The following is a 461373-nucleotide window of genomic DNA, read 5'->3' on the forward strand; positions in this document are numbered from 1 at the left end:
GGCTGGCGCAGCTGCCTCGCCCAGGCAGTGGGACTGTTCGTGGTCAGCCAGTACATGCTCATCGGCCAGGTGTATCTGGTCGGCCCCTTTGAGATCCAGCAGGAGTGCTTCGCCCTGCTGGCACTGCCGCTTATCTGGCTCTACAACGGCCAGCATGGCCGCAAAAACAAGGCCCTGCAACACGCCGCCTACGCGTTCTACCCCGCGCACCTGCTGGTGCTTGGCATGCTGTTTATGGCAAAGTAGGGGAAAATCCACCCTTCCTGCATTAAAGACTCCCCCCCAAGGGGAGCTTTTTTATTTGCGCTTACTTTACCCGCTCCATGTACTCTCTCACCACTGCAGCATCCTCAAACGGGACTTTTCTCCCGTCGCGGTCGATTGTTGTCTCATGCCCTTTGCCCAATACCGCGAGAATATCCCCTTCACGCCCAAGCCCCAGGGCGTACAGCAGCGCATCACGGCGGTTGGGGATCTCCACGCACGCTGCCCCGTTCTGCACCCGGTCCATCCCGGCGCGGATGTCAGCAAAAATATCTTCCAACGGTTCGCCCCGGCTGTTGTCCTCGGTCACGATGCACAAATCGGCCAGGCGGGCGCAGGCTTCGCCCATGCCGGTGCGCCGCAAACGGCTTCGCCCGCCGCCGCACCCGAACACTGTGATCAGCCGCCGGGGATGGTACGCCCGCAGGGCCGTCAGCACGCTTTCTGCCGCCGCGGCGTTGTGGGCGTAGTCCAGCACCACCGTAAAGGGCGCGGGGCAGGGGACCACCTCGCACCGGCCCCGTACTGCCGCGCCTCGCAGCCCGGCCTGCATAGCCGCCACCGGCACGCCCAGCACGCCCGCCGCCGCAAGGGCTGCCAGTGCGTCCTGTACGCTGAACGCCCCGGGCATTGGCACGGTGAAATCCGCCATCCGCCCGCCGGGCAGCCGCACGGTGAAATCGGTAGCCAGCGCATCCGCCTTGCGCCGCGGCGTAAACCCCGGCAGGGCCAGCCAATCCGCCGGCGCGGCGATGCCATACCGTACCACCCGGCAGCTGTGGCCTTCCAAAATGGCGGGCGTTTCCCGGTCGTCGGCGTTCACCACGCCTACTTTGCAGCGGCGGAACAGCACGCTTTTCCAGGCGCGGTACTCGGCATAGCTGGCATGCTCGCCGGGGCCGATGTGGTCCGGCGACAAATTGGTGAACACACCTACGTCAAATTCAATGCCGCCTACCCGGTCCATCTTCAGTCCCAGGCTGGAAACTTCCATCACACAGGCGTCGCAGCCGTCGTCGGCCATGTCGCGCAAAATATGCTGCAGATCGCAGCTTTCGGGGGTGGTGTAACCCAGTGTGTGCCGCTGTCCCGGCCACACCGCACCGTTGGTGCCAATGCACCCCACCCGCCGCCCAGCTGCCGTCAGCACCGCTGCCAGCAGGTGGGCGGTGGTCGTCTTGCCCTTGGTGCCCGTGATGCCGATCATCGTCATCCGCCGCGCGGGATACCCATACAGCCGCGATGCCATCAGCGCCAGCACCCGGCGAGCCTTGCCCGGCTCCGCCTGCACCAGCGCCGGGCTGCAGGACCGGGAAAATTCAAAATTGGGAAGTGTGTCCTCAAACACCAGAACCGCCGCCCCGGCCGCCGCGGCCGCGTGGGCAAAGCGTCGGCCGTCGGTGTGCTGCCCCGGCAGGCAGACGAACACGCACCCGGGCGTCACAGAGCGGGAGTCACAGCAAATGGCGTTCACCTCGATGTCGCTGCGGCCCTGCACAAGGGTGCAGTCCAGATCTTCCAGCAGGCGGCAAAGCATCATAGGGCATCCCTCGCTTTCCCTCCATACTATGCACAATTTCGCCGTTGTAACCCTGGGTTGCAGGTTTGCCAAGCCCGCTTGCTGGACTTTTTGCACCCCGCCTGCTACAATGGTTAAAAAAAGGAGGTGGCCGCCATGACACTGGGCCAAAACTTGCAGGCTGCCCGCAAGGCCAAAGGCCTGAGCCAGGAGACCCTGGCCGAACAGATCGGCGTCAGCCGCCAGGCGCTGGGCAAGTGGGAGAAGGACACTGCCCTGCCCGGCCTGGACAACTTGCAGGCCGCCGCCCAGGTGTTGGGCGTGTCGGTGGACACACTGCTGGGTACCGAGGCCGCCGGCCCTGCCCCGGCGGTCACGCTGGACGCCATGCGTGACCTGCTGGCCGCCCGCGATGCCGAGCAGCGCAAGCACCGCCGCTTGTGGGGCCTGCTGGGGGCCGCTGCGGCTGTTGTGGTGGTACTGCTGCTGGTGGTGCAAAACTTTGCGTATCAGCGTAAAATGCAAAGCCTGACCGACAGCTACGCCATGCTGCAATCCCAGTTAAGCAGTACGACCGCCGATTTGAGCACCCGCATGGACGAATTGCAGGATGCCGTGCGGCAAGGCAAATCCACCGTGCTGGAATGGCACTGGGTACCAGTTGATAAATTGCATAGGGACGTGCAAAGCAGCTGGATGCCTGTGCTGGTGCAGGTCACGCCCAGTGAGAGTACCACAGGCATGACCGCACGGCTCTCGGTCACCTACGGCGACACCACCGAGCTGCACAATATGGACGTGCTGGCCGGAGACATCTATCAGGCGCAGCTGGTGTTTACCGTGGGTCAGACCTACGACCTGACCATACAGTGGACGGCCGCCGACGGTGCCGCTGCCAACGAAAAACTGGGTACCGTGGACTTTACTGCCACCCAGACCGAGCCGGAGCTGGCTTGGGGCAGGACAGGCGGCACCCTGGACTACGGCTATTACATCAACCGCAGCGGCAATAAAAAGTACCTGCAATTGAGCTGCTACCCCGTGGAAGTGGAACTGACCGTGCCTAACTGGATGAAAATCGACGATGTAACGCTTGAACTACGCGCGGGCGAGGAAGGCGAACCACTGGTCGCCGCCCAGCTGGCCGCAGACGGCTGGTACAGCTCTGGTGAGGAAACTATGATGCACGCCGTCTGGAACGGTACCTTTTATAAAGACGATGGCCCCAATGAATGGTTGTACGCCGACGGACAGCCTTTCTACCGCGCCATCGTGACCGACGCCACCGGCACCACCTGGACCTTTGAGATGCCGTTGCAAGAAAAATAGGACGGCCTGAAATAAATATCAGAAAAAAATTGAAAAAAGTTGTTGACAAATGCGCCCCTGATTGCTATAATATCATACGCAGCGTGCCCCATGGACAGGGCAAGAACCGCTATGCGCCCGTAGCTCAGCTGGATAGAGCAACTGCCTTCTAAGCAGTGGGCCGGGGGTTCGAGTCCCTTCGGGCGCATTTATGGTGCCTATGGCGCAGTTGGTTAGCGCGCCAGATTGTGGCTCTGGAGGCCGAGAGTTCGAATCTCTCTAGGCACCCCACCAAAGACCGTACAGTGATACACGCTGCGCGGTCTTTTCTTTATAATGGGCCGTCGCCAAGCGGTAAGGCAGAGGACTTTGACTCCTCCATCCGTCGGTTCAAATCCGGCCGGCCCAACCACGCATCCCCATAAAAAGGGGATGCGCTTTTTATTATAATTTTTTGTTTGTAAGGGATATTTTTAGGCCGGATTTGAACAGCCCGCGCCCCGTGCATACCCCGCCCACCAGCCGGGTATACTACGGGCGGAGGTGTTTTGTATGTCTTATCTGGATTGCGCGCAGTATGATTGCTGCCATAACAAGGCGGGCTGCTGCTGCCTGAACGACATCAAGGTCCATCACACCGGCGAGAGTGATGCCGTCTGCAGCAGTTACCGCAACAGCGAGGGCTATGGCAACGTTGCCACTGACAACCAGCCCGCAAGCCCCGAGACCGAGATTGCCTGCGACGACCGCGGCTGCCGCCATCAGCAGGGGCTTTGCTGCTGCGCCAGCCATGTCAGCGTGGACACCTGCAGCTGCGGCCCCGCCTGCGCTACACGGGCGCCAAGATAACCGCAAACTGCGCAAAAAGGCTTCCCTTATGGAACGGGGAAGCCTTTTTGTGTGCTTTTAGTTGCGAAACACCGCATTTCGTTGTATAATAAGACGATATAGTAGGTCTTGTGCGCCCATGCGTGGGTGCTGTACTATAAATTTGACGAAGCGAGGCGTTTTATTATGGCTACACAGCCCATCACTGTGCCTTTTGTCTCTTTCCGCCCCATGGAGAGGGAACTGGATGCCGATCTGCGCGCGGCTTTTGCCCGCGTGCTGGACAACAGCTGGTATATCGAGGGCAAAGAAGATGCCGCTTTTGAAGCCGCCTTTGCCGATTACTGCGGCGCAAAATACTGCGTCGGCTGCGGCAACGGCCTGGATGCCCTGGTGCTTATTTTAAAAGCGCTGGGCATCGGCCCAGGAGACGAGGTTATCGTGCCATCCAACACCTTTATTGCCACCGTGCTGGCTATCTCCTACGCCGGGGCAACGCCGGTCTTTGTGGAGCCGGTGCTGGCCAGCTACAACATCGATCCCGCCTGTATCGAGGCGGCCATCACCGAGAAGACCAAGGCTATTATGGCTGTGCACCTCTACGGCCAGTGCGCCGACATGGACCCTATTTTGGAGATCGCCCGTGCCCACGGCCTGAAGGTCGTCGAGGATGCAGCCCAGGCTCACGGTGCCACCTACAAGGGCCGCCGCGCAGGCAGTTTGGGCGATGCCGCCGGGTTCAGCTTTTACCCCGGCAAAAACCTGGGCGCCCTGGGCGATGCCGGCTGCGTGACCACCAGCGACAAGGCCCTGGCCGAGAAGATCCGCGCCCTGAGCAACTACGGCAGCGACTACAAGTACCATCATATTTATAAAGGCCAGAACTCCCGCCTGGATGAGATGCAGGCGGCTTTCCTGGCGGCTAAGCTGCCCCACCTGGACGCGATGAACGCCCAGCGCCGCACCATTGCCGCCCGCTATTTTGCCGAGATCACCAACCCCGCCGTGACCCTGCCCACTGTGATGCCGGGCTGTGAGCATGTATTCCACATCTTCGCCGTGCGCTGCAAAAACCGTGATGCACTGGAAAAACATCTCAACGAACGTGGTGTCGGCACCAACAAGCATTATCCCACGCCTATCCATCTGCAGGGCGCCTACAAAGAACTGGGCATCCCTGCCGGTGCGCTGCCCCTGGCTGAAGAAATCTCCGCCACGGAGCTGAGCCTGCCCATGTACTACGGCATGACCGAGGAACAGGTAACCGCTGTCATCGACGCCGTGAACAGCTTTAAGGAGTAACCATGCCCAAGGTAGGAATTGTTATCTCCAATTACAACGGCTGGCAGGATACGCTGGTCTGTCTGGACAGCCTGCAAAAGCAGACGTACAAGGACTTTGAAATTATCCTGCTGGACGATGCTTCGCCCAATGACTCGGTAGCGCAATTGCAGGATAAACTGCCTGCCAACACAGTGTTTCTGCCGCAAGAGCAGAACCTGGGCTTTGCTGCCGTCAACAATGTGGGTATGCGCCGTGCACTGGCCGATGGCTGCGACTATGTGCTGCTGCTGAACAACGACACCGCCGTTGCCCCCGATATGCTGGAGACCTTGCTGCGGGAGACCCCGGTGGGCGCCGTGAGCTGCCCAAAAATGTTGTTTATGAACCCGCCGGACGAAATCTGGTTTGCAGGCGGCACGCTGGATCCCGCTACCGGTAAGGTGAAGCACCTGGGCGGCCACGCTAAGGACGGTTCCGCCTTTGCCCAAAAGCAGCAGGTGAGCTTTATCACGTTCTGCTGTGTGCTGTTGCCGCGGGCGGTCATTGAACAGGTTGGTTATCTCGACGAGACACTGTTTATGTATTGCGAGGATGTGGATTACTGCATCCGTTTAGGGCAAGCCGGTGTGCCGCTGTGGTTCCTGCCCGATGCCAAACTGTGGCATAAGGCAGGCGGCAGCGCAGGGGGCATGTTGTCGGTGTACTATATCACCCGCAACACGCTGTATTTGACCTGCAAGGGCAAATCCCGCGCCTACGCGAAGAGGAAAACCGTGCTGCCGATTCTCACCGGCGCGGCCCGCTATGCGCTGACCAAGGCGCTGGGTCGCAAAAAAGGCCGCAGTTATGGCGCCTACCGTGGTGCCGTGGACTTTTGGAACGGCAAGATGGGGCGGATGGAACCGCCCAAAACGAAGGAGAATTGATTTTGGCACAGACGCTGTCGATCATTCTGGCACAGTATTACCCGGATAAAATGCAGCTGCGCCACACGCTGGACTCGCTGCTGATACAGGATACCTACGATTTTGAGCTCATCATCGCCGATGATGGCTCGCCGGAGGATTACTGGGATGACACCCACGCCTACTTGGCGGCCCACGACTTTACCAACGTAAAACTGTCCAAAAACAAGGTCAACCAGGGCACAGTCACTAATATGCTCCACGCGGTGGAACTGGCCAGCGGGCAGTGGATCGCCGGTATCTCGCCGGGCGACTATGTGTACGATGCCTCCACCATCCGCTGGGTGCTGGACATGCTGCGCAGGGACGCTCCGCAGGTGGCCTTTGGAAAGTCCGCCTATTACCGGCAGGAAAGCGACGGCACGCTGGTGCAGCTGCCCGGGGAGACGCCGTTTGACCGCACCCCCTACGATGCGGCCCACTACGATAACAAGGCTATCCGCCGCAATGTGCTGTTGTACGATGACGGCATCAGCGGCATTGAAACAATGTACGAGCGCGGAATTTTCCTGGATGCGCTGCAAAAGATGAATGGCCGCGTCCGCTTTGCCGAGGACTTTGCCACCCGGTTGTTTGCCGTGCAGGGGGTTCCGATCCGCTGCTATGATCGGATTCTGCGCTGGTACGAGTACGGTACCGGTGTTTCCACCAACGAGAAGGCCCGCGCCAGGATGGAAGCCGATTGGCGCGCCATGCTGACGCTGATGCGGGAATTGTATCCCCAAGACCGGCTGGTCCGCCTGGCGTGGGAGTATTACCACAACGACCGCCACAAATCCCGCCTGTTGCGCGGGCTGATCGGCCGTCTGGTTGTGCCGCAGAACTGTGCGTTCAAAAAGGCGCAGCACAGCTGGCAGCCGCCGATTAACGGCGATATGGCTGAGTTGAAGAAAATCTACGCCTATGCCGAGGAGGACACACACGCATGACAACTTTGCAGAGCAGGGAAGATGCCCTGCTGCGCCGGGTCAGGGCCTTTGATTGGGCCCGCCTGAAATGGTGCTTTGCCGCAACGGCGCTGTGTATGCTGCTGGCGCACGGCTTTGCATGGTTTAACCTGTTCCCCAGCCATGACGGCACGATTCTGGTTTTTGATGCCGATGTTGTTATGCTGCAGCTGGGGCGGTGGGTCGAACTGCTGTATTTTCGGTTTGTGCGTGGCAGAATCAATGCGCCATGGCTGAATGGAGCATTTACAATCGTGTGGACTTCACTGGCTGTATACTTGGTTGGAAAATTGCTGCAGCTGGGGAAAAAGGCAACGATAGCGCTGTGTGCGGTTTTCAGCACGGCAATCAGCGTGACCCTGCTATATGCGACGTACTACGATAAAACGGATTTGTATGCCTGTGCCATGTTTCTGGCCGTTTGGGGCGTGTACGCGGTACGGCGCTTTCGCTGCCGCTGGTGGGGCGTGCTGTTCTGCAGCGGGTGCCTCTGCCTGGCGATGGGACTATACCAGGGGTACATCGAGTTTGCCATCGGGCTGTTCCTGATCTGCCTGCTGCGTGATTGCCTGACAGAGGATCTCGCTTGGGCAGAGTATCTGCGCCGTGGGGTCACAGCCGTGGTTTCGCTGCTGCTGGGCGGCGTATTGTACGCTGTTTCGCTGAAAGTTGTGCTGGCCTATAAGCATCTGGAGTTGATTGACAGCGATAACGGCCTGCAGCAGATGAGCCGTGCCGGGGTGGCGGATTACCTGGCCCGCCTGCCCGGCGCGTACAAACAGGTATTTACCACCCTGCTGGGGTATGATGTCTGGAACAACCGTGGCATGCGGTTGGCAACGGCTGTCTGCCTGCTGCTGGGTCTTGCCTGCCTGGTACTGGCCCTGTGTAAAAAGCCACTGCGCGCCGCTGTGCAGGTGATTATCCTGTTAGTGCTGCTGCCGCTGGGGCTGAATGTGGTGTATCTGCTGTCGGAAAAGCACCCCACGCTGTTGATGCTGTACCCGGTGTATCTGGTGTATGCGTTGGTGCTGCTGCTGACTGGACTGGAGCCGGACACCATCCCCCGCAGCGCCGCCTGGCTGGCTTGCCTGCTGTGCGCCTTTATTGCCGTGCAAAATGTGATTTATGCCAACGGCGCTTACACCTACCGCAAACTGGTCTACGAGAACACACGCGCCCAGGTGTATACCATTATGGCCAAGGTGGAGGACCTGCCCGGCTATGTGGAAGGAGAGACCCCGGTGGTTTTCTCCGGTGACTTTACGGATTCCAACTTCACCTACCACAACGACCTGATCCGTCTGTATGAGGAAGGGGAGACCGGCCTTTCCGGCTCCGCCATTACCTATGACGGCACCATCAAGTGGTGGTTCGGCAATATCATGGGCAGCAGCGCCAAAGTGGTCAACACACAGGCGGAACTGGATGCCTGGGCCGAAAATCCTGCTGTGCAGGCCATGCCCAGTTACCCCGCCAGCGGCTGCATTGCCATGGTGGATGGTGCGGCTGTAATTAAACTGTCCGATTAACATGCCAGAAGAAAGGCAGATACAACGATGATTATTCAAACGATCCGCATGAAAAGCGTCACCGCCGAGGGTATGGGCACCCTCTCGGTCTTTGAGGCCGAGCACGATGTGCCCTTTGCCATCAAGCGCATCTACTACATCCACAACGTCCCGGCGGGCGTCCAGCGCGGCGGCCACGCCCACAAAAAGCTGCGCCAACTGCTGTGGTGCCCCTACGGCAAAATTCTCATCAAACTGGATGACGGATTTGAAAAGGCTGAAGTTATGCTGGACAGCCCCGACAAAGGCCTGATCGTGGAAAGCAACATGTGGCGCGACATGCTGTGGCAGCAGGACAATTCCGTTCTCTGCGTTGCCGCTGACTCCTACTATGCGCCAGATGATTATATCCGTGATTACGGAGAATTTCTGAATCGGGTGAAAAGAGGAGTCAAAGACTAATGCAGTTGCGTCGTTTACAGATTGAAGATGCTCCGCTAATGTTGGAGTGGATGCATGACCCGGATGCAGTCGCGCATATGCACGCCCGATTCGGGGCGATGACATTAGCAGATTGCCAGGCGTTCATTCAGGCTGCCCAGTCGGATTGTCCAAACCTGCATAGAGCGGTGGCAGATGATAAAGGGGTGTATCTGGGAACGGTAAGTTTAAAAAACATCGACAAACAATGCAGACAGGCGGAGTTTGCCATTGCGGTGCGGCGAGCCGCTATGGGACAGGGGGTTTCGCCCTGGGCTATGAATGCGATGCTTTCCTTTGGATTTGCCGAACTTGGACTACAACGCATTTATTGGTGCGCAGACGCGGCCAATGTTCGCGCCTGTCGTTTTTATGAAAAACAGGGGTATCACCCTTGTGAAACAACACCGGATAGGCACAATCTACTCTGGTATGAAGTGACCAACGGTTAAAGGAGAATTTATCCATGGCGAAACCTAAGGTCAGTATCCTGATCTCGTTTTACAATTTGGAACCCTATGTGGATCAGACTCTGCAGAGTGTACTGAGTCAGCAGACAACTTTTGATGTAGAGGTAGTTTGTGCTGATGATGGTTCAGATGATGGTACACAGGAAAAGCTGCATGATTGGTGCAGTCGATTCCCAGACAAAATCAGAATGTTTGTTATGGAACGTCAGCCGGGTGTGAAGCAGGATAATCGCAGCCGCATTCGCAGGTTAAATGCTATCCGGGGCCGTCTTTTTCGTGAAGCGCAGGGCGAATATATCTGTTACCTGGATGGCGATGATTTTTATACCGATGTCCATAAATTGCAAAAACAAGCGGACATTTTGGACGCTGATACGGCGCACCAATATGTAGCCTGCGGCCATAACGGCTGCTATTACTGGCAAAGCACCGGCAAAACAAAGCCAATCGAAAAGCCTATCCGTGAGTGTGGGTTGACAGCGCGGGAGTATTGGAGCTTTTTGTATATCCATACCAACGCACTGATGTTCCGTAATCTCGGTCTGCAGGGTATCGACCCTTATGCCAGCGGTGTAACGATCGACGATAATATGCTGACGGCGCAATTTTTGCCCTACGGTGGCATTTATTATTTGCCGGACTGCATGTTTGACTACCGCCAGACCGAGGGCAGTACCTTTCACTTACGCAGCTCCTATCAGAACTACATGCTCAACGCCCTGATGGTCTACGAGCAAAATCGAGTAGCCAGGGGATTTTTAGGGGCCAGTCTGGTGCGCACAATCTACGAGTACCAGCAACTCTACGCCCACCGTAAAGACCCGCAGTTGGCGGATGAAGCAGCGATTTTTCTTGAACATTTCCGTAGCTTTGGCGCTGGCCGTCTCTGCCGCCTGGTCAACTACAGCCGCGAAGCCCTGCCGGCGCGGCTTTGGTGCGAGGTGGAAAATAAATTCTGGTTCTTTATGACCAAGGTGTTCCGCCATTTTATCTGGAAACCCAAAGTACGAGCCCTGCTGGAGGAAGCACGCATCAAACTAGAACAGCAGTCTGCTGCTCAATAATTACCTCTCTCCCAAAAAGAAAGGATTGCCATGCCAACGATCAGCGTAATCATCCCGGTTTATAAAGTGGAGCGCTACCTGGACGCTTGCGTGGCCAGCGTGGTGGGGCAGACCTATCCCGATTTGGAGATCATTTTGGTTGATGACGGCAGCCCTGACAACTGCCCGGCCCTGTGCGATGCCTGGGCGGCGAAAGACACCCGCATCCGGGTCATCCACCGGTCGAATGGCGGTTTATCTGCGGCTCGCAACAGCGGGTTGGACATCTGTACTGGTGAATATATAGCCTTCGTGGACAGCGATGACCGCCTTGAGCCGGAAACGCTGGAACGCGCCTTGCGTGCCCAGCAAAGGTCCGGTGCAGATTTAGTCCTTTTCCACTACCTCTGCACTGATGAAAACGACCAACCCCTGCCGGACCGCACTCCGGCGGACCGTGAGGAAGAAGCGTTGACGCCGCCGCAATTCTGGGAAAAATTCTTTGCCAGCGGTGATGCCTGTACCTATTATGTGGTAGCATGGAACAAACTGTACAGAGCTGAGCTGTTCCATACGCTGCGCTATGCCGAGGGCAAGCGGTATGAGGATATGTTCCTTTTGCCGAATTTGGTTGGGCAGTGCAGGAAAATCCTCTGCCTGAATTTTCGCGGTTACCGCTATGCCCAGCGCACCGGCAGCATCATGTCCCAGGGTGACCCTCGCAACTACCTGGACCGCAGTGAATACCTGCTGGAATGGACCACTACCTTCGCCGCCAGGGGCGACACTCTGCGGGCCGAGGGGCTTTTGAACGACGCAATTGAAAATCTGGCCGAGAAAGACCGCTTCGACCTTTCCACCCCCGCCCAACAGCAGCGCTACCGCACAGCCTGCCGTGCCTGCGCCGATGCCTACTGCGACCTTGCCCAGCGCACCGGCCGGCGCAGTATGCTGTTGCGTGCCGCACTGCTGCGGTTGGGCCTGCCGGTTTACCAGGCTTTCCTCAAACACAAAGCGTAAGGAGCTTTACTCATGGAGCAAACACAACCCAAAAAGCAGTACCATGTGCATTACGGCCCTGCCGGGGGCCGCACCCGCGTGGATTTTGATGAACTGTGGCGGTATAGGGATCTGATTTGGCTGTTTGTCAAGCGCGATTTTACCGTGCTGTACAAGCAGACGGTGCTGGGCCCGGCGTGGATTTTAATTAACCCGCTGCTGTCCATGGCTATGTACACGGTCATGTTCGGCACGATCGCCAACCTGTCCACAGGCGGTGTGCCGCAGCCGCTGTTCTACCTGGCAGGCACGGCCGTGTGGACCTTCTTCTCCTCCTGCATCAACAAGGTGTCGGGCACATTTACCACCAACTCCAACATCTTCAGCAAAGTGTATTTTCCGCGGCTGGCCATGCCCATTTCCACAATGCTGTCCGGGTTCATCAACTTCCTGGTGCAGTTCGTGATGTTCTTCTGCCTGCTGCTGTTTTACGTGGTGCGCGGCGAGGTGGCCCCCAACTGGGCGGCTATGCCGCTGCTGCTTCCCATCGTGCTGCAGGTGGGCCTGCTGGGCCTGGGCTGCGGCATCATCGTGTCCAGCGTCACTACCCGCTACCGCGATCTGATGGTCGTTGTCACTTTCGGTGTGCAGCTGTGGATGTACGGTACGCCGGTGGTCTACCCGCTGTCGATGATCTCCAACCCGCTGCTGCGCGCGGTGATGATCGCCAACCCGATGACCGCCCCGATGGAGAGCTTCCGCGCGGTCTGCTTCAACTCCGGCGAGGTATCGGTGCTGATGTGGGTCATCTCGCTGGCTTGGACGGTTGCGCTACTGGCGGTGGGTGTTTCGCTCTTCGGCAAGGTGGAAAAGACCTTTGTCGATACGGTCTGACGGGAGGTACAGCATGGAAAATCAGGAATTGATGATCCGCGTGCAGGACGTCAAGAAGCAGTATCGCCTGGGCCAGATCGGCGGCGGTACACTGCGCGGCGACCTGCAAAGCTGGTTGGCCCGCAAGCGCGGCAAGGAAGACCCCAATACCTTGATTGGCACCGACCAACGGCTGGTGGGCACCACCTTTATGGCGCTGAACGGTGTCAGTTTTACGGTCAACAAGGGCGAAGCCGTGGGCATCATCGGCTCCAACGGCGCGGGCAAGTCCACGCTGCTGAAGCTGCTGACCCACGTGACGGCCCCTACCTCCGGCGATATTGACCTGTACGGCCGCGTGGCCTCGATGCTGGAAGTCGGCACCGGGTTCCACCCCGAGATGACGGGCCGCGAGAATGTCTACCTCAATGGCGCCATTCTGGGCATGACCCGCGCCGAGATCGACGCCAAGATGGACCAGATTATCGAGTTTTCCGAGGTCGGAGACTTCATCGACACTCCGGTCAAGCGCTACTCCAGCGGCATGTACGTCAAGCTGGCTTTCAGCGTGGCGGCCCACTTGGACAGCGAAATTATGATCATGGACGAGGTTTTGGCCGTCGGCGACATGAAGTTCCAGAAAAAATGCCTGACCAAGATGCGCCAGGCCGCCAAGCAGGACGGCCGCACGGTGCTGTACGTCAGCCACAACATGGCCACCATCCGCGACCTCTGCGACCGCTGCATCGTGCTGGACAAAGGCAAGGTCGTTTTTGATGGTGATGTTGACGAAGCTATTTCAATTTATTTGGCAACTAAGTCTCAGGCAACAGCCTATGTGGATTATTCCGATGTTAAGCGGGACAACTGGTTCAAGCGGGATAATCTGCGGCTGCAGACGGTGCAATTTGATGTGCCTTCGGTAGAAGGGATGGAACGCATCGAGCCGGTGAAAGTAAAGTATACCTTTACAGCAAAAGAAGCAGCAGAACATGTCGGACTTTTGTTCGAGGTGCGCGATGAGCTTGGTAATCCGCTGGCGGCATCCTGCCTGTATGGCTTGCAGCTGCATAAGGGTGAAAACCACGTAACAGTGGCTTACGACTTTTCAGTTCTGTCGCCAGGGCAGTACAGCAATTATTTTACAACGATTTCTTTTGGCGATGGTGGAAGTTATGCTGTGGAGGACTGGGTACCTGGTATTCAGTTCAAAATTGTAGATACAAAAGCAAATGAAAATAGACTGGAATGGAACGCAAAAGATTTGGGCGTAATCCAGTTGCCGGATGCCTGTATGTGTGAGGAGGGCTGACAGAATGAAAAAAGTGGCAGCCCTGTATATGTGCACGGGACAATACCTGAAACTGTGGCCGGAATTTCTAGCAAGCGCGGAAAAGTACCTGCTGAAACAGTGCGAGGTACATTACTTCGTATTTACGGATGCAGACCACTTGGAGGGAGAAGAATCCAATTCCCGTGTGCATCGAATCTTTCAAAAACCGCAGCCGTGGCCCTATACAACGCTGAAGCGTTTTGAAATCTTTTTGCAGATTGAGGATGAATTGAAGAAATTTGATTATATCTATTTCTTCAATGCAAACTGCGAGTTCAAAGCCCCCATCACAGAAGAAATGTTTTTGCCGCGTCCGGAAAAGCACGAGAAGATGGTATTCGTTCTTCACCCGTGTTTTTACACTTGGTATAATTACGAGTTTACCTATGACCGTAATCCCCGCAGCAAGGCATTTATCCCGATGGGGGTAGGACGTGACTATGTGACAGGTGCGGTGAACGGTGGTGAAACGGAAGCGTATCTGAAGTTTTGCCACCTGCTGGATAAACGGATTAACCAGGATTTGGCGAAAGGTGTCATTGCCCTGTGGCATGATGAGTCGCATATCAACTGGTATGCGTTGACCCATCCACACTATAGGCTTCTGGATGCCAGCTTCTGCTATTTTGAAGATTACCCGCTGGACAAGCCGATTTATATCTACCTGAGATTAAAGTCCCATTATTTCGATGTGGATACATTCAAGAAGGATCCACCTAAAAGCCAACTTACCCCGCGAGAGGAAAAATTTAATGCCGTATCTTTAAAATTGGCGCAAAAGATTCAGCGCCACATCCCATGGCTTCCCCGTAGGAAAGAAAAATAAACCAAGGAGCACAGCCTGTAGAGGTTGTGCTCCTTGGTTATTTTTACCGATAATCGATCCCCAGCGTGGGCAGGCCGTTCAGGGTCCAATCGGCCAGGTTGCCGTCCTGGTACTCGTAGTAGCCTTGGGCGGCGATCATGGCGCCGTTGTCGCCGCAGTATTTCAGCTCCGGCAAAAAGACGCGGGCACCCAGTTTTTGGGCACCGTCGTTTACCAGCTGGCGCAGGCGGCCGTTGGCGGCGACGCCGCCGGCCAGCACGACCTGCTTGGCACCGGTATCGGAGGCAGCGGAGAGCAGCTTCTTAGCCAGGATCTGGTCGATGCGCTCCTGGAAGCTGGCGGCCATGTCGGCCACATTGACCGGCTGGCCTTTCTGCTCGGCGTTGTGCACCTCGTTGATGACGGCGGTCTTCAGGCCGCTGAAGCTGACGTTGTACTTGCCCTCTACATGGGGCACGGGCAGCTTGTAGGCGTGGGGGTCGCCGTCGCGGGCGGCGGCGGCCACACTGGGACCGCCTGGGTAGGGCAGGCCCAGCGTGCGGGCTACTTTATCGTAGGCTTCGCCGGCGGCGTCGTCCACCGTGCGGCCCAGAACTTTGTAGCGGCACCAATCCTCCACCATCACGATGTGGCTGTGCCCGCCGCTGGCCACCAGGCAGAGAAACGGCGGATGCAAACTTTGGTGGGTCAGATAGTTGGCGGCGATATGTCCGCGCAGGTGGTGCACCGGCACCAGCGGCTTGCCTGCCGCATAGGCCAGGCCCTTGGCAAAGTTGACGCCCACCAGCACGGCACCGATCAGGCCGGGCGCAAAGGTTACGGCCACGGCATCCACGTCTTTCATGGTCATGTTGGCATCGGCCAGGGCTTTGTCCACGGTGGCACTGATATACTCGGCATGGCGGCGGCTGGCGATCTCCGGCACAACGCCGCCGTATAGGGCCTGCTCTTTCACGCTGGTGGAGATCACGTTGGAGATGACCTTGCGGCCGTCCTCCACGATTGCCGCCGCGGTCTCATCGCAGGTCGATTCAATTCCTAAAACATACATTTCAATCACCCTTATTGTGACTCTTGAACTGCCAGAAGCACTTTGTAGGGGCGAACACTGTTCGCCCGCGGCCGTTTGGCAGGCAAGAAACTTTCCCGAAAAAGTGCGGCCTCATCAAGCAGGCGGGCGAGCACTGCTCGCCCCCTACACCTCTGCGCAGAAAACTTTAATGCGCTTCCAGCCAGGTCTTGCCGGTGCCTACCTCGGTGGTCAGGGGCACGTTGTAGTGCACCACATGCTCCATTTCCTCCTGCAAAATGCGGCGCACGGTGTCCACTTCACTGTCCGGTGCCTCTACGATCAGTTCGTCGTGTACCTGCAGCAGCAGGCGGGCCTGCAATTTCTCATCCCGCAGGCGCTGCCACACATGCACCATAGCCAGCTTGATGATGTCCGCGGCCGTGCCCTGGATGGGCGTGTTGCGGGCCATCCGCTCGCCGCTGGCGCGTACCTGGAAGTTGGAACTGGCCAGCTCCGGCAGGGCGCGGCGGCGGCCAAACAGCGTTTCCACGTAGCCTTTCTCCTTGGCGTGGGCAATGCAGTCCTGCATGTAGCCGTCCACCTTGGGGAAGGTGTCAAGGTAAGTCTTCAGGAAAGCGTCTGCCTCTTTCACCGAGACGTCCAGATCCTTGCTCAGCGAGTAGGCACCCTTGCCGTACATGATGCCGAAGTTGATGGCCTTGCTGGCCGAGCGCAGCTGCGGCGTGACTTCGCTTTCGGGGATGTGGTAAATTTTGGCGGCGGTGGAGCGGTGAATGTCCGCGCCGTTCAAAAACGCCTGCTGCATGTGCTCGTCGCCGGTGATGTGCGCCAGAATGCGCAGCTCGATCTGGGAGTAATCGGCGTCCACCAACTGCTGGCCGTCCCCGGCCACAAAGTAGCCACGCAGGCGGCTGCCCAGCTCGGTGCGGATGGGGATGTTCTGCAGGTTCGGTTCGGTGGAGGAGATGCGCCCGGTGCGGGTCTCGGTCTGGATAAAGGTGGAGTGCACCCGACCGTCCGCCGCCTGCGCCGCCAACAGGCCATCTACGTAGGTAGACAGCAGTTTGGCGTAGGTGCGATACTTTAAGATCTCATCAATGACCGGGCTGTAAGGACGCAGGCTTTCCAGCGTGGCGGCGTCGGTGGAGTAGCCGCGGGCGTTTTTCTTGCGCGGCGGCAGGCCCAGCTTGTCAAACAGGGCTTCGCCCAGCTGCTTGGGGCTGTTCACGTTGAACTCGTAGCCCACCTCAGTGTAGATATTCTGCAGGATGCCGTCCAGCTCGCCCCGCAGGCTGTCGCCAAAGGCGCGGATGCCGTCGGCGTCTACCGCAAAGCCGATGCGCTCCATGTCCGCCAGCACGCGGGCCAGCGGCAGCTCCATCTCATCGTGCAGTTTGCGCTGGCCGCTGGCGTCCAGTTCGGCGGCCAGCTTTTCCAGCAGCGCGGCCAGCACCCCGGCATCGGGGGCGGCTTCGCAGTGGAACGCCGCCGCCACGCCGTACTCAGCAGCCAGAGACTTTACCGCATAGCTGCTAGCGGAAGGATTGAGCAGGTACGCGGCCAGCTTGCCGTCAAAATGCAGGGCTTTGCCAATATGCCCCTGCTCCAGTGCCAGGCGGTAGAGGGGCTTCGCGTCAAAGACCCAGATTTCGGCATCGCTGTCCAGCAGGGCGGCCAGGCGGTCGGTGTCTGGCAGGTAGACTTCCTGTCCCTGTACGGCGTACCAGCCGCCGTCGGCGTTTTGGGCCACAAACAGGCGGCCTTCCACCAGCAGCGGCAGGGGGGCCGGCTCTACTTCTTCCGGCAGAGCAGCGTCCACGGGGGCGGCAGCGGCGCCGTTCTCCTCCAGACCCCAGCGGTCCACCATCTTATGCATTTCCAGCGTGGCCAGCAGCTGGGCGGCTGCGGCGGGGTCGCCGGACTGGCGGATATAGGCGGCGGGGTCCGTCTCGATGGGCGCGTCCTTGCGGATGGTACCCAGCATGTAGGACAGGTCCGCCTTATCGCGGTTGGCAGAAAGCTTGGCCCGCTGGCCGGGCTTGATGGCCTTGTCCTCGAGGTTCGCGTAAATATTTTCCAGCGTGCCGAACTTCGCCACCAGGGCCAGGGCGGTCTTTTCGCCGATGCCCGGCACACCGGGGATATTATCGGACGAATCGCCCATCAGGCTCTTGACGTCTATGAGCTGCTGCGGCTCCACACCATACTTTTCGCGGATGGCGGCGGGGTCCATGGAAATCGTCTCTTTGTTGGTGGCCAGCAGAACGGTGGTGTTGTCGTCCACCAACTGCAGGCTGTCCCGGTCGCCGGTGGCCAGCAGGGTGGTGCCGCCGGCGGCCTCGCAGGCGGCGGCCAGGGTGCCCAAAATATCGTCGGCCTCCCAGCCCTCACTGCTTACCTGCACAAAGCCCAGGTCGGTCAGCAATTCTTTCAGTACGGGCATTTGCTGGGCCAGCTCCTCGGGCATGCCGTGGCGGGTGGCCTTGTAGCCGTCGTAGGCCTTGTGGCGGAACGTCGGGGCGCGCAAATCCCAGGCGATGGCCACAGCATCGGGCTTGTGGGCGGCCAGCAGGTTGAGCAGTATATTCTGGAAGCCGTAAATGGCGTTGGTATAGCGGCCGTCCTTGGTCGTCAACAGCTTGATGCCGAAAAACGCGCGGTTGACCAGACTGTTGCCGTCCAGTACCATCAGTTTCATAGCGTTGCTCCTTTTTAAATCGGATGTAAACAATCTATCTTTTAGTATACCACAAATGCGGGATTTATGGTAGAATAGAATCTGAAATTCAAATAGTAAAAGCGGCCGCGCAAAAGCCCCCTTGGAGGGAGCCAAAGGCGGCGCTACAAGAGAGGAACTATGCAGTTACGCAATTTGCAGATCCCTGTGGGGGCGGTGTTTGCCCCGATGGCAGGCCTGACAGACGCTGCCTGCCGCCACCTGATGGCCGACCACGGTGCAGCCTGGACCGTCAGCGAGATGGCCAGCGCCAAGGCCCTGAACTTTAACGACCAAAAGTCCTTTGCTCTGCTCAAAGATGCCCACCCCCACGGGCTGTACGCTATCCAGCTGTTCGGCTGTGAGCCGGAAGCCCTGGAAAAGGCCGTTTTGCTGGTGCGGGAAAAGGGCATCCGGTTTGACATTTTGGACATCAACATGGGCTGCCCCGCGCCCAAAATCACCAACAGCGGTGCGGGCAGTAAGCTGCTGCTGGACCCACCCCTCTGCGGACGGATGGTCGCTGCGGCCCGCCGCGCCCTGGGCGAGGATACGCCCCTGACGGTGAAGATGCGCATCGGCTGGGACGCCGAACACATGACCGGCGTGGAGGTGGCAAAACAGTGCGAGGCCAACGGCGCGGACCTGATCGCCGTGCATGGCCGCACGCGGGAGCAGATGTACGTGCCACCCATTGATGCCGGTGCAATTGCCGCCATCAAGCAGGCGGTGTCCATCCCGGTGCTGGCCAACGGCGATATTACCACTGCCGAGGGGGCGCTTACCTTATTAAAAGAGACCGGCTGCGACGGCGTGATGATCGGCCGCGGCTCACTGGGCGACCCGTGGCTGTTTGAGCAGATCCGCGCGGCCCTGCTGGGCGAGGAAGCCCCCGCTGAGCCGACGCTGAACCAGCGGATGAACGCCCTGCGGGCGCAAATTTACGAAATGTGCGAGGAAAAAGGCGAGTGGCTCGCCATGCCTCAGGCCCGCAGCCAGGCCATGCACTATATGAAGGGTCTGCGGGGTGCAGCCTCCCTGCGGCGCTACTGCTCCATGCTGGAGCATTTCACCGATGTGGACAAGCTCATCGATGCGGTGTATCGGCTGCAGGAGTGATCAAAACCTTCCTCTCGTCAGCTCATCCAGATTCTGCGTATAGCACGGCAGCATGTGGGTGATGAAATACTCCGCTTCGGGGCAGTCCATTCCGTGCAGGGCGGCCAGCTGCTGCTCCCGCGCGGCTTCAAACTCCCGGTTGCCGCTCTGGCACTCTTCCAAACACTTGATTAAGGCCGAGAGCCGGTCCGCTGCCTTTAAAATTTTCCGCTCGGCGTCATTTAGCACGCGGCCGGTCAAAAATTCCTCGGTCTCGCTGCGCAGGGCTTCGGGCTGCAGGCTGGCCATCAGCCGGGCACTTTCCTGCTCTACCGCCTTGTAGGCGCTGCGCAGGGCTTCATTTTTGTACTTCACTGGGGTGGGCATGTCGCCGGTCAAAATTTCCGGCGCATCGTGGTACAGCGCCGCCGTGGCTACCATTTCGGGCCGCAGGTCGGCTCCGGTGCCCAAGCACTTTTGGCCAACTAAGCAAAGCGCGTGGGCCAGCAGGGCGGTGTCTGCCGTATGCTCGCTCAGGCTTTCGGCGCGGCCGCTGCGCATCAGGCTCCAGCGGGTGATGTACTTCATACGGCCCAGCAGGGCACTGAAGGGATAAGTTTTCATCTTGCACGATCCTCTCTGTGGTGTTACTATCAGTATACCATGATTTTACCAAAAACAAAGTCCCATGGTTCGGACTTTCAGCGGGGTTTGTTATGAAATTGCAGCTTCCCGGCAAAAAAACAAGATACTGTCAGGTGTTCTGGCTCTGCCTGCTGGCGGCGGCCGCCCTGTTTGCGCCCCACTGCCTGGTGGATGCCGTCGCAGGCGGCGGGTACTTCCATTACGCGGGCGATTTCAATGACCAGCAGATCAACTTTTACCAGTACGCCAACAGCTTCATCAAGCAGGGGGGCAGCTTCAGTTGGGCTACCGATCTGGGCAGCGGGTTTGTCAATTCCTACTCGTTCTACCTGCTGGGCAGCCCGTTTTTCTGGCTGACGCTGCTGGTGCCCGCGCGGTTCATGCCGTGGATGATGGTGCCGCTGCTCTGCCTGAAAATCGCCCTGGCCGGGGGCGGCGGCTACCTTTGGGCGCGCCGCTGGGTGCGGGACGAGGATTGGAGCATGCTGGCCGGCTGCCTGTATGCCTTCTCCGGCTTTACGGTGTACAACATCTTCTTCAACCACTTTTTGGACGTTGTGGCGCTGTTTCCATACATGCTGGCGGCGCTGGATGATGCGGTCATCGATGGCAGAAAAGGTCGCTTCCCGTTCTGGGTGGCGGTGAATCTGCTCAACAACTACTTTTTCTTTGCCGGGCAGGCGGTCTTTCTCATCATCTACTTTTTCTGCATGCTGGCGGGGCATGCCTACAAAATCGGCCCCCGCAAGTTTGCATTGCTGGCAGGGGAGACCCTGCTGGGCTGTGCCATGGGCTGCGTGCTGCTGCTTCCTGCCGGGCTGTCACTGCTGCAAAACCCACGCACCATCGACCCATTCAACGGCATGGGCTACCTGGTCTACGGCAAGGCCCAGCAGTACGGGGCCATTTTTTACAGCGCCTTTTTGATGCCCGACGCCCCCTACTTTAAGGATATGTTCAGCGAAGGCATCCTCAAACATACCAGCATGACGGCCTACCTGCCGGTGGTGGGCATTGCGGGCGGGCTGGCGTTCTGCCGCGGGCGGCGCAGCCACCCGTTCACCTACATTTTAAAGGTGTGCGTGGTCTGCGCCTTTGTGCCCATCCTTAACAGCCTGTTCTATGCCCTCAATTCCAGCTACTACGCCCGGTGGTACTACATGCCGGTGCTGGTGCTGTGCGGGGCCACAGCGTCGCTGCTGGCACGGCCCCACCTGGCCCGGAGGGAACTGCCCCGCGCCTGGGGTTTGACGCTGGCCGTTACTCTCTCGGCGGCGGCGTTCGGCCTGGTGCCCTATACCGATGATGACGGCGTGACCACCCTCGGCGTCACCGAGGAACCCGCCCGCTTCTGGGCCATCCTGGGCGTATCGGTGCTGGGATTGGTGATCTTCGGCGTGCTGTGGCACTTCTTCCGGGATCGCCAGCGTTGGCCTACCGTAATGCTGGCCGCCGTGCTGGTGTTCAGCTTTGTCTATGGCAGCGTGCACCTTTCGTTGACCAAGTACGCCCAGTGGGATACCGACAGCGACCTGATCGCGGAAACGTATGATTCTGTGCAGGAGATCAAGGAAGCCCTGCCGGACGATGCGTTCTACCGCATCGATGCCTACGGCGCCCACAACAATCTGGGCCTGTGGTTTGACAAAAGCTGTTTGCAGTTTTTCAATTCCACGGTTGCCCCCAGCATCATGGAGTTTTATCCGGAAGTGGGCGTCAAGCGGGACGTCAACTCCAAGCCGGAGGTCCAAAACTATGCTCTGCGCGGGCTGCTCAGCGTGCGGTACACGCTGGTGGCTAAGGATGCCGATAGCAACTGGCAGGGCGAGGACATGGACGGCTGGGACCTGGTAGGCAGCACCAGCGCCTACCAGATCTACGAGAACAAAAACTGGGTGCCCATGGGTTTTGCCCAGCAGTATTATGTCACCGCCGATCAGCTGGACCAGGTAGGCGAGGACAGCCGCGCCCAGATATTGTTGCGGGCGGTGTTACTGGACGAGGACCAGATCGCCGCCTATGGCGACCTGCTGCAGCCTATCCCGGACGACAGGCTGACCAACTGCACGCAGGACACCTACGCCGAGGATTGCACCGCCTGCCGTGCCGAGGCCGTGGAAAACTTTACCGCCACCCGCACCGGCTTTACTGCCGAGACGGACTACGACACCGACCGGCTGGTGTTTTTCAGTGTGCCCTACGACGACGGCTTTACCGCCGCCATCAACGGGGAACCGGCCAAAATCGAAAAGGTCGATAACGGCCTGATGGCCCTGCGCGTCCCGGCGGGGCAGACCAGCATCACCTGCACCTACCACACCCCCGGCCTGCGCACCGGCACCATCATCAGCCTGGCTGCGCTGGCGGTGTATGGGGCTTATTTAGTGGTGTTGAAAAGGAAAAAATGCCTGTAATTTGCCGGTTCCTATGATATTATTGAACGCTCGTGTAGGGGCCGTTGCAAGCATCCGCCCCTGCAGGCAGGTAGCCAATTTCTTATCCGATCCTATAAAATTGAAAGTGAGTATCCCATGTCTGATTATGCACAGCAGCTTGCTGCCGAATTGAATCTTTCTGCTAAAAATGTCCAGGGTGCGATCGACCTGATCGACCAGGGCAATACTATCCCGTTTATCGCCCGCTACCGCAAGGAGGTCACCGGCTCGATGGACGACCAGGTGCTGCGTGACCTGGGTGACCGCCTGGAATACCTGCGCGGCCTGGATAAGCGCAAGGAGGAGGTCACTTCCTCCATCACCGAGCAGGGCGCCATGACCCCCGAACTGACTGCCGCCCTCTCCAAGGCCAAGACGCTGGCCGAGGTCGAGGACCTTTACCGCCCCTACAAGCCCAAGCGCAAGACCCGCGCCAGCATCGCCAAGGCTCGCGGGCTGCAACCCCTGGCCGATGCGCTGCTCAAGCAGGACGCTGCCTTTGACCCCAACGCTGCAGCGGCGGACTATATCAACGAGGAAGTCCCCGATGCCGCCGCTGCGCTGGCCGGTGCCAAGGACATCATCGCCGAGGCTGTTTCTGACGATGCCGCCTGCCGCGCCGAATTGCGTCGCTACTACCGCGCCTTCGGCCGCATCACCAGCGTCAAGGCCAAGGATGAGGACAGCGTCTACGCTCAGTATTACGACTACGCCGAGCCGCTGAACAAGATTCCCGGTCACCGCGTGCTGGCCCTGGACCGCGGCGAGCGGGAAGGCTTTTTGAAAGTCAGTATTCAGGTGGATGCCGAGCGTGCCGGGGGCATCGTGGCCTGGATGTTCGCCCGCAAAAAGACCGGCGGTGCCAGCGCCCAGCTGGTGGAAGAAGCCGCTCTGGATGCCTACAGCCGCCTGATCCACCCCAGCCTGGAAAACGAACTGCGGGGTGAACTTTCGGACGCCGCTGCTGAGGGTGCCATCCATGTCTTTGGCGACAACCTGCGCCAGTTGCTGCTCCAGCCGCCCATCCGCGGCAAAACCGTCATGGGTCTGGACCCCGGCTACCGCATGGGCTGCAAGGTGGCCGTCGTCGACCCCACCGGCAAGGTGCTGGATACCAACGTGGTATACCCTGTGCCGGAGTTCAAGCGCGTTGACCAGGCAAAAAAGACCATCAAATCGATGGTTCTCAAAAACGGCGTTGAGGTCATGGCCATCGGCAACGGCACCGCCGGCCACGAGACCGAGGAATTCGCCGCCCAGGTCATCCGGGAACTGGACGACGAGAAAAATCTGCACTTGCAGTACATGGTCGTCAGCGAGGCAGGCGCGTCGGTCTACTCTGCCAGCAAGCTGGCTGCCGAGGAGTTCCCCCAGTACGATGTCAACCTGCGCAGTGCGGTGTCTATCGCTCGCCGTTTGCAGGACCCGCTGGCCGAGCTGGTCAAAATCGACCCCAAGGCAGTCGGCGTGGGCCAGTACCAGCACGATATGCCCCAAAAGCGCCTGAACGAGACGCTGGACGGCGTGGTGGAGGACTGTGTTAACTCGGTGGGCGTTGACCTGAACACCGCCAGTGCGCCGCTGCTGCGCCGTGTGGCGGGCGTCAGCGCTGCCACGGCCAAAAATATCGTCGCCTGGCGTGAGGAGGAGGGGGCTTTCACCTCCCGTGCCCAGCTGAAAAAGGTCAAGGGCCTCGGCCCCAAAGCCTATGAGCAGTGCGCGGGCTTCCTGCGCCTGCCCGAGGCCAAGAACCGCCTGGATGCCACCGCTGTCCACCCCGAAAGCTACCCCGCCGCCAAGGCCCTGCTGGATGCCTGCGGCTACACCACTGCCGAGATCGGCAGCGACAAACTGGCGGGTTTGCCTGCCGCTGTCAAGGCTAAGGGCACCAAGAACCTGTGTGAGACGCTGGGCATTGGCGAGCCGACGCTGAACGACATCGTGGCCGAGCTGTGTAAGCCGGGCCGCGACGTACGCGACAGCCTGCCCAAGCCCCTGCTGCGCAGCGATGTCATGAGCCTGGAAGATCTCAAGCCCGGCATGGAGCTGACCGGCACCGTGCGCAATGTCATCGACTTCGGTGCGTTCGTTGATTTGGGCGTGCACCAGGACGGCCTTGTGCATGTCTCCCAGATCAGCGATAAGTTCATCAAGCATCCCAGCGAGGTGCTGAAGGTGGGCGATATTGTCAGAGTGAAGGTTTTAAACGTGGATACCGCCAAAAAGCGCATTGCCCTGACGATGAAGGGCCTGCATTGACCCTTTGCATGGAAAAGAAACTAAAAATTTGTACATCTGTTGCAATGCAGAAAAATCTGCCGCCTGTTTGTTGTGCCGAACAGCAAACAAACTGCGCAAAAATAAGCGAAAATATTGTAAAACTATAAAAGTAGATGTGTAAAAACATAAAAACCGTGTAAACATAGCGGCAAATCTGTTAAAACTGTAGCAAAGTCACCAAAACCACAAAATGAAGATTTGACGTTTCTGTGCAGGAAATGGAAAAAAGCGGCTTTGTGCATATTACACAAACCAAACGGGAACAATTATGCTATAATGCACAATGCAAGGACGAGAGAACCGAGCTGGATACCCAGCCGGGCGCCCTTACCGCCGCGCCATGATGGGTGCGGTGGGGATTTATGTTTGGAGGTCATTATGATGGTGAAACAAGTCAAGGTTTCCAATTTTACTGAGGTAAAGGGGATCGTGTCTGCTGCCGCCAAGTGCTATAACGATGTCGGAGTTCACGATATGAAGGGCAGCATTGCCGATGCCAAGAGCATCCTGGGCATGATGAGCCTGGATTACAGCCACCCCGTCAAGATCGTCTGCGAGAACGAGCACGATCTGAACAGCGTTGTCAACGCGCTGAAACAGTAAAATAAGGAAAGCGCCCTCAGCCGCCAGGCTGGGGGCGTTTTTATACGAAAAATAGCATGTTAGAAAACGAGAGAAAACAAGAGCATTTGCGAGAATTCGCGAGTATGCCGGGAATAAATTAAAATTCTTGCGAAAAACCGTTGACTCTGCCGCCCAATTCTGCTATAATCACACTTGCGCGAAAAAGCGCCGCCAAGGCGCTGTTAAATACCGTTATAAGACGGACGTGTTAATTCTTCAATGGAGGTTCCTACTATGAGCACGACTCTCGCTAAGCCCGCTGAAATGGCTGACCGCAAGTGGTATGTGATCGACGCCGCCGGCAAACCCCTCGGCCGCGTTGCTGCCAAGGCTGCTGTCATCCTGCGCGGTAAGAACAAGACCACCTTTACTCCTAACGTTGACTGTGGTGACCATGTCATCATCATCAACTGCGACCAGGCTGTCCTGACCGGCAAGAAGATGGAGAAGAAGTTCCATCGCACTCACTCCGGCTGGATCGGCGGCCTGAAGGAGACCCAGTACAAGACCCTGATGGCTGAGAACAGCGACAAGGCTATGACCTACGCTGTCAAGGGCATGGTTCCCTCTAACACCATCGGCACCAAGGCTATGACCCGCCTGCACTGCTACAAGGCTGCTGACCACGCAAATGCTGCCCAGAAGCCCGAAGCTGTTGAGATTTAAGTAAGGAGGCAATAGAATATGTACGAGACGAAACCTTATTTCTACGGCACTGGCCGTCGTAAGCATTCCGTTGCCCGCGTTCGCGTTTACAATGGTACCGGCAAGGTCACCATCAACGGCCGCGATATCAACGATTACTTTGGCCTCGAGACCCTGAAGCTGCTCGTCAACAGCCCCCTGGTTCTGACTGAGAACGAGGGCAAGTTTGACGTCGTTGTCAACGTTGTTGGCGGTGGCTGTGCTGGCCAGGCTGGCGCTATCCGCCACGGCCTGTCCCGCGCCCTGCTGCAGTTCAACCCTGAGCTGCGCCCGGCTCTGAAGAAGGCTGGCTTCCTGACTCGCGATCCTCGTATGAAGGAACGTAAGAAGTACGGTCTCAAAGCAGCACGTCGCGCTCCGCAGTTCAGCAAGCGATAATCGACTGCTCAGACTATATCAAAATAGTTCAAAAACCCCGGAAAATCAAGGTTTTCCGGGGTTTTCTTATACCTAAATGGGCTGATATAGTTTGACCAAATTTGGCAAAACGAGAGCCGTTTTCACCCAATTTTTAGTGGTTAAATATAGGACAACCGCCAAAAATGGGGTCAAAAAACGGTCTTAGTGGTTAAAAAATAGGACAACCAGAGAGCAATTTCGGGGGTATTTTTGAGGGTGATTTTGGCACTCTCAGACACCGGATTTTTCGCTGGAGGGTTTGGCATAATCTGACCAAATCTGAACAATTAAATACGATTCTAATGCAGGCACTCAGTGACAAATAACTGGGTGCTTTTTTCATTTTACAAAGAGCAATGGTATCTGGAAAAGCGGAATGCCATCTGCATGACCTGCGGGCGCGTCAGCCCCTTGTCCACGCAGTCCACCTTTGAAGATTTAGCGGTGGATTTTGAAGGAACGACAGCCGGCGGTGCGGAGCGATTCTACCGGCGCACACTGGACAAGCTTCGGCTGAAGCTGCTGGAAAGCAGTGTAGTCCATGCCGTGACGCTGAAACAGACCGAGCGCCGCAAGAAGAACAAAAAATAGCCGCCGCTGTCTACCTGTATCAGGCGGACAACGACGGTGAATGGGGTGAGCTGCGGTTTGACTTTGAGAACGGCACAGCCGAGATAGTAAAACTGGCAGATTGGGACACGATGAAGTCCAACATCTTTGCAAAAACGACGATCCGGTACATACAGGGATTGCCGGAAGCGAGACTGCTGAAATCTGTGGCCGTGCCGTTTTGGAAAGGCAGGGCATAATTATCCGCAGAGCATGACCTTTGCGCAGAACAGGCCGTCCTGATAGGTAATTGTACTTACTCCACCAGATTTTTCTGCGATATGGCGGACGGACTGGATACCAACACCTTCTCCTTTTCGCTTGGAGGACTGGAATATCCCGTCTTTTTCCCGGATAACTCCGTCATAGGTGTTTTCAACCTGAATCAGTGCCAGATTGTTGCCATGCAGATAGGCGGTCAGCTCGATTCTGCGTCTGGCAGGTGCAGTACGCAGGCTGGCTTCCAGGGCATTTTCCAGCAGATTAGAGAGAACCAGACACAGATTGATTTCGTCTACAGGAAGACATTCCGGCAGATCGAGCTGCACGGAAAATGGGATCTGCTCCCGCTTCGCAAGTGCGCAGTAATACCCGACCACGCCGTCTGCCGCCCGGTTTTCACAGAAATGCAGCTCCAGACTCGGAATTCTAGAAACTGCGCCGGAAAGATAGGCTTTGATCTTTTCAAGATTCCCTTCTTCTGCAAGGGCAGCGAGCTGACATAGTTGGTGGCGCAGATCGTGCCGCGCCTGCCGTGCTTCCTCAATGGCAGCTTTCAGGCTTTCGTAGCGCTGCTGCTGCATGGAAAGCAGCTGGTTCTCCTGCCGCAATCTCACATTCCGGTTGATGCTGATCGCCATCAGAAGGAAGATTGCGGTGAAGAAAAGCATCAAAAACAAAAGTGCGATGCTGATCACAAAATACCCCTGCAAAACACGCCCGGTATAGAGCGTGTCCGCATACTTGGGGATCATAAACAGATTCAGCGCAATGAACACCAGCGGCAGCACCCAGAACACATACCAGGTCTGCGCAAAATTTTCGTCCTCGACCATCCTCCGCACGCTGTGCGTCGCAGGATAATAGGCGATGGCGGCAAACAGCCAGCAGATCGCATGATAGCAAATCACGGCCCGCAGACAGAACCATGGCGCAGCCTGCGCCTGCGGCAAACCGGCCAGCATAGCGGCGTTGATCGCTCTTGAAAGACTAACTATTAAAAGTCAAGCCGAAATGAGTGGAAAGGTGAGGAAAATGTAGGCGGTCAAAAAAGAGTATAACAAAGCTGACGCCCTGTTGGACGCCTGCTTGAGCCTATGAGAATAAAGGACTTATGCAGCGCTGCTGTAGGGTAGCCTGGACTTCTCTAAGGCATAAATCAACCGAACCAACTTCTTGGCCGCATGGGAGAGCGCAACATTGTAGTGCTTGCCCTCAGCCCGCTTCTTGGCAAGATAGGCAGAGAAGATTGGGTCCCAATGGCAGACGTATTTCGTGGCATTGTAAAGAGCGTAGCGCAGGTATCGGGAACCTCGTTTTTCCATGTGGGAATATGCGCCTGTGAGTGACATCTGCCCAGATTGGTAGGTAGATGGCGACATCCCGGCGTAGGCAAGGATTTTGTCCGGTGAATCGAACCGGGAGAAGTCCCCAATCTCAGCCAGAATCATTGCGCCCATCCGAACGCCGATGCCCGGAATGGTAGTAATGGGAGAAGCGATTTCCTCTATCATCGTCTGGATGGCAGCTTCAATGTCCTGAATTTCGGAATCCAGTTCGCGGATCAGGCGAATCGTATGCCGCAGTTCTAGGGACTTGGCCGGCATGACAGAGCCGACAGAACATCTGGCGGCATCCCGAAGTGTTACTGCCATGTCTCGCCCGTAGCGGCCTTTGGAGGCGTCGTGTAAGACGGCTTTCAAATGCGTCAGGTGCGCTTCGGCAACCTGTTTGGCGCCAGGAAACTCGCTGAGAAGTGCGTAAACTGACGCCATGTGCAATGTCGGCACCAACTTTTCAAGCTCTGGGAACAGAATTGTGACCAACCGAGAAACGGACTGCTTCAGCTTCGCTCTCTCGCGGACTTTGTCAAACCGGTATCTTGTGAGTGACTTTAACTCCTCGTTGTGGTATGCTGTGTCTGTGTAGGACTTGAGGTCCACATCAGACAAGAGCATAGCTGCAATGGTTCGCGCATCGACACGGTCAGTCTTGGTTTTGCGAAGGCTCAGGCTTTTCCGGTAGAGGTTGGTGTGCAGCGGATTGATGACATAGGTTGGCAGGCCTTTATCAAGCAGAAATCCGAGGATGTTGTAGCTGTAGTGTCCGGTAGCCTCAAGTCCTACTTTTATTTTATCCTTTGGGTTGGTACAGCAACTAATCGTCTGCAAGAGTGTGTTGAAGCCCTCTGCATTGTTCTGGATGGTGAATACATCCGCTAGAACTTCGCCCTCTGAACTGAGGATGAAGCAATCGTGCTTGTCCTTTGCAACGTCAATTCCAACGCAAACCATGAGAATACCTCCGCTGTGTTTATTTGATGCTGATTCCACAGAACACTTTACTCTTGTAACCTTGTTCTACATAAACCGTCTGGCGGTATCTAACTGATCAACAATACTGTAAAGAGCTGTGGTTGGAGCCTTTCAAGAACCGTCTTGCGGTAGGAGCTGATAACCAATCTACAGCATCCCTTACAGTGTAGCACAGTCCTTGGAGAGGGACTTTAAAAACTACTATTTTATAATACAAGGCTGTTGATACAGGCAAATACCGCACAGACAGACAACGCAATCGTTCCGGATTTCCAAAGCGAAATCCGGAGCGTTTTTATGTAGATCACGACCGCAAGCAAGGTTAGGCCTACAAGCATCGGCGCAGTCGGCATGCGGCGCGCATAACACACCACGCCTCCGGCGGCGCAAAGTAGCGCAAGCAGCGGAACAAGCCACAAAACAAGCTTTGACAGCGGCTGCTTTAAGCTGGATTTTGCCGGGAAGTAGGCAAGCAGCATGCCGGGAATCACCACGCCGAGCTCCAGAATTGGACGCAGCAGCTCCATTATGCCATCCGCCTCCTTTGAAGCAAAAACTCCATAAGCGCCTGCCGGGCACTTTTCAGAAGGTCCTGACTGACAAACACGCGGCTTCCGTCCGCCATGCGGAAGGCGGCGCCTTCCAGATCCTTCGCGTGTTCCAGATTCACGATCACGCCGCGCCCACACACAAAAAAGCGTGTGTCATCCTTTAGTGGGGCGATGAAAGTCTTGAAGGGTTGGCGTGTGGCAAGCGTCTTTTGAACCGTCGTATGGACGTAGATCAAGTGGGCGAAGTGTTCTGCGTAGACGATGTCCTGATAGCGCAGATGGATCTCGCTTCCCTCCACCTTTAGCTCTATATATTTGTCCGGCTGCGGTATGCGGGCAAGCAGCTCGTCCGTCAGCGCATCGATGTCCGCTTCGGTAAAGGGCTTGACCAGATAGTGTAGCGCCCGTACCTGAAAGCCCTCCAGCGCATGGTCGGTGGAAGTCGTGGTAAAAACCAGCAGGCAGTCCGTGTTGGTTTTCCGTAGCTTCTTTGCCGCCTCCATGCCCGTCATGCCATCCATATAAATATCCAGAAATGCGGCAGTAAAGGGCGCTTTCCTTGCCGCTTCCAGAAATGTCTCGCCGCTTTCGTATTCCAGAATATCCGCCTGCACATTTCTCCGGTGAAGCTGCTGCTCCAGCCGGTCTTTCAGCAGTGCACGTTCCGCAGCAAGATCATCCACAATCGCAATTCTCATGCAGGGTTCTCTCCTTGTCCTTGAATTCCAAGATAATTATATCACAGCGTGTCGAGGATGACAAAGAACCGCTGTCGGAATTCGTGCCAAAATCACCCCTTTCGTGCTACGGCGCTTGAAAAAACCGAATGGCCTTTTTATACTGAATGCAAGCAAGATGCCGAATCGGATGAAGGAAGGAGGGAGATCTGTGTATCGTATCGCCGTGCTGGCAGAACAGGAAGCAGAGCGGCAGCGCTACGCCGAGCAAATTACCCGGTTTTGTGAAGCGAAGGGGCTGTTTCCGCAGGTCATGCAATATGACGATCAGGAACGTTTTTTTGAAACGGCGCAGAAAGATGCTCCGACCAATGCCGTCATTGCACTTTCCGGGGTGGCCGGGTTGAATGCGGCGGAGCACCTTCGTTCCTTATGCCCCGCGTGCCGGATGATCTGGTGCAGTGACCTGGATTTCTCTCTTCACGCCTTCCGGCTGCGGGCCGACTATTTCCTGATGAAGCCGGTTTCCGAAGAAGCATTCCGGCAAGGACTGAATGCCTGGATTGAATAAACGGGCATCGAACCAAACCGAGACAACAAGCACAAAAATGGAGGAAATCAATGAAAAAGAAAAAGTTACAATGTTCTGTACCAACCCTTCTGCTGGCCGGCGTGTTGTGCCTGACATTGGCGGCCTGCGGTGCGAAGCAGCCTTCCGACATGCCTGCATCGGATACAGACTCCACGGTAAGCGCTGCCCTGCCGGTAAAGGCCATGAATGCCAAACGTGTTGACGAAAACCCTTATATGGCAAAGAGCGACGCCAACATTCACCACGACGGCTACAATACCGACTCTACGGATGAAGTCCTGCCGCTTGGCATCTATCCGGAGATCAATGTTTCCTATGAAAGAACCAACGCGAACGCTTCGCCTGCCATTTACTTTGACAGCTATGGCCACGCAGTCGTTCCGCTGCTCGGCGGCATCGCCATCCGCGATCTGAACGCGGAGGAAACCACGACGCTGGGCTATTTCTCTCCAAAGCAGCATGACGGCGGCGGTTACGTCATCCAGAGCTCCTATACGTTCCTGGACTCGGAAAACCGCATCGTCTGCCCCACCAGCAACAACCATGTGCTGATGCTGCGGGCAACCGATGAAGCAGGAAACGTCCTGCCTGAATTTGAAAAGGTACTGGACATTGACATCAAGGCGGCAGCTGAAGCTGCGCTCGGCAAGGAGCTGACGCAGAACCTTCTGTCCGTGGTCTTTGACTACGAAGGAAACCTCTGGTTTGCCACCGGCGGCTTCCGCATCTACCCGGAGCGCCAGCAGCAGGGCGTGATGGGCTATATCGCCCACTCGGCGATCGAGGCGATCCTGAACGGAGAGCAGGCTGACCTTTCGAAGGCCGTCTTCGTCTACGGGCTGGCGCTCGGCGAGGGCGCGGAAAACGGGATTGCCGCCTCCAAGGACGGCGCGGTCATCCTGACAAACCAGAACTGCTATCTGCTGCGTGCCAATAACGGTGTCGAGGCTGTCTGGTGCACACCGTATGAGAGCGTCGGCGCGAAGGTCAGCGGCGAAAACGACAAGACCACCGGCGGCGGTCTTGCCTGGGGCGGCGGCTGCTCCCCGTCGCTGACGCCGGATTTTGTGATGTTCACCGACAACGCGGATCCAGTCAAGCTGCTGGCGCTCGATATGAAGACCGGTGAGATCGTTGCAAGCGTGCCGGTGCTGGATGATCTGCCCGAGGGCTATCAGGTGGCGATTGAAAACTCTGCCATCGTCTACGACGACAGTGAGGGCACCGTCAGCACTATTGTGTGCAACTGGTTCGGCGCAGGCAGCGCAGGCCTTGCCGATCCCAACAGTGACTCTTCCATCCAGAGCTATGCCAACATCTATGACACAAACTGGCTGACAAAGGGCAACTGCATGATCGCGCCCGGCGTCGAGCGCGTGGACACCGTGAAAACCGATAGCGGCTATGAGATGAAGAGCATCTGGTCTCGAAATGACCTGAGCGATACATCGATTCTCAAGCTCTCCACCGCGACGGGCTATATCTACGGCTATGTGCAGGATCTGGAAAGCGGCATGTGGCAGTACATCATTCTGGACTTTGCCACCGGCGAGACGGTATTCACCATGGACGTCTCCAACAAATATGGCTACAATAACATGGCTATCGGTATGTATGCCGGAAACAGCGGCAACGCGCTCTACTGCCCGACGGGCTATCTGGAACTGCTCAGATTACAGGATCGCTTCGTCTATCTGCCCGAAATGCCGTACCGAGAGGTCGATCTCGATAAGGCCGCGCGGAACGTACTGACACAGGAACAGTTTGAGCAAGCCGGCGGCGAAGGTACGGTCGCGAGCTGGCGCAATACTGTGACGGTCGAAAACGTCCACCCCAACACGACGGTCTCGTTCCGGATGAACAATCTTTCCGGAAGCGCCGCTGATTTGAAGCTCTATGCCTACGGTGCAGACGGAAAGCTGGCGGAGGTCAGCAAAGAGCTGTGGACGATCACGGATGAAGCCGGGACTAGCGTGGATACCCTGGCCGACGGCACACTGTATGAGCTGCGTGTGAGCGTCGCGGACGGCGGCGCGTTCGACCTGAGCGAGGCGGAAAAGGAGATCAAAATTTCCGTTATACTTGCAAAGTAAGACTCAAGGAAGGCTCCGGTGCCAAAAGCGCCGGAGCCTTCCCCAGCCTGTCAAAAAACCACAAAATCACCCCCGTTTCTGATATAATGAAAGAAACGGGGTGTAAAGCTGGATCTTTTACCCGACGCACATCGGGCTGCTTTATATCCTTGCTGCGCTTGCCGCCTGAAAAAATGACATAAAATATGCAGGAAACGCTATCAACGTCGGCTACCGCCGATCGATATTGCCCAGGCCTACGGCAACGGGGAGGGGGGCGGCGCAGTCTGGCTGTGCTACATCACGGCCCCGCATAAGGCTGGGCAACAAGCACAAAAGCGGCCCGGGATGACGCACATTTTTGTAACATGTGCGGCTGTTTTGTCAAAAGACTTGCAAAATGCACGATTTTGTGTTATTATTTCAAGCCGAAACGCAAAGCAAGAAATCCTGTACTACGCTGTCCCGCGCGGCAGCAAATAACCAGCATTTCCGGCGTCGGTCCTTTGCGGGGCCGGCGCCTTTTTGTGCAAAAGGAGCCCTTATGCCTTTATCCGTAAAAACAAAAGAGCATTTCCGACGCCGCATGGCACTGGCTGGCCCTAAGTGGGGCGCACTGATGGGCGGCGCGGTGGCACTGGCGGGCGTGATCATGTTCACGACCTCTGCCCTGCATTTTGTCACCGTTACCGACACCCACGGCGGCAACACCCGCATCCTGACGGTCAACCAGACCGAGGCCGCTGTGCTGGCCCAGGCGGGCGTGGCCCCGCTGGGGGAAAACGACCGCATCGTCACCTCGGAGACACCGGACGGCGAGCTGATGCAGGTGCTGCGGGCCTACACTGTGCCGGTCACCGCGGACGGCCAGACCCAGGAGATCATCACTACCGGCGCGACCACCCGCGACCTGCTGACCCAGGCGGGCCTGACCTACACCGAGGAGGACTATCTGACCCCCGCCGCCGATGAGACCGTCCCCGAGGGCGGCAGCGTCACCCTGCAGCGCGTCAGCTACGTGGAGTACACCGAGGACGAGACCGTCCCCAGCGAGGTGGAGGAGATCCCCACCAGCCTGTATTACCGCAAACAGGACAAAGTGCAGGTGGTCCAGCAGGGGACAGATGGCCTGGACACTGTAACCTACCGCGAGACCTGGGTGGACGGCCAGCAGGTCGACACCGAGGAGATCGGCCGCGAGACCCAGATCGGCATGATCCCCACCATCCAGAAAGTCTATGGAGAACAGGCGTCTGTCTCCAGCTTCGTGGGCCCTGAGGTCGAGGATGGCGTGCCCGTGGAAGGTGTCGCTGCCGTCTACACCAGCCAGCGCGCCACGGCCTACTCGGCCAGTGGCAGTGCCAAGGGGGCCAGCGGCCGCCGCCTGACCTACGGCACTGTGGCCATCAACCCCAGCATCATTCCGTATGGTTCCCTGATGTACATCACCAGCGACGATGGAAAATTCGTCTATGGCTATGCCTACGCTGCGGATACCGGCACGGCTATGATGACCGGCCATGCGTTCATCGATCTGTACTATGAGACCTATGATGAGTCGGTGGATAACGCTGTCATCCCGGTGACGATCTATGTGCTGGACGACGAGACCGCCGCAAAGTACAAAGAACAAAATGATGCAATTTTGGAAGCCGATACCACGGTTGGCCGATAAAACACAAAAAAACAGCCTCTGCCTTTTCGGGCAGAGGCTGCTGCTGTTTAGGGGGCGGGTATCAATACGCCATGGGCTTCTCTTCTCCGGTCATCACGCGCAGGGCGCCCTGGCACAGGGCCAGCAGCTCATCCTCGCCGGGATAAACGGTGATGGGAGCGATGAAGCCGAGGTACTCTTTCAGGTACTTCTCGGTGTTGGGGTTGTAAGCAATGCCGCCGGTCAGGATGATCTGATCGACCTGGCCATGCAGGACAGCGGCCATAGCGCCGGCGTCCTTGGCGATCTGGTAGAAGAAGGCATCCCAGACCAGCTTGGCCTCGGCGTTGCCTTCGTCGGCCATCTTGCCCACGGTACGGGCATCGTTGGTGTGCAGGTAACCGTTGAAACCGCCGTTGCCACAGATCTTCTTGTAAACTTCCTGCTGGGTGTACTTGCCGCTGAAGCACATCTTGACCAGGTCGCCAACGGGTACGGTGCCGCTGCGCTCGGGGCTGAAGCAGCCTTCGCCGTCCAGAATGTTGTTGACATCGACGACCTTGCCGTGGTTGTGGGCACCGACAGAAACGCCGCCGCCCATGTGGATGACGATAAGGTTCAGATCCTCGTAGCGCTTGCCGTTCTCCTTGGCAAAGCGGCGGGCCACGGCCTTCTGGTTCAGGGCGTGGAAGATGGAGCGGCGGGGCAGTTCCGGCATGCCGGAGATGCGGGCCTTGTTGGTCAGCTCGTCGACAACGACGGGGTCAACGATGTAGCTGGGGATGCCCAGGCTGTCGCCGATCTCGCGGGCCAGGATGCCGCCCAGGTTGGAAGCGTGCTGGCCCTGGACACCGGCCTTCAGGTCAGCCAGCAGAGCGTCGCTGACGGGGTAGGTGCCGCCGGGGATGGGCTTGAGCAGGCCGCCGCGGCCGACGATGACGTTCAGGCTCTCGGGGGCGCAGTTCTTCTCTTTCAAAAAGTCCAGGATGATGGCCTTGCGGAAATCCTTCTGGTCGATGACACTGGCGTACTTGGCGATCTCCTCCGTGGGATGGCGCAGGGTTTCCTCAAACAGCAGGGTCTCGTCCTCAAAAACACCAACCTTGGTCGAGGTAGAACCCGGGTTGATGACCAGCGTTTTAATAGACATTTGAAACGTCTCCTTTTATTTCTTATTCAGCCAAGCCGGCGGCCACAACGGCGGCCAGGGCGATGGAGTTGACCTTCGTCTGGAAGGAGTCAGAGCGGCTGGTCAGGATGGCGGGCACCTTGGTGCCGGTCAGGATGCAGCCGTTCTTGCAATCGGCGGTGTGGACCAGCGTCTTGTAGACGAGGTTGCCGGCCTGGATGTCGGGGAACAGCAGGATGTCGGCATGGCCGGCAGCCGGGCGGTCCTGGGCACCCTTGTGGTGGGCGGCTTCGGGATCGATGGCGATGTCCATGGACAGGGGGCCGTCGACGACGCAGCCGGTGATCTTGCCCTCGGCGTTCATCTTGCGCAGCTCGTCGGCATCCACGGTGCAGGGCATCTTGGGGTTGACGACCTCAACGGCGGCCAGGGGAGCGACCTTCGGGCACTCGACGCCGCAGGCATGGGCCACGGCGACGGTGTTCTCGATGATATGTACTTTATCTTCCAGGGTGGGATAGGTCATAAAGGCAACGTCGGTCAGGAACAGCAGCTGCTCAATGCCCTTGACCTCGAACACGGCGACATGGGACAGGGTGTGGCCGGTGCGCAGGCCGACTTCCTTATCCAGCACGCTCTTCAGGAAGGTCTTGGTGTCCAGCAGGCCCTTCATGTACATGTTGGCCACACCGTCGTGGGCCAGCTTGACGGCCTTCAGCGAAGCCTGGACCTTGTCGGGCTCGTTGATGATTTCGTAGTCGGACAGGTCGATGTTCAGCTCACCGGCGATCTTGCGGATGGCGGCTTCATCGCCCACCAGGATGGCATCGGCAATGCCCTGTTTATGGGCAGCGTCTACGGCCTCCAGAACGGCATCGTCCTCGGCGGCGGCAACGGCCAGCTTCTGCTTGCCGCAGGTCTTTACTTTAGCGATCAGGTCCTCAAAATTCATTTTACAGCACCTCGTTTACTCTACATCACAAAATGTGTGGGAGGGCACAAACCCTCGCATGTTAAAATAATAACATATAGTTGCCCCAGGGTCAAGGGGATAATGTGAAAGATTTGACGCTCGTTTGTCTTAAGGCACCACCGCACAATTCCCGCCTAACGGCTTAAGCACCGCTTCGGCGGATCTCCGCGCCAAGAGCCGCCGCAAGCGGCGGTTGCGCTCCGAAGCGCCTCGCTGCGGCTCGGTGTGCGGCACGGCATCAGCGTTGCCAAAATGCTCGATAATACACAAAGTATTATCTGCGCTTTTGGCTTAGCAGTTGCCGCACCTCGCTCGCCGTATCGGCACTTAGAATTATGCGGTATTGCCTTAAGGGGCTGCTTCGGCGGCCCTGCCTACCTCGCGACAGGGCCTTTTATAGCGGCAGGCAGCCGTTAAGCCTTCCTTTTGGGTCTCCAAAAGTAACACCCGACGCCAGGAAACCGTTAAAACGAGTAAAGCGCCGCAAGGTGGCGCGGAAACGGAAGCAACAGACCCATCTACCTATTTAAATATAACAACCACCTCATCTGCCTTTAGCGCACCTACCAAAAGAAAAGGACAAAATATGTCTGAAAATTAACGAATAAAGCATTGACAAAACCTTAACAAGATGGTAAAACTATAGTAGTGAATTTGGCGAGACCCGCCACGCCACTGCTGCGGCACCGGCCGCCGCCCACCTGAGCAGGCAACATCTGCAACCAGACACGGCGCAGGTGCCTAAATTTCCGCCCGAAGATGTTTAATTTTTAACAATCGAACGGCGGTTTCCGAAAGGTTCAAACCAATATGCCCATTGCCATGTATCCCGGCAGTTTCGATCCCGTCACCCGCGGGCATCTGGATATTATCAAGCGCTCCAGCCGTATGTTCGACAAGGTCATCGTTGCGGTGCTGGTCAACAGTGCCAAACAGCCCTTGTTTACGGTCGAGGAGCGCGTTGCCATGCTACGGGAATGCTGCAAGGACATCCCCAACGTAGAAGTGGATTCCTTCAACGGCCTGACCGTCAGCTTCGCCAAACAGAAACACGCCACCGTCATGGTGCGCGGCCTGCGCGCGGTGACCGACTTTGAAAACGAGATCCAGCTGGCCCACACCAACTTCGCCATGGCGCCCGGCATCGAAACGGTCTTCCTGGCAACGGCCATCAAGTGGAGCTACCTTTCCTCCACCATCGTGCGGGAGGCAGCCCACTACGGCCAGGATGTTTCCAAGTTCGTGCCGTCCAACGTCGAGACCGCCCTCATCGCCAAGCGCGAAGCAGGGGAGCTTTAAATCCAAATCGTATTCACAGCCGGACATCGGCTTTGAAGATAAACAAGTTACTCAATAGTCTATCCGATTACTTTGAAAAGAACATTTTTGGAGGCTACTTATGAAAAAGATCGTCATCGCCAGCGCATGCCGTACTGCCATTGGCAAGTTCGGCGGCACCCTCGCCAATGTCCCCGCTGCTGAGCTGGGCTCCATCGTCATCAAAGAGGCTCTGAACCGCGCCAATGTCAAGCCGGAGCAGGTCGACCATGTTTACATGGGCTGCGTCATCCAGGCTGGCCTGGGCCAGAACGTTGCTCGTCAGGCTTCTCTGAAGGCCGGCCTGCCTATCGAGACCCCCGCCGTCACCGTCAACGTCGTCTGCGGCTCTGGTCTGAACTGCGTCAACATGGCTGCCCAGATGATCGAGGCCGGCGATGCCGACATCGTCGTTGCAGGCGGTATGGAGAACATGGACATGGCTCCCTTCGCTATGATGAAGGGCCGCTACGGCTACCGCATGGGTTCCCCCATGGGCAAGAGCGAGCTGGTTGACACCATGGTCAACGATGCTCTGTGGGATGCTACCGGCTACAACATGCACATGGGCATGACCGCCGAGAACGTCTGCACCAACGAGACCTACCAGAAGAAGTACGGCTACAACCCCATCACCCGTGAGGAGCTGGATGCCTTCTCCTATCGTTCTCAGGAAAAGGCTGCCAAGGCTATTGCCGACGGTGCTTTCAAGGATGAGATCGTCCCCGTTGTCATCAAGGGCAAGAAGGGCGACACCGTGTTTGATACCGATGAAGGTCCTCGCCTGAGCTCCATGGAAGTTCTGGCTAAGCTGAAGCCCTGCTTCAAGAAGGACGGCATCGTCACCGCTGCTAACTCCTCCGCCATCAACGACGGCGCTGCTGCTCTGGTCATCATGAGCGAGGAGAAAGCCAAGGAGCTGGGCGTTGAGCCTCTGGCCACCTGGGTTGCCGGTGCTCTGGCTGGTGTTGAGCCCGAGGTCATGGGTCTGGGCCCCATCGCCGCCACCAAGAAGGTCATGGCCAAGACCGGCCTGACCGTCGACGACATGGATCTGATCGAGGCCAACGAGGCTTTCGCTGCTCAGTCTGTGGCTGTTGGCCAGGCTCTGCACTTCGACCAGGAGAAGCTGAACGTCAACGGCGGCGCTATCGCTCTGGGCCATCCCGTTGGTGCTTCCGGTGCCCGTATCCTCGTCACCCTGCTGTACGCCATGAAGCATCGCGGCGCTCATAAGGGCCTGGCTACCCTGTGCATCGGCGGCGGCATGGGCTGCGCCACCATCGTTGAAATGTAATCATCGGAGGAGTTTACCATGTCCTTTGTTACTACCGAGATCCAGGACGCCGTTGCCGTCCTGACAATCGACCGCCCGAAAGCCCTCAACGCTCTGAACCCCGAGGTTCTTGCTGACCTGAAGGCTGCCTTCGAGGCCATCGATCAGAACACCGTCCGCTGTGTCGTCCTGACCGGCGCCGGTGACAAGAGCTTCGTTGCGGGCGCTGACATCGGCTCGATGTCCACCATGACCAAGGCCGAGGGCGAGGCTTTCGGCAAGCTGGGCAACGATGTCTTCCTGATGATCGAGCACTTCCCGCTGCCGGTCATCGCTGCCGTCAACGGCTTTGCCCTGGGCGGCGGTAATGAGCTGGCCATGAGCTGCGACATCCGTCTCTGCTCCGACAATGCCGTCTTCGGTCAGCCCGAAGTAGGCCTGGGCATCACGCCGGGCTTCGGCGGTACCCAGCGCCTGGCCCGTCTGGTCGGTATGGGCATGGCCAAGCAGCTGGTCTACTCTGCCCTGAACATCAAGGCAGACGAGGCCCTGCGCATCGGCCTGGTCAACGCCGTGTACACCCAGGAAGAGCTGGTGCCTGCCGCCCTCAAGCTGGCTGGCAAGATCGCTAAGAATGCCCCCATTGCCGTGCGCAACTGCAAGAAGGCTATTAACGACGGCATCAGCCTGCCCATCGAGAAGGCTGTTGAGGTCGAGGAGAAGCTCTTCGGCGATTGCTTCGAGACCCACGATCAGGTCGAGGGTATGGGCTGCTTCCTGAGCCGCGAGAAGCCGAAGCCGAAACCGGTCTTCACCAACAACTGATTTCCGCAAGCAGGGGAGGGGCGCTTGGCGCCCCGCACCCCGCCGTTTTAAAAAGAACATTTTAGAACAAATTGGGAGGTTACTACTATGAAGGTAGGCGTTATTGGCGCTGGCACTATGGGCCAGGGCATTGCAAAGGCTTTTGCACAGGTCGAGGGCTACACCGTGGCTCTGTGCGACATCAAGCAGGAGTGGGCTGACAACGGCAAGGCTAAGATCGCCGCCGGCTACGCCAAGCTGGTTGCCAAGGGCAAGCTGGACCAGGCTGAAGTTGACCGCCGCATGGCTGCCATCACCGCTGGCCTGAAAGAGGATCTGTGCGCTGACTGCGACCTGATCGTCGAGGCTGCTTTCGAGGATATGAAGGTCAAGCAGACCACCTTCGGCGAGCTGGATAAGATCTGCAAGCCCGAGTGTGTTTTCGCTTCCAACACCTCTTCTCTGTCCATCACCGAGATCGGCAAGGGCCTGAGCCGTCCCCTGGTCGGCATGCACTTCTTCAACCCCGCTGACCGCATGAAGCTCATCGAGGTCATCGCCGGTGTGAACACTCCCGCCGAGACCGTGGAGACCATCAAGAAGATCAGCACCGAGATCGGCAAGAGCCCGGTCCAGGTCAACGAGGCTGCCGGCTTCGTCGTCAACCGCATCCTGATCCCCATGATCAACGAAGCTGCCTTCATTAAGATGGAGGGCGTTTCTGACATCGCCGGTATCGACACCGCTATGAAGCTGGGCGCCAACCATCCCATGGGCCCCCTGGAGCTGGGCGACTTCGTCGGCCTGGACATCTGCCTGGCCATCATGGACGTCCTGTACAAGGAGACCGGCGACAGCAAGTATCGCGCTTGCCCGCTGATCCGCAAGATGGTCCGCGGCGGCAACCTGGGCTGCAAGACCGGCAAGGGCTTCTATGTCTATAATGCCGACCGCACCAAGACCGCTGTTGACGCCCTGTAATTGAACCAACCTACGCGCCTGGCGCAGTGCAGAACCGCGCCGGGCTGCGTTTGTTTGAGTATATGGAGGTTTATCAAATGGATTTTACTCTGTCTAAGCAGCAGCAAATGGTCCAGAAGATGTACAAGGAGTTTGCTGAAAACGAAGTCAAGCCCCTGGCCAAGAAGGTCGACGCTGAGGAGTACTTCCCCAAAGAGACCGTCGAGAAGATGGCTAAGCTGGGCATGATGGGCATCTACTTCCCCAAAGAGGTCGGCGGTGCAGGCGGCGATGTGCTGTCCTACGTTATGGCCGTTGAGGAAATGTCCAAGGTCTGCGGCACCACCGGTGTTATCCTGTCTGCCCATACCTCTCTGTGCGCCGCTCCTATTTACGAGAACGGCACTCCCGCCCAGAAGGAAAAGTATCTGCCCAAGCTGTGCAGCGGCGAGTGGATCGGCGCTTTCGGTCTGACCGAGCCCGGCGCCGGCACCGATGCGCAGGGCCAGCAGACCTTCGCCGTTGACGAGGGCGACCACTGGAAGCTGAACGGCTCCAAAATCTTCATCACCAACGCCGGATTTGCCGATGTGTTCATCATCATCGCTGTTACCGGTTTTGTCACCGACAAGCGCGGCCGCAAGCAGAAGGAGATCAGCGCCTTCATCGTAGAGCGCACCGATCCCGGCTTCAAGGTCGGCAAGCCCGAGGACAAGATGGGCATCCGTGGTTCCTCCACCTGTGAGCTGATCATGGAAGACTGCATCATCCCGAAGGATCGTCTGCTCGGCGTCAAGGGCAAGGGCTTCCAGCTGGCCATGGCTACGCTGGACGGCGGCCGTATCGGCATCGCTGCCCAGGCTCTGGGCATTGCCGAGGGCGCCATCGACGAGACCGTTGCCTACGTCAAAGAGCGTAAGCAGTTCGGCCGCTCCATCGCCCAGTTCCAGAACACCCAGTTCGAGCTGGCTGAGATGAAAGCCCGCGTTGACGCTGCCAAGTACCTGGTTTACAAGGCTGGCCTGAAAAAGCAGCAGGCCATGAACGGCGCTAAGGTCCGTTACAGCGTTGAGGCTGCCGAGGCTAAGCTGATTGCAGCCCGCACCGCCAGCGATGTTACCCGCCGCTGCCTGCAGCTGTTCGGCGGTTACGGCTACACCCGTGATTACCCCATCGAGCGTATGATGCGTGATGCCAAGATCACTGAGATCTATGAGGGCACCAGCGAAGTTCAGATGATGGTCATCTCCGGCGCGCTGCTGAAGTAAGGAGGCAAGACGTAATGAAAGCAATCGTTTGTGTCAAACAGGTTCCCGATACGCAGGGTAAGGTTGCCGTCAAGGCTGACGGCACGATGGACCGTGCCGCTATGGCCACCATCACCAACCCTGATGATCTCAACGCTGTTGAGGCTGCCCTGCAGCTGAAAGATGAGACCGGCTGCGAAGTCGTCGTTGTTACCATGGGCCCGCCGCCGGCAGAAGGCATGCTGCGCGAGCTGATGGCCCGCGGCGCTGACCGCGGCGTCCTGGTTTCCGGCCGCGAGTTCGGCGGCTCCGATACCTTCGCTACCTCCCAGATCCTGGCTGCTGCCGTCAATAAGATCGGCGTCGGCCCTGAGGACATCGTTTTCTGCGGCCGTCAGGCCATCGACGGTGACACTGCCCAGGTTGGCCCCCAGATCGCTGAGAAGCTGCACCTGCCCCAGGTCACCTATGTTACCGAGATCAAGAAGGACGGCAACTCCCTGACCGTGAAGCGTCAGCTGGAGGATGGCTACATGGAGCTGAAGGTTCAGACTCCCTGCCTGCTGACCTGCATCAAAGAGCTGAACACCCCCCGCTACATGAGCGTGCCCGGCATCTTCGAGTGCTACGACAAGCCGCTGGAAGTGTTCGATTACAACGCACTGAAAGATGATCCGCTCATCGAGACCGATACCATCGGCCTGAAGGGCTCTCCGACGAACGTTTACAAGTCCTTTGCTCCTCCGGTCAAGGGCGCCGGCATGAAGGTCGAGGACGCTGCCCAGCTGGTTGGCATCCTGAACGACAAGCACCTGATTTGAGGAAGGAGAAACAAACAATGGCTGAATTCAATGCAATGGACACCGCCGCCTTCAAGGGCGTGTGGGTATTCTGCGAGCAGCGCGAAGGTCAGATCCAGACCATCAGCTACCAGCTGCTGAGCGAAGGCCGCAAGCTGGCCAACGACCTGGGCGTGGAGCTGTGCGGCGTTGTGATGGGCAGCGAGCTGAACGAGGACTATGTCAAGGCGCTGGGCGGCTACGGTGCTGACCGCGTTTACAACATCGACAGCCCCCTGCTGAAGGACTACACCACCGATGGCTATGCCAAGGCTCTGTGCGATCTCATCATGGAGAAGAAGCCGGAGATCATGCTGATCGGCGCTACCAACCTGGGCCGTGACCTCGGCCCCCGCTGCGCAGCCCGCCTGCATACCGGCCTGACTGCTGACTGCACCCATCTGGATGTCGACGTTGAGAAGTACAAGAACTTCCTGCGCACCACCTCCAACATCGATGTGGACAACACCAAGTTTGAGGAAAACACCAACCTGAAGATGACCCGCCCCGCTTTCGGCGGTCACCTGATGGCCACCATCATCTGCCCCCGCTTCCGCCCGCAGATGTCCACCGTGCGCCCCGGCGTTATGCAGACCCAGCCGTTTGACGAGGCCGGCGCTGCCAAGGTCGTGATCGAGAAGGTCACCCCCGCCCTGACCGCTGACGACATCCATGTCGAGGTTCTGGACATCAAGAAGAGCGCCGAGAAGCTGGTTGACCTGATCGGTGCTGACGTTGTCGTTTCTGTCGGCCGCGGCATCTCTGCCGACCCCGAAAAGGGCATCAAGCTGGCCGAGGAGCTGGCAGGTGTTCTGGGCGGCGTCGTGGGTGCCTCCCGCGCTGTCACCGATGAAGGCTGGCTGTCTGCTGACCATCAGGTCGGCCAGACCGGCAAGACCGTGCATCCCCGCATCTACGTTGCCCTGGGCATCTCCGGTGCTATCCAGCACGTGGCCGGCATGCAGGACTCCGAGACCATCATCGCCATCAACAAGAACGAGAACGCCCCCATCTTCGATGTCGCCTCCTACAGCATCGTCGGTGATCTGTACAAGGTCGTTCCCGAGCTGATCAAGGAGATCAAAGCTGCCAAGGCTTGATTGAATCGTAAAGCGTAATAAGGGCCGCACCCCGCATAAGGGCGCGGCCCTTTTTGCATGCAAAATGCTTTCGCAACATACTTTTGTTAAAAGAATGTTTACAAATGCGCCATAAAGAGGTACAATAAAAGCGTTGCGTTTTGCGGAAAATATCGACGCAGCAAGGATATATGATTCATAAATCGGAGGTACATCATGGAAAAACTCTTCCACCTGAAAGAGAACCACACGGATGTCAAAACCGAAGTCATGGCCGGTATCACGACCTTTATGACGATGGCCTACATCCTGGCGGTCAACCCTAACATTCTGTCTGCGGCTGGTATGGATGCCGAAGCCGTGCTGATCGCCACCTCGCTGGCAGCGTTTGTCGGCACCATGTGCATGGCGCTGATGGCCAACTACCCGTTCGCGCTGGCCCCCGGCATGGGCCTGAACGCCTACTTTGCCTACACCGTTGTGCTGACGATGGGCTACAGCTGGCAGATGGCCCTGCTGGCCGTCTTTGTGGAGGGCATCGTCTTTATCATCCTCTCCCTGACCAATGTGCGTGAGGCCATCTTCAACGCCATCCCCATGACGCTGAAATCCGCCGTCAGTGTCGGCATCGGCCTGTTTATCGCGTTCGTCGGCTTGCAGAACGCCAAGCTCATCGTCAACAGCGATTCCACCCTGCTGACCTACCAGCACTTCAAGGGCGAGACCTTCCACAGCGTCGGCGTTGGTGCACTGCTGGCCCTGATCGGTGTGCTGATCATCGCCGTCATGCTCATCAAGCAGGTCAAGGGCGCCATCCTGTACGGCATCCTGATCACCTGGGTGCTGGGCATCGTCTGCGAGCTGGCCGGTATCTACATCCCCGATCCCGACGCCGGTATGTATTCGGTCATTCCCACCGCTTTTGTCAGCTTTGATTTCTCCTCTCTGGGCAAAACTTTCGGCCAGGTGTTCAATCTGGACTTCACTAATTTCAACATCGTCAACTTCATCGTTGTCATGTTCGCATTCCTCTTTGTTGACCTGTTCGACACGCTGGGCACCCTGATCGGTGTTGCCTCCAAGGCTGACATGCTGGACGAGGACGGCAAGCTGCCCCGCATCAAGGGTGCGCTGCTGGCCGATGCCGTCGCCACCAGCGTAGGCGCTGTGCTGGGCACTTCCACCACCACCACCTACGTCGAAAGCTCTTCCGGCGTTACCGTGGGCGGCCGCACCGGTCTGACCGCCACCACCACCGCGGTGCTGTTCCTGCTGGCCAGCATCTTCAGCCCGCTGTTCCTCACCATTCCGTCCTTCGCCACCGCCCCGGCGCTGATCGTCGTCGGCTTCTACATGATGGGCGCTGTCGCCAAGATCAACTTTGACGACATGACCGATGCCATCCCGGCGTTCCTGACCATCCTGGTCATGCCGCTGGCCTACAGTATTTCTGAGGGTATTGCCATCGGCATCATCTCCTGGACGCTGATCAACGTCTTGACCGGCAAAGCCAAGGAAAAGAAGATCACCCCGCTGATGTATGTGCTGACGGTGCTGTTTATCCTGAAGTATATTTTCCTGTAAGCTAATAAAGCAAAAATCCGCAGCCCGTAAAAAGGCTGCGGATTTTTTGCATTATACTAAAGGGGCGCCCTGCGTTTGGCAGCGCCTTATCTATTTATAAGATGCCGCGTCCCAGCGTGAAGGTCAATCCGCCACCGCCGGGGCGGACAGCAGCTCCGGTGGTAACTCGCTCTCGTCCTCATTGACGAGGGAATCATCGACATCGAATGTCGCATTAAAGGCCTTTGCGGCAGCATCCGCCAACAGATCGACATCGACCAGTTCACTGTCTGCCATGACATACAGCAGCTTATCATCAAAGCTGACCACGCGGGCCTTATCTGCCTCCACGCAGACCCACTTGCGCATGCTGATGTTTTCCTCCATCGAATCGGCAATCTCGCGGGCATCGGCCTTGTCCCTGAGGCGCAGCAGCACCAGGCTGTACGCCTGGCTGCCGGTCATCGGCTCGCTGATGACCGCTGCGTCCACCTTGCCCACATTGTTGGCGGTCAGCCCGGCCAGGTAGCCGTACCAGGTCTCGTCGGTCAGGTCGATGCCAGTTGTCTCCATGCCCATCAGCTCCACCGGCTGGATCTTATAGATCGCGTCCACCATATCGCTCAGCTCGGCGTCCGGTGCAGGCTGGGCATTTTCATCGATTTCGGGCTCGGGGTCAACACTAAACTCCGGGTCAATCTCCATGCCTTCCTCCGGGGTGGTGGCAGGTGCGTTCAGGTCCGGGGTGGGGGTGGGCGTTGCCTCGGTGGTCTTGTTGCCGCAGGCCGTCAGGGCCAGGGCGGCCAGCAGGGCCGCGGTCAGGGTCAGTTTTTTCATAGAAGAATTCCTTTCTCGGTCAGTATTTCATGGGGAGAAAATCGGACGTCCCAGCCCTCGCAAGGCAGGTCGCCCAGCAGGGCGGCTGTGGGGCAAACCAGCAGCCGCCTGCCTTTATAATGTGCAAGGAAGCGGTCATAATACCCGCCGCCGCGCCCCAGCCGCACACCGTCCGGGCTGGCAGCCAGGCAGGGGATCAGCGCCAGCGCGCCATCCCCCAAATGGGCGGTATCAAAGGCAGGCAGGGAAGCGGGCGCTTCCAAAATGCCATAGGCCCCCGGCTGCAACTGCGAAAGCGCTGTGATCTCCACCCAATCCATCTCGGTGCGGCTCAGCACCCGGGGCAGCAGCAGACGCTTGCCCTCGGCCAGCGCCTGCCGCAGGATGTCGGCGGTGTCCGGCTCGTCCGGCATGCTGGCAAAGGCCAGCACCGTGTCGGCGTGCTGCCAGGCGGGCAGGGTAAATAGCACCCCGGCCATTGCGTGCCCTACGGTATGCAGGTCCACGGCGGCGCGGCGGGCTTTGGCAAGCTTGCGGGCTTCGGTTTTGGTCATGGCTGCGACCTCCTTTTCCCATCATTGTACCACATCCGCCCCTTACCCTACAAGACGGCAAAACGCGCCCGATGTTACACCCTGCGCAAAATTTGTTTAAAATATGTCCGCCATCTTGCCCAGTGGGCCAAACAGGAGTATAATATATACTGTATCGCTATGTGTATACTATACTGTAATTAAATAAAGTCAATTGTCGAAAAGGAGAATAAAAAACATGGGTAAGTTCAATTTTGTCAAGACTGACATCCCCGAGGTGCAGATCATCGAGCCGACCGTTTTTGGTGACGATCGCGGCTATTTTATGGAGACCTACCAGATCGACGATTTCGCCGCCGCAGGCATCAACAAGCCCTTCGTGCAGGACAACCAGAGCCGCTCCACCAAGGGCGTGCTGCGCGGCCTGCATTTCCAGACCAAGCACACCCAGGGCAAGCTGGTGCGCGTGACCATGGGCGAGGTGTTCGACGTTGCCGTCGACTGCCGCCCCAACAGCAAGACCTTCGGCAAGTGGGTGGGCGTGACCCTTTCTGCCGAGAACAAGAAGATGCTCTGGATCCCTGAGGGCTTTGCCCACGGCTTCCTCGTGCTGTCTGATGTGGCCGAGTTCTGCTACAAGTGCACCGACGTCTACGACCCCACCGCCGAGGGCGGCATCCCCTACGACGACGCCACTGTCAACGTCCAGTGGCCGGACTGCGGCTGCGAGCACAAGACCAGCGCTAAGGACAAGGAGCACACACCCTTTGCCGACCAGAAGTTCGAGTATTTTGAGAAGTATTGAGGATAAGCCGTGCAGAACCTGAAAAATAGCTTTGCGGGCTTTTGGAAGTACCGCTACCTGCTGCAAAACCTGATCACCCGCGACTTTAAGCTGAAATACCGCCGCAGTGTGCTGGGCGTGGCCTGGAGTGTGCTGAACCCCCTGCTGACCTGCCTGGTCATGTGGGCCGTGTTCGGTGCGCTGTTCAACCAGCGCGGCCAGGGCATCGAGGATTTCCCGCTGTTCCTTATCATCGGCCAGCTGATGTTCAACTTCTTCCGCGAGAGCACGACCATGGCCATGGAAAGCGTGCTGAAAAACGGCCCGCTGCTGCGCAAAGTGTACATTCCTAAGTATATTTTCCCGCTGGAAAAATGCTGCTTTGCGCTGGTCAACTTCTTCTTCAGCCTGGTGGCGTTGTTCATCGTGGCACTGCTGACCTGGTCCCACATTTCCGTCAATACCGTGCTGCTGGCAATCTATCCCATCGTCATGCTGTTTGCGTTCAGCCTGGGCGTGGGGCTGATCTTGTCCACCATGTACGTTTTTGTACGTGACATCATGCATATTTGGGAAGTCTTCTGCACCCTGCTGGTCTACGGCAGCGCCATCTTCTACGACCCGCGCCAGATGGAAAGCTGGATGCAGTACGTTATCAACCTCAACCCCATTTATTGGTACATCACCTCGGTGCGTTCCTGCGTGATGTGGGGCGAGGGGCTGACCCCCAACATGGTGCTGATCCCGTTCCTCTGCGCCGCCCTCAGCCTGGGCCTGGGTGTCTACGTCTTTAAAAAGAATCAGGACAAATTTGTCCTGTACATGTAAGGGGGCAGCGCTATGGCAGAACAGAAACCCATTATCTCCATCGACCATGTGTCGATGCGCTTCAACCTTGCCAAGGAAAAGCACGAGAGCCTGAAAGAATATTTTGTGGCGCTGCTGCACGGCGGCATCCGCTTTGATGAGTTCTTTGCCCTGGATGATGTCAGCTTTGACATCATGCCCGGTGACTTTTACGGCCTGATCGGCCTGAACGGCAGCGGCAAATCCACATTGCTCAAGGTCATTTCCGGCGTGTACAAACCCAGCGCGGGCAAGGTCACCGTCAACGGCACCATTGCCCCCCTGATTGAACTGGGCGCGGGCTTTGATATGGACCTGACCGCCCGGGAGAATATCTACCTCAACGGTACGGTGCTGGGCTACACACCGAAGTATATCGATTCCAAGTTTAATGACATTGTAGAGTTCAGCGAACTGGAAGAATTCCTGGATGTTCCGCTGAAAAACTACTCCTCCGGCATGGTGGCCCGCCTGGCTTTTGCCGTGGCGACGATGACCAAACCGGACATTCTGATTGCGGACGAAATTCTGTCAGTCGGCGACTTCCTTTTCCAGGAAAAGTGCGAGAAGCGCATGGCCGAGCTGCTTTCCGGTGGTACGACTGTGATTCTGGTCAGCCATTCCATCGACCAGATCGAACGCATGTGCAACAAGGTGGCCTGGTTGGACCATGGCCACCTGCGCCGCCTCGGCCCCACCGCCGAGATCACGGCAGAGTACCGCAAATTCGAGAAAAAAGACGCCATGCCGGCCAAAATCACCGAGGAATAACGATGAGTGAGAAACCGAACAACGAACGCCCCGCCGACCTGGCCGTGCAGGACAGCGTGGGCGGCATGGCCAAGCGCCTGCTGAACCCCGCCCACCTGCGTGATCTGGCCAAACGCGGCGCCGCCACCCTGCACGAGCAGGGGGCCGAGCAGCTTTGGCGCGACGTGAAGTTCCGCGTTGGGCTGGCGCTGCACCATGACGATTGGCGTCACCGGGCGGATATTCCGCTGAAACGGGAGCTGAAAGCCCAGCGTGCGGCGAACCTGCAGGGACCGAAAATCAGCATCATCGTGCCGCTGTATAACACACCTGCGAAGTTTTTTGATGAAATGCTGCGCAGCGTGACACGCCAGACCTACCAAAACTGGGAGCTGGTGCTGGTGGATGCCAGTGACCCGGACAAGCGCTTGGAAAGCCGCCTGCCCAAGGCTGTGCCCGGCACCATCGTGTACGAGCCAGTGGAAAACGGCGGTATTGCGGCCAACACCACCTGCGGCTTTGAGATGGCCCACGGCGACTACATTGCCCTGCTGGACCACGACGATGTTCTGTACTTAAACGCCCTTTTCGAGGTTGTGCAGACCATCCAAAACACGGGTGCGGACTTTGTCTATAGTGATGAGATCGTACTCTCGGCGGATTTGAAAGAGCTGGGCGGTTACCACTTCAAGCCGGATTTTGCGCCCGACTACCTGCGCGGGGTGAACTTTATCACCCATCTGGCGGTGTTCAGCCGAACGCTGTTGGATGCTGCCGGGGCCTACGAGTCCAAGGAGTTTGACGGTGCTCAGGACCACGACCTGATCTTGCGCCTGACTGAGAAGGCACAGCGCATCGAGCATATCAAAAAGGTGCTGTATATCTGGCGCGGCCACGCAGGGTCCACCGCCGCAGGCATGGAGGCCAAGCCCTACGCCATCGCCGCGGGGGAGCGGGCTATCGACGCCCAGCTGCAGCGCCTCGGCCTGCCCGGCTGCGCCATGGCAGTGCCCGACGCGCCGGGGGCGTTCCAGGTGCGGTATGAGCTGACAGGCAGCCCGCTTATCAGCGTGCTGATCCCCAACAAGGACCACACCGACGACCTGGACCGCTGCCTGACCAGCCTGTACCAAAACGCCGGGTACGATAACTTTGAGGTCATTGTCATCGAGAATAACTCCACCGACCCCGCCACCGAGGCCTACTACCGGACCATCCCCGGCCGGTTTGCCCGCTGCAGGGTGGTGCGGTATCAGGGGACGTTCAACTTCTCGGCCATCAACAATTTTGGCGCGCAGTTCGCTGACGGCGAGCACCTGCTGCTGTTGAACAACGACATTGAGGTGCTTTCCCACGACTTTTTACGGGAACTGCTCAGTTACAGCCAGCGGCCCGACGTGGGTGCGGTGGGCGCAAAGCTCTACTACCCGGACGACACCATCCAGCACGCCGGTGTGCTGATGGGCATCAACGGCAGCGCGGGCCACAGCCACAAGAGCTATCCCCGCACCGCCGTGGGCGACATGTACCGCCTGGTCACCACCCAGGACTACATGGCCGTTACCGGTGCCTGCCTGATGACGAAAACCGCGCTGTACCGTGCCAACGGCGGCCTGGACGAGGAAAAGTTTGCCGTCGCCTACAATGATGTGGACTACTGTTTAAAGCTGTGGCAGCGCGGCCTGCTGAACGTCTATACCCCCCGCGCCGAGGCTTACCATTACGAAAGCAAGAGCCGAGGTCTTGACACGTTAAGTGAGAACGCCAAGCGCTATGAGCGGGAAAAGGCCAACTTCTATGCAAAATATAAACAGTATATCGACAATTACGACCCATACTACAACCCGCATTTCAACAATTTGTTTGAAAATTTCGGGTTGAAGTGAGGAGGTGTTTTGCATGGAAAATAAGTTTGATACCCAGTTTTTAATCGAAGGCCACGACCTCGACGAGGACGCCATCCACGACGGCATTTTGAACAGCGCCAAGGGCGATTGCCTGTTGGTCGTCGGCGACGAGGATGTCGTCAAGGTGCATTACCACACCGACACCCCGTGGAAGGTGCTGGAATACGCCGCCACCCAGGGCGACATCCACACCATCATCATCGAAAACATGGAGCGTCAGTCCAACGGCCTGCACGGCTAATATTGTTTAAAATGTTTAAAGTTTCTTCGCTTACCTTCTTTTCAAAGAAGGTAAGAAATCCTCGATAAAGGAGCCACCACCATGAGCCTGGAAACGAAACGCATCAAGGAACTGTTCGGCTATGCGCGCACCCTGACGAAGGAACAGGGCGTCGGTGTGATGGCGGCCCGGACGGCAGGGTTCTTTAAGCGGCGGTTCTTCGGCAAAAAGGCCCGCTACCTGCCCGCCAAGCAAACGCTGGACACCCAGCGTGCGGACGCCGGGCAAAACGCCAAAAACTGGCCGGCTATCAGCATTTTGACGCCGCTGTACAACACACCGCCGCAATTCCTGCAGCAATTTCTGGACAGCGTGCAGGGCCAGACGTCCCCCAACTGGCAGTTGGTGCTGGTCGATGCCAGCGATGCGGCTCACACCGACGTGGAGCGCACCGTGCAGGCCCGCGCGGCATCTGACCCGCGCATTGTCTACTGCAAGATTGAAAATAAGGGCATCGCCGCCAACACCAACGAGGCCGCCAAGTTGGCCACCGGCACCTACCTGGCGCTGGCCGACCATGATGACATGCTGGCTCCTCACGCCGTCTACTGCATGGGCAAGCTGCTGGCTGAGACCGGCGCGGACTTCGCCTACAGCGACGAGGCCTTGTTTGAGAAAACCCCCGAACACCCCCGCGTGGGCCACTTCAAGCCCGACTACGCGCCGGAATACCTGATGGCCGTCAACTACATCTGCCATTTGGCGGTGTTCAAAAAAGAATTGTTCGAAGCCGTGGGCGGCGAGCGCCCGGAGTGTGACGGCGCCCAGGATCATGACCTTTTCCTGCGGCTTATCGATGAAATGCAGCGCTGCGACCCTGCCGCCAAGCCGGTGCATGTCCCGCAGGTGTTGTACTACTGGCGGGTGCATGCGGCCTCCACCAGCGGCGGCACAGGGGCTAAGCCCTACGTGGAAGCGGCCGCCCGTAAGGCGGTGGCCGACCATCTGGCCGCCACCGGCCGTCACGGCACTGTGGAGCCTGGCAAATTCCCTGGCACCTGCCATGTGGTGTGGGACCTGCCAGACCCGGAGCCGCTGGTTTCGATCTTGATTCCCAACAAGGACCACACCGATGATTTGGAGAAGTGCCTGCACAGCATCTACGCCAAAACGACCTACGAAAACTTCGAGGTCATCGTCATCGAGAACAACTCCACCGACCCCGCCACCTTCGACTACTACAAGCGCATCCCCGAACGGTACGACAACGCCCGGGTGGTCATGTACAGGGGCGGGTTCAACTTCAGCCGCATCAACAATTTTGGCCGCAAATATGCGGCAGGCAAGTACCTGCTGCTGCTCAATAACGACATCGAGGTTATTGGCGGCGACTGGCTGACCCAGATGGCAGGGGAGTGCGCCCAGCCCGGCGTGGGCATCTGCGGCGCGATGCTTTACTACCCCGACGACACCATCCAGCACGCGGGCATCATCACCGGGCTGGGCGGCTACGCGGGCCACAGCCACAAATACCACAAGCGCGGCGGCAGCGGGTATATGTTCCGCCTGGCCACTGTGCAGGATTTCTCCGCCGTGACCGCCGCCTGCCTACTGGTGCGCACCGCCGTGTACGACAGCGTCCACGGTTTGGACGAGGAGTTTACCGTCGCCTACAACGATGTGGACTTCTGCCTGCGGGTGCGGGATGCGGGCTGGCGCATCGTCTGGACGCCCTACGCCGAGCTGTACCACCACGAGAGCAAGTCCCGCGGCTCGGACGAGAACGACCCGGCAAAAAAGGCGCGCTTTGACGCCGAGCATGACCGTCTGTACGCGGTGCATGGCAAGGAGAACATCCTCCATGACCCCTACTACAGCCCGTCCCTCTCGCTGGATTACGAGGACTTCCGCGAGAGCGGCGACCTGCGCCACCTGAAATAACAGTTGAAGATCCAATAAAAAATCCCCTGCAGCGTATGAAGTGCCCCCAAAAAGTTAGACAATAATTTGAAGCAAAAATTGTTCAAGCAGCCGAAAGGGCTTGCTGTCTGTGAATTGCAGGCGGCAAGCCCTTTAGCTTTGCCTTGATCCTGCGGTTGTTGTAGTAATCCAGATATTCAACGAGTTCCTGCTTGAAGTGTTCCATGGACTGAAACTCTTGTAAGTACAACAGTTCACTTTTGAGTAAGCCAAAGAAATTCTCTATCACAGCGTTGTCCAGACAGTTGCCTTTCCGGCTCATGCTCTGCTGAACACCTTTCTTCTGGAGCATTCGCTGGTACTGCTTGTGCTGGTATTGCCAGCCCTGGTCAGAATGAAGGATCAACCCGGTTCCATCCGGTATCTTCTCAAAAGCCTTATTCAGCATAGTCGTAACCATACTCAGAACAGGACGGTCGGAGATGGTATAGCTGACCAGATCGCTGCTGCACAGATCAAGGATGGGCGAGAGATAGAGCTTCTCTCCAAACAAACTGAACTCTGTCACATCGGTGACCCACTTCTGGTTTGGCTTTTCGGCGCGGAAGTCCCGGTTTAACAGATTTGGCGCAATTTTGCCAACTTCACCCTTGTAAGAACGATACTTCTTCATCCTGACACGGCAAACCAAACCCAGCTCCTTCATAAGCCGCTGGACAGTCTTGTGGTTCAGGAGGAAATTGCGCTTGTGAAGTTCTGCTGTAATGCGGCGATAGCCGTATCTTCCTTTGTTTTCATGGTAAATGGCCGTGATCTCCGCTTTGACAGCTTTATACTTATCTGCACTGTTCATCCGCTTCAGATGGTAGTAGAAAGTGGCACGGGGAAGTTGAGCGATTGAGAGAAGAATATCCAGAGAATGTCTTTGCCTCAGCTTTTGAACTACCTGCGTTTTCTGCGCTGGCGTCGCTCGTCTTCCAAAACCAAGGCTTGCAAGTTTTTTAGGTAATCGTTCTCCGCACGCAGTCGCTGCACTTCGGCCAGCAGATCTTCTTCCGCCTCTTTTGGCAGCTTCTTTGGCCGGCCAGTGCTGCCGCGGCCCCGTCGCTCAACCGACAAGCCTTCCGGCCCTTCTTCCAAATAAATGCGTTCCCAACGCTCTATAATTTTATGGTCGTTAATTCCGAATTCCTGCATCGTTGCATGGATACTCAGATGTTTTTTTTCCATGGTTTCTACAACCATTCTCTTGAATTCCGGCGTATATCGTTTGTTTGGTACTCCTTTTGGCATACAAAAACACCCCATTTCCTAAACAGTATACCATACTGTCTAACAAATGGGGTGCAGTTCACGTAAAACTGCGGGGGATTTACTGTTGCCTGTTAAAAATTACTTGGTGCCGAAGATACGGTCGCCGGCGTCGCCCAGGCCGGGCACGATATAGCCGTTCTCGTTCAGCTTCTCATCCAGGGCGGCGACGTAGATGTCGACGTCGGGGTGAGCCTCATGCAGAGCCTTCAAACCCTGGGGAGCGGCCACCAGGCCGATGAACTTGATGTGCTTGGCACCACGCTTCTTGATCTGGGCGATGGCATCGCAGGAGCTGCCGCCGGTTGCCAGCATCGGATCCAGAACAAAGACCTCACGCTCGCTAATGTCGCTGGGCAGCTTGCAGTAATACTCGACGGGCTCCAGGGTCTCCTCGTTGCGGTACATGCCAATGTGGCCGACCTTGGCGGCGGGGATCAGGTTCAGCATACCGTCGACCATGCCCAGGCCGGCGCGCAGAATGGGCACCAGGGCCAGCTTACGGCCAGCCAGCACCTTGGTGCGGGCCAGGGCCACGGGGGTCTCGACCTCGACTTCCTCAGTAGGCAGGTCGCGGGTGGCCTCGTAGCACAGCAGCATGGCGATCTCGCTTACCAGATCGCGGAACTCCTTGGTGCCGGTGTTGCGGTCACGCAGCAGGCTGATTTTGTGCTGGATCAGGGGATGGTCAACAATTTCTACAACGCTCATGGTGGTATCTCCTTGTACAAATATTTATTCCAGCCTGCCCGTGCAGGCAAAGTCAACAGGGGTAATGGGTTACAGGTTCTCCAGCGCCATCATCTTGTCGATGCGCTTCTGGTGGCGGCCGCCCTCGAACTCGGCGTTCAAGAAAGCGTCCACGATCTGGCAGGCCAGGCCAGCGCCCACCACGCGGCCGCCCAGGCACAGGGCATTGGCGTTGTTGTGGCGGCGGGTGAACTCTGCACTGAAGGTATCACTGCAGCAGCAGGCGCGGATGCCCTTGATCTTGTTGGCGCACATCGACATGCCCACGCCGGTGCCGCAGCACAGGATGACCAGTGCGCAGCTGCCGTCCAGCACGGCCTTGCAGCCCTTGGCGGCATAGTCCGGGTAGTCCACGCTGGCGGTGGAGTCGGTGCCAAAGTCGGTGCAGGCAACGCCCAGCTCATCCAGATGTGCTTTGATAGCTTCTTTCAGCTCGTAGCCGCCGTGGTCGGCAGCCAGTGCGATCGGTTTGTCAAACTTCATTGGTTATTTGGTCCCCTCTGTTTGTTGTTTTTCGCGTTCGGCGCGTTCACGCTCCGCCTGGCTCAACCGGTGGTAGTCCGGCAGCAGGGCAGCAGGCGGCACGCAGGCCCCGGCTTCCCACATGGCTTTGGCGGCCAGCGCCACCCCGGCACCCCGCAGCACCTGCAGGGCGGGCGGACAGGCTGCGACCCCGCAGACCTGCTTATAACTATTGTAGCACAAAGTTGCGCCATCGCCAACAAAAAACAGCGGTTTTTTGCAGTCTTGTACAAATTTTTCCAAACTTGTTACGGGGGCGGCGGCGTCCTCGGTCAAGCGGGTGTGGGTGGCCAGGTCAAAAGCGCCCCAGTACACCTGCCCGCGGCGGGCGTCCTGCGCACCGATGACAGTGCCCTCGCCCGCCAGGCCATAGGCCAGCGCTGCCATGGTGGAAACGCCCGCGCAGGGGATCTGCCGCGGCAGGGCTAGCCCCTTGACCACCGAAAGCCCGATGCGCAGCCCGGTAAAGCTGCCGGGGCCGCTGGTCACGCCCAGCAGGTCGATGTCCTCCATCGTAAGCCCGCAGGCACGCAGCGCGGTGTCGATCATGGGCAGCAGGGTCTCGCTGTGGGTCATGCCGTTGTTGCACTGGGTCTCGTACAGCAGGGTGTCGTCCCGCAAAATGGCTACGGCGGCGGACTTGCCTGCGGTATCTACAGCCAGGATATTCATACAATCACCTATACGTTATGTAATAAAATCTATAAAATCAACCAATCGTAATCTTGCGTGTCGTCTCGTCCACCCGGTCGATGTGGATATGGGTGGGCTGCTCCTGCTCGAGCAGGTCGGCACAGTTCTCGCTCCACTCGCAGGCAACCACCGCGCCCATGTCCAGATAGTCGTAGAACCCGGCGGCGGCAAGGTCGTTCTCGGTGTGGATGCGGTATAAATCAAAGTGGGCCAGCGGGTGCGGGCCGCGGTAGTAGTTGACGATGGCGAACGTCGGGCTGGAAACTGGGTCGGTGCAGCCCAGCCCCTCGGCCAGGCCCTGGCAGAACGCTGTCTTGCCTGCGCCCAGCCCGCCGGTGAACGCGATGAGCGCCCCGCCCGGCAGCGTTTTGGCAAACTCCCGCCCGGCGGCAACGGTCTCCTCGCGGGAATGAGTGATGATTTCCATAGGAAAACTCCTTTTAAGGGCCCACGGTATTGCATAAACCCCGCGCCCTGATTCGTACTATATTATAATACGAAAAGCGCGATTTGTAAAATTTAATTGCAAAGTTGGCATATTGCCGCAGGATGCGGTATAATATGCGGTAGAAAATATATTGTACGCAAAAATTTTGGAGAGGAGGCCAGCCCATGTTTGCCCTGTTACGCCGCTACCTGCGCCGGGTGGATGCGCTGTATCTGGCGCTGTGCGCGGCGTGTTCGGCGGTCAGCGTGGTGGTGCTGGTCTCCATCGGGCAGACGCAGCTCGGCTCCAACAACAAGGCGTCGGTGCAGCTCATTGCAAGTTTTCTGGGCATTATGCTGGCGGTCATTTTCTCCACGGTGGATTATCGTGCCCTGGCCCGCGCCTGGCCGCTGCATGCCACGGTGGCGTGGGGACTGGTGCTGCCCACCCTGTTTTTGCACAACTTCCGGGCGGGGGTCATCACCATCGGGTACGATGCGGGCGGGACCTCCAATTACAGCTGGTATCGGGTGGGCGGCATGACCTTCCAGCCTGCCGAGCTGGCAAAGATCAGCTTTATCTTAACGCTGGCGCTGCATTTAAGCCGGGTGCGGGGCCGGGTGAATCAGCCCAAAAACCTGCTGCTTTTGCTTTTGCACATCGGCGTGCCTACGGCGCTCATCCATATCCAGGGTGATGACGGTACAGCGCTTGTTTTTCTCGGCATTGGCGTATTTATGCTGTACGCGGGCGGGCTGTCCAACTGGGTTGCGGGCGGTGCGCTGGCGGCGGGCGTTGTGGGCGGCGGCGCGCTGCTAAAGCTGCGCCCCGGCATCTTAAAAGGCTACCAGTTCAAGCGCATTTTGGCGGTCATCACGCCCGATGACCCGAACCTGGCGGATATTACCTACCAGCAGAACAAGGGCGCCATGGCCATTGGCACCGGCGGGCTGACCGGTACAGGGCTGTTCACGCCGGAGCATATCTTTGTACCCAACGCATGGAACGATTTTATCTTTGCGTATCTCGCCAATGTGCTGGGCTTTGTGGGCGCGGCGGCGGTGCTGGCGCTGCTGCTGGGGGTGTGCCTGCGCACGCTGACGGCAGCGCTGCAAAGCCGGGACGCTTTAGGCCGCAATATCTGCGTTGGCATTTTTGCCGCGCTGTTTTTGCAGACGGTCATCAACCTGGGCATGAACCTGCAGGTGTTGCCCGTGATTGGTGTGACCCTGCCGTTTTTCTCGGCGGGCGGGTCGAGCGTGGTGATGATGTACTTCTGCGTCGGCCTGGTGCTGAGTGTGGGTTTGCAGGCGCGGCGCAGCCGTGTGGATGCAGTGGCAATCTTGTGAGGTCAGCCCTCTTTGCCTTTGCAGGAATCGCCCATGCACAGGCTGGGGATCAGGCAGAGCGAGGCCAGCCCAACCAGGATGAACACGGTACGGGACAGCCAGGACAGCGAGCCGCCCAGCAGCCAGCCCACGGCGTTAAAGCCCCAGATGCCGTAGATGCCCCAGTTGATGCCGCCGATAATGGCCAGCAACAGCAAAATCTTTTTGAATACGGACATAAAAATCCCTCCCTGTACGCCAGTATGGCGCGTTGGGGAGGGATTTATGCATAGTGCGGTCAAAGGCTCCTTTGCACAAGAGAACCGCTTAGGCTGCAATATCTTTATTGTTTAGAGTTTCTTCAATCCCTTCTTTGCAAAGAAGGAACAAAACCCCGTAAAATCAGTTCTTCAACGCCTGCATGGGGGCGGGGATGCGGCCGCCGCGGTGGATCATGACGGCGGGGCTGAACTTGCTGATGGGCATGATGGGGGCGTGGCCCAGCAGGCCGCCGAAATCCAGCACGTCGCCTGCCTTGTGGCCGATGGCCGGGATGACGCGCACAGCGGTGGTCTTGCTGTTCACCATACCAATGGCGGCTTCGTCAGCGATCAGGCCGCTGATGACCTCGGCGGTGGTGTCGCCGGGGATGACCACCATGTCGATGCCCACGGAGCAAACGGCGGTCATGGCTTCCAGCTTTTCCAGCGTTAGGCTGCCGCAGTTGGCCGCGTTGATCATGCCGTCATCCTCGGACACCGGGATGAATGCGCCGGACAGGCCGCCGACATGGTTGCTGGCCATCACGCCGCCCTTTTTGACGGCATCGTTCAGCAGGGCCAGGCAGGCGGTGGTGCCGCAGCAGCCGCAGCTTTCCAGACCCATTTCTTCCAAAATATTCGCAACGCTGTCACCGATGGCCGGGGTGGGGGCCAGGGACAGGTCGATAATGCCCGCCGGCACACCCAGACGCTCGCTGGCCAGGTTGGCCACCAGCTGGCCCAGACGGGTGATCTTGAACGCCGTGCGTTTGACTAGCTCGGCAACTTCGTCCATCGGGGCATCCTTGGGCAGCTTGGCCAGGGCAGCACGCACCGCACCGGGACCGGAAACGCCCACGTGGATCTCGCAATCCGGCTCGCCTGCGCCGTGGAAGGCACCCGCCATAAAGGGGTTATCCTCGGGGGCGTTGCAGAAAACGACCAGCTTGGCGTCGCCCATACACATGTTGTCCTTGGTCAGCTCGGCGGTCTTGCGCACGACTTCGCCCATCAGCTTGACGGCATCCATGTTGATACCCGACTTGGTGGAGCCGATATTGACGCTGGAACATACAATATCGGTCTCGGCCAAAGCGCGGGGGATGGCCTGGATCAGGCGGCGGTCACCGGCAGAAAAGCCTTTGTGCACCAGCGCGCCGAAGCCGCCGATGAAGTTGACGCCCACGGCCTTGGCCGCGCGGTCCAGGGCTTTGGCGTACATGACCGGGTCCGCATCGGGGGCGGCGCCCAGCAGCATGGCAATGGGCGTAACGCTGATGCGCTTGTTTACGATGGGAATACCGTACTCGCTGCTGATGCTGTCCACGGTGGAGACAAGGCTGCCCGCCAGGCGGGTGATCTTGTTGTAGATCTTCTCGCAGGCTTTCTCGCCGTCCGGGTCGATGCAGTCCAGCAGGCTGATGCCCATGGTCACGGTGCGGACGTCGAGGTTTTCATCGGTCAGCATGCCGATGGTTTCCATAATGTCGTTGCGGTTCAGAATTCGCATCTCCCAATTCCTCCCCGTCAGATGGTGTGCATGGCGTCAAAGACTTCCTGACGGGTCACGGTGACCTGCATCTTCATCTCAGCGCCCAGGGCGGTAAAGCGGTCCCGCATGGCAACGTGGTCTGCGTTGCAGTGGGCCATGTCCACCAGCATGATCATGCAGAACATATCCTGCATGATGGACTGGGTGATGTCCTCGATGTTGATATTCAGCTCGGCGCAGACGGCGCTGACCTTGGCGACAACACCCACGGTGTCGCGGCCGATGACGGTGATAACTGCTTTCATACGATATACCCCCTCATAAAACACCGGCCCAATTGCCGGATTACCAGTATTATAACAGAATGGCGGGAAAGAGTAAAGAAAGTAGGACTTTTAGAACGAGTGAAGGCTTTATGCTCTACTGCATCAAAACTCCGCGCTGTGTTCCTCCGCCCGAATATCATCCCGTTCCAGCTCGGCGAGAATTTCGTCATCGCCCTGGTGCAGCAACAGCTTTTGGCTGTACTGCTCAAAGCGCTCGCACTCGTTCTCGGCCAGATAGGGGGCAGAGTCGGGGCCAAGAGCCAGCTCGTTGACGAAAACGACCATCTCCTGCCCGGTCTCACCGAAATTATAGATCCGCTCCATAAAGTCAAAGGCAAACTCCAGCGCGTCCCCGGCGGCAGTCACGGCGTCCTCCCGGCGGCGCACCTGGGCATTGAACTCGGCCCGCACGGCGTCAAAGGCATCCTCGGCGTCCAGGGCTTCGTCCAGCTTTTTGCCCCAGGCGTCCAGCAGGGCGGCGGTGCGGATGCGGGCGGCCAGTTCCTCGGGCAGCAGGCTGGCGGCGGCTTTGGCTTCCTCCAACCGCTGGCGGTAGCTCTCGCACTGCTCCGTAAACAGGGCGGCAGGCCCGGCCTCGGGCTGCTGGTTCAGCGCCCGCTTAAAACTGCGTAATTGCTGGTAGCAGGCATCGGTCACAGCGCCAATGTTCCGCGCGGCGGCAAAGCGGGTGTTCAGGCCCGCCAGCAGCAGGCTGACCAGACTGATGCGCTCGTCAAAGCCGGCCTTGACGGCACGCTCCACCACCGCATCAAAGGGCTTGCCCTGCAAAATGTCCTCGACGCCGTAGTCCTGATGGTATTTGCGGTACAGCACCCAGTAGGCGGCGAAGTCCCGGGCAACCTCGGGATGGCGCAGGTATTGGCCGATGACTCCCTCATCCACCGGCAGATCCAGCTTGTCAGCGGCCTGCAAAAAGGCAGAGAGGTCCTCCCACCCGCGGGCGGTGACGAACTGCACGCCGTCCACATCGTTCTCGATTTTATAAAAATGCTGGGGCCGCAGTTCCAGATAGGCCGTTACGGCGGGGTGCAGGCGGTGGCGCGGGCGTACTCCTGCCAGACGCTCAGCTTCGGCTCAATGTCGATGCGCCGCACGCGGTCCAGCGTGACCAGGTCGAACTCCCGCACGCTTTTGTTGTACTCCGGCGGGTTGCCGGCGGCCACGATGATCCACCCGGCGGGCACGGCCTGGTTGCCGAAGGTCTTGCACTGCAAAAACTGCAGCATCGTGGGGGCCAACGTCTCACTGACGCAGTTGATCTCATCAATAAACAAAATGCCGTTCTGTTTGCCGGTGCGCTCCATAGCGGCGTACACGCTGGCGATGATCTTGCTCATCGTGTACTCGGTCACGCTGCGGGTCTTGCCCGCGTAGCTGCGTTCCCGGATAAAAGGCAGGCCGACGGCGCTTTGGCGGGTGTGGTGGGTGATGGTGTAGGCCACCAGCGCAATGCCGCACTCCTGGGCGATCTGCTCCATGATCTGGGTCTTGCCGACACCCGGCGGGCCCATCAGCAGGATGGGGCGCTGGCGTACCGGCGGGATCAGCGGCGCACCGGTGTCATCGCAGGCAAGGTAAGCCCGCACGGTTTGTTTGATTTCCTCTTTCGCACGTTGAATATCCATAGCGCATCATCCTTTCGGCGGGGCTTTGCGGTCGTGTTGCTCAATCGATTCAAATTCCTCAGGCTGCAAAATCAGGCGCATGGCCCAGGGGGGCACTTCCGGCGGCGGGGTGCCGTCCTCCAAAAACAAAAAGGCGGTCTCAAAGGGCGGCCGGTGGGCGGGGTAGATGCCCTTGCCGTCGGTAAAATACAAGACGCCCTGCAGGGCACGGAGCTCGCCTTGCTCCCGCAGTTCGGCAATGCGGGCAAACGCGGGGCGGAAGTCGGTGCCGCCGCCCCCGTGCAGCGTAAAACGGGCGGTGTAGCGGTCCAGTGCGTCCAGATCGGTCAGCCAGGTCTCGTCCCGGATGGCATTGTCCGCCTGCAGCACCAAAATACGGCACTGGCGGAAAAAGCTGTCCTGGCTTTTTAATAAGGTGAAGGTTTCCTTTAAAAAGGCTTTCACCAGCTCCCCGGCGGTGGATTCGCTGGTGTCCAGCACAATGACAAAGTCGCGGATCTTTTTCACCTCGCGGCTTTCCAGCGGTTCGATCAGCGGCAGATTGCCGTACACCCGCAGGCCGTAGCTGTAAAAGCCCAGGTCGAATTCTTCGGGGTCGAGATGGGGTTCCTCATGCCAGACAGCGAACCTGCGCAGAAAATCCCGGTAGCTGCGGCGGCTTCGGCTGGCCTGTACTTGCGCTTGCAGGGCGCGGGCACCGGCGTTTTCGCCGGCGTGCCGGCCGGATTCCTCCATGCTCAGCTGCGTCTGGCGGCCCAGCTGTTCCCACTGTTTGCCCTGCATCTGGGCCTGCGGGCTGTCCGGGTCGGCAGGCCAGAAGCGGTGGTCGTCGCAGGTGAACTCCCGCAGCCACCTGGTCAGCGTTTCCTCGTCGCACTCCCGCAGTACGCGGTAAATAGGCCCGGCGGCCAGCAAGCCGCATTGGTTCTGCAATTGCTGGTAGGCCTGCTGCCGCAGCCAGCCCACCGGGCGGGTGGTGGCCGGGGTGTTCAGGCTGTCCAGCGTGTTTTCTACGGCGATGTCGCAGGCCAGCCCCCACAGGGTGCGGTCGCGGCCGCCCCGCAGCCACAGGTGGCGGAAGATGCAGTGCAGCACGCTGTGCAGGTAAGCCCGGGGCAGGTAGCGCCGGTTTTTGCGGTAGGTGGCCAGCACCCAGGCAGGCGGATAGCACAGGCGGGCACCGTCGGCGGCAAAGGCCGCGCCGGTGGTACCGGGGGGCAGCGGGGCAGGGGGCAGGGCACCCAGGGCGGCGTTCAGGTAGCGCTGGTCGAGATACAACTCGCCCCGCAGCTGATCCATAATGCGCCGTGCCATCGTGGATTCCCACTCGGCTTGGGTTTGGATGTGCTTAGCCATGGTGCCCTCCTTTCTGCAATACGCAACGTTATATTTGCTAATATTCTACAAATCGTCAAAACCGTACGTTTTTTTCGCGGCACGCTTGGGGCGGCCTAATAACAGCGCGGCTCCCGCGCTCCACCCCTGCCGGGCGCAAAAAGCGGCAGCGTTGGCGGTGGGCAGGCCCAGGCCAACCAGCAGTTTCACCGCCGCTTCATCCCGGGCGGTGATGGCCAACGTAAACGCCGCGTCCGGGTGGGCAGTCAGATAAAACTCGTAGTCGGCGCGGGCATCGTCGCCCAAACCGTAGGGCAGGCAAAGCCGCCCCAGCGCAAGACGGCAGAGCTTTTCCTCACTTTCGCCCACGCAGGCCTGGGCAAAGCTGGCGTCGTAGGCGGCAAAGTCCAGGCTGCCGTCCGCTGCAAAGCATTGCCGCATGCGGTAGCCCTCGCCCTCGATGCTGTGGTTGAAAATGTGTGCGGGGGTGTTTTCGTCCAGAAGCTCAAAATATTCTGGGTAGAACAACCGCGCCCCGCCGGTGAACTCCACCGTCACGTCCGCGCTGATGGCCACCAGCAGCCGGCGCAACCCCGTTGCCTCGCCGGGACCGGCGTGCAGCTCCAGCACTTCCAGGCTGCGGCAGTTGGTAAACAGGTCACTGCCAAAGCTGTCAGCCGCTTTGCCCAGCCGTACCCGGCGCAGCTTACGGCAGTTATAAAAGGCCGCGCTGTCAATGACCCGCACCGTGTCGGGCAGGGTGACCTCCTGTACAAAATTGCCGGTGACCTCATGGGTGTCGGCGCTGTCCGCAGGCCACAGGGCACCGCCGATCACGGCTCTGTCGGCAAAACAATAGGGGGCGATCTCCACCACGGGCAGGCCATCCACGGTATCCGGCACCACCGGGCAGGGCGTATCGCCCAGCACCCGCAGCACCCGCGCACCACGCGCGCAGTTTTCCCCCCGTGCGCAGTTTTCCCAAAGTACGGCCACAAAAATCACCCCTTTACATTGCCCACATTATAGCATAAAATAGTGTGGCAAGAAATATGAAATGGAAGAAAAGACAAGAAAAACGGAGCAAAAACATGGCAAATGTCAAACAGACGGATATTCTGACCGGCAGCATCCCCAGGCAGCTGCTGGCCTTTTTCCTGCCGATCTGGTTCGGCACGCTGTTCCAGCAGCTGTACAACACCGCCGATACCCTCATCGTGGGCAACTTTGTGGGCACCCGGGCGCTGGCAGCGGTGGGCGCAACGGGAGCGTTCGTCAACCTGCTGGTAGGCCTGTTCGTTGGGCTTTGCAGCGGCGTAGGTGTCGTGGTATCGCAAAGTTTCGGTGCGCGGGATTATGACGGCGTCGACCGCCAGGTACACACGGCGCTGGTGTTCAGCGTGGTCATCGGTGCGGTTCTTACGCTGGCAGGCCTTGTGACGGCCCAGCCCATGATGCGCCTGATGGGCACGCCGGACGAAATTCTGGACGCATCCACGCTGTATCTGCGCATCTACTTTTTGGGCATGATACCCCAGATCTTGTACAACACCGGCACCTATATTCTGCGTGCCATCGGTGATTCCAAGCGGCCGCTTTACTTCCTCATCGCCGCGTCGCTGGTCAACATCGTGCTGGACGTGGTGTTCATCGCGGTGCTGGGCTGGGGCGTGGCCGGTGCGGCCATCGCCACGGTGGTCAGCCAGGTGGCCAGCGCCCTGCTCACCCTGCGCTGCGTCATCGGCTCCGAGGGCATGCCCTGGCATGTCTCGCTGGACAAAATGCGGATGGAGCCGGGCATCCTGGGGGCCATCTGCACCATCGGCATCCCGGCGGCGGCCCAAAGCGCCATGTACAACCTCAGCAACATGGTCATCCAAAGCTGCATGAACAGCTTCGGCACCGACACCATCGCCGCCTGGGGCGTCTACGGCAAAATTGATTTCGTATTCTGGATGACCATCAACTCGCTGGGCATTGCCATCACCACCTTTGTGGGGCAGAACTTTGGCGCCCGCCAGTACGACCGCGTGCGCAGCGGCGTGCGGGTGTGTATGGCCATGGCCGCCGGGCTGACGCTGCTGGTCAGTGTCAGCTTCTACTTTGGGGCCGAGCCGCTTTTCCGCGTGTTTACGCAGGATAACAACGTGGTGGCGGTGGGCGTGCAGATGATGCATGTGCTGACGCCGGTGTACATCACCTATATCAGCATCGAGGTGCTGTCCGGCGCACTGCGCGGCTGCGGCGACGTCCGCGTGCCGACGCTGATCACGGTGTTTTTCGTCTGCGGCCTGCGGATGCTGTGGCTGGCCACGATGGTCCCGCTCTATCACACGATCGCCACGGTCGAGTTCAGCTACCCCCTGACCTGGACGCTGGCGTCGCTGCTGTTCATCCTCTACTACCTGCGCGGCGGCTGGCTGAAACGCTGCATTGCGAAGCGGGACGCACAAACCTGATCGTAGGGGCGACCACTGGTCGCCCGCGGCCGTTTGCCGCATGAGCAACTTTCCCGGCAAGGCGCTGCCACGCCAAGTTGACGGGCGAACAGTGTTCGCCCCTACATGCTCTATCATTACAGGGAAGTAGTATTGCAGTTTCCAGGTATTACCCTATACCTGGAAACTGCAATACTACTTCCTGTGCTATTTTCTCATAGAAAATTTCATGAGCTGGATAGTGAAATAATGAAATTTTGAGAATACGGTTAGTACAAACTACCCGTTATTTCACTTCTCTTTACACCATCGTTCCATAACATAAAAAATCAACGATGGTATGACGTTGTCTCAAAATCTCAAAATTTCAATATCCCACCACCCAGGGATTTGAAATTTTGTGAGATTTTGCCTATAAACCAAACAGCCAGCCCCCAAAACCGGGGCTGGCTGTTGTGTTCAGGTGCTGCGGTTGGTTTCCAGCGTCTCGACAAAATGTACCGGGTCGATAATGGAGTTGCCATCCGTGCCGGTGGCGGCGGTGGAAAGCAGATACCGCATGATCTCATCGCCGGTCAGGGTGGGGTCCACCTGCCAGCCCAGGGCCATCACCCCGGCGCAGTAGGGGATGCCCCAGCTCAGGCCGCCTTGTCCGTAGTGGGTGTAGCCGAACTGACCGGCGGTGTATTCCTCGGCTGTTGTGCGGTAAGAGCAGGGGAGAGCAAGTGCATTTTTTGCAAACACCGAGGAACCGTCCTCGCCAGGAAAGCCGACCCGACAGGCGGCTGGGTCATCCCGGGCGTTTGGGTCAAAGACAGCAGGATAGGGCATAAGGCGGTCCGGTTTTGTGCCTGCGCCCTCTACGGTCAAAACCAGAACCCCGGCTTCTTCGGCACGGGCGGCTGCGGCGTTCCAGAGGTCGGTGTTCTGGAACATATCGGCGGAACCGGGCGCAGCCGAAACGGAAACGACCCGAATCTTCTCACCTTCGGGCAGCGCCTCGTTTTGCTCCAGCACCCAATCCAGTGCATCCGCGGCATAGCGGCTGTCTTTCAGCCAGGAAGGCCAGGCCGCATAGTAAATGTGGGCATCCGGCGCCACGCCGATGGTTTTGCCCGCCAGCAGGCTGGCTACCGCCGGACCGTGCATGGAACTGGTCTCCCCCTCGCAGCCGGTATCGTAGTAAGCGGCGATGCGGTCGGCAAATTCGGGGTGGTCGGTCAGCAGCGGCTGGTCCAGGATGGCGACGTTCACGCCCCTGCCGGTGATGCCGCGCGCCTGCAAGCTGCGCACGCCCAGGCCGGGGTCTTTGCACGCCTCCAGCAATGCGGCGGCTTCGTCCTCGGCCCCGGCAAACGCAGTGCCGGTGTTGTAGGTATAGGTGTACAGCTCAGAGGCGTTGTATTCGTCGGGCTGATAGGTCTGCTTGGCATAGTCATCCACCCAGGGCAGATAGCGCAGGTCGCTGTAAGGCTCAACGGAAACGGCAGGCTCAGAAATTTCAGGCGCGTTTTCGTCAGGCGGCGCAGTGGGCGCCGGTGCGGCAGGGGATGCGGCGGGATTCACCGCCCCGGCAGCCCCGCAGGCCGTAAGGCCCAGCGCCAGCAGCCCGGCAGACAAAAGCATGATGCGTCTCATGGGAACTCCTCCTTTTTCCGGCCTGTCAAAAAAGCCCGGCCGCTCCGATTTTTCAGGGCAGACCGGGTGTTGCCTTAAACTTTAAAGCTGTCCTTCAACGTCACGATGCGGTTGTAGGTGCCCGCGTGCTTGCTGTCGGGGGTGAAGTAGCCGTTGCGCACGAACTGGAAACGGTCACCGGGCTTGGCGTCCTTCAGGCTTTCTTCCAGCTTGGCGTGGGGCACGGTGGTCACGCTGTCGGGGTTCAGGTAATCCTTGAAGTCGGCATCGTCGGGGATGCTGTTCATGTTGGATTCGGTGAACAGCTTGTCGTACAGGCTGACCTCGGCGTCGATGCAATGCTCGCAGCTGACCCAATGGATGGTGCCGCGCACCTTGCGGCCGTCGGCGGGGTTGCCGTTGCGGGTCTCCAGGTCGGCGTTGGCATGTACGGCCACCACGTTGCCGGCCTCGTCCTTGTCCACGCCGGTGCAGCGCACCAGGTAAGCGCCCATCAGGCGCACTTCGCTGCCCAGGGTCAGGCGCTTGAACTTCGGCGGCGGTACCTCAAAGAAGTCGCTGCGCTCGATCCACAGCTCCTTGGTAAAGGCCACGGGACGGGTGGTGGTGTCGTTGACCTCGCGGTTCGGGTTGTTAGGCAGGTCGAACATCTCGCACCGGTCGGCGGGATAGTTGTCAATGATGAGCTTGATGGGGTCCAGCACAGCTACACGGCGCTGGGCGTTCAGCTCCAGCTCGGCGCGCAGCACGGCCTCCAGCTGGCGCATGTCCACCAGGTTGTCGGCCTTGGAGATACCGGCCTCCTTAACAAAGGTGAAGATGCTGGTGGGGGTGTAGCCGCGGCGGCGCAGGCCGGACAGGGTGGGCATGCGGGGGTCGTCCCAGCCGTCCACGATGTGCTTCTCCACCAGTTCGCGCAGGTAGCGCTTGCTCATGACGGTGTTGGTCACGTTCAGGCGGGCAAACTCGCGCTGCTTCGGGAATTCCTTGCCGAACAGGTTCCGGATGACCCAATCGTACAGCGGGCGGTGGTTCTCAAACTCCAGGCTGCACAGGCTGAAGGTGATGCCCTCGATGGCGTCCTGGATGGGATGGGCGAAGTCGTACATCGGGTAGATGCACCACTTGTCGCCCTGGCGGTGATGGGTCACATGCTTGATGCGGTAGATGGTCGGGTCGCGCATGTTCATGTTCGGGCTGGCCAGGTCGATCTTGGCACGCAGGGTCTTTTCGCCGTCGGCAAACTCACCGGCGCGCATGCGGCGGAACAGGTCAAGGTTTTCCTCGGGCGTGCGGTCACGGTACGGGCTGGGACGGCTGGGCTTGCCGGCGTCGTTGCCGCGGTACTCCTGCATCTGCTCGCGGGTCAGGTCGTCCACGTAGGCCTTGCCCTCGCGGATGAGCTGCTCGGCATATTCATAGCAGCGCTCAAAATAATCGCTGCCGTAGTAGATGCCGCCGTTGGGGTCGGCACCCAGCCAGTGCAGGTCCTGCAGGATGCTCTGCACGTACTCGTCACCCTCGCGGGCGGGGTTAGTATCGTCAAAGCGCAGGTTGAACAAACCGCCGTAATGCTTGGCGATGGTGTAGTTGATGAAAATTGCCTTGGCCGAACCAATGTGCAGGTAGCCGTTCGGTTCCGGCGGGAAACGGGTATGCACCACGTCGACCTTGCCCTCGGCCAGGTCGGCATCGATAATATCCGTCAAAAAGTTGGAAAATTTCTCTTCTGCCATAATTGCACCCCAAATTTCTAGTATTTACTTATTTTACACCAGTTATAGGTATTTCGCAAGTGGTGGGCGGCATTTTGCGCAGTTTCCCGGCATAAGATGGCCGGGAGAGCGTTTCGCCCGCGCTTTGCGGGAGGTCCGTTTGCGGATCGATTTGCTTAATTAAAGCAAGTTCCGCCGCTTTTATCTTGCACCGATTGCAAAATTGTGGTAAAGTTATCCTAATTAGAGGAATACCGAACATTCATAGAGGGGGACTACCATGCAGCTCAATCCGCATTATGCCGAGCTGAACGAGAGCTATCTCTTCAGCACCATCGCCCATAAAGTCGCTGATTACCAGAAAGCCCACCCGGAGGCCGATGTCATCCGCCTGGGGATCGGTGACGTCACCCTGCCGCTGGCCGCTTCGGTCACCGAGGCCATGCACAAGGCCGTCGAGGAGCAGGGCCGCAAGGAGACCTTCCACGGCTACATCCCCAGCGAGCAGGGCTATGCGTTCCTGCGCGAGGCCATCCGGAAGTACTACGCCAAGAGCGGTGTATCGCTGGATATGGCCGAGATCTTCATCTCTGACGGCGCCAAGAGCGACCTGGGCAACCTGCTGGACCTGTTCAGCCGGGATAACACCATCCTCGTGCCCGACCCCGTCTACCCGGTCTACGTGGACGATAATGTGATGGCTGGCCGTAAGATCCTGTACCTGCCCGCCACCGCCGGGAACAACTTCCTGCCCATGCCGGACGAAGCCCCCCACGCTGACATCGTCTACATCTGCAGCCCCAACAACCCTACCGGTGCCACCTACTCGGTGGAGCAGCTGAAAGCCTGGGTGGACTGGGCCAAGCAGAACGATGCCGTCATCCTGTTTGACGCCGCCTACGAGTGCTTCGTCACCGAGCCGGGCCTGGCCCGCAGCATCTACCAGGTCGAGGGCGCCAAGGAGGTGGCCATCGAGGTCTGCAGCTTCTCCAAGATCGCAGGCTTCACCGGCACCCGCTGCGGCTATACCGTGGTGCCCACTGCCTTGGCCGGCGGTAAGCTGAATAAGATGTGGCTGCGCCGCCAGACTACGAAATTCAACGGTGTTGCGTATGTTGTCCAGCGCGGTGCTGCCGCCGTCTTTACCGAGGAAGGCATGCGCGAGATCCAGCAGAACCTGGACTACTACCGCGCCAACGCTGCCGTCATCGCCGCCGCCCTGGACGAGGCCGGTGTGTGGTACTGCGGCGGTAAAAACAGCCCCTACATCTGGCTGCGCTGCCCCAACAATATGGGCAGCTGGGAGTTCTTCGACTGGCTGCTGGAAACGGCCAACGTGGTCGGCACCCCCGGCGAGGGCTTTGGCCCCTGCGGCAAAGGGTATTTCCGCCTGACGGCTTTCGGTGACGCAGCCCGCACCAAAGAGGCTGCTGCCCGCATCAAGGCCGCCCTGGCTGCACTTTAATTCATCGGAGGAACGTACAATGAAACCGAATGAAGAAATTATGGAATTCCTGAAGGAAAACCCCACTTTCTACCTGGCCACCGTGGATGGTTACCTGCCCCGCGTGCGCCCCATCGGCTTTGCCATGTGGTATAAGGACCACCTGTGCATTGCCCTGGGCAAGCACAAGGCCGCCTACAAGCAGCTGCTGGACAACACCAACCTGGAGATCTGCGCAGCCAACGACCGCGGCGAGTGGCTGCGCGTGCAGGGCACTGCCAACTTTGACAACACCCCCGAAGCTCAGGCCGCCGCTTTCCAGGTCATGCCCCAGCTGGCCGACCTGTACAACGAGGAGACCGGCCACAAGCTGGGCATCGTCTACCTAGACCACCTCTCCGCCAGACTCTTCTCCATGTCCGGCGTGGTGAAGGATATTATGAACTACTAAGCAAACCGCAATAAACAAAGCGCCCCCGCAGACCAACCAAATCTGCGGGGGTGTTTTTGTGCAATTTTTTGACTTTTACGCATGCGACGGGTGCAGGATGGTGCGCCAGTCGAGGTCGCCGTGCTCCAGGCCGTGGATGAGGACCTCGGCGGTGGCGATGTTGGTGGCCACGGGGATGTTGTGCACATCGCAGATGCGCAGCAGGTTCATCTCGTTGGGTTCACTGGGCTTGGCAGCGATGGGGTCGCGGAAGAACAGCAGCATGTCCACTTCCTCGCAGGCGATACGAGCCATGACCTGCTGGCCGCCGCCATGGCCGCCGGGCAGGAACTTCTGCACGGGCAGGCCGACGTTTTCCTCCACCAGGCGGCCGGTCGTGCCGGTGGCAATCAGGTGATGCTGTGCCAATATGTGGCGATAAGCCGTGCAGAACTGCACCATCAGCTCCTTTTTGGAGTCATGTGCAACCAGAGCGATCGTCATGAGTGATCCACCATCCTTTTGCGGTAATTCGTACAAATATGTACCTTAGAAAGTAAGCGGGACCCTTTGCCCGCATAAGCGTTTTGCCAAAGCCTGCCCGGCCACAACAGCGGCATCGTGCGCAGGGGGCACAGTACCGGCGGCGCCGGCCTGCTGTAAAGCGACACTTTCGGGGATGACTGCAATCAGCTGCGCACCCACGGTGTCGATACATTCATCCAGATCTTCCACGCTGGCGCGCTTGCCGAAGCTGTCCCGCGTGACGCGGTTCATCACCAGGCGCACGGCGCCTTGGGGACGCCCCCCCGCCAGCAGCCGGTCGGCCACAATTTTGCCGTCCCGCAGGGCCACGGGGTCGGGGGTCAGCACCAGCAGGGCACGGTCTGCCACTGTGGCGGCCGCTGTAAACGGCGCACCCATCCCGGCGGCGGTGTCCAGCAGGATAAAATCAAAGTACGGCCGCACGGCCTGCAGCAGCCGTCCCAACGGCACCGCCGCGACCTCGCCACCCTCATACGGAGCGCTGATGACCGAAAGCCCGGCGTACAACGGGCTGGGCACGATGGCCTTGGCCGGTTCACACCGGCCGCAAAGGACATCCTCGATGTCGTACACCGTGCGCCCATAGACGCCTGCAATAATGTCGACGCTGCGCAAACCGGAATCCAGCTCCACCAGCAGGACCTTGCGGCCCAGCCGGGCCAGGCCCGCACCCAGCAGCACCGAAACGGTGCTTTTGCCGGTGCCGCCTTTACCGGAACAGATCATAACACATTGTGCGCTCATGGAAGCTCCCTCTGCCGCACAATACCGCGACACTATTCTGTCTACATTATAGCATACTGTCTGCGCTTCGGCAACAGATTTTTTGGTAAAAAATCACAAAATATTTTTGCGCAATATCACAATAAAATTGTAAAAGCGGTTGCGCAAAGCGCAAACGAAGCCTGCAAAAGTCATGCAATCATGCAAGCTTTATTCAAACCACGCGTCCAGCACGGCGCGCATGACAGGCGCGGCGTTGGCGCCGCCGCCGCCATACTCCAGCACCACAGCCATGGCAATCTGCGGGTCGTCTGCCGGGGCGTAGCCGATCAACACCGAGTTGACGTAGTGGCTCCCGCCGGGCAGGGTGTCGGCCAGCTGGGGGCTGCCGGTCTTGGCCGCAACGGTAACAGGGGCCTCCCGCAGGGCGCGGGCGGTCTGGGCCATCCGCTTCATGCCATCCCGGATGGGGCCGAACACAGCTTCGCCGCCGGGGATCTCGGTAAAAGCCGGCTCGTACTGCCACACGGCTGCGCCGGTGGCAGGCTGCACGGCGCGGTCGGCAAAATGCAGGGTTGGCTTGCGGCCGTAGTTGGCCAGCGTGGCCGCGTATTGGGCCAGCTGCAGCGGCGTGACGGCGGTGTTGCCCTGCCCGATGGCCGCCATCAGGGTCAGGCCGTCCTGGTAGTTGGTGTCGGTGGACCAGGTCAGCCGCCCCTGCGCCGCCGTAATTTCCACGCCGGTGTCGTTGGCAAGGCCCAGCTGCCGGGCCATGGCGCTGAAAGTATCCACGCCCAGCCGCCGCCCGGTATCGTAAAAGAAAATGTTGCAGCTGTACTCCAGCGCGGTGCGCAGGTCCACCGGCCCGCGGTGGCCGTACTGCAAACAGCCGGGGTGGTAGTTGCTGTAATAAAAGTACTTACCTGTGCAGTTTACGGTAGCGGCAGGGTCGATGCCCGCTGTCAAAGCTGCGGCCGCCACAGCGGGCTTGAAAGCCGAACCCGGCGCATACAGCCCCTGGCAGACCCGGTCCAGCAGGGGAGCGGCGCTGTCCGCCGAAAGCGCGGTGTAGTCGCTGCGATAGCGGCTCAGGTCAAAATCCGGCAGGCTGGCTGCGGCCAAAATGCCGCCGGTGCGCACATCCACCACTACGGCGGCCCCGGCCCTGACCTCTCGTCCGGCTCCGATGCCCTTGGTGGTGCGCAGGGTGTCCATCTGGTTTTGCAGGGCAGTCTGCAGGGTCTTTTGCAGGTCGGCGTCCAGCGTCAGCACCAGCGTACAGCCGGGTACAGGGGTGGATGTCTGCATGGTTTCCCGCGTTACACCGTCCAAACCGACGTTGATCTGCAGCTGGCCGTCCCGCCCGCGCAGCAGGGTGTCGTAGGCGGCTTCCAAACCGTTTTGGCCTATTGACGCGTCCATCGCCAGACCCTGGGCCCTGGCAGCGGGCCACTGTTCGGCGGTGAGCGGCCCCGTAAAACCCAGCGTGTGGGGCAAAATTGTGCCATCCGGCCAGCGGCGTACGCCCCGCGCGGCCAGCCGCACTGCGCCGCTTTGCACCAGCCCGGCGCGGTAGTAAGCGGCGGCTCCGATGCTGTCCAACCCCTGGGTCACCGGCAGTTCCCCGGCCGAAACGGCAGAACAAAAGGCGGCAAGCTGTGTTTCCACATCCTTGCCGCCTGTCAGCGCCGCTATTGTGTTTACCGTCTCCCGCAGGTTCGTGCCCGGCGGGGCGGGAACCCGCAGGTATACGTCGTAGACTGTCTCATCCTGGGCCAGCACCGTGCCGCTGCGGTCGGTGATGGCACCCCGCGCCGCATGCTGGGGCAGGGTATAGCTGGCCGAACTGGCCTCGGCCATTTTCTGGGCGTAGTGGTCGGCCATGGCAAACTGCAGCCAGGCCAGCCGCGCCAGAAACAGCGCAAACACGGCGCAGCACAGCACCAGCAGCACCATCACTCGCCGCCGCGCCTTGCGTCGCCGGGTGCTTTGCGGCTTATCCATGGGTGAGACCTCCTTTGCCTCTATGCTGAGCGCACACGCAAACGGCCCCCTCCCAGAGGGAGGCCTTTGATGTGTCTACATCCAGTATAGGCAATCCCTGCCGAAATAGCAACATTTCCGCGGCAAAAAAGATGTTACATTTTTATAAAAAACACCTGGCTCCCCAAATCTGCCGTATCCGTCAGCGGGGCTTCGGCGCTCAATCCGTCGGCGGCGGGGGCAGGTATCCCCGCCAGCGTGCCCAGCCACAGGCCGTCGGCGGTGGTCACGACCGTGCCTGCGGCCAACGTGGTGGGCAGGGGCAGCTCGGTCAGCCGCCAGTTCTTTTGCAGCAGCCCGGCCTGCTCCCCGGCAAAGCCGGCGGCAGCAGGGGAGAGATATCCCGCAAAGGTCAGCGTGCAGCGGTCGGCCCCGGCTTCGGTGATGCGCCCGGCGAACCGTCCCTGCTCATCGCATACGGCAGCCCCTACGGGGTACACGCCTGCCAGTTCTGCGCGGTCGTGCCAGCGGAACACCACCCGCGCGGCCTGCCAACGCCCCGCCGGGCGTTCGATGCCTGCCCACTGCCGCAAGGCATCATTCTCGGCCAAGGCAATCTGCGCCCCGGCCAGATGCTTGTGCAAAGCGGTATTCTCTGCCTGCAAACTCGCCAGCCGGGCCTCGTACCGGGGCACAAAGCGGGCCGCCAGCGCGGCATCCACCCGCTGCACCCCGGCGGGCAAAAGCACTGCCAGCCGGGGCAGCGCAGCAATAAGCAGCACAAGCCCCGCCGCCAGCACAAAAAGCGGCCAACGCCGCCTGCGGGGCTGCTCCGCAAAGATCAATCCGCTGTCCCGTGCCATCCGCACCACCTCCACCCCAGAATATGCCTTGCGGTTGCCCCGCATACTCTGCTATAATGTAAGGGCAACACCGCACAATTCCCGCCTGACGGCTTAAGCACCGCTCCGGCGGCTGCGGCACGGCAACTGCGTTGCCAAAATGCTCGATAATACACAAAGTATTATCTGCGCTTTTGGCTTAGCAGCTGCCGCACCTCGCTCGCCGTATCGGCACTTAGAATTATGCGGTATTGCCTAAGGGATCAAACCAGGAGGAAACAAACCATGAAATACAAGCTGTTGCTTTTAGATATTGATGGCACGCTGCGCCCCGGCAGCTGCGAGCAGATCCCCAAGGAGAACGCCGCCGCCGTGCGTGCCGTGCAGAAAGCGGGTGTCAAAATCGCCATCGCCACCGGCCGCGGCCGCACCGGCGTGGGCAAGGGCCTGCTGCGGGACCTCAAGCCCGATTACTGGGTCTGTGCGGGCGGCGCCCAGCTGGTGGACGCCAAAGGCAATGACCTGGCCCTCCACCGCCTGACTGCTGAAGAAATGTACGCTCTCGTGGACTTTTTCGAGGATTACGAGCTGCCCCTGCGGTTCACCTTCCACGACGCCAACTACGCCTACATCGATTTTGCTGAGTTCGACCGCCGGGAAAAGGCCAAGAACCTGTACAACAACATCGTGGACGGCGAGGACCAGGATCACCATCTGGTGGAGATGCCCTTCGGCTGCTTCGGCTTCCTGCCCCGGGAACAAGCCGCGCAGTTCCAGGAAAAGTACGGCTATCTCGGCCTGCAGTTTCTCTACTCCTACCCCGGCAGCGATGGCTGCGATATTATGCAAAAGGGCGTCAATAAAGGCGCCGGCCTGTGCGAGCTGGCCGGGCTGGCAGGTCTGACGCCGGAGGAGTGCGTGGCCATCGGAGACGGCGACAACGATACCGCCATGCTGGCTGCCGCAGGCATGGGCATCGCCATGGCCAACGGCAGCGCCAACGCCAAAGCCGCCGCCGACCGCACCGGCCCCGACGCCGAACCCCACGGCGTGGCTGACCTCTGCCGGGAACTTTGGCCGGAGGCATTCTAACATGGCCGAGACCAAAGCCGCCTACACCCATGTGGGCCCCGGCCTGCCGCCGCTGTATGGGGCGCGGGCCAAAGCGCTGATTTTGGGAAGCTTTCCCAGCCCCAAAAGCCGGGAGCAGGGCTTTTTCTACGGCCACCCGCAAAACCGCTTTTGGCCGCTGATGGCCAGCCTGACCGGCGAGCCGGTGCCCGATTGGCAGGACATCGAGGCGAAAAAGGCTGTCATCCTGAAGCACGGCCTGGCTGTGTGGGATACCATCGGTGCCTGCGACATCCGCGGCGCGTCCGATGCCTCCATCCGCAATGTGGAACCGAACGACGTCGCCGCCCTCATCCGCAAACTGGGGGTGCAGGCGGTGTTCTGCAATGGCGCGGCTTCGGGGCGTGTCTATGCAAAATATGCCCAGGCAAGCACGGGTATGCCCGCCGTGGTGCTGCCCAGCACCAGCCCCGCCAACGCGGCGTGGTCGATGGACCGTCTGCGCACCGTCTGGGGCCGGGAACTGCTGCCTTTTTTGCAGGAAAACGGTTGCGAACGTACCGATTTTGTTCTATAATAAGGACATATCGCTACAATTTTAACGTAAGCAGCGCAAAGGAGAACTTTGCAGATGAATAAATGGGAAGAAAAACGCACCCGCCCGGTGCTGCCGATCTATCTGGCGGCGCTGGTGTGGCCGGTGGGCGCACTGCTGCTGCCGGCTTACCGTCTGTCCAACCTGCTCATCATCGCAGGGCTTAGTCTGGCGGCCTACGGGCTGGGCACCAAATTCTGCCCCACCCGCGTCATCCGTAAGCAGGTGCCCTACGCCACGGGCAGTGAGGATGTGGACACCATGCTGACAGAAATTACGGCAAAGCTGGATGAACTGCATGAACTGAACGATGAAATCCCGGATGCCCAACTTTCCTATGAAATGGATAGAATGGAAAAGGCCGGGCGCAGTATTGTGAGAGTGGTCGAACGGCAGCCGGAAAAGGCAAAGCAGGTAGACCGTTTTGCCCGCTATTATCTGCCGGAAGCTGTAAAGATTTTGGCTGCATATGCGCGTATTGAAAAAGATTTCGCCGATGTCGGAATGGATATGGGAGAGCGGACGACCTATGAAACGGTAGTCCAGGCAGGCTTTAAAGGCGAGAACTCCCAGCAAATTTTGAATGAAGTGAGAAAAAATACGACTACGATTGCCAAAGCCTTTGAAAATCAGCTGGACGCCCTGTACAGTGCCGAGGCAATGGACATTTCCACCGATATTGAGGTGCTGGACGGCATCCTGAAGAGCCAGAACCTGACCTGAGCCGCAACCTGATTGGATCATATTCATATATTTTGAAATGGAAAGGAAGACCTCCCATGGCTGAACTGAACAATGAACTGGACCTGACCGCCCCCGCTGCCCCCACCCTGACACTGGACCCTATCGCGGACGAAGCCGCCGAGGCGGCCAAGCTGGAAACCCCCAAGGCCGAGCCTGTCAAGGTCGAGGATACCCCGCTTAGCCCCGAAGAGCAGAAGATGGTCAATGACTTTGCCGAGAAGATTGACATCACCAACTCCCAGATGGTGCTGCAGTACGGCGCCGCCAGCCAGAAGAAGCTGAGCGACTTCTCCGAGACCGCCCTCTCCCGCGTCAAGACCAAGGATATGGGCGAGACCGGCGAACTCATCACCAGCCTGATCTCTGAGCTGCAGGGCTTTGACGCCACCGCCGAGCAGCCCAAGGGCTTTCTGGGTCTGTTCAAAAAGGCAAGCAATAACCTGGAACAGCTCAAGACCCGCTACGAAAGTGCTGACAAGAACGTGGAGCGCATCAAGACCCAGCTGGAGGACCACCAGGTCACCCTGATGAAGGACATCACCATGCTGGACAAGATGTATGAGCTGAATCTTGTCTACTTTAAAGAACTGACGATGTACATCCTGGCCGGCAAAAAGAAGCTGGAGCAGGTGCGCAATACCGACCTGAAGGCTGCGCAGGAAAAAGCCCAGCGCACCCAGCTGCCCGAGGATGCTCAGGCTGCCCGCGACCTGGCCGACCTGTGTGACCGCTTTGAGAAGAAGCTGTACGACCTGGAGCTGACCCGCAACGTCTCCATCCAGATGGGCCCGCAGATCCGCCTGATCCAGAGCAATGACACGATGATGGCCGAGAAGATCCAGACAACCATCGTCAACACCATCCCCTTGTGGAAAAACCAGATGGTCCTGGCCCTGGGCATCGCCCACAGCCAGCAGGCCATGCAGGCCGAGCGCGCCGTCACCGACGCCACCAACGAGCTGCTGCGCAAGAACGCCGCTACCCTCAAGCAGGGCACCATCGATATTGCCAAGGAGTCCGAGCGCGGCATCGTGGACATCGAGACCCTGCGGCAGACCAACAAGCAGCTCATCGAGACGCTGGACGAGCTGAACAAGATCCGCGCCGAGGGCAAGGTCAAGCGCGCCAACGCCGAGCAGGAACTGGGCCGCATCGAAGGCGAGCTCCGCAGCAAACTGCTGGAGATCAACGCGTAAAAGGATCCCACTCGAAAGGCCCCCTCTCAGGGGGAGCCCCTAACGAACGGCATTTTATAACAAGGATAAAACTATGCAACTGGAACAACAGGAGAGCTTCGAAATCAAAGGCCCCCAGCTGGAGGTCTTTGGCGAGGCGGAGACCAGGCTGCCCGCTGCGGCCAAAAAGCGCCCCGCCGCCCTGGCCGTGCTGGCCGTGGCGATCGTGGCGTCGGTGCTGGGCATCGGCGGCGCACAGTTAAAAGGCCAGTGGCGCGAGACCAGCGAGATCTACACCAGTCAGATCGATGACTACGGCAACGGCATCCAGCAGGATTTTTCGAATCAGGCCGATGCCGCCGCCAGCCTCATCCGCATTGCATCTGCCGTAGTGGGTACCGACGATGCGGACCTGCAGGCCGCCCAGACTGCGCTGGATAACTGGAACGAAGCCGCCGACCGCAAAGATACCAACGAGCAGTACACGCTGAACCGGCAGCTGTACACCGCCGTCGACACCCTGTACACGGCCGCCGCCGACGAGGCGGACAGCAAGGCCAAAGGGCAGCTGACCGATTTGTATGACAGCTTTGTTTCCAGCCAGATGATCCTGGACCGCGAGACCGCTGCCTATAATCAAGAAGCCGACAGCTACCTGAAGCTGGCCTCCGGCTTCCCCGGCGGGGTGCAGGCTGCGCTGTGGGGCGTAAAGGACATTCCGACCTTTGAACCGTGACACGATAAGGAAAATGAAAATGAACGTATCTGCAAATAAACTGGCGCGCCGCCTGGCGGCAGTGCTGGTCAGCTTGTTTGCGGTGGTGGTCCTGGCGCTGCCGGCTGCGGCAGCACCCCAGGTGGATAAAACCACCCCCGTAAACGACTATGCCGGCATCCTTTCCCGGGATACCATTGCCTATGTTACGGAGATCTCGTCCGCCCTGCAAAGCACCTGCGGCGCAGAGATCGGCGTCTATACGACCGAGTACATCGGCAACTCCACCATGGAAGGCTACGCCTACAGCGTGCTGAACGAATGGGGCCTGGGCTCCAGTGATAGGGACAACGGTGTGCTGCTCCTGCTGGCCCCCGGCGAGGATGACTACTACATCACCCGCGGTACCGGCCTGGAATCGGCCCTGTCCATCAGCACCCTGGGCACGATCCTGGACGACAAGATGGAACCCAACTGGGTCAGCGGCGATTACGATGCCGGCGTGTGCGCTACCGTGGCCGCAATTGCGGATAAGCTGTGCGGCATCTATGGTGTGACCCTGGATACCTCGTCCGTAGCCAACAACACATTTGGCAGAAACAGAGAAAGCAACATCATGGGCTTTATCATGGTTATCATTGCGGTCATCCTGATCATCTGGGTCATCTCCACGCTGACCCGACCGCCCCGTCCGCCCCGCGGCGGAGGGCCCCGTGGTGGCGTTGGCCGTGATATGTTCTGGTACAGCATGGGCCGTGCTTCCCGTCGGCCGCGGCGTCCGCCGCCCCCGCCGCCCCCGCCGCCGGGCGGCCCTGGTTTTGGCGGTGGGCCGCGCCCCGGCGGTTATCGCCCCGGCGGTTATCGCACCGGCGGTGGCATGGGCGGCTTTGGCGGCGCAGGCCGTTCGGGCGGCTCTCGTCCATCGCGCCCATCTGGCGGTTCCCGTCCATCCGGCGGCTACCACACCGGCGGCGGTTCCAGCCGTGGCGGCGGTGTAGGCCGTCACCATTAAGCAGTTTTACAGTGCCTCGGCTTCGCGCCGGGGCATTTTTAGAAAAGGAGGCAACATCCCTATGCCTAAATTTGCCGTTGTCACTGGTGCCAGCTCCGGCATCGGGGCCGAGTTCGCGCGTCAGCTTTCTGCCCGCGGTTATAACCTGATGCTGGTGGCCCGCCGGGCCGACCGTTTGCAGGCGCTTTCCAACAGCTTGACCACCGAGTGTGAAATTTTCACCGCCGACCTGGCCCGCAAAAGCGAGTGCCTGCGTCTGGCGGATGCTTTGGCCGACCGCCGCATCGATCTGTTCATCAACAATGCCGGTTTTGGTGATTGCGGGCCGTTTCTGCAGACCGATTTGGAAAAAGAACTGCAGATGATCGAGACCAACGTCCGGGCGCTGCACATCCTGACCAAGCGCATCGTCCAGCAGATGGAAGAGCAGGGGAGCGGCGCGCTGCTCAACGTCGGCTCCTGCGCGGGGCTGATGCCTGCCGGGCCGTACATGGCTGCCTACTACGCCACCAAGGCCTATGTTGTCAGCCTGACCAGCGCTGTGGCCGAGGAACTTCGGGAGATGCACAGCCCGGTCTATGTAGGCTGCCTCTGCCCCGGGCCGGTGAACACGGAGTTCAACGCCGTGGCCAACGTGCAGTTTGCCTTAAAGGGCATCACGCCGGAATTCTGCGTGCGATGCGCACTGCACGGCATCCACCGCCGCAGGACCATCATCGTGCCCGGCCCGCTGGTGGCCGCTGGCATGACCCTGGGCCGCTATCTGCCGCGTTCCGCCTATATCAAGATCGCAGCCCATCAGCAGCAGAAAAAGTTGTATCGGTAACAAAAAGGCTCTCCTCAAGGGGAGCCTTTTTGTTGCATCCCAAGGCCGCACAAAAAACTTTCCTCTTCCTACTGTTTTTCTTACAGGGGTTGTGCTATAATCAATACTGCATAGCTATCTGTAAACAAAGGAGGGCACGCCTATGCCAGCGCCGCAGGAACCGCGCAGCCCGCGCCCCGAAACTGAATATACCTGGCAGGGGGATTGGGCACGCCCCACTCCGCCGCCTGAGCAGCCACCCCGCCCGGCCCCGACCGACCGCCAGCGGAGGCAAGCTGCTCGCCGCCGCCGGGAAATGCGCCGTCGCCGCCGCCGTGCCGCCTTTTTGGGCACGGCAGCGGGTATCCTGGCGCTGTCCGGCATCATCACGCTGATCCTGCCCAAAAGTGTGAAAGGCGAGACCGAACCCGAAGCCCCGGCAGTAACGGGCACCACCCAGCTGGTGGCCCCGCTGCCCTACACGGGCACCAACAGCAGCGATACCAGCGGCACCGTGCAGACTCTCAACTGGGGCACCGTCGGCCCGCAGCAGCAAAGCGCCGATACCGGCTACACCTACACCGCCACACCGCAAAAATCTGTGCAGTTGGGCGAGTTTGGCCGCGTGAGCACCAGCTGGTTTGCCGATGCCGCTTTCCTGGGTGACTCCCTCACCGCAGGCTTCTGCGCCAACGAGTACAACATCGATGTGGGCGGTGCGCTCATCTGCGGCTACCGCAGCATCAGCCCCAACACCATCGTCAACCGCACCACTGTCACCAACCCTGACCGCGGCGAGGAAGTAGCCCTCGACGTGCTGGCCGCCAACCAGCCCGCCAAGCTCTACATCCTGCTGGGCACCAACGCCCTGGTGCAGACCGGCAACGAGGACAGCTTCATCAATTACTACGCCCGCATGCTGGACGAGCTGCGCGCCGCGCTGCCCAACACCACCTTTTACGTGCAATCCATTCTGTGCGCCACGCAGGAGACCGTCGAGGACGACGCCCCCGGCCTTTCGCCGGACCACATCGGCCCCATCAACCAGCAGATCAAGGCCCTGTGCGAGGAGCGCGGCCTGTACTACCTGGACTTGAACGCAGAGTTCAGCGACGAAAACGGCTACCTGCTCACCGATTACGCACAGCCGGACGGCATCCATCTGACGGTTTCGGGCTACAACAAGTGGGTCAGCTACCTGTGTACCCACACGCCTTACAGCAAAAACAATCCCTATCAGCCCGGCAGCACCTACTACCTCAGCGAGGAGATGCAGAGCCAGCTGGCCGACCTGCCGTAAAAGGTAATGCCGCACAATTCTGGCCTGACGGCCTAAGCACCGCTTCGGCGGCTGCGGCATGCCATATCGGCACTTAGAATTGTGCGGTATTGCCTAAAAGGAAAGTATTGCAGAAGGAGCATCGTATGCAGAATCAGGATGAGGGGCCGCGCTACACAGACCCCGGCCACCCCTACAGCGGCAGTGACGGCCGCTACCAAAACCAATATTCCACCCGGTCCCGCCGCCCGGCAGACAAGCCGTTCCAGTTCCCCTGGTGGGCCATCGTCATCCCGTTTTGCATCGGGATGTGGCCTGTCGGCATCGCCTTTATCATCATGAACAAGCTGATGAAAGAGGGCAAGATGGCCGACTTTGAGGAGCGTGCCCGACAGCGGACATCCCAGTTTACCCATACCTCCCGCACCACGACCGGATCGGATGGCCGGACCGTTTACGAGGCCCAGTTCCGCCGCGTGGACGAGAGCGGAACGTCCACCAGCCGGAACGCGGACGCAAACACCCCCATTTATGGCCGCAGCGTCCCGCCGCAATCGACTGTGGAGGCCGCCGAAAAGCAGAGCAAAAAGACCGGTGCCGCTACGGCGCTGACCGTGGCGGGCGTTGCGCTGCTGATCTGCGCGCTGATCGCCCTGCCGGATGGCATCTTCTGGCTGCCTGATGCGCTGGCCGAGGGCGGCTACTACTGGCGCTGGCTCATCGAGGACAGCATGCCCATGCTGATTGCCGCGGCGGGCGGCATCGGCTGCCTGTTCGGCGCCCACAAGCTGCGCACCGGCAACCGCCTGCGCAAAAAGATCGCCAATATCGTCGGTGATTCGCAGTATATGTACATTGAGGACATTGCCGCTGCCATCCCCTGCGGCTATGACAAGTGCCGCAAGCACCTGGAAAACTGCATCGATGCCGGTGTCTTTGGCCCGGACGCCTACCTGGATATGAAGCGCCGCTGCCTGGTGGTCAAGGGCAAAGCCCCCGAAACGACTGCCCCCAAGGCCCCCGCCAAAACGCAGGAGACCCAGGCCCAAACGGCCAAAGAGGCCGCGCAGACCAAGGACCGGTACCAGAAGATCCTGGACGAACTGCGCCGCGTCAACGATGCCATCCCCGACGAGGAGATGAGCGACAAGATCAGCCGTCTGGAGGCTGTCTCGGCCAAAATTTTTGAGCAGGCCAAAACCGACCCCGACAAGCTGCCCCGCATGCGCAAGTTCATGGACTACTACCTGCCCACCTCGCTGAAGCTGCTGCAAGCCTACGCTGAGCTGGATTCCCAGGGCGTCGAGGGCGAGAACATCACCGAGTCCAAACACCGCATTGAGCAGACGATGGACACGCTGGTGCATGCCTTTGAGACCCAGCTGGACCAGCTGTTTGCCGCCGATGCCATGGACATCAGCGCCGACATCGACGTGATGCAGAACATGCTGCGCGCAGACGGCCTGACCGGGGATACCCCCTTTAAACAGTAACGGCAGCCCTGCGCCCGCCGCCCTATGGGCGCAAAGCGGCGCGGCCCGCCCCCAAAAAATCAAAACTTTACTAGGAGCCATTTTCCAATGCAAGGTAAAACCACCGCCCAGCTGCGCGGCAGCTGGCACAATTTTTCCAAGTACCGGCCGCTGATCCGCGAGCTGGTCACCCGCGACCTCAAGGTAAAATACCGCCGCAGCTTCCTCGGCTATGTGTGGAGCATCCTGAACCCCCTGCTGATGATGCTGCTGCAAACGCTGGTATTTTCCTATATGTTCCGCTTCCAGATCGAGAACTTCCCGCTCTACCTCATCTGCGGCAACACGCTGTTCAACTTCTTTAACGAGAGCACCAATATGGGCATGGGCAGCGTGCTGGGCAACTCGTCCCTTATCAAGAAGGTGTACGTGCCCAAGTTTATTTTCCCCATCAGCCGTGTGGTGTCCAGCTTTGTTAACCTGCTGTTCAGTCTGGCGGCTATCATTCTGGTCATGCTCATCACCCGCTCGCCCTTCCACCTGACCATTCTGCTGGTATGGGCGCCGTTGGTGCTACTGTTTCTGTTCACCTGCGGTATGGCGCTGCTGCTGTCGGCGCTGGCGGTCTACTTCCGCGACCTGCAATACCTGTACGGCATCGTTACCATGGCCTGGATGTACGCCACACCGTTGTTTTACCCCATCTCGGCTTTACCGCCTTTTATGGTGGCGATCGTTAAGCTGAATCCGCTGTACCACTATATCAACTGTATGCGGTGCCTGGTCATGTACGGCACGGTGCCCGGCCCCAACACCTGGTTTGCCTGCATCGTCTGTGCTGTGGGCGTGATGGTGGTAGGCCTGGCGGCTTTCCGCAAACTGCAGCGCAACTTTATTCTGTATCTGTAAGGAGTTCCCCCTATGCCCATCATTCAGGTGGATAACGTCTCGATGCGGTTCAACCTGGCACAGGAAAAGACCGAGACGCTGAAAGAATACACCGTAAAACTGCTGAAACATCAGCTTTTCTTTAACGAGTTCTACGCTTTGCAGGACGTGTCCTTCTCCATCGAGCCCGGCGAATCTGTCGCGCTCATCGGCCGCAACGGCAGCGGCAAAAGCACGATGCTCAAACTTATCGCCGGTGTCATGTATCCGTCCAAAGGTTCGGTGCGGGTCAATGGTGAGATCGCCCCGCTGATCGAGCTGGGCGCCGGTTTCGATATGGAGCTGACCGCCCGCGAGAACGTTTACCTCAACGGCGCCGTCCTGGGGCATGACCGTGCCTATATGGATGAGCACTTCAAGAATATCATCGACTTTGCCGAACTGTGGGATTTTGTCGATGTGCCGGTGAAAAACTACTCTTCCGGCATGATCGCCCGCTTGGGCTTCTCCATCGCTACCGAGGTGCGGGCCGACATTCTGGCCTGCGACGAAATTTTGTCGGTGGGCGACTTCATGTTCCAGCAGAAATGCCACGACCGCATGGAACAGATGCTTTCCGGCGGTACGACGCTGCTTTTCGTCAGCCACGACATCAACCAGGTCAAGCAGCTCTGCAAGCGCGCTATCTGGATCGATCATGGCCACCTGCGCGGAGACGGCCCCTCGGCTGAAGTGTGCGATGCTTACGTGGCCGCCATGCAGCGCGGGGAATGAAAGGAACGCTATGCTGAATAAAAAACAGAATATTCTGCGCGAAACTTTGACAGTGGTGCTGCTGCTGGCAAGCGTTGCGCTGGCGGAATACTGGTTTTTCCAGCTCTGGCGGCTGGATTGGAAGGTGCCCATGCTCTACGGCGGCGACGGCATCTACTGGGTGGGCCAGATCCAGCGCAGCTTTGGCGAGCTGACCGGCTCCCTGGGGTGGCCGTTCTACCAGGCCCCCAGCCCCTACGAGCCGAATTATGACCTTGTCTACGACATTTTTGTGGCCTTTGTGGGCCTGTTTACCAAGGATACCGGCACGGTGTTCAACCTGTATATCCTGGTTATCCCCTTTGCCAATGCGCTGGCCGGGTACACGGTATTCCGCATGGTGGGCATGCGCCGGTGGCTGTCCTACGGCTTCGGCATGACCTTCGGCCTGTGTGCCTATGTGCAGCAGCGCCTGGGCGGCCACATGATGCTGGCCGCCGTGGAGTTTGTGCCGTTCTCGGTCCTGCTCTGCCTCTGGTGCGCAGAGGACCCCAATTTTAACAAGCCCGGCAAAGGCTTCTTCAAAAATAAGCGCAACTGGCTGGCTCTGGCTATGGCCTGGGGCATCGCCAACAACGGTGCGGCCTACTACCCGTACTTTACCTGCTTTTTCCTCTGCGTTACGGCCCTCTGCCTGATGCTGCGTGACCACGCCTGGAAGCCCGCCGTGCCCTGCCTGGTCACCATCGGCGAGATCGTCGCCTGGATGGTGCCGGATTTCTTCCCCATGGTGCTGGGCAAGCTGGTGGGGGTTGGCAGCACCATCACCAACGGCGTCTACCGCAGTCCGGTGGGTGCGGACATCTACAGCCTGCGCATCAGCAGTTTGCTGCTTTCGCCCAACGGCTTTGGCATCGGCAAGCTGACGCGGTGGATCCAGCGCTACTTCCAGATCCTCTCCACCGACGAAGGCCCCATGTACAACGAGAACAGCTACGGCTATCTCGGCATCATGGGCATCATCGGATTTTTGTTTCTGATCCTGATGCTGCTGCGTAACTGGGATTGGAAGGCCGGCCGTACCGAGCACCCCGAACTGGGTGACCGTGTCTGGCTGCTCAGCCGGCTGAACGTTATGGCGCTGCTGCTGGCCACCCTGGCCGGCTTTGGCAGCATCATCGGCATTTTTATCCGCTTCATCCGCGGGTACAACCGCATCAGCCCGTACATTATCTTCTTCGCGCTGCTCACCATGGGCCTTACGGCAGAAAAGCGCCTGACCCAGCGCACCGGCAAATCCAGGGCGGCCTTTGCCGCGGTGCTGGCGGTGCTGCTGGTCTTCGGCTTCTGGGAGCAGCAGGGGCTTTACAATCCTAAGTACGAATCCGTACAGGAGACCTGGCAGCAGGACGAGGACTTTATGGCCGAGGTCGAGTCGGCGGCAGGGGAGGGCGCTATGATCTTCCAGCTGCCCTACATGAAGAACTTCGAGAACGGCCCCCAGAATAAAATGTGGGACTACACGCTGCTGCGCGGCCCGCTGCACAGCAAAACGCTGAAATTCAGCTACGGCGCAGGCTACGGCACCGAGAACGACAACTGGTACAAGGCGACCAGCGAGCTGGAGCCGGAGGCTATGGTCGCCGAACTGCGCGCCCAAGGCATGGCGGGCATCTACCTGGACCTGGACGGCTACACCGAGGAAGAACAGCAGCCCACCCTGCAGGCGCTGATCGACGCCGCGGGCTGTGACGAAAGCGATGTCATCATCAGCGAGGGCGGCACCCTGTGCTACATCCCGCTGGGGAAAGGATGACCGATGGAGCGTAACAACCTCAAAAAAATTACCGGGAGCCGCTGGTTTTTGCCCGTGGTCTGCGCGGTGTCCTTCGTGTTCGGGTGGTGGTATCTCAGCATCACCACCTGCGCGCCCTTGGGCGGCGATGACGAGATCATCAATCTGCAGAATTACTACTACATCACCCACACTCCCTGGTGGCAGGTGGTGCTGACTCACGCCAAGGAAATTTTGAACCAGCTGGCCCTGCAAAGCCCCCGCTTCCGGCCGTTTTCCTCGCCGCCGGTCCGCTCTCTCAACAGCTGGTTCCTGGGCGATCTGGTGGTCTACCGGCTGTACATCCTGGCATGGACCTATGCGGACATCGCCCTGACGGCCTGGCTGACCGCCAAGGCCACCCACAGTAAAAAGCTGGGCGCGCTGGCGTTCTGCCTGCTGCCCATGATGTTCTCCCTCTGGCAGGACGCCACGGGCAACAGCATGTACTCCTACGGCGCGCTGGCCCAAAGTACGCTGCTGCCGGTGCTGCTGGCGGGCCTGTGCATGCTGCGCTGGCAGGATACCCACCATATGCGGTGGGCGGTGCTGTCGGCTTTCTTCATGTTTATGGCCTGCGGCACCTTTGAAATCGGCTTTACCTACATTGCGGCGCTGTTCGGCTTCGCATGGCTCTACACCGGCTCCGGCAAGGTGCTGCCTGCGCTGCGTCTTTGTCTGGCACCGCTGGCGGGCGAAATCATCAGCTTCGGCTTCAATATGGGCTCGCGGGCGGTCAATGCCATGCGCGATACCGGCGCAACGGACATCGGCGGCATTTCCCCCAACTTTGATCTGCCGCTGGTGCTGCGCACCTGGGTGATGCAGATGTCGGCGGGGTTCCCCCTCAACGCCATGATCTTTGGCAAGATCAAACCCAGCAACGTGCAGCCCTCGGATGTTATCTGCGGCATTGCGCTGGCAATTTGCGTGGTGGCGGCACTGGCTGTGCTGGACCGTCTGCCCACCCGCAAGGAAAACCTGCTGCTGTTTTTGACGGGGCTGGCACTGCTGTCTGCGCCGTCCTTACTGATTGGCCTTTCGCCCAAATACCAGAACGGCATCAACGTGGATTGGCGCCACGGTTACATCCCCCAGACCGTCGAGTCCTTCGGCGTGGGCCTGATGGCTGTCGCTGTGTTTGTGGTGCTGCTGCGCTTTGTGCGCGGCAAAAACTGGTGGGCAAAGCTGCGCCCGGCCTGCAGTGTACTGCTGGCGGCGGGCATGGCCTTCTCGGTGGTATGGCAGCGCTCGGCGGCCCGCTCCTATGAGAAAGGCGGCCGCGCTTATACGGTATTTGCCGAGGGCGTAGAGGCCGGTCTGGCCGATGCTGCCGACACCGAAACGCCTGTCGTGACCGATTACCCCGTCTGGGGCGGCGACCTGGAGGCGGAAAACGCCTTCTTCCTGCGCTATGCCGATACCGACACCAATGCCCACAGCCTGGCTGTCTGGCGCACCGAAAGCCATGAGGAGGCCACCGTCTGCCGTTTAGGCTTTGCCCTGGGCAGTGATAAGCGCACCGATATTTCCTGGCTGGGCACGGCAGCGGACGATAACCTCGACACCGTCACCGGCGTGACCGTCTACCTGCCCAAACAGGCAGACCCGGCGGGCGCCCTTGCCTACACCACCCGCGCCGCTGACGGTACCGAGACTGAGCACACCCAGCCCCTGGCAGAACTGGCGCAAACCAAGGCCGAAAACGGCGGCACGCTGGTCACCCTGCCGGAGACCACCCCCATCGTGGGCGATACGCTGCGGCTGCAAAGCTGAATCAAGGAGTACAAACTTACATGACGCAAACCCGTAAAAAGCGGCTGCTGTGGGCCCTTTGCCTTGCGGCGCTGGCCCTGTTTGCTGCGGCCATGGTGTGGCTGCATTACCAGCAGCTTTGTGCCACCGGCCGGGGCGAGGACCCCTATACCTCCGACCTAGGGCAGCATCTGCACTTTGCCCAAAGCGGGCTGATCTACTCGGCCACCTCGCTGCTTATCGGCCCGGCCTATGCCGCGGGCGGCAAGCTGGGCATTGCGCTGCTGCTGGCCGTGTTTCACCTGGCCGCTGTGGTTGTGTTTGCCTGGGGGTTAAAGGCCGCCCTGCCCGAATGGAGCTTGCCCGCCCGGCTGCTGGCCAGCTTTGTGGTCAACCTGGCCCAGGCGGTCTATATCCCCCGCGGCGGCTACTGGTATCAGGGCACCATTACCGGCACAATTTACCACAACACAACGTACATTATGCTGGCTCCCTTTGCGCTGCTGGCCGTGCTGTGGTTCTACCGCGCCTGGCAGGGGATCGACGGCCGGATCGATCTGCGCACCTGGCTGATTTGCACGGCATTTTTAACGGCAGCCACCGCCTTTAAGGCAAACCTGATCTTCGCTTTCGCCCCGGCGCTGCTGGTGCTGCTGATTGCTGATTTCATACGCACCCGCGCAAAAAATATTGGCAATGAGGTGTTGATGGGCTGCAGCGTTTTCCCCGGCGTGGGACTTTGCATCCTCGAGGCCAACGTCCTGTTTACCGAGGAAGGCAGCGGTCTGCGGCTGATCTTCACCACCGAGTTCGACCGCCACGCTTTGCTGTGGGGTATCTTTAACGAGGCCGCGCTGCTGGGCCTGCTCCGCTCCCTGCCCTTTGTGGCGGCGGTGGCGCTGCTGCTGCGCTGGCCGGCTTTTGGCAGCTTCCGTTATAAATTCAGCCTGTTTCTGTTTGCCGTCGCCATGGCCGAAGCCCTGCTGCTGGTGGAGGGCGGCGACCGGCTGTACCACGCCAACCTCTGGTGGGGGCCGTTCATCTGCTTCTGGGTGCTCTGGCTGGAATCGGTGGGTATCTTCCTCAAGCAGGCACTTGCCAAGCCCAAAAACGCCAGCACCGTCCTGTGCGGCATAGCGCTGGGCTGGCACATCATCAGCGGCGTGTGCTATCTGGTGCGGCTGATGCAGGGAGTCTCTTACAACGTGCCGATTATGACTTACCATATCGGCTTTTAAAATCAAACATTTTACAGGCGGTTTGTGCGAGGCAAGCCGCCTGTTTTTCGTTTGCTACTTGTCGTACACAGCCAAATGCGGTATAATAGAATAGAATGTTTTTGTAACTATGCCACGCGGCAGGCTCCACCGCCCCGCGTGTTTGGGAGGCAGTATCATGTCTGAATTTATTCCGCTTTCTGTCCCGAATTTCGGTCCCCGCGAAGCAGAGCTTGCCAGCGAGGCTATCACCTCCGGCTGGGTCTCCACCAGCGGCGGCAAAGTCACCGAGTTTGAGGAAGCGCTGGCCAACTACGTGGGCATGCCCCGCGCCGTGGCCTGCAACGCCGGTTCCAGCGCCCTGCACCTGGCCGCTATGGCTGCCGGCATTACCCGCGGGGATGAAGTCATCGTCCCGACCCTGACCTTCATCGCCGCTGTCAACCCGCTGACCCGCTACGTCGGCGCAGAACCCATCTTCGTCGGCTGCGACGACAGCCTTTGCATCGACCCCGACGCTGTTGAGGACTTCTGCACCAACCACTGCGAACTGCGCGACGGCAAACTGTACAACAAGACCACCGGTGCCCATGTCAAGGCGCTGGAAGCTGTGCATGTCTTCGGCAACATGGCCGATATGCCCCGCCTGATGGCCATCGCCCGCCGCTACGGCCTGATTTTGATCGAGGACGCTACCGAGGCCCTGGGAACCCAGTGCATCGACGGCCCCTTCAAGGGTAAGTTTGCCGGTACCATCGGAGATATCGGCTGCTACAGCTTCAACGGCAACAAGATCATCACCACCGGCGCAGGCGGTGCGGTCGTCTCCAATCATCCCGATTGGGCCGAGCACGCCAAGCACCTTTCCACCCAGGCAAAGGCCGACATGCTGCAATTTTTGCATGACGAGGTGGGCTACAACTACCGCATGACCAACGTACAGGCCTGCCTGGGCCTGGCCCAGCTGGAACGGCTGGAGGGCTTTATCGCCCACAAAAAGGAACTGTACGACCACTATGTCGCCGCCCTGGACGGCGTCAAGGGTCTGCACATCCTGCCCTTCCGCGAGGAAGAATGCCGCTCCAACCACTGGTTCTTCAGCCTGTACCTGAAGGATTCCGGCCTGGATCGTGACACCGTCATTGAAAAGCTGCAGGCCCAGCATATCCAGACCCGCCCGGTTTGGGCGCTCATCCATGAGCAGGCCGACTACCCCCGCAACGAGGCCTACGCCCTGGACAAGGCCGAGGATTACCGCAAGTACATCGTCAACCTGCCCTGCTCCACCAACCTGAGCATGGAGGACTGCGAGCGCGTCTGCCAGGCCGTGCTGGCACTGTAAAAATAACCGCCCGAAAGGGGGCTGACCCTTGATCAAAGTAGAAGAGCTGTTTATCGAGCCTACCGCCACGGTACTGGAGACCCTGCGCAAGCTGGACGAGACCGGCCAGCGCATCCTGTTCATCGCGCCGGAAGGCCAGCTGAAAGCCGTTATCACCGATGGCGACATCCGCAAATTCTTCCTGCGCGGCGGCACGCCGGACCAGACAGTGGATAACGCCGCCAACTACCATCCCCTTAGCCTGCCGGTGTCGGAGCGCGGAAAAGCCCGCAAAATGCTGCAAAAGCATTGCATCGACGCGCTGCCCATCCTCAACAAGCGCGGCGTCATCACCGACATCGTCTTTGCCCGGGGCGAGGATGTGGACAACCGCAAACGCGCCGACATCCCCGTCGTTATGATGGCAGGCGGTCTTGGCACCCGGTTGTACCCCTACACCAAAATTTTGCCCAAACCGCTGATCCCGGTAGGGGAGCAGCCCATCGCTGAGTTGATTATGGACCGCTTCCGCGATTTTGGCTGCCACGATTTCACCATGATCGTCAACTATAAGCGCGGCATGATCAAAAGCTATTTTGGCGAACTGGAAAAGGATTACACCGTCAATTTCGCCGACGAGGATGTATTTATGGGCACCGGCGGCGGCCTTTGCCTGCTGAAAGGCAAGATGAAGTCGCCCTTCTTCTTCACCAACTGCGACACGCTGCTGGATGTGGACTTCGGCGATATTTACGAGTATCACAAGGCCCACGGCAACCTGGTCACGATGGTTTGTGCCTTCAAGCACTACACCGTGCCCTACGGCGTGGTGGAACTGGGCGAGGACGGCGGCATTGCCGCCATGCGCGAGAAGCCGGAGCTGGACTTCTTGACCAACACCGGCGTCTACGTGGTGGAGCCCCGCGTGGTGGAGGAGATGCGCGATGGAGAGAAGATCGGCTTCCCCGATGTCATCGAGCGTTACCGCGCCGCTGGCGAGAAGGTGGGCGTGTATCCCATCAGTGAGAGCAGCTGGATGGATATGGGCCAGCTGGAAGAACTGGAAAAAATGAGACGCAAGCTGGAAAGCCAGCAGTAAAGGAGGCACCCTGATGCCCGTAACCATCATTGCCGAGGCCGGTGTCAACCACAACGGCGACCTGGAAATGGCCAAAAAACTGGCCCTGACCGCCAAAGAGTGCGGCGCGGACATTGTAAAGTACCAGACCGCTGTGCCTGAACTGGTCGTGAGCAAATTCGCCGAGAAGGCTGAGTACCAGAAGCAGACCACCGATGCGGCCGAAAGCCAGCTGGAGATGATCCGCAAGCTGCACTTCTCCTTCGAGGGGCATAAGGAGCTGAAAGAATACTGCGATTCCATCGGCATCCAATACCTTTCTGCGCCGTTTGACATCCCCAGTGTGCAGTTTCTGGGCACTCTGGGCCTGCCGCTTATTAAAGTGCCCTCCGGAGAGATCACCAACCTGCCGTATCTCGAGGAAGTGGCCAAGCTGCACACCCCTGTGCTGCTTTCCACCGGCATGAGCAACTTGAATGAGATCACCGACGCCCTGGGCATCCTGGACGATGGCGGCTGCCCCGAGGTCACGGTGCTGCACTGCAACACCCAGTACCCCACCCCCTACGAGGACGCCAACCTCACCGCCATGATGGAATTGTTCGACCAGTTCGGCCTGCCGGTGGGCCTGTCCGACCACACCCCCGGCTGGGAGTGTGACGTCGCCGCTGCCGTGCTGGGCGCGCAGGTGATCGAAAAGCACTTCACGCTGGATAAATCCCTGCCCGGCCCTGACCAGAAAGCCAGCCTCGACCCTGCCGAGTTCAAGGCTATGGTGGACGCGGTGCGCCATGTGGAAGCCGCCCTGGGCGACGGTCACAAGCACCTGACCGAGAGCGAAGCCCCCAACAAAACGGTGGCCCGCAAAAGCATCGTGGCTGCCCGCGCCATCAAGGCAGGGGAGATCTTTACCACCGAGAACCTGACCACCAAGCGCCCCGGGGACGGCATTTCCCCCATGCGCTGGTACGAAGTGCTGGGCCAAGCCGCCAAGCGCGACTTTGCCGAGGATGAAAAAATCGAGCTGTAACGAGGTTTTATGCGCACGATTTGTGTAGTGACCGCCACGCGGGCGGAATACGGTCTGCTGCGCCCTGTGGTGCAAAAGCTGGCGGCGTCCAGCACGCTGCAATTGCAGCTGGTGGCCACCGGCGCGCACCTCTGCCCGCGTTTGGGCGAGACAGTGCGGGAGATCGAAGCCGACGGCGTACCCATCGCGGCCCGCCTGCCGATTTTTGTGGGCGATGAGAACGAGCCGGTGGCCGTGACCATTGCCCGCACCATTACCGTGTTTGACGCATACTTTTCCGCCCACCGTCCCGATGCCGTGCTGCTGCTGGGCGACCGGTTTGAAATTTTCGCGGCAGCCATCGCTGCGGCGACCCGGCATATCCCCATCGCCCACATTTCGGGCGGGGATGTGACCCTTGGCGCGGCGGATGAATACTACCGCCACTGCATCACCAAAATGGCAGCGGTGCATTTCCCGTCCTGCGCTGATAGCGCCGCCCGGTTGGTCCGTATGGGCGAAGCTCCCAAAACGGTGTTTTGCGTGGGCGGCCTGGGCGACGAGAACATCCGCACTCTGCCCAAAATGAGCCGGGAAGAATTGTGCAACTCCACAGGCTTCCCGCTGCAGCAGCCCTTTGCGCTGGTGACCTACCACCCCGAGACTTCTGCCGATGCCGGCTCGCCTGCCGCCCAGAGTGAAGCCCTTTGCGCCGCTATGGAAGCCGTGCCCGGCGTCTACTGGCTCATCACCGGCTCTAACGCCGACGCAGGCGGGCAGATCTGCACGGCCCGCATGCAGCGCTTTGCCGCCGAACACCCCGACCGCGCCGGGTTCATCCAAAGCCTGGGATTGCGGCGGTACCTTTCGGCCATGCAGTACGCCGCGCTGGTGGCGGGCAATTCCTCCTCCGGCGTGGTGGAAACGCCGACCTTTAAGGTGCCCACCGTCAATATCGGCCAGCGCCAGGCGGGGCGCGCTATCTGCGCCAACGTTTTGTGCTGTGATGCCGAGGAACCGGTCATTGAAGCTGCCCTGCGCCGCGCGTTAAGCCCGGAGTTTGCCGCCACCGCCGCCACGGCCCAAAGCCCCTACGGCGGCGGGGACACCAGCGGCAAGATCTGCACCGTGCTGCAAAACTTTGATTTCTCAAAGCCTAAAATGTTTTATGACGGCCCAGTGCCGGAATTTGACCCCCAAAGGAGCGTTTTGGTATGAAACTTCTGATCGTTGGTCTGGGCAGTATGGGCAAGCGCCGCGCACGCCTGTCCAAAGGCATTGACGCCGCCCTCCACATTGTGGGCGTGGATACCGCCGAGGCCCGCCGTGCCGAGGCCTGCACCCTGGGCCTGGCGGATGCCGCCTATCCCACCATTGCCGAGGCCGTGGCCGCCGAGCACCCGGACGCCGCTCTGGTTTGCACCGCGCCGCTCTCCCACGCTGCGGTCATCGGCGAACTGCTGGATAACGACCTGCCTGTTTTTACCGAGCTGAACCTGGTAGGGGACGGCTACGCCGAGAACATGGCCAAGGCGGCCGCCAAAAACCTGCCGCTGTTCCTCTCCTCCACCATGCTGTACCGCCGCGAAACGCAGTACATCAAACAGCAGGTGCAGGCTTTTGGCAAGCCGGTGCATTATATCTACCACATCGGTCAGTATCTGCCGGATTGGCACCCCTGGGAAAACTACAAAAACTTCTTTGTGGGCAATGCCCGTACCGGCGGTGTGCGAGAGATATTCGGCATCGACCTGCCCTGGCTGTTGGATGCCTTCGGGGATGTCGAGTATGTCACTGTGCAGAAGGATACCATCAGCGACCTGGGCCTGCCGTACCCAGATTGCGTGACCCTGCTGCTGCGCCACAAGGGCGGCGTGCAGGGTGTGCTGGCGGCGGATGTGGTCAGCCGCAAGGCTGTGCGCAGCTTTGAGTGCTTCGGCGACGGCATCCACCTTTTCTGGGAGGGGAACCCCAAGGCCCTGTACGAGTTCAAAGACGGCGACAAGCAGCCTGTGAACACCTACGCCAGCTTTGAGCATGACAGCCGCTACAGCGACAACATCGTCGAGAACGCCTATGTGGACGAACTGACGAACTTTTTTGGCGTGCTGAAGGGCACTGAGACGCCACGCTGGAGCTTTACCAAGGATTTGGCGGCCATCCAGTTGATGGACAAAATCGAGGAGGCCTGATCCATGCGCACCATCACCGCGCTGTTTGTGGGGTTGGGTTCCATCGGAACCCGCCACTTAAAAAACCTGCATAACCTTTGCACCGACCGCGGATGGACCTTGCAGGCCGACGCCCTGCGCAGTGACCTGCACCGCCCCCTGCGGGACGGCGTGGCTGAGCTGCTGCACGCCCAGTACACCGATTTGGCCGCCGCGCCTGCCCGGTATGATATGGTGTTTATCACCAACCCCACCAGTTTGCATGTCGAGGCATTGCAGCAGGTGAAGGGCCGCGGTGAAGCACTTTTTATCGAAAAGCCGATTTTTTCTGCCGAGCAGACCGGCCTGAACCTGGCCGACTGCCTGCCGGAAAACCAGAAAGCCTACGTGGCCGCGCCCATGCGCTGGTGCGGTGTGATGCTGGCCCTCAAAGATCTGCTGCCCACGCTGCACCCCTACTGCGCCCGGGTCATCTGCTCCAGCTACCTGCCGGATTGGCGGCCGGGTGTCGACTACCGCACGGTCTACAGCGCCCACAAGGCGCTGGGCGGCGGCGTCACCATCGACCTCATCCACGAGTGGGATTACCTTGTGGACCTGTTCGGCGTGCCGCAGCAGCTGTACAATTTTAAGGGCACCTACTCGGATCTGGAGATCGACTCCGACGATCTGTCGGTCTATATCGCCAAGTATCCCACCTTGCTGGCCGAGGTGCATCTTGACTATTTCGGCCGCGGCTATCGGCGCAGCATCGAACTTTTCTGCCGCGACGGCAGCTATCTGGCCGACTTTGGCGCCGGTACGCTGACCCTGCCCGACGGCACCGTGCAGCATTATGAAGAGGACGTCAACCGCCGCTACGAGCGGGAGATCGAATATTTTACTGACTACGCCCTGGGCGACGAACAGCAAAGCTGCAACCCGCCCGCGCTGGCGCTGGATGTCCTGAAACTGACTTTGGGGGAACACTGATATGAAACGTCTGCTTATCACCATCTGCGGCCGTGCAGGCAGCAAAGGCTTTAAAAACAAAAATCTCAAAAATTTCTGCGGTAAACCGCTGGTTTATTACTCTTTGAGCGCCGCCGAACTGTTTATCAAAAACCACACCGAACTGGAAGTGGACATTGCCCTGAACACCGACAGCGAGGACCTGGCCAAGCTGGTGGCTGCCGAATACCCCGAGGTCATCTACCTGCCCCGCGGGGCTGAGCTGGGCGGCGACCGTGTGCCCAAGGTGGAGGTCTACAAGGACAGCTTTGCCCGTATGGAGGCCCGCACCGGCAAGCCCTACGACGCTATGATCGACCTGGACATCACCAGCCCCCTGCGCACTGAGCAGGACATCGAGAACGCCTTTGCCAAAGCGCAGGAGCGCGAGGATCTGCAGATCATCTTCAGCGTCTGCGAAGCCCGCCGCAACCCCTGGTTCAACATGTTCAAAATTGTGGGCGACCACGCCGAGATGGTCATCGAGAGCCAGTTCACCGGCCGCCAGCAGGCCCCTGAGGTCTACGATGTCAACGCCTCCATCTACGTCATCCGCCGCGCCTTTCTGGTGGACAACCCGGACCCCATCCTGTGGCACTCCAAGTTCGGCGTCAGCGTTATGATGGACACCGGCATCATTGATATTGACTCGGAGCATGACTACCTGCTGATGGAAGCCATCGCCAAGCACCTGTACGCCCATTACCCAGAATTTAACGCTGTACGGGAGAATATCCGTGGAGAATGACCTGCTGGAACGGGCGGCTGACCTGGTGATGGACGCCGGGCAGACCCTGCTGGAAAACGGCGGCGAGGTCTTTCGCGTCCAGCAGACGATGGAAATCATGGCCCACAGCCTGGGTGTGCGGGACTTTCATGTCTACGTGCTGACAAACGGCATCTTCGCGTCAGCATCCATGGGCAGCGCCCACAACGTCAGTCTCATCCGCCATGTGCCGTCAGTGTCCATCCACCTGGGCCGGGTCGAAGCCATCAACGAGCTTTCCCGTGAGCTGGCCGCCGGTCGGCTGGGGGTCGAGGAAGCCGAAGCCCGCCTGCAGCAGGCACGGTCTGTGCCCCGCACTTCGCCGGCGGGCGAGCGGCTGGCCTGCATCGTCGGCGCGGCGGGATTCGCCTACCTTTTTGGCGGTACACCGTTGGACGCCGCCGTAGCTACCGTGGCGGGCCTGCTGGAAATTTTGATCTGCCAGTGGTTCGGCCAGCATAAGATCAACCGCATCTTTACCGATATTGTGGCGGCCTTTGCCTGCACGGTGTGGTCGGTCGGGGTGCAGGCGGCACTGCCCGCCGTCAGTGCCAATGCGGCGATCATCGGTGCGCTGATGGTGCTGACCCCCGGCGTCGCTCTGACCATGGGCGTGCGCGACATCCTGAACGGCGACTACCTCTCTGGTTCCATTCGCCTGCTGGATGCGGTGCTGATTGCGGGCAGCATTGCCTGCGGCGTGGTACTGGGCTGGCTGGTCATGCACGGATTGGGGGTGGCCGTATGAGTACGCCCCTCTGGACCAACTACCTTACACAGTTTGTGGTGGCGGTGGTGGCCACCATCAGCTTTGGCATCACCTTCCACGTGCCCAAGCGGCACTATCTGGCGGGCGGCTTGACCGGCGCGGTGGGCTGGATGGCCTACATCCTCTGCTACGACCTGCTGGGCGTTAGCGCGCCCGTTGCGGTGCTCATCGCCACGCTGCCGCTGACGCTCTGCGCACGGTTCTTCTCGGTCTACCACAAGGCCCCGGTCACGGTATTTCTGCTGCCGGGCATCTTCCCGCTGGTGCCGGGGGCGGGCATCTATTACACCGCCTATTACTTCCTGCGGGATGACCGCACGCTGTTTTTGAACAAAGGTGTGGAAACCTTAAAAATCGCCCTGGCTTTGGCCCTGGGCATTGCGCTGGTGTGCAGTTTGCCGCTGCCCGGCCGCGAACATAAAAAATAAAAGCATCCGCTTATCGTGCGTTTTGTCACGCGGTAAGCGGATGTTTTTTGCTTATAAATCGTTAAAAATCAGTAAATGGAGAAATACCCCACATGTTCGGGGTGGTTTTCCTCCACCAGCACGGTAAAGCCGCCGGGGTTCACCTCGGCGTACTTGCCAAAGGCCAGCTCGGCGATCAGGTGAGGGCCGCGGTTCAGGATGATCTCGGCGGTCTGGGTCTTGCCGATGCGGCGGTAGTGCAGCACATCGGTGTCCGCCCGCACGATCTCCAGCCGCCCGCCGTCGAAGGCGTCGCAGTCTTTGCGCAGGTGGGCCAGCGTTTTCAGCGGGCCGCGCAGCCGCTGCTCGGTGCTGTTCCAATCAAAGAACGCACGGTTGAACGGGTCGCAGTAGCCCTGCATGGCGATCTCGTCGCCGTAGTAGATGCAGGGCACACCGGGCAGTGTAAAGATCATGGCGTAGCCCAGCAGCAGTTTGCGCATGGCATCGTCCATTTTCTGGGCAGGGATGCACCGTCCGCTCTGCCAGTAGCGGTCACGGCCGTTGGCGGGTTCACCCGCAATGGCGGTGATGGCGCGCTCGGTATCGTGGGTGGATAGGAAATTCATCGCGCAGTTCAGCGCCGGGGCAGGGTAGTTCTCGCAGATGCTCAAAATCTGCTCGGCCACCGCGTGCACGTCGCCGCCGGTGACATAGCTTAGCGCCGCATTGCGGAAGGGGTAGTTCATCACGGCGTCCAGCCCCTTGCCGCGCAGGTAGGTGCGCCGCCGGCCGAATGCCTCCTTTGTGGTGGCATCCTCCCACACTTCACCAATCAGCAGCTTGTCCTCACCGTGGGCCTTGACGGCCTGGCGGATGCGCTCAATAAAGGCGTCGGGCAGTTCGTCGGCCACATCCAGCCGGAAGCCCGAAGCCCCCAGCCCCAGCCAGGTATCGATGACGCCGCCCTTGCCGCAGACAAAATCGATGTAGGAGGGCGAGTCCTCCTGCACCTCGGGCAGCGTCTCAAAGCCCCACCAGCAGCGGTAGCCGCTGGGATAGCCGGAGTCGAAGTCGTACCAGCTGCGATAGGGTGAATTGCGATCGCGATAAGCACCGCCCGGGCCATAGCGGCCCTCCCGGTTGAAGTAGACCGAGTCCGACCCCGTGTGGCTGAACACACCGTCCAGAATGATGCGGATGCCTTCTTTGGCAGCGGCAGCGCACAGGGCGGCAAACTCCTCGTTCGTGCCAAGCAGCGGGTCGGCTTTCAGGTAGTTGGCGGTGTTGTAGCGGTGGTTGGCGTGGGCCTCAAAGATGGGGTTCAGGTAAATGCAGCTGACGCCTAAATCGCACAGGTACGGCAGCTTTTGCTGGATGCCCGCAAAGTCGCCGCCGTAATAGTCCATGTTCAGGTAGCCTTCCTGCTGCTCGGTGGGCCAAAAGTAGGGCTCGCCGGTCTTGTCCTCGCGGTAGATGCGGTCGGCAAAAGGCATCGGCTTGCCGGGCTTGCCCTCGCAAAAGCGGTCGGGGAAGATCTGGTACATCGTGCCGTTCTTGATCCAGTCCGGTGTCTTGAAATCCGGCTCGTAAACGGTCAGCTGCCAGTCGGTGCCATCGGTCCAGCTCAGCACGCCCTCGCCGCCGGCATCGCGGTAGATGCGGCGGAAATCGGTGTACAGGTCAAAGTGGTAAAAGTACAGACCCGGCGTGGTGGGGGCGATGGTAAAGGTAAAGTGGTTCTGCTGGGGTGTCTGGCCCGCGAACTCCATGCGGTAATGCACGGGAGCCTCGCGGTCCTTGGTCAGCACCAGGTGGGGGTCCACATAGCCCAGGGATTCCGGGACCGTCAGGCGAAAAGTGACCTCTTGCCCGGCAGGCACCGCGCCAAAAGGCGTTTTGCAGGCGGTATCCAGGCTGTTGTAATAGGTGTGAGACATAGTTGTCCTCGCTTTGGATAATAAAAAACCGTACCCCTCACGGGGCACGGCAAAAATCAAAAGATATGATTATTTGACGGGAGCAGCACCCCAGATGTCGCGCGCATAATCCATGATGGAACGGTCGGCGCTGAAGATACCGGCGTTGGCAATGTTCTTCAGGCTCATGTGATTCCACTTCTGCTTGTCGCGGTACAGCTGCTGCAGGTCGTGCTGGGCACGGCGGTAATCCTTGAAGTCCGCCATGACCATGTACGGGTCAGCATTGCGCAGGTTGCTGGTGACCTCGCTGAAGTTTTCGCCGTTCCAGCCCTTCTCCAGGAAGTCCAGCACGGCCATCGCGGTGTTGTCGCCGTTGATAAAGGCGCCGGGATGGTAGCCCATGCCCTTCAGTGCGTTGACCTCGGGGGTCAGCATACCAAAGATGATCTCGTTCTCGTGGCCAGCGGCATCGGCGATCTCCACATTGGCGCCGTCCAGGGTGCCCAGGGTGATGGCACCGTTCAGCATGAACTTCATGTTGCCGGTACCGGAAGCCTCGGTGCCAGCCAGAGAGATCTGCTCGGAAACTTCGGAGGCGGGCATCAGGCGCTCAGACAGGCTGACGCAGTAGTCCTCCAGATAGACGATGCGCAGCTTGCCGCGCACAGCGGGATCTTCGTCGATCAGCTTGCCCAGCTTGCAGATCATGCGGATCATCTGCTTGGCCATGTAGTAGCCGGGGGCAGCCTTGGCACCGAAGATGTAGGTCTTGGGGGTGAACTCGGCGTTCGGGTTGTTCTTCAGGTACAGGTACTCGGCCGCAATGTTCAGGGCGTTCAGGTGCTGGCGCTTGTACTCGTGCATACGCTTGACCTGGCAGTCAAAGATAGAATCGGGGTCGATGACCTGGCCGGTAGACTTCTGCAGGTAGTTGGCGAAGATGACCTTGTTCTCGCGTTTGACCTTGGCGGCAGCCTCCTGCACGCTCTTGTCATCCACAAATTTCTCCAGCTTCTTCAGCTCAGAGGCATCGGTCTTGAAGCCGTCGCCGATGGTCTCTTCCAGCAGGTGGGTCAGGCCGGGGTTGGAGCAGAGCAGCCAGCGGCGGTAAGCGATGCCGTTGGTAACGTTTTTGAAGGCGTTGGGCTTGAACAGGTAGTAATCGTGGAAAACGCTGTCCTTGATGATCTCACTGTGCAGCTTGGAAACGCCGTTGATAGCGTGGCAGGTGTAAGCGCAGATGTTGGCGGTGCGCACCTGGTTGTCGCCGATGATGGCCATGTAGTCGATCTTGCCCTGGTCACCGGGGAATGCCTGGGCCAGCTCGGCGCGGCAGCGGCGGTCCATTTCGCAGACGATCTGCCAGATACGGGGCAGGGTGGAGCGGAAGATGTCGGCGTTCCACTTCTCGAGAGCCTCACTCATGACAGTGTGGTTGGTGTAAGCGAAGACCTTGCGGCAGATGTCGAAGGCGGCATCCCACTCATAGCTGCACTCATCCAGCAGGATGCGCATCATTTCGGGGATGGCCACGGTGGGATGGGTATCGTTCAGCTGGATGGAGACCTTGTCAGGCAGGTTGTCCAGCGTGCCGTACTGATTCAGGTGGTTCTGCAGGATGTCGGCGATGGACGCGGCAGAGAAGAAGTACTGCTGGCGCAGACGCAGGATCTTACCCTCGGTGTGGTTATCGTTGGGGTACAGGATCTTGGAGATCAGCTCGGCAGAAGCAGACTGGCTGATGGCGGTGTTGTAGTTGCCGGCGTTGAAGCTGCTCATATCAAAGCTGGGGGCCTTAGCCTGCCACAGACGCAGTTTGGAAACGCCGTTGCTGCCGTAACCGGCCACATACATATCGTTGGGCACGGCGATGACAGAGTTATAATTCTCGTACTTGACGTGGTGGAAGCCGCCCTCCCAGGTCTCGATAGCCTGGCCGTCAAAACGGATCTCCTGGGCCTGGTCGGGATGGCTCTTGATCCAGACCTGACCGCCGGGCAGCCAGTTGTCGGCAGTTTCCTGCTGCCAGCCGTCCACGATCTTCTGCTTGAAAATGCCGTACTCATACAGGATGGAGTAGCCGGTGCCGGGGATGCAGTCAGTAGCCATGCCGTCCAGATAGCAGGCGGCCAAGCGGCCCAGACCGCCGTTGCCCAGGCCGGCATCGGGTTCCTGATCGTAAATGGTATCGATCTTGATGTCGGCATCCGCCAGCACGCTCTCGGCCACTTCGTTCAGCCCCAGGTTGAACAGGCTGGAACGCAGGCTGCGGCCCATCAGGAATTCCATGCAGAGGTAGTAGACCTGCTTTTTGCCCTGGCCCAGCACTTTGGACTGGAACTGCTTCTGGCGGTCAGACATGATCTGGCGGGTGACAGAAGCCAGGCAGCGATAGATCTGGTCGGCGGAAGCAGTATCCAGGGTGACATTGCACTCGCTGGTCAACTTATCTTTCAGGAGCTTCTCAAACTCACGCTTTGTGTATTTCAAATCGTTCTCTCCTAACTTTCTTCAGGCGTTCTTTCCATCATTTTCCGCCGTATGTTTCAGGGATACGGCGTACTTTGCGGTTGCTTTAACACACCACTTTATTGATTATAGCTAAAAAGTATAAATTACGCAAGTCAAAATTGCCTGCTTGGCGGCTTTTTTTAGACTTTTATGAAAAAAGCCCTTTTGCTGCGCCCGGTTTTGTATTATAATAAAGCTAGCATAAAATTTCAGCCGCGGTTGGAGCAGGGCTGAATTTAGACACAATTTGGGAAGGAGTACAAATCATGGGCATGGCCACTTCAAAAGTGCGGCTGAACATCTGCGGGTCCAGCTACGTTGTCAATACAAGCGAGAGCGAGGACTACATGCAGAACCTTGCCGACCGCCTGAACCTGGATATGAATGAACTGATGGCTTCCTCAAACTCGGTTTCGATCACTACCGCCGCTGTGATGACGGCGCTGAACTACCGTGATGAGCTGGAAAAGGCCAGCGGCAGCGCTGACAACATGCGCCGTCAGATCAAGGATTACCTCGAGGATGCCGCCAGCGCCAAGATGGCAGCCGAGGAGACCCGCCGCGAGAATGCCTCGCTGAAGCGCCGCATTGATGAACTGGAGCGCCGCCTGCGCCGCGCCCAGACCCCCCTGGAGGATGCATGAGCAACAAGCTGGAGATCTTAGCCCCGGCAGGTAACCGTGAAATGCTTGGCGCCGCTGTTTTCAGCGGCGCTGATGCTGTTTATCTGGGCCTTACGGGATTCAACGCCCGCCGCACTGCGGGCAACTTTACCCCGGACGAGCTGAAAGAGGCTGTCAGTTTCTGCCACGCCCGCGGCGTAAAGGTACACGTTACCCTGAATACGCTGGTCTATGACCGCGAACTGCCCGGTCTGGCCGATGCCGTGCGCGCCGTGGCCGAAGCCGGGGCCGATGCCGTCATTTCGGATGACCTGGCTGCGGCCCGGATGGTAAAGACCATCGCCCCCACGCTGCACCTGCATGGCTCTACCCAGATGAGCATCCACACGCCCGAGGGTGCGCGGGAACTGGCCGCCTTGGGCTACGACCGCGTGATCTTGGCCCGCGAGCTCTCGCTGGAAGAGATCCGCGCTGTCTGCGCCGCCAGCCCTATTGAGGTAGAGGTGTTTGTCCACGGCGCCCTTTGCATGAGCGTATCCGGCCAGTGCATGATGAGCGCCTTTTTAGGCGGACGCAGCGGCAACCGCGGCGCCTGCGCAGGCCCCTGCCGCCTGCCCTTTGATGCCAGCGCGGGCCTGCGCCCCGGCCAGCCCGGCAAAGCCTGCCACCTGAGCCTGAAAGATATGGATTATATTCCCCACATCCGGGAACTGATGGACGCCGGTGTGGTCAGCGCCAAGATCGAGGGCCGTCTGCGCACGCCCGAATACGCTGCCGCCGCGGTGGCCGCCTGCCGTGCCGTGCGGGAGGGCCAGCCCTATGATGAAAAGCTGGTGCGGGACATCTTCTCCCGGTCCGGCTTCACCGACGGCTACCTGACCAACCATAACGACGGTAGGATGTTCGGCGTCCGCACCGAGGCTGACGCTGCGGCCACCCGCGCCGCCACGCCCAAAGCCCGCGAGCTGTTCCGCCGAGAACTGCAGCGGGTGCCGGTACAGTACACCGTCAGCGGAGGCGTCGAGGATGGCGGCATCAAGCTGACCGCCGCCGATGATGCGGGCAACAGGGTCAACGTTTACAGCGCTGACGAGCCGCAGCCCGCCCAGAAGGACCCGCTGCCCGGAATTGAGCGTGCGCTGAACAAGACCGGTGGCACCCCCTTTGCGGCCGCCGGTATCACGGTGGACGCAGGGGAGGGGAGCCTGGGCTTCCTGCCCGGCTCTGCCTGGAACGAGATGCGCCGCGAGGCGCTGGACAAGCTGCTGGAAAAGCGCAGTGTTGTACAGCCCCACGCTATCCATCCCTTTGAGATGCCCGTCTATCCAGCCCACAGCGTAGGTCACATCCCGGAGTTGGCGGCCCGCTTTGCCCGCACGGCCCAGTGCCCGGCGGACTCTGTAGAAAAGCTGCAGTGGCTGGTATTCCCCATCGCTGAAGCCGACAGCATCCCTGCCGAATGGCGCGGCAAGACCCTGCTGGAACTGCCCCGCGTCATGTTTGGCAAGCTGGAGGCAAAGACCGCCGCCTGTCTGGCCGCGTTGAAAGACGCCGGTTTTGCCGGGGCGGTGGTCAACAACCCCGCCCAGCTGCGCTATACCGACGGCTGGACCCTCTATGGCGGCCTGGGCCTGAACATCACCAACCCGATGAGCGCCGCCCGCTATACGTCCCTGGGCCTGCAAGGCATGCTTCTGCAGCCGGAAACGGCCCTGACCGCCATGCAGGCGGTGGCCCCCGGTGTACCTACTGCGGCCCTCTGCTACGGCCACCTTCCGCTGATGCTGACCCGCGCCTGCCCGCTGCGCAATGTGCATGACTGCGCTTCCTGCCGCGGCGGCGGCACCCTGCGGGACCGCAAGGGCCGTGACTTTACCGTGACCTGCTCGGCCCCCGGCGGGGCGGGCATCCGCACAGTATACAACCCGGTGCCGCTCTACATGGGCGACCGCCTGCGGGAGATGCCGGTGGATACGGCCGTTGCCGCCTTTACCACCGAGACCCCGCAGCGCACGGCCCAGATTTTGGCAGAGCTTTTTGCCGCCCAACCCTTTGACAGCGAGTTCACCCGTGGACTATACTATACCAATAACTGATGTTTAGGAGACGACCATGAATCCTACCGTAAAATATAAAAAGCTAGACCCCCGCGCCCAGGTGCCCGCCTACGCTACCCCCGGCGCGGCGGCGGCTGACCTGTGCGCTGTGCTGGATGAGCCGCTGACCCTGGCCCCCATGCAGCGCACGCTGGTGCCCACGGGCCTTGCCATTGAGCTGCCCGATGCCTCCTGCGTGGCGCTGGTGTACGCCCGCAGCGGCCTGTCCATCAAGCACGGCCTGTGCATGGCCAACGGCGTCGGCGTCATCGACAGTGACTACCGCGGCGAACTCCGTGTGCCGATGGTCAACCTGTCGGACACCGCCTACACCATCCAGCCCGGCGAGCGCGTGGCCCAGCTGTGCATCGCCCCCGTCTGGCAGGCCGGGTTTGCGGCGGCCGAGGAACTCTCCGATACTGACCGCGGCACCGGTGGCTTTGGTTCCACCGGCAAGTAAACCCGGCGGAACATAACCCGCAGACACCAACAAAAACGAAACTTCCAAAATTTTCCAGCCTCGGGCGGAACGAACAGACTTCGACACCCCGCCCCGGCTATAATCAAACACGAAAGGACACCCTGCTATGGCATTGATCCTGGCATCCGGCAGCCCGCGCCGCCGCGAACTGATGGCACTCATCACACCGGACTATACCGTCATCACCAGCGATGTGGACGAGGGTAAGATCGCCGCCGATACCCCGGCTCACCTGGCGCAGAGCCTGGCTTCGGCCAAGGCCCGCGCTGTGGCCAAACTGCACCCGGCGGATACCGTCCTCGGCTTTGATACCGTGGTGGACTGCGGCGGTGAGGTGTTCGGGAAACCCCAGGATGAAGCCGACGCCCTGCGCATGCTGCGGGCACTCTCCGGCCGCACCCACAAGGTACACACCGGCGTCTGCATCTGCAAGGGCGGCCGCGCGGCCGCTACCGTGGAGACGACGCTGGTGCATTTCTCGCCCATCGTCGAGGACGACCTGCGCGCCTACGTCCGCACGCCGGAGCCGTATGACAAGGCCGGGGCCTATGCCATCCAGGGGCATGCTGCCCTCTGGTGCGCGGGCATCGAGGGGTGCTATTACAACATTATGGGGCTGCCGGTCCACCGCGCGGCACAGCTTTTGCGCGAATTTGCGTAACATTTGCCAACAGCCCCGCCAAAGAAAGTGGGAGCTGCATGGGCAAATTCAAAGACACTCTGACTGCATTTTTCAGGAGAATACAGGCTATGTTTACCAAGGATATCGGCATTGATCTGGGTACCGCCAACACGCTGGTGTATATGAAAGGCCGCGGCATCATCATGCGGGAACCCAGCGTGGTGGCCGTGGACCCGCGCAGTGATGAATTGCGGGTCCGCAGCGTCGGGCACGAGGCAAAGGCCGTCATCGGCCGCGCACCGGGGTCCATCGTGGCAGTCCGACCGTTAAAGGACGGCGTCATCGCGGACTTTGATATTACCGCCGCCATGCTGCAAAGTTTCATCCGCCAGGCCTGCGGCAACAGTATTCTGGCCCACCCGCGGGTGGTCATCTGCGTGCCCTCCGGCGTTACCGAGGTCGAGCGCCGCGCTGTGCGCCAGGCTGCAGCCAAGGCGGGCGCACGCCAAGTCACGGTGATCGAGGAGCCTATGGCTGCCGCTATCGGTGCGGGCCTGCCCACCACCGATGCCATCGGCAGCATGATCGTGGACATCGGCGGCGGCACGGCCGAGGTGGCTGTCATCAGCCTGTCGGGCATCGTGTCCAGCCGCAGCGTCCGCTGTGCGGGCGACACGCTGGACCAGAGCATCATCGCCTTCATCAAGCGCAAGTACAACCTGCTGGTGGGCGAGCGCACCGCCGAGCAGATCAAGATCGAGATCGGCTCTGCCTGCCCCCAGGACCCCGAGACCAGCATGGAGATCAAGGGCCGCAACCTGGTGGATGGCCTGCCCAAGGATATCCTCATCCGGTCTGAGGAAGTGCGTGAGGCCATGAGCGAAAGCCTGCTGCGCATCGTGGACGCCATCAAGGATACGCTGGAGTGCACCCCGCCGGAACTTTCCAGCGACATCATCGACCGCGGCATTATGCTTTCGGGCGGTGGCGCGCTGCTGCGCGGGCTGGATACCCTCATCCAGAACGAGACCGGCATCGATGTGCACATCGCCGAAGCCCCGCTGGACTGCGTAGCCCTTGGTGCCGGGGCCGTCCTCGACAATCCCGACCTGGCTGGCAAACGCCGCGAGGAAATGAGCTATTTATAACGCGCCCCGTTGTAGAGGTGCGTGCAAAAGGCCCCCTCTGAGAGGGAGCCTTTTTTGTTTCTGCTTCGTCTTTTTTCGTCCCAAGACTTGACAGCAGCGCTTTACTATGTTAAAGTGTTCACAAATGATTCTGCCGGAAAGGAGGCAGCCTGTATGTGGTTTGATACGATCCTTTGGCTGGTGGCCATCGTGGCGTTTATCGCCGTGGAAACAGCCACCACCGCGCTGGTGTCGGTGTGGTTCGCCATCGGTGCTGCGGCGGCTATGTTTGCCAGCTTCTTTACATCTTCGCTGGGCATCCAGGCGGCGGTGTTCGCGGTGGTATCGGCGGTTGCACTGGCCATTATGGTGCCTACGCTGACCCGCCGCCGGAAAGAGCATAAGCCGCCGGTCACCAACGGCTCGCCGCTGACCATCGGCAAACAGGGCATCGTGCTGGTGGCCATTGAGCCGGGCATGCCGGGCCGTGTCCGCGTCGATGGTCTGGATTGGCAGGCCCGTGCCGAAGTTGCCATCCCGCAGGGCGCGCGTATCTGCGTAGCCGATGTGGACGGCGCCGTTCTGCTGGTCACCCCGGTGACAGAAGCAACGTCCGTAAAATAAACAAAAGAAAAACCAAAAAGAAAGGGGAACCCTGCCATGATCTGGATCCTTGCCATTCTTCTTATCATCATTCTGGTGGTGCTGGTGCGCTGCATCGTCATCGTGCCCCAATCCAACGCCTACGTAACCGAGTGGCTCGGTGTCTACAAAGACACCTGGGGTGCGGGCCTGCACATCCGCACGCCCTTCGTCGAGCGCATCTCCCGCAAAGTTTCGCTGAAAGAGGAAGCCGCAGACTTCCCCCCGCAGCCCGTTATCACCCGCGATAACGTTACCATGATGATCGACACCGTCGTCTTCTTCCAGGTGTTCGATGCCAAGATGTACGCCTACGGCGTCAACCGTCCCATCCAGGCCATCGAGAACCTGTCTGCCACGACCCTGCGTGACATCATCGGCTCCATGACGCTGGACGAGACCCTGACCAGCCGCGACGCCATCAACACCAAGATCACCGCCAGCCTGGACGAAGCCACCGACCGCTGGGGCATCAAGGTCAACCGCGTGGAGCTGAAGAATATTGAGCCGCCCGTGGAGATCCGCCAGGCCATGGAGAAGCAGATGAAGGCCGACCGTGAGAAGCGCGCCTCCATCCTGCTGGCCGAGGGCGAAAAGCAGGCTGCGATTACCCGCGCCGAGGGCGAAAAGGAATCCGCCATCCTGCGTGCCGAGGCTGTCAAGCAGCAGCGTATCCGTGAGGCTGAAGGTGAAGCCGAGGCCCTGCTGACTGTGCAGAAAGCCCAGGCCGACGCCATCCGCATGATCAATGAAGCTAACCCCAACCACAACTTCCTGGCCCTGCGCAGCATGGAAGCTATGGAGAAGGTCGCTGACGGAAAAGCTACCAAGCTCATCGTCCCCAGCGATATGCAGAACCTCGCGGCCACCGTGGCCGCTATCAAAGAGGCTGCTGCGGACAAATAACGGGGCTTCTCCCTTTTCTTGAAGGAAAAGGAACCAAAAGAACTTTTAATCAAAGAGGGTACACGAAAAAATCGTGTACCCTCTTTGTGATTTTAATGTTTTAAAGTTTCTTTGCCTACTTTCTTTTCAAAGAAAGCAGGTTCAAAGAAAGGAACACCATGCTCCCGCTAAAGCTGCCGCTACGGCGGGGATGTCGTCCTCTTTCAGAGCTGAGTAACCGGCCACTACCGTGTTGGGTCGGCACAACTCCGGTCGGGCCATGTAATATTCACTCAGGCCCCGCAGCCGCACACCGTGCTGGGCGGCGGCCTGTACCATGGCGGCTTCACTCTCGGCTTGGGGCAGCGTCAGCAGAAAATGCAGCCCGCTGTGTACACCGTCCAGTTCCACGCCCGGCAGGGCCGCCCGCAGCGCCGCAGCAAAAGTTTCCATGCGGCGCTTGTAGGCAAGGCGCATCCGGGCCAGGTGACGGGTAAAATACCCGCCCGCCATAAACTCGCAAAGTGTCTGCTGCTCAAACCGGCTCACCGTGTTGGCGTAGGCCGCAAAATCCCGGCGATACCGCCTCAGCAGACTTTGCGGCAGCACCATGCAGGCAATGCGGATGCCGGGGGCAAGGCTTTTGGAGAAGGTGGTCAGGTATACCACCGGCCCGTCCGACCCCGCCATGCCCTGCAGACAGGGGAGGGGACGCGTATCAAAGCGGAACTCTGAATCGTAATCATCCTCCAAAATATACCGCCCCGGTTTTTTGGCCGCCCAGGCCAGCAGTTGTGCCCGGCGGGTGGCGGGCATCGTTACACCGGTGGGAAAATGATGGCTCGGTGTCAGATAGCACAGGCTTGCCCCGCTGGCCTCGAGCGCCGAAACCGACAAACCGTCCCGGTCAATGTCCACCAACGTACAGGGCAAGCCACTGTTGCCCAAAACCGCCCGCGTGCGGGAGTAGCCTGGGTTCTCGATGGCCGCCGTGCAATTACCGAACAGGTGCGCCACGCAGCCCAGCAGATACTCAATGCCCGCACCCACCACGATTTGCTCCGGCGTACACTCCACACCGCGATAATCCGAGAGGTAGTGCGCGATCTCGCACCGCAGGTCAGCGTCGCCCTGCATCTCGCCGCGCTGCAAAAGCTCCGGCCGCTGGTAGAGCAGCTCCTTTTGGATGCGTCCCCAGCTGCGCGCCGGGAACAGCGCCGTGTCCACACTGCCGGTGGAAAGGTCAAACAGCGTGGCGGGTTCGCCCACAGGCTCCGGGGCGGCAGGCACAACAGCCTGCGGGGCCGGGCGCGGCGTGCGGGTATGCAGCATGCCGTAGGTTTTCTGCACGTAAAAACCGCTGCGGGGGCGCGGTTCGGCCAGGCCCTCGGCTGCCAGCATCTGGTAGGCCGTGTCCACGGTGTTTACGCTCACGCCCTGCTGGGCGGCCATGGTGCGCCGCCCTGGCAAAGGCGTGCCGGGGGCGCGGTCGCCGCGGCGTATCTCGTCCGCCAGGGCGGCGTACAGCTGCTCATACAATGGTGTTTTTAAGCGGGGGTCCAGTTCGATCATGGCAAATCTCTCCTTAACTGGCACTATAAAAAAATCAAAAACTGGGCATTTTCTTGATGCCAGAAAGCGCTATAATAGGAGCATACCTTGCAAGGAAGTATTTGTCAACCGCTTTGTGGTAAAAAAGTAAAAAAGATAGGGGAGCAGAAAATTATGTCTACATCCACCATGTGGCTGCTGCTGTTTGTGGTAGTGGCGCTGGCCCTGCTGGTAGCAGCTTTGACCAAAACGAAATTTACTGTGCAAAAAATCAGCATCATCGGCGTGATGGCCGCCCTCAGCCTGGTTGCGTATGAGTTCTTCCGCATCCCGAACGTCTTCGGCAGCGGCTCGTCCTTCCACCTGGGCAACACCTTTACGGCGCTGACTGCTATGCTGCTGGACGGCGTCTCCGGCGGCTTGGCCGGTGCTATCGGCCTGGCTTTGGCCGATATTCTCGCTGGCGACCCCGGTTATGCCATCACCACCTTCATCCTTAAGTTCATCATCGGCCTGGTCTGCGGCTTTGTGGCGCATAAGGTCATCCACCTGAAAGACTACCCCACCGCCAACAGAGGCAAGTACCTGCTGGTCGTCACCGCCAGCGCGTTCAGCGGCCTGCTGGTCAACGTGTTTACTGACCCGTTCATCGGCTACTTCCGCAACCGCTTCATCTTCGGCCAGCCTGCCGAGATTGCCTCGGTCTTTACCAAGATCGCCAGCGGCGTTACGCTTATCAACTCGCTGCTGTCCACCGTCTGCGCGGTCATCCTGTACCTGGCCCTGCGCCCGGCGCTGGAAAAAGCTCACCTGCTGCCCAAGGACTAAGCAAGCATTACACAGCCTCATTTCGTTGGCCCCGCTTCGGCGGGGCTTTTTGCTGCCTGCAAACAAAAAAGCCCGTGTGCCATTCATCAGCACACGGGTTTTGCGTTTTATAAGACAAGGGCAATACCGCATAATTCTAAGTGTCGATACGGCGAGCGAGGTGCGGCAGCTGCTAAGCCAAAAGCGCAGATAATACTTTGTGCTGCAAAGGTGAGCGCCGCCGGTGGCGGATACAGCGAACCGAAGCAGGGGCAGCGGTCGCAGAGTGCGAGGGGCTTTTGTCCCCGAAGCACGATGCGGGTACCGCAACCCGACATTATCGAGCGTTTTGGCAACGCAGATGCCGTGCCGCAGCTGCCGGAGCGGTGCTTAAGCCGTTAGGCGGGAATTGTGCGGTGTTGCCCAAGGTTACTTTTTGTCAAAGGCCGAGCGCCGCTTGGTGGACAGGCGGAACATCTCCTCCAGTCCTTCGCGGTCGTCCTGCACCAGCTTTTCCCGCATCGATTGCAGCGCATCGCTGAACATGTCGATCTCGGAGATCAGGTTGTCCTTGTTCCACAAGAACAGTTCTGCCCACATTTTATCGTTGATATGGGCAATTCGCGTCAAATCGCGGAAGGAGTCGCCGGTGTACTTGGCCAGCTCGGTGTTGTCCGATGCGCACATCAGGCTCACCGCAATGGCATGGCACAGCTGGCTGACGTAGCCGATCATGTAGTCGTGCTCGGCAGGCGTCAGGATGGTGATGCGCTTAAAGCCCAGTTCCTCGGCCAAAGCATGGCACCAGTCGATGCCTGCCTGGGTGTTCTTGTCGGTGGGGGTGATGATGAAATTGGCCGGGGCAAAGTTGACCTCGGCGCTGTGGGTGATGCCGCTGGTCTCGCGGCCCGCCATCGGGTGGCTGGCGATAAACTCCGCCCCCTCGGGCAAAGCGGCCTGCACCGGTTCCACCACGCCGCGCTTCACGCCGGAAACATCCGTCACCATCGTGCCGGGCTGGATCAGATGCCCATACTGCTTGACCCACTCCAGCAAAACAGTAGGGTACAAACCAAAGATGATGCAATCCGCGCCGGTAACCAGCGCGTCAAAATTCTCGGTCGCACCCTCGGCAATATATTCATGCTGCAGGGCGTAGTCGATGGTCTCACGGCTGCGGGCGATGCCCGTTACATGGTAGCCGTGGCTGCTAAGCACCTGGGCGTATCTGCCGCCCAGCAGGCCCAGGCCCACGATCAGATAGGTTTTCGATTTATCCAACATCCAGCCTCACCCCTACTCGGTATCGATTTTTGCACCCAGCCCGCGCAGGGTATCCCAAAATGCGGGCCAGCTTTTATTCACGGCCTCGGCCCCGCGCAGCAGGGCGGGCAGCCCGGCGGCGTACACTGCCACGGCCAGCGCCATCACGATGCGGTGATCGTTGTGGCCGTACAGCGGCTCGGCAGGGGCATGCAGTGCCACGCCGGTGATGGTCACGGTATCGCCGTCCACCTCAATGCGGGCACCCATTTTTTTCAGTTCCTCCTGCATGGCGCTGATGCGGTCTGATTCTTTCAGTCGCAGCCGCCCCGCATTGCGGATGACGGTACTGCCGTTGCAGAAACAGCCCAGCGTAAACAGAATCGGCCCCAGGTCGGGGCAATCGGCCAAATCAATTTCAGTGGCCTTCAGCAGGCTGCGCTCAAAGCGGTAGCCGCCCTCAATGGGCTTAAACTTTCCGCCGCAGCGCTTTAAAATATCCAGAATGACCTTGTCGCCCTGCTGGCTGTCGGGGTTCAGGCCCACCACGTTGATGCCGCCGACCGCGCAGCCCAGCACGGCCAGAAAAGCCGCCTGGCTGTAGTCGCCCTCGACGGCAAAGTCGCTGGCAGTGTAGCGCTGGGGCGCGGCCACACGGTACATCACGCTGCCGTTTTTCCGCGCCCGGGCGGCCACTTTTACGCCAAACTGCTGCATGGCGTCGATGGTCAGGTCCACATAGGAATGGCTTTCATAGGGGGGCAGCACCTCGATGGAACTTTCCGATTCCATCAACGGCGCAGCAAACAGCAACCCGCTGATGAACTGGCTGGACACATCCCCCGGCAGGGTGAACCCGCCCGGACGCAGCCGCCCAAACACAGTAATGCCCTCGGGGGTCTGCTCAAAGCGCAGGCCCTGGCGATCAAACAACATCTGGTACACGGCCTGGGGGCGGTCAAACAACCGCCCCGCGCCGGTGAAGCGCACCTTCTGCGCCGTCAGGCTGAACAGCGGGATCATAAAACGCAGGGTCGAGCCGCTCTCGTTGCAAAAAACCGGCCGCGTTACGGTCACGAATCCGCCGGAACTGCCCCGGCCGGTGATGGTCACGGCGGCAGGCTCCTCCGCCACCTTGGCGCCCAGCTGGGTCACAGCGCCCAAGGTGGCGCGGATGTCCTGGCTGTACTCAATATTGGTAATGTGGCTGACCCCATCGGCCAGCGCCGCGCACAAAACAGCGCGGTGTGCCGCACTTTTGCTGGGCGGCACGGTGGCCTGGCCGCTTAAGCGGCTGACATGCAGGCGAGCATCCATGGATTACATCTCCCGGCCGATAGCGGCAGCAACCTTGCGGCAGTTGGCGATGGTCTCGGCAAACTTTTCAGGCTTCAGGCACTGGGCACCGTCGCTCCAGGCGCACTGCGGGTTGTCGTGCACCTCGATCTCCAGGCCGTCGGCACCGGCAGCCACAGCGGCCAGGGCCATGCTCTCGATGTACTTGTAGTCGCCGGTGGCGTGGCTGGGGTCAACGATGATGGGCAGGTGGGTCTTTTCCTTGATGACCGGCACGGCGGACAGGTCCAGCGTGTTGCGGGTGGCGCGCTCAAAGGTGCGGATGCCGCGTTCGCAGAGAATGACGTTCTCATTGCCGCCGGCCATGATGTATTCGGCGGACATGATCCACTCCTCGATGGTGTTGGCCAGACCGCGCTTGAGCAGGATGGGCTTGTGCATCTTGCCAACGGCTTTCAGCAGCTGGAAGTTCTGCATGTTGCGGGCGCCGATCTGCACGATGTCGACGTATTCTTCAAACTCGTCGATGTGGGCCTCATCCATCAGCTCGCTTACGATGGGCAGGCCGGTGGCCTCACGGGCCTTCACCAGGTCGAGGATGCCCTCGGTGCCCAGGCCCTGGAAGGAATAGGGGCTGGTGCGGGGCTTGTAAGCGCCGCCGCGCAGGAAGTTAGCACCGCCGGCCTTGACCAGCTTGGCCATTTTGAGGGTGTGCTCCTCGCCCTCCACACTGCAGGGGCCGGCCATCACGGCGATGGGGGACTTGCCGCCAATCTTGATGCCGTTCACGTCCACCACGGTATCATCGGGGTGGAACAGGCGGTTGGCGCGCTTGTAGGGGGCGGACACACGGGTCACATTCTCGACCCAGGGGTTGGCCAGCACGTCCTTTTCGGCGATCTTGGTGGTATCGCCCACCAGGCCAAAGACGTTGTAGTCGGTACCGCGGATCAGCGTGACCGACAGTCCCTGATGCTCGAAGTTATCGATAATGCGGTCCAGTTCAGCCTGGGGGGCACCTTTTTTGGTGGAAATGATCATTTGGGAACCTCTTTCTAAATACTTTACACTCTATGCACTCTGCCGCAATGCGGCAAGAAATAACAAATTATAGGGTTTCGTCCGCTTCAAACAGCGCAGCGGCTTTGTCGGCGGCTTCACGCAGGGTGCCGGTGTTGTCCAGCACCACGCTGGCGGCGGCCTCGTACAAAGGAGTGCGCTCTTCTTCCAGCTGCTTCAGCGCCGCACCGCCCTTGGAGAGGGGACGCCCGCCGGTGGCCAGCTTTTCAATGGGGCGGCGCACCCACAGCACGGGGCCGTTCTGCCGCAGGGCGCGCACGTTAGCCGGGCTCTTGATGATCCCGCCGCCGCAGGCGATGATCTGGCGGTTCTGCTTGGCCACATCGGCCAGCGTTTCGGCTTCGTACCGGCGGAAAGCGGCTTCGCCCTCCTGGGCAAAGATGTCAGGAATATTATGCCCGGTGCGGCGTTCAATTTCCGCATCCAGGTCGATGAAGGTCTTGCCTAATTTTTGGGCCAGCGCCGCGCCGATGGTGGATTTGCCGCACCCCGGCATGCCGATGATGGAGATGTTGGCCAGTTCATGCCGCAGCTGGCGGCTTACGGCCGGGATCAGCGTGTCGGCGTCCAGCGCTTTGCCGGTAAAGTGTTCGGCCGCAAACACAGCCTGGGCCACCAGCATCTCAAAGCCGCTAGCGGCGGGGATATGGTGCTCCTCAGCCCGCAGAAGCAGCTCGGTGCGGAAGGGGTTGTACACCACATCCAGCACGGCCTCCAGTGCCGGGAAAGCCGCCGGGGCGATGAGGCACTGCCCCACATTGGGGTACATGCCGCAGGGGGTCGTGTTCACGATGACCTGCACATCCTTGCGGCGCATGGCTTCCTCGTAGGTCAGGGCATCGCCCTTGCCGGTGCGGCTGGCGGTCAGAATCTCCGCCGCGCCGCCGTCTTTGCAAACGGCTGTCACAGTAGAATGGGTGCCGCCGGTGCCGAGAATCAGCACGGTCTTGCCCGCAAAGTCCACGCCGTGGGCGCGGGCCAGGTAGGCAAACCCGGCATAGTCGGTGTTATAACCGTACAGCCTGCCATCCCGGTTGACGATGGTATTCACCGCGCCGATGGCCGCCGCTTTGGGGTCGACCACATCGCAGTAGGGGATGACCAACTGCTTGTAGGGAATCGTCACGTTGATGGCCGCAAAGTCCCGCCGCTCCATAAAAGCGCGGGCCTCGTCCTTGGTGGGCAGCGGCATCAGCTCGTAGGTATAATCAGCGATCTGCTCGTGGATGATCTTGGAATAGCTGTGCCCAAGCTTCGAGCCGATCAGGCCGTATCTTGTCTGTTCCATACCAAAATGCTCCTTGTGTTTCGGGCGTTTACTCCTGGGGCAGGCCGTGCTTTTGGGCCAGCGTGCCGTAGCGCACGGTCAGCAGGTCCAGCAGGCCAAAGGCAGCCAGGGTGTTTTGCACCACCGCGGCGCGGGGCACGATGCAGGGGTCGTGGCGGCCCTTGATCTGCAGATCGGCGTCCTGCCTGGCAATATAATCCACGGTATGCTGCTGTTTATAAATGCTGGGCGTGGGCTTTAACACAGTGCGGAACACCAGCGGCATGCCGTTGGTAATGCCGCCGTTGATGCCGCCGTTTTTGTTGGTGGCAGTGGCAATCTGGCCGTTACGCATCGCAAAGGGGTCGTTGGCCTCGCTGCCACGCATGGCGGCAAAGGCAAAGCCTGCGCCGAATTCCAGGCCCTTGCAGGCCGGGACGGCAAACATCAGGTGAGCCAATTCGCTTTCCACGCTGTCAAACCACGGCTCGCCGATGCCTGCGGGCAGGCCGGTGACGATGGTCTCCAGCACGCCGCCCACGCTGTCGCCTTCACTGCCGGCGGTGCGGATGGCCTCCTGCATGGGGGCCTCCTTGCTCGAATCCAGCAGGGCAAAATGGCCGGGCTCCGGTTCGGGCAGTAACAGCCCGGCGGAGCTGGACAGCGGTGCGTCCTTTATGCCTGCGCACTCGGCAATATGTGTGTAGACACGGATGCCCAGGCTATTCAGCACGCTTTCACACAGCGCACCCGCCGCCACGCTGGCAGCGGTGATACGGCCGGAGAAATGTCCGCCGCCCCGGGCGTCCTGATAGCCCTCGTACTTGGCATAGGCCGTGTAGTCGGCGTGGCCGGGGCGCAGCAGGTCTGCAGTTTTGGCATAGTCGCCGCTGCGGGTGTTTTGGTTGCGGATGACCATCGTCACGGCGGTACCGGTGGTGTGGCCCTGGTACACGCCGGAGAGAAACTCCACAACGTCGGCCTCGGTGCGGGCGGTGGAAAGCCCATCGCCCCGGGCGCGGCGGCGGTCCATTGCGGCGGCGATGGTGGCCTCGTCCACGGGCAGGCCTGCGGCCAGACCGTCCAGCACCGCGCCGATGGCAGGGCCGTGGCTCTCTCCGAAAATGGTCATCGAAATAGCATTGCCAAAGGTGTTTTTCATCGTTACTCCTCGATGCCCAGCAGGGTCGGCAGTTCGGTCATGGGCAGCTTGTCAGCCCGCCAGCAGCCCAGGCCCGGGCACTTGATGACAGTAATGCTGCTGCCGCTGGCCTTTTTATCGTGCTGCATGTAAGCCAGTACCTTTTCCCTGTTGGCACCGGCGCGGGTAGGCAGGCCCAGCGTGCGGTAGACAGCACGCACCCGCTTGACCAGCGCCGGGTCCTCGATCATCGGCAGCATGCCCAGGGCGACACATTCGCCGTGGTACAGGCCGGTGGTGCGGCGGCCGCGCACACCACGCACAGCCTCAATGCCGTGGCCGATGGTGTGGCCGAAGTTCAGGCAGGCACGCACGCTGCCCTCGCGCTCGTCCTGCTCGACAATCTTTTTCTTGAATTTCAGGCTGCGGTAGACGATCTGTTCAATATAGGCTTCCGGGTCCTCGGTCTCAAACAGTGCAAACAGCTGCGGGTCGCCGATCAAGCCGGTCTTCAGCGCCTCGGCCAGGCCGTTCACCACCTGGCGGCGGGGCAGGGTAGCCAGCGTGTCAAAGTCCACCAGCACCACCTTGGGCTGCCAGAAAGCGCCCACGATGTTCTTCGTCTCGCCCAGATCAATGGCGGTCTTGCCGCCGATGGAAGAATCCACCTGGGCCAGCGTGGTGGTGGGACAGTTGACGAAATCAATGCCGCGCATATAGCTGGCGGCGCAGAATCCGCCCAGATCGCCCACAACACCGCCGCCCACGGCCACCAGCAGATCCTTACGGTCCATGCCGAATTCCAGCATGGCCTGTAATACCTGGCCGTAGACTTTCAGGCACTTGCTGCCCTCGCCTTGGGGGATGGTGTAAATGGTGGCCCTGGGGCACTGGGCGGCTACGGTCTCGGCATACTGTTTGGGCACGCCGGAGTCCGTCAGCACAAAGACGCGGCGGTTCTCCACATTGGTAAACTGATGCAGGTTGGCAAGGCAGCCGGCTTTCAGGATAATATCATAGCTGCGGCTTTTCAGTTGCATGGTCAGCTTCATACTTCGCACGTCCTTACTTTGTTATATTATTGTTGGTCGATGCCGTCCAGCGTAAAGGCACCCAGCAGGCGCAGGGTGCTGCACGCCCCTGTCAGGGTTTCCAGCAGGCTGTTGCAGGCGGCGGCATCGCAGCCAGCGGGACAGACAAGCTGTACATAAAAATAATACTCAAAAGGTACATGGGGCAGGGGGCGGCTTTTGATGCACTCCATGTTAAAGCCGCGGGCACCGATCTGGTCCAGCACCACGGCCAGTTGGCCGGGCTTGTGGCGGGCGGTAAACAGCAGGGAAAGCCGCTGCCCCTCGCCGGTCATCACCGGCGGCTGGGCCGAGCGCTCAATCACGATAAAGCGGGTGGTGTTGTCGCCGTCAGCGTTCACGCCCTCGGCCAGAATATCCAGCCCATACAGTTCGGCAGTCTCGGCGCTGGCAATGGCGGCCACGGTGGGGTCGTTCAGCTCGGCAATGTGCTTGGCGGCATCGGCAGTGTTGATCCAGCTTTGGGTGGCAAAGCCAAGCTGCTGCAAAAATACGCTGCTTTGGGCCAACGCCTGCGGATGACTGATGACGGTGCGCACATTGCTGAGTTTCGCACCCTTCACGCCCAGCAGGTCCTGCTGGATGGGCATGTCCTGCATGTGGGTCACAATGATGTCCGGGTGGGTGTACAGCAGGTCCAGCACGGCGGAAACATCCCCCGCGTTGGAGTTTTCAAAGGGCAGCACACCAAACTGGGCGTCGCCGTTCTGCACAGCGTCAAACACCTCGGGCCAGGTGGCAAAGGCGGTTGCCCGCGCAAAGGGGAACATCCGCCGCAGGGCAATGTGGCTCCATGCGCCCTCCACGCCCTGATAAGCGGCGGTGTCGCGGCCCAGAGTGGCCCGCTGGTAGGCGCGGGAGACAGCCATGGCCTCCTGCAAAAACGCCTTGTAATAGGGGCGCAGTTCCTCGTTTTGCAGCCGGGCCGTGTTGCGGGTGATCACATCCGCCTCCCGCGCGGCATCAAATACCGGCTTGCCGGTCTCGGCTTTGTAACGTACTACGTCGGCAACAGCCTGCATGCGCCGCTCAAACAAAGCGGCCATTTCGGCGTCGACGGCATCGATCTCGGCACGGGCTTGCTGTAAAAGATCCATACCCGATGCTCCTTTTCCTGAATTTTTCGGGACATCCTGCCGCAAAAGGGCAGAAATGCAAATATATACAGTTAGTATAGCATAAAAAAAACGCCGTCACAAGGGTGACGGCGTGAAAAAGTAGTATAAGTAAAAATTACCCATGCAGGGCACTGCGCAGGGCGGCCAGCAGTTCGGCCTGGTATTCCGGGCTGAAGGTGCCGTGCAGCAGCTTCGGCAGGGCTTCCTCCTGCAAGCGGCGCCAGCTGTCAGCCTCGCGGCCGGGCAGGATCGGCACAAAGGCGACGCCATTCGCGGCGGCGGCCTGGGCATCGCCCATCGAATCGCCCACCATCAGCACCTTGCGGCTCTCGTACCCGCAGGCCAGCATGGTGGCGATGGAGTTGGCCTTGCTGCCCACCTCCTGGCCGAAGATGACATCGGCATGGCGGGCCAGCCCGTAGTGCTTCCACTCGCTGGCAATGGCGCTCTCATTGGCGGCGCTCACCACAGCCAGGTCAGCCACGGCGTGCAGCTGGCGCAAGCTTTCCTCCACACCGGGGAAAGGCTCAAAGGTCGGCTCCAAGGCCTGGATGCGGCGGTTGCAGGCATTGTTCCACTCCTGCAGTTTGCGCAGGGCCAGGCTGCCGGTGCGCAGCAGTTCGTGCTGTAAGCTGGCGGTGGAAAGTTCGGCCGAGGTGTTGACCCAGGCGGAAATGTCCTCGCTGCCCGGCACCTCGATGCCGCGGTTTTTCAGCCGGTCAAACACCAGCACCACGCTCTCAAAGCGGGAAAGGCCCCGTGTGATGTTGCGCAGGTTGATCTCCTCCCACGCCGAGGCGACAAAGTCTGCATGATCGTCCAGCGCAAAAACGCGGATCAGCTCCGGGCACATTACAATGGTGTGCTTGATGCTGACCGTGTCCATAACGCAGCCGTCCGAATCCATGCAAACCAGAAATTCACGCTTCTTGGTAAAATCAGTTAAAACGCTTGCCATGATTCCCGTCCCCCTTCCAGTACTCATAAGCCGTAAATATACCTATCTATCATAGCAAAACAGCAGGGCGTTTGGCAATGCTTTTTTAGTAAAAAAGCAACTTTTGTCCAAAATTTTACAACGATACCGGGGTGTTTTCATCCAATGCCTGGCCGATTGGCATGTTTAAAATTAAATTGGCCATGCCGTCCGCCGGGGTGGGCTGCTTGTTGATGACCACCAGCGTTTCCCCGCGGAAGTACCGCAGCAGCCCCGCCGCCGGGTACACCGCCAAACTGGTGCCGCCCACGATCAAGGTATCTGCCACGGAAATTGCCTTGATAGCGTCCTCCATCGTGGCCTCGTCCAGTCCTTCCTCGTACAGCACCACGTCCGGCTTTACGATGCCGCCGCACTCGGTGCAGCGGGGCACGCCGTCGCCCTGCCCGGCGGCTTCCTCAATAAAGCTGACGGGGTAAAACTTACCGCAGCGCGTACAATAATTGCGCAGGGTAGAGCCGTGCAGCTCGTACACCACCTTGCTGCCCGCCGCCTGGTGCAGACCGTCGATGTTCTGGGTCACCACGGCCTTGCACTTGCCCTCGCGCTCCAATTTGGCCAACCGCAGGTGGGCGGCATTAGGCTTGGCCCCGTGGACGATGAGCTTCTGGCGGTAAAAATCGTAAAATTCGGCCGTGTGGGTCTTGTAAAACGTATGGGAGAGCATCGTCTCGGGCGGATACTTGAATTTCTGGTGGTACAGCCCATCCACCGAGCGAAAATCCGGGATGCCGCTCTCGGTCGAAACGCCCGCCCCGCCGAAAAACACAAGGCTGCGGGTATCCCGCAAAATTTCTTCCAATGCCGGTACCATACAAAGTTCCCCTTTCGCTTTTTGCTGAAGTGTTTTATAATGTACCTATCATTATAGCTTTTTTCAGGGAGGATGCAAGATGCAGCGCGAGATCACACAGGAAATGGCAAAGGACCGCCTGCCCCGGCGGGAGGCAGATGCCAACAAGGGCAGCTTTGGCAGTGTGCTGGCGGCGGCTGGCAGTATGGCCTACCGGGGCGCGGCGGCTCTCTGCACCGAGGGCGCTCTCCGCGCCGGGGCGGGCCTTGTCTACCTGGCCAGCGTGGAGCCGGTGGTGCAGATGGTGCTGACCCGTACGCCGGAATGCTGCGCCTGCGGCTGCCGCACGGCGGTTAACGGCGGCATCCACCCTCAGGACGCCGGGGCGCTGCGCAGCTGGTTCGACGGTAAAAACACCGTTCTGCTGGCAGGGCCCGGCCTGGGTGAAAGTGCTGCCCCGGTCTGCAACGCTCTGCTGGGCAAAAAAGCCCCCTGGTCCGCCGCTGTGCTGGACGCCGATGCCCTCAACGCGCTGGCTGCGGGCAAAATCAAAGGCCCTTTGCCGGACCAGACGGTCATCACGCCCCACCCCGGCGAAGCCGCCCGTCTGCTGGATTGTACAGTGGGGGAGGTGCAGGCTGACCGCGAAGCCGCCGCCCGCCGCCTGGCCGGGATGTATCACTGCATCGCGGTGCTGAAAGGCAGAGGCACCCTCATCGCCACCCCCGGCGGCGAAGTCTACCACAATCCCACCGGCAGCGCGGGCCTGGCCAAGGGCGGCAGCGGGGACATCCTCGCAGGCTTGCTGTCGGGTCTGCTGGCCGCCGGGCTGAAACAGGGCCGCACCGCGGAGGACGCCGCCATCGCTGCCGTCTGGCTGCACGGCGCGGCAGGGGACCGCTGCGCCAAACGCTTAGGCATGGCCGCCATGCTGCCCCATGATATTTTTGCAGACCTGGGTGCGATCTTTGCGGAGCTGGAGCGATAAACTACTGCAAAACGACTCTTTTTCGCCCTTTCCTATTGCCTGCACGGCCTATAGGGTGTATAATGGGACTATATGTTCTGGATATTCTGGGGCTATACCGCATGATCTGAGCAGCCTGCGCCGATAAGGCCGGGCATCGTGCGGGTCCCCTTCTGTAAAAGGAGCAAGTGCTATGCCGCGTAAAGAAGGCCAGAAACGGAAACTGCTGGTACTGCTGCAGATTTTGGCGCGGGAGACCGACGAACGTCACCCGTTAAGTGTACCGCAAATCGTGGAAAAATTGAAAGAAAAGGGCATCGAAGCCGAACGCAAGAGCGTCTATGACGACCTGAACACCCTGAACGAGATGCCGGACTTCCCCTATGAGATCATGCAAAAACGGGGCCGGGGCGGCGGCTATTACATGACCGACGCCCCCTTTGAGCTGGCTGAGCTGAAACTGCTGGTGGACGCTGTGTACGCCAGCAAGTTCATTACCGCCCGCAAATCCAAGGTGCTGATCGATAAGCTGGGCCAGTTCACTTCCTGCTACCGGCAGGAGGAGCTGAACCGTAAAGTCTTAGTCAGTGGCCGCCTGAAAAGCACCGACGAGAAGATTTTGTATACCGTCGATGCCCTGCATGCCGCTATCACGGCAGGGGAGCAGGTGCAGTTCAAATACTGCGACTGGAACCTGCAAAAAAAGATGACCCCCCGTCACGATGGCCAGCTGTACCGCGTCAGCCCCTGGGTGCTGGTGTGGGAGAATGCGAACTATTACCTTATCGCCTACACCGAGGGCCGCCTGAAGCACTACCGTGTGGATAAGATGCAGGCTGTGCACCAGCTGCCCGGTACCACCCGCGAAGGCGCCGGCGAGTACGCCAACTTTGACGTGAACGCCTACATGCAGCAGATGTTCGGCATGTTCAACGGCCCGCTGAAAAAGGTGACGCTCCAGTGTGAGAACCGCTTTGCCGGGGCCATGATCGACCGTTTCGGCACCGGGCCGACTTTAGTCCCCTGCGATGACGGTGAGCATTTTACCATGATGGCCGAGGTGCAGGTCAGCCCCCAGTTCTTTGGCTGGGTGGCTGGCTTTGGCACCGGCGTGGTGGTGGCAGGTCCGCCCGAGGTGCGCGCCGAGATGAAAAAGACGCTGGACCGCCTGCAGGATCTTTACCGCTGATTGCAAAAAGCACGAAAATGTGCTATGCTAACTAGATATGAATTTCTGTCCAAGGGAGGACACCCTCGTTGCTGGAAAAAAATCAACGTACCAAAAGTATGCTCAGCGGTCTGCTGGATGTGGTGCTGCTGTTCGTCAGCTTTCTGCTGGCCAACTATGTGCGTTTTAATTATGTAGTCTTTTTTGAGCCCGGCGGCGCCGGCCCTGCGCTGCAGGTGGCCGGTGACCCGCGCAACTTTATTGCCGGGGCAGGCACCTCTGTCTTACTGGTGCTGGCCTACTGGGTAGCCGGTGTGTACAGTTCCTCGCGTCTGCGGGGGCTGGCCCAGCGCTGCACCATCATGGCTATGATCAACGCCGCAGGCATCATGGTGTTCGTATTCTTCCTCTACCTGATGCACCTGGACGACTATTCCCGCGTAGTGCTGGGCCTGTTCTACGGCTTTGCCACCGTGGCCATGGTCGCTAAGCGGATGATCCGCCGCTGGGCGGACCGTGCCCGCCGCCGCAAAGGCCTGGGCCTGCGGCACATCCTGCTGGTGGGCGGCGGCAAATCGGCGGCCCTCTACCTGCGCGCGCTGGAGCATAACCCCTACTACGGTTTTGTGGTGGACGGCTACCTGGCTGCCACCGAGGAGCCGGGTCTGGGCGTGCCCTATCTGGGCGGCTACGATAAGCTGGACGAAGCCCTGGAAAGCGCCGCCCTGGATGAGGTCGTGGTCGCGCTGGAAGCCAATGAGATCGATCAGCTGCCCCACACCTTTGCCATCTGCGATAAGCACGGCACCCGCATCACGATGGTGCCGTTTTACAGCGACTACCTGCCTGCCCGGCCTACCATCGATGTGCTGGACGAGTGCAAGCTCATCAATGTGCGCCAGACGCCCTTTGACAACATCCTCAACGCCGCCATCAAGCGCGGGCTGGATATTATCGGCAGCCTGATGCTGATCGTACTCACCAGCCCGGTCATGCTGGTCACGGCCATTGGTGTGAAACTGTCCAGCCCCGGGCCGATCATCTTCAAGCAGGAGCGCATCGGCCTCAATAAAAAGCCCTTCATGATGTACAAGTTCCGCTCCATGCGGGTCAATGTACAGCAGGAGACCGGCTGGTCTAAGGACTACGACCCCCGCAAGACCCACTTCGGCAGCTTTATCCGCAAGTTCAGCCTGGACGAGCTGCCCCAGTTCTTCAACGTGCTTAAAGGGGATATGTCCCTTGTAGGCCCCCGGCCTGAGGTGCCTTTCCATGTAGAGCATTTTAAAGAGGAAATTCCCCGCTATCTGGTCCGCCAGCAGGTGCGCCCCGGCTGTACCGGCTGGGCGCAGATCCACGGCTTGCGCGGCGATACAGACATTGCCGAGCGCATCCGTTATGACATCTGGTACATCGAAAACTGGACCGTGGCGCTGGACATCAAGATCATCTTCCGCACGGTATTCGGCGGTAAGATGGTCAACGACGAAAAATTGCAGTAAGCCTGCCCCGGCGGGCTTGATGGGAGACGGAAAATGAGGAAAAAGGAACCCAAAGTAGCCATCGTACATGACTGGCTGGTGACCTATGCAGGGGCGGACCGCGTGGTCGACTGCATGCACCATGCGTTCCCCAACGCCGTCATCTACACGCTGGTGTATGATAAAGATAACATGCCTGCGTGGTTTAAAGACTACGACATCCGCACCACCTGGGTGCAGAAGATCCCGTTTGCTACCAAGCTGTACAAAGGGCTCTTGCCCCTGATGCCCCGTGCCTTTGAGGAACTGGACCTCTCCGAGTACGACCTCGTGCTGTCATCTTCCTCCTCATGCTCCAAGGGGGTTATCACCCGCCCGGATGCTGTGCACATCTGCTACTGCCATACGCCTATCCGCTATGTGTGGGACTTTTACTACACCTACCGCGACAACGCCAACTGGCTGGTGCGTAAGGTCATGCAGCGCCAGATGCACAAAATTCGCGTGTGGGATAAGTGCGCTGCGGACCGCGTAGATTACTTCATCGCCAACTCCCACTACATCGCCCAGCGCATCAAAAAATATTACCGCCGCGACAGCGACGTCATCTACCCCTGCTGCCATATCAACGAAAGTCCTTTTGTGGAAAAGGAGGACTTCTACCTCACCGTCGGCCGCCTGACCTGGTACAAGCGGGTCGACCTGGCCGTGCAGGCCTGCACCAAACTGGGCAAGCGGCTGGTGGTCATCGGCGGTGGGGGAGAGATGGACAAGCTCAAGGCCATGGCTGGCCCCACCATTGAGTTCAAGGGCGGCGGCCTGACCGACGAGGAAGTGCGCGGTTACTACCTGCGCGCCAAGGCGTTTTTGTTCCCCGGCGAGGAGGACTTCGGCATCACCCCCGTGGAAGCCCAGAGCGCCGGTACGCCGGTGCTGGCCTACGGCCGCGGCGGCGCCTGCGAGACCGTGCTGCCCGGCAAGACGGGTTACTGGTTCGAGGAGCAGACCGCCGACAGCCTGGCCGCCTGCATCCAGCGCTTTGAAAAAGATGGCGTCGCCTATAGTAAAGAGGAAATCCGCGAACACAGCCGCGCTTTCAGCGAGGAACGGTTTGAGCGGGAGATCAAAGAATACTGTACCCGCCGCATGGCGGATTGGCAGCAGGAACTGCTGGACTGCTCCCACTGGGAGAAGGAGGAACAGATTTGAACCCCATTGTCATCAACGGCACTGTCCTGTGCGATAATATCACCGGCATCCCCCGCTATGTCTACGAGACAGTAGTGCGGCTGGACAAGCTCATTGAGGGCACCGGCCTGGACGTGCGCATCGCCTACCGCGACGATGGCCGCGAGATTCATCTGCCGGAACTGAAAAATATCAAGCTGGTACCGCTCAAGGCGGTCAAATATTTTTATAACATGGCGGTGCTGCCTGCCTATCTGCGGCGCGAGCATGCGTTTTTTGTCGGCCTTGCCAGTGATATGCTCATGACCCGCCGCAGCGTTGTTGTGCTGCACGACATCCGCCCCCTGGTCATGGATACCGACCGCGGCTTTTTCCGCTTCAAGTTCTGGGTGCACTGCCTGTCCACCAAATGGTTTGCACAGCGGGTGTTCACCGTCAGCTATGACCAGCGCCAGCTTATCCACGATAAGCTGGGCATCCCGCTGGATAAGATCGGCGTGACCTACAACGGCTGGGAGCATATGGCAAAAGTCCAGCCGGACGAAAGCATCTTTGAGAGGATGCCCGCCGTCAAAAAGGGTGAGTATTTCTACGCTCTGGGCAGCCTGGCCGGCCACAAGAACTTTAAGTGGATACGCGAGGTCGCCCGCCGCAACCCGGATAAGACCTTCGTGGTGGCAGGCGGCAAGGACCTGCGCGCCTTTGGCGATGACACCGAGGCCAAGGACACCCACAATGTGTTCTACCCCGGTTATGTCTCCGACGCCGAAAACGCTGCCCTGATGAAGCACTGCCGCCTCTTCCTGCATCCGGCGGTGTTCGAGGGCTTCGGCATCCCGCCGCTGGAGGCTTTGGCTCTCGGCGCGCCCATCGCCCTGGCCAAAGCTAGCTGCCTGCCGGAACTTTACGGCGATACAGCCCGCTACTTCGACCCCTACGACTACGAGGTCGACCTGGACGCTTTGGCCGCCCGGCCCGTCGCCCCGCCGGACAAAGTCCTGGCCAAATACAGCTGGGACAAAACCGCTGCCTTCTGGCTGGAAGAGATCAAAAAGTACGCACAGCAGTGAAAACTGCAACCTGATTCCCACTCTGGAAAGGAACCCTTGCGAATGCTTGTTCTAACCGTTGTCCTTACGGCTGTTGTCGCGCTGGCACTGGGGCTGGCCCCGGCCAAAGTGGCGCGCCGCCGTGTACGGCAGTGTGATCTTGGCTGGGCGGCTGGCCTGTGGCTGGCCACCTGGGTGTTTGCCCTGTGTGCCTACCATCGCCCGGGGCTGACCGTCGGGTTTGATGCTTTCCGCCTGGCGGCCATCACGGCACTGTGCGGCTGGGCGTCCTTCTGCGTGGCCGGGCTGCGCAGCTTTGGCGGCAGGGGACTGCGGTTCGTGGTGCCGCTGCTGCTGGCGGCGGCCCTGGGCAGCGAGGTGTTCGTAGGCAACGTGACCTACTTCAACACCCACAGCTACCAGCCGTTCCAGCTGCTGGACTACCTGGACCCCAACGTCAACGTCATCCGGGGGCAGGGGAGTATCTCGCTGGACGAGGACCACACCTACATGCGGTTCCTTGACATCGACCAGCCTATCTATAACCTGAGCATGGACGGCCTGACCAACGATGATACCGATCCGCTGCATGGGGACAGCTTCTTCAACTTCCGCATCAATGCCACCGATGAAGCCAACTCCCGGCTGAACTACTTCGGCACCTGGCAGATCGCGCCCGAGTCGACCCGCAGCCAGGTTATCAGCCTGGATCTGACGGGCAACGTCGGCACAATGGAGCTGACCGCCTCCGGCTACAGCACGGCCTTTGCAGCCTTCCCGGTGGCCGTCACCTTTACCGGCATCACTGCCAACGCGCCGCGCCCGCTGCAGTTCTCGCTGCTGCGGTGCATCGCTGTTTTCCTGGCGCTGCTGGCCATCTACGCTCTGCGCCCGCAGAGCGGCCTGTGGCACCGCCGCTGGCTGGCAGGCAATGTCTGCGACCGCGCCGCCGGTGCGGTGCTGGCCGCGATCCTCGCCGCCTTTGTGGTGGTCGTGCCTTTCTGGGAGCCGGGCAACACCGGCCTTGCCACTGAAAATTATAATGTCGCCTTCTGGGATCACGAGAGCAAGATCAGCTTTGTCTACGAGCAGTACGGCGCGCTGGCCCACAGTCTGTTGAACGGCCGACTGGACCTGATGCAGGACCCGCCGGAAGAGCTGCTGGCGCTGGATAACCCCTACGATTCCACCGCCCGCGAAGCGGCCCAGGTCAACAGCCTGTGGGACCATGCCTATTATAACGGACGCTATTATGTCTATTTCGGCATCGTGCCCTGTCTTTTGTTTCAGCTTCCTTTCGAGGCTGTCACCGGCATCCAAAACCTGGCCTATCCGCCCTGCATGATCGTGATGGGGCTGCTGTTCCTGCTGGCAAGTTTCGGCGCGGTGCATCAGGTGGTGCGCCGCTGGTTCAGCCAGGCATCCTCAGCCGCGTATCTGCTCAGCGTGGCGGCCATCGTGCTGGGCAGCCAGCTCTATTACCTGTTTGTGCGCCCCTACATTTATGAATACGCCATCGTCTGCGGCACCTCGCTGCTGATGCTGGCCCTCTGGTTCTGGCTTTCTGCCGCGAACACGGCGGTGGAGCGCCGCGGTGCGCTGCTGGCCAAACTGGCGCTGGGCAGCCTTTGTATGGCGCTGGTCGCCGGCTGCCGCCCCCAGATGGAATTGTTTGCCGTGCTGGCCCTGCCCATCTTCTGGCAGCGATATATCGCCCAAAAGCGGCTGCGCAGCCGCGCCGGGGCAGGGGAAGCGGCCGCCTTCCTGCTGCCTGTGGTGCTGGTGGCCGCAGGTCTGATGTGGTACAACTACGCCCGGTTCGGTTCGCCCTTTGACTTTGGCGCCAACTACAACCTGACCGGCAACGATATGACCAAGCGCGGCTTCAATGTGGTGCGCATCGGTCCGGCCGTGTTCACCAGCCTGTTCGACCTGCCGCGGCTCAAGAGCGTCTTTCCGTTTTTGCAGGAGACCGAAGTCACCACCAACGCCGTCATCCGCACCATCAGCGAGCCGTTCGTCGGCGGTATGCTGGCGGCTACACCCTTCACCTGGGTGTTGGGGCTGCTGGCGCTGCCGCAGACCCGCCAAAGTCTGCGCCGCCGCCCCGGTGCGGCCGGTTTCGTCTGGCTGGCGGTGGCCGGTATGGTCATCATCACGGTGGTGGATTGCGAGATGGCCGGTGTACTGTACCGCTATTTGATGGACTACAGCCCCGTGCTGCTGCTGGGCGCTGTGCTGTGCTGGCTGCTGCTGGAAAGCGTGCTGGCCCGCCGCGCCGCCGCAGGTGAAACGCTGGCCGTCACCCTGCTGCCGGTGCTGCGCGTGGCCATGGCCGCCGCTGTGGCGTGGAGCGCCGTCTATCGCTTCTTCACCCTTTTTGCCACCCAGCCGTGGCTGCAGGGACTGAACCCCTCGCTGTACTTTAATGTTGCCCGTCTGGTGCAATTCTGGATGTAAAGATTGGAGAATCTCAAAATGGATAAGATCGCTGTTCTGATCCCTTGCTACAACGAATCCAAAACTGTGGAAAAGGTGGTGACGGATTTCCGCCGCGTGCTGCCCGATGCCACCGTCTATGTCTACGATAACAATTCTACCGACGGCACCGCCGAGCTGGCCGCCAAGGCTGGTGCTGTCGTCCGGCACGAGTATCAGCAGGGTAAAGGCAATGTCATGCGCCGCATGTTCCGCGAGATCGATGCCGAAGCCTACGTGCTGGTGGATGGCGACGACACCTACCCCGCTGAGGCCGCCCCCGAGATGGTAGCTGCCGTTACAAACCGGCAGGCCGATATGGTGGTGGGAGACCGCCTGTCCAGCACCTACTACACCCAGAATAAGCGTCCCTTCCACAACTTTGGCAACGATCTGGTACGCTTTTGCACCAACCACCTTTTCGGCGGCAAGATCAAGGACATTATGACTGGCTACCGCGCGTTCAGCTACCAGTTCGTCAAGACCTACCCGGTGCTGTCCCGCGGGTTCGAGATCGAGACCGAGATGACCATCCACGCCCTGCAGCGCAACATGCAGGTGGAGAACGTCGTCATCGACTACCGCGACCGCCCCGAAGGCTCCGAGAGCAAGCTGAACACCTACTCCGACGGCTTCAAGGTGCTGGGCACTATCGCGCGGCTGTTCAAAAACTACCGCCCGTTTCTATTCTTCGGCATCCTGGCGGCAGTGCTGGCCGTGTTCGGCATCGGCTTTATGATCCCTGTGCTGAACGAGTACTTCCACACCGGCCTTGTGCCCCGCTTCCCGACTTTGATCGTCTGCTGCTTTGTGCTGGTGGCGGCACTGCTGCTGTTCATCTCCGGCATTATCCTGTCCAGCCAGCTTGCCAAGGATGCCCGCGATTTTGAGTTCCAGCTGCAAACTGTGCAGCATTGGCGTAACAGCGCAGAAAAGGAGAACTGAAATGCAGTATGATTATCTGATCGTCGGTGCCGGTCTGTTCGGCGCCGTCTTTGCCCACGAGGCCACCGCCGCCGGCAAAAAGTGCCTGGTCATCGATAAGCGCAGCCACATCGCCGGCAACATCTACACAGAGGATGTGGAGGGCATCGCCGTCCACCGCTACGGTGCGCACATCTTCCATACCAACAATAAAGAGGTGTGGGACTACGTCAACCGCTTTGCCACCTTCAACCGCTACACCAACTCCCCGGTGGCCAACTATAAGGGCCAACTGTACAACCTGCCCTTTAATATGAACACCTTCACCAAGATGTGGGGCGTCATCACCCCGGCTGAGGCTGAGGCTAAGATCGCCGAGCAGCGCGCCGCCCACTACACCGCCGAGCCGAAAAACCTGGAAGAGCAGGCCATCAACCTTGTGGGCACCGACATCTACGAGAAGCTCATCAAAGGCTACACCGAGAAGCAGTGGGGCCGCCCCTGCACCGAGCTGCCTGCCTTCATCATCAAGCGCCTGCCCGTGCGCCTGACCTTCGATAACAACTACTTCAACGCCCTGTATCAGGGCATCCCCAACGAGGGTTACACCACGCTGGTGGCCAACCTGCTGCAGGGCATCGAGGTCCGCCTGGACACCGACTACCTGGCTGACAAGGCTGCGCTGGATGCCTTGGCCGATAAAGTCGTCTACACCGGCCCCATTGATGCCTACTTTGACTATAAGCTGGGCGCTTTGCAGTACCGCAGTGTCCGCTTTGAGACCGAGACCCTGGACATCCCCAACTACCAGGGCAACGCTGTCATCAACTACACCGACGCCGAAACCCCCTACACCCGCATCATTGAGCACAAGCACTTTGTCTTTGGCTCCACCGAGCCGGGCACCAAGACGGTCATCAGCCGCGAGTACTCTGCCGAGTGGAAACCCGGCGATGAGCCGTACTATCCCGTCAACGATGCCCAGAACGGCGCCCTGTATGAGCAGTACAAGGCCCTGGCCGATGCCGAGGGCAAGGTCCTTTTTGGCGGCCGTTTGGGTGAGTACAAGTACTACGATATGGACCGCGTGATCGAATCTGCCCTGGCCCGCGTGCGTGCCGAGCTGGCAAAATAATCCCTGCAAGAAAAAGTTACAAACTGCGCCGCGCTGCCTTTTTACAGCATGGCGCAGTTTTTTCTGCTGCCCGCCAAGTGGCTCGCCTTGCTTTTTACCCCGTAATGGGATATAATAAACTCGACTATCTGCGCAGAAGTCTGCGCGAATAGATACAGTGGAAAAAGCGCACACGCGCACAAACAGGGAGTATATTATGACGAAGATCGCCGCTTCGATTTTGTCCGCTGACTTTGCGGACCTTGCCGCCGACTGCCAACGGCTGTTAAACCAGGGCACCGACCTTTTGCATTTTGACGTGATGGACGGCCACTTTGTGCCCAACATCAGCTTTGGTGCCCCCGTGCTGGAGTGCCTGCACAAGGCCCTGCCGGAGGTGTTCTACGATGTCCACCTGATGATCAGCGACCCGGTTAAGTACGCGCCGGATTTCGCCAAGGCGGGCGCTAACCTCATCACCTTCCATCTGGAGGCTGTGCCCGATGCTGTCCCCGAGACCATCGCCGCCATCCGTGCCGTTGGCTGCCAGGTGGGCATCAGCATCAAGCCGGGCACCCCGGCCGAGGCTGTCTACCCCTACCTCGACGACCTGGACCTCGTCTTAGTCATGAGCGTGGAGCCGGGCTTCGGTGGGCAGAAGTTCATGCCCTCGGCGCTGGATAAGCTCAGCGTCCTCCGTGCCGAGCGTGACCGCCGCGGCCTGCACACCCTGTTGGAAGTGGACGGCGGCGTCAACACCGAGACAGGCCCACAGTGCGCCGCTGCGGGGGCCGACTGGCTGGTGACCGGTAGTGCCCTGTTCAAAGCCAAAGATCCCGCCGCCGTCATCGATACGCTGCACGGCAGCCATTAACCCAAAGGAGAACCCAAGCCCCATGGCAAAACAACCTACGATCGAACGCAGCGAGAACTATGGCTACTATAGTGATCTGCTGTGGTGCGCCGTGCCCCTTACGGGCATGGCCTGGTACTATTACGGCCTGCGCCCGGTGCTGCTGATGCTGGCAGCCCTGGTGACGGCCTATCTGTGTGATTGCGCCCTGGCCCCGCTGCATGGCGAGGGCTACCGCGCCCACGAGCCGTCCAGCGAGTGCTTTGCAGCGCTGATCGTGCTGCTGATGCCCGCCAGCGTTTCCTACGGCATCGTCATTGTTGCTGTCATCGCGGCCGTGCTGGTCAAGGAGGCCTTCGGCGGAGAGGGGCACTATCCCTTCCACCCGGCGGCGGTGGGCGCCGCTATCGCCGGTGTTTCCTGGCCGGAGCATGTCTACTACTACCCGGCCCCCGGCACTCAGCTGCCCATTTGGGGCGAGATCAATGATAACCTTGTCCAGGGCATGAATGAGTCCCTGCGCAGCGGCGGCCTGCCCAGCGCCAGCACGATGAATCTGCTTACCGGCAACGTGTCCGCGGGTATCGGTACGGGCGCGGCGCTGGTCATTCTGGCCTGCGGTCTGTTTTTGCTGGTGCGCGGCCGGGTCCGCCTCTCGGTGCTCATCCCGTTTATGATTGCCGTTATCGGCATTCCCTGGCTGTTCCCGCACCTGAACGAACTGCCTGCCTTCAGCTGGCCGTGGGAGTTCATCCGCCAGCGCATCTATCTTGAAAAGTACACGCTGCTGTCTGGCACGGCATTGTTCGGTGCCTTTTTCCTGATCTGTGAGCCGGTCACCATGCCCAACCGCACCAGCAGCCGTCTGATCTACGGCGCGGCGCTGGGCATTGCCACCTATGCGTTCCGCATATTCAGCCCGTATCAGAGCGCCATCTGCTTTGCGCTGCTGATCGTCGGTGCCATCCCCGAATGGCTGGACCTCATCAGCCACCGCACCGAGCGTATCCGCTTTATGAAGAAGGAGGAACAGCGTCTTGCCAAATCCACAAAACCGGAATGACCGCCGCAAGGGCGAGGAACGCTCCGAAACGCTGATCATTCCCCATATTACCAAAGAAATGCTGGAAACGGCCCGCCGCATGGCGGAGGAGGGGGCCTCCCGCGCGGAGATCGAAAAGGCCATCTCGGCCATGCAAAGCCCGGCCCAGCCCGCTTCTTCACCGGCATCCCGCTCGGCCCAACATGCCGCCCCGGCCCCGCAGCCGATGGCCGCCCCGCCGGAGCGTAAACACCGCATCATCCCCACCAGCCGCCCCCGTCTCTCGGCCGAAGAACGCGCCGCCCTGCGCCAGCAGATGCAGATGGGGGAGACACAGGCAGAAACGCCCCAGCCCGAACCCGAACAGGAGGCCCTGCGGCAGGAAGCCGCCCGGCGGGCGGCCAACCGCCCTGCCTGGTTTGGCCGCCGCCAGACGGCACAAAACGACTCGCAGGAAGCCGCCCGTCGCGCCGCCCAGGCCTTGGCCGCTGCCCCGCGCGCCCCGGAGGCCCCGGCCGCTCCAAAAGTGGACGAGCCTACCGGTACCCGCACCATTGCCATCCCAAAACAGCGTACTGTATCCCGCCCGGCGGAACCGGCCCCCGAAGCCACCCGCGTGATGTCTGCGGCCCCGCCGCAGCCCACTCCGGCAGAACCTGCCTCGCAGCCTGCCGCCCGCACTGAGGGCCCGGCAGGGGAACCTGCCCCGCGCCCGGCTGCCCCGGCCCCGGAGCCGCGCAAAAACGCCGTGCCCCGCAGCCGCACCGAGGCCGAAAATGACCTGAACGAAAAGATCCGCCGCGACCACATCTGGCTGTCCAACCCGGTCATGGTGCGCGGCTTAGGCATGGCTCCCATCGTGGGCGCTGCGCTGGATGGTCGCCACGCGCTCATGCTCTGTGTGGCCAGCCTGCTGCTCATCACCTTTACCCGTGTGTTGGCTGTGGCAGTCTGCCACCTGACCCAAAACCGCTTCCGCCCGGTCATCTACAGCTATGCGGCGGCGCTGCTGTACATCCCCGTTTACGTGCTGATGTACCAGCTGTTTGGTGCTGACCTGTCACTGCTGGGCATTTATCTGCCGCTGTTGGTGGTGGAACCTGCCATTGTCAAGCGCATGGAATTTGCTGAGCTGGAGCCTGTCAGCGCGGCCTTCCGCCACGGTTTCAACAACAGTCTGGGTATGTGCGCGGCTCTGCTCATCGTGGGCTGCCTGCGGGAACTGCTGGCCACCGGTGCTGTCTTTGGCAACCAGGTGATCTACGCCGCGCCGCTGCCGCTGGCGGCACAGCCCTCCGGCGGTTTCGTACTGGTGGGTGCCATCGCCGCCGTCTGGTGCGCCATCGCCAACCTGTACACCAATTATAAACACGAGGAGGTGCGCCGCCTGTATGCTAAACATTGAGTTCGCATCCTCCCTGGGCCAAGGCCTGTGGCAGTTCGTCAGCTATATGGGCCTGGCCATCTTTGCCGAGAACGTCATTCTAGCCCGCGCTTTGGGCGTGACCCGCCTGATGAAACTGGTGCCGGACCACAAGGCCCAGGTGTGGGATTTGTGTCTGCCGCTGATCTGGGTCATGACGCTGTCCGCCCCGCTGGGTTGGGCTGCCCATAACCTGCTCTTTCCGTGGCTGCGCCCGCGTCTGCCTGCGTGGCTGCCCATCTCAGCCCTGCGCCCGGTAGTCTACCTGACCTGCGGTGTCGCTGCCATGGCCGTCACCTGGCTGGTGCTGGGCCTGCTGCCCCGCAAAATGCGCCAAAGCTGCCGCAGCCAGCTCAGCCTGGCCACCTGCAGCACTGTCATGCTGGGCACGCTGCTCATCAGTTCCAACCAGAATTACACGCTGGAGCAATCCATCGCGTTTGGTCTGGGCAGCGGCCTGGGCTACACCTTCATCGTCTTCATCGTGCGTGAAGGTCGCCGCCGCTTGCGCAGTAAGGCGGTGCCTGCGATCTTTCAGGGCCTGCCCAGTTCCATGATCTACATTGGCGTCCTCTCACTGGCCATCTATGCGCTGGTGGGTCATTCTGTGGTTTTGTAACAATAAAAGGAAGAGGTGCATTGTATGTCTGTTCCGTGCTTTGTTCCCGCTGATATTCTGCTGCCTGCCGCCAACATTTCGCTGGACCCGTGGGCCTGCATTGCGGTAGACCAGTTTACTTCCCAGCCGGAGTACTGGCAGCGCGCCGAAGAGCTGGCCGCCGGTAAGCCCAGCACGCTGCATATCGTCCTGCCCGAAGCCTACCTGGGCACCCCCCAGGAGGAAGAGCGGATGCAGACCATCCGCCGCACGATGCAGGAGTACCGCAAGTCGGTGCTGACCCGCCGCGTCCACGGCTTTGTCTATGTGGAGCGCACCCAGATGGACGGCACCATCCGCCAGGGGTTGGTAGGTGCCGTGGACCTGGAAGCCTACGACTATAACCCCGGCAGCAAACCGGCCATCCGCCCCAGCGAAAAGACGGTGGTGGAGCGCATCCCGCCGCGCCTGAAAGTACGCCGTGGTGCTATTTTGGAAACGCCCCACGTGATGATGCTGGCCGACGATGAGAAAAAGACGCTGATCGAACCCATCGGTGACCATAAAGATAGCCTGCCTCTGCTGTATGACGGCGAGTTGATGCTGGGCGGCGGCCATCTGCGCGGCTGGGCGGTGGAAGACCCCGCCCAGATCGACCAGATCAACGCCGCACTGGCCGACTTGGCCGACGAGAAAAAATTTGCCGCTCGCTGGCCCCGTGCTGCCGGTGAGCCGCCCATGGTACTGGCTGTCGGCGACGGCAACCACTCTCTGGCCACGGCCAAAGCTTACTGGGAGGAACTGAAGAAGGGCCTGACCCCCGAACAGCAGCAAGATCACCCCGCCCGCTGGTGCCTGGCCGAGGTCTGCAATGTACATAGCCCGGCCATCGAGATCGAGCCGATCCACCGTGTAGTGTTCGGTGTAACGGCCCATGAGCTGTACAAGGCCATCGATGAGTGGGACAAGACCCAGGGCGACGAGACTGCTCCGTCTCAGCAGCGCTTTGCCATTGCCGACCAGAACGGTGAGCTGCTGGTGGCCCTGCAGAATCCCCCGGCTCCCCTGACGGTGGGCAGTGTCGAAGCCTTCCTGAACGACTTCCTGCCCAGCCACCCCGAGGCCGGCGTGGACTACATCCACGGCTCCTCCACGGCCATGGCGCTGGCCTCCCGCCCCGGGCAGAAAGCCGCCGCCATCCTGCTGCCGGACCTTGCCAAGGCAGACCTGTTTAAAGGCGTGGTGCTGGGCGGTGTGCTGCCCCGCAAGACCTTCAGCATGGGTCACGCCGAAGAAAAACGCTACTACAACGAATGTCGTGCAATCGACTGATGATAAGAATGGAAAAGACTATGGAAAAACCTACCCAGAATCCCGCCGCCCCGCACCGCCGCCGTCGCCGCCGCGGTTCCGGCAACGGTGGGGTTGCCGCTGCAGCCCAGCAGCCTGCGGCTGAAAAGGCTGCCCGCCAGCCCGGCCCGCGCCAGGCAGCCCCGGCCCAGCCGCGGACTCCCCGCCCCCAGCAGGGGCAGCCCCGTCCGCAGGCCCCGGCACCCACCAAGGGCGGCCAGCCCAAACCGGCGTCCCGCGGCAATGCACCGCGCCCCCGCGGCCGTGGCCCGGCCCAGTCCCAGAATCCGCCGGCGGCCCAGATGCCGCAGCCGCCCCGTCAGAACGGCGGACGCACGCTGAACCAGCCGCCCCCACGCCCGCCGCGGGAGACTGCCAAGCCCCGCCAGCCCCAGCGCCCCAGCCGCCCGCTGCGCCGCACGCCGGAGGAAGAGCCGGGCCTGGAGCTCATCACCCGCCGCCCTCCGAAGCAGAAGTTCTCCAACTTCGAGGAGTACCTCGCGGCCCACGGCGGCATGACGCTGCCGCTGCCCCCGGACCCTAACGAGCCCAAGGAACCGAAAGAAGCACCCGCCCCACAGCCGATGGCAGGGGAGAGCGCCGAATGACCCCGGCCACTGCCGCAGCCCTGCGCTGCCCGGTCTGCCAGGGGCCGCTGCTGCAGGTGGGCCGCACCCTGCGCTGCCCCAAGACTCACAGCTTTGATCTGGCCAAAGAGGGTTACGCCAACCTGCTGCCCATCCAGAAAAAGCATGCCGCCGACCCCGGCGACGGCAAGGAGATGGTGCGAGCCCGCCGCGCATTCCTCTCGGCCGGGCACTACGCCCCGCTGATGCAGGCGTTGGCGGATCTCTGTGCTGACCTGCCTCACGGCCACATCGTGGATGCTGGCTGCGGCGAGGGCAGCTATGACGCCTACCTGTACAAAGCACTGGGGGACGAACCTGCCATCGTGGGCTTCGACCTCTCCAAAGAGACCGTGCGCTTGGCGGCCAAGCTGCTGCCGGAGGCCGCTTTCTGTGTGGGCGGCAGCTTTTGTGCCCCCGTGCGGGATAGCTGGGCCGACCTGCTGCTGAACATCTTTTCCCCGTTTGCCGGGGCAGAGTTCCGCCGCATGCTGCGCCCGGGCGGACATCTGGTCTACGCCGTGCCCACCGCCCGCCACCTCTACGGGCTGAAAGAGGTCCTCTACGACCACCCCTACGAGAACGAGGTGAAGGACACTGCCTACGAGGGGTTCACCTTTGTGCGCAGTGTGGAGGCCACCGGCCAGCTGACCCTGACCGGCGATGCCGTGCAGCAGTTGTTTGCCATGACCCCCTACTACTGGAACACCCCCGCCGACGGCGCCGCGCACCTGCAGGCCTGCAAAAGCCTGACCACCGAGATCGGCTTCCGCTACCTGGTTTACCAGAAACAATAATCCAAAAGCCAGCCCAATGCGGGCTGGCTTTTTTTGTGCGTATTGTCAGTAGGACGTCACGGCGCGTAAAACGCATCCAATACCTGCTTCAGGTAGGGCCGCAGCCGTGCATCCCCGATACCGGGCTGCGGCACCATGATACAAACCGTATAAATCATGCCGTTATTTACAAAATAAGCGGTATTCCCGCTGGCTTTGCTCTCGTCTCCGCCGCCGTACAGCGGGATAACGGCAATGTCTCCGGTAGGCAGCGTGTATTCCTCGCAGGTCCAGCCATCCTTTAAATCGTAGATGCCGTCGGTCAGCACCTGCTCCACGGTGGCGGTGCAGCTGCCGCTGGGCGTCACGGCGGCGTGGGCGTTGAACGAAATATACATGTCATAACTTTCGCCGCTCACTTCCTTTTCCAGCAAGCCGCCATCCAGCACGTTCAGCCCAAATGGCTCGCCGTCCGCGCAGGTGCCGTACAGCAGCACCTTGCGCTTGACGGGGTTGCGGTAATCGTTGGGGTCGGCAGGGCAGTACAGCGCCGCGCCGTCCGGCAGGTCATCCACAAGATCGTTGCGCAGCAGCGGCAGGTTGGTCAGTTCAGCGGCATCCTGCAAGCTGTCCGCCGCATCGGTAAATACTTCGGCTTTTTCAATATCGTTTGGGTAGTGAATTAACAAATCCGAGTTTCCCAGCGTCATGACCATCTGGCTGAAACTATAGTGGTCAGGCGTCCGCATCCGTTGGAACGCTGGCTGCCGTTCCTCGGTGGCCAGTGTCTGCACCGCTTCGCCCAGCGTATCCAGCGGATGGGTGGTCAGCGTATAGTGCAGGGCATAACCGCCCACGGCATCGGGGGCATAGCTTGGGTGGGGGGTGTTGTGCAAATTGGTGAACTCCACCCGCGCCAGTACACCGGCGGCCAGCAGCAGCGGCGCGGCCAGGCAGATGACCCACCCAAACCGCCGCCGCGGGGCAGGCTGGGCCGCCACCGCCACGCGGGCCGGGCAGCGCACCTGGGCAAAGGTCTGTTTATACAAAGTCTCAAACTCCATCGTTCAATCCTCCTGATACGCCCGGCGCAGGGCCTCCCGCGCACGGGTCAGCCGGGTAGTCACGGCGTTCTGGCTGATGTGCAGCACCGCCGCGATCTCCTTGGTGGGCATGTCTTCGTAATAAAATAAGTACAGCACGATGCGGTACGCCTGTGGCAGGGCCAGTACGGCGTCGTACAATTCCCGCTGGGCGGGGTCGTCGAACACCGGTATGTCGGGCAGTTCCTCCAGCGGCAGGCGGCGGGTATGCCAGGGCGCACGCAGACGGCTTTTGCAGTGGTTGATGGTCACCCGGATCAGCCAGCTTTTCAAATGCTCCTCGTCTGCAAAAGTGCGGTGGGTCGCACAAAGCTTTAACAGCGTGTCCTGGGTAGCATCCTCAGCCTCCTGTGGGTGGCCGCACCAGTGCAGGGCCACGCGGTAGATCATGTCGCAGTAGCGTCCTGCGACCGCGGCCAGTTCGCTCGGCTCCATCGCGGCACCTCCTTTGTTTTGGATTTCATCAGGCCTGTTTCACTTTTAACACGCGCGGGGCAGGCGGTTTGTTACAGACAAGTTTATTTTTTTCAGTATACCAGCTTCTGTGCGGTTCATACAGCGGAATTTTGAGCATAATCCCAAAAAAAGATTGACAAAATGCGTGATTACGGCTATTATAAAGGTGTTCGCATCTGCCTGCCGGAGGAAGCCCCATGCAAAAAATCACCAATGACCTGTTGGCTTTGGCCCAGAACGGCGATGAAACGGCTGTGGCCGCCCTCATTGCACGCATGATGCCCGCCATCCGCAAAGGTGCCGCCGCCGCGACCGCGCCGGGCTTGGATTTCGAGGATGCCGTGCAGGAAGGTCTGATCGGTCTGTTTGAGGCAATGCATCGGTACGATACCGCCGCGGGAATGGCCTTCGCGTCTTTTGCCGCCGCCTGCATCACCCACGCCCAGCAGGATGCCCGCCGCGCCGCTCTGCGCAAAAAGCACGCGCCGCTGAACTTCAGTGTGCCCTTGCCCGATGCCAAGGAGCTGCCCCAGCCAGGCCCTGACCCCGAGGAACAGGCCATCGCCAGCGAGCAGTACGCCGCGACGATCGAACGGATGCAGACCGAACTTTCCCCGCTGGAACGCAGCGTGCTGCTGGCCACCCTAAACGGCCAGACCGCCGCCCAAATCGCCCAGGAAAAGCAGCTGGCTCCCAAAGCCGTTGCCAACGCCTTGGCCCGCGCCCGCCGCAAACTGCGGGGAGCGTAATACCCTAGGATTCAGGCGTTTGCCTGTATCATATATTTCAACCTGCCCCCAGTAGCGCCTAAAATCAGTTCGTTGGTCCATTCCTAATGCGTTGGTTTAGATTCTTCCGCGGGCAAATACAAATCAGAGGAGATACCCACTATGTTCGAAGACAAGACTTTGGTATGCAAGGATTGCGGCAAGGAGTTCGTTTGGACCGCCGGTGAGCAGGAGTTCTACGCCAGCCGTGGTTTCGAGAACCAGCCCCAGCGCTGCAAGGCCTGCCGTGATGCCCGCAAGAACGCTACCCGCGGTGAGCGCCAGATGTTTGACGCTGTCTGCGCCAGCTGCGGCAAGGCTTGCAAGGTTCCCTTCCAGCCTCGCGAGGACCGTCCGGTCTACTGCAGCGAGTGCTTCGCTAAGATGAAGGAGAACGGCTGATTTACACGCTGACTGTGTAACAGTAGTCTGATTTCCACTCCGCGCCCCGGTCGCACCTGACCGGGGCGCGGTTTGTTACGGGGGAAACTGTATGACCACGCGCATGGCGCAGTTAAAACGTAGTATATGGTGCCTGGGCGCGGCCGCCCTGGTGCTGGCCCTGTGCAGCAAAACTTCGCCGCTGTATGCCTTCAACGATTGGATGGACGCCAACATTTTTTTTACAATGGGAAAATCCATGCTGTCCGGCAAGGTACTCTACCGTGATGTGTTCGATCACAAAGGCCCGGTGCTGTATCTCCTCTACGGGCTGGGGTGGCTGCTGGACCACACGGGCTTTATCGGCGTATTTGTGCTGGAAATTTGCGGCTTCGCAGTGTTTCTAGGCCTTGGCCCGTGTACGGCGGAGCTATTGCGCGGCAAACCCCTGCACCCGGTCTGGTGCCTGGTGCCTGCGGCAGCCGTGGCGGCCTGCCGGGCCTTCTCCCACGGCGGCAGTGCCGAGGAACTGCTGCTGCCTTTTTTGGCCGCCGCCCTGTACGGGCTGGTCAAGTGCCTGACAGCCAACAGACAAATGCCGCTACGCACCGTAGCCCTGCAAGGTTTTCTGTGCGGCTGTGCGTTACTGCTGAAATACACGGTGCTGGGCTTTTACCTGGCCTGGGTGGCCGTGCTGGCGGTGCTGTACCTGCGCCGGGGCTGGCTGCGGCAGCTGGGCCGAAGCTGTGTCGCCTACCTGGGCGGCCTGGCGCTGGCAGCCCTGCCCTGGTTTGCCTACTTTGGGGCCCACCATGCGCTGGACGCCTGGTGGGAGTGTTACTTCTATGACAACCTCTTCCTTTATAAAGGGGACAGCCGCAGCGCCCTGACCCTGGCCCAGCACCTGTGGTGGGCTGTGCGGGACGATCTGCCCGCCGTCTGCCTGCTGGCGGCGTTCCTGCTTTGGACGGCGCTTTCTAAGCGGCACGGTGCGGCGCTGGCAATCCTGGCAATGGCCGCAGGACTGGCTTTTACCAGCCTGATGGGCGGCTACCTCGTCTACTACGGGCTGGTGCTGGCCGTGTTTGCCCCGCTGGGGCTGGCGGCCCTGCCGCAAAAACTGCCTGCCAAGCGCGGCGTGTGTACGGCCTTATCCGTGGCAGGCATTGCCGCCGCGGCTTCATGGTGCCTGCTGCTAAGCCCCAACCGCGCTTTGCGGGGCCGCACGGCGGAAAGCCTGCCCCAGCTCCAGTTTGCCGAAATCATCCGCCAGACGCCCAACGCTACTTTACTCAACTACGGCACGTTGGACGGCGGCTTTTACACCGCCGCCGGGGTACTGCCGCCCTGCCGTTACTTCTGTGTGACCAACATGCCGCTGCAGGACCAGTGGCAGCAGCAATGGGACCTGCTGGATGCCGCCGCTGTGGACTATGTGGTGGCCCTGACCGGCGATCTGCAGAACGACTACCCCATCTACCACTGCGTCGCCAGCCAGACCTACAACGGCGGTGAGGGCGAAGTGACCTGGTATCTCTACGCAAAAACCAAATGATTTGCGCTTTTTCCGTATATGCGGTATAATAGCCTTTGCAAGAACCATACTCACAGAAAGGCAGGCACCCCATGCAACAAAATAAAAAGTTCCTGCGGGTGCTGTGCAGCCTGTTGGCTGCCGCGCTGGCGGCGTGGTGCACGGTACTGCTGTGCCGCTGGGTAGGGTATGACCTGCAGGAACGGCTGGGCAACACCCCCAGCTATGAGATCATCAACGACGACTACAGCCAGATCATCGACATCCCAGCCAAGGGCTTGACCCAGGCCATGCCGCTGAAGGCCGGCCAGCCGTTTTACGGTGTGCGGTTCAAGTTCAGCACTCACGGACAGCTGTACAAATCTGGCATGACCATGGTGGAAGCCTACAACGAGGCGGGGGAGCAGATCCTTTTTGCAGCGGGTAACTTCCTGAATATCTGGGACGATACCTTTACTGAGTTCACCTGCAACGAGGCCTATATCCCTGACCATGACGAAACGCTGACCATCCGCCTGTACAACGAATCCGCCTGGGACGGCCCGCTGGGCGTCTGGACCAGCGAGGACGAAGTATCCGGTATGCCGCTTTCGGTAACGGACGGCGACACCCTCAACGCCACCATGGCAATGCAGCGCGTCAGCGATTTTACCGGCAGCTGGCCCGCCGCGCTGGCCGCCCGGCTGCAAAAGCCGCTGGCCGCTGCCGTCTTTATCGCGGTGCTGCTGGCCATGCTGCACGCGCCACTCTACCTGTTTGTGCCTGCGGTGGGCCTGGCCCTGGGCGTGACGTTCACCTATGTTACCCCGGCGCTGGTCGCCCCCGATGAATACACCCACCTGGCTGCCGCCTACGAGCTGGCCAGTACCTGGAGCGGCCAGACCGCTGCCGAGGAGGACGGCAACCTGCTGCTGCGGGAATGTGACGCCGCCCACTTCGGCACAAAGACCGGAGACATCGGCGTCCTGGCCTACAAGAATGAGGCCATCGCCGAGACCTCCGAACCCGGCAGCCCCGATGTGCTGACCACCCACAGCGAGGTGAAAGCAGGGCAGGGCAGCGGCAGCTATCTGGCCCAGGCTCTGGGCATCCGCCTGGCGCGGGCGCAGGGCAAGAACTTTTACACGATGTTGCTCTATGGGCGGCTGGCCAACCTGATTTTGTATTTACTGCTGGCGGCGCTGGCCGTCTGGCTGGCCCCGACCAGCCTGCGCGGGCTGTTTGCCTGCGTGGCGCTGCTGCCCATGCCGCTGCAATTGGCGGCCAGCCTTTCCCCGGATGCCGCCGTGCTGGGGCTGGTGTTCAGCTTCACGGCGCTTTGCCTGCGCCTGCGGGGCGAGAAAGCTGTCTGGTGGCAGAAGATCCTGCTCATCGTGCTGGGCGGTCTGACCGCCCCCGGCAAGGCCATCTACCTGCCGGTCATCCTGCTCTGCCTGTTGATCCCGGCGGAAAACCTGACCTACGACGGGAACCCAACCGTCAAATTCCTGGGCGAAGAACTTCCCGGCGGCTGCTGCATCTATGCGGCTACGCTGGTGCTGGCGTTCTGCTTCTGGCTGGCCGCCAATCTGAATGCCGTGGCTTACGCGGCCCGCGATATGAACACCACCGTCCTGGTAACCGCTGCCGCTGCCGCTGCGGTGCTGCTGGTGCTGGCACTGGCGGCGTACCTCAAGCTGCACAAGCGCCTAAAGGTATTCTTCTGGTGCAAAGTGGCTTTTGCCGCCGTACTGGTGGTGGGCGCTGTGGGCGGCGTATACGCTGTCTCCCACATGGGCGGCGGGCTGGACCCTGACCAACTGACCATGACCTACCCCAACGGGGACTCCATCTGGACCTTCTCGTTCGGCTATATCTGTCGCAACATTCCGGCCACCGTCAAGCTGCTGCTGCGCACCCTGCCGGAACAGGGCGCTCTCTGGCTGCAAGGTCTGCTGGGCACTACCCTGGGGGAACCCATCGTCTACCGCATCGATGTCAGCTGGCTGCTGGGCGTAGGCCTGCTGCTGGCTGTGCTGGCCGCCGCCCTGCCCCGGCAGGACGAACCGGCCCTGCTGGGCCGCCGCAGCAAAGCGGGCATGGCGGGCATCTGTCTCTGCGTTGTGCTGGCTGTGCTGGCTGCCGCGCTGAACTGGACCCCCATCAACTACCAGACGCTCTTCGGCTTGCAGGGGCGCTACCTGCTGCCGATTTTGCCGCTGGCCCTGCTGCTGGTAAAAAGCAGCAAAAAGCTGGTCCTGCGCGGGGATGTCTCCCACACCGCGGCGCTCTGCACCAGCACTTTAACCATGTTGACCCTGCTGCAAGGCTTTGGCCTGTACGCCGCCTGGCAGCCGGTATCATAAAATAAGCAATATTTATATAAAGGAGAAATTTCCATGACTATCACCAAGAATACCATCATCGCCGAGATTCTGAACAACGACCCCACCCAGGGCTGCGTGCCCATCTTCCTGTCCACCGGTATGCACTGCCTGGGCTGCATGGCTTCCCATGGCGAGACCGTTGAGGAGGCCTGCGCCGTCCACGGTGTTGACCCCGACGCTCTGGTCGCCGAGCTGAACGACTACTTTGCACACCTGTAATGCACCGCGGCTGGATGCCCGCCTGGCTGCTGCCTTTGCCTATGTACGGCCGGGGCATGTGGCGGCGGACATCGGCTGCGACCACGGCAAATTAAGCGCCGCACTGGCGGGCAGCGGTCGCTGCCCGCTTGTTTTGGCTTGTGACCTTCGCCCCGGCCCGCTGGAGAAAGCCCGTGTGACCTGCGCCCCCTTCGGGGACAAGGTGCAGTGCCGCCTGGGCAGCGGGCTGGAGGTGCTGGCCCCCGGCGAGGCGGACGACATCATCATCGCAGGCATGGGTGCGGAAACAATCATTGAAATTCTGGAGGCCGCCCCCTGGGTGTTTGACGCCCGGTACAATCTGGTGCTGGTGCCCGCCACCAAGCACAGTGTGCTGCGCCGCTGGCTGGCCCGCCGCGGCTTTGCACTGGCGGGGGAGACCCTTTGCCAGGCGGCAGGCCGCTGGTATGCCGTGATGAACGCCCGCTACACCGGCGCGTGCCGTGAACCGGACGGCTTAGAGTGCCTTTGCGGCCTGACGAACGGCCAGCCTGGCTGCGGGGATTACTACGCCCAGCAGAATGCTAAACTAAAAAAATACCGCCTCGGCCTGCCTGCTGGGCAGGAAGCCGAAGCGGTGGATGTGCTCATCAAACAAATGGAGGAGTTGTCATGTCGGTAACGGTGCAGCAAATTCTCGGGCTGCTGCAAACGCTGGCCCCGTCGGAGCTGGCTTGCAGCTGGGACAATGTGGGCCTGCTGGTGGATGTCGGTGTGCCGGTCAGCCACGTGTTGACCACACTGGACATCACGGCGGCGGTGGTGCAGGAGGCAGTGGAGAACGACTGCCAGCTGATCGTCAGCCACCACCCGGTGATCTTTGACCCGCTCAAGCATATCAGCGCAGGGGATGTGCCGGCGCTGCTCATCAAAAACAACATCTCGGCCATCTGCATGCACACCAATCTGGATGCAGCCCCCGGCGGCGTCAATGATACGCTGGCGGATCTTTTGGGTATGCAGCGGGAGGGCCGCCGCAATTTCGCCGAGGATTGCGGCCGTATCGGCCCTGTGGAACCCACTACGGTGCAGCAGCTGGCCCGCTTCTGCGCGGACACGCTGCACAGCGGCGTGCGGTACGTGGATTGCGGCCGCCCCATCACCTGCCTGGCCGAAGTCAGCGGTGCGGGCGGCAGCTACCTGCAGGAAGCTATTGATGCGGGCGCGGATTGCCTTGTCACCGGCGAGGCCGCCCACCACATCGCTCTGCTGGCTAAACAGAAAGGCGTTGGCCTGGTGGTCTCCGGTCATTGGGGCACCGAGCACGGCATCGCCGATGTGTTGGCTGCCCATATCGCCAGCAGCTTCCCGGCCCTTACCGTCCGCCACGCTGCCGCGGACCGCGACCCCTATTCCTACTTATTATAAAAGGAGAACCCATGTCTCTTGATGCTGCGACCCTGGCGCTGGTAGCCGGGGAACTGAAAACCACCCTGCTGGATGCCAAGATCGATAAGATCTTTGAGCCTACCCGAGACGAAGTGCTGATGACGCTGCGCACCCGCACAGAGACCCACCGGCTGCTGCTGTCGGCCCGCAGCGGGTCGGCCCGCGTCTGCCTGACCAAGGAGAGCTTTGAAAATCCGCTTGCGCCCCCGGGCTTCTGCATGCTGCTGCGCAAGCATCTGACCGGCGGCCGCCTGATCGATCTGCGCCGGGAGCCGGGCGACCGCATCATCTACTTTGATTTCCGCTGCACCAACGAGATGGGCGACCTGGTCGTGAACACCGTGGCGGCGGAGCTGATGGGACGCTACTCCAACCTGGTGCTGGTGCAGGACGGCCGCATCATCGATGCCCTCAAGCGTGTGGATTTTGAGGACAGCGAGGTCCGCCAGTTGCTGCCCGGTTTGCCCTACACGCTGCCGCCCAAGCCCGCCCGGCCGGACTTCCTCGTTACCAGCGCCGCCGCCATGGTGGCCGCTGCCTGCGAGAAGGACCTGCCCGTCGCCCAGGCCTTGGGCAAGACCGTGGCGGGTGTCGGCCCTGTTGTCGTGCGGGAGGCCGTCTGCCGCGCTCTGGGCGAGACCCCGGCGCTGGCCTGCGACCTGACTGTTGACGAAAAAGCCAAGCTTGCCGCCGCCATCGATGAGCTGAAGGCCGAACATGCCAACGGTGGCACCCCCACGGCGGTGCGCCTGCCCCAGCCGGACGGCGTGGCCAAGCCGGTGGAGTTCAGCTTCTTTGTGCCGCAGCAGTACGGCAGCGCCGCGCTGCTGACCCAGTACCCCAGCTACAGCGAACTGCTGGAGGACTACTACGCCACCAAGGACCGCGCCGAGCGCCTGCGGCAGAAGAGCCGTGAACTGTACAAGGCTGTGCACAACATGCACGACCGTGCCGTCCGCAAGCAGGCTGCCCGCCGCGAGGAACTGGCCCAATCCTCCAAGGCCGATACGCTGCGCCTGTACGGTGAGCTGCTGCAGGCCAACCTCTGGGCTGTACACAAGGGCGACCGCCAGGTGACCGTGCAGAACTACTACACCGGCGAGGATGTCACCATCAAGCTGGACCCGCGCTTCGGTCCCAATGAGAACGCGCAGAAATATTTCCGCGACTATAAAAAGAAGCAGACCGCTCACGCCATGCTGCAGAAGCTGCTGGTGGAGGGCGAAGCCGAGATCGAGTACCTGGCCACCGTTATGTACGAGGTGGAGTCCGCCCCCGGTGAGGCTGCGCTCAACGAGATCCGCGCAGAGCTGAAGAGCCAGGGCTATCTGAAATACTACAAGCAGCGGGACCGCAAGCAGAAACCGGCGGACTTCCTGCGGTACATGTCCGGCGACGGCTTTGAAATTTTGGTAGGCCGCAACAACCTGCAAAACGATAAGCTTACCCTGCACACCGCCCGCGGTAAAGATCTGTGGTTCCACGTGCAGAAAGCCCCCGGCAGCCACTGTGTGGTCATGAGCAGGGGAGAGGACATCCCCGATACGACCAAGCAGGAGGCCGCCGAGCTGGCCGTGCTGCATTCCAGCCAGAACGGCGGCGCCAAGGTGGCCGTGGACACCACCGAGGTAAAGAACATCTGGAAAGCCAACGGCGCCAAACCCGGCATGGTTTTGTATGAGGTTTACACCACCGTTTACGTCACCCCGCGTGAAGGGCTGGAAGAGAAGCTGAAAAAGAAGTAAGAGAAAGTTTTCCGTTGTGTGTAGGGGCGGATGCCTGCATCCGCCCGCAGGTCGATGACAAGCATTGACCCCCACAGAGTAACCGTGTAATTCCATTCGTAGGGGTAGATTCCCTATCCGCCCGCAAGGGAGGCACTTTATGAAAAAGAAACTGCTTGCCTTATCTCTCGTCCTCGCAATGCTTTCCGCCTGTGCATCCACGCCGTCGGACAGCATCGCGGCAACACCCACACCCACCGAAGCACCCGCACCCGCAGCAGAACCCACCCCGGAGCCGACATCCACCCCGTCTCAGGCACCCGCGCCGACAATGGCCGTATACGATGAGGTGTCCTTCGATGATTGGCGGGCGGCTGCAGGCTGCACTATGCCGGACTACACGTTCAGCGCACCTCACGCGCCCCAACCACTTGAAAAGGTCGCCTGGCCCGCCGAGGGTGTGACGCTCCGCATGTATGTGGCCGACACCCTGGAAGAAGCAGCGGAACTTTACCACACGACAGTGGAAACCTTGAAAGAATTGAACCCTGATTATGAGGGAAACTATACCCGTAACCATGGACAATACCGGAGTCTGAAGCTCCAGGCGGAACCGTATACGCTGCCGATGAACAACGTGGTGTCGGTCACGGTCAGCGCGCCGTGGGTGGAGAACCAATACGACCGCACGGGAACTTACAATGTCCCGGCTTCACTGGACAAACAGGCGCAGGCCGCGCTGGCTACAGCTTATTACTTCCAGTATAAGTGGTGCGGCATGCACGGTGGGTTCTGGCCTTACGAACCGGTGGACGACTTACCGAAGTGGCTGCAAGGGTATGCAACTGACGGTGCGTTCTACACAAAGTTCTCAGAGTTCAACAGCTTCCTGCACAGGGTCTATTCCGATGCCTGGGTAGATGATTTGTTAAATGAGGAACCGGCACTTTTTGCTGAGGGAGAAAATGATACCATCCTGACAGGAGATGGCGACCGCGGCAGCAATGTTGCCTATTGCGGCCATCTCTTCACCGAACCCGAGTTGCAGCCCGATGGCAGCATAGAGTTCTGGCAGCTTGTTCTGACTTGTGAGAGTGAAGAATTTGCAGGCTGGGGTGGGGAGGAACCTGTCGTGCCGGACACGGCCACGGTTATGCCCATCCGCCTTGTCTCCACCGAGGACGGCTGGCGGGTGAACGGCGTGAACCTGCCGAACTGATACATATATAGCATATTTGTAGGGCTGATGCCCGCATCCGTCCCTACAAAATATCTATAAACTATACGGAATTTCCACCAAAACCATGCACTCTGTTGAAAACCCTCTTGACATACACCTCTTTCGGCATAACGTAAAAAAATCTCAAAAAAATTTTATAAAAGTGCTGAAAAGGGATTGCAACGCCGGGAAACGCGGTGTACACTACAGTCCACGTTACCCCGCGTGAGGGGCTGGAAGAACAGCTGAAGAAATAAAAAATCCGGAATCGGTATACAGGGAAGAATTCCGCATCTGTCAGGAGGATTCTATGAAAAAGAAACTGATTGCCTTATCTCTTGTTCTCGCTGCGCTTTCTGCCTGTGCATCTGCGCCATCGAATACTGCCGTGCCAACGTCGGCACCGATGCCGACGCCCACTGCAACGCCCACCCCTGCGGCAACGCCTGTGCTCACACCAAGTCCGCAGCCCTCAGAAGAACCAACTCCTGTGCCGACTATGGTATCCTATGAACCTGTCTCGGTTGATAACTGGCTTGCAAATGCAAACTGCCGTATGCCGGACTGTTCCATCAGCGCCCCGGCGGACGGAAAACCGCGTCTTGACAAAATGGTGGCCTGGCCCGAAGAAGGAGTGACCCTCTGCTGCACATGCCAGACGCTGGAAGAAGCGGCCGAAGCCTTTGATACGACGGTTGATGAACTGAAAGCGCTGAATCCGGACTGGGAAGAAAATTTTGCCCGCAATGGATATTTTTATCAGTTAAAGATACAGGCAGAACCGTACATTTTACCGCAGAATGATGTGGTCTGGGTCAAGGTGGACGCTCCGTGGGCTGAGTGTGGCTACAAAACGGTTTATGAGGTTCCGGCCAGTCTGGACAGGCAGGCGGCTGCGGCAATGGGTATGGCGGATTATTTTCAACAAAATTTCTGCGGCGGGCTTCACGCGGGCTCTCTCCCTTACGAGAGCGCAGAAGACGTGGACCCCAGGTTCAGTGTCCGTGCGGTGGACGGAGCTCTCTACACGAAGTTTTCTGAATTTGACAACTTCCTGCACGCGGTGTATTCAGACAAGCGCGTAAAGGAAATTGCATACAGTGAGGATGGCTTTTATAAGGAAGGGCCGGACGATACGATCCTTTCCATCGATGGCGACCGGGGCGGCAATATTGCTTACTGCGGCTATCTGTTTACCGAACCGGAAATGCAGCCGGACGGCAGCTTGAAATTCTGGCAGATTGTCCTGACCTGCGAAGATGAGAACTTCCACGGCTGGGATGTGACAGAGCCGGTCACACCCGATACAGCTACGCTGCGCCCGGTGCATCTCGTCCCCACCGAGGGCGGCTGGCGCGTGGACCAGCTGGAATTGCCCAATTGAATTTGTTTTGCCTGAAATCAAGCCCGGGATTCCACAAAAAACGTGAGATTTGTGGAAAACCCTCTTGACATACGCCTCTTTCGGCATAACGTAAAAAAATCTCAAAAAAATTTTATAAAAATGCCAAAAAACACTTGCAACACCGGGAAACGTGTGTTATAATACGTCTTGGCTGCGGAAGGCTTGTGCAGATAAACAAGCTGCGCAAGCCGCGATATGCGTTGATGCGGGAGGTTGCCGCCACATAGCCAATAGGCTGGCGGGTTTTTCCGCGGAGTATGTCCGATCTTAGAACCGGGCGAAAGAATTACGGAAACAAAGGGATATGTACGTTGCTGCATTCTGCGGCGCGGACCAATGTTCACCTTACTTTGTAATGATTCTTTCCGGGAGAACTGTGCAAATACGGTTCACCGGATTTTGTCATGCGAAGTTGTTGAACACCCGGAAACGTGTGTAATTTATCGGCTCGCCTAAGGCGCAAAATTTTATAGGAGGCGAATGCAATGGCAGTCAAAGAAAAAATCAGAATCCGTCTGAAGAGCTACGATGCATCCCTGATCGATGCTGCGGCACAGAAGATCGTGGAGACCGCTAAGCGCACTGGCGCTCGCGTTTCCGGCCCGATCCCTCTGCCCACCGACAAGGAGGTCGTCACGATCCTGCGTGCTGTCCACAAGTACAAGGACAGCCGTGAGCAGTTCGAGACCCGCACTCATAAGCGTCTGATCGACATTCTGAAGCCGTCCAACAAGACGGTCGAGGCTCTCATGAGCCTGCAGCTCCCCGCCGGCGTTGACATCGAGATTAAGCTGTAATCGAGTTCCCTACATTATATAAGGGCCGGTACGCACGGCCGTGATCCGTGAACGGCCGGCAGTAATGAGAAACACGAAAACAGAACCAATCTCGCTGCCAAGCAAATCAGCGGAGAGGTCATGTTGATGGGAAACCACCAACCAATAACCTTTACAGGAGGACAAACACAATGCAAAAAGGTATCATCGGCAAGAAGCTGGGCATGACCCAGCTGTTCGACGCCAACGGCAAGGTCGTTCCGGTCACCATCATCGAGGCCGGCCCCTGCACTGTCGTGCAGAAGAAGACCGTTGAGTCTGACGGCTACCAGGCTGTTCAGATGGGCTACGGCGAAGTGAGCGCCAAGAAGGTCAACAAGGCCGCCAAGGGTCACTTCGACAAGGCTGACGTCGCTCCCAAGCGCACCCTGCGCGAGTTCCGCTTTGATGACATCGCCGCTCTGAACGTCGGCGACATCCTCAAGGCTGACGTCTTCGCAGAGGGCGACAAGGTCGACGTTGTCGGCACCAGCAAGGGCAAGGGCTACCAGGGCGTTATCAAGCGCTTCGGCCAGCATCGCCTGCGCGAGAGCCACGGCACCGGCCCCGTTGCACGTCATGCCGGTTCTAACGGTTCTACTTCCACCCCGTCCCGCGTGTTCAAGGGCAAGCGTCTGCCCGGCCACATGGGCGCTGTGCGCGTGACCGTTCAGAACCTGAGCGTCGTTAAGGTCGACGCCGAAAACAATCTGATCGCGATCAAGGGTGCGATCCCCGGCCCGAAGGGCTCGGTCGTGACCATCCACGACAGCGTGAAAGCGTAAAGGAGGAAAACACAATGGCACAGTTTGATGTCGTCGATATGAACGGCAAGAAGGTTTCCACCGTTGAGCTTTCCGACGCCGTGTTCGGTATCACCCCGAACGAGAAGGCTGTCCACGAGGCAGTCGTCAACTTCCTGGCCAACCAGCGCCAGGGCACCCAGAACACCAAGATCCGCAAGGAAGTCCGCGGCGGCGGCAAGAAGCCTTGGCGCCAGAAGGGCACCGGCCACGCTCGTCAGGGCTCTATCCGCGCTCCGCAGTGGACCCACGGTGGCGTTGCTCTCGGCCCCAAGCCCCGCAGCTACTACTTCACCATCAACAAGAAGGTCAAGCGCCTGGCTCTGCTCAGCGCCCTGTCTGACAAGGCTGCCAACGGCAACCTGATCGTCGTCGACAAGATTGCCGCCGACGAGTACAAGACCAAGACCGTCGTTGCTTTCCTGGCCGCTGTCGGCGCAGGCAAGAAGAACCTGATCGTTAACGACACCCTGGACACCAAGTTCGTCAAGAGCGCCGCTAACATCCCCGGTGTCAAGACTGCCGCTACCGGCGTCAACACCTACGACGTTGTCAACGCTGACAAGCTGATCCTCAGCCTGGACGCCGCCAAGAAACTTGAGGAGGTATATGCGTGATGAAATTCGCACAGGACATCGTTCTCGCCCCCGTCATCACCGAGAACTCCATGGCTGGTATCGCCGATAAGAAGTACACCTTCAAGGTCGCTACCGATGCCACCAAGATCGACGTCGCCAAGGCAGTTGAAGAACTGTTCGGCGTCAAGGTCGCTAAGGTCAACACCATCTCCGTCCGCGGCCGTTATCGCCGCCAGGGTATGCATGCTGGCTACACTGCCAAGAGCAAGAAGGCCATCGTCACCCTGACCCCGGACTCCAAGGAGATCGAGTTCTTCAACTCCATGGTTTGATGACCGGATGGCCGCAAGGCCGTCACTCAGGACCCCGCCGAGGGGTTCGCTTATGGGGATATGACCCCGAGAATAATTCATAAGATAACAACAAGGAGAACATCATGGCTATCAAGAAGTACAAGCCGACTACCCCCGGTCGCCGTGGCATGACTGTTACTGATTACAGTGTCCTGTCCAAGGTTGACCCGGAGCGCAGCCTGCTCGAATCCAAGAAAAAGCATGCCGGCCGCAACAACACCGGCAAGATCACCGTCCGCCATCACGGCGGCGGCAACCGCGTCAAGTACCGTGTCATCGACTTCAAGCGCAACAAGTTTGATGTACCTGCCACTGTCAAGACTCTGGAGTACGATCCGAACCGTTCTGCCTTCATCGCCCTCATCGAGTATGAGGACGGCGTCAAGAGCTACATCCTGGCTCCCGATGGTCTGAAGGTTGGCGACCAGGTCATGGCCGGCCCCAACGCCGACATCAAGCCCGGTAACGCTCTGCCCTTCGAGAACATCCCCGTCGGTACCATGATCCACAACATTGAGCTGTATCCCGGCAAGGGCGGCCAGCTGGTCCGTTCCGCTGGCGTCATGGCTCAGCTGATGGCTAAGGAAAATGGTTACGCTCTGGTTCGTCTGCCCTCCGGCGAGATGCGCAACGTTCGTCTGAACTGCATCGCCACCATCGGCGTTGTTTCTAACCTCGACCACGAGAACGTCAACCTGGGCAAGGCTGGCCGCAAGCGCCACATGGGCGTTCGTCCCGGCAGCCGTGGTTCTGTCATGAACCCCTGCGATCACCCGCACGGCGGTGGCGAAGGCCGTGCCCCGGTTGGTCATTCCAGCCCGCGTACCCCGTGGGGCAAGCCCGCTCTGGGCCTGAAGACCCGCAAACACAAGGCCCGCAGCGACAAGTTCATTGTCAAGCGCGCCAACGGCTAAGGGAGGTTATTGAACAATGTCTAGAAGCACTAAGAAGGGCCCTTACGTTCTGCCTTCCCTGTACAAAAAGGTCGAGGCTATGAACGAGGCTGGCAAGAAGAGCGTCGTGAAGACCTGGAGCCGTTCCTCCACCATCTTCCCCGAGTTCGTTGGTCACACTTTCGCCGTTCATGACGGCCGCAAGCATGTGCCCGTATACGTCACCGAGGACATGGTCGGCCACAAGCTGGGCGAGTTTGCACCTACCCGCAAATTCACCGGCCACGGCGGCGGCAAGACCGCTGGTAAATAAGAGAGGAGGAACATCGAATGGAAGCACGGGCAATTCTTCGTTACGCCCGCATTAGTCCCCGCAAGGTTTCGATCGTGATGGACCTCATCCGTAACAAACCCCTGGACGAAGCGCTGGCTATCCTGCAGTACACCCCGAAGGCCGCCTGCGAGCCCCTTCTCAAACTGGTGAACTCTGCTGCCGCTAATGCGGAAAACAACTTCAACATGGACCGCAACAATCTCTACGTCGCAGAATGCTACGTCTGCCCCGGCCCCACGCTCAAGCGCATCATGCCTCGCGCACAGGGCCGTGCATACCGCATCCTGAAGCGCACCAGCCACATGACTGTTGTGCTGAAAGAGAAAGAGTAAGGAGGTAAACAAATGGGCCAGAAAGTCAATCCCCACGGCATGCGCGTGGGTGTCATCAAAGATTGGGACAGCCGCTGGTTTACCTCTAAGCAGGCATTCGGCGACACCCTGGTCGAGGATCACAAGATCCGCAAGACCCTGAAGAAGCAGCTGTACGCTGCTGGCGTCCCCAAGATCGAGATCGAGCGTACCGTCGACAGCCAGACCGGCGCACCCCGCGTTAAGGTCAATGTCTTCTGCGCTAAGCCCGGTATCGTTATCGGCAAGGGCGGTGCTGAGAGCGCTAAGATCGAGAAGCAGCTCGCAAAGCTGACCGGCAAGGCCGTCAACCTCAACATCATCGAGGTCAAGGGCACTTCCACCAACGCTCAGCTGGTTGCTGAGGACGTCGCTTCTCAGCTGGAGCGCCGTATCGCTTTCCGCCGCGCCATGAAGCAGGCTATCCGCAATGCCATGCAGCCCCGTGACCGCAGCGCCACGCCTGCCAAGGGTATCAAGGTCACCTGCTCCGGCCGTCTGGCTGGCGCTGACATCGCTCGCACCGAGAGCTACCATGAGGGTACCATCCCCCTGCAGACTCTGCGCGCCGATATCGACTACGGCTTTGCCGAGGCCAACACCACCTATGGTAAGGTTGGCGTCAAGGTTTGGATCTACAAAGGCGAGATCCTGAAGGGCGCCAAAGCCCCCGCCAAGAAGGAAGGAGGCAAACAGTAATGTTACTGCCGAAGCGTGTTAAGTACCGCCGCGTTCAGCGCGGCCGCATGACCGGTAAGGCCATGCGTGGCAACAAGGTCAACCAGGGCGATTACGGTCTGGTTGCTCTCGAGCCGGCTTGGATCACCTCCAACCAGATCGAGGCAGCTCGTGTTGCTATGACCCGTTATATCAAGCGTGGTGGTAAGGTCTGGATCAAGATCTTCCCCGACAAGCCCGTCACCGAGAAGCCGGCCGGCACCCGAATGGGTTCCGGTAAAGGCAGCCCGGAGTACTGGGTAGCCGTCGTTAAGCCGGGCCGCGTGCTGTTCGAGCTGGCTGATGTCAGCGAGGATGTTGCCCGCGAGGCTCTGCGTCTGGCCAGCCACAAGCTGCCGGTCCGCTGCAAATTCGTCAAGCGTGAAGAGCTTGACACCGTAAAGGAGGGTGACGCTGAATGAAAGCTACTGAACTGCGCGAAATGACCGATGTAGAGCTGAACAAGCAGCTCAAGGACCTGAAGGCCGAGCTCTTCAACCTGCGCTTTCAGCACACCATCCACCAGCTGGATAACCCCATTCGCATCGAGGCCGTTAAGAAGGACATCGCCCGCGTGATGACCGTCCTGGCTGAGAAGAATGCGAAAAACGCGTAAGAGGGAGGGTAAAACATGGAACGTAATCTGAGAAAGACCCGTGTGGGCGTCGTTGTCTCCGACAAGATGGACAAGACCATCGTCGTCGCTGTTAAGGACAGCGTCCAGCACCCTCTGTACAAGAAGATCCTGAAGCGCACCAAGAAGTTCAAGGCCCATGACGAAAACAACGAAGCCGGCATCGGCGACCGCGTTGAGATCATGGAGACCCGCAAGATTTCCAAGGAAGTCAACTGGCGTCTCGTCAAGATCATCGAGAAAGCAAAATAATCAGCCTGGTACTTTGAAAGGAGGACCTGAAAGATGGTTCAGATGCAAACTTATCTCAAAGTGGCCGACAATACCGGTGCTAAGGAGTTAATGTGCTTCCGTGTACTGGGCGGTACCCGCAAGAGATACGCAAACATCGGCGACATCGTGGTTTGCAGCGTCAAGAAAGCTGCTCCCGGTGGCACTGTAAAGAAGGGCGACGTGGTCAAGGCCGTCATCGTCCGTAGCAAGCATGGCCTGCGTCGTGATGACGGCTCCTACATCCGTTTCGATGAGAACGCCGCCGTTATCGTCATGGCCGACAAGAGCCCCAAGGGCACTCGTATCTTTGGACCCGTCGCTCGCGAGCTGCGCGATGCCGGCTTCACCAAGATCCTGAGCCTGGCTCCCGAATCGCTGTAAGGAGGTTTTAATTAAATGAATAATCTTCATGTTAAAACCGGCGACAACGTTATGGTCATCTCCGGCAAGGACAAGGGCAAGACCGGTAAGGTCCTGCAGACCTCCCCGAAAGAGGGCAAGGTCATCGTGGAAGGCCTGAACATGGTCACCAAGCACGTCAAGCCTCGCCGTCAGGGTGAGCAGGGCGGCATTGTCAAGGCCGAGGGCGCTATCTACGCCTGCAAGGTTATGCCTGTTTGCCCCAAGTGCGGCAAGGCTACCCGCGTTGGTCATTCTGTCAAGGACGGCAAGACCGTCCGCGTTTGCCGCAAGTGCGGCGCTGAACTGTAAGGGAGGAGTACACAATGGCACGTTTGAAAGAACAGTATGTCAACGAGATCGCTCCGGCCCTGAACAAGAAGTTCGGCTACAAGAGCGTTATGCAGATCCCCAAGCTGGATAAGGTCATCATCAACGTTGCTGCTGGCGAAGCTAAAGAGAACGCTAAGGTCATCGACGCCATCGTCGCCGACCTGGGCCAGATCACCGGCCAGAAGGCCATCGTTTGCAAGGCTCGCAAGAGCGTCGCAAACTTCAAACTGCGCGAGGGCATGCCCATCGGCGCAAAGGTCACCCTGCGTGGTGAGCGTATGTACGAGTTCGTTGATCGTCTGTTCAACGTTGCTCTGCCTCGTGTTCGCGACTTCCGCGGCATCAACGGCAACTCCTTCGACGGCCGCGGCAACTACGCCTTCGGCCTGAAGGAACAGATTATCTTCCCCGAGATCGACTTCGACAAGGTTGACGCGATCCGCGGCATGGACATCTGCTTCGTTACCACCGCTAAGACCGACGAGGAAGCCAAGGAGCTGCTGAAGGCTCTGGGCGCTCCGTTCGCTAACTAAGGGAGGGAACTCTAATGGCAAAACTTTCTATGAAGCTCAAGCAGCAGGCACCTGCCAAGTTCTCGACCCGCGCTTACAACCGCTGCAAGATCTGCGGTCGTCCCCATGCTTACCTGCGCAAGTACGGTGTCTGCCGTATCTGCTTCCGTGAGCTGGCTTACAAGGGCGAGATCCCCGGCGTCAAGAAGGCTTCCTGGTAAGCCCTTGATTGCTTCTGTCTGAACGAATAACAACACTCTTAAACACAACCTAAGGAGGTTAGTGGCATGCAAATCACCGATCCTATCGCGGACCTGCTGACCCGCATCCGCAACGCAAGCACTGCCAAACACCCTTCCGTGGAAATCCCTGCTTCCAACCTGAAGAAGGCTATCTGCCAGATCCTGGTTGATGAGGGTTACATCAAGGGTATGAAAGTGACCGAGGACAACAAGCAGGGGACTATCACCCTGACCCTGAAGTACCAGGAGAACGGTACTCCGGTCATCGCTGGCCTGAAGCGCGTTTCCAAGCCGGGCCTGCGTATTTACACCAACTGCGAAGATATGCCCAAGGTCATGAAGGGCCTGGGCACCGCAATCATCTCCACTTCTAAAGGCGTCATGACCGACAAGGCTGCCCGTGCAGCTCACGTTGGCGGTGAAGTTCTCGCCTTTGTGTGGTAAGAAAGGGGTATAGACAATGTCGAGAATTGGAAGAAAACCCATCGTCATTCCCGCCGGTGTGGAAGTTAAGGTCGATGCGGCCGAGCACGCCATCACCGTTAAGGGCCCCAAGGGTACCCTGCATTCCAAATTTCATCCTCTGATGACTGTTGCCGTCGAGGGCAATGAGATTTTGGTTACCCGTCCTAATGACGAGAAGGAGGCCCGCAGCCTCCATGGCCTGACCCGCACCCTCATCCACAACATGGTCGTCGGTGTTACCGAGGGCTTCCGCAAGGACCTGGAGATCCAGGGCGTTGGCTACCGTGCTGCTAAGCAGGGCAACAAGCTGACCCTGACCCTGGGCTTCTCTCATCCCGTTGAGTTTGAGGAGACCGATACCATCAAGATCGAGCTGAAAGATGCTCTGCACTTCAGCATCGTCGGTATCGACAAGCAGGAAGTCGGCCAGTACGCTGCCGAAGTCCGTGGCAAGCGCCCGCCCGAGCCGTACAAGGGCAAGGGCATCCGCTATGTTGGCGAGTATGTCATCCGTAAGGAAGGCAAAGCCGGCAAGGGTAAATAATAGGAGAGGAGAAACATTATGGTCAATAAGGCTGATAAGAACGTTGCTCGTCTGCGCCGTCACCGCCGTGTCCGCGGCAAGATCAGCGGCACTGCCGAGCGTCCCCGTCTGGATGTTTTCCGCTCTGCCAAGCACATCTACGCTCAGGTCATCGATGATGTCCAGGGCGTTACCCTGGCCAGCGCATCCAGCATGGACAAAGATTTCAACGCTTACGGCGGCAATATTGAGGCCGCTAAGAAGGTTGGCGAGGCCATCGCCAAGAAGTGCCTTGAAAAGGGCATTACCGAAGTGGTCTATGACCGCGGCGGTTTCGTCTACCAGGGCCGCGTTCAGGCGCTCGCTGAGGGTGCCCGCGAAGCCGGCCTGAAGCTGTAAGGAGGGAGAAGATACTATGGCCATGCAGAGAAGACAAGAAGATGACGGCATGATCACCAAGGTCGTCTCCATCAACCGTGTTTCCAAGACTGTCAAGGGCGGCCGCGTTATGAAGTTCGCTGCTCTGATTGTCGTTGGCGACGGCAAGGGCAACATCGGTTACGGCGTCGGCAAGTCCGGCGAAGTTCCCGAGGCTATCCGCAAGGGTGAGGGCGCTGCCAAGAAGAACATGCGCAAGGTCTGCCTGAAGGGCAGCACCATTCCTCACGAGATCGTCGGCGAGTTCGGCGCAGGCCGCGTTCTGATGCGTCCCGCTGCCCCCGGTACCGGCGTTCTGGCCGGCGGCCCCGTCCGTGCCGTCCTCGAGTGCGCTGGCATTAAGGACATTCGTGCCAAGAGCCTGCGCTCCAACAACCCCATCAACGTCACTGCTGCTACCTTCGCTGGCCTGTGCGGCCTGACCGACGCCGAGAGCGTCGCTGCCAAGCGCGGCAAGACCGTTGCCGAGATCCTGGGCTAAGGAGGGTATTACAATGGAAAAAGTTACCATTCGTCTCGCCAAGAGCCTGATCGGCCGCGGCAAAGAGCAGATCGCCGTTGCCCACTCCCTGGGCCTGAACCGCCCCGGTGAGGTTACCGAGCAGCCTGACAACGCAGCCACCCAGGGCAAGATCGCTAAGATCGCCCACCTGGTTGTCGTTACCAAGGCATAATGCAAGGAGGTGCAAGCATGAAACTTCACGAACTGAAAGCGTCCGCTGGCGCCCGTAAGGCTGTGACCCGCAAGGGCCGCGGTGCTGGCTCCGGCAACGGCAAGACCGCTGGCTTCGGCCACAAGGGCCAGAAGGCTCGCTCCGGTGTCAAGAAGGCCGGCTTCGAAGGCGGCCAGATGCCTCTGCAGCGTCGTCTGCCGAAGCGCGGCTTCAACAACATTTTCGCAACCAAGTATGTTACCATTAAGGTATCCGACCTCGAGAAGTTCGAGGCTGGTGCGACCGTCGACACCGAGGCTCTGCTGAACGCCGGCATCATCTCCAAGACGCTGGACGGCGTTAAGGTCCTGGGCAATGGCGAGCTGACCAAGGCTGTCAACGTCAAGGTTGCCGCTTACACGGCCTCCGCCAAAGAAAAAATCGAGAAAGCTGGCGGGAAGGCTGAGGTGATGTAAGGTGTTTGAAACCTTCCGTAATGCATGGAAGATCGATGATCTCCGCAAGCGGCTTCTTTTCACCCTTCTGATCCTCGTCCTGTTCCGTTTGGGCTGCGCAGTTCCGGTGCCGTACATCAGTGCCGGTGCGCTGTCCACCATGTTCGCCGGTGGTACCGGCGATATGCTGGAGTATCTGAACATGATGAGCGGCGGAGCTCTGAGCGAATGTACACTTTTCGCCCTGGGTGTCCAGCCCGCCATCAATGCCTCCATCATCATGCAGCTGCTGGCAGTAGCTATTCCGTATCTGGAAAACCTCGCCAAGGAAGGCGAAGAAGGTCAGCGCAAGATGCGCCGCATCACCAACTATGTTGGCGCGGGTATCGGTCTGATGCTGTCCATCGGCTACTACTTCATCATCCGCAACATGGGCGCCCTCTCCTATACTGAGGGCTTCGCAGGCATCTTCAGCGCTGTTGTTATCATCCTGTCCTTTACGGCAGGATCTCAGCTGTGCACTTGGCTGGGCAACCAGATCGATTCCAAGGGTATCGGCAATGGTATCTCGCTGATGATTTTCGCCGGTATCGTGGCCCGCTGGTCCAGCATCTACAGTGCTGTCACCAACATTTTGGCCCGTGCAAGCAACGGCGAGCCGCAGTTCTACATCTTCCTGCCCGCACTGGTTCTGCTGGCCCTGGCTGCCGTGATCTTCGTCGTCATTCTGACGAACGCAGAGCGCCGCATCCCTGTCCAGTATGCCAAGCGTGTGGTCGGCCGTAAGATGTACGGCGGTCAGGCTAGCTACATCCCCATCAAGGTGAACATGACTGGCGTTATGCCCATCATCTTCGCTTCGACCCTGTGCAGCCTGCCCGGCCTGATCTTCCGCTTCATCAACCTGAGTGCGGCTGATCATCCGGCCCTGTATGCTTTCTTCAGCGCGTTCAACTACAACAGCGTGCTCTATCTCATCGTTTACGTGCTGCTGATCGTTGCGTTCAACTACTTCTACGTTGCGATCCAGTACAACCCCGTTGATATTGCCAACCAGCTCCGCAAGAACAACGGCACCATCCCCGGCATCCGCCCGGGCAAGCCCACCAGCGATTTCATCACCAAGACGCTGTCCAAGATCACTCTGATCGGCGCCATCTTCCTGGCGATCGTCGCAGGCCTGCCCATCATCCTCGGTAACATCACCGGCACGTCCATCCAGCTGGGTGGTACGAGCCTGCTTATCGTGGTCGGCGTTGCCCTGGAGACCGGTCGTTCCCTGGAAGGCTATATGACTGCCCGCCATCACAAAGGGTTCTTGGAATAAGAAAGGGAATGTACGATGAAACTGATCCTTTTGGGCGCCCCCGGCGCCGGTAAGGGCACCCAGGCAGAAATCCTCTGCGATAAACTGGCAATCCCTACCATTTCGACCGGTAATATTCTGCGTGCCGCCGTGAAAGACGGCACCCCTATGGGGCAAAAGGCAAAAAGCTTTATGGACGCCGGTGCTCTGGTTCCCGATGATGTCATCGTCGGAATCGTGAAAGAGCGCCTGGCACAGCCTGACTGCGTGAATGGCTTTATCCTTGACGGTATGCCGCGCACCATCGCCCAGGGCGAAGCCCTGGAGAAGATGGGTGTGGAGATCGACAAGGTCGTGAACCTGATCGTTCCCGATGAGGCCATTACCAAGCGCATGTCTGGCCGCCGCGTCTGCGCCAAATGTGGTGCAAGCTATCACATCATCAACAAACCCAGCGCCAAAGAGGGCGTGTGTGACCGCTGCGGCGGTGAGTTGGCCATTCGCAAGGATGACGAGCCCGCCACCGTGCTGGACCGCTTGAAAGCCTATCACGAGCAGACCGAACCGCTGGTTGAGTTCTATCGCCAGCGCGGTAAGCTCGTCGAGGTTCCCGACCAGGGGTCTATCGAGGCTACCACCGCGTTCCTGCTCAAGCTTTTGGAGGCTTAAAATCCATGATCCAAATCAAGAATGCTGCTGAACTTGAGAAAATGCGGAAAGCCTGTGCGATCAGCGCGGCTGCACTCAAGGCCGGCGGCGAGGCGATCGAGCCGGGTATTACCACGGCAGAGATCGACAAAATCATCTACGACTTTATCGTGCGCCACGGTGCAAGACCTAACTTTCTGCACCTGTATGGCTTCCCGGCCACGGCGTGCATCAGCGTGAACGACACTGTCATTCACGGCATCCCCAGCCGTCAGCAGCAGATTCGCCCCGGCGACATCGTTTCGATCGATACCGGCTGCAAGATCGATGGCTTCAATGGCGATAATGCCTGCACCTATGCGTGCGGCAAGATCGACCTGGAAGCCCAGCGACTGCTGGACGTTACCAAGGAAAGCCTGCATCGCGGCATTGAAATGGCGCGCGGCGGCAACCGGGTAGGGGATATCGGACATGCTGTTCAGAGCTACGTCGAGGAGAACGGCTTCTCGGTCGTCCGCAGCTTCGTCGGCCATGGCGTCGGCAAAGAGCTGCATGAGGACCCTGAAGTGCCGAACTTCGGCAACGCCGGACGCGGTCCGCGGCTGGTGCCCGGCATGTGCATCGCTATCGAACCGATGGTTTGCCAGTACAAGTACGCGGTAAAGACGTTAAAGGACGGCTGGACGGTCAAAACCTGTGATGGCGGCTTGGCTGCTCATTTCGAGCACACCATGGCGATCACAGCTGGCGGCGCCGAAGTCCTGACCTACGGCTGGGAGGAACCCGGATGGACTTTGTAAAAGGCCAACTGGTCCGCTCCAAAGCGGGAAGGGACAAAACCCGCACCCTGGCTGTTTTGGAAGTGGAAGGAGAGATGCTTCTGCTGGCCGACGGAAACCTGCGTAAGGTAGGAGACCCGAAGCGTAAAAAGGCGAAGCATGTCGCCCCCACGACCACCGTTCTCGCGAACGAGCTTCTGAAAAGCGATCAACAACTCAGTGATGCCATCGCCGCTTACGATGCGGCCTGTGCAAACTGACGGAACCCTTCAAGGAGGCAATCAGCTTGTCTAAAGAAGATGTCATCGAAGTAGAAGGTATCGTACGGGAAGCCATGCCCAACACGGTGTTCAAGGTCGAGCTGCTCAACAAAGAGGGTAAGCCCAACGGACACGTTGTTATGGCTCACATTTCCGGCAAATTGCGGACGAACTTCATCCGCATCCTGCCCGGCGACAAGGTCACCATGGAAATGTCGCCCTACGACCTGACCAAAGCCCGGATCACCTGGCGTTCTAAATAAGCGCCTTGTGTTATAAAGGAGGTTAACATCATGAAGGTAAAACCTTCCGTGAAACCCATTTGCGAGAAGTGCAAAGTCATCAAGCGCAAAGGCCGCGTGATGATCATTTGTGCCAATCCGAAGCATAAGCAGCGTCAGGGCTAAAGGTCCGCGGATCATTCCGCGGAAACCGTACCCAAAACGCTTGGGGGCCAAGTGCGTAGATTCCCGGCGCAGGCCCCGACCAGGACATGGGATGTTACTAATGGAGGTGCTTTATGGCACGTATTGCTGGTGTTGATCTGCCTCGCGAGAAGCGGATCGAGGTTGGTCTGACTTATGTTTATGGTATTGGTCAGTCCACTGCCGACGAGATTCTCGCCGGTACCGGAATTAACCCTGATACCCGCGTCAAGGATCTGACTGCTGATGAAGAAGCTAAGATCCGTGACTACATCGACAAAAACAACATCATGGTAGAAGGCGATCTGCGCCGTAACGTCGCGCTTGACATCAAGCGTCTGACCGAGATCCAGTGCTACCGTGGTGTGCGCCATCGCAAGGGTCTTCCCTGCCGCGGCCAGCGCACTAAGACCAATGCGCGTACCTGCAAAGGTCCCAAGCGCACTGTCGCGAACAAAAAGAAGTAAGGAGGAACTGAGACATGGCTGCTAACAAAGCTACTGCGGCAAAAACCCGCACTAAAAAGAGAGAGCGCAAGAATATCAGCGCCGGTGCTGCTCACATCCAGAGCACTTTCAACAATACCATCGTGACCATCACCGATACTCAGGGCAACACCGTTTCCTGGTGCAGCACTGGTGCACTGAACTTCCGTGGCTCCCGCAAGAGCACCCCTTACGCTGCGCAGAGCGCTGCTGAGGTCGCCGCCAAGGCCGCCATCGAGCATGGCATGAAGACCGTTGAGGTCTACGTCAAGGGCCCCGGTTCCGGCCGTGAAAGCGCCATCCGCGCCCTGCAGGCAACCGGCCTGGAGGTCACCATGATCCGTGACGTGACCCCCATCCCGCACAATGGCTGCCGCCCGCCCAAACGCCGCCGCGTTTGATTGAAAGGAGAATTTGAGTTATGGCTAAAAATACCCAACCTATCGCCAAGCGCTGCCGTGCTCTCGGCATTTCTCCTGCTGTTATGGGCTATGGTAAGAAAACCACCAACCGTAACCCCGGCGGCCAGATGAGAAAGAAGAAGAGCGAGTACGCCACCCAGCTCAACGAGAAGCAGAAGGTCAAGTTCGTGTACGGTATCCTGGAGAGCCAGTTCCATACCTACTACGAGAAGGCCAGCCGTATGCCCGGTCAGACCGGTGTCAACCTGCTGGTTCTGGTTGAGCGCCGCCTGGACAACGTCGTTTACCGTCTTGGCTTTGCCAAGACCCGCCGCGACGCTCGCCAGCTGGTTTCCCACAATCATTTCACTGTCAATGGCAAGCGTGTCAACATCCCCTCTTACCAGGTTAAGGCGGGCGATGTGATCGAGGTCGTCGAGTCCAGCCGTTCTTCCGTCAAGTTCAGCAAGCTGCTGGGCGAGGAAGCTCCCGTTGTGCTGCTGCCTTCTTGGCTGGAGCGCGACAAGAACGCTCTGAAGGGCACTGTTACCAAGCTGCCCGTTCGTGAGGACATCGATGTGCCCATCGCTGAGCACCTCATCGTCGAGTTGTACTCCAAGTAATCCTCTTAGCTTTATTCTACGATTTTTCCAACCTGACTGGCGCGCTGCGCCAGCGAAACAAGGAGGGTTTTTATGATGGAGATCGAACGCCCCAAGATCGAAACGGCCAACCTTTCCCCGGACGGCCGCTACGGTAAGTTCGTTGTCGAGCCGCTGGAGCGCGGCTTTGGCACGACCTTGGGCAACAGCTTGCGTCGAGTGCTTCTGTCCTCTCTGCCCGGTGTGGCTGTCACCAGCGTCAAGATCGACGGCGTGGTGCATGAGTTTTCCACCATCGAGGGCGTGCGTGAGGATGTAACCGAGATCGTCCTGAACCTCAAAGGCGTCGCCGCTAAGATCTACGGCGAAAGCCCCAAGACCGTCCGTGTGGAGGCCGTCGGCCCCTGCGAGGTCACTGCCGGCAGCATCAAGGCTGGCGATGACCTGGAGATCCTGAACCCTGAGTGGCACATTGCTACCCTGGGCGAGGGGGCTAAGCTGGTCATGGAGCTGACCTTTGATAAGGGCCGCGGCTATGTCCCTGCTGAGAAAAACAAGCAGGCGCTGATCGAGAAGAACGACATCAGCACCCTGCCCGTAGACAGCATTTATACCCCCGTCCTCAAGGCCAACTACACCGTTGACCGTACCCGCGTTGGCCAGATCACCGACTATGACAAGCTCATTATCGAGGTCTGGACCGATGGTACCATCAACGCACAGGAAGCCCTGAGCCTGGCGGCCCGTGTGCTGACCGAGCACCTGAACCTGTTTGTGAACCTCTGCGATGAGACCGGCGAGACCGAGATCATGGTCGATAACGACGACCAGGGTCGCGAAAAGGCGCTGGAGATGACGATTGAAGAGCTGGATCTGAGTGTCCGCTCCTTCAACTGCCTGAAGCGCGCTGGCATCAACACTGTCGGCGACCTCATCAACAAGAGCGAGGATGAGATGATGAAGGTCCGTAACTTGGGCCGTAAGAGTCTCGAAGAGGTCATGGCCAAGCTGGATAGTCTTGGTTTCTCTCTGACCAAGGACGATGAAAACTAACCCCCCGCGACACGCGGATACCATTTGATATTTAAGGAGTGAAACGGAATGCCCGGTACCAGAAAACTCGGTCGTACCACCGACAGCCGCAAGGCAATGCTGCGCGCGATGGTGACCTATCTGTTCGAGAACGGCAAGATCGAGACCACCGTTACCCGCGCCAAGGAAGTTCGTTCCATGGCAGAGAAGATGGTCACCCTCGGTAAGCAGGAAGATCTGCACGCTAAGCGTCAGGTCTACTCCTACATCACCAAGGAAGATGTCGCCAAGAAGGTCATCGACGAGATCGGCCCCAAGTATGCTGATCGCAACGGTGGTTACACCCGCATCTACAAGACCGGCCCTCGCCGCGGTGACGCCGCCGAGATGGCTATCATCGAGCTCGTCTGATTTCATCAGAATAGTTTGATATAAAAGCAGCGCTTGTTCGTTTGGGCAGGCGCTGTTTTTGTTTGCTTTTGTTCCTTCTTTGCAAAGAAAGCGCTGAAGAAACTCAAATTTTGGTCAAAGCGTTTTTTTACAAAAATTTGACAGCACACCCTTTGCGTAGTGTGCATATCTATGATATAATAATTAAAATGTATATTTCTGTACATAAATAAAACAAAGAAAGAGTTGATAGTTCTCTCATGGACGATGGCAGTATATTTATGATCGTCGCACTGGTGATTCTGATTGGTATGTCGGCCTTCTTCTCAGCGGCTGAAACAGCGTACAATTCGCTGAATCAGATCCGCCTGAAAAGCAAGGCTGATGATGGCGACAGGCAAGCCGCCAAGGTGCTGGGGCTGGCACAGCGTTACGACAGCCTGCTCAGCACGATCCTGATTGGAAATAATATCGTAAACATCGGTGCGTCCTCGCTTGCCACCGTATTGTTCAGCCGCCTGGTGGGCAATACCTACGGCCCTACGGTTTCCACCATTGTCATGACCCTGCTGGTCCTGACTTTTGGCGAAATCACCCCCAAAAGTATGGCAAAGGAAATGCCCGAAACCATGGCCATGGCCTTCGCGCCGGTGCTGGGCTTTCTGGTTACGATCTTTACGCCGCTTAACATGCTGTTCGGCGCCTGGAAAAACTTCCTGGCCCGCCGCTTCAATGCAGGGGAGAAGGACACCATCACCGAAGGCGAGCTGGTCACGATGGTCAGCGAAGCCGAGAAAGACGGCGAGCTGACCAATCGCGAGAGCGAGCTGATCCGCAGTGCCATTGAGTTTGATGACGTGGAAGCCCAGGACGTCCTGACGCCCCGCGTGGACGTGGTGGCCGTAGCGGACGATACCCCCATGGAGGAAGTGACCGAGCGCTTCGCCGAGAGCGGCTATTCGCGCCTTCCGGTCTACCACGAGACGATCGACAACATCATCGGCGTTGTGCATGAGAAGGATTGCTTTGCCGCGTTGCAAAAGCGGGACAACAACGTCAAACTGGAGAATCTCATCGGACCTACGCTGTACACTACCAGTGTGACCCAGATCTCCGCCTTGCTGCGCACCCTGCGGGAAAGCAAACACCATATGGCCGTGGTCGTGGATGAATACGGCGGCACCGCTGGCATCATCACGCTGGAGGACATCCTGGAAGAGCTGGTCGGCGAGATCTGGGACGAACACGATGACGTGGTGGAGGACATCCGCCATCAGACCGACGGCAGCTGGCTGGTCTCCGGCAGCGCCAGCGTGGACGATGTTGCCGAAGAGCTGGACGTCAAAGACAAGGACGAGGAAGAGATCGACGCTGTGGCCATCGGCGGCCTGGTGCAGGAAAAGCTCAGCCGCCTGCCTAAGGTAGGCGACCGCTTCACCTGGGGCCAGTTTGAGGGCACCGTCACCCGTGCCACCAACCGCCGCGTCCAGGAAGTCCGCCTGACCCCGCGCAAAGAACCCGAAGAACCTGAGCACAAAAAGTAAATATAACACAGCAAGGCTCCCGCCAGATTTTGGCGGGAGCCTTTTTTGCTGCAAATTTTAAATTAATTTGTAGAAGGACAAAGACTGTCCAATGCGGTGTGTATACTGAAAACAGAATAAGGAATCAGCTGTTATCATCCAACAGCTGAACAGCCTGTTCTACCATATCGGCAATGTGGGCAGCCTGGGTGGGTGTCAAATGCCGCATACGGTCGGTAACATGTTGGATGGCAGCGGCACAGCCGGTGCTAGCAGCAGTTGCATCTGGCTCCGTCAACAGCAGCTCCGTCAGCGTGATGCCTAGCCCATCACAGATGCGCTGTAAGGTGTTTAGTGTGGGGCTGCGCATCCCGCGTTCTACATGGCCAAGAAAGGCTGGGTTCATATCGCAGGAAAGCGCCAGCGCCTCCTGGCTCAGGCCGCGCTTCTGGCGCAGATATTTAATTTTTGCGCCAACCTCGCGCGCAAGCCGGGTATTGTCAGCCATGGGGCACACTCCTACTTTATGATAGCGTACATAATTAACTTTAAATGGATTTGTGCGTTATGGCAATTTACAAATGATAGTGGAAGTGATATCATTAAGTATGAAATAATAAGCAAAAAGATATGCGCTCTTAAAAATGTGCAGATTCCGGGCTTCTTATAGTATGTGCTTAAAATTAAGGGAGGTGCAGCTATGGCAGAATGTTTTGCAGTAAAGGCTGTGCAGGGGTACGACCCGCAGCCGGAAGAGCCGATTTTTGAAAGCATCATGCGCCAATACGGTGCTGTTGTAGCCCAGAGCCTTGTGCAATCCTTTGGGCTGGACGGTCTGCTGGTGCATGACCGCTACGGCGGTGACGTGGATACAGTGCATAATGTGTGCAATATCGGTATGGACCCGCAGATGCAGTACAAAAACGCCGCCAATGAGGCGGCGTATGCGGCACATGGGAAATATGATAACAAAGCCTACCACCATGATAAAGTGTTTGACCAGATTAAAAGAGATGCCAGAAAAACGTTTAACGAGACGGGAAAGCTGGAAGATGTTTACACAGGAGGTAATCTGTACGTAACAAAAAGCAAAAGTATTCCAGATGCTAAAATGGCAAATTTGGACCACATTATCTCGGCCAATCATATCCATGACGACAGAGGACGTGTGTTGGCGGGAGTGGATGGGAAACGTCTTGCAAATTCGGAGATAAACCTGAAGTTTACCAATGAAAAGTTGAATAAATCAAAACAGGAAACAGAAATCCCCGACTTTATCGCCGCCCATCCCGAATTGCCCGAAGACCAGAAACAGCGCATGATGGATGCCTACAATACGGCGAAAGCGGACATGGATGCCCAAATCAATCGCGCCTACTACACAAGCCCGCGTTTTGCACAGGATTTGGGCGCAGCCGCCGCAATCGTCGGCGTAGGCATGGGTGTGCGCCAGGTGCTGGGCTTCGTCTTTGCCGAAATGTGGTTTGCTGTGCAGGATGAGTTGACCGCCTGGAAAGAAAAAAATCAGGCCGACGATACCGACTTTGCGGAACTGTTCCGCCACATCGGTCAGGGCATTCAGCAGGGATACCAGCGTGCCAAGGAAAAGTATGCTGACCTGTTTCAACATTTCCTAAAAGGCACCGTGGCGGGCGCGCTGGCAAGCCTGACGACGACCCTTTGTAATATCTTCTTGACCACGGCGTCCAACACGGTGAAAATCATTCGCGAGTCCTGGGCATCGCTGGTGGAAGCGGGCGAAACCCTGTTTATCAACCCCAAGAACTACGAATTTGGCGATCGTATCCGCGCTGCGGCCAAGATCCTGGCGGTGGGCGCCAGCGTGGTGATGGGCACCGTCGTACGGGAGGCTGTCGCCAAGACGCCCTTCGGCCAACTGGCGGAAGTCGGCCCTGTGGTGCAGACCTTCTGCGCGTCGATGGTGTCGGGCATCATGAGCTGTACGCTGCTGCTGTATCTTGACCGAAGCAAGGTAATCAACAAGCTGGTGCAGGTACTCAACAATGTACATACCATTGAGACGGAGATCGACTACCTGCGCCGCTGCGCTGAAGCCTTTGAAACCTACGCCGCCGAACTGATGCGGATGACGCCGGAACACCTGCGCCAGCAGATGGCAAAGGTCGAGAGCGTGGTGGCGTCCATCCATAAAGGCATGAGCGAGACCGCGCTGAACGACGCTCTGATGAATGCCTACCGGGAACTGGACATCAAAATCCCGTGGGGAGAAGGTGATTTTGACACCTTCATGGCAGATAAGAACAACAGGCTGGTGTTTGAATAATGTTCCACTGCGACAAATGCGGCATCTGCTGCCGCAGCCTGCGGCGGTCGCCGCTGTACAGCGGCCTTGACCGGGGCGACGGCGTCTGCCGCTATCTGGATGGGAACTTGTGCAGCATTTACGCCACGCGCCCCTTGCTTTGCCGCGTGGACGAAAGCTATGAGGTGTACTTTAAAGGCAAAATGTCCAAAGAAGAGTACTACAGGCAGAATTATCTGTGCTGTGAATTATTAAAACAACAGGAGGAACTATAATATGCCGTTACCGATTATTTTGGGTATTGGAGCTATCGCTGCAGGTATCAGCGGCGTAGGCCTGGGGGTCAGTGGTGCTGCAAAGATGAGTGATGCCAAGAAGACCAGTGAAGCCGCGCAGGAGATGCACGAAGAAAGCCAGAAAAGATTTAAGAAGAAGAGCGAAGATGCAAACGAGGTAATGGACCGCCTGGGCAAAAGGGAAATGGAGATCCTGAGCAGCTTCGAGAAGTTCTCCGATATGATCGAAAAGATCCAGAACCGCCCGGATTTCAAGGAGTGCCAGATTGGCGACGTGAGTCTGCCGCAGTATAACGCCGAGGAACTGAAGCAGGTCTCCATCGGCGCGGGTGTGCTGCTGGGCGGCCTGGGTGGCGCAGCGGTTGGTACTGCGGGCGGCTTTGCAGCCGCAGGCGCTACCACAGCAGCTGTGATGGCATTAGGTACCGCGTCTACGGGAACGGCAATCGCATCTCTGACGGGCGTGGCCGCTACCAACGCAACGCTGGCCGCTTTGGGGGGCGGTGCACTGGCAGCTGGCGGCGGTGGTATGGCGCTGGGCAGCGCTGTGCTGGGCGAAGCAACGCTGGGCGTCGGCCTGCTGGTGGGTGGTGCCATCTTCGGTGTGACCGGCGGCAAAATCTCGGAAAAAGCTGACGAAGCCATGAGCCAGGCTAAGAAAGAGCAGCGCGAAGTCACGCGCATTGTTGACTATCTTGAACAGCTGATGAGACAGGCGTATTCATACAGAGTGGCGCTGGAAGAGGTAGATACCGTCTACCAGGAGCATCTCTATGATATGAAGATGATGATCAACTATAGTGAGCGTACTGATTGGCTGCAATACAACGACCGTGAAAAGCGCCTGGTGCAGAATACGGTCATGCTGGTGGGCCTGCTGTACAAGATGTGCAAGCTGCAGCTGGTCATCCCCGCCAAGACAGAAGGGGCGCTGAACCGTGTGGATATGGATGGTACTGAAAACCGCCGCAGTGATGCAAAGATGATCCTGCGAAAAATCCACGAAAGCGAAACCAAGACCGAAGAGTAAGCGCAAAAGCGTAGAAATACCTGTAATAGGAGGATGGAGCTTGGTTCTGTCCGCCTTTTGCAAATTTTTTGTAAAATCCGCCAGTATTTTTCAAACAATGGAGAACTGTGCATGTGCAAAGCGCGGAAAATGCGAAAAAACGGCAGAAAAACGCATGCCGGGGCTGATTTTACACGGGGGCTGTGATACAATACTAATAGATGTGGCGGTATGCCCGCCGCTGATGAACGGTAAAAATTTGTGATGGAAGTAAGGAGTACACACGTATGGCTGAACAAAATATTAGCCCGCGCGATTTCTTCGCCACGGAGTCTGCAATTGCTGACCTGGGTCTGATTGCCTGCCCCGGTGCCGAGGAACTGTGCAAGCTGGTAGATGGTCACCTGGTGCGCTGGGCGCGCGAGGTTGGCATGGATGTTGACACCTTCATTATCCCGTCTGATTGCCCGCGTTTCCAGTCCGGCGACGCAAAGGGCCTGGTCAAGGCTTCTACCCGTGGCGACGACCTGTATATCTTCGTCGATCCGGGCAACTACAGCGTTACCTACCAGCTGTTCGGCTATGAGAACCATCTCTCTCCCGACGACCATTTCCAGAACCTGATGCGTCTGATCCAGGCCGTTGCAGGCCGCGCCCACCGCATCAGCGTCATTATGCCCAGCCTGTACGGCGGCCGCCAGCATCGCCGCGTCAGCCGCGAGAGCCTGGACTGCGCTTTTGCGCTGCAGCAGCTGCGCGATGTCGGCGTTAAGAACATCATCACCTTTGATGCCCATGACCCCCGCGTCATGAACGCCGTCCCCACCATGAGCTTCGACAACGTCATGCCCACCTACCAGGTGCTCAAGTGCCTGTTGCATCACGTGCCTGACGTCAGCTTCCACAAGGATAACTTCATGATCGTTTCTCCCGACGAGGGCGCCATGAACCGCAACATGTACTACTCCAGCGTGCTGGGCTGCAACCTGGGCATGTTCTACAAGCGCCGCGATTACAGCCGCATCGTCAACGGTCGTAACCCCATCGTTGCCCACGAGTACCTGGGCGAGAGCGTCCAGGGCAAGGATGTCTTCATCGCTGACGACATCATTGCTTCCGGCGAGTCCATGCTGGATATTGCCTACGAGCTGAAGATGCGCGGTGCCCGCAACATCTTCACCTGCTGCACCTTCCCGCTGTTCACCGCCGGCCTGGAAAAGTTCGACAAGGCCTACCACGACGGCATCATCAAGGCTGTGCTGGGCACCAACCTGACCTACCGCAAGCCCGAGCTGCTGGACCGCGAGTGGTACTACGACGTCGACGTTTCCAAGTACACCGCTTACTTCATCGCCGCCATCAACCACGACAAGAGCGTTTCTTCCATCATCGATCCGATGACCAAGATCCGCACCCTGCTGGACAAGCACGGCATCCCCATGGGCGGCCAGCAGTAAGCGCGTACTTCGTGCGCTCAAAGAAGGGGTTCGTCGCTTGTGGCTGCGCCATGCTTCTGTACCCCTCCTTTGGATTCACCCCGCCGCAAAAAAAGCACATTTTCGCGCCTGACGACACAAAAATGCACTTTTTGGCTCTAGCGGTATCGGCATTGTCGGCGCATGTCCGCCGATGCCGATGGATTTAAAATAAATCTTGTTCGGTCCGCTTCGGCGGGCCGAATTTTGTTGCAGGGACGCACGTAATCGTATATAATAGCGTATAGATTCAAACCAAATTATAAAGCAGGGGAGAGATAGCTATGCTGCCGATCGAACAGCTGGAAAAACTTATTCAGGGCAAAAAAGTTGCCTTTATCGGTGCCGGGGTCAGCCACAAGCGCTGCATTGAGCAGTTTGTAGAACTGGGCGCGCAGGTCACGCTGTGCGACCAGAAAAAATCCATCGAGGACTTTGGCGACTACGCCGACACGCTGCGCCGCCTGAACGTGGCCCTGAGTCTGGGCGAGCATTACACCGACGGTTTCGCCGGGCAGGACATCATCATGCGCACGCCGGGTTATGAGTATTTCAAGCCCGAACTGCAGGCAGCCAAGGCCGCTGGCGCTATGGTCACCAGCGAGGTGGAGCTTTTCTTCGAGTTCTGCCCCTGTGAGATCGTGGCTGTGACCGGCTCCGACGGCAAGACCACCACTACTACGCTGATTTCCAAAATGTTTGAGGCCGCCGGCCGCAAAGTCTTTTTGGGCGGCAACATCGGCGCGGCGCTGCTGCCCCAGCTGGCCGACGTCACACCTGACGCCGTGGCCGTGGTCGAACTGTCCAGCTTCCAGCTTATCAGCATGCGCCGCAGCCCCAAGGTGGCGGTCGTCACCAACGTGACCCCCAACCATCTGGACCACCACAAGGATATGCAGGAGTACATCGATGCCAAGCGCAACATCCTGCTTTGGCAGGTGCCGCCCTGCCGTGCCGTGCTGGGCTACGAGAACGACATCACCCGCGCCATGCAGAGCGATTGCAAGGGCGAGCAGGTCTGGTTCACCCGCCTGCATGAGACCGACCGCGGCGCCTTCCTGCGCGCAAGCGATGATACGCTTTGCTATGCCGAGAACGGCGTTGTGACCCCTGTGCTGCCCCGCGCTGAGATCAAACTGCGCGGCCTGCACAACGTGGAAAACCTGCTGGCAGCCATTGCCGCCGTCTGGGGCCGCGTGCCCGTCGAGGCTATGCGCCAGGTCGGCTCCACTTTTACGGGTGTTGAGCACCGCATTGAGCCGGTTCGCGTACTGGATGGCGTTACTTACTACAACGACTCCATCGCATCCAGCCCCACGCGTACCATCGCGGGCCTGCGCAGCTTTGACCAGAAGATCATCCTGATCGCGGGCGGCTACGACAAAAAGATCCCCTACGAGCCGCTGGCCCCGGAGATCATCGCACACGTCAAGACGCTGGTGCTGATGGGCGCTACCGGCCCCCGCATCGAGAAGGCCGTGCGCGAGCATCCAGACTTTGACGAAAGCAAGCTGACTATCCTGCACGCCGACAACATGCAGCATGCCGTTGAGCTGGCCCGTAGTGCCGCCCAGCCCGGCGACGTCGTCAGCCTGTCCCCGGCGTCCGCCTCCTTTGACCTCTACCCCAACTTCGAGGTCCGCGGGCGGGATTATAAAAACATTGTGATGCAGCTTTCTTGAAAGAAAGTTGCGCAAAGAATTTTCAAACAAAATTAGCATAAAAATGCCGCCCTATGCACGATAGAACTCCACCCCACATAGGGGCGGATTCTATATCCGACCGTTTCTATGCTTTTTCCATTAAAATTCTTTTGGTTCCTTTTCTTATAAGAAAAGGAACAGAAAAGGACCACCCATGATCCAAGCCGTTACCACACCGCAGCAGCAGGCCGAGTACCGCTGGCGCATTGCCGGCAAGCCGTATTTTGAGAGCGTGCTGGGCACCCATCTGGCATTGTTCGGTGCGCACCCGGCCAGCGGGTGGATGTTCTACCTGCTGCCCGGCACGGCGGTGCTGGAATTGCGCGGCGGCAGCGGCGCTCTGTGCGGTGGCCTGCCCGACGACGAGGACACACGCGAGGAACTGCAGGGCTTCCTGCGATTCCTGCACGTCGACTGCCTGCGGTGCGAACACCCGCTGCCTGCGGCCTACGCCAACACATGGCAGTCCGGCAAACCGCTGACCCTGTGGACGCTGCCCCAGGGCCGTGCACTGCCCCTGCCAAAGCCTCCGGCGGGGAAGTGGGGCCTTACGCTGGATACTGCCCCTTCGATGCTGCCCATCAGCCGCCTGGTCTTTGCCGAGAGCGATGCCGAGGCCGACGAATTCTACTCCACCGCCTGCACGGCCCTGGCCCATGGCTATGGCACCTGCCGCGCCCTGCTGTACAATGGCAAGCCCGTCTGCACGGTAGGCTGCTATGAGCAGAGCACCCGCGAAGCCTACATGGCCGCCGGTGTCACCGCGCCGGAATGGCGGGGCAGGGGATTGGCAGGCTGGCTGATTGCCAGCCTGGCCAACGAACTGGCGGCGGAGAAGGACGTCTGTTTCCTCTGTCTGCCCCACCTCTGCGGATTTTACCAGCGACTTGGGTTTGTACAAAATGGCATGATTCAACAATATACTACAGATTGGAATACAAAATGATCGAACAATTCTACAATTTACGCCCCGACGTGTTGGAACTGGACCGAAAAGCTTTGGAACTTTGTCGTGAACCTTTCTGCCATGTGGAGGAGATCCGCGACTACAACCAGCTGAAAATGCTGCGTGCCTTCACCGATTGCGGTGTCGAGGCCCGGCACTTCTGGGGTTCCAGCGGCTACGGCGTCTGGGACGACAGCCGTAATAAGCTGGAGGAGGTCTTCGCCCGCTGCATGGGCGCCGAGGCTGCCCTTGTGCGCTCTCAGTTCATGAGCGGCACCCACACCCTGACGGTCGCCCTGTTTGGTCTGCTGCGCACCGGCGATACCCTGCTGGCCGCCACCGGCCGCCCCTACGATACGTTGGAGGGTGTCATCGGCATTGGCGAAGCAGGCAAGGGCTGCGGCACCCTGCGGGAGTACGGCGTCAACTACGACGAGTGCCCGCTTCTGCCCGACAACACCCCGGACTATGCGCTGATTGCTGAAAAAGCCAAAACGGCTACCGTTGTGCACATCCAGCGCAGCCGCGGTTACATGCAGCGCAATGCGTTCGATTTGGAGACGATCCGAAGGGTGGCCGAGACTGCCCGCAAGGCCAACCCCGATGCGGTCATCTTTGTGGATAACTGCTATGGCGAGTTCACCCAGACGCAGGAGCCTCTGGCCGCAGGCGCGGACCTGATTGCCGGCAGTTTCATCAAAAACCCCGGCGGCGGCATCACCCCCACCGGCGGCTACATTGCAGGCCGCGCCGACCTGGTGGAAAAGTGCAGCCACCGCTTTACGGCTCCCGGCATTGGCGCCGACCTGGGCTGCACCCAGGACAGCCTGCGGGATACCTTCCTGGGCTTCTACTACGCCCCCGGCGTCGTGTGCGAGGCCCTCAAGACCGCTATCTACGCCCAGTGCCTGCTGGAGCTGGTGGGGGTCAAGCCGGTGCCCCGCTACACCGACGACCACAACGACATCGTGACCTGTTTCGATTCCGGCAGTGCCGCCGCCCTCACGGGCTTCTGCGCCGGTATCCAGCACAACAGCCCGGTGGACAGCTTCGCTGACCCTGAGCCCGCTGACGAGCCCGGCTACACCGACAAGGTGGTCATGGCCTCTGGCAGCTTTACCGAGGGCAGCACCATCGAAATCAGCTGCGACGGCCCCCTGCGCACCCCCTACACCTGCTACCTGCAGGGCGGTGTCAACTTTACCGCTGGCCGCGCCGCTGTGCTTAACGCCGTGCAGAACGCCTTTTTTGCCGACTAAGCAGCATCAATAAAACAAAACGCCTGTGTGCCAGCTAAAGCACACGGGCGTTTTTTGCATATTCTGTTGAAAAATCAGCCTTTTACAAAGTCGCGCACCAAAGCCTGCAGCAGATCGTCGCGGTCAATGCGGCGGATGATGGCGCGGGCGTTTTTGTACGTGGTAATGTAAGTCGGGTCCTCCGACAGGATGTAGCCCACCAGCTGGTTAATGGGGTTGTAGCCTTTCTCTTCCAGCGCACGGTAGACCTGCAATACTGCCTGTTTGATCTCCATATCCCGGTCATCCCGGATGGAAAATACGGCAGTAGGTTCAGAGATTGCCATTCTAAAATCCCCTTTCAAAGTGCGGCCTCTCTGCAAAAGCGCACAGAATTTTCTATCATTACAGCTATTATAGCAGAGAATTGCACAACTTGCAATGCTTCTGTTCGAGAATTTTAGGCAGCTTTTTTAGGAATGGGAAAGAATTTAGTCGTTCTGTGCGCGGAACAGCTGCGGAGCGGCCTTGTAGATCAGCACGGCGGCAATGGTCGTCATGATGGTCTCGGGCAGCATGTAGCTGCCGTTGTAGGTCAGGCTGTAGGTCCAGGCGGGCAGGCCGTCGCTCAGGTTGCCCCAGATCAGCACGCCGGACAAAAAGCTGCACATAAAGCGGATGAAGCAGACGACAGCCGTACCGACGCCGACCCCCACCAGCTTGTTGCTGAAGGGCTTAGCGATGGCGCAGGCCAGGCCCAGCAGGGTAAAGGCCAGCACGTAGTCCAGCAAAATCATGCCAACCAGCGGCAGCAGGCCGGGGGCCGGCGGTGCATAGAAGCCCAGCAGCATCTGCAGCAGGCTGTTGACAAAGCCGGTGAACAGGCCCCATTTGACCCCGTGGCGGAACGAGATCATGATGAACGGCAGCATGCTGAACAGCGTGATGGAGCCGCCGTTGGGCAGGGAATAGATCTTGATGTTCGCCAGCACGGTGCCCAGCGCGATCATCAGGGCGCACTCTACCAGAGTGCGGGTCTTGGAATAGGTTTTGGACATGGTATCCACTCCTCAAAAATAGTACATAAAAACAAGAAAAAGCGCCTACAAAACATGCAGGCGCAAAACAGTACGACTATGGGTCAAACTTCCTACGCCGGCATTACCCGGATCAGGTGTAAGGTTTCCAAAATCGCAGTTGATTTCGGTCTCAGCCGAGGATGCCCCCCAGCGCCCCTGTTTTTATGTCTGCTTTCAGTATACACGAAAGACGGGCGTTGTCAAGCAAAAACTTTGGCAATACGGGGATGCGTGTAGTATAATAAAGGCAATACCGCACAATTCTAAGTGCCGATACGGCGAGCGAGGTGCGGCAGCTGCTAAGCCAAAAGCGCAGATAATACTTTGTGTATTATCGAGCATTTTGGCAACGCAGATGCCGTGCCGCAGCCGCCGAAGCGGTGCTTAAGCCGTAAGGAGGGAATTGTGCGGTGTTGCCTAAAGTAAAACACAAACGGGAGACACTGCAATGCTGAAAAATACCTGCAAAACCCTTACCGCCTGGCTGCGCCGCCACCGGGCCGCCTGCCTGGGGCTGCTGGCCGGGCTGGCGGCCCTGGGCCTGTTTGCGGCCGCACGCGGCAACCGGGCGGCCATGGATTGGTGGCTGGCCCATGTCTCGATGCCCGTCAAGCGGGGCATCTCGGCGCTGGTGGACCCGCTGCCCTTCAGTGCCTGCGAGCTGGGGGCCACCGTGCTGATCGTGGGTGCGCTGGCCTTTCTGGTCCGTGCCATCCGCCGTGCGGTTAAGGGCCAAAAAGGTGCCCTGCCCGCCTGGCTGCTGCATGTGGCGGTGCTGGTCGTCTGGGGCTATGCGGGCGTGTGCGCCCTCTGGGGCACCCAGTACTACGGTACAAGCTTTGCAGGCAGGGCAGGCATGCAGTCCCCGGCGGTCAGCGTAGGGCAGCTGGCGGCGGTGACCGACTACTTCGCCGCCCGCGTCAACGAGACAGCCGATGCCGTGCCCCGGGACGAAAGCAGTCTGTTTGCGGTGGAGAAAACCGAAATTTTGCAAAGCTGCACCGGCCTGTACACGCCGCTGCTGGAGCGCTGGCCGTTTTTGGACGGCCCCGAGCGGCACCCCAAACCGGCGGTCTACTCCAAGCTGATGAGCGCGTGGGGCTTCACCGGCTACCTTTGCCCGCTGGTGGGGGAGAGCACCCTCAACGTGGACAGCCCGGCGGTGTTCCTGCCGGTGACGGTCGCCCACGAGCTGGCCCACCAGCGGGGCGTGGCGGCGGAGCAGGAGGCTAACTTCGTCGGCGTTATGGCGGCCACAGCGGGCGGCAATGCGGCATATCAGTACTCCGGCTGGCTGTTCGGCTATCTGCATCTCTCCAACGCGCTGTACAGTGCCGACCCGGACCTGGCCCGGGCATCCTATGCCGCCCTGTGCGCCGAGGCTCAGGCCGACATGGCGGACAACAACGCCTATTGGAAGCAGTGGGAAGGCCCGGTGAAGGAGACCGGCGAAAAAGTGTACACTGCCTTTTTGCAGGGTTACGGCCAGAAATTGGGCATGCGCAGCTACGGCGCCTGCGTGGACCTGCTGGTAGAAGAATTTTTGCCCTACACAACTACTGGTGGCCTTACGGCAGAGTAACCACCATATCAGCTAAAAAACTGCCAAGATGCGGTAAATTGAACAAAATTGGAGCATCAGTTTTGGCAAAATTTACAAGTTTTTTCGCCCCTGCCCCCTTGCGGCCAGGGGATCCTTTATGGTATGATGACCATAAGCAGTAATAGAACTCTATAAAAGGAAACAGTGAGGACAGGATGTTCAGTAAGCGGAATCCCATGAAATATTTCTCCGGCAACGCCTTTGCGCGTCTGCCGCTGTACAAACTGGTGGCAGGCGGCTCGGCCGTAGTGCTCACGGCCAGCATCGGCCTGGGCGTCATGGCAGCGTCCTTCACGCCCCAGGCCCAGCCGGAACCCACCCCGGAGCCGACGGCCATCGTGGAGGCAACCCCCACCCCGACCCCAGAACCGACGGCTACGCCGGAACCGGATAAGGACCTGTACGTCGATGTGACCGTCGTGCAGCAGGACATTGGTGTGGAGCTTTATACGCTGCCGACTACCACCCCCGAAAGTGCCTCCGACAAGGATGAGGACGCCGAGGAAAAGCTGCCCCTGCTGGATGTGGCCGCCACCGTGACCCTGACTGACAAGGACGGCAAGACCACCGATTACGAGCTGGACACCAAGACCGGCACGGCCCTGGCCGAGGAGGTGGAGCCTGGCGACTACACCGTGACTGTGCAGCCCATCGAGGGGTATGTCACGCCCGAAAGCAAGACTGTAACCGTCAACGAGAAGGTCGTCTATAAGGCTGATGTGGCTGCCGTGAAAGAGAAGATCGTCCAGGCCAGCCAGGTCAACGAGAGCGCTGAGGACTCTGCCAGCAAAAACGCAGGCGCTGCCCCCATCGTCGAGGAAGTGACCGACACCGTCACCTACGCTGAGAGCGCCAAGACCGAGACCGGCAAGACCACTACATACACCGCCAAGCTGAGCAGCAGCGGCCATCTGCTGCTGTCTGACGGCACCGAGACCCCGTACCTGCCCGTTTACAAAGACGGCACCAAGGACCTGGCCGGTGCCAAGCGCGATGACAGCTATGCCGCTGCCCACAGCATGGCTGTCTGGCTACCCGGTGCAGCGGATACCATCGTGCCTCTGGCTGTTACCACCCGTGTCATCCACCATGCCGACGATAACGAGGGCATCATGGGGGTAGACGAGAACGTCGAAAGTGGTTCCTCCTCTGCCAGTGGTGACAGCGAGTCCACGCCGACCCCCACCCCGGAGCAAGAGGCAACGCCTACCCCGGAACCCGAAGCGACCGCCACCCCGGAGCCGACGGCCACGCCGGAACCCACCCCTACCGCCACCCCGGAGCCGACCGCGACCCCGACGCCTGCCCCCACGGCCACCCCGGCCCCCACGCCGGTGGATCGCACCGCAGGCTTTCCCCATGAGATCGAAGCCTCCAAGCTGGCCGGGTACGGCTTTGCCGTGACCAGCACCGAGACCGTCGAGTACCAGTACACCGGTTGGCAGAACATTGACGGCGCCACGTACTATTACGACCCCGCCACCCACCAGCCCGTTACCGGCAACCAGGTCATCCAGGGCAACGTCTACACCTTTGGTGCCGACGGTGCGCTGAACCGCACGGCCCGCGGCATTGATGTTTCCAAGTTCCAGGGCAGCATTGACTGGAACGCTGTCAAGGCCGACGGCATCACCTTTGCCATCATCCGCTGCGGCTACCGCGGCTACGGCAGCGGCGCTCTGGTCGAGGATTCCACCTACCGCGCCAACATCCGCGGCGCCATCAACGCGGGCCTGAAAGTGGGCGTCTACTTCTACAGCCAAGCCACTAACGAGGCCGAGGCCGTCGAGGAAGCCAGCATGGTGCTGAGCCTGGTCAGCGGCTACTCGCTGCCCCTGGGCGTCTACTACGATACCGAGAAAGTCGCCGGTGATACCGGCCGCGCCGATACCATCAGCGCCGCCCAGCGCACCGCCTGCGCCGTCGCATTCTGCGAGACCATCCGCAACTCCGGCTACTCTGCCGGTGTGTACTCCTATGCAAGCTGGTTCTACAACTCGCTGAACTTCGCTAACATCAGCAAGTACAACATCTGGATCGCCCAGTACCGCGACACCCTGAACTTCAGCTATAAATACAACATCTGGCAGTACACGGGCTCCGGCCACGTCAATGGCATCTCCAAGCCCGTCGATATGAACATCGGCTGACATCCATATAAACAGCAATTCCCCGGTGCGGTTTTATTCTGAACCGCACCGGGGAATTTTTTGCCATTTTAAATTTTCAGCAGCAGGGCGTCTGCAGTTTGGCGGCGGCACCGCCGCGGGTCTGGCCGCTGCCGTGGATGATGTACTTGTAGGTGCACAGCTCAGCCAGCCCCATGGGGCCGCGGGCGTGCAGCTTTTGGGTGCTGATGCCCATCTCGCAGCCCAGGCCGAACTCACCGCCATCGGTAAAGCGGGTGCTGGCGTTCACGTAGACCGCGGCGCTGTCCACGCAGGCGGTAAAACGCTGGGCGGCGGCCTTGTCCGCCGTGATGATGGCCTCGCTGTGGTGGGTGGAGTGCTTGGCAATATGGGCAATGGCGTCGTCCAGTGTATTCACCACGGCCACGTTCAGCTTGTAGTCCAGATATTCGGTGTCAAAATCCGCAGGTGCGGCAGGCACACCGTCAATGATAGCCGCGGCGCGGGCGTCCAGGTGCAGTTCCACCGGGGTCAGCCCGACGGCAGTGCGGTCGTCTACAAGGCGCTGTTTCAGCATCGGCAAAAACTGGGCGGCCACATCCCGGTGTACCAGCAGAGCCTCCTCGGCGTTGCAAACGCTGGGACGGCTGGTCTTGGCGTTCTCCACAATGTTCACAGCCATCTCCAGATCAGCGGCAGCGTCCACATAAACGTGGCAGATGCCGGTGCCGGTCTGGATGCAGGGGACTGTGGCATTCTCCACGCAGGCGCGAATCAGCCCGGCACCACCGCGGGGGATCAGCAGGTCCACCAGCCCGTCAGCGGTCATCAACTCGTTGGCGCTGGCGTGGCTCGTATCCTCGATCAGGCTCACTGCCGTTTCGGGTAGGTGGGCTTTGCGCAACCCGGCGCGCAGGGCCTCCACAATGGCGTGGCAGCTGGCCCAGGCATCTCGGCCGCAGCGCAGGATGCAGGCGCTGCCTGCTTTCACCGCCAGAGCAGCGGCGTCGCTGGTCACGTTGGGGCGGCTCTCGTAAATAATGGCGATCACACCCATGGGCACGGCGGTCTTTTCAATCACCAGCCCGTTGGGGCGCACGATGCGGCGCAGCACCGCGCCCACCGGGTCGGGCAGGGCGGCGACCTCGCGCATACCCTTGGCCATGTCAGTCAGGCGGGAGGGCGTCAGCGCCAGGCGGTCCAGCATCACATCGCTGACTCGGCCGCGGGCCGCTGCCAGATCTTTCGCGTTGGCGTCCAGGATCGCATCTTTCGCGGCAATCAATGCCACGGCCATGGCCTCCAGCGCCGCATTTTTTGTGTCGGCGTCGGCCAGAGCCAGCGGCACGCGGGCAGTCTGTGCCGCCTGCAAAATTTCCTGCGTCGTCATTGGGCATGCTCCTTTTTACCAATAAAGCGGGTGCCTACCGGCTTGCCCTCCACAATATCGTACAGCACGTCGGCACGGGCACCGTTGGTGATGATCATATCGGCCCCGGCGGCGGTGGCGCGTTTGGCAGCGCTGATCTTGGTCAGCATGCCGCCGGTGCCCAGGCTGGACCCGGCCCCGCCGGCCAACGCCTCAATTTCGGGTGTGATTTCTTCCACCACAGGGATAAGTTTCGCGTCGGCATGGGTGTGTGGGTCGGCGGTGTACAAGCCCTCGATGTCAGAGAGCAGCACCACCAGATCGGCGTGGATGCACTCGCCCACCAGCGCGGCCAGCGTGTCGTTGTCGCCCAGAGAGTACTCCTCGCAGGCGATGGGGTCGTTCTCGTTGATGATGGGGATGGCTCCCAGCTCCAGCAGACGCTCCAGCGTATTGCGCAGGTTGTGCAGCCGGTTTTCGTGGTCGAAATCCTCCCAGGTCAGCAGCATCTGGGCCACAGTGTGGTTGTACTGGCCAAACAGCCGGTCGTAGATGTACATCAGCTCGCACTGGCCCACGGCAGCGGCTGCCTGCTTGGTGGTGATGTCCCGGGGCTTTTGGATTTGCAGCTTGCCCACGCCCAGACCGGTAGCAGCCGAGGAGACCACGATCAGCTCATGTCCGGCGTTTTTGATGTCGCTCCATACCTTGACAAGGTCCTCGGTATGGCGGATGTTCAGCCGCCCACCCGGGTGGGCCAGGGTGCTTGTGCCGACCTTAACAACAATTCGCATCTTACTTTCCCAACTCTTTCGTTTTCTCGTAGGCGGCCAGCACGGCGTCGGTCACAGCACCGCGGAAGGCCCGTTCTTCCAACAGGCGCACACCCTGGATGGTGGACCCGCCGGGACTGCACACGGCGTCTTTCAAGGCACCGGGGTGGCTGCCGCTTTCCAGCACCATGCGGGCGCTGCCCAGCACCATCTGGGCGGCATATTCCTGGGCCTTGGCGCGGGGCAGGCCGGCGGCCACGCCGCCATCGGCCAGTGCCTCGATAAACTGGTACACCCAGGCCGGGCCGCAGCCGGAAACTGCGCTGGCGGCATCGATCAGCGTCTCAGGCACTTCGTCCAGCCGCCCGGCGGGCTGCATGGCGGCCAGCCATTCCTGCAGTTGGGCAGGCTCCACGTCGTCGCAGCAGTACTGGATCATACCGGCGCCCAGCGCCACGGGGGTGTTGGGCATCATGCGGATGATGGGGTAGCCGCTGCCCGCCATGTGGCGGATCTGCTGCATCGAAAGCCCCGCCGCCATGCTGACCAGCACAAAGGGGCGGCTTTCGGCCCGGGCCTCCAGCGTGGGGGCCAGCTCGTCCAGCATGTCAGCCATCATTTGGGGTTTGACCCCCAGGAAAATAAAATCGCAGATACTGGCGACCTGCTCGTTGGTGCCACAGGCACAGCCCAGCTCGCCGGCCAGGGCCTGCGCTTTGGCGGGTGTGCGGTTGGCCAGCAGCACATCCCCGGCGCCTGCACCCTTGCAGACCGCACGGGCCACTGCGCCGCCCATATTGCCGCAGCCGATAAAACCGTATTTCATGGTGATCCCCCTCGTATACTATAAGATAGTAACATGGTAGCGCAGAGAAGTGGGTTTGTCAATGAAAAAATATACACAAAAAGCCGGGGCGAACATTTCTGTTCGCCCCGGCGGTCTTACTTCTTCGGAGTCATAGCCTCATAACCCTTACTCGTTATTTTTCGGACAGTACCCTTGTTTTCATAAGGATCATCCTAACTTTGCGATATTGCTAACCCTTTCAGGGATCTCAATTTACCTGTTCATTGGTCTTACCCTCTGATAGTTAAGATCGATGTGGGTATCGGGGTCTGATGCTGAGGACTGCGCCTCTTAACTCTAGTACATTGGAGTGTCTCCTTGTGGATCAGATGAAATTCAGGTTCTTCCTGTTCGGTGGAGTGGTAACGGTCATCGCTACCGACCTTCTTTCATCTTAATCTATATTACACGCCAGGGTCTGTCTTGACGGCCCCTGGGCTTGCTGAATCTGATTTATGAACCAACCATCTGAATTTTTCAATCTTTTACAGGTTACGACCTGCGGCTTTCAATGTGGTTCTCTTCGTTTCAGCAGGCCCAGGCCCGCCGGTGATGAATGGGATCTTTAAAGTTTGCCATCGGGTCCAGAGCCTCCTTTCATCCGAAATCCTGCCGGCGGCCTTTACAATTTCTTTCTCTTTCTTCCCGCTGCCCTCGTGCTGCTGGATCGGAGTCCTTAAAGTGCTCCTTCTTCACGTTTCCGCTTCGGGAGATCTGCTTTAAGATGTCGGTCTGTTCACGATTGGTCTTTTATGGGGAAGTGTTAAGAAAGTGGCTTCGCTTGGAGTTCTTATCTCCTTATCTCCGGCTGTTTTCTTTCTGTGACTATACTATAGCACACACTTAGAAATTCGTCTATTCGCAGAGCAGACAATCCTGCGATGAATTATTTGTGCATGTTAAGGATTGATAAGTGCATGCCTATGGTGCTATAATAAATATGTTGGGCTGTCATAACCAGCCGCAAAAATAAATCATCAAGCATCGTCTTATCCAAGGCGGTGCTTTTTTTAAGCTTTGCCAACAGCTTGCCCAACGCCTATAATAAAGCAAAACTACACCCCTGAATTATACCGAAAAGAGAACCGCTGTGACAAAACTTTTCCGGTTGGAAGATGATATCGGTCTTGTCAGCTGACTGACCTTTGCAAAGAAATCTCAATCTTCCTCCGGTGTTCTCGTTGCACATTCCAACAGTTCCTCCGGAGAAATCTTGTAGAGCTTCGAAAGAGCAATCAGATTGGAGGTGTTGGGGTCGCTGGAGCCGTTCTCCCATTTGGAAACGGACTGGCGGCTGACGCCCAGCGTTTCCGCCACAAATTCCTGCGTCATCTGGCAGCGGATGCGGTTTTCCTTCAATGCTTCGCCCAAGGATTTGGCAACAGCTTTCTTTTCCTCTCGTACTTCCTTGGAGTTGACATATTTCTTGAGTGCCTTCACGATCAGAATAAACAGGTAGACGATGCCGGCAGACACTGCTATCCAGAATAAAACATAGAGAACAGCAACTAAAATGATTATTACTCCTGTTGCGTACATAGTACAATCACCTCATAAAAATTATATATAAAATAATTTGATTTGTCCATATTCCTATCAGTCAGCTTTGGTTCCCAACTCTTGAATTTTCTCCAACGCTGTCTGCGGAACAGACGGTTCTTCCACGACCTCCACGCCAAGGGTGATGGTCTTACTCATGCTGATCTTGATATAGGTCCCGGGTGCGTAATAGTCCTCTGCACTGCCGGATCTGGTGAAATACACTTCGCACGGTTCACCCTGTTCAGTGTAGCCCATCAGCTCATAGGATAGCCATTGTTCGATCCTCCTTTGTCTTGATTACGCTGCAAATTATAACGAAAAAGTTCGGTTGCCACCACCAATTACTGCGTATATTCTGCTTTACATCTCGGTTTACATGGCGGTTTTCTGCATTTATTGAGGTTGATCTGCCGAATCCGGATTATCGTGCGGGCAAGTCTACACAAACGATCTGGTAAAAGAGTACGGAGATAGATATCGAAGCGCCATGAAAAAATTGGCGAGGGTCCCAGAAAAATTCTTTGGCAAGCTGGATTTGAACAATCAAATCCGTGGCTTGTTACGACTTATTTCATTGAAAAAATTTCATATTTGTACCATCAAAATAAACCGGAGCACACAGCCGGATTTCAGGCTGTGTACTCCGGTTTTTTGCTGCTCGGATTGGCGTTCACAAAAGATTTCTAAAAGTTACGCCCCGAAATACCTTGACGGCAAGCGTATCCAGACTGTAGATACTTATTACAGCGCCGTCGGAATTCTCGACGAACTGACACCAGAAGAAATGGAAGAAGTGTTCCAGAAATCTCTCGCGGAGCGCAAGAAAACAGAAACGGCGTAACCAATAGGGCTACACCGTTTCGAATAATTGTTAAATTGAGTTGCAAAAGCCGCCTTGGGGCATCTTCTTTATGGAGGGTACTCAAAGGGAAGCCTTTTTGCCATTTTACCGTCTTGACCGTGCCTGCGCCGCCAGCACAAAATCTGAAAAAGTGCCGTTGTACAGCCGGGCGTTGGTCAGCTCGGCCCAGCTGTAATTGTTCATGTACTCTCCGGCGTAGCTGTTTACGGCGTCGGCGCTGCCTTTCAAAAACTCGTACAGATCGCAGTGCAGCTTGCTCACATCAATACTGGTGTGGTTACGTGTGCGGATGAGCAGATCCTCAAACCCGATGCCGCGCAGCGTCTTGCGCAGCGAGTAGAACAGCGTTTGTAAATATTGGGGCGAGTGCAGCTCCTCCCACAAAAAGGCCTCAATCTCGCCGTTGGTCATCGAAAGCCCCTGCCGGTCGATGAGCAGCGCCAGCAGCTCCTTGGCCTTTTCCCGCTCAAACACCAGCGGTGTGCCGTTGTACAGCACCTCAAAATTGACAAAGGTATGCACCACCAGTTTGCCGGGGGTCGCTGTGCCGTTCTCCGGGAAGGTACCCAGCTGCGCTTCAATTTGGGAGACCGCCTCCCGCAGCTTATCGGCGTCGACGGGCTTCATCAGGTAGCCAAGGGCGTGCAGCTGGTAGGCTTCCAGCGCGTAGTAGGAGTAGGAGGTGCAGAACAAAATGCGCGTCTGCGGGCATTGGTCCTTGATGCGTTTGGCCAGCTCGATGCCCAGCATGCCCCGCAGCTTGATGTCCATAAACGCATAGTGAAGACTGCGGCTCTGGGGCGTTTCCAGAAAGGCCAGCACTTCGTCACACTCGTCAAAGGTCACGATGTCCGCTTTGGGAAAGACCTTCCGCAGCTCGGTTTCCAGGTGCGCCAGCATAACTGGCTCATCGTCAATTGCCAGGATCGTCATACTTCTCTTCACCTTTCCTTGGGCAGCACGACCGTTACCGTGGCGCCCTTATTTTTAATGCTGTTAAAATGCAGCCGTCCTCTTGCGATGGATTCTACCCGCTGGCGCACGTTTGCCAGGCCGATGAACCCGCCATCCTGCTGGGGCGGCAGGCCGTCGGCGGCAATGTTATCGGTGCCGCAGCCGTCATCCTGCACGGTGATCAGCCAGTTGTCGGGCTCCTCGCGGGTGGCAATGGTCACGGTGCCGCCGCCCCGCTTGTTGCCAATGCCGTGGGTGATGGCGTTTTCTACCAGCGGCTGCAGGGTCAGCGCTGGCAGCAGGAAATCCTCGGATTCAATATCATATACAACTTGCAGCTTGTTGCCAAAGCGCAGTTGCTCCAGCGCGGCGTAGTTGCGCGCGTGGGCTAACTCCCGCGGGAAAGAGACCAGCCCGTTATAGTTGAAGGCATCGGTGCTGACCCGCATGTAATCCGCAAACAAGCCCAGGGAGTCCTTGGCCTTGGCGGGGGCATCATCGCATAAAATTTGAATGGTGGACAGCATATTGCTGATAAAATGCGGCTGGAACTGGCTGACTGCCGCCTGGGTGGAAGTTTCTTTTTCCACGGCAGCTTTCTCCCGCTGGGCATACAGCAGCATGCCAAACATGTTGTGGGTCTTGTGCCAGGCCAGGTACAGCCCAATGAGAGAGGCTAAAAAGCAGTACATGATGTTGGTCAGCCGGTGGGGGTCCGGCACATAGCACTCCCACAACACCACCACCGCCAGCCCGGAGAGGGACACCGTCAGGTTATGCCCCGGCCGGGCATCAAACAGCAGCAATTGGATCAGCATCACCAGGCAGATGAGAACGTTGACCTCGGTCGGGTGGCGGATGAGGTCGTAGTAAACGCCCAGCAGAAAGATCAGCAGGGTGAACAGGCTGGTCAGCAGCCGGGCGCGGGGCACCAGCTGGTCGGGATCGTTCAGGCAGCGCTGAGCGGCCCACCGCAGGAAAAACGCTGCACCCGCCGCCAACAGCAGCGGTACTGTGCGCAATGGCTGAAAGAACCCGAACAGACAATGGCACACCGGGGTGGTGACAAACAGGATACTGCACAGCCTGCCATAGTTGGTCAGCGTGACCAGGTTGTCCCGGGCCAGCACCGGCTCAAAGGGGGTAAGTTCCTGCCCCGGATACCCGAAATTTTTCCATTGGGTAAAGTTCATCTGCTGTGCTCCTTGTGATTCCTGTCTGTACACATACACAGTGTAACAGAAACCCGGTACAAATGTCTTACAAAATGATGGTAAAATCTGTTGAAAAGTCAGGAAAACGCAAGATTTTACAAATAATACACAACTTTACATCGAACTTACAAGACGATGCGTATATCGTTTGTTTGGTACTCCTTTTGGCATAGCAAAACACCCCACTTGTTAGATAGTATATCATACTGTCTAACAAATGGGGCGCTGTTCAAAGCCGCAGCTCCGGGGTGTTTTGTTATTTTAAGACAGGCAGCCCCTTATTATACAATGGTAAACTGGCAGGCGCGCAGGGCATCCAGCGCCGTCTGGTGGGACTGGGGCGTAACGCCAGCGCAGCAATCGGATCGGATCTCAATCTCAACTTCCGGGAACGCAGCGCGCAGCACCATGGCGTTGCTGATGACGCAGATGTCGGTGCAGTAGCCGTAGACGATGATCTTTTCGATGTCATCCACAGCCTTGTTATGGGCCATCAGTTCGTCCAGAATATCGCTGGGCAGCATGTAGGCACCAAAGGTCTTTTTGCACACGATGTGGGAGACTTCAGGCTCGGTATCGTCCATGGCATCCTCCAGCTCGGGGGCAAAGTTCCAACCGTCGGTGCCCTCAATGCAGTGCTCCACCGGCAGGCGGCGGCCCTCGCGGGTGTCCAGGTATTCCTCGGGGTGGGTGTCCTTGGTAAAGAACATCCAGTGCCCGGCCTGGGCGTGGGCGCGGGCGACCTCAGCCAGATGGGCCACATTGGCCTGAGCCTCGGCATTGACCAGCGCACCGGTGATAAAATCTTTCTGCACATCCACTACAATATCAAGGATGATCTTTTCGTTTTCCATAATGGCCTGCTCCTGTTCTGTATAGGTGTTATCCACAGTATAGCGCAGCCGGGGCAAACTGTAAAGAGCAGACCTTATGCGGCCAACTGTTCTGCCAAAGCCTGCATTATCAACATTTCCTCTACCTCCGGCATGTACGGCACCCCCAAGCTGACCACCTACTGCATGGCCAAGTGGGGCGTCCGCGGCCTGAGCAAGACCCTGGCCCAGGAGCTGAAAGGCACCGGCATCGTCGTCAACACTGTCTGCCCCACCAAGGTCAAGACCCCGCTGCGCCGCAAGGCATGGCGGGGCCTTTTGCCATCTTGGGCAATACCGCACAATTCCCGCCTGACGGCTTAAGCACCGCTCCGGCGGATCTCCGCGCCAAGAGCCGCCGCAAGCGGCGGTTGCGCTCCGAAGCGCCTCGCTGCGGCTCGGTGTGCGGCACGGCACCTGCGTTGCCAAAATGCTCGATAATACACAAAGTATTATCTGCGCTTTTGGCTTAGCAGCTGCCGCACCTCGCTCGCCGTATCGGCACTTAGAATTATGCGGTATTGCCCTTGTATAAAATATGTATCCAAAAACTTGCCATACCTCGTACGGAAGTGTTACAATACATTTATGTCGCCCGATGGCGATCAGAAGGAGTGTAGGAAACACAGAATGGAACCCCAAAAGAAAACGACCCTGACCGAGGGCAGTGTAGCAAAAGGCATGCTGCTGTTTGCGCTGCCTATTTTTATCAGCAACCTTTTCCAACAGCTGTACAATGCAGCCGATTCCCTCATCGTCGGCAACTTCTTGGGCGGCGAGGCCCTGGCCGCTGTCGGCTCCTCCGGCAGTCTGATCTTTCTCTTGACCGGCTTTGTCAACGGCGTGTCGCTGGGCGCGGGCGTTGTGGTGGCCCGCTACTTTGGTGCCAAGGATTGGCAGCGCATGCGCCGCACCATCCACACTACGGTAGCCCTGGGCCTGGCCGCCGGTGCTGTGCTTACGGTGGTGGGTGTGCTGCTTACTCCACAGATCTTGCGTTGGATGGGCACGCCGGACAACGTACTGGTTAACTCCATCGCCTACTTCCGCATGTACTTTATGGGCAGCATTGCTGTGGTCATGTACAACGTAGGTGCGAGTATTTTGCAGTCTGTGGGCGACAGCCGCAGCCCTATGCGGTACCTGATCGCGGCCTCCATCATCAATATCGTGCTGGACCTTGTTTTGATCGGCGGTTTCCGCATGGGTGTTGGCGCAGCGGCATTTGCCACGATTGCCTCCCAGACGGTCAGCGCCGTGCTGGCGTTCTCCAAGCTGATACGCTCCAAAGAAGAATGGGCCGTCCGCCCGCGGGAAGTCCGCTTTGATGGGCCGTCCCTCAAGGCTGTCATTGTGCAGGGCCTGCCCTCCGGCATCCAGAACTCGGTCATCTCGCTGGCCAATGTCATTGTGCAGTCCAACATCAACTCCTTTGGTGCCAACGCCATGGCGGGCTGTGGTGCTTATAGTAAGGTGGAGGGCTTTGCCTTCCTGCCGGTGACCTGCTTTGCCATGGCGCTGGCAACGTTCGTTAGCCAGAACGTAGGCGCGGGTCAGCCGGACCGCGTGCGCAAGGGCATGAAATTCGGCATCCTCTGCTCCATCGCCATGGCCGAGGTCGTGGGCGTCTGCATCTATCTGGCGTCCCCCTGGCTCATTGGAGCCTTCAGCAGCGAGCCGGACGTTATCGCTTTCGGCGTCCAGCAGGCCCACACGGCGGCGCTGTTCTACTGCCTGCTGGCGTTCAGCCATTGCTGTGCAGGCATCCTGCGCGGCCTGGGCCGCCCGGTGGTGCCCATGATGGTCATGCTGGCGGTCTGGTGCGTGCTGCGCATCACCTACATTACAATCACGCTGCATTTTATCCATGCCATCGGCGTGGTATTCTGGGCCTACCCCATCACATGGAGCATCTCCTCGCTACTCTTCGCGTGGTACATCCGGCACTGCCCCATCCCGCAATTGGGCGGCGGCGCACCGCATTAAATTTAGAAAATTCCGTCTGTTTCGGCAGGCGGATTTTTTGCGCTGCCGTCAAGTAGTTACGTAACAATTTGGTAGATTGAACAAGGCGGGAAGTGCTGCTTTGTTGAATATGTAGAGAAAATGGACAATTTTCGCATACGCTGCTATGTGTGGCTACACGTTGCGCATCCACGCACAGCAGCTGGGGGCGGCTGGGAAAGACGTTTTTTCAGCCGGTGAGCAGCTTTTGGGCCACTCCGCTTTGCGGGGTGGCTCATTCTTTTTTGTGTGCTCTCCGTCTGAAAAAACAAAGCAGTGTGAACGTCTGCAATGCAGCCGTTCATTTTTTTAAATATTAAAGAATCTATAGATTTTCTGGGGATTCTTTAAGGTCAATTTTTGCAATTCTTCTTTGAATAGGTCGCTGCTGCATCTGCCGCCGAACATCTCCCGTGGGTAGCCGTTGATGAAGTGCTGGGCCATGGTGGCGTCGTACTGGGTTTTGTTCTTCATGCTTTTTCCCTTGGGAAAGTAGCGGCGCAGCAGCTTGTTGTTGTTCTCGTTACAACCGCGTTCATGCGGGGCCTGCGGGTGGCAGTAGTAGGTGGTCAGGCCGAGGGCATCCAGTCCTGCTTGGTCGGCAAATTCGCAGCCGTTGTCGCTCGTCAGGGTTTTGAATATCTGTTTGAAATCTCTGCCCAGCTGGCGCTTTAGCCAGCGCATAGCGCTCACAGTGGAGAGTGCTGTTTTATCTGCTACCTTTATCACGATTTCCTGCCTTGTCATTCTCTCTGTGAGGACAAGGCAGGATTCTTTTTTGCCTTCGCTGCTGCCGATGATGGAGTCGATTTCCCAATGTCCGAAAGTATTCCGTAAGGTTATGTACTTTGGGCGTTGTTCTATGCTGCGGTGCAGTACGTTTTTGCTACGCATGGGCTTTTCTTCCTCTACTTTTCCTTTGCGCTTCTTCGGGTGGCCTACTGGCAGTTCCTTATAGGTGACTTTGGGAATTAGGCCCTCTTTGATGTAGCGATACAGTGTTTGCTTGCTGATGGTCAGGCCGTATGTATCCTTTACTTTCTGAATAGCGGCAAAGGGGCTATAACCCATACAGATGCACTCGCCGAGGGCTGCTGCATAGGCGTGGTTATTACCGAGTTTCAATCCCTTGCTGTGAGCAGTTTTCTGGTAGTTGGCGGTCTGCTGGGCGGCGTAGGCATCATAGACTTTGCTGACTATCCACGTTCTGTAGTCGAGGTGCTCTACCTGTCCTTTTTTCAGTTCTCTGGTGATGGCAGAACGGCAGCAGCCGATGATGTCAGCGATAGCCTGATGGGTCAGGCCAGCTTTATGCAGCGCTTCAATTTTTGCACGTTCGTCCTGTGTGAAATGCTTTCCTTTGCGGCGTGGTTCAACTTCCATTTCATTAACATCCTTCCGTTAGCTTCATGGACATTGTCGCTCGTCAGTCGCAGAAGTAAAGGTCGGGTAGTATTTTTTCGTTCCGCAAATCTCCACCCCTACGGGGTAGTATTTACTCCTCGAAAAAATCTCCACCCTCTCTTGACTTCTGTTCCTGCCAAGCGTGGCCCTGATAAAAGCTAACGGAACGGAAGGTGTCTATCCTTCGAAATGGATTGCTCGACACGGCGGCACAATCCGTACGCCGCCGCGCTCGCAATCCACCGGGTTCGCGTCGCGCCCGGATCGTAGAGGGAAAGTTCCTGTTGTGTGGCTCTTTCTATTATTTCTACACCCTGAATCAAGGATGATGTTGAACGCTTTAGAGGATACAGGATACAGGCGGGGGCCTGAAACGAAAGCCCCCGCCCTGCTTCGTGGTGCGTTCAACATCCCCGCTGCGCGGCGCCTACGGCGTCCTTGATTTCAGGGTGTTTCTTAGGCTCAAAGAGCCACACAGGCTCCAAAACAAAAATTGGAGGTATTTCAAATGACTAAGACGTACAAGATGGCAACGAAGAAGCAACAGGTTGCAAAGGACATCGTCAGAGCAGCAAAATTTCTCGGCTTGGGTTTATTCTTCCGATGCAATAAGCAGCTTCACCGCGTAGAATTTATGCTTGATGCAAGCCCACGGGAGATGCAGAAAATGGCAGACTTGATGCTCACTTACAAAGAGGAGCGGGAAGAAATGGCAATGCACATCTACGGCTAAGGTTCGATGGCCCCCGAAAGGGGGCTTTTTTATTTTTTACTACATTTTGGAGGTATTTATTATGACTATCACTACTGAAATTTCCGTTCGTAACTTTGAGTTCTGGTCTGGCGCTGTTTACCGCCGCAACGTTCTTACAGACGAACAGTGCGACCAGATTGAAGCCATGTTGGAAGAGTGCTGCGAACAGCCAATTTCCGAGACCGGCCTGAATGACTTCTTCTGGTTTGAAGAAGATACGATTGCAAGCTGGTTGGGATTCGACAGCTTCGAGGAACTTGAACAGCACAACAAGGAGCTGGAAGAAGAAGAAGAAACTTGCCCATTTTGAAAGGAGAGATTGAAATTGTTTGAAAGTTGCAAGGACAGAGACGAACTGGTTTGGATGTACATTGGGACAATTGATTCCTGCATCAGATTCTACGAGGTGAAAGCCGATGACCCGAAAGATGGTTTCTTGAAGATGTCAGCAAAAAAGGCAATGAACCGTATCGTTGAACTCAACGCAGAGTTCGAGAAGCGGCTCAGCGAACTGTAAAATATTAAGCTGTGCTATCAGGCTATACGGGCTTATGGAGGTATTGAAAAATGGATTTATACGAAGTTGAAGTTTGGAACAAGGTAGACAAGTTTTGGGACAAATATCTCGTCAGAGCATGGTGTGTTACAGACGCAAAAACCATGACCAGACGGCGTTTGAATGAGGAAACGGACGAAGGAGCGGACGCATACAACATAGTAACTGTAAATAGAGTTTCACAGGATTAACTGAAAAGCACCCTGTATCTGGCAGAAATGCCGGGTACAGGGTGCTTATTTTTGTGAACCCCACGGGCGGGGAATAGTGCGGCAAGGCGCGCGCGGGGCGGGGGCAATAGCCCCCGCGCCCCTTGCGCGCTTGCCGCCTTGGCCACTTTTATTTCTTGACGGTTGTTTGCAATCTGCGTTTAGCTTTGTTGGCCGGCTTACTTGCGACCTCTAGGCCGAGCGGGCCTGCCGGGGCCTGATTGCTGATGATTTCAGATTCGGGCAGAATATCGCCCTCTTCAAACTTCTTTTGCAAGTTGTCGACCACCGCCAACGTGTCATAAGCGTTATAATCCCGGTCGAGGACAAACCACAGACCTTTGCGCAGGGGCTTAATCATCTCGGCGTTAGTGGCGTTCTCCATTTCCCACGCGTCATAGCTGGCCCACAGCTGGAAGCGCCAGACTTTATGGCACTGAATCACCGTGTGGGTCACGTCTCGCAGGAGTTTGTCCACATGCTGGAATCGCTGGGCACTGCCGTAGAAGCTGATGTGGTAATGGCGGCAACACAGCAGCGTATTGAGAAAATAGGCGTTGAAATTGTCCTTGAAGCTGCGGCTGTTCATCTGCACCGACAGTTCGTCCATTGCCACAATCGTGACCGTCAGGGTGTCGTTTTCGTCATCAATGGCGCTGGTGGTTTTGCTGGCCTTGACCACCTGGGCCAAGCTGTCCAACTTGGTATAGGGGATTGCAAGGTCGACGTTTGACAGCACGTTGATTTTCTGCATTACAAACTTTTTGCGGCGAGAACACCACACCGGCTTATCATTGTAGCGATTATACAGGCCGACCACCTTATGCACGAGGGACAGGGTTTTACCGGAGCCGAAGTAGCCGCAGTAGATGTCGAGAGCGCCGACCGGGCAGGTGTTCCAGCCCTTATGCCGTATGTAGGCGATCAGGTCCTTGACTGCATGGATGCCGGTTTGCAGAGGGTGAAACACGACCTGCCGAGCAATGCGGGAGACACCAAGGACGATAAGGGCAACGACCAGAAAGAGGACTGTGTATCCGTTCATTAAAATTTACCCCGCGCGAATGTGTGGGTGAAGTCCTTGATGATGGAGAACACGAACAGGAACAACGACATAGCCACCAAGATAGCCAGGAGCCACGGAAAGAGTTCAGACAGGTTTTGCGGCGGGGTCGTGGAGATACCGAAGAAGGTCAAAAGGTCAGCAAACAAAGAAGCCATGTTATCACCTCATATCACAGAATGTTTTCAATAGGGAAAGAACAAATGCCATCAATAAGAGCGACAATCCGAGAACGCCCAAGGTCTCGCCGGTCGTGTATTCTTCAAAAGGCTTTTGGAACGGGTCGGCATCCTCGGCGGTTTCGGCGGTAGCTTGCTGGGCTATGTCGGCCAGCTGGGCAGAGATACCCGAAAGCTGGGCCGTATAGTCAGGCGCGGGCTGTTCCTCGGTCGGTGCTTCGGCGTCGGTTTCGGCATCTGCCGGGGTCAGGGCATCCGCCAACCGGTCAATGGATTCTTGCAGGGTGTCCAGTTTTGCATAGAGAGCAGGGTCGGCTACCTGCACATAGCTGCTGGTGTCGATGCTGGGGGCCTGTTCCTGCTCTTCCTGGGCCGCTTCGTCCGGGGTGTAGTCCTCGGCTTTTGCGTCCAGCGCGACCGCACCAGCGGCCAGCGACAGCAACAGGATAATGGCCGCACAGGTTTTAGAGAAGTTGTCCATCACTTGAGCATACCCCCAATAAAGGCGGCGACGATTGCGCCGATGATAGACCACAGCCAGATGTCCCAAAACGACAGCGTAAAGCCGTACACTGTGAAACTCTGGTTGAAGCCGTTCATAATTACGTTCATTACATTGAGAAAACTGCTCATGTTATCACCTCATGTCATACGGCGGTAAAGCGCCAGCACAAAGCCGAACAGGATAGCCAGCGAGAACGCCCACCAGTAAGCCTCCGGCACAAACGACAGCGCTTCTTTGCAGAATTGCGGGAACTCGTCTTTTAGGTTGTAGTGCAGAGAGCCGTGCACATCGGTCAAGTCGTCTTTTACCTTGTCGACGCCATCTGCAAAGTTATCCGAAACTTTACCGTTCAGTTCACCAGCATCGCCCAGAAATGTAGAATCAGAGGACGAGTCGGCAGAACTTGCGGACGAATCGGCGGACGTATCGTCGGCAAAGACGGCGGGCACGGCGCAAAGTGTAGCGCAGAACACGAAGCACAGCGTAATACAAAGTCTTTTCCACATTACAAGAAACTCCTTACAAATTTGATAATAGCGAACAGCAGGAGCACCAGCACGCAGATGTGTATCGTGGTGACCAGGCCAGCCGGCAGGAACGGGAACACATACGAGTAGGCACTACCCAGGCCGAGAACAAAGGTGACGACCGCGATAAGCAGGGAGATAAGCGCCCAAAGAATACCTTTGTGGCCGTTCTCGGTGCCATCGTCGTTCCCACCGGGAAACACGAAGTTCCAGAAGTTGTTTGTGTTTCCGTTGCTGGGCTTGTCCGTGGGGGCTGGTGTAGGGGTAGGTGTTTCGCCAGGATCAGGTGTGGGGCTGGGGGACGGCGAGGGAGAGGGCGAGGGGCTGGGGCTGGGTTTGGCGGTCTCTGGCGTACTTTGGTCAGGCAACTTTTTATCAAAGTAGTTTTTAATATTGATATTTAAGTTTTCGATAGCGAGGGTAAAGTTTGCGGAGAGGTCTGCCCAGCCTTGCACCAGCGTGGCCTTAATATCGGCGAAGCCTTGAATCATGTTGTCGCGAATTTCAACCAATACGGCAATGATTCCGATGGTGTCGCCAGTATCGCCGCCCGGTTCCGGGGTAGGTGTGGGGTCTGTGCCCGGGTCAGGTGTTGGCGTGGGGTCAGGCGAGGGTGACGGGGTAGGCGCTTCGTAGGTGATATAGTAGTAATTGTTGGTTACGGTATCGTAGGTGTAGTATTGCTTGGTTTCGTTGTTGTAGATGATGGGATTGTTGCTGATATTGGTGATGGTGTCGCCCTCGTTGTTGATGGTCGTATACTGGGGGTAGATGTACGTTAGGTTGGTGCTGTTGTCCTGGTAGATGTTGCCGTTCCAGGTGTTGTTATTGATGGTGATTTTGTTGTAGTTGTTTATGTTGGTGGTAGTGGGGATGCAGTTTATTACGATGGGGTGGAAGTAAGCGGTATAGGAAGAAATGCTTTTTGTGGCGTAAAAATTGGGGCCATAAAAGCCCAGTACAATCGATTTACCTGCATTATAGTTACTATTAACCTGAAATTTACCTATACTGTAGTAGCCAAAAGACGATGCACTAGTACGAAGAACATGAGTTAAAAACTTCTGATCCTCAGCCAAATAGTAGCGCCCGGCTACAGGGGTTGTAAACGAATAGCGACAAGAGATGCTAAGATTTAAATAATTTGAAGATGTAAAAGTCGAAGTTACATTACATGTAAGACCATTAACAGCGACTTTCAAAAGGGCGCCTGAATTACCATTAGAAGCAACAAAACTTGTTGGATAAGCAGCAACCTCAGCCTGACTTGCTCCCAATTCGGGATAGACCGTATACTGAATCTCACCATTTGCGGCAACCGAGGGTGTACCAGTGCCTGAATAGCCAGAAGGGTTGCGGCCTACACCTCCAGTACCAGCGGAGCCGCCGCCGGTTTCGTATTTTTTGGCGGTGGCGTTTTTGCCTAAAGCACTACTAATGTGAAGCGTTACATCTAATAGAAAATCATCAACAATGCCGGTATAAGCCGTGACATTATAGAAGTCGAAACTAAGGCCGAAAAATTTATATGTATGCTTATAAAAATTGCACTTGGTACACTTTTTTACGGAGACCGAAACAGGAATACCCTCAACCGTATCCGAAAATTCAGAAATTATTCCACTAGACCAGTCATGCTCATGCGTACTACTATCATCAGCAAACGCCAAGGGGCAAAACATGCTAAGAGAAACAGCCAAAACCAAGAAAAGTGAAATTATACGTTTTTTCATAGAACCCCCTTGAAAATGAGCGATGCAACGGATATAATAAACATAGAGGTGATAGCAATGGTACAAGCAATTATACAATTTGCAATTACTTGCATAATCGGCTGGGTGGTGGTAGAAAGAGTCCTCTGCTATTTCCGCGAGGTTAAGACGGCCCACCAATGGCGAAAATACTACAGCGATAAATTCAATGGCCGCCAGTAATGGCGGCATTTTTGTTTAAAAAGAAAGAGGGCCGGGCTTTCGTCCGGCCCTCTTGGGCTTGCCCGATTAGCCGCGGGCGGCGTTCTTCAGGCTAGAGAAGATGTGGATACCCACGGGCACCAGACCAGCGGCCAGGCAGAACAGCAGGATAGGCTGCTTAGTGATCTCGGTAACGACGGTGCCAGACAGGGTGAACACATCAGACATGGCGGCGATAACGGTTTCCATAGCACTTTTTGCAACCTCTGCGCCAGCTTCAACAGAAGTAGGATTCATGGTTGCGTCTCCTTTCTTCAAAATTTTTTGTATGTAAACGCAGCTTGGGGGCTTGCGTTACAACCAGCAATCGCGGGGGACTACAGATACAGTGGTGGTCTTATCATCAAAGCAGGTGACAAGGGCACAGTAGTTAGATGCTTGCTTGTCGTATACTGCGAGAATATCTTTCTTCACGTTTCGCAGGTCGGTAGCAGCTTGCTTATTGTGAAGAAATTCCACCGTTCTTGCGTAGCCGTCGATTTTATCGAAGTCTACGAGGGTTTTCTGTACGGGTCGCATATTGCACCTCAAAAGGGTAAATCTCCGTCCGTATTTCTGTTTGCTCTTTGCTCAAACGGACGATACTCGCCCAGAATCGAAGAATAGAACGGACGTTTGTAGTTGAATGCGCAGAGATTGCAGTCACGGGAAAGAGGGGAAAAGTTGTTGCAGGGGAAGAATGTTCCGTCTTTCAGCTTTGCAGGTTCGTGGTGGAACTTACCGTTTTCATCCGTGTAGCAGTTTTTACAGTAACGTTCCCCGTAATCACACTTTACAGTAGAATCGGGGCATTTTCTGGTATAGCGACAGGGGCAAGGTTTAGCTTGTCCCTGTTCGTCCAACGGTTGGGTGCATACATTGAAAATACTAGGCATTTTCTGTACCGCCCTTGGATTCATTCTGAATGTCTTTCCACAGACCATAGTTCTTGCGGAAAGTTGACCAGCAACCGTTATCATAAGCCCAGCGGGCCAGTTCCTTGACCGTGGAGAACAGAGGCGCATTAAACATTGTCTCTACCTGTTCTTCCTCGGTGACACCTTCGTTCTGTTGAGGTGGGTCGAAGTCGTGCAGACCGACAACCTGTTCCGGGTCATACTGGAATTTGTCGGGGTCGTTCTGATGCCAGAGATACACATACGCTTTGTACAGGTTGTAGCATTTCTTGATAGCAGCATCATTGATTTCGGAGTGCTTGCGAATCTCTTTTGCAACGCCCGTGATGTAACGGGCATTTTTGAACTTTACCACGAAATGGTAATGTGGCTTTTTGAGGTCGCCTATTTGCCAATCAGGGCAGTTGCCGTCATGGTGTTTGCCGTAGTCGAGAAATTCTTGCTCGGTATGTGTATCTTTGTCATGCAGTGCCCATGCGCAAGGCCAGTTGGCTTGAATGTAGTCGATTGCGGGCTGCTGGCTCTCTGGGTAGAGAACGAACATAAACTGATAGGCTTTTGGGCTTTTTGTGCTTGGTTCTGGCATCTGTACCACCTCTGCTGTTTGATTTTGGCATGGAATTTGGCATTCCTTGGACGTAGTGCCAAGGAATGCCAGAATCCGTCTGGCAAAACGTGTGGGGCGGTCAATATAGCTACCATTTCGCGCGGAGACCTACAGGCCGAACATCTTGAAAATGCACCTATAGGAAAATAGTAGCTATACTCACCGCCCCACGGGCAGTTATTTGGTGGTGGCCGAACAACTGGTGGTGGGGCAGGCTTCATTACTCTACAACCTCGTAGTCGGTGAGGTTGATTTTGCCGAAGCTGTTGCGGACTTCCATGTCGAGGATGTGACCGGGAACGTCTGCGATATTGCCGCCGAGGTCAGCGATAATCTGGCCCATCTGGTCAGGCGTTGCACGAACGACGGCCGTAATCTGACCGTATGCGTCCTTGCTGTTTTTCAGCGTGTGCAAACGATACACGTCATAGTGCTGGACGGTGTTCGCGTTTTTGCCCGTAGTGGGAGTAAAGTCACCAACTGCGTGTTCGATACCTACGATTTCGTACTTCATTTTTGTACCCTTACTTTCTTTTTCCGGGGCGTTTTTACTGCCCCTGTTGTGTGAACCAACTCGGTTTTTGTTGGTGACATAAGAGTACAACTTTTTAAGGCGGATTTTTTGCAGCAAAAAGTGTTGCTTTTTGCCGGCATATTTGCCATAATACTATTATATACGTTTACCTGGAAGGGGGCATACAAAATGGCTAAAATCGCCGTAGTGGAAGACAACGACGCCATGCGGGAGCAGCTTTGCGGATTTATTGCCCAGTATGCCCGGGAAAGCGGCCGCCAGCTGGACGTGACCGCTTTTGCCGATGGGGCCGAGATCGTGGACCCCTACCGCCCAGGCTTTGACATTATCTTCCTGGACATCGAGATGCCCACCCTGGACGGCATGCCTACCGCCGAACGCATCCGTCAGGTGGATCCGGATGTGGTGCTGGTGTTCGTCACCAACATGGCCCAGTACGCCATCCGCGGGTACGAGGTGGATGCCCTGGACTTCGTGCTTAAGCCCGTCAGCTACTACCAGTTCAGCACCAAGCTGGAGCGGGCGCTCCAGCGCATCCAGCGCCGCCGTGGCGGGCAAATTGCCCTGCAGGTGGGCGGCGGTGTGCAGCTGCTGAATACCGATGATATTTTGTACCTGGAGACCCGCGACCGCCTGCTGCACTACCACACCGCTGCCGATACCTGGTCGGTGCGGGGCAGCCTGCAAAAGGCCGAGAAAGAGCTGGCCCCCTACCACTTTGCCCGCTGCAACCAGTGCTATCTGGTCAACCTGCGCCATGTGACCGGCGTGCAGAATGATTTCGTGCAGATCGGGCAGGAGCAGCTGGAAATCAGCCGCCGCCAGCGGGTGGCCTTTTTGGCCGCCGTGGCGGCTTACGTCGGGGGTGCGCTGTAGTGGCCCCGCTGGTAACGCTGCTGACCAGTGCCCTTTGTATCTGGCTGGCCCAGATGGCCTATTGGCTGCCGCTGAAACGACGGGAAAACTACCGCCTGCGGTTTCTTTTGGATTTTGTGGCCACGGTACCCTTTGCGCAGGTCATTACCTGGGCCAACAGCGGGCGCACCTCGGCCCCGATGCTGCTGGTGATTTATGGCGGGTTCTTTTTGTGGGTGAGCATTTCTACAAAATTGTGTACCCCGCTGGACGCCGCTGCCAGCGCTTACTGCAGCGTTTGGATCGTGCTTACGTCGGAATCTATCTATGAATTGTGGCGTTTGCTGATTTGGGGCGCGGCCAAAGCCGGCCTGCAGCAGCCTGCCCTGGCCACTATCCCCATGATGCTGGGGCAAATCGGCTTTACCCTTGCCGTCTGTATTCTTGTGCGGTATACCGCTGCGCGGCTGATGCCCGATGAAGGCCTCTACCGTATCGGCCCGCGGCAGCTGCTCAGCGCAGGTCTGCTGGGCGGCATGTTCGTTTTCCAGTTTTTCGCGCTGATGTCCACACTGCAAAATACGGGCGTGGGCCTGGTACTGGTTGCGCCCGCATTTTTGACCCAGCTCTACTGCCTGACGCTGCTTTATCTGCAGACCGAGCTCTTCAAAAAATCGGCAATGCAGAAGGAAATGGACACCCTGAACCTGCTGTATGAGCGCCAGCGCCAGCAGTACCAGATCGCACGGCAGAACGTGCAGATCATCAACCGCAAATGCCATGAGTTAAAGGTACAGATCGCTGACCTGCGCCGCCTGAACCCCGATGCAGCCAAGGAAAAGGACCTGAATGAGGCTGAGCGCGCCGTGCAGCGCTACGATGCCAACGCCGACACCGGCAACGAGGTGCTGGACGTGGTGCTGACCGAAAAGAGCATGCACTGCGAGGCCCGGCACATCACGCTGAACTGCGTGGCCGACGGCAGTGCTGTGGCCTTTGTGGAGCCGGGCGACCTGTACGCCCTCTTCTCCAATGCGCTGGATCAGGCCATCGATGCCGCCGCCCGCCAGATGGACGAGCCGCGCCGGATGATCGACCTGCTGGTCTGTAAGCGGCAGGGCTTCACGGTCATCAACATCATCTCACCCGTCGTAACCGAGGCCCCTGCCCGGGCCGCCCGCCAGCATAACTACGAGCTGAAAGTCATGCGCCGCATCGTGCAGAAATACAACGGCACTATGACCACCGAGAACCAGAATGTACTAAGCGCGGTCAAGATCGTACTGCCGCCGCCCAAATCTTAAGGCAACACCGCACAATTCCCGCCTTACGGCTTAAGCACCGCTCCGGCGGCTGCGGCACGGCACCTGCGTTGCCAAAATGCTCGATAATACACAAAGTATTATCTGCGCTTTTGGCTTAGCAGCTGCCGCACCTCGCTCGCCGTATCGGCACTTAGAATTATGCGGTATTGCCTTAAAATACTCGAAATACAAGAATCACCCCTGATTTTGTACAAGTTGCACAAAATCAGGGGTTAATTTTTTGTCATAAAAAACCGATTATCCCACTAAAAGTACCACTTTTCGCAAACCCATTGCAGAAAACTGCGTTCTTCTGTACAATACATAGCAGACGAAAACACACTACGGAGGGACGCTATGCGAAGCACGACCACGCTGATGAAAAACTGGCAGTTCACCGGCCCGGATGGCAAAACCATCACGGTCGACCTGCCCCATACCTGGAATAACATCGACGGCCAGGATGGCGGCAACGACTACTGGCGCGGCAGCTGCACCTATAAAACCAGCTTCGCGGCCCCCGCTTTTGACCCCGCTGCCCAGCAGGTCTGGCTGCAGTTCGAGGGTGTGGGCGACAGCGCCAAGGTCAGCCTGAACGGCACCGGGATTGCCAACCACGACGGCGGCTTCTCCACCTTCCGGGCGGACATCACCGCTCTGCTGAAAGAGCAGAACGAGCTGACCGTCATCGCCGACAACAGCAAAAATGACTTTGTTTACCCCCAGAAAGCCGACTTCACCTTCTACGGGGGCATCTACCGCACGGTCAGCCTGCTGGTGGTCAGCAAGGATCACATCGCGCTGGATCACCTCGGCGGCCCCGGCGTGCAGATCACCCCGACCGTGCAGGGCGCCAACGCTGACATCCGCGTTGAGACCAGGGTCAGCGGTGAGGGCGAGGTCGCCATCTCCATCCTCGACGCCGAGGGCAGGGAAGTGCTGGCTGGCAAAGGCGGCGACACCACCCTGACGATGGAGTATCCCCACCTGTGGGACGGCATCCGCGACCCCTACCTGTACACCTGCGTCGTCCGCCTGATGAAGGACGGCCAGCCTGTCGATGAAGTCCGCCAGCGCTTCGGCGTGCGCAGCTTCTCGGTTGATGCCAAGCAGGGCTTCTTCCTCAATGGCCGCCCGTACCCGCTGCACGGTGTCTCCCGCCATCAGGACCGCAAGGGCCTGGGCAACGCCATCACGCGGGAGATGCACGACGAGGACATGCAGCTCATCAAGGAGCTGGGCGCGAACACCATCCGCCTGGCCCACTACCAGCATGACCAGTACTTCTATGACCTCTGCGATGAGGTGGGCATGGTCGTCTGGGCCGAGATCCCTTACATCTCGGAGCACATGCCCAACGGCCGCGCCAACACCATCAGCCAGATGAAAGAGCTGATCGTCCAGAACTACAACCATGCCAGCATCGTCTGCTGGGGGGTCTCCAACGAGATCACCATCTCCACCAAGAATAACCGCGACATGCGGGACAACCACCGCCAACTCAACGATCTCTGCCACGAGATGGATAAGACCCGCCTGACCACGCTGGCCTGCTACGCCATGTGCGGCCCCTTCAACCCGGTGGCCCACATCACCGATCTGGTCAGCTGGAACCTGTACCTGGGCTGGTATGTGCCGGGGCTGTTCCTGAACGACCTGTGGATGGATTTCTTCCACCTCTGCTACCCCAACCGCCCGCTGGGCTTCAGTGAATACGGCGCCGAGGGTATGCCCAATCTGCACAGTGAGCATCCCCGCCGCGGTGATCACACCGAGGAATATCAGGCCATCTACCACGAGTACATGCTGGAATGTTTCGCCCGCCATAAATGGCTGTGGTCCACCCACGTGTGGAATATGTACGATTTCGCCGCCGATGCCCGCGACCAGGGTGGTGAACCGGGCATGAACCATAAGGGACTGGTTACCTTCGACCGCAAGACCCGCAAGGACAGCTTCTACATCTACAAAGCCTGGTGGAGCAATGAACCGTTTGTGCATATCTGCTCCAAGCGATTCATCGACCGCACCCAGAACGAGATTGAGGTCAAGGTCTACTCCAACCAGAAGCAGGTCACGCTGTACGCCAACGGCGAAAAGCTGGCCGAGCAAGAGGGTGAGCACATCTTCCGCTTCCGCGTAAAGCTGGATGGCGAAGTCAAGGTCCAGGCTGTGGCAGGGGATTGCATCGACGAGGCCGCTTTCCGCAAGGTAAGCACCCCCAACCCTGCCTACAAGCTGGGCAAGAAAAAGTCCACCAGCGCAAACTGGGTATAATTTTGGAAACACACCGCACTCCGCGGTTGGTTTAAACAAAACAAGGAGAAAACATGATGGATGATCTGAAAATGCAAAAGCAGACCTTGAAAAAGGCCTACAAAAAGGCTAAGCGTAAGCACATTACGCTGTGGAAAGTCCTGACGATCCTCTGCGCGATCGTTATGGTCATTTCCGTGCCTTTGTCCGTACTGGCCGCAAAGTTCGACAATACCATGGCTGCCCGCTTTGGCGGCAGCTTCTGGGAGCTGGAGAACGAGGACACCAACGCCCAGTATTACACCAGTGACTTCAACTCCGCCGAGGAGATGGTCAACTATGGTCTGGCTTTGACCCAGCAGGTCGAGGCCGAGGGCGCTGCCCTGCTGATGAACAACAACAACGCGCTGCCTCTGGCTGCCGACGCGAAGGTCAGCACCTTCTCCAGCAGCAGCGTCAACCTCGTGTACGGCGGCACCGGCTCCGGCAACATTGATGCCTCCACCGCCGACACCCTGCGCACCGCCCTCGAAAAGGTCGGTGTCACCGTCAACCCCACCCTGTGGGACTTCTACACCACCGGCGCCGGCAAGGATTACTCCCGCAATACCGCCGGTACCGTAGCCACCGCCAGTGAAGTCACCGCCGAGGTGCCTTGGGACGTCTACACCGACGAGGTCAAGGACAGCGTTGCCCAGTACGGCGATGCCGCCATCGTGACCCTGTCCCGCGTCGGCGGCGAGGGCGCTGACCTCTCCTACGGCGAGGTCAACTACCTGACCCTCGACGAGAACGAGAAGGCCATGCTGCAGAACGTGGCCGAGATGAAGAAGAACGGCACCGTCAAAAAGACCATCGTGCTGATCAACTCCGCCAACGCCCTGCAGGTCGATTTCCTCAAGAACAACGAGTACGACATCGACGCCGCGCTGTGGATCGGTGACGTGGGCATCTCCGGCATCAACGCCGTAGCCGAGATCCTGACCGGCAAGGTCAACCCCTCCGGCAGCCTGGTCGACACCTACTGCTACGACAACCTCAGCGCCCCCGCCATGTGGAACTTCACCCCCACCACCTACGAGGGTTACGTTGAGGGCGGCGATGTTTCCGCCAAGGCAAAGTCCTACATGATCTACCAAGAGGGCATCTATGTAGGCTACAAGTACTACGAAACCCGCTACGAGGACTTCGTTACCGGCAACGGCAACGCAGGCGACTACGCCTATGGCGACATCGTGGCATACCCCTTCGGCTACGGCATGAGCTACACCGACTTTACTATCAGCGATATGAACGTCAGCTACAATGCCGCCGATGACACCTACACCGTTACCGTCAAGGTCACCAACACCGGTGATATGGCGGGCAAAAAGACCGTGCAGGTCTATGTCCAGAGCCCCTACACCGACTACGACAAGCAGAACGGCGTCGAGAAGTCTGCCGTTTCTCTGGTCGGCTTTGGCAAGACCGGCATGATCGAGCCGGGCGCTTCCGAGACCCTGTCCATGACCGTCAACAAGCGCGACATCGCTTCCTACGATACCTACGGCGCCGGCACCTACATCCTCGACGCCGGTGACTACTACTTCACCGCCGCCACCGATGCCCACAACGCCGTCAACAACATTCTGGCTGCCAAGGGCTACACTGTCGAGTCCACCGACGGCAAGATGACTGCCGACGGCAACGCCGACCTGACCTACACCTGGACCGAGGACGCCCTCGACACCACCACCTATGCTACCAGCGAAAACGGCACCGAAATCACCAACCAGCTTTCCTGCGCCGACCCCAACCTGTACGAGGGCGTGGAGGAAACCGTGACCTGGCTGAGCCGTTCTGACTGGAACGGCACCCTGCCCACCGAAACCGTCAAGCTGACCCTGACCGAGCTGCTCAAGAAGGATCTGCAGGACATCCGCTACGATGCCGCTGACTACGAGAGCGTCGAGATGCCCACCCTGGGCGCCAAGAACGGCGTCAAGCTGTACGATATGATCGGTCTGGACTACAACGATCCCAAGTGGGACGAGCTGCTGGATCAGATGACCTTCGACGAGATGAACTCCCTGATCGGCGACGCCTTCCACTGGACCATGCCTGTCAAGAGCGTGGAGGCCCCCGGCACCCGTGACGAGAACGGCCCCCAGGGTCTGACCGCCAGCCTGCTGGGCAACGACAAGAGCCAGCTGACCGCCACCGCCTTCACCTCTGAGGACGTTATGGCTGCCACCTTCAACACCGAGATCATGACCGAGATCGGCAAGGTTATCGGCAACAACTGCCTGCAAGCCAACATTGCCTGCCTGTACGGCCCCGGCAACAACATTCACCGCACCCCCTACGGCGGCCGTAACTTCGAGTACTACTCCGAGGACGGCTTCCTGTCCGGCATGATGAGCGCCTACGAGGTCGCCGCCATTCAGGCAAAGGGCGTACACGTCGTTATGAAGCACTTTGCCCTGAACGACTGCGAGCAGGATCGTATCGGTCTGGGCGTCTGGCTGAACGAGCAGGCTGCCCGTGAAGTCTACCTGAAAGCCTTCCAGGCTCCCGTCGAGGTCGGCAACGGCAACGGCGTTATGATCGCCTACACCCGCTGGGGTGCTGTCTGGTCCGGCGGCAACTACGGTCTGGTCACCGGCATCCTGCGCAACGAGTGGGGCTGCGACGGCATGGTCATTACCGATAACGTTCTGACCCAGTATGTCAACGGTCCCGACGGCGTTCTGGCCGGTGTGTCCATCTACGACGCCATGATGTCCTTCGTCACCGACACCCTGCCCCAGTACAAGAACGACCCCGTCATCGTCACCGCCATGCGCGAGGCCTGCCACCACAACCTGTACGCCATCGCCAACTCCTGCGGTATGAACGGCGTCGGCGCGGACACCACCATCAAGGTGCAGGAGCTGCCTCTGGTAAGCATGCTCAAGAACATTGCCCGCATCTCCGCGGTGCTGTTCGTTGTCTTTATCGTGCTGTGGGTGCTGGGCGGCAAGAAGTTCCGCAAGACCGAAGAATACAAGGCTTATAAAGATTTCAAAAAATCCCTGAAAGCCGCTAAGAAAGCCTAACCCCCCTACAGGATCCCGCAAGCTCCCCGCCGGCCCCGGCGGGGACTTTTGAGTAAATTCTCCCCCACAACAAGGAGCAGCCCATGAGTGAAAATGCAAAGGCAGCGGGTGTCAACCGCGCCAAACTCTATCAGCTGGTGCTTTTCCCGCTGAACAACGGTGCCACCAACGTATACTATGTACTGGTGCTTTCCTACATTGCTACCTTTGGCAGCAATGTACTGGCGCTGGGTACGCTGTTTGCTTCGGTCATGGTTACGGCCATGCGCCTGTGCGATGCCATTACTGACCCCATCATCGGCGCACTGATGGACCGCACCAACGGCAAGTTCGGCAAGTTCCGCCCGTTCATGGCCATCGGCAACCTGATTATGGCCGTCAGCATCCTGATTCTGTACGGCATCACCCCCATGATTCCCGATACCATGATGTGGGCCCGCTATGCTGCCTTTGTAGGGCTGTATTTCGTCTGGGTCATCGGCTACACCTTCCAGACCAGCTGCACCCGCTCCGGCCAGACGGTGCTGACCAACGACCCCAAGCAGCGCCCGCTGTTCACCATCTTCAACACCGTCGGCTCTCTGCTGGGCATGGGCGTCATGCAGTTCTTTGCTCCCATCCTGGCCAAGAACTTTGAGGGCGGCTACTCCTCCGCCGGGTTCTTCCGTACCCTGGCCCCGGTAGGCATCATCATGTCCATCGTGCTGACCATCCTGGCCATCATCGGCATCTGGGAGAAGGACCAACCAAAGTACTTTGGCATCGGCGGCGAAAAGACCGAGAAGGTCAAAGTCTCCGAGTATCTCCAGATCATCAAAGAGAACAAGCCCATGCAGCGGCTGATGGTTGCCGGTGCCGGCACCAAGCTGGCCCTGTCCATCGCCAACAATACCACCGTGCTGTGCATGCTGTATGGCTGCATGATGGGCGCTTACGATGGGCTCTACCTGCCCATGATGGTGCTGGGCTATGTGTTCAGCGTGCCGTTCTTCCTGTTGTCGGTCCGTACCAGCCAGAAAAAGGGCCAGAAAGCCAGCCTGACCAAATATGTCAGTGTGGCGCTGGTCTGCTACATTGGCGTTTTTGTGCTGCTGGCACTGTGGGGCCGCGGTGATGCGTTCCACCTGTCCCTGATGGGGGAGAACGGCCTGTCCATCAACTTGTACACGGTGCTGTTCATCCTCTTCTTCGGCATCGGCTACGGTGCCTACTACGCTACGGCGGATATGCCTATTCCCATGGTGGCTGACTGCTCTGACTACGAGACTTACCGCTCCGGCAAGTATATCCCCGGCATTATGGGTACGCTGTTCAGCTTGGTGGATAAGCTGGTTTCCAGCCTGTCCGCTACGGTCGTCGGCATTGCCGTTACCTTCATCGGCCTGAACAATCTGCCCACCCAGTATGACCCCTATACCCCCGGTATGAACGTGGTGGTCATCGTGCTGTTCTGTGTGATTCCCATGCTGGCCTGGGCGGCGACCTTGATTGCCATGAAGGGTTACGCTTTGACCGGCGAAAAGATGAAAGAGATCCAGGCCGTCAACGCCTGCCGCCGCGACGCTGTTGCGGGCGGCATGAAGCTGGAAGATGCCATGGCCAAGTGGCAGACCATCGACCAGCTGCCTGCTGAGTACAAGGCCAAATAACTTCGCTGTATCCTATCTTCTCCATTGCCCTGGGCACCGCAAAGCCCGGGGCCTTTGTGTTTGTGCAGAACACAAAATGTGAAAACGGCAAAACCTTATTGACAGCCTGGACTTCCCGTTCTCGGACCCTACCGCCGAGGGCTGGTCATCCAGGGGGCCAACCTGCGCGCTTTGCAGGGCGGTGTGACCACCGATAAAATCTTTGATTTCGTCCGCGAACTGCGCAAGGATGTCATCATCCCGATGGTGTTCATGACCTACGCCAACGTGGTTTTCTCCTACGGCACCGCCGCCCCGGAACACATCGGCGCGTATGTGAAAAGCATGAAGGACGCGCTGCGCTAAAACTTGCCATTTTCCCATTCATAATTTTCCCATTCATATAAAATGCCCCCGTCCAGGTCCCTCAACCTGGCGGGGGCATACTTACTTATTCAGAGCAGCCTAGGGGAAATACTGCCAAGGGGGTCAGGCATTTTGGCTGCGCCCCCGCTCTGCAAACCACCAGACAAGGGCGGCGGCCAATGCGGCCAGGCTGGCTGCAGCGCCCGGCACCACGCCGGGGTGGGTGTAGCGCAGGGTAACGGTGCAATCGCCCTGGGGCAGCGATACGCCGAGTAACCCGCCAAACAGCGCCGAGGGCTGCACCTCCTCACCGTTGACGGTGACGACCCAGTTGTCATCGTAGGCAAAGCTCAGCGCCAGCAGGTCGTTGTCACCGCTGACGGCGCAGTGCACATCGATGCGCCCGCCCTCCCGGATGTCGGCATCCACATCCTGCACCTGCTGCCGGGCGGCGGCCAGAGCGGCGCTGTCCAGCTGGTAGATTTGGGTGTTGGTATGGAAAATTTCGTCGTCGGCAATGCCCAGCACCATTGTCACGTGCTGCCCGGCGGTAAAGCTGGGCAGGCAGATGACACCGCCCAGGCTTTCCGGCTCAAAATATTGGGCGTAGAGTTCGCCGTCCACCACTACGTCGATGGGCAGCTGCTCCTCGGTGCCGGGGATGGCCATGTAGGCAGGCCCGGTGAGGGGCGCGGTAAAGTCCACCTGCACGGTGCCTTTGTCGGTCACGCTAAAGGTCGGCTCCACGCTGACCAGCGCGGTGTCCGTGCAGCCTGTCAGGCTTTGCAGCATGGCGTTCTGCATGGTAAAGGTATTGTCGGTCAGTGCATCCACGTCCACGGACAGGGCATCCTGCCGGGCCAGGTAGGCCAGCGGGAAGGCCGCGTCATTTTTATATAAAGTATAGGCAGAGTCGCAGTCCACCGGCTGCCAGTGCCCGGCCACCGGTCGGCTGCCATCGCTGTACAGCCAGCGGATGCCCAGCAGGCTGTCGGCCACGCCGGTGCTGCCCCAGCCGTAGGTGGAATAACCCACGTAGCCCAGCTGCTCCAGCAGCTCCTTGGCGGTGCTGGCTTTGGTGCTGGAATAGTGGCTGATGCCCCAATAGCCCAGCAGGAAGGGGTCGTTCAGCGTGTGCAGAAAGTTCTTCTCGATGCGGCAATCGCCGTCGGTCTCGGCCTTGGCAGTGGCCACGGCAGCGGCGGCGTTATCGTAAAAGGTGGTAAAGTCGGCCAGGTCGAACTGCTCAAACTTGCGCAGGGCCAAAACCGTGTTGGCGCCCAGGTCGGCGGCGGTCAGCAGGGCCGCCGTACCGCAGAGCAGCCGCCGCTTGTTTACGGGCAAAGCGGGCTTTTCAATCAGCAGCCACGCCAGAATCAGAGATAACGTACACAGCCCCGCCGCGGCAATCAGCTTGGTCTTGCTGAACAGCTCCGCCCCGGCGGCCAGGGGATACCCCGCCAGCCAGACCAGCGTCAGCCCGGCGGCCAGCCCCCAGGCGCGGCGGTGCTGGGGCCCTGCCGTCAGCACCCGCGCGGCCAGCAGAATGACCACCGCGCTGAACAAAAAGCTGTACCGGTAGGGGAACCACACCGGCTGCTTCATGCCGTGCCAGATTTGGTCTACACCTTTTACCCAAAAGCTGCCCGCCAGCGCCGCCAGCAGCGCGGCAAAGCCCAGCTTTTCCCGGCGGGGCGCATTGCCGCAAAAGTACAGCAGCACCAGCGGCACCAGCACCACGCCGCAGTAAATGTTGGGCAGACCGTTGGTGACATCGTTCCAGAAAAAGTTGCCGAAGAACAGCCGGTAGGGGAGTTGTAATAAATTAAACTGGGGCGTCAGGCTGAAGGTGAAGTCAAACAGCCCGCCTTTGCTTTCCTGCACTTCCAAAAGCACCGGCAGCAAAAAGAAGAAACTCAGCCCCGCCGCCAGCACACCGCTGGCCGCAAAGGCGGCGAAGCGGCGGCCAAACCGTCCCTGCCCCCGGCTGGGCCACAGGCACAAAAAGTACAGGATGCTGAACAGACACACCGGCCAGGCAATATAAAAGTTGAGCAAAATGCAAAGGAAGACCAGCACCGTAAAGCCCCAGTGGTGGCCCTGGCGCATCATGTCGTCCAGTGCAGCCAGCACCAGCGGCAGCAGCCAGACCACATCCATCCAGATGATGTTCTGGTTGTACACGATGCAGAACGCGCAGAAGGCATAGCACTGCCCCAGCACTGCAAACAATGGGTCTGCCTTGGCAAAGTGGTGCTGCAAATACCAGCAGAACGCCGCCGCCGTGACCCCGGTGCGCAATAAAAAGATAAGCCCCGCCGCCTGGGGCACCATGCGGGTAGGCAGCAGCAAAAACAGCAGGTTAAAGGGACTGTTCATGTAGTAGGCGAACAGCCCCAGGGTGCTGCCGCCCGCCAGCTTGCCGAAACTGTAAAAGAAGCCGCCCTGTTTGACCCGCGCCCACATATCGGTGATGTAGTTTACGTACAGCCCGCGCAGGTCGCCGGTAAGCACGGTGCCGGTGCCAAAGGGCCACCAGCCCAGACAAAAATAGACCGCCGCCATCAACAGGCAGCCGCCCCCAAATGCCGCCAAAGTCAGCGGCCAGTATTTTTTCTTTTCCACGGTGTATCCTCTACTATAAAAATGTCGCAGCTTGCAATGGCCCCCTCCCAGAGGGAGACTTTCGCGGCATCCCGCATTTAACCTACCGATTATAGCACGTCCCGCACTGCAAAACATGAAATATTGGTGAACACCCTGTAAAAAATGCGGATGACCTTTTCAACTTTGCGGAACAACGTTGAAAGCCTGGAATAAATGCTGTATAATGGCTTTATAAAAAATTAGCAGCAAAAGCGATGAAGGCTATCCTTATATAGAGAAATGGAGAAACCCTATGGCAACAATGGAAGATGTGGCAAAGGCAGCAAAAGTTTCTCGCGCGACAGTATCGAGAGTGCTTTCCAATTACCCATCTATAAAGCCGGAAACCCGCCAGCAGGTCATGTACTGGGTACGAGAGCTGCATTATGAGCCAAACCAGGTGGCGCAAAACCTTGCGGGACACCACACCAATCTGATTGGTGTGCTATTTTCGGACCTTTCCAACCCGTTGTATGCGGCACTTTCTACAGCAATCATCCGGGAGGCGGAGCGCGAGGGATACAGCGTGATCGTGGGGGATGCCCAGCGGGAACGTGCCCGGGAAGTGAACATCATCAACAGCTTCAAGCGCCGAAAAGTGGACGGCATTATTGTGCGTGCCATCGGCCGCCCTAACGAGAAACTGTATAAAGAACTGTCAATCCCAATGGTCAGCCTGTATAAGGTGATTGGGCATAAAAACATTATCATCAGCTCCGAAGAAGGCGGTGCCCAGGTGGCGCGTCATTTTTACGGCACAGGCCGGGTGCGTGTGGGGTATTTGGGGCCTACCAGTGCCCTCTATGGTAACGACAAGCTGGCAGGTTTGCAGGCAGGGCTGGATTCTTGTGGACTGCAGATCGAAAAAATCTTGCCCTGCAACCAGCATGAAACCGCCGAGAACCAGAAAGCTTATCAGATTTTTACAGAATATCTGCAGGGAAATGACCCCCGCGCAGTGAATGCCTGGTTTGCGCACAGTGATATTGCCGCCAGTGATATTATCCGCGCGCTGATGGAACATGGTGTACAGGTCCCCCAGGAGGTGAGCGTCTGTGGATACAATGATACCCTGCTGGCCCGCAAAATGATTCCATCGCTTACTTCCGTTGCATCGCCTGTTGATGAAATGGCACGCAATGCCATTGCTTTACTCTTGAAAGAAATCCGCGGTGATGACGGGACGGAAAACGTTTACCTGGCCCCGCACCTGCTGATTCGGGAGTCATCCCTTGTCAAAATAGACAAATGAACGCTCGCGTTCATAGCCAAAAGAGAGAAAACAACGTGGATTGGTTGACAAAGCACAAAAATGGTGTTATGTTGTGAACGAAATGAACGCGCGTTCATAGTTGCAAGGCTACGTTCATGAACCGGAAATGCACGCAGCGAAAAAATGGACACAACCAAAAATGGGAGGAAACCATGAGTAAAGAAAGAGATGTTGCAGAACAGATCCTGCAGCACATCGGCGGAAAAGAAAATGTTGTCAGTGCAGAACATTGCGCAACGCGTCTGCGCCTGATCCTGAAAGATGATTCTCGCTTTGATAAAAAGCAGATCGAAGCCATTGATGGGGTGAAGGGCAGCTTTAAGGCTGCTGGCCAGCATCAGATCATCCTGGGCACCGGCTTTGTTGATAAGGTCTATGCACAGTTCATGGAGATTGCTAACTTCCAGGAGGGTGAGCTGAAGACTAAGGCAGAAGCCACCGCAGGGAACATGAACTGGTTCCAGAAGGCATCCCGTCTGCTGGGTGATGTGTTCCTGCCCATTATTCCCATCCTGGTTGCTACCGGCTTGTTTATGGGCGTACGAAGTCTGATCACCAACCTAGGCGTAACGTTGGACCCCACGGCATTGACCCTTTCCCAGGTGCTGATCGATACGGCATTCGCCTTCCTACCAGCCCTGGTCACCTACTCGGTCATGAAAAAGTTTGGCGGTTCCCCGGCACTGGGCATTGTCATCGGCCTGATGCTGGTTGCTCCGCAGCTGCCCAACGCCAACCAGGTGGCTGCCGGTAATGTGGAACCAATCTACCTGTCCCTCGGCGCACTGTCTGTGCCAATCGTTGGTTATCAGGGGTCGGTTCTGCCCGCCCTGGTGCTGGGTATCATCGCAGCCAAGATTGAAAAGGCTTTGAAAAAAGTCGTGCCGGATGTCCTGGATCTGATCGTTACTCCTTTCGTCACGCTGCTTTGCAGCATGGTCATTGGCCTGATCGTGATCGGCCCCATCATGCACGTTGTGGAGCAGGGCCTGCTCATCGGCGTACAGGCACTTATGAACATTCCCTTCGGAGTAGGCGGCTTCATCGTGGGTGCCCTGCAGCAGGTAGTTGTTATCACCGGCCTGCATCATACCTTCAAAACGCTGGAAATTGAGTTGCTGGCCAACACCGGTGCAAACCCCTTCAACACGCTGACCTGCGGTGCTATCGTGGCGCAGTGCGGTGCTGCAGTAGCTGCTGCCCTGAAGCTGAAGGATAAGAAGCAGAAGTCCCTCTACCTGTCCGAGGTCCTGCCTGCTTCCCTTGGCATCACCGAGCCGCTGATCTTCGGCGGCAACCTGCCTCGCCTGACTCCCTTCGTCTGCGCCTGCGTGGGCGGCGGCTGTGCTGGTGCTTTCTCCTCCATCATGGGCCTTGCTGCAACGGGCATGTCCATCACGGCAATCCCCGGTATGCTGCTTTACCTGAACGGCCAGCTGCCCCAGTATCTCATTGCCTGTGCAATCGGCTTTGTGGTTGCCTTTGTGCTGACCACGGTATTTTACAAGCCGAAAGAAAATTGAAAACTTACGAAAGTGAGCGTGCATAAGGATGGAACGCTTATACAACAACATTCAGCTGCCGGATGTCTGGCCACCGAAAAATAAGGAGACGACACTGGACCAACCGCTGGAAGTGCCCTATCTCTCCCAGAAGCCGGATACCATTGATATTCGGGTGGGCCGTCAGCTCTTTGTAGATGACTTTCTGATTGCGGAAACCGACCTTGTCCGGGTAGAAGGCAAGCCGGAGACCCAGCCCCAGCCGCTTTTGCAGCCGGAGAGCGAGATGGAACTGAACAGCGGGTACTGCACCTGCGCCTGTCCCTTCAACGGCGGTGTCTTTTATGATCCCCAAAGTGCAGCCTACAAAATGTGGTATCAGGCAGGCTGGTTCGATGGCAGCGCCTATGCGGAAAGCAAGGATGGCCTGCACTGGAAACGTTTGCATGAGTTGGATCCCAGCTGCAGCAGTGACCGTGTTCTGCCCCGCGTACCGGGCCAGATGCGCGATGGTGATGCTGTGTGGCTGGATCTGCAAACTGCCAACGAAGCAGAGCGCTATAAGATGCTGGCGTTTTACCGTTGCTTTGATAAGGACTATCGGTATTATCCGTTTAAACCTAAGCATGCCCACGATGACCCGACCTCGGTCCCGCCGAAAGAGATCACGATGCTCTATGCCTCGCCCGACGGCCTGCATTGGACCCCGAAAGGGGAGACCGGCCCCAGCGGCGATAACACGACCTTCTTTTACAATCCGTTCCGCAAAAAGTGGATCTACAGTATGCGCACCTTCTCCACACTGGACAGCCGTGTGCGTGTGCGTGGTTACTATGAGACCGATGACCTCTTTGCGGGAAAGGATTGGAAAGCGGAGGATGTAAGCTTCTGGTCCCGCACAGACATCTATGACCGCCCGGACCCGGACCTGGGTTACTACACACAATTGTATAACCTGGATGCGGTAGGGTACGAAAGTGTCATGCTTGGCATGTACTCGGTCTTTATGGGGCCGCCTAACTTCGTAGCGGAAAAGACCGGCCTGCCCAAGATCAATGACTTGAAACTGGGATTCAGCCGGGATGGCTTCCATTTTTCTCGTGGCTCCTACAGCAATTTCCTGTCATCCTCCCGCCAGAAAGGCAGCTGGGACTACGGCTACCTGCACCCGGCCAATGGCATCTGCACGGTAGCAGGGGATAAGCTGCATTTCTACTACTCTGCTTTTTCGGGTGCATCACCGCATTTTGGCAGCCACAAATATTCCGGCGGTGCGGTGGGCGTTGCCACTTTGCGCCGGGACGGTTTTGCCGCGATGGTGACAGAAAACGGCAACGGTACATTGCTGACGGAAAAACTGACCTATGCAGGCAATCATTTCTTTGTTAACGCGGATTGCAGCCAGGGTGAGCTGTGGGCGGAACTGCTGGATGCGGAAGGACATCCGCTGCCGGGCTATACCCGTGCGGAATGCTGCACCCTGCGCGGCAAGGACAGCACCCGCTGGGAACTGCACTGGAATGCTAAGGGCGAGCAGACTCCCTGGCCGCAGGTGATGAGAGTCCGGTTTGGCTTGCAAAATGCCAAGCTGTACGCCTTCTGGATCACCGACAGCGCCGAGGGCAAGAGCCATGGTTACCTTGCGGCAGGTTCCCCCGAAGCCAATGCCCGGGGCAAAGACGAATAACCCTAAATACAAAGCGGTATGCGGATACGCATACCGCTTTTGCTGTAGCAGGCAAAATTGAAGATTGAATCCATCCACCCAATATGCTATACTACTAACATAGTGTGCCCTGGTTTAGGGGCGTTTTGGGTTGTAGATAGGGAAAGGAATCATCGATGAAAATAGGATTTGACAACAACAAATACCTTACCATGCAGTCGGCGCATATCCGGGAGCGGATCGCCCAGTTTGACAACAAGCTCTACCTGGAGTTTGGCGGCAAGCTGTTTGACGACTACCACGCTTCCCGCGTGCTGCCGGGCTTTCAGCCGGACTCCAAGCTGCAGATGCTGCTGCAATTGAAAGACCAGGCCGAGATCGTCGTCGTCATCAGCGCCGAGGACATCGTGAACAACAAAGTCCGCGGTGACTACGGCATCACCTACGATATGGATGTGCTGCGCCTGATTGATGCCTTCCAGGGTGTGGGACTGTTTGTGGGCAGCGTTTGCGTGACGATGTACACCGCCCACCCCGATGTGGAAAACTTCGAGGCCAAGCTCAACAGCCTGGGCATCCGCACCTTCCGCCACTACAAAATCGCCGGTTATCCCAACGATGTAGCCCATATCGTCAGTGATGACGGCTACGGCAAAAACGATTACATCGAGACCCAGCGCCCGCTGGTGGTCATCACCGCGCCCGGCCCCGGCTCCGGCAAGATGGCGGTCTGCCTGTCCCAGTTGTACCACGAGTACAAGCGCGGCGTGCGGGCCGGTTACGCCAAGTTCGAGACCTTCCCCATCTGGAACCTGCCCCTCAAGCACCCGGTCAACCTTGCGTATGAGGCCGCAACCGCCGACCTGAACGACGTGAACATGATCGACCCGTTCCATCTGGAAGCCTACGGCGAGACCACCGTCAACTACAACCGCGATATTGAAATTTTCCCGGTGGTCAACGCCATGTTTGAGTTGATCGCCGGCAAAAGCCCCTACCGTTCGCCCACAGATATGGGCGTGAATATGGCGGGCAACTGCATCATCGACGATGAAGTCTGCCGTGAAGCCTCGCTGAAAGAGATCGTCCGCCGCTACTACAAATGTATGTGCGACCAGAAAGTCAGCGGCGTGGTCAAGCAGGACCGCTTCAAGCTGGAACTGCTGATGAACCAGGCGGGCATCGCCCCCGGCGACCGCGAGGTGGAGAAAAAAGCCGCCGCCTGTTCCGAGGCCATCGACGGTGCCCCGGCGGCTGCCATTGAGCTGGCCGACGGCAGCATCGTCACCGGCAAAACCGGCCCGCTGTTGGGCGCGGCATCCTCGGCCCTGCTGAATGCACTGAAGCGGCTGGCAGGCATCGACCAGGAGATCGACCTGGTATCCTCCAAGGCTATCGAGCCCATCCAGCAGTTGAAGACCACTTACCTGGGCAGCAAGAACCCCCGCCTGCACACGGACGAGATTTTGATCGCCCTGTCCAGCTCGGCCTACGAGAACCCCATCGCCGCCGCGGCTATGCGGGAACTGCCCAAACTGCGCGGCTGTGACATCCACACCACGGTCATCCTGTCCGGCGTGGACATCGACACGCTGAAAAAGTTAGGGCTGAACCTGACCAGCGCCCCCCATTATGAGGAAGAGGACCGCATGTATCATAAGCGGTAAGATAAAAGGCTCCCTTTGAGGGGAGCTGTCACCGAAGGTGACTGAGGGGTGGCTCTCGTGCCGCTCGTGGCTAAAGTAACCACCCCTCACCCGCTGCGCGGGAGCTCCCCTCGAAGGGGAGCCTTTTGTAGTTACTGTAATAGTTGTATATGTCGTACACTTCGTAATTATCGTAATATTCGTTATTACCGTCATATTCGTTATATTCGTCATATTCGTTACGGTTATTGGGTGACGAATATGACGAAAAGAACGATTGTAACGAATATGACGAATATAACGGTAATTTTACATTAGGATAATATCTACATTCAGCGCCCTCCCTGCGAGGGGGCTGTTTTTATCGTAACTTTATTTCACTTAACTGTTTTGCGGCTGAAAATCCAAATGTTCTTTGTGCAAAAAAGCAAAAAAATATAAGTAAAACCGTCATTTTGCTGTTTTATCTAAAATTTTGTTTCAAACACTTGACGTTTTCGTGAAAAAAGAGTACAATCCAAAGCATAAGATCACCGGCGAGGAAACGGTGACCACAAAACCACAAAATCGAAGGGAGAACACAACACATGAAAAAGCTTGTTGCACTTACCATGGCTACGGCCATGACCCTCTCACTGGCAGCATGCGGCGGCGCATCCTCCAGCAGCGCAGCAGCATCCACCGCCACGACGGACACGGCATCCTCTGCCGCCGAATCCACGGCCTCTGAAGCCGAGGACACCATCACCGTTATGGTGCCCCCCGTCACCGGCGACTATCTGGATAAGATGACCGAGTGGGCAGACGAGTTCCACGAGATGTATCCCAACCTGACCATGGAAGTCATCGGCACCTCCTGGGACGACCACACCACCAAGCTGTCCACCATGGCCCAGGCCGGCGAAGCCCCGGACATCTCCGAGATCTCCTACGCAGGCCTGGCAACCTACGTCGAAAACGGCACCGCCCTGAACCTGAGCGAGTACATGGACAAAGATCAGCTGGCTGACTTTGACCAGAACGCCCTTGACTACATGACCGTCGAGAACAACGTCTACGGCCTGCCCCTCTACATCACCATCCAGGCACTGGGCTCCAACAAGGATATGCTGGAAGCCGCCGGTGTGGATGTTGCCAAGGTGCAGGAGAGCGGCTGGACTTACGATGAGTTCATGGAAGCCATCAAGAACGGCACCAAGGACGACACCTTCGGCTTCGTCTTCGCCAACTCCGGCGCAACCGCTTCTGACTTCCTGAACATCTTCGGTGTCAGCGCCGGCCTGAACAACGCTTTCAACTCCGACCTGAAGTATGAGTACACCAGCACCAAGATGCTGAACCTGCTGACCGCTGTTGAGGAAATGACCAAGTCCAGCTACATGCCCAACTACGGCGTCGAGGCTTCCCAGCGTATGGTCATGTGCGAGACCGGCAATGCCATGATCTTCGGCAAGGCCATGCCTCTGTTCGAGAACAACATCAACAAGAACAACGCCGCGATCGAGGCGAACGACGGCACCGCTGTTGAGAACTCTATCCCCGTTACCTACGCGTTCCTGCCGGTTCCCACCATGGACGGCGTGGAGGAGAGCTGCTACGGCACCGTCGACGGTCTGGTCGCTTTCCGCAACAGCAACTCCACCGATGAGCACATCCAGAACGTTATGAAGGCCCTGTACTTCCTGTCCTCCGGCGAACGTGCCGCTTACGTTGATGCTACCACCTGCCTGGACGGCGTCTGCGCTTCCGCCCGTGAGGCTCTCGCTTCCATGGATACCGGCGACCGTGACCAGGGCAACATCGACTGCGCTGCCCGCCTGATCAAGACCGTTGTCGCTCCTCCGGTCGGCATCACCGCTGAGCAGACCGCAAGCGCCAAGCAGCTGATGGACGAGGTCATCGTGCCCAAGTTCCAGGCTCTGATCGCTGGCGAGACCACCGCACAGGCCATGTACGACGAGATCGTCAAGCAGGCTACCGCCGTCTTTGGCGAGGATGGCTGCGACCTGACCTGATTTTGCCGCTGCCCCAACTGAATCCGCACTGAATGGGAGTTGCGCATACCCCCCGTTCAGCTATGGCGGCTCACCCCGGCTTACTGGTGGCGAGCCGCCATTTCTATAGGATATTATAGCGCAAAAACAACGTTGGAACGCTGTGTATCCAGAACACCGCAGGAGGTTCCCGAATGTCGAAATCCACCCAACCGGCGGCCGCAAAGCCGCGCAAAAAGCCCTTTTTCACCAACGATGATCTGTGGGGCTATGCGTTCATCGGCGTTGCCGTCATCTTCTTTTTGATGTTTACCATCTACCCGCTGATCTCGGCTGTCATCACCAGCTTGGAGGATTACAAACCCTTCGGCTCTGACTTTGTCGGCCTGAAGAACTACCAGACCACCTTCACCAACGCTCTGTTCTGGAAGTCCCTCAAAAATACGCTGGTCTACACCGCCGTGGTCGTGCCGCTTTCGCTGCTGATCTCCTTCGCGGTGGCCATCCTTATCATGCCCTTTAAAAAGAAGCTGCAGTCTGTCTTTAAGGCCATGTACTACCTGCCCGCCGTTGCCTCCGGCATCGCGCTTTCGGTGGTGTGGCTGTGGATCTACGATTCCTCGCCCTCCGGCCTTTTCAACCAGCTGCTCACCTTCTTCCACCTGCCCACCCAGAACTGGCTGGGTTCCAGCAAGACCTCGATGCTGTCCCTGATGATCATGGCGCTGCTTTCCGGCCAGGGCCAGAACATCATCATCTACACCGCCGCCCTGCTGGGTATCGATAACACCTACTTCGAGGCGGCCGAGCTGGACGGCGCGACCTTCATGCAGAAGGTCACCCGCATCGTATTCCCGCTGGTCAAGCCCACCACCCTGTTCCTGCTGGTCACCGGCGTCATCGGCTCCTTCCAGGTGTTCATGAACGCTTACATGATGACCGGCGGCGGCCCGGACAATGCCACCACGATGATCGGCCTGCTGATCTACAACAACGCCTTTACCTATAATAAGTACGGTCTGGCGTGCGCACAGGCGGTCATCCTTACCATCATCATTGCGGCTATCTCGTTCCTGCAGTTCAAGATGGCCGGCAGCGATGTCGAATACTGAGAAAGGGGGAGAGATAAATGGCAAGTGGTCTGTATTCCCAGCATGTCAACAACAAAAAGATGCTGTATCTGCGCAACACCATCATCATTCTGGTGCTGGTCACCCTGGCAGTGTGCTGCCTGTTCCCGCTGTTTTACATGATCGTCAACTCCTTCGGCCCTGCGGTCGAGGCTGCCTCCTCCAACCGCTCGGTGTTCCCGACGTCCTGGAGTCTGGATTCCTACAAGGCATTCTTCTCTTTCAGTGAGTACAGCGTCAAATGGCTGGCCAACACCTTTGTGGTGTCCGCCTGCCAGGTGCTGGGCAACGTCGTATTCGCCAGTCTGGCCGGTTATGCCTTTGCCAAGCTGAAGTTCAAGGGCAAGAACTTCCTGTTCAACCTGATTCTGATCGGCATGATGATCCCGTACCAGGTCACCCAGGTGCCCCTGTACATCCTGATCGTCAACAAGTTCCATCTGTCCAACTCCTACGCGGCGCTGGTGCTGCCGGGCCTGGTCACGTCGTATAACATCTTCCTGACCAAGCAGTTCTTCTCCAGCATCCCGACCTCGCTGCTGGAGAGTGCCAAGCTGGACGGCTGTAGCCAGCCCAAGATCTTTACCCATATCGTGCTGCCCCTGTCCAAGACCATTCTGGCGGTGCTGTCCATCAACACCTTCCTTTCCAGCTGGAACAACTTCTTCTGGCCCTTCCTGGTTACCTCCAAAGAGGCAATGTATACCATTCAGGTCGGCCTGAAGCAGTTCAAGTTTGCCAACACCACCCTGTTTGGCCCCATGATGGCCGGTGCCACCATCTCCGCTCTGCCCATGTTCATCCTGTTCTTCTGCCTGCAGAAGTACTTCCTCGAGGGCGTTACGGTCGGTGCTGTCAAGGGCTGATACCATGATACGTAATGCTGCCCCGGCGGACCACGCTGCCCTATTGGCCCTGTGGCAGGCAAACGCGCCCCGGCAGGGGTATGCGTCCCGCCCGGACGCTGAAGTGGACCGGCTGCTGTTCCGCCACCCGTATTTTTCCTATGAATATACCTTTGTAAGGGCAGAACAGGGGAGAGCGGTCGCCTTTATCTGCGGCTGTGTGGGAAACGACATCCCCCATGGGCGCGAGCGCGGCTGCTTCACCTGCCTTGCGGCAGACCCCGCCTGGGATACGCCCGAAACCACGGTGCAGTTGTTGGATGCGTTGGAAGAAGCTTTCCGTGTCGCGGGAAAAACCACCAGCGCCGTGACCTTCTTCAACCCCATGCACCTGCCCTGGGTCATTCCCGGCTCGCCGGGGCATGAACACAACAACATGCCCGGCATTGCCACCGACTTGCCCCTGCGTGAAAGAATGCTGGCCCACGGTTACACCGAAACCACCCAGGAAACTGCGATGTACCGAACTTTGACGGACTATGCGATTCCGCCGGAGATCCGCGCACTGGAACACCGCACAGCCGCCGAAGGCTGCACCCTCGCCCTGTATGACCCCAACCGCCACCACGGGCTGGACGCCATGCTGCAAGCGCTGGATAACCCGGACTGGACGGTCCGGGTCACAGCCGCCGCCCGCGACGGCCTCTGCCTGCCGGTGGCTTTGGCAGGGAACACGGTGGCCGGTTTCGCAGGCCCGGTTTACCCGGAGCCTACCGGCCGGGGCTTCTTTGCGGGCATCGGCATTGCGCCGCAGTACCAGCACCGCCACCTGGGCAAGCTGCTTTTCTTTCGCCTATGTGCGGAGGAAAAGCGCGCCGGGGCAGTCTATATGTCGCTGTTCACCGGCGTGGCCAACCCGGCACGCCGCATCTATGAAAGCGCTGGTTTCACCTCGGTGCGCACCTTTGGCGTACTGCTAAAAACGCTATGATGTACACAAACAAACAGCTTTTACAGCTGACGCTCCCGCTTTTTGCGGAGCAATTCCTCATCGTCTTTGTCGGTGTGGCCGATACCTTTATGGTGTCCTACGCGGGCGAGGCCGCCGTCTCCGGCGTGGCGCTGGTGGATACCATCAGCTTCCTGATCACTGCCGTGCTGGGTGCTTTGTGCACCGGCGGCGCGGTGGTGGCCAGCCAGTACCTCGGCAGCGGCGACCGGCAAAAGGTCGCGCTGACAGGCCGCTTATTGCTGGGTGGTGCCCTGCTCATCGGACTTGTTATCTTAGCAGGTGTTGAGTTGCTGGGTGCCCCGGCCCTGCGGCTGATCTTCGGCAATGTGGAGGCAGACGTCATGCAAAGTGCCCGCGACTACTTCCGCATCGTGGGGTTCAGCTACCCGTTTTTGGCGGTGTACAGCGCTATTACCGCGCTCTACCGCAGCCAGGGCAACAGCATGATCTCGATGGTCTCCAGCCTGGTCGTCAACCTCATCAATGTGGCAGGTAACTTCTGGTTCATCCGCATTATGGGGCTGGGTGCAGGCGGTGCAGCGCTGGCAACGGCGCTCTCCCGCGGGGTGGTGTGTTTGCTGCTCTGCGCGCTGGTGGCCCACAGCGGCATGCTGCACGACCCCGGCACCGTAACGCTGGCGGATTGCCGCAGCCTGACCGGCAAGATGCTGCGTATCGGTGTGCCCACAGGCGTCGAAAGCTCGCTGTTCAGTTTGGGCAAGCTGCTGGTCCAGCAGCTCTACGCCTCGCTGGGCACAGTGGCGCTGGCGGCCAATGCCGCCGCAGGGGCGCTCTCCTGTATTGCCACGCTGCCGGGCGGTGCTATCAGTCTGGCCATGCTGCCCGTCATCGGGCAGGCCATCGGCGCGGGCAAGCCTGACGAAGCCCGCCGCTTGGGCCGCAAGCTGCTGGCCATTGCCTACGTGCTGATGCTGGGCACCAACCTTCTCGTTTACATCTTCCTGCCGCAGCTTTCGGGCCTGTATGGCCTGACCGCCGAGACCACCGCCGTGGTCCACGACCTGCTGCTGTGGCACTGCATTTTTGCCTCGCTGTTCTACCCGGCCGGGTTCTGCATCCCTGCGGCGCTGCGCGCTGCCGGAGATGTGCGCTACCCCATGGTCATCAGCGTGGCGTCGATGCTGGTCTTTCGCGTCGGGCTAAGCTTCGTCTTTGTGCGGGGCTTCGGCCTGGGTGTGGTCAGCATCTGGATGGCGATCTTCGTGGATTGGGGCTTTAGGGCCGTGCTGTTCGGCCTGCGCTTCCACTCCAATATCTGGCAAAAGAAAAAACTACTATAGGGCAACATCACACAATTCCCGCCCTTCGGGCTTAAGCACCGCTCCGGCGGCTGCGGCACGCCATCTGCGTTGCAAAAATGCTCGAGAATACACAAAGTATTCTCTGCGCTTTTTGCTTAGCAGCTGGCGCACCTCGCTCGCCGTATCGGCACTTAGAATTGTGTTTTGCCGCCCGAAAATACTACTGCAAAAGAAATCAAGGGGGACCGTTATGGTTGAACTCAAACGAATCCCGACCGAGCAACGCAACGAAGCTACGGCCCATATCGACCGCATGTCCACGTTGGAGATGGTACGGCTGATCAATCAGGAGGATCACAAGGTGGCCGACGCTGTCGGCCGCGAGGCACAGCACATCGCTCGGGCCGTGGACATCATCACCGGCCATATGAAGCAGGGCGGACGGCTCATCTACGTGGGCGCCGGCACCTCCGGCCGGTTGGGAATCCTCGATGCTGTCGAGTGCCCGCCCACCTACTCCACCGAGCCGGAGCTGGTGCAGGGCCTCATCGCAGGCGGCACCCCGGCCATCTTCCGTGCCGTCGAAGGGGCCGAGGATGACCCCAATCTGGGCCGCAAGGATCTGGAAGAGATCCACTACACCAAACAGGATGTGCTGGTGGGCATCGCCGCCAGCGGCCGCACGCCCTATGTCATCGGCGCTATGGAGTACGCCAAGTCCCTGGGCGGTGTGACCATCGGTGTGACCTGCTGCCCCGGCAGCGAGATCGACACTCTGGCCGAGGTGGGCATCGCACCGATGCCCGGCCCCGAGGTCGTGACCGGCTCCACCCGCATGAAAAGCGGCACAGCCCAGAAAATGGTGCTGAACATGCTCTCCACCTGCACGATGATCCGCCTGGGCAAGGTGTACGGCAACCTGATGGTAGACGTCAAGCCCTCCAACGAGAAGCTGATCCGCCGCTGCGTGTCCATCGTCTGCGCGGCTGCCGAGTGCGACGAAGCCGCCGCTACCGCTGCGCTGGAGCAGTGCGGCTATCATCCCAAGATCGCCATCGTCATGCTGCTGTGCGGCTGCACCGCCGAGGAAGCCGAAAAACGCCTGACGGAAAAAGACGGCTATATCGCCCGGGTGGTGGGCTGATGCCCGCCCTGCGCTGCGGTGCGGACAGGCTGGGAGAGTATAAACATCTGTTTAAAGATGCCCGCGTGGGTCTGGTCACTACGCCCACGGGCCGCACAAGTGACGGCCGCTCCACCATTGCCGCCTTGCAGCAGGCCGCTGACCTGCGTGTCCTGCTTGGCCCCGAACATGGTGTGCGGGGCGACGGCGCGGCAGGGGCGTTCATCCCCCAGTATACCGACGCCGCCACAGGCCTGCCGGTGTTCAGCCTCTATGGCAAAGACTCCAAGCGGCTGACCCCCGCCATGCTGGAAACTTTTGATGTGTTGGTGTATGATATACAGGATGTAGGCAGCCGGTACTACACCTTCCTCTCCACGCTGGCCTACCTCATCGAGGATTGCGCCGGGTCGGGCAAGCGGCTGGTGGTGCTGGACCGCCCCGACCCGCTGGGCGGAGAGATCATCGAGGGTACAACTTTGCGCCCCGGTATGGAGAACTTTGTGGGCTGCTATCCGCTCCCCACTCGCTACGCCCTGACCATCGGCGAGTTTGCCCAAATGGTCAACGCCGAGCAGCACTTTGGCTGCGACCTTACCGTCGTACCCTGCACCGGCTGGCAGCGCGGCCAAAGCGCCCTGGCCTGGGGCACGCCGTGGATTATGCCCAGCCCCAACATCCCCAACTACGAAACGGCTCTGCTCTACGTAGGCACCTGCCTGTTTGAGGGCACCAATGTCTCCGAGGGCCGCGGCACCGCCGCTCCCTTCGCCGTCATCGGTGCGCCCTATATCCATGATGCCGAGGCGCTGGCGGCGGCTTTTAACGCCCGCGGCCTGCCAGGTATCTGCGCTACGCCGTACTATTTTACCCCGACGTTCTCCAAACATCAGGGCCAATTGTGCGGCGGTGTGCACCTGCACGTGCTGGATGCCGATGCCGTGCGCCCGCTTTCGGCAGGCCTGACCCTGCTGGAACTCATCCGGGATACCTGCCCCAATGACTTCGCCCTGCTGCCCCCGTATACCGAGGGCGGCCGCCCCTTTATCAGCCTGCTGGCAGGCCATCGGGAACTGGAACGTCCGGACTGGACGGCGGCGGAGCTTATCAAAGCCCAGGCCCCGGACGAAGCCGCCTTTGCCGCCCGCAAAGCGGCCTACCACCTGTATTAACGAGGTGCTTTTATGCGTACATTGCAAGAAATGACCCTGCAGGAAAAACTGGGCCAGCGATTGGCCGCGGGCTTTCAGGGATTAGAGCCGCCGGAAGAATTTCTGCGGCTTATCAAAGAATATAAGGTCGGCAACATCATCCTTTTCCGCCGCAATATCCAGGATGGCCCCCAGCTGAAAAAGCTCTGCGCCACCCTGCGCAAAGTGGTGGAGGAAGAAACCGGCGTGACGCCCTTTATCACCATCGACCAGGAGGGCGGCGTTGTCACCCGCCTGCCGGAGAGTGAGGTCAACATCCCCGGCGCCATGGCGGTAGCCGCCACCGGCAACCCCCGCAACGCCTACGATATGGGCCTGCTGACCGCCCAGGAACTGCGCAGCTGCGGCGTGGATTTCAATCTGGCCCCGGTCATGGACATCAACTGCAACCCGGACAACCCGGTCATCGGCGTGCGCAGCTACGGCGATACGCCGGAGCGTGTGGCCGAATACGGCAGCCAGATGGTCCGCGGCCTGCTGGACGGCGGCGTCTACTGCTCGCTCAAGCATTTCCCCGGCCATGGCGATACGGCGGTGGACTCCCACCTTGGCCTGCCCTGCATCGACCGCAGCTTTGACGAGCTGATGCAGCGGGAACTGAAACCGTTTATTGCGGGCATCGAAGCCGGTGCACCCGCCGTGATGACCACCCACATCCTCTTTCCGCAGATCGAGCCGGAGCACATCCCCGCTACCATGTCCCGCCGCATCATGACGGGCCTCCTGCGGGAAAAGCTGGGCTTTGGCGGCATCATCATTTCCGACTGCATGGAGATGGACGCCATCAAAAAGTTCTACGGTACGGTCAACGGCGTGCTGGCTGCCATGAAAGCCGGTGTCGACCTGGTGTTCGTCTCCCAGACACCCGCCCTGGCCGCCGAAGCAATGCAAAATGCCCGCCGTGCCGCCGAAAACGGCGAGCTGGACCTGGCCGAACTGGACGTCAGCGTGCAGCGCATGCTGGAGGCCAAGGCCCAGTGCGCTGCCATGCAGCCCAAAACGCTGGGCGATGAAGCCGCTTGCCGCGCCCGCGCCGAGGAAGTGCGCGCCGCGTCCATCACCGCCGTACACCTGCCCCAGGGCGGCATGCCTGCCCTGGGTGACAACCCCTTGTTCCTGGGCTGCGCCGACTACCGCAGCACCATTGCCTCCAACGGCGAATCCAGCGGCTTCACTTTTCCCGAAGAAATGCGCCGCCACGCGGACAAAGGCACCGCGCTGGTTACCGACAAAGACCCCGGCGACGCTGAAATTGCCGAGGTCGTATCCCAGGCTGCGGCTCACAGCTGCATCGTGCTGGGCACCTACAACGGTCACATCCTGCAAGGCCAGCTGCGCCTGGCTAAGGCTCTGGCCGCCACCGGCCTGCCGATGATCTTAGTTGCGCTGCGCAACCCCTACGATTTGCGCAACATGCCCGACCATGTGGCCGCGTTGGCCGGGTGGGAGTACACCCGCCCGCTGTTTGACGCCCTGTGGCCGGTGCTGAACGGCACCGCTCGGCCCACGGGCAAACTGCCGCTGCTTACCCTGACAAAGGCGGCGGAATAATGGCACACCTGCAAATTGAGCAGCGGCTCGAAACACTGGGCGGGCAAAGCATCTTCCACGTCGTCCTGCCCGAGGCCGGCGACCTGCACGAAGCCCCGGTCATCTATCTGCTCCACGGGGCAGGGGACAACGGCACAGGCTGGCTGCGCTACACCGCCGCCGAGCGCTACGCCACCGAGAAGGGCTTGGTCCTCATCATCCCCGGCGTAGGCAACAGCTGGTACACGGATATGGCCAGCGGTGTACAGGCGTTTACCTGCGTCACGCAGGAATTGCCCGCCGTCTGCCGCCGTATGTTTGGCCTGACGCAGCAGCGTGAAAAAACGCATGTCATCGGCCTTTCCATGGGTGGTTATGCGGCGCTGAAACTAGCGCTGACCAATCCGTATAGTTATACGACCTGTACTGCACTTTCTGCTGCGGTCCGCCCGGAGCAGGTAGTCAAAAGCTCCGATTGGCCCTTGCCGCCTGTCGCTGCCCGCGCGGTGTTCGGCCCCGGCATTGACCACGGCGAACTGCCGCCCCAGGCCGACCTGTGGCAGCTGGCCGCCAGTGCCGACCCTGCCGCCCTGCCTGCCATCCGCATGGTCTGCGGCGAACAGGACGCCCTGCTGCCCGCCAACCGGGAATTCCACGCGCTGCTGCAAAGCAAAGGCATCGCCCACACGTTTGAAACAGCCCCCGGTGCCCACACCTGGCCGTTTTGGGATGCCCAGCTCAAACGCGTCCTTGACCAGATCTTCCCATAACAAAAGGCTCCCCGCAAGGGGAGCCTGAATAGGTTGCGCACTTTTTTGCCCCCTCTGGCACTTCGTGTCACCTCCCTCGTATCGGGGGAGTCTCTCTCGCAGAGGGAGCCTTTCAGAGTTACCGATGATCCACCCTGTGCGACATACAAATCTGGTAGCTGCTCTCCAGCGTGCCCTGTATCGCCGCGTAATCCTGGCTGGCCAGCACGGTGAACAGCGCATCCACCACCATCAGCTGCGCCAGCCGGCTGCTCATCGCGCCGCTGCGCACATACACTTCTTTCGACGATGTGTACAGCAGCAGCTTGCACCCCGCACTCAGCGGGGACTTGCTGTAATGGGTAATGCCAATGGTATGGCACCCGCTGGCCTGCACGGCCTCCAATGCCTGCAAGATCTCCTGCGTCTTGCCGGTGTTGGAAATAAACACCGCTGTATCGTCCTTTGTCAGCGTAGCACTGTAGCTTAGCTGCACATGGCTGTTAAAGTTGAAAATGGCGTTTTTGCCAATGCGCAGCAGCTTGTCGCACAGGTCCGAGGCCACCAGCCCAGAGGCCCCCATGCCAAACAGCTTGATGGATTTGGATTGCAGCAGCCAATCTGAGGCCGTCTGGTAGGCGGCGGGGTCCATCAGCTTGGAGGTCCGCTGCAGCGCCTGCAAACTGGCCGCCGTCACGTTCTGCAAAATTTCCTGGGCGCTTTTGCCCTCTCGCAGGTCAGAAAAATGTACGGTCGGGTCCACTTCCACCTGGGGCTCAGCGCTGTATTGCAGGTAGAGCTGCTGGCGCATGTCCTTCAACCCGGTGTAGCCGATCTCCTTGCACAGCCGCACCCAGGCCGCCGAGCTTACGCCGGATTGCCGCGCCAACTCGGCAATGGGGATGCTGTACAGCTCCCGCGTGTGGGCCAGCAGATAATCGGCCGCCTTCTGGCAGGTGGGGCTCAGTGCGCTGTAGCTGCTGCGCACCCGTACTTCTACATTAGTCATGCAGGTTCTCTCCTTCTTATGCCTTTACAGGCTCAGCTTGCCCATCACAACAGGGTGGGCCGCGCCGGTGGCGCTGGGGGCGTTGTTGCAGCGGCCGTGCAGCATCTCGTTGGCCAAAATCGCAAAGGCAACGGCCTCCTTGGCGTCGCTGTCCAGGCCCAGGGCCTCGTTGGTCACCACTTCGCAGCCGGGCAGGCCCGCCTGCAGCAGTTCCATCAATACAGGGTTGTGGCTTCCGCCGCCGCCCACGATCAACCGCTCCGGCTTCTGCGGGCAGTGGTGCTCCACCGCCAGGCAGATGCTCTCGGCGGTAAAGGCCGTGGCCGTGGCGATCTTATCGTACCCGGTCAGCCCCAACTCCTCGCCCTTGCGCCACAGCGCATCCACAAAGGCGGCGCTGTAATGCTCACGGCCGGTAGTCTTGGGCGGGGCCAGCCGCAGGTAATCGTCGCTGTCCACTAAATACCGCAGCAGTTCGGCACTGACCTGTCCCTGCCGTGCCAGCTTGCCGCCGTCGTCGTAGCGCAGCGCGCCGTTCGTTACCCGCGCGGCCAGTGCATCAATGACCATGTTGCCCGGGCCGGTGTCAAAAGCCAGCGTGTCCGCCAGCGCACCGCCCGCAGGCAGCACGGTAATGTTGCCAATGCCGCCAATGTTTTGCAGCGCCACGGTGCGGTGCTCCTCGCGGTATAAAAGGTACTCGGTGTAGGGGACAAGGGGCGCACCCAGCCCGCCGGCGGCCATGTCCCGCACGCGGAAGTCACTCACCACCGGGCAGCCCAGCCGCTCGGCGATCAGGCTTGGCTCGCCAATTTGCAGCGTGGCCCGCACCTTGCGGCCCAGGTAGTCTGCGCCCGCAGGCTCGTGCCAGATGGTCTGCCCATGGCTGCCCACAAAGTCCACGTCGCCGGGCTGGATACCCGCCGCGCGGCAGGCTTCCAGGCAGGCATCGGCGGACAGGCCACCCAGGTAAAAGTTCAGCAGGCAGATCTCCCGGCTGTCCAGCGGTGCACCGCCCGCCACCTGCAAAATTTTTTGCCGCGCCTCATCGCTGAACGGCAGCGTGATGAACCCCAGCTGCCGCACCCTGGTATCGGTGCCGCAGCCGCGCAGCTCCACCACGGCGGCGTCAATGCCGTCGGCGCTGGTGCCGCTCATCAGCCCAATGGCGATACAGGCATCCTTTTGCAAAAAAGAAAGTTCCATCGTAGGACCTCCTGAAATAATAAAACATCCGTTTAAAATAAAGTTTCAACCTGATTCTATTATGTTCGTTTTAGGGCACTTTGTCAAGAGAAAATTTGCGTATAAACGTAATAACTGAACAATAAAGGAGCAAATGTATGCAAACACAGTATTACGCCGGGTGGGACGGCGGCGGCACCAAGACCCTTTGCCGCGTTTTGTATCAGGATGGCACCGCGCCGCAGCCCTTTACCGCCGGTGCGCTCAACCCCAATGGCACCGTGGCGGGTCAGTGCGAGGCCACCGTGGCCGACCTGCTGCGCAATATGGCCGCGCTGCCGGGCGGGCTGGACGCCTGCCGCATGCTGTGCATCGGCGCGGCGGGCATCAGCAACCCGGCCACCCGGGTCCACCTGCAAAATGCCCTGCAGGCAGGCGGCTACCACGGCCCGGTCACCTTCACCGGCGACCAGCAGACCGCCCTGTACGGGGCCCTCGGCGGGCCGGGCGGCATCGTGCTCATCGCGGGCACCGGCTCCATCTGCTACGGCCAAAGCACCGATGGCCGCGAAGCCCGCAGCGGCGGCTGGGGCAGCCTGATGGACGACGAGGGCGGCGGCTTCGCCCTGGGCCGGGACGCCCTGGCGGCGGTCGTTCGTGCCGAGGATGGCCGCATTGCCCCCACCGTGCTGCACGATGCAGTGTTCAAGGCGCTGCAGGTCGGCACCGTCCGGGAACTGATCGGCAAGATCTACGCACCGGGTTTCGGCAAGCGGGAGGTGGCCGCACTGGCCCCGCTGGTGGGGGCCGCCGCCGAACAGGGCGACGCCGCCGCCCTGCAAATTGTGGAAAAGGCAGGCCGCGAGCTGGCCCTGCTGGTGCGCCCGGTGGCCGAAAAGCTGGGGCTGCAATCGGCGCGTATCGCTTTTGCGGGCAGCGTGCTGCAAAAGTGCGCCCCGGTGCGCAGCGCCGCCCAAGCGCAGCTGCAAACCCTGCTGCCGCAGCTCACCCTGGCCGAGCCGCAGGGCGACGCCGCTGCCGGTGCCGTGTTGCTGGCACGTTGCAAGGCAGAAGAATAAAAGTGTATAGACCCGGCTGAGAGGAGTGTATTAGGCACTCCTCTATTTTTTTGTCCAAGTTTTGCGCTATGTTTGGCTATGTAACAGGCCGGACTTGCGCAATTTGTTTGCGCAAATTGATTGCACAAAACGCCAAAAAACGACAAAAAATGTGGAAGAAAGCCGTGAAAAAGAAAAAATACGCAAAGAATGACGCAAAAATGTGTTGAGCAAATTTACCAAATTCCACATTGTAGACTTTTACACAATGACGAAAAATAAGGTGCAACGCCCATAAATCACCCATAGATATTGAAATTTGAAGCAAAAAGTGTTATAACATTATTAGAAATCCTTATAAGCGTAACGAATAAAAAGTGAGCGGCGCAGGAAACCCCAAAAAAATTGCTCAAAAACGCAACGGTTGCGCATAATATCCCCTGGGGATATTATTTCACAGGTAGACCTGTGAAATAATGCGTACTGTCAGCAGGCGATGTATTCGGCCGCCGCGGCACGCAAAATCCAGCCAACATTACAGACATACATAGAGCCACCGAAAGGAACAGAAAGGAAGGGAGCAGATGTCTAAGCACAGCACCACCCACCGTACCCTGAGCCGCCGCCTGGCGGCCCTCCTGGCCGCCTTGGCCCTGCTCGCCGCCATGGCCCTGCCCGTTTATGCCGCGGCCCAGAACGAGGACGCCACGAAAATTGCTGAAACAGTTGAAACGGTCAACGAAACCGAAACGACCGACGACGCATCTGTATCCACTGACCCCGACGACGCGACCGACACCACCCTGTCCGCCGATGACACCAACACCACCCCGGCAGGGGAGACCGCCACGGATGATACCCTTGATACCTCGGACGAGGATACTAATAATGATGGCACCGAAGGCGCGAACATCGAGAACACAGGAACCGCCGACGATGCCGTCGCTCAGCCCGACAATGAGGTGGAGGATGAGGTTCGGGTACAGGAAGCAGCGACAAAAGAGGTAACCATTTACTTCTTAGCACCGAGCGGTTTTGACACAACTGCAACAGTAAAGTTTCATGCTCGTATTCAAGGTGAGCAGGACAACGATAATTGGTATACTGCCCAGATGACCGATTCTGGTAAAGCGGACCGGAATGGACGCAAAATTTTCTTTACAACAGTTTATCCAGGGCAGAGCCCTTCCTGCCCGTATAGTGGATATTCAAAGATTGAATTTATTACTTCTACTGCAAATGGTGACAAACTTGCAAGCTACTGGGGGCTTGGACAAAACAGCCTTGAGTGGACAAGCGTATACACGTATGCCGACCAAATTTATGACGCTGATGCGGGTACTTGGACAGCATACACTCCTTTTGACCCCAACAACCATCAAACGTTTGCTGGCAAGACAATGTTCTTCCAAAACCAGAGCGGCACTGACCTTGCAAATGTACAAGCAGTATTTTGCGAAAAAACAAACAACGGTTTGCAACCAGTCGAAACCATCGATTTGAAAGCCATTGCTGTCGGCAAGTGCGTTTCGTTCAAAATCCCTAAAAAAGATTGCACTTACATCCGCTTCATTGTAGATGGAAAAGAAACATCGCTGTACAATTTCTATGACCAGCAAGATGAAGGGGAAAATAATAGACATTTCCTGTACGACAGCGGCACAGCCTGCTACGTCTATAAGGGAAACGATAATGACAGCAGTTGGACGATTCCACAGGGAACGATAACAGTCTACTTTGACGCAACATTCTCCAGCGCATACACGGAATACAATGGTGCCGCTCTTTCAATCCCTAATGGGGAAAGCAAAGATGTGTATTGCTGCTTCAAAAATGATAGTAAAGGGACAACGTCTAATGCTCAAAAAATGACTTCGCTCGGGAACAACCTCTATTCCGTTGAGGTTCCCGGGGGCTACAGCGAAATCATGTTCTCGGGCGATAAACGAACCAGCCCCGCCAACAGTGGTGCCAGCACGGATTGGGTGCCCATTGATTGGAGCCTGGACAAACCGTGCTATATGGCTGATACAAACGATGCGGTCGTCTATAATAGCGGCGCTTCCCGCGGAGGCTACTGGACAGAAAAAGATGATGTTCGGGATGCCGAAGCCAGAAAAGGCACCACAGTTGTAGACATCGATAACACAACTTCGTTTGTGCGTGACAGCGCGACAAAGTATGTAACCACTACACTTTACGACTATTATACAGATTGGGAACTGAACGGCAACAACCGTGACGCTTATGACAATGGTTTCAGCGTATCCCACCGCAGCTGGGTACCGTTCCGCCAGTTTGACCTTGCATTAAGCGATTATTACAAAACATCAGGAAGTTCTTCCAACGTTACCAATGCGGTGAAATATCCGATTTATACAGGGCACTTCCAACCGGGCGAGTATGGCGGTGATTATAAATTTGTTGATCTCCATAATCAACTGCAAATGAATTTGTTTGGCTTTGATGAAGGCCGCAAATTTATGGTGGATAACAACTCGTCCCTGTGCACGAAGGATAATGAGAAAAATCACGGTAATCTCACCGTTCAGGGTATCGTGGCTGATGATGCAACCAATACCAGCAAAGACGGGCTGCCGGTCATGCGTGGAACGGAGAATTCCAGCAAGCCGCTAGTTGAACCGCATTTTAACACAGAGTTCCTATTGGGGACTAACTCCAAACACACAAAACTTGGCGAAGTCTATAAAAATGTAGCTTTCCCGTTTACCCAAAATGATGTGTTCGGCGACGGAATCAAGTATTGGAGTTTTGACGCAGCCGAAACAACTCTTTACCTGAAGCAGGATAAGGACGATGATTCGTACTTCCTGCAGAGTTCGACCAACAAAAAGGCATCTAAAAACCGCGGAGCAGATTCTACGGAAAAGGGTGAGACCGGTTTCTTCCCGTTCAATGAAACAGTTAAAGACGGTGCATCGGCCAACAATTATAACTATGGTTTTGGTGCACGGCTGCAGTTCGACTTCACCTTGACGGATGATGGCATGGTAGAGGGAAATGAAGGGAAAAAGCCTATCAGGTTCTTCTTCTCAGGCGATGACGATGTTTGGGTGTTCATTGATGGAAAGTTGGCCTTGGATGTTGGCGGCGCACACGCTAAGGCGTCTGGTCTGCTAGAATTCAGCGTAGATGGTTCGTCAGAGTATGCAACCGCCTATGTAAGCGGTGTAAAGGCTGGTGGTACATCAGAGGAAGACGTTAGAACAGGCTCTACACTTCAGGTGAAATATAAGCCGTCTGAAAATGCTAGCGAAATTCCAATTGAGTTCAACTACAAAGGCAAAACAATCAATCTTAAAAAAGGCACCACCCACACCCTTACCATGTACTACATGGAGCGCGGCATGTGGGAGTCCAACATGGCGGTTGCGTTCAACTTCCCGGATTATAACGAGCTGCAGGTGAAAAAGGAAGTCGACGTTAACGGTGTCAACGACCTTTTCAAAAATTGCTTCAAGGATAAAAGGTTCTTCAACTTCACCATCAGGAACCAGGCTACCCATTATGGCACGAATGATGCAAAGGGCGATACAGTAACCACCATCAACCTGTTGGAGCCTACCAAGAGTACCTCTGACAAAAAAGATTTCACTACAACAGTGCCCTCCACAACAGACACGGGTGATGAAAACAGATTCAAAATAGTGAACAGCCCGCCCGCTGATCTGAAGGTCACTGATGGTACAACCCTGTTGAATTGGTTTGCCGAGCTCGAAGACCTGACCCCGTCACCGGGTTCCAACAAGAACAAACGCTACGGTATCCTGAGGCTGGACGGCGACCAGACCATCGACATCTCCGGCATGAGCTACCTCAGCTTTGACGTTTATGTCGACTCGAAGGCGGGCGACGCCGCGCTGAGCAACATGTACCTGGAGCTGCGGGACAGCAAAGGCAAGCAAAAAGGCTGTCTTGGCCAGACGTTCATAGGCGGCAAAGATCTTTACGGCCAGGTCGAAATGCACAACAGACAGTGGATCACCGTCAAGCTGAGCCTGGACGATGTGAAGGCAGAGGAAGGCTTTGACGAGCGCAATGTAAAGGAACTGCGGTTTGGCTGCAACTACCCGCGCAGCATTTATTTGCGCAACATCGTGTTCTCGTCCAAAGCGGTGCCCCAGACAGTTACCGGCTTTACCACCAAGCAGGAGGACATTGCGGATTACGGCTCAGCCCAAGAGGGCAAGCTGATGCCCGCCGTGAATGCGCAGTACACCTCGGATGCCGAGAAAGGCACGATGGTGGTGGATAAAAACGGCGGTTTCGTCCTGAAAACTGGCGAGACGATCAGCTTTAAGGACCAGTTCCGCCGCGGCAGCTACCTGTCCATCAACGAGCAAGTCGACAAAAATCTGTTTGACACGCAATGGACCATCTATGAAGATGGGAAGGCGGTTACATCGACAAAAGAGGGAGACGGCAAGAAGCTAACGCTTGATGGCGATTCTATAAGTCTCAAAGATAAGACTGGCACTGCCCCCGACGATGGCCGTATCGAAGTAAAAAATGCCGAAGGCGACGCCGCGCAAATTGCCCCTAATTATAATGCCTACGACGGCATCAAACCCAGCAAGAAAGACGAAAACGATAATACCATCGTTTTCCGCTCTTACGCGAACCCCGACGCTACGGATGCAGAAGGCGAGACCCAGTTGAAGGTCGTGTTTGTCAACACGGTCAAAACCGGCAGCCTGACCATCAACAAGGTGCAGGACGGAAAAGGCGATAGCTTAGATGGCAAAACGTACAAGTTTATGGTCCGCTTCACCAACGTTGGCGGCCATGCGCTGGAAGACGAGGCCATTGTAGAACCGTATGAGGTGACAGTTGGCAAGCCGTGTGTCATTAACAATATCCCCGTTGGCACACGCTTCACCATTGAGGAAGTAACGCCTACGGATGGTTCCAAGCTGACGAACGTATCGGTCACCGGTGGTGGCAGCGGCACCATGGTCTTGAACAATCAAACCGTGCGCGGTTCTATCGTTGCAGGCGACGAGAATAAGGCCGTAGCGACCTTCACCAACACCAAGCAGGAAACGCTGGATATTACCGGCACAAAGATTTGGAAGAATGCTGACAACAGCCTAATGACGGAGCATCCGGCCACGATTTATGTGCAGCTGCAGCGCCGCTGTGTTGGCGAGACATCGGAATTGTCCTGGACACCTGTTACATACCTGAACGAGACTTACACAAGGGTTGAGCAAAAATATGAAGGTATGAAATTCAGCTTCCTGGGCCTGCCTGCTAAGGATTACGACGGCGGAAACCAGACGCCCTACGAGTACCGTGTAGTCGAAGGTTCCGTTGACAATAAGGGAGTTTTCCAAGCGGTTGATGATGAGAAAACCATCACGATTGGCGAGAAGGTTTACAGCGTCACTTATAAGTATACGGCCTCGAAACCCGATGATTCAAGTAACAACAATGCAAAGCAGACCGTGACCATCACCAACACGCAGCAAGACCCGAAGTTTACGTTGGATGTTACCAAGAAGTCGGCCGAGAACGATGGCGAGAACGACAAGCAGAAGCTGCTGGAAGGTGTTGAGTTCACGCTGGAAAAGCTGGATGAGAACGGCCAGGTGGATACAAGCTTTGAAACAAAAACCGGCATTACCGACGGACAAGGTGTACTGAAGCTGAAAAATTCTGGTGGAAGCACATCCGATAAAGCTTTTGCCGACTTGGAGGCCGGTACCTACCGCCTGACCGAGACAAAGACAGCGGAGGGCTACAACCTGCTGTCGGCGCCGATTGTTATTACCTTTACAAAAGATGGTCAGTGCCGGATTGGGAATGATGCCCTCATGCAAGCCAAAAACGACACAATCTTTACAGGCGATGCCGTAAACGGCTACAAGTTGGCCTTGACCGTCTTGAACAGAAAGACACCTGCGCTGCCGCATACGGGTGCGGATGCGCCTAGCTTGTGGCTGCTGATCGGGCTGCCGCTGGCAGTGGCGGGGTTGTTGATACTGGTATTCCGTTACAACAAGAAAGGGGGACGGACGCGTTAATTGTTCCCCAATACAAACAATAAACAAATGAAGAGAGGTAAAGTCATGAAAAAGAAAAGCAGATTCTTGACAGGCCTGTTAAGCGCCGTCATGGCCCTCAGCCTGTGCGCCCTGCCGGCAATGGCAGCAGATGAAGGCAGTGGAACAACAACGACAAACACTGCAAATCCGGTTTGGACGGAAACGGAAGGTTCCATTACGATTCATAAGTATGAGTGGAACGAAACAAGTAGAGGGCCTGCAACCGGCGAGCTAGGAGACGCAGCGAGTCTTCCTTCGAAAACTACTGATGACAAAACTGAAACGCCTACTCCGTTGGCAGGTGCAACCTTTACCGTTTATAAGGTTAAGGATGCAGACGAACTGAAAAATTATTATGATGGTAAAGTTGTAGAAGGTTGGCCTGCAAGCTGGGCAGAATATGCAGAAAAGGATTCTGCTACCGGCAGTTATAAACTGAGGAGTGGCGTGTCTTTAACTCCATTCGGTTCGAAAACGACAGATACCAATGGCGTTGCTCAGTTTGGCAAAGTGCAGGGGGAAAATGAGAAGACAGAAGTATTGCCTTTGGGTCTTTACCTTGTGCTTGAAACCAAAACACCGGATTCTGTCAAGACTGCATGTGAGCCGTTCTTTGTCTCTGTTCCTATGACAAAAGTCTCGGGTGATACGAATGGCGGTCTGACTGATTGGCTGTACGATGTTCATGTCTTCCCGAAAAACTCTACTGCATATGGTCAGGCTGTTTTGCAGAAAGTCGGTAAGCAGAGCGGTACGGATCAAGAAGTTACAGCCATGCAGGGCTACAAGTTTAAGCTCTATAAGAAGAATGATGTCGGAACATGGACTTGGATTGAGAAGAAGCCTGCAAATGGCGTAGATAATGCAGGCGAGTTGCTTGACGCAGATAATAAAACGGGTGTCCTTACCACGGGTGCAGATGGCAAAATCAGCGTTTCTGGTTTGACCAAAGGTGTATATGCCTTTGTGGAAACTGAAGTTAATGCAAACGATGGTTACATTTTGGATTCCGGCATTGCCTATGTTTTTAAGATCGATGGCAATGGCGATATGGTTGCAGCGACCAACGATGATGTTAAAGACGTGAAATACCCTGAAGAAAATGTAACGAGCTTTGACACTAATGTTTTTAGTGAAGCACAGGTTAAAGTAAAGAACTACAAGCCGGACTTCAAAAAGGAAATTAAAGGTCATAAGGATGCAGACTATGGCATTGGTGATGATGTTCCGTATACTCTGACTGTCAATGTTCCTGAAAACGTTGCAAAACTGAGGACTTTCACCGTATCTGATGAAATGAATAGCGACCAGCTGGTTGTTAATGATAATAGTATTGATGTTAAAGGTGTAAAAGCTGGCGAAACTGAAGAAATGACACTTGAAGAGGGCGAGGGTAAGGAGTATACCCTGACGCCAATGAGTGCTACGGGTAAGTCTGGCTTTACGATTGCATTTGATACTAAAAAGATTGCTGCATATGCAGGTGGAACCATTACCATTACCTATACCGCAAAGCTCCAGGCCAAAGCTTCGGTTGGTGAAGTGGGCAATGTAAACAGTGCCGACCTGAAATACTCCAAGAAGACAGATATTAAAACTACCGAAGATGATCATCCGTATGATATCCATGACGAAGCTGTTGTTTATACGTTCAAGACTGGCATCCTGAAAAAGGGTGGTAGTGCGAATGGCGAAGCGCTGAAGGATGTTGAATTTACCCTTTATAAAAAGGTTGATGCAAAAAAAGATACGGTGAGCAAAGATGGCACCACCGTTACGTTTATGGGTACTACTAAGCCCATTTTAACGCCTGCGGAAGCAAAAGCAAAAAAACTGAACGCTACTGATGGTGGTACTGAGCCTCAGTGGTTTGCTGCTATGAATTTGAAGACGGGCGACGACGGTAAGGATGTTGCAAATGGTTTGCCGACTGGCGAGTATAAGCTGGTTGAAACCAAGACTCACGAAGGCTATAACCTGTTGACTGAGCCGGTGGACGCAAACCTGACTCTGGACTGCACCACCACATGGAGTAAAAAGGATACCTTTGATAACACGGGTAAACTGATTAAGAATGAATACAGTAAGACCGAGGTTAAGAATAGCGATAAAACTCCGTACAAATATGCAGAGATCGTCATCATCAACCGCAAGGGCTTCAACCTGCCCCGTACCGGTGGTTTCGGCACCCTGCTGTTCAGCGGCATTGGCGCACTGCTGGTCGTCGGCGGTGTCGGCGTGCTGATGTCCACCAAGAAAAAGAAGGGCAATGGCTGATTGACACCCCTCTTTTAGCAAACAAAACGAATCAAACCATACACCAAAAGGGGAAGGGCCGGTTCCGGCTCTTCCCCTATGGTGGGTTTTGAAAGGATTTTTGCCATGGATACCTCCACCAGACTGAAATTGGGCTTTGCTGCGCTGATGATCCTGTCGGGCATCGGCGTGGCCTCCTACCCGGTTATCAGCAATATGGTGGCCCAGCGCCACGCCAGTACGGCTATCCAAAATTACGACGAGACCGTGCATAGCATGGACACCGAAAAGCTGGACGCCGCCAAGGAAGCCGCCCGCCGCTACAACCAGCAGCTGGGCAGCGCGCTGGACCGCGATGCCGCCGGCGAAGCCGAGGACACCGGCACCAGCTATGTGGACCTGATCGACGTGGGGGAAAGCCTTGGCTACATCACTATCCCGAAAATCGACGTAAACCTGCCCATTTACGAGGGCACCAGCGACGATGTGCTGCTGAAAGGCGTCGGCCATCTGGAAGGCTCCAGCTACCCGCTGGGCGGAGAAAGCACCCACAGCGTGCTGACCGGGCATCGCGGCCTGGCCGAGGCTGTGCTGTTTACCGACCTGGACAAATTACAAGAGGGCGACAAATTTTACCTGCACATCATGGACGAGGTGCTGGCCTACCAGGTCGACCAGGTCAAGGTCGTTCTGCCCGAGGAGACCGATGACCTTACGATCGTGCAGGGCCAGGACTACTGCACCCTGGTGACTTGCACGCCCTACGCCATAAATACCCACCGCATGCTTGTGCGCGGCATCCGCGTGCCGTATAATGGAGAGGAAGAAACCGGCGATACCCCGCAGGTCGTGCAATATCAGGCCCTGCACACCGGCACCGTGGTCAAGCGCATCGTGGATGCCTGGCCGTGGATCTCGGTGACCGGCAGCGTGATTATTGGCGGCGAAGCACTGCTGCTGCTTCTGCTGCTGCATCGCTGCAAAAAACGGGAGGAGGACGACTAAATGCGGCGTCTGCTTGTAAAAATCGGCGCGTGGCTGGCCATTCTGCTGGGCCTTGCCATGATGCTGCAGCCCACCGCCGCTGATTGGCTGACCCGCCAGCGCAACAGCAAAACGGCACAGCAGTTTGCCGCCAACACAGCCACCGCCGCCGATGCGGCAAACACTGACAGCGCCAGCCAAACCGCCGAGGAAAGCCGCCCCTACCCGGAACTGTACGCCGCCATGCAGGCCTACAACGCGCAGATTTACGCCGACGGCCAAAGCGGCCTGACCGACGCCTTCGCCTACGAGAACCCGCCGCTGGATCTGACCGATTACGGCTATGACGAGGAGGTCCTCGCTATGCTGTGGATCCCGCGGCTGGATCTGGAACTGCCCGTTTACCTGGGCGCCAGCCGGGAGAATATGGCCAAGGGCGCGGCGCTGCTGGGGCAGACCTCGATGCCGCTGGGCGGCGAAAACACCAACACCGTACTGGCCGCCCACCGCGGCTATTATGGCGCGGAAATGCTGCGCAACGTGCAGCAGATCCAGGTGGGGGACAAGATCCAGCTGACCACCCCGTGGGACACTTTAATTTACCGCGTGGCAGAGCTGAAAATTATCGACCCTGCGGATATTTCCTCGGTACTCATCCAGCCGGGGCGGGATCTGCTGACGCTTTCCACCTGCCACCCCTACACCCAGAATTACCAGCGCTACCTTGTGATAGCCGAACGCGACCCCGATGCCGCCGTGACCGATAAGGACACCGACCTGCAGGAAAGCGAGGCCACCTGGGATGCCTCGCCCCGGCAGGTGACGATGGAAACAGACGGTACAACGTCTATCGCTGAGGTGGAACCCCAAAGCATCACCCCGCTGCCGCAGGAGGGCAGCACAGAATCCGAAGGCAGCGTGGTCTCCAACCTGATGATCTGGCTGGAAAACAACGCCCTTTGGGCCGGGTTCGTCTTTATTGCCGCCTGTGTCGGCGTGCTGGCGATCTGGCAAAAACACCGGGAGGAATGACCATGCAATACAACCAAAAGGCCGTTGACGTAGCGGCGGAAGTTTCCAAAGCCGTGTTTGGCAAGCCGCAGACCATCCGCACCATTTGGATGGCCATGCTGGCGGGCGGCCATGTGCTGATCGAGGACATCCCCGGTGTGGGCAAAACGACGCTGGCGCTGGCCTTTGCCCGCGCACTGGAGCTGAACGAGAGCCGCGTGCAGTTTACCCCGGACGTGCTGCCCTCGGACATTGTGGGCTTTACCGTGTTCCAGAAGGAGACCGGGCGGCTGGTATACCACCCCGGCGGCGTGATGTGCAACCTGTTTTTGGGTGATGAGATCAACCGTACCTCGAGCCGAACCCAGTCGGCGCTGTTGGAGGTCATGGAGGAGGGCACCGTCACCGTGGACGGCGTGACCCACCCCGTGCCCGCGCCCTTTACCGTTATCGCCACCGAAAACCCCGTGGGTGCCGCCGGTACCCAGATGCTGCCGCAGTCTCAGTTGGACCGTTTTACCGTGTGCGTTGTCATGGGCTACCCGGATACCGAGGCCGAGATGCAGATGCTGGCGGGCCGCGGCCAGCGCACCCTGCTGGAACAGGTGCACCCCGTGGCCAACCAGGCCGACTTGCTGGCTATGCAAAAAGAGGTAGCCGGGGTGTTTATCCATGAGCTGATGTATCGCTATATCGTGGATCTGGCACAGGCCAGCCGAAAGGACCCGCGTCTGGCGCTGGGGCTCAGCCCCCGTGCGTCGCTGGCGCTGGCTGGCATGGCGCGGGCGGCAGCATATTTGGCGGGGCGGGATTTTGTTGCTCCGCAGGATGTGACCACTGTGTTTGCCGATGTGGCCCGCCACCGTCTGGTGCTGGCTGACCAGGCCAAGGCGGGCGGCGAGACGGTGGATGTGGTCATCGACGATCTGCTGCGCACCGTGCCGCGTCCCCGCCCGGAAAAGGCCGACCGCCATGGCAGGTAAACTGTGCTGGGCGCTGGGCCTGGTGCTGCTGTTTGCCGCTGCGGTGCTGACGCAGGCACCGCTGGCCGTAGGGCTGCTGGGATTTTTCCTGCTGCTGACCCTGCTGCTGGTGCTGGAAGTGAGGTACTTGCGCGGCAAGGTGGAGGCCGAACTGATCGTGCCCGACCAGCCTGCCGTGCAGGGCCGGCCCTTTGTGCTGACCGTGCGGCTGACCAACCACAGCCCGCTGCCCATCCCCCAATTGCTGACACTGGTGCAGGCCACCGATGAATGGGGCGGCAATACCATAACTTTACGCTGCAGCGGTATGTTGGGCAGCAAGGCCCGCGCTGAGCAGCGGTTGACGCTGCAGGCCAACAAAAGCGGCGTGTGGCAATTACGGCTGCAAAGCGTGACGCTGTGGGACCATCTGGGGCTGTTCAAAGCCCAATGCGGCCTGCCGCAGACCGCACAAGGCCTGTGTGTGCTGCCCCAAAGTGCCCGCCTGGGCAGCGACACCCAGCCCGACCCTGACGCCGACGGCATGCAGGAGAGCGACCGCAGTGTGCTGGGCGGCAACTACGATGTGCGAGAGTACCGCGAAGGGGACTCGCTGAAACAAGTCCACTGGAAGTTGAGTGCCAAGCTGAACCGGCTGTTGATCCGTGAACCGCTGGCCGCCGGTACGATGGCGGGGCAGGGGAGCGGTGACGGCCCCGGCGAGGGTGAGGGTGACATGTGGGGGGATTTCCCCGCCGAAGCCGCCCTGCACCGGGAAGCACCGCCCACCAAGAAAAAGGCAGTGGCGCTTTCCAAACGCGGCGGCACCGATGCCGACAGCGGCCTGGAGTTTCTGGACCGTGTGCTCATCAGCCCCGCCGTACCCGCGCGGGATACCCTGTGGCTGGTGGTGGACCTCTGCCTGCTGCTGGCGCTGGCCTTTGGGCTGGTGTCCGCCGCCGTGACGGCCTTTGCCGTGCACCCGCCCGTTTGGGTGTGGCTGGCGCTGGCCGCTTGGTGCGCCGGGTGGTGCCTGTTTGGGCGGCTGCCCCGGCGTGTGCAGCGGTTGGGCCTGCTGGCTGGCAGCCTTGTCTATTTGGTGGGGCTGTTTTTGTGCCAGCGCAGCTTTTTGGCCGGGGCACGCCAGTTTGGCGCTGCCGTGGCCGCAAGCTTAAATGAACGTTTTAACGCAAATCTGGCCGCCACAGCGGGCGGCACCCCGGCCCAGCTGGGGCTGTTTCTGGCGCTGGCCGCCCTGCCTTTGGCGGGCCTGCTGGCGCTGGCCGCGCTGCGCCGGGCCGACATTTTGCTGTTGAATCTGCTGCTGCTGCCGGCGGCGGTGTTCCTGCTGCTGGCGGGCAGCAACGTCTCCACGCCCTGCTGGCTGCTGCTGGCCGTGGGCTGGCTGGGGGCGCTGGCAGGCTCCCGCGCCGTGCGCCGCCGTGCCCTATGGGGGGCGGCGGAGTCAGAAACCTGCCGCCGCAATCAGGCACAGCACAGGGCCATCCAAAAAGGCTCGGCGGCGGCCACTGTGCTGGTATGCGCTGCGCTGTTGGTGCCCGCCTTTGTGCTGCGGCCTGTGGTAGGTTTGCCCTTGCAGGTATTGCAGCCCGCGGCCCAGGTGATGGAATCGGCGGCCATAAGCGCCGCTGTGACCTGGCTGCCCCGCGTCAGCGGCGGGCGGCTGAACCTGCATGTAGAAGCTGCCGCCGGCGGTGTGGCCGATGGTGCCTTAGCCCAGGGCGGCGGCTTGCAGCTGCGCGGGGTCGAGGATCTGGCCCTGACCGCCAGTGACCAGCCTGAGGAGACCGTCTACCTGCGGGGGTTTATCGGTGGCAGCTACGACGGCACCGCCTGGCAGGCCCCCGATGCAAACGCCTTTGACAGCGCCGCCATGAACTGGAAGACCGAGGACGACGCCCGCCTGACTATTGCCAGCCTGCCGTTTTTGCGTGCCGCCTACGATGGCGCCGCCGAGCCGCAATCCCTTACGGTGGAGCGGCTGAACGCGGGGGACGCCTACACCTACGCCCCCTACAACGCCTACTGGAATGACTACTACACCCTAAACGGCGACGGCGCGGCGGACGGCCAGACCGCACAGGACGATGTGTTTTTGTATTATCCGCGCAGCATCGCCAAAGAACTGCTGACCGCCCGCGCCGAGGGTGACCCCAGCGTGCTGGACCGCATGGAGAACTCCTACGCGGCCTACGCCAACAGCCACTACACCGCCGTGCCCGATGGCTACGACGACTTGCAGGCCCAGTGCGAAACGGCTGCCAAAGAGCAAAAGCTGACCGACCCGGACGACATCACAGCCTACATCTGCACCTGGCTGAACACCAACTGTTGGTATGACACCAACGCCTCCCAGGCACCGGACGGCACCGACCCGATCCACTACTTTTTGTACGAGTCCAAGTCCGGCTACAGCGTGCAGTTTGCCTCGGCGGCCACGCTGATGTTCCGCATGTTCGGCCTGCCCGCCCGCTATGTGGTAGGGTATGCTGCGCCGCAAAGCTTGTTCACCCAGCAGGCGGACGGCAGCTGGCACGCCGTTTTGCAGGACGATAATGCCCATGCCTGGGCCGAGGTCTACATCGACGGCCAGGGCTGGACCCCCATGGAGATGACCCCCGGTGTGCTGGTAACAGCTGAAAAGGCCGACTACAAGAGCAGCCTGCCGGAGACCACCCCTGCCGAGAGCAGGGCCGCAGCCACCACTGACAGCGCCGATACCCGGCAGAACTTGCAGCTTTCCACCGCCCCGCGCCGTGCCCTGTGGCTGGTGGCTGTGCCGGTGGTGATGCTGGCTGCAGTTACAGCTGCTTTTATCCTGCACCGCCGCCGTGTGCTGGGGCTGGATACCCGCCGCCCCTGTGCAGAGCGGGTGCTGGCGATCTTTGCTGCAATCTATGCGCAACTGGTGCGCCGCGGCCTGCCTGCGGGTACGTCCTCGGACGAGCAGGCGTTCTCCCAGTTTTTGCTGAAAGAGGTACATGAGCTTTCGGGCGGGGAAATCGAGGCGATGGTATCGCTTGCGCAGCGTGCCGCCTTTGCCGCCGATACCCTGACCGAAGAAGACGTAGCCGCTATGCGCGGCTGGTACAACCGCATCAAAAACAACAAAAAGACATAATTCCACATAAAAATTGCGAAAAAATTGCGAAATTTTTTCCCAAAACACCCCAAAACCGTTGAAACCTACGCACTGCGTATGTTATACTAACCTAAACACCATTGAACAAGGAGTCGATTCTGAGATGCCGCGTCGCAAAAAATCGGATGAAGGCATTATGGATATCACCCGCATGGCAGAGGATCTGGGCGTATCAAAAACGACGGTATCCCGTGCTTTGTCCGGCAATGGCCGTGTAAGCGAAGCAACCCGCCAGCGTGTGGTGGACTATGCCCGTGAGAAAAATTATGTCCCGAACATGATGGCGAAAAGCCTCGTCACCAAAAAGTCGTATAATGTTGCGCTGGTGTTTTCGCGCCAGTTTTCTAACTTCGAGGGTCAATTCCTGCGCAAAACTATCACCGCCGTCTGCGATGTGATGGCCCGCAACGATTACGATGTGCTGCTGGCCATGGTGGGTGAGCAGGAGTCCCAGCCCATGCAGCGCCTGCTGGTCAACCACAAGATCGATGGCGTCATCCTGGCCCGCTCGCTGGAGCGTGACCCTCTGATCCCATTGCTGCAGCAAAGCAAACTGCCCTTTATCGCCATCGGCCGCCCGGCCGACCCCACGGTGCTTTACGTCGACCACGACCAGGTGGGCGGCTGCCGTGAGATGACCAACCTGCTGCTGATGAAAGGTCTGCACCGCATCGCCCTGTTGGGCGGTTCCATGCTGTACACCGTCAATCAGACCCGTCTCGAGGGCTTCCGCCAGGCGCACGAGCACAGCCGTTGTAAGATCGATGAAACCCTGCTTTTTTTGGAGTTGGAGACCGACGATCTGCGCATCGACGCCATCCAACAGGCTGTGGCACGCAAGGCGGACTGCCTGCTGTGCATGGACGACCACGTGGCCATGCTGGCACTGAACACCGTGCGCCAGATGGGTCTGAAAGTGCCCAATGACATCCGTATTGCTTCGCTGTATGACGGCGAGGCCCTGCTGGATTGCACGCCGCAGATCACGGCGGTGTCTTTCGACCCCGAACTGCTGGGCAAACGCGCCGCACAGCAATTGTTGGCCGTCACCCGCCGCCAGCCCGTCGAGACCGGCGCCCTGCTTGGCTACCAGGTGGGCCTGCGCACCTCGACACAGACCTGATTTTGCCCCCATTATTCAATAATAAGCAAAGCCGCCCGGCCTGAAATTCTCTTCAGGCCGGGCGGCATTTTCTATGGATGCCTAAATTTATTCAGCGTTGTTCAGATAAATACGTGCCTCATACGGGCGGAAATGTGCCGCATCCGCGGGGGTGTCATAGTTGCCCAGCAGCAGGGTATCCAACGGCAAGGGAGCCACTGCGTCGGCGGGCAGGGTGAGCGGCTCCTCGTAGAAATTGCACAGCACGGTCATCACCTGGTCACCCAGGCGGCGCTGGTAGGCAAACAGAGCCGGGTGGTCTGCAAACAGCAGGGTAAAGTCGCCCTCACTGAAAATGGGATACTGTTTGCGCAGACGAATGAGCGCCTGGTAATAGTGGAACACCGAGCCGGCATCCGCCACCTCGTCCGCCGCATTGATGGCGGTATAGTTGGGGTTCACCTGCAGCCAGGGCGTGCCATCGGTAAAGCCCGCATTGGTGGTGGCGTCCCACTGCATGGGGGTGCGGGCGTTGTCGCGGCTCTTGGCGTGGAGAGAGCGCAGGATGTCTGCCTCGCTGTACCCGGCCTGGGTACGCTCGCGGTACATGTTCAGCGTTTCAATGTCGCGGTAGTCGTCGATGGTGGGGAAGGTGACGTTCGTCATGCCCAACTCCTCGCCCTGGTAGATGTATGGAGTGCCTTGCATGCCGTGCAGCAGGGTGGCCAGCATCTTGGCGGATTCCTGCCGGTAAGCGCCATCGTTGCCCCAGCGGGAGACGATGCGCGGCAGGTCGTGGTTGTTCCAGAACAGGCTGTTCCAGCCTTTGCCGTGCAGGCCCACCTGCCACTTGGTCAGCACCTCTTTCAGCGCCGAAAGCTGCAGCGGAGCCAAATCCCACTTCGCCTTGCCGGGAATCTGGTCCAGGCCGATGTGCTCAAACTGGAACACCATCGAGAATTCCTTGCCCCGCGGGTCGCTGAAGATGGGGGCGTTCTGCACATTGGCGCCCCAGGCCTCACCCACGGTCACCAGATCGGTGCTGCCAAAGGTGTTGGCGTTCAACTCCCGGATATAGGCATGCAGCATCGGGCCGTTGGAGGTAATTCCCAGGTCCGGGTCCTTGGCGATCTGGTCGATGACATCCAGCCGGAAACCGCCCACGCCCTTGTCCATCCAAAAGCGGATAGCCTTGTACAACTCCTGCCGCAGGGCGGGGTTGTCCCAGTTCAGGTCAGGCTGTTTGATGGAAAACTGGTGGAAATAATACTGCCCCACCTCGGGCACCCAGGTCCAAGCCGAGCCGCCAAAGGTGGCCCGCATCTTGTTGGGCGGCGTGCCCTCCACGCCGTCGCGCCAGACGTAATAGTCGTGGTAGGGGTTGTCGCGGCTCTTTTTTGCCTCCTGGAACCAGCGGTGCTCGTCCGAGGAGTGGTTCAGCACCAGATCCATGATGATGCGGATGTGGTGTTTTTTGGCTTCGGTGATGAGGTTGTCCATGTCGGCCAGCGTGCCGAACATGGGGTCAATATCGCAGTAGTCGGAAATGTCGTAGCCGTTGTCATCCTGCGGGCTGCGGTAGACGGGGCTGAGCCAGATGGCGTCGATGCCCAAGCTCTCCAGATAGCCAAGCCGCTGGATGATGCCGGCCGGGTCGCCAATGCCGTCGCCGTTACTGTCCTGAAAGCTGCGGGGGTAGATCTGGTAGATCACAGCGTTTTTCCACCAGGGCTGCGGGTTTGCCATAGTTTTTCTCCTTATTGGTACCTTAGGTAAATGTCGGAATTTGAAATCGTTTGCGCCGTTACAATCATAACCGAATCAAACCCAATTTGCAAGATGCCGGGGCTGCTGATGCCCTACGATTTTTGCGGGGTGGAAGATGTAAATTTTGTATCTTCTGCAAAATACGTCACGCGCCCCTCGTTATAGTAAGCAGAGATTACCAATAACTGGGAGGCAACGACCATGAAAATACTGCTTACGACCGATACCTGGGTTCCTACCATAAACGGCGTTGTAACGTCCACTGCCACCCTGCGTGCCGCACTGACGGCCCAGGGGCACGAGGTGCGGGTGCTGACCCTTTCCGGCGACAGCCATACCTATACAAAGGACGGTGTGACCAGCCTCGGCTCACTGGATGCCGGGCTGGTCTACCCAGGGGCCCGGATGCGCGCCCCGGCATTGAATCGTGCCATCCGTGATCTGATCGACTGGCAACCGGATGTTGTCCACTCTCAGTGCGAGTTCAGCACTTTTGCCCTGGCACGCCGGATTGCGCACGCTGCGGGCGCACCGCTTATCCACACCTATCACACGGTGTACGAGGATTACACCCACTACTTTTCCCCCAGCCGCAGCATGGGGCGCAAGATGGCGGCGCTGTTCACCCGCATGATCTGCGCCGACTGCGACGCAGTCATCGCACCCACGCCCAAGATCAGCCGCCTGTTGGTGGGCTACGGCGTGCACTGCCCGGTGCGTATCATCCCCACGGGGCTGGACCTGCAGCGCTTTGCTGTGCCCCAGGATGATGCCCTGCGCAGCCGCCTGGGCCTGCCGCCGAAAGAGGCAAACAAGACCGTCCTGCTCAGCCTGGGACGGCTGGCCAAGGAAAAAAACACAACAGAACTTGTCGATTCTATGCAGAATTTGCCGGACGCAGTTCTGCTCATCGTCGGCGACGGCCCAGAGCGCGCCGTGCTGGAACAGCAGGCGCAAAGCCTCGGCGTTGCTGACCGCGTGATTTTCGTAGGGGCCGTCCCGCCTGCCGAGGTGCCTCGCTACTACGCGCTGGGGGATGTATTTGTCAGTGCCTCCACCAGCGAGGCTCAGGGCTTGACCTACATCGAGGCTATGGCCGCAGGATTGCCGCTGCTTTGCCATGCGGACCCCTGTCTGGACGCGCTGGTGCGGGAAGGGGAGACCGGCTGGGCCTACCACACGCCTGCCGAGCTGGCTGCCCGTGCCGCTGCTCTGCCCAAAGGTCACCAACTGGCTGCCATGAGGCAAAACGCCCGCCGCGCCGTGCAGCCTTACACGAAGGAACAGTTTGGTCTTAGCGTAGTGCAGCTTTACGCGGCGGCGCTGGGCCGTAAACACGCCGCCCGCAGTGCGGCAGGGGGGAATGTGGCATGATCAAAAAAATCAACCAGGCAGCGTCTATCCTGGGGCTGGTGCTCTGCGCCGTGCTGGCATATGTCTTTTGGAAAGCCGGGCTATTTGACTCCAAAGAAGCGCTGACCAGCTGCATCAGCCGGTTCGGCTGGGCAGGTCCGGCGGTGTTCATCACATTTCAGGCCGTGCAGGTGGTCATCCCCATCCTGCCCGGCGGGCTGGGGTGTCTGGCCGGGGTCATCCTGTTCGGTGTGTGGAAAGGCTTCTGGTACAACTATATCGGCATCTGCGCCGGGTCGATGGCGGCGTTTGCCATCGCCCGCGCCTGCGGCCGCCCGCTGCTGGAAAGCGTTTTCCCCGCCAAAATGATTGAAAAATATGACCGCTGGATGGGCAGCGGCAGCCGGTTTGCCAAGTGGTTCGCATTCCTTATTTTCATCCCGGTTGCGCCGGATGATTATCTCTGCTTTCTTGCAGGCACCACGCGCATCGGCTGGCGGCTGTACGCGGCCATCATCCTGCTGTGCAAACCGGCGTCCATTGCGCTGTACAGCCTGGGCCTGACCGTAGTTGCGCAAAATTTGCTGGGTCTTTGGAGGTGAACGCCATGCGCACCGTACATATTTACAGCGGCTCGCTGGCGCTGGTCAGCAAAAGCGGGGTAGGGCAGGCAGCCAAACACCAGCGGGCGGCGCTGGAAAGCGTCGGCGTACACGTCGTCACCGATTGGGACTGTCGTGCCGAGGTGGTACACATCAACACCGTGCTGCCGGTATCACTTTGGGCGGCACGCCATGCCCGCCGCCGGGGGCAAAAGGTCATCTGGTACGGCCATTCTACCGAGAAGGACTTCCGCAACTCCTTCACCGGCTCCAACTTGCTGGCGCCGCTTTTCAAACAATGGCTGCGGCTGTGCTATAATCAGGCGGACCTCATCATTACACCCACGCCCTACTCAGCCAAAGAACTGGCAGGTTACCGTTTGCGCCCGACCATCGTGCCGCTTTCCAACGGCGTGGATACCCGGTTTTTTGCCCCCAACCCCGCCAGCCGGTCCATCCTGCGGGAAAAGTACCGCCTGGCGGCGGATAAGTCCGTGGTCATCAGCGTAGGGCATTATATGCAGCGCAAAGGGATACTGGATTTTATTGCGCTGGCTCGCAAAATGCCGCAGGTGCAGTTTTTGTGGTTCGGCTACACCGACCCGCACCTTGTGCCGCATAACGTCAAAGCCGCCATGGCGGATGCACCGGAAAACCTGCGGTTTCCGGGCTTTCTCTCCCAGGCAGAGCTGCGCACGGCCTACTGCGGGGCGGACGCCTTTTTGTTTTGCAGCTATGAGGAGACAGAGGGCATCGTGATATTAGAAGCCCTGGCCTGCTCAACGCCTACGCTGGTACGGGACATCCCGGCCTATCGCGGTTGGTTACGGGACAGCGTAAACGTCCACACCTACCGCACCACGCAGGACCTGCCCACCCGCTTGCAGGCACTTTTGCAGCACAAACTCCCCGATACTGCCGCAGCCGCCCGCCAAACCGCAGAGGAACGGGCACTACCCCGTATTGGAGCACAATTATTGGAATTATATAAAACATTATAGATCCTTTTTCCGCCCCGGAACAGCATCGATCTCGGCTGCTCCGGGGGTTTTGTACCTGTCGAAACCTGCCGCACGCGCAACTTGCGCAATGGTCTATGACATAAAATGCGCAAATGTGGAGTAAATGTGCACAATTGTGGCGCGCCAGTTTCATAACAACTTACAAACTTGGGCAATATCGACAAAAACGGGTTGATTTTTGAAAAGACGCCATGTATAATATAGGCAATCCGAACGGAAAATGTATTCGAATTGCGCAAACGAATTCACTCACTTGGATCTAACTTGTTTTCTTAATTGAAGGAGGAAAACGACCATGAATGCAAAAAAGACCCTTTCTTTGAGCCTGGCCTCCGCCATGGCCCTCGGCCTGTTGGCAGGCTGCGGCAGCAGCGCTTCTTCCACCGCTGCTTCCACTGCTGACAGCACCGCATCCGCTGCTGACTCCACCTCTACCGCTGCTACTGCTGATGCAGCCGGCAAGGTCTACTACCTGAACTTCAAGCCCGAGCAGGATGAAGCCTGGCAGGATCTGGCCGCCAAGTACACCGAGGAGACCGGCGTTCCCGTCACCGTCGTGACCGCTGCTTCCGGCCAGTACGAGACCACCCTGATGAGCGAGATGGCCAAGAGCGATGCGCCCACTCTGTTCCAGGTCAACGGCCCTGTCGGCCTGGCCAGCTGGAAGGACTACTGCTACGACCTGTCCGGCTCCAAGATCGCCGGTGAGCTGACCAGCGATTCCTACGCCCTGAAGGACGGCGACGCCACCCTGGGCATCGGCTACGTTATCGAGAGCTACGGTCTGATCACCAACAAGACCCTGCTGGAAAAGGCTGGTTACAGCGTGGACGACATCAAGAGCTTTGCCGACCTGAAGAAGGTTGCCGAGGACATCACCGCCCGCAAGGACGAGCTTGGCTTCGCTGCATTCACCTCCGCCGGCATGGATGGTTCTTCTGACTGGCGCTTCAAGACCCACTTGGCCAACCTGCCCATCTACTTCGAGTATCAGGCAGACGGCATCAATAACACCGACGCCATCAAGGGCACCTACCTCGACAACTACAAAGACATCTTTGATCTGTACATCAACAACTCCACCTGCGATCCCGCTGAGCTGGCTGGCAAGACCGGCGACGACAGCCGCAACGAGTTCCTGAACAACGAGGCCGTCTTCTTCCAGAATGGTTCTTGGGAGTACAACAACCTGGTCGGCGATGGCAAACCCTTCACCGATGACGACCTGACCATGATGCCCATCTACATTGGCGTCGGCGACGAAGCCAACCAGGGCCTGTGCACCGGCACCGAGAACTACTGGTGCGTCAACAAGGAAGCCAGCGAGGACGACATCAACGCTACTCTGGACTTCATCTACTGGTGTGTTTCTTCTGACGAAGGCACCAAGGCTATGGCTGACGACATGGGCTTTGTTATCCCCTTCAAGGCCGCTGCTGAGTCCCCGAACCTCTTCGTCAAGGTCGACAATGAAATGACCGCTGAGGGCAAGACCCCCGTGGCCTGGAACTTCTCCACCATGCCTTCCGAGAACTGGAAGAACGGCGTTGGTTCTGCTCTGACCGCTTACGCCGCCGGTACCGGCAGCTGGGATGATGTTGTCACCGCCTTCGTGGATGGCTGGGCAAGCGAGGCTGCTTTGAACGCTGCTGCATAATCCCAATAAACCTAAAACGCAATACCTGTGGGGCGGGCGGAAATCGCCCGCCCCGCTTTTTTTAACGAAACGAAGCAAGAAAGAGAATCTGAAAAGGGGGCTTTCCTATGGAAAAAGCCATAAAACGCTACTGGCCCGTCTTTGTGCTGCCAACGCTGATTGCCTTTATTATCGGCTTTGTGTGGCCTTTCATCTGGGGCGCGGGGCTGTCCTTCTGCAAGTTCACTACCGTTAAAAACGTGCAGCTCGTCGGCCTTAACAACTACAAAATGATCTGGATCGATGATACCTTCACCCATGCGTTCTGGTTCACGGCGGCTTTCACCATCGTGTCCACCGTGCTTATCAATGTGCTGGCTTTCAGCATCGCACTGCTGCTTACCCGCGGCATGCGCGGCACCAACGCATTCCGCACGATCTTCTTCCTGCCGAACCTGATCGGCGGTATCGTGCTGGGCTACATCTGGCAGATTTTGCTCAACGGCATCCTTTCTGCCCTGGGCAAGCCGCTGCTCGCGCTGAACGCCACCTACGGCTTCTGGGGCCTCATCATCCTGATGTGCTGGCAGCAGATCGGCTACATGATGATCATCTACATTGCCGGTTTGCAGAACGTGCCCACCGATCTGATCGAAGCGGCCCGCATCGACGGCGCTACCTCCCGCCAGATCCTCTTTAAGATCAAGGTTCCCATGGTCATGCCCAGTGTGACGATCTGCACCTTCCTGACGCTGACCAACTCCTTCAAGCTGTTCGACCAGAACCTCTCTCTGACGGCTGGCGAACCGGCCAAGCAGTCCATGATGCTGGCGTACAACATTTATGATACGTTCTACGCCCGCTCGGGACCCCAGTGGAAGGGCATCGGCCAGGCCAAGGCTATGGTCTTTTTCCTCTTCGTGGTCGTTATCTCTCTGCTCCAGCTCCATTTCACCCGCTCTAAGGAGGTGCAGCAATAATGGGCAAAACTGCTAAGGATCGCCGCATCAACTCGGTGCTGTCGGTCGTGCTTACCATCGTCTGCATCCTCTGGATGTACCCGGTGTTCATGATTTTGATGAACTCGCTCAAGACCGAGCGTGCCATCACCACCACTCACGCCTTCGAGCTGCCCACCGCCGAGACCTTCGTGGGTCTGAAAAACTACATCTACGGCATCACGGAGATGGACTTCCTCTCCTCGCTGTGGTACAGCTTCATCATCACGATCTCCTCCGTCGCGCTGATCTTGCTCTGCTGCTCGATGTGCGCATGGTACATCACCCGTGTGCAGGGCGTGCTCTCCAAGGGCATGTATTACCTGTGCGTCTTCAGCATGATCGTGCCGTTCCAGATGGTTATGTTCACCCTGGCCAAAACGGCAGATACCCTCAAACTGAACAACCCCTACAACATCTGCATCATCTATCTGGGCTTCGGCGCTGGTCTGGCGGTGTTCATGTTCACCGGCTTTGTCAAGTCGATGCCCATCGCCATTGAGGAAGCCGCCATGATCGACGGTTGCAACCCGCTGCAAATCTTCTTCAAAGTGGTTTGCCCCATCCTGAAGCCGACGATGATCTCCACTGCCATCCTGGAAACCATGTGGGTCTGGAATGACTATCTGCTGCCCACCCTGGTGCTGGACATCAAGCAGTTCCGTACCATTCCCATGGCCATCCAGTATTTCCGCGGCAGTTACGGCAAGGTCGAGATGGCCCCCATGATGGCCTGCATTATGATCACGGTCATCCCCGTCATTGTGCTGTACCTGGCCTGCCAGAAGTACATCATCGACGGTGTTGTGGCCGGTGCGGTTAAGGGTTGACAGAGGGCCCGAAAGTATATTCCATTAGAAAGAGGTCAGTATTTTTATGAGAACCAGCGGTATTTTACTGCCGATTTCCAGCCTGCCGTCCCCCGGCGGTATCGGTACCATGGGGGCTGCGGCCCGTGAATTTGTGGACTTCCTGCATGCGGCAGGGCAGCATTACTGGCAGATTTTGCCGGTTTGTCCTACCAGCTACGGCGACAGCCCCTATCAATCCTTCTCCACCTTCGCGGGCAACCCCTACTTTATCGATCTTGACCAGCTGGCCGAGGCCGGGCTGCTTACGCCCGAGGAGTACCGCACAATCGATTGGGAGAGCACGCCCGACTGCATCAACTATGGTGTACTGTACGAGAAGCGCTACCCCGTCCTACGCCGCGCCTGCGCCCGTCTGCTGGCCAACCCCCCAGAGGATTATGAGCAGTTTTTGGCGGACAACGCTTTCTGGCTGCCGGACTACGCCCTGTTCATGGCACTGAAAGATGCCCACGGCGGTAAGTCCTGGCTGGAGTGGGAACGCCCGCTGCGCCTGCGCAAACCGGCCGATCTGGATAAGGCCCGCCGCTATCATAAGGCGAGCATCGATTTCTGGCAGGCTGTGCAGTATCTCTTCTACACCCAGTGGAAAAAACTGAAAGCCTACGCCAATGCCCAGGGCGTCGAGATCATCGGCGACCTGCCCATCTACGTAGCGGCGGACAGTGTGGATGTCTGGAGCAGCCCGCAGGAGTTTCAGCTGGACGAAAACCTGCTGCCTATCGAGGTGGCCGGCTGCCCGCCAGATGGTTTCTCCGCCACCGGCCAGCTGTGGGGCAACCCGCTGTTTGACTGGGACGCCATGGCCGCTACCGGCTACCGCTGGTGGGTGCGCCGCATCCGCCACTTGTGCAGCATCTACGATCTCCTGCGCATCGATCACTTCCGCGGCTTCGCCGGGTACTACGCCATCCCTTACGGCGATAAGACCGCCGAGCATGGCCGCTGGCGCACCGGCCCAGGCTACAGCCTGTTTGCCGCCGTTAAAAGGGAACTGGGCAGCCCCCGCATCATTGCCGAGGACCTGGGTTTCCTGACCGACGATGTGCGCGAGTTGCTGGCCAAGTGCGAGTACCCCGGCATGAAAGTGCTGGAATTCGCCTTTGACAGCCGCGACGGCGGCGACTACCGCCCCCACAGCTATCCCACCAACTGCGTGGCCTACACCGGCACCCATGACAACGAGCCTGTACAGGGCTGGTTTGCCACCGCCGATAAGACCGACACCGACCGTGCCGTAGAGTACCTGAATCTGACCAAAAAGGAAGGTTACCACTGGGGTATGATGCGCGGTGTCTGGGCCAGCACGGCCGATCTGGCCGTAGTACAGGCACAGGATGTGCTGGGTCTGGGGCATGAATCCCGCATGAACACGCCGTCCACCTTGGGCGGCAACTGGTGCTGGCGCGCACTGCCGGGTGCTTTCACCCCGGCACTGGCGCAAAAGCTCAACCATCTGATGGAGCTGTACGGCCGCCTGCCCGTAGAAGCCGCTCCGGAGGATGCAACCCAGGATCCGGCGGATTCCCCGTCCGTCTGATATAAGGGCCGTGCCGTATCGCGGTGATGACCCGGACTTCTTCTCTTTTTTCTATCGTTTCTTTCTTGCAAACAGGGTAAGGCCCTCGGCAAACCGCCGGGGGCCTTATCCTGTTTTTGCTGCAGGATGGGTCCGGTGGAACTGGCATCCTGTTCCTTCGGCCAAAGCAGCAAGGTCAGCTATCTGCAGATGCTTACAGCGGTGTGTGCTGTTGTCAACGGCGGGCGGCTGATGCAGCCCTATGTTGTACAGCGCATTACCGCCCCGGACGGTACAATAATAAAAGAGGTAGAACCTACAGTGAAGCGGCAGGTCATTTCGGCTGAAACCAGCGCCACGATGTGCAAGCTGATGGAAGGGGTGGTCACCAAAGGCACCGGCACCCGGGCGGCGGTGCCCGGCTACCGTGTGGGCGGCAAAAGCGGCACCAGCCAAAAGCTGGACAGCAAAAACGAGGGCGCCCGCATTGCCAGCTTTGTGGCGGTCGCGCCCATCGAGGCCCCACGGCTGGCGGTGCTGATCTGCCTGGACGAACCCCACAGCTGGACCACCAGCGGCGGCGCCCTCTCCGGCCCCGTCTGCGCCGAGGTCCTGCAAAAGGCCCTGCCATATCTGGGGATAGAGCCGACGGAAATGGTAGAAAAATAAATTTTAAAATTCATTAACGACATTTCCCTGCAAATCTGCTATACTAAAGCTACTTTAAAAAATAGGAGAGTTTTAGCATGCCGCAGCCTTATGTGTTGTTTGACAATGTGTGTAAATATTACCAGATGGGCGATACCCGTATCGCTGCATCAGACCACGTGAGCTTTGAGATCCAAAAGGGGGAGTTCTGCGTCATCCTCGGCCCTTCCGGTGCGGGCAAAACCACCGTGCTGAATATGCTGGGCGGCATGGATACCTGCGACGAGGGCACCATCCTGCTGGACGGCGAGAAGGTCAGCGGCTTTGATAAAAAGCGGCTGACCACCTACCGCCGCTATGATGTGGGCTTCGTGTTCCAGTTTTATAACCTCGTGCAGAACCTGACCGCGCGGGAAAATGTGGAGTTGGCCGCCGAGATCTGCCGCGACCCGCTGGATGCCGACACCGTGCTGGATGAGGTGGGCCTGGCGGACCGCAAAAACAACTTCCCGGCACAGCTTTCCGGCGGCGAACAGCAGCGTGTCTCCATCGCCCGTGCGCTGGCCAAAAACCCAAAGATCCTGCTTTGTGATGAGCCTACCGGCGCGCTGGACTACAAAACCGGCAAGCAGGTGCTGGCCCTGCTGCAGGCCACCTGCCGCAAACAGGGGCGCACCGTCATCGTCATCACCCACAACAGCGCTCTGGCCGCTATGGCGGACCGGGTCATCCGTATCAACAGCGGCCGGGTGGTAGATCAGACCGTGAACCCCAACCCAACCCCTGTGGAAAGGATCGAGTGGTAAATGACACGCAGTTATCGCAAAAATACCCTGCGGACCTTCAAAAGCACCGCCAGCCGGTTCGCCGCCGTCTTTGCCATCGTGGCGCTGGGCGTCGGCTTCCTGGCCGGGCTGAACGCCACGCCCATCGATATGAAAGAGTCGATGGAACGTTATATGGATGATAGCAACTTCTACGACCTGCGCATCGTCTCCACCCTGGGCCTGACCGATGAGGATGTGGACGCCTTGCACCAGGTGGAGGGCGTTCGCCAGGTGCAGCCGGGATACTCGGCAGATTTGCTGGTGGAGGTGGACGGTGACACCGTCGTCAGCCGCGTCCACAGCCTGCCTGCGCCGGAGAATAACACCATCAACCAGCTGAACCTCGTCGAGGGCCGCCTGCCGGAAAAGTCCGGCGAGTGCGTCATCGAAGCCAGCTACACCAAAAAGCAATCTAACTACACCGTGGGCACAAAGCTGGTGGTGGACAAAGCCAACGAAGATCTGGACACCAAGCTGAGCACCACCGAGTACACCGTCGTGGGCATCGTGCACAACGCCAACTATTTCAGCTTTGAGCGCGAGCCCGCCAGCGTGGGCAACGGCACGGTCAAGCTGGTGCTCTACATCCCCCAGCAGGATTTCGCCTACGAAGCCTACACCGAAGTCTACCTGACCGCCGAAGGCGCGTTGGAGCAGGACAGCCTGGGCGACGCCTACCAAACCAATATTGATACGGTCAAGGCCAACGTCGAGGCCATCGCCGATGCCCGGTGTGAAGCCCGCTATGACGGCATCATCGCTGATGCCCGTGCCGAGCTGGATGACGCCTGGGCTGAGTACAACGACGCCAAAGCGGATGCCGACCAACAGCTGGCCGACGCTGCCGCTGAATTGGCCGACGGCAAACGACAGTTGGCGGATGGCCAGAAAGAGGTGGATGACGGCGAGCGCCAGTATGCAGACGGCTTGAACGAACTGACCAGCAACGAAGCCCTGCTCAACGATGGCGCGGCCCAATTGGCGAATGCCGAAGCCCAGCTGAAAGACGCCGAGGCGCAGCTGCAGGCAGGGGAGGACGAACTTGCCGCCAACGCCCCCAAGCTGGAAGCCGCCCGCAAACAGTTGGAGGACGGCCAGGCTCAGTACGAAGCCGGACTGAAACAATACAACGACGGCCTGGCACAGATCGAAACCGCCGAAAAGCAGCTGGCCGACGCCAAGGCCCAGCTGGACGCCAACGCGGACGCCTACCAGCAGGGGATAGCAGCCATTGCCGAAAAGCTGGGAGTGGATGCGGCCCAGGTGGATGCGTTTATCGGCTGGCTGGCCCAGAACTGCGATGCCAACGGCACCCAGCCGCCCCAGACGGTGGAAGAACTGTGGCAAGCCATCCAGAATTACGGCGGTCTGACCATCCCCGCAGGCCTGACACAGGAGCAGGTGGATGCCATCCGCGCCCAGGCCAACGATCTGCTGGCGGCCATCGATGAAATCCCCGCAGACACCCTGCCGGAAGAACAACAGCAGCGCTTGCAGGAGGCCCGGACGTATATCGCCGCCGTGGCTGATGCTGCCGACCCTGCCGCCATGCAGACGGCTTTGCAGAATGCTGTCGATTGGGCGCGTCAGTTCGCCCCCGAACTGCCCGATGACATCCGGGACAAGCTGAACGCCGCTGTCGAAGCCTGGTGGGCCAGCCTGCCCGAGGACAGCAAAGCCCAGCTGGAAGAACTGGTTTCCGGCGTGGGCCAGCTGACCCAGTACCGGTTGGGCCTGCTGCAATACGAACAGGGCGCGGCTCAGCTGGCTGCCGCCCGTGCCGAGCTGGAAGCCAACGCCCCCAAACTGGCCACCGCCAAGGCCCAGCTGGACGATGGCTGGAAGCAGTACTATGACGGCCTGGCCCAGTACGAGGACGGCAAAAAGCAGCTGGCGGCTGCCCGCGCCCAGTTGGAGGATGGCTGGGCCACCCTGCAGGACAAAAAGGTGCAGATGGCCGATGCCCGCCGCCAGATCGACGACGCCAAAGGCCGGCTGAGCGACGCCCGCAAAAAGCTGGATGACGCCAAAACAACCATTGCCGAAAACCTGCAAAAACTACGGGACGGAGAAATAGAATATGAGGACGCCAAGGTCGAAGCCGAAAAGGCCCTGGCCGATGCCCGCGCGCAAATCGAGGACGGAGAAGCCGCCCTGAACGATGTGGAGTACCCCACCTGGTACGTCTGGGACCGCAGCAAAAACGTCAGCTATGCGTCCTTTACCGCCAATGTGGATAAGCTCACCGCCATTGCCACCATCTTTCCGGTATTCTTCTTCCTGGTGGCGGCACTGGTGGTATCCACCACCATGACCCGCATGGTCGAGGAAGAACGCCTGCAGATCGGCACGCTGAAAGCCCTGGGCTATTCGGGCGCAGCCATCATGCAAAAGTACCTGATCTACGCCTTCACGGCGGCTGCAGCGGGCACAGTAGCCGGACTGGCCGTCGGCTTCAAGGCCTTCCCGTCCATCATCTGGTCCGCCTATGAAATGATGTATTATATGCCGTCTATTGCCACCCCCTGGCGGTTGAGCCAGGCGTTGCTTGCGGGTGGCACCCTTATCCTGCTCACCGTGGGCATCACGGCGCTGGCCTGCCGCACCACCTTGCAGGAGGACCCGGCGGCCCTCATGCTGCCCCGCGCCCCCAAGGCCGGCAAGCGCATTTTGCTGGAACGCATCACCCCGCTGTGGCGGCGGCTGCCCTTCAGCTGGAAAGTTACCTGCCGCAACCTGCTGCGCTACAAAAAGCGCTTCTGGATGACGGTCATCGGCGTGGCGGGCTGCACCTCGCTGCTGGTGGCGGGCTTCGGCATCTCGGATTCGCTGAACTCCATCATCACCAAGCAGTACGGCGACATTTACCACTACGACATGATGACCATCGTTACCAAGCAGGAGGCCACCGAAAGCGGCCCTGTTTACGACTACCTTTATAATAATGAGAACGTCACCGATTCGCTGACCGTTGCCATGGAATCCACCCGGCAGGATGGCCCCGACGGTGAGATGGACGTCTACCTCATGGTTCCCCAGGCTGTGGACAAGTTTGCTGAGTTTGCTGACCTGCACGAACGCCTCTCCCACAAGGCGGTGTCGCTGGGGCAGCAGGGCGTGGTCGTGAACGAAAAGATGGCCAAGACCCTGGGTGTAAAGGCAGGGGACACCATTACCCTGACTAACAGCGACGATAAGACAGCTGACTTCACTGTCAGCGGTGTGTGCGAGCATTACGTCAGCAATTACGTTTACTTCAGCCCGGCGGTGTACGAGGCCGGTTTTGGCGAAGCTCCCGCCTACAACGCAATCATGAGCATCCTGCCCGAGGACACCCAGGAAGCCCGCGATACCCTCTCGGCGGATCTGCTGGCGATGGGCAATGTGGCCAGCCTGAACTTCACGCAGGACAACGTGAAACAGGTGCTCAACATGCTTAACTCCATCGATGCAGTGGTCGTGCTCATCATCGTCTGTGCGGCATCGCTGGCGTTCGTGGTGCTGTATAACCTCTCCAACATCAACATTGCCGAGCGTGTCAAGGAGATCGCCACCATCAAGGTGCTGGGCTTCTACGACCCAGAGGTCTACGCCTACGTTAACCGCGAGAGCGTGGCCTTAACGCTGATCGGTACGTTGTTAGGCCTGGCAGGCGGCATTGCCCTGCACAGCTTCGTCATCACCACGGTGGAGGTCGATGCCGTCATGTTTGGGCGGCAGATCTACCCCCAAAGCTTTGCCTACGCCATTGCCCTGACCCTGCTGTTCAGCACGCTGGTCAACCTGGTCATGCAGCGGCTGCTGAAACGCATCTCGATGGTAGAGAGCATGAAAGCGCCGGAATAAAACGGACGCATGAAGCTCCTATAAATAGAAGGAGCCGATTGCAAACATATATCTAATGTAAAATAGGTGTCATTTTCGTTAAAATCGTTAGATTCGTTAAAGTTTTTTGGGGCGTTTTTCTAACGAAAATAACGACTATGATACCTAGATGAAAGCAGGTAAAAGAAAGCTCCCTCTTTGAGGGGGCTTTTTAAAATTCATCTCTTGACATTTTCCCAATCGGTGATATACTATCCAAGTACGAATATAAACAGTTAGCATGCGAACAATTCATGAATGAACAATTCGCAGGCTAACAAAACGACCCGATAAGGAAGGTGAGAACGATGATCTGCCAAAATCCAGCCACGGTTCGGGATGGCTGCGTAAACAAGCATTTCGGTGCGCTGCTCAGCCATACATCCCGTATGCTGCGCCGCGCTATGGATACCCGCATTGCAGCCGAAGTCACCCCGGAGCTGACCGGTGTGCGCGGTATGCTGCTGGGCGAGATCATCTGCGCGAACAACGAAAACCGTGATGTCTACCAGCGCGATGTAGAACAATGGTTCCACATCCGCCGTTCCAGCGTCACGGCGATCCTGCAGGGCATGGAGCAGGATGGTTTCATTACCCGCTGCTCGGTCGAGAAAGATGCCCGCTTAAAGCGGCTGGCCGCCACCCCCAAAGGGGTGGCCTACCACGACCGCATCCGAGCCAGCATTGACCGCTTTGAGCAGGACCTGCAACAGGGCCTTACCCCCGAAGAAATGGCCGCTGCCCGCGTGGTGCTGAACCAAATCCTGCACAACGCCCAGTCCATCGAGGCCGAAGCAAAACAATCTACCCCGGAAAGGAGCAATGAAACTTGCTGAAAACACTCGGACGTGAGACAAAGGGATTCCGCCTGGTCTCGATCCTGACGCCGATCTTTATGATCTGCGAGGTTATCATGGAGATGATCATCCCCAAACTGATGGCTTCCATCATTGACGATGGCGTCACCCCCGGCAATATGCAGGTCATCTACATCGTTGGTGCCCAGATGATCGTTGCAGCGTTGTTTGGCCTGCTGTTTGGCATTTTGGGTGCCGTGCTTGGCTCCCATGCCGCCACCGGTTTTGCCCGCAATCTGCGCCGCGGCATGTTTAAAAATATCCAGACCTTCAGCTTTGCCAACATCGATAAATACTCTACCGCCGGTCTGGTCACCCGTATGACCACCGACGTTACCAACATCCAAAACGCCTATCAGATGTTGCTGCGCATGTCCATCCGTGCGCCTGCCAGCATGATCGTGGCGCTGATCATGTCCTACACCATCAACCGCCAGCTGGCTAACATTTACTTGATCGCGGTCATTCTGCTGGGCTGCGTGCTGGTGTACATCATGACGCACGCCACCCGCTATTTCACCGAGGCTTTCCGCAAGTACGATGACCTGAACGAGAGCGTGCAGGAGAATGTTTCTGCAATCCGCGTGGTCAAAGCCTACGTGCGGGAAAAGTTCGAGAGCGAGAAGTTCCGCAAGGCCAGCGAGAATGTGCGCAACCTGCTGATGCGCGCTGAACTTATCATCGCCTGGAACGCCCCCTTCATGCAGTTGACCGTCTACAGCTGCATCCTGCTCATCAGCTGGATGGGCGCACGGCTCATCGTCAGCTCCGGCGCCACCACCTTCACCACCGGTGACCTGATGAGCATGCTGAGCTACTGCATGAACATCCTGATGAGCCTGATGATGCTCTCGATGGTGTTTGTCATGATCACCATGTCCGCCGCTTCCGCCAAACGTGTAGCCGAGGTCCTGGATGAGAAGTCTGACCTGACCAACGGCGAAAACCCCGTCATGGACGTCAAGGACGGTTCTGTCAAGTTCGACCACGTCAGCTTCTCCTACAAGAAGAACGGCGAGAAGGTGCTGAGCCACATCGACCTGGACATCAAGTCTGGCGAGACCATCGGCATCATCGGCGGCACCGGCTCGGCCAAGTCCAGCCTGGTGCAGCTGCTGCCCCGCCTGTATGACGTGACCGAGGGCAGCGTCTCCATCGGCGGTGTGGATGTGCGCCGTTATGACCTGGAGACCCTGCGCAATAACGTGGCCATGGTGCTGCAAAAGAACGAATTGTTCAGCGGCACCATCGCCGACAACCTGCGCTGGGGCAACCCCGACGCCACCGACGCAGAGATCGTGGACGCCTGCAAGCAGGCCTGCGCCGATGAATTTGTCGAGCGCTTCCCCGATAAGTACCAGACCTACATTGAGCAGGGCGGCAACAATGTATCCGGCGGCCAGAAGCAGCGCCTCTGCATCGCCCGTGCCCTGCTGAAAAAGCCCCGCATCCTGATCCTGGACGACTCCACTTCCGCTGTCGATACCGCCACCGACGCCAGGATCCGCCGTTCCTTTGCCGAGAAGATCCCCGGCACGACGGTGTTCATCGTGGCACAGCGTATTTCCTCTGTCGAGAACGCTGACAAGGTGCTGGTGCTGGATAACGGCAGGGTCAGCGGCTTTGATACCCCCGCCAACCTGCTGAAGACCAACGCCATCTATCAGGACGTCTACAACAGCCAAACCAAAGGCTCCGGCGACTTTGACGAGAAGGGAGGGGAAGCCTGATGGCACAGCAGCCTAAAGTAGTAAAAATGGGCCCCGGCCGCAACGCAGGCCCCCGCCCCAAAGTAGAGAACCCCGGCAAGGTGTTCAAGCGCATCCTGGCCTACGTGATGAAGCAGTACAAGTTCCAGGTCATCCTGGTGCTGTGCTGTATTCTGCTCAGCGTGTTCGCTCAGGTCCAGGGCACCCTGTTTATGCAGACTCTGATCGACAGCTACATCCTGCCTCTGCTGGCCGAAAAGAGCAATGATTTCTCCGGCCTGCTGCATGCCATCACCCGTGTGGCCTGCTTCTACGGCGTGGGCATCCTGGCCGTCTTCATCCAGAACCGCACCATGGCCAAGATCACCCAGGGCACCCTGAAACGTCTGCGCGACGACCTGTTCGTCCACATGCAGACACTGCCCATCAAGTATTTTGACAGCCACGCCCACGGCGACATCATGTCTGTCTACACCAACGATATTGATACCCTGCGCCAGCTCATCAGCCAGAGCCTGCCCCAGCTGGTCAATACGATCATTACGGTAGTCAGCGTATTTTTGTCCATGCTTTACCTCAGCGTGCCGCTGAGCGTACTGACCCTGGTCATGGTCGGCGCTATGATGCTGGCCACCAAGTATCTCACCGGCAACTCCGGCAAGTACTTCCTCAAGCAGCAGCAAGAGTTGGGCAAAGTCAACGGCTACATCGAGGAAATGATGAACGGCCAGAAGGTCGTCAAGGTTTTTTGCCACGAGGATGCCGCCATCAAGGAGTTCAACGAACTCAACGATGAGCTGTTCCACAGCGCCGACAAGGCCAACGCCTACTCTCTGGTGGCGATGCCCGTCAACGGCCAGCTGGGCAACCTGAGCTACGTGCTCTGCGCTGTGGTCGGCGGTGCGCTGGCCATCGGCGGCGTCGGCAGCCTGACGCTGGGCAAGCTGGCCAGCTTCCTGACCTTTAATAAGAGCTTCAACCAGCCCATCACTCAGATTTCCATGCAGCTGAACGCGGTCGTCATGGCTCTGGCTGGCGGCGCCCGTATCTTCGCCCTGCTGGATGAAAAGTCCGAGGTCAACGAGGGTGACATTACCCTGGTGCATGCCAAGTTCCAGGCCGACGACACCCTGACCGAGACCAACGAGTCCACCGGCATCTGGGCCTGGAAAAAGCAGAACGCCGATGGCACTGTCACTTACACCCAGCTGAAGGGCGACATCGTCTTTAAGGATGTGGACTTCGGCTACGATGAGGGCAAAATCGTCCTGCACGACATCAACCTCTACGGCCGTCCGGGCCAGAAGATCGCTTTCGTCGGTTCTACCGGCGCCGGTAAGACCACCATCACCAACCTGATCAACCGCTTCTACGACATCCAGAAGGGTCAGATCCTCTACGACGGCCACGACATCAAGTCCATCGAAAAGAACGCTCTGCGTTCCTCTCTTGGCATCGTGCTGCAGGATACCCACCTGTTCACCGGCACCGTTATGGAGAACATCCGCTACGGCCGCCTGACCGCCACCGATGAAGAGTGCATGGCCGCCGCCAAGCTGGCCAACGCCGACAGCTTCATCAAGCATCTGCCCGATGGCTACAACACCATGCTGACCGGCGACGGCACCAACCTGAGCCAGGGCCAGCGCCAGCTGCTGGCTATTGCCCGTGCTGCCGTTGCTGACCCGCCGGTGCTGATTTTGGACGAGGCAACTTCCTCCATTGATACCCGCACCGAAAAACTGGTGCAGGACGGCATGGACGGCCTGATGTACGGCCGTACGACCTTCGTCATTGCCCACCGCCTGTCCACCGTCCGCAACTCGGACTGCATCATGGTTTTGGAGCAGGGCCGCATCATCGAGCGCGGAACCCACGACGAGCTGATCGCCCAGAAAGGCCGCTACTACACCCTGTACACAGGCAATTTTGCCGAGAACAGCTGAACACATTGACAGCATAGTGTACAGCGTTGCTGCGCAAAAATTGCAGCAATCTGGTGTACAATCAATCAAAATTGCCGGGATGGCTTGCCGCTGTCCCGGCTTTTTTGTGTAAAGTGCCGCATTACCGCCAAAAAGTTGACGAATTGGTAAAAAGTGGTTATAATAGGTGACGTAGCCACGATTATTCGGCTGCATAAGATACCGCGGCAGAGGGTACAGCGCAACCGATTAGGCAGCGCCGATATAGGCCGCATGGATACGTTTACAGAACTGTTTATGAATAGGGAGGTAGCCAATATGGCAGCCAAGAAGAAAATTGCACAGACCGTGATCACCGAGGGAAAGTACTACACCATCAACGCCGCCAACGGCAAGGTCGTTGAGGTTGCCGATTATAATATCGAGAACGGCGCCAAGATCCAGCTGTGGGACGACGCCAATGCCGAGTGGCAGCAGTGGGGCTTCGTCGCTGCAGGCGACGGCGTCTACCGCGTGCAGAACCGTTTCACCGGCAAGATGATGGACCTGGATATGGGCGGCGTCAGCGACGGCACCCGCGTACACCAGTGGGAGGGTGCCCCCGCTTCCAGCCAGCTGTGGGTGGTCGAGCCTTCCAACGATGGCCGCGTTAAGATCAAGAGCAACCTGGCAGGCAAGCTGCTGGATGCCGGCATGAGCGCTGTCAACGGCACTCCGCTGCAGATCTGGGCCGACGTCAACGGCGAGAACCAGTACTGGACCATCAACGAGGTCACCCGCAAGCCCAAGACCAGCGTGAAGGCTTCCGCCGTCAAGGCTAAGGCCGCCGCTGAAAAGGCTGCTACCGAGATCGTCGACGCTGCTGCTGTAGCGGTTGCCCCCGCTGTCGAGAAGGCTGCCAAGGCAGCCAAGCCCGTTGCAGAAAAGGCCGCCAAGGCCGCAAAGCCTGTTGCCGAGAAGGCCGTCAAGGCTGCCAAGCCCGTAGTTGAGAAGACTGTCGAGGTTGCTAAGCCCGTGGTTGAGAAGGCTGTTAAGGCTGCTGAGCCTGTCGTCGAAAAGACCGTCGAGGCCGCTAAGCCGGTCGTCGAGGAAGCTGTCAAGGCTGCTGCCCCTGTTGTAGAGGAGACCGTCAAGGCCGCCGAAAAGGCCGCTGCCGAGGTCAAGACCGCTGTGAACACCGCCGCCAAAAAGCGCGGCCGCAAGAGCAAGCGCAAGTAATTTGCACCTGCACATTCTTGCCCGATAACCCCCTGCACTGAATTATGCTGTAACAAGTTGCCCCCGGTACCGTTAAGTACCGGGGGCTTTTGGTTTTATATTAGGTTTTTACGGGCAAGATCAACCCAACGCCGCGATGCTCTCTTTGATCTTCGCGGTCTTTTCCTGGGCGGCGGCCAGCTTGGCGCGGGTCTCCTCCACCAGCTTGGCGGGGGCTTTCTCCACGAACTTCGGGTTGTTCAGCTGGTTGGTGAACATGCCCAGCTCCTTCTCGGCCTTGGTCAGCTCCTTGTTCAGGCGGGCTAGCTCCTTCTCACGGTCAATCAGCTCCATCATCGGGATAAAGCCCTTGGCATCCGGGGTAGCCACGTTTACCATGCCGTCGGCGCTGCCCTCATACTTGGGGGTCACGGTCACGTCGGTGGCAAAGGCAAAGCGGGCCAGGTAGGCGCCGCCCTTCTCAAAGGCAGCGGGGCTGGCAGTCTCAATGACCATGCTGGTCTTCTTGGCGGGGTGGACGTTCATCTCGGCGCGCATGGTACGCACAGCCTTGATGTAATCCATCAGTTTTTCAAAGTCAGCGCAGTCCTCGGCCCAGATCTTCATGTTCTCATTGCCCGGCCACAGCTGGGTCATGATGGTCTCGCCGCTGCCGGGCAGGGCCTGATAGATCTCCTCGGTGATGAACGGCATGAAGGGATGCAACAGCTTCAGTGCGCGGTCCAGCACATACACCAGCACCTTGCGGGCGGTGTCGGCGGCCTGGGCGTCGTCGCCGTTCAGGCGGGTCTTGCAAATTTCGATGTACCAGTCGCAGTACACTTCCCAAATAAAGTTCTCCACCTTCTCGGCAGCCAGGCCCAGCTCGTACTTATCCAGGTTGGCGGTAGCGTCGGCGGCCATCTTGGCCAGCTCGCTCAGCACCCACTTGTCGCTCATGTCCAGCTGCTCCTCTGCGGGCAGGCCGGGCTGGAAGTCCTCGGGCAGGTTCATCTGCACAAAGCGGGAAGCATTCCACAGCTTGTTAGCAAAGTTACGGGCAGCCAGCACCTTTTCATCGCTGTAACGCATATCGTTTCCGGCGGTGGAACCGATGATGAGCATCAGGCGTAGGGCGTCGGCACCGTACTGGTCAATGACTTCCAGCGGGTCGATGCCGTTGCCCAGGCTCTTGGACATCTTGCGGCCCTGGCTGTCGCGCACGATGCCGTGGATCAGCACAGTGTCGAACGGGGCCTTGCCGGTGTAGGCCAGGCCGGAGAAGATCATGCGAGAGACCCAGAAGCCGATGATGTCGTAGCCGGTCACCAGCGTGTTGGTGGGGTAGAAGTAGTTGTAATCCTCGGCGTTCTCATCAGGCCAGCCCAGGGTGGAGAAGGGCCACAGGGCAGAGCTGAACCAGGTGTCCAGCGTGTCGGGGTCCTGGGTCAGATGGGTGCAGCCGCACTTGGGGCAGACGGACGGAGCCTCTTTGGCAACCACGGTCTCGCCGCAATCGTCACAGTACCAGGCGGGGATCTGGTGGCCCCACCACAGCTGACGGCTGATACACCAATCGCGGCCGCCCTTCATCCAGTTGATGTAGTTCTTGGTGAAGCGCTCGGGCACGAACTTGATCTCGCCCTTCTCCACGCTCTCAATGGCGGGCTTGGCCAGTGGTTCCATCTTGACGAACCACTGCTTGGAGACCATCGGCTCAATGACGGAGTGGCAGCGGTAGCAGGTGCCCACGTCGTGGGTCAGGGCCTCGGTCTCTTTCAGGGCACCGCAGGCTTCCAGGTCGGCCAGGATGGCCTTGCGGGCCTCCAGGGCGGTCATGCCGGCGTACTTGCCGCAATCCAGTACCTCGGGTTCGTCGGCGGCAGCGCGGCCGGCGGCACGCTCAGCATCAGCGGCAGCCTTGTCGGCAGCACCGGTCATGTGACCGTCGTAGGTCAGCACGCGGATCATCGGCAGGTCATGGCGCTTGCCGACCTCAAAGTCGTTGGGGTCGTGGGCGGGGGTGATCTTCACGACGCCGGTGCCTTTTTCCATGTCGGCATGCTCGTCGCAGACGATGGGGATCTCACGGTCCAGCAGCGGCAGGATGACATGGCAGCCGTGCAGGTGGGCGTAACGGGGGTCATCGGCGTTGATGGCCACGGCGGTATCGCCCAGCATGGTTTCGGGGCGGGTGGTAGCCAGCTCCAGATATTCGCCGGTCTCCTTCACCTTGTACAGCAGGTGCCAGAAGCTGCCTTCCTTGGCCTCGTACTCGACCTCGGCGTCGGAGATGGAGGTGTTGCAGTGGGGGCACCAGTTGACCATGCGGTTGCCGCGGTAGATCAGGCCCTTGTCATACAGGCGGACGAACACTTCCTTCACGGCGTTGGAGCAGCCCTCGTCCATGGTGAAGCGTTCACGCTGCCAATCGCAGGAGCAGCCCAGTTTCTTCAGCTGGCTGACGATGCGGTTGCCGTAGGTGTTCTTCCAATCCCAGGCGCGCTCCAAAAAGCCGTCGCGGCCCACCATCTCTTTGGTCAGGCCCTCTTCGCGCATCTTGGCCACGACTTTGGCCTCGGTGGCGATGGAAGCGTGGTCGGTGCCGGGTACCCACAGAGCGGCGTAACCCTGCATGCGCTTGTAGCGGGTCAGGATGTCCTGCCAGGTCTCATCCATGGCGTGGCCCATGTGCAGCTGGCCGGTAACGTTCGGCGGCGGCATCACGATGGTAAAGGGCTTTTTGCTGCGGTCGATCTGGGTATGGAAGTAACCCTTGTCGCACCAGTTCTGGTAGATGCGGTCCTCAGTGCCCTGGGGCGCATACTGTTTGGCGAGTTCTTTCGGCATTGTGTAAAACCTCCTTGAGAATTGCGGGGCGTGTAATCAATAGAAAAAGGCCGCCCCATGAAGAAGATCATGGGACGGCCTGAAAAATTCAAGTCGCGGTACCACCCAAGTTGCCTTGTAAAAGGCCGCTTTGCGGCAGGGCAGACACCCCGCCTGCCGGGATAACGGCGGCAAACCCGTGCACGGCTACTAAGCTTCACCGCACCTGCTTGAAAGCGACAGCACACAGCGGGCCATGCCGGGCTTGCATCACCCCCGGCTTGCTGGAAAAGCCTGAACCTGCGCGCACTCTTTCGCACTGCATTGTATCTTATAATGTACCGCACAGTGCGGGAAATGTCAAGTAGGAAATTGCAGAAGGCTCCCTCTGGGAAGGGGCTGGCTGCGCGCAGCGCAGACTGGGGGGAACTATCCCGAAGATCAGATGTTTTGCCTGCTTACTCCCACTTTTCCCACACTTCCGGGCAATACCCCACGGCAGCCTGCCGCCCGTTGCGCACGATAGGCTGGCGCAGCAGCTGCTGATTTTCAAACAGCTTGTCCGCCTGCTGGCTTTCATCCAGCCAGCGCAGCAGGGCCAGCGTGTCCTTGTCCTTGGCGTTTTTGTCCACCAGCTTGGCCCAGCCGCCCACGGCGCGGCAGACGTTGTCAAACTCGCCGCGGCTCATGCCCTTCACTTTCATATCGATCATCTGGAATTTAATGCCCCGCTCCTTAAACCACCGCTGGGCCTTTTTGGTATCAAAACTTTTATTGGTGCCGAAGATCTGGATGTTCATACGTGCTCCTTTCTGTCTGCTTCGTATCTGTAGGGGAAGATGCTCGCATTCGCCCGCAAGCCCTGCGGCGAGGGATACTAATTAAAAACAGCATACCACACCAACCATTTATTGACAACCACACCACAAAAAATATATAGTATATGTGTATGCCAACCACGCAAAAGAGGGAGAAGACAAACTATGGAACTTGCTGTCATCACGGCCAAACAGGTGGCGGAGCTGCTGCTTATGATCCTGGCCGGTGCGGTCTGCTGCAAAGCGGGCGTGTTCAAACCCAAAGAAAAATCCGTCCTGGCCAATTTGCTGTTGTACCTGGTCGTCCCGGCCATGGTGCTGGACAGCTATATGGTCGAGTACGATCCCGCCACCTTCCACAACCTGATGCTGGCCTTCGGCCTGGGCGCTCTGGTGCTGCTGGTGGGCCTGGGCGTGGCATTTCTGGCAAGCTTCAAGGTGCAAAAGGACGCCCGCTCCATCCTGTGGTTCGCCTGTGCGTTCTCCAACGCCGGGTACATGGGTTTCCCACTTATCAAGGCGCTGTTCGGCGGCGAGGGCCTGCTCTACGCCAGCGGTTTTGTCACTATCTTTAATATTTTGATTTGGACCATCGGCTACGTGGTCGTCTCCGGTCAGGTCGACCCTAAGCAGACAGTGAAAGCCGTGGTCACCTGCCCCTGCATCATTGCGGTAGTGGCGGGCCTTATCATTTACCTGGCCCGCATCCCGCTGCCGGAAGTCCTCACCGGCCCCATCGGTGCCATCGGTGATATGAACACCCCGTTGTCCATGATCATCACCGGCGCGACCATCGCCTCCAGCGACCTGAAAAAGCTGCTGAAAAATAAGAACCTCTTCCTAACCTGGGGCGTGCGTATGCTGGGTGTCCCGGCGGTGGAGCTGCTGATCTTCGCCCTGCTGGGCCTGCACGGCACCGTGCCTACCATCGTGCTGCTGCTGGAAGCCTGCCCCTGCGCCGCCATCACCACGATGTTTGCCATCCAGTTCCACCACGATGAAGAACTTGCCGCCGGTGCAGTGGTATTTTCCACCCTCTCCAGTATTCTGACCCTGCCGCTGTATGCACTGCTGCTGACGATGGTGTTAGGGTAAAATAGCTTGCGCTCCCCTCAAAGGGGAGCCTTTTTCTTTGCTCGTACACTTGCCCTCCCACCCCTTAGGTGCTATAATAATGTTTCAAAAGAGGAGTCCTCACATAAAAGGAGCACTATGCAACAACAAAAAACATCCCACTGGCTCATCGCGTTCCGCGTTATCTTTACGGCGGCGCTGCTGGCCTGTATCCTCTTTATCTTCCGCAATTCCATGCAGACAGGCGAAGTCTCGTCTGCCCGCAGCCAGGCCGTTACCACGCTGGTCAACGGCTTCCTGGGCAAGTTCGGCCTCGGCCCCTTGTCCGAGCATATCATCCGCAAGCTGGCGCATTTCTCCGAGTTCATGCTCGAAGGTTTCCTGCTGATGCTCTGCCTGCGGGTCTACACCCGGCATTTTGTTCGGCATATCAGCTGGCCCCTGCTGGCTGGCATGAGCACCGCCCTCATGGATGAGACCATCCAAATCTCCATCCCCAACCGCACCTCGTCTGTCACCGACGTGTGGATCGATATGGCCGGTGCCATCGCAGGGCTGTTTGTGGCCCTGATTATTCTCTTGATTTTACGCGCTACGATGGCGTTTTATCAGGTGAAACGCGAAAACAAAGCACTGCGCGCCGAGCAGGAAGCTCTGCGTCAGCGCGAACACGAACGTCTGGCCCGCCGTGCCGCCCACCGTGCGGCCCAGGGCAAGGACAACAACGAGGAGGAAGACGAAGCATGACCACCCAACAGGCAATCGAAGCACTGCACGCTCTGCCGCGCCTGGGGCAGGGGGTACCCGGCCTGGCCCGCATGCAAAACCTGATGGATCACCTGGGCAACCCGGAAAAAGACCTGCAGTGTATCCACATTGCGGGTACCAACGGCAAAGGCAGCCTGGCCGCCATGACCTCGTCCATCCTGACCGCTGCCGGCTACAAGACCGGCCTGACCATCAGCCCCTACGTGGTGGATTTCCGTGAGCGGTTCCAGATCGACGGCGAGATGATCCCGCCCCGCACCCTGGCCAACTTGGCCCAGAAGGTGCTGGACGCCATCGATGCCATCGAACTGGAGGGCGGCGAGATCCCTGTCCAGTTTGAGGCTGTCACTGCGCTGGCGCTGCTCTGGTTTGCTCGCGAAAAGTGCGACCTTGTCGTGCTGGAGACCGGCCTGGGCGGCCGCTGCGATGCGACCAACATCGTGCCCAACAAGCTGGTGGCCGCCATCACAAAAATCGGCCTCGACCACACCGAGATCCTCGGTGATACGCTGGACAAGATCGCCGCAGAAAAAGCCGGTATCATCAAAAAAGGCTGCGCCGTTGTCAATTACCCCGAGCAGCCCGTCGAGGCCATGGGCCCCATCCTGGGTGCCGCGGCCGAAACAAACACCGTCATCATCACGCCCGAAATGGACGACATCCGCCTGCTGCGTGGCAAGCGCCTGGAAAACCGCATCGACTACGGCGGTTACAAGGCCAGCCTGCAGTTCCCCGGCGCCCATCAGGCCAACCACGCCGCTATGGCTGTGGAGATCGCCCTCGCCCTCTGGCGGGAGTTCGGCTACGACATCTCCGACGATGCCATTGAGCAGGGCTTGAGCAGCGCCCATATGCCTGCCCGCATCGAGGTCATGCGCCGCCATCCGCTGCTGCTGCTGGATGGCTGCCATAACCCGGACGGTGCCAGGGTCCTGGCCGAAACGCTGACCAAAGCCGAGTATGAGGAAAACCTCGTGGGCGTCATGGGCATGCTGGCCGATAAGAACTACAAGGCCATGCTGTCCGACCTGGCACCCTGCTTTGCCAAAGTGTTCACCGTCACGCCCGCCTGCCCCCGCGCCCTCTCTGCCGAGGCCCTGCAAAAGGAAGCTCGCTTCCACCTGGATGCCGAAGCCGCCGCCAGCGTGCCTGAAGCCCTGCACAAGGCCCTCGACTACTGCGAGGAAAACAACCTTGCCGGTGTGGTCGTCTGCGGCTCGCTCTACCTGGCCGCCGAAGCCAGGCCGCTGATGCTCAAAGAGGCAGAAAATTAACGCGCCACCGCCCTGTTTTAACAAAATATGCACTACGAAGCCTGTATCGTAATGGTACAGGCTTTTTCTATTTAAAAGTAAAAGGGGCAAGCACTATGGCAAAGGTTTGTTTTGTGCCGGGCAGCGGCACGCTGGCGGCGTATTTAAGCGGCGAGATCGACCACCACGCCGCCCAATCCATCCGGCGGGAAATCGACGCCCAGGTGGACGACCGTCTGCCGGAGTTGCTGACGCTGGATTTTTCGGGCGTCACCTTTATGGATTCCTCCGGTGTCGGGCTTATCCTCGGCCGTGGGCGGCACATCTCGGCCCTGGGCGGCCACCTGACCGTGCAAAACCCGCCGCCCGCCGTGCGCCGCATGCTGGACCTGGCCCGCATAACCTACGCGTAAAGGAGAACTGCCATGAAGATGCTCAATCAGGTAAAGATCACCTTTGCCAGCCGTTCTGTCAATGAGGGCTTTGCCCGTGCGGCGCTGGCAGCGTTCCTTGTTCAGCTTGACCCCACCGTTCCGCAACTGGCTGACCTCAAAACTGCTGTGTCCGAGGCTGTCACCAACTGTATCGTGCACGCCTATCCGGAGGGTATCGGCCCTGTTACCTTGACGGCGGCCCTCTATGAGGGCGGCGTGGTGCGCATCACCGTCACCGACCGCGGCGTTGGCATCGCCGATGTAGAAAAAGCCATGCAGCCTATGTACACCACCGGCGACCCCGAGGAACGCGCCGGATTAGGTTTTGCCGTGATGCAGAGCTTTATGGATAAGGTACATGTCTCCTCGCGGCCTGGGCGTGGCACCCGCGTGACACTTACCAAACGGCTGGACACCCGCAGATGACCTTTACATATTTGTAAGGAGGATTCTGCCTATGCCAGCCCAGACCATCCAAACCATGCCACGTGAGGAATTTATTGAGAAGAACTTAGGCCTTGTCCATGCCTGCGCCGGGCGATTCAAAAGCCGGGGTATCGAGTACGAGGAACTGTACGCCGCAGGCTGCCTGGGATTGGTGAAAGCGGTTGACGGGTTTGATACCACCCGCGGGGTGTGCTTCTCCACCTATGCGGTGCCTGTGATTTTGGGCGAGATCAAAAAGCTGTTCCGGGATGGCGGAACCGTTAAGGTCAGCCGATCCTTAAAAGAACTGGGCCTGAAGGTCAACGCTGAGCGGGAACGCTGCCTAAAACATACCGGCCAGGAACCCGGCGTAGCCCAGCTGGCTGAAATCCTACAGACTACCCCGGAACAGATCGCTCTGGCCATACGCGCCTCGCTGCCTGCACTGTCTCTTACGCCCGGTAATGATGAGGACGGCAACCGTGAATGGGATGTGCCCGTGGACTCGCCGGAGGAAGCGCTGGCGGACCGCATCGGCCTGCGCGAGGTGATGGACAAGCTGGAACCCAAGGATAGGGAACTGATCCGTCTACGGTTCTTTGGCAACCGCACTCAAACCGAGACCGCCAGGATCCTTGGCAGCACCCAAGTCCAAATCTCTCGCCGTGAACGTAAGATACTGGCATGGATGAGGGCGCAGCTGCTTGAAATATAACTCACTGTTCTGTAGGGGCCGATGCTTGCATCGGCCCGCTATCTATAAGCCTGCTTTTAAACTCTCTCGTCAACCTGCACGTCTCGACACATTCCGCCTTGTGCATCTTCCCAAAAGTATTACAACCCCTTGACACACTCTTTTCAATATGATAAGATACTCCTAACGCAGAAGAAACGTTGTTATAAGGTTATTGCTGAACAAAATGCGAAAAAACTTGAAAAAAGTTTTAAAAACCTGTTGACAAACCGTATCTGCTGTGGTATCATAATCAAGCTGTCCGGCGGGACACCCCGTAAGGGCAGCACAGCAGGACCTTGAAAATTGAACAAAACTGAAACTTGTGGAACCTTGAACGTGGGTTTGGAAACCCACGATAAACAATTCCAAATTTACAAGTAATTCATACAGGACGCAAGCGATTGTGTCTGAGTGATTACAGAGATTTAACGCTTTTAAATGGCGATTAAATACCATTTATAAAGAGTTTGATCCTGGCTCAGGACGAACGCTGGCGGCGCGCCTAACACATGCAAGTCGAACGGAATCAAGAGGAGCTTGCTTTTCTTGATTTAGTGGCGAACGGGTGAGTAACGCGTGAGTAACCTGCCCTGGAGTGGGGGACAACAGTTGGAAACGACTGCTAATACCGCATAAGCCCACGGATTCGCATGGATCTGCGGGAAAAGGATTTATTCGCTTCAGGATGGACTCGCGTCCAATTAGCTAGTTGGTGAGGTAACGGCCCACCAAGGCGACGATTGGTAGCCGGACTGAGAGGTTGAACGGCCACACTGGGACTGAGACACGGCCCAGACTCCTACGGGAGGCAGCAGTGGGGGATATTGCACAATGGGGGAAACCCTGATGCAGCGACGCCGCGTGGAGGAAGAAGGTTTTCGGATTGTAAACTCCTGTCGTTAGGGACGATAATGACGGTACCTAACAAGAAAGCACCGGCTAACTACGTGCCAGCAGCCGCGGTAAAACGTAGGGTGCAAGCGTTGTCCGGAATTACTGGGTGTAAAGGGAGCGCAGGCGGACCGGCAAGTTGGAAGTGAAATCCATGGGCTCAACCCGTGAATTGCTTTCAAAACTGCTGGCCTTGAGTAGTGCAGAGGTAGGTGGAATTCCCGGTGTAGCGGTGGAATGCGTAGATATCGGGAGGAACACCAGTGGCGAAGGCGACCTACTGGGCACCAACTGACGCTGAGGCTCGAAAGCATGGGTAGCAAACAGGATTAGATACCCTGGTAGTCCATGCCGTAAACGATGATTACTAGGTGTTGGAGGATTGACCCCTTCAGTGCCGCAGTTAACACAATAAGTAATCCACCTGGGGAGTACGACCGCAAGGTTGAAACTCAAAGGAATTGACGGGGGCCCGCACAAGCAGTGGAGTATGTGGTTTAATTCGAAGCAACGCGAAGAACCTTACCAGGTCTTGACATCCGATGCATAGTGCAGAGATGCATGAAGTCCTTCGGGACATCGAGACAGGTGGTGCATGGTTGTCGTCAGCTCGTGTCGTGAGATGTTGGGTTAAGTCCCGCAACGAGCGCAACCCTTATTGCCAGTTACTACGAAAGAGGACTCTGGCGAGACTGCCGTTGACAAAACGGAGGAAGGTGGGGATGACGTCAAATCATCATGCCCTTTATGACCTGGGCTACACACGTACTACAATGGCGTTTAACAAAGAGAAGCAAGACCGCGAGGTGGAGCAAAACTCAGAAACAACGTCTCAGTTCAGATTGCAGGCTGCAACTCGCCTGCATGAAGTCGGAATTGCTAGTAATCGCGGATCAGCATGCCGCGGTGAATACGTTCCCGGGCCTTGTACACACCGCCCGTCACACCATGAGAGCCGGGGGGACCCGAAGTCGGTAGTCTAACCGCAAGGAGGACGCCGCCGAAGGTAAAACTGGTGATTGGGGTGAAGTCGTAACAAGGTAGCCGTATCGGAAGGTGCGGCTGGATCACCTCCTTTCTAGGGAGTCAGACGTTCAGCTAAAGCTGGTCTTTGGCTGAACGGACAGGAAAGCAAGTTTCAGTATTGTTCAATTTTGAGGGCCGTGCAAACGGAGCCTCAAAGCATAAGGGACACAGCGAAACCCGAAACGTGAAGAACGCGGGGGTATAGCTCAGTTGGGAGAGCACCTGCTTTGCAAGCAGGGGGTCAAGGGTTCGAATCCCTTTATCTCCACCATTTGGGCTGATAGCTCAGCTGGTTAGAGCACTCGGCTGATAACCGAGAGGTCGATGGTTCGAGTCCATTTCAGCCCACCACTGGTAATCCAGTGCGCTGGGTTACCCAAAACCTTATGTGATGTACCTTGAAAACTGAATATAGAACTGCGAAATGAGATTTTATTAGCTATGTAAAATTCCTGATTTTAATAAAAATCTATAATTTCACCAAGCGGAACTGAAGCTTAGCAATAAGCGACAGTAAAATGGTAAAATCTCGTTGGCAAATGGAGAATCTGAAATAAAGATATGTTTTGCGAAAGCGAAACAACGGTCAAGCTACAAAGGGCGCAAGGAGAATGCCTTGGCACTGGGAGCCGATGAAAGACGTGATAAGCTGCGATAAGCCTTGGGGAGGAGCAAATATCCATTGATCCAGGGATTTCTGAATGAGGAAACTCACCGAAGCTCATACTTCGGTACTGCACACTGAATCCATAGGTGTGTGGGGGGAACCGCCTGAACTGAAACATCTAAGTAGGGCGAGGAAGAGACATCAAACGAGATTCCGTTAGTAGTGGCGAGCGAACGCGGAAGAGGGCAAACCGGAAGGAGAAATCCTTCCGGGGTATGGACCGCTTTAAGGACTTAAGTTGCTAGCTGAATGGCATGGGAAGGCCATCCAAAGAGTGTGAGAGACACGTAAGCGAAAGTGACGAGAGCTGCGCGAGTTCCAGAGTACGGCCAGACACGTGAAACCTGGTCGGAAGATGGGGGGACCACCCTCCAACCCTAAATACTACCCAGTGACCGATAGCGTATAGTACTGTGAAGGAAAGGTGAAAAGGACCCCGGGAGGGGAGTGAAAGAGAACCTGAAACCTTGTGCCTACAAGCACATAGAGCACATCAACGTGTGATATGGTACTTTTTGTAGAACGGTCCGGCGAGCGATTGTATGTTGCGAGCTTAAGCGCTTAAGGCGTGGAGGCGTAGCGAGAGCGAGTCTGAAAAGGGCGTTCAGTAGCATGCAATGGGCCCGAAACCGGGTGACCTACCCATGATCAGGCTGAAGTGAAAGTAAAATTTCATGGAGGGCCGAACCGACCTCCGTTGAAAAGGCGGCGGATGAATTGTGGGTAGCGGAGAAATTCCAATCGAACTCGGAGATAGCTGGTTCTCCCCGAAATAGCTTTAGGGCTAGCCTCATATTAGATACCCGGAGGTAAAGCACTGAATGGCCTAGCGCCCGAGAGGGTAGCGAAGCCTATCAAACTAAGAATGCCGGAGTATTGATGTATGGGAGTCAGACAGTGTGAGATAAATCTCATTGTCAAAAGGGAAACAGCCCAGATCTACAGCTAAGGTCCCAAATTGTATCTAAGTGGAAAACGATGTGGAAATACGCAGACAACCAGGATGTTGGCTCAGAAGCAGCCACTCATTTAAAGAGTGCGTAATAGCTCACTGGTCGAGCGTCTCTGCGCGGAAAATTTAACGGGGCTAAGATACAAACCGAAGCTTAGGCTGCACGTAAGTGCGGGGTAGGGGAGCGTTGTGTAAGCGGAGAAACAGTAGCGTAAGCGGCTGTGGAGTTTACAGAAGTGAGAATGCCGGAATGAGTAGCGCGAATGTGGTGAGAATCCACATGGCCGGAAACCTCAGGTTTTTGGAGGAAGGTTCGTCCGCTCCAAGTTAGGCGGGAGCTAAGGTAAGGCCGAAAGGCGTAGCCGATGCACAGACGGTAGAGATTCCGTCCCCACCGAAAGACTTAAGCACAGGGACACTTTCAGAAGGTCGGAGCCAGGTGTTGGTTCTGGTAGTGATCGAGGGAAATATAGTACCGAAGTCCGGCTGGAAGAGAGGCGAGAAAAGCTGTGTGTATGTTTAAGGTGCCCGTACCGCAAACCGACACAGGTAGGTAGGAAGAAGATTCTAAGGCCAACGGGAGAAGGGTTGTTAAGGAACTCGGCAAGTTGACCCCGTAACTTCGGAATAAGGGGTGCTCACGAGAGTGAGCCGCAGAGAATAGGCCCAGGCAACTGTTTACCAAAAACACAGGTTTGTGCTAAATCGAAAGATGACGTATACGAGCTGACGCCTGCCCGGTGCTGGAAGGTTAAAAGGAGATGTGCAAGCATTGAATTGAAGCCCCAGTGAACGGCGGCCGTAACTATAACGGTCCTAAGGTAGCGAAATTCCTTGTCAGGTAAGTTCTGACCCGCATGAAAGGCGTAATGATCTGGGCACTGTCTCAACAGCCCGCCCGGCGAAATTGTAGTACCGGTGAAGATGCCGGTTACCCGCGACAAGACGGAAAGACCCCATGGAGCTTTACTGTAGCCTGATATTGGGTTTCGGTGTTGCATGCACAGGATAGATGGGACGCTGGGAAAGAGTCGCTTTGGCGATTCTGGAGCGGACGTTGGGATACCATCCTTGCGACATTGGAATTCTAACCTGCGCCTCTGAATCGAGGCGGGGGACATTGTCAGGTGGGCAGTTTGACTGGGGCGGTCGCCTCCTAAAAAGTAGCGGAGGCGTTCAAAGGTTCGCTCAGCTTGGACGGAAACCAAGCTAGAGAGTGCAAACGCAAAAGCGAGCCTGACTGCGAGACTGACGGGTCGAGCAGAGACGAAAGTCGGAGTTAGTGATCCGGTGGTATGTGAGTGGAAATGCCATCGCTCAACGGATAAAAGTTACCCTGGGGATAACAGGCTGATCTCCCCCAAGAGTCCACATCGACGGGGAGGTTTGGCACCTCGATGTCGGCTCATCGCATCCTGGGGCTGAATTCGGTCCCAAGGGTTTGGCTGTTCGCCAATTAAAGCGGTACGCGAGCTGGGTTCAGAACGTCGTGAGACAGTTCGGTCCCTATCTGTCGTGGGCGCAGGATATTTGAGAGGCGCTGTCCCTAGTACGAGAGGACCGGGATGGACGAACCTCTGGTGCACCAGTTGTCACGCCAGTGGCACAGCTGGGCAGCTATGTTCGGATCGGATAAACGCTGAAAGCATCTAAGCGTGAAGCCGGCCTTAAGATAAGATATCCCACTGAGTCAATCAGGTAAGACCCCTTGAAGACTACAAGGTTGATAGGCACAGAGTGTAAGTGAAGTGATTCATTCAGCTAGTGTGTACTAATAGGTCGAGGGCTTGACCCCATCTTTAAGAGATACTCTATTTGCTAAAGCAGTTCGATATTCAGTTTTGAGGGTACATCCTCAGAAAAAAGAGACGGTCGGTGTCGATGACGGTGAGGTTCCACCTGTTCCCATTCCGAACACAGAAGTTAAGCTCACTCGTGCCGAAGATAGTTGGCCGGAGACGGCCTGTGAAAATAGGTAGATGCCGACTTCTCTTTTAATATGGCCCGTTGGTCAAGCGGTTAAGACAGCGGCCTCTCACGCCGTTAACGTGGGTTCGATTCCCGCACGGGTCACTTGCTGAAAGCACCAAAATCTGACGATTATTCGTTTGGTTTTGGTGCTTTCTTTTTGTCTGCATTGCGCATACCACACTTTTACCAAACTCGCGTAACTCTGTCGAGAGAGAAGCTCCAATTGAAAAAGGAAATCTCCCCCTGCCCGGATGATGGGCAAGGGAGAGATTGTGCGTTATGGGATTGTATGGAGTAGGAGAAAGTCACGCACCAGACGCATTTGCCGCCGTACTTGATCCAACAACTGACACCCATTTGGGCGCGAGAAAGATTCATAAGGATTTCACTATAAATACAATATCATTATTGAAAATGTAAGACTTGCTTATTTCGACAAAATTCGTTACAATAAAATAAACTGTTTTTGTGGATCAGAGGTGACGTTTTGAAAAAGGCAGGTAAGAAAAATGCCTATATTCCGCGGGTGCTGATGATGGTGCTGACTACCGTTTTAATCGGCGTGATCGTGGCGATCATGCAGGTGGTGGGGCAGATCCAGGGCACGGCGAGGGTGGTCAACTATGCGGGCCTGGTTCGCGGCGAGACACAGCGCATCATCAAGCTGGAAAACGCCAGCCTGCCGCAGGACGGTATGATCGATGATGTGACCTCGTTTATCGCAGGTCTGCGATTTGGCAGTAAGGAGCTGCAGTTGGTGCGGCTGAACGACGTTAACTTCCAAAACAAAATGGCTGAGCTTTCCGATGAGTTTGAAACGCTGAAAAAGGAGATCCAGCTCGTGCGCACGGTCGGCTACCACCAAACCGATATTATCCAGCAGAGTGAGGATTTCTTTGCCATCTGCGACGAGGCAACTGGCCTGGCGGCGGCCTACTCCCAGCGCCGTGCCACAATTTTGAGTTACCTAGAAAATGTAGCCGTAGCGGACATCGTTGCCCTGGTGGCGCTGATTGCCCTGGAGCTGTTCCACGCGCTGCAGTTTGCAGCCCAGAACCGTGTGCTGCAAACCAAGGTTTACAAAGATGAAGCAACCGGCCTGCCCAACAAAAACAAATGCGAGGAACTGCTGAACCGGAAGGAATCGATCCCAGCAGAGAAGCAGGTCGCCGTTTGCGTGTTTGATCTAAATAACCTGCGCACTATCAACAATACAATGGGCCACGAAAAGGGTGACGAGTATATCCGCAATTTTGCCCAGGAATTGCGCATCGCTGCGCCTGAGGACCAGTTTGTGGGCCGCGATGGCGGCGATGAATTCTTGATGATTCTGCGCGGGATGGACCATGCCGCCGTGCGCCATTGCCTGCAGCAAATTCGTCATCATATTCTGGACTACTCAGCCCACCACCCCGAAATGCCGATGAGCTATGCGGTCGGCTACGGTCTTTCCACCGACCTGGAAGGGCCCACCATGCGGGAACTGTTCCGCGAGGCCGACAAAAACATGTACATCGACAAAAACCGCGCCAAGATGGAGGAGGCCGATGTACAGCACCGCATCAATCTGGCCATGCTCAACTTTGTCAAAAAGCAGGGCTACCATTTCTCGTCGTGCCTGTATTGCGACGCCCAGCAGGACCGCTACCGTGCCCTGCGCGCCGGGGCAGAGACTTTTCTGGCGGCGGATGGCAACTACACCGGCGCTGCCGAGCAGATCGCTTGGCAGCTGTGCGAGGCAGGCCAGCGGCATGCCCTGCGCGACGCGCTGCAGCTGGCCAACTTGCAGCAGATGTTAAAACCGGACGCGCCGCTGGTACTGGAGTTCCAGCGCAAAGACGAAGATACCATCCACCGCGGCCGTCTGACCGCGCTGTATGGCGATGCGGTCGACGGCAAGCTGCATCACTTTGTCTTGGGAATAGAATATTTCCGTGACAGCGACGAAAAAATCGTCAACGAGCGCAAGCCCCTGACCCAATACTACGAGCAGGTCAAGCAATCCATCCTGGAAAGCGGCGACTACGTGGACGCCTTGATGCAGATGGCCGAGGCCGTCTACACCGTGGACCTGACCCACGACAGCGTTGAGAACATCTTCTGCCGTGAGGGCGCGCGGGAGCGCATCAACGCCAAGGTGGAGGTGCCATGCTCCTACGACGAATACTGCCGCATCCGCAGCGATCTGGTCAGCCCGGACACACGGGAGAACTTCCGCATTATGGACTCCTCAGCCAAGATGCTGGAACGCTACCGCAACGGCGAACGGCAGGTGACCGTCGAATACCAGGAGACTACCGCTGACGGCGGGCATATTTGGCTGCAGAAAACGATGCTGATGTCCGAGGACACCGTCTACGACCGCCAACTGGGCCACGAACGGACGATCCTCTACGGCATCACACTGCTGAAAGACACCTCGGCCTTCCACGAAAAAGATGAGCAGGAGAACCGCCGCCTGGAGGCCGCCTATCAGGCGGCTGACTTCGAGAGCAAGGCCAAGACCGAATTCCTGAACCGCATGAGCCATGATGTGCGCACGCCCATCAACGGCATTATGGGCATGCTGGACATCATCCGCAGCCACCGGGACGATGAAGCCCGTGTGGACGATTGCCTGCAAAAAATCCAGCTTTCCGCCAGCCACTTACAAGCGCTGGTCAACGACGTGCTGGACATGAGCAAGCTGAAATCCAAGGAGACTACGCTGGAAAAGGTGCCCTTTGAGCTGACCGCGCTGCTGAAAGAAGCTGCGGACCTTGTGGACGCCCAGCTGATCGAGACCGGCATCACCCACACCCGCCATGAACCGGAGTGCAGTCACACCCATCTGATCGGCTGCCCCGTGCAGCTGCGGCAGATCATGGTGAACCTGCTCAGCAATGCCATCAAGTACAACCGCCCCAACGGCCGCATAGACACCTATACCAAAGAACTTTCCTATGAGAACGGCACCGTCTGGTACGAGTTTACCATCACCGATACCGGCGTGGGCATGAGCGAGGCGTTTGTAAAGAACGAATTGTTCCGCCCCTTTACGCAAGAAAAATCCGATGCCCGCACCCAGTACAAGGGCACCGGCCTGGGGATGTCTATCGTCAAGGAGTTGCTGAACAAACTGGGCGGTTCCATCCAGGTAAGCAGCACCCTGGGGCAGGGCACGACCTTTGCGTTCCGCCTGCCCTTTGCGGTGGACACACAGGATGAAGAAACGCAGGCGCTTATCAGCACGGACAAATCCTGTAAGCTGGCCGGTGTGCAGGTGCTTCTGGTCGAGGACAATGAGATCAATATGGAGATCGCTGAATTTTATCTGACCGAGCGCGGTGCGGCCGTGGCCAAGGCCTGGAACGGCCGGGAAGCTGTAGAAAAAGTCAAAGCCGAACCCCGGCGCTTTGACGTTGTGCTGATGGATGTGATGATGCCGGTGCTGGACGGCCTGGCAGCTACGCGGGAGATCCGCGCCCTGCCGTACCCGGCAGCTGGGGTGCCCATCCTGGCCATGACGGCCCAGGATGCCAGGGAGGCTGCGCAGGAGTGCAAAGACGCTGGTATGAACGACTACCTGGCCAAGCCCGTGGACCCGGACCGCATGGCGGAGAAGATACTGCACTGGACCCGTCAGCAGGCAGAAACTTCCAGCCCGGCACAACCTGCCGCTACTTGACAAAAACGCATGGTTATGTTACACTAACCATACTTCACAGCTAACCAGATTCCCTACACCTTGCGTGCGGGGAATTTTTATGTGCCAAAGGTTAGCTGATACTAACTTTTTATAGAGAGGGTACTTATGCAATCCAACAACAAACTTACCATCCCGGATCTGATCTCCATCGGCGTGTTTACGGCTATCTACTTTGTGCTGGTCACCATCGCCACCTTTGCCAGTGCGTTGCTGCTGCCTGGTGTGTCCAACATCTTTTTGCCTGCCATCGCGGCGCTGATCTCTGGCAGCGTCTACATGCTGCTGGCGGCCAAACTGCAAAAGTTCGGCGGCATCACCATCATGGGTCTGGTCATGGGGCTGTTTTTCTTCGTCTCCGGCCACTTTGTGTTGTCCTTTGCTGCCAACATCCTGTTCGGCGTCCTGGCCGATTGGGTGGCCTCGCTGGGCAAGTATTATGACCGCAAGCTGCTGTTCGTCAGCTACATCCTGTTCTCCTTCGGCCTTACCGGTCCCATTCTGCCGCTGTGGTTCATGAAGGATGCCTACGTGGCCGCCCTGCAGGCCCGCGGCAAGGACGCCGCCTATATCGACGCCCTGTTTGCGCCCATCAACACGGGAACTTTCATTGTCTGCCTTGTGTCTATTCTGGTGTGCGCGGTCATTGGCGGGCTGTTTGGTCAAAAGATGATCAAAAAGCACTTCGCCAAAGCAGGTATCGTCTGATGCGGTTCCGCATGGACCCGCGTGCCAAGCTGTATTTGCTACTGCTGGCGAACCTGATGCTCTTTTTCCACGTCAGCCTGGCGGCGGAGGCTATCATGGCGGCGCTGTTTCTGCTGTTGTTTTTCCTCTCCGGGTGCTATGCGGCTGGGCTGCGGCTGACAGCCATCTACGGTGTGCTGCTGGCGCTGGACCTATGGGCTGTGCCCCGGGCCGAGAACAGCCCGTTTCTCAATGTGGTGGCCCTCTTCTCGGTAGGCATCCGCATGATGCTGCCCTGCATCATCACCGGTGCGTATGCGTTTTCCACTACCACGGCGGGGGAACTGGTCTGCGCGCTGCGCAGCATGCACGTGCCGGAAAGCATCATCATCCCTTGCGCGGTGGTCATCCGCTTTTTCCCCACGGTGGGCGAGGACTACCGCCAGATCCGCGCGGCCATGGCGCTGCGCGGCATCGCTGAGGGCAAAGCGGCGCTGCTGCTCCACCCGGCACAATTGCTGGAGTACATCCTGATGCCACTGCTGATGAACGGTAACAACGTGGCGCAGGACCTCTCGGTCGCGGCGCTGACGAAGGGGATCGGCCTGCCGGGGCGGCACACCAGCATGATCGAACTGTGCCCCAAGGCGGCGGACATTCTCTACTCGCTGCTCTGCACGCTGCCGATGCTGCTCTTCTGGGGAGGTGTGCTGTGATGGCAGAAAATAATACCAACGCCCCGCTGATTGAGACCAGTGCCGTCGGCTTTACCTACCAGGGAAGCGAGACCCCAGCTCTGCAGGATGTGACCCTGTCCATCGGGGCAGGGGAGTGCGTGCTGCTGTGCGGCAAAAGCGGCTGCGGCAAAACCACCTTCACCCGTCTGCTCAATGGCTTAGCTCCGGCGTTTTTCCCCGGCCGGATGCTGGGCAGCTGCCGCGTAGGCGACCTGCTGGCAGGCACCGCCGCCATCGAGGAATACGTGCCGCTGGTGGGCAGCGTGTTCCAAAACCCCAAGACCCAATATTTTAATGTGGACACCACCGCCGAGCTGGCCTTCCCCTGCGAGAATGTGGGGATGCCCTCGGCCGAGATCCGCAGCCGCGTGCAGGATTGCGCCCGGCGGTTCGGCCTGACTGGGCTGATGGACCGCAGTATCTTCCGCCTGTCTGGCGGCGAGAAGCAGCGCATCGCCTTTGCCGCCGCCAGCATGCTGGGTCCGCGCCTGTTGGTGCTGGACGAACCCACCAGCAACCTGGACGCCGGAGCCATCGTACAGCTGCACGATATGATCGCCGCAATGAAAGAGGCGGGCGTCACCATCGTACTGGCAGAGCACCGCCTGGCCTGGATCACCGACCAGGCGGACCGCTATTTCTTCTTTGAGGAGGGCCGCCTGGCTGCCCAGTGGACGGCTGCCGCGTTTGCCGCCCTCACGGCGAAGGCCCTTACCGCCCGCGGTCTGCGTGCCCGGGAACTGGCAACCTGCCGCGCCCGCTTGAGGGAAAAGTCGGCGGCCTCCAATGGGCCAGCCCCGGCGCAGGCGGCCATTCAAAGCAAAGGGGTGACCTTGGGCTACAGCAAGCGCAGCCCCATCCGCACACTGCCTGACTTCTCGCTGGCCTATGGTGAGATCGTGGGCCTGATGGGCCACAACGGCATTGGCAAAAGTACGCTGGCACGCACCCTTTGCGGGCTGCTCAAACCTCTGGGCGGGCAGATCCTCTGGGACGGCGCACCGGCCAAGCCCCGCAGCTGCACCCGCCGCAGCTTTTTGGTTATGCAGGATGTCAACTATCAGCTGTTCAGCGACAGCGTGCGGGAGGAAGTGCTGCTGGGCGCTGCCCAACCGGAACGCTGTGACGAGATATTGGCCGCCCTGGGCCTGACTACGTTGGCCGACCGCCACCCCATGAGCCTGAGCGGCGGGCAGAAGCAGCGCGTTGTGGTGGCCGCGGCCATGCTCTCCGGCAAGGATCTGATCGTGCTGGACGAGCCCACCAGCGGCCTGGACCATGCCCACATGCAGCAGGTCGGCCAGCTGTTGCAGCAGTTAAAACAGGCAGGCAAAATCGTGCTGGTCATCACCCACGATGAAGAACTGGCCGCCGATTGGTGCGACCGCGTGATCCAGTGGAACGACAAGGAGGAAAGAGGACGATGAACTACCAACAAAAAGATTGGCTGGGCAGCTGGCAGAATTTTGAGAGCTATCTGGTCAGCACCGCCCCCGCCATGCAGGCATGTTGGACGCAGGCCGAAGAAGCCGCCAAAGCCCTGCCGATGTTTCAGGCGGGCGTAAAAACGTTCTGGCAGCGGGCGTGCGGCACGGCACTGGCAGGCCCCGTACTGGGTGGCTGGCAGATCGAAGCTGCCAACGCCCAGGACCTGCGCATCACCTGGCTGGATGCTGCCGGTCAGCCGCTGGACAGCGCCGTTTACCACTTTACCGGCGCACTGGAAAAAGGGCTGGAGGGAAAAGTCTGTGCCAAGTTTGAGACCGCCGGTGCCCTGCAGCACCCGCAGTTCCGCTGCCTGCTGGCCATGCCGCCGATGCCGGAGCGCACCGCCCGTGCCCATGGCGGCTTGCTGAGCCACCTGCATTTCCAGTATGCAGCCGGCTGGACCGCCCTTGTTGGTACAGACGGCAAGCTCAGCCATCCCATGTGGTACCCCACCATGTGCGATGGTGCAGGCACCCTGCTGGAGCAGTGCAACATTGTGCGAGCCATGCACCATCTGACCTGCTGGACCGAGCTGCCTGTGTGAATCCTGTCGAATCGCTGAAAAGTCCCCCTTCTTTTTTGGCGCAAAAGTCAATTGTATGTGCCGCAGTCCTGTGCTATCATACAATTAAGAATGGTTTGTTTAATTGCAACCAAGTGCAGGAGGAGTCAATATGAAAACCAAACAGGAACTGGCCGGTATCTACGTAGCCAGCATTACTGCGTATGACCAGGCGGGCAATGTGGACGCTGCCGCGCTGCAAAAACTGATGCAGCGCAACATCAACGAGGGCGCTGCAGGCTTCTTTGTGGGCGGCAGCAGCGGCGAGTGTTTTATGCTGACCGAATCCGAGCGCGTGCAGGTGTTTGAAGCTGCCGCAGCCTACGCCGGTAAAACGAATCTGATTGCCCACGTGGGCGCCATCGGCACCGCCGAGGCCGTCCGCTACGCCGAGGCCGCTATGGGCATGGGCTACGATGTGGTTGCCGCCACCGCCCCGTTCTACTATGGCTTCTCTCCCAAAGAGGTCTGCCGCTACTACTACGACATTGCTGAAGCTTCCGGAAGCCCGGTGCTGATCTACAACTTCCCCGGCAATACCCACCGCGAATTTGACGTTGCCAACCCGGATTACATCCAGCTGTTCAAGAGCGGTGCTATCCTGGGCGTCAAGCAGACCAACTACAACCTGTTCCAGATGGAGCGCATCCTCAACCTGAACCCAGACCTCATCGCCTTTGACGGTTACGATGAAACGATGGTTGCTGGCCAGGCCCTGGGCAGCAGCGGTTCCATCGGCAGCACCTTCAACATGATGCTGCCCCACTACAAGAAGATCTTCGACCTGTTCGACGCAGGCAAACGGGAGGAAGCCCTCGCCCTGCAGCACAAAGCCAACAACTGCATGGAGGCTATGTGCCGTGTGGGCCTGATCCCCGCCATCAAGTACGAGCTGGCCCGTCAGGGTTACCCCGTCGGCGAGGCCCGCCGTCCCTTCAGCCCCTTGACCGATGAGCAGAAAGCTTATGTGGACGGCGTGCTGGATGAGTATCTAGTTAAATAACTCCAATACACAATAAAAAATCCGCTGGGCGTTGCAGCCCAGCGGATTTTTGTATATTACAGGAAATTACAGCTTGCGCACCTTAAAGCGGATGCGCACGTAGTCTACGTACCACACGCCGTCGTGCAGCAGCACGGGGCGCAGATCCTCTACGGTCTCGTCGATGATCTGTGCCGCCAGCGCGGGATCGACCCCGGAAAAGGGAGCCGTATCAAACATACGGATCCAATCGGCCAGTCCGTCCGGGCCGTTTTGCTTGGTGGGGCGGTCAAACAGCGTGGCAAACTCCACACGGAAACCGGCCTTCTCCAGCAGCGGCGCGTACTCGCCTACGGTAGGGAAGTAGAAGGTGCGGAGGTAATGCAGCCCGTGGGCGGCAAACCGCTTTTCCAGTGCAGCATGCACCGTCTCGGCGCAGCCCTTGCCGCCAAACTCGCAGACCAGCAGGCCGCCAGATTTGATCTGGCTGGCAATGTGGTCCAGCATGGCCTGCTGCTTGTCGGCATCGATCCAGTGCAGCACGGCATTGGAAAACACCGCGTCCACCGGCTCGTCCAGCGTAAAGTCCAGCGCGTTGCCGGGCAGAAACTTCAGCTCCGGGTGACCCTCGCGAGCCAGCTCCAGCATCTCTGCCGAGGCATCTACGCCGGTTACATCATAGCCGCAGGCAGCCAGCTGCTCTGTCAGTGCACCGTTGCCGCAGCCCAGGTCTACCACGCGGGATCCGGGGGCGGCATCCAGCAGATCCATAACGGCTTCGCCGTACTGCGGCACGAACGAAAAATCCGTTTTGTACTTTTCAGCATCCCAGAAAATGTTCATGGGCCAAATCCGCACCTTTCTGTAAGCATTATTCCGGTAAAGCCTCGGGGGCTGCGTCCGTATCAACAGCCTCCGGCAGGCGGGGCGTGCGGCCGGTTTTTTCCATCATTTCCTCATACAGGCCGCTGGCGGCTTCGGGCGAGTAGCCGTACACCAAAAAAGCGTCCATCACGTAGGGGGAGTAGGGAATACCTGTCAGAGTCTTGGCAAAGGACATAGCCGCGATCTCGCCCAGCACCGACACGCCGGAACGGTTATGCAGCGGCTTGGGTGCCCACAGCTCGATCTTGTAGGTGCGGGTCCAGATCTCCTTCTTATACTTCTCCTCCACAAAGTGGAAAAGCTCATGCCCCAGCAGCAGCTTGGCAATATCCAGCTGGCCGGTCAGCGCATGGGAGACACCCGGCTCGCTTAACAAAGCGCGGCCTTTGCGGACGCCGTCCATATAGATGTGGATGTTGTTCGGCTCACGGAACTCCGCGAACAGGACACGCTCCGCATTCTGCGGCATATCAGGATAATCCACATTCAAGCCCAGCTGCTTGGCCAGCTTTTCAGGGTCACGCATACCGTACTGCTTCGCCAGCTTCTCAGCGTACTCACGCCCGCAGGCAATGGCCTGACGGGTAAGGTCAAGGCGCTGTTCATCATTGAACTTACCATTCAGCGGCTCGCGAGAAAAAGCATATTTGGCCCACTCGTCCTCAGGGATGCGGCAGAGATCTTCTACGATCATGCCTACCGGGCGTACCGTGTAATGGGGCATCTCGCCATAACGGGTGCGCTGCTTGCCAAACAGGCCGTCGGCAATGGGTTTGAGTAATTCCTGAAACCGTTCCTTTGTCATGTTCGTTCACTTTCCAAAAACGGCTCCGCAGAGCGCGGAGCCGTCTTTTGTGTTATTTGGGTTGAATCAGCGGACGTCGTTCACGGAAGCAACAACGATGATGTCCTCATCGGGCTCACGATCCATGATGTCCAGATCCATCAGCAGCATGACCTGATCCAGGTCAACAGCAGAGTAGTCGCAGACACGGGGGCCAACGCAGACGAAGTAGTCGGGACGCAGGACCGTATCAGTCTTGAACACGGCCATATCCTTCCACAGCTCTTCGACCTTCTCCTTGTACTCGCCAGCCTTGACCTTGGCGGCCACGCCGTCAGAGCACTGGACCTTGATGAAGCCCTTCTTATCGACGATGCGGATGGGATGACGATCGCCCATGTCGCCGGTGTAGACGTAGAACTTATCGGTCTTCTCAGCCAGATGGATGTTGGAGACCTTGGCACCAAAGTCTTCCTTAGCCAGCTGCTCAGCCTCAGCCTCGTCGCACTCCTTCAGCAGGTCAGTGGTCTTGACCTCGGTAGAACCGGTGGCGATAGCGGTGACCTTACCGGTCTGGCTGTCGATCTCGATATGAACTTCAACAGTGTCGGGAGAAGCACCGGAACCGATGGCGGCGTCGGTAGCTTCCTTCTTCAGCTCCTTGATGTCTTCCTGGGTCGGGTTCGGGATAACACGTTCGACAACGTCACGAACCATGGACAGGGCAACACCGATGGAGGAGATGACCTCGGCGTTCTCGGGAATGGAGTACTGCAGGCCCATCTTCTTGGCGCAGTAGGGGACCAGAGAGGCAGCACCGCCGCCGCAGCCAACCAGCTTCATGGCGTCATGGTCCAGCTGATACTTGTCAGCCAGGGCGTTGATGCAGGCGTTGACCTTCTCGAAGTCCTTGTCCAGGATCTGGGTAGCCAGCTCCTCAACGGTGATGCCCAGCTTGTCAGCAACGGGCTGCATGCACTTGCGGGCAGCGCTGGCGTTGCCGTGTGCGAAGTACTTCTCGTCGATCAGGCCCAGCACGTTGGCAGCGTCGGTGTTGGTGAAGCAGATACGCTTGCCGCTTGCCAGTTTGACGGCAACGTAGTCAGAGGGGTCACCCGGCTTCGGGCTCAGCATCTCGATGGTCAGCGGGCCGGCGTCGATCTCCTCCTCAGGAGTGAAGCAGGCGTACTCGCAGCCAGCGATGTGGGCGGAACGGGGGCCGACATCCTCAACGCCATGGTCGTTGATACGGACCATGGAACCACCGGCGCAGCCCAGGATGCGGACATCCAGAGAGTTGATGTAGGTATCGTGGCCGCCGATCTGGGCGTAGTCAACGCCGGGACGGCCGTTCTTGATAACACCGATGTTGGTGGTGGTGCCGCCGACCTCAAAGTAGATGGCGTTGGAAGCACGCAGATACATCAGGGAGCCCATGACGGAAGCAGCAGGGCCGGACAGAGCAGTCAGGATGGGACGCTTACGCATCTCGCTGATCTCCATAACGCCGCCGTCGCCGCGCATGATCATCAGGGGAACGGTAACGCCAGCGTTGCGGACAGAGCTCTCGGTGGCGTTTGCGGTAGCCATCATCTTGGGCAGAATGGAAGCGTTGATGGCGGCAGTGCGGGTACGGCGGGTCAGGCCGTACAGCTTGGTGATGTCAGAAGCCATGGAAACCGGCAGGCCCTGGGCCTCGGCCAGGTCATGGATCTTGACCTCTTCATCCATGTTGTCAACGCCGAAAGCCATGGAGGCAACGATAACCTGGCTGCCTTCACCGCACAGCTCTTTGATGGCGGCATTGATCTTCTCGTCGGTCATTTCCTTCTTCTTCAGGAACCTGTTATGCACGGGGATCTTACGGCCGACCTTCTCGTCCAGGACGATGTCCTTCAGGTTCAGCTGGCGCTTTGCCAGGAAGCCTTCCAGGCCGCCGCCTGCAACACCGATGACACCGACAGAAGCAACGTCGCCCTCGATGAAGGCGTTGGTTGCCTGGGTGGTGGAGTGCGCAACGAAGACGACGTCCTCAGGGGCAATGTCGTTCTCGGCCATGCAGTTTTTGAAGGACTGCACAACGCCGGCGGCAACGCCGTCCTTGTCGTCGTGGGTGGTCTTAACTTCGTTCTTGCCAATGATCTCATGGGTCAGGTTGTCCATGGCGACACACTTGGTGTAAGTACCGCCGACGTCAATGCCCATGCGAACAGCGCGATGTTCTGCCATTCAGTTTTCCTCCTAAATGTTTCTCAGTAGGGTAGGGGAGTGTTTCTTCTCCTTAAAAAGTAAGGTGCCGCCGCCTTCGAGGCGGCGGCACCCTAATTTACGGTTTAACTTACAGGTTCAAAGTGAATCAGACAAACCACTCGGCGCCCAGACCGCTCATGGTGACGAAGGTCAGGACGTACAGCAGGATGCCGCAGATGTAAGTCATGGGGATGGAGAGCTTCAGGTAATCCTTAGACTCAACCTTGGTGTAGGCAAGGCCCCAAGCAACCCAGGACTGGGTGATGCAGGAACCGATGTTGACGGTGATGGTGGGGATTGCGAAGACGCAATACAGGAACGGGACGCTGAAGGAAGCGACACCGCGCAGAACGCCCAGAGTAGCAGCACCGCAGCCAACCAGGGTCATAGGACCACGGAAGAGGCCCAGAGCCAGCAAGACGGCGAACAGGATGCAGACGACCAGCTCGCTCTTCGGCATGACGGGGCCCAGAACGGCCTTGAAGAACGGGGAAGCGTAAGTGGCAACACTGTTGAACATGGGCAGGGTCAGCAGGAAGCCAACCAGGGGTGCGGTATCAACAACGCCGTCATAGTACAGCTTGTTGACCAGCTGGCAATTCTCCTTGAAGGAGCCCTTCATCTTGCCGCAGAGGAACAGTGCAGCAAAACCAGCGATGACGAAACCGCCGATAACGGAGAAGTCGAGCCAGATCTTCAGCACAACGGGAACGATGGGCAGGATCAAGGTATACAGAGGAGCATCCTTCTGCTCGGAAGCGCCACGGGTCTGAGCGGCCCAAGCATGGCTGGTCTTGCTCTTCTTCAGGAAGAAGCCGGCCAGGATGGTGGTGACGACAACAGAGATGACCAGAGCGGCATAGCCCCACTTGCCAGCGTACCAGCCCAGGGTGAAGTCGGGCATCTCATCGACGTCGATGAAGAAAGCACGATACTGAGCGAAGTTGACGGGGTTCAGATAGATACCAGCGGCAACAGACTCCATGAAGCTGAACATGGCGATTGCCTTGGGAACACCCAGGGACATCATGATGGGCAGGACGATAACGCCGATGGCGATAACGGGGCCGGCACCGGTCATGGCGGTGAAGATGATAGCGGTAACGATGTTCAGCAGGGCGATGGTGACCATGGGCTTATCGCCGCCCAGCTCAACAGTCTTACGGATCAGGGTGGAAGCAATGCCGGTCTCCATCAGGACGCGGCCGAACCAAGCGCCCCAGCAGACGTTGACCAGCGTGGTGCCCCAGCCTTCGGGGGCGGACTGGTAGATCTTGTTCAGGATGGCAATGGCCTTAACAGGCTCGCCATTCGAATAGAAAGCAGTGGTGGACAGGAACTCGGGAGATTCAAAAGCAGCGCCCAGGAAGGACAGAGCAGTCCACAGAATAGTAATGATAAGGAAGCCGATCATCAGGTTGTGGCCCTTAATGCAGTAAAAAGCCAGGCCGAAGAACGTGAGGAGCAGCAAAATACCGACTACGAACTCCAAGGTAAATACCCCTTTCTTTAATTACAATGATTCTCTCCTGGCTGCTTGGCGCAGCCATTTGCCGGGAATATGCTTTCCTCCTTTCATACAGTATAAATTAGTACCTTATTCATATTACCAAAGCGGATACGGACCGTTTTGGTATTTAAGGCGTCCTTCCAAACGGTAGGGAAGCCTTAAGGCAAATTAAAAGTTGAGATCCTCAGATTTCTCGTTCTCGTAGAAGTACTGCGGGTATAACCGCCGCAGGTGGTCTGCGTCACGGGTGATGAATCCCAGATGCTGGTGGCACATTACGGCAATGGCCTCGGCATCACGCCTGCGTAAGCAGTCCAGCATCATGCGGTGCTCAGTCAAAGTGTTCTCCCAACTGGCAACGGCAACCATGTGTACCTTGTAACTGTAGGTCATGATCTGCAGCTGACGGATGCGCATCATGTCGCAGTTGATGAGGGAGATACTGTCCCACGCGTGTTCCCGCCCGCAGTATTCATAAAACAGGTGGTGCATGCGAGTGTCTTCATCCAGCAGATCGGAGGAGGCCTGGTCGTCGTAATACCGGCGCTGCTTGCGCAGGCTTTCTTCCAGAGCCTCAAACTGTTCTGGGGTGATGCCGGTGCTGCAAAGCTGGCGCAGGACACTTTCTTCCAGCACCGTCCGCAGAAAGACAGCGTGGTGCAGGCGGTTGATCGAGATCCGGCTGACCTGGGTGCCGCGCTGGGGAAAAACCTCTACGCAGCCTTCCTCAGCCAGGCGGGCAATCGCCTCGCGCACGGTAGCGCGGCCGGTACCCATCTGGGATGCCAGGGCGTTTTCACTCAGGAACTCTCCGGGCAGGAGGGTGAAGTCAATGATGCGGTGCCGAAGCTGGCTGTAAGCATCATCAGGCCCTGTGATCGCTGGTGGTGTAGTAAGCTGTGGCATGTACTGTACCTCGCTTCCCTGGGTGAACATTGCTGCATACTAGATGTAGTGGAACGGACCGGGGAAACCGCGGCCGGTCGCTGTGCATACAAGCAACTGCACACCAGTACCATCGGGTCTGACAATAAAATAGCACGCTTTCTTGGGATTTGCAAGCCTTTTTTGACACTTTTTCTTTTTTTCTGCGAGAAAGTTTGAATGTTTCGTCAAAATGAACAACAAGTTTTCAACAATTTTGGCATACAAGTCAGTCTTGCAATTTGTCGAGTGTTGCGTTATACTATAGGTGAACCTGGGGACAGCGCACGAAAATTGCTCTGCTCACACCAGCGGTACACTACAATACGGATACCATAGGATGTGGATGCGCTGGATTATTTACCCCACTAAGCCGGAAAGACTAACTATTAAAAGTCAAGCCGAAATGAGTGGAAAGGTGAGGAAAATGTAGGCGGTCAAAAAAGAGTATAACAAAGCTGACGCCCTGTTGGACGCCTGCTTGAGCCTATGAGAATAAAGGACTTATGCAGCGCTGCTGTAGGGTAGCCTGGACTTCTCTAAGGCATAAATCAACCGAACCAACTTCTTGGCCGCATGGGAGAGCGCAACATTGTAGTGCTTGCCCTCAGCCCGCTTCTTGGCAAGATAGGCAGAGAAGATTGGGTCCCAATGGCAGACGTATTTCGTGGCATTGTAAAGAGCGTAGCGCAGGTATCGGGAATCTCGTTTTTCCATGTGGGAATATGCGCCTGTGAGTGACATCTGCCCAGATTGGTAGGTAGATGGCGACATCCCGGCGTAGGCAAGGATTTTGTCCGGTGAATCGAACCGGGAGAAGTCCCCAATCTCAGCCAGAATCATTGCGCCCATCCGAACGCCGATGCCCGGAATGGTAGTAATGGGAGAAGCGATTTCCTCTATCATCGTCTGGATGGCAGCTTCAATGTCCTGAATTTCGGAATCCAGTTCGCGGATCAGGCGAATCGTATGCCGCAGTTCTAGGGACTTGGCCGGCATGACAGAGCCGACAGAACATCTGGCGGCATCCCGAAGTGTTACTGCCATGTCTCGCCCGTAGCGGCCTTTGGAGGCGTCGTGTAAGACGGCTTTCAAATGCGTCAGGTGCGCTTCGGCAACCTGTTTGGCGCCAGGAAACTCGCTGAGAAGTGCGTAAACTGACGCCATGTGCAATGTCGGCACCAACTTTTCAAGCTCTGGGAACAGAATTGTGACCAACCGAGAAACGGACTGCTTCAGCTTCGCTCTCTCGCGGACTTTGTCAAACCGGTATCTTGTGAGTGACTTTAACTCCTCGTTGTGGTATGCTGTGTCTGTGTAGGACTTGAGGTCCACATCAGACAAGAGCATAGCTGCAATGGTTCGCGCATCGACACGGTCAGTCTTGGTTTTGCGAAGGCTCAGGCTTTTCCGGTAGAGGTTGGTGTGCAGCGGATTGATGACATAGGTTGGCAGGCCTTTATCAAGCAGAAATCCGAGGATGTTGTAGCTGTAGTGTCCGGTAGCCTCAAGTCCTACTTTTATTTTATCCTTTGGGTTGGTACAGCAACTAATCGTCTGCAAGAGTGTGTTGAAGCCCTCTGCATTGTTCTGGATGGTGAATACATCCGCTAGAACTTCGCCCTCTGAACTGAGGATGAAGCAATCGTGCTTGTCCTTTGCAACGTCAATTCCAACGCAAACCATGAGAATACCTCCGCTGTGTTTATTTGATGCTGATTCCACAGAACACTTTACTCTTGTAACCTTGTTCTACATAAACCGTCTGGCGGTATCTAACTGATCAACAATACTGTAAAGAGCTGTGGTTGGAGCCTTTCAAGAACCGTCTTGCGGTAGGAGCTGATAACCAATCTACAGCATCCCTTACAGTGTAGCACAGTCCTTGGAGAGGGACTTTAAAAACTACTATTTTATAATACAAGGAGCTGATAAATATGCAGACGGATGTACGCAGTGTACGTGCCCCCGAAGAATCCGCCCGTGCGTTTGTTTATCGTGTCCTTTCTACTTATATAAAGGAGATGTTCCTGCATCCCGGCGTGAAACTGGCTGAGACCGATGTAGCCGCTGAGCTGCAGGTCAGCCGCACGCCGGTGCATGATACTTTCTCCCGCTTAGAGCGCGAGAAGATGCTGCGCCCGGTGCCCCGCGGGGCCGTGGTGCCGCCGCTGAACACCGACATGATCCGCCAGACGGTGTGGATGCACCGCACGGTCAGCCAGGCGGTTTTGGGCGAATTGTACAATCACCGCCCGACTACGCTGGAGCCGCTGGAGCATTGTGTGGCGGCCGAGCTGGAAGCCTTGCAGGGCGGCGCCATCATCAAAATGGCACGCCTGCATTTGGAGTTCCACCGCACCTTGTACTCTATGGCAGGGCGTGAGCCTGTCATGGATGTACTGGAGCGCAACAGCGGCGATTTGTACCGGCTGCTCCGCATGATGGAAAGCGCCGACCTCTGGCGCTATGTGGCCGAGCAGCACTCCACCGTCGTGCAGGGCCTGGCCATGCGTGACTACGAGATGGCGGCCCACGCGCTGGAAGCTGAGTTTGACCTGGTGAAGCCGCTTTTGGAAGAATGCCGCTACCAGCGGCCTTACTTCTTTGAATGATTTTATTTGAACCATTCCGGGACAGCCCTGCGGGCGCTGCCTGGCAGACAGACCCCGGTGGGAAATATATTATATATTACTATAAAGTAAACGGATTCGGAAGGAGCAACTACCTATGAAAATCGCAGTTCTTGGTTCCGGCGCCATGGGCGGGCTGTACAGCTCGTACCTGAGCCGCCACAACGAAGTGACCGTGATCGATGTAAACGCCGCACTGGTGGAAAAGGTGAACGACGAGGGCCTGGAAGTCCAGGAACCGGACGGCACCTCCAACGTCTTCCATCCCCACGCGGTTCTTTCTACCGAGGGCATGGGGCCTGTTGACCTGATCATCGTCTTCGTCAAGGCCATGTTCAGCGAAGGCGCCCTGAACAACAACAAGGGCATCATCGGACCCGACACCTACATCATGACCCTGCAGAACGGCAGCGGCCATGAGGATCTGCTGGGCAAGTTCGTCCCGCAGGATCATATCATCATCGGTACCACCCAGCACAACGCCAGCGTAGCCGGTTTGGGCGTCACCAAGCACGGCGGCAGCGGCATGACCCACATGGGCTGCGTTGTCGGCGAAGCTGCCCGGCTGCAGAAGTTTGCTGATGCCTTCACTGAGTGCGGCCTCGAGGCTGACGTTTCCGACGGCGTCCAGAAGATGATCTGGAACAAGCTGTTCACCAACGTTTCCGCCAGTGCCCTGACCGGTGCCCTGCAGGTGCCCCTGGGCTACATCTCTTCCAACGAGCACGCTTGGAAGCTCTGCTGCCAGCTGATCCGCGAGGCTGTGGATGCTGCCGCAGGCCTGGGCATGGACTTCGACTATGACGAAAAGGTCGCCGAGGTCAAGGCAGTCTGCGATAAGTCTCCCAACGGCCTGACCAGCATCTACGCTGACCTGCGCGACGGCCGCCGCAGCGAGGTCGATACCATCAGCGGCAGTGTTGTCCGCGCCGGCAAGAAGTCTGGCGTTGCTACCCCCAGCCATGAGTTCCTGGTCGAGCTGATCCACGCCATGGAGGGCCGCCCGAAGGCCTGATTTGGCACAAATCTTTTGTACTTCGGGGTGTCCGGAACCCGGATACCCTTGAAGATAAATGCACATTTTTAAAGGAGGATTTTCCCTATGTCTGAACAGCCTTTGACTTATGATTGGGTTGCTGGCAAACCGAAAGCCGTCCCCGCTGACAAGCTGCCCCCGAAAGAATACATGAAGGGCAACCTGCACATCGTCGACCTGAGCAAGTGCGTTGACCCGTACACCGAGAGCCGCCGCTGCAACCTGTGGCGCTTCAACACCGGTGGTGACGTGCCTGACTTCCACACCAACGTGGACATCGGCAGCCATCTGGGTACCCACTGCGAGTGCCCCTACCATCACGACTCCAACTGGCCCAGCGTTGCTGAGCTGCCCCTGGATCAGTTCATGGGCCGCGGCATCTACTGTGTGCTGGATCTGCCCGAGGATCATCAGATCACCGCTGCTGACCTGGAAGCCGCTATCGGTGACCGCGTCCAGCCCGGCGATACCGTCATCCTGGATAGCCCCCACAAAATCCCTCCCTTCACCAGCCTGACCGGCGGCCCCACTGACCACCGTCTGCAGGTCGGCGCTGAGATGGCTCAGTGGCTGGCTGACCGCAAGGTCCAGTGCGTTGGTTTCGGTGATGGCGTTGCCATCGAGGGTGACGTCCGCAACGTTAAGCCCTTCCACGACATCCTGATGGCTCAGAACTGCACCTTCCTGGAAGTTCTGTGCAACCTGGAGCTGCTCAAGACCGATACTTTCTTCATCAGCTATGCTCCGATGAACATCATCGGCCTGGACTCCTGCCCGACTCGCGTTTACGCAATCGAGGGTCTGCCCGGCTTCACCCGCTAAGTTATAGCAATTCAAAGGCTTCCCCTCTGCGGGGGAAGCCTTTTTCTGAAAAAGGAGAAGAAAACCATGGAAGGTTCGATGAAAAACCTGTTCGACCCGGCCGGTAAGGTAGCACTGGTCACTGGCGGCACCAGCGGCCTGGGTCATGCCATTGCCGAGGCGTTTTTGCAGAATGGTGTGGACGTTGCTGTCTGCAGCCGGCACCCCGAAAGCGCCCCCGAACTGGCCGAGTTGGCCGCCGCCGAAGGCCGCCGCTACCTGCCCGTCTACTGCGACATCACCAAAGAGGAAGATATCGAGAAGATGGGCGACATCATCGAAAAAGAGCTGGGGCCCGTCACGATGCTGGTCAACAGCGCCGGCATGAACATCCTGAAGCATGCCGAGGATTACGACGCCGAGTCCTTCAATAAGGTCATGTCGCTGAACGTCCTGGGCACCCACAATGTCAGTAAAATGTGCGGCAAGCGCTGGATGATCCCCGCCCACAAGGGCCGTATTGTCAACCTGTCCTCTGCTAAGGCGTTCCTGGGTACCGACCGCGACTACACCGCCTACTGCGCCAGTAAGGGTGCCATCAACATGTACACCGCCCAGCTGGCCTGTGAGTGGGCCAAGTTCGGCATCTCGGTCAACGCCATTGCGCCGACCTTCGTCGTGACCCCCATCAACGCCGACCGCCTGTCCGACCCCGTATTCTACAACTCGCTGGTCAAGCGCATCCCTTACGGACGTCTGGGCACCGGCAAAGATATGGCCGCCGCAGTCCTCTTCCTCTGCAGCGAGGGCTCCGAGTTTATCACTGGTGTTACCCTCAAAGTGGATGGCGGCGTGACCTCTATGCAGTAATTTCCGCATAAGGAGAGCAAAATTATGATTTCTGGCAATATCCATGAAAAAAGCAACCTGGCCGTCCTGCCCGAGCCGCTGCAGCGCGCTGTGCAGTTCCTGAAGGACAACGACCTGGCTGCCCATGAACCCGGCAAGTTTGAGCTGGACGGCGACAAGATGATCCTGCAGGTCATCGACCAGTCCACTGGCCCCCGCGAGAACCTGCGCCCCGAATGTCACCGCAAGTATATCGACGTGCAGTTCCTGGCCGCCGGCGGCCCCGAGCGCATCGGCTGGTATCCTGACCTGGGCGATAACGAGGTGGACGAGAACCTGCTGGACACCCCGCGGGACATCTGCTTCTACAAGAATAACCCGAACGCCCGCGAAGGTGTCATCGAGATGCAGCCCGGCAGCTATGCAATGTTCTTCCCTTGGGATGTACACATCCCGGCCATCCAGGTAGGGGAGCCTGCCAAGATCCGCAAAATCGTCATCAAGGTCGCACTGGACACCTGCCTGTGACCTGAAGAAAGGAACCGCTGTGGAAATCGAAAAACATCTGGCCGAACTGGCCCAGGCTGACCCCCAGGCCCGCCGCACCGCTTTAGAAAACGCGCTGACCGCTGAGGGTCTGACCCCGGAGATCCAGGAATGTGAAGCGGATGAGCGCCGCAAGGCCGCCCGCAACTATCTGCTGTATACGGCCGACAAGGACGCCAAAGGACCGCTGTTCTGCGCCCATTACGACGCACACCCCGGCAGTACCGGCGCCAACGATAACGCTGCCGCCGTCTGTATCCTGATCGCCTTGGCCAAAGAGTTACAGCAGCGCAAGATACCGGCCACGATCGCCTTTTTCGATGGCGAGGAATCCGGCCACAGCGGTGCCAAATTGTTTGAGGATGGCCGCAAGCGTGAGGTGAGCTGCGTGGTCAACCTGGATATGTGCGGTTACGGCGATACCATCGCTGTCTACGCCCGCGGCAGCGAGAACCGCGCCGGTGCGCGGACCTTCTGCGCCAAGGAACGGCTGGACGCCCACCACGGCGAACTGGTCAAGTATATGCCGGAGGGTGACAACGTTTGTTTCACCACCCGCCGCCAGCCGGTGGTCAGCATTGCCGTTATGCCCAGGTGGGACACCAAGTACCTGACGGCCATGGCCGCCCAGGGCATGGGCCTGCTGGGCCGCAGCCCCGAGTTCAAGATGATGCTGGGGGAGATGGAAGTCGCCTCCACCATGCACGGCGGCTTCCGCGATGCCATCAAGTGGGTCCAGCCCGAGGCCATGCAGATGCTGTATGACTACCTGCTGGACGCCATGACCACCCCGCCCCCGGCCAAAAAGCTGTTCGGCATTCTCTGAACAACTTTACCCGCAGCTCCGCGCAGCAGCAGGGGGGCAGCTTCCTGACAGCACAGCTGCCTGTTCAGATAAAGAAAGACTGCCGCACGGCTTTGGCAACAAAGCTGCGCGGCAGTTTTTGTGTTTTTGTTATACACTTACGTTGTCGATGGTAAAATAGCCCGGGTAGCGCTCGATCTTGTCCATCAGGTTGCCCCTGAAGCTGGTCAGATGCTCGCTGATCTTCACCTCGGGCTGCACGTTGTCCGGCAGGCCCATCAGCAGATAATCGCAAAATTCCCGGTGCTGGCGGGTCACACGGTCGTAATCGCAATCGCCATCCAGCGCATCGAGATAGCGCAGCCGGTCGTAGTGGGAGACCAGCCCGCGGATAGCCAGCCAGGTGTGGCTGCGCCCGCCGAAGTAGTACATCAGACGGTGGAACTCGTCGTCCAGATGGATGAACTCATCCACGGCGTCGGGCATGCGGGGCCGCAGGCTTTCCTGGTGGCACATGCAATCCCAAAGTTCCTGCACCTGGCTGCGGCCGATCTTACCAGCCACATCCTTTAATAATGCACTTTCCAGCAGCAGACGGGTGGAGTAGCCCTCCTTGACCAGCGCTGGGTCGATGCGGCTGACCTGGGTGCCCCGCTGGGGGAAGATCTCGATCAGCCAATCGTTGTGCAGTGTGGTGATGGCTTCATGCACCGGGGTACGGCTCATCTGGAACAGCTTGGCAATCTCGATCTCGCTCAGCGGTTCGCCGGGCTTTAAGCGGAATGTCATGATATTCATGCGCAGCACGCGGCAGGCGTACTCGCGGTTGCTCTCTTTGGGGCGTGGCTGGGGAACCAGCAGATCCATCGCAGACCCTCCTTTGTTGGACGCATACGATATATAGTCTTTCCACTAATATATCAGTTAAAAATCCAACATGCAACCCATTTGGCAAAACTTTGTGCAAAAGCATGATTTTTACAGAGAAAATCTGGTAAAATCAACAGTTGCAATTCGGTTTAAGCTGTGTTATGCTGATAATATCAACGGATAAGCTGATATATCAGCGAACATCCGGCGAAGCAAGAAAAAAGCAGACACAACAAGACCACCGCGCTGATCAAAAAGGAGAGAATGAATATGAGTATTCGCGTACCTTATGAAACTGTCAAATCTACCGTTACGCAGGCATTCCTGAATCTGGGCCTGAGCCAGGAGAAGGCTGAAAAGTGCGCTGAGATCCACACCGAGAGCAGTCTGGAAGGCATCGAGAGCCACGGCCTGAACCGTGTGCCCCGCTTTGCCGAGTATGTCCAGAAGGGCTGGGTCGACATCAATGCTGAGCCCGAGCTGGTCGGTGCAAAGGGCGCTGTTGAGAACTATGACGGCCACCTGGGCATTGGCACTCTGAACGCCACCTTCTGCATGGATCGCGCTGTGGCCCTGGCCAAAGAGCACGGCATCGGCTGTGTTGCCCTGAAGAACACCACCCACTGGATGCGCGGCGGTTCTTACGCCTGGCAGGCTGCCCAGGCCGGTTTCATCGGTATCAGCTGGACCAACACCGAGAGCTGCATGCCCATGTGGGGCTCCAAAGTCCCTGGCGTCGGCAACAACCCGTTCTGCATCGCCATCCCGCGTAAGAGCGGCCCCATCGTCCTGGATATGGCCATGAGCCAGTACGCTTACGGCAAGCTGGGCGTCTATCGTCTGGCCGGCAAGCAGCTGCCTTTCCCCGGCGGCTTCGATAAGGACGGCAACCTGACCAGCGATCCCGGCGCCATCGAGGCTTCCGGCCGCATCCTGCCCACCGGTTACTGGAAGGGCTCCGGCATGGCCATCGCCCTGGACCTGGCTGCCGCTGCTATGGCTAACGGCAAGACCGGCGCTGATCTGGACCGTGAGGGCCAGGGCAGCTGCACCGGCTGCTGCCAGATCTTCATCGCCTACGATCCGTACCTGTTCGGCGAGGAAGAGGAGATCCAGGCTAAGTTTGATGACCGCGTAGCCGCTGCTGATGCTACCACCCCGGAGAAAGAGGGCGGCCATGTCACCTGCCCGGGCGAGCGCACCGCTGCTACCCGTGCCCGCAACCTGGCTGAGGGTGTTGTTGTGGATGAGCAGGTCTGGCAGCAGTGCCTGGATCTGGCTGCCGGCAAGATGGACACCAAGGACATCGCCAGCACCTGCATCCTGGACAACATGAAGGAAGACGAGAAGAAGTAATTCTTCCCGCTGCTGAAACACAAGTCCCTACCTTATTATAATAGACGATATAGAACTTATTACTTTAGAGCAAGCAAAGGAGCGTTCATTATGTATTTTGCACCGATTTCTCAGGCTACCAAGTACAACTATCTCGATGATAAATTCCAGGCTGCTTACAAGTGGCTGGCCGAGACCGACCTGGACAACACCCCCGCTGGCAGCTATCCCATCTACGAGGGCGTGACCGCTAACGTGCAGGAGTACACCACCTTCCCCGCAAGCGAAGGCTCCTTCGAGACTCACGATAAGTTCTTCGACATCCAGTATGTCATCTCCGGCAAAGAGCAGTTCGGCGTCTGCAAGCGCGAGGGCTTGGTCCTGAAAGAGGATCACCCCGAGAACGACCTGAAGTTCTACGAGGAGCCCGCTATGAGCGGCACCGTCCTGCTGCTGCCCGGCGATATGATCGTCGTTGCCCCCGAGGATGCTCACAAGCCCCGCTGCGCAGCTGGCGAGCCGGAGTTCGTCCGTAAGGTCGTTGTTAAGGTCAAGGTCTGATCTTAGTTTTGTATCATTTGTATCTATCGCTTTTGTAACAGGAATTATTGAAAGGTCGTTATTTCATCATGAAAGTAATCAAGTTGGCTGAGCCTTGGAAAATCTCTTGCGTTGACATTGAAAAGCCCGTGCCGAAACCCGGCGAGGCTTTGATCAAGGTGGTCGCCGCCGGCATCTGCGGCAGTGACATCGGTGCTTTCCGCGGCACCAATGGTCTGGTTTCTTATCCCCGCGTCATCGGCCACGAGCTGGCTGGCATTGTGGAATCCATCCCGGAGAACAACAAGAACGGCATCAAAGTCGGCGACCGTGTTGTAGTGGACCCGTACCTGTACTGCGGCCACTGCTATCCCTGCCGCATCGGCCGTACCAACTGCTGCACCGACCTGAAGGTTCTGGGTGTGCATGTAGACGGCGGCATGGCTGAGTACTACTGCCACCCCGCTGATATGCTCATCAAGATCCCCGAGGGCATGAGCTGGGAGCAGGCCGCTATGGCCGAACCCCTGACCATCAGCCTGCACGGCATCCATCGCGGCGGCCTGCAGGCCGGCGAGTACTGCGCCATCATCGGTGCAGGCCCCATCGGCCTGGTTGCCGGTATGGTTGCCCAGGCTTACGGTGCTCATGCCATCCTGCTCGACCTCGTGCAGGAGCGCCTGGACTTCGCCAAGAGCCTTGGCATCGAGTATGTCATCAACTCCGGCAAGGAAGATCCCGTTGAGCGCATCAAGGAAATCACCGGCGGCGAGATGGCGCATCAGGTCATGGAGTGCTCCGGCGCCAACCCTGCTATCCGCCAGACCTTCGACCTGGTCTCCAACGCAGGCCGCATCACCCTGACCGGCTGGCCCAAGAAGGAAACCAGCCTGCCCACCGATGTCATCACCAAGAAGGAAATCGACATCCGCGGTGCCCGCACCAGTGCTGGCGAATTTGAGGAGGCTCTGGACCTCATCAACAGCCGCAAGGTCGATATGATGAAGATTCTGACCAAGACTGTCACCATGGACGAGGCTCCCGATACCATCGTGGATATCGAGAAGAATCCCGGCAACTACATGAAGGTCGTCGTCCGCGTCAGCAATGACGACTAAGCATTAAACAATTCCGTATCTCAATATATCTCCCATTAAGGCAGCCCGCCCGGAAGTTCTCTCGCTTCCGGGCGGGCTGTTTTTTGTGCTTTATTTATGTGCAGTCAAATAAAAAATCCCTGCCGCCAAAACGGGGCAGGGAAGAGAGGCGCATAAAGCTATTTCAGGTTGGGGCGGTCCTGGTCGCCGTCAGCCTTGAACAGTACAAAGTTTTCCGGCTTGTTGGTAAAGTAGTAATACTCGGTGTTTTCCAGCAGTGGAGGGGTCAGATAGTTGGGGATGACGCTGCCGTCGCCCTCCAGCCGCTCGGTAAAACCGGCGGCCTGCCAGACTTCGGCGGGAATACCGGCGTTGTAGCAGTCCATATATTCGCCGCCTGCGCGGTTTAGTATGGCGTCCAGTGCACCACCCAAACGGGGCAGAACGGCATCCTCGCCAATGAAGTCCACCAGCCGCACCACCGGCACGCAGCCGGTCTCCTCAGCGGTTACGGTGCGGGTCACCACGTAGGCCAGCAGCTTGCCGTTTCCCCGCGCGGCCCAGACATCGTAGTGGAAGTAGGGATAACGGAAATACCGCCGCCGCAGATACCAGGTATCCTTCACCGGCGTGTGGGGCGTGGCAGGCATCCCCAGCGGGATCAGGTCGGCCGCGTCCTCTACTTTTTCCAGCCCTAAATCACGCTGGACCGGGGGCAGTATGTACCGCAGCGGTTTGGCCAGCTGGTAATCCTTGCGGCGGCCCAGACGGTAATAGTGGGGCAGGCGCTCAGCCTTCCACCCCAAAAACTGGTAGAATGTGCAGGTGTTGGGGCGGATGTTGTTGCAGGCCAGCACGTTGGCATGCAGCAGGTCGGGCAGGGCGTTCATCAGCTCCAGCCCTACGCCGTTGCGGCCTTTGACGGCCACCCACACGCTGACCCACACATCGGGGCGACGGTTCGTGTTGGCCAGGATGTACCCGGCGGCACTGACGTACTTACCGTCATCCTCGGCCACCGCAAACTGGGGCACGCCGCCGCGGCCCGCATAATAGTGGTGGTACAACTCCGGCCGGTTGATGAGCGGCAGACGCATATCAAAATTGGCATTGATAAAATCGATGATCGCCTGATCTTCACCCAGGCGGGCCAGGCGGAATGTTACCTCAGACAATGGCCGAACCTCCCGTCACCGGCAGCGTTACGCCGGTAATGAAGCCTGCCTCATCCGAGAGCAGGAACGCCATAGCGGGCACCACGTCGGCCGGGGTGGCGTTGCGGCCCATAGGGTTGTCCTCGGCAGCCGCCTGCACGATGAGGTCGGGGGTGTCCTTCAGGAAGTGGGTCTCCATCATGCTGGGGGCCACGCAGTTGACCGTGACGCCGAACTTGGCGTACTCCACGGCCAGGCTCTTCACCAGCCCGCCGATGGCGCTCTTGGCCATCACATAAGCGGCGGTGTTTTTGGGCGGGCAGCCGATGGTGTAGCTGGTCTGGATGAACAGCACACGGCCAAACTTGGCACGGGCCATGGCAGGCAGCACGGCTTTGCAGATGCGCACGGCACTGTGGACTTCGATCTCCAAATCCAGATCAAACCGGCGCTGGTCAAAAGCCTTGAACTTGGTGTTGACTACCGGCAAAGCAGGCAGGTGGATAAAGTGGGTCGGGGCCGGGGCGTCCGCTGCCAGCACCTCCACAAAAGCGTCCACCTTGGCGCGGTCGGAAAGATCTACGTCGTAGGTGCGCAGCTGGCCGGGATACCTGCGGCACAACTCGGCCATTTTGGCCAGGTCGCCGCATCCCTGGGCCAGAACCAGCGTGTCGGCCGGGGCGTTGTGCAGCAGCCGCTCGATCAGCGTGCGGCCCACATCGCTGGTGGCGCCGGTGATCAGGTAAGTATATGCCATGGGAAAAACCTCCCTTACAAATCGTTAAAGTTACTTGGCAAGCCCGGCCTTGATGATGCCGCGGGTGACCCGCTTGCCGTCCTGATTGGTGATGACAGCCTTGATCTCAGCCTCGCTGCCGATCTCGCTCACACGCTCCACGGTGCCCTTGACGGTCAGCGTATCGCCGATGAAGATGGGCTTGGCAAACTTGCACTCGACCCCATGCAGCAGGCAGTGCTCGCCGGGCAGGTAAACGCCCGCTAGGGTGGAAAAAAAGCTGGCCCCCAGCATGCCGTACACCACCCGGCCGGGAAAGCCGCGGTCCTTGGCATAATCGGCATCGATGTGGATGGGGGAGACATCGCCGGTAATGGCCTTGAACTGATCCATCATTTCGGCGGTGACGGTGACGGTGAATTCCTCACTCAAACCGGGCACCATCTCGGCAAGGGTATAGTGATTCATACATCCTCCTCGTGAGCTGTGAAGCTGCGAAAAAAAGGCGGCACCGGCCGCCTAAAATATTTTTTGAGGTGTGCACCTGCTTGCAGGGGCGAGCATTGTTCACCCGTGGGCTGCAAAACAGGATGTGAATTACACCATCCGTGCAACCAGATCCAGCAAATCACCGACGTCCTTCAAACCGCGCACGTCAGAGAGCTTGAACTTGATGTTGAACTTCTTCTCGATAGCGGTCAGCAGGTTGATCTGCTCCAGGCTGTCCCAATCCTCGATGTCATCGGCGCAGGTGGCGCGGGTGATCTCCAGGGTGTCATCATCAAAATTATCGCGGAAAATATCCTGCACAGCGGCCAAAATTTCCTGTTCAGTCATAATAGGGTACTCCTTTATTTTACCTTTAATATGGTAGTTACCTATAATATACCATAAAACACCCCGCCGTGCAAGGCAATTTCGCGCTTTACAGGCCGTAATCTTCCAGCCGTTTCTGCAGTTCGCGCTCGTCGGTAATGGGCACGCCCTGCTGCAAAGCCAAAGCGTCGCCTTCGGGCAAAAGGCGGGTGTAAATTTCATCGTACCGGGCCAGCGGGCCGCTGCCGTCGATGGTATACAGCGCCGGATGGCCGCCGTTGTCTTTTAACAGATACTGCGGCTCGGCCCGCTGCTGGCCCCGGATAAACCACCAGATGCCCGCCGCAATGCAAAGCACTGCCAGCGCCCCCAGCAGCGAAAGGTACAAATATTTCGCTGATTTTTGTGCATTTCCCATAGTTTCACGCTCCTTTCCCACTAGTATGGACGCAGTATCGCCACAAAATCAAAAAGTTGTGAATTTTGTCTGCGGGGGTATACTTTTTCTGTCTGTTTGTGCTATAATCTATCCTATAGCATTATGCGATTCTGTGTGACGGCTTTTGCTGTACGCTTTGCTTTATTATGAGATTAAGGAGGCGGTTCCCATAGAACCCAAACAGCCGCGCCACATTTCAACCGATGGCGTAAAATCTACCGCAGGGGCCACCGGGCAGCCGGTACCCAAGAAAAAGAAACCGAAGCGTAAGCGCCACCCGGTGGCGGCGTTCTTCCGCTTTATCGGCTGCCTGCTTTGCGTCTGCGTCATGGCGGCCAGCGTAGGCGGCGTCCTGCTCTCGATGTACATCGTGCAGGTCACGGCAAACGATGGCGATGTCCTGGACCTGGATAACCAGAAAAACAAACAGACCACCATTGTCTACGACAAAAACAGCGACGAGTACGCCACCCTGACCAAGGGCGAGAACCGTATCTGGCGCGAGCTTTCCGCCATGCCGGAGAACCTCCAGCACGCGGTTATCGCTATCGAGGATAAGGACTTCTACAACGAGCCCGGCATCAATATCAAGCGTACCATCGGTGCCGCGCTGAACGAGTTTACCGACCATGCACTGTACGGCTCCCAGCAGGGTGCATCCACGCTGGAACAGCAGCTGATCAAAAACCTGACCGGCGATAATGAGACTGACAAGATGCGTAAGGTGCGTGAGATCTTCCGCGCCCTGGGTCTGTCCAACAAGTACAGCAAAGAGACCGTTCTGGAAGCCTACCTCAACACCATCCCGCTGACCGGTATCGTTTGCGGCATGGAGGCCGGCGCCAACGAGTACTTTGGCAAGCATGTCGAGGATCTGACCCTCTCTGAGTGCGCCATCCTCGCATCCATCACCAAGAACCCGACCAAGTACAACCCCTTCACCAACCCCGAACAGTTGATGAAGCGCCGCAACCACGTGCTGTATGAGATGTACAACCAGGGCTACATCACCGAGGATGAGTATAATTCCGCAACGGCGGAGACCATCAAGGTGGTGGAGAGCAAGGGCGGTGCCGAGAACGTGACCCGCACCTCCAACAACTCCTACTTCACCGATGCACTCTACTATGAGCTGCTCAACGACCTGCAGGAGAAGGCCAACTACACGGCCGAGGAAGCCAGCTCGCTGATCTTCAACGGCGGCCTGCGCGTCTACTCCACCGTCGATCCCAAGGTCCAGAGCGTCATCGAGGAAGAACTGTACAACGCCGATGACGCCATTCCGGCCCTCTGGCACGAAGCGCCGGTCGCCCTGCGCGACTACCCGGCGGATAGCAGCAGTTGGGACGATGTGCAGTACGACGAAGCCACCGGCCTGCCCGTCACCAAGGACGGCTACGCTGTCTACGGCGTCGAGGACATCCCCGTCTACGAGGATGATGCCGAGACTGAACTGAAGAAGGGCACCTCCACCGACCCGAACTATCCCAACGATGACACCGTCTACCTCTGCGTGTACGAGAAAGTCCGCACCGAGGCTTCGGCTGCGATCCTGGACTATAACGGCAACATCCTGGGCATCGGCGGCGGCATTGGCGAAAAGCAGTACGACCTGGGCACCAACCGCGCCACGATCCCGCACCAGACCGGTTCTACCATGAAGCCCATCGGCGCCTACTGCCTGGCGCTGGATTACGGCCTGATCAACTACTCTTCCCAGATTCTGGACGCGCCGTTCTATTCGGCTGCTGATAAGGAAGTGCTGAAAGAGCAGTACTCTTATATGGACAAGTACTCCGCTGCAGCCCAGTCCCGCAGCGACATCTGGCGCGATTGGCCCACCAACTACGGCGGTGCCGGCGGCCAGGGCAACCCCATGCTGGTGTATGACGCCCTGCGTCAGTCCTACAACACGGTGGCTGTCTGGGTCGGCAACATGGTCGGCGTGGATTACCTGTACAACTTCGTGCATGATACGCTGGAATGCAGCTATATCAGCGCCGAAAACGATATGGACCTGGCACCTCTGGTGCTGGGCGGCCAGAGCCGCGGCATGACCGTGGTGCAGCTGGCCGGTGCCTACTCCATCTTCAACGGTGGTACCTTCACCAGCCCGCACTACTATACCGAAGTGGAAGATTACCTGGGCAACACGGTGCTGGATAACACCAAGTATATCAACACCACCCAGGCTATCAGCCCCGAGACCGCGCAGATCATGAACCGTATGCTGGCCAACGTCCTGAAGACCGGCGGTACGGCTTCCAGCATCGGCGTGCCCCAGGCAGGCGGTATGGACGCGGTCGCCAAGACCGGTACTACCAGCAACAACAAGGATTACACCTTCGCTGCCCTGACCCCCTACTACGTCACGGCCCTGTGGTGGGGCTTTGACCGCCCGGAGGATATGTCCCAGTACAGCGGCGGTAAATACGGTACGCCCATCCAGAAAGCCTGGAAGAACATGATGGAAGAGCTGCAGGCAGACCTGCCCTACAAGGAGTTTGCCACCAGCGAAAACGTTGTGGAACGTCACTTCGACACCTCCACGGGCGCCATCATCTCCGGCGGCGGTGCCATTGGCTACTATACCGAGGATAACATGCCTGACAGCAGCTATGCAGCTTCGACGGATGACCCCTATGCCGCCCTGGCCCAGGCCGCTGCCGAGGGTGCCCAGGATGGCGACACCACCACCGAACCCACCGAGTAAAAACAAAAACACTTAAACACAATGTCCCCTGGCTGTCAAACAGCTGGGGGATTTTTGTTTGCGTAACAAATACAGTTGTCTTTACACAAAAACATCGGTGGATAAGGAGGGGCAAACCGTCAAACTGCATAAATTGCAGGGAAAATGCGGGAAATTTGCCCTAAAAGACTTGCATAACGGTGTTTTCCGTGTTATAGTAAATCCTGTTGAAACACAAATGTACGCAAGGAGGGGACACGATGCCTGAACGTCGTTTCCTATTGGTCGATGCAGATGTTCTGCCGGAAGTTTTCGGTAAGGTATTGCAGGCCAAAGAGCTTTTAGCCTCGGGGGCAGTGCCCAACATTTCGGCAGCTGCCCGCCAGGCTGGTATTTCCCGCAGTGCTTTCTATAAATATAAGGATACCGTCTTTGATGCCGAGACCGGCCGCGAGACCATCACCGTGGTGGCCACGCTGCTGGATAAGACGGGCGCCCTGCAGGGGCTGCTGTCCGGCATTTCGGCGGCAGGTGCATCCATCGTGACCATCACCCAGTCCCGCCCGGAGAACGGCGCGGCCCAGGTGGAAGTTACCGTGCGCACCGGCACCATGCAGATGACGGTGGACGAGATGCTGACCCGCCTGTCCCGCCAGCCCTGCGTGGTGGAGATCCACCGCGGCGCATAAACGGCCTTATCTGCAAGAAATACCGAAAGGGGAATTTTCTCATGGCTAAAATTGCAATTATGGGCTTTGGTACCGTCGGCAGCGGCGTGCTGGAAGTCTGCCGCCGCAATGCGGCCTCCATCGCCCGCCGCGCTGGCGAGCCGGTGGAGGTCAAATACATCCTGGACGTCCGCGATTTCTCTTCCTCGCCGGACGCCGCCCTGTTTACCAACTCTATCGATACCATCCTCGCTGACCCCGAGGTCAAGGTCGTGGTGGAGACCATCGGCGGCACCAGGTTTGCCTACCCGTATGTCCGCCAGTGCCTGGAAAGCGGCCGCAGTGTCTGCACCTCCAACAAGGAGATGGTCGCTACCTACGGTGCCGAACTGCTGGCCCTGGCCAAGGAGCATAACGTGGCCTTCCTGTTCGAGGCCAGCGTTGGCGGCGGCACGCCTATCATTACTCCGATGCACCAATGCCTGGCCGCCAACCATATCAGCCAGATCCAGGGCATCGTCAATGGCACCACCAACTTTATGCTGACCAAGATGAAGCGCGAGAACATGGGCTTTGATGAGGCCCTCAAGATCGCCCAGCAGCTTGGCTATGCCGAGACGAAGGACCCCGGCGACGACGTGGACGGCCGTGACGCCTGCCGCAAGATCGCCATCCTGGCCAGCCTGGCCTGCGGTCATCATGTTTACCCCGATAACATCCCGGCCCGCGGCATCCGTGACATCACGGTGGCCGACATCCAGGCCGCCGAAAAGCTGGATTCCGCCATCAAGCTGATCGCCTGGTATAACGAGGGCGAGAACGGCCAGATGGCCGCCGGTGTGGAGCCGATGCTGGTTTCCAATGCCAACCAGCTGGCCGACGTGGACGATGTGTTCAACGCCGTGCTGATGAAAGGCGATATGCTGGGCGATGTCGTGTTCTACGGCAAGGGTGCAGGCAAGCTGCCCACTGCCAGCGCCGTGGTGGCCGACGTCATCGACGCCCTGAAAGAGGGCGCACACATTCACGACAGCCTGTTCTGGAAACCGGCCCCCAAACTGGAAGGCCAGCTGAAGGACGAGGCCGTCTACCCCTGGTATATCCGCGTCAGCGGTGTGTCCGCCGCCCTGCTGCCCAATGTAGCCGGTGCGGGCCACACGGTGTTTGAGGCCGATGGTCAGGCCGCGTACCTGATCGATGCCGCCACCGCCGCCCAGATCGAGGAGATCAGCAAAAAGATCGAAGTCCTCGGCGGCAAGGTGGAACTGGCGATGAAGAAGCTGGCTGAATAAGCCGCGCGGAAAAGGGGAGAGCAGAAAATGATCACTGTTACCGTCCCGGCCACCAGCGCCAATGTGGGCGCAGGCTTTGACTCGCTGGGCCTTGCAGTTTCGATGTACAACGTTTTTACTTTTGAGGAAGCCGACCGCATCCAGATCACTTCGGTGGATGGCACCCACATCCCGACCGGCTCCAACAACCTGGTGTACCGCTCGGCCCGTGTGGTGTACGACCAGCTGGGTATCCCGGTGAAGGGGCTGCGCATCACCCAGAAGAACACCATCCCGATGGCCCGTGGACTGGGCTCCAGCTCCGCCTGCATCGTGGCCGGCATCCTGGGTGCCAACGCCCTGCTGGGCAACAAGCTGACCCGCCGTCAAATGTTGACGCTGGCTACCTCGATTGAAGGCCATCCCGACAACGTGGCCCCGGCCATGCTGGGCGGCTTCGTCACCAGTGTGATCGATGAAGGCCAGGTCTACAGCGTGAAAAAAGAAATCGACACCGAGCTGGCTTTTGCTGCCTTCGTGCCGGACTTCCGCCTGCTGACGTCCAAGGCCCGCGCTGCCCTGCCCGCCATGGTCAGCCATAAGGACGCGGTCTACAACCTGTCCCGCGCTGCGCTGGCCACCGCCGCTTTCTGCGATGGCAACTATGCGCTGCTGGACGTGGCTACCAAGGATGTGCTGCACCAGCAGTACCGCCTGCCGCTCATCACCGGCGGCGATGAGGTGTTTGAGTTGGCCCAGGATCTGGGCGCACTGGCTGTCTATATTTCGGGCGCCGGGCCTACCATCATGGCCGTTGTGCATAAAGATGATACAGAGTTCTTTGACCGTGCCGAGGCGGCACTGGCGGCGGATGGCCCGCTGCATCACTTTACGGTTCATCGGCTGCTGGCCGATAACGTCGGCGCAGTGGTAAGCTGACGCTGCTATAGAGGAGGAACAGGAATCCTATGGGATTGATCGTGCAAAAATTCGGCGGTTCATCGGTAAAAGACCGTGACCGCATCTTCAACGTGGCGCGCATCGTCATGAATACGCGCAACGCCGGCAACGATGTTGTCGTGGTGGTCTCCGCCCAAGGCGATACCACCGATGACCTCATCGCCAAAGCGGCCGAGATCACCTCGGACCCGTCCCATCGTGAGATGGATATGCTGCTGGCGGCTGGCGAGGAGATCTCCATCTCGCTGCTGACGATGGCTTTGCAGGAGCTGGGCGTTTCCGCTATCAGCCTGACGGGCTGGCAGGCCGGCTTCAACACCGACCGCGCCTACTCCAAGGCCCGTATCAAGCGCCTGGACACAGAGCGTGTCGAAAGCGAACTGGCCCGCAACCGCGTGGTCGTTGTGGCGGGGTTCCAGGGCCTGAACCGCTCTGACGACATCACCACCCTGGGCCGCGGCGGCAGTGATACCTCTGCTGTGGCACTGGCCGCTGCCCTGCATGCAGACCGCTGCCAGATCTTTACCGACGTCGAGGGTGTTTTCACCGCCGATCCGCGCAAGATCCCCAAGGCCACCAAGCTGAAAGAGATCACCTTTGACGAAATGCTCGAGCTGGCCTCCCTGGGTGCCCAGGTGCTGAACAACCGCAGCGTCGAGTTGGCCAAAAAGTACAATGTAGAGCTGGAGGTCATCTCCAGCATCAACCCGGTGCCCGGCACCGTTGTTAAGGAGGAAACCAAAGTGGAAGGTATGCTCATTAAAGGCGTGGCGAAGGACACCGACGTCGCCGTTCTGACCGTCAAGGATGTTCCCGATGTGCCGGGTATGTCCTTCAAGATCTTCAGCCTGCTGGCCCAGAAGAACATCAACGTTGACATCATCCTGCAGACCACCGGCCGCGACGGCCGCAAGGACATGAGCTTCACCGTGCCCCTGGGCGATGCCGAGAGCGCTGTCTCTGCCCTGAAGAACGCTACCAGCCGCATTGGCGGCGGCGACATCACCGTCGATAAGGGCTGCGCCAAGGTCTCCATCGTGGGTGCTGGCATGCAGAGCCACTCCGGCGTGGCTTCCACCATGTTCGAGGCACTGTTCAACCAGAACATCAACATTAAGATGATCTCTACCAGTGAGATCAAGATCAGCGTCATCATTGATGAGGAGGACGCCGACAAGGCCGTCGCCGCCATCCACGATGCTTTTATCAACTAAGCTTTTTCTGCATGTAAATATAGAGGGATAGGGTAAGCCCCCATGCACAGTGCGGTGCATGGGGGCTTTTAGTATAGATTAAAATAACTTTTTGCCCTGAGCAAACTTGGCACTTAACGCACCCTTGCCCAGGTAGGCATACCGCTCCAGCCGTTCCGCAGGGGTAAAACTGCGCAGGCTGCGAAGATGGCTGTCATCCAGCACCAGTGCATCAAAGGCATAGCCCGGCTCAAACAGGCCGACCTGCTCGCCAAAGTCCTGCCAGAATTCACCGCCGCCCACGGTGGCCAGGTACAGCGCTTCGGTCATCGTCAGCGGGGCCTCGCTCTGGTCCACATAGCGCCAGCGCAGCTTGCTTACCTGCACAGCCGCAGCCATCACGGCAAACAGGTCCAGCGTGTGGCCGCCTGCCACATCGCTGCCCAGGCCGATGCGCCAGCCGCCCCGCAGATACTTGGCCGCCGGGGCAATGCCGGCAATCACGTTCTCGTTGCTGGTGGGGCAGTGGGCGATCATCACGCGGTTGGCTTTCATGGCGGCACATTCTTCCTCGCCGCTGTAGATGCAGTGGGCCATCACAGTGGGCACATCGCCGCCAAACAGGCCGTAGCGGCTGTAACTCTCGCCGTAATATTTCGTGCCGGGGCACAGCGCGGCCACCCATTCGATCTCGCTGGGGTTCTCGGAGAGGTGGCTCTGGGCAGGTACTTTATACTCGGCGGCCAGCTCGCCCAGACCCTTCATGTACTCGTCGCTGGCACTGGGGGTAAAGCGCGGGGTGATCATCGGGCGCACCGGGCCGTCGTGCAGCATATGCTCGTCGGCACAGGTGTCCAGCCAGCGGCGGGTCTCAGCCAGGCCGGCGGCAGGAGAGGGCTCCCGGTAAAAGTCCGGGCTGTTGCGGTCCATGCCCAGCTTGCCCACAAAGGCCGAAAGCCCGGCGGCTTTCAGCTGGTGCATCAGTTCCAGCGTGGCATCGGTGTGCAGCGTGCCAAAGATGCAGGCGCGGGTGGTGGCGCTATGCGTAAGGTCCCGCACAAAGTAGCCGTAGCCCGCGCGGGCATAGTCGGCATCGGCGTAGTGGGATTCCTCGGGGTAGGTGTACTGCTGCAGCCAGTCCAGCAGTTCCAGATCCATGGCGGTGCCGCAGTAGCTGTACTGCGGCGCATGCAGGTGCAGGTCCACAAAGCCCGGCGTGATGATCTGTCCACTGTGGTCGTAGACCGGCACACCGGCTGGGGCTGCTTCACAAAATGCTCCGCAGCGGCCATCCTCACACAGCATATAGCCATCCCGCACCCGCAGGGTATCCGGGGTGGGGGTATCTACAAAAATGCCCTTAACGGCAAAACGTTCCATATGGTTCCTCCTGATAGCAGAATACCTATATTATAACCGTTCCACATGCCCAACTGCAAGTTTTTTATTTACTTTTACCCATTGAAGCGGTATAATACAAATATCTATTTGCTGTTTGAAAGGAATAAGGACTTGGAACGTAAACAACTTGCTCCCGGCGTGTTCATCACTTCGATGAGCGCCGCTAAATTCAATCGCTGCCGCATCACGATCCATCTGCGCTTCCCTGCGAAGCGTGAGACTGCCACCGATGCCGCTGTGCTGGCCCTGGTGCTGGAGCGCGGCTATGCGGCCTGCCCCGATATGACCGCCCTGTCCCGCCGCTTGGCCGAACTGTACGGCGCTGACCTGGGCGTGGATCTTTCCAGTGCCGGGCCGGACCGCGTGCTGTCCGCCGACATCTGCGGCATCAAGGACACCTACGCACTGGCGGGCGAGAACCTTACCGACGCCTACGCCGACATTGTGTTCGGCACCATCTTTGACCCCTACCTCGTAGACGGCATCTTCGACCCCGAGGCCGTGCGCATTGAGACCGAGACCCAGGCCCGCCGCCTGGAAGCAGAGTTCAACTCCAAGCGCCTCTACTGCGTGCGCCAGGCCCGCCGCAAATTCTTCGGTGATTCCCCGGCGGGCATCGAGCTGGGCGGTTACCCCGGTGAGTTGGTCAACGTCACCCCCGCCAGCCTGAAAGCCGAGTATGACCGCATCCTCTCCACTGCGTCCATCGATGTGATGGTGCAGGGCGTGGACGAAGCCCGCGTGGCCGACCTGCTGCTGCGCAAGCTGGAGAGCATCCGCCGCGACCCGCAGCCCTTTGCGCTGCCTATGGCCATGCCCCGCACCCCGCTGCGCCATTTTAAAGAAGAAGTCCCCGGCCTGACCCAGGCCAAGCTGTGCATGCTGTTCACCACCGGCGGCGAGTCCGACCCGCCCAGCGTCAGTATCCTGCGCGTGGCCATGAGTGTGCTGGGCGGTTCCGCCACCAGCCGCCTGTTCCGCAACGTGCGCGAAAAGCAGTCCCTTTGCTACTACTGCGGTTCCGCTGCCCAGCGCTCCACCGGCGTGATGATGATCGATTCCGGCGTTGAGCCGGGCAAGGAGCAGCAGGCAGAGGCCGCCATCCTGGCGGAATTGGAGGGCCTGAAAAACGGCCCCATCACCCAGGAGGAAATGGACGACTGCCGCCGCGGCCTGCTTTCCAGCATGGACGCGCTGAGCGACAGCCTGGCTGCGCTGGAAGGCTGGTACTATGGCCAGATCACCCGCGGCGAACCGCTCTATCCGCCGGAGTACGGCAAGGTGCTGACCGGCGCCGTCACCCTGGATGAGGTGCGCCAGGCGCTGCAAAGCTACAGCTACTCGGTCTGTTATGATGTGACCGCAAAGCCCGGTACGGCGGGCAAGGGAGGTGCCGAAGATGTCTGATTTTGCAAATCTGTCTGCGGTACAGGCCCGCGCCGCTGCCGCCGTTGGCTGCCAGAGTACCACGCTGCCCAGCGGCCTGACCGTGCTGTGCCGCACCATGCCGGGGTACAGCAGTGTGCATGCCATTTATGCCACGTCCTTTGGCTCCATCCACCGCAGCTTTACGCTGGACGGTAAAGAAGTTGTACTGCCTGCCGGTACGGCTCATTTCTTGGAGCACAAAATGTGTGAGACCCCCAAGGGCGACTCCTTCAGCTTCTACGCCAAGACCGGTGCTTCGGCCAATGCCTTTACCAGCTACGATCGCACCTGCTACCTGTTCTCGGCTACCCAGAAGATCGACGAAAACCTCGACATTCTGTTAGGTATGGTGGGCAAGCCCTGGTTCACCAAGGCCACCATCGCCAAAGAGCAGGGCATCATCGGGCAGGAGATCAAGATGTACGATGACAGCCCCGATTGGCGGCTGCTCAACGCGTTGTTCCGTTGCCTGTACGATGACCACCCCCTGCGGGACGACATTGCCGGCACGGTGGAAAGCATTGCCGGCCTGACCCCGCAGATGCTCTACAACTGCACCAAGGGGTTCTACGCGCCATCCAATATGGTGCTGTCCGTGGCGGGCAAAATTACGCTGGAGCAGGCAGTCGAAGCTTGCAAGCGCAACGGCCTGTACCGCGCCCGCGCTGCCCATGAGGTAGAGTGGGACATCCCGGCGGATAACGGCCCGCTGGCCCACAAGGAGGTCCACTTCACCATGCCGGTCACCAAGCCCTGCTTCGGCGTGGCCTATAAAGAGGAACCCCTCGTGCCCGGCGACCTCAAGCGGGAATTGCTGCTGGATATGCTGTCCGACCTGGTCGTTGGCGGGCTGACCAAGCTCTACCGCAAACTGTACGATAACGCTATGGTCAACCCGGAGTTCTCCGGTGACTTTATCGCGGTGCGCGGTGCCTGTGCCGTGGCCTTTACCGGCGAGAGCGACACCCCGCGGGATGTCGTGGACCTGTTGCAGGCCGAGATCGAGCGCCTGCGTACCGAGGGCATCGAACCCGAGGTCTTTACACTGGTGAAAAACCAGGTGTACGGCGGCCTGCTGGGTGATGTGGAGGCCATCGACGATGCCGCCGAGGAAGCTGCCGCCGCCTACCTGAAGGGCCGCACGCTGGCGGATGAGATCGCCGCGCTGGCCGCCCTGACCGTGGACGATGCCAACGAGCTGCTGCGCACCGCCCTGCGGGAGGAAAACCGCGCCTACGTGCAGATCGACCCGGCTGAATAAAAACACTCCTATAAGGAGATATACAAAATGACTTATCATGTTCAATTCCCCGGCCTGGGGCTGGCCCTGACCATCAACCGCGTGGCCCTGTCCATCGGCGGGTTCAACATCTACTGGTACGGCGTCATCATCGCCGCCGGCATGATGCTGGCTCTGCTGTATGCCTTCCGCAATGCCGTAGATTTCGGCATCGACTCGGACCGTCTGGTGGATGTTATCGCCATCGGCACCGTTATGGCCATCGTCTGCGCCCGTATCTACTACGTGGCCATGGCACCGTTTAAGTATAATAGCATCTGGGAGATGATCGACATCCGCTTAGGCGGCATTGCCATCTACGGCGCGGTCATCGGCGCGTTCGTGTTCGGCGGGCTGGCCGCCAAGTGGCGCAAGATCCCGCTGCTGCCGCTGTTCGACCTGGTCTCGCTGGGCTTCCTCATCGGCCAGGGCATTGGCCGCTGGGGCAACTTCGTCAACCAGGAGGCCTTCGGCACGAACACTACGCTGCCCTGGGGCATGTACAGCGAGGGAACGGAAGCCTACTTGAAGTCGGTGCAGGTCACACTGCCCGCCGGTATGGCTGTCGACCCCACCGCTCCGGTGCATCCGACTTTCCTGTATGAAAGCATCTGGTGCCTGGCAGGCTTTGTCATCCTGGCAAGCCTTGTCAAGCGCCGCAAGTTCAACGGGCAGATCTTCCTGTCCTATATCATCTGGTACGGCCTGGGCCGCAGCTGGATCGAAGGTCTGCGCACCGACTCGCTGCTCGTTGGCAATACCGGCCTGCGCGCCAGCCAGCTGGTGGCCATCGGCTCTGTCATTGCAGCCGCCATGCTGCTTATCATCGGCCTGCGCAACGCCAAAGGCAAACAGCTGCAAGTCACGCTGGCGGTCAGTGACATCAAGAAGCAGGCCGAAGCAGGGAACCGCTTTACCCCGGACACCCTGCCTGCGAATGCCCCCCACGCCGACTTTGTAAAAGCCACCGATGAGATGAACCGCCGCTTAAAGGACCTGGATCTGGACGCCCCGGAAATCGAGGAATTGGAAGAACCGGCGCCGGAAACGACCGAAGCACCGAAGCCTACAGAAAATGCAGCGGTTGAAGCCGAAGCTCCGGCAGAGCCGGAAGAACAGCGGAAAACCGAACCGGCCGAAGAAGCCCCGGCAGACCCGGAAGCAGAACCCGCCGCTGAGACCCGGGCGGAAAAAACTGCCCCGGAAGAAAAGTAACACCGCCGCCCCGCAGTATGGCGATAGATACTGCATGGTGTAAGACCCGACACCGTTTTGCCCGCAAGGACAAAAAAATACATTTGAAAGAGGGAACTATCATGGGAGCAAGTATTATTGACGGTAAGGCATTGGCCGCTGCCACCAAGGCTGAGGCCGCCGAGAAGGTCACCTCACTGAAAGCCCAGGGCGTCAACCCCTGCCTGGCGGTCATTCTGGTGGGCGAAAACCCCGCCAGCCAGGTGTATGTGCGCGGTAAGATCAACGATTGTGCCCAGTGCGGCATCGAGAGCCGCAGCATCAATCTGCCCGCCGATACCACGCAGGAGACCCTGCTGGCCGAGGTGAAGAAGCTGGCCGACGACCCCGCCGTACACGGTATCCTGGTCCAGCTGCCCCTGCCGGAGCAGATCGACGAGAAGGCCGTCATCGACGCCATACCGCCGGAGAAGGATGTGGACGGTTTCTCGCCCATCAACGTGGGCCGCATGCAGATCGGCGAGCCCTGCTATCTGCCCTGCACCCCGGCAGGCTGCATCCGCATGATCGAGACCACCGGCACCGAGATCGCCGGTAAAAATGCCGTGGTCATCGGCCGCTCCAACATCGTGGGCAAGCCCGCCGCGCTGCTGCTGCTGGCCAAGAACGCCACCGTCACCATCTGCCACTCCAAGACCAAGAACCTGAAAGAGGTCTGCGCCGCCGCCGATATTTTGGTGGCCGCCGTGGGCCGCGAGGGCTTTGTCACCGGCGATATGGTCAAGCCCGGCGCTGTTGTCATCGACGTGGGCATCAACCGCGGCGCTGACGGCAAGCTGCACGGCGACGTCAATTTTGCCGAGGCCGGCGAGAAGGCCGGTTACATCACCCCGGTGCCCGGCGGCGTTGGCCCCATGACCCGCGCCATGCTGATGCTGAACACCGTGGAAGCCGCCGCCCGCCAGAGCGGCAAGACCCTTTGATTTCGAAGAATTTGCTGTAAAATCGCCCAAAAAGCCTTGACAAGCCAGCAAGGCTATGGTATTATACTAGAGCCGCTTGGTATGGGCTCTACAAGTGTGTGCTTTTATAGGTGCAACGCCCTACTGTCCAGCGAGACTTATTGAAAGAGGTTATCCACATGTACGCAGTTATCAAAACCGGTGGCAAGCAGTACAGCGTTAAGGTCGGCGACGTCGTTTACGTCGAGAAGCTGAACGCTGAGGCTGATACCGAAGTCACCTTCGATCAGGTTCTCGCCGTTGGCGAGGAGGGCTCTGTCAAGGTCGGCGCTCCCGTTGTTGAGGGCGCTACCGTTGTGGCCAAGGTCGTCAAGAACGGCAAGGGCAAGAAGCTCAACATCCTGACCTATCGTCCCAAGAAGGGCAGCATGGTCCGCAAGGGTCATCGTCAGCCCTACACCAAGGTGGAAATCACCGCGATCAACGGCTAAGGAGGTAAATCACAATGGCACATAAGAAAGGCGTAGGTTCTACCAAGAACGGTCGTGATTCCGAGTCCAAGCGCCTCGGCGTCAAGCGCGGCGACGGTCAGTTCGTTCTGGCCGGCAACATCCTGGTCCGTCAGCGCGGCACCCACATCCATCCGGGTGAGGGCGTCGGCATCGGCAGCGATGACACCCTGTTCGCTCTGGTCGATGGTCGCGTTCACTTCGAGCGCGTTGGCCGTGACCGCAAGCGCTGCACGGTCAAGCAGTAAAAGAACCGTTCGGGCGGGCCATTTCGGCTCGCTCGTTTTTTGTAACGGGCTATTTTTTAACGAGGTAACACATGGCAACCAGTAATTTTATTGATACCGCGACCATCTGGCTGCATGCCGGCAAGGGCGGCGACGGCGCGGTGACCTTCCACCGCGAAAAATTCGTGGCGGCTGGCGGCCCGGACGGCGGCGACGGCGGTCGCGGCGGTGACATCATTTTTGTCGCCGACGACAACCTCTCCACCCTGATGGACTTCCGCTACAAGCGTAAGTACACCGCAGCCGACGGCGAAAACGGCCGCGCCAAGCGCCAGAGCGGCGCCGACGCCGATGACCTGGTCATCCGCGTGCCTCGCGGCACTGTGCTGAAAGAAGCCGAGACCGGCCTGGTCGTGGCTGACCTTTCCGGTTCCGAGCCGGTGGTGGTCGCCCGCGGCGGCCGCGGCGGCTGGGGCAATAGCCATTTTGCCACCCCCACCCGCCAGATCCCCAAGTTTGCCAAGCCCGGCCTGCCCGGCGAGGATATGCACCTGCAGCTGGAGCTGAAGGTCATCGCGGATGTGGGCCTGATCGGCTTCCCCAATGTAGGCAAGTCCACCCTCATCAGCATCATCTCGGCCGCCCGTCCCAAGATCGCCAACTATCATTTCACCACCCTGACCCCAGTGCTGGGCGTGGTGCGCGTCGGCCCGGAGCAGAGCTTTGTCTGCGCCGATATTCCCGGCCTGATCGAGGGCGCTGCCGAGGGCGTTGGCCTGGGCCACGACTTCCTGCGCCATGTTGAGCGCTGCCGTCTGCTGCTGCACGTGGTGGATGTTTCCGGCTGCGAGGGCCGCGACCCCAAGGCGGACTTTGAGCAGATCAACCACGAACTGGCCGGTTTCAGCGCCGAGCTGGCCGACCGCCCGCAGATCGTGCTGGGCAACAAGTGCGACATTGCCACCCCGGAACAGGTGGAGGAGTTCAAGAACTATATCGAGGCTAAGGGTCTGACCTTCCTGCCCATCTCCGCCGCCACCCGCCAGGGCGTGGACAACCTGCCCGCACTGGTCTACAACCGCCTGAAGGATCTGCCCCCGGTCAAGGTTTACGAGGCCGAGTACAAGCGCCCGGACAAGAGCGCCATGCCGACCCGCCCCTTCACCGTGACCCGCACCGGCGATCACGAGTTTACCGTGGATGCCCCCTGGCTGGAGCGCATCCTGGCCGGCACCAACGTCGAGGACTACGAGAGCCTGCAGTACTTCCAGACACAGCTGGGTGACTCCGGCATCCTGGACGAGCTGGTGGCCCAGGGCGTTGAGGAAGAGGACACCATCAAGATTGGTGAATATGAGTTTGACTACTTGTACTAAAGTAGTGCGGATAGAATATGCTGTTTGAAACAAAATCTGAAGTGGACATCCACGAAATGTCCCCGCTGGCGCTGGCCTTTGTGGGCGATGCGGTGCTGGAACTGCTGGTTCGCGCCCGCCTGGTGGGCACCACCCGCCTGCAGCCAAACCGGCTGCACACAGTAGCCACCCATTACGTCAGCGCCCACGCCCAGAATCTGGAGCTGGCGGTGATCGAGCCGATGCTGACCGATGCCGAGGCCGCCGTGCTGCGCCGGGGCAAAAACGCCAGCAAGGCCACGGTGGCCAAGCACGCCACCGTGCAGGAGTACCGCGCCTCTACGGGCTTTGAGTGCCTGCTGGGCTGGCTTTACCTGCAGGGCCGCAACGACCGCATCCAGGAATTGTTCGATGCCCTGTGGGAAGGGTACCAGCCGGAATAAAGCGGATACCCTTTCCGTAGGGGCCGATGCTCGTCATCGGCCCGTTAGGCCGCCGCTGTCTTGCGGGGCGATGCAAGTATCGCCCCCTGCCTATAACACGGCAGAGTCACTTTATGTACCCGCGCCATCACGGCGCGGCCCGCCTCACTTGCTGTTTTTGCTGTCGGTGGTATTGGTGGTGCGGTTCGTGGTCTTCTGCTGGGTACGGTTGGTCGTTTTCTGGGTAGAGCGGTTGGTCGTATTGTTTGTCTGATTCTTTGCCATAGGTGGTTGACTCCTTTCTGAAGTTCGCAAGTAAAAAGCGATCTGCGGTTCTGGCCGCAAAGGTAGTTTGCCCGCCCATGGCTTTTTTATGCAAAGGGGAAACGTATGCAATTTCCTGCTGATTTTACCGCGCGGGAGCAAGCACTGCTGGGCCCGCGCTTTGCGGAGCTGTACGCCTACGCCACGCCGCAGCCTGCCCGCGGGGTAACGGTCAACGGTCTGCGCTGCACGCCGGAGTGGTTCGCCGCCCATGCGGATTTCGCCGCTGCGCTGTCGCCGTTCTGCCCCACGGCCTTTACCACCGCGCCGGACTTTAAGCCCGGCCGCCATCCCTGGCACCACGCGGGGGTGTTCTATGCCCAGGAGCCCAGCGCTTCGGCCCCGGCTGCGCTGCTGGATGTACACCCCGGCATGAAGGTGGCGGACCTTTGCGCCGCCCCGGGCGGCAAGACCAGCCAGCTGGCGGAGGCTCTGCAGGGGCAGGGCTTGCTGTTGGCCAACGAGTTTGTGGCTGCCCGTGCCGAGATCCTGCGCCAAAATCTGGAGCGCATGGGTGTGACCAACGCCGTCATCACCAATGAGGACACAGCCAACCTGGCCAAGGCATTACCCGGCGTGTTTGACCGCGTGCTGGTGGATGCGCCCTGCTCCGGCGAGGGCATGTTCCGCAAGGAGCCGGTGGCTGCGACCCAGCATAATAACGCCCTGGTGGAACACTGCGCCGCACTGGGCGCGGAAATTCTGGAAAATGCCGCCGCAATGCTGGCCCCGGGCGGGGTGCTGGTCTACTCCACCTGCACCTTTGCCCCGCAGGAGGACGAGGCCCAGATAGCGGCCTTCCTGGCCCGCCACCCGGAGTTTACCCTCTGTGACCTGAATGCCTGCGGCTTCGGCCGCCCCGGAGAGGAAAACCGTGCCCCCGGCTGCACCGACATCACCCGCTGCCGCCGCATCTGGCCTGCCGATGGAGGAGAGGGGCACTTTATGGCCAAGCTGAAGAAAAGCCCCGACGCCGAAGCCCCGGTCCCGGTGCGCGTGAAGCCCGGAAAACCGGCCAAGACGCCGCCCGAATGGCTGGATTTTGTCAAAACAACTTTCCCGTTTTTGGCTGACCGCCCGCTGACGACGGCAGGGGATTGGCTGCTGCTGCCGGTGCCGGGCAGTGAGCTGCTGAACCTTTCCAAGCTGCGCATCGTGCGCGGCGGCGTGCTGGCGGGCTCTGTGCTGAAAAAGCGGTTCCAGCCTGCCCATGCGCTGTTTATGGCCTACGGTGCCCGGTGCACGAACCGCGAGGAACTGACGCTGGACGACCCCCGCACAGCCGCCTGGCTGCGAGGCGAGGAAATCAACGCCGCAACGGCACAAAACGGCTGGTGCGCGGTGCTGGTGGATGGCTTCCCGCTGGGCGGGGGGAAGGCAAGCAGTGGGCGCATCAAAAACCACTACCCCAAAGGCCTGCGCAGCCTGCAATAAGGGCTTGAAAAGCACGCAGGGGTGTGCTATAATATCTTATTGGTAATATCGGTAACGCCGGGTCATGCGGCGCTGCCTCATCGGATGGCCCGGCAAGGGCGCCGAGTGAATACAAACTTAGGGGGAACGTATCCATGTCTGGACATAGCAAATGGAACAATATCAAGCGTAAAAAGGAAAAGACCGACGGCGCCCGCGCTAAAGTCTTTACCAAAATCGGCCGCGAGATCGCCGTTGCCGTTAAGGAAGGCGGCGGCAACCCCGCTTCCAACTCCAAGCTGGCGGCTCTGATCGCCAAGGCTAAGGCCAACAGCGTGCCCAACGATAACATCCAGCGTATCATCAAGCGCGCCGAGGGCGGCGACAAGACCGAGTACGAAGCAATGACCTACGAGGGCTACGGCCCCGGCGGCATCGCTGTCATGGTCGAGACCCTGACCGACAACCGCAACCGTACCGCTGCCAATATGCGCCACTACTTTGATAAGTTCGGCGGCAATCTGGGCCAGATGGGCTGCGTCAGCTTCATGTTCACCCAGAAGGGCGTCATCGTCGTCGACCTGGAGGACAAGGACCCCGACCAGCTGATGATGGACGCACTGGACGCCGGTGCTGACGACTTCGATGCAGGCGAAGACGCCGCCGAGGTCGTCACCAGCCCCGAGAACTTCACCGCCGTGTGCGAGGCTCTCGAGAAGAAGGGCTACACCTTCGTTTCCGCTGATGTCGCCATGGTGCCTTCCACCACCACCACCCTGACCGATCCCGACCAGCTGGTGCAGATGGGCAAGCTGCTGGATGCCCTGGACGACGATGACGATGTCCAGAACGCATGGCACAGCCTGGAGAACGAGGAAGACCTCGACCGCTAAAAACGACCCTGAAGAGAGTGAAGTGACCCTTTGCTCTCTTTTCTTTTTAATGCAGCTACGCTGAAAAGGAGGCGACCCCATGTCGGAACCGCTTTGCCCACACTGCCTGCAGCCCCTGCGGGGCCGTTACGAGGGAAACTGCCCCCACTGCGGGCGCTCGCTGGAGAACCGCAACCCGGAGGGCGCCCTGCCGCTGGGCACCCAGCTGGCGGGCAGGTACACCATCGGCACCTATTTGAGCGCCGACGGTGATGGCCTGGCTTACCGCGGCATTTTGAACGAGGAGAAGAAGTTCGTCCTCATCAAAGAGTATTTCCCCGTTACCCTTTGCAACGGCCGCAGCCCCGAGGGAGCGCTGATGCCCAAAGAGGGGAAAGAAGTGCTGTTCAAGACCAGCCGGATGGACTTTAAGGATCTGTACGACGATCTGCATAACCTCACCCCGGCCACCGGCCTGAACACCATCCTGGACGTGATGGAGGAAAACAACACCGTCTACGCTGTGGAGGAAAGCGAAAAGGGCATGACCCTGACGCATTATCTCAGCCTGCGCAGCCGCACACTGACCCCCGCCGAGGCCCGCACCCTGCTGCAGCCGGTGATGGAGGGGGTGGCGCTGCTGCACAAATCCGGCCTGATCCATCGTGGCATCTGCCCGGATAACATTTTGCTGCCCATCGACGGCACCGCCCGGCTGACCGGCTACGGCACGCTGGCTCTGCGCACCGGCGGCAGTGAGCTGAAAAGCCAGCTCTATCCCGGCTATGCCGCGCCGGAACAGTACTCGGCTGCCGAGTTCAGCGGCCGCTACACCGACGTGTATGCGCTGGCAGCAGTCTGCTATAAGATGGTCACGGGGCAGACGCCTGTTGCCGCGCCCCAGCGCAAAGTGCGGGACAGTTTGGAATCCGCCCACAGCCTCGAGGCGGGCGTGCCGACCTGGTTCTCTCAGGTGTTGGCCTGTGCCCTGCGGCTGGACCCGGCGCGCCGGATGCAGACGGTGCCCGAACTGATGAGCGCCCTGACCGACCCCAACGTGGCCAACGCCATGTTTGAGCGGGGCGACAACCAGATCAGCACCCGCAAAATTATGGCAGTGTCGCTGGTGGTTATCTTTATTTTAGCGGTGCTGCTGTTCTGGAGCCTGCTGGGCAGCCGCAGCGATGACAAGCCGACCCCCATCTCCACGCCTGCCGAGAACAGCGAGGAGGGGGCCTCCAGCTATGAGGAGATCGAGACCATCCCCGACCTGGTGGGCAAGCGCTACCTGACCGAAATCAAGGACAGCGACCTCTACGCGGGCTACCGCATCGTAATGACCGAGCAGAACTCCTCCGAGGTCGCTCAGGGCGTCGTCATCAGCCAGGACCCGCTGGCGGGCACGCTGAAGACCGAGGAAAACCAGATCATCCGGCTGGTGGTAAGCAAGGGGCCGAACCTGGTGGAAATGCCCGACATCCTGGGCTTTACCCAGGCCAACGCCATTAAGCAGCTGGACGAGCGCGGCATCCAGTACCGCATGCAGGTCGTTGAGAATGACGGCACCTTCGCTGAGGGCTGCGTGGCCAAGACCGACGTGGTGGCCGGGACCAAGTTTGATGCCGGTAAGACCATCGTGAATGTGTTCATCGCCGGGGAACGGGATGATACGCTGGTAGCCTCCACCGCCAGCTCCGAGGAAGAAACGGACAGCGGAGATAGCCAGGCGGAATAAAACAAAATGAAAGGGACTTTCTATGACGGAAAGTCCCTTTTGTTTGTGTATTGATATATACTGCAGAACTATCCCTGCTTCATCCGCTGGTCATCCCCCATAAACATGAACATCTTGCATCCGCCCAGCATGCGGCTGGCTACTTTTTCGGTGTAGCGGGCGGCAAAAACGCTTTGGTCGGTGATGTTGGTGGTGTAAATGGTGGGGCGCTCGGTCAGCATGCGGGTATTGATCAGCTCATACAGCACGCTGATGGTCAGCGGGGTGATGTACTCGGTGCCCAGGTCATCCATGATCAGCAGGTCGGCTTCCTGGCAGGCGGTCAGCCACTCGTCGCCGCTGTTGTAGTCGAAGTGCTCGCGGCCCAGCCGGGCAGCCAGCGCGGCGGAACTGGTGTACAGCACGTCATGGCCGCCCTCCAGCACGGCGTCCGCAATGGCCAGCGCCAAGTGGGTCTTGCCCAGGCCGCTGCGGCCCATAAACAGCAGGTTCTTGCTTTTGCTGTTAAACTTAGCAGCGTAGTTTTTGCTCAATTCCAGCAGCTTGGTCATGTAAGCGCGGGCGGTCACGCCAAACTCCGGCACCAGTGTGTCCGGGTAGCGGTTCACGTCAAAGGTGCTGAACTGGCACAGCCCCAGCGGGCTGGCGGCGTTGATCTCCTCCCGGCGCAGGCGGCGGGCCACGTCGGCCACACAGATGCAGGGCACACCGCCCCGCATGCCGGTGTCCTGGCACAGCGGGCAGCGGAACTTGGGGGCAAAGGCTTCCTCGCTGAAACCGGCGGCCTGGGCGGCCTCGGCAGCGGCCTTGTCGGCGGCCTCTAAGGCTGCACGGGCGGCGTCCATATCGCCGCCCAAAGCGGCGGTGCGGGCTAACGAAAGCCCTGCCCGCATCTTGGCATCATCGGCAGCAGAAAGCGCCGGATTGGCGGCGTAGGCGGCGCGGCGGGCGGTCTCGGCCTGCATGACGGCATGCTGCCGCCGGGCTGCGATCTCCCGCTGGGCAGCGCGGAACAGTTCGTCTTTGGTGCGCATGGGTTAGCCCTCCTCGTCAAACATAGCCATCCAGTCGCGGCTGGACAGGGGTTGCTGGGCGCTGGCAGCGGCAGGCTGCTGGGGCGCGGGGCGCTGGGTAGCCAAGATGTTGCTGCCGGAAAGCTGCCCCTGCCCGCGGGCGGCCGACACCGTCGTGATGCCCTGGGCGCGCCAGGCCCGCAGGATGCCGTCCACATAGCGGATGGTGGTCTTGTTGCCTGCCCGCAGCAGCGCTTCTTCGATCATCTCGCGGCCAATGCCCCATTCCTCGTGCCAGCGGGCGATGGCGCTGCGCTCCCAGCGGGTCAGGGCGTCGGCGGCAATGCCAAACTGCTCTGCGGCTTCGGCACACCACTGCTCGCGCTGCTTGCAGCGGCGCAGGTAGCGCTCGGCATCCTCGCCGGTCTCCACGCCGGCCTCCCGCCAGCGGATGAGTTCCCGCGCAACGGCGGCGATGGTGCGCCGTCCCTGGCGGGCAACCTCGGCACAGCAGAGCAAAATCACGTCGGGCTGCCAGCCGTCGGTCAGGTACAGGCCGACCAAACGCTGCATCTCGCTGCGGCTCAGGGCCTTGCCAAAGGCGGTCTGGGCTTCCTCGCACAGCACGGCCACGTAGGGGTCGTTCAGGTTGGCCAGGTCGATCTTCTGGGGCTTCTCCGGCTCCGGGATGGGTGCGCCGCCGCGGTCGTTGACCAGCAGACCGGCACCGGCCCAGTATTGCAGGGCACGTTTGGCAGCCTCCACGCTGGACAGGCCCAGGGCACGGGCCATGGTGCGGGGGTCGGTGTCACCGGTCTGCAACAGGTACAGCGCTGCACGAATGGTATCGCCGTCCGTCTGTGTCAGGTGCGAAACCACCAGCTGCGGTACAGCTAAGGTGTCGCCGTGATACTCTGCCAGCTTATAAGGCATGCCGCAAACCTCCCCACTTTAAAGTAACCCTTATTATAGCATTTTTGCGGCGATGTGTAAAGAAAACTGCCCAAAAACGCGGCGCGCATTTTGGCTAATGCGTTTATTGTAATTGTGCTCAAAAAATTGTACAATAGAACAATAAAAGTACAGGGCAGCGCCCATCAGGCGCACCCGGACGGAGGGAAACTCTTATGGCGATGAATCTTGTTAAACTGCCCACCGGCAAGCCCAACCTGCAGCTGCGCGTCAGCAAGGGCCACTATGCCACCAGCCACAGCCACATCAACTATTATATTGATGTCACCCTCACGAAGTTCCGCTTATCCGAGGCCCGCGCTGCTGCCCAGGAACTGGTACGCGGCTACCGCGGCACCACCATTATCGACACCATCCTCTGTCTGGACGGCACCGAGGTCATCGGCGCCTGCATGGGCAGCGAGCTGACCAAGGCGGGCTATAGCAATATGAACGCCCACCAGACCATCTACGTCGTCACACCGGAGCATACCACCGGCAGCCAGCTGATCTTCCGCGAAAACACCGCCCCCATGATCCAGAATAAGCACGTGCTGGTGCTGGCGGCATCTGTCACCACCGGCTACACCGTGCAGGGCGCGGTGGAGGCCATCCGGTATTACGGCGGCGAGCCTGCCGGTGTGACCGCTATCTTTGCCACGGTGGACGAGTGCGCCGGGTATCCCGTGGCCAGCATCTTTGACCCCCACGACCTGCCCGACTACCAGAGCTATGATGCCCACAGCTGCCCCTGGTGCAAGGAGGGCAAAAAGATCGACGCCCTGGTGAACAGCTTTGGATATTCGAGTTTGTAACAGATAGCTATACACGCCCTTTCCTCTGCATAGGGGAGAGGGCGTATTTTCGATTTCCCCTTGACGAACGGCCCCCACCTTATTTATAATAGGAAGGCTTGCGAAAAAAGGGAGGAATTTTGTTGAATAGCGAGAACCTGAACACGATTTTGGCTCAATACATCCATGATTTTGCAGAGCTTTCTCTTTCTCAAACGAGCGGCGAGGGGAGCCTCTGGCAGGCCATTGATACTTTCGGTGCCGAGTGGGACATCGAAGCGTCCGATTTTCCGGCCATGTTTGCCCGTGCCATGCAGGGGGCGGCGGACCAGCTGGACACCCCGGCGGTGCAGCCGGTGGCGGGCTTACAGCTGCTGATGATGCGCGACAGCGAGGTCGAGCTGGTGCGGGAGTGCTTCCGCTGGCTGTATAACGACGAGGACGACGACCTGAAAAAACGCCGCGGCCGCGCCGAGATGTTTGCCGACCAGATCACCGGCCGTTTCCGCCGCTGCTTTCCCCGGATGAACAAATACACCATGACCCCGGTCCATGCGGTCTACTTCCTCAACCTGTGGATGCCGGAGGAAAACTTCTTCTACATCCCTGCCGAGGCCAAGGCCTGGGCTGACTTTATGGAGTACCCGGCGGAGTTTGGCAACGGCGCCAGCCTGGACCTGGCAGCCTACTACGCTATGTGCGAGGATCTGGTCACCGTCCTGGCCGACTACCCCGACCTCATCGCCCAGCATAAGGAGCGTCTGCGCACCCATCTGGGCGGCATCAACGACCGGCTGCACCTGCTGGCCTACGGCATCCTGCATGCGGCCTATCAGCGCGGGTATTACCCCAAGGGCTTCTCCCGCAATGCCACGGCCAAGGAGCGCGCCAAGGCCGTGAAAGAAAAGCAGACCCGCGCCGAGCTTTGCCTGCAAATTGCCGAGAAAGAGCAGGAACTGCAGGAATTGCAGGCCGCCCCGGTGGCTTTGCCCGACCTGACCGGCTGCCGCATCGTGCATAAAATGTTTGGCGCCGGTACCGTGCTGCCCAGCGAGGGCCAGTTCATGGTCATCGACTTTAACGGTACACAGAAGAAATTCAGCTACACAGCGTCGCTTTCCAGCGGCTATCTCACCGCCGAGGACGACAGCGTGATGCAGCAGATGCAGGATTACCAGAACTACGGCAAGGCCTGCGACGCCCTGCAAAAAGAGCTGAAAATCCTGAAAGATGAGCTGGTAAAGCTGTAAAACCACTTGACAAATCCCCACACATGCGGGTATAATATCGTATGTGTGATGCGGCTGTCGTACAACGGCTAGTACATCAGCCTTCCAAGCTGAGGACGTGGGTTCGACTCCCATCAGCCGCTCTCTGAAACAAAGCGCAGGTACTTAGGTATCTGCGCTTTTGCTTTTGCACATATAAAGCAACCGTTCCAACCGTACAATCCGTACCAACCGTTTTAATCGTTGCAACCGTTGGAACCGTTGATACCGTTGGTCATAAATATGTTGACTCGTATATATATATATTATACAATATATGCCACCCTGTACGTGTGGACTTGGCTTATCATATACTAACATGCAGCATCACATCCCCTATCCGCCCGTATGCACATGGCAATTGCTGCGCGGATATAGCTACAGAATCCACCCCTGCGGGCACAAACATTGCTGTAAGCAGCCATTCTATACTACACTATATACAGTCGATTCTTATTACACCAACGGTTCCAACGGTTCCAACGGTATCAACGGTTGCAACGATTAGTACGGTATGAACGATTGGAACGGTCGAAACGGTCGGAACGGTTGATATAGTAGGGTACGGTATGTACGGTCGGAGCGGTTGTTCTATACTGCACATACTTTTAAATTGTGCCGCAAATAACACCGGACACGCAAATTGTGCGCCGGATAACAATACCGACTGCAATTGTGCTGCGTTTAACAACTTTGTGTGCATAATTATTTTACATATTCCGCCTTGACATTGGGGCGGACAGGCCTCATAATAAAGCTGGTAAAACAGAACGACTTAGAAAAGGGGAGCATGACCATGCGTGTAATTGCCGGTACCGCCCGGGGTAAAAACCTGCAGGCATTGCCGGGCGAGGATGTCACCCGCCCGACGATCAACCGTGTTAAGGAGGCCATGTTCTCCAGCGTGCAGTTTCTGGTGCCCGGCGCCCGTGTGCTGGACCTGTTTGCAGGCAGCGGCCAGCTGGGCATCGAGGCGTTGTCCCGCGGGGCAAAAAGCTGCATTTTTGTCGACCGTTCGTCGGATGCACTGGCCATCGTAAAGGCTAACTGCAAAACGGCGGGCGTTGACCGCCAAAGCGACATCCGCCAGGCGGAGGCCCTGCCTTTTCTGGCAAACATCCGCGGCCCGTTTGATCTGGTGCTGCTGGACCCGCCGTTCCATTACGATACCTTAAACGAGGTACTGCCCGCCCTGGCCGACAAAGTGGCCCCCGGCGGCGTGGTACTGGCCGAGAGCGAGCGCGAAGCCGTCCTACCCGAACGCGCCGGGGCGCTGGTGCTGGCCAAACAATACTATTACGGCAAGATCATGGTGAGCCGTTACGAGAAAGAGGAACAGGCATGAACGTAGAAGAATTGCTCGATCTGATGGAAGAAACGCTGGAAGCCGGTACGGCTGTGCCCTTTGCTCCCGCCAAGCGCGTGGTGGATGTGGACCGCATGCGGGACATCATCGACGAAGTGCGCAACAACCTGCCTGACGAGATCCGCGAAAGCAAAAAGATCGTGAACGACCGCGAGCAGATCATGAAAAACGCCCAGGTGGAATCCGAGACCATCATCCAGAAAGCTGAGGAGCGCGCCGGTGCCCTGGTCAGCGAGCAGGAGATCGTCAAACGCAGCCGCCAGCGCGCCGCCGAGATCCTGACCGCAGCCAACACACAGGCAAAGGATTTGACCAGAAATGCAACGGTGTACTGTGAAACTTTGCTGAAAAAGTCCGAGGAGACCCTTGCCCGCAGTGTGGCGGACATTAAAAATACCCGCATGAACCTGCGCAGCGCCACCCGGCCTAATCGCGGCGGCCAGGGCGGGCAAAACCAGTAAAGCGACAATCACAGCAAAGCCCCCACATCTCCCCACCACAAAAAAATAATCTGTGAAATGTAGCCCGCAGCGGGATTTTTTCCTGCTGCGGGCTTGCTTTTTACCCCATTAGATGGTAGACTAAATATACGAAGTGGGGAATTGTGGTGTGAATAACAACCCCTGTGGTGAAAAGTGGGTGGTTTTCCACCCTTTCCACAGAGTTATCCACAAACTCAACGCGGCAACGTCAAAAAACGTGCCGAAGATTTGTAGAAACTGACGAAAGGGGAGAGCGGCTATGCTGGTAGGCCAGTACGACTACGCCATCGACGCCAAAGGCCGCCTGAATTTCCCCGCCAAGTTCCGCGACGCCATGGGTGAGACCTTTATTGTCACCCGCTGGCTGGACCACTGCCTGGCCGCTTTCCCCAGTGACGAGTTTGAAAAGGTCGCCGCCAAGATTGAAGAAAAAGGGCTGGTCAAGGGCCGCAGCGTCAGCCGCATGCTCTACTCCTCCGCTGTGGAGGTCACGCCGGACAAGCAGGGCCGCATCCAGCTGCCCGCCCGCCTGCGGGAGTATGCCGGTCTCGACCACGATGTGACCGTCATCGGTAACCGCAGCTTCGCTGAGATCTGGAACACCGCCGCCTGGAACGGCAGCCAGGAATCCAGCGACGAGGACTTTACCGCCGCCATGGAAGCGCTGGATTTTTAATTTGATTGCAAGCAAAACCTGTAAATAGAGGACAACACCATGGAATTTTCCCACATTCCCGTACTTTTGCAGCCCTGCCTGGATGGGTTGAACATCGACCCCACCGGCATCTACCTGGACGGCACCGCCGGCGGCGCAGGGCACAGCACCCAGATCGCTAAACGTCTTACCACCGGGCGCTTGATCTCGCTCGACCAGGACCCGGATGCGGTGGCAGTCGCCACCGAAAGGCTCAAGGGCCTGCCCGCCCAGGTGGTACAGGCAAACTTCCGCGAGGCAGCGCGTGTCCTTGCGGAGCTTGACATCCCGGCGGTCAACGGTGCTCTGCTGGACCTCGGCGTTTCCAGCCACCAGCTGGACGACGCGGCACGCGGCTTCTCCTACCATGCCGACGCCCCGTTGGATATGCGCATGAGCCAGCAGGGCCCGACCGCCGCGGACCTGGTCAACACCCTCGACCGCGAGGAGCTGACCCGCATCCTGCGGGACTACGGCGAGGAACCCTACGCCTGGCAGATTGCCGGTAAAATTGTGACCGCGCGGCAGGAAAAGCCCATCCTGACTACCATGCAGCTGGCTGACCTGGTTGCCAGCGCTGTGCCCCCGGCCGAGCGCCGCAAGGCCAAAAACCCGGCCCGCCGCACCTTCCAGGCCATCCGCATCGCCGTCAACTCTGAACTGGACGCCCTGAACGAGGGCCTGGACGCTATCTTCAACTGCCTGGCCCCGGGTGGTCGGCTCTGCGTCATCACCTTCCACAGCCTGGAGGACCGCCTGGTCAAGAACAAGTTCCGCCGTTGGGCGCAGCGCTGCACCTGCCCGCCGGAACAGCCCATCTGCACCTGCGGCGGCGTGCCGAAAGCCAAGCTTATCACCCGCAAACCCATCGAGGCCGATGCCGAGGAATTGGAAGTCAACCGCCGGTCCCGCTCGGCCAAGCTGAGAGTGTTGGAGAAGGTATGAGCCTAAAGGCCCCCTCGCAGAGGGAGCCTTTAGCTGACGCACACCTGCAATGACAGAACCATTTAAACAGATACACCGAATTCAGATAGAGGTACCCAATCATGACGACAGTTTTACTTCATACAGGCCAGACGGCACCCATACTGGAACCCCGCCAGCCGGAGGTGCGCGTGGTACGCGGCGGCAAGCATGGGCTGAACCGCGCCCGGCAGTTTGCCGCGGTGGCGCTGCATGTTATTGCCGCGGCGCTGCTGCTGGGGCTGATCTTCAGCGTGGTGCACAGCCAGGCCCGCATTACCGAGCTGAACGGCCAGATCAACGATACCCGCACCGACCTGACTGCCGCCCAGAGCGAGTACGACTACCTTTCCACCAAGATGAGCGACATCACCAGCCGCGCCAGCTTGCAGGATGTGGCCGAGGGCCAGCTGGGCCTGGTCAAGGCCGACCAGAGCCAGATCACCTACATCCAGCTGGAAGAACAGAGCGTCATTGAGAAAACCGGCAGCGACGCAGGCCGCGTTCTGGTGGGCATCCGCACCGCCGCGCTGAATCTGCTGGATAGCTTTAATCCGTAACAAACGCAGGTACGAGCCTTTTTGCAAACGGCATTTCCGCCGCACGCGAAAAGGCTCGCCTACGCATCCGGGGATAAATCCCGCATAAAAGGTAAAATCTATGGCAAATACCCAACCACCCAGGAATCCCAACTTAAAAAGCAACGTCCGTATCCGCACGGTGATTGCCGTTGCGCTTTTTATACTGGCCTGCTTCGGCATCCTCGTCTACCAGCTGTACGCCCTGCAGCTGCGCGACGCCGAACACTACCGCACCGAGGCCGTGACCCAGCAGCTCCAGGACACCGAGCTGCCCGCCACCCGCGGCAACATTTACAGTGCCAACGGCAAGCTGCTGGCCAAAAGCAACACCGTGTGGAACATCATCGCTGACCCGGCCCAATCCGAGAAGAACGGCGCCACGGAAACCGAGATCCGCACCGGCGCCGAGCATATCGCCGAGCTGCTGAACGACGGCACTTCCGCCGATGACATCTACGCCAAACTGACCGCCCGCAACAAGAATGGCGAGCTGTACCAGTACCGTGTGGTGGCCCAGAACGTGGAAAAACCGGTGGCCGACGCCATCATCGAATACTCCAAATCCTACCGCACCGCGCCGGAAAAGGAAGGGGAGACCGGCTACCGCATCGCCGTCCTCTCCACCGAGCAGTCCACCACCCGCAGCTACCCCTACGGTGCGTTTGCGTCGTCGGTCATCGGCTTCTGCAACAACGATGAAAACGGCAAGCTCGTCGGCGCTTACGGCCTGGAGAAATCCTACGAGGAAGATCTGGCCGGTACGCCGGGCCGCAGCATCGCTGAGACCAACGTCAACGGCGAAATTCTGGCCAACACCGAGGCCGACGTCCACGACGCCATCGACGGCAACAACCTGAACCTGACGCTGGACGAAAATGTGCAGGCCATCGTGGAAGAGTATCTGGCCGAAGCCATGGATACCTTCTCCGTCCACGGTCGCGGCAGCGCTATCGTGATGAACGTCAAGACCGGCGCGATCCTGGCCATGGCCTCGCTGGAGCAGTTCGACCCCAACGACCCCATGACCGTCTACGATGACAAGATGCAGACCATCCTGGACAAGACTGACGCCCTGACCGCCGACGACATCGATTGGCTGGAGGGCCGCCTGGGTGAGAAGAACGTGGCCGGCATCATCGCTGATGGCGTTATCAGCCAGGAAACCACCGAGGATGAAAATGGCAATACCATTTCCAGCGAATACACCCAGCTGCAAGGTATGCTGCGCGAAGCCCAGTGGAAGAATAAGAACATCACCGAGCTGTACATGCCCGGCTCGATCTTTAAGCTTATCACCGCATCGGCAGGTCTGGATTCCGGCATCATGAACATGAACCAGACCTTCTACTGCAACGGTGAGCTGACCGTCAACCAGGGCAGCGAGCTGTGGGAGCACACCTACCACTGCGCCAACGGCGAGGTGCATAACCTGCAAAACATGGCCCAGGCGCTGGATAACAGCTGCAACCTCTGGTTTATCCAGGCGGCGCAGACCTTGCAGCCTACCGTGTTTTACGATTATATCCAGGCCTTCGGTTTTACCCAGCCCACCGGTATTGACCTGCCCAGCGAGACCCGCTGGACCAGCGTGTACAACGCCCAGCAGATGGCCGAGGTCGACACCAACTTGTACACCGCCGCTTTCGGCCAGAACGAGGCCATTACCCCCATGCAGATGGCTACCGCCATTGCGGCCATCGCCAACGGCGGCTACCTGGTCACCCCGTATATCGTGGATTCCATCACAGACGATGCAGGCAACATCATCAGCCAGACCGACACCAGCGTCCGCCGTCAGGTCATCTCCGAGGAAGTCAGCCAGGAGATCCTCTCGATGATGGAGAACAACGTTGAACCCAACGGCACCCTGAGCATCCGCCACTCCTGCAAGAACGCCTACGTGGCAGGCTACCGCATCGGCGGCAAGTCCGGCACTGCCGAACGTACCGACCGCCACCTGCGCGGCGACGGCGACTACTACAAGGCCATGAGCTTTGCCGCCGTGCTGCCCATCGACGACCCCGAGATCGAGGTGTTCGTCCTGCTGGATGACCCCCGCTGGATCCATGATTATGCCAGCCAGGTCGTGGCCCCTGTTGTAGGCAACATCATCAGCGAAGTTGCGCCCTACCTGGGCATCGAGCAGGATGCCAACTACAACCCCACCGGCAACGTGACCGTGCAGACCTGCCTGGACTACACCTGGACCAACGCCCAGGTCACCCTGAACCAGCTGGGCCTGCAACATAAGCTGATCGGCTCCAACGGCAACATTGTGTACCAGTACCCTGTGGGCGGCAGCTCGGTGCCCGTTGGTTCCACCATCTACCTGTACACCAACACCGACCAGGACGCCATGACCACCGTGCCTGACGTGACGGGCAAGAGCGGCAGTTTTGCATCCCAAATGCTGAAAGCCTCCAACCTCAACGTCCAGTTCGAGGGCGACAGCTCCGGCCGGGTAGTATCCCAAAGCACAGCCGCAGAGACCAGCGCCGCCTACGGCACCATCGTGACCCTGACGATGGAATCGGACGGCAGCGATACCGCCGATACGACGGACACCACCGATACCCAGGTTGAGGAAACTACGGAAGAAGCAGTAGAAGAAAATACAGAGCAATAAACGGCCCAAAGGCCCCCCTCTGGGAGGCTTTCCGCCTGACATACTACTCGCATATCCATAGAATAAGGAGGCAATCCCATGCAAACCATTCCTGCCAACGAACTGCTGGCTGGCCTGACTTTGGCCGAGCCGGCGGACATCCACGCTGTTGTTACCGACAGCCGCAAGGTCGAGCCCGGCTGCGTGTTCGTCTGCTTCCCCGGTGAGCGCGTCGACGGCCATACCTTCGCCGCCGGTGCTTACCGGAACGGCGCCGCCTATATCATCGCCAACCACCCCGTGGACGGCGTGCCCGAGGACCGCACTGTCATCGTGCCGGACAGCGCCCGCGCCATGATCCGCATGGCCTCCAACTACCGCATGCTGTTCAGCCCCAAGATGATCGGCGTTACCGGCAGTGTGGGCAAGACCACCACCAAAGAGTTCTGTTACGCCGTCCTCTCCGCCTTTGGCAAAACCCTCAAGACCGAGGGAAACCAGAACAACGACATCGGTGTGCCCAACACCCTGTTCCGCCTGGATAACGACACCCGGTACGCCGTGGTGGAGATGGGCATGGACCACCTGGGTGAGATCGAGCGGCTGACCCGCTGCGCCCGCCCCTCCGCCGGCATCATCACGATGATCGGCGTGTCCCACCTGGAAAATCTCGGCACCCGCGAGAATATACTGAAAGCAAAAATGGAGATCTGCGCAGGCCTGCCTGACGGCGCGCCCCTGGCCCTGAACGCCGACAACGACCTGCTGCCCACCGCCAGCGTACCGGCCCGCCTGCGCCCTGTATGGTTCGGCATCGAGAGCGAGACCGCCGATGTACGCGCCGCGGATATCCACACCGGCACCGAAGGCACGACCTTTACGCTGGTGGATAAGGCCTACGGCAGCTTTGCCGTGTCCATCCCCACCGCGGGCCTGCATACCGTGTACGACGCCTTGGCCGCCTACGCCGCCGCCACCCGCCTGGGGCTGGACCCCGCCCGGTGCGCCGCCGCGCTTTCCCGCTACCAGGCCACCGGCATGCGCCAGCATATCGTGGAGAAGGGCGGCATCACCTTTATCGAGGATTGCTACAACGCCAGCCCGGACAGCATGAAAGCTGCCCTCTCGGTGCTGAAAGCCCTGCCCAACGCGCGCAAGATCGCCCTGCTGGGCGACATGCTGGAACTGGGCGACGCCAGCGAGAGCGGCCACCGCGCAACAGGGGAGTGGGCCGCCGATGCGGGCGTGTCCCTGCTGATCGCCTACGGCCCCAACAGCGCCGCCATGGTCGAAGCCGCTAAAAACCGTGGTATTGCAACTGTGCATTGCCAAACGGCCGCAGAAGTGTTACAATACTTGCAGCAGTCTGTCCGCCCCGGCGATGCAGTGCTGGCCAAAGCCAGCCATGCCATGAAACTGGATGAGATCCTGGCGGACTTTTACGCTGCTTTGCCGCAGGCGTAACGCACAGCCCCGTGCAGCCGCGCCTACGTTTTACTTGAGAAATATGGAGGAATGACTGCATGGAGCCTACTGTCTCCGCAATTTTAGCCGCCGGTGCCGTTGGCGGCTTTGCCGTTACGGCTATCACCTGCTGGCTGTTGATCCCGGCTTTGCACCGCCTGCACTTTGGCCAGACCATCCGCGAGGAAGGCCCGACCTGGCACAACAAGAAAAACGGCACCCCCACCATGGGCGGCCTTGGGTTTATCTTTGGCATCTTGCTCACCATCGGCGTCGTGTACGGGCTGTTCCACAGCTCTGCGCCGGAGGTGCTGGGCCCCCAGCAGATGGCTGCCGGCATGCTGGTGCTGTTTCTGGCCTTCGGCAACGGCCTGATCGGCTTCCTCGATGACTTCATCAAGGTCATCAAGCACCGCAATCTGGGGCTTACTGCCTGGCAGAAGATCGTTTTGCAGGTCGCTGTCACCGTCGGGTTTATGATCGGCTTACACAGCCTGGGCCTGCTCTCCACCAGCGTCATGTTCCCGGTAGCGGGTATGGTCGATCTGGGGCTGGCTTACTATCCCATCGCATTCTTCGGCATTATCTTCCTGGTCAATGCTGTTAACCTGACCGACGGCCTGGACGGCCTGTGCACCGGCGTGACCTTTGTGTCCATGCTGGGCTACCTGCTGGCAGGCAGCCTGCTGGGCTTTGTACATGTTTCGCTGCTGGCGGCCACCACCGCCGGCGCCTGCGTGGGCTTTCTGCTGTGGAACTTCTACCCGGCCAAAGTCTTTATGGGCGATACCGGCAGCATGTTCTTTGGCGGCATGGTCACGGCGCTGGCTTTTGTGATGGACCGCCCGGAGCTGGTGCTCTTCTTCGGCATCGTTTATATCTGGGACGCTATGACTGTGGTCATCCAGCGCATCTACTTCAAGGCCACCCACGGCAAGCGCATCTTTAAAATGACCCCCATCCACCACGCCTTTGAGCTGCGCGGCTGGAAAGAGGTCAAGATCGACGGCTTCTTCGCCCTCATCGCCGCCATCGGCGTGGCGATGGGCATTTTCTACATCTGCATCGCATAATCAACCATAAGCAACAAGGAGGCTTGCACCCATTGGTTACGCATCTGTATGGCATTTTGGGTGTGATCCTTGACCGCACCTTTGGTAATATCATCCGCATGCTGCGGGTCATCCGCCTGCCCAAAGAGGAACGGGGCCATCTGTCCTGGACCTTTGTGGGCACGCTGGCTGTCATATTGGCCTACGGGCTGATCATGATGTTCTCGGCCAGCTATTCCAGCGGCTACACCAACCATGGCGGCAACATCTACTACTTCATCAAGCCCCAGGCCATCGTGGCCGCGGTGGGCTTTGTCGTCATGCTGGGCGTGTCGCTTATCAACTACCGTGCGCTGCGGTATATGTTCTGGACATTTTACGTCATCACGCTGGCGCTGCTGGTGCTGGCGCTGTTCATGCCCAGTGACAATAACGGCTGCTACCGCTGGGTCTACCTGCCGGGCGGCATGTCCCTGCAGCCCTCGGAGCTGGCCAAGTTTGCCGTCATTTTGGGTACGGCGGATATTTTGGACCATCACCAGCGGGAGATCAAAAGCCTGTTCCAGTGTGTTTTCAAGCCCGCCTGCCTGCTGATTCCCATTCTGGTTTTGCTGAAGCTGGAACCCCACAACTCGGCCATGCTGCTGATGGCCATGATCTTTGCCACCATGCTGGTGTGCGCCGGGGCAGGCGGCGTAAAGCTGTGGGCTGTTGCTGTCCCGGCCGGTGTGGCTGTCCTGGCGTATTTTATCAAGTCTCTGGCCTCCGGCGACGGTTATGCGTCAGAGCGTCTGGGCGGCGTCTGGGGCCTGACCCCCACCGATACCGCCGGTATGCTGTGGCAGACCCGCCAAAGCATCTACGCCATCTCCACCGGCGGTCTGTTCGGCGTGGGCATCGGCAACAGCGTGCAAAAGCACCAGTGGCTGCCCTACGCCGAGAACGACTTTATCTTCGCCGTCGTGTGCGAGGAACTGGGCTTTATCGGCGCCATCGCATTGATCGTGCTGTTCGGTGCCCTCATTGTGCAGGGCATTGCCATCGCCCTCAACGCACCGGATTTCTTCGGCTCGTTGCTGGGCATCGGCATCATGGCGCAGGTCGCCTGGCAGGTGTTCTGCCATATCGGCGTGGCCACAGCGCTGCTGCCCAACACCGGCATCAGTTTGCCGTTCTTCTCCTACGGCGGCACCAGCTTGCTGATTTTGCTGGGTGAGATGGGCATCATGCTAAGCATATCCCGCGCCGGAAACGGCCGCCGTGAGGCCCGCCGCCAGCGGGAACAGGAGGAAATGGAAAACCGCCTGCGCCAGAAAAGCACCTACCGCCGCCGCAGAGTTTGACGGCAGAAATCTATAAGGCAACGCCGCAGGCCCCCAAAGGGGTGCAGCGGTCTGCCTGAAAAAGGGGAGTTAGTATGCGTGTTCTGATTGCTGCCGGCGGTACAGCCGGTCATATCAACCCGGCGCTGGCCATTGCAGGTGCCCTGAAAGCCGCCGAGCCGACCGCCGAGATCCACTTTGCCGGTCGCCGCGAGGGCATGGAGTACGGCCTTGTCACGAAGGCCGGGTATCCCTTCCATCACATCGAGATCAACGGCTTTCAGCGCCGCCTGAACGCCGAGAACATCGTGCGCAACGTCATTGCCCTGTGGCATCTGGCGCTGTCCGGTCCCCGCACCCAGAAGATCCTGAACGAGGTCAAGCCTGACCTGGTCATCGGCTGCGGCGGTTACGTCAGCGGCCCCGTGGTGCGCGCCGCTGCCAAGCGTGGCATCAAGACTGCCATCCACGAGCAGAACGCCTTCCCCGGTGTGACCAACAAGCTGCTGGCCAAGGATGTGGATGTGGTACTGGCCGCCAGCGCTGATGCGGTGGAGAAGCTGGGAGCCCCCGAAAAGACCACCGTGGTAGGCAACCCTGTCCGCCCCGAAGTGCTTACCGCCGACCGCGAAGCCGCCCGCCGCAACCTGAAGGCTGGCGACCGCACCGTTATCCTGAGCTTTGGCGGCAGCCTGGGCGCTGACCGCATCAACCAGGTGGTAGCGGACCTCTGCGCCTGGGAAAAGCAGCAGGGGGCGAACGTGCTGCACCTGCATGCCACCGGCAGCCGCGGCGTAGAGCTGTTCGATAAGCTGGAAAAAGAAAAAGGCTTTGCCCCCGGTGAGAACCTGGTTGTCACGCCCTACATCAACAATATGCCCCAGCTGTTGGCCGCCGCAGATTTGGTCATTGCCCGCTCCGGTGCGCTGACGCTGGCCGAACTGGAGGCCGTGGGCCGCGCGTCCATCCTGATCCCCAGCCCCAACGTGGCCGAGAACCACCAGTATTACAATGCCCTGGAACTGCAAAAGGCCGGTGCCGCCGTCGTCATCGAGGAAAAGAACCTGACCGGCGAGGGGTTGATCGAAACCGTGCAGCAGCTGCTGGCCCAGCCCGGCAAGCTGGCCGAGATGGGCGCCAACGCCAAGACCCTGGGCAACCCGCACAGTTTGGAGCTTATCACCGCCAAGCTGCTGGAACTTGTCAAATAATGCAACCATATTGTAACCGGAGTGGAGAGCGTATCCGCGGTCTCCGCTCTTGTTTTTTTGTATCGTTTCTTCTATAATAAATGTAAACTGTAAAAGTATGCTTTGCAGGGGCGCACAGTGCGCATCCGCTGGCCGATGCTCGTCATCGGCCCCTACAATCTAAATTATTTACCTGAATAGAAGGGAGGGCCGACCCATGGATTATAACCAGCGCAGCCGCGGGCAAAAGTCCGGGGCCGGTCATCCTGCCCGTGCGCCCCGCCGCAGCGTAAGCAGCCGCATGGGGCTGGAAAAACGCGGCGTACCTGCCCAGCAGCCCCCGCGCGGCAATGCCCCGCGTCCCAATCAGCAGCGCGGCCCCAATCAACCGCCCCGCAGCGGCCAGCCCCCGCGGCAAAACCGCCCCGGCCAAAATCAGTCCAACAATGGCCGCCGCCCCCGCCCGCAGCAGCAGATCAACCCGCAAAAAAGCGGCTACACGCCCGGCTCGCCCCGCCGCCAGCGCCGCGTGACCCAGGCGGAGATTTTACGCCGCACGCGCCGCCGCCGCTTTCTGGGGATGCTGGCCGTGCTGGCCGTGCTGGCCATCGGCGCGTTCGTGTCGGTCAACCTGCTGTTCAAGGTGGCCATCTTCCGGGTCGAGAACTTCGACCACAGCACCCCCGCCGACACCGGCATTTATACCGAGGATGAGATCGTCTCGGCGCTGAATATCGAGAAAAACTCCAACCTTTTCGCCTTCTCCACTGCCGAAAAGACCAAGGAATTACAGGCACAGTTCCCGTATCTGGACAAGGTGGAAGTGACCGTCCAGATGCCCGCCACCGTGGTGGTGCGCCTGACCCCCGCTACCGAGCGATTCACCTGCATGTACTCCGGCGGGTGGATGGTCCTCAGCGATGCGCTGCGCATCCTGCGGTTGGAGGTCTCCCAGCCCGAGGGCCTGATCCTGCTCAACGCCAAACTGCCGGACAATTTCAGCCCTGCCATCGGTCAGCAGGTCATCCCGGAAACCTATAACTCGCTGCTGGCCCGCACCGAATCGTCAGCCGAGTCGGACAGCACCGACGCCACACCGGAATCCGCCCAGCCCACGGTAACCGATATTGTCACCCAGCTGTGGCAGCTTTTGCAGGACGACGGCCTGCTGGACGGCCTGACCGCGCTGGACATCAGCGATACCAGCCAGCTCTCCTTCACCTACCAGGGACGCGTGGACGTGCTGCTGGGCAACAGCAGCAGCCTGGATTACAAGCTGCGCCTGGCCGCCAAGATCCTGACCGACCCCGACAAGGGGCTTTCCGGCAGCGACCGCGGCACCCTGGACGTGAGCGACCAGCTGGAGGACGGCGAGATCCGCGGCTACTTCCAGCCCTATGAGCAGCCCACTCCCACGCCGGAACCTGCCCCGGAGCCTGACCCGGAATCAGAAAACGCGGAAAACGCCGAGGAACCCCCAACCGAATAACCCCCTTGCCCCAGCCTTGTGCCGGGGCAATTTTTGTATCTGCCTGTAACGCGGGCGCAAAAAACCGCACTAATAGGATGAACGCCAACAGAAAGGAGGGCAGCGGATGCCGTACCCAGAACTGGAAGAACTGTATAACACCTACCGCACCGACCTGTACCGCTACCTCTGCCACCTGACCCACGACCCCGCCGAAGCTGAGGACCTGTTGAGCGAGACCTTTCTGCGGGCGCTGCGACGGCTACACACCTACCGCGGAGATTGTGCAGTCAAGACCTGGCTGTTCGGCATTGCCCACAACGTCTGGCTGGAAAGCCTGCGCAAGCGCCGCCCTACCGTCAGCGCCGACGACCTGTTAGAGACCTACCTGACCGACGACACCCTGCCGGACCACACCGATACCCGCCTGCAATGGCAGCGGGTACAGGCACTATTACAGCAAAAAGATGACCGTGCCCGCCGCGTGGTGCAGCTGCGGGCACAAGGCTACAGCTACGCCGAGATCGCCGCGCGGCTGGGCATCAGCGAAAGTTCGGCTCGCGTCATCGAGCACCGCACTCGCACCTGGCTAAAACAACAACTTGCAAAGGAGGGCTACGACCTGTGAAAGAAGCCGCCGAAATCAAAAAAATCCCCTGCGCGGTCTGCCGCGACCTGATGCCTCTGGTGCAGGACGGCGTAGCCAGCCCGGAAAGTGAAGCGCTGGTAAAAGCCCACCTGGCCGCCTGCCCGGCCTGCCGCGCTTTGCGGCAGAGGGCAGACGCCCCCGCCGTGCCGGAACTGCCCGCCCCGGATGACGGTAAGATCCTGCAAAAACTGCGCCGCCGATACAGCACCCATTTGCTGCTGCTGGCCTTTGTGGGCATTGCGGCGGGCGTGGCCCTGGGGTATACAGGCAGCGCCAACTGGGTCATCCTGTTCCTGCCGTGTGTCTGGACTGTTCTGACCTGCCGGGATACCGGCATGGGCAAGCCGCTGCTGCTGTTTACGCTGGGGCTGGCCGTGCTGGATGCTATCATAAAGCAGACGGCTTATTTGAAATCATTCTCGCTTAGCAATTTCTTATGGAATCTGGCGTCCGGCTGTATCTTGTACGCTGTTTTGGGCGGCATAGGCTGGCTGATCGGCTGGTTGCTGCACTATGCAAAGGAGAGTACCCATGAAAACAAAGAATAAAAAGACGAAAACCATGCGCCGCCTGGCGCTGGCGGCGGCCCTGCTGCTGATTTTGGCGCTGCTGCTGGCCTTTGATGCCATCAACGGCGACCCGCTCAGCCAACAGTGGGCCATATACCGGGCTATTCGATATGCGGAAAAGCTATATCCGGAGGAAACATTTCACTGGGACCAGCGCACCGCCGCTGATGGACAGTTCTTCCACTATGTGGTATACGTTCAGTCTGACCAGAGCAGTGACACAAACTTTGCAGTGCAGACGCGGTTCTGGCTGCTGACTGATGATGAAATCCGGGGTAAGGAGCTTGAGCCAGACCATGTGTTCTGTGTAGACCACCGCTGGAACACCGCTTACCGCCTGGGGGATGAAGCTGCCCAGCAGGCAGCCGCGTATCTGACCGTGCAGGCCCCGGAATTAAACTTTGCATCTGTCTACGGCGCAAAGGGCAACACGGTAGAGATCGACCTTTGCTATACCGAGCAGGACGGCATGACCCCGGCTAACTATGTGGATGATCTGCCGCTGGATGCCGCCTTTGACAAAGCCCTGCTGCAAAAGGTGCCCAGCCGCCTGTGCGCACAAGTGCTGTGCGATGGAAAACCTACCGAGGCGGACATGCAAACCGTCCTGCACACCCTCAAGCAGGTGCTGGAAAGCAACGGCATGCCGATCACCTATTACGACATCACCCTTGTGCCCACCGGCGATTACGCTGACCACAGCGCGTTTATGGTGGATGTGTTGGAATCCGGCCTGACGTCCGCCGATACAATTGCATAAAAAATACCCGTATTGCCTTTTAGTAAGGCAGTACGGGTATTTTGCTGTTCTGTAGGGGGCGATGCTTATCATCGACCCGCGGGCGGATGCAAGCATTCGCCCCTACAATTTACGATGCAATAAATCAGACGTTCAGCTCCACATGCTGGCCCAGGTCCTCTTTGTTGGCGTCCAGCACGGGCTGGATGACGTCACGCAGGAACTCGGTGACCTGCTCGGCGCTGCGGCCGGTGAAGGCCTCGGGGCTCAGCTCGGCCTCGATCTCCTCGCGGCTCAGGCCGAAGGCGGGGTCAGCCTCCACGCGGGCAATCATGTCATTGGGCTTGCCCTCCTGCTTGACCACAGCGGCTGCGGCCACGGCATGCTCACGCAGGCGCTCGTGCAGCTCCTGACGGTCGCCGCCCTTCTTGACGGCCTTCATCATGATGTTCTCACTGGCCATAAACGGCAGCTCAGCCATCACCCGGGCACGCACGACCTTGGGGTAAACCACCAGACCGTCCGAAACATTCAGCAGGATGTTCAGGATAGCGTCAGCGGCCAGGAAGCCCTCGGCCATCGCAATGCGCTTGTTGGCAGAGTCGTCCAGCGTACGCTCAAACCACTGGGTGCCGGCGGTCATGGCGGGGTTCAGCACGTCCACCATCAGGTAGCGGCTCAGGGCACAGATGCGCTCACACCGCATGGGGTTGCGCTTGTAGGGCATGGCCGAGGAACCGATCTGGTTCTTCTCAAACGGCTCTTCCATCTCTTTAAAGTTGGCCAGCAGGCGGATGTCGGTGGCCATCTTCATGGCGCTCTGGCCCAGGCCTGCCACGGCGGACAGCACATTGTAGTCCACCTTGCGGCTGTAGGTCTGGCCGCAGACAGGCACGACCTTGGTAAAGCCCATCTGGGCGCAGACGTCAGCCTCGACGGCCTTGATCTTGGCGGAATCGCCGCCGAACAGCTCCATAAAGCTGGCCTGGGTGCCGGTGGTACCCTTGACGCCGCGCAGCGCCAGCTGGCCGATCTGGTGGTCGATCTCCTCCAAATCCATGTACAGCTCGTTCATCCACAGGGTGGCGCGCTTGCCGACGGTGGTCAGCTGGGCGGGCTGGCAGTGGGTGTAGGCGAGGCAGGGCATATCCTTGTACTCGTCGGCAAATTTGGCCAGGTTCGCCAGCACGCCGATGATCTTCTTGCGCACCAGCTGCAAAGCCTCGCGCATGATGATGACGTCGGTATTATCGCCCACATAGCAGCTGGTAGCACCCAGATGGATGATACCCTTGGCCTTGGGGCACTGCAAACCGTAGGCGTAGACGTGGCTCATGACGTCATGGCGCACCAGCTTTTCGCGGGCGATGGCATCCTCGTAGTTCACATCGTCCTTGTGGGCTTCCAGCTCGGCAATCTGCTCATCGGTGATGGCAAGGCCCTGCTTCTGCTCGGCCTTGGCCAGCGCGATCCACAGCTTGCGCCAGGTGCGGAACTTGTTGTCGTCCGAGAAGATATACTGCATTTCGTCGGAGGCATAGCGGGTCGAGAACGGGGAAATATAACGGTCATGTTGTGCCATGGGAAAAGTCCTCTACTTTCTTACAGCTTAAAATAGTTCACGCCGCCCTCAAAGATAGGCTGGTACTTGTCGCCGGTAACGTTCTTGTACAGGCGTTCGCCGTAGCGTTCGCTGTGGCCCATTTTGCCAAAGACGCGGCCATCCGGGCTGGTGATGCCCTCGATAGCCATTACGGAGCCGTTGGGGTTGTAGCGCAGGTCCATGGTGGGCTGGCAGGTCAGGTCGACGTACTGGGTGGCGATCTGGCCGTTGTCGATCAGCTGGTTCAGCAGCGTCTGACTGCAGACAAAGCGGCCCTCGCCGTGGCTGATGGCGATCAGGTGCTCATCGTTGATGTCGCAGCGGCTCAGCCAGGGACTCTTGTTGCTGGCAACGCGGGTGCGCACCAGCATGCTCTGGTGGCGATGGATGGTGTTGAAGGTCAGGGTCGGGTCATCGGCCGTGATGGGGCGGATCTCGCCGTAGGGGACCAGGCCCAGCTTGATGAGAGCCTGGAAGCCGTTGCAGATGCCCAAGGCCAGGCCGTCGCGCTGGTTCAGCAGGCGGTTGACGGCATCGGCCACAGCGGGGGAGCGGAAGAACGCCGCGATGAACTTGGCGGAGCCGTCCGGCTCGTCACCGCCGGAGAAGCCGCCCGGCAGCATCAGGATCTGGGCTTCGTCCAGCTCCTTGACCAGGGCTTCACAGCTCTCGGCAACATCGGCGGGGGTCAGGTTTTTCAGCACCAGAATGTGCGGGTCGCCGCCGGCCTGGCGGAAGGCGCGGGCGGTATCATACTCACAGTTGGTGCCGGGGAAGACGGGGATGATGACCCGCGGGGTAGCCAGGCGCACAGCGGGGGCCACGCGCTTGTTGGTGGGGCAGTCATGCTCCAGCGCAGGCACAGTCGGGCCGGCCTTGCGGTAGGGGAAGACCGGCTCCAGCTTGGCTTCCCACTTCTCCTGCAGCTTGGCCAGGTCGATCATCTCTTTGCCGGCTTCCAGCGTGTAGTCCACGGTGGTAAAGCCCAGGAACTCGCCGGCGGACGGGTCCAGCAGCTCCAAAATCACGCTGCCGTAAGCGGGCTTGAACAGGTCGTTGAAGTTCAGGTCGTTGGAGAGCTGCAGGCCCACATGGTTGCCCACGCACATCTTGAACAGGGCCTCGGCAACGCCGCCGTAACCGGGGGTAGCGGCAGACAGCACCTTGCCTTCGTCGATCATCTGCTCGACGGTCTTGTAGATGGCGATCAGGCTGCCGATTTCGGGCAGGCCGTCCTTATACTGGGGACGCAGCAAAACAACGGCGCTGTTGGCTTTCTTGAACTCGGGGCTCTGCACATCGCGGGTATTGCCGATGGCGGTGGCAAAGCTGACCAGCGTGGGGGGAACATCCAGGCCTTCAAAGCTGCCGGACATGGAGTCCTTGCCGCCGATGGAGGCAATGCCCAGGCCCATCTGGGCATCCAGGGCACCCAGCAGGGCGGCCAGCGGCTTGCCCCAGCGCTCGGGCTTGTCGTTCATGTGCTCAAAGTATTCCTGGAAGGTCAGGTACATATTCTCGTGGTGGAAACCGGCGCACACCAGCTTGGTGATGCTCTCGACCACGGCCAGATAAGCGCCGCGGTAGGGGTCGGCCTCGGTCAGGTAGGGGTTGAAGCCCCAGGCCATGCCGGAGCAGGTGGTGGTCTCGCCGTCCACGGGCAGCTTGGCAGCCATGGCCATGGAGGGGGTCAGCTGGTACTTGCCGCCGTAGGGCATCAGCACAGTGGCTGCGCCGATGGTGGAGTCGAAGCGCTCGCCCAGACCCTTCTGGCTGCAGACGTTCAGGTCGGAGACCAGGTGCTCCATCTTCTGCTCAAAGGTAGCACCGGCAAACTGGGGCTGCCAGACATGACCCTTGAGGATGTGTACGTTGGCGTGACGCTCGGCACCGTTGGAGTTCAGGAACTCGCGGGAGAGGTCGACGATGGCCTTGCCGTTCCAGAATTCGCGCATGCGCTTTTCCTCGGTAACGGTGGCAACGATCGTAGCTTCGAGGTTTTCCTCGGCGGCGTACTGCATAAAGGTCTCGGCATCCTCGGCAGCGACAGCCACGGCCATACGCTCCTGGCTCTCGGAGATGGCCAGTTCGGTGCCGTCCAGACCCTCGTATTTCTTGGTGACCTTGTTCAGGTCGATCTTCAGACCGTCGGCCAGCTCACCGATGGCAACAGAGACACCGCCTGCGCCAAAGTCGTTGCAGCGCTTGATGAGGCGGCAGGCATCCTCGCGGCGGAACAGACGCTGCAGCTTACGCTCGATGGGGGCGTTGCCCTTCTGCACCTCGGCACCGCAGGTCTCCAGGCTGGTCAGCTTGTGGGCCTTGGAGGAGCCGGTGGCGCCGCCGATGCCGTCACGGCCGGTGCGGCCGCCCAGCAGGATGACCACATCGCCGGGGGCGGGTTCCTCGCGGCGGACATGGCTGGCAGGCGTTGCGCCCACGACTGCGCCGATCTCCATGCGCTTGGCAGCGTAGCCGGGGTGATACAGTTCAGAGACCTGGCCGGTGGCAAGGCCAATCTGGTTGCCGTAGCTGGAGTAACCGGCAGCGGCGGTGGTGACCAGCTTGCGCTGGGGCAGCTTGCCGGGCATCGTCTCGGAGACAGGCTTCAGCGGGTCGGCTGCGCCGGTCACGCGCATGGCCTGGTAGACGTAGCTGCGGCCGGACAGGGGATCGCGGATGGCACCGCCGATGCAGGTGGCAGCACCGCCGAAAGGCTCGATCTCGGTGGGGTGGTTGTGGGTCTCATTCTTAAAGAGAAACAGCCAGTCCTGCAGCTCGCCGTCGACATCGCACTTGATCTTAACGGTGCAGGCGTTGATCTCCTCGCTCTCGTCCAGGTTCTTCAGGATGCCGCGCTGCTTCAGGGCCTTGGCGGCGATGGTGGCGCAGTCCATCAGGGTGCGGTTCTTCTTGTCGCGGCCGGTCTCCTCGCGCAGGGCCATGTAGCGGTCAAAGGCAGCCTGCACCAGCTCGTCATCGATCTGCACGTCGTCCAGAATGGTGCCGAAGGTAGTGTGGCGGCAGTGGTCGGACCAGTAGGTGTCGATCAGGCGGATCTCGGTGATGGTGGGGTCGCGGTGCTCGGACTTGAAGTAGTCCTGGCAGAACTTGATGTCGGCGTGGTCCATGGCCAGGCCCTTCTCGTTGCGGAAGGCTTCCAGGGCATCGTCGTCCAGGGAGGTAAAGCCGGTCAGGGTCTCTACCTCGGTGGGGATGGCAAACTCCATCTTGAGGGTGCTGCGCTCCTCAAGGCTGGCTTCGCGTGCCTCGACGGGGTTGATGACGTACTTTTTAATGGCGGCGATGTCGTCCCCGGTCAAATCGCCCTCCAGCAGGTAGACGCGGGCGCTGCGTACGGTGGGGCGCTCGCCCTGGCTGAGCAGCTGGATACACTGACTGGCAGAGTCAGCACGCTGGTCAAACTGGCCGGGCAGGTACTCAACAGCAAAAACGTGCTGGGCCTCGGGCAGGGTGGTGTAGGTGGTGTCTACCGGCGGCTCGCTGAAGACAGTAGGGATGGCCTGCTGGAACAGGACGTTGTCGATACCCTCGACATCATAACGGTTGATGAGCCGCAGACCTTTCAGGGCCTTAATGCCCAGCAGGTCGACCAGCTCGTGGCAAAGGCCCTGAGCCTCGCCGTCAAAACCGGGCTTTTTCTCAACATAAATGCGATATACCATTGTATATTCCTCCGTTACTGCATCGCAGCCAGCGCTCTTGCGCCGATGTCGCTGCGCTTGTGCAGCTTGTCAAAGTGGATGCTCTCGCTGGCAGCGTAGGCTTTTTTCAGTGCCTCGGGCAGGGTGGCGGCGGTGGCCGTCACGCCCAGCACACGGCCGCCGTTGGTGACTAGCTTGCCCTCCTTGATGGCGGTGCCCGCATGGTAGACGGTCACGTCGGCGGCATCCAACTGGCCCTCGGTCAGGCCGGTGATCTCCTTGCCCTTCTCGTAGGCGAGGGGATAGCCGCCGCTGGCCAGAATGACACAGGCGGCAGCGCCGTCGCTGAACTTGACCTCGGTCTTATCCAGCGTGCCGTTGGTGGTAGCCTGCATCACGGTCAACAGGTCGCTTTCCAGCAGGGGCAGCACCACCTGGGTCTCCGGGTCGCCAAAGCGGCAGTTGTACTCGATGACCTTGGGGCCGTCGGGGGTCAGCATCAGGCCAAAGTAAAGGCAGCCCTTAAAGGGGCAGCCCTCGGCCTGCATGGCGGCCACGGTAGGCAGGAAGATCTCCTTCATGCAGCGGTCGGCCACGGCGGGGGTGTAGTAGGGGTTGGGGGCCACGGTGCCCATGCCGCCGGTGTTCAGGCCTTCGTCATGGTCCAGCGCACGCTTGTGGTCCATGCTGGAGACCATCGGCTTGACGGTCTTTCCATCGCAGAAGGACAGCACGCTGACCTCGGGGCCGGTGAGGAACTCCTCGACCACCACATGATTGCCCGATGCACCGAACTTTTTATCCAGCATGATCTCTTTCACGCCGTCGGCGGCTTCCTGCTCGTTCTGGCAGATCAGCACGCCCTTGCCCAGGGCCAGGCCGTCGGCCTTGATGACCACGGGATACTTGCCCTCGGCACGGATGTACGCCATGACCTTAGCGGGGTCGTCGAAGGTCTCGTACTTGGCGGTGGGGATGCCGTATTTCTTCATCAGGTCCTTGCTAAATACCTTGCTGGCCTCGATGCGGGCCGCGGCTTTGTCGGGGCCAAAGGCCGGGATGCCGACCGCCGCCAGGGCGTCGACCATGCCCAAGGCCAGGGGGTCATCCTGGGCAACGACTACATAGTCAAAGGCTTCCTCTTTGGCAAAGGCGACCATGGAGTCCACGTCGGTGGCGGGGATGGCCTTGCAGTGGGCATCGTAGCTGATGCCGCCGTTGCCGGGTGTGCACCAGATCTCGGTGCAGAGGGGGCTTTTTTTCAGTGCGCGGATAATGGCGTGCTCGCGCCCGCCGCCGCCTACAACCAGAATTTTCATAAGCGTCCTCCTTGACAGCACAACAGCCCGCGACGAAAAATCGCCGCAGGCGAGTTGTTTTTTGCGTTTAATGATGGAACAGCCGGATGCCGCAGAACGCCATCGCAATGCCGTACTTGTTGCAGGTATCAATGACCTGCTGGTCCCGGATGGAGCCGCCCGGCTGCACAATGGCCGTTACGCCGCTGCGGCGGGCACGCTCGATATTATCGCCGAAGGGGAAGAAAGCATCACTGCCTAAGGCAACGCCGGTCACGGCATCCAGCCAGGCGCGCTTTTCGTCCAGCGTCAGCGGGGCGGGCTGCTCGGTAAAGGTTTCAGCCCAGACGTCATCGCCGATGACATCCTGCGGCGTATCACCGATGTAGACGTCGATGGCGTTGTCGCGGTTGGGCTTGGCAATGTCGGGGCGGAAGGGCAGGTTCAGCACCTTGGGCATGTGGCGCAGCTGCCAGTTGTCAGCCTTCTGGCCTGCCAGGCGGGTGCAGTGCACGCGGCTCTGCTGGCCGGCACCTACGCCGATGGTCTGGCCGTCCTGCACGTAGCAAACGCTGTTGGACTGGGTGTACTTCAGTACGATGAGGCTGATGATGAGGTCGCGGCGCTGCTCCTCGCTGATGAACTGGTTCTCGGTCACGATGTTCTGCAGCATCGTGGCGTCGCTGATGTCCAGGTCCTGACGGCCCTGCTCGAAGGTCACGCCAAAGACGGTGCGGGTCTCCAGCGGTTTCGGCTCGTAGGCGGCGTCGATCTGCACGATGGCGTAGTTGCCCTTCTTTTTGCTTTTCAGCACTTCCAGCGCGTCAGCATCGTAACCGGGGGCGATGATGCCGTCGGAAACTTCGTGCTGAATGAGCTTGGCGGTGGAGAGGTCGCAGACATCGGACAGCGCGATCCAGTCGCCAAAGCTGGACATGCGGTCGGCGCCGCGGGCGCGGGCGTAGGCGCAGGCCAGGGGAGACAGCTCGGTCTCGGGGGCAATGTGGTACATGGCGCGCAGGGTGTCATCCAGCGGCAGGCCGATGGCCGCACCGGCGGGGGACACATGCTTGAAGCTGGCGGCGGCGGGCTGGCCCAGGGCCTTTTTCAGGTCGCGCACCAGCTGCCAGGAGTTGAACGCATCCAGAAAGTTGATGTAGCCCGGGCGGCCGTTCAGGATCTGCACCGGCAGGTCGGAGCCGTCGGCCATGTAGATGCGGGCGGGCTTCTGGTTGGGGTTGGTGCCGTATTTCAGCTGAAATTCGTTCATATTAACCCTCCACAGCGGTGTATTTGTTCAGGATAACGTCCTCGTAGGTGCCGGTCTCCAGCTCGATGCTGCGCACAAACAGGCTGACCTTGTTATCCTCGTTCAGGTTCTTCCAGAGCTTGTCGGCAAACTTATCGGGGTCGTTCTCATCGATGGCGACGTGCAGCGGTTCCCCGGCAAAGCTGGGGATGGGGGCACCGTTCTTCTGGTAGGTGCTGATGAAGTGGCCCTCACCGGCAACGGGCTGGGGGTAATCGAAGGTATAGCGCTGCACGCTGGCGGCGTTGCCCTCGTTGGATTTGACGATGGACAGCTTGTAGCCGCCGCGGCGCATATCCACCACGCCGGAAATGCGCGGGGTGAAGTTGGGGGCGTCGTCCTCATAAGTACGGGTGGCCAGCGCAGCCTCAAAGCTGTAACCGGGGAAAAGGTTGCCGTTCATGAATTGGGCAATCGTATCGGTCTGGTCGCCGTTGGTGACCACGGTGGTCTCCCGCAGGGTCAGCACGGCGTTATAGATGATGAGGTGCGGGTCTTCCAGCTTGGCGGGGTCAGCGGCCACCGTGCGGATGCCGCCTTCGATAGGCTCAAACACGCGGTTGCGGCTGTTGGCGCTGCGGCCCATGATCCAGTAGGCCACCACGGCCTTTTTGCTGTCGGGGGTCAGGCCCAGCACAATGCCGCGGCCGGGATACTCGTTACCGGCCAGATATTTGTACAGATTTTTCTTCATTGTTTATACCTCATCGCTGCACACCATGGCCAGGGCCTGGGGCAGCAGCTTCCATTCGGCTTCGACCATCACGCGCTTCTGCAGCACCTCGGGGGTGTCGCCGGGCTGGACGGCCACGGCTTTCTGCAAAAGGATAGGCCCGCCGTCGCACTCCTCGTTGACCAGATGCACGGTGGCACCGGTCAGCTTTACGCCCCGGGCCAGGGCGGCTTCGTGGACTTTCAGCCCGTAGAAGCCTGGGCCGCAAAAGCTGGGGATCAGGCTGGGATGCACGTTGATGATCTTGTTGCGGTAAGCGGCAATGACCTTCTCGCCCAGCACGCTCAGGAACCCGGCCAGCACCACCACGTCAATGTTATGGCTTTGCAGGGCGTCCAGCAGGGCGGCGTCAAAGGCGGCGCTGTCAGCATAGTCTTTGCGGCTGACCACGGCGGATTCCACGCCAAAGCTGGCGGCGCGTTCCAGCGCGTAGACGCCGGGCTTGCTGGCGACCACCAGCACGATCCGGCCGTTGGGGTTCTCGCCGCGGCGCTCGCTTTCCAGCAACGCCTGCAGGTTGGTGCCGCCGCCGGAGACCAGAACTGCTACACGCTTCATACCAGTTCCACCCCGTCGCCCTCGACGATGGTGCCCAGGCGGTAGGCGTCCTCGCCGTGGGCCTGCAGGATGGCGATAGCCTTGTCGGCGTCCTCGGGGGCCACGGTCAGCACCATGCCAACGCCCATATTAAAGGTGTTGAACATGTCATGCTCACTGATGCTGCCCTCGCGCTGCATTACATCAAACAGGGCGGGGATGCGCACATCGGCCTTGGCAATGCGGGCGGCGCAGCCCTTCTTCAGGCTGCGGGGGATGTTCTCGTAGAAGCCGCCGCCGGTGATGTGGGAAACGCCCTTGACCTTGACCTCGTCCATCACAGCCAGCACGGGCTTGACGTAGATGCGGGTGGGGGCCAGCAGAGCCTCGCCCAGGGGCTTGTCCATGCCGTCGAAGGTCTTTTTCAGCACATCGGGGTTGTTGTCAATATCAAAAATCTTGCGTACCAGCGAGAAACCGTTGGAGTGCACGCCGGTAGAGGGCAGGGCGATGATGACATCGCCCGCCTGCATGGTGGAGTTGTCCAGGATCTTGGCCTTGTCGACCACACCGACGGTGAAACCGGCCAGGTCGTACTCATCCTCGGGCATCATGCCGGGATGCTCGGCAGTTTCGCCGCCCACCAGGGAGCAGCCAGCCTGCACGCAGCCCTCGGCCACGCCCTTGACGATCTCGGCAATTTTCTCAGGGATGTTCTTGCCGCAGGCGATGTAATCCAGGAAAACCAGCGGCTTGGCACCGGCGCAGATCACGTCGTTGACGCACATGGCCACGCAGTCGATGCCGATGGTGTCGTGCTTGTCCAGCAGCATGGCGATGCGCAGCTTGGTGCCCACGCCGTCGGTGCCGGAGATCAGGACGGGATGCTCCATACCGGAGCAATCCAGCTCAAACAGGCCGCCGAAGCCGCCCAGCCCGCCGATGCAGTTCTCGGTCATGGTGCGGGCGACATACTGTTTCATCAGTTCGACCGAACGATACCCGGCCGTAATATCCACGCCTGCAGCGGCGTAACTGGCAGAATAGCTTTTTTCCATGGTGTACTCCTATCAAAGTAGAGTTTGCGGTAACATGTGTCCGCGGGCATTGACTTCCTGTTGTGTAGGGGCGGATGCGAGCATCGCCCCCTACAAACGTGTGGGAAAATCCATTGCCAACGTTAATTTACAATTTTTTATTGCTGTTGGATTGGCTCAGCGGCTTGTCGTAGACGATGTCCATCGTCTCGGTGGGCGGGGCCACGGGGTACTTGCCGGTAAAGCAGCCGGTGCAGAACCCGCACTTGCTGTGGATGGCCAGCTGCTGCACATGCTCGATGCTCAGGTACCCCAGCGTGTCGGAACCCACCAGCTTGTTGATCTCCTCCACCGTATGGCCGGTGGCAATCAGGTCTTTTTCGTCGGGGATGTCGGTGCCGAAATAGCAGGGGTGGGCGAACGGCGGGGCGCTGATGCGGTAGTGTACCTCGGCGGCGCCGGCCTCGCGCAGCAGGCGGATGGTGCGGGCACTGGTGGTGCCGCGCACGATGGAGTCATCCACCAGCACGACGCGCTTGCCCTTGACCGTGGAGGAGATGGCGTTCAGCTTGATGCGGACGCTGCTCTCGCGCTGGGCCTGGCTGCCCTGAATGAAGGTGCGGCCGACATATTTGTTCTTGATAAAGCCTATGCCGTAGGGGATGCCGCTCTCCTGGGCGTAACCCAGGGCGGCGTCCAGGCCGGAATCCGGCGCGCCGATGACGACGTCGGCCTCGACGGGATGCTCCTGCGCCAGGAAACGGCCGGCCTGCAGGCGGGCCTCATGGACGCAGGTGCCCTCGATGATGGAATCCGGGCGGGCAAAGTAGATGTACTCGAACACGCACATCGTGTGGGGAGCGGTGCCGCAGTGATCCTCGATGCTGCGCAGACCGTTGCGGTCAGCGATGACGATTTCACCGGGCTTGACGTCCCGCACGAATTTGGCGCCGACGGCGTCCAGGGCGCAGCTCTCGCTGGCAAAGGCCCATCCGGAACCATCGGGCAGCTCGCCGATGCACAGCGGGCGGAAGCCGTTGGGGTCGCGGGCGGCGATCAGCTTGGTATGGGTCATGATGACCAGAGAATACGCGCCCTCGATGTCGTCCATCGTGCGGCTGACGGCCATCTCAATGTTGGGGGTCAGCAGGCGGTTCTGGGTCAGCAGGTAGGCGATGACCTCGGTATCCGAGGTGCCGTGGAAGATGGAACCGCTCATCTCCAGCTTACGGCGCAGCTTGGGGGCGTTGACCAGGTTGCCGTTGTGGCATACGGCCATGGCACCCTTGCAGTGATGCAAAATCATCGGCTGCGCGTTGGAACGGCTGCGCTGGCCTGCGGTGGCGTAACGCACGTGGCCGGTGGCCATCTTGGCGCCGCGGGGCAGGTCCTCCAGCACGCGCTTGGTGAACACCTCGCTCACCAGCCCCAAGTCGCGGTGGCCGGAAAGCACACCGTCCACGTTCAGGGCGATGCCGCAGCTTTCCTGCCCGCGATGCTGCAGGGCGTACAGCGCACTGTATACGGCACTGACCATATCGGTCGCGCCGGTCTTATCGTACATGCCAAAGACACCGCACTCCTCGTGCAGGCCCTGGCTGAATTGGGAAATTTCGCTCATTCTATGCTCCGTTCCGTTTGCGGAAATTTAGCCCAGCAGGCGCTTCATAACTTCCTGGTAGGCATCAGCCTCGCCGCCCAGGTTGCGGCGGAACAGGTCCTTGTCCAGATGTGCGCCGGTGGTGGCATCCCAGAAACGGCAGGTGTCGGGGCTGATCTCGTCGGCCAGGATGATGGTGCCGTCGGACAGGCGGCCGAACTCGACCTTGAAGTCGATCAGGCGGATGTTGGCATCCAGCAGGATCTTCTTCAGGACTTCGTTGATCTTGAAGGCGTACTTGGTGATGGTATCGATCTCTTCCTGGGTGGCCAGGCCGAGAGCCAGGGCATAGTAGTGGTTGATGAACGGATCATGCAGGTCGTCGTTCTTGTAGCTGAACTCCAGGATGGGGGTCTTGAACTCGGTACCCTCGGGCACGCCCATGCGCAGGGTGAAGTGGCCGGCGGCGACGTTGCGGATGATGACCTCCAGGGGCACGATCTCAACCTTCTTTACAAAGGTGTCGCGGTCGTTGATCTCCTGCACATAGTGGGTGGGGATGCCCTCTTTCTCCAACTTCTGCATCAGGGCATTGGACAGCTTGTTGTTCACGATGCCCTTGTCGCGGATGGTGCCCTTCTTCTCGCCGTCACCGGCGGTGGCATCGTCCTTGTAGTGGACCATTACGATCTCGGGGTCGCTGGTAGCGAAAACCTGCTTGGCTTTGCCTTCGTACATCTGCTCTTTAACTTCGTAATTCATCGTAAAACGCTCCTTTTTATAGTTGTGTATTATAATAAGTAGCGGGCACTTTCATTGTACCCTGTTTTCAGACAATGTGCAAGAAAATTGTTGGGGCTTTGACACCTTTTTGTGCCTTACAGCGCGGCGGCCTCGGCGGCGATGGCAGCGTCCTTTTTGGCGATAGCGGCGGCGGTGTCCGCACGGAACTTGTCCAGCTTGGCGGCCAGGTCGTCATCAGCCACGGCAAGGATGGCCACGGCCAGGTAAGCGGCGTTCTTGGCGCCGTTCAGCGCTACGGTAGCCACCGGGAAACCGCTGGGCATCTGCACGGTGGCAAGCAATGCGTCCAGGCCGTCCAGGGCACCGCCCTTCATCGGGATGCCCACCACCGGCAGGGTGGTGTTGGCGGCAAAGGCACCGGCCAGATGGGCGGCCATGCCAGCCGCGCACAGGATAACGCCGTAACCATTGGCACGGGCGGACTTGGCAAAGTCAGCGGCGGCTTCGGGTGTGCGGTGGGCCGAGAGGATGTGTGCCTCAAACGGGATGCCGAAATCCTTGAGCACCGTGCAGGCAGATTTTACGACCGGCCAATCACTGTCCGACCCCATGATGATGGCAACTTTTTTCATGGTAAACTCCTTTCCCCAAAAAGCAAAAAGCGCAGTGCGGCCCGTATGGGTACACTGCGCTATACTTCTACTGCGATACCGGCAGGGTACAGGGAACCCGCGTGATGACTGCGATGCTGCATCGTGTACTGCACGTAAGCTCCCCCTTTACTGATAAGTCAGGAAAACCCTGTAAGAGTAGTGTAAAGCGTAGGAGAACAAATTGCAAGATGGGTTTGTCTTTTTCAGCCAAAAAACCACGAGGGTGAGTTTTGACCAGCGCTTTTTGTCATTTTTGATGGGGTTTGCGGGGCAAAGGTATGACTTTAACCGGACGATGCACCGGACACAGCACAGGCTATGGCACAGGCGATTATAATGTACGGCGGGCGTATACAGCACGGGCAGGGGAACGCCGCACGGGAAACTTTCTGTTGCCGTGGATGGGCGTTGTATGCTACAATACAAGCAGAATTTTTATGAAATGAGGAATTTCCCCATGTCTTTGAAGGATTACGAACCCCGCATTGCCAAAAGTGCGCTGCACCGCAAGGAAGAACACGTCAAGCAGGTCTTTCGCGACCAGGTGGCCGAGGCGGCCGGGCTGCTGGAAGTGGTGCTTTCGGCCATTGTGCTGGTAGCGCTGCTGCTGAGCGTGGCGCCCCTGCTGCAATTACTGCCGGGCCTGCTGACCCACGGCAACAGTGTGGAAGTGCGGGAGTTTTTGGAACGGGCGCTGGATATTGTCATCGGCATTGAGTTTATCAAGATGCTGGCCAAGCACAGCCCCGGCAGCGTGCTGGAAGTGCTGCTGTATGCCATCGCCCGCCACATGATCGTTGGCCATGAGGATGCCGTGCAGAACCTTGTCAGCGTGGGGGCGATTGCGCTGATCTTTATTATCCGCAAGTTCTTCTTCGTCCCTTCCTTCGGCCACAAAATGCCCGGCGGGGATTTAGCGCCGGATATTAAGGAAAAGGAGGAAGAATAAAAAAGTGTAGAGCATATTGCAGGGGCGCACAGTGTGCGCCCCTGCAATTGTTTTAAGTGTGCGACAGCGCTCCCCTTCTGGCGCTTCGCGCCATCTCCCCCGTATCGGGGAAGTCTGTCTCACAGAGGGAGCCTTTTTATTGCCTGCTAAAGGGTTACCCCATCACGACCCTGACCTGCACGGTGGTCCCGGCGGGGGCGGGGGAGAGGGTGTTAGTGGGGACGGGCTGGCCGTTTACCGTCATAGACGCAACGCCTTTTTCGGCGTGGGCGGTGTTGTTTACCGTAATTTCATACGTTGCCCCGCGCCAGACGCGGCGCAGGGTGAAGCCGTCCATCTCGTGGGGGAGACAGGGGTCAATTTTCAGCCCCGCCAGCGTGGGCTGGACGCCAAGGATGTACTGGCTCACATCCACAAAGGTCCAGGCGGCGGTGCCGGTCAGCCAGCTGTTTTTTGCTTCGCCAAAGGTGGCGGCGTCACAGCCTGCCACCATCTGGCTGTAGACGTAAGGCTCGGTGCGGTGGATCTCGCTGATGTCCTCGATGTAGGCAGGGCAGGTCTTTTTGTAAATCTCAAACGCCCGGTCGCCGTGGCCGACGACGGTCTCGGCACAGCTGACCCAGGGGTTGTTGTGGCAGAAGATGCCGGCGTTCTCCTTGTAGCCCGGGGGGTAGCTGGAAATTTCGCCCAGCTCCAGATGATATTTGGTATAAGCAGGCTGCAGCAAAACAATACCGTACTTGGTGTCCAGCCGGGTCTGTACGCTCTGCAGCGCGGTCACGGCCTCGCCGGTGTCCACGCCGATGCCCGCCATGACACACATGCCCTGGGGCTCGATGAAGATCTGGCCTTCCTCGCACTCCTGCCCGCCGACCACATGGCCGTAGGCATCGTAGGCACGGCGGAACCATTTGCCGTCCCACCCGGCGGTGAGGGCGGCATGTTCCATGCCGGCAACTTCTTTACGCACAGCGGCGGCTTCATCGGCATGGCCGGTGGCTTCAAGAATCTCGGCAAACTCGTTGCCGTATTTAACATACATACCTGCGATAAAAACGCTCTCGGCCACCGGGCCTTCGCTGGGGCCGGTGGTCTGGAAACTCTCGCCAGGCGTGTCGCTGAAGCAGTTCAGGTTCAGGCAGTCGTTCCAGTCGGCGCGGCCAATCAGCGGCAGGCCGTGGGGGCCTTTGTGGGTCGTCAGGTAGCCAAAGCTGCGGCGCAGGTGTTCCAGCAGCGGCTGGGCGAGGGTGTGGTCGTTGTCGAAGTCCACCTGCTCGTCCAAGATGCTCATGTCGCCGGTCTCGCCCAGGTAGGCATAGACGGCGGCGATCAGCCACAGCGGGTCATCGTTGAAGCCGGAGCCAACGTCCATGTTGCCCTTTTTGGTCAGCGGCTGGTACTGGTGGTAGGCGCTGCCGTCGGGGAACTGGGTGGCGGCGATGTCGAGAATACGCTCGCGGGCGCGGGCGGGGATGAGGTGCACAAAGCCCAGCAAGTCCTGGCAACTGTCCCGGAAACCCATGCCGCGGCCGGTGCCGCTCTCGTAGTAGCTGGCGGAACGGCTCATGTTGAAGGTGACCATGCACTGGTACTGGTTCCAGATATTCACCATACGGTCGAGCTTTTCGTCGCTGCTCCTGACCGCGTAGGTGGACAGCAGGTTGTTCCAGTGGGCGTGCAGCTTGGCCAGGGCTTCATCCACCTGCGCGTCGGTGGCATAGCGGGCCATCAGCTCATGGGCGCGGGTCTTGTTGATGACGCCGGGGGCGGCCCACTTTTCCTCCTGCGGGTTCTCGATGTAGCCCAGCATATAAATTAAGCTGCGGCTCTCGCCGGGGTTTAGCGTTACGTTGATTTGGTGTACGCCGACCGGTGCCCAGCCGTGGGCGACGGAGTTGGTGCAGGCACCTTTTTCCACCACTTCGGGGTTGGCATTGCTGCGCCAGGCACCCAAAAAAGCATCCCGGCTGGTGTCAAAGCCGTCTACCGGCGCGTTGACGGTGTACAGCGCGTAGTGGTCGCGGCGCTCGCGGTATTCGGTCTTGTGGTAGATCGTGCTGCCCTCCACCTCGACCTCACCGGTGGAGAAGTTGCGCTGGAAGTTGGTGGAATCGTCTACGGCGTTCCACAGACAGAACTCTACATAGCTGAATACAGTAAACGATTTCGGCGCGTCACTTTCGTTGGTCAGCACCAGACGGTCGATCTCGCAGTTGTCGCCCACGGGCACGAACAGCTCCAGCCGCGCAGCCAGCCTGTTCTTTTTGCCGGTGATGATGCTGTAACCCAGACCGTGGCGGCACTCGTAAAAATCCAGCTCGGTCTGGGTGGGCTGCCAGCCGGGGTTCCAGATGGTGCTGCCCTCTTTAATATAGTAATAGCGGCCGTTAGAATCCGCAGGTACGTTATTATACCGGTAGCGGGTGATGCGGCGGAGCTTAGCGTCCTTGTAAAAACTGTAGCCGCCCGCCGTGTGGGAGACAAGGCTAAAGAAAGCCTCGCAGCCCAGGTAGTTGATCCACGGCAGCGGCGTGCGCGGGGTGGTGATGACGTATTCCCGTGCGTCGTCGTCAAAGTGACCGAACTTCATAGAGATCCTCTCCTTACAAATGGGATGTCTGTTTATTGAAAAGTTCAAGTCGAAAACGATTAAGTTGTTACCTCTACAATAGCGCATTTCTTCGGCAATTGCAAGACTTAGGCATAAAAATAACGATGATTTGGCAAGTTCCACAATTTTGCCGGCTAAAATCTGGCACGAAAGCCCATCTATACCTTATTTATAATAGGGGCCGTGGGAGGGCGGGACCCGGAAACTTTCATGAACCGCCTGCAAAATCCCCGCAAAACACCCATACACCGCCAGCCTGGCACCCCCAAAACCGCCTGCTTTCACCCTGCCAGCGAAACCATAAGCAGCGCTTCCCTGCAAAATCACCCCGGATTTCGACAGAAATTCACGAAAACAGCAAACGAAACTGCCAAAAGACGGACTTCTGATTTTTGCAAAACGCCAAATCGTATCGATATGCACAAAAAAACGTGAAAAACGCTTGATTTTGTGGTTGACATGTTGTATAGTGAAGATGCGAAAACGATTAAGGGACGCAAAACCCAAACAAAGCGATCCAAACCAAACACATGACCGGGAGGTGGTACTCATGGCATCCATCAAGGACATCGCAAAAGCCTGCGGGGTCTCGGTAGCTACCGTGAGCAAGGCGCTGAACGGCCATAACGACATCAGCCAGGCCACCAAAGAGAAGGTCCGCGAGGCTGCCCGCCAGCTGGGGTACATGCCCAACAGCGCAGCCCGCGCCTTAAAGACCAACCGCACCTACAACCTGGGCGTCCTTTTTGTGGACGAAGCCCAGAGCGGCCTGACCCATGAGTTCTTCGCCGCCGTGCTGGACAGCTTCAAGCGCCACGCCGAGGGCAGGGGCTACGACATCACCTTTATCAACCACAACATTGGCCACAGCCATTCCAGTTACTTAGAGCATTGCCGCTACCGCGGCGTTGACGGTGTGATCGCCGCCTGCGTACAGTTTGACGACCCCGAGGTCGTGGAGCTGGCTTACAGCAATCTGCCGCTGGTCACGGTCGACCATGTGTTCAACAACCGGGCTGCGGTGCTCTCCGATAACGTGGACGGCATCCGCCAGCTGGTGGATCAGCTCACTGCCTTGGGGCATGAGCGCATCGCCTACATCCACGGCGAACAGCACAGCGCCGTTACCCAAAAGCGTCTGGTCGGTTTCTACCGCGCCTGCGCCGCCCACGGCATCACGGTGCCGGACGAATACGTCATCGCCGGTACCTACCGCGACGCCATCGGCTGCGCCAAGGCCACCCGCCAGCTGCTCAGCTTACCCCAGCGGCCCACGGCGATCCTGTTCCCGGACGACTTCTCCGCCATCGGCGGTGTGCAGGCCATCCGGGAGGAAGGGCTGCTGATCCCGCGGGACATCTCGGTAGCCGGTTACGACGGCAACCTCATCTCGCAGGTCATGTCGCCGCAGCTGACCACCTACCGCCAGGACACCGAGGCCATGGGCAAGGCCGCCGCCGAGCTGCTGATTGAGGAGATCGAATCCCCCCGCACCGCTTTGCCGGAGCAGCGGCTCATCGCCGGCAGCTTCGCCCGCGGAGAATCCATCGACACACCGCACCGCTGCCCCATTCCACTGTAAACAAGCCTGCATGCGCAGCGGGCTTATTAAAAAATGTAATTTCATGATCAAGTTTCTTTAAAAGGAGGAAAACATTATTATGAAAAAGGCACTCAGTTTACTGACCGCGACTGCTATGGCAGCCACCCTGCTCGCCGGATGCGGCTCAGGCGCCGCCAGCTCGTCCGCAGCACCTGCCGCTGACTCCACCTCTACCGATGCCAGCAGCACCGCCGCAGAACCCGCCGCCGATGATACCGCCGAGGAGGGCAAGGTCCTGAATATCTGGTGCTGGAACGACGAGTTCCAGTCCCGCTTCAACGATTACTACCCCGGCGTCGTCTCTGTGGCCGACGATAAGTCCACCACCGAACTGGACAACGGCGTGACCGTGAAATGGACCATCAACCCCAACGACAACAACAACTACCAGAACAAGCTGGACGAAGCCCTGCTGAAGCAGGACAGCGCCGCTGATGATGACAAGATCGACATCTTCCTGATCGAGGCTGACTACGCGCTGAAGTACGTCGACTCCGAGTACACGCTAGATGTCAAGGGCGACATCGGCCTGACCGATGACGACCTGAAGGACCAGTACCAGTACACCAAGGACATCGTCACCGTCGATGGCGTCCAGAAGGGCACCACCTGGCAGGCAACTCCGGGCCTGTTCGCCTACCGCCGCAGCATCGCCAAGAATGTGCTGGGCACCGATGACCCCACCGAAGTCCAGGCTGCGCTGAGCGATTGGGATAAGTTCAACGATGTGGCCAAGCAGGCCGCTGCCAAGGGCTACAAGATGCTCTCCGGCTACGATGATTCCTACCGCACCTTCTCCAACAACGTGTCCGCCGGTTGGGTGGACGGCACCACCGTCAAGGTCGACCCCAACATCATGAGCTGGGTCGATCAGACCAAGGATTACACCGACAACGGTTACAACAACAAGACCAGCCTGTGGAGCGACCAGTGGGCCGCTGACCAGGGTCCTTCCGGTAAGGTCTTCGGCTTCTTCTACTCCACTTGGGGCATCAACTTCACCCTGCTGGGCAACTCTCTTGAAACCCCGACTTCTGAGGGCGGCAAGGAAGAAGTTGGCAACGGCATCTACGGCGACTACGCAGTCTGCCAGGGTCCTCAGCCTTATTACTGGGGCGGCACCTGGATCTGCGCTGCTGCCGGCACCGATAACATCCCCACCATCAAGGACGTTATGCTGAAGCTGACCTGCGACTCCGACATCATGACCCAGATCACCAAGGATACCCAGGACTACACCAACTGCAAGAGCGCTATGGACGCCATCGCCGCCGATCCCGACTTCGGCTCCGACTTCCTGGGCGGCCAGAACCACATTGCTCTGTTCGCAGAGGTTGCACCTACCATCGATATGTCTAACGCCGGCCCCTATGACCAGGGCTGCAACGAGACCTTCCAGAGCTGCTTCAAGGATTACTTCGACGGCACCGTCGACATCGACACCGCAAAGCAGAACTTTGAGGATCAGATCAAGGTCAAGTATCCTGAGCTGACCAGCGTGGAATGGCCCGCATAAGTTGGGACTTACACCTGAACACGAAACCGTAAACGCCATGCCAGGGGCGGGGGAGAGACGCCCGCCCCTGGTTTTGTTTTAACAAATGACAAGGCTCTGCCCCCAGCAGGGCAATGCCCGTACAGCTAAGGAGGGCGAGACTTATGAAAACCAAGAAAAAAGGCATGAGCTACGCCAAATGGGGTTATATCTTCCTGGCGCCGTTCTTCATCACCTTTTTCATTTTCCAGTTCTGGCCGCTGGCTACCACCATCTACTATTCCTTCTTTGAGTATTTCCGCAGCGGCCTAAAAATCATCGGCCCTAACTTTGTTGGCTTGAAAAACTACGCTGCCATGATCAAAGAAGTGCCCAAGTACTTTGGCAACACGATGATCATGTGGCTGATGGGCTTTATCCCGCAGATCGTGGTCTCGCTGCTGCTGGCGGCCTGGTTCACCGACCTGCGGCTGAAACTAAAGTTCCAGGGGTTCTTCAAAACGGTCATCTACATGCCCAACCTGATTATGGCTTCGGCGTTTGCCATGCTGTTCTTTACGCTGTTTTCCAACGCCGAAACCGCGCCCATCAACTCCATCCTGCTCAAACTCGGCATCGTAAGCGAGCCGGTGCGCTGGCTATCCAACGTATGGACCGCCCGCGGGCTGGTGGGGCTGATGAACTTCCTGATGTGGTTCGGCAACACCACCATCATTTTGATGGCGGCCATCATGGGCGTTGACCCCGGCCTGTACGAGGCCGCCGAGCTGGACGGTGCCTCCTCGACCCAGATGTTCTGGAAGATCACCATCCCGCTCATCCGCCCGCTGCTGGTGTATACCCTCATCACCAGCCTGATCGGCGGCTTGCAGATGTTCGATGTACCGCAGGTTTTGACCAACGGCAAGGGCGACCCCAACGGCAGTACCAACACCATCATCATGTATCTGAACCAGCACCTTTACAGCAAAAACTACGGCACGGCCGGCGCTATCTCGGTGCTGATGTTCCTGCTTTGCGCGGTGCTTTGCGTCATCATCTACTTTACCCTTACCCAGGAGGATGACGGCCTGACCCGTGAGCAGCGCAAGGCCGAAAAAGCTCGTATCAAAGCAGCCAAGGCGGCTGCAAAGCATCATTAAGGAAGGAGCGTGAAAGAGTATGCCAAACGAGACCAAAACCGCAGCCACCAAGACCAAGGCAACGAAAATTCACGACCCTATGCTTACGCTGCAGCGTGCAGTTGCTTACATTGTGCTGTTTGTACTGTGCTTTGTCTGCCTGTTCTTCTTCTACGTGTTGATTGTAAACGCCACCCACAACAATTTTACCATCCAGCAGGGCTTTGACCCGCTGCCCCGCACCAGCTTCGGCACCAACTTCTACAACACCACCCACGATGCCAACGTGCCGATTCTGAGCGGCCTGCGCAACAGCCTGATTGTTTCGGCGGCCTGTGCGGCGCTGTCGGTCTATTTCAGCGCGCTGACGGCCTACGCCATCTACGCCTACGACTTCAAGCTGCGCAAGCTGGCGTTCACCGTCATCCTGCTTATCATGACGATGCCGACGCAGGTGTCGGCACTGGGCTTTCTGAATTTGATGGACAAGATGAAGCTGACCAACACCCTGTGGCCGCTGATTCTGCCCAGCATTGCCGCGCCCACCGTGTTCTTCTTCATGAAACAGTACATGGATTCCAGCCTGCCGCGGGATATTATCGATGCAGCGCGCATTGACGGCAGCGGTGAGTTCCACACCTTCAACGCGGTCATCCTGCCGATCCTCAAGCCTGCCATGGCGGTGCAGGCCATCTTCAGCTTTGTGGGCGCGTGGAACAACTACTTTATCCCGGCGCTGATCATCAACGACGCCAAGTGGAAGACGGTGCCCATCCTGGTTGCACAGCTGCGCAGCGCGGACTTCCTCAAGTTCGATATGGGCAAGGTGTACATGATGATCACCATCGCGATCTTGCCGGTTATGATCGTCTACCTGCTTCTCTCGAAATATATCGTGCGAGGGGTTGCATTGGGCAGCGTTAAGGGGTAAACTAATATTAAGCAGAGGTGCAGTGGCAACGCGCTGCACCTTTTTTGATTGTGCAGATACGTGTGGGGTACATCGCGCACCCCTACATCCTCGTTTTTATCAGCAACCAGAGGGAGAAGAATATGCCATTTCCAAAGAAATTTGTTTGGGGTGCGGCTACCGCATCCTATCAGATAGAGGGCGGCGCGTTTGAGGACGGGCGTGGGGCGTCCATCTGGGATACCTTCAGCCATACGCCGGGCAAGACCAAGGGCGGCGACACCGGCGACGTCGCCTGCGACAGCTACCACCGCTGGGCCGAGGATATGGAGCTGATGAAAGCCCTGCACCTGCAGGCCTACCGGTTTTCCATCGCCTGGCCGCGCATTTTCCCGGCAGGCACCGGCGCGGTGAACCCTGCTGGCCTTGCCTGGTACGACCGGTTTGTGGATGCGCTGCTGGCGGCGGGCATCGAGCCGTATGTGACGCTCTACCACTGGGACCTGCCCCAGGCATTGCAGGATAAGGGCGGCTGGCTGAACGCCGACACCGCCAGGGCCTTTGCCGTGTACGCTGCCACGGTGGCGGCACACTTTAAGGGACGTGTAAAATATTACTTTACCCTCAACGAGCCGCAGTGCAGCGTGGGGCTGGGCTACAGCGCGGGTGTGCATGCGCCGGGCTATAAACTGGACGATGCAGCGGTGTTTACTGCCTGGCATAACACGATCTATGCACACTGCCTGGCGGCGGATGCCATCCGAAAAGCCGACCCCGATGCCAAGGTGGGCATGGCCCCCACCGGGCGCATCTGCACCCCGGCCACTGACAGCCCCGCCGATATTGCCGCCGCCCGCGAAGCTACATTCGCCCTGGCGGACGGCGATTGGACCTTCACCTACACCCCGGCGCTGGACCCGGTGTGCGGCCGCGGCTGGCCCAAAATTGCGGGCGGGCAGGCCCAACGGGTGGTGGATGCCATCCCGCAGGAGCAGCTGGACGCCCTGCCGCTGGGACGGTTGGACTTTATCGGCATGAACATCTACAACTCCGTCGCGGTGCGGGCCGGAGCCGACGGCAAGCCGGAATTCTGCCCCCGCGCCGCCGGTCATCCGCGCACGGCCATCGGCTGGCCCATCACCCCCGAAGCCATGGAGTGGGGCCCGCGGTTCCTCCATGAGCGGTACGGCCTGCCCATCTTTATCACAGAGAACGGCCTTTCCTGCACCGACCGCATCCACCTGGACGGCAAGGTGCACGACCCGGAGCGCATCGACTTTACCCACCGCTACCTGCTTGCTCTGCGGCAGGGGATAGAGGCCGGGGCCGATGTGCAGGGTTACTTCCACTGGTCGCTGTTGGATAACTTTGAGTGGAGCGAGGGATACAACGAGCGGTTTGGCCTGGTGTATGTAGACTACCCCACCGGCACCCGCACCCCCAAGGACAGCGCGGCATGGTATAGGGAAACGATTGACGCCAACGGTGGCAACTTATAATGGAAAAGGTAATTATGAACAGAAAAAATAGACGGGGATTCACGCTGGTAGAATTGATCGTGGTGCTGGTGATCCTGGCAATTTTGGCGTCCCTGCTGATCCCGGCGCTGACAGGGTATGTGACCAAAGCAAAAAAGCAGGCGGTCATCACCGAAGCGCGGGATGTGTGGACGGCTTCGCAGGCTGCGCTGACCGAATGTTACGCCCTGTACCCGGAAAGCTTTAACGACAAAAGCAATTCCTGCAGATTTACCATTACCGTAAACGGCGTGACCTACAACAATGTGGGCCGCATCACAAACGGCGCACTGTACGCGATACAGAAAAACCCGAACGATAAGACAGAGGCGGGCAGCTCCAGCCGGAGAGCGGCCGCCCAGGTGCTGAAGTATCTGGAGAGCGACGGCAAAAATCCGCGCTATACCTTTGGCAACGGCAGCCTGATCAGCAGCGCTGTCAAGCCGAGCGCCTACTTTAAAAGTAAGCCTAAGAAAACGGACGTTATCATCCAGATCTTCCATACGAAGGAGGGGCAGATCGTAGCCATCAACTTTGCAAAGGATGGCTATATGGCAACCATTGTGCCGGGCCAGGAAACGACCTGCGAGTATGACGGAGCCTGTATTGCCTCCACGGGCTGAGATAAGAGAATAAAAACAGGCTCCCCTCATCACAAGGGGAGCCTTTGCTGTGCCTATTTATATTGTATAAATCAGAACAGGCCGGTGATCTTGCCGTTCACGTCCACGTCAATATCCATGGCGGCGGGGTGCTTGGGCAGGCCGGGCATCGTCATGATGCTGCCGCAGACGACGACCACGAAGCCGGCACCGGCGGAGAGCCGCACCTCGCGGACGTTGAGGGTGAAGCCATCCGGCGCACCGGTCAGCTTGGCGTTGTCGCTGAAGGAATACTGCGTCTTGGCGATGCAGACCGGCAGGTTGCCGTAGCCCAGGGCGGTCAGCTCGTCCAGCGTCTTTTTGGCGGCGGCACTGTAGCTGACACTGCCTGCACGGTAGATTTTCTTCGCCACAGCATCAATCTTATCGGTGAGCGGCGCGTCCAGTTCATAGGTGTATTTTACCTGGGCGTTATCGTCCAGAATCGACAGCACGGTTTCGGCCAGGGCCTTGCCGCCCTCGCCGCCCTTGGCGAACACCTCGCTCAACGCGCAGGGCACACCGGCCTTGGCGCAGACGTCGTAGATGACGGCCATCTCCTCCTCGGTGTCGGTGGGGAAGGCGTTGATGCCCACGCAGACCGGCAGGCCGAAGCCCTGCAAATTCTCGATGTGACGTGCCAGATTCACAGCGCCGGCCTTCACGGCCTCGGCGTTGGGTTTGCTCAGGTCGGGCTTGGCAACGCCGCCGTGGGATTTCAGCGCACGGACGGTAGCAACCAGCACCACAGCGGCGGGATGCAGCCCGGCCGCGCGGCACTTGATGTCCAGGAACTTCTCGGCGCCCAGGTCGGCACCGAAGCCTGCCTCGGTGATGACGTAGTCGGCCAGCTTCAGGCTCAGCTTGGTGGCAATGGCGCTGTTGCAGCCGTGGGCAATGTTGGCGAACGGGCCGCCGTGGATGATGGCGGGGTTGTTCTCCAGCGTCTGCACCAGGTTGGGGTCAAGGGCGTCCTTCAGCAGGGCGGTCATGGCACCGGCCGCGCCGATCTGGCTGGCGGTGACGGGCTGGCCATCGTAGGTGTAGGCGCAGACGATGCGGGACAGCCGCTCTTTCAGGTCGTTCAGGTCGGTGGCCAGGCAGAACACAGCCATGACCTCGCTGGCGACGGTGATGTCAAAGCCGTCCTCCCGCGGGGTGCCGTTGACCTTGCCGCCCAGGCCGTCCACGATGAACCGCAGCTGGCGGTCGTTCATGTCCATGCAGCGTTTCCAGGTGATGCGGCGGGGGTCGATGTTGAGCGGGTTGCCCTGCTGGATGGAGTTGTCGATCATGGCGGCCAGCAGGTTGTTGGCGGCACCGATGGCGTGGATGTCGCCGGTAAAGTGGAGGTTGATGTCCTCCATGGGCACGACCTGGGCGTAGCCGCCGCCGGCCGCGCCGCCCTTGATGCCGAACACGGGGCCCAGGGACGGCTCACGCAGGCAGAGCATCGTTTTTTTGCCCAGGGCGTTCATGGCGTCGGCCAGGCCCACGCTGGTGGTGGTCTTGCCTTCGCCGGCCGGGGTGGGGCTGATGGCGGTGACCAGGACCAGCTTGCCCTCGGGCTTGTCGGCCTTGGCCAGCAGGTGGTTCAGCTTGGCCTTGTAGTGGCCGTAGGGGATGACGTCCTCACCCTGCAGGCCCAGCTTGGCGGCAATTTCGGTGATGGGCTGCATTTTGGCGGCCTGGGCAATTTCGATGTCGCTCAACATTGTACGATTCCTCCGTTTTTTGTAAAAAAATAAAGGGCTGCACACACCATACTCCAGTGTATGCAGCCCAGACGGTCGGCTTAACAGCAAGGTGAAAATCCGCGTCCCCTGTGGTAACTCCACAAAACTCCGTCGGTCAGCGGCCTTGCGATATATTTACTGTAGCATAGGGGAGAAGGTTTGTCAAGGGGTACTCATTAAAGGCTCCCCTTTGAGGGGAGCCTTTAGACGCTCCCTTTCCCGCAGCCCCATTTTTTGAAGTACCGCCCCATGCTGACCAGCTGCATTTTGAACTTGCCCGCATCCCGCATGGGGGCGCGGTGCCAGGCGTGGACGGCGTGGAACTGAGGGGCCAGCCAGACGGTGCCCTCCCGCAGGACTTTCTGGGTCAGGTCGGCATCCTCGACATACATAAAATAGGCGGGGTCAAAGCCGCCGATCTTTTGCAGCACATCGGTGCGCACAGCCATAAAGCTGCCGGTGCAGAACTCGATGCGCCGGGGCACGGTCAAATCCTCGTCCTGCATGGTGTAGTGGTCGTCAGCTTTTTTGAACGCTCCACCGAACTTTGGTGCCAGCTGGCGGGCCAGCAGCAGCCAGGGCGTGGGCTTGCGCCGGGGCAGGTGCTGCAAGCGGCCGTCGGGGTAGTGCAGCTGCGGGGTGGCCATGGCCGCGCCAGGCTGGGCCAGCAGCCATTCGGCCATCGGCTGCAAAATATCCCCGGTCAGAACAATGTCGGGGTTTAAGATAAAATGCACGCTGCTATGCAGTTTACCAAGCACGGCGTTATGGCCGCGGCCAAAGCCGACGTTCTCCGGCAGGCAGAGCACCTGCACGCGGGGGTCGGCCCAATCGGTGCCGGCCAGCTGCTTGCCGCAGCCGTCGGGGCTGGCATTATCGACGATGTACAGTGTAAAATCCGGCGCGGGGGTAAAATGCAGGATGCTGCGCACCGCGGCGCAGACTTCCTCATAATCGCAATACGCCACAATACAGGCGGAAATGGTGGGCATGGGTGGTCTCCTAAAATCAGGTATTGCCTTATTTTTCCAGTGCTTCCAAATGGTTCAAATCGTACGGGGTATCCTGGTAGACGTAGTAGTTCAGCCAGTTGGTGTACAGCAGGTAGCCGTGGGCGCGCCAGCGGAACAGCGGGTCGCGGGCGGGGTCGTCGGCGGGGTAGTAGTTGCAGGGCACGTTGATGGGCTTGCCCGCCTTGACGTCCCGCTTGTACTCGGCGTCCAGGGTGTACTTGTCGTACTCGGGGTGGCCGATAACGAAGATCTGGCGGCCGGATTCGGTGGAGAGCAGCATCGGGCCTGCTGCATCGCTCTCGGCCAGCACGCGCAGGTCGGGGCAGGCGTCGATGGCGGCGCGGTCCAGCCCGGCCCAACGGCTGTGGGGGGCGTAGAACACCTCATCGAAGCCGCGCACCAGCGGGTTGGAGGGGCGGGTCACGCGATGCTCAAACACGCCGAACATTTTTTCTGGCAGATGCACCTTGGGAATGCCAAAATGGTAGTACAACCCGGCCAGCGCACCCCAGCACAGGTGGATGGTGGAGTAGACGTTCTCCTTGGTATAGTCCATGATGGTGCACAACTCGTCCCAGTAGTCCACATCCTCGTAGTCCAGGTCCTCGATGGGCGCGCCGGTGATGATCATGCCGTCGAAGCGCTCGTTTCGTATCTCGTCGAAGCTCTTGTAGAAGGCCTTCATGTGCTCCGGCGGGGTGTGGGTGGTGTCGTGGGTGGCGGTTTTCAAAAAGGTGATCTGCACCTGCAGCGGGCTGTTGGCCAGCAGCCGGGCCAGCTGGGTCTCGGTGACGATCTTGGTGGGCATCAGGTTCAAAATCAGGATGCGCAGCGGGCGGATGTGCTGGCTCTGGGCACGCTCGCGGTGCATGACAAACACGTTCTCGCGGCTAAGCTCGTCGAACGCGGGCAGCTCTTTCGGGATAATCAGCGGCATAATGGTTCTCCTTGGCATGTGGCCTTACATTATTATATATATTGTAAGGGGTTGCGAGGGAAAATGCAAGGATTTTGTTTGGATGCCTTTATGCACGGCATCTATTTTACTTGTTCACAAATCTTTTGCAATTTACCCTATTGACATTTTGCATCATCGTGCTACAATATTAGCAGTCGAACAGATAGAGTGCTAATAAAGAGCAACCAGCGGAGAGATGACCAAAAGGAAACGCAGCTGGATGGCACTAACGTCCGTTCGTGCATATAAATCAAATTCTGCGGTATCTGCAAAATAAGGAGGTACGCACTATGGATATGAATCAATTTACCCAAAAAGCAAGAGAGGCGCTGCAAGCTGCGCAGCGCATCGCTGTGGAGTATTCCAATAATACCGTCGAGCAGGAGCATCTGCTCGCAGCACTGGCCCAGCAGCAGGATGGCCTCATCCCGCAAATGCTGACCAACATGGGCACTGACCCCAACGCCTTCGCCCAAGCGGCCCTGCAAAAGGTCGAGGCTCTGCCCCGGGTGACCGGCAGCGGCCGTGACCCTAACCAAATTTATATTGGCACTGACCTTGACAGAACGCTAAACGCCGCTGAGGCCCAGGCCAAGCAGATGAAAGATGAATATATCAGCGTGGAGCATGTGTTCCTGGGCGTTTTGCAGCGCCCCGGCAAGGGTGCGGCAGAGCTGTTCAAGGCGTTCAGCATCACGACAGAAAAATTCATGCAGACGTTAAGTTCTGTGCGCGGCAACCAGCGCGTGACCAGCGATAACCCCGAGGACACCTACAATGCGCTGAAGAAATACGGCCAGGACCTGGTGGAGATGGCCAAGGCCAACAAGCTTGACCCCGTCATCGGCCGTGATACCGAAATCCGTAACGTCATCCGCATCCTGAGCCGTAAGCGCAAGAACAACCCGGTACTGATCGGTGAAGCCGGTGTCGGTAAAACCGCCATTGCCGAGGGCCTGGCCCAGCGTATCGTCAAGGGCGATGTGCCGGAGAACCTGAAGGACCGCACCGTGTTCAGCTTGGACATGGGTGCGCTGGTCGCGGGCGCCAAGTACCGCGGCGAGTTCGAGGAACGCTTAAAGAGCGTGCTGAACGAGGTCAAGAAGTCTGAGGGCAAGATCATCCTCTTTATCGATGAGCTGCACACCATCGTGGGTGCGGGCAAGACCGACGGCGCTATGGACGCTGGCAATCTGCTCAAGCCTATGCTGGCCCGCGGCGAACTGCACTGCATCGGCGCTACCACGCTGGACGAGTACCGCGAGTACATCGAGAAAGACCCTGCGTTGGAACGTCGTTTTCAGCCGGTCATGGTCAACGAGCCGACCGTCGAGGACACTATTTCCATCCTGCGTGGCCTGAAAGAACGCTACGAGGTGTTCCACGGCGTCAAGATTCAGGACGCTGCGCTGATTGCAGCAGCCACCCTGTCCGACCGCTATATCACCGACCGTTTCCTGCCTGATAAGGCTATCGACCTGGTGGATGAAGCCTGCGCCATGGTCAAGACCGAGCTGGATTCGATGCCCGCCGAACTGGACGAGATGAACCACCGCATCACCCAGCTGCAGATTGAGGAAGCCTCGCTGAAGAAGGAGACCGACGAACTCTCAAAGCAGCGTCTGGCCGCTTTGGAAAAGGAGATGGCCGAACTCCGCGACAGCTTCAACAGCAAGAAGGCCCAGTGGGAGAACGAGAAGAACGCCGTCAACAAGGTGCAAAGTTTGCGTGCTGACGTAGAAAGTACAAAGGCTGAAATTGAGAAAGCTACCCGCACCGGCGACTACGCCAAGGCCGGCGAGCTGCAATACGGCAAGCTGCCCAACCTGCAGAAACAGCTGGAAGAGGAAGAAAAAATCGCTGATGCCAAGAAGGAATCCAGCCTGCTGCGTGACCGCGTGACCGATGAGGAGATCGCCCGCATCGTGGCCCGCTGGACCGGCATCCCTGTGGCTAAGCTGGTGGAGGGCGAGCGCGAAAAGCTGCTGCGCCTGCCGGACGTGCTGCATCAGCGCGTCATCGGCCAGGACGAGGCCGTGCAAAAGGTGGCGGACGCTATCTTGCGCTCTCGTGCCGGTATTGCTAACCCTAACAGACCTATCGGCAGTTTCCTGTTCCTGGGCCCCACCGGCGTCGGCAAGACCGAGCTGGCCAAGGCGCTGGCGCAATCCTTGTTCGACGATGAGAAGAACATGGTGCGTATCGACATGACCGAGTACATGGAGAAATTCAGCGTCTCCCGTCTGATCGGTGCGCCTCCGGGATACGTCGGCTACGAGGAAGGCGGCCAGCTGACCGAGGCTGTGCGCCGCCATCCTTACAGCGTCGTGTTGTTCGATGAGGTGGAAAAAGCACATCCTGACGTGTTTAATATCCTGCTGCAAGTCCTGGACGACGGCCGCATCACCGACAGCCAGGGCCGCACGGTGGACTTTAAGAACACCGTCATCATCCTGACCTCCAACCTGGGCTCCGACCTGATTCTGGAGGATTTGGAAAAGGCCCGTGCCGAGGGCAAGAACGAGCTGTCCGACGAGGCCAAGAACGCCATCGACCAGCTGCTCAAACGGCAGTTCCGTCCCGAGTTCCTGAACCGTCTGGACGACATCGTATACTACAAGAGCCTGACCAAACAGGAAATTGGCAGTATCGTCGACTTAATGCTGACCGACCTGCGCAAGCGCCTGGCCGACAAGCAGCTGAACCTGGTCGTCACCGAGGCCGCCAAGAACTCCATCATTGACGGCGGCTACGACCCGATCTACGGTGCCCGCCCGCTGAAGCGATACATCCAGTCCCACGTGGAAACGATGATCGCGAAAGAGATCATCGCCGGTGCCCACAGCGCCGGGGATACCCTGACCGTGGACGCGGATGATAATGGGCGGCTGTATTTGAGGTAAGGGCAAGGCTCCCCTCAAGGGGAGCCTCTAAGCAGCAACATTCATAAACAGCGAAATCTCCCGCTGATTGGGCGCAAATCCAGTCGGCGGGAGATTTTGTCTACCTTATTATAATAGGGGCGCGTTCTGCACCCCTCACAGCCCCCGGCACAGGCCTACGGCTTTGCCCTCGATATGCACCTCGGCCAGCGCAGCGCCGGTGTAGGTCATCAGCGGGTAGGCGGGGTTGAGTGGCTGCAAAACCATCGTCGTGCCGTCAAAACTTACCTTCTTCAGCGTGGCTTCGTCACCAATGCGCACCACCGCGATCTCCCCGTTCTCCACCTCGGGCTGGCTGCGCACGGCTACCAGGTCGCCGTCCATGATCTGCGGGGCCATGCTGTCGCCCCGGCAGGTCAGGATGAAATCCGCGTGCCACTCCTCGGGCACGGCCACCTCGCCCTCAATGTTCTGCTCGGCCAAAATCGGCATGCCGCAGGCAATGCGCCCCACCAGCGGCAGGCGCTTCAGGCGGGGCAGCGGCTCGCACCCCGGGGGCAGGGCAGGGCCGTCCACGCCCATCAGGTAGGCAGTGGTGGTGTGCAGCGCGTTGGCAAACAGCTCCACCTTGGCCTGTGGGATGTCCGCCTTGCCGTTCTCGATCTTGCTGATCGAGCTTTTGTCCTTGTAGCCCAGCTGTTGGGCCAGGTCTTCCGCGGTCAGGCCCAGTTCCAGCCGCCGCGCCTTGATGCGGTCGTAAATAGTTGACATAGCTTCGCTCCTTTTCTATTAGTATAACACAGCGTGGAAAATAATTCAAGAGATTTTGCAAAAATAGTTGACTTTTATTCCACTTTGTGGTAGGATAGGGGTGTGGAATCAGGTTCTACTTTAGGCTGACGCAACTTTTGCGGATTTATTTTTTGTGGGGAAGTGGAACTACATTCAACGAGAACGGCAATCTATAAAAAAGGAGAGAGAACACATGCACAACCACATTTACCCGCAGCCTATCTGCTGCAAGAAAGCGGGGTGAGCGCTTGCTGCTGAAAAAAGATTTGTCGCAGTGTAAAGACCTGCGAACCGTTGAGCATCTGGCCCAGCAGTTTGGCTGGTACGCCGCCGCCTGGACGCCGCAGGAGCCGCACCTCATCTGCTCGGACGAGCAGTTTACCGAATTTGCCAAGGCCCTGGGCAAGCTGGCGGTGACCCAGGATGGCGAAAACCTGCTGTATTTTCTGGCGCTGGCCGCAGAAACAGCGCAGGAACGTAAAAACCGCACGGACCGCATTTTGGAGCGCAAGCTGTTTTACGAGACCAGCACCGTCATCACCGAGGCGGACATCGCCCGCTGCCACAACGACCAGCTGGCCACGCCGCCCGGCGTGCGCAAGGCCGACGCGATGGAAACGCTGCACTTTCTGGCCCCGCCGGAGGAGGAAAAACAGGACGATACAGCGCCAAACGGCATCGTGTCCATCTCGGCCAAAGACTTGCAGGACAAGGAGTTCAAGCCCATCAAGTGGGTGGTGGAGGGCCTGCTGCCCCAAGGTCTGGCGCTGCTGGTGGCCCCGCCCAAGTACGGCAAAAGCTGGCTGATGCTGGACCTTTGCCTTTCGGTGGCGTCCGGACAAAAGTTTTTGGACATGTCTACGAACAAAACCGACTGCCTCTACCTGGCACTGGAGGACAACCAGCGCCGCCTGCAGGACCGCATGAACCGTGTGCTGCAGGGCGAGCGTGCGCCCGACGGCTTTGCGCTGGCCACCGGCTCTCTGGATTTGCAGGACGGCCTGCTGGACCAGCTGACCAACTACCTGAACTTCAACCCCGGCTGCGGGCTGGTGGTCATCGACACGCTGCAGCGGGTGCGCCGCACCACCGGCAAGGCAATAAACGCCTACCAGGCCGACTACAAGGATGTGGGCATCCTGCAAAAGTTTGCGTCTGAACGCGAAATTTGCATTGTGCTGGTACACCACCTGCGCAAGATGAAGGACGAGACCGATCCTTTTGCCCAGATCAGCGGCACCAACGGCATCTTCGGCGCGGCGGATTCTGCCTTCGTGATGACCCGCGACCGCCGCGTGGACGACACGACCAAGCTCTCGGTGACCGGCCGCGACCTGGAGGAATTTGAGCTGGCCCTGCGCCTGGACAAGACCCAATGCCGCTGGCAAAACCTGGGCGACGCCGAGGCCCGCGCCCGCGAGCAGGCCCGCAAAGAATACGAAAACAGCGCCCTGGTGCAGACCATTCGCAAGCTGGTAGAGCGCAACCACGGCAGCTGGAGCGGCACCGCCAAGGAGATACTGGAGGCAGGCAAGCTGCTGACCAGGCGGTTTATTGCGGAGAATCCACGCGCGGTGACCTACCAGCTGAACGATTTGGAGGGTCAGCTGATGGAGGTGGATGGTATCGCTCATAGAAAAAGTTCATCAGGAACATCAGGCGCAAGACATGTATTTTATAAGGAACTCGACTCACAGTTAGCACAAGCATCTTAGAAGAGCTTTATTAATATAAAATTACTATTGACATCATTGTTATCATTGTTTCTATTGAGTTTATTCACGGATTATATGCAATGAAATCAATGATTTCAATGATAACAATGATAAATGCTACTACATAAAAAACACGCCCCGCAGGTTATCTGCAACCTTGCGAAGCGTGTCGAATTATGCTATACTGATAACGCCGCCATCGGCGGCAAGGCGCTGCACAACAACGGCAGGCGGTTGGCCACACTTCCCGAAAGGGGGTGAGACCATGCGAATCACGATGCACATCGGCAGTTTTACTGTGACGATCATCATCAAAAAACGCAAGAACCGCCACCCGGCACGGTGACGGTTCTTAGATTGAACTAATACCAGATCGGGCCAACCGCTTGTCGCAGCGCCTTTTCTACTATTATTATACGCGCTGCCGGTGCGGCTGTCAAGATTGCTGCGGCTTTTTAAACTCATGCATGCCGCGGATGGTGCCGCCGTCGCACAGGATGTCCACGCCCGCCAGGTAGCCGTTGCGCTCGTCGGCCAGCGTGGCGATGGCAAAGCCCAGCTCCTCGGGGGTGCCCATGCGGTTTTCGCAGCTAAAGACCAGCATCGGGCCGCCGTTGCCTGCTTCCAGGTTGCCCATGTCGGTGGCAATCAGGCCGGGGGAGAGCGACGCTACGCGGATGCCGTTGGGGCCAAAATCAAAGGCGCACTTGGCTGCGTACCAGGTCACAAAGTTTTTGGACAGCGAGTACGCCAGGCCGTTCTTTTTATAGGCGTCCTCCACAACGGCACAAATTTTCAGCAAAGCATCGACGAAGGCGGCCTCATCTGTCTCGGCCAGCGCGTAAGCGGCCTTGGGTAACATGGCCTCCGGCAGAGTGTAGGCGGACATCGACGCGATGTCCACGATGACGCTGCCCTTGTGCATCCGCTTGGAGAACTCCTGGTTGACATACACGGTGCCCAGCGCATTGATGTGCAGCAGGTCGGCGGGGGTGACCTTCATGGCAGGGGAGACGCCCGCCGCGTGGATGACGTTGGTGATCTCGCCCAGGGTGGCGGCATACTCGGCCAGCGCCTGGACGCTGTCGCGCTTGGAGGTGTCGCAGCTTTTGGCGTGGGCGGTGAAGCCCGCAGCGGTCAGCTCCTCCACGGCTTTGGTCAGCTTGCTCTCGGTGCGGCCGGAAACCACGATAATGTGATCTTTTGGCATCAGCTTGGCGGCTGCCAAGCCCATGCCGGAGCCACCACCGGTGACTACACAAACTTTGCTCATACTATGTCCTCCTGTACAAAAATAAGATACAAACGGATACAGTGCAGCACGGACAGCCCGCCGTACTGCTGTTTTCTGCTTGTATACATTATAGGCTTTTCTGTACAACCATGTCAAGTAAATAACGCTGTTTCGTAGGAAATGACAAAGCGTGATAAAAAAAGATTGTCTATTATGCGCATACGATTTTAGCCAACTTTGGCACTGTGCATAAAAATAGATGCTGACTTTTGACAGATGCCCCCCACGCAGGAAATAATTGCAAAATAGGACTTGACTTTATACCCCCAAATGTGCTAGAATCTTTCTTGCAGTCAAATGCGATTTGCGGAAGTGCTGGAATCGGCAGACAGGCACGTTTGAGGTGCGTGTGTCTATGACGTGTGGGTTCAAGTCCCATCTTCCGCACCACTTAAAAAAGAACGGTAAATCGTTGGATTTACCGTTCTTTTTCTTTTTTGCCCCCTCTGACTGCCGTTTTTGACTGCCATTTTGGAGGCAAAAATCACTTTATTCTCCGCTGGTCCCTCCGGTTTCAGCCAAAGTCCAGGGAAGTTTCTATGCTGTTGACTTGCCCTGCTTGCTTACGGCAGCAAACGCATCGTCAAGCATTCCAGCCATTACGACCTCGGAACCATCGACATGATGCCCGTACACACCGTAGGTATCCATGCTTTCAGAATGTCCGACCATATCTTTTACCATTTCGGGCGGCAAGCCTTTTGTCATACTTATAAAAGTATGACGTAACTCATACGGCGTTACGACCGTAATGCCGTTAAACTCGCAATAGCGTTTTAACCGCTTACAATAATGCTCGCCGTTAAGTATCTCAAACACCTTGCCGCCCTTTCTCCCTGTCCTCTGCCACTGCTTCAGCAGGGCCTCTTTTGCACCGGAACACAAGGGCACCAGCCTGCGGGCGTTTCGGTTCTTGCCTGTGGTTACCTGCCCAAGGGCATTTATTGACCTATCCACCTTTATGTAATCGCTCCTAATGTCAGACCACTCCAAACCGAATAACTCACCGGGGCGAAGCCCTGTCAGAACTTGCAGACGATATGCGTAGATGTACGGGTCGCTTGTCTCTTGCCCGTCGATGGTCGTTCTCTCCGAACTAAACAATACGTCCAAATCGGCTTTTTGCAAGATGGCTTTGCCGACCGCTTCGGCTCTGCGGTCTATGTGTATCACAGGCACGAAAGATACCCACTCATACTCAAGGCAGTATTTGAACAAAGCGCTCAAATCGCCTCGCAGATTCTTTAACGCCTTTCTAGACATATGCTCCCCCTTGGTGCATTTTCGCTGTACAAGCACTTCCGGGGCTTTTCGGTTATAGAACGCATCGTCCATAACCTTTTTGATATGTCCGTTCCTCACGGCATCCAACGGCAACGAGCCAATCACATATTTAACCCAGTTGCGGTAGCGGGAATCTACCGCGCGTCAGTTGCTCTCGCTTGTGTTGCACTGTAACTCATTGTGGAGCCAGCGCTCATATGCCTCGTTCACCGTTTCAGGGGGAGTCAGCATCTGCATAGCCCACGCCTCGGAACCCACAACTGTTTCAGGCTGCTTCTTTTCCTTTTTTACAGGCGGGGTTCCATCCCACTTTGCAGCTTTTTTCTCTGCATCCGCTGCGGAAATCGTACTATAAAAGCTGCGTCTGATTCCACCCTTACGGACATCGACCTGCCACCTCTTTGTATCTGCTTTCCATTTTGCCTTCGCTTTTCTCTTACTCATGCTTCATTCTCCATTCTGACTGAACCTAAACTTTCTTTACGCCTATCGGCAATCTTTTATTTTTCAAAAAAATCATAAAAGATACTACTACATACTCCCATGCTCTAAACGCAGTCCGAAAATTTTTGTGAATGCTGTGAATTGTTAATCTGTGAATCCTAATAAACAGTTGAGGGCGGCTCTGGATGTTCCAAGAGCTGCCCTCACTTTTTGTTCATTCCTGCAATGCCATATCCACGACTTCCACATTTCCGTGAACCACCAGACGCTTGCCGTCCAGCTGAATACCACCCATCGGCATCAATGTCAGAATCGCGCGGACTTTATCCTCGCTCATCGACTCAATCTGCCAGCGGTTCGTGATGAAGTGATAAATGCTCTCTTTCCCGTTGCGGGATACCTTCACCAGCATAAACGACTTTGTTGCCATGAGATCAGCCCCCTCGTCCAACGGCCTAAAGGTGTTGATGCCCGACTTCTCCAGAACCACACCACCCCACGCAGGGTCGGGCACGACCTGTTCATCGTCTGTCACCAACAAACCGTTCACCACGCCACCGCCATGTACAAAACTGCGGATTTGCGCGTCCGTCATACCCTGCATCTGGCAACCGTCCCACAACTGCCAGCCAATGCGGCGGGCACCCAGCACCTCAACATAGTTTACAGTCAACTTTTTACACATGATTCATTTCTCCTATCTACGATTTATCGCTGGATTTTCTCATCCACTGCACACATCTTAACGCTGATAACCACACTTGGGCAAGACGTGATAGTGCCGGAGATTGTCCCCGTTCATTGGTCGAATCGCTGCAAAATGCCGAAGTAAACCAAAAAGCAGCAACCGTCTTACCGACAGCTGCCGCCCCACACAAAACAAATGCCTGTTTACTTTTGCGGCGTATTCCTGCCATTGATACGCCATATTTTTGACAACGGCTTGCAAATCATCTGCAAAGCCATCCAATGCTCTGCATACTGATTGTTCGGTGGCAGGGCTACCCTTGCCACCTCTAAGCCTGTTGGCAGAAATATCCTGTACAGGTTTTGCTCCTGCGTGATATACAAATCGCTCAATCTCATACTGCTTCACTCCTTTATTAGATTTATACAATCTAATATTTCAAGAGTCTTATAAACAGTATCTATCCATAGGCTGTTGCACCTGTTTACCATGATCTTGCAAGAGGGCCCTACACCCCGATGGGGGAGGAGGAGGGGCAACGGCCCTACTCACTGTCAAAACCACTTAAACCTCAACTCGCCAACTATAGCCCCACTATTTCGATTTTTGAAAATCAGCAAAAAGCTGGATTTTTCAACGGTAAATCGTCAACCAGAAGCAACTCTTGCGAAAAAAGCAACTAGCTTTCGCAGAGTTTTCTGCCAGCCGATGAATGATTTCATAGACTTTTCCCACTGTGAACCCTACCATGTATCCCCACAACGGCCCTACTCATTGCACATACGCTCTGTTGCCCACGCACTCCCACGGTCAGCCACCAAACCCGGCAATAAAAAATGACCGTTCCCATCGGAACGGCCATGCTACGGGAAACTATCAACTTGTCGAGAAACTGTTGCAAGAAAAATGCCGGAAAATATCTTGAACTGAACGCCTACCACAAGCGCGGTGAACCAAATGCCTGTTTGACAGATTCGATAGCTCTACCTATGACTAACTGTATTGCTAAAACAATAGAGTGATTAAATCACTCTCCGCTATGTAACTCATTAAGAAAATCCTGAACCCACTCTTGGTCATGTACATTTTTATTTAATTCCTGACTATCTTTATGCATTTGTTCAACAAGTTTCTCTGTTGCTGCTTTGTTTGCCTCTTGTTTCTCTGCTGCTTTCCTGATAGCTGCTATACTATCTGCATCATAATAGAACCCGTTCACCGTTCCACCACCATCACTGTCCAAAATAAACTCGTCCCCACCTATGATTTCTGTTCCGCCTAATCCATCACCTTTCGCAGATGACTCAACCTGTCCCGCATTATCCTCCGCAATCTGCTTATCTACTAAACTATCCAAATACTCCAAATATCCATCTAGATACGGATTCTTACATCCGGAATCTCTGTCATTTTGTACCGATTCTCTCGTTACGCCATTGTTGTAAAGCCAATCATAAAGGATGGAGGTGTCGGGGATGTCTGTACCATCATCACAATCAGCCGTATCACTTACGCTATCCCCGCTATATTGCTTAATCTCTATGTTACTTTCACTCTTATATTTGTTTACAGAAAAATCAAAATCATGACTTTCTGCGGGTTTCTCTGTCGGCTCCGGGGTCGGGGTTGCTTCTGCGGTGGGTGCAGGAGTTGCAGATTCAGCTATATTGCTTTCTGCTTTACTACCACAAGCTACCAATCCGATCATCATCGCACTGACACCAACCATTGCAAGTATCTTTCTGTTCCGCATGATTTTTCCTCTCCTTATGTACATTTTCTACTTTCATATTGCTATCATAACGCATTCTCTCTGACTTTACAATAGCTGTTCATGCTTTTTCCTATCTCGCTGGTCTACTGTATTTTCCTCATAATTAGCTATAAGCGATGATCTCCTTAGCCATATCTGGAAGAAGTTGTTAATACGCGTAGCGAAGAAGTAGCTGACCTACGCTCTTGCCGAAAATACAAAAGGGTTGCTGGACGTATCCCGCAACCCTACATTTCATATTTTTCACGATATTATGTATAACGCACTCGCTTATACAAGACCGTGGTTTTGTAGCAGAAGATTTCACTGCAAGTTTACAGCCTGTTTGCTATCGCCATGTCCTCATCTGCTACTACACGGCCCTACACCCCGGTAAACCATCACGGGTCGTTCCCATGCTCTCACACCCCAAAAAACTATTCCAACACAACTTCTCGCCAACAAGATTTTTGAAACCCATGATCTGAACACTTCCATGCTCTCAAAAATCCTCGCCATGCTATCCCAATTTTTCACCATCGGCATCGAGCCGTTTTGCCCAATGTATAGCACGACTTTTTCACTGCCGAAAAATCAAAAAATTCACCCTTTACTTACTCATTTCAGTCCCCGCAAAACACGGAAATGCTGAAAACGCTGAATGCACTCGAAAAATTGCTAATGCTTCAGCGGATTTTCTGAACACGCTATCGCGCTTGACTTTTTCACGCATGGCGATAGCGTGTTATTATGCACCTCCTTGCAAATTTCATTAAACCATCAACCCCCAACACTTACGGGGTTTTTTGAGAATTGCGAATTTGTGAATTTGCGAATCACCTTTGCAGGCGGTTCGTAGTTCACCCACACGATCTCATGAACGCGCGGCTTGCTATCTCCAAGCCTTGAACGGGCGCTGACCTTGGCCACCTCGCCCAGATCGACTTTTAGCCAACGATCCGGTTTTAGCCTCTCGGCATAGAGACGGCTCTCATACCCGCAAATCAGCACCTTGTATTATAAAATAGTAGTTTTTAAAGTCCCTCTCCAAGGACTGTGCTACACTGTAAGGGATGCTGTAGATTGGTTATCAGCTCCTACCGCAAGACGGTTCTTGAAAGGCTCCAACCACAGCTCTTTACAGTATTGTTGATCAGTTAGATACCGCCAGACGGTTTATGTAGAACAAGGTTACAAGAGTAAAGTGTTCTGTGGAATCAGCATCAAATAAACACAGCGGAGGTATTCTCATGGTTTGCGTTGGAATTGACGTTGCAAAGGACAAGCACGATTGCTTCATCCTCAGTTCAGAGGGCGAAGTTCTAGCGGATGTATTCACCATCCAGAACAATGCAGAGGGCTTCAACACACTCTTGCAGACGATTAGTTGCTGTACCAACCCAAAGGATAAAATAAAAGTAGGACTTGAGGCTACCGGACACTACAGCTACAACATCCTCGGATTTCTGCTTGATAAAGGCCTGCCAACCTATGTCATCAATCCGCTGCACACCAACCTCTACCGGAAAAGCCTGAGCCTTCGCAAAACCAAGACTGACCGTGTCGATGCGCGAACCATTGCAGCTATGCTCTTGTCTGATGTGGACCTCAAGTCCTACACAGACACAGCATACCACAACGAGGAGTTAAAGTCACTCACAAGATACCGGTTTGACAAAGTCCGCGAGAGAGCGAAGCTGAAGCAGTCCGTTTCTCGGTTGGTCACAATTCTGTTCCCAGAGCTTGAAAAGTTGGTGCCGACATTGCACATGGCGTCAGTTTACGCACTTCTCAGCGAGTTTCCTGGCGCCAAACAGGTTGCCGAAGCGCACCTGACGCATTTGAAAGCCGTCTTACACGACGCCTCCAAAGGCCGCTACGGGCGAGACATGGCAGTAACACTTCGGGATGCCGCCAGATGTTCTGTCGGCTCTGTCATGCCGGCCAAGTCCCTAGAACTGCGGCATACGATTCGCCTGATCCGCGAACTGGATTCCGAAATTCAGGACATTGAAGCTGCCATCCAGACGATGATAGAGGAAATCGCTTCTCCCATTACTACCATTCCGGGCATCGGCGTTCGGATGGGCGCAATGATTCTGGCTGAGATTGGGGACTTCTCCCGGTTCGATTCACCGGACAAAATCCTTGCCTACGCCGGGATGTCGCCATCTACCTACCAATCTGGGCAGATGTCACTCACAGGCGCATATTCCCACATGGAAAAACGAGGTTCCCGATACCTGCGCTACGCTCTTTACAATGCCACGAAATACGTCTGCCATTGGGACCCAATCTTCTCTGCCTATCTTGCCAAGAAGCGGGCTGAGGGCAAGCACTACAATGTTGCGCTCTCCCATGCGGCCAAGAAGTTGGTTCGGTTGATTTATGCCTTAGAGAAGTCCAGGCTACCCTACAGCAGCGCTGCATAAGTCCTTTATTCTCATAGGCTCAAGCAGGCGTCCAACAGGGCGTCAGCTTTGTTATACTCTTTTTTGACCGCCTACATTTTCCTCACCTTTCCACTCATTTCGGCTTGACTTTTAATAGTTAGTCTTTCCGGCGGTCTGATTTGCTCGGTCGAGAAACTGCTCATGCAGCTCTCGGCCCCAGTCGTAGGCCCCGTAAGCTCCCGTTTTGCGGCGCTCCTCATTCGGCCCTGCCAAATACGGAACGTCCAACAGCACCATGTCCTCCGGCCCGCTCTCGGCCATAATGTCGAGAGCGTCGCGGTTGGTTACCTGTATGCCGTAGTCCTCCATGTGGAAGTGGGCGTCTTGCAGGCTTCCATATAAACGCTCACGGTAGCTCCGTAACTTCTTCTCGTCCGGCTCTGCATAGCTCTCCATTGTGGAGTTGAAGCTCATGCAGAGCGCTTGATATTTTGCCACGCCCAGTTCAAGCATGTCGTAACTGGCTTTTCCAGTTTGTTGCGCACTCAGAATGACCCTCGCTCGTGCGTAGAGTATTTTGGAGTAGGATTCAGCCTCCACCCGCTTCAAGAACTCACCGAACAGGTGCCTGTCCTTGATGCAGGTCATCAGCGCCGCCATTGCCGGATTGAGGTCGTTGTAGACCATTCGCGGCGCATAGCCGCAGTTAAGAATCAGCTTTCCTGATCCACCACAGGCATCCGTGATGGAGGCTACTCCCTGCGGGATAAACTCTGCTATGCTCTTGCATAAGCGTTGCTTACCCCCGTAGTAGGGGAATGTTCCAATGACCTTAGCCATTCGCCGTCACCCCCTTGCAGGAAATGTACACCTTGCCAGAGCTTGCCCCTGTCTCGCGGTAGTCGTAGCGAGTACCGTTGAACAGGAGCAAGCCCTGTGCCTTGAGCGCTTTTTTCAGACTCAAGCTGTTCTTGCCAGCCAGTGCTTTGAAAGCACTGTTGTCAAGCACATAGTAGTCTTGGCCGTCAACGGCCTTGACTTCGGTGCCTTCGTCAGCCAGCTTGTCGAGCAGCTGCGGAACACTCATGCACCCCGGGTTATTATCGTCTCGAATCTCAAAGTCTGATAGTTTCAGGACTTTGACTGCCTCACGGAACGAGTCTGCGATGGCGTAGACCTCGGAAGCCTTCAGGTCGAGGAGCCTGTTTTCCAGCTCCGTGCATATCTTTTCTCTATTGCAATGCGCAAGGTTTCCGTACAGAACGCACTTGGGGCCCTCCTCCGCGTCCGTCTCCATGAAGATGACGAACTGCGGTACCGGGGCCATATCGTCCTCACGGCTGTCCATGCGCATAGCCGCATACACGGCTATGCCCTTTGCCTCATTCTCATACAGCACTGCCGCTGCGATGCTCTGCCCTCGGAGCGAGATTTCTTTGATATTCATGCCAAATACCTGCCTTAATACAAGATTTATACTTCAAAAAAATCGAAGTATATGCTTCTTATACAGGCAAGCCCTTGTCATTAGATCGTAACCGTTTTTGTATAGGAGGTTACACACCTACCCACTGATCTTGCATGGCTGGTCATTTTTCCTCAAAATATGACCAAAACGGAGCGATTTGTACAAAGTTGCAAATGGTTACGTTTTGGTTACAAATTTTCCGTTTTCTCGGTTTTTCCATTGACACCGCCTACTTCTCGTGCTACGATAACTCAAAACTTCGGTAGGCACTCCTGACGGCTATACTGACCGCCACTAAATCTCAACTAGCCAGCCGAAGGCGGTCAGAAGCCACGCTGGGGAATTTTCTAAAACATACACAATATCGTATAATTTTCTTGGACTCTGAACGGTTGAAGGCAGTCTGTTAAGGGTTCAAGTCCCATCTTCCGCACCAAAAAGAGACCCGAACTTCGGTTCGGGCCTTTTCTTTTTATATATAAGTGCTACCCTTGCAAACCCTGTCGAATCATGGTACACTGGTAATGCCGCTTCGGCGGCAAGGCGCTGCACAACAACGGCAGGCGGTTGGCCACACTTCCCGAGAGGGGGTGAGACCATGCGAATCACGATGCACATCGGCAGTTTTACTGTGACGATCATCATTAAGAAACGCAAAAACCGCCACTCTGCCAAGTGACGGTTTCGGGCTTTTGCTTGATTCCTAATCCTTGAAAAGAGCCAACCGCTTGTCGCAGCGCCTTTTTCTATCTTTATTATATCCGCACCGGCTGCTACTGTCAAGTCCCGCCCAGCGGACAACAAGCATCCACTTGCAAACCCTGTCGAATCATGGTACACTGGTAATGCCGCTTCGGCGGCAAGGCGCTGCACAACAACGGCAGGCGGTTGGCCACACTTCCCGAAAGGGGGTGAGGCAATGCGTTTTACATTGACTTTCCATATCGGTCACAAGACCGTTACGCTAAGCTTGGTAGTAAAAAGCAAGAACCGCCACTCGGCCAAGTGACGGTTCTTAGGGTTTCCTAAGCACTATTACTGAATCGGGCCAACCGCTTGTCGCAGCGCCTTTTTCTATCCTTATTATACCCGTCCCCGCGCCTGCTGTCAAGCCTTGGCGCACGCTGACATCCGGCTTTCACCCCGCTTTTCCCGCCCAAATCCTGTCCCAATTCGTACAAAAACCGCCAAACATCCCACTGCCGCTTGCATTTTTCCGCCGCTTTGCTATAATGAGCTTACTACTGTGGAAGTATACACTTTTGGCCCACTTCTGCCTGAAACAAAAGGAGAAACACTATGAGAATCGTGGTTGTAGGCGCGGGCAAGGTCGGGCGCGTCCTGACGGAACAGCTCGCGGCGGAAAAGCACGATATTGTCGTTATCGACCAGGACTCTGACCTGATCGAGAGCCTCGTAAACATCTACGACGTCCGCGGTGTGGCGGGCAACGGCGGCTGCTACGACATCCAGAAGGACGCCTTTGAGGATGGCGCCGACCTGCTCATCGCCACCACCTCCAGCGACGAAACCAATATTCTGGCCTGCCTTGTGGCAAAAAAGCTCGGTACACCGCACACTATTGCGCGTATCCGTAACCCGGAGTACGAGAAGCAGCTCCACTTTATGCGCGAGGAGCTGGGCCTTTCCATGGTCGTCAACCCGGAGAAGGCCACCGCGCGGGAGATCGCCCGCGTGCTGCGTTTCCCCAGCGCCATCAAGCGCGAGCAGTTCTGCCGCCAGCGGTTTGAGCTGGTGGAGTACCGCGTCAACGAGGGCAACCCCCTGGAGGGTCTGCAGCTGAGCGACCTGTACCGCAACATCCGCGTTAAAATTTTGATCTGCGCGGTCGCTCGCGGCCAGCAGACCATCATCCCCACCGGCGCTACGGTGCTGCAAAAAGGCGACAAGATTTACTTGACCGCCAGCGCCCGCGAGCTGGAAAGCTTCTTCCGCAAGCTGAACATCTTCAAGGCCCGCGCCAACAACATCATGATCGTCGGCGCCAGCCGCATCGCGTACTACCTCGTCAAAGAATTGCAGGACATCCAGAAGCGGGTGACTGTCATCGATTCCAACGCCGCCCGCTGCCAGGCCATGAGCGAGAAGTTCCCCGGTGCGCTGGTCATCCACGGCGACGGCGCCGACAGCGAGCTGCTGAGCGAGGAACGCATCAGCGAAATGGACGCCTTTGTGCCCCTGACCGGCCTGGACGAAACGAACATCATCCTGGCTATGTACGCCAGCCAGTTTGCCAACTGCAAGGTGGTCGCCAAGATCAACCGCCCCAGCTTTGCCGACCTGGCCAACGAGAAAGGCCTGGTAGACAGCGTGGTTTCCACCGCCGCCGTCACCAGCGAAATCATTGCCCGGTATGTGCGTGCAATGCAAAATAGTTTTGACTCTGACAACATCAAGACCCTGCACCGCCTGGTGGGCGGCCGCGTCGAAGCGTTGGAGTTCAACGTCGGCCCCGGCCTGCCTTTCATCGGTGTACCGTTAAAAGATTTGAACCTGCGCGAGGGTATGCTGGTGGCCGGCATCGTGCGGCAGAACGGTGCGCCGGTCATTCCCTCTGGTGCAGACGCCCTGCAGGAGGGCGACGACGTGGTGATCGTTACCACCGACACCACCCTGCACGCCCTGCGCGACATCGTAAAGTGAGGGCGCCGGCATGAATTATAGAATGGTTGCCTTTGTGCTGGGCCGCATCTTTGCAGTCGAAGCAGGTTTGATGCTTTTCCCGCTGATCTGCGCCATGCTCTACGGCGAGTGGTATCTGCTGCCTGCATTTTTGTTGCCTGCCGCGCTGCTGGCGGTGCTGGGGTTCATCACCAGCCGCAAGACCCCCAAAAACACCACCATCTTTGCCCGCGACGGCCTGGCCATCGTGGCGCTGGTCTGGGTGCTGATGAGTGCCTTCGGCGCACTGCCCTTTGTGATTTCCGGCGAAATACCGTCCTTTATTGACGCTTTCTTCGAGACCGTCTCCGGCTTTACCACCACCGGCTCCACCATCCTGACCGACGTGGAAGCCCTGAGCCACGGCACGCTGTACTGGCGCAGCTTCTCCCACTGGGTGGGCGGCATGGGCGTGCTGGTATTTGCCATGGCGGTGCTGCCCATGACCGACGGCCGCGCCATGCACCTGATGCGCGCCGAGATCCCCGGCCCGACGGTGGGCAAGATTTCCAGCAAATTGAGCGATAGTGCGAAGATTTTGTATGCCATCTACTTCGCCATGACCTTCGTCGAGGTCGTCCTGCTCTGCGCAGGCGGCATGCCGCTGTTCGACTCGCTCATCCACACCTTCGGCACGGCGGGCACCGGCGGTTTCAGCAACAAGGGGCTCAGCGTTGGGGCGTACAATAACCCGTACTTTGAAATCGTCATCGGCGTATTCATGCTGCTGTTCGGCATCAACTTTAACCTCTATTATTTCTTGTTGCTGCGTCGTTTCCGCGATGCCTTCTGCTCCGAGGAAATGCTGACCTACCTTGGCATCGTGGGTTTCTCCACGGTCACCATCACCCTTAACATCCTGCACCTGTACGACAACGTCGGCACGGCGCTGCGCACGGCGTTCTTCCAGGTGTCGTCCATCATCACCACCACGGGTTATGCGTCGGCGGACTTCAACCTCTGGCCGACCTACTCCCGCGTCGTCCTCTGCATCCTCATGTTCTGCGGCGCTTGTGCAGGCTCGACGGCGGGCGGGCTTAAAATTTCGCGTGTCGTCATCTTTTTAAAGGCGGCCAAGCAAGACCTGAACAAGATGCTGCACACCCACGCCGTCACCACCGTCCGCTTTGAGGGCAAGCCCCTGGACGAGAAAGTGCTGCGCGGCGTACACAACTACTTCAACATTTACATGCTGCTGCTCACCCTGTCGGTTCTGCTGCTTTCGCTGGATGGATTCGACATAGTATCGACGTTTACAGCGGTGGTGACCTGCTTCAACAACGTAGGCCCGGGTCTCGAAATGGTCGGCCCCATGGGCAGCTTCGCGGACTTCTCGGCCCCGGCCAAGCTGCTGCTCAGCTTTGACATGCTGGCAGGACGGCTGGAGCTGTACCCCATGCTGGCGCTGTTTTCGCCCCGGCTGTGGCGGAAGCGGATTTCTTCTTTTAAAGAAGCCAAAGTTTGATTTTAATAGTTGCTTTCAAGACCTGCCACCTTGCGGCAGGTCTTTCTTTCTATCGAGGTGTCCGCCGCAGGCAAAGTATAATCTCGTCCCCACCTGCATATACATCACCAAACCAAGGGAGGGGATACCATGCGCCGCAACAAAAAAGGGAAAACTGTACCGCAAGATCTGTTTGTTTTTCTGGTGCTGGGGCTGCTGGCGGCGGTGCTGGCAGCGGTGGTGCATCTTTTGTATCACACCGAGTACGCCGAGACCTCCACCCCCAACGATTGCTTTGCCGCCGTCTCGGCCACCGCAACAGGGGAGACTGCCGTGCCCAAAATCGTCTGCCTTACCTTTGACGACGGCCCCAGCGCCCACACGCCGGAAATTTTGGATATACTGGAAAAAGAGCACGTACCAGCAACCTTTTTTGTCTGTGCTCAGGATGCCAACGAAGCGCACCTGGATAAAATTGCCGACATCGCCGCCGCAGGCCACCAGATCGCCCTGCACAGCGCCAGCCACCAGTATAGCAAAATCTATCGCAGTACCGATGCTTTCTGGCAGGACATCAAGCAGCTGCGCCAGGCCATCAGCCCCTACGTGGACGCCGATTCCCTGACTTGGCTGCGCTTTCCGGGCGGCAGCACCAACACGGTCAGCCACAAATACGGCGGCAGCGGCATCATGAAACGGCTGAAAGCCCAGGCTGAGGAGCGCGGCCTGCACTGGATCGACTGGAACGTCTGCGCCGAGGACGCCACCGCCAGCCACCCCAACGCCGCACAAATTTTGCGCAATATCCGGCGGGACGCCGACGGCCGCGACACCTGCGTGGTGCTGCTGCACGACACCAAAGCCACCGGCCAGACCGTGAAAGCTCTGCCTGACATCATCGCCTGGTTCCGGGAGCAGGGTTACACATTTTGTACAGTTTCTCAAATGAATGACTTGCAAAATTAGTTCAAATCGGCTATAATTGAACACAGCAAATCCAAACGCCCAAGGAATCCCAAAGGAGAAACCGCCATGCGCAAGACCGAAAGCCAAAAAATCGCCCTCTGCGGTGTGCTGGGGGCGCTGTCGGTCGTGCTGCTGCTGGTGGGCGCGGCGCTGCAAATCGGCACCTACGCCGCGCCGATGCTGGCCGCGTTCCTGCTCATCCCCGTGCTGGACGAGTACGGCCCCAAGTACGCCATGCTTTTGTACGCTACTGTGTCGGTTTTGTCCGTGCTGCTGGTGCCGGAGCTGGAGCTGGCGTTTTTTTACGTGTTTGTCATCGGCTATTATCCTGTGCTGCGCCAGCAATTGGCACGCATAAAAAGTACGCTGCTGCGTTGGGTCATTAAGTTCGCGGTGTTCAACGGGGCCACGGTGCTGGTTTACCTGCTGCTCTTTGCGCTGCTCGGCCCTGCCATCCTGGACGAGCTGCTGGCCGACGGTGTTGGCATGCTGGCCGCCCTGCTGGCCGCCGGCAACCTCTCCTTCTGGCTCTGCGACCGCGCGGTCGGCGCGCTGACCCGGTATTATAGGTTGATTTTGAAGAAGAAGCTGAAGTTTTTGCATTAAAAGCAGATTCATGCAAATTGGTTTGCAGGGGGCGGCGTCCTCGACGCCCCCCAATGGGCCGATGCAAGCATCGGCCTCTACAACTGCAAGGCAAGCATCATTCCAACGAAACAAGCAAAAAATAAACGATAATAGGAGAAGAAACATGTGGTACGATGAAACTGTAATTTACCAGATCTACCCCCTGGGCCTGTGCGGGGCGCCGCTGCAAAATGACGGCGACCCATCCCAGGCCGACCAGCATCGCCTGCTGCGGGTGCTGGATTGGGTAGACCACATCAAGGCGCTGGGCGCGACCTGCGTGCTGTTCAACCCTCTGTTCGAGAGCGACGCCCACGGTTACGACACCCGCGACTACAACAAGGTGGACTGCCGCCTGGGCACCAACGACGACCTCAAGCAGGTTTGCGCAGCCCTGCACGCGGCGGGCATCCGCGTGCTGCTGGACGGCGTGTTCAACCACGTGGGCCGCGGCTTTTGGGCGTTCAAGGACGTGCAGGAGAAAAAGTGGGACAGCCCCTACAAAGATTGGTTCCACATCAGCTTTGACGGCAACACCAACTACAACGACGGCTTCTGGTACGAGGCCTGGGAGGGCTGCAACGAACTGGTCAAGCTGAATTTACAGCATCCTGACGTGAAAAATTATCTGTTCGACGCCGTGCGCAGCTGGGTGCGGGACTACGACATCGACGGCCTGCGCCTCGACGTGGCCTACTGCCTGGACCTGGGCTTTTTGAGCGAGCTGCGCGGCCTGGCCAACAGCATCAAGCCGGATTTCGTCCTGGTGGGCGAGACCCTGCACGGCGACTACAACCGCTGGATGAACGACCACGCCTGCCACAGCGTGACCAACTACGAGTGCTACAAGGGGCTGTATTCCAGCTTCAACACCGGCAACATGCACGAGATCAGCTACAGCCTGAACCGCCAGTTTGGCAGCGAGCAGTGGTGCCTGTACACCGGTAAGCACCTGCTGAGCTTTGTGGATAACCACGATGTAACGCGCATTGCTACGATTCTGACGGATAAAAACTGCTTAAAGCCGATCTACGGCCTGCTGTTTGGTATGCCCGGCGTGCCCGCCGTCTACTACGGCAGCGAGTGGGGGATGGAGGGCGACAAACGCAACGGCGACCCCACCCTGCGCCCCGCCGTGGAACGCCCCGAATCCAACGACCTGACCGCCTGGATCACCGCGCTGGCCCACGCCCGCACCCAAAGCAAGGCCCTGTGCTGCGGCAGCTACCGCAACGTGCTGGTGCAGCCCAAGCAGCTGATTTTTGAGCGTTACGCCGACGGCGAGCGCGTGCTGGTGGCCATCAACGCCGACGGCAACCCGTTTACCGCCCACTTTGACGCCGGCTGTGGTATGGCGGTGGACATGATTACCGGCGCCCCGCACGATTTCGGCGGCGGCAGCGAGCTGGCACCGTATAGTGTAAGCTACTGGAAAATGGAACGGTAAGACGTAAAATATAAAATAAGTATATCCCGCTGGCTGCAATGGCTGGCGGGATTTTTTAATTTGTTGCACGTTATAAGGGCTCCCCTGGAGGGGAGCTGTCACCGAAGGTGACTGAGGGGTGGCTACTTTAGCCGACCGCATTTGTGTGGATGCAATTACTCTGCACATGGGCCACCCCTCACCCGCTGACGCGGGACCGCTTACGCGGCCGGGCCCCTCTGTCGCTTTGCGACATCTCCCCGCACAGCGGGGAGACACCCCTCAAGGGGAGCCATTCAAGTGAGCAACAATTTTCAAACTTCCCCCTTGACAATCTGGCGTACTACGCCTATAATACACATAAACCATCAATTTCCCGGGAAAGGAGGAGACAGCTTGGTCAACCTCAGCAATCTCCGGTTTGACGACCGCGCGCCGGTGTACCAGCAAATTGCCGAGTACCTGAAACGCCAAATCCTGCTGGGCACCGTGCAGGACGGCGACCCCATGCCCAGCCGCCGCGAGCTGGCCGCCCAGACCGGCATCAACCCCAACACCGCCCAAAAAGCCTACCGCTTGATGACCGAAGAAGGCTATGTCGTCACCGATGGCAACAGCGGCAGCTTTGTTCGGCTGACCCCCGCCCTGCGGGAACAAATCAGCGAGGAACTGACCCGCGGCCTGGTGGAGCAGTTCGTCACCCAGGCCAAGGCCAACCGGCTCAGCTACAAAAAGGTCATCGCCCTGGTCAGCGACCTTTGGGGCGACGAGGACTAACGAAAACTTTTTTGTACCGTAAGCGTATTACAACAATAATACACAACACAAGGAGGTCCGCTATGAAACACACCCTCACCCTTGCCGCGTGGAACTTCCGCCTGGCGCGGCGCAGCCTGCTGGCGCTGTGGGGCATCTTCGCCGCCCAGCAGCTGGCGCTGGTGGTCTTTCACATCTGCTGGCAAGGCGCTGCCGGCATGGGACTCGCGTCCAATTATTACGATACCATGCAAATTTTTGCCTATCTTGGGTTTTATCTGCTTACCGGTTTGGCGGCAGGGCTGGCCACCCACAACAGCCGCCGCGCCCGCAGCGGGTACACCTGGGCTACGCTGCCCGGCACCCCGGGGCAAAAGTTCGGGGCCAAGGCCATCACCATCGCCGCCGCCGAGGTCGTCTTTACCGCCTGGCAGTTTGTGTGGTACATCGTTGAATTTTACCCCGTCACCGCGCTGGAAGTCCACCTGGCCCGCAAGCTGTACGGCGCGGCCCTGCCGCCCGCCAACCTGTACGAGCAGGTCGTCGCCAACAACCTGTTTTCCCGCCTGCTGCCGCGCCGCCCCTTGCAGCTGGTGATCTTGCTGGGTATCCTGGCCCTGTCCGCCCTGCTGCTGGCCGCGCTGGATACCGTGCGTGGCTGGCGCAAGCTGCCCGTGTTCGCCGTCGGCGGGCTGTGCGCCTGGCAGTGCTTCTACCTGGTGACCGTTGAGCAGCACCCCGCGTGGATGTTCACCTCTGCAAGCCGCAACGTTGCCATGGCTCTCGCCGCCGTGCTGGCCGTCCTCACCGTGTGGTGGGCAGTGCGCAGCATCCGCCGCGGCGAAACCTGCTGAAAGGGGAGTGACCTGCTATGAAAGAAACGAAAACTAAAAAATCTACTTATCTGCGTAACTTTATCATTGCTGTCGCCCTATCGGCGGCCATCCTCGCCGCCGGTGCCCTGTGGGTGCTGCTGGGCTGGCGCAGCGCGCTGGACATCACCCTCACCGACCTGGCAGGCGACCCCGCCGCCCTGCGCGGCTTTACGATGCGCGGCCAGAGCTACTTCGACACCGCCCACACCTACTGGGACCTGCACGATGGCTACCTGGACACCAGCTTTGCCCTTGACCCTGACGAGAGCGATGACCGGTACCGCTACAGTGCGTGGGGAGCATCTCACACGACTTTTTACGCTGTAACGCCGGAAACGCGCGACGAAGTAAACGCCGCCGCCCAGCGCGTACAGGTGTATGACGACAACTGGCAGATGCAAAGCACCGCGTCCCACTTCCGCGTGATGACCGAAATCAGCATGGGCAGCGATGTTCTCCGCGTGGCCCTGCGGGATGTGGTGCTGGATGCGCCCATCTCGGTAAGCGCCAACGTCGAGGGGCCCACCTATCTGGACCGCACCAGCGTCAGCTATGATTACACGGCCGATTTTTCCGACGAAGTGGAGGATACCAACACCGATTACCGCTACATTGCCGGGCAAATTTTCTCGCTGGGCGACGGCCGGGGCCTTGCCTGGCGGTACACCGTTGCCGACCGCAAGGCCGGGCTGTACAAGGCCAACCCCATCAGCTATGACGACCTCGCCGCTCTGCCTGCCGACGGCAAAGTCGGCGACCGCGACGTGCTTTGCGCCACCACCGAGTTCGGCACGCTGGAACCGTTCTACTGCCCCGAAAACGCCCGACAGGTGGTCTGCGGCCTGCCCATGGATGACGGCCTGACGCTCTGCGTTTACCTTGACCCGCTGAACAAGGCCTGCGCCGACCTCGTCAACGCGGCGGGGGAGCAGGTGGACCATGTCGACCTGGGCATCGAGGGCGACAACGGTGATTTTTCGGTGACCGCGCTGCCCCGCACCACCGACCGCGACGCCGTGCTGAAAGTCGACTACGGCAGTACGCTTGTGGCCCTGCGTGTGCAGGATGGCAAGTTTATCTTGAACAAAAGCCTCTCCATAGAGGGCAACATCGACCTGAACAGCGTTGACCTCTACATGCGCAACGCCGAGGACGCCGTGCTGAACACCGCCGGTGATGCACTGCTCATCGCCACGCCCGAATACACCACCGTGGGCGATGCCAACGCCGAAAATAGCTACAACATCTACCAGACCGGCACGCTGCTGCTGGTCTATCCACTGGATGGCAGCGCCCCGCGCTACCGCGGCCGCCTGGACAACGGCGCCGACCGCGATTGGGGCGGGCAGCTGAACAAGTACTACCTTAGCTGGTCTGCGCGCCACTATATGAACTACGAACTTTACGAGAAAGACCGGGAGAGACAGCTATGATCGAGGTAAAAAATCTGCAAAAGACCTACCGCAGCCATGGCCAGACCGTGGGCCTGCTGGGGGCGGACTTCACCGTGCCGGACGGGCAGATCGTGGGCGTATTGGGGGAGAATGGCGCCGGAAAAACCACGATGCTGCGCTGCATTGCCGAGCTGCTGCCCCACAAGGGCACGGCGCTGCTGGACGGCAGACCGGCGGGCGAACAGTATGGGCGCATCAGCTACATCACCGGCGAGGGCAGCTATTACCCCGCGCTGACGGTGGCCGCCTACGGCCAGCTGCTGGCCGACCTGCACCCGGCGTTTGACCCCGCGCGGTACGCGAAGTTTTTGGAGTTTTTCAGCCTGCACGGGTCGGACGTCATCGGGCATCTCTCCACCGGCCAGCGCGCCCGGGTGGAGCTGGCCGCGGGCTTTGCCAAGCGGGTGCCCTACTACCTGATGGACGAGCCGTTTTTGGGCAAGGACCCCTTTACACGGCGGGACTTCATCAAGCTGATGAGCGCCACCCTCACCGGCGGCGAAACGCTGCTGCTCTCGACCCATTATATCGAGGACGTGGACCATTTCCTCGACCGTGCGCTGATTTTGCACAACGGCCGCATTGCCGAGGACCTGCTGCTGGATACTCTGACCCCCGGCGACACCCTGTTAAACCACATGGCCGCCGCCTGCCACTGGGACCCCAAACGGTACTTGGAGTTTGAGGAAGAATAAAAATTCCCGCAGCTATAACCAGCTGCGGGATTTTTTGTGTTTTGTAGGAAATGTAAAAAAGAAACGGATGATTTCTCTGAAATCTTCCAAAGTGATTGTTTGGACAAATTACTTTTGAAACTGCTTATGAGCTTTATGAAACGGCAGGTTAATTATGGGAACAGGATCATCTGATAAAAACTATCTTATTGAGTTGGATTGCTCAAGAGATTTAGCCGCAATATTTATACTTGTGTACCATTTCATTATTGAATCAAATACAGCTGGATATATCCATTTTTCTCCATTTATACTCCAAATGTTTAGCTTTTGGGGAAGCATTGGGGTCAATTTATTCTTTTTGCTTTCTGGGGCAAGCTTAACCCACCGTTGGCAAAACAGGTGGAATCTAAAGGAATATGTAAAAGGCAGAATTTTAGCGATTTATCCGGATTTTTGGGTGATATTTTTTTCTTTATTTGTCTATGGAGAAGTCTTGCATGGAAATAATGCCTCAGTCCCAAAATGGAAACTCATCTTTTCTATTATAGGGGTTGACGGCTACATGCAACAGTTCACCTCTACGTTTTATAAAATTGGCGAATGGTTTTTAGGATGTTTACTCATTTTATATTTTTTGTTCCCTATTTTTCGTTATTTCGTTTCGCCTAACAAAAGGACGTTCTTTGGTGGTTCTATTCTTTTTCTATTTTGGCTTATTGGGCCTTCTTTGTGTTTGCCATACGATGGTAATCACATGGTATTGGGACAAGCCTTTGTGTTTTGGGTTGGCATGTTGCTTTCACAGCTTTTCGGTCGTAAGTACAATTGTAAACAACTTGTATTCTGCGGAGTCATATGTGGAGTCCTTGCATTATTATATGTACCCACAAAATACATAGCTTTCTTCTCCGCCATTTTTATAATACTATTTGCTGGTGTTTCTGCCCAATACTTAAAAAAGCTTCCATATTCCATACGCTTATTCATACGCCTTTTTTCAAAGCAAAGTTATCGTATTTTTCTTATCCACCATGTACTATTAGTTATTGTAATTATTCCGCGTGCAATTCTATATGCTTGGCATCCAATCTTTACATTCATCGTATATTTCATTTTCTGTATCATATTATCAGCATTGTTAAGCTATATTTCAAAACCAGTCGCGTTGTTGCTTAAGACTTTGCTTGATTACTGATGTTTGATACCCACCATTATGGAAAGGACAACTGTTGGGTAGACTGCATAAACAGTACCGGCAGCATAATGCTGTTGTTGATGTAGGGGCGCACAGTATGCGCCCACTAACGGCGCGGCAAACGCAGGTACAACGGGCCGATATAGAATCGGCCCCTACGAGCGTAAGGAAAATGGCATGCAAATTCCGTAGGGGCGGATTCCATATCCGCCCGCGGGCGAACAATGTTCGCCCCTACACTACGCCTTACATCAAATCACACGCTCTCAATCATCCGCGTCACAATTTCGGTCGCAGTCTTGACGTACTCGGTGATGCTGAACTGCTTGACCACCAGCACCTCATACCCGCTCTCGTCGGCGTTGTCGCTCATGGCGCGCAGGATGACGCAGGGCACGCCGTTGCGGCCGGCAATCTGGCTCACGGCAGCGCCTTCCATCTCCACGCAGTCGGGATGGCACTTTTCCTCGATGGTTTTCTTCGTAGCTGCGTCACCTACAAAGGTGTCGCCGGTGGCGATCTTGCCCGCAATGGCCTTCACGCCGCAGGCTTCGCAGGCATCCAGCGCGGCCTGTACCAGCGCGGGGTCGCCGTGGTACTCGGTCTGGAACGGGGCGCTCTGGGCAATCATGCTCAGCTCCGCGTCGTGGTAGACCACGGTCTCGCCCACGCAGACATCACCGATGCCGATTTTGCTCGTCATATTGCCGGCAATGCCGCTGAAAATCAACTTATCAATGTTATATTTTGTGCAAAGCACCTGCACGGTGCTGGCGGCGTTGGCCTTGCCCATACCGGCGCAGCACACCACCACCTGCTTGCCCTGCAGGGTGCCGCAGTGGTACTCCACCCCGGCGTAGTTCTCTTTGGTCACGTCGGCCAGCTGGGCACACAGCTGGTCCACTTCGTCGGGCATAGCGCCCATAATGCCAATAATCATCGTTGTATCTCCAATTTTACACGTTGAACAGGAACTCGATCACGTCGCCGTCGTTAACAACGTACTCTTTGCCCTCGGTGCGCTGCAGGCCCTTGGCCTTGACGGCGGCGTAGTTGAAGTCGGCGTCCTCCAGGTCCTTGTAGGCGATGACCTGCGCACGGATGAAGCCGCGCTCGAAGTCGCTGTGGATCTTACCGGCTGCCTGGGGGGCCTTGGTGCCGCGCTTGATAGTCCAGGCGCGGCATTCTTTCTTGCCATCGGTCAAGAAGCTGATGAGTCCAAGCAGCTCGTAGCTGGCCTTGATAAGCTTGTCCAGACCCGTGGATTCAATGCCCATTTCCTGCAGGAACGCGATTTTTTCCTCCTGGGTGGAACCGGCGATGTCCTCCTCGGTCTTGGCGCAGATGGGGATAGCCTGGGCGTTTTCCTCCTTGGCGCGGGCGGCGACCAGGGGATAGTAGGGGTTCTCGTCCAAGCCGCCCAGCAGGTCGTCCTCGCCCACGTTGCAGGCGTAGATGACCGGCTTGGCGGAGAGCAGGCCCAGCTCCTTGCGGGTGGCCTTCACAGCGTCGTCGCTCTCGTCAAAGGCGAAGCTGCGGGCGGGCTTGCCGGCTTCCAGCCAGGCAGCCAGGTCGGCCAGCCAGGCAGCCTCGGCGGCTGCGGCCTTATTGCCGGTCTTGGCAGCTTTCTGCTGGCGGCCCAAACGGTTGCTTACAACCTCCAGGTCGGCCAAAATCAGCTCCAGGTCGATGGCGTCAATGTCGCGGATGGGGTCAACGCTCTCGGGCTTGTTCACGTCCTCGACCACATGGATGATATTGTCGTCGTCAAAGCAGCGCACCACGTGCACGATGGCGTCGCACTCGCGGATGTGGCCCAGGAACTTGTTGCCCAGGCCGGCGCCCTGGCTGGCGCCCTTGACAAGGCCTGCAATGTCGACAAATTCCACGATAGCAGGCGTCTTTTTGTCGGTCTCCCAAATCTCGGCCAGCTTGTCCAGCCGCGGGTCGGGCACCGGCACAATGCCGGAGTTCGGCTCAATGGTGCAGAAAGGATAGTTCGCCGCCTGCGCGTTCTGCGTGCTGGTCAGCGCATTAAAAAGGGTGGATTTGCCTACATTAGGAAGGCCCACGATACCTAATTTCATATTTTTCCATATCTCCTTTATTATCGTTGTTTTTTGTTACCGGATTTGGGGTTTTACCCCCATTTTACCCCCATTTTCGAGGTTTACCCCTTTTTCTCTATATCAGCTGCCTCAAAAAGACGCACGGCGTTCTGCATTGAATCATCAGAAACATGGACGTATTTGTCCATCGTCGTCTTGATACTGGTGTGCCCCAGCAACTGCTGCAAGACCTTGGGCTGCATGCCGCGCTCAATCGCGCGGGTAGCATACGTATGGCGCAGCGCGTGCATCCCAAAGGGAGCAATGCCGGCTTTTTCGCACAGCTTATAGAGGTGGGTGTCATAGGAACTGTTCTTAATCGGTTCACCGGTGCGATAGTTTACAAAGACCAGATCGTGCATGCAGAAGTACATCTGCCTTCCGGTACGGCGGTCCGTGTATTCCAGAATCTGCTGCATGGTGGGCGACTCTTTACGGGTCAAGCGCTCGTCATAGCAGCTCTTCAAAATACGATATGCGGTATCGGTCAAGGGGATAGTGCGGTAGCTTTTCACCGTTTTGGGCGGCCCGGCACGCCAGTACTTGAAGTGATGGCGGTACTCCAAACTTTTATTGACGGTAAGAGTACGCTTCTTCCAGTTGATGGCATCCCAAGTCAAACCAATCAATTCACCCGTGCGCAACCCGGTTTCCAACAGCAGAGCATATTGCCGGTAGTTGTGGGAATCTTTTGCTACGTCGAGGAAACGCTTTTGTTCCTCAACGGAAAGGTAGCGGATATCGTCCACTGCACGGACCGGCTTGTTATAGCGCACGCCATTCATCGGATGTTTGACGATAATATCGTTCATCACAGCAGATTTGAACATGGTACCCATGGCAATGTAAGTCTGGCGGATCGTAGAACCGGCGTAGGTGCTTTCCATGCGGTTCAGAATGATCTGGCAGTGCATCGGCTTTACGTCGCCCATGCACATGGTTCCAATCACCGGCTGAACATTTCTCTTATAGCGTTCTGTGTAGTTGCGGATGCAGTTCGGAGAACGGTTACAGATGATGTTCGTGATCCAGTAGTCAAACCAATTGTCTACGGACATGTCAGAGTTGCAGGTGATGACGCGATGACGCAATTCGTATTTCGTATCGGCAAGCCAATTCTTGGCTTCGGGCAGCGACTTGAAATATTTTTCTCGCCGTTCCCCGTCTTTGGTATAGTATCTTGCGGAATATAACCCGTCCTTTCTTTGGCGTATGCCTTTTCCGCATTCTTTTCGCTTTAGGCTTTTACCCATAGTGGACTCCTTTCCAAAGCGGGAATCCAACGCGATACTGAAATTATAGCACATGAAATCCCTATTTTCAACGGCATTACCTCTCTTAAATAATCAGCTTGCTGCTGATGTAGGCTTCAAATTCCTTGCGCTTGACCAATTTCTTTGACCCTACATACAACACGAAAGGACAGTTGGGCTGTTTGAGCATAGCATCAATTTTGTTGATGCCGATATTGCTGTATTCAGATGCTTCTTTAATGGAAAGCGTCAGCTTCAGATGAATGGGTACACTTTCGGGATCTTGCATAATAAATGCCTCCTATTGCCTTTATAGTGTCAGATTTTCTTCGCGCGCGTGACAGCATCGATTTAAGGAATAAATCTTGCTGTATTCTAATTTTAATAGGAAAAACAACGATGGTATATACAAAAGCTGCGCGGATGTAATGCGGGCACCATGCTTTTATCATGCAAAATCTCACCATCTTGACAGGGCGGACATTCTTGTGCTATACTCCACCTGTAAATGATTTTTGTGCCTTGCGCACACGTTGTTTAAGTTTGTAATTCGTGCCAGCAGCCCTGTCCTGCCCATATCGGGCGGACGCTGCCGGCACTTTTCTTTTTATACGGGGTGAAAACACCCAACCATAGCGAGAATGATCGTGGTTCGCGGTTTGCCGTGAACATCAGGCATTGCCTGCAGTCATTCTCGCTTTTTTATTTTGTTTCAGAGCCGCCAGGCTTTGAGAAATACATTTTATATAGGAAAGGTGGAACACCAAATGAATGAACAGGTAAGACCCAAGGCAATCGCACGGCGCATCACGCGCCCGCGCAAGGCAAGACCCATCCCACGCAATTTGCAGTATCGGCTGTACAATGTGCGCACCCGGCCCAAGCGTCCCTATCTCCGGCGCGAGAGGAGGGGCTGAAGATGCCGGAGCACATACGGCAGGAACCCAAGGTGCTGGTCAGCACCGAAAACCTCACCGAGCAGGAATGGCTGGCATACCGCAGGCGGGGGATAGGCGGCAGCGATGTCGCCGCGATCCTCGGCATTTCTCCGTTCCGAACCGCCCGCGATCTGTACGATGACAAGCTGAACATCGCTTTGGCTGTCGATGATGCAGGCAACTGGGTGGCACTGGAAATGGGGCATCTGCTGGAACCACTGGTTGCCCAGATATTCACCAAGAAAACCGGGTTGGAAGTTTTCCAAATCAAGAAGATGTTCCAGCACCCGCAATATCCCTTTATGCTGGCAGATGTGGACTACTTTGTTCGCCTGCCAAACGGAAAAATTGCGCTGCTGGAAATCAAAACGACCAACTACAACGCAAAAGACCACTGGTGGAAGGACGGCGAGGAATGTGTTCCTGTCTACTACGAGACACAGGGGCGGCACTACATGGCCGTCATGGACATGGACGAAATCTTCTATTGCTGTCTCTACGGCAACAATGAGGACGAAGTCATTATCCGCCACCTGTACCGTGACCGGGAATATGAGCAGGAAATGGTCTATCTGGAACGCGAGTTTTGGCACGACCACATCTTGACCCGCATCCCGCCGCCCTACACCGAGGACGGCAGTCTGATTCTCGAAAGCCTGCGCCGCCGCTTAGGTGCTGCGGATAAGACGATTCCTGCCATCCAGCTGGACAATGACCTGTCTGCTACCATGCTGCGGTATCTCCGCTTACAGGAGCAAAAGCAGCAAGTGGAAACGCAGGCAAAAACGCTGGACACAGAAATGCAGCGGCTGAAAGGTCAGATGGTTGCCAAACTGGACGGCAGCTGCATGGCGATGGGGGAGTACGGCGGTACACAGTACACAATCAGCTACAACCCCGTCAGCCGGACAGGCATCACGAAAGACAACCTCCAAAAGCTGAAGCTGCTGCACCCGGATATTTATGACGAGTACGTCACGGTATCGGAATCGCGGCGGTTCAGCATCAAGGCAAAATCGGCGGACGAAGCCGCCTGACAAAGAAGGGAGCGTGCCTATGCACGACAGTGAACAGGAACACAGCGGCATTACCGGCTGCCGTGTCACCTACGAATCTACGATTTTTTACAACGAAGCAAACAAATTCTCCATCATCGTTGTCAAAACCAATGATCCGCGCATTCCGCTGCAGGCTTGCAGCGACCGCTATTACGGCGACCGTATGCTGCGCTTTACGGCGGTGGGGTACGAACTGCCCCGCACCAAGGCGGTGGAGCTGGAACTGGACGGTGAGTGGGTCGAGAGCAAGTACGGGTATCAGCTGCAGGTCGAGCAGTGGCAGGAAATCGTTCCGCAGACAGCGGACGGTCTGCTGGCATACTTGGGTTCCGGGCTTATCAAGGGCATCGGTCCCAAGACAGCAGAGGACATTGTTGCCACGTTCGGACCGGACACCCTGAATATCCTTGACAACGAGCCGGAAAAGCTGCTGCAAATCCGCGGCATCACCGAGGGAAAACTCAAGGACATTGAGGAATCCTACGCCGAGAGCCGCGTTCTGCGCAACCTTATGAGCCTTTTGGGGCCGTTCAAGATCACGCCCGCCACAGCACTGAAAATCTATCAGCACTTCGGCCCGGCATGTGTAGATATCCTCAAAAAATGCCCATATGATTTATGCCAGATTTCCGGCTTCGGATTCAAGCGTGTGGATGGCATCGTCCGTAAGACGGATAACCGCCTGCACAGCGCCGAGCGCATCAAGGGTGCGGTGCTGTACACGCTGGAGGATGCCCGCGGCAAATCGGGACATTTGTTTCTGCCATCGGAAGATTTGGTAAAGGAAACGCTTCTGCTGCTCAACGCACCTATTCCCATCCCGGAACAGCGCGTCCGCGCCGAGGAGGTGCAGGAAACCTTGCAGCAGATGATTCTGCATGGCGCAGTGGTTGCCTACAAGCAGTACCTGTACAGCCCGCGCGTGTTCGGGCAGGAGGACGACACCGCCCGCATGATTGCCGAGCGGCTTGCCAACATCAGCGTAGCCGAGAATATCGAGTCTGCGCTGGAATCGGTGCGCGAAAGTCTGGGCATCACGCTTTCCCAAAAGCAGGAACAGGCAGTGCGCACGGCGTTCCAGCATGGGCTGACGATTATCACCGGCTCGCCCGGTACCGGCAAGACCACCGTGTTAAAGGCCATTATCGAGGTGTTCAAGAACCTGCACCCGAAAGGGAAGTTCGCCCTTATGGCTCCTACGGGCCGTGCCAGCCGCCGCATGGCGGAAAGCACCGGCGTGGATGAAGCCCGCACGCTGCACAGCGCACTGGGCCTCGGCACCGGGGAAGAAGTAGGCGATGGCGAGCGCGTTCGCTTTGTGGATGCCGACCTCGTCATTGTGGACGAGTTTTCTATGGTGGATATGTGGCTGGCACAGCAGTTTTTCAAGCGCATCGGTCAGCATACGCGGGTCGTTCTTGTGGGTGACCCGAACCAGCTGCCCAGCGTGGGCGCCGGCAACGTGTTCTACGAGCTGATCCACAGCGGAATGGTGCCTGTCACGGTACTGGATTGGATTTTCCGCCAGTCGAAAGACGGCCTGATTGCCTACAATGCGAAGTTCATCAACGAGGGCAGCACCAAGCTGTACTACGGCAATGACTTTGTGTTCGTGGACAGCCCGACGCAAATCGAGACGGCGCGGCGCATCCAAGACATTTACTGCAAAGAAGCCGCCGAGCGTGGCATCGAGAACGTGCAGATCCTTTCGCCGTTCCGCGAGAAAGGCGAGGCAGCCTCCGAGCAGCTTAACCGTGCCATTCGGGAACGGGTCAACCCGTTCCGCTCGGCCGAGGAAGAAGTGAAGATCGGCAGCCGCATTTTTCGCGTCCATGACCGCGTTATGCAGACAAAGAACACCGAGAAAGTGTCCAACGGTGACCTCGGTTTTATTACCGGGATTACCACGAACAGCAAAGGCGAACGGCTTGTGCAGATGGATTTTGGCGGCGACCGCAAGTTGACTTACACGACGGAACAACTGGCGCACGTTGACCTTGCTTATGCCACAACAATCCACAAGGCCATGGGCAGCGAGTTTGAAACGGTCATTATCCCCATCGTCAAGGCACACACAATCATGCTGTATCGTAATTTATTGTATACAGCCGTGACCCGTGCCAAGAAAAAAGTCATCCTTGTGGGACATAAGCCGATTCTGTTTATGGCGGTTCACCGCGCGGATATCAGCAAGCGCAACACCATGCTGGGCGAGCGCATCCACCTGTACTGCAAGGCATACCACACCGAACGAAACGCACTGCCGGAACTGCAACAGGCCGGCTGAATGTAATAATGAAGGGAGAAATCACCCATGAAAGGGAATCAAGAACCTATGCTGTACACTACCAACGCCGCTGTGGCATCCTTAAACCATGTACCCGGCTTTGACCCGCTGAAATTCCTGCGCCGCACAACTTCCCGCAAAACCGGGGAGGACGTGATGCGTCTCGATTTGCGGTACAAAAAGCTGTGGTTCCGGCTGGCTTGCCCCACGGGGCGGCTGAAGCTCAACGCCCTGCGCATTACCGAGAAAATGGCAATTTTTGAAGCCAAGGTCTACCGTGACCGCGAGGATGCCGAACCGCTGAGCAGCTACGTTGCCAACTGCACGCTGGACGCAACGCCCGGTGGGCTGTATGTGGAAGCTGCGCAGGAGGAAGCGCTGGACACGGCGCTCTCCAATGCGGGCTTCGGCATCCAGTTTACCGATGTGGGCAGCGAATCCGAGGAATACGGCAGTGAGGTGCCGGTGGGAGCAAAAGCAGAGATTGCCAAGCCTGTGCAGACGAAAGTGGAAGTCGCAGAGCCTGTGCAGAAGCAGCCGGAGTCCGTGAAAGCTACCCCGCAGGAGTCTGCCAAGACTGACCCGCTGGATGCCATCATGGCGGACGATATGCCTGTTCCCGAACAGGTCACGGCAGAAGTCGTAGAAAAGCCTAAGACGGTTGTGCTGGAATCCGTGCAGTCTGCACAGACCCCGCCAGAACCGACGCAGAATGTCATTGTGCTGGAACAGGAACCGCCCGCCGCTGCGTATACCCAAAGCAGCCCGGTGGAGGAGATCCGCCGGCAGATGACCTACGAGCAGGCGCAGAACGTCATCGTAGACTGCGGCACCTGCAAGGGCTGGACGCTGGCACAGGTCGCTGACCGCCGCCCTGCCAGCCTGCGCTGGTATGTGAAAGGCTATCAGGGAGAAAACAACATCCTCCGCGCGGCGGCCGCCATTATATGGGACAGCTTGCAGGAGAAACAGGCGGGATAACCGGAAAGGAGGCCGTTTTGCATGACCTCATCTTCCGATACGTTTCCGTTTGGCATTGCCGATGTAGTAGAACTGCTGGGGCTTACTGTCCGTCGCCGTCTGCCGTCGAGCCTGTACTTAAACTGCCCCTTTTGTGGGGACCAGCGCGGGCGGCTCAACGTCAACACAGACAAAAACGTCTGGCGCTGCAACCGCTGCGGCGCGGCGGGCGGAATGCTGGCACTGTATGCCCGCTATAACTGCACCGGCAATGCCGATGCCTACCGCGAGATTTGTGAAGCGCTGGGGCGATACACACCCCGGCCAAGGGTGAATGACTGCATCGGGGTAAAGCCAGAGCAAAATGTCCGCGCAACCCCGCAGGAGATCCATCAGACCTACTCGCTGCTGCTCTCCATGCTGCCGCTGACACCCACGCACAAAGCGCATCTGCTGTCACCGCGGCGCGGGCTGACTGAGGAGCAGATCGCAAGGTTCGGGTTCAAATCGACCCCGCCTGCGTTTCTGTGCCGCAGTTATGCCGAGCGTCTGCAGCGGCAGGGCTGCACCTTGCAGGGTGTGCCGGGCTTCTATACGGACAATGCCGGGCGGTGGACGATCAATTTCGGCAGCCGCACGGCGGGCATCCTGCTCCCGGCTGTCGGTATGGATGGTTTAATCTGTGGTATGCAGATACGGCTGGACACGCCGCTGCGCCGTAGGGATGACCCACCGGGTAAAAGCGGAGCAAAATACATCTGGCTGTCTTCTATCGGCAAGCCGCATGGTGTGACCTCCGGCAGTCCGCTGCATTTTGTGGGCGAACCGTTTGCCAAGACCGTGTATGTGACCGAAGGACTGCTTAAAGCTGATATTGCCCACTGCCTGACAGGGCGTTCGTTTGTCGCTGTGGCAGGGGTGAACAGCTTGAACGGTTTGGAATCCGCACTGCGCTGCATGGCACAGAACGGCACCAAGCTGGTCGTGGAAGCCTACGACATGGACAAGTCAGAGAATGAATATGTGGCAGACGCCGCCGAAAAGGTACAGCAGATCGCCCATACAGCCGGGCTGCAAAGCACAAGCCTTGTCTGGAATACTGCCTACAAGGGCATAGATGACTGGCAGCTTGCTTTGCGGCAGGAAGAAACAAAAGAAAAAGCGGCTTGATGCCGCGCAAAGTTATGGCAGAGAGCTAAATTGACGGCTCTCTGCCTTTTTTAGAAAGGACGGAATGATGGGTATACTCTCTGAAATGGATATGATGAACCGCGATGCCGAGGATGATGCTTTTGAGGTGTCCTCGGACAGTGAAACTGTAGATTCTTTCAGCGAAGAATTTGAGCCGGTTGAACCCCCAAAGCCAGACCCGCAAGCGGAGGACGCGGAAGAAGCCCGCAAAAAGGCTGAATTTGATGCTGCCGAAGCCAAGCGCAAAGCCGAATGGGAAGCAAAACAGGCACAGAAGAAACTGCGGGAGCAGCAGGAGCTGGACCGTCTTGCCGCTATGTCGGATGATGACGTGATGCAGGCATCCATGAACCGCGTTTCGCAGGATACCGAGCGCCTGACCCGCCGCAACATGAAGCTATGCGTCATGGAGGACGTGCAGACCGAGTGTCTGGCTGACCCCGCTTTTGCCCGCCTTGTGATGAACCCCAAGAAAAAGATGCTGAATTGCTTCCACTACATCAACCGCAAGGCGCGGGAGTATCTGGAACAGGAAATGAAGGACAATGACGAAAAGCCTATGGGCGGCGGTTTCGGCGGCGATGTGCCGGACGAACTCTGCTACCAGTGGGCGCGGGAATATTTCCGCGATGCCGAAGCCAAGGAGGATGCCGAACCGGAAGAAAAGTTTGTCCCCAAAAATTACAACGGGAAAATGCCCAAGGCAGGCAAAGTCAAAAAAGATAAGCCCAAGAAAGCAGCGCCCAAACCAGCCCCGAAACCCGCGAACGAAGAACAGCTCACCTTTGGTGACTTCGGCACAGAGGAGGCAGCAGGATGAAACTGGACAAACGAGCCTGCCGTCATGCAGCCAATGTTCCGCTGCACATCAGCCTAAATGCCGGTGTGTTGTACACGGAACGGGTGAAATACCTTGTCACCGCTGCCGTCAAACTGCTTGGCGGGCATAGGGTGCTGACAGTTTACTTCTATGACTGTGAACGCCTGAAAACAAATGACCGTATGCCGAAGTGGGTCGTGTTTCAGGGCAAGGATACCTTTGCCACGCTGGAGCGTGATGCCGAGGGGAACGTCAAGTGGCGGGATGCCATGCTGATGAGCCTTGCCGATGAAAGTTTCTATAATTTTAGAGAATCCTGCGTTTTCTATAAAGGGACGGATGGCGCTGCAATCGCGGACTTTATCCATCGCAACGTAAGTGGCATCGCCGTGTTGAAGGAGTTACAGAACTATCAGTATAGCATCCGTAATAAGCAGGCAAAAGCTCGCCGCTGCAAACGTGATGCGGACATAGTCGAGAAAATGAAAAAGGTCCCGGCTGCACCCTCAAACTTGGCACACTGGATTGACCAAAATGTCATGCCGCACTATCTGTTTTATTCGTATGACAGGAACCAGCCAGCAACGCAGGTTTTTTGTACCTATTGCGAGAAGTTTTCTGTGATAAAAAAGCCGAAAACCGGAAAAATCTTTGTCTGCCCGCAATGCAAACAAAAGGCAATCGCCAAAGCGCAGGGGAGAAGAGCCGCCTACCATGAGGACAGGGAAACCTGCCAGGTTATTCAAAAAATCAGCGATGAAGAATTGCTGATACGGATCTTCAAGGTACGCTGGGCATATAAGGAAAAAAAGAATACGCCTGCGAAAGAAATTTATGAGAACGCAAGGTTATTTATCCGCGTCGTTGGGAAAGAAGGCACCGACACAGAAGCGTTCTATTATGACAGCGGTTATGATAGCGCAACACACTGGCGGAGAGGAAACCGTCCGAGGTTTTCTCCCTATACAAGCAGTTATGAAGCCGATGATACCGGGGCGGTTTACCTGCCATCACTGAAAAGAGCCTTGCAGGGAACACCGTGGCAGTATTGCGCACTCCGGCAGTTCTATGAACCTACGAAGGAGGCAATGCAGGTCAGTACCTATCTGCGCGTATATCGGCGCTATCCAAAACTCATTGAGCATCTTGTCAAAGTCGGATTCGAGCACATCGTCGCAGACATTGTGTATCGGCACGGTATGGGATCAGAAATTGATGACACGCAAAAACGCACACACCGCATTTTACGGGTCAACAAAGAAGATTTGACCATGCTGCGTGAGTTAAATGCTGGCATCGATACATTGAGAGCATACCAGCAATACACGAAGCTTAATTTGCGCAGTCGGCAGGAACTTTTACAGTGGCAGCTCAAAAATCATGTGCATACGGTTCCAACGCAGTGGTTTGCCTATATGACGGCAAGAAAATTCATGCGCTATATGGACAGCCAGCTGCCAGACTATATGCAGCTGAAGCGGGCTTTCCTCTATCGTTCCCCGATGGAAGAAGCAATCTCGACTTACAGCGACTATCTGCAAATGTGTCAAGAACAGAATTATGATATGAAAAGCAGTCAGGTTTTGTTTCCCAAACACTGCAATGAGGCCCATGACGAGTTGAGCCGATACATTAAGAAGTGTAGGGACGAGCAAACAAAGCGTGCATTTCGTGAAGTATATGAGCATTTGGCAGAAAAGGCTAACCTCACTTCAAAGAAACTGCAAATTGTCTGCCCCAAGCAAACCGATGACCTCATCGCAGAAGGACAGGCTTTGCACCACTGTGTCGGCACCTATATTGAGCGAGTGGCAGCGAAAAAATGTCTGATCGTGTTTGTCCGCCGCGTGGAAGAACCAAAAAAGCCGTATGTGACCGTGGAGGTGCGCAATGGTAAAATCGAGCAAATCCATGGCGACCACAACAGCGACCCTACGGAAGAAGTAAAAAAGTTTGTTGACCTGTGGAGCCGCAAGGTGCTGCCAATGGCTTTGCAGGCCGCGTAAGAAAGGAAGTGCTTGTCTTATGAAGCAACTTGGAAATCTCGCCATCGTCTGCGCCCGGCGCAAGGATGTGACCCTGCGCATAGAGCAGGGGAGAGTAATGGTCTTACTGGACGGCCCCTACGCGCCGACAGCGTTTTCTGCCGACTGGGATGACGATGAAACCATCCTGTCGGTGATCCACGAGTTGAATTTCGGCCGATGCGCCCCCAAAAGCCAATGAAAACTGAGGAATGGCAGGAAAAAGCCGCTTTCATCGGAAAACTACGGGAACTGACAGACCGCCTGAACCGCTGCCGTGCGGCGTATGAAGCCCATACGCCGCTGGTAAGTGATGAGGTCTACGACATTCTGTTCAGCGATTTGCAGACGCTGGAAAGTTGGCTGGGGTTGAGAATGAAGAACTCCCCCACCAAGAAAGATAACCACCTGATATGAGAAAGCCTCCAATCTATGCGGTATTGTGCATAGGTTGGAGGCTTTTGTTTGGGAAAAAGAGTATTGCTTTTTCATTTAGGTACTTGCTTTTCTATAGAGTTGATGCTACAATAATGCTGAAATGAAATTCAATGAATTGCAATTCAACGATTTTGGAGGCACGATATGTTTATTGGCCGTGAGAAAGAACTGGCGCTTTTACAGCAAGACTATATTGGAAAAGCAGCAATGGTCTATGGCAAACGTCGAGTTGGCAAGACCACCCTGATTCAGAAAGCACTCAAATCGAGCAGCTATCGGACGGTTTACTTTGAGTGCCTGAAAGGTACAATGCAAGACAACATCAGCGGGTTTGTGCAGGAATTGGTCCGGGCAAAAATCCTACCTGTGCCATTGAATTTTGGTACCTTGCAGGATGTGTTCGCATATCTGAATGCTCTGCCGGAGAAAATCGTTGTCGTCATTGATGAATACCCCTATCTCAAAGCTATGAACGACTCCGCAACTGTCGATTCCATCTTCCAAAACATCATTGATAATCGGCTGGTCAATATTGAACTCATTCTCTCCGGCTCCCACATCGGCATGATGAAAGATGCGTTGCAGGAAAAGAATGCCCTGTATGGCCGTTTTGCTGTAACGATCAAGCTCAACGAGCTGAACTATTTGGAAGCTGCAAAATTCTATCCTGACAAAACTCCCTATGATAAGGCGGCGCACTATGCCGTTTTTGGTGGCTCGCCTTTTGTCAATCAAGCGCTGCAACCTACGGCTACAATTCGGGAAAACATTATCAGCACGATCCTCAACCCTATGAGTGCTGTCTATCTCTATGCCAGCCAACTGCTGCTCTCGGATTACTCTGTCAAAATCAATGCCGAGCGTATCTTCTCGGTCATTGGAAACGGGAAGAAGCGGTACACAGAAATTGAAGATAAGCTGGATGTAAAAAAGACCGGCAACCTCTCCAAACAAATAAAATCGCTGATCGACCTTGAAATCATCGCGCGCAATAGCCCTATCAACAAGATTGGAGATAATAAGAAGTCCACTTTTGAAATCAACGACAATCTATTGCGGTTTTACTTTACTTTTATCTACAAGAATGCCAGTGCCTTGCAGGTTTTGGGGGCCGAAGCATTCTATGATGAGTATATAGCGCCAGCCCTGACGGATTTTATCTCCCGCCGATTTGAGGGTATCTGCCGCGACTATTTCAGCCATCAGGTTCGTTCCGGTAAAATGAAGGGGGTACGCAATATTGGCAGCTATTACTATGACGACCCCGCCCATCGCAAGAATGGTGAGTTTGATGTCGCCCTGGAATTTGCCGATGGATATGAGATTTACGAAGCAAAATATTATGCCCAGCCGATGACCCTTGATGAAATTCATCGTGAGGTCCAACAGGTAGAGGCCATCAAAGAACTCACAGTCAAGCAGATTGGGTTCATAGCTATCAATGGATTTGCGGAGAGGGAAGAACCTTATCTTTATCTGGACGGAAATGATATTTTTGCAAACGAATAAGTACCATATAGTAAATATAGCGCAGAACAATCAATCGAAGGAAACCTGACAGCAAAAACTATAACAAACACATTGGAGAGGCAACCGTTTATGAAAAGCAGAAGAAAACATAGCTTCCAGTTTATGACTATATTATATTTTGTGATAGTATTTTGTATGTGCGTATCACGTTTTAACGTGATTATGACAATTATGGGTGGTCAACTAACGCGGGTGGAAGAAATTAATCTACTGCCGTTCCATAGTGTTAGAGAAAACTTGCAATATGGTCGCAATCCTATTTCATGGGACATGCTTTATAACATGGTAATGTTTGTACCGTTTGGAATAATTTACTGTTATTACCAAAAGCATTTTCGCGTATATAAGGCAGTCGGAATGTCATGCTTGACAACATTCTTTATAGAAAGCGCGCAGTTCATTCTAAAAACCGGTGTCGTAGACATAGATGATTTTATTGTAAACACATTGGGAAGTTTGATGGGAATTATGGTGTATGTTATTCTGCAACATATATCCTTCAAAAATCAAAAGTTTGAAATTCACGAATTGATTGATATAAGTGCGACAATGCTTCCGCCGATGTTTGTTGCCTTCGTTGCGGAAATGTTTCTGGGAGTTGGCTCACTAAAACTGTTGCCAGTTCACGGTGCAGTGTTACTGTGCTATGGAATTTTTGTCTACGCATTTTTAATAAGGGATTTTACCCGCAAAGCAAAAGTTTATTATCTGGTATGTTATGTAGGAATCTTTTGTTTAAGTCGGGTGTTACTGTAGAAACAATAGAAAAATAGAATTTTGACCAAATCATTGAACCGCAAACCAGAAAAATAAAGTACATATGCTGTTTTTTAGGGGGCTCGAAATATCCTCAGCAGCAAATTGACGTTTTCCGCAAACTATGGTATCATACTCTTGTAAGTGATTTATGTGTCCTGCAAAGCAATTTGCGCTGACGCACGTTGGTATTTTTGTACTTTGTGCCTGCAATGCCGCTGACCGTCTGGTCTGCGCATTGCGGGCATTTTTTATCCACGGGGGGCACCCCGCATAAAGCGAGAATGACTTTTGTGCTGCTATTGGCAGCGAAGAAAAGTTGTTCTCGCTTTTTTATTTTGGTTTAGCGCCGCCCGGCGTTAAAAATAAAAATTCAAGAAAGGCGAGATCACAATGATGGACGAACTCAAACAGCAATTTTACGAGGTCATGCACAAGTATCAAAAGCCGTTTTCGGAAGAAGGCGTCACAGCAAACCTTACGCAATGGTACGAACAGAAGCAGGGGCTTTTACAGCTTCTGCGTAGGCATCCGCTATGGAATGAAAAAGAACTGGCAATCGTGTTCCGCGTGGAGGAGCGGCGAGAGATCGACCGTGCTACGGTAGATGAAACGCGCGCCGCCATACTGGAACTGGGCCGCAGGGCCTGCACAGATGATACGGTGTACGAAAACTTTGAAACAGCCCTGCGCGCATCAACCGCAGACTATGCCCGGATACCAAACGAATACCGCTTGGACACGATTCGGCAATACGGCGACATCAAGTGCGCACCAGGGCAAAAGGCGAGCCGCATTATCAATCGGCTCTGCCTGAAATTTCATCTCGACCAAATCGAAGAGGAAGCGGAAGCGGGCGAGCCGGACAACCGTTATATGCGTACAGTAAAGCCATACAACGCGCTGTTTGCACGGCTGGCCGATGCTCTGAACCCGGCGCATATCGAGAAAACCGCAGTGCTGTCAATCCACCCCTGCGATTTCCTCGAAATGTCCAACCGTGACAACACTTGGAGTTCCTGCCATTGCTTAGAAGGCGGCGGTTACCGCGGCGGCTGCCAGTCCTATATGGGTGATGCTGTCAGCATGATTTTCTTCACGGTCAGTGACGAGTACACGCAGGACTTCCATACAGCCCCGCGCATCACGCGAGAAATTTTCTGCTATAAGGATAATGTTCTGCTGCAATCCCGATTGTATCCTACAGATTTGGAGGACCAAAAGACATTGTATCGCAGCATCGTCCAGCAGGCAATCGCAACATGCCTTGACAAGCCGAACCTGTGGTCACTTAAGCGTGGAAAAGATACCGAACCTTACTGCGAGTCTGCGGCGGACAGCAACCACTATCCCGACTATAAGTATGGATACGCGGTTGCATCTTTGCTGAAAGGCGAAAACGACTATGGCCAAATGACGATAGGCTCCGTAGCCCGCTGCGTCTGCTGCGGTGGAGAACAGAAGAACCATCGTTCCATACGCTGTGCAGAGTGCGGCAATATGTATGTCTGCAAGGGCTGCGGCAAAACGGTGCATGGATATGGGCGCTATATTGATGAGCACTTTTATTGCAATGAGTGCAGCTATGAATGTGCGGTTTGCAAAGAAAAGTTTATCGGTATGCCGCGCATCGGAATTGCTCGTTCCGGTGAGCAGCGTGGGATATGCCCTGCCTGCTATGAGCAGGTTGTTGGCGTATGCAGAAACTGTACGATTCATGGAGACTGCCTTTCCATCGGTGCCAATCGCTTCTGCCCGAACCAGATGAGCGGCCTTGCCGCATAAAGGAGGAATCCATGCAAGAATTGACGTTTGAAACCATTCTACGTCTGCCGCAGATGGAATTGAAAAAGAGGTTAAAAGCCGAGCTGAAAAGCAGGGGTTACCCCGTTACCGATAAGCCCGGCTACCTGTATGCCGAGGGAACGATTCCTGTCTTGCTGGTAGCCCACATGGACACGGTTCACCGTCAGCCTGTCGAGCAGATATGCTATTCGGCAGACAGGGCAGTAGCTATGTCACCGCAGGGAATCGGCGGCGATGACCGCTGTGGTGTCTGGATGATTTTGCAGATCCTGCGCACGGCGAACTGTCATGTGCTGTTCTGTGAGGATGAGGAAGTCGGCTGTGTAGGTGCAAAGAAATTCACAAGAGGTCCTTTGCGGCCACAGGTAAACTACATTGTAGAGCTTGACCGCCGGGGCAGTAATGATGCTGTGTTTTACCGCTGCGATAACCCGGAGTTTGAGGACTTCGTCACCTCGTTTGGGTTCGAGACGGCCAATGGCTCGTGCAGTGATATATCTTATATTGCACCGTATCTGGAAACGGCGGCAGTCAATATCAGCTGCGGTTACTACTGCGAGCATCAACGGCATGAGTACATCCGCTTAGAAGGGATGGAACTGAATGCCGACCGCGTGGCGCAGATGGTCACGCAGCAGACGGAACACTTTGAATATATGGAACAGCAGGACAGCTTCTTCGGCGGGCGAGTTTACCAGTATTCTATGTGGGGGATGGCCTCGGAGCGTGAAACCTACAAGTGGCTTTCACCGCTACCGAAAGAAGCAAAAATCAAGCTGGGAACAGCGGAACTTATCATGTCTCATGCCAAGATTGACCGGCAGGGGAAGGTTCATCGCTATGTTCCCAAATTGAAAGCTGCTGTCCTGACAGAAAACGCCATAGCAGTAATGCCGGACGGTAAGAAAGCGAGATATGATTCCCAAAAGGCCAAGTGCCAGAAAGTGGTGCCCCTGTCAAGGGCGTTGGAAATACTGAATACAATATAAATACAGCCCCTTCCGCTGATGCAATTTCAGCAGAAGGGGCTGCCATTTTATTTATATGAATTTCCCCGGCGGGTCACAAATTACCGATTCCAGATATTGTTTTCAAGATCGATAAGCCGCTTCTTATACTCGGCCATCCGCTGATCGGCTTTGCCGTCATCATCGGGAAAGCTGACAAGGTAGCCGGTGTCCGTGTCATGGAAGCCGATTTCGCCGGTAAGGCCGCATATATCGGAAACTTTCAGTAAGGTATGGGGGAACTGGGTGGCGAGATCCTAACGCCCGGCTCCGACACCACGCTGGGTGGCGGCGCGCTGCAATGGCCGCTGCCGGTGGCGGGCACGATCACCTCGCCGCAGGGCTACCGCACCGACCCGATCACTGGCGAAACCAGCTACCACAGCGGCACCGACATCGCTGTGCCCGAAGGCACCCCGATCCTGGCGGCTGCCGACGGCACCGTCACTATCGCCAACGCCCTCGACAGTTGGGGCGGCAGTTATGGCTACCACGTCAAGCTCGACCACGGCGGTGGATTGACGACACTGTACGCGCACTGCTCGAGCATCTGCGTCACCGCAGGCCAGCAGGTCAAAGCCGGGCAGGTCATTGCCTACGTCGGCCACACCGGCCGCGCGACGGGGCCGCATCTGCATTTTGAGGTTCATTCGTCTTGATGTCCGGCGCTTGCCGTCGTGTCTTTGCGGTCAGATGCCTTGTGTACTTTCTCCAGCACTTCCCTTAAAACCGGTGGGACGGGCGCGCCCATCTCGGCGGCGTTTTCCAGAATGCTGCCCAGCTCCGTGGCAATGTACCAGGTCAAAACGACGGGCGTCAACAACATATCGTAATCAAACGGCAGTTGCAGGCCAAGCACATGGTTGATCACCAAACCCAAAAAGATATCGGTCAGAACACTTACACAAATCATAATGGTGCTGCCACCCTTGTGCCATAGCCCTTTCCGCGCCTTGCTGGAATTCCATGTTTTCTCCTTAACGGCCAGCGCGGTGCCTGTCACACAATCCAGCAGCATACAAATTGCATACAAAACCGCCAGCCACCCCAGCCAACCGTGCAGGGCAGCCCACAGCCCGAACGCACCGACACTCGCCAGTTTTTCCACAGTGTTTACTTGCATGATTTTAAATTCCTTTTCTCACAAAACTTCTGTTATTTGATCTATTATTTAAAGAGAATCAAGTTCAATAAATGTAAACGTCCACTATTTATATACAGTATAGCTGGATTCATAACACAGTGCACCAGACACACAACTATTTTTGCTCTTTGATTGGTGTTTCTAATTTTTTGAATTGAGATTTACAATTCGCTGTAAACGTTCTCTGTATATAGTGAACGTTCAAATTCAGCCAATTGGCAAAAAACGAAAGAAGGTAAATTTATGCTTTTTGAAGGTATTAATCGCATTTATCGTGATTATGGGGTGTTTGACTATCCCCGGTCTGGTGGGTCTCGCCATAATGGTATGGACATTGATGGCGTGAATAGTTTTGTCATTCGCATGCCGAGCTTTAATGGTAAAACGATTTCCGGCACGGTGACTCGCTCCCGAATCGTTACTGACCATAGTGATTCCACTTGGGAATGGGGCTATTATGTTACCGTTAAACTGAGTACCCCGCAGACTGTCGATGGAACCGCCATTCACTATTTGACCTTTGCACATAATGCAAGAAACCTTGTTTCTGACGGGGATACTGTCACCACGGGTACGCCGCTTGCTATTGCAGGCAAAACTGGCAATGCTGAAGGTGAGCATATCCACTGTCACCTTCAGGCTCGCAACGTAAACAATTCCGGCGCGTATAATCCTGTGGGCTTTTCTGGCATTCGAAACGAAAAAGGCGAGTACAACATCAAGACATCCGGGAGCATGCAGAAAATTGAACTCGGCCCGGTTTTGAATTCTCAAGCATCGGCAATTTGGAACAAAGCAAAGGCTCTCGGCGTAACCTATGCGGCCTTTTATGCCGATCCTGATAATTCGCGCCAGATTATTCAGTTGGGGCCTGTTTCAAATTCTATGGCATCTACCCTTTATTCCTATGCGGTCAATGAAATGAAAGTCTCTTATCGAAGTTGGTATATCTAACGATGCTATGGCTATAAGACAAACCCGCACGATAGAGTACTGTACTGCCATTAAGATGCAATGAACAAAGATGCGCCCTGTCGAAGACACAAAGCTTCGACAGGGCGCATCTTTGTCTGCATTGTGATATCCGTCTCCACTTTGTCGGAACATTTAGGCGGCCTATGGCAAAGCAAAGTTAACAGCGAAGCCAAAAAGACGTGTGGGTAGAATCTTGTAAAATGTTGCGGTGAGCCGGTGGTGTTCCGCCTACCTTTTAAGGCAAACCAACCCCTGCGCCTTGGCCAACCACTACGTCTCTTGCTCAATTCCCAAAAAGCAAAACGGCAGATACTCCCAGGACACATTACTCTGGACGCTGATTCTGTACGGGCGCTCGCCCGGCATGAATAGAATTTCCCCGACCTGCGCGGAGGACGGCAGATAGTAGGTGAGGGATACCGTCGCTTCACTGCTTGGCGCTGCGGCGGATTCCGGCGTACCCGCATACAGGGAACTGGAATCCTGCTGCGAAAGCAGCGTGACGCGATAGGCTGCGCCGGCCAAAGGATATTTGATCGGGATGGCTTCTTCCTCATGTGTTTCTATCTGCACCGGCTGCAACAGCCCTGTGCAATCCAGATGCTGCCCAAACATTTCCAATAGAACTTTTTCAAACACCTCTTGCGAATAGTAGGGGATGCCTGATTGGTAGACCAGCGGCTGTATTTTGCTTTGCGCAGTCAAATACAGTATGGTTGCAGAAACTGCGTGGTAGATGGTGTCGTCTGCCGCAAGAGTGCTTTTACTTTCCATTGCAACAAAGGTGGACGGCGCTAACCAGAGCAAAAGCTGGCTGTCTTCCAGAAAGCGGGCCAGATGTTCGGCCGCCTGGATGTTCTCTATGCGCCCGGCTGACGTTTTATAGGTTCCCCAACCATTTCCGCTGGGCGCAATGGCCATGCCGTAATAGCTGAAATCTCCCATAGACGTTCTGACATCCAGCGTATAGGGTGCCATCGGCAAGCCGGTGGTCATATCCGTTCCGCCGGGAATATATATATTTCCGGTTTGTGATTGTCCTGCTTCCAACTCCAAAGGAAATTCCAGCTGATTTTCCCCGAATGGCCAGGTTTCGTGTACAGGGCAGGAGTCTAACGATATCTGATCCGCATGAAGTTCCCAAAGCCCTGTTTCCCGCAGTGCTACGATCGCATCCTCTGGCAACAGGACCGGCGTCGATGCATCCTCGCCATAAAACTGATGGTTTGGATACAAAAAGATTGTTTCGATCGTGAGAGGCTGATCTGTATAGTTGGTGATTGTTATTTCGGCATAGAGAGCCCAATTGGGATTGTCCGGCTGGTCGTATAGTTGCTGATAACAGCTCCGCTCTGGTGAAACTGAGACTGCGAGCGGTTCGGCCGTCGGTCGCGGCTGAGCAGTGGAAGAAGGCGATGAATGTGTTTGACTGACAGACAAATGCGAAGAATTGCTACACCCAGCGAGAATAATTGTGGATAATATGATTGCCATCATTCTACTATGTTTTCTTCTCATCTACATTCTCCTTTGCATTCTTTTTGAAATTGTTCAGAAGCTCTTTTGTTTTGCTGTAAAGAAAGTTGCTCGAATAATCTAATAAAATTATATCGGTTCCGGCTGATCACGTCAACCATGTGGCGGATTCTGTGCTGATCTTAACTGTTATATTGCAGTGTTTTTGTCTTTGCCCCAAGCCTCTTTGATTTTTTGAAGCGCTTTGATTTTGGTTTGGTTGATGGCTTGCCGGGTTTTGTGCTTTTGCCGTGCAACTTCGGCAACGGATCGCTGTTCAAAGTAGATGGCATAAACGATTGCAAACTCGTACTCATTCAAAACCTTATGCAAGTCTTGAAGAGTCAATTGGTCATATTGGTCACATGTACTTGTCTTCTGCGCATACTCAAGGGCTTGTGGAAGCGTAGCATCTTCCAGGTAAGAAGTACCCCGTTCTTTTGCCTTTTGTTTTGATAGCGCTATATATTCGTTTTTCACCGAATTGGCTATGTAACGAGTGACGGTGGCATCATCCGTTGAAGACAAGCGGCTCGTATCCCATGTTTTCAACATTGAGAGCAAAAAGCATTGCAAGTCTTCAAAGCTGTCCTCCCTGTGCAGGAAGAATGCATACCGCTTTATGAGCGGTTTGAACTTTTCGACAAGTTCTAAGGCAGCGTTAGCGTCGCCACCTTGATAGTCAAGAATTTGTTTGTGAATCTCTGCAGGCATTTTTCTCTACTACCCCTTGGGGTAAAGAGAAAAACACTGCAGATTTGTAAAGCACTCTAAACAGCGGTTAAAATAGGTGCCTGAATGGTATTGGCTATACCATAAAGCCCTGTACAAACAGGAATCGTATTGGTATTCAAGCGCGCTTACAGCACATTTGATACTATAGTTTTAAACGCCTTCTTTTGAATACCTTTTCCCTGCATGTTCCTCATCGTTTCTTATTGCAGAACCGTCAAATTGGTGTCGGACACATAACAGATGCTACCGCTTGCGGAATCTGTATTGATAGCTTTGATCATCAACACTTTGCCTCCATTAACGCTTACGCTGATAGGGCGCACATTTTCATCTCGAACGATGTTATCGACACGGCCAACCAATACATCGTCCACATAGATTTCTACACTTATGTTTGCGTCACGACTTGTGTCGTCAGACGTCAAAATGTTGGCCTCGAATGTATCATACCGACCATCAAGCTTAAATTTTGCCCATGCTTCCTGCCAAGGGTCAAACTTATAGGATACACTGTGTGTTGTCCCATACAAATCACGGACGGAAGCCACCTGCTCACATCGCTCGCTGTCTAACAGTTCCAGATTATCTAAGCGTTTGGTCTCCACCTCGTCTAAGTACCCCTGCGCTACGACTGTATCGATCTCGTCCATCGAGTAAGTATTCAGCAAAACGGATTTCAAATTTTCAACCTGTTCTTGTAGCGCGGCATTTTCACTTTGTAATGTCTGCGTCTCAGAAGTGAGCGCGGCGTTTTGATCTTTCGTTGAGTTATATACGTTGATCAACTGCTCGGTGATTGCGACCGTATCACCCGACTGTGCCAAATCAGCGGCCTGAGCATCATCTCCCAAGGTAGAGATGACATTTACAATGGTTTGCTGCGAGGCGTTTTGCAGACTGGTCACCTGATTTTTAAGATCGGCCGACACCTGCGCTTGGAAAATTCCAAAAAAAGCGCCTACCGCTCCAAAAATCGCTGCAAGTGCTGTGGCAATGTTTTGGACTTTTTTCGCTTTTTCCTCTGTCTTCATTGTGGCGATTCCTCCTTTTTACCTATCGACCGTAGTCTATACCCAACTTGTAATACCGTTTCCAAATAATCGGCCAAGCCGAGTTTCTTCCGCAAAGTATGAATATGCATATCTAGCGTGCGCGTTTTTACATTCGGGGGCAAATTCCAGATATTAGTTAATATTTCCTGGCGCGAAAGTACTTGACCCTCGTGCAGGATCAGGTAACAGAGAAGGCGATATTCCATTTTTGCCAAGTGGACAAATTTTCCTTGCGCCAGAACTTTATGGGTTAACAGTTCCACACGGATTGGTCCATAGATTAGCGCATCTTGTTCAACTGGCGGCATCCAAGATCGATCCTTTCCACTCGTAACAATCCCGCAAATATCCCCACAAGGTTGCAGTTCCAAGCAACACGACAACCAACAACAGAAGGATCACCCAGGCATTATTGTAGGGAAGGCCCTCCTCACCGGCGTACCCCTGGGTCGTGAAGAAGTTCGCCGCATGGAACAGCGGCCAGAACCCCAGCCACTCGATGCCGCCATCCATACCCGAGAGGCTCAACAGCGCGGGCAGGCAGTACCCCACGGCGCTGACGAACAGCGCAGGCAGCAGGTTGCCGAACACACGGCCCAGTGTGAGGGTAATTGCGCCCATGCAGAGGCAGGCGGCGATTCTACACACAAACCAAAACAGCAGCACGTCGGACAACGTAAACAGTGCGGGCAGGCTCTCAAACTCCGAAATGCTCATGGCCGGGGCGAACAGGGCGGGCAGGCCGTAGTCCCGCAGCACCTGAATCAGATGCGGCAGGCAGGACGCCGCCGCGATCAGCACCGCCACGCCCGCACTGACCGCAAGCTTGGCCCGCACCGTGCGCTTGCGGCCGAGCGGTGTCGTGCAAAGGATTGTCTCCATGCCGCCGCGGCGCTCCATTGAGAAAAGCCCTGAAAAACACAGCGCACAGGCCAGCCCGGCCAGCAGCGTATCCTGCACGTCGGCATCGCCGGTGAAGCCGAACAACTCCTTGTAGCCGCTCTCATAGACGAGCCACGCGCCGGGATGTTCTTTCAGATAGTAGTTGATGTTCTGGTTGATAACCCGGCTGTAGACACTGTACTTTTGTTGCAGCGAACTGAACGCCAACATTGCATCGCTGGACAGCTCCCCGGCCGCCACCTTCCGCTGCACTTCGAGCATCGGGGCAAATTCTTCTCCCTGCTCCTCCAGCCAATCATAGCTTTCTTGGGTGAACGGCCCGGAGGTATGTTTCATGTAATAGGCGTAGTAGATCTCATCCGGCCCGATGTAGCTCTCGGCGGTCACCCCCTGGTAGATGCCAAACCCGGCGAACGCCGCCAGCACCAGCGCCGCGCCGTTGAGAAGCAGCAGCTTGCGGGCTTCTTCCTTATAAACAGAGGTCGCGTGCGTCTTGTGCCGCAGCCCCAGCAGGAACCCGCGCTTTGACGCAGACAGCAGTTGCGCGCGCAAACACCCAGCAAAAAGCAAAGGTCAGAACCCCGCCATACACAACCGCCGCCGTCCACTCGACGAGCGGCAGGCCGATTGGCGAACCAAACCAAAACAGATTGCGGTAATTTCCCAAAAGTTCGTTGGTTTGCAGCAGGCTGGCTAAATTGGCGTATTTAATCACATTCAGCCGGCTGGTGGCCGGAATCGCGGCGCGGATGCCAAACATCACAAGCGGCCCGGCGGGCAACGAGTGCCGCCAGCATGACCCACAGCCCCATGACAAACGCGCCGGCCCACTTGGCCAGCAAAAAGCGGAACAGGTACTGCCCGACCGTGATCTGCATCGTGCAGCGCATCAGGGCGGGCACGCTCTGGATCGTGCGGGTCAGCGGGCCGAGGCCGAACGTCGCGGCGCAGTAGGCGAGGTTGACGCCGTACAGCAGCGCAAGCACGGCCAGCAGCGACAACGCAAACGCGCCGAGCTTGGCCAGCGCCGTTTGCAGTCGTCCGCCGGGCAGCGAACGAACCAGTGACAGCAAGCCGCTGTCCCGCTCCTGCCGCACGAGCAGCAGCGCCTGCACGAGCATCGACACCAGCAAAATCAAATCGGTGAAAGCATAGGAGATCGCAGTGTACAGACCTTTTTGCGGGTAATAATCAATGGCTGTCTCGCCCAAACCGGCGCACACCGCCGCCGTAACTTCAATGTTTTTCAGGTCATACCCGGTCTCATCGTTCTGGAAAATCGAGATGCCCGCCAGCTGCCCGGCCTTGGTCTGCACGCTGTCGAGGAAGTCGCCGTACCCGGCCACCGTGTCGTACTCGCTGACCAGTTGGGAGAGCAGCGCATAGTCCAGCGACAGGCTGTCGGTGTACAGCGTGTAGGTTTTGTCGTGGTAGGTCTGTTCCCAGGCGTCGAACAAATCTGCGTTCTGCTCACGGTAATACTGCAAGGTCACGCTGTTGCCATAGGCGAGGTCGCGGTAGTAGTTTTCGAGCCGCAGCAGCGACTCGGTTTCGTCGAGCTTGCCGTGCAGAAAGTCACCCTTGGCGGCCATGTCCGAACTCTGGGCAGCCAAATCAGCCCCCACGGCGCGGTAGGCCGCGGCGTGGGGGCTGATTTGCGGTAGGGCGGGTGCCCATCCAGAACAATAGAGGACTTGATTTGAATTGGTATCAGATTTCTCCTTTTCGCAGTGAATGAAATGGATTGGCAACTGCAACACTGAGCATGTTTTAACACATACAACTAAAAAAGATTACTGCCAAGAAGCAGGTCTTGATAAAATTATGTTTACGACGAAAGACAACTGATTGTGAGATACACTTGCTCTTCAAACAAGCAAGGCTTCATTCATTATGTGCAACTCGGTTCATTTTATCAGATTTGCACACGGATACTGGATAAGCTTTGTGTTGTCCCCGTTTTCAGCATAAATCTGAGCAATGACGTTTCCTGTTTCGTTTGCAAAAAGACGGTAGTTTGTTTCCGTGCCCATATCCAATCGGACGGATTGCCATGTGGCTGTTTTTAGGTTATACAAAACAAGATGAGCAAAATCCTTTTTCAAATATGCCTGCTGCTCGGGAAATGTGCTAAACAGAAGCCATTCCTCGGCAATCGGATGTGGGGTCAACAAATAACAGGGGGTGCACTGTGGAATGGGTAGCCGCGAAAATTCTGTGTCTTCCTTTTGTAAAACGGTAAAATAGGGTGCACTCCCGCAATTGTACCACTTTATAAAAAAGGTTTGATCTTGAATATAGAGTTGGTCCGCCGTATATTGCGCGTCTTCATATTCCGGCAATGCTAGATTCTTCCTCCACAAAACCGACCCGTTTATTGAATTGCACTGCAACCAATTGCTTCCGTCCATTTCTTTCATTAAATAGTATAAATAGGTTCCATCTGAGGCAATGGCGGTAATTTGTGGAGGCCTTTCTAACGATAGATTGGCGGTGTTAAAAATTTCAAGTAGCCTCTCTGTGGATCTGTTCCACAGCAGGACCATTTGCAATTGTGAATCGGCTGTTACCAGAAATGCTGCTGTGTCCTGATCAACTTTAGCAAATCCAACCAATGACGTTGCCGCAGCGGCATCTCTTAAAAGCGTTTCCGTTGTACCTGTGACAAGATCTGTCATAATAATGCTCACGGTTCCATTACGGAAAGGGAACGAATACAATGTTTGGCAATCAAACAAAAACGGATCCACAGAGGAAATGGGAGAGGTATTCGTTATTCTGATGAGCCTTGTGTCGCCGCTTTTGTAATCGGCTGTGACCAAAAGCTCTTCAAACTCTTCCTCTTGGGCCGCATTTGAAAGTGTACGCGCATTTTGTATCCAATAACAAGAAATAATGTTATTGTCCAAGAAGCCGATCACCTTTAAGTCTGTTCTGCCTATTGTATCAATCTGACTGTACATATCTACAGCTTGCGATGTAATAATTTCGCCGTGGATCGTCACCAATCGATCAGAAGTATGCCAAACTCGCCAGAAAAAACAAATTGTGACACCTAAAACAATGACTATAGATAGAACAAAATATAATTTTTTTGATTGCACTGTACCCGTCCCTTTATGGAATAACCTATCATGGTTCATAGTAGAGTTCCTTTTTGACGCGCTACATTTCAAGCCGCAAAATAGTCACAGGTGGAATATACGACCGAAGAATTGATGTAATATTTGCCCGAGGAATAAGAACTAGAAGACTGTTGATTTGTTACATCAGGATCAGTTACCTGGATTGTTGCATTAGAAAGGTTATATCCGCTAACGCTCATAAAATGGCCGGAACTAATATTAATTGGCCATTTGCTCGTGTCATTATAGCTGGTCCGCTTTGTTCCTTGAATGGCACCTGTATGTAAGATTGGAGGGTTATTGTTGCTAATTACGCTGGCCATCATATTCAGCATTTGTTGGGAAGATGTATATGCACCATTTTTCCACAAAGCCATATAAACAACCCCTGTAGGGTCACCGCCTTCTCCATACAAGCTAGTATTAATATAGTAAAACATCTTCGAAATCTCAAAGATGCCATTGGTTGGACTGTAACAATAGGTGGCCGGTTTACTAGCATCACTCATTTCCGACATAATTGTGGACAAATTTTTCACAAGACCATAATGAGCCAGTGTTTGTCGCACTGTAGAGGGACCACAGCTAACACCATTAGGTTGGCGCGTATGTGGGACATAAATTGTCATACTATTACTTGCCCGGGTTAAGGCAGACGGTCCAGAATCGCGAACACTCATTAAATAATCACACTTTTTCTTGGCGGCCTCTTTGTAAGCGTTTGAATAAGTTGGATTATCCAATATTTCCTGTAAGGTATCCTGTAAGGTAGGCGGGTTACTATTTTCAGCGTAGGGTTCTGCTGCAAATGCACAAACCGTAAAAGTACAACTGAACATTAATGCGAGTAATAGTGAAAAGAAGTTTTTCATAAATAACCTTCTTTCTTGTTCGTGTTGCGTCAGTTATTGTATCTTTGCATATGGGTGTTCTATCCATAGAGGCGGGGTTACTTCTTGGTTTCATTAGGATCTCTTGTTAGAGCTTCCGGCCGCTTGGGCTGATAGTTCCAGCCATAGCAGTCCACAGCGCCGCTGCGTTCCCGTTCCACCATCTTGTGCAGTGCCGAAGCCAGCGCTTCGGTGAATCGGTTGTCATTCTTGTTCATGGGTAAAACCTCCATTCTGTATTTTTCCTGCAATCAGCATACTGGCCGCCAGGGTAACGGCCGCCGCTGCAGTTTTACTAAGCCAAACTCCCCAAGGGAGGAGTGGAAGCACGCTGAAAGCTACTGCCAATACGAGCAGCTCCCACATCATCCGCTTCCGATTTCGATCGAGTTCTGCTGGCGTCATGGCAATGTGGGGGTCATTGCAAGGACCTGCCAGGCCAATCACAAGACAGGCGATCATTCCCACCAGTGAATGCCCCACCACCGGCCATCCGGCTGTAATCTGCGGGTATAAGAACAGACCGCACAGAACGATCAGCGAAGAATTTATCAGGCACCGTATAGCCGAGCCCGCATGGTGACCGCCGACGCGGTGCCGCAGGCTGGTAAAGACAACAAAGAACAGAACGGTGGAATATACATCCGAGACCAGGAGACCGATCAAAAACAAAATCGGATAAAAGACTGCCGCCAGCAACCGGCGTTGTAATCCGTACACAGCCCACTCGTAGTCCTGCGCCGGGATCAGTTTTTTGGCCACAAAAAAGGATGCTATTTTCTGAGCCGGATGGAGCATAACCGCTTCACCTCTTTGGCTTAAAAATAGCATCCTGTTTGCGAGTTGGCAAGGAATATGTCCCGAAACATTCAAAATATGTCCCGAAATGACATGCGTATGAAAAATCAAAGGGATTTTTGTGTAATTTGATCGTGCTCCGGCGCAGGCGAAATAGTCTGATGAAACAGTACCGTGGAGAACTGGAACCAGCCGTCCTGGCACAGAATGGCCGGACAGGCGCCATGATCTGCCAAAATGGAGACGATGTTTTGCAGTCCATATCCATGCGCAAGTGGATCGGCCTTGGTCGTTACAGGCAACCCATTTTCCATTACGGGCGCTTTGTCAATGGTATTCATCACGGAAAGAATGGTTTTCTCCTCCGAACACTGAATCTTGACGCGAATCAATCGTGTTCCCTTCTGCGTCTTGCACGCCTCGATTGCGTTATCCAGCAGGTTGGAAAGTACCACTACCGTCTCTTTGTTGGAAAGCGGGAACTCGGCAAGATCGTTGATGGCAAAATCCACTTGAATCCCCAGTTCACAGGCCTGCGCATACTTTTGGTTCAAAATGGCGTCCACCACCGGGTTGTTGGAATGGACAGCCAACGCATCCAATTGACCTGTCTCGGAGATTTCCGCCAGGTACTGCCTGGCGGCCGCCAAATTTTCCTCCTGCAGCAAACCGCCGAGAACCGAGAGATGGTGTTTGAAATCGTGGGTCTGCTTACGTTGGGCGGTTTGGGCCTCCAGCAAAACCTGCGTTTTTTCCAATTGAGTTTCGAACTGGTGTTGGAGTGCCACGTTTTGCTTTCGCTCCTCGGCTTCCTGCTCAATGTGGTGCAGCAGGCCCATCAAAACAGCGTTGGCGGCCACCAATCCCAGTGCGTTTACGATGGCCCAGTGACTGACGCTGTGGTCTTTGGCCGTTACCTGGAAAAGAAATGTTATGGTTCCTAGTGACACCAGCGGAAAAACCAGCATAGCCAAAAAGCCGGATACTGAAATTTTCTCAATTTTTGTCCATGACTGCGCAAATCGCCAAATGGCAAAAGAAACCACAAAGATAACAATATAAGAGAACAATGCACAAATCATATAAAGCTGCGGGTCAGCAAATATCTGCTCTCGCGGCATCCCCACCCAGTTGCAGAACAGAAAGATGGCTGCCGTATCCAGGGCCAGCATAATGACATAGCTGAAAACTGCACACAAGCATTGCGTCAGAATCTTGCCCTCATAGCAAGCATGGCAAAAGACGGTGAACACCATGACTAGCAGAATCGCCTTGATCGGGAATTCCCTGATAACGGGCACCACGGTGATGAGATAGCCTGCGGCCAATGTTCCCAGGAATGCCAACACCAACTGCCGCTTTGCGCAGGTCCGTCGGAACAACGCGGTACACAACAGCAGGCAGGAAATATGTCCAATCAAATCCACGGTCAGTAAGGATATTTGTTCGATCATAAAGCGCCCACCCATAAGTTGTATGTCTGCACAATTTCGTTGCTGTTCTGTTTGCTGACCGGGAGGTCCGTGCCATCGGTCAAAGTCAGATGGGTTCGGTTGAGAAAGCAGATATGCCGCATGTTGACCAGGATCGTCCGGTACGTTCGCAAAAAGCCCTGAGTGCCGAGCCGTGCTTCCACATCACCGAGCGATTCATTGCAATCATACGAAGCTCGGTTGTTGTTTTGAAGGTGGTACGTTACCTTGCGCTTCTGTCCCTCGACATAGAGAATGTCCTCAAACTTGACCATCACATTGCCTGCGTCGGTGACAATGGCATACCGCAGGTGTTTTTCCCGCACCTTCTTGACGGCCTCGCTCATCACCCGGTCAAAAGCCTGCTCCAGGTGGTTTTTGAGCAGATACCGAATCGCGTCCACCTCATAACCGAACGGAGCATACTCCACATACTCCGAGACAAAGATCAGCACGATTTGTGGATTGGTAGCTCGCAGCTGCGAGGCGACTTCAATGCCGTTCGTGCTATGCAGATCGACGTCCAATAACGCGATGTCATACGGTGAGGTGATGCTTTTCAGCAGCTTTTCGCCCGATTGATAAAGATCGAGTCTGTATTTGACATTAATCTTTTTCAAGTAACCCCTTGTCAATGTCTCAATTTTTTGAAGCCACAACTGGCTGTCATCACATATGGCAATTCTGAGCATACGATGATTTCCCCCTGGCTGGAATGCCAAACAGCACCGCAAACAGCGCTGCCGCGCTGTGCCAGACAAGCGAGGTGCTGTTTTTCCATTTTACCTTGTGTCAGCTCGGTTTGTAAAGTCGTTTGTGCGGTATTATGAGTTAGTATTATGGGTCATTCTGAGAATTCTGCAAAAGGAGCTGCCTGGCCCGATGAATGCGGGTTTTGACGGCCGCGGCGCTGCTATTTGTTATGTGCGCAATCTCCTTGATGGAATACCCCTGCACACGCAAAATCAAGGCGGTGCGGTAAACGGGTGGGCATCTCATCGAGGCTTTTCAACGTTGTTTCCAACCGCATTTTGGTTAATACGACATCCGCAGCATCTTCATGTAGGGATGCTGGTTCCACATCCACCGCGTCATAAGATAACGCACTTCGGCGATCCCACTTGCGCATGAAGTCGATGGTGCGATTCCGTGTGACCATGCGCAGGTAATAGGCGAGCTGTTTGGCGTTGTCCGTGCGGATGGAATCGATCTTCTCAATCAGCTCGAGGCAGGTCTCGTGCAGCGCATCCTCGGCAAGTTTATCATCATGGGTGATGGCGCGCGCCACCTGGTACATCATCCCGTAGTAGGTGGTGTAAATTTCGGTGAATTTATCCTTCTGCTCCTCAGTGTCGAGAATGGCGACATAAAAGGCAAGCATATCCACATCCTCCATACAAGAGATATAAATGCGTATACTATATATTCGTACGTATGCTTTGGGGATGTGGTTTCATATTTCGACTACAGCCAGGAAGGTTTGGCAGGCCATCCCGGCTGTATTTTAGAGGTTCCCGTGTTTGGATTGTGGAAGGTTTAAGGGAGCGGGCGGACGCTGGGGTCAGCAGCGCTTTTCAAAGTCGGTTGAAACGGTTTCGGTTACACCGTTTCGGGTGACTTTGGCGGTGGTGTTTAGTTTGTACGTTGTCCCGGATTTAATGGCATAATAACCGACAAACTCATGGCGAGGACCGTTGTAAGTCTCACTGACCTGAGATACCTGCGTATAGTTTCCGAAAAAGCCCTTTTCATATAGTGTAAGCGTACATTCTATTTTTGTTGTACCCTCCAAAGCAATAATAGCACTTGTATAGCTTCCATCATACGCCGACATACTAGGGCTGATGGATGCTACATTCCGCCAACGGGGCTCCGCAGCAAGAGCCGTTGTGCTGACAATACCAAGCAGAAGAGTTATAGCAAGCAGACTGCGCAAAAACTTTTTCATGATATGTACACCTCTTTTGTATGGAAACCTCATACCTTCTATTCGTATGAAAATGAAAAAGGTTACACCCATAAATAACATTTTTGAAATTTATCTTGCTGTCATCCATTTGATGAACTATCCAACTTTATCCCTTCAGCGACACTGATTATCTCGGATAAGTCACAACTGGAACTCACTTGATAGGTTAAGCCATCATTCTGCCATACTAATACATTACTCCCGTCTATAGTGGAACACAAAACAGCGTCGATTCCATCAAAAGAAATCTGATAATAATGGGTATATTCGTCATCAACAAAAGTTGATTGTTTATCTTGTATGGGCAATATCCGTACTGTTAACCATTCGCCGTTTTCTGATTGATACTCATTCCAAAAACTGGTGTTTGATGTTCTATTAGAAGGCGTCTCTGTAAACCCTTCCGGCAAATAGGTCAATTCAACATTTTGGAGCAGAATCACTGCATTTGGATCATCTTCCTTGGAATAGAGGATCTCCACAAACTGATCCCGCCAATTCAGCACGGTGGATACCACCGCCTCCTGCACAGCCTGCACAGGCATCAGTATGCAAGCAAACGCCGTCACGACCGTCGTGGCCACCACGAACAGCCGCTTTGTAGCGCGCCAGGCACCTTTACGTTCCTGTTTCCGTTTGGCCTGCTTGAGCAGCCTGTCCATCTTCTTCTGAAATTCTTCCGAAGGATGGAAGGCCGCGTTCATCTCTTCCAGACTCGGCATGGCGGATAGCTCCCGATCTTCAGCCTCAGCCACTACAAGTGCAATCAAGGCATCTGGCGAGATACGGATTTCACGGTTTTCCTGCTGATTCATCTTGTGCCTCCATTTCTTTCAGAATCATCTGCCTTGCCCGGTGAAGCCGTACTTTTGCATTCTGCGGCGTGATTTCCAAAATTTCGGCAATTTCCTGGATGGAGTATCCCATCATGCGCAAATCCAAAGGGTCTCTGTACTTGTCATCCATCTGTTTCACAAAAGCAACCAGCTCCTAAAAAGCGATTGCGTTCAGCGCAACGTCCTCGGGGCCATTCTCGGTTGTGGGATGATTCGCAAGCTCATCATCGCTCGTTGGCTTCATCTTGTTCAGTTTGCGCACGGCGTCCACCGCTTTGCTGTGTGTTAACAGTACAATATACGTTTGAGCTTCTTTGCGTCATCGATTTCCACTTCATCTATTATCCGTATCAGACGCAAAAAGGTTTCATGTACGGCGTCCTCCGCCAAATAGTGTTCTCCCACCACACCGATGGCTACATGGTACATCATCCCTGCATAGTTTTCATAAATATAGGCGATTTTATCTTTCTGTTCCGCTGTTTCCAGCATCGCCATATACATCCAAAGCATATAAGTTGCTCCTGTTTTATGTGTCGCTTTCCCCGCCGATGTCCTGCTGCAAGAACCAAGTGACATAATTGGCAATGAACTGCTTTTGCTTGAGCGAACAGTGATCCAGTTGATACATCAGCTCCTCCGAAAAGAATTTTCTTTGGGGTAACTGCGTGGCTGGCAGCAGGGTGTAAATTGAACAGTCCAATGCATCGGCGATTCTGTACAGATATTCGATTGATACCTTGTTTTTTGCCCGTTCCAAACGACTGATATATTGCATGGTTGTACTTAAATTTTCTGCGAACTCTTCTCGCGTCAGGCCGTGGGCTTTTCGCTGTTGCCGGATGCGTTTGCCGATTTCAAGATAGATATTTTCCAAACTTCTCACCTCAAAATAAGCGTAGCAGGTGCCGTTGCGAAAATTGAGCGCTACTTTTGGTTAGTATTAGTCAATATATGAAAATCATACTGCATAGCACTGATTTCAAGCGTTTTGTTCATGGCGGACTCCTGTGTTTTTACTTACTTTGCCCATTATAGCGCACCCGCCGGGGAAATGCAAACAAATAAATAATGCGTATTATTGCGTATAAGAAAAAATAATGCGTAAATTTGTTGGGAAATGACGTATTCAAAACGTATAAGGTAAATATAAGCATTGAAGGGAGTTGATGTTATGCTTATTGCTATCGACCACGGCAACAAACAGGTCAAAACAGTTCACGGAAATGCTATCGTTTCCGGTGTGCAGAAAAGCAAAACTCGGCCTTACGGCAGGGATGTACTGAAATACGGCGGCAGTTACTATACGCTGTCCGCACAGCGCATCCCGTACCAAAAGGACAAAACCACAGACGAGCGTTTCTTTATCCTATCGCTGTTTGCCATTGCGGAGGAAATCGAAGCACAGAACGCTTATACTTCCGGGCTGATGCCCATTGACCTTGCCATCGGCTTGCCACCCGCACACTTTGGCGCACAGAACAAGGCGTTCGTGCGTTACTTCAAACGCAAGGAACCTATCTACTTCTCCTACCGTGACAAGCTGTACAGCATCCTGATCCGCGATGTGCAGTGCTATCCGCAGGCGTTTGCAGCGGCGGCCATGATGCTGGGCGAGTTGGCAACAGTGCCGCGTGCGCTGATTCTGGATGTGGGCGGTTTCACGGCGGATTATCTGCTGCTGAAGAATGGCCGTGCCGACCTGTCTACTTGTGACTCGCTGGAAAATGGCGTGATTTTGCTGTATAACCGCATTCGCTCTAAAGCCAGCTCCGATTTGGACATTTTGTTGGAGGAAACCGATGTGGATGCCATTCTCTTGCAGGGGCAGGGGAGCAGTTACGGGGAAGAAGTCGCCGCGCTGGTAGAATATCAGGCGCAGGAGTTCGTCAACGATATGTTGGGCGCACTGCGCGAGCGCCAGCTTGACCTGCGCACGGGGCGTGTGATTTTTGTGGGCGGCGGTGCCTGCCTGCTGCGGCGACAAATCGAGGCATCCGGCAAGGTGGCACACCCTGTCTTTGTGGAGGACGTGAATGCCAACGCCAAGGGCTTTGAGTATCTTTACCGCTGCACGGTGACAGGGGCGTGATGAACCATGAAGCTGAAAAAGGACCGGGGGCGCTTTACGGTTCGCTTTGACATGGAAAATCCAGACCATGTGCGTGCCGTAGAATACTTGGAACGGCAGCGTGACAGGGGCAAGGCACAGTATCTTGCCGATGCAATTCTATGCTATGAAAAGGCAGCAACGAAGTCTTTTCAGCAGACGGACCGCGCCTTGATTGAGCAAATCGTGCAGGAATACTTAGAAAAGCAGAACTGTGGGCATACCCCAGATTTGCAGAAAAAGGAGCCGTCTATATCCTCGCCGCCAATAGATTTAATAGCCAGTGCTTTGGCTGATTTTAGAGGCTGACACATATAGTGAGTATAATAAGCAGCAATCCCCAAGGCAGCACCTTGGGGATTGCTGTTATTTAGTGCCTATTTACCGATTCAGAAAGATCCTCGCTGCACTAGGGTCTGGAATCTCCCAGTTGACGTACAGATCATTCAACGGGCAGGCGTGGGGGTCGCGGATATGCTCGTCGATCCAGCCTTTGTATAGTTCACAGAAGTTGGCTTTCGTGAGGATGGCACGGCACTCGGACTTGTCCACGGTGGTGCTGAACAGGTACTCCACATCATGAACCGGAACAATCACCGGCGCGCCGGCTGTGTCAAAGGCACAGAGCAGATTTTTACAGCCGCGGCTCACAGCGCGCTGGCAGTCGCCGCACTCAATGTAGATATAGTGGCACCACTCGGCCTGTTCCTCGGTGATATACTTATGCCGAAGCAAAAAATCGGTCATCGTTTCGGCAAGGTGTTCCATGCTGTGCGCCCCCTTGCTGAATACGATAAACCGATTTGTCCGCAAAGTCCAGAAAAACGGCGAAACTGCAAAATTCCGTGCGCAACTGCAAGTTTTGCCTATTTTTGTGCAGCAGCAACGGCTTTTTCGTTGGCGGCATCCGCCCATTCAAGGCAGAATAAGAAAGAGCCGTCTTTATAATCCATCAAATAAAAAACATCATATTTGTGCAGGATATCCATCACATTTGGCAGACCAAAGCCGTGCAATTCCGGCTCCGGCTTGGTGGTGGGGATATGGTCGCCGAAAATTTCGACCGGCTTGCTGGCATTTTCGACCGAGAAAAACAGCGTTGGCGGATTGTCGCTTTTGTTATAGATTGCTTTCACAGTCATGCGGCGTTGCGCCTTTTCCAGTTTTTGGCAGGCTTCGATGGCGTTGTCCAACAAATTACTCATCACGACCGTCAGGTCGACCGACGGGATCGCTACGTCGGAAAGGTCGTTGATCTCGAAATGCAGATCGATGTCCTGTTCTTTGGCCGCATAGCCCTTTTGATTGAGAATCGCATCAATGATCGGATTGTGCGTATTCACCAGCAGGATGCGCTCAGTTTGGCGCACCTTCAATTCGTCAAGGTAGGTCTGCGCGGCCTCCGTATCACCGTTTGCCAGCATATCCGAGAGTGCAAACAGATAGCCGCGGAACTCGTGCGTCATTTTGCGCTGTGCCGTGTAGGAATTGCCCAGCGCCTTGACGTTGGCGCTCTGCACCTCGGCGCGCTGATGTGCAACGGCCAGTGCCTCCCGCATCTGGGCGGTGGATTCCAACTGATCCAGCAGAAACAGCGCGACCATATCGACCGCGCACAGCACAAGCAGGCAAAACGTCCATGCGTCATTTTCGCCTGCGGCACTTTCTGCGTTGAACACCCGGTAAAGCACAAACAATGTACATAGTGGGAACAGTGTTGATGCCGGTATCCATGCGCGCGGCTTTCCGTTTTCCTGCGGCGGTGTGTGGAAATGCCGAACCAGTATAACAAACGCCACAAGGCACAGCCCCCGCAAAAAGATAAACGCGGTGTACAACGGTTTATTATATACATACTCCGTCTGCGTCATACCCGAATAAAGCAGCCATGCCTTTTCGGTCAGTGTTGATATAGAAAAGAAGCAGGCATAGCCCGTGATCACAACAAACAAGCGACGATCCCATCTGCTTCGATATAACATCAAGCTCATAGCATACTCGAGCGCAATTTCAATCAAGAAGCGGATAATATTGCTATAGCCATAATCGTTTGGCAACACATTTAGAACGACTGTGATAATGGCAGTCCATAACAGCCAATATGCCCAGAATTGTTTCCCGTTAAACCGTCTTGTAAAAAAGCTGTCCCACAGTTTTGTGTATAGCCATGTCTGCAGGGCACACATCAAAATACTCAACGCATATCCCATCTGCCGCGCCCTCTCCATGCCATGTATTTTGTTTTGATCGTCTTATACCCGTGCAGGCTGACGGGAAGCGTCTGGTCGGTGGTCAACGTAACGCCGCTTGTTTGCAGGGCAGCAATATAGCTCATATTGACCAAGAAGCTGTTGTGGATGCGCAAAAAGCCCTCCTCTGCCAGTTTCTCTTCCAGTGTGCGCAGGCTCATGCGGCTATTCAGCGGTGCCGCCGGTTCCGCACGATGGAAAATCAGCATCCGTTCCGCAGTTTCGACATAGACCAACTCGTCGAGCACGATGTTCGTGCCCTCGCCGTCGCACAGAACATTCAGCGTGCGGGTTCGGCTGCGGCAGGCGACCAACGCCTGCCGAAAATAGCCCGGCAGTTTTTCGGCCAGCTGCAGCTTGGGCAAAAAGCGGAACGCGCTTACCTCGTATCCCTCGGCGGCATATTCGCCGTAATTTGTCACAAAGATCAGCACCGCGTCCTTGCGGATCGTGCGCATCTGCCGCGCCAGCGCAATGCCGTTCACATCGCCCATATCAATGTCCAGAAAAATCATGTCGGCCTTTTGCACGGCTGCCTTTTTCAGCGCGTGGGGGTCATGGACACACTCAATCTGCATATAACGGCGGTTGAACTCCGGCTGTGCTTCGATCAGTCGTTTCAGTGCTTCGGTAAATATCGCGTCATCGTCACACAGCAGGATGTGCAGCATACCGTCACCGGCTTCCATCGTTGGATTTTTAGCGTTTGAAATTGTATCCAAAATAACGCGCCCCCTTTCGTTGTCAAGCCAAATTGCCCCGTTATAGACAAATGCGATGTTATAAATCATAGTATCTGAATATTTGTCCCCTGTCAACCGATACACCATAAGAAGTAGGAGGTTGACGCAGATGATGATGGATTTTGCAGGCAGGCTTAAACGTCTGCGCATAGAAAAAGGGTACTCTCAGGCGACGCTGGCGAAAAAAATCACCGATGCAGGCCAAAAGCCGGGCGAAGCATCCATCGCCAAATACGAGAACGGGCGCATCTATCCCAATTTGCAGACCGCCGCCTGCATGGCGGATTGCTTCGGTGTTTCAATCGATTATCTTGCCTGTGGCGAGAAAGCCGCGGTCGTTTCGGTTGACGGTCTGACCGACGAGCAGATCAATTTGATGACCGAGCTTACCCGTGCGCTGCGCCAGCAGAACAAAAGCCGATGGGGCAATCCCAAAAGCACCCCGACGCCGGAACAGCAGGAGCTGGTGTTTAAGCTGGTCGCACAGTTTTTGAAATAATGCCCTGACGATACGGCAAAGACCGGACGCTTTCACGCGCCCGGTCTTTTTTGCAGTTGCGCACGAATTTTTGCAGTTTCGCCGGTTTATTGGAAATTTTTGTCGGCGCGTGATAGAATGTGGGTGAGCCAAGAGGATGCGGTGCATCCCGCAAGATCCCATCGAAATGCCGGTGCACAGGCGTTTTGAATATCCGCCCCGAAACAAACCCGATACAAGTTTCTTTCAGATTGGAGGAATCGATTATGAAGAAACTCAGCAAGCGTTTTCTCACCCTTGCAATCGCCTGCGTTATGGCTATGATGATGGCCGTTCCGGCGTTTGCCATTGGAAACCCAACCGTAAGCTCCGGCAGATACAAAATTTACCCGAACGGAAAAACCACCTTTCTCCTTAACGTACGCGGCTATGGCAACGAGAATGACAACGTTACGCTCTACACTCCAACAAATGGTAACGACCAGGTTTGGAAAACGATTGCTACCAGCTATGGTGGATTTTACGTTGTGTCCGCTCTGTCTAATACCCAAGGTTTGAACATTTACCATGGCACGAACAACTGCCAACTGCATAGTTATGTCGGAAACACGACCGATGGAAAAAGCGATTGCATTGTGAACTTTAGAGTAACCAGCCATACCATAAACTTGCGGGACTGGCCAAGCTACTATTTAACCTTTGCCTCTTTGGCCGCCAATGCCAATGTTTACTGGTCGTCATCTCAAAGTTCTTGGGGTTGGGCCGCAACTAATTAACCACTTGCTTACACAAGAGATAACAAGGTACATCTTTTAACCTGCAACGGTTGTGTTTGATAAAAAGACTGGGAGACTTCTTTAGGTTTCTCCCAGCCTTTTTCACTCAGAGGTGTCTTAAATGAAAAAAATATATTGCTATATATCGTCTGTTCTGTGTGGAATCACTTTGCTTACATGTTCGGCATGCAGTGCCACACCCACAGTTGCCAAAGGAAGCAATGATGTTCCCGAACAAAGTCCTGTAGTGCCAATTGATGCTGAAAAGGGCACAACCGATCCAGCAGAGAATATTCAAATGCTTATTCCAAATACCATTGATTATGCTGCTGGCGCACAAACAGATGACGGCTATTATTATATTGAACCCAATCAGAACGACTATCTGACCGGGCAGATCCGCTATATTGATTACGCTTCGGCCGTCAATATTCCCTTGTCCGCGCAGGCCAACAGTGAGCATACAACAGAAGCAGATACCTCCTATTTGGATTCTATCATTGGGGATTACCGTATGTTTCTGTGGGGCGAGAAAATATATTATATACGCGCCGGTGCGTCTTCTTACATCGAAAGCAGTGATTTTGGTGATTTGGCTGCATCGGCGGTTTATAGTATGGATAAAGACGGCAGTAACCGTAAACTTATCTATCAGGGGAACAGCTCTGGGGATTTGCTGATGTATGCGGTCGGCTGGGATAACACCCTATGCTTCATGCGTCAAACCATAAGCAATTATGAGATTTTCAGTATTTCCACGAGCGGCGGGGACGAGCACGTTTTGTCAACGTTCCCAATCGATGTTTCTGCGCAAGTTATGGGCTGCATTGGGCGTAACATCTATTTTTTGAATATAAGCACCGACGAAAACGTCACAGACGAGTATGGCAGCTATGGACTGCGCTATACCATAAAGGCATTAAATGTCGATACCGATGAAATGATAGACGTTATGGACATTCCTCAAGATGGCACGTTGCCTGTACAGCCGTTTATTTCGGGCGAGCACATCTACCTATGCCACTTGGGAAGTACGCGGAAAATTGACGCATATGATGCAAATGGGACTTTACAATCTTCCATAAGTCTTAGTGCGGTTATGCCGGAGAATGTTCAAGCGTATGTGGGGCGCGGCCCCAATTTGATCGGAACCACCTATATTATTCCCTGCTGCGACACGCAAACAAAGTTGTGCTTTAATATTCTGGTAGATGTCAACACACAGGAAATAAACAGTTCCTCGATTCAGTACACACAATCTGACGGAAAAGATACCCTTTCCGCGCAGATCATCGCCGAAAGCCCGACGGATTATCTCGCCATCACTGCGGTCAACTATGTGGACGCCGAAATGCCGCAGGGCGACGGCACCAGTATAACGGTGCAAAACAGCCGCTACACCTACGAGCTGATCCCCAAGGATGAATTTTGTTCAGATAGTTACGCTTCTCGCACCGTCCAATGGGTCGATTAAATGGAATAACGCACCGAATTGCACAATTGTTTGGGCATCTCCGCCCCCTTGTAACAAATCCGTAACAACCCGGTGGTACCATGCGGGCAAAGCTTCACCATCCTGCACAAAAGAAAGCGTACATCTGCCATGCAACTGGAATTGAACAATCTGCGCAAAACCTATCTGCTGCCCGCCCCGCTGCTGCACCGCCGCGGGCAGGGCAAACCGAAAACCAAACAGGCTCTGGCTGGGGTGTCGCTCACCCTCGGCCCGGGCCTGTATGGTCTTTTGGGGCCGAACGGCGCGGGCAAAAGCACGCTGATCGGCATCATCACCGGCGGGCTGACCGCCGATTCGGGCGAGGTGCTGTGGTGCGGCCACCACGCGCACGGCATCGCGTTCCGCCGCGTGCTCGGCTATATGCCGCAGCAGCAGGGCCTGTACGACAGCTACACCGGCCGCCGCTTTCTCGCCTACATGGCCGCGCTGAAGGAAATCCCGCGCGTCGCCGTGCCCGGCGAGGTCGCGCGCGTGGCCGCGGCCGTCAACCTGACTGACGAGCTCGATAAACGGCTTTCGGCGTACAGCGGCGGCATGAAGCAGCGCCTTTTGTTGGCCGCTGCCCTGCTGGGCGACCCCAAGCTGTTGATTTTGGACGAACCGACGGCGGGTCTTGACCCCAAGGAGCGCGTGCGCCTGCGCACGCTGCTGGCCGGTATGGCACAGAACCGCATTATTCTTGTGGCAACGCACGTTGTTTCGGATGTAGAAACAGTAGCAACCAAAGTTATTCTTTTGCGCGCCGGCAAGATCGTGGATGCCGCGCCCGTGCCGGAGTTGATTGCCAAATACGCACCCGACCAAGGGCTGGAGGATGTCTACCTGAACGTGTTCGGTGAGGGGGACGGCAAATGAGCCTGTTTTTTGCCGAGCTGCGCAAGGTGTGGGGCAACCGGCTGTTCCCGCTTTTACTAGCCGTGCTGGCCGCCGCCAATCTGCTGCTGCTCTGGATGGGTACCCGCCCGACCGCGGGGCAGCCGTCCGCCGCAGCCTACCGCGCCGTCGGCGCGCAGCTCGACGGCCTGACAATGGAAGAAAAGGGCGCATACCTGCACGGGAAATATACCGAGATTGAGAGCCTTGTCAAGATCGGCGGCTTCTACCGCGATATGGCCTACGCCGGCAGCAGCTACCTGCAAGCCTACCGCGACGAGAACGCTGCAATGTTCGACGCCTACGAGCAGGAATACAAGGACAAAAGCTATACACTGTTCACCGACGACCTGAACACCGAATATCGCCTGTTCAATCAGCTGCAAAACGAGTACGACACCGTGGCTGCCTACACCGATTTTCTGGACGGCGTGCAGACCAAGGCGACGCAGCTGGCGGGCATCTCGATCTTTCAGAACGACAAAACCGGCTACGACCTGAAAAACATCGAGCAAACCGCCGAGGTCTACGCCGGACTGGGCGCGACCGAGATCGACTACTACCCTCAAAAGGGATTGTACACGGCGATCTCCTACGCCTTTACTGACCTGATTTTACTGGCCGCCATGCTGCTGTTGGCGCTGCTGCTGGTTCGGCAGGAGCGCGACAGCGGTTTGTTGGGCCTTGTGCGCAGCCTGCCGGGCGGGCGTCTGCAAACGGCGTTGGCCAAATTAGCGGCGTTCGGCGTCAGCCTGTTGGCTGTGTTGGCGCTTTTGTACGGCGTGAATCTCGCCTACTGCGGTGCGAGCTTCGGTTTGGGCCCGCTGACGCGCACGATTCAGAGCGTGCCGGCCCTGATGCGCTGCACGATGCAGATCACGGTCGGGCGGTATCTGCTGCGGTTTTTGCTGGCCAAGTGGGCCGGGGCGTTCGTGATGGGCCTTTGGGTCATGTTGGCGGCGCTGACGGCGCGCCGCGCCGCCGCGGGCTGGATCGGCGCGTTGGCGCTGCCGTTGGCGATGTACGGCGTGCGCGCGGCTATTCCGGCCACGAGCCATTTGAACGTAATCAAATACGCAAACCTCGTCAGCCTTCTGCAAACCAACGAGCTGCTCGGCAACTATCGCAACCTGTTCTGGTTTGGCACACCGATCGGGCTGCCGCTGGTCGAGTGGACGGCGGCGGTGTTCTACGGAGCGCTGTTCGCTGCGGCGTTCTGCATGGTATTCGCCCGCGCACAGCTGCTGCCCGCCGCCAAGCGCGGCCTTGTGTTGGGGCTGACGCGCAGGACGAAAGCGACCTCTATTATAAAGGAAGAGGGTCGCAAGCTGTTTGTGCTGAACGGCGCGGCAGTGTTCCTGGCAGCGTTCTTGGCGTTCGGCGTGTATCAGGGCGTGACAAGCGAAAGCTATATTGATGCCGACGAAATTTATTACGCCTACTACATGAAGCATATCTCCGGCCCGTGGACGGCGGAGAGCCGCGACTGGCTGACCGCACAGGGCGAGGAGTTTGCCCCGATGCTGGCCGTACAGCGGCGCGTGGCGCGCAGCGAGCTGAGCAGCGAGGCGATGCTGGCCTACGGCGCATTACAGCAAAAATACAACATTTACCAACAGGTCGTGCAGAACAACATCAACTACTATCTGAAAGAGCACCCCGGCGCGTGGCTGGTGTACGAGAGCGGCTACAAAAAGCTGTTCGGCTTCAGCGGTACCGCTGACGTGCAGGACACGCTGTGGGCCGGGCTACTGTGCGCACTGTGCTTCAGCGGCCTGTTTGCGATGGAGCGCAAGGGCGGCATGGAGACCGTGCTGCGCGCCACACCGTTGGGCCGCCGTGCGACCGTGCGCGCAAAGCTGCGCCAGAGCGATTTGGCGGCGCTGGGGATCGCCGCGGGCACGGTGCTGCCGCATCTGTGGCAGGTGCTGCGCGATTACGGCTTGCCCGCGCTGCTGGCTCCGGCGATGAGTATTTCGGAGCTGGAGGCTGTGCCGAAATGTATCACGCTTTCTGATTTGCTGCTGTTCTGGCTGCTCTGCCGCGCAGCAGCCTGCCTGTGCATGGCGCGGCTGACGCTGTGGTTGGGGCAAAAATTGGGTAGCCTGTTGGCGGCGCTGTTCGTTTCGGCGGTCGGCTACTGCCTGCCCGCGCTGCTGGCGCTTTCGGGTATGAGCAACGGCATCGAATGGCTGGGCTTTTACCCGCTGTTCCACGCCGCCGCACTGTGCCAAACGCAGGGCACGAACGCCGCGGGCGCGCCGTACAATTTGCTGTGGGTGCCGATATTTTTGGTCGTTGTAGCCGCGGCGCTTGCATGGGCCATCGGCAACGATTTGACGGAAGCCTACGAGTGGGCGGGCGTGGATTTGGACGCGTTGTGAGCCTTTGCAGAGGTTTGTAAATCAGTACTATACACGCATGGCTGCTAGACAACGGTCACGCCGGATTTTACGAATAATCAGGTATTACACATGATGAACAACATCAATTTACAAATTGACGCCGCCGCACGGCAGGTATCGCAAAATGGCAAGGCTGTGTACTTGACGCAGACTGAGTTCGACCTGTTGCTGTATCTGCTCGACAACGCCGGCCGCATTACCACCCGCTCCGAGCTGTTGGCGCAGGTTTGGGGTATCACCGCGCCCATCCACACCCGAACGGTCGATATGCACATCGCCAAGCTGCGCCACAAGCTCGGCGCGCAGATCGAGATCACCTCCGTCATGCGCAAGGGATATGTGACGAAGAAAGCCTGATCAATGCAAAATCAAAATAAGAGCATGTAAACCAAAATTGCATCAATAATGGGAACAGCCTCCCCATTATTGATGCAATTTTGGTTTGTATAGCAAATTTCAATAGGTATATAATAATTTCAGTTAAAAAGTTTGATATAACGAAAAATGCCTCGCGCGCAAATCGCATGCGTGAGGTATTTTGAGAAGGAGAATAGTGAATATCAGTTTTTCATTTCGGCGCGAATCTTATCGTTGGCCTCCTCGACCTTCATGCGGGAGAGGATAAAGGTGATGATGGCGTCCAGCACAAAGGGAATTACGAGGTACATGAGTTTCAGCATATTGATGCAGGATTCCGGCTGCACAGCCAGCGCCTTATCGTAGTTGCTGAACGCCAGCAGCCAGCCGGTGATGGCGGTGCCGAGACCGCCGCCCAGCTTGACACCGAGCGAGGTGCAGGAGTACATCGTGCCGTCCACGCGCTTGTGCTTCGTCAGCCAAGTGTACTCGGAGCAGGAGGCGATAACGGCATTCATGTCGCCCTGCCACGGGCCCTGACCCAGTGCAGCGATGGCCGTGAAGAGCAGCATCATCTTGACATCGCCGGTGCCAGTATAGCCGGCCACGGCAACGAGCGCGCGGGCCACGGTAGCAAGGGCATAGCTGCCGACGTTCAGTTTGTACATACCGTGCATCTTGGCAACGAGGGTCGGGGTAAAGACCAGTGCGATGATCAAAGGAATGTTGATGGCCCAAGAGAACACGCCGAACAGGTTCTTGTCGCCAAGGATATGGGCGGTGTAGTAGGTACCCATGCTGATCATGGCACCGTAAATCTGCTGCAAAATGTAAGTGACGCAGATCATCAGGTAGTATTTGTTGGAACCCAGCAGCTTGGCAGCTTCGACAAGACTGTACTTCTCGTCTTTCTCGATTTCTGCTTTAACCGAGGTATCGACCAACTCTTCCTCCGGCAATTCCTTGACGGAAAAAACAGAGAGCGTGTTGACAATCAGACCGATAATGGCATAGACGATAGCCACGGTGCGCCATGCTTCGGCGGTGTCGCCCAGTGCGGAGACAGCCAGCAGCGTGACGGACTGGATGGCAAGGCTGGTGGCGAATGCGAACATGAAGCGGTAGGAACCCATCTCAACGCGCTCGGCGCTGTTCTTGGTGACAAGGGCGGTCAGGGCAGAGTAGGCGATGTTGTTGGCGGTGTAGAACACGGCATTCAGCAGAGTGTAGCAGATTAAGAACCATGCGTACTTGGCAAACTCGCTCATGCCCATGGGGATGGCGAAGATGCCGACCAGTGTGATGGCGCAGCCGATGTAGCCGTAGAGCATCCACGGACGGGCCTTGCCCAGCTTGGAGTGCGTCTTGTCGATCATCGAGCCAAAGAAGATGTCGGTAATGCCGTCAAACAGCTTGGACACAGCGATCAGCGTGCCGACGATGCCGGGATTCAGGCCGACGGTGTCGGTCAGGTAAATCATAACGAACGAGGAGAGGAACGCATAGACCACGTTGCCCGCAACATCGCCGGAGCCGTAACCGACCTTGTTATACCATTTTAAATAGCGTCTTTCCGTGTTTTCAGACATGAGATTTTCTCCATTCTTTTGTGTAGGGGTTATGCTTTTTCAGGAATCAGACGGATGCTGAAATCGAAGGAAGCGTTGTTAAGGCGGTACTGCTCCGCCAGACGCGGCCCGCAGCTGGCAGAGCCGATGCCGTTCTGTGCATAGTCAAGGCAGAGAACGGTGCTGTCACAGGGATGCAGCTCATAGTTGTGCGCCTTTTCAGTCAACTCTTCCTGCGTGTAGTGCGAGGCGTTGAAGCAGAACGGCTTTGCACCGACAGCGGTAAGCTTGATGCCAGCGCCATCCAGCTGGACATAATCGCAATCATAGTGACTGCCGTTCTCCTGCGGGCGAATGTAGTCCTCGTGCTGCTGCCAGATGGTGGAACTGAAGTAGTCGTGGCTGGCAGCATGGTGCTTGTCGCAGTAGCTTTCCATCGGACCCATGCCGAAGTAACTGACGCGGGCCATTTCTTTTGGCAGGAACAGGCGCAGGCCAAAGCGCGGCAGTTCGGGGAATACCGTGTTGCGCTCAGCGTGCAGTGCCAGCGTTACTGCACCGCTGTTGGAAATCGTCCAGCAGACATCCAAATCAAGGAATTTCTGCAAGCTGATCGGTGCAATGCCGACTTTGGCGCGCAGAGTCACACCGCTGTCCGTCACCTGATACTCGGTGCGGTAGGCGTTGGTCATACAGTGGTCATAGCGGGCAGCCAGCCAATCCAGCTTCAGCTTGCGGTCATTGTCCGTAGGAGCACGCCAGATGTTGAACTCCATTTCCTTGTCCAACAGGACTGCATCCTCGTACTGCATCGCGGCGAACAGACCCGTCAGCTTATTAAAGTTGTAGGTGAAGTTCTTGCCGCGCAGCGTCAAATGGCGGTCCGTCTCCTGAACAGTGATTGTGCTGTTGGAAGGGGCATCACTCCACATAGCCAAAGTTTTCTGGTTGCGGCTGTCTTCGTTTTCCAGCAGGATTTCATCAAAACCCAGAAGATGATCTTCCGAACGCAAGGGCAGGTCTTTATCGCAATGGTAGAAGATTTTCAGGAAACACTTGCCTTTATCGGGAATATGGACGGCCAACGGCAAGGCGTTTTCGCTGTGCGGCGGCAGGGTGAAACCGTCAGGGTAGGGGATGAAGCCGCTGTCGATGACCTCGCCGTCGCAGCTTACCTGATAGGTTAGTGCGGCATACTCGGTCAAATCAACAAAGTCCATGTAGTTGTGCAGCATGAGCATGCCGGATTCCCGGTCGTACTTCACAACACGCGCCGGGCGATAGACGTTCTTGAACTCCAACAGCCCGGTGTGCGGGCGGCGGTCAGGGTAGACCAGACCGTCCATGCAGAAGTTGCCGTCATGCGGCCACTCATTGTGGTCGCCGCCGTAATAATAGATGTCGCGGCCGTCGGGCATCTTCCCTTTATAAATACCGTGGTCGCACCACTCCCACAGGAAACCGCCGACCAAGCCGTCATGGCTCTGAATGAACTGGAAGTAATCCTCCAAATCGCCGGGGCCGTTGCCCATGCAATGGCTGTACTCGCACATGATATAGGGTTTGTCCGGCTCGTTGTCCAGATATTCCTGAATGCTTTCGAGAGAAGGGTACATATTGCTGAACATATCAATGTTCGAGAAATCGTATTTACGGTTCTTGCTGCGGTACTGGGCGCTCTCGTAGTGGGTCAGGCGGCGGGGGTCAAAACTCTTTGTCCATGCCAGCGCTTCTTCGAACGTGCAGCCGTAGGCGCTCTCGTTGCCCATCGACCAGATGATGACGCAGGGACGGTTCTTGTCACGCTCCACGCAGAGGCGGGTGCGGTCTACGGTGGCCTCGGTGAACTCCGGGTTGTCTGCGATGGGCTTGTTCCAGTTTTCAACGTGGTTGGGCCAGCTTTCGTTGCCCTCGCAATAGTATTCGGACGCACCGTGGCTCTCATTGTCGGCTTCATCAATGACAAAGAAGCCGTACTGGTCGCAGAGCTGATAGAAGTAAGGCACATCCGGGTAATGGCTGGTGCGGATGGCATTGAAGTTGTGCTTTTTAATCATGAGCAGGTCTTTTTTCGTCTGCTCAAAGCCAACAGCATATCCCGTGACGGGATCGGATTCGTGGCGGTTTACACCGTGGAACTTGATGGACTGGCCGTTGACATAAATCTGGTTGTTGGCAACATGAACCTCACGGATGCCCACACGGTCCGTAATGGTCTCGCAGGGTGTGTCCAACACAAGGGTATATAAGTAGGGCTGCTCTGCGTTCCAGAGTGTCGGGTCAACAACGGTGATTTCTGCATGATAGGGGAATGCCGCATCATCCAGTGCTTCCACGGGCGTTACGCTGCCGACCATCGTGCCGGCTGCATCGTAGAGGGTGATGCGGGTGGCAACAGCGGAATCGTAGTAACGCAGGCGGACAGCAACCCCTGCGGTGCTGCCGTGGATGTTGGTGGTGATGAAATAGTCCTCAATGCACTGTTCCGGGCGGCGCAGCAGGTAGACATCACGGAAAATGCCGTTCATGCGGAACATATCCTGATCTTCCATGTAGCTGCCATCGCACCATTTCAGCACGAGGACCGCCAGATGGTTGGTGCCGTCCTGCAAAAACTTCGTTACATCGAACTCGCTTGTGGAATGGGCGACCTGACTGTACCCGACAAACTGACCGTTGAGCCAGACGTAGAAGCAGGAGGCAACGCCCTCAAAATTCAGAAATGCGCGCGGGGCAGCGGCATCCTTTTGGTAGGTGAAGTCGTAGAGGTAAGCGCCGCAGGGGTTCTCTTTGGGAACATACGGTGGATCAGCGGGGAACGGATAACGGATGTTGGTGTACTGGTGGTGGTCGTAGCCGTGGTTCTGCCACACGCTGGGGACCGGGATGCTGTCAAAAGCGGAGGCATCATAGCCGACCTCATAGAAAGCATCCTGCAAGTCATAAATACTGGCGTAGTACCGAAATTTCCAGCTGCCGTTCAAAAGCTGGAAGCGATCCGAGGTCTCGCGGTGCTCAACTAAAGCATCGCTGCGCCGGGATGCCGGAATGTAATAGGCACGATTCGGCATGGTACCCACATGCAGTGTGTGCGGGTCCTCGTAATAGTGCGGAATAATCATCCATTCTCCTCCTGTGATTTATACAGTTCTGCTTGCGTTTCGTATGAAATTATTATACAATTTCCATATACAATAAAACATAAACGGTATTGCACTAAATATGCACAAAATCAATGGCTTTTTGTAAAGTGAAGGTAAAATGGACGAAGAACCTCGCAATATTCACAAAAACAGGAGGAGATTTTTGTGTACATTAACTCTGGCTATCTGAACAATTCCCGTACAGATTTCAAAGACAACTCCACGCCGTTGGTGGTGGGCAGCTGCGGCACCTACCGGCTGAAAACGCGCCCCAAACTACCGACTTACTGGCAGAAAGGGCGCAGGGATTACCAGATTTTATATGTGGCAAACGGCAAGACGCATTTCTGGTTTGACGGCAGGGAAGAAATCGTCAGCGCGGGCCATATGGTGCTGTACAAGCCGGAAGAAATTCAAAAATATGTATATTATCTGGAAGATAACCCGGAAGTTTTCTGGATTCACTTCACAGGCAGAGATGTAAAGAACATACTGGCGTATCACGGCATCTCGCTCGATGAGCATGTGTTCTACTGCGGTGTGCTGCCGGATTACAAGGCGTTGTTCCGCAAAATCATTCAGGAGTTGCAGCTGTGCCGCTATGGGTACGAGGACTATATTGCATCGCTGTTCAACGATATTCTGCTGTTGGTGAACCGCCAACAGCATGAACAGAAAAAAACCACTGGCAACGTCCAAGAGCAAATTGAACGCGCGGCGGCTTACTTCAACGAGAACTATAACACAAAGATAAGTATAGACGATTATGCGGAATCCCTGCACATCAGCACCAACTGGTTTATACACAATTTCAAACAGTACGCCGGTATGTCCCCGGCCCAGTACATCCTCTCCTTGCGCATGGTCAACGCCCAAAGCCTGTTGGAGCGGACGACCTACAACATCAAGGAAATTTCCGAAATCGTAGGGTATGAGAACCCGCTGTATTTCAGCAGGGTGTTTAAGAAGGAGATAGGGAAGTCACCGGCGCAGTATAGGAAAGAGCGGGCAACGGAGGAAACTGTGTGAGAAGTATAGACTAAAAAGCACTTGTAGTTTCTGAAATGATATGGGAGGAATAATTCCTGTGAAAACAATAGAAGAAATTGAAAATTATATAGAAGAACAGGACCAGAATGGTGCGCTGCTCGTTACGGGAAAATGGGGTAGCGGGAAGACATATCTAATACGTCAAATTGAGAAGAAGTTGAATCAAGAACCTAAATATTTGATGGCGGTTGTGTCGCTATTCGGAATCGAGGACACAAACACATTATCAAAAAAGGTAAAGGAAGCTGTGGCATATGCCCAGACATTCAATAAAGCAGAAAAATCGGGGAAAGGACATATTGCAAAAGGTGTCAATATCGCAAAACAGCTTTCAGAAAAGGCAGCGGCTTTTGGTGAACTGTTTGACTTTGGAAAAATCAAAAAGATAGCAAAAAGTGCGAATATGTTGCTGTCCATTGATATCCATGATTTTTTACCGATTGAGAAAGAAGTCTATTGTATAGTTGCAGGGGAAGAGCAGCCTGTTAAAAAGAAATTGGTTTTAGTATTTGACGATTTTGAGCGATGTAAAATCGGTGTAATTGATTTATTGGGAATTATAAATACCTATGTAGAAGACAAAAGAATTAAGACAATAGTAATTGCATCGGAAGATAATATAGAAGATGAGGAAAATTACAAAACTTTTAAGGAAAAAGTTGTAGAGCGAACAGTCAAGTTGGACGTGGAGTATCGAAGAATCCAACAGGAAATGATTGAAGACTACAAGACAGAAACAAGTGAATACAAGGAATTCTTGAAAAAAGAAAGCCCAAAGCTATTCCAAGTATTTGAAGAAAGCGGGAGTCGCAATCTCAGAACATTCAAATCATGTTTGATAGATTTTGAACGTGTGTATGGGTTATGGCACAGCCTAAAACTTCCTACTGATGGTATGGGAGAGGCACTATATGTGTTTGTCGCGTACCTTTTCGAAGTGAAGGGTGGAAACTACAAAAAAATGGATGAATATGATGAATACCATTTTAATTTTTTGGAAGAAAAAGCAGAGGATAAAAAACGGAATCCCCCTCGATGGCAAACAACACAAGATGGTGAAAATAGTAAGTATAAAAGATATAATGCACAATATCGAATTCAACCGCTTATTCGTTGGATGATTGAAGGCGAGTGGAATGAACAGCGCATAAAAGCCGCTTTGAATCAACGCTTTTCAGTAAAAGAAACTGCACCGGAGCGGGAAGTTCTCGATAAGGCTTTCTGGGAGTTGAGCCAAGAGATTATTGACCGGGGGCTGCCACAAGTATTACAGCAGGCATATGATGGAAAGCTAACAACGGATGATTATGTGGCTCTTTTAGGAAGGCTTGATGATTTCCGGAAAATAGGTGTTCCTATACAGTGTGACGTTGATGATGCAAGATTGCTTCAGGGATTCCATAATAGAAAAGCTAAAATTATAAAGGGAGATATTTGTGAAGAACGTGGACACCGAAGACTTATGAGAGACGAAGGCGAAACTAAATTGACGCCACAAGAACAATCGCTCAATGAGGAAATAGAGAAGTTGCAAGATCAGTGGCCATACTTAATGAACGAGATTTTCTTTATAGATTACTTAAAGAACCCAACATACGAAAGAGGTCTCGCAGCGAAATCTAAAATACTTGTATGCTTTAATGACGAGCTACTTGCCGCATTTCTCTCTGCGTACAAAAAAGCAAATATATCGGAACAGCAAGAAATGCTAACTATATTAAAAGAAATATCTTTTAGGGGTGGCGCAGTAGAACGTGACGAGACGGATACAGAAGTCACAAGGAAAAACCTTGAAAAGTTGGAAAATGCTCTGAATTCAGAGGTTGAGCACACGTCCGATGCCGTAAAAAAGTTCTATGCAAACAGACATTTGGAGACTGTAAAGCAAATCAGACAAAAGTTCTTGAACACAAGGGAAATGTAACAACAAGAACAAAAGATAAAACGAAGTTAGTGTCATATATCGAGTGCGATACAAACAAATCCCCAAGGCAACACCTTGGGGATTGTTGTTATTTAGTGCCTATTTACCGATTCAGAAAGATCCTCGCTGCACTAGGGTCTGGAATCTCCCAGTTGACGTACAGATCATTCAACGGGCAGGCGTGGGGGTCGCGGATATGCTCGTCGATCCAGCCTTTATAAAGTTCACAGAAGTTGGCTTTTGTGAGGACGGCACGGCACTCGGACTTGTCCACGGTGGTGCTGAACAGGTACTCCACATCATGCACCGGCACGATTACCGGCGCACCGGTCGTATCAAAGACGCAGAGAAGATTCTTGCAGCTGCGGCTCACGGCGCGCTGGCAGTCGCCGC

General features: G+C 57.6%; 422 protein-coding genes, 8 tRNA genes, 3 rRNA genes, 3 pseudogenes and 2 riboswitches (2 of these 438 only partly in view). Of the genes and pseudogenes, 296 read left to right on the plus strand and 140 right to left on the minus strand.

The genetic code is table 11. The annotated features are described in order from the left end of the window. Positions 1-246 carry the 3' end of a conjugal transfer protein TraX gene (locus OGM81_08835; protein ID UYJ42446.1) on the plus strand. It extends 477 nt beyond the left edge of the window, so the window shows 246 of its 723 coding nt (coding positions 478-723); its start codon lies off the left edge, out of view; it ends in the stop codon at positions 244-246. Positions 247-307: 61 nt separating this feature from the next. Here OGM81_08835 and OGM81_08840 read toward each other — a convergent pair whose 3' ends face one another. After that, positions 308-1804 carry a UDP-N-acetylmuramoyl-L-alanyl-D-glutamate--2,6-diaminopimelate ligase gene (locus OGM81_08840; protein UYJ42447.1) on the minus strand — a complete coding sequence of 499 codons (1497 nt, stop codon included), beginning with the start codon at positions 1802-1804 and terminating at the stop codon, positions 308-310. A 135-nt stretch (positions 1805-1939) separates the two neighbouring features. Between OGM81_08840 and OGM81_08845 the strand changes: the two genes are divergently transcribed. From OGM81_08845 to OGM81_08920, 16 genes are all read left to right on the plus strand, one after another. After that, positions 1940-3112 (plus strand): helix-turn-helix domain-containing protein, encoded by a 1173-nt coding sequence (locus OGM81_08845; GenBank protein ID UYJ42448.1) that lies wholly within the window; start codon positions 1940-1942, stop codon positions 3110-3112. Between the two features lie 113 nt (positions 3113-3225). Then, positions 3226-3299 (plus strand) — tRNA-Arg (locus OGM81_08850). 6 nt (positions 3300-3305) lie between these two features. Next, positions 3306-3382 (plus strand) — tRNA-His (locus OGM81_08855). Between the two features lie 46 nt (positions 3383-3428). Continuing rightward, a tRNA-Gln gene (locus tag OGM81_08860) sits at positions 3429-3503 on the plus strand. Between the two features lie 140 nt (positions 3504-3643). Further along, positions 3644-3940, plus strand: a complete 297-nt coding sequence (locus OGM81_08865) for a hypothetical protein (protein ID UYJ42449.1) — start codon at positions 3644-3646, stop codon at positions 3938-3940. Positions 3941-4105: 165 nt separating this feature from the next. Next, the gene (locus OGM81_08870) at positions 4106-5221 is read left to right on the plus strand and encodes a DegT/DnrJ/EryC1/StrS family aminotransferase (GenBank protein ID UYJ42450.1); all 1116 of its coding nucleotides are present in this window, start codon (positions 4106-4108) and stop codon (positions 5219-5221) included. A gap of 2 nt (positions 5222-5223) precedes the next feature. Next, the gene (locus OGM81_08875; protein UYJ42451.1) at positions 5224-6129 is read left to right on the plus strand and encodes a glycosyltransferase family 2 protein; all 906 of its coding nucleotides are present in this window, start codon (positions 5224-5226) and stop codon (positions 6127-6129) included. Between the two features lie 2 nt (positions 6130-6131). Next, positions 6132-7097: a glycosyltransferase gene (locus tag OGM81_08880; protein UYJ42452.1), complete on the plus strand. Its 966-nt coding sequence runs from the start codon at positions 6132-6134 to the stop codon at positions 7095-7097. Next, positions 7094-8647: a glucosyltransferase domain-containing protein gene (locus OGM81_08885; protein ID UYJ42453.1), complete on the plus strand. Its 1554-nt coding sequence runs from the start codon at positions 7094-7096 to the stop codon at positions 8645-8647. Before OGM81_08880 ends, OGM81_08885 begins: the two co-directional genes overlap by 4 nt. Before the next feature lie 27 nt (positions 8648-8674). After that, the gene (locus OGM81_08890) at positions 8675-9088 is read left to right on the plus strand and encodes an FdtA/QdtA family cupin domain-containing protein (protein ID UYJ42454.1); all 414 of its coding nucleotides are present in this window, start codon (positions 8675-8677) and stop codon (positions 9086-9088) included. Further along, the gene (locus tag OGM81_08895; protein UYJ42455.1) at positions 9088-9558 is read left to right on the plus strand and encodes a GNAT family N-acetyltransferase; all 471 of its coding nucleotides are present in this window, start codon (positions 9088-9090) and stop codon (positions 9556-9558) included. The genes OGM81_08890 and OGM81_08895 overlap by 1 nt, the downstream gene beginning before the upstream one ends. A gap of 14 nt (positions 9559-9572) precedes the next feature. Next, a complete protein-coding gene (locus OGM81_08900; protein ID UYJ42456.1) occupies positions 9573-10640 on the plus strand; it encodes a glycosyltransferase family 2 protein in 1068 nt (355 codons plus the stop codon). A 30-nt stretch (positions 10641-10670) separates the two neighbouring features. Continuing rightward, the gene (locus OGM81_08905) at positions 10671-11639 is read left to right on the plus strand and encodes a glycosyltransferase (protein UYJ42457.1); all 969 of its coding nucleotides are present in this window, start codon (positions 10671-10673) and stop codon (positions 11637-11639) included. Between the two features lie 12 nt (positions 11640-11651). Further along, positions 11652-12512, plus strand: a complete 861-nt coding sequence (locus OGM81_08910; GenBank protein ID UYJ42458.1) for an ABC transporter permease — start codon at positions 11652-11654, stop codon at positions 12510-12512. A 13-nt stretch (positions 12513-12525) separates the two neighbouring features. Then, on the plus strand, positions 12526-13803 hold the full coding sequence (locus OGM81_08915) for a polysaccharide ABC transporter ATP-binding protein (GenBank protein UYJ42459.1): 1278 nt from the start codon (positions 12526-12528) through the stop codon (positions 13801-13803). 4 nt (positions 13804-13807) lie between these two features. Continuing rightward, positions 13808-14650: a glycosyl transferase family 6 gene (locus OGM81_08920; GenBank protein UYJ42460.1), complete on the plus strand. Its 843-nt coding sequence runs from the start codon at positions 13808-13810 to the stop codon at positions 14648-14650. A gap of 43 nt (positions 14651-14693) precedes the next feature. Here the strand turns inward: OGM81_08920 and tsaD are convergent, their stop codons facing one another. Next, positions 14694-15701 (minus strand): tRNA (adenosine(37)-N6)-threonylcarbamoyltransferase complex transferase subunit TsaD, encoded by a 1008-nt coding sequence (tsaD, locus tag OGM81_08925; protein UYJ42461.1) that lies wholly within the window; start codon positions 15699-15701, stop codon positions 14694-14696. Positions 15702-15867: 166 nt separating this feature from the next. Further along, on the minus strand, positions 15868-18381 hold the full coding sequence (gene polA / locus OGM81_08930; GenBank protein ID UYJ42462.1) for a DNA polymerase I: 2514 nt from the start codon (positions 18379-18381) through the stop codon (positions 15868-15870). Positions 18382-18540: 159 nt separating this feature from the next. On the opposite strand from polA, the gene dusB reads away from it, so the two are divergent. Further along, on the plus strand, positions 18541-19518 hold the full coding sequence (gene dusB, locus OGM81_08935; GenBank protein ID UYJ42463.1) for a tRNA dihydrouridine synthase DusB: 978 nt from the start codon (positions 18541-18543) through the stop codon (positions 19516-19518). Here the strand turns inward: dusB and yfbR are convergent, their stop codons facing one another. After that, positions 19519-20121: a 5'-deoxynucleotidase gene (gene yfbR / locus OGM81_08940; protein UYJ42464.1), complete on the minus strand. Its 603-nt coding sequence runs from the start codon at positions 20119-20121 to the stop codon at positions 19519-19521. A gap of 92 nt (positions 20122-20213) precedes the next feature. Here yfbR and OGM81_08945 point away from each other — a divergent pair, with 92 nt between their 5' ends. The 6 genes from OGM81_08945 (at position 20214) to OGM81_08970 (ending at position 27176) form a co-directional block, all read left to right on the plus strand. Beyond that, complete coding sequence (locus OGM81_08945) at positions 20214-22556, plus strand: YfhO family protein (GenBank protein UYJ42465.1); 2343 nt, start codon at positions 20214-20216, stop codon at positions 22554-22556. Positions 22557-22673: 117 nt separating this feature from the next. Further along, positions 22674-24836 carry an RNA-binding transcriptional accessory protein gene (locus tag OGM81_08950; GenBank protein ID UYJ42466.1) on the plus strand — a complete coding sequence of 721 codons (2163 nt, stop codon included), beginning with the start codon at positions 22674-22676 and terminating at the stop codon, positions 24834-24836. 399 nt (positions 24837-25235) lie between these two features. Further along, positions 25236-25460 (plus strand): HPr family phosphocarrier protein, encoded by a 225-nt coding sequence (locus tag OGM81_08955; protein UYJ42467.1) that lies wholly within the window; start codon positions 25236-25238, stop codon positions 25458-25460. Between the two features lie 255 nt (positions 25461-25715). Further along, positions 25716-26147, plus strand: coding sequence for a 50S ribosomal protein L13 (gene rplM, locus OGM81_08960; protein UYJ42468.1), 432 nt, complete (start codon positions 25716-25718; stop codon positions 26145-26147). Positions 26148-26165: 18 nt separating this feature from the next. Then, positions 26166-26564, plus strand: coding sequence for a 30S ribosomal protein S9 (gene rpsI, locus OGM81_08965; protein UYJ42469.1), 399 nt, complete (start codon positions 26166-26168; stop codon positions 26562-26564). Between the two features lie 351 nt (positions 26565-26915). After that, positions 26916-27176 carry a hypothetical protein gene (locus tag OGM81_08970; GenBank protein ID UYJ42470.1) on the plus strand — a complete coding sequence of 87 codons (261 nt, stop codon included), beginning with the start codon at positions 26916-26918 and terminating at the stop codon, positions 27174-27176. Positions 27177-27394: 218 nt separating this feature from the next. Here the strand turns inward: OGM81_08970 and OGM81_08975 are convergent, their stop codons facing one another. From OGM81_08975 to OGM81_08990, 4 genes are all read right to left on the minus strand, one after another. After that, on the minus strand, positions 27395-28378 hold the full coding sequence (locus OGM81_08975; GenBank protein UYJ42471.1) for a GHKL domain-containing protein: 984 nt from the start codon (positions 28376-28378) through the stop codon (positions 27395-27397). 147 nt (positions 28379-28525) lie between these two features. Continuing rightward, on the minus strand, positions 28526-29707 hold the full coding sequence (locus OGM81_08980; GenBank protein UYJ42472.1) for an IS110 family transposase: 1182 nt from the start codon (positions 29705-29707) through the stop codon (positions 28526-28528). A 227-nt stretch (positions 29708-29934) separates the two neighbouring features. Then, positions 29935-30255 carry a hypothetical protein gene (locus OGM81_08985; protein ID UYJ42473.1) on the minus strand — a complete coding sequence of 107 codons (321 nt, stop codon included), beginning with the start codon at positions 30253-30255 and terminating at the stop codon, positions 29935-29937. Beyond that, complete coding sequence (locus tag OGM81_08990) at positions 30255-30977, minus strand: LytTR family DNA-binding domain-containing protein (GenBank protein UYJ42474.1); 723 nt, start codon at positions 30975-30977, stop codon at positions 30255-30257. The genes OGM81_08985 and OGM81_08990 overlap by 1 nt, the downstream gene beginning before the upstream one ends. A 169-nt stretch (positions 30978-31146) precedes the next feature. Between OGM81_08990 and OGM81_08995 the strand changes: the two genes are divergently transcribed. The 3 genes from OGM81_08995 to OGM81_09005 all read left to right on the plus strand — a co-directional run bounded on the left by OGM81_08995 (position 31147) and on the right by OGM81_09005 (position 35295). Next, positions 31147-31527 (plus strand): response regulator, encoded by a 381-nt coding sequence (locus tag OGM81_08995; protein ID UYJ42475.1) that lies wholly within the window; start codon positions 31147-31149, stop codon positions 31525-31527. Between the two features lie 50 nt (positions 31528-31577). Next, positions 31578-33641: a hypothetical protein gene (locus OGM81_09000; protein ID UYJ42476.1), complete on the plus strand. Its 2064-nt coding sequence runs from the start codon at positions 31578-31580 to the stop codon at positions 33639-33641. Positions 33642-34164: 523 nt separating this feature from the next. Then, complete coding sequence (locus OGM81_09005) at positions 34165-35295, plus strand: 3D domain-containing protein (protein ID UYJ42477.1); 1131 nt, start codon at positions 34165-34167, stop codon at positions 35293-35295. A gap of 61 nt (positions 35296-35356) precedes the next feature. Here OGM81_09005 and buk read toward each other — a convergent pair whose 3' ends face one another. Beyond that, the gene (gene buk / locus OGM81_09010; GenBank protein ID UYJ42478.1) at positions 35357-36424 is read right to left on the minus strand and encodes a butyrate kinase; all 1068 of its coding nucleotides are present in this window, start codon (positions 36422-36424) and stop codon (positions 35357-35359) included. Between the two features lie 22 nt (positions 36425-36446). Next, positions 36447-37355 (minus strand): phosphate butyryltransferase, encoded by a 909-nt coding sequence (ptb, locus tag OGM81_09015; protein ID UYJ42479.1) that lies wholly within the window; start codon positions 37353-37355, stop codon positions 36447-36449. A gap of 831 nt (positions 37356-38186) precedes the next feature. Here ptb and coaD point away from each other — a divergent pair. From coaD to OGM81_09055, 8 genes are all read left to right on the plus strand, one after another. Beyond that, positions 38187-38675, plus strand: a complete 489-nt coding sequence (coaD, locus tag OGM81_09020; GenBank protein UYJ42480.1) for a pantetheine-phosphate adenylyltransferase — start codon at positions 38187-38189, stop codon at positions 38673-38675. 100 nt (positions 38676-38775) lie between these two features. Continuing rightward, complete coding sequence (locus OGM81_09025) at positions 38776-39990, plus strand: acetyl-CoA C-acetyltransferase (GenBank protein UYJ42481.1); 1215 nt, start codon at positions 38776-38778, stop codon at positions 39988-39990. A gap of 18 nt (positions 39991-40008) precedes the next feature. Then, entirely contained in the window at positions 40009-40794 is a 786-nt protein-coding gene (locus OGM81_09030) for an enoyl-CoA hydratase-related protein (GenBank protein ID UYJ42482.1), read from the plus strand. An 87-nt stretch (positions 40795-40881) separates the two neighbouring features. After that, positions 40882-41754 carry a 3-hydroxyacyl-CoA dehydrogenase NAD-binding domain-containing protein gene (locus OGM81_09035; GenBank protein UYJ42483.1) on the plus strand — a complete coding sequence of 291 codons (873 nt, stop codon included), beginning with the start codon at positions 40882-40884 and terminating at the stop codon, positions 41752-41754. Between the two features lie 77 nt (positions 41755-41831). Continuing rightward, entirely contained in the window at positions 41832-43001 is a 1170-nt protein-coding gene (locus OGM81_09040; protein UYJ42484.1) for an acyl-CoA dehydrogenase family protein, read from the plus strand. A gap of 14 nt (positions 43002-43015) precedes the next feature. Further along, positions 43016-43801 (plus strand): electron transfer flavoprotein subunit beta/FixA family protein, encoded by a 786-nt coding sequence (locus OGM81_09045; GenBank protein ID UYJ42485.1) that lies wholly within the window; start codon positions 43016-43018, stop codon positions 43799-43801. 17 nt (positions 43802-43818) lie between these two features. Beyond that, positions 43819-44919 (plus strand): electron transfer flavoprotein subunit alpha/FixB family protein, encoded by a 1101-nt coding sequence (locus OGM81_09050; GenBank protein ID UYJ42486.1) that lies wholly within the window; start codon positions 43819-43821, stop codon positions 44917-44919. 195 nt (positions 44920-45114) lie between these two features. Beyond that, positions 45115-46482, plus strand: a complete 1368-nt coding sequence (locus OGM81_09055) for an NCS2 family permease (protein ID UYJ42487.1) — start codon at positions 45115-45117, stop codon at positions 46480-46482. A 123-nt stretch (positions 46483-46605) separates the two neighbouring features. On the opposite strand, the gene OGM81_09060 is transcribed toward OGM81_09055, so the two are convergent. Both OGM81_09060 and OGM81_09065 read right to left on the minus strand, forming a co-directional pair. Next, positions 46606-47298, minus strand: coding sequence for a hypothetical protein (locus OGM81_09060; protein UYJ42488.1), 693 nt, complete (start codon positions 47296-47298; stop codon positions 46606-46608). Then, positions 47295-47852: a 5-formyltetrahydrofolate cyclo-ligase gene (locus OGM81_09065; protein UYJ42489.1), complete on the minus strand. Its 558-nt coding sequence runs from the start codon at positions 47850-47852 to the stop codon at positions 47295-47297. The genes OGM81_09060 and OGM81_09065 overlap by 4 nt, the downstream gene beginning before the upstream one ends. Positions 47853-48069: 217 nt before the next feature. Here OGM81_09065 and rfbC point away from each other — a divergent pair, with 217 nt between their 5' ends. From rfbC to OGM81_09095, 6 genes are all read left to right on the plus strand, one after another. Further along, positions 48070-48636, plus strand: a complete 567-nt coding sequence (gene rfbC / locus OGM81_09070) for a dTDP-4-dehydrorhamnose 3,5-epimerase (protein UYJ42490.1) — start codon at positions 48070-48072, stop codon at positions 48634-48636. A 9-nt stretch (positions 48637-48645) separates the two neighbouring features. After that, positions 48646-49443 carry an ABC transporter permease gene (locus OGM81_09075; GenBank protein ID UYJ42491.1) on the plus strand — a complete coding sequence of 266 codons (798 nt, stop codon included), beginning with the start codon at positions 48646-48648 and terminating at the stop codon, positions 49441-49443. 12 nt (positions 49444-49455) lie between these two features. Further along, positions 49456-50232 (plus strand): ABC transporter ATP-binding protein, encoded by a 777-nt coding sequence (locus OGM81_09080; protein ID UYJ42492.1) that lies wholly within the window; start codon positions 49456-49458, stop codon positions 50230-50232. 2 nt (positions 50233-50234) lie between these two features. Further along, the gene (locus OGM81_09085; GenBank protein UYJ42493.1) at positions 50235-52097 is read left to right on the plus strand and encodes a glycosyltransferase family 2 protein; all 1863 of its coding nucleotides are present in this window, start codon (positions 50235-50237) and stop codon (positions 52095-52097) included. A 13-nt stretch (positions 52098-52110) separates the two neighbouring features. After that, the gene (locus OGM81_09090) at positions 52111-52359 is read left to right on the plus strand and encodes a kinase to dihydroxyacetone kinase (GenBank protein UYJ42494.1); all 249 of its coding nucleotides are present in this window, start codon (positions 52111-52113) and stop codon (positions 52357-52359) included. An 81-nt stretch (positions 52360-52440) separates the two neighbouring features. Then, a complete protein-coding gene (locus tag OGM81_09095; protein UYJ42495.1) occupies positions 52441-54279 on the plus strand; it encodes a glycosyltransferase family 2 protein in 1839 nt (612 codons plus the stop codon). Between the two features lie 82 nt (positions 54280-54361). On the opposite strand, the pseudogene OGM81_09100 reads toward OGM81_09095, so the two are convergent. From OGM81_09100 to tsaE, 5 genes and pseudogenes are all read right to left on the minus strand, one after another. Beyond that, a pseudogene (locus OGM81_09100) lies at positions 54362-55311 on the minus strand (IS3 family transposase). Between the two features lie 339 nt (positions 55312-55650). Beyond that, complete coding sequence (gene upp / locus OGM81_09105) at positions 55651-56280, minus strand: uracil phosphoribosyltransferase (protein UYJ42496.1); 630 nt, start codon at positions 56278-56280, stop codon at positions 55651-55653. A gap of 69 nt (positions 56281-56349) precedes the next feature. Beyond that, the gene (gene rpiB, locus OGM81_09110) at positions 56350-56802 is read right to left on the minus strand and encodes a ribose 5-phosphate isomerase B (protein ID UYJ42497.1); all 453 of its coding nucleotides are present in this window, start codon (positions 56800-56802) and stop codon (positions 56350-56352) included. 3 nt (positions 56803-56805) lie between these two features. Then, entirely contained in the window at positions 56806-57513 is a 708-nt protein-coding gene (tsaB, locus tag OGM81_09115) for a tRNA (adenosine(37)-N6)-threonylcarbamoyltransferase complex dimerization subunit type 1 TsaB (protein ID UYJ42498.1), read from the minus strand. 37 nt (positions 57514-57550) lie between these two features. Then, positions 57551-57961 (minus strand): tRNA (adenosine(37)-N6)-threonylcarbamoyltransferase complex ATPase subunit type 1 TsaE, encoded by a 411-nt coding sequence (tsaE, locus tag OGM81_09120; protein ID UYJ42499.1) that lies wholly within the window; start codon positions 57959-57961, stop codon positions 57551-57553. 185 nt (positions 57962-58146) lie between these two features. Between tsaE and OGM81_09125 the strand changes: the two genes are divergently transcribed. Further along, a complete protein-coding gene (locus OGM81_09125; protein ID UYJ42500.1) occupies positions 58147-59310 on the plus strand; it encodes an FtsW/RodA/SpoVE family cell cycle protein in 1164 nt (387 codons plus the stop codon). A gap of 2 nt (positions 59311-59312) precedes the next feature. Here the strand turns inward: OGM81_09125 and OGM81_09130 are convergent, their stop codons facing one another. The 6 genes and pseudogenes from OGM81_09130 to OGM81_09155 form a co-directional block, all read right to left on the minus strand. Beyond that, positions 59313-59528 carry a DUF378 domain-containing protein gene (locus tag OGM81_09130; GenBank protein UYJ42501.1) on the minus strand — a complete coding sequence of 72 codons (216 nt, stop codon included), beginning with the start codon at positions 59526-59528 and terminating at the stop codon, positions 59313-59315. Between the two features lie 163 nt (positions 59529-59691). Beyond that, positions 59692-61059 carry a PFL family protein gene (locus OGM81_09135; protein UYJ42502.1) on the minus strand — a complete coding sequence of 456 codons (1368 nt, stop codon included), beginning with the start codon at positions 61057-61059 and terminating at the stop codon, positions 59692-59694. A gap of 17 nt (positions 61060-61076) precedes the next feature. Next, positions 61077-61346: an ACT domain-containing protein gene (locus OGM81_09140; GenBank protein ID UYJ42503.1), complete on the minus strand. Its 270-nt coding sequence runs from the start codon at positions 61344-61346 to the stop codon at positions 61077-61079. A 123-nt stretch (positions 61347-61469) separates the two neighbouring features. After that, positions 61470-63013: pseudogene (locus OGM81_09145) on the minus strand (ATP-binding protein). 6 nt (positions 63014-63019) lie between these two features. Beyond that, the gene (locus OGM81_09150; GenBank protein UYJ42504.1) at positions 63020-64369 is read right to left on the minus strand and encodes a VWA-like domain-containing protein; all 1350 of its coding nucleotides are present in this window, start codon (positions 64367-64369) and stop codon (positions 63020-63022) included. Positions 64370-64414: 45 nt separating this feature from the next. Next, positions 64415-65344 (minus strand): leucine-rich repeat domain-containing protein, encoded by a 930-nt coding sequence (locus OGM81_09155; protein ID UYJ42505.1) that lies wholly within the window; start codon positions 65342-65344, stop codon positions 64415-64417. 95 nt (positions 65345-65439) lie between these two features. Between OGM81_09155 and OGM81_09160 the strand changes: the two genes are divergently transcribed. After that, complete coding sequence (locus OGM81_09160) at positions 65440-66807, plus strand: MATE family efflux transporter (protein ID UYJ42506.1); 1368 nt, start codon at positions 65440-65442, stop codon at positions 66805-66807. 438 nt (positions 66808-67245) lie between these two features. Here the strand turns inward: OGM81_09160 and OGM81_09165 are convergent, their stop codons facing one another. Further along, complete coding sequence (locus tag OGM81_09165; GenBank protein ID UYJ42507.1) at positions 67246-68424, minus strand: S8 family serine peptidase; 1179 nt, start codon at positions 68422-68424, stop codon at positions 67246-67248. Positions 68425-68498: 74 nt separating this feature from the next. Then, the gene (locus OGM81_09170) at positions 68499-70160 is read right to left on the minus strand and encodes a glutamine--tRNA ligase/YqeY domain fusion protein (GenBank protein ID UYJ42508.1); all 1662 of its coding nucleotides are present in this window, start codon (positions 70158-70160) and stop codon (positions 68499-68501) included. A 259-nt stretch (positions 70161-70419) separates the two neighbouring features. Here OGM81_09170 and OGM81_09175 point away from each other — a divergent pair, with 259 nt between their 5' ends. Next, positions 70420-71604 (plus strand): LL-diaminopimelate aminotransferase, encoded by a 1185-nt coding sequence (locus OGM81_09175; protein ID UYJ42509.1) that lies wholly within the window; start codon positions 70420-70422, stop codon positions 71602-71604. Positions 71605-71623: 19 nt separating this feature from the next. Then, positions 71624-72034, plus strand: coding sequence for a pyridoxamine 5'-phosphate oxidase family protein (locus tag OGM81_09180; GenBank protein UYJ42510.1), 411 nt, complete (start codon positions 71624-71626; stop codon positions 72032-72034). A gap of 75 nt (positions 72035-72109) precedes the next feature. Here OGM81_09180 and OGM81_09185 read toward each other — a convergent pair whose 3' ends face one another. The 4 genes from OGM81_09185 to OGM81_09200 form a co-directional block, all read right to left on the minus strand. After that, a complete protein-coding gene (locus OGM81_09185) occupies positions 72110-72517 on the minus strand; it encodes a methylglyoxal synthase (GenBank protein UYJ42511.1) in 408 nt (135 codons plus the stop codon). Between the two features lie 45 nt (positions 72518-72562). Next, positions 72563-73303 carry an AAA family ATPase gene (locus tag OGM81_09190; GenBank protein UYJ42512.1) on the minus strand — a complete coding sequence of 247 codons (741 nt, stop codon included), beginning with the start codon at positions 73301-73303 and terminating at the stop codon, positions 72563-72565. A 189-nt stretch (positions 73304-73492) separates the two neighbouring features. Further along, positions 73493-75286 (minus strand): penicillin-binding transpeptidase domain-containing protein, encoded by a 1794-nt coding sequence (locus tag OGM81_09195; protein UYJ42513.1) that lies wholly within the window; start codon positions 75284-75286, stop codon positions 73493-73495. A 134-nt stretch (positions 75287-75420) separates the two neighbouring features. Continuing rightward, on the minus strand, positions 75421-76128 hold the full coding sequence (locus tag OGM81_09200; GenBank protein UYJ42514.1) for a hypothetical protein: 708 nt from the start codon (positions 76126-76128) through the stop codon (positions 75421-75423). A gap of 264 nt (positions 76129-76392) precedes the next feature. Here OGM81_09200 and OGM81_09205 point away from each other — a divergent pair, with 264 nt between their 5' ends. From OGM81_09205 to OGM81_09315, 23 genes are all read left to right on the plus strand, one after another. Continuing rightward, positions 76393-77199: a Cof-type HAD-IIB family hydrolase gene (locus tag OGM81_09205; protein ID UYJ42515.1), complete on the plus strand. Its 807-nt coding sequence runs from the start codon at positions 76393-76395 to the stop codon at positions 77197-77199. 1 nt (position 77200) lies between these two features. Next, positions 77201-77755 (plus strand): DNA-deoxyinosine glycosylase, encoded by a 555-nt coding sequence (locus tag OGM81_09210; GenBank protein ID UYJ42516.1) that lies wholly within the window; start codon positions 77201-77203, stop codon positions 77753-77755. 54 nt (positions 77756-77809) lie between these two features. Continuing rightward, a complete protein-coding gene (locus OGM81_09215) occupies positions 77810-78496 on the plus strand; it encodes a 5-bromo-4-chloroindolyl phosphate hydrolysis family protein (protein UYJ42517.1) in 687 nt (228 codons plus the stop codon). A gap of 56 nt (positions 78497-78552) precedes the next feature. Beyond that, on the plus strand, positions 78553-79713 hold the full coding sequence (locus OGM81_09220; protein UYJ42518.1) for a toxic anion resistance protein: 1161 nt from the start codon (positions 78553-78555) through the stop codon (positions 79711-79713). A gap of 73 nt (positions 79714-79786) precedes the next feature. Next, positions 79787-80428 carry a hypothetical protein gene (locus tag OGM81_09225; GenBank protein UYJ42519.1) on the plus strand — a complete coding sequence of 214 codons (642 nt, stop codon included), beginning with the start codon at positions 79787-79789 and terminating at the stop codon, positions 80426-80428. Between the two features lie 19 nt (positions 80429-80447). Continuing rightward, the gene (locus tag OGM81_09230) at positions 80448-81419 is read left to right on the plus strand and encodes a TPM domain-containing protein (GenBank protein UYJ42520.1); all 972 of its coding nucleotides are present in this window, start codon (positions 80448-80450) and stop codon (positions 81417-81419) included. A 61-nt stretch (positions 81420-81480) separates the two neighbouring features. Further along, positions 81481-82245 (plus strand): SDR family oxidoreductase, encoded by a 765-nt coding sequence (locus OGM81_09235; protein UYJ42521.1) that lies wholly within the window; start codon positions 81481-81483, stop codon positions 82243-82245. A gap of 142 nt (positions 82246-82387) precedes the next feature. Next, a complete protein-coding gene (locus OGM81_09240; protein ID UYJ42522.1) occupies positions 82388-83524 on the plus strand; it encodes a GDSL-type esterase/lipase family protein in 1137 nt (378 codons plus the stop codon). 125 nt (positions 83525-83649) lie between these two features. Further along, on the plus strand, positions 83650-84996 hold the full coding sequence (locus tag OGM81_09245; GenBank protein ID UYJ42523.1) for a 5-bromo-4-chloroindolyl phosphate hydrolysis family protein: 1347 nt from the start codon (positions 83650-83652) through the stop codon (positions 84994-84996). A gap of 87 nt (positions 84997-85083) precedes the next feature. After that, the gene (locus OGM81_09250) at positions 85084-85884 is read left to right on the plus strand and encodes an ABC transporter permease (protein UYJ42524.1); all 801 of its coding nucleotides are present in this window, start codon (positions 85084-85086) and stop codon (positions 85882-85884) included. 12 nt (positions 85885-85896) lie between these two features. Further along, the gene (locus OGM81_09255) at positions 85897-86637 is read left to right on the plus strand and encodes an ABC transporter ATP-binding protein (GenBank protein ID UYJ42525.1); all 741 of its coding nucleotides are present in this window, start codon (positions 85897-85899) and stop codon (positions 86635-86637) included. A 10-nt stretch (positions 86638-86647) separates the two neighbouring features. Beyond that, complete coding sequence (locus OGM81_09260; GenBank protein UYJ42526.1) at positions 86648-88432, plus strand: hypothetical protein; 1785 nt, start codon at positions 86648-86650, stop codon at positions 88430-88432. Between the two features lie 3 nt (positions 88433-88435). After that, positions 88436-90226 (plus strand): hypothetical protein, encoded by a 1791-nt coding sequence (locus OGM81_09265; protein ID UYJ42527.1) that lies wholly within the window; start codon positions 88436-88438, stop codon positions 90224-90226. 20 nt (positions 90227-90246) lie between these two features. Further along, complete coding sequence (locus OGM81_09270) at positions 90247-91443, plus strand: hypothetical protein (GenBank protein UYJ42528.1); 1197 nt, start codon at positions 90247-90249, stop codon at positions 91441-91443. A 157-nt stretch (positions 91444-91600) separates the two neighbouring features. Beyond that, entirely contained in the window at positions 91601-92764 is a 1164-nt protein-coding gene (locus tag OGM81_09275) for a LegC family aminotransferase (protein UYJ42529.1), read from the plus strand. A gap of 31 nt (positions 92765-92795) precedes the next feature. Continuing rightward, positions 92796-93842, plus strand: a complete 1047-nt coding sequence (locus OGM81_09280; protein UYJ44993.1) for a nucleotidyltransferase family protein — start codon at positions 92796-92798, stop codon at positions 93840-93842. A gap of 13 nt (positions 93843-93855) precedes the next feature. Beyond that, positions 93856-94851 (plus strand): N-acetylneuraminate synthase, encoded by a 996-nt coding sequence (gene neuB / locus OGM81_09285; GenBank protein UYJ42530.1) that lies wholly within the window; start codon positions 93856-93858, stop codon positions 94849-94851. A 9-nt stretch (positions 94852-94860) separates the two neighbouring features. After that, positions 94861-96048, plus strand: a complete 1188-nt coding sequence (gene neuC, locus OGM81_09290) for a UDP-N-acetylglucosamine 2-epimerase (protein UYJ42531.1) — start codon at positions 94861-94863, stop codon at positions 96046-96048. Continuing rightward, a complete protein-coding gene (locus OGM81_09295) occupies positions 96045-97022 on the plus strand; it encodes a Gfo/Idh/MocA family oxidoreductase (protein ID UYJ42532.1) in 978 nt (325 codons plus the stop codon). The genes neuC and OGM81_09295 overlap by 4 nt, the downstream gene beginning before the upstream one ends. 3 nt (positions 97023-97025) lie before the next feature. Continuing rightward, positions 97026-97973, plus strand: coding sequence for a Gfo/Idh/MocA family oxidoreductase (locus OGM81_09300; GenBank protein ID UYJ42533.1), 948 nt, complete (start codon positions 97026-97028; stop codon positions 97971-97973). 1 nt (position 97974) lies between these two features. After that, positions 97975-98739, plus strand: a complete 765-nt coding sequence (locus OGM81_09305) for an acylneuraminate cytidylyltransferase family protein (GenBank protein UYJ42534.1) — start codon at positions 97975-97977, stop codon at positions 98737-98739. Continuing rightward, a complete protein-coding gene (locus OGM81_09310) occupies positions 98729-99505 on the plus strand; it encodes a threonine/serine exporter family protein (GenBank protein ID UYJ42535.1) in 777 nt (258 codons plus the stop codon). The genes OGM81_09305 and OGM81_09310 overlap by 11 nt, the downstream gene beginning before the upstream one ends. After that, positions 99502-99954, plus strand: coding sequence for a threonine/serine exporter family protein (locus OGM81_09315; GenBank protein UYJ42536.1), 453 nt, complete (start codon positions 99502-99504; stop codon positions 99952-99954). The genes OGM81_09310 and OGM81_09315 overlap by 4 nt, the downstream gene beginning before the upstream one ends. Positions 99955-100022: 68 nt before the next feature. On the opposite strand, the gene OGM81_09320 is transcribed toward OGM81_09315, so the two are convergent. Next, complete coding sequence (locus OGM81_09320; GenBank protein UYJ42537.1) at positions 100023-101873, minus strand: glycoside hydrolase family 13 protein; 1851 nt, start codon at positions 101871-101873, stop codon at positions 100023-100025. Between the two features lie 69 nt (positions 101874-101942). After that, positions 101943-104345, minus strand: coding sequence for a glycogen/starch/alpha-glucan phosphorylase (locus OGM81_09325; GenBank protein UYJ42538.1), 2403 nt, complete (start codon positions 104343-104345; stop codon positions 101943-101945). Positions 104346-104632: 287 nt separating this feature from the next. On the opposite strand from OGM81_09325, the gene OGM81_09330 reads away from it, so the two are divergent. The 7 genes from OGM81_09330 (at position 104633) to OGM81_09360 (ending at position 110863) form a co-directional block, all read left to right on the plus strand. Further along, a complete protein-coding gene (locus OGM81_09330; protein UYJ42539.1) occupies positions 104633-105010 on the plus strand; it encodes a cell division protein ZapA in 378 nt (125 codons plus the stop codon). Continuing rightward, positions 105007-107085 (plus strand): U32 family peptidase, encoded by a 2079-nt coding sequence (locus OGM81_09335; GenBank protein UYJ42540.1) that lies wholly within the window; start codon positions 105007-105009, stop codon positions 107083-107085. Before OGM81_09330 ends, OGM81_09335 begins: the two co-directional genes overlap by 4 nt. 16 nt (positions 107086-107101) lie before the next feature. Continuing rightward, positions 107102-107545 (plus strand): dUTP diphosphatase, encoded by a 444-nt coding sequence (gene dut / locus OGM81_09340; GenBank protein ID UYJ42541.1) that lies wholly within the window; start codon positions 107102-107104, stop codon positions 107543-107545. A 127-nt stretch (positions 107546-107672) separates the two neighbouring features. Continuing rightward, positions 107673-108227, plus strand: coding sequence for a Maf family protein (locus OGM81_09345; protein ID UYJ42542.1), 555 nt, complete (start codon positions 107673-107675; stop codon positions 108225-108227). Positions 108228-108316: 89 nt separating this feature from the next. Further along, positions 108317-109336, plus strand: a complete 1020-nt coding sequence (locus OGM81_09350; GenBank protein ID UYJ42543.1) for a rod shape-determining protein — start codon at positions 108317-108319, stop codon at positions 109334-109336. A 153-nt stretch (positions 109337-109489) separates the two neighbouring features. Beyond that, positions 109490-109939, plus strand: coding sequence for an NfeD family protein (locus tag OGM81_09355; protein ID UYJ42544.1), 450 nt, complete (start codon positions 109490-109492; stop codon positions 109937-109939). A 36-nt stretch (positions 109940-109975) separates the two neighbouring features. Further along, positions 109976-110863: an SPFH/Band 7/PHB domain protein gene (locus OGM81_09360; protein ID UYJ42545.1), complete on the plus strand. Its 888-nt coding sequence runs from the start codon at positions 109976-109978 to the stop codon at positions 110861-110863. A gap of 141 nt (positions 110864-111004) precedes the next feature. Here OGM81_09360 and OGM81_09365 read toward each other — a convergent pair whose 3' ends face one another. After that, positions 111005-112414: a PLP-dependent aminotransferase family protein gene (locus OGM81_09365; GenBank protein ID UYJ42546.1), complete on the minus strand. Its 1410-nt coding sequence runs from the start codon at positions 112412-112414 to the stop codon at positions 111005-111007. Positions 112415-112567: 153 nt separating this feature from the next. Between OGM81_09365 and OGM81_09370 the strand changes: the two genes are divergently transcribed. Then, a complete protein-coding gene (locus OGM81_09370; protein ID UYJ42547.1) occupies positions 112568-113221 on the plus strand; it encodes an ECF transporter S component in 654 nt (217 codons plus the stop codon). A gap of 408 nt (positions 113222-113629) precedes the next feature. Here OGM81_09370 and OGM81_09375 read toward each other — a convergent pair whose 3' ends face one another. The 9 genes from OGM81_09375 to OGM81_09415 all read right to left on the minus strand — a co-directional run bounded on the left by OGM81_09375 (position 113630) and on the right by OGM81_09415 (position 123267). After that, positions 113630-114484: a prephenate dehydrogenase gene (locus tag OGM81_09375; GenBank protein UYJ42548.1), complete on the minus strand. Its 855-nt coding sequence runs from the start codon at positions 114482-114484 to the stop codon at positions 113630-113632. 12 nt (positions 114485-114496) lie between these two features. Then, positions 114497-115780 (minus strand): 3-phosphoshikimate 1-carboxyvinyltransferase, encoded by a 1284-nt coding sequence (aroA, locus tag OGM81_09380; GenBank protein ID UYJ42549.1) that lies wholly within the window; start codon positions 115778-115780, stop codon positions 114497-114499. Positions 115781-115783: 3 nt separating this feature from the next. After that, a complete protein-coding gene (gene aroF / locus OGM81_09385; protein UYJ42550.1) occupies positions 115784-116800 on the minus strand; it encodes a 3-deoxy-7-phosphoheptulonate synthase in 1017 nt (338 codons plus the stop codon). A gap of 67 nt (positions 116801-116867) precedes the next feature. Continuing rightward, positions 116868-118127: a shikimate dehydrogenase gene (locus OGM81_09390; protein UYJ42551.1), complete on the minus strand. Its 1260-nt coding sequence runs from the start codon at positions 118125-118127 to the stop codon at positions 116868-116870. A gap of 28 nt (positions 118128-118155) precedes the next feature. Continuing rightward, complete coding sequence (gene aroC, locus OGM81_09395) at positions 118156-119268, minus strand: chorismate synthase (GenBank protein UYJ42552.1); 1113 nt, start codon at positions 119266-119268, stop codon at positions 118156-118158. 2 nt (positions 119269-119270) lie between these two features. Then, complete coding sequence (aroB, locus tag OGM81_09400; protein UYJ42553.1) at positions 119271-120299, minus strand: 3-dehydroquinate synthase; 1029 nt, start codon at positions 120297-120299, stop codon at positions 119271-119273. Between the two features lie 26 nt (positions 120300-120325). Then, the gene (locus tag OGM81_09405; protein UYJ42554.1) at positions 120326-121435 is read right to left on the minus strand and encodes a chorismate mutase; all 1110 of its coding nucleotides are present in this window, start codon (positions 121433-121435) and stop codon (positions 120326-120328) included. A 136-nt stretch (positions 121436-121571) separates the two neighbouring features. After that, the gene (locus tag OGM81_09410; GenBank protein ID UYJ42555.1) at positions 121572-122414 is read right to left on the minus strand and encodes an HAD hydrolase-like protein; all 843 of its coding nucleotides are present in this window, start codon (positions 122412-122414) and stop codon (positions 121572-121574) included. A gap of 115 nt (positions 122415-122529) precedes the next feature. After that, positions 122530-123267 (minus strand): NAD-dependent protein deacylase, encoded by a 738-nt coding sequence (locus tag OGM81_09415; protein UYJ42556.1) that lies wholly within the window; start codon positions 123265-123267, stop codon positions 122530-122532. A 79-nt stretch (positions 123268-123346) separates the two neighbouring features. Here OGM81_09415 and OGM81_09420 point away from each other — a divergent pair, with 79 nt between their 5' ends. The 15 genes from OGM81_09420 (at position 123347) to OGM81_09490 (ending at position 140304) form a co-directional block, all read left to right on the plus strand. Then, positions 123347-124234 (plus strand): NAD(P)H-hydrate dehydratase, encoded by an 888-nt coding sequence (locus OGM81_09420; GenBank protein UYJ42557.1) that lies wholly within the window; start codon positions 123347-123349, stop codon positions 124232-124234. A 172-nt stretch (positions 124235-124406) separates the two neighbouring features. Further along, positions 124407-125402: a WYL domain-containing protein gene (locus tag OGM81_09425; GenBank protein UYJ42558.1), complete on the plus strand. Its 996-nt coding sequence runs from the start codon at positions 124407-124409 to the stop codon at positions 125400-125402. A 68-nt stretch (positions 125403-125470) separates the two neighbouring features. Further along, on the plus strand, positions 125471-126883 hold the full coding sequence (locus OGM81_09430; GenBank protein ID UYJ42559.1) for an undecaprenyl-phosphate glucose phosphotransferase: 1413 nt from the start codon (positions 125471-125473) through the stop codon (positions 126881-126883). Between the two features lie 33 nt (positions 126884-126916). Continuing rightward, entirely contained in the window at positions 126917-128071 is a 1155-nt protein-coding gene (locus tag OGM81_09435) for a glycosyltransferase (protein ID UYJ42560.1), read from the plus strand. Next, a complete protein-coding gene (locus tag OGM81_09440; GenBank protein ID UYJ42561.1) occupies positions 128068-129120 on the plus strand; it encodes a glycosyltransferase family 4 protein in 1053 nt (350 codons plus the stop codon). Before OGM81_09435 ends, OGM81_09440 begins: the two co-directional genes overlap by 4 nt. A 42-nt stretch (positions 129121-129162) precedes the next feature. Then, complete coding sequence (locus OGM81_09445) at positions 129163-131559, plus strand: hypothetical protein (GenBank protein ID UYJ42562.1); 2397 nt, start codon at positions 129163-129165, stop codon at positions 131557-131559. Between the two features lie 18 nt (positions 131560-131577). Further along, the gene (locus OGM81_09450; GenBank protein UYJ42563.1) at positions 131578-132522 is read left to right on the plus strand and encodes a glycosyltransferase; all 945 of its coding nucleotides are present in this window, start codon (positions 131578-131580) and stop codon (positions 132520-132522) included. A gap of 1 nt (position 132523) precedes the next feature. Beyond that, positions 132524-133636: a UDP-galactopyranose mutase gene (glf, locus tag OGM81_09455; GenBank protein ID UYJ42564.1), complete on the plus strand. Its 1113-nt coding sequence runs from the start codon at positions 132524-132526 to the stop codon at positions 133634-133636. 196 nt (positions 133637-133832) lie between these two features. Continuing rightward, complete coding sequence (gene rpe, locus OGM81_09460) at positions 133833-134489, plus strand: ribulose-phosphate 3-epimerase (GenBank protein ID UYJ42565.1); 657 nt, start codon at positions 133833-133835, stop codon at positions 134487-134489. 22 nt (positions 134490-134511) lie between these two features. Then, on the plus strand, positions 134512-135531 hold the full coding sequence (locus tag OGM81_09465; protein ID UYJ42566.1) for an RnfABCDGE type electron transport complex subunit D: 1020 nt from the start codon (positions 134512-134514) through the stop codon (positions 135529-135531). Beyond that, complete coding sequence (locus OGM81_09470) at positions 135506-136915, plus strand: hypothetical protein (GenBank protein UYJ42567.1); 1410 nt, start codon at positions 135506-135508, stop codon at positions 136913-136915. Before OGM81_09465 ends, OGM81_09470 begins: the two co-directional genes overlap by 26 nt. Beyond that, positions 136902-137552 (plus strand): NADH:ubiquinone oxidoreductase, subunit RnfA, encoded by a 651-nt coding sequence (locus OGM81_09475; GenBank protein UYJ42568.1) that lies wholly within the window; start codon positions 136902-136904, stop codon positions 137550-137552. The genes OGM81_09470 and OGM81_09475 overlap by 14 nt, the downstream gene beginning before the upstream one ends. A gap of 24 nt (positions 137553-137576) precedes the next feature. Next, positions 137577-138863 (plus strand): DUF1015 domain-containing protein, encoded by a 1287-nt coding sequence (locus tag OGM81_09480; protein UYJ42569.1) that lies wholly within the window; start codon positions 137577-137579, stop codon positions 138861-138863. Positions 138864-138883: 20 nt separating this feature from the next. Continuing rightward, positions 138884-139489, plus strand: a complete 606-nt coding sequence (locus OGM81_09485) for a hypothetical protein (protein UYJ42570.1) — start codon at positions 138884-138886, stop codon at positions 139487-139489. After that, positions 139486-140304: a methyltransferase domain-containing protein gene (locus tag OGM81_09490; protein ID UYJ42571.1), complete on the plus strand. Its 819-nt coding sequence runs from the start codon at positions 139486-139488 to the stop codon at positions 140302-140304. The genes OGM81_09485 and OGM81_09490 overlap by 4 nt, the downstream gene beginning before the upstream one ends. Before the next feature lie 56 nt (positions 140305-140360). On the opposite strand, the gene OGM81_09495 is transcribed toward OGM81_09490, so the two are convergent. Together OGM81_09495 and OGM81_09500 are read right to left on the minus strand one after the other, a co-directional pair. Continuing rightward, positions 140361-141347 (minus strand): hypothetical protein, encoded by a 987-nt coding sequence (locus tag OGM81_09495; GenBank protein ID UYJ42572.1) that lies wholly within the window; start codon positions 141345-141347, stop codon positions 140361-140363. Between the two features lie 3 nt (positions 141348-141350). After that, a complete protein-coding gene (locus OGM81_09500) occupies positions 141351-141821 on the minus strand; it encodes a sigma-70 family RNA polymerase sigma factor (GenBank protein ID UYJ42573.1) in 471 nt (156 codons plus the stop codon). A gap of 218 nt (positions 141822-142039) precedes the next feature. On the opposite strand from OGM81_09500, the gene OGM81_09505 reads away from it, so the two are divergent. From OGM81_09505 to OGM81_09715, 43 genes are all read left to right on the plus strand, one after another. After that, the gene (locus OGM81_09505; GenBank protein ID UYJ42574.1) at positions 142040-142591 is read left to right on the plus strand and encodes a sigma-70 family RNA polymerase sigma factor; all 552 of its coding nucleotides are present in this window, start codon (positions 142040-142042) and stop codon (positions 142589-142591) included. Positions 142592-142732: 141 nt separating this feature from the next. After that, positions 142733-143011: a zinc-ribbon domain containing protein gene (locus tag OGM81_09510; protein UYJ42575.1), complete on the plus strand. Its 279-nt coding sequence runs from the start codon at positions 142733-142735 to the stop codon at positions 143009-143011. Between the two features lie 91 nt (positions 143012-143102). Then, a complete protein-coding gene (locus OGM81_09515; protein ID UYJ42576.1) occupies positions 143103-144545 on the plus strand; it encodes a hypothetical protein in 1443 nt (480 codons plus the stop codon). Positions 144546-144616: 71 nt separating this feature from the next. Beyond that, a complete protein-coding gene (locus OGM81_09520; protein ID UYJ42577.1) occupies positions 144617-146869 on the plus strand; it encodes a DUF2142 domain-containing protein in 2253 nt (750 codons plus the stop codon). Positions 146870-146902: 33 nt separating this feature from the next. Beyond that, positions 146903-147109 (plus strand): DUF1858 domain-containing protein, encoded by a 207-nt coding sequence (locus OGM81_09525; GenBank protein UYJ42578.1) that lies wholly within the window; start codon positions 146903-146905, stop codon positions 147107-147109. Continuing rightward, positions 147096-147770, plus strand: coding sequence for a class I SAM-dependent methyltransferase (locus OGM81_09530; protein UYJ42579.1), 675 nt, complete (start codon positions 147096-147098; stop codon positions 147768-147770). The genes OGM81_09525 and OGM81_09530 overlap by 14 nt, the downstream gene beginning before the upstream one ends. Next, complete coding sequence (locus OGM81_09535; GenBank protein ID UYJ42580.1) at positions 147761-148516, plus strand: Nif3-like dinuclear metal center hexameric protein; 756 nt, start codon at positions 147761-147763, stop codon at positions 148514-148516. The genes OGM81_09530 and OGM81_09535 overlap by 10 nt, the downstream gene beginning before the upstream one ends. A gap of 11 nt (positions 148517-148527) precedes the next feature. Beyond that, a complete protein-coding gene (locus tag OGM81_09540; GenBank protein UYJ42581.1) occupies positions 148528-150282 on the plus strand; it encodes an NFACT family protein in 1755 nt (584 codons plus the stop codon). Between the two features lie 139 nt (positions 150283-150421). After that, positions 150422-151480 carry a hypothetical protein gene (locus OGM81_09545; GenBank protein ID UYJ42582.1) on the plus strand — a complete coding sequence of 353 codons (1059 nt, stop codon included), beginning with the start codon at positions 150422-150424 and terminating at the stop codon, positions 151478-151480. A 310-nt stretch (positions 151481-151790) separates the two neighbouring features. Further along, entirely contained in the window at positions 151791-152864 is a 1074-nt protein-coding gene (locus OGM81_09550; protein UYJ42583.1) for a hypothetical protein, read from the plus strand. Between the two features lie 506 nt (positions 152865-153370). Then, positions 153371-153682 (plus strand): 30S ribosomal protein S10, encoded by a 312-nt coding sequence (rpsJ, locus tag OGM81_09555; protein UYJ42584.1) that lies wholly within the window; start codon positions 153371-153373, stop codon positions 153680-153682. A gap of 170 nt (positions 153683-153852) precedes the next feature. Beyond that, positions 153853-154485, plus strand: a complete 633-nt coding sequence (rplC, locus tag OGM81_09560) for a 50S ribosomal protein L3 (GenBank protein UYJ42585.1) — start codon at positions 153853-153855, stop codon at positions 154483-154485. A gap of 14 nt (positions 154486-154499) precedes the next feature. After that, positions 154500-155120 carry a 50S ribosomal protein L4 gene (rplD, locus tag OGM81_09565; protein UYJ42586.1) on the plus strand — a complete coding sequence of 207 codons (621 nt, stop codon included), beginning with the start codon at positions 154500-154502 and terminating at the stop codon, positions 155118-155120. Then, the gene (rplW, locus tag OGM81_09570) at positions 155120-155413 is read left to right on the plus strand and encodes a 50S ribosomal protein L23 (protein UYJ42587.1); all 294 of its coding nucleotides are present in this window, start codon (positions 155120-155122) and stop codon (positions 155411-155413) included. The genes rplD and rplW overlap by 1 nt, the downstream gene beginning before the upstream one ends. Positions 155414-155517: 104 nt before the next feature. Then, positions 155518-156348 (plus strand): 50S ribosomal protein L2, encoded by an 831-nt coding sequence (gene rplB / locus OGM81_09575; protein UYJ42588.1) that lies wholly within the window; start codon positions 155518-155520, stop codon positions 156346-156348. Positions 156349-156364: 16 nt separating this feature from the next. After that, on the plus strand, positions 156365-156640 hold the full coding sequence (gene rpsS, locus OGM81_09580) for a 30S ribosomal protein S19 (GenBank protein ID UYJ42589.1): 276 nt from the start codon (positions 156365-156367) through the stop codon (positions 156638-156640). Positions 156641-156657: 17 nt separating this feature from the next. Beyond that, a complete protein-coding gene (rplV, locus tag OGM81_09585; GenBank protein ID UYJ42590.1) occupies positions 156658-156993 on the plus strand; it encodes a 50S ribosomal protein L22 in 336 nt (111 codons plus the stop codon). Positions 156994-157005: 12 nt separating this feature from the next. Then, a complete protein-coding gene (rpsC, locus tag OGM81_09590) occupies positions 157006-157710 on the plus strand; it encodes a 30S ribosomal protein S3 (protein UYJ42591.1) in 705 nt (234 codons plus the stop codon). Further along, complete coding sequence (rplP, locus tag OGM81_09595; protein UYJ42592.1) at positions 157710-158150, plus strand: 50S ribosomal protein L16; 441 nt, start codon at positions 157710-157712, stop codon at positions 158148-158150. The genes rpsC and rplP overlap by 1 nt, the downstream gene beginning before the upstream one ends. Beyond that, positions 158147-158344, plus strand: coding sequence for a 50S ribosomal protein L29 (gene rpmC / locus OGM81_09600; GenBank protein UYJ42593.1), 198 nt, complete (start codon positions 158147-158149; stop codon positions 158342-158344). Before rplP ends, rpmC begins: the two co-directional genes overlap by 4 nt. 15 nt (positions 158345-158359) lie before the next feature. Then, a complete protein-coding gene (gene rpsQ, locus OGM81_09605; GenBank protein ID UYJ42594.1) occupies positions 158360-158614 on the plus strand; it encodes a 30S ribosomal protein S17 in 255 nt (84 codons plus the stop codon). A gap of 33 nt (positions 158615-158647) precedes the next feature. Then, entirely contained in the window at positions 158648-159016 is a 369-nt protein-coding gene (gene rplN / locus OGM81_09610) for a 50S ribosomal protein L14 (protein ID UYJ42595.1), read from the plus strand. Between the two features lie 15 nt (positions 159017-159031). Continuing rightward, positions 159032-159346 (plus strand): 50S ribosomal protein L24, encoded by a 315-nt coding sequence (gene rplX, locus OGM81_09615; protein ID UYJ42596.1) that lies wholly within the window; start codon positions 159032-159034, stop codon positions 159344-159346. A gap of 14 nt (positions 159347-159360) precedes the next feature. Further along, positions 159361-159900 carry a 50S ribosomal protein L5 gene (gene rplE / locus OGM81_09620; GenBank protein ID UYJ42597.1) on the plus strand — a complete coding sequence of 180 codons (540 nt, stop codon included), beginning with the start codon at positions 159361-159363 and terminating at the stop codon, positions 159898-159900. A gap of 14 nt (positions 159901-159914) precedes the next feature. Then, positions 159915-160100 (plus strand): type Z 30S ribosomal protein S14, encoded by a 186-nt coding sequence (locus tag OGM81_09625; GenBank protein UYJ42598.1) that lies wholly within the window; start codon positions 159915-159917, stop codon positions 160098-160100. A gap of 66 nt (positions 160101-160166) precedes the next feature. Beyond that, entirely contained in the window at positions 160167-160565 is a 399-nt protein-coding gene (rpsH, locus tag OGM81_09630) for a 30S ribosomal protein S8 (GenBank protein ID UYJ42599.1), read from the plus strand. A 16-nt stretch (positions 160566-160581) separates the two neighbouring features. Beyond that, positions 160582-161130: a 50S ribosomal protein L6 gene (gene rplF / locus OGM81_09635; protein ID UYJ42600.1), complete on the plus strand. Its 549-nt coding sequence runs from the start codon at positions 160582-160584 to the stop codon at positions 161128-161130. A gap of 18 nt (positions 161131-161148) precedes the next feature. Next, positions 161149-161508 (plus strand): 50S ribosomal protein L18, encoded by a 360-nt coding sequence (gene rplR, locus OGM81_09640; protein ID UYJ42601.1) that lies wholly within the window; start codon positions 161149-161151, stop codon positions 161506-161508. A 16-nt stretch (positions 161509-161524) separates the two neighbouring features. Then, complete coding sequence (gene rpsE / locus OGM81_09645) at positions 161525-162028, plus strand: 30S ribosomal protein S5 (protein UYJ42602.1); 504 nt, start codon at positions 161525-161527, stop codon at positions 162026-162028. Positions 162029-162041: 13 nt separating this feature from the next. Next, complete coding sequence (gene rpmD, locus OGM81_09650; GenBank protein UYJ42603.1) at positions 162042-162221, plus strand: 50S ribosomal protein L30; 180 nt, start codon at positions 162042-162044, stop codon at positions 162219-162221. Between the two features lie 17 nt (positions 162222-162238). Next, positions 162239-162676, plus strand: a complete 438-nt coding sequence (gene rplO / locus OGM81_09655) for a 50S ribosomal protein L15 (protein ID UYJ42604.1) — start codon at positions 162239-162241, stop codon at positions 162674-162676. Position 162677: 1 nt separating this feature from the next. Further along, entirely contained in the window at positions 162678-163982 is a 1305-nt protein-coding gene (gene secY / locus OGM81_09660) for a preprotein translocase subunit SecY (protein ID UYJ42605.1), read from the plus strand. A gap of 15 nt (positions 163983-163997) precedes the next feature. Further along, positions 163998-164630 (plus strand): adenylate kinase, encoded by a 633-nt coding sequence (locus OGM81_09665; protein UYJ42606.1) that lies wholly within the window; start codon positions 163998-164000, stop codon positions 164628-164630. Positions 164631-164635: 5 nt separating this feature from the next. Next, positions 164636-165409, plus strand: coding sequence for a type I methionyl aminopeptidase (gene map, locus OGM81_09670; protein ID UYJ42607.1), 774 nt, complete (start codon positions 164636-164638; stop codon positions 165407-165409). Then, positions 165397-165648 (plus strand): KOW domain-containing RNA-binding protein, encoded by a 252-nt coding sequence (locus OGM81_09675; protein UYJ42608.1) that lies wholly within the window; start codon positions 165397-165399, stop codon positions 165646-165648. The genes map and OGM81_09675 overlap by 13 nt, the downstream gene beginning before the upstream one ends. A gap of 26 nt (positions 165649-165674) precedes the next feature. Next, positions 165675-165911 carry a translation initiation factor IF-1 gene (infA, locus tag OGM81_09680; GenBank protein UYJ42609.1) on the plus strand — a complete coding sequence of 79 codons (237 nt, stop codon included), beginning with the start codon at positions 165675-165677 and terminating at the stop codon, positions 165909-165911. Between the two features lie 30 nt (positions 165912-165941). Next, on the plus strand, positions 165942-166055 hold the full coding sequence (gene rpmJ, locus OGM81_09685) for a 50S ribosomal protein L36 (GenBank protein ID UYJ42610.1): 114 nt from the start codon (positions 165942-165944) through the stop codon (positions 166053-166055). A gap of 113 nt (positions 166056-166168) precedes the next feature. Then, a complete protein-coding gene (gene rpsM, locus OGM81_09690; protein ID UYJ42611.1) occupies positions 166169-166540 on the plus strand; it encodes a 30S ribosomal protein S13 in 372 nt (123 codons plus the stop codon). A gap of 14 nt (positions 166541-166554) precedes the next feature. Continuing rightward, positions 166555-166959, plus strand: coding sequence for a 30S ribosomal protein S11 (rpsK, locus tag OGM81_09695; protein ID UYJ42612.1), 405 nt, complete (start codon positions 166555-166557; stop codon positions 166957-166959). Between the two features lie 20 nt (positions 166960-166979). Beyond that, entirely contained in the window at positions 166980-167582 is a 603-nt protein-coding gene (gene rpsD, locus OGM81_09700) for a 30S ribosomal protein S4 (protein ID UYJ42613.1), read from the plus strand. Between the two features lie 72 nt (positions 167583-167654). After that, on the plus strand, positions 167655-168614 hold the full coding sequence (locus OGM81_09705; GenBank protein ID UYJ42614.1) for a DNA-directed RNA polymerase subunit alpha: 960 nt from the start codon (positions 167655-167657) through the stop codon (positions 168612-168614). A gap of 48 nt (positions 168615-168662) precedes the next feature. Next, positions 168663-169004 carry a 50S ribosomal protein L17 gene (gene rplQ, locus OGM81_09710; protein ID UYJ42615.1) on the plus strand — a complete coding sequence of 114 codons (342 nt, stop codon included), beginning with the start codon at positions 168663-168665 and terminating at the stop codon, positions 169002-169004. 239 nt (positions 169005-169243) lie between these two features. Further along, complete coding sequence (locus OGM81_09715; GenBank protein ID UYJ42616.1) at positions 169244-170527, plus strand: hemolysin family protein; 1284 nt, start codon at positions 169244-169246, stop codon at positions 170525-170527. Between the two features lie 124 nt (positions 170528-170651). Here OGM81_09715 and OGM81_09720 read toward each other — a convergent pair whose 3' ends face one another. Further along, a complete protein-coding gene (locus tag OGM81_09720; protein UYJ42617.1) occupies positions 170652-171014 on the minus strand; it encodes a helix-turn-helix domain-containing protein in 363 nt (120 codons plus the stop codon). 192 nt (positions 171015-171206) lie between these two features. Between OGM81_09720 and OGM81_09725 the strand changes: the two genes are divergently transcribed. From OGM81_09725 to OGM81_09760, 8 genes are all read left to right on the plus strand, one after another. Further along, entirely contained in the window at positions 171207-172811 is a 1605-nt protein-coding gene (locus OGM81_09725) for a hypothetical protein (protein ID UYJ42618.1), read from the plus strand. Then, positions 172811-173065: a YkgJ family cysteine cluster protein gene (locus OGM81_09730; GenBank protein ID UYJ42619.1), complete on the plus strand. Its 255-nt coding sequence runs from the start codon at positions 172811-172813 to the stop codon at positions 173063-173065. The genes OGM81_09725 and OGM81_09730 overlap by 1 nt, the downstream gene beginning before the upstream one ends. Position 173066: 1 nt before the next feature. Beyond that, entirely contained in the window at positions 173067-174116 is a 1050-nt protein-coding gene (locus tag OGM81_09735) for a hypothetical protein (GenBank protein ID UYJ42620.1), read from the plus strand. A gap of 40 nt (positions 174117-174156) precedes the next feature. Then, the gene (locus OGM81_09740; GenBank protein UYJ42621.1) at positions 174157-174360 is read left to right on the plus strand and encodes a hypothetical protein; all 204 of its coding nucleotides are present in this window, start codon (positions 174157-174159) and stop codon (positions 174358-174360) included. Positions 174361-174382: 22 nt separating this feature from the next. Further along, on the plus strand, positions 174383-175552 hold the full coding sequence (locus OGM81_09745; protein UYJ42622.1) for a ribose-phosphate pyrophosphokinase: 1170 nt from the start codon (positions 174383-174385) through the stop codon (positions 175550-175552). 302 nt (positions 175553-175854) lie between these two features. Continuing rightward, complete coding sequence (gene murD / locus OGM81_09750; protein UYJ42623.1) at positions 175855-177252, plus strand: UDP-N-acetylmuramoyl-L-alanine--D-glutamate ligase; 1398 nt, start codon at positions 175855-175857, stop codon at positions 177250-177252. Between the two features lie 175 nt (positions 177253-177427). Beyond that, a complete protein-coding gene (locus tag OGM81_09755; protein ID UYJ42624.1) occupies positions 177428-178219 on the plus strand; it encodes a GNAT family N-acetyltransferase in 792 nt (263 codons plus the stop codon). Next, positions 178216-179478: a methionine gamma-lyase family protein gene (locus OGM81_09760; GenBank protein UYJ42625.1), complete on the plus strand. Its 1263-nt coding sequence runs from the start codon at positions 178216-178218 to the stop codon at positions 179476-179478. The genes OGM81_09755 and OGM81_09760 overlap by 4 nt, the downstream gene beginning before the upstream one ends. Positions 179479-179552: 74 nt before the next feature. Here the strand turns inward: OGM81_09760 and OGM81_09765 are convergent, their stop codons facing one another. Beyond that, positions 179553-179804, minus strand: a complete 252-nt coding sequence (locus OGM81_09765) for an IreB family regulatory phosphoprotein (GenBank protein ID UYJ42626.1) — start codon at positions 179802-179804, stop codon at positions 179553-179555. Between the two features lie 144 nt (positions 179805-179948). Next, positions 179949-180515 (minus strand): energy-coupled thiamine transporter ThiT, encoded by a 567-nt coding sequence (gene thiT, locus OGM81_09770; protein ID UYJ42627.1) that lies wholly within the window; start codon positions 180513-180515, stop codon positions 179949-179951. A 72-nt stretch (positions 180516-180587) separates the two neighbouring features. Continuing rightward, positions 180588-180704: riboswitch (TPP riboswitch) on the minus strand. Positions 180705-180984: 280 nt separating this feature from the next. Between thiT and OGM81_09775 the strand changes: the two genes are divergently transcribed. Next, on the plus strand, positions 180985-182118 hold the full coding sequence (locus OGM81_09775; protein UYJ42628.1) for a DUF3810 domain-containing protein: 1134 nt from the start codon (positions 180985-180987) through the stop codon (positions 182116-182118). 197 nt (positions 182119-182315) lie between these two features. Continuing rightward, positions 182316-184289, plus strand: a complete 1974-nt coding sequence (locus OGM81_09780; GenBank protein UYJ42629.1) for a GH25 family lysozyme — start codon at positions 182316-182318, stop codon at positions 184287-184289. Between the two features lie 76 nt (positions 184290-184365). Here OGM81_09780 and OGM81_09785 read toward each other — a convergent pair whose 3' ends face one another. From OGM81_09785 to OGM81_09805, 5 genes are all read right to left on the minus strand, one after another. After that, positions 184366-185658, minus strand: a complete 1293-nt coding sequence (locus OGM81_09785; GenBank protein ID UYJ42630.1) for a glutamate-5-semialdehyde dehydrogenase — start codon at positions 185656-185658, stop codon at positions 184366-184368. After that, positions 185655-186431, minus strand: a complete 777-nt coding sequence (gene proB / locus OGM81_09790) for a glutamate 5-kinase (protein ID UYJ42631.1) — start codon at positions 186429-186431, stop codon at positions 185655-185657. The genes OGM81_09785 and proB overlap by 4 nt, the downstream gene beginning before the upstream one ends. Before the next feature lies 1 nt (position 186432). Beyond that, the gene (proC, locus tag OGM81_09795) at positions 186433-187236 is read right to left on the minus strand and encodes a pyrroline-5-carboxylate reductase (protein ID UYJ42632.1); all 804 of its coding nucleotides are present in this window, start codon (positions 187234-187236) and stop codon (positions 186433-186435) included. Positions 187237-188415: 1179 nt separating this feature from the next. Next, positions 188416-188796, minus strand: a complete 381-nt coding sequence (locus tag OGM81_09800; protein ID UYJ42633.1) for a helix-turn-helix domain-containing protein — start codon at positions 188794-188796, stop codon at positions 188416-188418. A 57-nt stretch (positions 188797-188853) separates the two neighbouring features. Continuing rightward, positions 188854-189021, minus strand: coding sequence for a hypothetical protein (locus OGM81_09805; protein UYJ42634.1), 168 nt, complete (start codon positions 189019-189021; stop codon positions 188854-188856). A 265-nt stretch (positions 189022-189286) separates the two neighbouring features. Between OGM81_09805 and OGM81_09810 the strand changes: the two genes are divergently transcribed. Further along, positions 189287-189640: a hypothetical protein gene (locus tag OGM81_09810; GenBank protein ID UYJ42635.1), complete on the plus strand. Its 354-nt coding sequence runs from the start codon at positions 189287-189289 to the stop codon at positions 189638-189640. Between the two features lie 105 nt (positions 189641-189745). On the opposite strand, the gene OGM81_09815 is transcribed toward OGM81_09810, so the two are convergent. From OGM81_09815 to OGM81_09825, 3 genes are all read right to left on the minus strand, one after another. Beyond that, positions 189746-190594, minus strand: a complete 849-nt coding sequence (locus OGM81_09815; protein UYJ42636.1) for a response regulator — start codon at positions 190592-190594, stop codon at positions 189746-189748. A gap of 8 nt (positions 190595-190602) precedes the next feature. Further along, entirely contained in the window at positions 190603-191808 is a 1206-nt protein-coding gene (locus OGM81_09820) for a histidine kinase (GenBank protein UYJ42637.1), read from the minus strand. 302 nt (positions 191809-192110) lie between these two features. Then, positions 192111-192683, minus strand: coding sequence for a cysteine hydrolase (locus OGM81_09825; protein UYJ42638.1), 573 nt, complete (start codon positions 192681-192683; stop codon positions 192111-192113). 132 nt (positions 192684-192815) lie between these two features. On the opposite strand from OGM81_09825, the gene OGM81_09830 reads away from it, so the two are divergent. Both OGM81_09830 and OGM81_09835 read left to right on the plus strand, forming a co-directional pair. Further along, a complete protein-coding gene (locus OGM81_09830; protein UYJ42639.1) occupies positions 192816-193025 on the plus strand; it encodes an SDR family oxidoreductase in 210 nt (69 codons plus the stop codon). 306 nt (positions 193026-193331) lie between these two features. Beyond that, positions 193332-194687: an MATE family efflux transporter gene (locus OGM81_09835; GenBank protein UYJ42640.1), complete on the plus strand. Its 1356-nt coding sequence runs from the start codon at positions 193332-193334 to the stop codon at positions 194685-194687. 327 nt (positions 194688-195014) lie between these two features. Here OGM81_09835 and OGM81_09840 read toward each other — a convergent pair whose 3' ends face one another. Then, positions 195015-196088, minus strand: coding sequence for an IS30 family transposase (locus OGM81_09840; GenBank protein UYJ42641.1), 1074 nt, complete (start codon positions 196086-196088; stop codon positions 195015-195017). 529 nt (positions 196089-196617) lie between these two features. Here OGM81_09840 and OGM81_09845 point away from each other — a divergent pair. From OGM81_09845 to OGM81_09855, 3 genes are all read left to right on the plus strand, one after another. Then, positions 196618-196842 (plus strand): hypothetical protein, encoded by a 225-nt coding sequence (locus OGM81_09845; protein UYJ42642.1) that lies wholly within the window; start codon positions 196618-196620, stop codon positions 196840-196842. Between the two features lie 61 nt (positions 196843-196903). Next, entirely contained in the window at positions 196904-197173 is a 270-nt protein-coding gene (locus OGM81_09850; protein UYJ42643.1) for a hypothetical protein, read from the plus strand. 15 nt (positions 197174-197188) lie between these two features. After that, entirely contained in the window at positions 197189-197380 is a 192-nt protein-coding gene (locus tag OGM81_09855) for a hypothetical protein (protein ID UYJ42644.1), read from the plus strand. Positions 197381-197758: 378 nt separating this feature from the next. Here the strand turns inward: OGM81_09855 and OGM81_09860 are convergent, their stop codons facing one another. The 10 genes from OGM81_09860 to OGM81_09905 form a co-directional block, all read right to left on the minus strand. Beyond that, complete coding sequence (locus OGM81_09860; GenBank protein UYJ42645.1) at positions 197759-198673, minus strand: hypothetical protein; 915 nt, start codon at positions 198671-198673, stop codon at positions 197759-197761. Then, a complete protein-coding gene (locus OGM81_09865; GenBank protein ID UYJ42646.1) occupies positions 198673-198849 on the minus strand; it encodes a hypothetical protein in 177 nt (58 codons plus the stop codon). Before OGM81_09865 ends, OGM81_09860 begins: the two co-directional genes overlap by 1 nt. Before the next feature lie 4 nt (positions 198850-198853). Next, positions 198854-199351 (minus strand): hypothetical protein, encoded by a 498-nt coding sequence (locus OGM81_09870; GenBank protein UYJ42647.1) that lies wholly within the window; start codon positions 199349-199351, stop codon positions 198854-198856. Then, the gene (locus OGM81_09875; GenBank protein ID UYJ42648.1) at positions 199351-199503 is read right to left on the minus strand and encodes a hypothetical protein; all 153 of its coding nucleotides are present in this window, start codon (positions 199501-199503) and stop codon (positions 199351-199353) included. Before OGM81_09875 ends, OGM81_09870 begins: the two co-directional genes overlap by 1 nt. 9 nt (positions 199504-199512) lie before the next feature. Continuing rightward, positions 199513-199881, minus strand: coding sequence for a hypothetical protein (locus OGM81_09880; GenBank protein ID UYJ42649.1), 369 nt, complete (start codon positions 199879-199881; stop codon positions 199513-199515). Then, a complete protein-coding gene (locus OGM81_09885; GenBank protein UYJ42650.1) occupies positions 199881-201635 on the minus strand; it encodes a hypothetical protein in 1755 nt (584 codons plus the stop codon). The genes OGM81_09880 and OGM81_09885 overlap by 1 nt, the downstream gene beginning before the upstream one ends. A gap of 267 nt (positions 201636-201902) precedes the next feature. Then, on the minus strand, positions 201903-202112 hold the full coding sequence (locus OGM81_09890; GenBank protein UYJ42651.1) for a hypothetical protein: 210 nt from the start codon (positions 202110-202112) through the stop codon (positions 201903-201905). Between the two features lie 57 nt (positions 202113-202169). After that, the gene (locus OGM81_09895) at positions 202170-202394 is read right to left on the minus strand and encodes a hypothetical protein (GenBank protein ID UYJ42652.1); all 225 of its coding nucleotides are present in this window, start codon (positions 202392-202394) and stop codon (positions 202170-202172) included. Between the two features lie 348 nt (positions 202395-202742). After that, positions 202743-203357 carry a replication protein gene (locus OGM81_09900; protein ID UYJ42653.1) on the minus strand — a complete coding sequence of 205 codons (615 nt, stop codon included), beginning with the start codon at positions 203355-203357 and terminating at the stop codon, positions 202743-202745. A 241-nt stretch (positions 203358-203598) separates the two neighbouring features. Beyond that, the gene (locus OGM81_09905) at positions 203599-203892 is read right to left on the minus strand and encodes a hypothetical protein (protein UYJ42654.1); all 294 of its coding nucleotides are present in this window, start codon (positions 203890-203892) and stop codon (positions 203599-203601) included. Positions 203893-204081: 189 nt separating this feature from the next. On the opposite strand from OGM81_09905, the gene OGM81_09910 reads away from it, so the two are divergent. The 6 genes and pseudogenes from OGM81_09910 to OGM81_09935 all read left to right on the plus strand — a co-directional run bounded on the left by OGM81_09910 (position 204082) and on the right by OGM81_09935 (position 213339). Beyond that, positions 204082-204789, plus strand: coding sequence for a LytTR family DNA-binding domain-containing protein (locus OGM81_09910; GenBank protein ID UYJ42655.1), 708 nt, complete (start codon positions 204082-204084; stop codon positions 204787-204789). Continuing rightward, a complete protein-coding gene (locus tag OGM81_09915; GenBank protein UYJ42656.1) occupies positions 204789-206072 on the plus strand; it encodes an ATP-binding protein in 1284 nt (427 codons plus the stop codon). Before OGM81_09910 ends, OGM81_09915 begins: the two co-directional genes overlap by 1 nt. A 357-nt stretch (positions 206073-206429) precedes the next feature. Beyond that, positions 206430-208349 carry a glycoside hydrolase family 2 protein gene (locus tag OGM81_09920; GenBank protein UYJ42657.1) on the plus strand — a complete coding sequence of 640 codons (1920 nt, stop codon included), beginning with the start codon at positions 206430-206432 and terminating at the stop codon, positions 208347-208349. Positions 208350-208402: 53 nt separating this feature from the next. Then, entirely contained in the window at positions 208403-211405 is a 3003-nt protein-coding gene (locus OGM81_09925) for a glycoside hydrolase family 3 C-terminal domain-containing protein (protein UYJ42658.1), read from the plus strand. 83 nt (positions 211406-211488) lie between these two features. After that, positions 211489-213054, plus strand: coding sequence for an MFS transporter (locus OGM81_09930; GenBank protein UYJ42659.1), 1566 nt, complete (start codon positions 211489-211491; stop codon positions 213052-213054). 91 nt (positions 213055-213145) lie between these two features. Continuing rightward, positions 213146-213339 (plus strand): annotated as a pseudogene (locus tag OGM81_09935) (tryptophan synthase subunit alpha). Between the two features lie 183 nt (positions 213340-213522). Here OGM81_09935 and OGM81_09940 read toward each other — a convergent pair. Next, a complete protein-coding gene (locus OGM81_09940; GenBank protein ID UYJ42660.1) occupies positions 213523-216024 on the minus strand; it encodes a YfhO family protein in 2502 nt (833 codons plus the stop codon). Between the two features lie 274 nt (positions 216025-216298). On the opposite strand from OGM81_09940, the gene OGM81_09945 reads away from it, so the two are divergent. The 13 genes from OGM81_09945 to OGM81_10005 all read left to right on the plus strand — a co-directional run bounded on the left by OGM81_09945 (position 216299) and on the right by OGM81_10005 (position 233009). After that, positions 216299-217297, plus strand: coding sequence for a LacI family transcriptional regulator (locus OGM81_09945; protein ID UYJ42661.1), 999 nt, complete (start codon positions 216299-216301; stop codon positions 217295-217297). A gap of 173 nt (positions 217298-217470) precedes the next feature. Beyond that, on the plus strand, positions 217471-218841 hold the full coding sequence (locus OGM81_09950) for a PTS transporter subunit EIIC (GenBank protein UYJ42662.1): 1371 nt from the start codon (positions 217471-217473) through the stop codon (positions 218839-218841). 28 nt (positions 218842-218869) lie between these two features. Next, a complete protein-coding gene (locus tag OGM81_09955) occupies positions 218870-220507 on the plus strand; it encodes a hypothetical protein (protein ID UYJ42663.1) in 1638 nt (545 codons plus the stop codon). A 155-nt stretch (positions 220508-220662) separates the two neighbouring features. After that, positions 220663-222153, plus strand: a complete 1491-nt coding sequence (locus OGM81_09960) for a DUF1846 domain-containing protein (GenBank protein ID UYJ42664.1) — start codon at positions 220663-220665, stop codon at positions 222151-222153. Positions 222154-222719: 566 nt separating this feature from the next. Next, a complete protein-coding gene (locus OGM81_09965) occupies positions 222720-224147 on the plus strand; it encodes an extracellular solute-binding protein (protein UYJ42665.1) in 1428 nt (475 codons plus the stop codon). A gap of 173 nt (positions 224148-224320) precedes the next feature. Continuing rightward, complete coding sequence (locus OGM81_09970) at positions 224321-225238, plus strand: sugar ABC transporter permease (GenBank protein ID UYJ42666.1); 918 nt, start codon at positions 224321-224323, stop codon at positions 225236-225238. A 17-nt stretch (positions 225239-225255) separates the two neighbouring features. Then, positions 225256-226122, plus strand: a complete 867-nt coding sequence (locus tag OGM81_09975) for a carbohydrate ABC transporter permease (GenBank protein UYJ42667.1) — start codon at positions 225256-225258, stop codon at positions 226120-226122. Between the two features lie 4 nt (positions 226123-226126). Further along, entirely contained in the window at positions 226127-227092 is a 966-nt protein-coding gene (locus tag OGM81_09980) for a GNAT family N-acetyltransferase (protein ID UYJ42668.1), read from the plus strand. Beyond that, positions 227089-228414 carry an MATE family efflux transporter gene (locus OGM81_09985; protein ID UYJ42669.1) on the plus strand — a complete coding sequence of 442 codons (1326 nt, stop codon included), beginning with the start codon at positions 227089-227091 and terminating at the stop codon, positions 228412-228414. The genes OGM81_09980 and OGM81_09985 overlap by 4 nt, the downstream gene beginning before the upstream one ends. A 211-nt stretch (positions 228415-228625) precedes the next feature. After that, the gene (gene murQ, locus OGM81_09990; GenBank protein UYJ42670.1) at positions 228626-229519 is read left to right on the plus strand and encodes an N-acetylmuramic acid 6-phosphate etherase; all 894 of its coding nucleotides are present in this window, start codon (positions 228626-228628) and stop codon (positions 229517-229519) included. Next, a complete protein-coding gene (locus OGM81_09995) occupies positions 229519-230670 on the plus strand; it encodes a DUF1343 domain-containing protein (protein UYJ42671.1) in 1152 nt (383 codons plus the stop codon). Before murQ ends, OGM81_09995 begins: the two co-directional genes overlap by 1 nt. A 12-nt stretch (positions 230671-230682) precedes the next feature. Continuing rightward, the gene (nagZ, locus tag OGM81_10000; GenBank protein ID UYJ42672.1) at positions 230683-232260 is read left to right on the plus strand and encodes a beta-N-acetylhexosaminidase; all 1578 of its coding nucleotides are present in this window, start codon (positions 230683-230685) and stop codon (positions 232258-232260) included. Beyond that, positions 232260-233009, plus strand: coding sequence for an esterase family protein (locus OGM81_10005; GenBank protein ID UYJ42673.1), 750 nt, complete (start codon positions 232260-232262; stop codon positions 233007-233009). Before nagZ ends, OGM81_10005 begins: the two co-directional genes overlap by 1 nt. A 118-nt stretch (positions 233010-233127) precedes the next feature. Here OGM81_10005 and OGM81_10010 read toward each other — a convergent pair whose 3' ends face one another. Together OGM81_10010 and OGM81_10015 are read right to left on the minus strand one after the other, a co-directional pair. Continuing rightward, positions 233128-233997, minus strand: coding sequence for a MurR/RpiR family transcriptional regulator (locus OGM81_10010; protein UYJ42674.1), 870 nt, complete (start codon positions 233995-233997; stop codon positions 233128-233130). Positions 233998-234021: 24 nt separating this feature from the next. After that, positions 234022-235203 carry an anhydro-N-acetylmuramic acid kinase gene (locus tag OGM81_10015; protein UYJ42675.1) on the minus strand — a complete coding sequence of 394 codons (1182 nt, stop codon included), beginning with the start codon at positions 235201-235203 and terminating at the stop codon, positions 234022-234024. Positions 235204-235340: 137 nt separating this feature from the next. On the opposite strand from OGM81_10015, the gene OGM81_10020 reads away from it, so the two are divergent. The 8 genes from OGM81_10020 to OGM81_10055 all read left to right on the plus strand — a co-directional run bounded on the left by OGM81_10020 (position 235341) and on the right by OGM81_10055 (position 251807). Then, positions 235341-236261, plus strand: a complete 921-nt coding sequence (locus OGM81_10020) for an ATPase (protein ID UYJ42676.1) — start codon at positions 235341-235343, stop codon at positions 236259-236261. A gap of 563 nt (positions 236262-236824) precedes the next feature. Beyond that, positions 236825-242287 carry a SpaA isopeptide-forming pilin-related protein gene (locus OGM81_10025; GenBank protein ID UYJ42677.1) on the plus strand — a complete coding sequence of 1821 codons (5463 nt, stop codon included), beginning with the start codon at positions 236825-236827 and terminating at the stop codon, positions 242285-242287. 45 nt (positions 242288-242332) lie between these two features. Then, positions 242333-244585 (plus strand): SpaH/EbpB family LPXTG-anchored major pilin, encoded by a 2253-nt coding sequence (locus tag OGM81_10030; protein UYJ42678.1) that lies wholly within the window; start codon positions 242333-242335, stop codon positions 244583-244585. Positions 244586-244690: 105 nt separating this feature from the next. After that, on the plus strand, positions 244691-245569 hold the full coding sequence (locus OGM81_10035; GenBank protein UYJ42679.1) for a class C sortase: 879 nt from the start codon (positions 244691-244693) through the stop codon (positions 245567-245569). Further along, positions 245570-246580, plus strand: coding sequence for a class C sortase (locus OGM81_10040; GenBank protein UYJ42680.1), 1011 nt, complete (start codon positions 245570-245572; stop codon positions 246578-246580). Positions 246581-246582: 2 nt separating this feature from the next. Further along, complete coding sequence (locus OGM81_10045; GenBank protein ID UYJ42681.1) at positions 246583-247542, plus strand: MoxR family ATPase; 960 nt, start codon at positions 246583-246585, stop codon at positions 247540-247542. Further along, entirely contained in the window at positions 247532-250663 is a 3132-nt protein-coding gene (locus OGM81_10050) for a DUF58 domain-containing protein (GenBank protein ID UYJ42682.1), read from the plus strand. The genes OGM81_10045 and OGM81_10050 overlap by 11 nt, the downstream gene beginning before the upstream one ends. Positions 250664-250787: 124 nt before the next feature. Beyond that, positions 250788-251807, plus strand: a complete 1020-nt coding sequence (locus OGM81_10055) for a LacI family transcriptional regulator (protein ID UYJ42683.1) — start codon at positions 250788-250790, stop codon at positions 251805-251807. Positions 251808-251894: 87 nt separating this feature from the next. Here the strand turns inward: OGM81_10055 and OGM81_10060 are convergent, their stop codons facing one another. Further along, positions 251895-253532 (minus strand): alpha-glucosidase, encoded by a 1638-nt coding sequence (locus tag OGM81_10060; GenBank protein ID UYJ42684.1) that lies wholly within the window; start codon positions 253530-253532, stop codon positions 251895-251897. A 222-nt stretch (positions 253533-253754) separates the two neighbouring features. Between OGM81_10060 and OGM81_10065 the strand changes: the two genes are divergently transcribed. From OGM81_10065 to OGM81_10130, 14 genes are all read left to right on the plus strand, one after another. Then, positions 253755-254927 (plus strand): glycosyltransferase family 4 protein, encoded by a 1173-nt coding sequence (locus OGM81_10065; protein UYJ42685.1) that lies wholly within the window; start codon positions 253755-253757, stop codon positions 254925-254927. Then, positions 254924-255508: a VTT domain-containing protein gene (locus OGM81_10070; GenBank protein ID UYJ42686.1), complete on the plus strand. Its 585-nt coding sequence runs from the start codon at positions 254924-254926 to the stop codon at positions 255506-255508. The genes OGM81_10065 and OGM81_10070 overlap by 4 nt, the downstream gene beginning before the upstream one ends. Next, positions 255430-256509 carry a glycosyltransferase gene (locus OGM81_10075; protein ID UYJ42687.1) on the plus strand — a complete coding sequence of 360 codons (1080 nt, stop codon included), beginning with the start codon at positions 255430-255432 and terminating at the stop codon, positions 256507-256509. Before OGM81_10070 ends, OGM81_10075 begins: the two co-directional genes overlap by 79 nt. A gap of 316 nt (positions 256510-256825) precedes the next feature. Further along, entirely contained in the window at positions 256826-258187 is a 1362-nt protein-coding gene (locus OGM81_10080; GenBank protein ID UYJ42688.1) for an ABC transporter substrate-binding protein, read from the plus strand. A 107-nt stretch (positions 258188-258294) separates the two neighbouring features. Then, positions 258295-259146 carry a sugar ABC transporter permease gene (locus tag OGM81_10085; protein UYJ42689.1) on the plus strand — a complete coding sequence of 284 codons (852 nt, stop codon included), beginning with the start codon at positions 258295-258297 and terminating at the stop codon, positions 259144-259146. Next, positions 259146-259994 carry a carbohydrate ABC transporter permease gene (locus OGM81_10090; protein UYJ42690.1) on the plus strand — a complete coding sequence of 283 codons (849 nt, stop codon included), beginning with the start codon at positions 259146-259148 and terminating at the stop codon, positions 259992-259994. The genes OGM81_10085 and OGM81_10090 overlap by 1 nt, the downstream gene beginning before the upstream one ends. Before the next feature lie 46 nt (positions 259995-260040). Beyond that, the gene (gene malQ / locus OGM81_10095) at positions 260041-261573 is read left to right on the plus strand and encodes a 4-alpha-glucanotransferase (protein UYJ42691.1); all 1533 of its coding nucleotides are present in this window, start codon (positions 260041-260043) and stop codon (positions 261571-261573) included. Positions 261574-261708: 135 nt separating this feature from the next. Next, positions 261709-262221, plus strand: a complete 513-nt coding sequence (locus OGM81_10100) for a penicillin-binding transpeptidase domain-containing protein (GenBank protein ID UYJ42692.1) — start codon at positions 261709-261711, stop codon at positions 262219-262221. Positions 262222-262298: 77 nt separating this feature from the next. Next, complete coding sequence (locus OGM81_10105) at positions 262299-263006, plus strand: ABC transporter ATP-binding protein (protein UYJ42693.1); 708 nt, start codon at positions 262299-262301, stop codon at positions 263004-263006. Further along, positions 263007-266873, plus strand: coding sequence for an ABC transporter permease (locus OGM81_10110; GenBank protein ID UYJ42694.1), 3867 nt, complete (start codon positions 263007-263009; stop codon positions 266871-266873). It begins immediately after the preceding gene. A gap of 326 nt (positions 266874-267199) precedes the next feature. Next, complete coding sequence (locus tag OGM81_10115) at positions 267200-267727, plus strand: hypothetical protein (protein ID UYJ42695.1); 528 nt, start codon at positions 267200-267202, stop codon at positions 267725-267727. Further along, the gene (locus tag OGM81_10120) at positions 267721-269478 is read left to right on the plus strand and encodes an ABC transporter ATP-binding protein/permease (GenBank protein UYJ42696.1); all 1758 of its coding nucleotides are present in this window, start codon (positions 267721-267723) and stop codon (positions 269476-269478) included. The genes OGM81_10115 and OGM81_10120 overlap by 7 nt, the downstream gene beginning before the upstream one ends. Beyond that, entirely contained in the window at positions 269478-271403 is a 1926-nt protein-coding gene (locus OGM81_10125; GenBank protein ID UYJ42697.1) for an ABC transporter ATP-binding protein/permease, read from the plus strand. The genes OGM81_10120 and OGM81_10125 overlap by 1 nt, the downstream gene beginning before the upstream one ends. 297 nt (positions 271404-271700) lie before the next feature. After that, positions 271701-272600, plus strand: a complete 900-nt coding sequence (locus OGM81_10130) for an RICIN domain-containing protein (protein UYJ42698.1) — start codon at positions 271701-271703, stop codon at positions 272598-272600. Positions 272601-272720: 120 nt separating this feature from the next. Here the strand turns inward: OGM81_10130 and OGM81_10135 are convergent, their stop codons facing one another. Together OGM81_10135 and OGM81_10140 are read right to left on the minus strand one after the other, a co-directional pair. After that, entirely contained in the window at positions 272721-275429 is a 2709-nt protein-coding gene (locus tag OGM81_10135; protein UYJ42699.1) for a valine--tRNA ligase, read from the minus strand. 437 nt (positions 275430-275866) lie between these two features. Further along, positions 275867-276208, minus strand: a complete 342-nt coding sequence (locus OGM81_10140) for an arsenate reductase family protein (protein ID UYJ42700.1) — start codon at positions 276206-276208, stop codon at positions 275867-275869. A 183-nt stretch (positions 276209-276391) separates the two neighbouring features. Here OGM81_10140 and OGM81_10145 point away from each other — a divergent pair, with 183 nt between their 5' ends. From OGM81_10145 to OGM81_10230, 18 genes are all read left to right on the plus strand, one after another. After that, on the plus strand, positions 276392-277321 hold the full coding sequence (locus OGM81_10145) for an AEC family transporter (protein ID UYJ42701.1): 930 nt from the start codon (positions 276392-276394) through the stop codon (positions 277319-277321). Between the two features lie 117 nt (positions 277322-277438). After that, a complete protein-coding gene (locus OGM81_10150) occupies positions 277439-278047 on the plus strand; it encodes a VanZ family protein (protein ID UYJ42702.1) in 609 nt (202 codons plus the stop codon). Next, entirely contained in the window at positions 278044-279342 is a 1299-nt protein-coding gene (locus OGM81_10155) for a bifunctional folylpolyglutamate synthase/dihydrofolate synthase (GenBank protein UYJ42703.1), read from the plus strand. The genes OGM81_10150 and OGM81_10155 overlap by 4 nt, the downstream gene beginning before the upstream one ends. Positions 279343-279437: 95 nt before the next feature. After that, entirely contained in the window at positions 279438-279734 is a 297-nt protein-coding gene (locus tag OGM81_10160; protein UYJ42704.1) for an anti-sigma factor antagonist, read from the plus strand. A 12-nt stretch (positions 279735-279746) separates the two neighbouring features. Continuing rightward, on the plus strand, positions 279747-280181 hold the full coding sequence (spoIIAB, locus tag OGM81_10165; GenBank protein ID UYJ42705.1) for an anti-sigma F factor: 435 nt from the start codon (positions 279747-279749) through the stop codon (positions 280179-280181). Between the two features lie 31 nt (positions 280182-280212). Continuing rightward, positions 280213-280896: a sigma-70 family RNA polymerase sigma factor gene (locus OGM81_10170; protein UYJ42706.1), complete on the plus strand. Its 684-nt coding sequence runs from the start codon at positions 280213-280215 to the stop codon at positions 280894-280896. Positions 280897-281372: 476 nt separating this feature from the next. Continuing rightward, positions 281373-282886 (plus strand): 16S ribosomal RNA (locus OGM81_10175). Positions 282887-283029: 143 nt separating this feature from the next. Beyond that, a tRNA-Ala gene (locus OGM81_10180) sits at positions 283030-283105 on the plus strand. 3 nt (positions 283106-283108) lie between these two features. Beyond that, positions 283109-283185 (plus strand) — tRNA-Ile (locus OGM81_10185). Positions 283186-283418: 233 nt separating this feature from the next. Beyond that, positions 283419-286248, plus strand: a 23S ribosomal RNA gene (locus OGM81_10190). A gap of 76 nt (positions 286249-286324) precedes the next feature. After that, positions 286325-286441 (plus strand): 5S ribosomal RNA (rrf, locus tag OGM81_10195). Together the 16S, 23S and 5S rRNA genes with 3 tRNA genes alongside form the textbook arrangement of a ribosomal RNA operon. Positions 286442-286454: 13 nt before the next feature. Further along, positions 286455-286526: transfer RNA gene (locus tag OGM81_10200), tRNA-Glu, on the plus strand. A gap of 385 nt (positions 286527-286911) precedes the next feature. Further along, positions 286912-290091: a response regulator gene (locus OGM81_10205; GenBank protein UYJ42707.1), complete on the plus strand. Its 3180-nt coding sequence runs from the start codon at positions 286912-286914 to the stop codon at positions 290089-290091. Positions 290092-290217: 126 nt separating this feature from the next. After that, positions 290218-290817: an MptD family putative ECF transporter S component gene (locus OGM81_10210; GenBank protein ID UYJ42708.1), complete on the plus strand. Its 600-nt coding sequence runs from the start codon at positions 290218-290220 to the stop codon at positions 290815-290817. After that, complete coding sequence (locus OGM81_10215) at positions 290817-291512, plus strand: energy-coupling factor transporter transmembrane protein EcfT (protein UYJ42709.1); 696 nt, start codon at positions 290817-290819, stop codon at positions 291510-291512. Before OGM81_10210 ends, OGM81_10215 begins: the two co-directional genes overlap by 1 nt. Next, positions 291512-292960 carry an energy-coupling factor ABC transporter ATP-binding protein gene (locus OGM81_10220; protein ID UYJ42710.1) on the plus strand — a complete coding sequence of 483 codons (1449 nt, stop codon included), beginning with the start codon at positions 291512-291514 and terminating at the stop codon, positions 292958-292960. The genes OGM81_10215 and OGM81_10220 overlap by 1 nt, the downstream gene beginning before the upstream one ends. Next, a complete protein-coding gene (locus OGM81_10225; protein UYJ42711.1) occupies positions 292957-293565 on the plus strand; it encodes a hypothetical protein in 609 nt (202 codons plus the stop codon). Before OGM81_10220 ends, OGM81_10225 begins: the two co-directional genes overlap by 4 nt. Before the next feature lie 130 nt (positions 293566-293695). Continuing rightward, positions 293696-294586: a dihydrodipicolinate synthase family protein gene (locus tag OGM81_10230; protein ID UYJ42712.1), complete on the plus strand. Its 891-nt coding sequence runs from the start codon at positions 293696-293698 to the stop codon at positions 294584-294586. Positions 294587-294652: 66 nt separating this feature from the next. Here OGM81_10230 and OGM81_10235 read toward each other — a convergent pair whose 3' ends face one another. The 6 genes from OGM81_10235 to OGM81_10260 form a co-directional block, all read right to left on the minus strand. Then, on the minus strand, positions 294653-295408 hold the full coding sequence (locus OGM81_10235; GenBank protein UYJ42713.1) for a methyltransferase domain-containing protein: 756 nt from the start codon (positions 295406-295408) through the stop codon (positions 294653-294655). A 28-nt stretch (positions 295409-295436) separates the two neighbouring features. Further along, positions 295437-296255 carry a hypothetical protein gene (locus tag OGM81_10240; protein ID UYJ42714.1) on the minus strand — a complete coding sequence of 273 codons (819 nt, stop codon included), beginning with the start codon at positions 296253-296255 and terminating at the stop codon, positions 295437-295439. Positions 296256-296321: 66 nt separating this feature from the next. Beyond that, a complete protein-coding gene (locus OGM81_10245) occupies positions 296322-298463 on the minus strand; it encodes a hydantoinase/oxoprolinase family protein (GenBank protein UYJ42715.1) in 2142 nt (713 codons plus the stop codon). Between the two features lie 127 nt (positions 298464-298590). Beyond that, a complete protein-coding gene (locus tag OGM81_10250; protein UYJ42716.1) occupies positions 298591-299976 on the minus strand; it encodes a citrate transporter in 1386 nt (461 codons plus the stop codon). A gap of 186 nt (positions 299977-300162) precedes the next feature. After that, the gene (locus tag OGM81_10255) at positions 300163-300900 is read right to left on the minus strand and encodes a GntR family transcriptional regulator (protein UYJ42717.1); all 738 of its coding nucleotides are present in this window, start codon (positions 300898-300900) and stop codon (positions 300163-300165) included. 522 nt (positions 300901-301422) lie between these two features. Beyond that, complete coding sequence (locus OGM81_10260) at positions 301423-302604, minus strand: IS110 family transposase (GenBank protein UYJ42718.1); 1182 nt, start codon at positions 302602-302604, stop codon at positions 301423-301425. 251 nt (positions 302605-302855) lie between these two features. Here OGM81_10260 and OGM81_10265 point away from each other — a divergent pair, with 251 nt between their 5' ends. The 6 genes from OGM81_10265 to OGM81_10290 all read left to right on the plus strand — a co-directional run bounded on the left by OGM81_10265 (position 302856) and on the right by OGM81_10290 (position 307609). Continuing rightward, the gene (locus OGM81_10265; protein ID UYJ42719.1) at positions 302856-303533 is read left to right on the plus strand and encodes a GntR family transcriptional regulator; all 678 of its coding nucleotides are present in this window, start codon (positions 302856-302858) and stop codon (positions 303531-303533) included. Positions 303534-303648: 115 nt separating this feature from the next. Next, entirely contained in the window at positions 303649-304566 is a 918-nt protein-coding gene (locus OGM81_10270) for a 2-dehydropantoate 2-reductase (GenBank protein ID UYJ42720.1), read from the plus strand. A gap of 171 nt (positions 304567-304737) precedes the next feature. After that, positions 304738-305409, plus strand: coding sequence for a cyclase family protein (locus OGM81_10275; protein ID UYJ44994.1), 672 nt, complete (start codon positions 304738-304740; stop codon positions 305407-305409). A gap of 66 nt (positions 305410-305475) precedes the next feature. Beyond that, positions 305476-306258, plus strand: a complete 783-nt coding sequence (locus tag OGM81_10280; GenBank protein ID UYJ42721.1) for an SDR family oxidoreductase — start codon at positions 305476-305478, stop codon at positions 306256-306258. Between the two features lie 24 nt (positions 306259-306282). Beyond that, positions 306283-306765 carry a YhcH/YjgK/YiaL family protein gene (locus tag OGM81_10285; protein UYJ42722.1) on the plus strand — a complete coding sequence of 161 codons (483 nt, stop codon included), beginning with the start codon at positions 306283-306285 and terminating at the stop codon, positions 306763-306765. A gap of 19 nt (positions 306766-306784) precedes the next feature. Next, positions 306785-307609 carry a M28 family metallopeptidase gene (locus OGM81_10290; protein ID UYJ42723.1) on the plus strand — a complete coding sequence of 275 codons (825 nt, stop codon included), beginning with the start codon at positions 306785-306787 and terminating at the stop codon, positions 307607-307609. A gap of 129 nt (positions 307610-307738) precedes the next feature. On the opposite strand, the gene OGM81_10295 is transcribed toward OGM81_10290, so the two are convergent. Beyond that, positions 307739-308455 (minus strand): GntR family transcriptional regulator, encoded by a 717-nt coding sequence (locus tag OGM81_10295; GenBank protein UYJ42724.1) that lies wholly within the window; start codon positions 308453-308455, stop codon positions 307739-307741. Between the two features lie 273 nt (positions 308456-308728). Here OGM81_10295 and yiaK point away from each other — a divergent pair, with 273 nt between their 5' ends. The 3 genes from yiaK to OGM81_10310 all read left to right on the plus strand — a co-directional run bounded on the left by yiaK (position 308729) and on the right by OGM81_10310 (position 311451). Continuing rightward, positions 308729-309814 carry a 3-dehydro-L-gulonate 2-dehydrogenase gene (gene yiaK / locus OGM81_10300; GenBank protein ID UYJ42725.1) on the plus strand — a complete coding sequence of 362 codons (1086 nt, stop codon included), beginning with the start codon at positions 308729-308731 and terminating at the stop codon, positions 309812-309814. A 90-nt stretch (positions 309815-309904) separates the two neighbouring features. Next, a complete protein-coding gene (locus OGM81_10305) occupies positions 309905-310354 on the plus strand; it encodes a YhcH/YjgK/YiaL family protein (protein UYJ42726.1) in 450 nt (149 codons plus the stop codon). 68 nt (positions 310355-310422) lie between these two features. Further along, positions 310423-311451, plus strand: coding sequence for a zinc-binding alcohol dehydrogenase family protein (locus OGM81_10310; protein UYJ42727.1), 1029 nt, complete (start codon positions 310423-310425; stop codon positions 311449-311451). Between the two features lie 158 nt (positions 311452-311609). On the opposite strand, the gene OGM81_10315 is transcribed toward OGM81_10310, so the two are convergent. The 5 genes from OGM81_10315 to OGM81_10335 all read right to left on the minus strand — a co-directional run bounded on the left by OGM81_10315 (position 311610) and on the right by OGM81_10335 (position 314554). Beyond that, positions 311610-312605, minus strand: coding sequence for a hypothetical protein (locus OGM81_10315; protein UYJ42728.1), 996 nt, complete (start codon positions 312603-312605; stop codon positions 311610-311612). Continuing rightward, positions 312598-313341, minus strand: a complete 744-nt coding sequence (locus OGM81_10320) for an SDR family oxidoreductase (protein UYJ42729.1) — start codon at positions 313339-313341, stop codon at positions 312598-312600. Before OGM81_10320 ends, OGM81_10315 begins: the two co-directional genes overlap by 8 nt. A 30-nt stretch (positions 313342-313371) precedes the next feature. After that, a complete protein-coding gene (locus OGM81_10325; GenBank protein UYJ42730.1) occupies positions 313372-313788 on the minus strand; it encodes a MaoC family dehydratase in 417 nt (138 codons plus the stop codon). A 129-nt stretch (positions 313789-313917) separates the two neighbouring features. Further along, the gene (locus OGM81_10330) at positions 313918-314157 is read right to left on the minus strand and encodes an acyl carrier protein (GenBank protein UYJ42731.1); all 240 of its coding nucleotides are present in this window, start codon (positions 314155-314157) and stop codon (positions 313918-313920) included. 88 nt (positions 314158-314245) lie between these two features. Next, entirely contained in the window at positions 314246-314554 is a 309-nt protein-coding gene (locus OGM81_10335) for a hypothetical protein (protein ID UYJ42732.1), read from the minus strand. Positions 314555-314699: 145 nt separating this feature from the next. Between OGM81_10335 and OGM81_10340 the strand changes: the two genes are divergently transcribed. The 5 genes from OGM81_10340 (at position 314700) to OGM81_10360 (ending at position 321380) form a co-directional block, all read left to right on the plus strand. Then, positions 314700-317288 carry a penicillin-binding protein gene (locus OGM81_10340; protein ID UYJ42733.1) on the plus strand — a complete coding sequence of 863 codons (2589 nt, stop codon included), beginning with the start codon at positions 314700-314702 and terminating at the stop codon, positions 317286-317288. A 239-nt stretch (positions 317289-317527) separates the two neighbouring features. Beyond that, a complete protein-coding gene (locus OGM81_10345; protein UYJ42734.1) occupies positions 317528-317956 on the plus strand; it encodes an amino acid-binding protein in 429 nt (142 codons plus the stop codon). Positions 317957-317997: 41 nt separating this feature from the next. Next, the gene (locus tag OGM81_10350; GenBank protein UYJ42735.1) at positions 317998-319227 is read left to right on the plus strand and encodes a homoserine dehydrogenase; all 1230 of its coding nucleotides are present in this window, start codon (positions 317998-318000) and stop codon (positions 319225-319227) included. Between the two features lie 27 nt (positions 319228-319254). Further along, on the plus strand, positions 319255-320145 hold the full coding sequence (gene thrB, locus OGM81_10355; protein ID UYJ42736.1) for a homoserine kinase: 891 nt from the start codon (positions 319255-319257) through the stop codon (positions 320143-320145). A 29-nt stretch (positions 320146-320174) separates the two neighbouring features. After that, entirely contained in the window at positions 320175-321380 is a 1206-nt protein-coding gene (locus tag OGM81_10360; protein ID UYJ42737.1) for an aspartate kinase, read from the plus strand. Between the two features lie 78 nt (positions 321381-321458). Here the strand turns inward: OGM81_10360 and OGM81_10365 are convergent, their stop codons facing one another. Further along, positions 321459-322739, minus strand: coding sequence for an amidohydrolase family protein (locus tag OGM81_10365; GenBank protein UYJ42738.1), 1281 nt, complete (start codon positions 322737-322739; stop codon positions 321459-321461). Positions 322740-322871: 132 nt separating this feature from the next. Between OGM81_10365 and OGM81_10370 the strand changes: the two genes are divergently transcribed. The 11 genes from OGM81_10370 to OGM81_10420 all read left to right on the plus strand — a co-directional run bounded on the left by OGM81_10370 (position 322872) and on the right by OGM81_10420 (position 334480). Beyond that, positions 322872-324167 carry an insulinase family protein gene (locus tag OGM81_10370; GenBank protein ID UYJ42739.1) on the plus strand — a complete coding sequence of 432 codons (1296 nt, stop codon included), beginning with the start codon at positions 322872-322874 and terminating at the stop codon, positions 324165-324167. After that, the gene (locus OGM81_10375; protein ID UYJ42740.1) at positions 324160-325449 is read left to right on the plus strand and encodes an insulinase family protein; all 1290 of its coding nucleotides are present in this window, start codon (positions 324160-324162) and stop codon (positions 325447-325449) included. The genes OGM81_10370 and OGM81_10375 overlap by 8 nt, the downstream gene beginning before the upstream one ends. 27 nt (positions 325450-325476) lie before the next feature. Beyond that, positions 325477-326682 (plus strand): prolipoprotein diacylglyceryl transferase, encoded by a 1206-nt coding sequence (gene lgt / locus OGM81_10380; protein UYJ42741.1) that lies wholly within the window; start codon positions 325477-325479, stop codon positions 326680-326682. Between the two features lie 101 nt (positions 326683-326783). Then, complete coding sequence (gene folD / locus OGM81_10385) at positions 326784-327644, plus strand: bifunctional methylenetetrahydrofolate dehydrogenase/methenyltetrahydrofolate cyclohydrolase FolD (GenBank protein ID UYJ42742.1); 861 nt, start codon at positions 326784-326786, stop codon at positions 327642-327644. A gap of 158 nt (positions 327645-327802) precedes the next feature. After that, positions 327803-328114 carry a 50S ribosomal protein L21 gene (rplU, locus tag OGM81_10390; protein ID UYJ42743.1) on the plus strand — a complete coding sequence of 104 codons (312 nt, stop codon included), beginning with the start codon at positions 327803-327805 and terminating at the stop codon, positions 328112-328114. Between the two features lie 14 nt (positions 328115-328128). After that, positions 328129-328380, plus strand: coding sequence for a 50S ribosomal protein L27 (gene rpmA, locus OGM81_10395; protein UYJ42744.1), 252 nt, complete (start codon positions 328129-328131; stop codon positions 328378-328380). Between the two features lie 71 nt (positions 328381-328451). Beyond that, the gene (gene obgE / locus OGM81_10400) at positions 328452-329735 is read left to right on the plus strand and encodes a GTPase ObgE (protein UYJ42745.1); all 1284 of its coding nucleotides are present in this window, start codon (positions 328452-328454) and stop codon (positions 329733-329735) included. A gap of 17 nt (positions 329736-329752) precedes the next feature. Next, a complete protein-coding gene (locus OGM81_10405; protein UYJ42746.1) occupies positions 329753-330157 on the plus strand; it encodes a cysteine--tRNA ligase in 405 nt (134 codons plus the stop codon). Between the two features lie 369 nt (positions 330158-330526). Beyond that, positions 330527-331894 carry an RsmF rRNA methyltransferase first C-terminal domain-containing protein gene (locus OGM81_10410; protein ID UYJ42747.1) on the plus strand — a complete coding sequence of 456 codons (1368 nt, stop codon included), beginning with the start codon at positions 330527-330529 and terminating at the stop codon, positions 331892-331894. Between the two features lie 134 nt (positions 331895-332028). Continuing rightward, positions 332029-332766: a YebC/PmpR family DNA-binding transcriptional regulator gene (locus OGM81_10415; protein UYJ42748.1), complete on the plus strand. Its 738-nt coding sequence runs from the start codon at positions 332029-332031 to the stop codon at positions 332764-332766. 79 nt (positions 332767-332845) lie between these two features. Beyond that, entirely contained in the window at positions 332846-334480 is a 1635-nt protein-coding gene (locus tag OGM81_10420) for a PASTA domain-containing protein (protein UYJ42749.1), read from the plus strand. Positions 334481-334548: 68 nt separating this feature from the next. Here OGM81_10420 and OGM81_10425 read toward each other — a convergent pair whose 3' ends face one another. Next, entirely contained in the window at positions 334549-335514 is a 966-nt protein-coding gene (locus OGM81_10425) for an ATP-binding protein (protein UYJ42750.1), read from the minus strand. A gap of 3 nt (positions 335515-335517) precedes the next feature. Continuing rightward, a complete protein-coding gene (locus OGM81_10430) occupies positions 335518-336426 on the minus strand; it encodes a DnaD domain protein (protein UYJ42751.1) in 909 nt (302 codons plus the stop codon). Positions 336427-336620: 194 nt separating this feature from the next. On the opposite strand from OGM81_10430, the gene OGM81_10435 reads away from it, so the two are divergent. From OGM81_10435 to OGM81_10515, 17 genes are all read left to right on the plus strand, one after another. Continuing rightward, positions 336621-337259: an orotate phosphoribosyltransferase gene (locus tag OGM81_10435; protein ID UYJ42752.1), complete on the plus strand. Its 639-nt coding sequence runs from the start codon at positions 336621-336623 to the stop codon at positions 337257-337259. A 122-nt stretch (positions 337260-337381) separates the two neighbouring features. Next, positions 337382-338488: a hypothetical protein gene (locus tag OGM81_10440; protein ID UYJ42753.1), complete on the plus strand. Its 1107-nt coding sequence runs from the start codon at positions 337382-337384 to the stop codon at positions 338486-338488. 50 nt (positions 338489-338538) lie between these two features. Then, a tRNA-Gly gene (locus tag OGM81_10445) sits at positions 338539-338610 on the plus strand. 692 nt (positions 338611-339302) lie between these two features. Then, positions 339303-339851: a 16S rRNA (guanine(966)-N(2))-methyltransferase RsmD gene (rsmD, locus tag OGM81_10450; protein UYJ42754.1), complete on the plus strand. Its 549-nt coding sequence runs from the start codon at positions 339303-339305 to the stop codon at positions 339849-339851. Continuing rightward, a complete protein-coding gene (locus tag OGM81_10455; protein ID UYJ42755.1) occupies positions 339848-340333 on the plus strand; it encodes an ATPase in 486 nt (161 codons plus the stop codon). Before rsmD ends, OGM81_10455 begins: the two co-directional genes overlap by 4 nt. A 280-nt stretch (positions 340334-340613) precedes the next feature. After that, positions 340614-341030 carry a division/cell wall cluster transcriptional repressor MraZ gene (mraZ, locus tag OGM81_10460; GenBank protein ID UYJ42756.1) on the plus strand — a complete coding sequence of 139 codons (417 nt, stop codon included), beginning with the start codon at positions 340614-340616 and terminating at the stop codon, positions 341028-341030. Positions 341031-341069: 39 nt separating this feature from the next. Then, positions 341070-341993: a 16S rRNA (cytosine(1402)-N(4))-methyltransferase RsmH gene (gene rsmH / locus OGM81_10465; GenBank protein ID UYJ42757.1), complete on the plus strand. Its 924-nt coding sequence runs from the start codon at positions 341070-341072 to the stop codon at positions 341991-341993. A gap of 101 nt (positions 341994-342094) precedes the next feature. Next, positions 342095-342571: a hypothetical protein gene (locus OGM81_10470; GenBank protein ID UYJ42758.1), complete on the plus strand. Its 477-nt coding sequence runs from the start codon at positions 342095-342097 to the stop codon at positions 342569-342571. A 100-nt stretch (positions 342572-342671) separates the two neighbouring features. Beyond that, the gene (locus OGM81_10475) at positions 342672-345218 is read left to right on the plus strand and encodes a penicillin-binding transpeptidase domain-containing protein (protein UYJ42759.1); all 2547 of its coding nucleotides are present in this window, start codon (positions 342672-342674) and stop codon (positions 345216-345218) included. A gap of 78 nt (positions 345219-345296) precedes the next feature. Continuing rightward, positions 345297-346661 (plus strand): UDP-N-acetylmuramoyl-tripeptide--D-alanyl-D-alanine ligase, encoded by a 1365-nt coding sequence (locus OGM81_10480; GenBank protein ID UYJ42760.1) that lies wholly within the window; start codon positions 345297-345299, stop codon positions 346659-346661. A gap of 59 nt (positions 346662-346720) precedes the next feature. Further along, positions 346721-347734, plus strand: coding sequence for a phospho-N-acetylmuramoyl-pentapeptide-transferase (mraY, locus tag OGM81_10485; GenBank protein UYJ42761.1), 1014 nt, complete (start codon positions 346721-346723; stop codon positions 347732-347734). A 32-nt stretch (positions 347735-347766) separates the two neighbouring features. Further along, the gene (locus OGM81_10490; GenBank protein UYJ42762.1) at positions 347767-349056 is read left to right on the plus strand and encodes an FtsW/RodA/SpoVE family cell cycle protein; all 1290 of its coding nucleotides are present in this window, start codon (positions 347767-347769) and stop codon (positions 349054-349056) included. A 74-nt stretch (positions 349057-349130) separates the two neighbouring features. After that, positions 349131-350246 carry an undecaprenyldiphospho-muramoylpentapeptide beta-N-acetylglucosaminyltransferase gene (murG, locus tag OGM81_10495; protein ID UYJ42763.1) on the plus strand — a complete coding sequence of 372 codons (1116 nt, stop codon included), beginning with the start codon at positions 349131-349133 and terminating at the stop codon, positions 350244-350246. 196 nt (positions 350247-350442) lie between these two features. Next, positions 350443-351714, plus strand: coding sequence for an FtsQ-type POTRA domain-containing protein (locus OGM81_10500; GenBank protein UYJ42764.1), 1272 nt, complete (start codon positions 350443-350445; stop codon positions 351712-351714). 106 nt (positions 351715-351820) lie between these two features. Further along, entirely contained in the window at positions 351821-352321 is a 501-nt protein-coding gene (locus tag OGM81_10505; protein ID UYJ42765.1) for an RNA polymerase sigma factor, read from the plus strand. Beyond that, positions 352318-352890 (plus strand): zf-HC2 domain-containing protein, encoded by a 573-nt coding sequence (locus OGM81_10510; GenBank protein UYJ42766.1) that lies wholly within the window; start codon positions 352318-352320, stop codon positions 352888-352890. The genes OGM81_10505 and OGM81_10510 overlap by 4 nt, the downstream gene beginning before the upstream one ends. Then, positions 352874-353671 carry a hypothetical protein gene (locus OGM81_10515; protein UYJ42767.1) on the plus strand — a complete coding sequence of 266 codons (798 nt, stop codon included), beginning with the start codon at positions 352874-352876 and terminating at the stop codon, positions 353669-353671. The genes OGM81_10510 and OGM81_10515 overlap by 17 nt, the downstream gene beginning before the upstream one ends. 124 nt (positions 353672-353795) lie before the next feature. Here OGM81_10515 and purB read toward each other — a convergent pair whose 3' ends face one another. The 10 genes from purB to purE all read right to left on the minus strand — a co-directional run bounded on the left by purB (position 353796) and on the right by purE (position 366808). Continuing rightward, positions 353796-355232, minus strand: a complete 1437-nt coding sequence (gene purB / locus OGM81_10520; protein UYJ42768.1) for an adenylosuccinate lyase — start codon at positions 355230-355232, stop codon at positions 353796-353798. 20 nt (positions 355233-355252) lie between these two features. After that, on the minus strand, positions 355253-358939 hold the full coding sequence (locus tag OGM81_10525) for a phosphoribosylformylglycinamidine synthase (protein UYJ42769.1): 3687 nt from the start codon (positions 358937-358939) through the stop codon (positions 355253-355255). A gap of 14 nt (positions 358940-358953) precedes the next feature. Then, positions 358954-360237 (minus strand): phosphoribosylamine--glycine ligase, encoded by a 1284-nt coding sequence (gene purD / locus OGM81_10530; GenBank protein ID UYJ42770.1) that lies wholly within the window; start codon positions 360235-360237, stop codon positions 358954-358956. Between the two features lie 67 nt (positions 360238-360304). Then, a complete protein-coding gene (locus OGM81_10535) occupies positions 360305-361486 on the minus strand; it encodes a phosphoribosylaminoimidazolecarboxamide formyltransferase (GenBank protein ID UYJ42771.1) in 1182 nt (393 codons plus the stop codon). 1 nt (position 361487) lies between these two features. Continuing rightward, a complete protein-coding gene (locus OGM81_10540; protein ID UYJ42772.1) occupies positions 361488-362219 on the minus strand; it encodes an IMP cyclohydrolase in 732 nt (243 codons plus the stop codon). Between the two features lie 3 nt (positions 362220-362222). Next, positions 362223-362816 (minus strand): phosphoribosylglycinamide formyltransferase, encoded by a 594-nt coding sequence (purN, locus tag OGM81_10545; protein UYJ42773.1) that lies wholly within the window; start codon positions 362814-362816, stop codon positions 362223-362225. Continuing rightward, on the minus strand, positions 362813-363853 hold the full coding sequence (purM, locus tag OGM81_10550) for a phosphoribosylformylglycinamidine cyclo-ligase (GenBank protein UYJ42774.1): 1041 nt from the start codon (positions 363851-363853) through the stop codon (positions 362813-362815). Before purM ends, purN begins: the two co-directional genes overlap by 4 nt. 127 nt (positions 363854-363980) lie before the next feature. Further along, on the minus strand, positions 363981-365444 hold the full coding sequence (purF, locus tag OGM81_10555; GenBank protein ID UYJ44995.1) for an amidophosphoribosyltransferase: 1464 nt from the start codon (positions 365442-365444) through the stop codon (positions 363981-363983). Positions 365445-365480: 36 nt separating this feature from the next. After that, on the minus strand, positions 365481-366194 hold the full coding sequence (locus OGM81_10560) for a phosphoribosylaminoimidazolesuccinocarboxamide synthase (protein UYJ42775.1): 714 nt from the start codon (positions 366192-366194) through the stop codon (positions 365481-365483). A 116-nt stretch (positions 366195-366310) separates the two neighbouring features. Continuing rightward, complete coding sequence (gene purE / locus OGM81_10565) at positions 366311-366808, minus strand: 5-(carboxyamino)imidazole ribonucleotide mutase (GenBank protein ID UYJ42776.1); 498 nt, start codon at positions 366806-366808, stop codon at positions 366311-366313. 478 nt (positions 366809-367286) lie between these two features. On the opposite strand from purE, the gene OGM81_10570 reads away from it, so the two are divergent. Next, complete coding sequence (locus OGM81_10570; GenBank protein ID UYJ42777.1) at positions 367287-367778, plus strand: transporter; 492 nt, start codon at positions 367287-367289, stop codon at positions 367776-367778. A 154-nt stretch (positions 367779-367932) separates the two neighbouring features. Here OGM81_10570 and OGM81_10575 read toward each other — a convergent pair whose 3' ends face one another. Both OGM81_10575 and OGM81_10580 read right to left on the minus strand, forming a co-directional pair. Further along, the gene (locus tag OGM81_10575; protein UYJ42778.1) at positions 367933-370368 is read right to left on the minus strand and encodes a glycosyl transferase; all 2436 of its coding nucleotides are present in this window, start codon (positions 370366-370368) and stop codon (positions 367933-367935) included. A gap of 186 nt (positions 370369-370554) precedes the next feature. Further along, positions 370555-370959 carry a hypothetical protein gene (locus OGM81_10580; protein ID UYJ42779.1) on the minus strand — a complete coding sequence of 135 codons (405 nt, stop codon included), beginning with the start codon at positions 370957-370959 and terminating at the stop codon, positions 370555-370557. Between OGM81_10580 and OGM81_10585 the strand changes: the two genes are divergently transcribed. From OGM81_10585 to OGM81_10610, 6 genes are all read left to right on the plus strand, one after another. Further along, positions 370940-371971, plus strand: coding sequence for a LacI family transcriptional regulator (locus OGM81_10585; protein UYJ42780.1), 1032 nt, complete (start codon positions 370940-370942; stop codon positions 371969-371971). The two genes, OGM81_10580 and OGM81_10585, sit on opposite strands and share 20 nt — an antisense overlap. 79 nt (positions 371972-372050) lie before the next feature. Next, positions 372051-373508 carry a carbohydrate ABC transporter substrate-binding protein gene (locus OGM81_10590; protein UYJ42781.1) on the plus strand — a complete coding sequence of 486 codons (1458 nt, stop codon included), beginning with the start codon at positions 372051-372053 and terminating at the stop codon, positions 373506-373508. Between the two features lie 143 nt (positions 373509-373651). Beyond that, positions 373652-374629, plus strand: a complete 978-nt coding sequence (locus OGM81_10595; protein UYJ42782.1) for a sugar ABC transporter permease — start codon at positions 373652-373654, stop codon at positions 374627-374629. Positions 374630-374708: 79 nt separating this feature from the next. Next, positions 374709-375539, plus strand: a complete 831-nt coding sequence (locus tag OGM81_10600; GenBank protein ID UYJ44996.1) for a carbohydrate ABC transporter permease — start codon at positions 374709-374711, stop codon at positions 375537-375539. 122 nt (positions 375540-375661) lie between these two features. Further along, complete coding sequence (locus tag OGM81_10605) at positions 375662-377017, plus strand: GH1 family beta-glucosidase (protein ID UYJ42783.1); 1356 nt, start codon at positions 375662-375664, stop codon at positions 377015-377017. Positions 377018-377031: 14 nt separating this feature from the next. Continuing rightward, on the plus strand, positions 377032-377658 hold the full coding sequence (locus tag OGM81_10610; protein ID UYJ42784.1) for a type II secretion system GspH family protein: 627 nt from the start codon (positions 377032-377034) through the stop codon (positions 377656-377658). 71 nt (positions 377659-377729) lie between these two features. Here OGM81_10610 and OGM81_10615 read toward each other — a convergent pair whose 3' ends face one another. From OGM81_10615 to metA, 3 genes are all read right to left on the minus strand, one after another. After that, the gene (locus OGM81_10615) at positions 377730-379391 is read right to left on the minus strand and encodes a formate--tetrahydrofolate ligase (GenBank protein ID UYJ42785.1); all 1662 of its coding nucleotides are present in this window, start codon (positions 379389-379391) and stop codon (positions 377730-377732) included. A gap of 58 nt (positions 379392-379449) precedes the next feature. Beyond that, a riboswitch (ZMP/ZTP riboswitch) is annotated at positions 379450-379541 on the minus strand. A gap of 74 nt (positions 379542-379615) precedes the next feature. Next, the gene (locus OGM81_10620; protein ID UYJ42786.1) at positions 379616-380404 is read right to left on the minus strand and encodes a glycosyltransferase family 2 protein; all 789 of its coding nucleotides are present in this window, start codon (positions 380402-380404) and stop codon (positions 379616-379618) included. 28 nt (positions 380405-380432) lie between these two features. Beyond that, complete coding sequence (gene metA, locus OGM81_10625) at positions 380433-381362, minus strand: homoserine O-succinyltransferase (protein UYJ42787.1); 930 nt, start codon at positions 381360-381362, stop codon at positions 380433-380435. A 311-nt stretch (positions 381363-381673) separates the two neighbouring features. On the opposite strand from metA, the gene clpB reads away from it, so the two are divergent. Next, positions 381674-384286, plus strand: a complete 2613-nt coding sequence (clpB, locus tag OGM81_10630; GenBank protein ID UYJ42788.1) for an ATP-dependent chaperone ClpB — start codon at positions 381674-381676, stop codon at positions 384284-384286. A gap of 135 nt (positions 384287-384421) precedes the next feature. Here clpB and OGM81_10635 read toward each other — a convergent pair whose 3' ends face one another. Continuing rightward, positions 384422-385036 carry a helix-turn-helix domain-containing protein gene (locus tag OGM81_10635; GenBank protein ID UYJ42789.1) on the minus strand — a complete coding sequence of 205 codons (615 nt, stop codon included), beginning with the start codon at positions 385034-385036 and terminating at the stop codon, positions 384422-384424. Between the two features lie 269 nt (positions 385037-385305). Here OGM81_10635 and OGM81_10640 point away from each other — a divergent pair, with 269 nt between their 5' ends. Further along, positions 385306-386772, plus strand: coding sequence for a helicase RepA family protein (locus OGM81_10640; GenBank protein UYJ42790.1), 1467 nt, complete (start codon positions 385306-385308; stop codon positions 386770-386772). Between the two features lie 436 nt (positions 386773-387208). Here the strand turns inward: OGM81_10640 and OGM81_10645 are convergent, their stop codons facing one another. After that, a complete protein-coding gene (locus OGM81_10645; GenBank protein UYJ42791.1) occupies positions 387209-388045 on the minus strand; it encodes an SDR family NAD(P)-dependent oxidoreductase in 837 nt (278 codons plus the stop codon). Positions 388046-388372: 327 nt separating this feature from the next. On the opposite strand from OGM81_10645, the gene OGM81_10650 reads away from it, so the two are divergent. Further along, positions 388373-388456: transfer RNA gene (locus OGM81_10650), tRNA-Leu, on the plus strand. 147 nt (positions 388457-388603) lie between these two features. On the opposite strand, the gene OGM81_10655 is transcribed toward OGM81_10650, so the two are convergent. The 5 genes from OGM81_10655 to OGM81_10675 form a co-directional block, all read right to left on the minus strand. After that, complete coding sequence (locus tag OGM81_10655) at positions 388604-389329, minus strand: site-specific integrase (GenBank protein UYJ42792.1); 726 nt, start codon at positions 389327-389329, stop codon at positions 388604-388606. A gap of 165 nt (positions 389330-389494) precedes the next feature. Next, on the minus strand, positions 389495-389794 hold the full coding sequence (locus OGM81_10660) for a hypothetical protein (protein ID UYJ42793.1): 300 nt from the start codon (positions 389792-389794) through the stop codon (positions 389495-389497). Between the two features lie 214 nt (positions 389795-390008). Further along, entirely contained in the window at positions 390009-390479 is a 471-nt protein-coding gene (locus tag OGM81_10665) for a hypothetical protein (GenBank protein ID UYJ42794.1), read from the minus strand. A 206-nt stretch (positions 390480-390685) separates the two neighbouring features. Continuing rightward, positions 390686-390880: a hypothetical protein gene (locus OGM81_10670; protein ID UYJ42795.1), complete on the minus strand. Its 195-nt coding sequence runs from the start codon at positions 390878-390880 to the stop codon at positions 390686-390688. Between the two features lie 629 nt (positions 390881-391509). Then, positions 391510-392235, minus strand: coding sequence for a hypothetical protein (locus OGM81_10675; GenBank protein UYJ42796.1), 726 nt, complete (start codon positions 392233-392235; stop codon positions 391510-391512). A gap of 1250 nt (positions 392236-393485) precedes the next feature. Between OGM81_10675 and OGM81_10680 the strand changes: the two genes are divergently transcribed. Continuing rightward, positions 393486-394667 (plus strand): IS110 family transposase, encoded by a 1182-nt coding sequence (locus OGM81_10680; GenBank protein UYJ42797.1) that lies wholly within the window; start codon positions 393486-393488, stop codon positions 394665-394667. Positions 394668-394778: 111 nt separating this feature from the next. Here the strand turns inward: OGM81_10680 and OGM81_10685 are convergent, their stop codons facing one another. Together OGM81_10685 and OGM81_10690 are read right to left on the minus strand one after the other, a co-directional pair. Continuing rightward, on the minus strand, positions 394779-395468 hold the full coding sequence (locus OGM81_10685) for a DNA adenine methylase (GenBank protein UYJ42798.1): 690 nt from the start codon (positions 395466-395468) through the stop codon (positions 394779-394781). Continuing rightward, on the minus strand, positions 395461-396075 hold the full coding sequence (locus tag OGM81_10690; protein ID UYJ42799.1) for a hypothetical protein: 615 nt from the start codon (positions 396073-396075) through the stop codon (positions 395461-395463). The genes OGM81_10685 and OGM81_10690 overlap by 8 nt, the downstream gene beginning before the upstream one ends. 1320 nt (positions 396076-397395) lie before the next feature. Here OGM81_10690 and trkA point away from each other — a divergent pair. From trkA to OGM81_10740, 10 genes are all read left to right on the plus strand, one after another. Continuing rightward, positions 397396-398760 (plus strand): Trk system potassium transporter TrkA, encoded by a 1365-nt coding sequence (gene trkA, locus OGM81_10695; GenBank protein UYJ42800.1) that lies wholly within the window; start codon positions 397396-397398, stop codon positions 398758-398760. 10 nt (positions 398761-398770) lie between these two features. Beyond that, complete coding sequence (locus OGM81_10700) at positions 398771-400243, plus strand: TrkH family potassium uptake protein (protein ID UYJ42801.1); 1473 nt, start codon at positions 398771-398773, stop codon at positions 400241-400243. A gap of 129 nt (positions 400244-400372) precedes the next feature. Beyond that, complete coding sequence (locus tag OGM81_10705; GenBank protein ID UYJ42802.1) at positions 400373-401188, plus strand: polysaccharide deacetylase; 816 nt, start codon at positions 400373-400375, stop codon at positions 401186-401188. Between the two features lie 66 nt (positions 401189-401254). Continuing rightward, a complete protein-coding gene (locus OGM81_10710; protein UYJ42803.1) occupies positions 401255-401794 on the plus strand; it encodes a hypothetical protein in 540 nt (179 codons plus the stop codon). 145 nt (positions 401795-401939) lie between these two features. Continuing rightward, positions 401940-403262 carry an alpha-amylase family glycosyl hydrolase gene (locus OGM81_10715; GenBank protein UYJ42804.1) on the plus strand — a complete coding sequence of 441 codons (1323 nt, stop codon included), beginning with the start codon at positions 401940-401942 and terminating at the stop codon, positions 403260-403262. Positions 403263-403637: 375 nt separating this feature from the next. After that, a complete protein-coding gene (locus tag OGM81_10720) occupies positions 403638-404018 on the plus strand; it encodes a GntR family transcriptional regulator (protein ID UYJ42805.1) in 381 nt (126 codons plus the stop codon). Between the two features lie 62 nt (positions 404019-404080). Beyond that, the gene (locus OGM81_10725; GenBank protein UYJ42806.1) at positions 404081-404851 is read left to right on the plus strand and encodes a hypothetical protein; all 771 of its coding nucleotides are present in this window, start codon (positions 404081-404083) and stop codon (positions 404849-404851) included. Between the two features lie 17 nt (positions 404852-404868). Then, positions 404869-406305, plus strand: a complete 1437-nt coding sequence (locus tag OGM81_10730) for a hypothetical protein (protein UYJ42807.1) — start codon at positions 404869-404871, stop codon at positions 406303-406305. Then, positions 406302-407021 carry an ABC transporter ATP-binding protein gene (locus tag OGM81_10735; protein ID UYJ42808.1) on the plus strand — a complete coding sequence of 240 codons (720 nt, stop codon included), beginning with the start codon at positions 406302-406304 and terminating at the stop codon, positions 407019-407021. The genes OGM81_10730 and OGM81_10735 overlap by 4 nt, the downstream gene beginning before the upstream one ends. A 154-nt stretch (positions 407022-407175) precedes the next feature. Then, the gene (locus OGM81_10740; protein UYJ42809.1) at positions 407176-408198 is read left to right on the plus strand and encodes an acyltransferase family protein; all 1023 of its coding nucleotides are present in this window, start codon (positions 407176-407178) and stop codon (positions 408196-408198) included. Between the two features lie 256 nt (positions 408199-408454). Here the strand turns inward: OGM81_10740 and OGM81_10745 are convergent, their stop codons facing one another. The 4 genes from OGM81_10745 to OGM81_10760 all read right to left on the minus strand — a co-directional run bounded on the left by OGM81_10745 (position 408455) and on the right by OGM81_10760 (position 411848). Next, entirely contained in the window at positions 408455-409138 is a 684-nt protein-coding gene (locus OGM81_10745; GenBank protein ID UYJ42810.1) for a 5'-methylthioadenosine/adenosylhomocysteine nucleosidase, read from the minus strand. Between the two features lie 16 nt (positions 409139-409154). Next, positions 409155-410285: a redox-regulated ATPase YchF gene (ychF, locus tag OGM81_10750; protein ID UYJ42811.1), complete on the minus strand. Its 1131-nt coding sequence runs from the start codon at positions 410283-410285 to the stop codon at positions 409155-409157. Positions 410286-410368: 83 nt separating this feature from the next. After that, positions 410369-411559 (minus strand): site-specific integrase, encoded by a 1191-nt coding sequence (locus OGM81_10755; GenBank protein UYJ42812.1) that lies wholly within the window; start codon positions 411557-411559, stop codon positions 410369-410371. 85 nt (positions 411560-411644) lie between these two features. Beyond that, the gene (locus OGM81_10760; GenBank protein ID UYJ42813.1) at positions 411645-411848 is read right to left on the minus strand and encodes an excisionase; all 204 of its coding nucleotides are present in this window, start codon (positions 411846-411848) and stop codon (positions 411645-411647) included. 630 nt (positions 411849-412478) lie between these two features. Between OGM81_10760 and OGM81_10765 the strand changes: the two genes are divergently transcribed. The 13 genes from OGM81_10765 to OGM81_10825 all read left to right on the plus strand — a co-directional run bounded on the left by OGM81_10765 (position 412479) and on the right by OGM81_10825 (position 427033). Then, complete coding sequence (locus OGM81_10765) at positions 412479-413534, plus strand: YqaJ viral recombinase family protein (GenBank protein UYJ42814.1); 1056 nt, start codon at positions 412479-412481, stop codon at positions 413532-413534. Positions 413535-413553: 19 nt separating this feature from the next. Continuing rightward, complete coding sequence (locus OGM81_10770; GenBank protein ID UYJ42815.1) at positions 413554-415842, plus strand: ATP-dependent RecD-like DNA helicase; 2289 nt, start codon at positions 413554-413556, stop codon at positions 415840-415842. Positions 415843-415869: 27 nt separating this feature from the next. Beyond that, a complete protein-coding gene (locus tag OGM81_10775; protein UYJ42816.1) occupies positions 415870-416823 on the plus strand; it encodes a hypothetical protein in 954 nt (317 codons plus the stop codon). A gap of 21 nt (positions 416824-416844) precedes the next feature. Then, positions 416845-417972, plus strand: a complete 1128-nt coding sequence (locus tag OGM81_10780; protein ID UYJ42817.1) for a hypothetical protein — start codon at positions 416845-416847, stop codon at positions 417970-417972. A gap of 64 nt (positions 417973-418036) precedes the next feature. Beyond that, the gene (locus OGM81_10785; protein UYJ42818.1) at positions 418037-418813 is read left to right on the plus strand and encodes a Cas9 inhibitor AcrIIA9 family protein; all 777 of its coding nucleotides are present in this window, start codon (positions 418037-418039) and stop codon (positions 418811-418813) included. Further along, complete coding sequence (locus OGM81_10790; GenBank protein ID UYJ42819.1) at positions 418810-420819, plus strand: PcfJ domain-containing protein; 2010 nt, start codon at positions 418810-418812, stop codon at positions 420817-420819. The genes OGM81_10785 and OGM81_10790 overlap by 4 nt, the downstream gene beginning before the upstream one ends. 19 nt (positions 420820-420838) lie before the next feature. After that, entirely contained in the window at positions 420839-421039 is a 201-nt protein-coding gene (locus OGM81_10795) for a hypothetical protein (protein UYJ42820.1), read from the plus strand. Next, complete coding sequence (locus tag OGM81_10800; protein UYJ42821.1) at positions 421036-421254, plus strand: hypothetical protein; 219 nt, start codon at positions 421036-421038, stop codon at positions 421252-421254. The genes OGM81_10795 and OGM81_10800 overlap by 4 nt, the downstream gene beginning before the upstream one ends. A 165-nt stretch (positions 421255-421419) precedes the next feature. Continuing rightward, on the plus strand, positions 421420-422784 hold the full coding sequence (locus OGM81_10805; GenBank protein UYJ42822.1) for an ATP-binding protein: 1365 nt from the start codon (positions 421420-421422) through the stop codon (positions 422782-422784). Positions 422785-422874: 90 nt separating this feature from the next. Next, the gene (locus OGM81_10810; GenBank protein ID UYJ42823.1) at positions 422875-423561 is read left to right on the plus strand and encodes a VanZ family protein; all 687 of its coding nucleotides are present in this window, start codon (positions 422875-422877) and stop codon (positions 423559-423561) included. Between the two features lie 393 nt (positions 423562-423954). After that, positions 423955-425346, plus strand: coding sequence for a hypothetical protein (locus OGM81_10815; GenBank protein UYJ42824.1), 1392 nt, complete (start codon positions 423955-423957; stop codon positions 425344-425346). Between the two features lie 11 nt (positions 425347-425357). After that, positions 425358-426356 (plus strand): M28 family peptidase, encoded by a 999-nt coding sequence (locus OGM81_10820; protein ID UYJ42825.1) that lies wholly within the window; start codon positions 425358-425360, stop codon positions 426354-426356. A 251-nt stretch (positions 426357-426607) separates the two neighbouring features. Beyond that, entirely contained in the window at positions 426608-427033 is a 426-nt protein-coding gene (locus OGM81_10825; GenBank protein UYJ42826.1) for a M23 family metallopeptidase, read from the plus strand. On the opposite strand, the gene OGM81_10830 is transcribed toward OGM81_10825, so the two are convergent. Then, entirely contained in the window at positions 427021-427497 is a 477-nt protein-coding gene (locus OGM81_10830; protein UYJ42827.1) for a phage holin family protein, read from the minus strand. The genes OGM81_10825 and OGM81_10830 overlap by 13 nt on opposite strands. 264 nt (positions 427498-427761) lie before the next feature. Here OGM81_10830 and OGM81_10835 point away from each other — a divergent pair, with 264 nt between their 5' ends. Continuing rightward, positions 427762-428472 (plus strand): M23 family metallopeptidase, encoded by a 711-nt coding sequence (locus OGM81_10835; GenBank protein UYJ42828.1) that lies wholly within the window; start codon positions 427762-427764, stop codon positions 428470-428472. A gap of 291 nt (positions 428473-428763) precedes the next feature. On the opposite strand, the gene OGM81_10840 is transcribed toward OGM81_10835, so the two are convergent. The 19 genes from OGM81_10840 to OGM81_10930 form a co-directional block, all read right to left on the minus strand. After that, positions 428764-430011, minus strand: coding sequence for a hypothetical protein (locus tag OGM81_10840; GenBank protein ID UYJ42829.1), 1248 nt, complete (start codon positions 430009-430011; stop codon positions 428764-428766). 147 nt (positions 430012-430158) lie between these two features. After that, positions 430159-430722 carry a hypothetical protein gene (locus tag OGM81_10845; GenBank protein ID UYJ42830.1) on the minus strand — a complete coding sequence of 188 codons (564 nt, stop codon included), beginning with the start codon at positions 430720-430722 and terminating at the stop codon, positions 430159-430161. Between the two features lie 221 nt (positions 430723-430943). Beyond that, positions 430944-431774, minus strand: coding sequence for a hypothetical protein (locus OGM81_10850; protein UYJ42831.1), 831 nt, complete (start codon positions 431772-431774; stop codon positions 430944-430946). Beyond that, complete coding sequence (locus tag OGM81_10855) at positions 431771-432103, minus strand: winged helix-turn-helix domain-containing protein (protein ID UYJ42832.1); 333 nt, start codon at positions 432101-432103, stop codon at positions 431771-431773. Before OGM81_10855 ends, OGM81_10850 begins: the two co-directional genes overlap by 4 nt. Next, positions 432090-433250 (minus strand): hypothetical protein, encoded by a 1161-nt coding sequence (locus tag OGM81_10860; protein ID UYJ42833.1) that lies wholly within the window; start codon positions 433248-433250, stop codon positions 432090-432092. The genes OGM81_10855 and OGM81_10860 overlap by 14 nt, the downstream gene beginning before the upstream one ends. Then, complete coding sequence (locus OGM81_10865; protein ID UYJ42834.1) at positions 433168-433458, minus strand: hypothetical protein; 291 nt, start codon at positions 433456-433458, stop codon at positions 433168-433170. The genes OGM81_10860 and OGM81_10865 overlap by 83 nt, the downstream gene beginning before the upstream one ends. Then, complete coding sequence (locus OGM81_10870) at positions 433406-434311, minus strand: hypothetical protein (GenBank protein ID UYJ42835.1); 906 nt, start codon at positions 434309-434311, stop codon at positions 433406-433408. The genes OGM81_10865 and OGM81_10870 overlap by 53 nt, the downstream gene beginning before the upstream one ends. Positions 434312-434605: 294 nt before the next feature. After that, a complete protein-coding gene (locus OGM81_10875; protein UYJ42836.1) occupies positions 434606-435841 on the minus strand; it encodes a hypothetical protein in 1236 nt (411 codons plus the stop codon). A 29-nt stretch (positions 435842-435870) separates the two neighbouring features. Beyond that, complete coding sequence (locus tag OGM81_10880; GenBank protein ID UYJ42837.1) at positions 435871-436695, minus strand: C39 family peptidase; 825 nt, start codon at positions 436693-436695, stop codon at positions 435871-435873. Between the two features lie 77 nt (positions 436696-436772). Continuing rightward, a complete protein-coding gene (locus tag OGM81_10885) occupies positions 436773-436931 on the minus strand; it encodes a cyclic lactone autoinducer peptide (protein UYJ42838.1) in 159 nt (52 codons plus the stop codon). Next, on the minus strand, positions 436918-437511 hold the full coding sequence (locus OGM81_10890) for an accessory gene regulator B family protein (GenBank protein ID UYJ42839.1): 594 nt from the start codon (positions 437509-437511) through the stop codon (positions 436918-436920). The genes OGM81_10885 and OGM81_10890 overlap by 14 nt, the downstream gene beginning before the upstream one ends. A 107-nt stretch (positions 437512-437618) precedes the next feature. After that, positions 437619-438965 carry a GHKL domain-containing protein gene (locus tag OGM81_10895; protein UYJ42840.1) on the minus strand — a complete coding sequence of 449 codons (1347 nt, stop codon included), beginning with the start codon at positions 438963-438965 and terminating at the stop codon, positions 437619-437621. After that, entirely contained in the window at positions 438962-439675 is a 714-nt protein-coding gene (locus OGM81_10900) for a LytTR family DNA-binding domain-containing protein (GenBank protein UYJ42841.1), read from the minus strand. The genes OGM81_10895 and OGM81_10900 overlap by 4 nt, the downstream gene beginning before the upstream one ends. Before the next feature lie 221 nt (positions 439676-439896). Next, the gene (locus OGM81_10905; GenBank protein UYJ42842.1) at positions 439897-440364 is read right to left on the minus strand and encodes a sigma-70 family RNA polymerase sigma factor; all 468 of its coding nucleotides are present in this window, start codon (positions 440362-440364) and stop codon (positions 439897-439899) included. A 180-nt stretch (positions 440365-440544) separates the two neighbouring features. Continuing rightward, complete coding sequence (locus tag OGM81_10910; protein ID UYJ42843.1) at positions 440545-440931, minus strand: hypothetical protein; 387 nt, start codon at positions 440929-440931, stop codon at positions 440545-440547. 101 nt (positions 440932-441032) lie between these two features. Continuing rightward, the gene (locus OGM81_10915; GenBank protein ID UYJ42844.1) at positions 441033-441767 is read right to left on the minus strand and encodes a DUF4367 domain-containing protein; all 735 of its coding nucleotides are present in this window, start codon (positions 441765-441767) and stop codon (positions 441033-441035) included. Beyond that, positions 441745-441918, minus strand: coding sequence for a hypothetical protein (locus OGM81_10920; GenBank protein ID UYJ44997.1), 174 nt, complete (start codon positions 441916-441918; stop codon positions 441745-441747). Before OGM81_10920 ends, OGM81_10915 begins: the two co-directional genes overlap by 23 nt. 155 nt (positions 441919-442073) lie before the next feature. Next, positions 442074-442301 (minus strand): hypothetical protein, encoded by a 228-nt coding sequence (locus tag OGM81_10925; GenBank protein ID UYJ42845.1) that lies wholly within the window; start codon positions 442299-442301, stop codon positions 442074-442076. A 16-nt stretch (positions 442302-442317) separates the two neighbouring features. Beyond that, on the minus strand, positions 442318-442665 hold the full coding sequence (locus OGM81_10930; protein UYJ42846.1) for a helix-turn-helix transcriptional regulator: 348 nt from the start codon (positions 442663-442665) through the stop codon (positions 442318-442320). A gap of 297 nt (positions 442666-442962) precedes the next feature. On the opposite strand from OGM81_10930, the gene OGM81_10935 reads away from it, so the two are divergent. Both OGM81_10935 and OGM81_10940 read left to right on the plus strand, forming a co-directional pair. Then, positions 442963-443880 carry a ParM/StbA family protein gene (locus OGM81_10935; protein ID UYJ42847.1) on the plus strand — a complete coding sequence of 306 codons (918 nt, stop codon included), beginning with the start codon at positions 442963-442965 and terminating at the stop codon, positions 443878-443880. A 6-nt stretch (positions 443881-443886) separates the two neighbouring features. Continuing rightward, on the plus strand, positions 443887-444207 hold the full coding sequence (locus OGM81_10940) for a hypothetical protein (protein ID UYJ42848.1): 321 nt from the start codon (positions 443887-443889) through the stop codon (positions 444205-444207). Positions 444208-444279: 72 nt separating this feature from the next. Here OGM81_10940 and OGM81_10945 read toward each other — a convergent pair whose 3' ends face one another. The 3 genes from OGM81_10945 to OGM81_10955 form a co-directional block, all read right to left on the minus strand. Next, on the minus strand, positions 444280-444666 hold the full coding sequence (locus tag OGM81_10945; GenBank protein UYJ42849.1) for a hypothetical protein: 387 nt from the start codon (positions 444664-444666) through the stop codon (positions 444280-444282). A 98-nt stretch (positions 444667-444764) separates the two neighbouring features. Beyond that, positions 444765-446108, minus strand: a complete 1344-nt coding sequence (locus OGM81_10950) for a GHKL domain-containing protein (GenBank protein UYJ42850.1) — start codon at positions 446106-446108, stop codon at positions 444765-444767. Beyond that, a complete protein-coding gene (locus OGM81_10955) occupies positions 446093-446869 on the minus strand; it encodes a LytTR family DNA-binding domain-containing protein (protein UYJ42851.1) in 777 nt (258 codons plus the stop codon). The genes OGM81_10950 and OGM81_10955 overlap by 16 nt, the downstream gene beginning before the upstream one ends. 130 nt (positions 446870-446999) lie before the next feature. Between OGM81_10955 and OGM81_10960 the strand changes: the two genes are divergently transcribed. The 6 genes from OGM81_10960 to OGM81_10985 all read left to right on the plus strand — a co-directional run bounded on the left by OGM81_10960 (position 447000) and on the right by OGM81_10985 (position 453295). Beyond that, positions 447000-447389, plus strand: a complete 390-nt coding sequence (locus OGM81_10960) for a hypothetical protein (protein ID UYJ42852.1) — start codon at positions 447000-447002, stop codon at positions 447387-447389. Positions 447390-447634: 245 nt separating this feature from the next. Next, positions 447635-448144, plus strand: a complete 510-nt coding sequence (locus OGM81_10965) for an RICIN domain-containing protein (protein ID UYJ42853.1) — start codon at positions 447635-447637, stop codon at positions 448142-448144. Positions 448145-448265: 121 nt separating this feature from the next. After that, positions 448266-449618, plus strand: a complete 1353-nt coding sequence (locus OGM81_10970) for a hypothetical protein (GenBank protein ID UYJ42854.1) — start codon at positions 448266-448268, stop codon at positions 449616-449618. 129 nt (positions 449619-449747) lie between these two features. Next, the gene (locus OGM81_10975; protein UYJ42855.1) at positions 449748-450515 is read left to right on the plus strand and encodes an ATP-binding cassette domain-containing protein; all 768 of its coding nucleotides are present in this window, start codon (positions 449748-449750) and stop codon (positions 450513-450515) included. Next, a complete protein-coding gene (locus OGM81_10980) occupies positions 450512-452917 on the plus strand; it encodes a hypothetical protein (GenBank protein UYJ42856.1) in 2406 nt (801 codons plus the stop codon). Before OGM81_10975 ends, OGM81_10980 begins: the two co-directional genes overlap by 4 nt. 90 nt (positions 452918-453007) lie before the next feature. After that, entirely contained in the window at positions 453008-453295 is a 288-nt protein-coding gene (locus tag OGM81_10985) for a winged helix-turn-helix domain-containing protein (protein ID UYJ42857.1), read from the plus strand. A 203-nt stretch (positions 453296-453498) separates the two neighbouring features. On the opposite strand, the gene OGM81_10990 is transcribed toward OGM81_10985, so the two are convergent. Continuing rightward, positions 453499-454884: a glycoside-pentoside-hexuronide (GPH):cation symporter gene (locus OGM81_10990; protein UYJ42858.1), complete on the minus strand. Its 1386-nt coding sequence runs from the start codon at positions 454882-454884 to the stop codon at positions 453499-453501. 29 nt (positions 454885-454913) lie between these two features. Then, the gene (locus OGM81_10995; protein ID UYJ42859.1) at positions 454914-457985 is read right to left on the minus strand and encodes a DUF4981 domain-containing protein; all 3072 of its coding nucleotides are present in this window, start codon (positions 457983-457985) and stop codon (positions 454914-454916) included. A 186-nt stretch (positions 457986-458171) separates the two neighbouring features. Here OGM81_10995 and OGM81_11000 point away from each other — a divergent pair, with 186 nt between their 5' ends. Beyond that, positions 458172-459035: an AraC family transcriptional regulator gene (locus OGM81_11000; GenBank protein UYJ42860.1), complete on the plus strand. Its 864-nt coding sequence runs from the start codon at positions 458172-458174 to the stop codon at positions 459033-459035. A gap of 58 nt (positions 459036-459093) precedes the next feature. Next, positions 459094-460980: a KAP family NTPase gene (locus OGM81_11005; GenBank protein UYJ42861.1), complete on the plus strand. Its 1887-nt coding sequence runs from the start codon at positions 459094-459096 to the stop codon at positions 460978-460980. 103 nt (positions 460981-461083) lie between these two features. Here the strand turns inward: OGM81_11005 and OGM81_11010 are convergent, their stop codons facing one another. Further along, positions 461084-461373: the 3' portion of a hypothetical protein gene (locus OGM81_11010; protein ID UYJ42862.1), read on the minus strand. It continues 94 nt past the right edge of the window; the window shows 290 of its 384 coding nt (coding positions 95-384); the start codon falls outside the window, past its right edge; it ends in the stop codon at positions 461084-461086.

The organism is Oscillospiraceae bacterium (genome assembly GCA_025758045.1).
Classification (GTDB): Bacteria; Bacillota; Clostridia; order Oscillospirales; family Ruminococcaceae; genus Gemmiger.

Excerpts from the sequence above, each read along its gene's own strand:
- OGM81_09970 (UYJ42666.1), top strand. The coding sequence starts at position 224,321 with ATGTCGAAATCCACCCAACCGGCGGCCGCAAAGCCGCGCAAAAAGCCC.
- OGM81_10360 (UYJ42737.1), top strand. The coding sequence starts at position 320,175 with ATGGGATTGATCGTGCAAAAATTCGGCGGTTCATCGGTAAAAGACCGT.
- OGM81_09785 (UYJ42630.1), bottom strand. The coding sequence starts at position 185,658 with ATGACGACGCAGGAAATTTTGCAGGCGGCACAGACTGCCCGCGTGCCG.
- OGM81_09255 (UYJ42525.1), top strand. The coding sequence starts at position 85,897 with ATGCCCATCATTCAGGTGGATAACGTCTCGATGCGGTTCAACCTGGCA.
- OGM81_08885 (UYJ42453.1), top strand. The coding sequence starts at position 7,094 with ATGACAACTTTGCAGAGCAGGGAAGATGCCCTGCTGCGCCGGGTCAGG.
- OGM81_10945 (UYJ42849.1), bottom strand. The coding sequence starts at position 444,666 with ATGGAACACCTTGCCGAAACGATGACCGATTTTTTGCTTCGGCATAAG.
- OGM81_09320 (UYJ42537.1), bottom strand. The coding sequence starts at position 101,873 with ATGTCTCACACCTATTACAACAGCCTGGATACCGCCTGCAAAACGCCT.
- OGM81_09965 (UYJ42665.1), top strand. The coding sequence starts at position 222,720 with ATGAAAAAGCTTGTTGCACTTACCATGGCTACGGCCATGACCCTCTCA.
- OGM81_10350 (UYJ42735.1), top strand. The coding sequence starts at position 317,998 with ATGGCTAAAATTGCAATTATGGGCTTTGGTACCGTCGGCAGCGGCGTG.
- OGM81_10160 (UYJ42704.1), top strand. The coding sequence starts at position 279,438 with ATGGCAAAGGTTTGTTTTGTGCCGGGCAGCGGCACGCTGGCGGCGTAT.
- OGM81_10045 (UYJ42681.1), top strand. The coding sequence starts at position 246,583 with ATGCAATACAACCAAAAGGCCGTTGACGTAGCGGCGGAAGTTTCCAAA.
- OGM81_09975 (UYJ42667.1), top strand. The coding sequence starts at position 225,256 with ATGGCAAGTGGTCTGTATTCCCAGCATGTCAACAACAAAAAGATGCTG.
- OGM81_10410 (UYJ42747.1), top strand. The coding sequence starts at position 330,527 with ATGCAATTTCCTGCTGATTTTACCGCGCGGGAGCAAGCACTGCTGGGC.
- OGM81_09365 (UYJ42546.1), bottom strand. The coding sequence starts at position 112,414 with ATGATCGAACTGGACCCCCGCTTAAAAACACCATTGTATGAGCAGCTG.
- OGM81_10990 (UYJ42858.1), bottom strand. The coding sequence starts at position 454,884 with ATGTCTGAAAACACGGAAAGACGCTATTTAAAATGGTATAACAAGGTC.
- neuC (UYJ42531.1), top strand. The coding sequence starts at position 94,861 with ATGCGCACGATTTGTGTAGTGACCGCCACGCGGGCGGAATACGGTCTG.
- rpmA (UYJ42744.1), top strand. The coding sequence starts at position 328,129 with ATGGCACATAAGAAAGGCGTAGGTTCTACCAAGAACGGTCGTGATTCC.
- murD (UYJ42623.1), top strand. The coding sequence starts at position 175,855 with ATGCTGCCGATCGAACAGCTGGAAAAACTTATTCAGGGCAAAAAAGTT.
- OGM81_08865 (UYJ42449.1), top strand. The coding sequence starts at position 3,644 with ATGTCTTATCTGGATTGCGCGCAGTATGATTGCTGCCATAACAAGGCG.
- OGM81_09945 (UYJ42661.1), top strand. The coding sequence starts at position 216,299 with ATGGCAACAATGGAAGATGTGGCAAAGGCAGCAAAAGTTTCTCGCGCG.
- OGM81_10010 (UYJ42674.1), bottom strand. The coding sequence starts at position 233,997 with ATGACTAATGTAGAAGTACGGGTGCGCAGCAGCTACAGCGCACTGAGC.
- OGM81_10040 (UYJ42680.1), top strand. The coding sequence starts at position 245,570 with ATGCGGCGTCTGCTTGTAAAAATCGGCGCGTGGCTGGCCATTCTGCTG.
- OGM81_09910 (UYJ42655.1), top strand. The coding sequence starts at position 204,082 with ATGGCTAAAATCGCCGTAGTGGAAGACAACGACGCCATGCGGGAGCAG.
- OGM81_10840 (UYJ42829.1), bottom strand. The coding sequence starts at position 430,011 with ATGAGAAGAAAACATAGTAGAATGATGGCAATCATATTATCCACAATT.
- OGM81_10005 (UYJ42673.1), top strand. The coding sequence starts at position 232,260 with ATGGCACACCTGCAAATTGAGCAGCGGCTCGAAACACTGGGCGGGCAA.
- OGM81_10785 (UYJ42818.1), top strand. The coding sequence starts at position 418,037 with ATGATGGGTATACTCTCTGAAATGGATATGATGAACCGCGATGCCGAG.
- rpsK (UYJ42612.1), top strand. The coding sequence starts at position 166,555 with ATGGCTGCTAACAAAGCTACTGCGGCAAAAACCCGCACTAAAAAGAGA.
- OGM81_09445 (UYJ42562.1), top strand. The coding sequence starts at position 129,163 with ATGCTTGTTCTAACCGTTGTCCTTACGGCTGTTGTCGCGCTGGCACTG.
- rplU (UYJ42743.1), top strand. The coding sequence starts at position 327,803 with ATGTACGCAGTTATCAAAACCGGTGGCAAGCAGTACAGCGTTAAGGTC.
- map (UYJ42607.1), top strand. The coding sequence starts at position 164,636 with ATGATCCAAATCAAGAATGCTGCTGAACTTGAGAAAATGCGGAAAGCC.
- OGM81_10060 (UYJ42684.1), bottom strand. The coding sequence starts at position 253,532 with ATGGCAAACCCGCAGCCCTGGTGGAAAAACGCTGTGATCTACCAGATC.
- OGM81_10980 (UYJ42856.1), top strand. The coding sequence starts at position 450,512 with ATGAGCCTGTTTTTTGCCGAGCTGCGCAAGGTGTGGGGCAACCGGCTG.
- OGM81_09170 (UYJ42508.1), bottom strand. The coding sequence starts at position 70,160 with ATGGCAGAAGAGAAATTTTCCAACTTTTTGACGGATATTATCGATGCC.
- OGM81_09245 (UYJ42523.1), top strand. The coding sequence starts at position 83,650 with ATGCAGAATCAGGATGAGGGGCCGCGCTACACAGACCCCGGCCACCCC.
- OGM81_10705 (UYJ42802.1), top strand. The coding sequence starts at position 400,373 with ATGCGCCGCAACAAAAAAGGGAAAACTGTACCGCAAGATCTGTTTGTT.
- OGM81_10130 (UYJ42698.1), top strand. The coding sequence starts at position 271,701 with ATGGCAGCCAAGAAGAAAATTGCACAGACCGTGATCACCGAGGGAAAG.
- OGM81_10935 (UYJ42847.1), top strand. The coding sequence starts at position 442,963 with ATGCTTATTGCTATCGACCACGGCAACAAACAGGTCAAAACAGTTCAC.
- OGM81_10580 (UYJ42779.1), bottom strand. The coding sequence starts at position 370,959 with ATGTCCTTGATGGATGCCATGAGTACCACCTCCCGGTCATGTGTTTGG.
- OGM81_10800 (UYJ42821.1), top strand. The coding sequence starts at position 421,036 with ATGAAAACTGAGGAATGGCAGGAAAAAGCCGCTTTCATCGGAAAACTA.
- OGM81_10610 (UYJ42784.1), top strand. The coding sequence starts at position 377,032 with ATGAACAGAAAAAATAGACGGGGATTCACGCTGGTAGAATTGATCGTG.
- OGM81_09335 (UYJ42540.1), top strand. The coding sequence starts at position 105,007 with ATGAGCAACAAGCTGGAGATCTTAGCCCCGGCAGGTAACCGTGAAATG.
- OGM81_09300 (UYJ42533.1), top strand. The coding sequence starts at position 97,026 with ATGCGCACCATCACCGCGCTGTTTGTGGGGTTGGGTTCCATCGGAACC.
- rplN (UYJ42595.1), top strand. The coding sequence starts at position 158,648 with ATGGTTCAGATGCAAACTTATCTCAAAGTGGCCGACAATACCGGTGCT.
- rplB (UYJ42588.1), top strand. The coding sequence starts at position 155,518 with ATGGCTATCAAGAAGTACAAGCCGACTACCCCCGGTCGCCGTGGCATG.
- OGM81_09135 (UYJ42502.1), bottom strand. The coding sequence starts at position 61,059 with ATGCGAATTCTGAACCGCAACGACATTATGGAAACCATCGGCATGCTG.
- OGM81_08945 (UYJ42465.1), top strand. The coding sequence starts at position 20,214 with ATGAAATTGCAGCTTCCCGGCAAAAAAACAAGATACTGTCAGGTGTTC.
- OGM81_09095 (UYJ42495.1), top strand. The coding sequence starts at position 52,441 with ATGAGCCTGGAAACGAAACGCATCAAGGAACTGTTCGGCTATGCGCGC.
- aroA (UYJ42549.1), bottom strand. The coding sequence starts at position 115,780 with ATGGATGCTCGCCTGCATGTCAGCCGCTTAAGCGGCCAGGCCACCGTG.
- OGM81_09130 (UYJ42501.1), bottom strand. The coding sequence starts at position 59,528 with ATGTCCGTATTCAAAAAGATTTTGCTGTTGCTGGCCATTATCGGCGGC.
- rplD (UYJ42586.1), top strand. The coding sequence starts at position 154,500 with ATGGCACAGTTTGATGTCGTCGATATGAACGGCAAGAAGGTTTCCACC.
- OGM81_10970 (UYJ42854.1), top strand. The coding sequence starts at position 448,266 with ATGAAAAAAATATATTGCTATATATCGTCTGTTCTGTGTGGAATCACT.
- rplE (UYJ42597.1), top strand. The coding sequence starts at position 159,361 with ATGGCACGTTTGAAAGAACAGTATGTCAACGAGATCGCTCCGGCCCTG.
- OGM81_10740 (UYJ42809.1), top strand. The coding sequence starts at position 407,176 with ATGGGAACAGGATCATCTGATAAAAACTATCTTATTGAGTTGGATTGC.
- OGM81_09845 (UYJ42642.1), top strand. The coding sequence starts at position 196,618 with ATGACTAAGACGTACAAGATGGCAACGAAGAAGCAACAGGTTGCAAAG.
- rplW (UYJ42587.1), top strand. The coding sequence starts at position 155,120 with ATGAAATTCGCACAGGACATCGTTCTCGCCCCCGTCATCACCGAGAAC.
- mraZ (UYJ42756.1), top strand. The coding sequence starts at position 340,614 with ATGCTGGTAGGCCAGTACGACTACGCCATCGACGCCAAAGGCCGCCTG.
- upp (UYJ42496.1), bottom strand. The coding sequence starts at position 56,280 with ATGAGCGTTGTAGAAATTGTTGACCATCCCCTGATCCAGCACAAAATC.
- OGM81_10830 (UYJ42827.1), bottom strand. The coding sequence starts at position 427,497 with ATGCAAGTAAACACTGTGGAAAAACTGGCGAGTGTCGGTGCGTTCGGG.
- rpsM (UYJ42611.1), top strand. The coding sequence starts at position 166,169 with ATGGCACGTATTGCTGGTGTTGATCTGCCTCGCGAGAAGCGGATCGAG.
- OGM81_10170 (UYJ42706.1), top strand. The coding sequence starts at position 280,213 with ATGCCAGCCCAGACCATCCAAACCATGCCACGTGAGGAATTTATTGAG.
- OGM81_10215 (UYJ42709.1), top strand. The coding sequence starts at position 290,817 with ATGCGGTTCCGCATGGACCCGCGTGCCAAGCTGTATTTGCTACTGCTG.
- OGM81_09140 (UYJ42503.1), bottom strand. The coding sequence starts at position 61,346 with ATGAAAGCAGTTATCACCGTCATCGGCCGCGACACCGTGGGTGTTGTC.
- OGM81_10585 (UYJ42780.1), top strand. The coding sequence starts at position 370,940 with ATGGCATCCATCAAGGACATCGCAAAAGCCTGCGGGGTCTCGGTAGCT.
- OGM81_09830 (UYJ42639.1), top strand. The coding sequence starts at position 192,816 with ATGTACGGCACCCCCAAGCTGACCACCTACTGCATGGCCAAGTGGGGC.
- OGM81_08875 (UYJ42451.1), top strand. The coding sequence starts at position 5,224 with ATGCCCAAGGTAGGAATTGTTATCTCCAATTACAACGGCTGGCAGGAT.
- OGM81_08980 (UYJ42472.1), bottom strand. The coding sequence starts at position 29,707 with ATGGTTTGCGTTGGAATTGACGTTGCAAAGGACAAGCACGATTGCTTC.
- OGM81_10790 (UYJ42819.1), top strand. The coding sequence starts at position 418,810 with ATGAAACTGGACAAACGAGCCTGCCGTCATGCAGCCAATGTTCCGCTG.
- OGM81_09980 (UYJ42668.1), top strand. The coding sequence starts at position 226,127 with ATGATACGTAATGCTGCCCCGGCGGACCACGCTGCCCTATTGGCCCTG.
- OGM81_10470 (UYJ42758.1), top strand. The coding sequence starts at position 342,095 with ATGACGACAGTTTTACTTCATACAGGCCAGACGGCACCCATACTGGAA.
- OGM81_09355 (UYJ42544.1), top strand. The coding sequence starts at position 109,490 with ATGTGGTTTGATACGATCCTTTGGCTGGTGGCCATCGTGGCGTTTATC.
- rplR (UYJ42601.1), top strand. The coding sequence starts at position 161,149 with ATGGTCAATAAGGCTGATAAGAACGTTGCTCGTCTGCGCCGTCACCGC.
- OGM81_09745 (UYJ42622.1), top strand. The coding sequence starts at position 174,383 with ATGGCTGAACAAAATATTAGCCCGCGCGATTTCTTCGCCACGGAGTCT.
- rplO (UYJ42604.1), top strand. The coding sequence starts at position 162,239 with ATGAAACTTCACGAACTGAAAGCGTCCGCTGGCGCCCGTAAGGCTGTG.
- thrB (UYJ42736.1), top strand. The coding sequence starts at position 319,255 with ATGATCACTGTTACCGTCCCGGCCACCAGCGCCAATGTGGGCGCAGGC.
- OGM81_10115 (UYJ42695.1), top strand. The coding sequence starts at position 267,200 with ATGATCTGCCAAAATCCAGCCACGGTTCGGGATGGCTGCGTAAACAAG.
- rsmD (UYJ42754.1), top strand. The coding sequence starts at position 339,303 with ATGCGTGTAATTGCCGGTACCGCCCGGGGTAAAAACCTGCAGGCATTG.
- OGM81_10975 (UYJ42855.1), top strand. The coding sequence starts at position 449,748 with ATGCAACTGGAATTGAACAATCTGCGCAAAACCTATCTGCTGCCCGCC.
- OGM81_09810 (UYJ42635.1), top strand. The coding sequence starts at position 189,287 with ATGAAAAAATTGGCGAGGGTCCCAGAAAAATTCTTTGGCAAGCTGGAT.
- OGM81_09835 (UYJ42640.1), top strand. The coding sequence starts at position 193,332 with ATGGAACCCCAAAAGAAAACGACCCTGACCGAGGGCAGTGTAGCAAAA.
- nagZ (UYJ42672.1), top strand. The coding sequence starts at position 230,683 with ATGCGTACATTGCAAGAAATGACCCTGCAGGAAAAACTGGGCCAGCGA.
- OGM81_09370 (UYJ42547.1), top strand. The coding sequence starts at position 112,568 with ATGTCTACATCCACCATGTGGCTGCTGCTGTTTGTGGTAGTGGCGCTG.
- OGM81_10805 (UYJ42822.1), top strand. The coding sequence starts at position 421,420 with ATGTTTATTGGCCGTGAGAAAGAACTGGCGCTTTTACAGCAAGACTAT.
- OGM81_08905 (UYJ42457.1), top strand. The coding sequence starts at position 10,671 with ATGCCAACGATCAGCGTAATCATCCCGGTTTATAAAGTGGAGCGCTAC.
- rfbC (UYJ42490.1), top strand. The coding sequence starts at position 48,070 with ATGGGTAAGTTCAATTTTGTCAAGACTGACATCCCCGAGGTGCAGATC.
- OGM81_08840 (UYJ42447.1), bottom strand. The coding sequence starts at position 1,804 with ATGATGCTTTGCCGCCTGCTGGAAGATCTGGACTGCACCCTTGTGCAG.
- OGM81_09225 (UYJ42519.1), top strand. The coding sequence starts at position 79,787 with ATGCAACTGGAACAACAGGAGAGCTTCGAAATCAAAGGCCCCCAGCTG.
- OGM81_10285 (UYJ42722.1), top strand. The coding sequence starts at position 306,283 with ATGATTTCTGGCAATATCCATGAAAAAAGCAACCTGGCCGTCCTGCCC.
- OGM81_09450 (UYJ42563.1), top strand. The coding sequence starts at position 131,578 with ATGGATAAGATCGCTGTTCTGATCCCTTGCTACAACGAATCCAAAACT.
- OGM81_10105 (UYJ42693.1), top strand. The coding sequence starts at position 262,299 with ATGCCGCAGCCTTATGTGTTGTTTGACAATGTGTGTAAATATTACCAG.
- malQ (UYJ42691.1), top strand. The coding sequence starts at position 260,041 with ATGAGAACCAGCGGTATTTTACTGCCGATTTCCAGCCTGCCGTCCCCC.
- OGM81_09540 (UYJ42581.1), top strand. The coding sequence starts at position 148,528 with ATGTCTCTTGATGCTGCGACCCTGGCGCTGGTAGCCGGGGAACTGAAA.
- OGM81_10210 (UYJ42708.1), top strand. The coding sequence starts at position 290,218 with ATGCAATCCAACAACAAACTTACCATCCCGGATCTGATCTCCATCGGC.
- OGM81_09510 (UYJ42575.1), top strand. The coding sequence starts at position 142,733 with ATGTTCGAAGACAAGACTTTGGTATGCAAGGATTGCGGCAAGGAGTTC.
- OGM81_10090 (UYJ42690.1), top strand. The coding sequence starts at position 259,146 with ATGGGCAAAACTGCTAAGGATCGCCGCATCAACTCGGTGCTGTCGGTC.
- OGM81_10825 (UYJ42826.1), top strand. The coding sequence starts at position 426,608 with ATGGGGGAACTGGGTGGCGAGATCCTAACGCCCGGCTCCGACACCACG.
- rplQ (UYJ42615.1), top strand. The coding sequence starts at position 168,663 with ATGCCCGGTACCAGAAAACTCGGTCGTACCACCGACAGCCGCAAGGCA.
- OGM81_09500 (UYJ42573.1), bottom strand. The coding sequence starts at position 141,821 with ATGGAGCCGAGCGAACTGGCCGCGGTCGCAGGACGCTACTGCGACATG.
- OGM81_10615 (UYJ42785.1), bottom strand. The coding sequence starts at position 379,391 with ATGTTGAGCGACATCGAAATTGCCCAGGCCGCCAAAATGCAGCCCATC.
- OGM81_10235 (UYJ42713.1), bottom strand. The coding sequence starts at position 295,408 with ATGAACATTTTCTGGGATGCTGAAAAGTACAAAACGGATTTTTCGTTC.
- dut (UYJ42541.1), top strand. The coding sequence starts at position 107,102 with ATGAATCCTACCGTAAAATATAAAAAGCTAGACCCCCGCGCCCAGGTG.
- OGM81_10435 (UYJ42752.1), top strand. The coding sequence starts at position 336,621 with ATGGCGATGAATCTTGTTAAACTGCCCACCGGCAAGCCCAACCTGCAG.
- OGM81_10885 (UYJ42838.1), bottom strand. The coding sequence starts at position 436,931 with ATGAACAAGAATGACAACCGATTCACCGAAGCGCTGGCTTCGGCACTG.
- OGM81_10925 (UYJ42845.1), bottom strand. The coding sequence starts at position 442,301 with ATGCTTTGGATGTATATGGCGATGCTGGAAACAGCGGAACAGAAAGAT.
- OGM81_10295 (UYJ42724.1), bottom strand. The coding sequence starts at position 308,455 with ATGGATCTGCTGGTTCCCCAGCCACGCCCCAAAGAGAGCAACCGCGAG.
- rpmD (UYJ42603.1), top strand. The coding sequence starts at position 162,042 with ATGGAAAAAGTTACCATTCGTCTCGCCAAGAGCCTGATCGGCCGCGGC.
- rpiB (UYJ42497.1), bottom strand. The coding sequence starts at position 56,802 with ATGAAGTTTGACAAACCGATCGCACTGGCTGCCGACCACGGCGGCTAC.
- OGM81_10815 (UYJ42824.1), top strand. The coding sequence starts at position 423,955 with ATGATGGACGAACTCAAACAGCAATTTTACGAGGTCATGCACAAGTAT.
- OGM81_09850 (UYJ42643.1), top strand. The coding sequence starts at position 196,904 with ATGACTATCACTACTGAAATTTCCGTTCGTAACTTTGAGTTCTGGTCT.
- OGM81_09775 (UYJ42628.1), top strand. The coding sequence starts at position 180,985 with ATGCTGAAAAATACCTGCAAAACCCTTACCGCCTGGCTGCGCCGCCAC.
- OGM81_09195 (UYJ42513.1), bottom strand. The coding sequence starts at position 75,286 with ATGGATAAGCCGCAAAGCACCCGGCGACGCAAGGCGCGGCGGCGAGTG.
- rpsH (UYJ42599.1), top strand. The coding sequence starts at position 160,167 with ATGCAAATCACCGATCCTATCGCGGACCTGCTGACCCGCATCCGCAAC.
- purB (UYJ42768.1), bottom strand. The coding sequence starts at position 355,232 with ATGGCACAACATGACCGTTATATTTCCCCGTTCTCGACCCGCTATGCC.
- OGM81_09515 (UYJ42576.1), top strand. The coding sequence starts at position 143,103 with ATGACCACGCGCATGGCGCAGTTAAAACGTAGTATATGGTGCCTGGGC.
- OGM81_10320 (UYJ42729.1), bottom strand. The coding sequence starts at position 313,341 with ATGGCATATACTTACCTGATCACCGGCGCCACCAGCGATGTGGGCCGC.
- OGM81_09920 (UYJ42657.1), top strand. The coding sequence starts at position 206,430 with ATGCGAAGCACGACCACGCTGATGAAAAACTGGCAGTTCACCGGCCCG.
- rsmH (UYJ42757.1), top strand. The coding sequence starts at position 341,070 with ATGGAATTTTCCCACATTCCCGTACTTTTGCAGCCCTGCCTGGATGGG.
- OGM81_09030 (UYJ42482.1), top strand. The coding sequence starts at position 40,009 with ATGTCCTTTGTTACTACCGAGATCCAGGACGCCGTTGCCGTCCTGACA.
- neuB (UYJ42530.1), top strand. The coding sequence starts at position 93,856 with ATGCCCGTAACCATCATTGCCGAGGCCGGTGTCAACCACAACGGCGAC.
- OGM81_09190 (UYJ42512.1), bottom strand. The coding sequence starts at position 73,303 with ATGAGCGCACAATGTGTTATGATCTGTTCCGGTAAAGGCGGCACCGGC.
- OGM81_09330 (UYJ42539.1), top strand. The coding sequence starts at position 104,633 with ATGGGCATGGCCACTTCAAAAGTGCGGCTGAACATCTGCGGGTCCAGC.
- OGM81_10420 (UYJ42749.1), top strand. The coding sequence starts at position 332,846 with ATGTCGGAACCGCTTTGCCCACACTGCCTGCAGCCCCTGCGGGGCCGT.
- OGM81_10345 (UYJ42734.1), top strand. The coding sequence starts at position 317,528 with ATGCCTGAACGTCGTTTCCTATTGGTCGATGCAGATGTTCTGCCGGAA.
- OGM81_08870 (UYJ42450.1), top strand. The coding sequence starts at position 4,106 with ATGGCTACACAGCCCATCACTGTGCCTTTTGTCTCTTTCCGCCCCATG.
- proB (UYJ42631.1), bottom strand. The coding sequence starts at position 186,431 with ATGCGAATTGTTGTTAAGGTCGGCACAAGCACCCTGGCCCACCCGGGT.
- metA (UYJ42787.1), bottom strand. The coding sequence starts at position 381,362 with ATGCCGCTGATTATCCCGAAAGAGCTGCCCGCGTTCGACGAGCTTAGC.
- OGM81_09895 (UYJ42652.1), bottom strand. The coding sequence starts at position 202,394 with ATGCGACCCGTACAGAAAACCCTCGTAGACTTCGATAAAATCGACGGC.
- OGM81_09080 (UYJ42492.1), top strand. The coding sequence starts at position 49,456 with ATGGCAGAACAGAAACCCATTATCTCCATCGACCATGTGTCGATGCGC.
- buk (UYJ42478.1), bottom strand. The coding sequence starts at position 36,424 with ATGTCTATTAAAACGCTGGTCATCAACCCGGGTTCTACCTCGACCAAG.
- OGM81_09875 (UYJ42648.1), bottom strand. The coding sequence starts at position 199,503 with ATGAGCAGTTTTCTCAATGTAATGAACGTAATTATGAACGGCTTCAAC.
- OGM81_10365 (UYJ42738.1), bottom strand. The coding sequence starts at position 322,739 with ATGGAACGTTTTGCCGTTAAGGGCATTTTTGTAGATACCCCCACCCCG.
- OGM81_09715 (UYJ42616.1), top strand. The coding sequence starts at position 169,244 with ATGGACGATGGCAGTATATTTATGATCGTCGCACTGGTGATTCTGATT.
- spoIIAB (UYJ42705.1), top strand. The coding sequence starts at position 279,747 with ATGAAGATGCTCAATCAGGTAAAGATCACCTTTGCCAGCCGTTCTGTC.
- OGM81_10065 (UYJ42685.1), top strand. The coding sequence starts at position 253,755 with ATGAAAATACTGCTTACGACCGATACCTGGGTTCCTACCATAAACGGC.
- ptb (UYJ42479.1), bottom strand. The coding sequence starts at position 37,355 with ATGAATTTTGAGGACCTGATCGCTAAAGTAAAGACCTGCGGCAAGCAG.
- rpsQ (UYJ42594.1), top strand. The coding sequence starts at position 158,360 with ATGGAACGTAATCTGAGAAAGACCCGTGTGGGCGTCGTTGTCTCCGAC.
- OGM81_08985 (UYJ42473.1), bottom strand. The coding sequence starts at position 30,255 with ATGGAGCTGCTGCGTCCAATTCTGGAGCTCGGCGTGGTGATTCCCGGC.
- OGM81_10590 (UYJ42781.1), top strand. The coding sequence starts at position 372,051 with ATGAAAAAGGCACTCAGTTTACTGACCGCGACTGCTATGGCAGCCACC.
- OGM81_09315 (UYJ42536.1), top strand. The coding sequence starts at position 99,502 with ATGAGTACGCCCCTCTGGACCAACTACCTTACACAGTTTGTGGTGGCG.
- rpsS (UYJ42589.1), top strand. The coding sequence starts at position 156,365 with ATGTCTAGAAGCACTAAGAAGGGCCCTTACGTTCTGCCTTCCCTGTAC.
- OGM81_09425 (UYJ42558.1), top strand. The coding sequence starts at position 124,407 with ATGCCGCGTAAAGAAGGCCAGAAACGGAAACTGCTGGTACTGCTGCAG.
- OGM81_09305 (UYJ42534.1), top strand. The coding sequence starts at position 97,975 with ATGAAACGTCTGCTTATCACCATCTGCGGCCGTGCAGGCAGCAAAGGC.
- rplP (UYJ42592.1), top strand. The coding sequence starts at position 157,710 with ATGTTACTGCCGAAGCGTGTTAAGTACCGCCGCGTTCAGCGCGGCCGC.
- OGM81_10755 (UYJ42812.1), bottom strand. The coding sequence starts at position 411,559 with ATGGGTAAAAGCCTAAAGCGAAAAGAATGCGGAAAAGGCATACGCCAA.
- purN (UYJ42773.1), bottom strand. The coding sequence starts at position 362,816 with ATGAAGCGTGTAGCAGTTCTGGTCTCCGGCGGCGGCACCAACCTGCAG.
- OGM81_09885 (UYJ42650.1), bottom strand. The coding sequence starts at position 201,635 with ATGAAAAAACGTATAATTTCACTTTTCTTGGTTTTGGCTGTTTCTCTT.
- OGM81_10030 (UYJ42678.1), top strand. The coding sequence starts at position 242,333 with ATGAAAAAGAAAAGCAGATTCTTGACAGGCCTGTTAAGCGCCGTCATG.
- OGM81_09900 (UYJ42653.1), bottom strand. The coding sequence starts at position 203,357 with ATGCCAGAACCAAGCACAAAAAGCCCAAAAGCCTATCAGTTTATGTTC.
- OGM81_10745 (UYJ42810.1), bottom strand. The coding sequence starts at position 409,138 with ATGATTATTGGCATTATGGGCGCTATGCCCGACGAAGTGGACCAGCTG.
- OGM81_10230 (UYJ42712.1), top strand. The coding sequence starts at position 293,696 with ATGAAAACCAAACAGGAACTGGCCGGTATCTACGTAGCCAGCATTACT.
- OGM81_10560 (UYJ42775.1), bottom strand. The coding sequence starts at position 366,194 with ATGAATTACGAAGTTAAAGAGCAGATGTACGAAGGCAAAGCCAAGCAG.
- OGM81_09705 (UYJ42614.1), top strand. The coding sequence starts at position 167,655 with ATGATGGAGATCGAACGCCCCAAGATCGAAACGGCCAACCTTTCCCCG.
- OGM81_10220 (UYJ42710.1), top strand. The coding sequence starts at position 291,512 with ATGGCAGAAAATAATACCAACGCCCCGCTGATTGAGACCAGTGCCGTC.
- OGM81_09375 (UYJ42548.1), bottom strand. The coding sequence starts at position 114,484 with ATGTTGGATAAATCGAAAACCTATCTGATCGTGGGCCTGGGCCTGCTG.
- OGM81_10950 (UYJ42850.1), bottom strand. The coding sequence starts at position 446,108 with ATGGGATATGCGTTGAGTATTTTGATGTGTGCCCTGCAGACATGGCTA.
- OGM81_10655 (UYJ42792.1), bottom strand. The coding sequence starts at position 389,329 with ATGTCTAGAAAGGCGTTAAAGAATCTGCGAGGCGATTTGAGCGCTTTG.
- OGM81_09050 (UYJ42486.1), top strand. The coding sequence starts at position 43,819 with ATGGCTGAATTCAATGCAATGGACACCGCCGCCTTCAAGGGCGTGTGG.
- OGM81_10710 (UYJ42803.1), top strand. The coding sequence starts at position 401,255 with ATGCGCAAGACCGAAAGCCAAAAAATCGCCCTCTGCGGTGTGCTGGGG.
- OGM81_09005 (UYJ42477.1), top strand. The coding sequence starts at position 34,165 with ATGCCTTTATCCGTAAAAACAAAAGAGCATTTCCGACGCCGCATGGCA.
- OGM81_10730 (UYJ42807.1), top strand. The coding sequence starts at position 404,869 with ATGAAAGAAACGAAAACTAAAAAATCTACTTATCTGCGTAACTTTATC.
- OGM81_09995 (UYJ42671.1), top strand. The coding sequence starts at position 229,519 with ATGCCCGCCCTGCGCTGCGGTGCGGACAGGCTGGGAGAGTATAAACAT.
- OGM81_10475 (UYJ42759.1), top strand. The coding sequence starts at position 342,672 with ATGGCAAATACCCAACCACCCAGGAATCCCAACTTAAAAAGCAACGTC.
- OGM81_09260 (UYJ42526.1), top strand. The coding sequence starts at position 86,648 with ATGCTGAATAAAAAACAGAATATTCTGCGCGAAACTTTGACAGTGGTG.
- OGM81_10665 (UYJ42794.1), bottom strand. The coding sequence starts at position 390,479 with ATGTGTAAAAAGTTGACTGTAAACTATGTTGAGGTGCTGGGTGCCCGC.
- OGM81_09985 (UYJ42669.1), top strand. The coding sequence starts at position 227,089 with ATGATGTACACAAACAAACAGCTTTTACAGCTGACGCTCCCGCTTTTT.
- OGM81_10280 (UYJ42721.1), top strand. The coding sequence starts at position 305,476 with ATGGAAGGTTCGATGAAAAACCTGTTCGACCCGGCCGGTAAGGTAGCA.
- OGM81_10270 (UYJ42720.1), top strand. The coding sequence starts at position 303,649 with ATGAAAATCGCAGTTCTTGGTTCCGGCGCCATGGGCGGGCTGTACAGC.
- OGM81_10125 (UYJ42697.1), top strand. The coding sequence starts at position 269,478 with ATGGCACAGCAGCCTAAAGTAGTAAAAATGGGCCCCGGCCGCAACGCA.
- OGM81_10140 (UYJ42700.1), bottom strand. The coding sequence starts at position 276,208 with ATGAACATCCAGATCTTCGGCACCAATAAAAGTTTTGATACCAAAAAG.
- OGM81_08890 (UYJ42454.1), top strand. The coding sequence starts at position 8,675 with ATGATTATTCAAACGATCCGCATGAAAAGCGTCACCGCCGAGGGTATG.
- murQ (UYJ42670.1), top strand. The coding sequence starts at position 228,626 with ATGGTTGAACTCAAACGAATCCCGACCGAGCAACGCAACGAAGCTACG.
- thiT (UYJ42627.1), bottom strand. The coding sequence starts at position 180,515 with ATGTCCAAAACCTATTCCAAGACCCGCACTCTGGTAGAGTGCGCCCTG.
- OGM81_10525 (UYJ42769.1), bottom strand. The coding sequence starts at position 358,939 with ATGGTATATCGCATTTATGTTGAGAAAAAGCCCGGTTTTGACGGCGAG.
- OGM81_09485 (UYJ42570.1), top strand. The coding sequence starts at position 138,884 with ATGGAAAAACCTACCCAGAATCCCGCCGCCCCGCACCGCCGCCGTCGC.
- aroC (UYJ42552.1), bottom strand. The coding sequence starts at position 119,268 with ATGAAAAACACCTTTGGCAATGCTATTTCGATGACCATTTTCGGAGAG.
- purE (UYJ42776.1), bottom strand. The coding sequence starts at position 366,808 with ATGAAAAAAGTTGCCATCATCATGGGGTCGGACAGTGATTGGCCGGTC.
- OGM81_09415 (UYJ42556.1), bottom strand. The coding sequence starts at position 123,267 with ATGGTACCGGCATTGGAAGAAATTTTGCGGGATACCCGCAGCCTTGTG.
- trkA (UYJ42800.1), top strand. The coding sequence starts at position 397,396 with ATGAGAATCGTGGTTGTAGGCGCGGGCAAGGTCGGGCGCGTCCTGACG.
- rplC (UYJ42585.1), top strand. The coding sequence starts at position 153,853 with ATGCAAAAAGGTATCATCGGCAAGAAGCTGGGCATGACCCAGCTGTTC.
- tsaD (UYJ42461.1), bottom strand. The coding sequence starts at position 15,701 with ATGTATGTTTTAGGAATTGAATCGACCTGCGATGAGACCGCGGCGGCA.
- OGM81_10675 (UYJ42796.1), bottom strand. The coding sequence starts at position 392,235 with ATGCGGAACAGAAAGATACTTGCAATGGTTGGTGTCAGTGCGATGATG.
- OGM81_09860 (UYJ42645.1), bottom strand. The coding sequence starts at position 198,673 with ATGAACGGATACACAGTCCTCTTTCTGGTCGTTGCCCTTATCGTCCTT.
- rpmC (UYJ42593.1), top strand. The coding sequence starts at position 158,147 with ATGAAAGCTACTGAACTGCGCGAAATGACCGATGTAGAGCTGAACAAG.
- OGM81_09035 (UYJ42483.1), top strand. The coding sequence starts at position 40,882 with ATGAAGGTAGGCGTTATTGGCGCTGGCACTATGGGCCAGGGCATTGCA.
- murG (UYJ42763.1), top strand. The coding sequence starts at position 349,131 with ATGCGTGTTCTGATTGCTGCCGGCGGTACAGCCGGTCATATCAACCCG.
- OGM81_09675 (UYJ42608.1), top strand. The coding sequence starts at position 165,397 with ATGGACTTTGTAAAAGGCCAACTGGTCCGCTCCAAAGCGGGAAGGGAC.
- OGM81_09220 (UYJ42518.1), top strand. The coding sequence starts at position 78,553 with ATGGCTGAACTGAACAATGAACTGGACCTGACCGCCCCCGCTGCCCCC.
- OGM81_10775 (UYJ42816.1), top strand. The coding sequence starts at position 415,870 with ATGAAAGGGAATCAAGAACCTATGCTGTACACTACCAACGCCGCTGTG.
- OGM81_09465 (UYJ42566.1), top strand. The coding sequence starts at position 134,512 with ATGGCAAAACAACCTACGATCGAACGCAGCGAGAACTATGGCTACTAT.
- OGM81_09905 (UYJ42654.1), bottom strand. The coding sequence starts at position 203,892 with ATGAAGTACGAAATCGTAGGTATCGAACACGCAGTTGGTGACTTTACT.
- OGM81_09410 (UYJ42555.1), bottom strand. The coding sequence starts at position 122,414 with ATGGCAAGCGTTTTAACTGATTTTACCAAGAAGCGTGAATTTCTGGTT.
- OGM81_10920 (UYJ44997.1), bottom strand. The coding sequence starts at position 441,918 with ATGGATGACAAGTACAGAGACCCTTTGGATTTGCGCATGATGGGATAC.
- OGM81_09870 (UYJ42647.1), bottom strand. The coding sequence starts at position 199,351 with ATGGACAACTTCTCTAAAACCTGTGCGGCCATTATCCTGTTGCTGTCG.
- OGM81_09475 (UYJ42568.1), top strand. The coding sequence starts at position 136,902 with ATGCTAAACATTGAGTTCGCATCCTCCCTGGGCCAAGGCCTGTGGCAG.
- OGM81_08955 (UYJ42467.1), top strand. The coding sequence starts at position 25,236 with ATGATGGTGAAACAAGTCAAGGTTTCCAATTTTACTGAGGTAAAGGGG.
- OGM81_09405 (UYJ42554.1), bottom strand. The coding sequence starts at position 121,435 with ATGGATCTTTTACAGCAAGCCCGTGCCGAGATCGATGCCGTCGACGCC.
- OGM81_09520 (UYJ42577.1), top strand. The coding sequence starts at position 144,617 with ATGCAACAAAATAAAAAGTTCCTGCGGGTGCTGTGCAGCCTGTTGGCT.
- rplV (UYJ42590.1), top strand. The coding sequence starts at position 156,658 with ATGGAAGCACGGGCAATTCTTCGTTACGCCCGCATTAGTCCCCGCAAG.
- OGM81_08920 (UYJ42460.1), top strand. The coding sequence starts at position 13,808 with ATGAAAAAAGTGGCAGCCCTGTATATGTGCACGGGACAATACCTGAAA.
- OGM81_08990 (UYJ42474.1), bottom strand. The coding sequence starts at position 30,977 with ATGAGAATTGCGATTGTGGATGATCTTGCTGCGGAACGTGCACTGCTG.
- OGM81_10915 (UYJ42844.1), bottom strand. The coding sequence starts at position 441,767 with ATGAATCAGCAGGAAAACCGTGAAATCCGTATCTCGCCAGATGCCTTG.
- yfbR (UYJ42464.1), bottom strand. The coding sequence starts at position 20,121 with ATGAAAACTTATCCCTTCAGTGCCCTGCTGGGCCGTATGAAGTACATC.
- OGM81_10515 (UYJ42767.1), top strand. The coding sequence starts at position 352,874 with ATGAAAACAAAGAATAAAAAGACGAAAACCATGCGCCGCCTGGCGCTG.
- tsaB (UYJ42498.1), bottom strand. The coding sequence starts at position 57,513 with ATGAATATCCTGGCTGTAGATACCGCAGGCAAGTCCGCCGCCGTAGCC.
- OGM81_08895 (UYJ42455.1), top strand. The coding sequence starts at position 9,088 with ATGCAGTTGCGTCGTTTACAGATTGAAGATGCTCCGCTAATGTTGGAG.
- aroF (UYJ42550.1), bottom strand. The coding sequence starts at position 116,800 with ATGATCATTTCCACCAAAAAAGGTGCCCCCCAGGCTGAACTGGACCGC.
- OGM81_10015 (UYJ42675.1), bottom strand. The coding sequence starts at position 235,203 with ATGGAACTTTCTTTTTTGCAAAAGGATGCCTGTATCGCCATTGGGCTG.
- OGM81_09180 (UYJ42510.1), top strand. The coding sequence starts at position 71,624 with ATGAAACCGAATGAAGAAATTATGGAATTCCTGAAGGAAAACCCCACT.
- OGM81_10645 (UYJ42791.1), bottom strand. The coding sequence starts at position 388,045 with ATGAGCAAAGTTTGTGTAGTCACCGGTGGTGGCTCCGGCATGGGCTTG.
- OGM81_09125 (UYJ42500.1), top strand. The coding sequence starts at position 58,147 with ATGTTTGCCCTGTTACGCCGCTACCTGCGCCGGGTGGATGCGCTGTAT.
- OGM81_10535 (UYJ42771.1), bottom strand. The coding sequence starts at position 361,486 with ATGAACGAATTTCAGCTGAAATACGGCACCAACCCCAACCAGAAGCCC.
- OGM81_10595 (UYJ42782.1), top strand. The coding sequence starts at position 373,652 with ATGAAAACCAAGAAAAAAGGCATGAGCTACGCCAAATGGGGTTATATC.
- OGM81_09265 (UYJ42527.1), top strand. The coding sequence starts at position 88,436 with ATGGAGCGTAACAACCTCAAAAAAATTACCGGGAGCCGCTGGTTTTTG.
- OGM81_10575 (UYJ42778.1), bottom strand. The coding sequence starts at position 370,368 with ATGAAGTTCGGTCACTTTGACGACGACGCACGGGAATACGTCATCACC.
- OGM81_10275 (UYJ44994.1), top strand. The coding sequence starts at position 304,738 with ATGAAGGGCAACCTGCACATCGTCGACCTGAGCAAGTGCGTTGACCCG.
- OGM81_09755 (UYJ42624.1), top strand. The coding sequence starts at position 177,428 with ATGATCCAAGCCGTTACCACACCGCAGCAGCAGGCCGAGTACCGCTGG.
- OGM81_10890 (UYJ42839.1), bottom strand. The coding sequence starts at position 437,511 with ATGCTCCATCCGGCTCAGAAAATAGCATCCTTTTTTGTGGCCAAAAAA.
- OGM81_09730 (UYJ42619.1), top strand. The coding sequence starts at position 172,811 with ATGTTCCACTGCGACAAATGCGGCATCTGCTGCCGCAGCCTGCGGCGG.
- OGM81_09350 (UYJ42543.1), top strand. The coding sequence starts at position 108,317 with ATGTTTACCAAGGATATCGGCATTGATCTGGGTACCGCCAACACGCTG.
- OGM81_10405 (UYJ42746.1), top strand. The coding sequence starts at position 329,753 with ATGCTGTTTGAAACAAAATCTGAAGTGGACATCCACGAAATGTCCCCG.
- OGM81_09215 (UYJ42517.1), top strand. The coding sequence starts at position 77,810 with ATGAATAAATGGGAAGAAAAACGCACCCGCCCGGTGCTGCCGATCTAT.
- glf (UYJ42564.1), top strand. The coding sequence starts at position 132,524 with ATGCAGTATGATTATCTGATCGTCGGTGCCGGTCTGTTCGGCGCCGTC.
- OGM81_09045 (UYJ42485.1), top strand. The coding sequence starts at position 43,016 with ATGAAAGCAATCGTTTGTGTCAAACAGGTTCCCGATACGCAGGGTAAG.
- OGM81_10310 (UYJ42727.1), top strand. The coding sequence starts at position 310,423 with ATGAAAGTAATCAAGTTGGCTGAGCCTTGGAAAATCTCTTGCGTTGAC.
- OGM81_10570 (UYJ42777.1), top strand. The coding sequence starts at position 367,287 with ATGTCTTTGAAGGATTACGAACCCCGCATTGCCAAAAGTGCGCTGCAC.
- OGM81_09720 (UYJ42617.1), bottom strand. The coding sequence starts at position 171,014 with ATGGCTGACAATACCCGGCTTGCGCGCGAGGTTGGCGCAAAAATTAAA.
- OGM81_09760 (UYJ42625.1), top strand. The coding sequence starts at position 178,216 with ATGATCGAACAATTCTACAATTTACGCCCCGACGTGTTGGAACTGGAC.
- OGM81_10700 (UYJ42801.1), top strand. The coding sequence starts at position 398,771 with ATGAATTATAGAATGGTTGCCTTTGTGCTGGGCCGCATCTTTGCAGTC.
- OGM81_09175 (UYJ42509.1), top strand. The coding sequence starts at position 70,420 with ATGCAGCTCAATCCGCATTATGCCGAGCTGAACGAGAGCTATCTCTTC.
- OGM81_10680 (UYJ42797.1), top strand. The coding sequence starts at position 393,486 with ATGGTTTGCGTTGGAATTGACGTTGCAAAGGACAAGCACGATTGCTTC.
- OGM81_10080 (UYJ42688.1), top strand. The coding sequence starts at position 256,826 with ATGAATGCAAAAAAGACCCTTTCTTTGAGCCTGGCCTCCGCCATGGCC.
- lgt (UYJ42741.1), top strand. The coding sequence starts at position 325,477 with ATGACTTATCATGTTCAATTCCCCGGCCTGGGGCTGGCCCTGACCATC.
- folD (UYJ42742.1), top strand. The coding sequence starts at position 326,784 with ATGGGAGCAAGTATTATTGACGGTAAGGCATTGGCCGCTGCCACCAAG.
- OGM81_10795 (UYJ42820.1), top strand. The coding sequence starts at position 420,839 with ATGAAGCAACTTGGAAATCTCGCCATCGTCTGCGCCCGGCGCAAGGAT.
- OGM81_09890 (UYJ42651.1), bottom strand. The coding sequence starts at position 202,112 with ATGAATCCTACTTCTGTTGAAGCTGGCGCAGAGGTTGCAAAAAGTGCT.
- OGM81_08845 (UYJ42448.1), top strand. The coding sequence starts at position 1,940 with ATGACACTGGGCCAAAACTTGCAGGCTGCCCGCAAGGCCAAAGGCCTG.
- OGM81_10085 (UYJ42689.1), top strand. The coding sequence starts at position 258,295 with ATGGAAAAAGCCATAAAACGCTACTGGCCCGTCTTTGTGCTGCCAACG.
- OGM81_10910 (UYJ42843.1), bottom strand. The coding sequence starts at position 440,931 with ATGAAAAAGTTTTTGCGCAGTCTGCTTGCTATAACTCTTCTGCTTGGT.
- OGM81_09490 (UYJ42571.1), top strand. The coding sequence starts at position 139,486 with ATGACCCCGGCCACTGCCGCAGCCCTGCGCTGCCCGGTCTGCCAGGGG.
- OGM81_09205 (UYJ42515.1), top strand. The coding sequence starts at position 76,393 with ATGAAATACAAGCTGTTGCTTTTAGATATTGATGGCACGCTGCGCCCC.
- OGM81_09185 (UYJ42511.1), bottom strand. The coding sequence starts at position 72,517 with ATGACGATCGCTCTGGTTGCACATGACTCCAAAAAGGAGCTGATGGTG.
- OGM81_09840 (UYJ42641.1), bottom strand. The coding sequence starts at position 196,088 with ATGGAAGTTGAACCACGCCGCAAAGGAAAGCATTTCACACAGGACGAA.
- proC (UYJ42632.1), bottom strand. The coding sequence starts at position 187,236 with ATGAAATACGGTTTTATCGGCTGCGGCAATATGGGCGGCGCAGTGGCC.
- OGM81_10225 (UYJ42711.1), top strand. The coding sequence starts at position 292,957 with ATGAACTACCAACAAAAAGATTGGCTGGGCAGCTGGCAGAATTTTGAG.
- OGM81_10335 (UYJ42732.1), bottom strand. The coding sequence starts at position 314,554 with ATGGGAAATGCACAAAAATCAGCGAAATATTTGTACCTTTCGCTGCTG.
- OGM81_09950 (UYJ42662.1), top strand. The coding sequence starts at position 217,471 with ATGAGTAAAGAAAGAGATGTTGCAGAACAGATCCTGCAGCACATCGGC.
- OGM81_09160 (UYJ42506.1), top strand. The coding sequence starts at position 65,440 with ATGGCAAATGTCAAACAGACGGATATTCTGACCGGCAGCATCCCCAGG.
- OGM81_10960 (UYJ42852.1), top strand. The coding sequence starts at position 447,000 with ATGATGATGGATTTTGCAGGCAGGCTTAAACGTCTGCGCATAGAAAAA.
- OGM81_10070 (UYJ42686.1), top strand. The coding sequence starts at position 254,924 with ATGATCAAAAAAATCAACCAGGCAGCGTCTATCCTGGGGCTGGTGCTC.
- aroB (UYJ42553.1), bottom strand. The coding sequence starts at position 120,299 with ATGAAGCTGACCATGCAACTGAAAAGCCGCAGCTATGATATTATCCTG.
- OGM81_10670 (UYJ42795.1), bottom strand. The coding sequence starts at position 390,880 with ATGAGATTGAGCGATTTGTATATCACGCAGGAGCAAAACCTGTACAGG.
- OGM81_09390 (UYJ42551.1), bottom strand. The coding sequence starts at position 118,127 with ATGGAACAGACAAGATACGGCCTGATCGGCTCGAAGCTTGGGCACAGC.
- OGM81_09065 (UYJ42489.1), bottom strand. The coding sequence starts at position 47,852 with ATGACCAAAACCGAAGCCCGCAAGCTTGCCAAAGCCCGCCGCGCCGCC.
- coaD (UYJ42480.1), top strand. The coding sequence starts at position 38,187 with ATGCCCATTGCCATGTATCCCGGCAGTTTCGATCCCGTCACCCGCGGG.
- OGM81_09545 (UYJ42582.1), top strand. The coding sequence starts at position 150,422 with ATGAAAAAGAAACTGCTTGCCTTATCTCTCGTCCTCGCAATGCTTTCC.
- purM (UYJ42774.1), bottom strand. The coding sequence starts at position 363,853 with ATGGAAAAAAGCTATTCTGCCAGTTACGCCGCTGCAGGCGTGGATATT.
- mraY (UYJ42761.1), top strand. The coding sequence starts at position 346,721 with ATGGAGCCTACTGTCTCCGCAATTTTAGCCGCCGGTGCCGTTGGCGGC.
- OGM81_09865 (UYJ42646.1), bottom strand. The coding sequence starts at position 198,849 with ATGGCTTCTTTGTTTGCTGACCTTTTGACCTTCTTCGGTATCTCCACG.
- OGM81_08995 (UYJ42475.1), top strand. The coding sequence starts at position 31,147 with ATGAAGGAAGGAGGGAGATCTGTGTATCGTATCGCCGTGCTGGCAGAA.
- OGM81_09040 (UYJ42484.1), top strand. The coding sequence starts at position 41,832 with ATGGATTTTACTCTGTCTAAGCAGCAGCAAATGGTCCAGAAGATGTAC.
- rpsD (UYJ42613.1), top strand. The coding sequence starts at position 166,980 with ATGGCTAAAAATACCCAACCTATCGCCAAGCGCTGCCGTGCTCTCGGC.
- OGM81_10150 (UYJ42702.1), top strand. The coding sequence starts at position 277,439 with ATGCAACAACAAAAAACATCCCACTGGCTCATCGCGTTCCGCGTTATC.
- rpsJ (UYJ42584.1), top strand. The coding sequence starts at position 153,371 with ATGGCAGTCAAAGAAAAAATCAGAATCCGTCTGAAGAGCTACGATGCA.
- rpmJ (UYJ42610.1), top strand. The coding sequence starts at position 165,942 with ATGAAGGTAAAACCTTCCGTGAAACCCATTTGCGAGAAGTGCAAAGTC.
- OGM81_09090 (UYJ42494.1), top strand. The coding sequence starts at position 52,111 with ATGGAAAATAAGTTTGATACCCAGTTTTTAATCGAAGGCCACGACCTC.
- yiaK (UYJ42725.1), top strand. The coding sequence starts at position 308,729 with ATGAGTATTCGCGTACCTTATGAAACTGTCAAATCTACCGTTACGCAG.
- OGM81_09925 (UYJ42658.1), top strand. The coding sequence starts at position 208,403 with ATGATGGATGATCTGAAAATGCAAAAGCAGACCTTGAAAAAGGCCTAC.
- OGM81_09665 (UYJ42606.1), top strand. The coding sequence starts at position 163,998 with ATGAAACTGATCCTTTTGGGCGCCCCCGGCGCCGGTAAGGGCACCCAG.
- rpsC (UYJ42591.1), top strand. The coding sequence starts at position 157,006 with ATGGGCCAGAAAGTCAATCCCCACGGCATGCGCGTGGGTGTCATCAAA.
- rplX (UYJ42596.1), top strand. The coding sequence starts at position 159,032 with ATGAATAATCTTCATGTTAAAACCGGCGACAACGTTATGGTCATCTCC.
- OGM81_10505 (UYJ42765.1), top strand. The coding sequence starts at position 351,821 with ATGCCGTACCCAGAACTGGAAGAACTGTATAACACCTACCGCACCGAC.
- OGM81_10600 (UYJ44996.1), top strand. The coding sequence starts at position 374,709 with ATGCTTACGCTGCAGCGTGCAGTTGCTTACATTGTGCTGTTTGTACTG.
- OGM81_09800 (UYJ42633.1), bottom strand. The coding sequence starts at position 188,796 with ATGTACGCAACAGGAGTAATAATCATTTTAGTTGCTGTTCTCTATGTT.
- OGM81_10900 (UYJ42841.1), bottom strand. The coding sequence starts at position 439,675 with ATGCTCAGAATTGCCATATGTGATGACAGCCAGTTGTGGCTTCAAAAA.
- OGM81_10965 (UYJ42853.1), top strand. The coding sequence starts at position 447,635 with ATGAAGAAACTCAGCAAGCGTTTTCTCACCCTTGCAATCGCCTGCGTT.
- OGM81_10155 (UYJ42703.1), top strand. The coding sequence starts at position 278,044 with ATGACCACCCAACAGGCAATCGAAGCACTGCACGCTCTGCCGCGCCTG.
- OGM81_10110 (UYJ42694.1), top strand. The coding sequence starts at position 263,007 with ATGACACGCAGTTATCGCAAAAATACCCTGCGGACCTTCAAAAGCACC.
- OGM81_10425 (UYJ42750.1), bottom strand. The coding sequence starts at position 335,514 with ATGCGCACCAAAGACGAACTGTTCCGCGCTGCCCAGCGGGAGATCGCA.
- OGM81_09165 (UYJ42507.1), bottom strand. The coding sequence starts at position 68,424 with ATGAGACGCATCATGCTTTTGTCTGCCGGGCTGCTGGCGCTGGGCCTT.
- OGM81_10835 (UYJ42828.1), top strand. The coding sequence starts at position 427,762 with ATGCTTTTTGAAGGTATTAATCGCATTTATCGTGATTATGGGGTGTTT.
- OGM81_10025 (UYJ42677.1), top strand. The coding sequence starts at position 236,825 with ATGTCTAAGCACAGCACCACCCACCGTACCCTGAGCCGCCGCCTGGCG.
- OGM81_10050 (UYJ42682.1), top strand. The coding sequence starts at position 247,532 with ATGGCAGGTAAACTGTGCTGGGCGCTGGGCCTGGTGCTGCTGTTTGCC.
- OGM81_10055 (UYJ42683.1), top strand. The coding sequence starts at position 250,788 with ATGCCGCGTCGCAAAAAATCGGATGAAGGCATTATGGATATCACCCGC.
- rpsI (UYJ42469.1), top strand. The coding sequence starts at position 26,166 with ATGTACGAGACGAAACCTTATTTCTACGGCACTGGCCGTCGTAAGCAT.
- OGM81_10145 (UYJ42701.1), top strand. The coding sequence starts at position 276,392 with ATGGAACTTGCTGTCATCACGGCCAAACAGGTGGCGGAGCTGCTGCTT.
- OGM81_10540 (UYJ42772.1), bottom strand. The coding sequence starts at position 362,219 with ATGAAGAAAAATCTGTACAAATATCTGGCCGGTAACGAGTATCCCGGC.
- OGM81_10260 (UYJ42718.1), bottom strand. The coding sequence starts at position 302,604 with ATGGTTTGCGTTGGAATTGACGTTGCAAAGGACAAGCACGATTGCTTC.
- ychF (UYJ42811.1), bottom strand. The coding sequence starts at position 410,285 with ATGAAATTAGGTATCGTGGGCCTTCCTAATGTAGGCAAATCCACCCTT.
- OGM81_10620 (UYJ42786.1), bottom strand. The coding sequence starts at position 380,404 with ATGCCCACCATTTCCGCCTGTATTGTGGCGTATTGCGATTATGAGGAA.
- OGM81_10780 (UYJ42817.1), top strand. The coding sequence starts at position 416,845 with ATGACCTCATCTTCCGATACGTTTCCGTTTGGCATTGCCGATGTAGTA.
- OGM81_09625 (UYJ42598.1), top strand. The coding sequence starts at position 159,915 with ATGGCAAAACTTTCTATGAAGCTCAAGCAGCAGGCACCTGCCAAGTTC.
- OGM81_10430 (UYJ42751.1), bottom strand. The coding sequence starts at position 336,426 with ATGCCTTATAAGCTGGCAGAGTATCACGGCGACACCTTAGCTGTACCG.
- clpB (UYJ42788.1), top strand. The coding sequence starts at position 381,674 with ATGGATATGAATCAATTTACCCAAAAAGCAAGAGAGGCGCTGCAAGCT.
- OGM81_10875 (UYJ42836.1), bottom strand. The coding sequence starts at position 435,841 with ATGAACCATGATAGGTTATTCCATAAAGGGACGGGTACAGTGCAATCA.
- OGM81_09955 (UYJ42663.1), top strand. The coding sequence starts at position 218,870 with ATGGAACGCTTATACAACAACATTCAGCTGCCGGATGTCTGGCCACCG.
- OGM81_09150 (UYJ42504.1), bottom strand. The coding sequence starts at position 64,369 with ATGGCTAAGCACATCCAAACCCAAGCCGAGTGGGAATCCACGATGGCA.
- rpe (UYJ42565.1), top strand. The coding sequence starts at position 133,833 with ATGACGAAGATCGCCGCTTCGATTTTGTCCGCTGACTTTGCGGACCTT.
- OGM81_10715 (UYJ42804.1), top strand. The coding sequence starts at position 401,940 with ATGTGGTACGATGAAACTGTAATTTACCAGATCTACCCCCTGGGCCTG.
- OGM81_10330 (UYJ42731.1), bottom strand. The coding sequence starts at position 314,157 with ATGACTGAACAGGAAATTTTGGCCGCTGTGCAGGATATTTTCCGCGAT.
- OGM81_10880 (UYJ42837.1), bottom strand. The coding sequence starts at position 436,695 with ATGAAAAACTTCTTTTCACTATTACTCGCATTAATGTTCAGTTGTACT.
- OGM81_09210 (UYJ42516.1), top strand. The coding sequence starts at position 77,201 with ATGGCCGAGACCAAAGCCGCCTACACCCATGTGGGCCCCGGCCTGCCG.
- OGM81_09725 (UYJ42618.1), top strand. The coding sequence starts at position 171,207 with ATGGCAGAATGTTTTGCAGTAAAGGCTGTGCAGGGGTACGACCCGCAG.
- OGM81_09480 (UYJ42569.1), top strand. The coding sequence starts at position 137,577 with ATGTCTGTTCCGTGCTTTGTTCCCGCTGATATTCTGCTGCCTGCCGCC.
- OGM81_09240 (UYJ42522.1), top strand. The coding sequence starts at position 82,388 with ATGCCAGCGCCGCAGGAACCGCGCAGCCCGCGCCCCGAAACTGAATAT.
- polA (UYJ42462.1), bottom strand. The coding sequence starts at position 18,381 with ATGAAACTGATGGTACTGGACGGCAACAGTCTGGTCAACCGCGCGTTT.
- OGM81_09420 (UYJ42557.1), top strand. The coding sequence starts at position 123,347 with ATGCAGCGCGAGATCACACAGGAAATGGCAAAGGACCGCCTGCCCCGG.
- OGM81_09275 (UYJ42529.1), top strand. The coding sequence starts at position 91,601 with ATGTCTGAATTTATTCCGCTTTCTGTCCCGAATTTCGGTCCCCGCGAA.
- OGM81_10895 (UYJ42840.1), bottom strand. The coding sequence starts at position 438,965 with ATGATCGAACAAATATCCTTACTGACCGTGGATTTGATTGGACATATT.
- OGM81_09200 (UYJ42514.1), bottom strand. The coding sequence starts at position 76,128 with ATGGCACGGGACAGCGGATTGATCTTTGCGGAGCAGCCCCGCAGGCGG.
- OGM81_08950 (UYJ42466.1), top strand. The coding sequence starts at position 22,674 with ATGTCTGATTATGCACAGCAGCTTGCTGCCGAATTGAATCTTTCTGCT.
- OGM81_09930 (UYJ42659.1), top strand. The coding sequence starts at position 211,489 with ATGAGTGAAAATGCAAAGGCAGCGGGTGTCAACCGCGCCAAACTCTAT.
- rplM (UYJ42468.1), top strand. The coding sequence starts at position 25,716 with ATGAGCACGACTCTCGCTAAGCCCGCTGAAATGGCTGACCGCAAGTGG.
- OGM81_10760 (UYJ42813.1), bottom strand. The coding sequence starts at position 411,848 with ATGCAAGATCCCGAAAGTGTACCCATTCATCTGAAGCTGACGCTTTCC.
- OGM81_10850 (UYJ42831.1), bottom strand. The coding sequence starts at position 431,774 with ATGAAGACAGAGGAAAAAGCGAAAAAAGTCCAAAACATTGCCACAGCA.
- OGM81_10035 (UYJ42679.1), top strand. The coding sequence starts at position 244,691 with ATGGATACCTCCACCAGACTGAAATTGGGCTTTGCTGCGCTGATGATC.
- rplF (UYJ42600.1), top strand. The coding sequence starts at position 160,582 with ATGTCGAGAATTGGAAGAAAACCCATCGTCATTCCCGCCGGTGTGGAA.
- OGM81_09060 (UYJ42488.1), bottom strand. The coding sequence starts at position 47,298 with ATGAAAAAACTGACCCTGACCGCGGCCCTGCTGGCCGCCCTGGCCCTG.
- OGM81_10500 (UYJ42764.1), top strand. The coding sequence starts at position 350,443 with ATGGATTATAACCAGCGCAGCCGCGGGCAAAAGTCCGGGGCCGGTCAT.
- OGM81_10020 (UYJ42676.1), top strand. The coding sequence starts at position 235,341 with ATGCAAACACAGTATTACGCCGGGTGGGACGGCGGCGGCACCAAGACC.
- rpsE (UYJ42602.1), top strand. The coding sequence starts at position 161,525 with ATGGCCATGCAGAGAAGACAAGAAGATGACGGCATGATCACCAAGGTC.
- OGM81_10455 (UYJ42755.1), top strand. The coding sequence starts at position 339,848 with ATGAACGTAGAAGAATTGCTCGATCTGATGGAAGAAACGCTGGAAGCC.
- OGM81_10305 (UYJ42726.1), top strand. The coding sequence starts at position 309,905 with ATGTATTTTGCACCGATTTCTCAGGCTACCAAGTACAACTATCTCGAT.
- OGM81_09735 (UYJ42620.1), top strand. The coding sequence starts at position 173,067 with ATGCCGTTACCGATTATTTTGGGTATTGGAGCTATCGCTGCAGGTATC.
- OGM81_09880 (UYJ42649.1), bottom strand. The coding sequence starts at position 199,881 with ATGTGGAAAAGACTTTGTATTACGCTGTGCTTCGTGTTCTGCGCTACA.
- OGM81_08975 (UYJ42471.1), bottom strand. The coding sequence starts at position 28,378 with ATGCTGGCCGGTTTGCCGCAGGCGCAGGCTGCGCCATGGTTCTGTCTG.
- OGM81_09055 (UYJ42487.1), top strand. The coding sequence starts at position 45,115 with ATGGAAAAACTCTTCCACCTGAAAGAGAACCACACGGATGTCAAAACC.
- OGM81_10995 (UYJ42859.1), bottom strand. The coding sequence starts at position 457,985 with ATGATTATTCCGCACTATTACGAGGACCCGCACACACTGCATGTGGGT.
- OGM81_10265 (UYJ42719.1), top strand. The coding sequence starts at position 302,856 with ATGCAGACGGATGTACGCAGTGTACGTGCCCCCGAAGAATCCGCCCGT.
- dusB (UYJ42463.1), top strand. The coding sequence starts at position 18,541 with ATGCAGTTACGCAATTTGCAGATCCCTGTGGGGGCGGTGTTTGCCCCG.
- OGM81_09820 (UYJ42637.1), bottom strand. The coding sequence starts at position 191,808 with ATGAACTTTACCCAATGGAAAAATTTCGGGTATCCGGGGCAGGAACTT.
- OGM81_10765 (UYJ42814.1), top strand. The coding sequence starts at position 412,479 with ATGCCGGAGCACATACGGCAGGAACCCAAGGTGCTGGTCAGCACCGAA.
- OGM81_09270 (UYJ42528.1), top strand. The coding sequence starts at position 90,247 with ATGACGCAAACCCGTAAAAAGCGGCTGCTGTGGGCCCTTTGCCTTGCG.
- OGM81_09815 (UYJ42636.1), bottom strand. The coding sequence starts at position 190,594 with ATGACGATCCTGGCAATTGACGATGAGCCAGTTATGCTGGCGCACCTG.
- OGM81_09960 (UYJ42664.1), top strand. The coding sequence starts at position 220,663 with ATGAAAATAGGATTTGACAACAACAAATACCTTACCATGCAGTCGGCG.
- OGM81_08910 (UYJ42458.1), top strand. The coding sequence starts at position 11,652 with ATGGAGCAAACACAACCCAAAAAGCAGTACCATGTGCATTACGGCCCT.
- OGM81_10135 (UYJ42699.1), bottom strand. The coding sequence starts at position 275,429 with ATGCCGAAAGAACTCGCCAAACAGTATGCGCCCCAGGGCACTGAGGAC.
- OGM81_09765 (UYJ42626.1), bottom strand. The coding sequence starts at position 179,804 with ATGGCAATCTCTGAACCTACTGCCGTATTTTCCATCCGGGATGACCGG.
- OGM81_10240 (UYJ42714.1), bottom strand. The coding sequence starts at position 296,255 with ATGACAAAGGAACGGTTTCAGGAATTACTCAAACCCATTGCCGACGGC.
- OGM81_10940 (UYJ42848.1), top strand. The coding sequence starts at position 443,887 with ATGAAGCTGAAAAAGGACCGGGGGCGCTTTACGGTTCGCTTTGACATG.
- OGM81_10865 (UYJ42834.1), bottom strand. The coding sequence starts at position 433,458 with ATGTTTGGCATCCGCGCCGCGATTCCGGCCACCAGCCGGCTGAATGTG.
- OGM81_10820 (UYJ42825.1), top strand. The coding sequence starts at position 425,358 with ATGCAAGAATTGACGTTTGAAACCATTCTACGTCTGCCGCAGATGGAA.
- OGM81_10325 (UYJ42730.1), bottom strand. The coding sequence starts at position 313,788 with ATGAATCACTATACCCTTGCCGAGATGGTGCCCGGTTTGAGTGAGGAA.
- OGM81_09535 (UYJ42580.1), top strand. The coding sequence starts at position 147,761 with ATGTCGGTAACGGTGCAGCAAATTCTCGGGCTGCTGCAAACGCTGGCC.
- OGM81_09235 (UYJ42521.1), top strand. The coding sequence starts at position 81,481 with ATGCCTAAATTTGCCGTTGTCACTGGTGCCAGCTCCGGCATCGGGGCC.
- OGM81_09435 (UYJ42560.1), top strand. The coding sequence starts at position 126,917 with ATGAGGAAAAAGGAACCCAAAGTAGCCATCGTACATGACTGGCTGGTG.
- OGM81_10735 (UYJ42808.1), top strand. The coding sequence starts at position 406,302 with ATGATCGAGGTAAAAAATCTGCAAAAGACCTACCGCAGCCATGGCCAG.
- OGM81_10245 (UYJ42715.1), bottom strand. The coding sequence starts at position 298,463 with ATGGCAGAACATCGCGCTGTTCGCATGGGCATTGACGTCGGCGGTACT.
- OGM81_09525 (UYJ42578.1), top strand. The coding sequence starts at position 146,903 with ATGACTATCACCAAGAATACCATCATCGCCGAGATTCTGAACAACGAC.
- OGM81_10255 (UYJ42717.1), bottom strand. The coding sequence starts at position 300,900 with ATGCCACAGCTTACTACACCACCAGCGATCACAGGGCCTGATGATGCT.
- OGM81_10810 (UYJ42823.1), top strand. The coding sequence starts at position 422,875 with ATGAAAAGCAGAAGAAAACATAGCTTCCAGTTTATGACTATATTATAT.
- OGM81_10690 (UYJ42799.1), bottom strand. The coding sequence starts at position 396,075 with ATGAATATCAAAGAAATCTCGCTCCGAGGGCAGAGCATCGCAGCGGCA.
- OGM81_10375 (UYJ42740.1), top strand. The coding sequence starts at position 324,160 with ATGTCTGATTTTGCAAATCTGTCTGCGGTACAGGCCCGCGCCGCTGCC.
- OGM81_09295 (UYJ42532.1), top strand. The coding sequence starts at position 96,045 with ATGAAACTTCTGATCGTTGGTCTGGGCAGTATGGGCAAGCGCCGCGCA.
- obgE (UYJ42745.1), top strand. The coding sequence starts at position 328,452 with ATGGCAACCAGTAATTTTATTGATACCGCGACCATCTGGCTGCATGCC.
- OGM81_10415 (UYJ42748.1), top strand. The coding sequence starts at position 332,029 with ATGTCTGGACATAGCAAATGGAACAATATCAAGCGTAAAAAGGAAAAG.
- OGM81_10770 (UYJ42815.1), top strand. The coding sequence starts at position 413,554 with ATGCACGACAGTGAACAGGAACACAGCGGCATTACCGGCTGCCGTGTC.
- OGM81_09250 (UYJ42524.1), top strand. The coding sequence starts at position 85,084 with ATGCAAGGTAAAACCACCGCCCAGCTGCGCGGCAGCTGGCACAATTTT.
- OGM81_10685 (UYJ42798.1), bottom strand. The coding sequence starts at position 395,468 with ATGGCTAAGGTCATTGGAACATTCCCCTACTACGGGGGTAAGCAACGC.
- OGM81_10905 (UYJ42842.1), bottom strand. The coding sequence starts at position 440,364 with ATGCTTGCCTTTTATGTCGCCATTCTCGACACTGAGGAGCAGAAGGAT.
- OGM81_10725 (UYJ42806.1), top strand. The coding sequence starts at position 404,081 with ATGAAACACACCCTCACCCTTGCCGCGTGGAACTTCCGCCTGGCGCGG.
- OGM81_08900 (UYJ42456.1), top strand. The coding sequence starts at position 9,573 with ATGGCGAAACCTAAGGTCAGTATCCTGATCTCGTTTTACAATTTGGAA.
- OGM81_09825 (UYJ42638.1), bottom strand. The coding sequence starts at position 192,683 with ATGGAAAACGAAAAGATCATCCTTGATATTGTAGTGGATGTGCAGAAA.
- OGM81_10480 (UYJ42760.1), top strand. The coding sequence starts at position 345,297 with ATGCAAACCATTCCTGCCAACGAACTGCTGGCTGGCCTGACTTTGGCC.
- OGM81_09085 (UYJ42493.1), top strand. The coding sequence starts at position 50,235 with ATGAGTGAGAAACCGAACAACGAACGCCCCGCCGACCTGGCCGTGCAG.
- OGM81_09495 (UYJ42572.1), bottom strand. The coding sequence starts at position 141,347 with ATGGAGTTTGAGACTTTGTATAAACAGACCTTTGCCCAGGTGCGCTGC.
- OGM81_09505 (UYJ42574.1), top strand. The coding sequence starts at position 142,040 with ATGCAAAAAATCACCAATGACCTGTTGGCTTTGGCCCAGAACGGCGAT.
- OGM81_09550 (UYJ42583.1), top strand. The coding sequence starts at position 151,791 with ATGAAAAAGAAACTGATTGCCTTATCTCTTGTTCTCGCTGCGCTTTCT.
- purD (UYJ42770.1), bottom strand. The coding sequence starts at position 360,237 with ATGAAAATTCTGGTTGTAGGCGGCGGCGGGCGCGAGCACGCCATTATC.
- OGM81_09360 (UYJ42545.1), top strand. The coding sequence starts at position 109,976 with ATGATCTGGATCCTTGCCATTCTTCTTATCATCATTCTGGTGGTGCTG.
- OGM81_10635 (UYJ42789.1), bottom strand. The coding sequence starts at position 385,036 with ATGTCAACTATTTACGACCGCATCAAGGCGCGGCGGCTGGAACTGGGC.
- OGM81_09230 (UYJ42520.1), top strand. The coding sequence starts at position 80,448 with ATGAACGTATCTGCAAATAAACTGGCGCGCCGCCTGGCGGCAGTGCTG.
- OGM81_10605 (UYJ42783.1), top strand. The coding sequence starts at position 375,662 with ATGCCATTTCCAAAGAAATTTGTTTGGGGTGCGGCTACCGCATCCTAT.
- OGM81_09025 (UYJ42481.1), top strand. The coding sequence starts at position 38,776 with ATGAAAAAGATCGTCATCGCCAGCGCATGCCGTACTGCCATTGGCAAG.
- OGM81_09780 (UYJ42629.1), top strand. The coding sequence starts at position 182,316 with ATGAAATATTTCTCCGGCAACGCCTTTGCGCGTCTGCCGCTGTACAAA.
- OGM81_09000 (UYJ42476.1), top strand. The coding sequence starts at position 31,578 with ATGAAAAAGAAAAAGTTACAATGTTCTGTACCAACCCTTCTGCTGGCC.
- OGM81_10985 (UYJ42857.1), top strand. The coding sequence starts at position 453,008 with ATGATGAACAACATCAATTTACAAATTGACGCCGCCGCACGGCAGGTA.
- OGM81_10845 (UYJ42830.1), bottom strand. The coding sequence starts at position 430,722 with ATGCCTGCAGAGATTCACAAACAAATTCTTGACTATCAAGGTGGCGAC.
- OGM81_08915 (UYJ42459.1), top strand. The coding sequence starts at position 12,526 with ATGGAAAATCAGGAATTGATGATCCGCGTGCAGGACGTCAAGAAGCAG.
- tsaE (UYJ42499.1), bottom strand. The coding sequence starts at position 57,961 with ATGGAAATCATCACTCATTCCCGCGAGGAGACCGTTGCCGCCGGGCGG.
- OGM81_10660 (UYJ42793.1), bottom strand. The coding sequence starts at position 389,794 with ATGAGTAAGAGAAAAGCGAAGGCAAAATGGAAAGCAGATACAAAGAGG.
- OGM81_09345 (UYJ42542.1), top strand. The coding sequence starts at position 107,673 with ATGGCATTGATCCTGGCATCCGGCAGCCCGCGCCGCCGCGAACTGATG.
- OGM81_10855 (UYJ42832.1), bottom strand. The coding sequence starts at position 432,103 with ATGCCGCCAGTTGAACAAGATGCGCTAATCTATGGACCAATCCGTGTG.